The sequence below is a fragment of the Pseudomonas sp. QS1027 genome (assembly GCF_002814235.1).
Lineage (GTDB): Bacteria > Pseudomonadota > Gammaproteobacteria > Pseudomonadales > Pseudomonadaceae > Aquipseudomonas.
This window is the reverse complement of sequence record NZ_PHSU01000003.1, coordinates 1-453,270: the sequence shown is the minus strand read 5'-3', so window position 1 is coordinate 453,270 and position 453,270 is coordinate 1. Positions and strand designations below refer to the sequence as shown.

At 61.4% G+C, this 453,270-nt stretch carries 439 protein-coding genes, 5 tRNA genes and 8 pseudogenes (1 of these 452 only partly in view); 183 read left to right on the top strand and 269 right to left on the bottom strand.

Annotated elements, in window-relative coordinates; genetic code table 11:
- The 9 genes from rfbF to CWE01_RS02755 form a co-directional block, all read right to left on the bottom strand.
- Positions 1–335, bottom strand: partial view of a glucose-1-phosphate cytidylyltransferase gene (rfbF, locus tag CWE01_RS02795; protein WP_100938991.1) — the 5' portion only. The gene continues 439 nt to the left of window position 1, outside the view; 335 of the gene's 774 nt are visible here — the first part of the coding sequence; the start codon lies at positions 333–335; its stop codon lies off the left edge, out of view.
- A gap of 170 nt (positions 336–505) precedes the next feature.
- Positions 506–4,099 (bottom strand): glycosyltransferase, encoded by a 3,594-nt coding sequence (locus tag CWE01_RS02790; protein WP_100938990.1) that lies wholly within the window; start codon positions 4,097–4,099, stop codon positions 506–508.
- A 112-nt stretch (positions 4,100–4,211) separates the two neighbouring features.
- Positions 4,212–5,777 (bottom strand): flagellar hook-associated protein 3, encoded by a 1,566-nt coding sequence (locus tag CWE01_RS02785; RefSeq protein WP_100938989.1) that lies wholly within the window; start codon positions 5,775–5,777, stop codon positions 4,212–4,214.
- 13 nt (positions 5,778–5,790) lie between these two features.
- The gene (gene flgK / locus CWE01_RS02780; RefSeq protein WP_100938988.1) at positions 5,791–7,848 is read right to left on the bottom strand and encodes a flagellar hook-associated protein FlgK; all 2,058 of its coding nucleotides are present in this window, start codon (positions 7,846–7,848) and stop codon (positions 5,791–5,793) included.
- Between the two features lie 10 nt (positions 7,849–7,858).
- The gene (gene flgJ, locus CWE01_RS02775) at positions 7,859–9,157 is read right to left on the bottom strand and encodes a flagellar assembly peptidoglycan hydrolase FlgJ (protein ID WP_177143552.1); all 1,299 of its coding nucleotides are present in this window, start codon (positions 9,155–9,157) and stop codon (positions 7,859–7,861) included.
- Between the two features lie 10 nt (positions 9,158–9,167).
- Positions 9,168–10,277 carry a flagellar basal body P-ring protein FlgI gene (locus CWE01_RS02770; RefSeq protein ID WP_100938987.1) on the bottom strand — a complete coding sequence of 370 codons (1,110 nt, stop codon included), beginning with the start codon at positions 10,275–10,277 and terminating at the stop codon, positions 9,168–9,170.
- An 11-nt stretch (positions 10,278–10,288) separates the two neighbouring features.
- On the bottom strand, positions 10,289–10,966 hold the full coding sequence (gene flgH, locus CWE01_RS02765) for a flagellar basal body L-ring protein FlgH (RefSeq protein WP_100938986.1): 678 nt from the start codon (positions 10,964–10,966) through the stop codon (positions 10,289–10,291).
- Positions 10,967–11,021: 55 nt separating this feature from the next.
- Positions 11,022–11,807, bottom strand: a complete 786-nt coding sequence (gene flgG, locus CWE01_RS02760; RefSeq protein ID WP_100938985.1) for a flagellar basal-body rod protein FlgG — start codon at positions 11,805–11,807, stop codon at positions 11,022–11,024.
- Between the two features lie 46 nt (positions 11,808–11,853).
- On the bottom strand, positions 11,854–12,594 hold the full coding sequence (locus tag CWE01_RS02755) for a flagellar basal body rod protein FlgF (protein WP_100938984.1): 741 nt from the start codon (positions 12,592–12,594) through the stop codon (positions 11,854–11,856).
- Between the two features lie 334 nt (positions 12,595–12,928).
- Here CWE01_RS02755 and CWE01_RS02750 point away from each other — a divergent pair, with 334 nt between their 5' ends.
- Positions 12,929–13,795 carry a hypothetical protein gene (locus CWE01_RS02750; protein ID WP_100938983.1) on the top strand — a complete coding sequence of 289 codons (867 nt, stop codon included), beginning with the start codon at positions 12,929–12,931 and terminating at the stop codon, positions 13,793–13,795.
- The gene (locus CWE01_RS02745; protein ID WP_100938982.1) at positions 13,792–14,514 is read left to right on the top strand and encodes a TylF/MycF/NovP-related O-methyltransferase; all 723 of its coding nucleotides are present in this window, start codon (positions 13,792–13,794) and stop codon (positions 14,512–14,514) included. Before CWE01_RS02750 ends, CWE01_RS02745 begins: the two co-directional genes overlap by 4 nt.
- Positions 14,515–14,608: 94 nt before the next feature.
- Here CWE01_RS02745 and CWE01_RS02740 read toward each other — a convergent pair whose 3' ends face one another.
- Positions 14,609–16,165, bottom strand: a complete 1,557-nt coding sequence (locus tag CWE01_RS02740) for a sigma-54-dependent transcriptional regulator (RefSeq protein WP_100938981.1) — start codon at positions 16,163–16,165, stop codon at positions 14,609–14,611.
- 293 nt (positions 16,166–16,458) lie between these two features.
- Here CWE01_RS02740 and phhA point away from each other — a divergent pair, with 293 nt between their 5' ends.
- From phhA to CWE01_RS02725, 3 genes are all read left to right on the top strand, one after another.
- Complete coding sequence (phhA, locus tag CWE01_RS02735; RefSeq protein ID WP_100938980.1) at positions 16,459–17,244, top strand: phenylalanine 4-monooxygenase; 786 nt, start codon at positions 16,459–16,461, stop codon at positions 17,242–17,244.
- A 101-nt stretch (positions 17,245–17,345) separates the two neighbouring features.
- Positions 17,346–17,702, top strand: coding sequence for a 4a-hydroxytetrahydrobiopterin dehydratase (locus tag CWE01_RS02730; protein ID WP_100938979.1), 357 nt, complete (start codon positions 17,346–17,348; stop codon positions 17,700–17,702).
- Positions 17,702–18,898 carry an amino acid aminotransferase gene (locus CWE01_RS02725; RefSeq protein ID WP_100938978.1) on the top strand — a complete coding sequence of 399 codons (1,197 nt, stop codon included), beginning with the start codon at positions 17,702–17,704 and terminating at the stop codon, positions 18,896–18,898. The genes CWE01_RS02730 and CWE01_RS02725 overlap by 1 nt, the downstream gene beginning before the upstream one ends.
- A gap of 153 nt (positions 18,899–19,051) precedes the next feature.
- On the opposite strand, the gene CWE01_RS02715 is transcribed toward CWE01_RS02725, so the two are convergent.
- Together CWE01_RS02715 and CWE01_RS02710 are read right to left on the bottom strand one after the other, a co-directional pair.
- On the bottom strand, positions 19,052–19,819 hold the full coding sequence (locus CWE01_RS02715) for an anti-sigma factor (protein ID WP_100938976.1): 768 nt from the start codon (positions 19,817–19,819) through the stop codon (positions 19,052–19,054).
- Positions 19,812–20,324 (bottom strand): sigma-70 family RNA polymerase sigma factor, encoded by a 513-nt coding sequence (locus CWE01_RS02710; protein ID WP_100938975.1) that lies wholly within the window; start codon positions 20,322–20,324, stop codon positions 19,812–19,814. Before CWE01_RS02710 ends, CWE01_RS02715 begins: the two co-directional genes overlap by 8 nt.
- Positions 20,325–20,472: 148 nt before the next feature.
- Between CWE01_RS02710 and CWE01_RS02705 the strand changes: the two genes are divergently transcribed.
- The 4 genes from CWE01_RS02705 to CWE01_RS02695 all read left to right on the top strand — a co-directional run bounded on the left by CWE01_RS02705 (position 20,473) and on the right by CWE01_RS02695 (position 23,437).
- On the top strand, positions 20,473–21,444 hold the full coding sequence (locus CWE01_RS02705; protein ID WP_100938974.1) for a metallophosphoesterase: 972 nt from the start codon (positions 20,473–20,475) through the stop codon (positions 21,442–21,444).
- Between the two features lie 12 nt (positions 21,445–21,456).
- Complete coding sequence (locus CWE01_RS02700) at positions 21,457–21,771, top strand: cupredoxin family copper-binding protein (protein ID WP_100938973.1); 315 nt, start codon at positions 21,457–21,459, stop codon at positions 21,769–21,771.
- Positions 21,772–21,937: 166 nt separating this feature from the next.
- Positions 21,938–22,069 (top strand): hypothetical protein, encoded by a 132-nt coding sequence (locus CWE01_RS33750; RefSeq protein ID WP_255916937.1) that lies wholly within the window; start codon positions 21,938–21,940, stop codon positions 22,067–22,069.
- 168 nt (positions 22,070–22,237) lie between these two features.
- On the top strand, positions 22,238–23,437 hold the full coding sequence (locus CWE01_RS02695; protein WP_100938972.1) for an MFS transporter: 1,200 nt from the start codon (positions 22,238–22,240) through the stop codon (positions 23,435–23,437).
- Between the two features lie 4 nt (positions 23,438–23,441).
- On the opposite strand, the gene arfB is transcribed toward CWE01_RS02695, so the two are convergent.
- Together arfB and CWE01_RS02685 are read right to left on the bottom strand one after the other, a co-directional pair.
- Positions 23,442–23,855, bottom strand: a complete 414-nt coding sequence (gene arfB, locus CWE01_RS02690) for an alternative ribosome rescue aminoacyl-tRNA hydrolase ArfB (RefSeq protein WP_100939211.1) — start codon at positions 23,853–23,855, stop codon at positions 23,442–23,444.
- A gap of 124 nt (positions 23,856–23,979) precedes the next feature.
- Complete coding sequence (locus tag CWE01_RS02685) at positions 23,980–25,392, bottom strand: amino acid permease (protein ID WP_100938971.1); 1,413 nt, start codon at positions 25,390–25,392, stop codon at positions 23,980–23,982.
- 668 nt (positions 25,393–26,060) lie between these two features.
- Between CWE01_RS02685 and CWE01_RS33505 the strand changes: the two genes are divergently transcribed.
- Positions 26,061–26,198 (top strand): hypothetical protein, encoded by a 138-nt coding sequence (locus tag CWE01_RS33505; protein WP_177143549.1) that lies wholly within the window; start codon positions 26,061–26,063, stop codon positions 26,196–26,198.
- A gap of 58 nt (positions 26,199–26,256) precedes the next feature.
- Positions 26,257–27,222: a leucyl aminopeptidase gene (locus CWE01_RS02675; RefSeq protein ID WP_100938969.1), complete on the top strand. Its 966-nt coding sequence runs from the start codon at positions 26,257–26,259 to the stop codon at positions 27,220–27,222.
- A gap of 16 nt (positions 27,223–27,238) precedes the next feature.
- Here the strand turns inward: CWE01_RS02675 and CWE01_RS02670 are convergent, their stop codons facing one another.
- From CWE01_RS02670 to CWE01_RS02635, 8 genes are all read right to left on the bottom strand, one after another.
- Positions 27,239–28,078 (bottom strand): S9 family peptidase, encoded by an 840-nt coding sequence (locus tag CWE01_RS02670; protein ID WP_100938968.1) that lies wholly within the window; start codon positions 28,076–28,078, stop codon positions 27,239–27,241.
- Positions 28,075–30,171 carry a tetratricopeptide repeat-containing sulfotransferase family protein gene (locus tag CWE01_RS02665; protein ID WP_100938967.1) on the bottom strand — a complete coding sequence of 699 codons (2,097 nt, stop codon included), beginning with the start codon at positions 30,169–30,171 and terminating at the stop codon, positions 28,075–28,077. The genes CWE01_RS02670 and CWE01_RS02665 overlap by 4 nt, the downstream gene beginning before the upstream one ends.
- A 133-nt stretch (positions 30,172–30,304) precedes the next feature.
- Complete coding sequence (locus tag CWE01_RS02660; protein ID WP_100938966.1) at positions 30,305–30,565, bottom strand: autotransporter domain-containing protein; 261 nt, start codon at positions 30,563–30,565, stop codon at positions 30,305–30,307.
- 84 nt (positions 30,566–30,649) lie between these two features.
- The gene (gene rluB / locus CWE01_RS02655; RefSeq protein ID WP_100938965.1) at positions 30,650–31,855 is read right to left on the bottom strand and encodes a 23S rRNA pseudouridine(2605) synthase RluB; all 1,206 of its coding nucleotides are present in this window, start codon (positions 31,853–31,855) and stop codon (positions 30,650–30,652) included.
- Positions 31,856–31,980: 125 nt separating this feature from the next.
- Positions 31,981–33,024: an SMC-Scp complex subunit ScpB gene (scpB, locus tag CWE01_RS02650; protein ID WP_100938964.1), complete on the bottom strand. Its 1,044-nt coding sequence runs from the start codon at positions 33,022–33,024 to the stop codon at positions 31,981–31,983.
- 12 nt (positions 33,025–33,036) lie between these two features.
- Positions 33,037–33,735 (bottom strand): ScpA family protein, encoded by a 699-nt coding sequence (locus CWE01_RS02645; protein ID WP_177093350.1) that lies wholly within the window; start codon positions 33,733–33,735, stop codon positions 33,037–33,039.
- 120 nt (positions 33,736–33,855) lie between these two features.
- Positions 33,856–34,485, bottom strand: coding sequence for an L-threonylcarbamoyladenylate synthase (locus CWE01_RS02640; RefSeq protein WP_100938962.1), 630 nt, complete (start codon positions 34,483–34,485; stop codon positions 33,856–33,858).
- A gap of 13 nt (positions 34,486–34,498) precedes the next feature.
- Entirely contained in the window at positions 34,499–35,362 is an 864-nt protein-coding gene (locus CWE01_RS02635) for a PHP domain-containing protein (RefSeq protein WP_100938961.1), read from the bottom strand.
- Between the two features lie 84 nt (positions 35,363–35,446).
- Here CWE01_RS02635 and CWE01_RS02630 point away from each other — a divergent pair, with 84 nt between their 5' ends.
- From CWE01_RS02630 to CWE01_RS02605, 6 genes are all read left to right on the top strand, one after another.
- Positions 35,447–36,043: a septation protein A gene (locus CWE01_RS02630; protein ID WP_100938960.1), complete on the top strand. Its 597-nt coding sequence runs from the start codon at positions 35,447–35,449 to the stop codon at positions 36,041–36,043.
- Between the two features lies 1 nt (position 36,044).
- Entirely contained in the window at positions 36,045–36,344 is a 300-nt protein-coding gene (locus tag CWE01_RS02625) for a YciI family protein (RefSeq protein ID WP_100938959.1), read from the top strand.
- 109 nt (positions 36,345–36,453) lie between these two features.
- Positions 36,454–36,864 (top strand): translation initiation factor 2, encoded by a 411-nt coding sequence (locus CWE01_RS02620; protein ID WP_100938958.1) that lies wholly within the window; start codon positions 36,454–36,456, stop codon positions 36,862–36,864.
- A gap of 32 nt (positions 36,865–36,896) precedes the next feature.
- Positions 36,897–37,574, top strand: coding sequence for a response regulator transcription factor (locus tag CWE01_RS02615; protein ID WP_100938957.1), 678 nt, complete (start codon positions 36,897–36,899; stop codon positions 37,572–37,574).
- Between the two features lie 153 nt (positions 37,575–37,727).
- Entirely contained in the window at positions 37,728–38,159 is a 432-nt protein-coding gene (locus CWE01_RS02610; RefSeq protein ID WP_100938956.1) for a Spy/CpxP family protein refolding chaperone, read from the top strand.
- 74 nt (positions 38,160–38,233) lie between these two features.
- On the top strand, positions 38,234–39,568 hold the full coding sequence (locus CWE01_RS02605; protein WP_100938955.1) for a HAMP domain-containing sensor histidine kinase: 1,335 nt from the start codon (positions 38,234–38,236) through the stop codon (positions 39,566–39,568).
- Between the two features lie 7 nt (positions 39,569–39,575).
- Here CWE01_RS02605 and CWE01_RS02600 read toward each other — a convergent pair whose 3' ends face one another.
- The 3 genes from CWE01_RS02600 to CWE01_RS02590 all read right to left on the bottom strand — a co-directional run bounded on the left by CWE01_RS02600 (position 39,576) and on the right by CWE01_RS02590 (position 40,666).
- A complete protein-coding gene (locus CWE01_RS02600; protein ID WP_100938954.1) occupies positions 39,576–39,854 on the bottom strand; it encodes a type II toxin-antitoxin system RelE/ParE family toxin in 279 nt (92 codons plus the stop codon).
- A complete protein-coding gene (locus tag CWE01_RS02595) occupies positions 39,835–40,026 on the bottom strand; it encodes an antitoxin (protein ID WP_100938953.1) in 192 nt (63 codons plus the stop codon). Before CWE01_RS02595 ends, CWE01_RS02600 begins: the two co-directional genes overlap by 20 nt.
- 79 nt (positions 40,027–40,105) lie before the next feature.
- Positions 40,106–40,666: a nitroreductase family protein gene (locus tag CWE01_RS02590; protein ID WP_100938952.1), complete on the bottom strand. Its 561-nt coding sequence runs from the start codon at positions 40,664–40,666 to the stop codon at positions 40,106–40,108.
- A gap of 120 nt (positions 40,667–40,786) precedes the next feature.
- Here CWE01_RS02590 and CWE01_RS02585 point away from each other — a divergent pair, with 120 nt between their 5' ends.
- Entirely contained in the window at positions 40,787–42,241 is a 1,455-nt protein-coding gene (locus CWE01_RS02585; protein ID WP_100938951.1) for a TrkH family potassium uptake protein, read from the top strand.
- On the opposite strand, the gene CWE01_RS02580 is transcribed toward CWE01_RS02585, so the two are convergent.
- Entirely contained in the window at positions 42,198–43,259 is a 1,062-nt protein-coding gene (locus CWE01_RS02580; RefSeq protein WP_100938950.1) for an AraC family transcriptional regulator, read from the bottom strand. The genes CWE01_RS02585 and CWE01_RS02580 overlap by 44 nt on opposite strands.
- Before the next feature lie 159 nt (positions 43,260–43,418).
- Between CWE01_RS02580 and CWE01_RS02575 the strand changes: the two genes are divergently transcribed.
- Positions 43,419–43,730: a DUF962 domain-containing protein gene (locus tag CWE01_RS02575; RefSeq protein WP_100938949.1), complete on the top strand. Its 312-nt coding sequence runs from the start codon at positions 43,419–43,421 to the stop codon at positions 43,728–43,730.
- A gap of 146 nt (positions 43,731–43,876) precedes the next feature.
- On the opposite strand, the gene CWE01_RS02570 is transcribed toward CWE01_RS02575, so the two are convergent.
- Complete coding sequence (locus tag CWE01_RS02570; protein WP_100938948.1) at positions 43,877–44,698, bottom strand: UDP-2,3-diacylglucosamine diphosphatase; 822 nt, start codon at positions 44,696–44,698, stop codon at positions 43,877–43,879.
- A gap of 129 nt (positions 44,699–44,827) precedes the next feature.
- Between CWE01_RS02570 and CWE01_RS02565 the strand changes: the two genes are divergently transcribed.
- The 3 genes from CWE01_RS02565 to CWE01_RS02555 all read left to right on the top strand — a co-directional run bounded on the left by CWE01_RS02565 (position 44,828) and on the right by CWE01_RS02555 (position 47,003).
- Positions 44,828–45,577, top strand: coding sequence for an AraC family transcriptional regulator (locus CWE01_RS02565; protein ID WP_100938947.1), 750 nt, complete (start codon positions 44,828–44,830; stop codon positions 45,575–45,577).
- A gap of 87 nt (positions 45,578–45,664) precedes the next feature.
- The gene (locus CWE01_RS02560; RefSeq protein ID WP_100938946.1) at positions 45,665–46,558 is read left to right on the top strand and encodes a DMT family transporter; all 894 of its coding nucleotides are present in this window, start codon (positions 45,665–45,667) and stop codon (positions 46,556–46,558) included.
- 151 nt (positions 46,559–46,709) lie between these two features.
- Positions 46,710–47,003 (top strand): hypothetical protein, encoded by a 294-nt coding sequence (locus tag CWE01_RS02555; protein ID WP_100938945.1) that lies wholly within the window; start codon positions 46,710–46,712, stop codon positions 47,001–47,003.
- Positions 47,004–47,011: 8 nt separating this feature from the next.
- Here CWE01_RS02555 and CWE01_RS02550 read toward each other — a convergent pair whose 3' ends face one another.
- Positions 47,012–47,299, bottom strand: coding sequence for a SelT/SelW/SelH family protein (locus tag CWE01_RS02550; RefSeq protein WP_100938944.1), 288 nt, complete (start codon positions 47,297–47,299; stop codon positions 47,012–47,014).
- 75 nt (positions 47,300–47,374) lie between these two features.
- Here CWE01_RS02550 and CWE01_RS02545 point away from each other — a divergent pair, with 75 nt between their 5' ends.
- Positions 47,375–49,564: a patatin-like phospholipase family protein gene (locus tag CWE01_RS02545; RefSeq protein WP_100938943.1), complete on the top strand. Its 2,190-nt coding sequence runs from the start codon at positions 47,375–47,377 to the stop codon at positions 49,562–49,564.
- A 21-nt stretch (positions 49,565–49,585) separates the two neighbouring features.
- Here CWE01_RS02545 and CWE01_RS02540 read toward each other — a convergent pair whose 3' ends face one another.
- From CWE01_RS02540 to recQ, 3 genes are all read right to left on the bottom strand, one after another.
- Positions 49,586–51,829 (bottom strand): FimV/HubP family polar landmark protein, encoded by a 2,244-nt coding sequence (locus CWE01_RS02540; RefSeq protein WP_100938942.1) that lies wholly within the window; start codon positions 51,827–51,829, stop codon positions 49,586–49,588.
- Between the two features lie 164 nt (positions 51,830–51,993).
- Positions 51,994–52,428 carry a MarR family transcriptional regulator gene (locus tag CWE01_RS02535; RefSeq protein ID WP_100938941.1) on the bottom strand — a complete coding sequence of 145 codons (435 nt, stop codon included), beginning with the start codon at positions 52,426–52,428 and terminating at the stop codon, positions 51,994–51,996.
- 140 nt (positions 52,429–52,568) lie between these two features.
- Positions 52,569–54,698 carry a DNA helicase RecQ gene (gene recQ, locus CWE01_RS02530; RefSeq protein WP_100938940.1) on the bottom strand — a complete coding sequence of 710 codons (2,130 nt, stop codon included), beginning with the start codon at positions 54,696–54,698 and terminating at the stop codon, positions 52,569–52,571.
- 252 nt (positions 54,699–54,950) lie between these two features.
- Between recQ and CWE01_RS02525 the strand changes: the two genes are divergently transcribed.
- Positions 54,951–55,538 (top strand): YecA family protein, encoded by a 588-nt coding sequence (locus CWE01_RS02525; protein ID WP_100938939.1) that lies wholly within the window; start codon positions 54,951–54,953, stop codon positions 55,536–55,538.
- Positions 55,539–55,557: 19 nt separating this feature from the next.
- Here the strand turns inward: CWE01_RS02525 and CWE01_RS02520 are convergent, their stop codons facing one another.
- Entirely contained in the window at positions 55,558–56,181 is a 624-nt protein-coding gene (locus tag CWE01_RS02520; protein WP_100938938.1) for a tRNA-uridine aminocarboxypropyltransferase, read from the bottom strand.
- A gap of 14 nt (positions 56,182–56,195) precedes the next feature.
- Positions 56,196–57,089 (bottom strand): LysR family transcriptional regulator, encoded by an 894-nt coding sequence (locus tag CWE01_RS02515; RefSeq protein WP_040065200.1) that lies wholly within the window; start codon positions 57,087–57,089, stop codon positions 56,196–56,198.
- Between the two features lie 166 nt (positions 57,090–57,255).
- Here CWE01_RS02515 and speB point away from each other — a divergent pair, with 166 nt between their 5' ends.
- From speB to CWE01_RS02485, 6 genes are all read left to right on the top strand, one after another.
- A complete protein-coding gene (gene speB / locus CWE01_RS02510) occupies positions 57,256–58,206 on the top strand; it encodes an agmatinase (RefSeq protein WP_100938937.1) in 951 nt (316 codons plus the stop codon).
- 9 nt (positions 58,207–58,215) lie between these two features.
- On the top strand, positions 58,216–58,626 hold the full coding sequence (locus CWE01_RS02505; RefSeq protein WP_100938936.1) for a nuclear transport factor 2 family protein: 411 nt from the start codon (positions 58,216–58,218) through the stop codon (positions 58,624–58,626).
- Positions 58,627–58,680: 54 nt separating this feature from the next.
- A complete protein-coding gene (locus CWE01_RS02500) occupies positions 58,681–60,189 on the top strand; it encodes a cytosine permease (protein ID WP_100938935.1) in 1,509 nt (502 codons plus the stop codon).
- 83 nt (positions 60,190–60,272) lie between these two features.
- Positions 60,273–61,652, top strand: coding sequence for a sodium:solute symporter (locus CWE01_RS02495; protein WP_100938934.1), 1,380 nt, complete (start codon positions 60,273–60,275; stop codon positions 61,650–61,652).
- Positions 61,653–61,909: 257 nt separating this feature from the next.
- Positions 61,910–62,224, top strand: a complete 315-nt coding sequence (locus CWE01_RS02490; protein ID WP_100938933.1) for an acyl carrier protein — start codon at positions 61,910–61,912, stop codon at positions 62,222–62,224.
- Positions 62,221–62,472 (top strand): phosphopantetheine-containing protein, encoded by a 252-nt coding sequence (locus CWE01_RS02485; protein WP_100938932.1) that lies wholly within the window; start codon positions 62,221–62,223, stop codon positions 62,470–62,472. The genes CWE01_RS02490 and CWE01_RS02485 overlap by 4 nt, the downstream gene beginning before the upstream one ends.
- A 57-nt stretch (positions 62,473–62,529) precedes the next feature.
- Here the strand turns inward: CWE01_RS02485 and CWE01_RS33745 are convergent, their stop codons facing one another.
- Both CWE01_RS33745 and CWE01_RS02480 read right to left on the bottom strand, forming a co-directional pair.
- Positions 62,530–62,655, bottom strand: a complete 126-nt coding sequence (locus CWE01_RS33745) for a PA1414 family protein (protein WP_017903325.1) — start codon at positions 62,653–62,655, stop codon at positions 62,530–62,532.
- 126 nt (positions 62,656–62,781) lie between these two features.
- On the bottom strand, positions 62,782–63,684 hold the full coding sequence (locus CWE01_RS02480; protein WP_100938931.1) for a LysR family transcriptional regulator: 903 nt from the start codon (positions 63,682–63,684) through the stop codon (positions 62,782–62,784).
- A gap of 103 nt (positions 63,685–63,787) precedes the next feature.
- Between CWE01_RS02480 and CWE01_RS02475 the strand changes: the two genes are divergently transcribed.
- A complete protein-coding gene (locus CWE01_RS02475) occupies positions 63,788–64,966 on the top strand; it encodes an MFS transporter (protein ID WP_100938930.1) in 1,179 nt (392 codons plus the stop codon).
- Positions 64,967–64,992: 26 nt separating this feature from the next.
- On the opposite strand, the gene CWE01_RS02470 is transcribed toward CWE01_RS02475, so the two are convergent.
- Positions 64,993–65,829: a S1 RNA-binding domain-containing protein gene (locus CWE01_RS02470; protein ID WP_100938929.1), complete on the bottom strand. Its 837-nt coding sequence runs from the start codon at positions 65,827–65,829 to the stop codon at positions 64,993–64,995.
- A gap of 347 nt (positions 65,830–66,176) precedes the next feature.
- On the opposite strand from CWE01_RS02470, the gene CWE01_RS02465 reads away from it, so the two are divergent.
- Both CWE01_RS02465 and CWE01_RS02460 read left to right on the top strand, forming a co-directional pair.
- Complete coding sequence (locus tag CWE01_RS02465) at positions 66,177–66,365, top strand: hypothetical protein (RefSeq protein ID WP_176987101.1); 189 nt, start codon at positions 66,177–66,179, stop codon at positions 66,363–66,365.
- 223 nt (positions 66,366–66,588) lie between these two features.
- Entirely contained in the window at positions 66,589–67,458 is an 870-nt protein-coding gene (locus CWE01_RS02460; protein WP_100938928.1) for a DUF6279 family lipoprotein, read from the top strand.
- A gap of 107 nt (positions 67,459–67,565) precedes the next feature.
- On the opposite strand, the gene CWE01_RS02455 is transcribed toward CWE01_RS02460, so the two are convergent.
- The 6 genes from CWE01_RS02455 to CWE01_RS02430 form a co-directional block, all read right to left on the bottom strand.
- The gene (locus tag CWE01_RS02455; protein ID WP_100938927.1) at positions 67,566–67,958 is read right to left on the bottom strand and encodes a transcriptional regulator; all 393 of its coding nucleotides are present in this window, start codon (positions 67,956–67,958) and stop codon (positions 67,566–67,568) included.
- A 195-nt stretch (positions 67,959–68,153) separates the two neighbouring features.
- On the bottom strand, positions 68,154–69,518 hold the full coding sequence (locus tag CWE01_RS02450) for a hypothetical protein (protein ID WP_100938926.1): 1,365 nt from the start codon (positions 69,516–69,518) through the stop codon (positions 68,154–68,156).
- A complete protein-coding gene (locus tag CWE01_RS02445) occupies positions 69,518–70,765 on the bottom strand; it encodes a DUF6384 family protein (protein WP_177410444.1) in 1,248 nt (415 codons plus the stop codon). Before CWE01_RS02445 ends, CWE01_RS02450 begins: the two co-directional genes overlap by 1 nt.
- Before the next feature lies 1 nt (position 70,766).
- Positions 70,767–71,894 (bottom strand): merozoite surface protein 3b, encoded by a 1,128-nt coding sequence (locus tag CWE01_RS02440; protein WP_100938925.1) that lies wholly within the window; start codon positions 71,892–71,894, stop codon positions 70,767–70,769.
- Between the two features lie 282 nt (positions 71,895–72,176).
- On the bottom strand, positions 72,177–73,523 hold the full coding sequence (locus CWE01_RS02435) for a DEAD/DEAH box helicase (RefSeq protein ID WP_100938924.1): 1,347 nt from the start codon (positions 73,521–73,523) through the stop codon (positions 72,177–72,179).
- Positions 73,524–73,551: 28 nt separating this feature from the next.
- On the bottom strand, positions 73,552–74,529 hold the full coding sequence (locus tag CWE01_RS02430) for an AraC family transcriptional regulator (protein ID WP_100938923.1): 978 nt from the start codon (positions 74,527–74,529) through the stop codon (positions 73,552–73,554).
- Between the two features lie 282 nt (positions 74,530–74,811).
- Between CWE01_RS02430 and CWE01_RS02425 the strand changes: the two genes are divergently transcribed.
- The 3 genes from CWE01_RS02425 (at position 74,812) to CWE01_RS02415 (ending at position 78,385) form a co-directional block, all read left to right on the top strand.
- Positions 74,812–76,125, top strand: coding sequence for a sugar ABC transporter substrate-binding protein (locus tag CWE01_RS02425; protein ID WP_100938922.1), 1,314 nt, complete (start codon positions 74,812–74,814; stop codon positions 76,123–76,125).
- 69 nt (positions 76,126–76,194) lie between these two features.
- Positions 76,195–76,968 (top strand): L-iditol 2-dehydrogenase, encoded by a 774-nt coding sequence (locus tag CWE01_RS02420; RefSeq protein WP_100938921.1) that lies wholly within the window; start codon positions 76,195–76,197, stop codon positions 76,966–76,968.
- Positions 76,969–77,086: 118 nt separating this feature from the next.
- A complete protein-coding gene (locus CWE01_RS02415) occupies positions 77,087–78,385 on the top strand; it encodes a mechanosensitive ion channel family protein (RefSeq protein WP_100938920.1) in 1,299 nt (432 codons plus the stop codon).
- Between the two features lie 112 nt (positions 78,386–78,497).
- Here the strand turns inward: CWE01_RS02415 and CWE01_RS02410 are convergent, their stop codons facing one another.
- The 5 genes from CWE01_RS02410 to CWE01_RS02390 form a co-directional block, all read right to left on the bottom strand.
- Positions 78,498–79,262: a Fic family protein gene (locus CWE01_RS02410; protein ID WP_100938919.1), complete on the bottom strand. Its 765-nt coding sequence runs from the start codon at positions 79,260–79,262 to the stop codon at positions 78,498–78,500.
- Positions 79,259–79,534, bottom strand: coding sequence for a hypothetical protein (locus tag CWE01_RS02405; RefSeq protein WP_100938918.1), 276 nt, complete (start codon positions 79,532–79,534; stop codon positions 79,259–79,261). The genes CWE01_RS02410 and CWE01_RS02405 overlap by 4 nt, the downstream gene beginning before the upstream one ends.
- Positions 79,535–79,753: 219 nt before the next feature.
- Complete coding sequence (locus CWE01_RS02400) at positions 79,754–80,614, bottom strand: carboxylate/amino acid/amine transporter (RefSeq protein WP_100939209.1); 861 nt, start codon at positions 80,612–80,614, stop codon at positions 79,754–79,756.
- 210 nt (positions 80,615–80,824) lie between these two features.
- Positions 80,825–81,424 (bottom strand): FMN-dependent NADH-azoreductase, encoded by a 600-nt coding sequence (locus CWE01_RS02395; protein WP_100938917.1) that lies wholly within the window; start codon positions 81,422–81,424, stop codon positions 80,825–80,827.
- A gap of 148 nt (positions 81,425–81,572) precedes the next feature.
- Entirely contained in the window at positions 81,573–81,887 is a 315-nt protein-coding gene (locus CWE01_RS02390) for a 3-phosphoglycerate kinase (RefSeq protein WP_100938916.1), read from the bottom strand.
- Positions 81,888–81,936: 49 nt separating this feature from the next.
- On the opposite strand from CWE01_RS02390, the gene CWE01_RS02385 reads away from it, so the two are divergent.
- From CWE01_RS02385 to CWE01_RS02370, 4 genes are all read left to right on the top strand, one after another.
- Positions 81,937–82,860, top strand: coding sequence for a LysR family transcriptional regulator (locus CWE01_RS02385; protein ID WP_100938915.1), 924 nt, complete (start codon positions 81,937–81,939; stop codon positions 82,858–82,860).
- A 14-nt stretch (positions 82,861–82,874) separates the two neighbouring features.
- The gene (locus tag CWE01_RS02380; protein ID WP_100938914.1) at positions 82,875–83,678 is read left to right on the top strand and encodes an alpha/beta fold hydrolase; all 804 of its coding nucleotides are present in this window, start codon (positions 82,875–82,877) and stop codon (positions 83,676–83,678) included.
- 3 nt (positions 83,679–83,681) lie between these two features.
- Positions 83,682–84,248, top strand: coding sequence for a peptidylprolyl isomerase (locus CWE01_RS02375; RefSeq protein WP_100938913.1), 567 nt, complete (start codon positions 83,682–83,684; stop codon positions 84,246–84,248).
- An 85-nt stretch (positions 84,249–84,333) separates the two neighbouring features.
- The gene (locus CWE01_RS02370; RefSeq protein WP_100938912.1) at positions 84,334–86,166 is read left to right on the top strand and encodes an ABC transporter ATP-binding protein; all 1,833 of its coding nucleotides are present in this window, start codon (positions 84,334–84,336) and stop codon (positions 86,164–86,166) included.
- Between the two features lie 37 nt (positions 86,167–86,203).
- Here CWE01_RS02370 and CWE01_RS02365 read toward each other — a convergent pair whose 3' ends face one another.
- From CWE01_RS02365 to aceK, 7 genes are all read right to left on the bottom strand, one after another.
- Positions 86,204–87,328 (bottom strand): GNAT family N-acetyltransferase, encoded by a 1,125-nt coding sequence (locus CWE01_RS02365; protein ID WP_100938911.1) that lies wholly within the window; start codon positions 87,326–87,328, stop codon positions 86,204–86,206.
- Between the two features lie 313 nt (positions 87,329–87,641).
- Positions 87,642–89,015 carry an OprD family porin gene (locus tag CWE01_RS02360; RefSeq protein ID WP_100938910.1) on the bottom strand — a complete coding sequence of 458 codons (1,374 nt, stop codon included), beginning with the start codon at positions 89,013–89,015 and terminating at the stop codon, positions 87,642–87,644.
- 245 nt (positions 89,016–89,260) lie between these two features.
- Positions 89,261–89,500 carry an anti-sigma factor gene (locus CWE01_RS02355; protein WP_100938909.1) on the bottom strand — a complete coding sequence of 80 codons (240 nt, stop codon included), beginning with the start codon at positions 89,498–89,500 and terminating at the stop codon, positions 89,261–89,263.
- Positions 89,494–90,105, bottom strand: a complete 612-nt coding sequence (locus CWE01_RS02350) for an RNA polymerase sigma factor (RefSeq protein WP_100938908.1) — start codon at positions 90,103–90,105, stop codon at positions 89,494–89,496. Before CWE01_RS02350 ends, CWE01_RS02355 begins: the two co-directional genes overlap by 7 nt.
- Positions 90,106–90,273: 168 nt before the next feature.
- Positions 90,274–91,395 carry a beta-ketoacyl-ACP synthase III gene (locus tag CWE01_RS02345; protein WP_100938907.1) on the bottom strand — a complete coding sequence of 374 codons (1,122 nt, stop codon included), beginning with the start codon at positions 91,393–91,395 and terminating at the stop codon, positions 90,274–90,276.
- 250 nt (positions 91,396–91,645) lie between these two features.
- Positions 91,646–95,557 carry an ATP-dependent RNA helicase HrpA gene (gene hrpA / locus CWE01_RS02340; protein ID WP_100938906.1) on the bottom strand — a complete coding sequence of 1,304 codons (3,912 nt, stop codon included), beginning with the start codon at positions 95,555–95,557 and terminating at the stop codon, positions 91,646–91,648.
- Positions 95,558–95,654: 97 nt separating this feature from the next.
- Positions 95,655–97,376, bottom strand: a complete 1,722-nt coding sequence (aceK, locus tag CWE01_RS02335; RefSeq protein WP_100938905.1) for a bifunctional isocitrate dehydrogenase kinase/phosphatase — start codon at positions 97,374–97,376, stop codon at positions 95,655–95,657.
- A 142-nt stretch (positions 97,377–97,518) separates the two neighbouring features.
- On the opposite strand from aceK, the gene CWE01_RS02330 reads away from it, so the two are divergent.
- Positions 97,519–98,430 carry a DMT family transporter gene (locus CWE01_RS02330; protein WP_100938904.1) on the top strand — a complete coding sequence of 304 codons (912 nt, stop codon included), beginning with the start codon at positions 97,519–97,521 and terminating at the stop codon, positions 98,428–98,430.
- A gap of 152 nt (positions 98,431–98,582) precedes the next feature.
- Here the strand turns inward: CWE01_RS02330 and CWE01_RS02325 are convergent, their stop codons facing one another.
- The 3 genes from CWE01_RS02325 to cysK all read right to left on the bottom strand — a co-directional run bounded on the left by CWE01_RS02325 (position 98,583) and on the right by cysK (position 101,937).
- Positions 98,583–99,446 carry a DMT family transporter gene (locus CWE01_RS02325; protein WP_100939208.1) on the bottom strand — a complete coding sequence of 288 codons (864 nt, stop codon included), beginning with the start codon at positions 99,444–99,446 and terminating at the stop codon, positions 98,583–98,585.
- A gap of 348 nt (positions 99,447–99,794) precedes the next feature.
- Positions 99,795–100,733, bottom strand: coding sequence for an aspartyl/asparaginyl beta-hydroxylase domain-containing protein (locus tag CWE01_RS02320; protein WP_100938903.1), 939 nt, complete (start codon positions 100,731–100,733; stop codon positions 99,795–99,797).
- Between the two features lie 229 nt (positions 100,734–100,962).
- Complete coding sequence (gene cysK, locus CWE01_RS02315; RefSeq protein ID WP_100938902.1) at positions 100,963–101,937, bottom strand: cysteine synthase A; 975 nt, start codon at positions 101,935–101,937, stop codon at positions 100,963–100,965.
- A 131-nt stretch (positions 101,938–102,068) separates the two neighbouring features.
- On the opposite strand from cysK, the gene CWE01_RS02310 reads away from it, so the two are divergent.
- The 3 genes from CWE01_RS02310 to CWE01_RS02300 all read left to right on the top strand — a co-directional run bounded on the left by CWE01_RS02310 (position 102,069) and on the right by CWE01_RS02300 (position 105,358).
- Positions 102,069–103,157, top strand: coding sequence for a DUF748 domain-containing protein (locus tag CWE01_RS02310; protein ID WP_100938901.1), 1,089 nt, complete (start codon positions 102,069–102,071; stop codon positions 103,155–103,157).
- Positions 103,158–103,298: 141 nt separating this feature from the next.
- Complete coding sequence (locus CWE01_RS02305) at positions 103,299–104,144, top strand: MoxR family ATPase (RefSeq protein ID WP_100938900.1); 846 nt, start codon at positions 103,299–103,301, stop codon at positions 104,142–104,144.
- Between the two features lie 35 nt (positions 104,145–104,179).
- Entirely contained in the window at positions 104,180–105,358 is a 1,179-nt protein-coding gene (locus CWE01_RS02300) for a VWA domain-containing protein (protein WP_100938899.1), read from the top strand.
- Positions 105,359–105,482: 124 nt separating this feature from the next.
- On the opposite strand, the gene CWE01_RS02295 is transcribed toward CWE01_RS02300, so the two are convergent.
- The 4 genes from CWE01_RS02295 to CWE01_RS02280 all read right to left on the bottom strand — a co-directional run bounded on the left by CWE01_RS02295 (position 105,483) and on the right by CWE01_RS02280 (position 109,200).
- Positions 105,483–106,400, bottom strand: a complete 918-nt coding sequence (locus CWE01_RS02295) for a biotin-dependent carboxyltransferase family protein (RefSeq protein WP_100938898.1) — start codon at positions 106,398–106,400, stop codon at positions 105,483–105,485.
- Positions 106,397–107,101 carry an allophanate hydrolase subunit 1 gene (locus CWE01_RS02290; RefSeq protein WP_100938897.1) on the bottom strand — a complete coding sequence of 235 codons (705 nt, stop codon included), beginning with the start codon at positions 107,099–107,101 and terminating at the stop codon, positions 106,397–106,399. Before CWE01_RS02290 ends, CWE01_RS02295 begins: the two co-directional genes overlap by 4 nt.
- A complete protein-coding gene (locus CWE01_RS02285; RefSeq protein ID WP_100938896.1) occupies positions 107,098–107,850 on the bottom strand; it encodes a 5-oxoprolinase subunit PxpA in 753 nt (250 codons plus the stop codon). The genes CWE01_RS02290 and CWE01_RS02285 overlap by 4 nt, the downstream gene beginning before the upstream one ends.
- A gap of 63 nt (positions 107,851–107,913) precedes the next feature.
- Complete coding sequence (locus CWE01_RS02280; protein WP_100938895.1) at positions 107,914–109,200, bottom strand: MFS transporter; 1,287 nt, start codon at positions 109,198–109,200, stop codon at positions 107,914–107,916.
- 159 nt (positions 109,201–109,359) lie between these two features.
- Here CWE01_RS02280 and CWE01_RS02275 point away from each other — a divergent pair, with 159 nt between their 5' ends.
- On the top strand, positions 109,360–110,292 hold the full coding sequence (locus CWE01_RS02275) for a LysR family transcriptional regulator (RefSeq protein ID WP_100938894.1): 933 nt from the start codon (positions 109,360–109,362) through the stop codon (positions 110,290–110,292).
- Here CWE01_RS02275 and CWE01_RS02270 read toward each other — a convergent pair.
- From CWE01_RS02270 to CWE01_RS02260, 3 genes are read right to left on the bottom strand one after another with little or no spacing between them, the layout of a single operon-like run.
- Positions 110,286–110,819, bottom strand: a complete 534-nt coding sequence (locus tag CWE01_RS02270) for a DUF2937 family protein (protein WP_100938893.1) — start codon at positions 110,817–110,819, stop codon at positions 110,286–110,288. The genes CWE01_RS02275 and CWE01_RS02270 overlap by 7 nt on opposite strands.
- Before the next feature lie 11 nt (positions 110,820–110,830).
- A complete protein-coding gene (locus CWE01_RS02265; protein WP_100938892.1) occupies positions 110,831–111,607 on the bottom strand; it encodes a class II glutamine amidotransferase in 777 nt (258 codons plus the stop codon).
- 32 nt (positions 111,608–111,639) lie between these two features.
- Positions 111,640–112,209, bottom strand: a complete 570-nt coding sequence (locus CWE01_RS02260) for an MFS transporter (protein WP_100938891.1) — start codon at positions 112,207–112,209, stop codon at positions 111,640–111,642.
- A gap of 20 nt (positions 112,210–112,229) precedes the next feature.
- On the opposite strand from CWE01_RS02260, the gene CWE01_RS02255 reads away from it, so the two are divergent.
- Entirely contained in the window at positions 112,230–114,281 is a 2,052-nt protein-coding gene (locus tag CWE01_RS02255; RefSeq protein ID WP_100938890.1) for a S9 family peptidase, read from the top strand.
- A gap of 88 nt (positions 114,282–114,369) precedes the next feature.
- Positions 114,370–114,843, top strand: coding sequence for a cyclic nucleotide-binding domain-containing protein (locus tag CWE01_RS02250; RefSeq protein ID WP_100938889.1), 474 nt, complete (start codon positions 114,370–114,372; stop codon positions 114,841–114,843).
- Here CWE01_RS02250 and CWE01_RS02245 read toward each other — a convergent pair.
- On the bottom strand, positions 114,840–115,130 hold the full coding sequence (locus CWE01_RS02245; RefSeq protein ID WP_100938888.1) for a hypothetical protein: 291 nt from the start codon (positions 115,128–115,130) through the stop codon (positions 114,840–114,842). The genes CWE01_RS02250 and CWE01_RS02245 overlap by 4 nt on opposite strands.
- Positions 115,131–115,212: 82 nt before the next feature.
- Between CWE01_RS02245 and CWE01_RS02240 the strand changes: the two genes are divergently transcribed.
- Together CWE01_RS02240 and CWE01_RS02235 are read left to right on the top strand one after the other, a co-directional pair.
- Entirely contained in the window at positions 115,213–115,899 is a 687-nt protein-coding gene (locus tag CWE01_RS02240) for a spermidine synthase (RefSeq protein WP_100938887.1), read from the top strand.
- Between the two features lie 50 nt (positions 115,900–115,949).
- Positions 115,950–116,324 (top strand): YajD family HNH nuclease, encoded by a 375-nt coding sequence (locus tag CWE01_RS02235; protein ID WP_017124556.1) that lies wholly within the window; start codon positions 115,950–115,952, stop codon positions 116,322–116,324.
- 3 nt (positions 116,325–116,327) lie between these two features.
- Here CWE01_RS02235 and CWE01_RS34135 read toward each other — a convergent pair whose 3' ends face one another.
- The gene (locus CWE01_RS34135; protein WP_371315493.1) at positions 116,328–117,041 is read right to left on the bottom strand and encodes a methyl-accepting chemotaxis protein; all 714 of its coding nucleotides are present in this window, start codon (positions 117,039–117,041) and stop codon (positions 116,328–116,330) included.
- Between the two features lie 141 nt (positions 117,042–117,182).
- Positions 117,183–118,235 (bottom strand): annotated as a pseudogene (locus tag CWE01_RS34130) (methyl-accepting chemotaxis protein); the annotation flags it as partial.
- Positions 118,236–118,466: 231 nt separating this feature from the next.
- Between CWE01_RS34130 and CWE01_RS02225 the strand changes: the two are divergent.
- On the top strand, positions 118,467–119,396 hold the full coding sequence (locus tag CWE01_RS02225; protein ID WP_100938885.1) for an HD-GYP domain-containing protein: 930 nt from the start codon (positions 118,467–118,469) through the stop codon (positions 119,394–119,396).
- Between the two features lie 12 nt (positions 119,397–119,408).
- Here the strand turns inward: CWE01_RS02225 and CWE01_RS02220 are convergent, their stop codons facing one another.
- Both CWE01_RS02220 and CWE01_RS02215 read right to left on the bottom strand, forming a co-directional pair.
- Positions 119,409–120,110 carry a glutathione binding-like protein gene (locus tag CWE01_RS02220; RefSeq protein WP_100938884.1) on the bottom strand — a complete coding sequence of 234 codons (702 nt, stop codon included), beginning with the start codon at positions 120,108–120,110 and terminating at the stop codon, positions 119,409–119,411.
- Positions 120,111–120,131: 21 nt separating this feature from the next.
- Positions 120,132–120,713, bottom strand: coding sequence for a TetR/AcrR family transcriptional regulator (locus CWE01_RS02215; protein ID WP_100938883.1), 582 nt, complete (start codon positions 120,711–120,713; stop codon positions 120,132–120,134).
- Positions 120,714–120,839: 126 nt separating this feature from the next.
- Here CWE01_RS02215 and CWE01_RS02210 point away from each other — a divergent pair, with 126 nt between their 5' ends.
- Together CWE01_RS02210 and CWE01_RS02205 are read left to right on the top strand one after the other, a co-directional pair.
- Positions 120,840–121,547 carry a glutathione S-transferase family protein gene (locus tag CWE01_RS02210; protein WP_100938882.1) on the top strand — a complete coding sequence of 236 codons (708 nt, stop codon included), beginning with the start codon at positions 120,840–120,842 and terminating at the stop codon, positions 121,545–121,547.
- A 48-nt stretch (positions 121,548–121,595) separates the two neighbouring features.
- On the top strand, positions 121,596–122,063 hold the full coding sequence (locus CWE01_RS02205) for an RNA methyltransferase (protein ID WP_007926908.1): 468 nt from the start codon (positions 121,596–121,598) through the stop codon (positions 122,061–122,063).
- Positions 122,064–122,066: 3 nt separating this feature from the next.
- Here CWE01_RS02205 and CWE01_RS02200 read toward each other — a convergent pair whose 3' ends face one another.
- A complete protein-coding gene (locus CWE01_RS02200) occupies positions 122,067–123,305 on the bottom strand; it encodes a hypothetical protein (RefSeq protein ID WP_100938881.1) in 1,239 nt (412 codons plus the stop codon).
- 14 nt (positions 123,306–123,319) lie between these two features.
- Positions 123,320–123,769 (bottom strand): YcgN family cysteine cluster protein, encoded by a 450-nt coding sequence (locus CWE01_RS02195; RefSeq protein ID WP_100938880.1) that lies wholly within the window; start codon positions 123,767–123,769, stop codon positions 123,320–123,322.
- A gap of 154 nt (positions 123,770–123,923) precedes the next feature.
- Between CWE01_RS02195 and CWE01_RS02190 the strand changes: the two genes are divergently transcribed.
- Positions 123,924–124,517, top strand: a complete 594-nt coding sequence (locus tag CWE01_RS02190) for a nitroreductase family protein (protein ID WP_100938879.1) — start codon at positions 123,924–123,926, stop codon at positions 124,515–124,517.
- A gap of 144 nt (positions 124,518–124,661) precedes the next feature.
- Here the strand turns inward: CWE01_RS02190 and CWE01_RS02185 are convergent, their stop codons facing one another.
- From CWE01_RS02185 to cynR, 6 genes are all read right to left on the bottom strand, one after another.
- Complete coding sequence (locus CWE01_RS02185) at positions 124,662–125,594, bottom strand: D-2-hydroxyacid dehydrogenase (RefSeq protein WP_100938878.1); 933 nt, start codon at positions 125,592–125,594, stop codon at positions 124,662–124,664.
- 126 nt (positions 125,595–125,720) lie between these two features.
- Positions 125,721–126,014, bottom strand: coding sequence for a YcgL domain-containing protein (locus tag CWE01_RS02180; protein WP_100938877.1), 294 nt, complete (start codon positions 126,012–126,014; stop codon positions 125,721–125,723).
- Entirely contained in the window at positions 126,011–127,144 is a 1,134-nt protein-coding gene (gene rnd / locus CWE01_RS02175; RefSeq protein WP_100938876.1) for a ribonuclease D, read from the bottom strand. Before rnd ends, CWE01_RS02180 begins: the two co-directional genes overlap by 4 nt.
- A gap of 141 nt (positions 127,145–127,285) precedes the next feature.
- A complete protein-coding gene (locus CWE01_RS02170) occupies positions 127,286–127,963 on the bottom strand; it encodes a class I SAM-dependent methyltransferase (RefSeq protein ID WP_100938875.1) in 678 nt (225 codons plus the stop codon).
- A gap of 179 nt (positions 127,964–128,142) precedes the next feature.
- A complete protein-coding gene (locus CWE01_RS02165) occupies positions 128,143–129,525 on the bottom strand; it encodes a glutamine synthetase family protein (RefSeq protein WP_100939207.1) in 1,383 nt (460 codons plus the stop codon).
- Positions 129,526–129,897: 372 nt separating this feature from the next.
- Positions 129,898–130,776: a transcriptional regulator CynR gene (gene cynR, locus CWE01_RS02155; RefSeq protein ID WP_100938873.1), complete on the bottom strand. Its 879-nt coding sequence runs from the start codon at positions 130,774–130,776 to the stop codon at positions 129,898–129,900.
- Between the two features lie 111 nt (positions 130,777–130,887).
- On the opposite strand from cynR, the gene CWE01_RS02150 reads away from it, so the two are divergent.
- Positions 130,888–131,547, top strand: a complete 660-nt coding sequence (locus CWE01_RS02150) for a carbonic anhydrase (RefSeq protein ID WP_100938872.1) — start codon at positions 130,888–130,890, stop codon at positions 131,545–131,547.
- A gap of 34 nt (positions 131,548–131,581) precedes the next feature.
- The gene (gene cynS / locus CWE01_RS02145; protein ID WP_100938871.1) at positions 131,582–132,052 is read left to right on the top strand and encodes a cyanase; all 471 of its coding nucleotides are present in this window, start codon (positions 131,582–131,584) and stop codon (positions 132,050–132,052) included.
- A 166-nt stretch (positions 132,053–132,218) separates the two neighbouring features.
- Here cynS and CWE01_RS02140 read toward each other — a convergent pair whose 3' ends face one another.
- Positions 132,219–132,578 carry a 5-carboxymethyl-2-hydroxymuconate Delta-isomerase gene (locus tag CWE01_RS02140; protein WP_100938870.1) on the bottom strand — a complete coding sequence of 120 codons (360 nt, stop codon included), beginning with the start codon at positions 132,576–132,578 and terminating at the stop codon, positions 132,219–132,221.
- A gap of 153 nt (positions 132,579–132,731) precedes the next feature.
- Between CWE01_RS02140 and CWE01_RS02135 the strand changes: the two genes are divergently transcribed.
- Positions 132,732–133,070, top strand: coding sequence for a type II toxin-antitoxin system RelE/ParE family toxin (locus CWE01_RS02135; protein WP_100939206.1), 339 nt, complete (start codon positions 132,732–132,734; stop codon positions 133,068–133,070).
- On the top strand, positions 133,067–133,348 hold the full coding sequence (locus CWE01_RS02130; RefSeq protein ID WP_100938869.1) for an addiction module antidote protein: 282 nt from the start codon (positions 133,067–133,069) through the stop codon (positions 133,346–133,348). The genes CWE01_RS02135 and CWE01_RS02130 overlap by 4 nt, the downstream gene beginning before the upstream one ends.
- Positions 133,349–133,376: 28 nt before the next feature.
- On the opposite strand, the gene CWE01_RS02125 is transcribed toward CWE01_RS02130, so the two are convergent.
- Positions 133,377–134,297, bottom strand: a complete 921-nt coding sequence (locus CWE01_RS02125; RefSeq protein WP_100938868.1) for a LysR family transcriptional regulator — start codon at positions 134,295–134,297, stop codon at positions 133,377–133,379.
- 185 nt (positions 134,298–134,482) lie between these two features.
- On the opposite strand from CWE01_RS02125, the gene CWE01_RS02120 reads away from it, so the two are divergent.
- Positions 134,483–134,857, top strand: a complete 375-nt coding sequence (locus tag CWE01_RS02120; RefSeq protein ID WP_100938867.1) for a type II toxin-antitoxin system HigA family antitoxin — start codon at positions 134,483–134,485, stop codon at positions 134,855–134,857.
- Positions 134,858–134,951: 94 nt separating this feature from the next.
- Here the strand turns inward: CWE01_RS02120 and CWE01_RS02115 are convergent.
- The 5 genes from CWE01_RS02115 to dapA all read right to left on the bottom strand — a co-directional run bounded on the left by CWE01_RS02115 (position 134,952) and on the right by dapA (position 138,626).
- A tRNA-Ser gene (locus CWE01_RS02115) sits at positions 134,952–135,041 on the bottom strand.
- A gap of 84 nt (positions 135,042–135,125) precedes the next feature.
- On the bottom strand, positions 135,126–135,836 hold the full coding sequence (purC, locus tag CWE01_RS02110) for a phosphoribosylaminoimidazolesuccinocarboxamide synthase (RefSeq protein WP_100938866.1): 711 nt from the start codon (positions 135,834–135,836) through the stop codon (positions 135,126–135,128).
- Positions 135,823–136,623: an MBL fold metallo-hydrolase gene (locus tag CWE01_RS02105; protein WP_100938865.1), complete on the bottom strand. Its 801-nt coding sequence runs from the start codon at positions 136,621–136,623 to the stop codon at positions 135,823–135,825. The genes purC and CWE01_RS02105 overlap by 14 nt, the downstream gene beginning before the upstream one ends.
- Positions 136,624–136,626: 3 nt before the next feature.
- Positions 136,627–137,730, bottom strand: a complete 1,104-nt coding sequence (gene bamC, locus CWE01_RS02100; protein ID WP_100938864.1) for an outer membrane protein assembly factor BamC — start codon at positions 137,728–137,730, stop codon at positions 136,627–136,629.
- Positions 137,731–137,747: 17 nt separating this feature from the next.
- Positions 137,748–138,626, bottom strand: a complete 879-nt coding sequence (gene dapA / locus CWE01_RS02095; RefSeq protein WP_100938863.1) for a 4-hydroxy-tetrahydrodipicolinate synthase — start codon at positions 138,624–138,626, stop codon at positions 137,748–137,750.
- 327 nt (positions 138,627–138,953) lie between these two features.
- Between dapA and CWE01_RS02090 the strand changes: the two genes are divergently transcribed.
- Together CWE01_RS02090 and CWE01_RS02085 are read left to right on the top strand one after the other, a co-directional pair.
- Complete coding sequence (locus CWE01_RS02090; protein WP_100938862.1) at positions 138,954–139,514, top strand: glycine cleavage system protein R; 561 nt, start codon at positions 138,954–138,956, stop codon at positions 139,512–139,514.
- 10 nt (positions 139,515–139,524) lie between these two features.
- Entirely contained in the window at positions 139,525–139,998 is a 474-nt protein-coding gene (locus CWE01_RS02085) for a peroxiredoxin (protein ID WP_100938861.1), read from the top strand.
- A 7-nt stretch (positions 139,999–140,005) separates the two neighbouring features.
- Here the strand turns inward: CWE01_RS02085 and CWE01_RS02080 are convergent, their stop codons facing one another.
- Positions 140,006–140,245 (bottom strand): sulfurtransferase TusA family protein, encoded by a 240-nt coding sequence (locus tag CWE01_RS02080; protein WP_100938860.1) that lies wholly within the window; start codon positions 140,243–140,245, stop codon positions 140,006–140,008.
- Between the two features lie 128 nt (positions 140,246–140,373).
- Here CWE01_RS02080 and CWE01_RS02075 point away from each other — a divergent pair, with 128 nt between their 5' ends.
- Positions 140,374–141,807 (top strand): M48 family metalloprotease, encoded by a 1,434-nt coding sequence (locus tag CWE01_RS02075; RefSeq protein ID WP_100938859.1) that lies wholly within the window; start codon positions 140,374–140,376, stop codon positions 141,805–141,807.
- Positions 141,808–141,824: 17 nt separating this feature from the next.
- On the opposite strand, the gene nadA is transcribed toward CWE01_RS02075, so the two are convergent.
- Positions 141,825–142,883 (bottom strand): quinolinate synthase NadA, encoded by a 1,059-nt coding sequence (gene nadA / locus CWE01_RS02070; RefSeq protein ID WP_100938858.1) that lies wholly within the window; start codon positions 142,881–142,883, stop codon positions 141,825–141,827.
- Between the two features lie 244 nt (positions 142,884–143,127).
- Here nadA and coaA point away from each other — a divergent pair, with 244 nt between their 5' ends.
- Positions 143,128–144,054 carry a type I pantothenate kinase gene (coaA, locus tag CWE01_RS02065; protein WP_100938857.1) on the top strand — a complete coding sequence of 309 codons (927 nt, stop codon included), beginning with the start codon at positions 143,128–143,130 and terminating at the stop codon, positions 144,052–144,054.
- A gap of 147 nt (positions 144,055–144,201) precedes the next feature.
- Positions 144,202–144,447 carry a co-regulatory protein PtrA N-terminal domain-containing protein gene (locus CWE01_RS02060; RefSeq protein ID WP_100938856.1) on the top strand — a complete coding sequence of 82 codons (246 nt, stop codon included), beginning with the start codon at positions 144,202–144,204 and terminating at the stop codon, positions 144,445–144,447.
- Positions 144,448–144,491: 44 nt separating this feature from the next.
- On the opposite strand, the gene CWE01_RS02055 is transcribed toward CWE01_RS02060, so the two are convergent.
- Positions 144,492–146,465, bottom strand: coding sequence for a bifunctional diguanylate cyclase/phosphodiesterase (locus tag CWE01_RS02055; protein WP_100938855.1), 1,974 nt, complete (start codon positions 146,463–146,465; stop codon positions 144,492–144,494).
- A gap of 110 nt (positions 146,466–146,575) precedes the next feature.
- Positions 146,576–147,628 carry an HD-GYP domain-containing protein gene (locus CWE01_RS02050; RefSeq protein ID WP_100938854.1) on the bottom strand — a complete coding sequence of 351 codons (1,053 nt, stop codon included), beginning with the start codon at positions 147,626–147,628 and terminating at the stop codon, positions 146,576–146,578.
- Between the two features lie 354 nt (positions 147,629–147,982).
- Here CWE01_RS02050 and CWE01_RS02045 point away from each other — a divergent pair, with 354 nt between their 5' ends.
- Positions 147,983–150,727, top strand: coding sequence for a PAS domain S-box protein (locus CWE01_RS02045; RefSeq protein WP_100938853.1), 2,745 nt, complete (start codon positions 147,983–147,985; stop codon positions 150,725–150,727).
- The gene (locus CWE01_RS02040; protein WP_100938852.1) at positions 150,724–151,353 is read left to right on the top strand and encodes a response regulator transcription factor; all 630 of its coding nucleotides are present in this window, start codon (positions 150,724–150,726) and stop codon (positions 151,351–151,353) included. The genes CWE01_RS02045 and CWE01_RS02040 overlap by 4 nt, the downstream gene beginning before the upstream one ends.
- Before the next feature lie 16 nt (positions 151,354–151,369).
- On the opposite strand, the pseudogene CWE01_RS02035 reads toward CWE01_RS02040, so the two are convergent.
- From CWE01_RS02035 to CWE01_RS01965, 16 genes and pseudogenes are all read right to left on the bottom strand, one after another.
- A pseudogene (locus tag CWE01_RS02035) lies at positions 151,370–151,876 on the bottom strand (chemotaxis protein CheB); the annotation flags it as partial.
- Complete coding sequence (locus CWE01_RS02030; protein WP_315975351.1) at positions 151,785–152,333, bottom strand: chemotaxis protein CheD; 549 nt, start codon at positions 152,331–152,333, stop codon at positions 151,785–151,787. The gene CWE01_RS02030 and the pseudogene CWE01_RS02035, both read right to left, overlap by 92 nt.
- A 13-nt stretch (positions 152,334–152,346) precedes the next feature.
- Entirely contained in the window at positions 152,347–153,150 is an 804-nt protein-coding gene (locus CWE01_RS02025) for a protein-glutamate O-methyltransferase CheR (RefSeq protein WP_100938850.1), read from the bottom strand.
- A complete protein-coding gene (locus CWE01_RS02020; protein ID WP_100938849.1) occupies positions 153,147–153,674 on the bottom strand; it encodes a chemotaxis protein CheW in 528 nt (175 codons plus the stop codon). The genes CWE01_RS02025 and CWE01_RS02020 overlap by 4 nt, the downstream gene beginning before the upstream one ends.
- Before the next feature lie 90 nt (positions 153,675–153,764).
- Positions 153,765–154,277 (bottom strand): chemotaxis protein CheW, encoded by a 513-nt coding sequence (locus CWE01_RS02015; protein ID WP_100938848.1) that lies wholly within the window; start codon positions 154,275–154,277, stop codon positions 153,765–153,767.
- A 3-nt stretch (positions 154,278–154,280) separates the two neighbouring features.
- On the bottom strand, positions 154,281–155,342 hold the full coding sequence (locus CWE01_RS34125; protein WP_371315492.1) for a methyl-accepting chemotaxis protein: 1,062 nt from the start codon (positions 155,340–155,342) through the stop codon (positions 154,281–154,283).
- Positions 155,343–155,393: 51 nt separating this feature from the next.
- Positions 155,394–156,413: pseudogene (locus CWE01_RS34120) on the bottom strand (MCP four helix bundle domain-containing protein); the annotation flags it as partial.
- Between the two features lie 23 nt (positions 156,414–156,436).
- Positions 156,437–158,578, bottom strand: a complete 2,142-nt coding sequence (locus CWE01_RS02005) for a chemotaxis protein CheA (protein ID WP_100938846.1) — start codon at positions 158,576–158,578, stop codon at positions 156,437–156,439.
- A gap of 16 nt (positions 158,579–158,594) precedes the next feature.
- On the bottom strand, positions 158,595–158,912 hold the full coding sequence (locus tag CWE01_RS02000; protein WP_100938845.1) for a lipid asymmetry maintenance protein MlaB: 318 nt from the start codon (positions 158,910–158,912) through the stop codon (positions 158,595–158,597).
- A 31-nt stretch (positions 158,913–158,943) separates the two neighbouring features.
- Complete coding sequence (locus CWE01_RS01995; RefSeq protein WP_100938844.1) at positions 158,944–159,312, bottom strand: response regulator; 369 nt, start codon at positions 159,310–159,312, stop codon at positions 158,944–158,946.
- A gap of 12 nt (positions 159,313–159,324) precedes the next feature.
- A pseudogene (locus tag CWE01_RS34115) lies at positions 159,325–159,927 on the bottom strand (methyl-accepting chemotaxis protein); the annotation flags it as partial.
- 715 nt (positions 159,928–160,642) lie between these two features.
- The gene (locus tag CWE01_RS01985; protein WP_100939205.1) at positions 160,643–161,911 is read right to left on the bottom strand and encodes an HD-GYP domain-containing protein; all 1,269 of its coding nucleotides are present in this window, start codon (positions 161,909–161,911) and stop codon (positions 160,643–160,645) included.
- Positions 161,912–162,064: 153 nt separating this feature from the next.
- Positions 162,065–163,327 (bottom strand): serine hydrolase, encoded by a 1,263-nt coding sequence (locus CWE01_RS01980; RefSeq protein ID WP_100938842.1) that lies wholly within the window; start codon positions 163,325–163,327, stop codon positions 162,065–162,067.
- A gap of 91 nt (positions 163,328–163,418) precedes the next feature.
- Positions 163,419–164,321: a LysR family transcriptional regulator gene (locus CWE01_RS01975; protein WP_100938841.1), complete on the bottom strand. Its 903-nt coding sequence runs from the start codon at positions 164,319–164,321 to the stop codon at positions 163,419–163,421.
- 29 nt (positions 164,322–164,350) lie between these two features.
- Entirely contained in the window at positions 164,351–165,007 is a 657-nt protein-coding gene (locus CWE01_RS01970) for a cysteine hydrolase family protein (protein WP_371315491.1), read from the bottom strand.
- Between the two features lie 235 nt (positions 165,008–165,242).
- Positions 165,243–165,842 carry a TetR/AcrR family transcriptional regulator gene (locus CWE01_RS01965; RefSeq protein ID WP_177143508.1) on the bottom strand — a complete coding sequence of 200 codons (600 nt, stop codon included), beginning with the start codon at positions 165,840–165,842 and terminating at the stop codon, positions 165,243–165,245.
- Positions 165,843–165,995: 153 nt separating this feature from the next.
- Between CWE01_RS01965 and CWE01_RS01960 the strand changes: the two genes are divergently transcribed.
- A complete protein-coding gene (locus CWE01_RS01960) occupies positions 165,996–167,126 on the top strand; it encodes an FAD-dependent monooxygenase (protein ID WP_218274270.1) in 1,131 nt (376 codons plus the stop codon).
- Between the two features lie 180 nt (positions 167,127–167,306).
- On the opposite strand, the gene CWE01_RS01955 is transcribed toward CWE01_RS01960, so the two are convergent.
- The 18 genes from CWE01_RS01955 to CWE01_RS01870 all read right to left on the bottom strand — a co-directional run bounded on the left by CWE01_RS01955 (position 167,307) and on the right by CWE01_RS01870 (position 180,953).
- Positions 167,307–167,382: transfer RNA gene (locus CWE01_RS01955), tRNA-Lys, on the bottom strand.
- Between the two features lie 63 nt (positions 167,383–167,445).
- Positions 167,446–168,135 (bottom strand): 7-cyano-7-deazaguanine synthase QueC, encoded by a 690-nt coding sequence (gene queC / locus CWE01_RS01950; RefSeq protein WP_100938838.1) that lies wholly within the window; start codon positions 168,133–168,135, stop codon positions 167,446–167,448.
- A gap of 1 nt (position 168,136) precedes the next feature.
- Positions 168,137–168,784, bottom strand: coding sequence for a 7-carboxy-7-deazaguanine synthase QueE (gene queE / locus CWE01_RS01945; protein WP_100938837.1), 648 nt, complete (start codon positions 168,782–168,784; stop codon positions 168,137–168,139).
- Between the two features lie 164 nt (positions 168,785–168,948).
- Positions 168,949–169,764: a tol-pal system protein YbgF gene (gene ybgF / locus CWE01_RS01940; RefSeq protein ID WP_100938836.1), complete on the bottom strand. Its 816-nt coding sequence runs from the start codon at positions 169,762–169,764 to the stop codon at positions 168,949–168,951.
- A 6-nt stretch (positions 169,765–169,770) separates the two neighbouring features.
- The gene (gene pal, locus CWE01_RS01935; protein WP_100938835.1) at positions 169,771–170,268 is read right to left on the bottom strand and encodes a peptidoglycan-associated lipoprotein Pal; all 498 of its coding nucleotides are present in this window, start codon (positions 170,266–170,268) and stop codon (positions 169,771–169,773) included.
- Positions 170,269–170,321: 53 nt separating this feature from the next.
- Positions 170,322–171,572, bottom strand: coding sequence for a Tol-Pal system beta propeller repeat protein TolB (gene tolB / locus CWE01_RS01930; protein WP_371315525.1), 1,251 nt, complete (start codon positions 171,570–171,572; stop codon positions 170,322–170,324).
- Between the two features lie 47 nt (positions 171,573–171,619).
- Positions 171,620–172,684 carry a cell envelope integrity protein TolA gene (tolA, locus tag CWE01_RS01925; RefSeq protein ID WP_100938833.1) on the bottom strand — a complete coding sequence of 355 codons (1,065 nt, stop codon included), beginning with the start codon at positions 172,682–172,684 and terminating at the stop codon, positions 171,620–171,622.
- Positions 172,684–173,136: a protein TolR gene (tolR, locus tag CWE01_RS01920; protein ID WP_100938832.1), complete on the bottom strand. Its 453-nt coding sequence runs from the start codon at positions 173,134–173,136 to the stop codon at positions 172,684–172,686. Before tolR ends, tolA begins: the two co-directional genes overlap by 1 nt.
- A gap of 13 nt (positions 173,137–173,149) precedes the next feature.
- Complete coding sequence (tolQ, locus tag CWE01_RS01915; protein WP_100938831.1) at positions 173,150–173,845, bottom strand: protein TolQ; 696 nt, start codon at positions 173,843–173,845, stop codon at positions 173,150–173,152.
- The gene (ybgC, locus tag CWE01_RS01910) at positions 173,835–174,302 is read right to left on the bottom strand and encodes a tol-pal system-associated acyl-CoA thioesterase (protein ID WP_100938830.1); all 468 of its coding nucleotides are present in this window, start codon (positions 174,300–174,302) and stop codon (positions 173,835–173,837) included. Before ybgC ends, tolQ begins: the two co-directional genes overlap by 11 nt.
- A gap of 138 nt (positions 174,303–174,440) precedes the next feature.
- Positions 174,441–175,499, bottom strand: coding sequence for a Holliday junction branch migration DNA helicase RuvB (ruvB, locus tag CWE01_RS01905; protein WP_100938829.1), 1,059 nt, complete (start codon positions 175,497–175,499; stop codon positions 174,441–174,443).
- The gene (gene ruvA / locus CWE01_RS01900; protein WP_100938828.1) at positions 175,500–176,114 is read right to left on the bottom strand and encodes a Holliday junction branch migration protein RuvA; all 615 of its coding nucleotides are present in this window, start codon (positions 176,112–176,114) and stop codon (positions 175,500–175,502) included.
- A 114-nt stretch (positions 176,115–176,228) separates the two neighbouring features.
- Positions 176,229–176,753 (bottom strand): crossover junction endodeoxyribonuclease RuvC, encoded by a 525-nt coding sequence (ruvC, locus tag CWE01_RS01895; protein WP_100938827.1) that lies wholly within the window; start codon positions 176,751–176,753, stop codon positions 176,229–176,231.
- A gap of 16 nt (positions 176,754–176,769) precedes the next feature.
- Positions 176,770–177,516 (bottom strand): YebC/PmpR family DNA-binding transcriptional regulator, encoded by a 747-nt coding sequence (locus CWE01_RS01890; protein WP_100938826.1) that lies wholly within the window; start codon positions 177,514–177,516, stop codon positions 176,770–176,772.
- Positions 177,517–177,642: 126 nt separating this feature from the next.
- On the bottom strand, positions 177,643–179,418 hold the full coding sequence (aspS, locus tag CWE01_RS01885) for an aspartate--tRNA ligase (RefSeq protein ID WP_100938825.1): 1,776 nt from the start codon (positions 179,416–179,418) through the stop codon (positions 177,643–177,645).
- Positions 179,419–179,501: 83 nt separating this feature from the next.
- On the bottom strand, positions 179,502–179,723 hold the full coding sequence (locus CWE01_RS01880) for an FmdB family zinc ribbon protein (protein ID WP_100938824.1): 222 nt from the start codon (positions 179,721–179,723) through the stop codon (positions 179,502–179,504).
- Positions 179,724–179,889: 166 nt separating this feature from the next.
- Entirely contained in the window at positions 179,890–180,228 is a 339-nt protein-coding gene (locus CWE01_RS01875; protein ID WP_100939203.1) for a ribbon-helix-helix domain-containing protein, read from the bottom strand.
- A 254-nt stretch (positions 180,229–180,482) separates the two neighbouring features.
- Positions 180,483–180,953, bottom strand: coding sequence for a Dps family protein (locus tag CWE01_RS01870; RefSeq protein WP_100938823.1), 471 nt, complete (start codon positions 180,951–180,953; stop codon positions 180,483–180,485).
- 368 nt (positions 180,954–181,321) lie between these two features.
- On the opposite strand from CWE01_RS01870, the gene CWE01_RS34055 reads away from it, so the two are divergent.
- Positions 181,322–181,927, top strand: a complete 606-nt coding sequence (locus CWE01_RS34055) for a cold-shock protein (protein WP_100938822.1) — start codon at positions 181,322–181,324, stop codon at positions 181,925–181,927.
- A 64-nt stretch (positions 181,928–181,991) separates the two neighbouring features.
- Here CWE01_RS34055 and CWE01_RS01860 read toward each other — a convergent pair whose 3' ends face one another.
- On the bottom strand, positions 181,992–182,198 hold the full coding sequence (locus CWE01_RS01860; protein WP_100938821.1) for a SlyX family protein: 207 nt from the start codon (positions 182,196–182,198) through the stop codon (positions 181,992–181,994).
- The gene (locus tag CWE01_RS01855) at positions 182,195–182,626 is read right to left on the bottom strand and encodes an HIT domain-containing protein (RefSeq protein WP_100938820.1); all 432 of its coding nucleotides are present in this window, start codon (positions 182,624–182,626) and stop codon (positions 182,195–182,197) included. Before CWE01_RS01855 ends, CWE01_RS01860 begins: the two co-directional genes overlap by 4 nt.
- Positions 182,627–183,587: 961 nt before the next feature.
- Between CWE01_RS01855 and CWE01_RS01850 the strand changes: the two genes are divergently transcribed.
- The 6 genes from CWE01_RS01850 (at position 183,588) to CWE01_RS01825 (ending at position 190,835) form a co-directional block, all read left to right on the top strand.
- Complete coding sequence (locus CWE01_RS01850) at positions 183,588–184,934, top strand: OprD family porin (RefSeq protein ID WP_100938819.1); 1,347 nt, start codon at positions 183,588–183,590, stop codon at positions 184,932–184,934.
- 738 nt (positions 184,935–185,672) lie between these two features.
- Positions 185,673–186,779 (top strand): ABC transporter substrate-binding protein, encoded by a 1,107-nt coding sequence (locus tag CWE01_RS01845; RefSeq protein ID WP_100938818.1) that lies wholly within the window; start codon positions 185,673–185,675, stop codon positions 186,777–186,779.
- 91 nt (positions 186,780–186,870) lie between these two features.
- Complete coding sequence (locus CWE01_RS01840; protein WP_218274269.1) at positions 186,871–187,767, top strand: ABC transporter permease subunit; 897 nt, start codon at positions 186,871–186,873, stop codon at positions 187,765–187,767.
- Positions 187,764–188,549 carry an ABC transporter permease gene (locus tag CWE01_RS01835; protein ID WP_100938816.1) on the top strand — a complete coding sequence of 262 codons (786 nt, stop codon included), beginning with the start codon at positions 187,764–187,766 and terminating at the stop codon, positions 188,547–188,549. Before CWE01_RS01840 ends, CWE01_RS01835 begins: the two co-directional genes overlap by 4 nt.
- A 19-nt stretch (positions 188,550–188,568) precedes the next feature.
- Positions 188,569–189,636 carry an ABC transporter ATP-binding protein gene (locus tag CWE01_RS01830; protein WP_100938815.1) on the top strand — a complete coding sequence of 356 codons (1,068 nt, stop codon included), beginning with the start codon at positions 188,569–188,571 and terminating at the stop codon, positions 189,634–189,636.
- 2 nt (positions 189,637–189,638) lie between these two features.
- Positions 189,639–190,835: a haloacid dehalogenase-like hydrolase gene (locus CWE01_RS01825; protein WP_100938814.1), complete on the top strand. Its 1,197-nt coding sequence runs from the start codon at positions 189,639–189,641 to the stop codon at positions 190,833–190,835.
- 122 nt (positions 190,836–190,957) lie between these two features.
- On the opposite strand, the gene CWE01_RS01820 is transcribed toward CWE01_RS01825, so the two are convergent.
- Positions 190,958–191,800 (bottom strand): mechanosensitive ion channel family protein, encoded by an 843-nt coding sequence (locus CWE01_RS01820; protein WP_100938813.1) that lies wholly within the window; start codon positions 191,798–191,800, stop codon positions 190,958–190,960.
- A gap of 125 nt (positions 191,801–191,925) precedes the next feature.
- On the bottom strand, positions 191,926–192,411 hold the full coding sequence (locus CWE01_RS01815) for a YajQ family cyclic di-GMP-binding protein (RefSeq protein WP_100938812.1): 486 nt from the start codon (positions 192,409–192,411) through the stop codon (positions 191,926–191,928).
- Between the two features lie 118 nt (positions 192,412–192,529).
- Here CWE01_RS01815 and CWE01_RS01810 point away from each other — a divergent pair, with 118 nt between their 5' ends.
- The 4 genes from CWE01_RS01810 (at position 192,530) to CWE01_RS01795 (ending at position 197,146) form a co-directional block, all read left to right on the top strand.
- Positions 192,530–193,483, top strand: a complete 954-nt coding sequence (locus CWE01_RS01810) for a diguanylate cyclase domain-containing protein (RefSeq protein ID WP_100938811.1) — start codon at positions 192,530–192,532, stop codon at positions 193,481–193,483.
- Positions 193,483–194,400 (top strand): putative 2-dehydropantoate 2-reductase, encoded by a 918-nt coding sequence (locus CWE01_RS01805; protein ID WP_100938810.1) that lies wholly within the window; start codon positions 193,483–193,485, stop codon positions 194,398–194,400. The genes CWE01_RS01810 and CWE01_RS01805 overlap by 1 nt, the downstream gene beginning before the upstream one ends.
- Before the next feature lie 122 nt (positions 194,401–194,522).
- Positions 194,523–196,559, top strand: coding sequence for an ATP-binding protein (locus tag CWE01_RS01800; RefSeq protein ID WP_100938809.1), 2,037 nt, complete (start codon positions 194,523–194,525; stop codon positions 196,557–196,559).
- A gap of 2 nt (positions 196,560–196,561) precedes the next feature.
- Complete coding sequence (locus tag CWE01_RS01795) at positions 196,562–197,146, top strand: cob(I)yrinic acid a,c-diamide adenosyltransferase (RefSeq protein WP_100938808.1); 585 nt, start codon at positions 196,562–196,564, stop codon at positions 197,144–197,146.
- Between the two features lie 106 nt (positions 197,147–197,252).
- Here CWE01_RS01795 and CWE01_RS01790 read toward each other — a convergent pair whose 3' ends face one another.
- The 3 genes from CWE01_RS01790 to secA form a co-directional block, all read right to left on the bottom strand.
- Positions 197,253–198,194: a Nudix family hydrolase gene (locus CWE01_RS01790; RefSeq protein ID WP_100938807.1), complete on the bottom strand. Its 942-nt coding sequence runs from the start codon at positions 198,192–198,194 to the stop codon at positions 197,253–197,255.
- Between the two features lie 28 nt (positions 198,195–198,222).
- Positions 198,223–199,440, bottom strand: a complete 1,218-nt coding sequence (gene argJ, locus CWE01_RS01785) for a bifunctional glutamate N-acetyltransferase/amino-acid acetyltransferase ArgJ (protein WP_100938806.1) — start codon at positions 199,438–199,440, stop codon at positions 198,223–198,225.
- A gap of 121 nt (positions 199,441–199,561) precedes the next feature.
- Positions 199,562–202,297: a preprotein translocase subunit SecA gene (gene secA / locus CWE01_RS01780; RefSeq protein ID WP_100938805.1), complete on the bottom strand. Its 2,736-nt coding sequence runs from the start codon at positions 202,295–202,297 to the stop codon at positions 199,562–199,564.
- A gap of 307 nt (positions 202,298–202,604) precedes the next feature.
- On the opposite strand from secA, the gene CWE01_RS01775 reads away from it, so the two are divergent.
- Positions 202,605–203,060, top strand: coding sequence for a DUF721 domain-containing protein (locus CWE01_RS01775; RefSeq protein ID WP_100938804.1), 456 nt, complete (start codon positions 202,605–202,607; stop codon positions 203,058–203,060).
- Positions 203,061–203,343: 283 nt separating this feature from the next.
- Positions 203,344–205,233, top strand: a complete 1,890-nt coding sequence (locus CWE01_RS01770) for a methyl-accepting chemotaxis protein (protein WP_100938803.1) — start codon at positions 203,344–203,346, stop codon at positions 205,231–205,233.
- Here the strand turns inward: CWE01_RS01770 and CWE01_RS01765 are convergent.
- On the bottom strand, positions 205,223–205,420 hold the full coding sequence (locus tag CWE01_RS01765; RefSeq protein WP_100938802.1) for a hypothetical protein: 198 nt from the start codon (positions 205,418–205,420) through the stop codon (positions 205,223–205,225). The two genes, CWE01_RS01770 and CWE01_RS01765, sit on opposite strands and share 11 nt — an antisense overlap.
- A 30-nt stretch (positions 205,421–205,450) precedes the next feature.
- Complete coding sequence (gene purU, locus CWE01_RS01760; RefSeq protein ID WP_100938801.1) at positions 205,451–206,299, bottom strand: formyltetrahydrofolate deformylase; 849 nt, start codon at positions 206,297–206,299, stop codon at positions 205,451–205,453.
- Positions 206,300–206,649: 350 nt separating this feature from the next.
- Here purU and mvaT point away from each other — a divergent pair, with 350 nt between their 5' ends.
- A complete protein-coding gene (gene mvaT, locus CWE01_RS01755) occupies positions 206,650–207,027 on the top strand; it encodes a histone-like nucleoid-structuring protein MvaT (RefSeq protein ID WP_100938800.1) in 378 nt (125 codons plus the stop codon).
- 90 nt (positions 207,028–207,117) lie between these two features.
- Here mvaT and sbcB read toward each other — a convergent pair whose 3' ends face one another.
- Positions 207,118–208,554, bottom strand: coding sequence for an exodeoxyribonuclease I (sbcB, locus tag CWE01_RS01750; protein WP_100938799.1), 1,437 nt, complete (start codon positions 208,552–208,554; stop codon positions 207,118–207,120).
- Between the two features lie 171 nt (positions 208,555–208,725).
- Between sbcB and CWE01_RS01745 the strand changes: the two genes are divergently transcribed.
- Genes CWE01_RS01745 through CWE01_RS01720 form a run of 6 tightly spaced genes read left to right on the top strand, consistent with a single transcriptional unit; the run spans position 208,726 to position 215,468 of the window.
- On the top strand, positions 208,726–209,451 hold the full coding sequence (locus CWE01_RS01745; protein ID WP_100938798.1) for an RDD family protein: 726 nt from the start codon (positions 208,726–208,728) through the stop codon (positions 209,449–209,451).
- The gene (locus tag CWE01_RS01740; protein WP_100938797.1) at positions 209,448–210,428 is read left to right on the top strand and encodes a stage II sporulation protein M; all 981 of its coding nucleotides are present in this window, start codon (positions 209,448–209,450) and stop codon (positions 210,426–210,428) included. Before CWE01_RS01745 ends, CWE01_RS01740 begins: the two co-directional genes overlap by 4 nt.
- Positions 210,415–211,950 (top strand): DUF4129 domain-containing protein, encoded by a 1,536-nt coding sequence (locus tag CWE01_RS01735; protein WP_100938796.1) that lies wholly within the window; start codon positions 210,415–210,417, stop codon positions 211,948–211,950. Before CWE01_RS01740 ends, CWE01_RS01735 begins: the two co-directional genes overlap by 14 nt.
- Positions 211,947–213,110, top strand: a complete 1,164-nt coding sequence (locus CWE01_RS01730) for a DUF4350 domain-containing protein (RefSeq protein ID WP_100938795.1) — start codon at positions 211,947–211,949, stop codon at positions 213,108–213,110. Before CWE01_RS01735 ends, CWE01_RS01730 begins: the two co-directional genes overlap by 4 nt.
- Positions 213,107–214,123 (top strand): MoxR family ATPase, encoded by a 1,017-nt coding sequence (locus CWE01_RS01725; RefSeq protein WP_100938794.1) that lies wholly within the window; start codon positions 213,107–213,109, stop codon positions 214,121–214,123. Before CWE01_RS01730 ends, CWE01_RS01725 begins: the two co-directional genes overlap by 4 nt.
- A 13-nt stretch (positions 214,124–214,136) precedes the next feature.
- Entirely contained in the window at positions 214,137–215,468 is a 1,332-nt protein-coding gene (locus CWE01_RS01720) for a DUF58 domain-containing protein (protein WP_100938793.1), read from the top strand.
- Positions 215,469–215,492: 24 nt separating this feature from the next.
- Here CWE01_RS01720 and CWE01_RS01715 read toward each other — a convergent pair whose 3' ends face one another.
- Complete coding sequence (locus CWE01_RS01715) at positions 215,493–215,852, bottom strand: PilZ domain-containing protein (RefSeq protein WP_100938792.1); 360 nt, start codon at positions 215,850–215,852, stop codon at positions 215,493–215,495.
- Between the two features lie 227 nt (positions 215,853–216,079).
- On the bottom strand, positions 216,080–216,454 hold the full coding sequence (locus CWE01_RS01710) for a tol-pal system YbgF family protein (protein WP_100938791.1): 375 nt from the start codon (positions 216,452–216,454) through the stop codon (positions 216,080–216,082).
- Positions 216,455–216,626: 172 nt separating this feature from the next.
- On the opposite strand from CWE01_RS01710, the gene pyk reads away from it, so the two are divergent.
- From pyk to CWE01_RS01695, 3 genes are all read left to right on the top strand, one after another.
- Positions 216,627–218,078, top strand: coding sequence for a pyruvate kinase (gene pyk, locus CWE01_RS01705; protein WP_100938790.1), 1,452 nt, complete (start codon positions 216,627–216,629; stop codon positions 218,076–218,078).
- A gap of 198 nt (positions 218,079–218,276) precedes the next feature.
- The gene (locus CWE01_RS01700; protein WP_100938789.1) at positions 218,277–218,465 is read left to right on the top strand and encodes a hypothetical protein; all 189 of its coding nucleotides are present in this window, start codon (positions 218,277–218,279) and stop codon (positions 218,463–218,465) included.
- Positions 218,466–218,490: 25 nt separating this feature from the next.
- Complete coding sequence (locus tag CWE01_RS01695; RefSeq protein ID WP_100938788.1) at positions 218,491–218,811, top strand: hypothetical protein; 321 nt, start codon at positions 218,491–218,493, stop codon at positions 218,809–218,811.
- Between the two features lie 3 nt (positions 218,812–218,814).
- On the opposite strand, the gene CWE01_RS01690 is transcribed toward CWE01_RS01695, so the two are convergent.
- Genes CWE01_RS01690 through CWE01_RS01680 form a run of 3 tightly spaced genes read right to left on the bottom strand, consistent with a single transcriptional unit; the run spans position 218,815 to position 221,632 of the window.
- Complete coding sequence (locus CWE01_RS01690) at positions 218,815–219,564, bottom strand: enoyl-CoA hydratase (protein ID WP_100938787.1); 750 nt, start codon at positions 219,562–219,564, stop codon at positions 218,815–218,817.
- 30 nt (positions 219,565–219,594) lie between these two features.
- A complete protein-coding gene (locus CWE01_RS01685) occupies positions 219,595–220,533 on the bottom strand; it encodes an iron-sulfur-binding ferredoxin reductase (RefSeq protein WP_100938786.1) in 939 nt (312 codons plus the stop codon).
- Complete coding sequence (locus CWE01_RS01680; RefSeq protein ID WP_100938785.1) at positions 220,526–221,632, bottom strand: diguanylate cyclase; 1,107 nt, start codon at positions 221,630–221,632, stop codon at positions 220,526–220,528. The genes CWE01_RS01685 and CWE01_RS01680 overlap by 8 nt, the downstream gene beginning before the upstream one ends.
- 336 nt (positions 221,633–221,968) lie before the next feature.
- Here CWE01_RS01680 and CWE01_RS01675 point away from each other — a divergent pair, with 336 nt between their 5' ends.
- Positions 221,969–223,492, top strand: coding sequence for a fumarate hydratase (locus tag CWE01_RS01675; RefSeq protein WP_100938784.1), 1,524 nt, complete (start codon positions 221,969–221,971; stop codon positions 223,490–223,492).
- A gap of 168 nt (positions 223,493–223,660) precedes the next feature.
- Here CWE01_RS01675 and CWE01_RS01670 read toward each other — a convergent pair whose 3' ends face one another.
- A complete protein-coding gene (locus CWE01_RS01670; RefSeq protein ID WP_256579297.1) occupies positions 223,661–224,026 on the bottom strand; it encodes a DUF6124 family protein in 366 nt (121 codons plus the stop codon).
- A gap of 324 nt (positions 224,027–224,350) precedes the next feature.
- Positions 224,351–225,271: a LysR substrate-binding domain-containing protein gene (locus tag CWE01_RS01660; protein ID WP_100938781.1), complete on the bottom strand. Its 921-nt coding sequence runs from the start codon at positions 225,269–225,271 to the stop codon at positions 224,351–224,353.
- Between the two features lie 77 nt (positions 225,272–225,348).
- Between CWE01_RS01660 and CWE01_RS01655 the strand changes: the two genes are divergently transcribed.
- Positions 225,349–225,873 carry a DMT family transporter gene (locus CWE01_RS01655; protein WP_100938780.1) on the top strand — a complete coding sequence of 175 codons (525 nt, stop codon included), beginning with the start codon at positions 225,349–225,351 and terminating at the stop codon, positions 225,871–225,873.
- Here the strand turns inward: CWE01_RS01655 and CWE01_RS01650 are convergent.
- From CWE01_RS01650 to CWE01_RS34105, 7 genes and pseudogenes are all read right to left on the bottom strand, one after another.
- The gene (locus CWE01_RS01650) at positions 225,848–226,519 is read right to left on the bottom strand and encodes an NAD(P)H-binding protein (protein ID WP_100938779.1); all 672 of its coding nucleotides are present in this window, start codon (positions 226,517–226,519) and stop codon (positions 225,848–225,850) included. The two genes, CWE01_RS01655 and CWE01_RS01650, sit on opposite strands and share 26 nt — an antisense overlap.
- A 10-nt stretch (positions 226,520–226,529) precedes the next feature.
- On the bottom strand, positions 226,530–227,393 hold the full coding sequence (locus tag CWE01_RS01645; RefSeq protein ID WP_100938778.1) for an oxidoreductase: 864 nt from the start codon (positions 227,391–227,393) through the stop codon (positions 226,530–226,532).
- Between the two features lie 89 nt (positions 227,394–227,482).
- The gene (locus tag CWE01_RS01640) at positions 227,483–228,055 is read right to left on the bottom strand and encodes a TetR/AcrR family transcriptional regulator (protein ID WP_100938777.1); all 573 of its coding nucleotides are present in this window, start codon (positions 228,053–228,055) and stop codon (positions 227,483–227,485) included.
- 129 nt (positions 228,056–228,184) lie between these two features.
- Positions 228,185–229,333, bottom strand: a complete 1,149-nt coding sequence (gene yiaY / locus CWE01_RS01635) for an L-threonine dehydrogenase (protein WP_100938776.1) — start codon at positions 229,331–229,333, stop codon at positions 228,185–228,187.
- A 102-nt stretch (positions 229,334–229,435) separates the two neighbouring features.
- Positions 229,436–230,674, bottom strand: coding sequence for an HD-GYP domain-containing protein (locus CWE01_RS01630; RefSeq protein WP_100938775.1), 1,239 nt, complete (start codon positions 230,672–230,674; stop codon positions 229,436–229,438).
- Positions 230,675–230,729: 55 nt separating this feature from the next.
- On the bottom strand, positions 230,730–231,518 hold the full coding sequence (locus CWE01_RS34110) for a methyl-accepting chemotaxis protein (RefSeq protein WP_371315524.1): 789 nt from the start codon (positions 231,516–231,518) through the stop codon (positions 230,730–230,732).
- 81 nt (positions 231,519–231,599) lie between these two features.
- Positions 231,600–232,355: pseudogene (locus CWE01_RS34105) on the bottom strand (MCP four helix bundle domain-containing protein); the annotation flags it as partial.
- A gap of 190 nt (positions 232,356–232,545) precedes the next feature.
- Between CWE01_RS34105 and CWE01_RS01620 the strand changes: the two are divergent.
- The 4 genes from CWE01_RS01620 to CWE01_RS01605 all read left to right on the top strand — a co-directional run bounded on the left by CWE01_RS01620 (position 232,546) and on the right by CWE01_RS01605 (position 237,877).
- A complete protein-coding gene (locus CWE01_RS01620) occupies positions 232,546–233,550 on the top strand; it encodes a DUF4917 family protein (RefSeq protein ID WP_100938773.1) in 1,005 nt (334 codons plus the stop codon).
- Positions 233,551–233,703: 153 nt separating this feature from the next.
- Positions 233,704–234,243: an RNA polymerase sigma factor gene (locus CWE01_RS01615; protein ID WP_100938772.1), complete on the top strand. Its 540-nt coding sequence runs from the start codon at positions 233,704–233,706 to the stop codon at positions 234,241–234,243.
- Positions 234,240–235,199: a FecR domain-containing protein gene (locus CWE01_RS01610; RefSeq protein ID WP_100938771.1), complete on the top strand. Its 960-nt coding sequence runs from the start codon at positions 234,240–234,242 to the stop codon at positions 235,197–235,199. The genes CWE01_RS01615 and CWE01_RS01610 overlap by 4 nt, the downstream gene beginning before the upstream one ends.
- Positions 235,200–235,318: 119 nt before the next feature.
- The gene (locus tag CWE01_RS01605) at positions 235,319–237,877 is read left to right on the top strand and encodes a TonB-dependent receptor (RefSeq protein WP_100938770.1); all 2,559 of its coding nucleotides are present in this window, start codon (positions 235,319–235,321) and stop codon (positions 237,875–237,877) included.
- Here CWE01_RS01605 and CWE01_RS01600 read toward each other — a convergent pair.
- Both CWE01_RS01600 and CWE01_RS01595 read right to left on the bottom strand, forming a co-directional pair.
- Complete coding sequence (locus CWE01_RS01600; protein ID WP_100938769.1) at positions 237,855–238,163, bottom strand: ribbon-helix-helix domain-containing protein; 309 nt, start codon at positions 238,161–238,163, stop codon at positions 237,855–237,857. The genes CWE01_RS01605 and CWE01_RS01600 overlap by 23 nt on opposite strands.
- A 14-nt stretch (positions 238,164–238,177) precedes the next feature.
- Complete coding sequence (locus CWE01_RS01595; protein ID WP_100938768.1) at positions 238,178–238,759, bottom strand: DJ-1/PfpI family protein; 582 nt, start codon at positions 238,757–238,759, stop codon at positions 238,178–238,180.
- Positions 238,760–238,963: 204 nt separating this feature from the next.
- Here CWE01_RS01595 and CWE01_RS01590 point away from each other — a divergent pair, with 204 nt between their 5' ends.
- Entirely contained in the window at positions 238,964–239,875 is a 912-nt protein-coding gene (locus CWE01_RS01590; RefSeq protein WP_100938767.1) for a DMT family transporter, read from the top strand.
- On the opposite strand, the gene CWE01_RS01585 is transcribed toward CWE01_RS01590, so the two are convergent.
- Entirely contained in the window at positions 239,863–241,080 is a 1,218-nt protein-coding gene (locus CWE01_RS01585) for an SAM-dependent methyltransferase (protein WP_100938766.1), read from the bottom strand. The genes CWE01_RS01590 and CWE01_RS01585 overlap by 13 nt on opposite strands.
- Before the next feature lie 320 nt (positions 241,081–241,400).
- Here CWE01_RS01585 and CWE01_RS01580 point away from each other — a divergent pair, with 320 nt between their 5' ends.
- Both CWE01_RS01580 and CWE01_RS01575 read left to right on the top strand, forming a co-directional pair.
- On the top strand, positions 241,401–242,348 hold the full coding sequence (locus tag CWE01_RS01580) for a family 2B encapsulin nanocompartment shell protein (protein WP_100938765.1): 948 nt from the start codon (positions 241,401–241,403) through the stop codon (positions 242,346–242,348).
- A gap of 42 nt (positions 242,349–242,390) precedes the next feature.
- Positions 242,391–244,613, top strand: a complete 2,223-nt coding sequence (locus tag CWE01_RS01575) for a Geosmin synthase (RefSeq protein ID WP_100938764.1) — start codon at positions 242,391–242,393, stop codon at positions 244,611–244,613.
- Here the strand turns inward: CWE01_RS01575 and CWE01_RS01570 are convergent.
- From CWE01_RS01570 to CWE01_RS01560, 3 genes are all read right to left on the bottom strand, one after another.
- Positions 244,588–245,205 carry a TPM domain-containing protein gene (locus CWE01_RS01570; protein WP_100938763.1) on the bottom strand — a complete coding sequence of 206 codons (618 nt, stop codon included), beginning with the start codon at positions 245,203–245,205 and terminating at the stop codon, positions 244,588–244,590. The genes CWE01_RS01575 and CWE01_RS01570 overlap by 26 nt on opposite strands.
- A 32-nt stretch (positions 245,206–245,237) precedes the next feature.
- A complete protein-coding gene (locus tag CWE01_RS01565) occupies positions 245,238–245,948 on the bottom strand; it encodes a YgcG family protein (protein ID WP_100938762.1) in 711 nt (236 codons plus the stop codon).
- Positions 245,949–246,018: 70 nt separating this feature from the next.
- Positions 246,019–246,627, bottom strand: coding sequence for a LemA family protein (locus CWE01_RS01560; protein WP_100938761.1), 609 nt, complete (start codon positions 246,625–246,627; stop codon positions 246,019–246,021).
- A gap of 245 nt (positions 246,628–246,872) precedes the next feature.
- On the opposite strand from CWE01_RS01560, the gene bglX reads away from it, so the two are divergent.
- The 6 genes and pseudogenes from bglX to CWE01_RS01530 all read left to right on the top strand — a co-directional run bounded on the left by bglX (position 246,873) and on the right by CWE01_RS01530 (position 255,600).
- Positions 246,873–249,164 (top strand): beta-glucosidase BglX, encoded by a 2,292-nt coding sequence (gene bglX / locus CWE01_RS01555; protein ID WP_100938760.1) that lies wholly within the window; start codon positions 246,873–246,875, stop codon positions 249,162–249,164.
- Positions 249,165–249,420: 256 nt separating this feature from the next.
- On the top strand, positions 249,421–251,184 hold the full coding sequence (locus CWE01_RS01550) for an ATP-binding protein (RefSeq protein ID WP_100938759.1): 1,764 nt from the start codon (positions 249,421–249,423) through the stop codon (positions 251,182–251,184).
- Complete coding sequence (locus CWE01_RS01545; protein WP_100938758.1) at positions 251,181–252,512, top strand: sigma-54 dependent transcriptional regulator; 1,332 nt, start codon at positions 251,181–251,183, stop codon at positions 252,510–252,512. Before CWE01_RS01550 ends, CWE01_RS01545 begins: the two co-directional genes overlap by 4 nt.
- Positions 252,513–252,829: 317 nt before the next feature.
- Positions 252,830–254,152, top strand: a complete 1,323-nt coding sequence (locus CWE01_RS01540) for an MFS transporter (RefSeq protein ID WP_100938757.1) — start codon at positions 252,830–252,832, stop codon at positions 254,150–254,152.
- Between the two features lie 425 nt (positions 254,153–254,577).
- Positions 254,578–254,772 (top strand): annotated as a pseudogene (locus CWE01_RS01535) (hypothetical protein); the annotation flags it as partial.
- 204 nt (positions 254,773–254,976) lie between these two features.
- Positions 254,977–255,600: a flavin reductase family protein gene (locus CWE01_RS01530; RefSeq protein ID WP_100938755.1), complete on the top strand. Its 624-nt coding sequence runs from the start codon at positions 254,977–254,979 to the stop codon at positions 255,598–255,600.
- A 54-nt stretch (positions 255,601–255,654) separates the two neighbouring features.
- On the opposite strand, the gene CWE01_RS01525 is transcribed toward CWE01_RS01530, so the two are convergent.
- Together CWE01_RS01525 and CWE01_RS01520 are read right to left on the bottom strand one after the other, a co-directional pair.
- Positions 255,655–255,894, bottom strand: a complete 240-nt coding sequence (locus CWE01_RS01525) for a hypothetical protein (RefSeq protein ID WP_177144136.1) — start codon at positions 255,892–255,894, stop codon at positions 255,655–255,657.
- A gap of 42 nt (positions 255,895–255,936) precedes the next feature.
- Complete coding sequence (locus CWE01_RS01520) at positions 255,937–256,302, bottom strand: antibiotic biosynthesis monooxygenase family protein (protein ID WP_100938753.1); 366 nt, start codon at positions 256,300–256,302, stop codon at positions 255,937–255,939.
- 342 nt (positions 256,303–256,644) lie between these two features.
- On the opposite strand from CWE01_RS01520, the gene CWE01_RS01515 reads away from it, so the two are divergent.
- A complete protein-coding gene (locus CWE01_RS01515; protein ID WP_100938752.1) occupies positions 256,645–257,574 on the top strand; it encodes an AraC family transcriptional regulator in 930 nt (309 codons plus the stop codon).
- Between the two features lie 25 nt (positions 257,575–257,599).
- On the opposite strand, the gene CWE01_RS01510 is transcribed toward CWE01_RS01515, so the two are convergent.
- Complete coding sequence (locus tag CWE01_RS01510) at positions 257,600–259,048, bottom strand: aldehyde dehydrogenase family protein (protein ID WP_100938751.1); 1,449 nt, start codon at positions 259,046–259,048, stop codon at positions 257,600–257,602.
- Positions 259,048–260,685, bottom strand: coding sequence for a 5-guanidino-2-oxopentanoate decarboxylase (locus CWE01_RS01505; protein WP_100938750.1), 1,638 nt, complete (start codon positions 260,683–260,685; stop codon positions 259,048–259,050). Before CWE01_RS01505 ends, CWE01_RS01510 begins: the two co-directional genes overlap by 1 nt.
- Before the next feature lie 138 nt (positions 260,686–260,823).
- Between CWE01_RS01505 and CWE01_RS01500 the strand changes: the two genes are divergently transcribed.
- The gene (locus tag CWE01_RS01500; RefSeq protein WP_100938749.1) at positions 260,824–261,708 is read left to right on the top strand and encodes a LysR substrate-binding domain-containing protein; all 885 of its coding nucleotides are present in this window, start codon (positions 260,824–260,826) and stop codon (positions 261,706–261,708) included.
- Between the two features lie 133 nt (positions 261,709–261,841).
- Here the strand turns inward: CWE01_RS01500 and CWE01_RS01495 are convergent, their stop codons facing one another.
- The gene (locus tag CWE01_RS01495) at positions 261,842–262,456 is read right to left on the bottom strand and encodes an NAD(P)-dependent oxidoreductase (protein ID WP_100938748.1); all 615 of its coding nucleotides are present in this window, start codon (positions 262,454–262,456) and stop codon (positions 261,842–261,844) included.
- 107 nt (positions 262,457–262,563) lie between these two features.
- Complete coding sequence (locus tag CWE01_RS01490; protein ID WP_100938747.1) at positions 262,564–263,448, bottom strand: MBL fold metallo-hydrolase; 885 nt, start codon at positions 263,446–263,448, stop codon at positions 262,564–262,566.
- A gap of 112 nt (positions 263,449–263,560) precedes the next feature.
- Between CWE01_RS01490 and CWE01_RS01485 the strand changes: the two genes are divergently transcribed.
- The 9 genes from CWE01_RS01485 (at position 263,561) to CWE01_RS01450 (ending at position 271,438) form a co-directional block, all read left to right on the top strand.
- Positions 263,561–264,466 (top strand): LysR family transcriptional regulator, encoded by a 906-nt coding sequence (locus CWE01_RS01485; RefSeq protein WP_100938746.1) that lies wholly within the window; start codon positions 263,561–263,563, stop codon positions 264,464–264,466.
- A gap of 166 nt (positions 264,467–264,632) precedes the next feature.
- Positions 264,633–264,776, top strand: a complete 144-nt coding sequence (locus CWE01_RS33500; RefSeq protein WP_177410441.1) for a hypothetical protein — start codon at positions 264,633–264,635, stop codon at positions 264,774–264,776.
- 112 nt (positions 264,777–264,888) lie between these two features.
- The gene (locus CWE01_RS01480; protein WP_100938745.1) at positions 264,889–266,406 is read left to right on the top strand and encodes an MDR family MFS transporter; all 1,518 of its coding nucleotides are present in this window, start codon (positions 264,889–264,891) and stop codon (positions 266,404–266,406) included.
- A gap of 102 nt (positions 266,407–266,508) precedes the next feature.
- Positions 266,509–267,999, top strand: coding sequence for a sensor domain-containing diguanylate cyclase (locus tag CWE01_RS01475; protein ID WP_100938744.1), 1,491 nt, complete (start codon positions 266,509–266,511; stop codon positions 267,997–267,999).
- Complete coding sequence (locus tag CWE01_RS01470; RefSeq protein WP_100938743.1) at positions 267,992–268,210, top strand: cysteine-rich CWC family protein; 219 nt, start codon at positions 267,992–267,994, stop codon at positions 268,208–268,210. The genes CWE01_RS01475 and CWE01_RS01470 overlap by 8 nt, the downstream gene beginning before the upstream one ends.
- A 34-nt stretch (positions 268,211–268,244) precedes the next feature.
- Positions 268,245–268,937 (top strand): pseudouridine synthase, encoded by a 693-nt coding sequence (locus CWE01_RS01465; RefSeq protein ID WP_100938742.1) that lies wholly within the window; start codon positions 268,245–268,247, stop codon positions 268,935–268,937.
- A 318-nt stretch (positions 268,938–269,255) separates the two neighbouring features.
- Positions 269,256–270,143, top strand: coding sequence for an alpha/beta fold hydrolase (locus CWE01_RS01460; protein ID WP_100938741.1), 888 nt, complete (start codon positions 269,256–269,258; stop codon positions 270,141–270,143).
- Between the two features lie 133 nt (positions 270,144–270,276).
- Positions 270,277–270,350: transfer RNA gene (locus CWE01_RS01455), tRNA-Gly, on the top strand.
- A 218-nt stretch (positions 270,351–270,568) separates the two neighbouring features.
- On the top strand, positions 270,569–271,438 hold the full coding sequence (locus tag CWE01_RS01450; RefSeq protein WP_100938740.1) for an oxaloacetate decarboxylase: 870 nt from the start codon (positions 270,569–270,571) through the stop codon (positions 271,436–271,438).
- A 57-nt stretch (positions 271,439–271,495) separates the two neighbouring features.
- Here CWE01_RS01450 and CWE01_RS01445 read toward each other — a convergent pair whose 3' ends face one another.
- Positions 271,496–272,584, bottom strand: coding sequence for a polyamine ABC transporter substrate-binding protein (locus CWE01_RS01445; protein WP_100938739.1), 1,089 nt, complete (start codon positions 272,582–272,584; stop codon positions 271,496–271,498).
- A gap of 49 nt (positions 272,585–272,633) precedes the next feature.
- Positions 272,634–273,935 (bottom strand): FAD-binding oxidoreductase, encoded by a 1,302-nt coding sequence (locus CWE01_RS01440; protein ID WP_100938738.1) that lies wholly within the window; start codon positions 273,933–273,935, stop codon positions 272,634–272,636.
- Positions 273,936–274,070: 135 nt separating this feature from the next.
- Between CWE01_RS01440 and CWE01_RS01435 the strand changes: the two genes are divergently transcribed.
- The gene (locus CWE01_RS01435) at positions 274,071–274,994 is read left to right on the top strand and encodes a LysR substrate-binding domain-containing protein (RefSeq protein WP_100938737.1); all 924 of its coding nucleotides are present in this window, start codon (positions 274,071–274,073) and stop codon (positions 274,992–274,994) included.
- Between the two features lie 112 nt (positions 274,995–275,106).
- Positions 275,107–275,970, top strand: coding sequence for a LysR family transcriptional regulator (locus CWE01_RS01430; protein WP_100938736.1), 864 nt, complete (start codon positions 275,107–275,109; stop codon positions 275,968–275,970).
- On the opposite strand, the gene CWE01_RS01425 is transcribed toward CWE01_RS01430, so the two are convergent.
- The 9 genes from CWE01_RS01425 to CWE01_RS01385 all read right to left on the bottom strand — a co-directional run bounded on the left by CWE01_RS01425 (position 275,924) and on the right by CWE01_RS01385 (position 283,917).
- A complete protein-coding gene (locus CWE01_RS01425) occupies positions 275,924–276,709 on the bottom strand; it encodes an HPP family protein (protein ID WP_100938735.1) in 786 nt (261 codons plus the stop codon). The two genes, CWE01_RS01430 and CWE01_RS01425, sit on opposite strands and share 47 nt — an antisense overlap.
- A gap of 278 nt (positions 276,710–276,987) precedes the next feature.
- Positions 276,988–277,794, bottom strand: a complete 807-nt coding sequence (locus tag CWE01_RS01420; protein WP_218274268.1) for an alpha/beta hydrolase — start codon at positions 277,792–277,794, stop codon at positions 276,988–276,990.
- A gap of 212 nt (positions 277,795–278,006) precedes the next feature.
- A complete protein-coding gene (locus CWE01_RS01415) occupies positions 278,007–278,546 on the bottom strand; it encodes a hypothetical protein (RefSeq protein ID WP_100938734.1) in 540 nt (179 codons plus the stop codon).
- A gap of 104 nt (positions 278,547–278,650) precedes the next feature.
- On the bottom strand, positions 278,651–279,928 hold the full coding sequence (locus CWE01_RS01410; protein WP_100939201.1) for a GGDEF domain-containing protein: 1,278 nt from the start codon (positions 279,926–279,928) through the stop codon (positions 278,651–278,653).
- An 81-nt stretch (positions 279,929–280,009) separates the two neighbouring features.
- Positions 280,010–280,648: a LysE family translocator gene (locus CWE01_RS01405; protein WP_100938733.1), complete on the bottom strand. Its 639-nt coding sequence runs from the start codon at positions 280,646–280,648 to the stop codon at positions 280,010–280,012.
- Positions 280,649–280,688: 40 nt separating this feature from the next.
- Positions 280,689–281,846, bottom strand: a complete 1,158-nt coding sequence (locus tag CWE01_RS01400; protein ID WP_100938732.1) for a phosphatidylserine/phosphatidylglycerophosphate/cardiolipin synthase family protein — start codon at positions 281,844–281,846, stop codon at positions 280,689–280,691.
- Position 281,847: 1 nt separating this feature from the next.
- Entirely contained in the window at positions 281,848–282,426 is a 579-nt protein-coding gene (locus CWE01_RS01395) for a YceI family protein (protein WP_100938731.1), read from the bottom strand.
- Between the two features lie 64 nt (positions 282,427–282,490).
- A complete protein-coding gene (locus tag CWE01_RS01390; protein WP_100938730.1) occupies positions 282,491–282,820 on the bottom strand; it encodes an amidase in 330 nt (109 codons plus the stop codon).
- A complete protein-coding gene (locus CWE01_RS01385; RefSeq protein WP_100938729.1) occupies positions 282,817–283,917 on the bottom strand; it encodes a serine hydrolase in 1,101 nt (366 codons plus the stop codon). Before CWE01_RS01385 ends, CWE01_RS01390 begins: the two co-directional genes overlap by 4 nt.
- Before the next feature lie 224 nt (positions 283,918–284,141).
- Here CWE01_RS01385 and olsB point away from each other — a divergent pair, with 224 nt between their 5' ends.
- The gene (olsB, locus tag CWE01_RS01380) at positions 284,142–284,897 is read left to right on the top strand and encodes an L-ornithine N(alpha)-acyltransferase (protein ID WP_100938728.1); all 756 of its coding nucleotides are present in this window, start codon (positions 284,142–284,144) and stop codon (positions 284,895–284,897) included.
- Positions 284,897–285,688, top strand: coding sequence for a lysophospholipid acyltransferase family protein (locus CWE01_RS01375; RefSeq protein WP_100938727.1), 792 nt, complete (start codon positions 284,897–284,899; stop codon positions 285,686–285,688). Before olsB ends, CWE01_RS01375 begins: the two co-directional genes overlap by 1 nt.
- Positions 285,689–285,823: 135 nt before the next feature.
- Here CWE01_RS01375 and CWE01_RS01370 read toward each other — a convergent pair whose 3' ends face one another.
- A complete protein-coding gene (locus CWE01_RS01370) occupies positions 285,824–286,417 on the bottom strand; it encodes an ACP phosphodiesterase (RefSeq protein WP_100938726.1) in 594 nt (197 codons plus the stop codon).
- A 156-nt stretch (positions 286,418–286,573) separates the two neighbouring features.
- Between CWE01_RS01370 and CWE01_RS01365 the strand changes: the two genes are divergently transcribed.
- The 4 genes from CWE01_RS01365 (at position 286,574) to CWE01_RS01350 (ending at position 289,936) form a co-directional block, all read left to right on the top strand.
- Positions 286,574–286,876, top strand: coding sequence for a helix-turn-helix transcriptional regulator (locus tag CWE01_RS01365; RefSeq protein WP_100938725.1), 303 nt, complete (start codon positions 286,574–286,576; stop codon positions 286,874–286,876).
- A 17-nt stretch (positions 286,877–286,893) separates the two neighbouring features.
- Positions 286,894–288,060 (top strand): MFS transporter, encoded by a 1,167-nt coding sequence (locus CWE01_RS01360; RefSeq protein WP_100938724.1) that lies wholly within the window; start codon positions 286,894–286,896, stop codon positions 288,058–288,060.
- Positions 288,061–288,094: 34 nt separating this feature from the next.
- Entirely contained in the window at positions 288,095–289,144 is a 1,050-nt protein-coding gene (locus CWE01_RS01355; protein ID WP_100938723.1) for an alkene reductase, read from the top strand.
- Positions 289,145–289,417: 273 nt separating this feature from the next.
- Positions 289,418–289,936, top strand: a complete 519-nt coding sequence (locus CWE01_RS01350) for a hypothetical protein (RefSeq protein WP_100938722.1) — start codon at positions 289,418–289,420, stop codon at positions 289,934–289,936.
- A 344-nt stretch (positions 289,937–290,280) separates the two neighbouring features.
- Here the strand turns inward: CWE01_RS01350 and CWE01_RS01345 are convergent, their stop codons facing one another.
- Complete coding sequence (locus tag CWE01_RS01345) at positions 290,281–290,913, bottom strand: TetR family transcriptional regulator (RefSeq protein WP_100938721.1); 633 nt, start codon at positions 290,911–290,913, stop codon at positions 290,281–290,283.
- Between the two features lie 254 nt (positions 290,914–291,167).
- Here CWE01_RS01345 and emhA point away from each other — a divergent pair, with 254 nt between their 5' ends.
- From emhA to CWE01_RS01330, 3 genes are read left to right on the top strand one after another with little or no spacing between them, the layout of a single operon-like run.
- Complete coding sequence (gene emhA / locus CWE01_RS01340) at positions 291,168–292,328, top strand: efflux RND transporter periplasmic adaptor subunit EmhA (RefSeq protein WP_100938720.1); 1,161 nt, start codon at positions 291,168–291,170, stop codon at positions 292,326–292,328.
- Between the two features lie 3 nt (positions 292,329–292,331).
- Positions 292,332–295,484 carry an efflux RND transporter permease subunit gene (locus CWE01_RS01335; RefSeq protein WP_100938719.1) on the top strand — a complete coding sequence of 1,051 codons (3,153 nt, stop codon included), beginning with the start codon at positions 292,332–292,334 and terminating at the stop codon, positions 295,482–295,484.
- Complete coding sequence (locus CWE01_RS01330; protein WP_100938718.1) at positions 295,481–296,932, top strand: AdeC/AdeK/OprM family multidrug efflux complex outer membrane factor; 1,452 nt, start codon at positions 295,481–295,483, stop codon at positions 296,930–296,932. Before CWE01_RS01335 ends, CWE01_RS01330 begins: the two co-directional genes overlap by 4 nt.
- Before the next feature lie 105 nt (positions 296,933–297,037).
- Here the strand turns inward: CWE01_RS01330 and CWE01_RS01325 are convergent, their stop codons facing one another.
- From CWE01_RS01325 to pcaR, 7 genes are all read right to left on the bottom strand, one after another.
- Positions 297,038–297,937 (bottom strand): polysaccharide deacetylase family protein, encoded by a 900-nt coding sequence (locus CWE01_RS01325; protein ID WP_100938717.1) that lies wholly within the window; start codon positions 297,935–297,937, stop codon positions 297,038–297,040.
- Between the two features lie 129 nt (positions 297,938–298,066).
- The gene (gene pcaD, locus CWE01_RS01320) at positions 298,067–298,861 is read right to left on the bottom strand and encodes a 3-oxoadipate enol-lactonase (RefSeq protein WP_100939200.1); all 795 of its coding nucleotides are present in this window, start codon (positions 298,859–298,861) and stop codon (positions 298,067–298,069) included.
- An 84-nt stretch (positions 298,862–298,945) separates the two neighbouring features.
- On the bottom strand, positions 298,946–300,241 hold the full coding sequence (locus CWE01_RS01315) for an MFS family transporter (protein ID WP_100938716.1): 1,296 nt from the start codon (positions 300,239–300,241) through the stop codon (positions 298,946–298,948).
- Positions 300,242–300,369: 128 nt separating this feature from the next.
- Positions 300,370–301,575: a 3-oxoadipyl-CoA thiolase gene (pcaF, locus tag CWE01_RS01310; RefSeq protein ID WP_177144172.1), complete on the bottom strand. Its 1,206-nt coding sequence runs from the start codon at positions 301,573–301,575 to the stop codon at positions 300,370–300,372.
- Complete coding sequence (locus CWE01_RS01305) at positions 301,572–302,351, bottom strand: CoA-transferase subunit beta (protein ID WP_100938714.1); 780 nt, start codon at positions 302,349–302,351, stop codon at positions 301,572–301,574. Before CWE01_RS01305 ends, pcaF begins: the two co-directional genes overlap by 4 nt.
- Positions 302,348–303,208, bottom strand: coding sequence for a CoA transferase subunit A (locus tag CWE01_RS01300; protein ID WP_100938713.1), 861 nt, complete (start codon positions 303,206–303,208; stop codon positions 302,348–302,350). Before CWE01_RS01300 ends, CWE01_RS01305 begins: the two co-directional genes overlap by 4 nt.
- A 194-nt stretch (positions 303,209–303,402) precedes the next feature.
- Positions 303,403–304,245, bottom strand: a complete 843-nt coding sequence (pcaR, locus tag CWE01_RS01295; RefSeq protein ID WP_100938712.1) for a pca regulon transcriptional regulator PcaR — start codon at positions 304,243–304,245, stop codon at positions 303,403–303,405.
- Between the two features lie 621 nt (positions 304,246–304,866).
- Between pcaR and CWE01_RS01290 the strand changes: the two genes are divergently transcribed.
- Both CWE01_RS01290 and CWE01_RS01285 read left to right on the top strand, forming a co-directional pair.
- Complete coding sequence (locus CWE01_RS01290) at positions 304,867–305,067, top strand: hypothetical protein (protein WP_040064907.1); 201 nt, start codon at positions 304,867–304,869, stop codon at positions 305,065–305,067.
- Positions 305,068–305,272: 205 nt separating this feature from the next.
- Positions 305,273–306,748 (top strand): inorganic phosphate transporter, encoded by a 1,476-nt coding sequence (locus CWE01_RS01285; RefSeq protein ID WP_100938711.1) that lies wholly within the window; start codon positions 305,273–305,275, stop codon positions 306,746–306,748.
- Between the two features lie 181 nt (positions 306,749–306,929).
- Here CWE01_RS01285 and ccoM read toward each other — a convergent pair whose 3' ends face one another.
- Positions 306,930–307,046 (bottom strand): cytochrome c oxidase subunit CcoM, encoded by a 117-nt coding sequence (ccoM, locus tag CWE01_RS34050; protein ID WP_305729465.1) that lies wholly within the window; start codon positions 307,044–307,046, stop codon positions 306,930–306,932.
- A 144-nt stretch (positions 307,047–307,190) separates the two neighbouring features.
- Positions 307,191–307,352, bottom strand: coding sequence for a hypothetical protein (locus tag CWE01_RS33495; RefSeq protein ID WP_177144120.1), 162 nt, complete (start codon positions 307,350–307,352; stop codon positions 307,191–307,193).
- A gap of 190 nt (positions 307,353–307,542) precedes the next feature.
- Here CWE01_RS33495 and gcvA point away from each other — a divergent pair, with 190 nt between their 5' ends.
- The 3 genes from gcvA (at position 307,543) to CWE01_RS01270 (ending at position 310,207) form a co-directional block, all read left to right on the top strand.
- Positions 307,543–308,421, top strand: a complete 879-nt coding sequence (gene gcvA / locus CWE01_RS01280) for a transcriptional regulator GcvA (protein ID WP_100938710.1) — start codon at positions 307,543–307,545, stop codon at positions 308,419–308,421.
- Between the two features lie 89 nt (positions 308,422–308,510).
- The gene (locus tag CWE01_RS01275; protein WP_100938709.1) at positions 308,511–308,981 is read left to right on the top strand and encodes a RidA family protein; all 471 of its coding nucleotides are present in this window, start codon (positions 308,511–308,513) and stop codon (positions 308,979–308,981) included.
- On the top strand, positions 308,978–310,207 hold the full coding sequence (locus tag CWE01_RS01270; RefSeq protein ID WP_100938708.1) for an aminotransferase class V-fold PLP-dependent enzyme: 1,230 nt from the start codon (positions 308,978–308,980) through the stop codon (positions 310,205–310,207). The genes CWE01_RS01275 and CWE01_RS01270 overlap by 4 nt, the downstream gene beginning before the upstream one ends.
- Here the strand turns inward: CWE01_RS01270 and CWE01_RS01265 are convergent.
- Positions 310,177–310,518: an aspartate-semialdehyde dehydrogenase gene (locus CWE01_RS01265; protein WP_100938707.1), complete on the bottom strand. Its 342-nt coding sequence runs from the start codon at positions 310,516–310,518 to the stop codon at positions 310,177–310,179. The genes CWE01_RS01270 and CWE01_RS01265 overlap by 31 nt on opposite strands.
- Before the next feature lie 246 nt (positions 310,519–310,764).
- On the opposite strand from CWE01_RS01265, the gene rapA reads away from it, so the two are divergent.
- A complete protein-coding gene (gene rapA / locus CWE01_RS01260) occupies positions 310,765–313,611 on the top strand; it encodes an RNA polymerase-associated protein RapA (RefSeq protein WP_100938706.1) in 2,847 nt (948 codons plus the stop codon).
- Between the two features lie 65 nt (positions 313,612–313,676).
- Here the strand turns inward: rapA and CWE01_RS01255 are convergent, their stop codons facing one another.
- The gene (locus tag CWE01_RS01255) at positions 313,677–315,023 is read right to left on the bottom strand and encodes an MFS transporter (RefSeq protein ID WP_100938705.1); all 1,347 of its coding nucleotides are present in this window, start codon (positions 315,021–315,023) and stop codon (positions 313,677–313,679) included.
- 262 nt (positions 315,024–315,285) lie between these two features.
- Here CWE01_RS01255 and CWE01_RS01250 point away from each other — a divergent pair, with 262 nt between their 5' ends.
- The 3 genes from CWE01_RS01250 (at position 315,286) to CWE01_RS01240 (ending at position 320,353) form a co-directional block, all read left to right on the top strand.
- Positions 315,286–315,654 (top strand): YkgJ family cysteine cluster protein, encoded by a 369-nt coding sequence (locus tag CWE01_RS01250; protein WP_100938704.1) that lies wholly within the window; start codon positions 315,286–315,288, stop codon positions 315,652–315,654.
- 125 nt (positions 315,655–315,779) lie between these two features.
- Entirely contained in the window at positions 315,780–317,987 is a 2,208-nt protein-coding gene (locus tag CWE01_RS01245) for a bifunctional diguanylate cyclase/phosphodiesterase (RefSeq protein ID WP_100938703.1), read from the top strand.
- A 197-nt stretch (positions 317,988–318,184) separates the two neighbouring features.
- Positions 318,185–320,353 carry a hypothetical protein gene (locus CWE01_RS01240; RefSeq protein WP_100938702.1) on the top strand — a complete coding sequence of 723 codons (2,169 nt, stop codon included), beginning with the start codon at positions 318,185–318,187 and terminating at the stop codon, positions 320,351–320,353.
- 168 nt (positions 320,354–320,521) lie between these two features.
- On the opposite strand, the gene CWE01_RS01235 is transcribed toward CWE01_RS01240, so the two are convergent.
- Positions 320,522–320,827, bottom strand: coding sequence for a DUF2288 domain-containing protein (locus CWE01_RS01235; protein WP_100938701.1), 306 nt, complete (start codon positions 320,825–320,827; stop codon positions 320,522–320,524).
- Positions 320,828–321,187: 360 nt separating this feature from the next.
- On the opposite strand from CWE01_RS01235, the gene CWE01_RS01230 reads away from it, so the two are divergent.
- The 9 genes from CWE01_RS01230 (at position 321,188) to CWE01_RS01190 (ending at position 328,889) form a co-directional block, all read left to right on the top strand.
- Positions 321,188–322,306 (top strand): branched-chain amino acid ABC transporter substrate-binding protein, encoded by a 1,119-nt coding sequence (locus tag CWE01_RS01230; RefSeq protein WP_100938700.1) that lies wholly within the window; start codon positions 321,188–321,190, stop codon positions 322,304–322,306.
- A 232-nt stretch (positions 322,307–322,538) separates the two neighbouring features.
- Positions 322,539–323,462 (top strand): high-affinity branched-chain amino acid ABC transporter permease LivH, encoded by a 924-nt coding sequence (livH, locus tag CWE01_RS01225; protein ID WP_100938699.1) that lies wholly within the window; start codon positions 322,539–322,541, stop codon positions 323,460–323,462.
- Positions 323,459–324,712, top strand: a complete 1,254-nt coding sequence (locus CWE01_RS01220; protein WP_100938698.1) for a high-affinity branched-chain amino acid ABC transporter permease LivM — start codon at positions 323,459–323,461, stop codon at positions 324,710–324,712. The genes livH and CWE01_RS01220 overlap by 4 nt, the downstream gene beginning before the upstream one ends.
- Positions 324,709–325,476, top strand: coding sequence for a high-affinity branched-chain amino acid ABC transporter ATP-binding protein LivG (gene livG / locus CWE01_RS01215; protein ID WP_100938697.1), 768 nt, complete (start codon positions 324,709–324,711; stop codon positions 325,474–325,476). Before CWE01_RS01220 ends, livG begins: the two co-directional genes overlap by 4 nt.
- Positions 325,477–326,178 carry an ABC transporter ATP-binding protein gene (locus CWE01_RS01210; protein ID WP_100938696.1) on the top strand — a complete coding sequence of 234 codons (702 nt, stop codon included), beginning with the start codon at positions 325,477–325,479 and terminating at the stop codon, positions 326,176–326,178.
- A 215-nt stretch (positions 326,179–326,393) separates the two neighbouring features.
- Positions 326,394–326,699, top strand: a complete 306-nt coding sequence (locus CWE01_RS01205; RefSeq protein ID WP_100938695.1) for a DUF2282 domain-containing protein — start codon at positions 326,394–326,396, stop codon at positions 326,697–326,699.
- Positions 326,700–326,725: 26 nt separating this feature from the next.
- On the top strand, positions 326,726–327,616 hold the full coding sequence (locus CWE01_RS01200) for a DUF692 domain-containing protein (RefSeq protein ID WP_100938694.1): 891 nt from the start codon (positions 326,726–326,728) through the stop codon (positions 327,614–327,616).
- A complete protein-coding gene (locus tag CWE01_RS01195) occupies positions 327,613–328,389 on the top strand; it encodes a DNA-binding domain-containing protein (RefSeq protein WP_100938693.1) in 777 nt (258 codons plus the stop codon). The genes CWE01_RS01200 and CWE01_RS01195 overlap by 4 nt, the downstream gene beginning before the upstream one ends.
- Positions 328,386–328,889, top strand: a complete 504-nt coding sequence (locus CWE01_RS01190; RefSeq protein ID WP_100938692.1) for a DoxX family protein — start codon at positions 328,386–328,388, stop codon at positions 328,887–328,889. The genes CWE01_RS01195 and CWE01_RS01190 overlap by 4 nt, the downstream gene beginning before the upstream one ends.
- Here the strand turns inward: CWE01_RS01190 and CWE01_RS01185 are convergent.
- A complete protein-coding gene (locus CWE01_RS01185) occupies positions 328,880–329,794 on the bottom strand; it encodes a LysR family transcriptional regulator (RefSeq protein ID WP_100938691.1) in 915 nt (304 codons plus the stop codon). The genes CWE01_RS01190 and CWE01_RS01185 overlap by 10 nt on opposite strands.
- 105 nt (positions 329,795–329,899) lie before the next feature.
- Here CWE01_RS01185 and CWE01_RS01180 point away from each other — a divergent pair, with 105 nt between their 5' ends.
- The 4 genes from CWE01_RS01180 (at position 329,900) to tsaA (ending at position 333,664) form a co-directional block, all read left to right on the top strand.
- The gene (locus CWE01_RS01180; protein WP_100938690.1) at positions 329,900–330,499 is read left to right on the top strand and encodes a short chain dehydrogenase; all 600 of its coding nucleotides are present in this window, start codon (positions 329,900–329,902) and stop codon (positions 330,497–330,499) included.
- Between the two features lie 68 nt (positions 330,500–330,567).
- Positions 330,568–331,239, top strand: coding sequence for a COG3650 family protein (locus CWE01_RS01175; protein WP_100938689.1), 672 nt, complete (start codon positions 330,568–330,570; stop codon positions 331,237–331,239).
- Positions 331,240–331,347: 108 nt separating this feature from the next.
- The gene (locus CWE01_RS01170; protein ID WP_100938688.1) at positions 331,348–332,961 is read left to right on the top strand and encodes an NAD(P)/FAD-dependent oxidoreductase; all 1,614 of its coding nucleotides are present in this window, start codon (positions 331,348–331,350) and stop codon (positions 332,959–332,961) included.
- A 10-nt stretch (positions 332,962–332,971) separates the two neighbouring features.
- A complete protein-coding gene (gene tsaA / locus CWE01_RS01165; protein WP_100938687.1) occupies positions 332,972–333,664 on the top strand; it encodes a tRNA (N6-threonylcarbamoyladenosine(37)-N6)-methyltransferase TrmO in 693 nt (230 codons plus the stop codon).
- 181 nt (positions 333,665–333,845) lie between these two features.
- Here tsaA and fpr read toward each other — a convergent pair whose 3' ends face one another.
- Positions 333,846–334,625, bottom strand: a complete 780-nt coding sequence (gene fpr / locus CWE01_RS01160; protein WP_019827846.1) for a ferredoxin-NADP reductase — start codon at positions 334,623–334,625, stop codon at positions 333,846–333,848.
- A 125-nt stretch (positions 334,626–334,750) separates the two neighbouring features.
- Between fpr and CWE01_RS01155 the strand changes: the two genes are divergently transcribed.
- Complete coding sequence (locus CWE01_RS01155) at positions 334,751–335,677, top strand: LysR family transcriptional regulator (protein WP_100938686.1); 927 nt, start codon at positions 334,751–334,753, stop codon at positions 335,675–335,677.
- 121 nt (positions 335,678–335,798) lie between these two features.
- Here the strand turns inward: CWE01_RS01155 and erdR are convergent, their stop codons facing one another.
- On the bottom strand, positions 335,799–336,449 hold the full coding sequence (erdR, locus tag CWE01_RS01150) for a response regulator transcription factor ErdR (RefSeq protein ID WP_100938685.1): 651 nt from the start codon (positions 336,447–336,449) through the stop codon (positions 335,799–335,801).
- A gap of 54 nt (positions 336,450–336,503) precedes the next feature.
- A complete protein-coding gene (locus CWE01_RS01145) occupies positions 336,504–337,214 on the bottom strand; it encodes a tRNA-uridine aminocarboxypropyltransferase (protein ID WP_100938684.1) in 711 nt (236 codons plus the stop codon).
- A gap of 228 nt (positions 337,215–337,442) precedes the next feature.
- Between CWE01_RS01145 and CWE01_RS01140 the strand changes: the two genes are divergently transcribed.
- Entirely contained in the window at positions 337,443–337,871 is a 429-nt protein-coding gene (locus CWE01_RS01140; protein WP_100938683.1) for a PA3611 family quorum-sensing-regulated virulence factor, read from the top strand.
- Positions 337,872–338,112: 241 nt separating this feature from the next.
- A complete protein-coding gene (locus CWE01_RS01135; RefSeq protein ID WP_100938682.1) occupies positions 338,113–339,228 on the top strand; it encodes an LOG family protein in 1,116 nt (371 codons plus the stop codon).
- Positions 339,229–339,242: 14 nt separating this feature from the next.
- Here CWE01_RS01135 and recX read toward each other — a convergent pair whose 3' ends face one another.
- From recX to CWE01_RS01005, 26 genes and pseudogenes are all read right to left on the bottom strand, one after another.
- Positions 339,243–339,710, bottom strand: coding sequence for a recombination regulator RecX (recX, locus tag CWE01_RS01130; RefSeq protein WP_100938681.1), 468 nt, complete (start codon positions 339,708–339,710; stop codon positions 339,243–339,245).
- Between the two features lie 8 nt (positions 339,711–339,718).
- Positions 339,719–340,783: a recombinase RecA gene (recA, locus tag CWE01_RS01125; RefSeq protein ID WP_100938680.1), complete on the bottom strand. Its 1,065-nt coding sequence runs from the start codon at positions 340,781–340,783 to the stop codon at positions 339,719–339,721.
- An 83-nt stretch (positions 340,784–340,866) separates the two neighbouring features.
- Entirely contained in the window at positions 340,867–341,367 is a 501-nt protein-coding gene (locus tag CWE01_RS01120) for a CinA family protein (protein ID WP_100938679.1), read from the bottom strand.
- 194 nt (positions 341,368–341,561) lie between these two features.
- Positions 341,562–342,098 (bottom strand): lysis system i-spanin subunit Rz, encoded by a 537-nt coding sequence (locus CWE01_RS01115; protein WP_100938678.1) that lies wholly within the window; start codon positions 342,096–342,098, stop codon positions 341,562–341,564.
- Positions 342,080–342,643: a glycoside hydrolase family 19 protein gene (locus CWE01_RS01110; protein ID WP_100938677.1), complete on the bottom strand. Its 564-nt coding sequence runs from the start codon at positions 342,641–342,643 to the stop codon at positions 342,080–342,082. The genes CWE01_RS01115 and CWE01_RS01110 overlap by 19 nt, the downstream gene beginning before the upstream one ends.
- Before the next feature lie 46 nt (positions 342,644–342,689).
- Entirely contained in the window at positions 342,690–343,025 is a 336-nt protein-coding gene (locus CWE01_RS01105) for a hypothetical protein (RefSeq protein WP_157815174.1), read from the bottom strand.
- Complete coding sequence (locus CWE01_RS01100; protein WP_100938675.1) at positions 343,022–343,387, bottom strand: tail fiber assembly protein; 366 nt, start codon at positions 343,385–343,387, stop codon at positions 343,022–343,024. Before CWE01_RS01100 ends, CWE01_RS01105 begins: the two co-directional genes overlap by 4 nt.
- A 10-nt stretch (positions 343,388–343,397) precedes the next feature.
- Complete coding sequence (locus tag CWE01_RS33730; RefSeq protein ID WP_256346818.1) at positions 343,398–344,699, bottom strand: hypothetical protein; 1,302 nt, start codon at positions 344,697–344,699, stop codon at positions 343,398–343,400.
- Between the two features lie 78 nt (positions 344,700–344,777).
- Positions 344,778–345,227: a phage tail assembly chaperone gene (locus tag CWE01_RS01090; RefSeq protein ID WP_100938674.1), complete on the bottom strand. Its 450-nt coding sequence runs from the start codon at positions 345,225–345,227 to the stop codon at positions 344,778–344,780.
- A 1,075-nt stretch (positions 345,228–346,302) separates the two neighbouring features.
- Positions 346,303–346,500, bottom strand: a pseudogene (locus CWE01_RS01085) (phage tail protein); the annotation flags it as partial.
- An 11-nt stretch (positions 346,501–346,511) separates the two neighbouring features.
- The gene (locus CWE01_RS01080) at positions 346,512–347,111 is read right to left on the bottom strand and encodes a YmfQ family protein (protein WP_100938673.1); all 600 of its coding nucleotides are present in this window, start codon (positions 347,109–347,111) and stop codon (positions 346,512–346,514) included.
- Positions 347,099–348,139, bottom strand: coding sequence for a baseplate J/gp47 family protein (locus CWE01_RS01075; RefSeq protein WP_100938672.1), 1,041 nt, complete (start codon positions 348,137–348,139; stop codon positions 347,099–347,101). Before CWE01_RS01075 ends, CWE01_RS01080 begins: the two co-directional genes overlap by 13 nt.
- Positions 348,129–348,527 (bottom strand): phage GP46 family protein, encoded by a 399-nt coding sequence (locus tag CWE01_RS01070; protein ID WP_100938671.1) that lies wholly within the window; start codon positions 348,525–348,527, stop codon positions 348,129–348,131. Before CWE01_RS01070 ends, CWE01_RS01075 begins: the two co-directional genes overlap by 11 nt.
- Entirely contained in the window at positions 348,527–349,036 is a 510-nt protein-coding gene (locus CWE01_RS01065) for a phage baseplate assembly protein V (RefSeq protein ID WP_100938670.1), read from the bottom strand. Before CWE01_RS01065 ends, CWE01_RS01070 begins: the two co-directional genes overlap by 1 nt.
- A gap of 26 nt (positions 349,037–349,062) precedes the next feature.
- Positions 349,063–350,103 carry a phage baseplate assembly protein gene (locus CWE01_RS01060; protein ID WP_100938669.1) on the bottom strand — a complete coding sequence of 347 codons (1,041 nt, stop codon included), beginning with the start codon at positions 350,101–350,103 and terminating at the stop codon, positions 349,063–349,065.
- A 3-nt stretch (positions 350,104–350,106) separates the two neighbouring features.
- Positions 350,107–351,393, bottom strand: coding sequence for a DNA circularization protein (locus CWE01_RS01055; protein ID WP_100938668.1), 1,287 nt, complete (start codon positions 351,391–351,393; stop codon positions 350,107–350,109).
- Positions 351,383–353,089 (bottom strand): phage tail protein, encoded by a 1,707-nt coding sequence (locus CWE01_RS01050; RefSeq protein WP_256579296.1) that lies wholly within the window; start codon positions 353,087–353,089, stop codon positions 351,383–351,385. Before CWE01_RS01050 ends, CWE01_RS01055 begins: the two co-directional genes overlap by 11 nt.
- Positions 353,090–353,270: 181 nt before the next feature.
- Complete coding sequence (locus CWE01_RS01045) at positions 353,271–353,567, bottom strand: phage tail assembly protein (protein ID WP_100938666.1); 297 nt, start codon at positions 353,565–353,567, stop codon at positions 353,271–353,273.
- Entirely contained in the window at positions 353,564–353,911 is a 348-nt protein-coding gene (locus CWE01_RS01040) for a phage tail tube protein (protein ID WP_100938665.1), read from the bottom strand. Before CWE01_RS01040 ends, CWE01_RS01045 begins: the two co-directional genes overlap by 4 nt.
- A gap of 66 nt (positions 353,912–353,977) precedes the next feature.
- Positions 353,978–355,474, bottom strand: a complete 1,497-nt coding sequence (locus CWE01_RS01035) for a phage tail sheath subtilisin-like domain-containing protein (protein ID WP_100938664.1) — start codon at positions 355,472–355,474, stop codon at positions 353,978–353,980.
- Positions 355,474–355,656 carry a DUF2635 domain-containing protein gene (locus CWE01_RS01030; protein WP_100938663.1) on the bottom strand — a complete coding sequence of 61 codons (183 nt, stop codon included), beginning with the start codon at positions 355,654–355,656 and terminating at the stop codon, positions 355,474–355,476. The genes CWE01_RS01035 and CWE01_RS01030 overlap by 1 nt, the downstream gene beginning before the upstream one ends.
- Entirely contained in the window at positions 355,653–356,237 is a 585-nt protein-coding gene (locus tag CWE01_RS01025; RefSeq protein ID WP_100938662.1) for a hypothetical protein, read from the bottom strand. Before CWE01_RS01025 ends, CWE01_RS01030 begins: the two co-directional genes overlap by 4 nt.
- A 398-nt stretch (positions 356,238–356,635) precedes the next feature.
- Positions 356,636–356,989, bottom strand: coding sequence for a hypothetical protein (locus CWE01_RS01020; RefSeq protein ID WP_157815173.1), 354 nt, complete (start codon positions 356,987–356,989; stop codon positions 356,636–356,638).
- A gap of 168 nt (positions 356,990–357,157) precedes the next feature.
- Positions 357,158–357,505, bottom strand: coding sequence for a phage holin family protein (locus CWE01_RS01015; protein ID WP_100938660.1), 348 nt, complete (start codon positions 357,503–357,505; stop codon positions 357,158–357,160).
- A gap of 604 nt (positions 357,506–358,109) precedes the next feature.
- A complete protein-coding gene (locus CWE01_RS01010) occupies positions 358,110–358,853 on the bottom strand; it encodes an XRE family transcriptional regulator (RefSeq protein ID WP_100938659.1) in 744 nt (247 codons plus the stop codon).
- 588 nt (positions 358,854–359,441) lie between these two features.
- Positions 359,442–359,897: an Lrp/AsnC family transcriptional regulator gene (locus tag CWE01_RS01005; protein WP_100938658.1), complete on the bottom strand. Its 456-nt coding sequence runs from the start codon at positions 359,895–359,897 to the stop codon at positions 359,442–359,444.
- A gap of 138 nt (positions 359,898–360,035) precedes the next feature.
- Between CWE01_RS01005 and CWE01_RS01000 the strand changes: the two genes are divergently transcribed.
- Genes CWE01_RS01000 through CWE01_RS00990 form a run of 3 tightly spaced genes read left to right on the top strand, consistent with a single transcriptional unit; the run spans position 360,036 to position 361,970 of the window.
- The gene (locus CWE01_RS01000; RefSeq protein ID WP_177410442.1) at positions 360,036–360,650 is read left to right on the top strand and encodes a LysE family translocator; all 615 of its coding nucleotides are present in this window, start codon (positions 360,036–360,038) and stop codon (positions 360,648–360,650) included.
- A 14-nt stretch (positions 360,651–360,664) separates the two neighbouring features.
- Positions 360,665–361,498, top strand: coding sequence for a 3-methyl-2-oxobutanoate hydroxymethyltransferase (panB, locus tag CWE01_RS00995; protein ID WP_100938657.1), 834 nt, complete (start codon positions 360,665–360,667; stop codon positions 361,496–361,498).
- A gap of 16 nt (positions 361,499–361,514) precedes the next feature.
- Complete coding sequence (locus tag CWE01_RS00990; protein WP_100938656.1) at positions 361,515–361,970, top strand: MaoC family dehydratase; 456 nt, start codon at positions 361,515–361,517, stop codon at positions 361,968–361,970.
- Positions 361,971–362,449: 479 nt separating this feature from the next.
- Here the strand turns inward: CWE01_RS00990 and CWE01_RS00985 are convergent, their stop codons facing one another.
- The 4 genes from CWE01_RS00985 to CWE01_RS00970 all read right to left on the bottom strand — a co-directional run bounded on the left by CWE01_RS00985 (position 362,450) and on the right by CWE01_RS00970 (position 364,764).
- Entirely contained in the window at positions 362,450–363,244 is a 795-nt protein-coding gene (locus CWE01_RS00985) for a DNA adenine methylase (RefSeq protein WP_100938655.1), read from the bottom strand.
- A gap of 149 nt (positions 363,245–363,393) precedes the next feature.
- A complete protein-coding gene (locus tag CWE01_RS00980; protein WP_100938654.1) occupies positions 363,394–363,906 on the bottom strand; it encodes a lysis system i-spanin subunit Rz in 513 nt (170 codons plus the stop codon).
- Positions 363,903–364,559 (bottom strand): glycoside hydrolase family 19 protein, encoded by a 657-nt coding sequence (locus CWE01_RS00975; RefSeq protein WP_100938653.1) that lies wholly within the window; start codon positions 364,557–364,559, stop codon positions 363,903–363,905. The genes CWE01_RS00980 and CWE01_RS00975 overlap by 4 nt, the downstream gene beginning before the upstream one ends.
- A 58-nt stretch (positions 364,560–364,617) precedes the next feature.
- A complete protein-coding gene (locus tag CWE01_RS00970) occupies positions 364,618–364,764 on the bottom strand; it encodes a tail fiber assembly protein (RefSeq protein WP_256579295.1) in 147 nt (48 codons plus the stop codon).
- Between the two features lie 65 nt (positions 364,765–364,829).
- On the opposite strand from CWE01_RS00970, the pseudogene CWE01_RS00965 reads away from it, so the two are divergent.
- The 4 genes and pseudogenes from CWE01_RS00965 to CWE01_RS00950 all read left to right on the top strand — a co-directional run.
- Positions 364,830–366,497: pseudogene (locus CWE01_RS00965) on the top strand (DNA cytosine methyltransferase); the annotation flags it as partial.
- Positions 366,494–366,904, top strand: a complete 411-nt coding sequence (locus CWE01_RS00960; protein ID WP_157815172.1) for a LytTR family DNA-binding domain-containing protein — start codon at positions 366,494–366,496, stop codon at positions 366,902–366,904. The pseudogene CWE01_RS00965 and the gene CWE01_RS00960, both read left to right, overlap by 4 nt.
- On the top strand, positions 366,901–367,098 hold the full coding sequence (locus tag CWE01_RS00955) for a hypothetical protein (RefSeq protein ID WP_056856218.1): 198 nt from the start codon (positions 366,901–366,903) through the stop codon (positions 367,096–367,098). The genes CWE01_RS00960 and CWE01_RS00955 overlap by 4 nt, the downstream gene beginning before the upstream one ends.
- The gene (locus tag CWE01_RS00950) at positions 367,065–368,327 is read left to right on the top strand and encodes a site-specific integrase (protein WP_100938650.1); all 1,263 of its coding nucleotides are present in this window, start codon (positions 367,065–367,067) and stop codon (positions 368,325–368,327) included. The genes CWE01_RS00955 and CWE01_RS00950 overlap by 34 nt, the downstream gene beginning before the upstream one ends.
- A 1-nt stretch (position 368,328) precedes the next feature.
- Here CWE01_RS00950 and CWE01_RS00945 read toward each other — a convergent pair whose 3' ends face one another.
- Positions 368,329–369,612, bottom strand: coding sequence for a PIN-like domain-containing protein (locus tag CWE01_RS00945; RefSeq protein ID WP_100938649.1), 1,284 nt, complete (start codon positions 369,610–369,612; stop codon positions 368,329–368,331).
- A 198-nt stretch (positions 369,613–369,810) separates the two neighbouring features.
- Here CWE01_RS00945 and mutS point away from each other — a divergent pair, with 198 nt between their 5' ends.
- Both mutS and fdxA read left to right on the top strand, forming a co-directional pair.
- Positions 369,811–372,378 carry a DNA mismatch repair protein MutS gene (gene mutS / locus CWE01_RS00940; RefSeq protein WP_177410447.1) on the top strand — a complete coding sequence of 856 codons (2,568 nt, stop codon included), beginning with the start codon at positions 369,811–369,813 and terminating at the stop codon, positions 372,376–372,378.
- A 142-nt stretch (positions 372,379–372,520) separates the two neighbouring features.
- Entirely contained in the window at positions 372,521–372,844 is a 324-nt protein-coding gene (fdxA, locus tag CWE01_RS00935; RefSeq protein WP_100938647.1) for a ferredoxin FdxA, read from the top strand.
- A 517-nt stretch (positions 372,845–373,361) separates the two neighbouring features.
- Here fdxA and CWE01_RS00930 read toward each other — a convergent pair.
- From CWE01_RS00930 to CWE01_RS00895, 8 genes are all read right to left on the bottom strand, one after another.
- Positions 373,362–373,586: a hypothetical protein gene (locus tag CWE01_RS00930; RefSeq protein ID WP_100938646.1), complete on the bottom strand. Its 225-nt coding sequence runs from the start codon at positions 373,584–373,586 to the stop codon at positions 373,362–373,364.
- Between the two features lie 176 nt (positions 373,587–373,762).
- The gene (locus CWE01_RS00925) at positions 373,763–375,043 is read right to left on the bottom strand and encodes a HAMP domain-containing sensor histidine kinase (protein WP_100938645.1); all 1,281 of its coding nucleotides are present in this window, start codon (positions 375,041–375,043) and stop codon (positions 373,763–373,765) included.
- Positions 375,033–375,716, bottom strand: coding sequence for a two-component system response regulator ColR (gene colR / locus CWE01_RS00920; RefSeq protein ID WP_100938644.1), 684 nt, complete (start codon positions 375,714–375,716; stop codon positions 375,033–375,035). The genes CWE01_RS00925 and colR overlap by 11 nt, the downstream gene beginning before the upstream one ends.
- Positions 375,717–375,885: 169 nt before the next feature.
- Positions 375,886–377,532, bottom strand: a complete 1,647-nt coding sequence (groL, locus tag CWE01_RS00915) for a chaperonin GroEL (protein ID WP_100938643.1) — start codon at positions 377,530–377,532, stop codon at positions 375,886–375,888.
- A 49-nt stretch (positions 377,533–377,581) separates the two neighbouring features.
- Entirely contained in the window at positions 377,582–377,875 is a 294-nt protein-coding gene (locus CWE01_RS00910; RefSeq protein WP_100938642.1) for a co-chaperone GroES, read from the bottom strand.
- Positions 377,876–378,124: 249 nt separating this feature from the next.
- On the bottom strand, positions 378,125–378,598 hold the full coding sequence (locus tag CWE01_RS00905) for an FxsA family protein (RefSeq protein WP_100938641.1): 474 nt from the start codon (positions 378,596–378,598) through the stop codon (positions 378,125–378,127).
- Positions 378,599–378,663: 65 nt separating this feature from the next.
- Positions 378,664–379,395: a HugZ family protein gene (locus CWE01_RS00900; protein ID WP_100938640.1), complete on the bottom strand. Its 732-nt coding sequence runs from the start codon at positions 379,393–379,395 to the stop codon at positions 378,664–378,666.
- 111 nt (positions 379,396–379,506) lie between these two features.
- On the bottom strand, positions 379,507–380,514 hold the full coding sequence (locus tag CWE01_RS00895; RefSeq protein WP_100938639.1) for a DUF481 domain-containing protein: 1,008 nt from the start codon (positions 380,512–380,514) through the stop codon (positions 379,507–379,509).
- A 163-nt stretch (positions 380,515–380,677) separates the two neighbouring features.
- Here CWE01_RS00895 and CWE01_RS00890 point away from each other — a divergent pair, with 163 nt between their 5' ends.
- The 4 genes from CWE01_RS00890 to CWE01_RS00875 all read left to right on the top strand — a co-directional run bounded on the left by CWE01_RS00890 (position 380,678) and on the right by CWE01_RS00875 (position 385,423).
- The gene (locus tag CWE01_RS00890) at positions 380,678–381,031 is read left to right on the top strand and encodes an MGMT family protein (protein ID WP_100938638.1); all 354 of its coding nucleotides are present in this window, start codon (positions 380,678–380,680) and stop codon (positions 381,029–381,031) included.
- Positions 381,032–381,074: 43 nt separating this feature from the next.
- A complete protein-coding gene (locus CWE01_RS00885; protein WP_100938637.1) occupies positions 381,075–382,619 on the top strand; it encodes an AmpG family muropeptide MFS transporter in 1,545 nt (514 codons plus the stop codon).
- Positions 382,620–382,736: 117 nt separating this feature from the next.
- Positions 382,737–384,452, top strand: coding sequence for a proline--tRNA ligase (locus CWE01_RS00880; protein ID WP_100938636.1), 1,716 nt, complete (start codon positions 382,737–382,739; stop codon positions 384,450–384,452).
- Positions 384,453–384,469: 17 nt separating this feature from the next.
- A complete protein-coding gene (locus tag CWE01_RS00875) occupies positions 384,470–385,423 on the top strand; it encodes a hypothetical protein (RefSeq protein ID WP_100938635.1) in 954 nt (317 codons plus the stop codon).
- A 135-nt stretch (positions 385,424–385,558) separates the two neighbouring features.
- On the opposite strand, the gene dinB is transcribed toward CWE01_RS00875, so the two are convergent.
- Positions 385,559–386,620 (bottom strand): DNA polymerase IV, encoded by a 1,062-nt coding sequence (dinB, locus tag CWE01_RS00870; RefSeq protein WP_100938634.1) that lies wholly within the window; start codon positions 386,618–386,620, stop codon positions 385,559–385,561.
- A 294-nt stretch (positions 386,621–386,914) separates the two neighbouring features.
- On the opposite strand from dinB, the gene CWE01_RS00865 reads away from it, so the two are divergent.
- The 4 genes from CWE01_RS00865 to CWE01_RS00850 all read left to right on the top strand — a co-directional run bounded on the left by CWE01_RS00865 (position 386,915) and on the right by CWE01_RS00850 (position 391,465).
- A tRNA-Met gene (locus tag CWE01_RS00865) sits at positions 386,915–386,991 on the top strand.
- A 196-nt stretch (positions 386,992–387,187) separates the two neighbouring features.
- Positions 387,188–387,264: transfer RNA gene (locus CWE01_RS00860), tRNA-Met, on the top strand.
- A 278-nt stretch (positions 387,265–387,542) separates the two neighbouring features.
- On the top strand, positions 387,543–390,185 hold the full coding sequence (gene mprF / locus CWE01_RS00855; RefSeq protein ID WP_100938633.1) for a bifunctional lysylphosphatidylglycerol flippase/synthetase MprF: 2,643 nt from the start codon (positions 387,543–387,545) through the stop codon (positions 390,183–390,185).
- The gene (locus tag CWE01_RS00850; protein WP_100938632.1) at positions 390,185–391,465 is read left to right on the top strand and encodes a virulence factor family protein; all 1,281 of its coding nucleotides are present in this window, start codon (positions 390,185–390,187) and stop codon (positions 391,463–391,465) included. Before mprF ends, CWE01_RS00850 begins: the two co-directional genes overlap by 1 nt.
- Before the next feature lie 74 nt (positions 391,466–391,539).
- On the opposite strand, the gene CWE01_RS00845 is transcribed toward CWE01_RS00850, so the two are convergent.
- Positions 391,540–393,441: a potassium transporter Kup gene (locus tag CWE01_RS00845; protein ID WP_100938631.1), complete on the bottom strand. Its 1,902-nt coding sequence runs from the start codon at positions 393,439–393,441 to the stop codon at positions 391,540–391,542.
- Positions 393,442–393,743: 302 nt separating this feature from the next.
- Between CWE01_RS00845 and rimO the strand changes: the two genes are divergently transcribed.
- The 5 genes from rimO (at position 393,744) to CWE01_RS00815 (ending at position 397,809) form a co-directional block, all read left to right on the top strand.
- Complete coding sequence (gene rimO, locus CWE01_RS00835) at positions 393,744–395,081, top strand: 30S ribosomal protein S12 methylthiotransferase RimO (RefSeq protein WP_100938629.1); 1,338 nt, start codon at positions 393,744–393,746, stop codon at positions 395,079–395,081.
- Positions 395,082–395,183: 102 nt separating this feature from the next.
- Positions 395,184–395,633, top strand: coding sequence for a GNAT family N-acetyltransferase (locus CWE01_RS00830; RefSeq protein WP_100938628.1), 450 nt, complete (start codon positions 395,184–395,186; stop codon positions 395,631–395,633).
- Between the two features lie 75 nt (positions 395,634–395,708).
- Positions 395,709–396,419 carry an rRNA pseudouridine synthase gene (locus CWE01_RS00825; protein ID WP_100938627.1) on the top strand — a complete coding sequence of 237 codons (711 nt, stop codon included), beginning with the start codon at positions 395,709–395,711 and terminating at the stop codon, positions 396,417–396,419.
- Between the two features lie 54 nt (positions 396,420–396,473).
- Positions 396,474–396,935, top strand: coding sequence for a DUF1456 family protein (locus CWE01_RS00820; protein ID WP_100938626.1), 462 nt, complete (start codon positions 396,474–396,476; stop codon positions 396,933–396,935).
- A 103-nt stretch (positions 396,936–397,038) separates the two neighbouring features.
- The gene (locus CWE01_RS00815; protein ID WP_100938625.1) at positions 397,039–397,809 is read left to right on the top strand and encodes an SDR family oxidoreductase; all 771 of its coding nucleotides are present in this window, start codon (positions 397,039–397,041) and stop codon (positions 397,807–397,809) included.
- Positions 397,810–397,995: 186 nt separating this feature from the next.
- On the opposite strand, the gene CWE01_RS00805 is transcribed toward CWE01_RS00815, so the two are convergent.
- The gene (locus CWE01_RS00805; RefSeq protein ID WP_177144170.1) at positions 397,996–399,093 is read right to left on the bottom strand and encodes a PLP-dependent cysteine synthase family protein; all 1,098 of its coding nucleotides are present in this window, start codon (positions 399,091–399,093) and stop codon (positions 397,996–397,998) included.
- Positions 399,094–399,408: 315 nt separating this feature from the next.
- On the opposite strand from CWE01_RS00805, the gene nhaA reads away from it, so the two are divergent.
- Complete coding sequence (gene nhaA, locus CWE01_RS00800) at positions 399,409–400,593, top strand: Na+/H+ antiporter NhaA (RefSeq protein WP_100938623.1); 1,185 nt, start codon at positions 399,409–399,411, stop codon at positions 400,591–400,593.
- 181 nt (positions 400,594–400,774) lie between these two features.
- Here the strand turns inward: nhaA and CWE01_RS00795 are convergent, their stop codons facing one another.
- The 6 genes from CWE01_RS00795 to dinG form a co-directional block, all read right to left on the bottom strand.
- Positions 400,775–401,239, bottom strand: coding sequence for a glycine zipper 2TM domain-containing protein (locus CWE01_RS00795; protein ID WP_100938622.1), 465 nt, complete (start codon positions 401,237–401,239; stop codon positions 400,775–400,777).
- Between the two features lie 293 nt (positions 401,240–401,532).
- Positions 401,533–402,180: a pyridoxamine 5'-phosphate oxidase gene (pdxH, locus tag CWE01_RS00790; protein WP_100938621.1), complete on the bottom strand. Its 648-nt coding sequence runs from the start codon at positions 402,178–402,180 to the stop codon at positions 401,533–401,535.
- A 25-nt stretch (positions 402,181–402,205) separates the two neighbouring features.
- Complete coding sequence (locus tag CWE01_RS00785) at positions 402,206–403,432, bottom strand: OmpA family protein (RefSeq protein WP_100938620.1); 1,227 nt, start codon at positions 403,430–403,432, stop codon at positions 402,206–402,208.
- A 110-nt stretch (positions 403,433–403,542) separates the two neighbouring features.
- Positions 403,543–404,688 (bottom strand): serine hydrolase domain-containing protein, encoded by a 1,146-nt coding sequence (locus tag CWE01_RS00780; RefSeq protein WP_100938619.1) that lies wholly within the window; start codon positions 404,686–404,688, stop codon positions 403,543–403,545.
- A 297-nt stretch (positions 404,689–404,985) separates the two neighbouring features.
- Positions 404,986–407,349 (bottom strand): beta-galactosidase, encoded by a 2,364-nt coding sequence (locus CWE01_RS00775; protein ID WP_100938618.1) that lies wholly within the window; start codon positions 407,347–407,349, stop codon positions 404,986–404,988.
- Positions 407,350–407,446: 97 nt separating this feature from the next.
- Entirely contained in the window at positions 407,447–409,591 is a 2,145-nt protein-coding gene (dinG, locus tag CWE01_RS00770) for an ATP-dependent DNA helicase DinG (protein WP_100938617.1), read from the bottom strand.
- A gap of 99 nt (positions 409,592–409,690) precedes the next feature.
- Between dinG and CWE01_RS00765 the strand changes: the two genes are divergently transcribed.
- Positions 409,691–410,155, top strand: coding sequence for a CopD family protein (locus tag CWE01_RS00765; protein WP_100938616.1), 465 nt, complete (start codon positions 409,691–409,693; stop codon positions 410,153–410,155).
- A gap of 158 nt (positions 410,156–410,313) precedes the next feature.
- Here CWE01_RS00765 and CWE01_RS00760 read toward each other — a convergent pair whose 3' ends face one another.
- Together CWE01_RS00760 and CWE01_RS00755 are read right to left on the bottom strand one after the other, a co-directional pair.
- Positions 410,314–411,072: a hypothetical protein gene (locus CWE01_RS00760; RefSeq protein ID WP_100938615.1), complete on the bottom strand. Its 759-nt coding sequence runs from the start codon at positions 411,070–411,072 to the stop codon at positions 410,314–410,316.
- Positions 411,065–411,343: a DUF1145 domain-containing protein gene (locus CWE01_RS00755; RefSeq protein WP_100938614.1), complete on the bottom strand. Its 279-nt coding sequence runs from the start codon at positions 411,341–411,343 to the stop codon at positions 411,065–411,067. Before CWE01_RS00755 ends, CWE01_RS00760 begins: the two co-directional genes overlap by 8 nt.
- Positions 411,344–411,452: 109 nt before the next feature.
- On the opposite strand from CWE01_RS00755, the gene CWE01_RS00750 reads away from it, so the two are divergent.
- Both CWE01_RS00750 and CWE01_RS00745 read left to right on the top strand, forming a co-directional pair.
- Positions 411,453–411,950, top strand: coding sequence for a DUF6231 family protein (locus CWE01_RS00750; protein WP_100938613.1), 498 nt, complete (start codon positions 411,453–411,455; stop codon positions 411,948–411,950).
- 5 nt (positions 411,951–411,955) lie between these two features.
- Positions 411,956–412,432, top strand: coding sequence for a YchJ family protein (locus CWE01_RS00745; RefSeq protein ID WP_100939198.1), 477 nt, complete (start codon positions 411,956–411,958; stop codon positions 412,430–412,432).
- Here CWE01_RS00745 and CWE01_RS00740 read toward each other — a convergent pair.
- On the bottom strand, positions 412,425–412,934 hold the full coding sequence (locus tag CWE01_RS00740) for a hypothetical protein (protein ID WP_100938612.1): 510 nt from the start codon (positions 412,932–412,934) through the stop codon (positions 412,425–412,427). The two genes, CWE01_RS00745 and CWE01_RS00740, sit on opposite strands and share 8 nt — an antisense overlap.
- 133 nt (positions 412,935–413,067) lie before the next feature.
- Between CWE01_RS00740 and CWE01_RS00735 the strand changes: the two genes are divergently transcribed.
- Both CWE01_RS00735 and CWE01_RS00730 read left to right on the top strand, forming a co-directional pair.
- A complete protein-coding gene (locus tag CWE01_RS00735; protein ID WP_100938611.1) occupies positions 413,068–413,550 on the top strand; it encodes an LEA type 2 family protein in 483 nt (160 codons plus the stop codon).
- 7 nt (positions 413,551–413,557) lie between these two features.
- Positions 413,558–413,764 carry an SEC-C metal-binding domain-containing protein gene (locus tag CWE01_RS00730; RefSeq protein WP_100938610.1) on the top strand — a complete coding sequence of 69 codons (207 nt, stop codon included), beginning with the start codon at positions 413,558–413,560 and terminating at the stop codon, positions 413,762–413,764.
- A 107-nt stretch (positions 413,765–413,871) separates the two neighbouring features.
- Here CWE01_RS00730 and rpoS read toward each other — a convergent pair whose 3' ends face one another.
- The 8 genes from rpoS to CWE01_RS00690 all read right to left on the bottom strand — a co-directional run bounded on the left by rpoS (position 413,872) and on the right by CWE01_RS00690 (position 421,022).
- Positions 413,872–414,798, bottom strand: coding sequence for an RNA polymerase sigma factor RpoS (gene rpoS, locus CWE01_RS00725; RefSeq protein WP_371315522.1), 927 nt, complete (start codon positions 414,796–414,798; stop codon positions 413,872–413,874).
- 185 nt (positions 414,799–414,983) lie between these two features.
- A complete protein-coding gene (locus CWE01_RS00720) occupies positions 414,984–415,862 on the bottom strand; it encodes a peptidoglycan DD-metalloendopeptidase family protein (protein WP_100938608.1) in 879 nt (292 codons plus the stop codon).
- 197 nt (positions 415,863–416,059) lie between these two features.
- On the bottom strand, positions 416,060–416,695 hold the full coding sequence (locus CWE01_RS00715; protein WP_177144168.1) for a protein-L-isoaspartate(D-aspartate) O-methyltransferase: 636 nt from the start codon (positions 416,693–416,695) through the stop codon (positions 416,060–416,062).
- A 41-nt stretch (positions 416,696–416,736) separates the two neighbouring features.
- Positions 416,737–417,486 carry a 5'/3'-nucleotidase SurE gene (gene surE, locus CWE01_RS00710; RefSeq protein ID WP_100938606.1) on the bottom strand — a complete coding sequence of 250 codons (750 nt, stop codon included), beginning with the start codon at positions 417,484–417,486 and terminating at the stop codon, positions 416,737–416,739.
- Positions 417,474–418,532 carry a tRNA pseudouridine(13) synthase TruD gene (truD, locus tag CWE01_RS00705; protein ID WP_100938605.1) on the bottom strand — a complete coding sequence of 353 codons (1,059 nt, stop codon included), beginning with the start codon at positions 418,530–418,532 and terminating at the stop codon, positions 417,474–417,476. The genes surE and truD overlap by 13 nt, the downstream gene beginning before the upstream one ends.
- The gene (gene ispF, locus CWE01_RS00700) at positions 418,529–419,002 is read right to left on the bottom strand and encodes a 2-C-methyl-D-erythritol 2,4-cyclodiphosphate synthase (RefSeq protein ID WP_100938604.1); all 474 of its coding nucleotides are present in this window, start codon (positions 419,000–419,002) and stop codon (positions 418,529–418,531) included. The genes truD and ispF overlap by 4 nt, the downstream gene beginning before the upstream one ends.
- A gap of 53 nt (positions 419,003–419,055) precedes the next feature.
- Positions 419,056–419,901: an S-formylglutathione hydrolase gene (gene fghA / locus CWE01_RS00695; RefSeq protein ID WP_100938603.1), complete on the bottom strand. Its 846-nt coding sequence runs from the start codon at positions 419,899–419,901 to the stop codon at positions 419,056–419,058.
- A gap of 8 nt (positions 419,902–419,909) precedes the next feature.
- Positions 419,910–421,022 (bottom strand): S-(hydroxymethyl)glutathione dehydrogenase/class III alcohol dehydrogenase, encoded by a 1,113-nt coding sequence (locus CWE01_RS00690; RefSeq protein ID WP_100938602.1) that lies wholly within the window; start codon positions 421,020–421,022, stop codon positions 419,910–419,912.
- Between the two features lie 107 nt (positions 421,023–421,129).
- Between CWE01_RS00690 and CWE01_RS00685 the strand changes: the two genes are divergently transcribed.
- Positions 421,130–422,026: a LysR substrate-binding domain-containing protein gene (locus tag CWE01_RS00685; RefSeq protein ID WP_100938601.1), complete on the top strand. Its 897-nt coding sequence runs from the start codon at positions 421,130–421,132 to the stop codon at positions 422,024–422,026.
- A gap of 9 nt (positions 422,027–422,035) precedes the next feature.
- On the opposite strand, the gene ispD is transcribed toward CWE01_RS00685, so the two are convergent.
- From ispD to rpsB, 23 genes are all read right to left on the bottom strand, one after another.
- Positions 422,036–422,746, bottom strand: a complete 711-nt coding sequence (ispD, locus tag CWE01_RS00680) for a 2-C-methyl-D-erythritol 4-phosphate cytidylyltransferase (protein WP_100938600.1) — start codon at positions 422,744–422,746, stop codon at positions 422,036–422,038.
- Complete coding sequence (gene ftsB, locus CWE01_RS00675) at positions 422,743–423,021, bottom strand: cell division protein FtsB (protein ID WP_100938599.1); 279 nt, start codon at positions 423,019–423,021, stop codon at positions 422,743–422,745. Before ftsB ends, ispD begins: the two co-directional genes overlap by 4 nt.
- A gap of 171 nt (positions 423,022–423,192) precedes the next feature.
- Positions 423,193–424,482: a phosphopyruvate hydratase gene (gene eno, locus CWE01_RS00670; RefSeq protein WP_100938598.1), complete on the bottom strand. Its 1,290-nt coding sequence runs from the start codon at positions 424,480–424,482 to the stop codon at positions 423,193–423,195.
- 157 nt (positions 424,483–424,639) lie between these two features.
- Entirely contained in the window at positions 424,640–425,485 is an 846-nt protein-coding gene (gene kdsA, locus CWE01_RS00665; RefSeq protein WP_100938597.1) for a 3-deoxy-8-phosphooctulonate synthase, read from the bottom strand.
- 18 nt (positions 425,486–425,503) lie between these two features.
- Complete coding sequence (locus CWE01_RS00660) at positions 425,504–427,135, bottom strand: CTP synthase (RefSeq protein ID WP_100938596.1); 1,632 nt, start codon at positions 427,133–427,135, stop codon at positions 425,504–425,506.
- A 274-nt stretch (positions 427,136–427,409) separates the two neighbouring features.
- Positions 427,410–428,738, bottom strand: coding sequence for a tRNA lysidine(34) synthetase TilS (gene tilS / locus CWE01_RS00655; protein ID WP_100938595.1), 1,329 nt, complete (start codon positions 428,736–428,738; stop codon positions 427,410–427,412).
- Between the two features lie 42 nt (positions 428,739–428,780).
- Complete coding sequence (locus tag CWE01_RS00650) at positions 428,781–429,728, bottom strand: acetyl-CoA carboxylase carboxyltransferase subunit alpha (protein WP_100938594.1); 948 nt, start codon at positions 429,726–429,728, stop codon at positions 428,781–428,783.
- Positions 429,729–429,877: 149 nt separating this feature from the next.
- Complete coding sequence (gene dnaE / locus CWE01_RS00645; RefSeq protein ID WP_100938593.1) at positions 429,878–433,399, bottom strand: DNA polymerase III subunit alpha; 3,522 nt, start codon at positions 433,397–433,399, stop codon at positions 429,878–429,880.
- A gap of 72 nt (positions 433,400–433,471) precedes the next feature.
- Positions 433,472–434,098: a ribonuclease HII gene (rnhB, locus tag CWE01_RS00640; RefSeq protein ID WP_256145534.1), complete on the bottom strand. Its 627-nt coding sequence runs from the start codon at positions 434,096–434,098 to the stop codon at positions 433,472–433,474.
- Between the two features lie 11 nt (positions 434,099–434,109).
- A complete protein-coding gene (gene lpxB, locus CWE01_RS00635; protein WP_100938591.1) occupies positions 434,110–435,240 on the bottom strand; it encodes a lipid-A-disaccharide synthase in 1,131 nt (376 codons plus the stop codon).
- 2 nt (positions 435,241–435,242) lie between these two features.
- A complete protein-coding gene (gene lpxA / locus CWE01_RS00630) occupies positions 435,243–436,019 on the bottom strand; it encodes an acyl-ACP--UDP-N-acetylglucosamine O-acyltransferase (RefSeq protein WP_100938590.1) in 777 nt (258 codons plus the stop codon).
- Positions 436,016–436,456 carry a 3-hydroxyacyl-ACP dehydratase FabZ gene (gene fabZ / locus CWE01_RS00625; protein WP_040064770.1) on the bottom strand — a complete coding sequence of 147 codons (441 nt, stop codon included), beginning with the start codon at positions 436,454–436,456 and terminating at the stop codon, positions 436,016–436,018. Before fabZ ends, lpxA begins: the two co-directional genes overlap by 4 nt.
- A 114-nt stretch (positions 436,457–436,570) precedes the next feature.
- Positions 436,571–437,626, bottom strand: a complete 1,056-nt coding sequence (gene lpxD, locus CWE01_RS00620; protein WP_100938589.1) for a UDP-3-O-(3-hydroxymyristoyl)glucosamine N-acyltransferase — start codon at positions 437,624–437,626, stop codon at positions 436,571–436,573.
- Positions 437,627–437,629: 3 nt separating this feature from the next.
- Positions 437,630–438,133, bottom strand: a complete 504-nt coding sequence (locus CWE01_RS00615) for an OmpH family outer membrane protein (protein ID WP_100938588.1) — start codon at positions 438,131–438,133, stop codon at positions 437,630–437,632.
- 45 nt (positions 438,134–438,178) lie between these two features.
- Positions 438,179–440,566: an outer membrane protein assembly factor BamA gene (bamA, locus tag CWE01_RS00610; RefSeq protein WP_100938587.1), complete on the bottom strand. Its 2,388-nt coding sequence runs from the start codon at positions 440,564–440,566 to the stop codon at positions 438,179–438,181.
- A 75-nt stretch (positions 440,567–440,641) separates the two neighbouring features.
- A complete protein-coding gene (gene rseP / locus CWE01_RS00605) occupies positions 440,642–441,994 on the bottom strand; it encodes a sigma E protease regulator RseP (protein WP_100938586.1) in 1,353 nt (450 codons plus the stop codon).
- Between the two features lie 51 nt (positions 441,995–442,045).
- On the bottom strand, positions 442,046–443,236 hold the full coding sequence (gene ispC / locus CWE01_RS00600; RefSeq protein ID WP_100938585.1) for a 1-deoxy-D-xylulose-5-phosphate reductoisomerase: 1,191 nt from the start codon (positions 443,234–443,236) through the stop codon (positions 442,046–442,048).
- Positions 443,233–444,039, bottom strand: coding sequence for a phosphatidate cytidylyltransferase (locus tag CWE01_RS00595; protein WP_100938584.1), 807 nt, complete (start codon positions 444,037–444,039; stop codon positions 443,233–443,235). The genes ispC and CWE01_RS00595 overlap by 4 nt, the downstream gene beginning before the upstream one ends.
- The gene (uppS, locus tag CWE01_RS00590) at positions 444,039–444,794 is read right to left on the bottom strand and encodes a polyprenyl diphosphate synthase (protein WP_100938583.1); all 756 of its coding nucleotides are present in this window, start codon (positions 444,792–444,794) and stop codon (positions 444,039–444,041) included. Before uppS ends, CWE01_RS00595 begins: the two co-directional genes overlap by 1 nt.
- 16 nt (positions 444,795–444,810) lie before the next feature.
- Entirely contained in the window at positions 444,811–445,368 is a 558-nt protein-coding gene (gene frr / locus CWE01_RS00585; RefSeq protein WP_100938582.1) for a ribosome recycling factor, read from the bottom strand.
- Positions 445,365–446,108, bottom strand: a complete 744-nt coding sequence (gene pyrH / locus CWE01_RS00580) for a UMP kinase (RefSeq protein ID WP_003172271.1) — start codon at positions 446,106–446,108, stop codon at positions 445,365–445,367. The genes frr and pyrH overlap by 4 nt, the downstream gene beginning before the upstream one ends.
- 202 nt (positions 446,109–446,310) lie before the next feature.
- On the bottom strand, positions 446,311–447,174 hold the full coding sequence (gene tsf, locus CWE01_RS00575; protein WP_100938581.1) for a translation elongation factor Ts: 864 nt from the start codon (positions 447,172–447,174) through the stop codon (positions 446,311–446,313).
- A gap of 189 nt (positions 447,175–447,363) precedes the next feature.
- On the bottom strand, positions 447,364–448,104 hold the full coding sequence (rpsB, locus tag CWE01_RS00570; RefSeq protein ID WP_100938580.1) for a 30S ribosomal protein S2: 741 nt from the start codon (positions 448,102–448,104) through the stop codon (positions 447,364–447,366).
- 395 nt (positions 448,105–448,499) lie between these two features.
- Between rpsB and map the strand changes: the two genes are divergently transcribed.
- From map to dapC, 3 genes are all read left to right on the top strand, one after another.
- A complete protein-coding gene (gene map, locus CWE01_RS00565) occupies positions 448,500–449,282 on the top strand; it encodes a type I methionyl aminopeptidase (RefSeq protein ID WP_100938579.1) in 783 nt (260 codons plus the stop codon).
- A gap of 57 nt (positions 449,283–449,339) precedes the next feature.
- The gene (locus tag CWE01_RS00560; protein WP_100938578.1) at positions 449,340–452,042 is read left to right on the top strand and encodes a [protein-PII] uridylyltransferase; all 2,703 of its coding nucleotides are present in this window, start codon (positions 449,340–449,342) and stop codon (positions 452,040–452,042) included.
- Between the two features lie 36 nt (positions 452,043–452,078).
- Positions 452,079–453,270, top strand: a 1,192-nt coding sequence (gene dapC / locus CWE01_RS00555; protein ID WP_100938577.1) for a succinyldiaminopimelate transaminase, incomplete at its 3' end; no start/stop codon positions are given.

Here is a 453,270-nt window from a genome sequence, read left to right as displayed (position 1 = left end):
CGGCGCAGGCGGCCGCCGGTCATGGTTTCTTCGCCGGTGTCGATCAGGGTCACGCGCCATGGCTCGCTGTAGTTCTGATGAACGTCCATGCGATTGTTGCTCATGTCGAAGGTGACGTCGGAGGTGTGCAGGAAGTAGTTGGCGAAGAAGTCCTTGATGGCGTAGCCCTTGTACCCCAGGCAGATCACGAAGTCGTGGATACCGTGGGCCGAGTACTGCTTCATGATGTGCCAGAGAATTGGCTTGCCACCGATCTCGATCATCGGCTTGGGCTTGAGGTGCGATTCCTCGCTGATCCGCGTGCCCAGGCCACCCGCCAGAATAACTGCCTTCATCAACGTCCCCTCCTGTTCGACACAGCGCCTGCTGAGGCGCTGTGGGACTTCCCAGACTGCCGGGTCAAATCGCGCCAGCGGCTCACGGCCCGTGGGCCGCGCCGCCAAATGCACGATTTATGGCGATATGCAGGGGGACTTGCAGGAAACGCGCCAGCTCCAGGGAGGGATCAATCGGCCAGCCAGCCGTTCTCCCAGTAACGCAGGTTGTCGCCACGCAGCATGTAGTCGCGCAGGACGATCTCACGCAACTCATCCCCCATGCGATAGCTGGCATCGGGATCGGACAGGTGCATGCGAATCGCCTGCAGCCACTCATCGGTGGAGTTGGTCTTGACCTTGGTACACGGCAGGTAGCCGGTATAGGCCTTGGTATCGGTGCAGATCACCGGGTAGCCGCAGGCGCCATACTCCAGCAGCCGCAGGTTGCTCTTGCAGTCGTTGAAGATGTGGAACTCCAGCGGCGCCAGGGCCAGGTCCAGGTTCAGGCTCGCCAGCTTCGCCGGGTAGACATCCAGCCCGATGACCCCATGGAACTCATGCATGTAGGGGCGCAGTTCGTCCGGGCACATGCCGAAAAAGACCCAGTCGACTTCCGTCGCCAACTCGCGCACGACCTCGGCAATCACCGCCAGGTCGCCGGAGTGACTGGTGCCGCCGCCCCAGCCGACACGGGGCTTTTTCGAGGTCCGGCGCTGTCCCTTCAAGCCCGTCCACAGGTGGGTCGCGAGCATATTGGGAACCACACGGATATCGCTATGCATGGATGACAGGGCATCGGCCAGCGGCTCGGTCGACACCACGACCCGGTCACACAATCCGATGCCACGACGAACCAGCGCCTCCATCTCGTCAAGGGTCGGCATATTACGAACATGGGCGTTTTTCTTGGTCGGATGGATGACATAGTCATCCAGCTCATAGATACGTCGGGCATTGGAGTAGGTCTTCAGCGGCACGCATTCATTGATCGGCCCTTCGGTATAACGCCCCTGCAGCACGATAACGTCAGGAGACTGACGCTCGACCTCGATAATCGACGGCATTTCATACATGGCCCGCCCGACCGCTCGCCCAGCGGCCAGCAGTTCGATCAATGGCTGTGTCACCCGGTAATGGCCGATGGCCGAGGCATTGACCGGAAGCGCCAGGACCTTCGGCAGGTTGCGAACTGAAAACGGCGTCCATCCAGACAGCAGACCCGGTTCGAGACCGAAACTGCCGCCGCCCAGGGCACGCAGGCCCAGGTTGGGATTGTAGGCAGGATCCCGTGCGATGACTGGAAGCCAGCGCAGGTAGAACGCCTCCTGCTCACGCTCGCGCAAGGCTTGCAGGTCCGCCTCGAGAACAACGCCGGGACGGGCCCCCAGGGCTAGTTGCGCATGGGGTGTCCAGACCACCAGGTAACCGCCGCGGCCAATTTTCAGGCACAAATCGACTTCACCGAGGGTCTGCACAAACTGCGCTTCATCCAGCCCCTGCACACTGTCGAACACGGTCTTGCGCACCATCAGACAATCGGCGCCGACCGCACTCAGATCATGGGCGATCTGCAAACGATGCATATAGCCCGCGGACTGCAGGGACTCACCATGAAAAGGCAGACCCGCTGGCCCATGCAATCCAAGCACCAGACCGGCATGCACCACCTGGCCATCGGCATTGAACAGCTTGGGGCCCACCACGCCGACTTCCGGGCGCTGTGCATGGTTGAGCATCTCGTCGAGCCAAAGGCCGTCAGTCACCATCAGATAGGGGTTGAACAGCAACAGATAGTCGCCCCTGGCTTGCCCGGCAGCGGCATTGGTAACGCCGGCCCGACCCTGTTGGGCAAAGGTCAGTACACGCAAACGATCGCTGCCCAGGCTCGCCATGGCGCTCAACCAGGCCAGCATCTCGGGACTTTCACTGCCATTGTCCACCAGCAGCAGCTCGTATTCGCGGTAAGCGGTTTTTTCCAACACGGTTTCAACACAACGCTGCACCGCCGCCAACTGATCCTTGCAGACAATAATGATCGAGACCAGCGGTCGATCGGCGTGCAGATAATCCACACGGTTGAACAGCACCTGTCCTCTGTCACGCAACTCATGGGGCACGCCAAGACGCTGCAGATGCGCCTCGAGCAGCGGTGCGTTCAGTTCGAGCAACTCAGGCAGTGATATCCACTGGGACAGCGACAGCACGGACTCCACCAGCACCTCGGTGATATGCCCGACCGCCTGGGTCCCGACTTGCTCGACCAGCCGCCAGAGCAGGTCGTGAGGTGCCAATTCGCCCTGTCGCGAATCGAAACCGCCGAGCGCCAGGAAAGGCTCGCGCTTGAAGGCCAGGACACGGCCCACATACGGATAGCTGCGCATCAGGTCCAGGTTGAAGTCGGGCTTGAACACCGGCTCCGCTGGCTCGCCGTCGTGCAAACAGCTCTCGTCACTATAGAAACAGCATTCCTCGCCGGCCTGCACGATGCGATCAGCCAGCACCAGCAGCGCGGGCTCCACCAGACGATCCCCGGCACGCAACAGATAAAACCAGTCAGCACCGTCAACCTGGGCCAACAGCTCATTGAGTTGCTGCTGCCAGTCCTCTTGCAACGGCAAGGTAAACACCCGGTCCAACAGCACAGGCTCGCTGCAGGCCTCAGACAGTACCAGTGTCAACTCCGCCGGATAGAGCTGCCCGGCGAGACTCTGCAGGGTACTCTCCAGGGCGGCGAAACTGCCTTCGCGATCGATCACCACCGCCACGATCTTCGGCTGCCACGACCACTCGTGCAGGACATCAGGCAGTAGTTTGCGATCGGGCTCCGTCAGGGTCCGACAGGCCAACCACTGGGCATACATTTCGGAAAAACTTTCGCTGGTCACCCCGACGCGCCAGATCTCGGTGGTCTGCTTGGTGCCCAGGGTCCGCAGCAACGCCAGTTCATCCCAGACCCGTGGCGACTCGTCGGCACGGGTCAGCGGCAACAAACGGACCCAGCCATGGGCCGGGGCCGACTCACCACTGCGCGCCTTGAGCATTTGTACCAGCCATTCGCGCTCCGAGAGCACCGCCTCACGCATCGCCTGCTGCCGGCTGGGACGCTCCGGGTAACGACGCTCGACACTCAGGACGTGGTTCAGCATCACCATATTGCCGCGACGCAACAGGCAGATGTAAAGCGCGAGCTCCAGCGAGGCGACAAAACAATGCCCCGGCTGGGTCAAGGCGGGCAGCCATTCCAGCGCATCCGTGCGACGCAACAGCGCATTGCTGAAACCGCCCAGAATGTTGACGGGAAAGGTCTCGAAAATCGCCAGCAGGTCTTCGCCCTTGAAGACCGAGCAAGTGGGCGCCAACGTCGCGTTCTCAAGACGCATCGGCAGTTGCAGATCGTAGGCGTCCCAGAACATGCGCTGCGCCAGCACCAGATTGACGTCGGCCTGCTCGACCAGGACCTGCGCCTGGCGTTCGATACAGGCGCCGAACAGCTGGTCGTCATCGTAGAGAAACTTGATGAATTCGCCCTGGGCCAGCTCAAGCCCCGCGAGCACGTTAGCCACATGCCCGAGCTTGCGCGCGTTACGGACATAACGTACCGCCCGACCCGCCTCTTCACTCATGACCTCGACCAAGCGGCCAATTTCGTCATCCTGGCTGTCATCGCACACGATGATTTCGAGATTGCCGTAGCTCTGGCCCAAGGCACTGTGCAGGGCTTTGCCAAAAAAGCGTGGATTGGTGGCGGGAATGACGAGGCTGACGAGTGGGACTGGATTCACGGCGGGGCTCGCAAGCGGCGCGACTCACCCGATCGGACGAGCCACTGGCACCGCTGAAAAAGGCGGTTGGTGAAAACGCGAGAGCCACGATGGCTCCCGCGTCCGGGTCAAATCAGATCTTGTTGAACAGGCCCAGTTGGCTGATTTTGCTGAACGCCAACTGCGCCGCCTGCAACATGGTCTGCTGCAGGGTCAGTTGGGTCATGACCGCCGCCGGGTCAGCGTCGCGAATCGCCCCTTGGGCGGTCGTGTTGGCGATAACCATGCTCTGGTTGGTGGCGTCCTGGGCGTCGATGGTCTGGCCGCGGGTACCGACGGCGGTGATCGCGCTGCCTGCCTGGTCCATCGCGCTGGTGATGTTGCTGACACCGGCGTTCATGGTCGCCAGCAGCTTCTGCTGGGCAACCGGAATGCCATCGGCCGGCGTGTTCAACGAAGTAATCATCTGGTTCAAGGTGTCGAGGACGTTCTGGGTCTGGTGATTGTTCGGCTGGATCACAAACTGATCACCGGCCGCCGGCGCACCGCTCAACGTCAGGCTGACCCCCGCCGCCGTCGCCGTCGAACCGGTCATGGTGCCCGAGGACACCGGCCGGCTGCTGGCCGTGATCGGCGAAGCGTACAGGTCATAGGCCGTGGCACTGGTGAACTTGAGGATCGCCCCACTGGAGGGGAAGGTGCTGTCGTAGGCCGCCTGGTTGGTGGTCGTCGCCCCGGTCACCACGGTGGTCGACGAGTTGCCGGCGCTACGCGTGGTATTGAAGGTATCCGGCTGCGCCGCCAGGGTGAAGCTATGTCCGGCAATCGCGGTGTCCGGCACATCGCCGGGCTGGAGGTTGAGGCTCAGCCCCAGGTCCACACCACGGAAGTTGACCGTCTGGTTCACGCCGCTGGTGTTGCTGATCACGCCGTTCTGGCTGGCTTCGGAAGTGACGTCGTTGCCGCCGGCATCGGTGATCTTGATCTGGGTACTGCTGAGGAAGCTGACGGTATAGGGCTGGCCGGCGGTGAACTTGGCGTCGTAGGTCGCACTGTTGCTGACCTGGCCGTTGGACAGGCTGACGCGGCCGTCGTCCACGGCCGGCGAAGTCATGGTGACCTGGGTGCGGGCGGTGTTGATGGACTGCTGGAACGCGTCCCAGCCGGTCACATTGCTGGCCACCGTATTATTGTCGCCAACCGCCAGGTTCAACTGCGACTGATCGCCGTTGTAGCTGTAGGTCCCGTCGGAGTTGGCGGTATAGGGCGGGGTACTGGTCTTCGAACCGCCGAACAGGTAGTTGCCGTTGGCATCCTGGCTGTTCATCAACCCGAGGACCGTTTGCTGGATCTGCCCCAATTGCGCGGCATAAGCCTTGCGATCAGCATCGGTGTTGGTGCCGCTGATGGCCGACAGGCCGATTTCACGGGCCGATTGCATGGCGTTCTGAATCGCGGTCAAGGCCGTTTCCGACTGGCTGAGCGAACCTTTGAGCGAACTGATATTACTGGAGTACTGGGTCAGCGACGCGCTTTGCTGGCCCAATTGCAACAGCCGCGCCGCGCCCACCGGGTCATCGGCGGCGGTGTTGACCTTGACCATGCTGCTGGCCTCGGCACTGGTCTGGAGTGTCGCGTTGTAGCCACGCTGGTAGTTGGCAGCCGTGGTTTCGTAATACTGGGCGGTGGAAATGCGCATGAATCACGACTCCTTAAAGGCTGCTGAGCAGCGTGCTGAAGATGGCCTGGGCGGCTTTGATAATCTGCGACGCGGCCGTGTAGTACTGCTGGTACTTGACCAGGTTGGCGGACTCTTCGTCCAGGTTGACGCCGGACAGGGAGCTTTGGGCGCCCGTGGCGTTGGTCAGGATGGTGGTTGTCGCCGTGTTGTCCGAGGTGGCCTGGGACGCCTTGCTACCGACAGTGGAAATCAACGTGCCATACGCATCCGAGATGCTGCTGCCGCCGCTCGTGGCGTTCGTGCCCACGGTCTTGCTGTTTTGCAGGGCAACCAGGGCGGTGCTGTTGCGGTTGTCCGAAGAACCGGCGCCGGTCATCGACATGGTGAAGCTTTCACCGGCTTTCGGGTTACCGCTGACCGTGGTCTGAACGGTGAAGGTCTTCTGCACGTTCGGCGTGACCGAGGTATCCATCACCGGGTTGCCGCTGGCGTCGACCATGTTCACTTTCAGGTTCAGGGTGTTGGCCTGCCCCGGCACGATGGTACCGGTGCCCATCGTGTTGCCCTGGGCATCGGTCAGGGTGTAGCCCTGGGTCCCCGCGGTCGCACCGGTACCGGGTGAACCGAAGACGATCTTGACCGGCGTGCCGTACTGGATGGCGTCCTGCAACTGGGCGTTGTTCGTCGTGTTGGACGTGCCCAACTGGTCGACCAGGGTCGGCTGGGTGTAGGTGCCACCGTTGTTGGCACTGGAGACACCGCTCAGCGGCGCCGCCGCGGCAATGTTCTGCGCGTTGGTCATCACCGTCTGGATGTCACTGGCACCGTTGCGGGTCGGCGTCACCTTGAAGCTGTCGCCGGCACTCATCGCGCCGCCGGTCAGGCTCAGGGTGATCCCGTCGATCACCGGTGGCGGCGTGGTCGCGGTGCTGAAGGAGCCCATGGCGGTGCCATCCGAGCGCGTGACGGTGTAGTTGGTCGCGCTGCTGAAGGTTACCTGGTAGTCGTTGGTGGTCAGCGCACCGGTGTCGGCGATGGTCACGTTCAGGTTGCCGGAGCCGGCACTGTTGTTCGCGTTGGCGATACTGCGCTGGCTGATCAGGGAGGGGCTGTTGATATCGTTGAACAGCGGCGCACCGAAGTTGCCGTTCTTGTCGATGCCCTGGGCCTGCTGCTTGTTCATCTGGTCGGCCGCGACCATGGCAATGCGCCCCAGCGAGTTGATCGACGGCTCGAGCACATCGCTGCGATAGCGCAACAGTCCACCGATCTCGCCACCGGTCACGGTGGAGGTGATATCGATGGTGCTGGTACCGCGATCCAGTTGCAAGGCCGACTGGCTCGGGTCGTCCTTGCTCGGCACGGCGGACAGGGTGTTGGTGGTGTTGCCCATCACCAGCGGCTGACCGCTGCCAATGTAGACGTCATAACTCGAACCGCGCTGGACCACCTGGGTTCCGACCAGCTCGGACAACTGGCGCACCGCGTCGTCGCGCTGGTCCAGCAGGTCGTTCGGCGCACCGGCGGCGGTGGTGACCTTGGAAATCTGATCGTTGTACTGGGCGATGGTGCTCGCCAGCTTGTTCACCTGGCTGGACATGTCCGACAGGTTGGTGTTGATCCCGGTGTTCTGGGCGCTCAACTGCTGGGAGAGGGAGTTGAGCTTGCTGCTCAACGCCTGGGCACTGGTCAGCGTCGTCTGGCGGGACGCATCATCCGTCGGGGTGGTGGACACGCTTTGCAGGGAAGTGAAGAACTGCTGCAACGAAGCGGTCATGCCGGTGTTGGTATCGGACAGCATGGAGTCGGTCGGCGTGACCTGGGCCAGGTACGAGGACGAATCGCTGTTGAGCGAGGTCGCGGTCTGCACCTGCGAATTCAGGTAGGCGCTGTACACCCGACGGACATCCGCCAGGGTCGTGCCGGTGCCGATGAATACGTTGCCGTATTGCTGCGAGGCAGAACTGGTCTGTACGGTCAGCTGACGTGAATAACCAGCCGTATCAACGTTGGAAATGTTGTTACCGGTGGTGTTCAAAGCCGACGAGGCCGCGTTCAACCCCGTCATACCAATATTGAGCAAGCTCATGATTCAGACCTTATAAATTCGTGGAAGCGCCCGCCGCAGCGTAGTTCTGGTAGCTCTTCATCTGTTTTGCTATTTGCGAAATCTTGCTGGCGTAGTCCGGGTCGGTGGCGTACCCGGCCTTTTGCAACTCGCGTACAAACTGTTCAGGTTTATCGGCCGACTTCAGCACATCTTGATAGCGATTATTGCTTTGCAGCATGGTGACCAGGTCGTGGAAGCTGTCCTGGTACGAGGCATAGGAACGGAAGTCCGCCGTCTCCTTGACCATCTGACCATTTTTGAACTCGCTGGTGATGGCGCGGGCCTGCGGCCCCTGCCAACTGCTGCCGGCCTTGATGCCGAACAGGTTGTGACTGCTGCTGCCGTCCTGCTGGCGCATGACCGATTTGCCCCAACCGGTTTCCAGGGCCGCCTGGGCCACCAGGTAACGCGGATCGACACCGATGCGCTTGGCCGCCTGCTCCGCCATCGGCAGCATGGTGGCGACGAAATCGTCGGGCGAGCTGAACGCCTGTTTGGCCGGTGCCAACGGCGGCTGGGCCATCATCGCGCGACCGTAGATCTGCATGCGCGTGGTCGGCACGTTGCTCAAGCTGTGGGCTGCCTGGCCCTGGAGCACGGAATCGCTGGAAGCACTGTTGCGCGCCGGCACGGCCTGGGCGTTGACCGTGGCCAGGCTGCCGTCGGCCGACGGTACCAGCCCGGCGACCAGGCGATCGGTCAGCTTGCTCGGCAGGGCCAGGCGGCGCTGGTTGATCTTGGCCATGTCGTTGTGCAGGCTGCCGTCGCTGTTGTGGATCGGGCTGGCGACCCGCGAGGCCCACAACGGCCGCTGGCCATTGGAGCGAGCGAACGGTGACGCCGCGGTCGCGGCCGTGGTGGTGCCGGCATCGATCGGTGTCGGCACCGGCGTTTCGGTCGCAACCGTACCGGCTGGCGGCCCGACCTTGAGCCCGCCCTGGGAGGGGTGCGTCGGTTTGTTCTTGCTCATCTGGCGCACCAGCACATCGGCCAGGCCGATACCGCCACCCTGGCGCGACATGGTCACGGCCAACTGATGGTCGTACATTTCCTGGTACTGCTTGGTCGCCGGGGTATTGAGCGGATTGTCCTGGGCCATGACATCAGTGGCTGCGCGTGCGGACTTGAGCATTTCACCAACGAACAGCGACTCGAACTCCTGCGCCACCTTGCGAATGTTGGCGTCGCTGTCGCGATTGCCGACCTTCAGGCTGTTCATTCGGTTCAGGTCGCTGTAGGCACCGGAGTCGCCGGTGCTTGCCAGCCCGCTCTTGCGCATGTCCACCATATCGACGGCCTCAGATCACGATCAGGTCGGCTTGCAAGGCGCCGGCCTGTTTCAAGGCTTCGAGGATCGCCATCAAGTCGCCTGGCGCCGCACCCACCTGGTTCACCGCACGGACGATCTCGTCCAGGGTGGTCCCCGGGCCAAACTTGAACATCGGCTTGGCTTCCTGCTGGGCGTTGACCCGCGAACGCGGTACCACCGCCGTGGTGCCGTTGGACAGCGGCCCCGGCTGGCTGACGATCGGGTCTTCGGTAATGGTCACGGTCAGGCTGCCGTGGGTCACCGCGGCCGGCGACACCTTGACGTTCTGGCCGATCACGATAGTGCCGGTGCGCGAGTTGATGATGACTTTCGCCACCGCCTGGCCCGGATCAACCTCGAGGTTTTCCAGCATCGACAGGTAGTCGACCCGCTGGCTCGGATCCAGCGGCGCGGTGACGCGGATCGAGCCGCCGTCGATGGCCTGGGCCACGCCCGGGCCGAGCAGGTCATTGACCTTGTCGACGACCCGCTTGGCGGTGGTGAAGTCGGAACGGTTGAGGTTCAAGGTCAGGCTGTTGCCCTGGTTGAAACCACTCGGTACCGCGCGCTCCACCGAAGCCCCGCCGGGAATACGGCCGGCCGACGGAACGTTGACGGTGATCTTCGAACCGTCCGCCCCCGAAGCATCGAAACCGCCCACCACCAGGTTGCCCTGGGCGATGGCGTAGACATTGCCGTCGATACCCTTGAGTGGCGTCATCAACAGGGTGCCGCCGCGCAGGCTCTTGGCGTTACCGATGGACGAGACGGTGATATCCACCACCTGCCCCGGCTTGGCGAACGCCGGCAGATCGGCACTGATCGACACCGCCGCGACGTTCTTCAGCTGCACGGTACCGGCGTTGGCCGGCACCTTGATGCCGAACTGCGAAAGCATGTTGTTGAAGGTCTGCAGGGTGAACGGCGTCTGCGTGGTCTGGTCACCCGAACCGTTGAGACCGACCACCAGGCCATAACCAATCAGCTGGTTGGAACGCACGCCGGAAATACTGGCGATGTCCTTCAACCGCTCGGCCTGGGCACCGAGAGCGGTAGACATCAGCAGCACAGCCGCCATCAGATGCTTGAGATTGAACATGGTCGTAGCACCTAGAAAGGCCAGAGCGGACTGAGGAAGAAGCGGTCGAGCCAACCCGGCTGGCTCGTATCGGCAAAGGCGCCGGTACCCGAGTAGGTAATGCGCGCATCGGCCACGCGAGTGGACGGAACGGTGTTATCGGTGGCGATATCATCCGCCCGGATCATCCCGGCGATGCGCACCAGCTCATTGCCGGTGTTGAGGGTCAACCACTTCTCGCCACGGACGGCGATGATGCCGTTGGGCAGCACGTCAGCCACGGTCACGGTGATCGAGCCGGTCAGGCTGTTGCTCTGCGCGGCCTTGGACGAGCCGTCGGTGGTCTTGGTGCCGCCATAGCCGACATTCAGGTTCGCGTTGCCGCTGGTCACCGACGAGCCGAAGAGCGTGGTCAGGCCAAAGTTGTTGGCGTCTTTCTTCGACAGGTCGGAGTTGGCGTTCTTGCTCGCCTGGGTGGCTTCGTTCAGGGTAATGGTGACAATGTCGCCGACCCGGAAAGCCTTGCGGTCGCCATACAGGTTCTGCTCGAAGCCCGCCTGGTAGATCGAACCGTTGTTCGCCGCGGCGGGCAACGGGGTACGCGGCAACACCGGCGCGTAATACGGGTCATTGGGCTTGGGTGGCGGGCTCATGCAGCCGGCCAACAGCGCCATCGCGCTCAACGCGAGCATGGAAAACAACCGATTCATGACCCTATTACCTCACGGTGTTGCAGGCGCCCTTCAGGCCGCCTCATAGACTTGATTACAGGTTCTGTGCGACGTACTGGAGCATCTGGTCGGCGGTGGAAATCACCTTGGAGTTCATCTCGTAGGCACGCTGGGTGGTGATCATGTTGACCATTTCTTCCACGGTGCTGACGTTGGAAGTTTCCAGGGTGCTCTGCTCGGTGGTACCGAAACCGTTGAGGCCCGGGGTGCCGACTTGCGGCGCGCCGCTGGCGGCGGTTTCCAGGAACAGGTTGCCACCCATGGACTGCAGGCCGGCCGGGTTGATGAAGTCGGCGGTCTGGATGTTGCCGATCACTTGCGAAGCCGGGTTGCCGGCGACGGTGATCGAGACCGTGCCGTCCTGGCCGACGGTGAAGGTCTGGGCGTTGTTCGGGATGATGATCGCCGGCTGCAGGGTGAAGCCGCTGGCGGTGACGATCTGCCCGGTATTGCTCAGGTGGAAGGTACCGTCACGGGTGTAGGCCGTGGTGCCGTCCGGTTGCAGGATCTGGAAGAAACCGCGGCCGTTGACGGCCATGTCCAGCGGCTGGTCGGTGGTTTGCAGGCTACCGGCGGCGAAGTTTTTCTGGGTGCCGACGATCCGCACACCGGTACCCAGTTGCAGGCCCGACGGCAGTTCGCTGTCCTGGGTCGACTCGGCACCCGGCTGACGCTTGATCTGATACAGCAGGTCCTGGAACTCGGCGCGATCACGTTTGAAGCCGGTGGTCGAGACGTTGGCCAGGTTGTTGGAAATAGTCGTCAGGTTGGTGTCTTGTGCCGCCAAACCTGTTTTTGCAACCCATAGAGCCGGAAGCATTCTGTTCTCCTTCGCGCGCCTGTTTTACGGCACTACGTTCTGGTGATTAGCTGTTCTGCAAGACCCGAGCCATAGCCGTGTCATCGTCTTTGGCGGTGTTCATCATCTTGATGTGCAATTCGAACTGCCTGGACAGGGCCAGCACCGAGGTCATTTCCTCGACGGCATTGACGTTGCTGCCGACCAGGAAGCCCGAGACCACCTTGACGTTGGCATCGACCGGCGCGGCTGTGCCGTCCTTGGTATGCACCACGGCATCCGGTCCCTTGATCATGTTCTTCAGATCCGGGTTGACCAGTTTGATGCGGTCGACTTCCGCCACCACTCGAGGCCCTTCACCCATGGCACGGATGCTGATGGTGCCATCCTCGCCCACTTCGATCTTCGACTCGGGCGGCACGGCGATCGGCCCGCCATTGCCCATGACCGGCATGCCGTTGCCGGCACGCAGCACGCCGAGGGCGTCAATATTCATGCTTGCGGTGCGCACGTAGCCTTCGCTGCCGTCAGGTGTCTGCACGGCAACCCAGCCATCACCGGACACCGCCACGTCGAGATCGCGACCGGTCTCGACCATCGGGCCCGAGGAGAAATCCGTGCCCGGGCGCTCGGTCATGGCATAGGCACGTGACGGAAAGCTGTCACCGAACACCGGCATCGAACGGGCCTGGTCCAGGTCGCGTTGAAAACCATTGGTCGAGAGGTTCGCCAGATTGTTGGCATGGGCCTTTTGCGCCAGGGCATTCTGGGCCGCACCGGTCATTGCCACGTAAAGGTACTTGTCCACAGTCTTTCCTCTTCCTGACGGACGTTTGCCGCCACCGCTGTACTGCGAGAGGCCCAAGCAATTTCCGAACCAACTTTTTTCTTGACGCAGGACAAGCCGTCGTGGCGGGGGCTTGAGTACCTTTCGCAGGCTTTCAAGGTCTTGAGGGCAGACGAAAAAACGGCGCGCTTATGCCGCTGGCGGCAAGTATCGGTCGTTCCCCCCCGCGCGGCGGGCGCCAGAAAACCACCCTGGAATAGACCTTGCAAGCCAACCCGGCATACGGCAACCAACGTCAAGTTTGCCCCGTGACTGCCGACATTCAGAATTAGCCACAGTATTCAGGAGGGCTGACGTGAACCTGTACATCAACCAGCTACAGAAAAAAGCTGACTTCAAGGAAGACATCTATTCAGGCGCCATTTTTCTTGACACCCAACTGACGACCGCCAAGGAACTCTGCGGCTTTGCCAAGGAAAGCATCACCCTGGCCTTCGACGGCGAGACCGATCACCAGTCCCTCCACAAGATGATGCCGGTCGAGGAATTCGTCAGCCGGGTGACCCGCCTCAAGGGCCAGTTCACCAACAGCCAGCGCGTCAAGGACCTGATCCTGGGGTTTATCCATGAAGTCGGCATCGACCCGCGTGAGTACATCTTCGATGTGCCGCGCCTGCGCGTCGTGCCCAACTACAACTACCTGCACGCTGGCGTCAGCTATGCCTACAAGCCGCATCGCGACACCTGGTACGGCAGCGTCGATTGCCAGATCAACACCTGGATGCCGGTCTACACCATTGCCCCGAACCAGACCATGATGATCAACGCCGGCTACTTCGAAAAACCGGTGCTCAACACCTCGAAGGACTGGAGCCTGAACGACTGGATCAACAACCAGCGGCACAAGGCCAAGGACAACCTGACCGAGGAAGTGCGCGTGCACCCGGTGCCCCTGGCCGACATCGATACTTCGTCGGAAGTGCGCATTGCTGGCAACACCGGCGAGATGCTGATTTTCTCCGGTTCACACCTGCATGGCACCGTACCCAACTACACCGAACAGACCCGCTTCAGCGTGGACTTCCGCCTGATGCACCTGGACGACCTGCAACACAAGCGCGGCGCCCCCAACGTCGACAGCGCCTGCCCGGATGTCGGGGCCGGCTTCAAAGACTACTTCCACGCCCACGACTTCTCGAATTTCCAAGGAATCTATCAATGACCAAGCGCCGCATTACGCCTGCCGAGGCTCAATACAACGAAACCCGTGCCGGCGTGCTCAAGCGGGTCGATGCCGAATACGTGGCCGACGCGCCGTTCGTGTTCGCCAACCGCATCAACGTGACCGCCGCCCTGTCGCGCATGGAGCTGTTCAAGAAGGTCATGGATGTGCCGGGCGCGATCATCGAGTGCGGCGTGTACAAGGGCAACTCGCTGATGCTCTACATGCACCTGTCGATGATCCTCGAGCCGTACGCGATCAACCGTTCGATCGTCGGCTTCGACACCTTCGAAGGCTTCACCAGCATCAACAAGGATGAAGACCCGGCCGACATCAACGAGAACATGTTCTCCGACACCGACCAGTCGCTGATCCAGGACATGATCGATGCCAACGACCTGCTGCGTCCGGTCAACCGCATCCCGCGCTGCGAGCTGGTCAAGGGTGATATCTGCAAGACCGTGCCGGAATTCGTCAAGTCCCGTCCGGACCTGGTGGTGGCCATGCTGATCCTCGACACCGACCTCTACGAGCCGACCAAGGTGGCCCTGGAAACCTTCCTGCCGTACATGCCCAAAGGCGCCATCGTGGTACTCGACGAGGTTGCCTATCGCAACTTCCCGGGTGAGACCAAGGCCCTGCGCGAAGTGTTCGACATGAACAAGATCGAACTCAAGCGCCTGCCGTTCGACTCGTGCGTGGGTTACTTCCACATCTGATGCCTGACGGGCGTTGTTTTCGACGACGCCCTGTACCTGCCGGAGCCGGCTTGCTGGCTCCGGCAGGGTTCATGACCTGTTCAAGATATTCCGCCTACACACCCTTGCCCACGTCATACGCCTTCAGTTTGTTGGCAATGGTGGTATGGGAAACCCCCAGCCGCTTGCCCAGCAAGCGACTGCTCGGATGCTCCGAGTACAAGCGCTCCAACACCGCCCGCTCGAACCGCCCGACAATCTCGTCCAACCCGCCTTCCAGGGAAAAATCCCCCAGGGGCTGGCGCACGCCATAGTCCGGCAACCGGATATGCTCGGCCTTGACCACCCCGCCCTCGCACAGGGAAACCGCCTGGAACAGCACGTTCTCCAACTGCCGGACATTGCCCGGCCAGTGATAGTGCGCAAGACGATCCATCGCCGCCGGCGCCAGCTTCGGCAATGGACAACCGATCTGCCGGCTGGCCTGGTCGAGAAAATGCTCCACCAACGGGGTCAGCCCGTCCAGGCACTCACGCAGGGGCGGGATATGCAGGGACAATACGTTGAGCCGGTGATAGAGGTCCTGGCGAAATTCGCCCCGCGAACACAGTTCCGAGAGGTCGACCTGGGTCGCGCAGATCACCCGCACATCCAGGTACACCTCCTCGTCACTGCCGACCCGACGGAAGCCGCCGTCCTGGAGAAAGCGCAGTAACTTGACCTGCAGGCGCGGACTCATCTCCCCCACCCCGTCGAGGAACAAGGTGCCACCGGCGGTCAGTTCCAGCAGCCCGAGCTTGCCCTCGGCGCGTGCGCCCTCGAACGCACCGGGGCCGTAGCCGAACAGCTCGGTTTCGGCCATGGACTCCGGCAAACCGGCACAATTGAGGGCCATCAACGGCGCCTGTCCGCGCGGACTGGCCAGGTGGCAGGCCCGCGCCAGCAATTCCTTGCCGGTCCCGGTCTCGCCCTCGATCAGCAACGGCGCGTCCAGCGGTGCCATCCGCCGGGCCTCGCGGACCACCGCGGCCATGACTTTCGAACTCTGGAAAATGCTGTCGAAGCCGCGCAGTTCCTGCTTGCGCACGTTGTAGATGCGCTCGCCGACCTGATCGGCGCGATGCAAGGTCAGCACCGCGCCGGCCATCGCCTCGCTGTCATCGTGCTCCGACTGCAACGGCGCGATATCCGCCAGGAAAACGTCACCCTTGATCTTGACCCGCAGGCCATTGATCCGCGACTGGTTCGCGCGCACCAACTCCGGCAGGTCGAAATCCGGCGCGTAACGCGCCAGCGGGATACCCGGCACCTCGTCGACCCTGACCCCGAGCAACTGCGCCGCCGCCCGGTTGGCCGCGACAATCGAGCCGCCCATGTCGATGGACAGCACCGGAAACTCCAGGGCCCCGAGCAAGGCGTTGAGCTCCATATGCCGACGCTCGCTGGGCATCAGGCCGACGCGCTTGACGCCAAACACCCCGGCAATGGTTTCGAACTTCGGCCGCAGGGCCTGGAACTGCAAGTTGATCAGATTCGGGCAGTGCAGGTAGATGGCATTGCCCTGATCACCGCCGACCTCGCCGCGGGCCACGTTGATGCCGTAGTCCACCAGCAGGTTGAGAATGTCGCGAAGAATGCCGATGCGGTTCTGGCAGTGCACTTTGATACGCATGGAAAGGCTCGAAAAAGGGCGATGGCCGAGGCACCCCGACCCCGGCGGAGCGGGCACTTTTTTCAGTGCGCCGCAGTTAGTCGTAAAGATTATGTGACAAAAACCCACTGGATCGCCACGTCAAAACGCCTTACACACTAGCAAAGCGCCATTTCGTAACGTTTTCTTTACGAAATACCAGCACTCATCCCACCCTTTAGCGCTCTCTCCCCGATGCGCACGCCCCCTCAACGGGTTAACACTAAGCCCATCGCTGCACATAACAAGAACGAATCCCCCAGCAGGAGAGCTGTATGAAGCAGACGCACTACGTGGCTCGCGAGCCCGATGCGCAAGGTTTTATCGACTACCCGGCCGCCGAGCATGCCGTGTGGAATACCCTGATCACTCGTCAACTGAAAGTGATCGAAGGCCGCGCGTGCCAGGAATACCTGGACGGCATCGAAAAACTGGCCCTGCCCCACGACCGGATTCCGCAGCTCAGCGAAATCAACCAGGTCCTCGGCGCCACCACCGGCTGGCAAGTCGCCCGGGTGCCGGCGCTGATTCCGTTCCAGACCTTTTTCGAACTGCTCGCCAACAAGCAGTTTCCGGTGGCGACCTTTATTCGCACCGAAGAAGAACTCGACTACCTGCAAGAGCCGGATATTTTCCACGAGATCTTTGGCCACTGCCCGCTGCTGACCAACCCCTGGTTCGCCGAATTCACCCACACCTACGGCAAGCTCGGCCTGCAAGCCAGCAAGGAGCAGCGGGTGTACCTGGCGCGCCTGTACTGGATGACCATCGAATTCGGCCTGGTGGACACCCCGCAAGGTCGGCGAATCTATGGCGGCGGTATTCTCTCCTCGCCGAAGGAAAGCGTGTACAGCCTGTCCAACCAGCCCGAGCATCAGCTGTTCGACCCGCTGGAAGCCATGCGCACGCCGTATCGCATCGACATCCTGCAGCCGCTGTACTTCGTCCTGCCGAACCTCAAGCGCTTGTTCGACCTGGCCCACGAAGACATCATGGGCATGGTCGAGCGCGGCATGCAGTTGGGTCTGCACGCCCCGAAATTCCCGCCCAAGGCCGCCTGATCCGCGACATTGAGCGCTACGTGCGTCTTTCTCGAACCGACGTTTTCGAATAGCGTATTCGAACGGCGTCCTTGAATAAAAAACGATTTCAGGAATCCACCATGAACACCTTGAACCAAGCCCACTGCGAAGCCTGCCGCGCCGATGCCCCCCAGGTCAGCGACGAAGAACTGCCGCTGCTGATCAAACAGATTCCGGACTGGAACATCGAAGTGCGGGACGGCATCATGCAACTGGAGAAGGTCTTCCTGTTCAAGAACTTCAAGTTCGCCCTGGCCTTCACCAATGCCGTCGGCGAGATTTCCGAAGCCGAAGGCCACCACCCGGGCCTGCTGACCGAATGGGGCAAAGTCACCGTCACCTGGTGGAGCCATTCGATCAAGGGCCTGCACCGTAACGATTTCATCATGGCGGCACGCACCGACGAGGTCAGCCACGCCGCCGAGGGCCGTAAATAATGCATTTCGACGCCATCGCGCGTGTACCCGGCGACCCGATTCTCGGGTTGCTGGAGGCTTATGCCCAGGACACCAACCCTCGCAAGTTCGACCTGGGCGTCGGCGTCTACAAGGATGCCCAGGGCCTGACCCCGATCCTGCGGTCGGTCAAGCTGGCTGAACAGCGGCTGGTGGACGAGCAACGGACCAAGTCCTATATCGGTGGCCACGGTGACCTGCGTTTCGGCAGCCTGCTCAACGAGCTGGTGATGGGCGCGGACTCGCCGCTGATCGCCGCCCAGCGTGTCGGCGCGACCCAGACCCCGGGCGGCACCGGCGCCTTGCGCCTGAGCGCCGACTTTATCGCCCACTGCCTGCCGGGCCGTGGCATCTGGCTCAGCGATCCGACCTGGCCGATCCACGAGACCATCTTCGCCGCCGCCGGCTTGAAGATCGGTCACTACCCTTATGTCGACAGCGACAACCGCCTGGATGTCGAGGGCATGCTCGCCGCCCTGGAACAGGTACCGCAGGGTGACGTGGTGCTGCTGCACGCCTGCTGCCACAACCCGACCGGTTTCGACCTGTCCCACGATGACTGGTACAAGGTGCTGGACATCGTCCGTCGCCGTGAACTGCTGCCACTGATCGACTTCGCCTACCAGGGCTTTGGCGATGGCGTGGAACAGGATGCCTGGGCGGCGCGGTTGTTCGCCCGGGAGTTGCCGGAGGTGCTGATCACCAGTTCCTGCTCGAAGAACTTCGGCCTGTACCGCGAGCGTACCGGTGCGCTGATCGTCTGCACCGGCGATGCTGAAAAACTGCTGGATGTACGCAGCCAACTGGCGGCAGTGGCCCGAAACCTGTGGTCGAACCCACCGGATCACGGCGCGGCGGTGGTCACCACCATTCTTGGCGACCCCGAGCTGAAAAGCCTGTGGGCCGATGAAGTGGAAGCCATGCGTTTGCGTATTGCGCAACTGCGCAGCGGCCTGGTGGAAGCCCTGCAGCCCCACGGCCTGGCCGAGCGGTTTGCGCATATTGGCGTGCAGCGCGGCATGTTCTCCTACACCGGTCTGTCACCGGCCCAGGTCAAACGCCTGCGCGACGAGCACAGCGTGTATATGGTCAGCTCCGGCCGGGCCAACGTGGCGGGTATCGACGCGACGCGCCTGGATGCACTGGCGCAAGCGATTGCCGCGGTCTGCAAGGACTGACACAACGACCCGTGCTGGCTAGACACGGTCCTGCAGGAGCCGGCTTGCTGGCGATGAACGATAATGCGGTCTGTCTGAGACACCGCAGCGTCTGCATCGCCAGCAAGCCGGCTCCTACAGGTTTTGTTGTGTGCCCGCGATCAGATCAGACACTTACCCCCCCTTCTCGATCAACTGCCCGAACGCCTCGAGCTCGCCCTTCTCCAGGTCCGAGACCAGGATGAAGCGCAGATGATCGCGTCGCCACGCCACCACGTTGTAGCCCCGTAACGACTGGCTCTCCCGAGCCCGATCAGCCTCGGCCGTCGGCAGGATAAACAGGTTGATGGTGTGCTTGGCATGCCGATATGCCAGCGCGGCAGTGGTCTGGTGTTGCAGATAATCCAATCGCCCGCCCAGCAGCGGGTAACCCTGCGCCGCATAGTCGAAAACCGGCGGCGCGAAATCGAGCTTGCCGGTGAACCAGGGTTTCACCGTATGCCGGTCGGATGACACCACATCGTTCAAATGCTCGGCCATCAACGAACGCACATGACTGGACACCGCCTCATCCAGCCAGGGTTGCTCGGCGGATGGCGTCACCACGTAGAGCATGACCGCCAGGCTCAACGCCAGGGTTGAAAACACTGGCGCCCACCAGCGCCCAGATAGCGTCCGCAGTCCCTGCATGAAATCCGCCATGGCCGAGGAGCGCGCCGGGGCAGCCCCCAACAGGCTCAGGTTCAAAGCCTCGGGAGCGCGGTAATAGGGCGCGCGACTTTTGACGTCGTCGATCAATTGACGGGCCTGCTCATGCTGGCGTGCGCACCCGACACAGTCCGCCAGGTGCCCGGCCACCCGCGCCGTGGTCGCCTCGTCCAGTTCATGGTCGAGGTAGCCATGGATCAACTCATCACAGGTCTTGCAATCAAGGTCATTCATAAGGGTGCAACTTCAGCAGTTCGCGCTTGAGCATCGCGCGGGCCCGGGCCAGCCGTGACATGACGGTGCCCAAGGGGATATCGACGATTTTCGCTATGTCCTTGTAGGGCATGTCTTCCAACTCCTTCAGGACAATCACTTCGCGAAACGCCGGGGCCAACGCCAGCAATGCCAGGCGGACCTGCTCGGCGGCCTGGGCGCGGATGATCTGTGATTCCGGCGTGCATACATCGGCCATTGCCGGGTCGTCCTGCAACCAGTCCTCGTCGATGGCCACCCAGCGCGCGCCCATCGAGGCCTTGAGCCAGTTGTAGCTTTCGTTGCGGACAATGGTCAGGAACCAGGCCTTGGCATTGCCGTCGACAAAACGGTGCTGGAACTTGAAGGCCCTGAAGGCACTTTCCTGGACCACATCCTGCGCGGCGCTCTCACTGTCGGTGAGCCAGCGCGCGAGGTTATAGGCCGCATCCAGATGCGGCGCAAACAGCGCCTCGAATCGCTTCATAGTGGCTCCGATACCTTTGTTCCTATAACGGTGAAAGGTCCTGTTTTATTCCCGGAAGAATTTTTTTATTTTCAGGAATAAAGCCCCACGCCGCCCGGTTTTACAGATGTGAGCTCAATCACTGTAGACCGCCAGCGAGGGCGTTCCCATGAACCTGCACCCAACACCCCACGACAAACGTACCGACGGCCCGCTCGACCCCGATCGCCGGACCCTGCTCAAATGCTCGGCCTGGGCCGGCGCCGGGGTTCTCTGGGCCCTGAGCGGCGGCATTCCGCGGGCCTTTGCCCTGGACCAGAATGGCCAGACCAGCGACCCGGCCGCGCTGGCCGCGAACTTTCACTTCGTGCAAATCAGCGATTCGCATATCGGTTTCAACAAGGAAGCCAATCCCGAACCGGTGAAGACCCTGCAAGTGGCCATCGACAAGGTCATCGCCCTGCCCAAGCGGCCGGCGCTGATTCTCCATACCGGGGATATCACCCATCTCAGCAAGCCCGAGGAGTTCGACACCGCCGCGCAGTTGCTCAAGGCCCTGCCCGCCACCGTGCACTACGTGCCGGGTGAGCACGACACTCTCGACGAAGGCGGTGGCCAGCTCTACCTGCAGCGGTACGGCAAGGGCACCAAGGGCAACGGCTGGTACAGCTTCGACGACCACGGCGTGCACTTCATCGCGTTGGTCAATGTCTTCAACTTCCAGGCCGGCCATGAAGCCAACCTCGGCGCCGACCAGCTCGCCTGGCTGGCCGATGACCTGAGGGCGGTGGCGACCAGCACGCCGATCGTGGTGTTCACCCATATTCCGCTGTGGACCATCTACCAACCCTGGGGCTGGGGCACGGAGGACGGCGACCAGGCCATTGCCCTGCTGCGCAAATATGGCTCGGTGACCGTGCTCAACGGCCATATCCACCAGGTGATCCAGAAAGTCGAAGGCAACATTACCTTTCACACCGCACGCGGCACGGCCTACCCGCAACCGGCACCGGGGGCGGCGCCGTCACCGGGGCCGATGACGGTGGCCGCCGATCAGTTGCGCAATTACCTGGGGATTACCGATGTCCGCACGACACAGGGCGATCACCCGTTGGCACTGATTGATTCGACACTGATTTAGGAGAGCATTCGAATGAAAAGATTTTTGCAGGGACTGGTGCTGGCTTGCCTGGCGCTCTCGATCCCGGTGTGGGCACAGGAAGTGAAAATCGATATCAAGGAATTCATGTTCGGGCCCAAGGACCTGACCGTCGCGCTCGGTACCAAAGTGACCTGGGTCAACGACGATCAGATCCCCCATACGGTGGCCGAAACCCACAAGCTGTTCCGCTCGGGCGCGCTGGACACCAACGACAGTTTTTCCTATGAGTTCACGACCGCGGGCACCTTTGAGTATTTCTGTGCCCTGCATCCGCAGATGATCGGGAAAATCATTGTCAGCCCTTGAACGGCGGGAGCCGGCTTGCCGGCTCCCGCAGAACTGACGAATGGCTGTCGCAGCCGGGACGAAAAAAATCTTTCTGTCATTTTCCCTGCTGTATCCTGCCCAGGCTTTTTAAAAGCGCGGATCTACCCAGCGATTTAAAAAACAGACCTTGCGAGGAGCGACGACGATGCATGAGATACCCAACTTCCCCTTCCCAAGCCTGCACGAGACTGAGCAGAAAAACCCGCCACAAGCCGCTGCCCAGCAGCCGGTAAACAACGAGGCCGCAGAAAGCCTCAAGGCCGACAGCGAAGACTGAACGCTTGCTCAACCGGTCGCGTGAAAAGCCCGTTCCCTGGTGTTTTTCACGCAACCGGATACAGGCGCCCGCCAAGCTTTTTTCGATTTAACTCCCCTGCAACCCGCTTCGCACCGTTATCATAAGCCTCCTATCTTTTTTTCTCCGCGGCAACGGTGGTTCTTGTCCATGTCTGATACCCAGCGCCCCCTGGCGGTCACGCTGCAAGTCGTTTCCATTGTCCTGTTTACCTTTATCGGTTACCTGAACATCGGCATTCCCCTCGCTGTGCTGCCCGGCTATGTCCACAGTGACCTGGGCTTTGGAACAGTGATCGCCGGGCTGGTGATCAGCGTCCAGTACCTGGCGACCCTGTTGAGTCGCCCCTACGCCAGCCGGGTTATCGATAACCAGGGCAGCAAGCGTGCGGTGATGATCGGCCTGGTCGGCTGCGGCCTGAGCGGGGTGTTCATGCTGCTGTCGAGCTTTCTCCAGGCAATGCCGCTGCTGAGCCTGATCAGCCTGTTTATCGGCCGCCTGGTGCTGGGCAGCGCGGAAAGCCTGGTGGGCTCCGGCTCCATCGGCTGGGGCATCGGCCGGGTCGGGGCGGCAAACACTGCCAAGGTGATTTCCTGGAACGGCATCGCCAGCTACGGCGCGCTGGCCATCGGCGCGCCGCTGGGGGTGTGGCTGGTCGGCCAGTTGGGCCTCTGGAGCATGGGTGTGAGCATCCTGCTGCTGGCCACCCTGGGACTGTTGCTGGCCTGGCCGAAGCAGGCGGCACCGATTGTCGCCGGCGAGCGCCTGCCCTTCCTCCATGTGCTCGGTCGTGTCCTGCCCCACGGCACCGGCCTGGCCCTGGGCTCCATCGGTTTCGGCACCATCGCGACCTTTATCACCCTGTATTACGCCACCCAGCACTGGGCCAACGCGGTGCTCTGCCTGAGCCTGTTCGGCGCCAGTTTTATCGGTGCGCGACTGCTGTTCGGCAACCTGATCAATCGCCTCGGCGGCTTTCGCGTGGCAATCGCCTGCCTGTCGGTGGAAACCCTCGGCCTGCTGCTGTTGTGGCTGGCACCGGATGCCCATTGGGCACTGGCGGGGGCGGCGTTGAGCGGGTTCGGTTTCTCCCTGGTGTTCCCGGCGCTGGGGGTGGAGGCGGTGAACCTGGTGCCGGCCTCCAGTCGTGGCGCGGCGGTGGGTGCCTACTCGCTGTTCATCGACCTGTCACTGGGCATCACCGGGCCGTTGGCCGGGGCGATTGCAGCGGGCCTGGGCTTTGCCTCGATCTTCCTGTTCGCCGCCCTGGCGTCGTTTTCCGGGTTGCTGCTGAGTCTTTATCTCTACCGGCAGGCGCCGAAACAACGGGCGTTGCGGGAAAAAGCCTGAAGGCCTAGAAGTCGATCCTGCCGCGGCCGGCCTTGATCGCACCACGCTGGGACTTGCCTTCCAGGCGACGTTTCTTCGAACCGAGGGTCGGCTTGGTCGGACGGCGTTTCTTCTCCACCTTGGTCGCGCTGAGGATCAGTTCGACCAGGCGCTCCAGGGCATCGCCGCGGTTCTGCTCCTGGGTCCGGTATTGCTGGGCCTTGATCACGATCACCCCTTCACTGGTGATGCGACTGTCGCGCAGGGCCAGCAGGCGCTCCTTGTAGAACGGCGGCAGGGACGAAGCCGAAATATCGAAACGCAGGTGCACCGCGCTGGAGACCTTGTTGACGTTCTGCCCACCCGCGCCCTGGGCACGAATGGCCGTCAACTCGATCTCGGCATCCGGCAGATGCACATTGTTGGAAATCACCAGCATTTGAAAAGCGTCCGACATCAGGGTGTTCAGGATACCTGATCCGCGCCGCAACGAGCCTGTTCGCCCCCCGCAGAAACGACAAACCCGGCAATCGCCGGGTTTGTCGTTTCTGCGAATTAGCAGCCTACTTCACCGCCAGCAATGCCTGCTGGGCACTGCGCCGATTCTTGATGCCATAGCAGACCCACATGAACGCCACCCACACCGGAATCGCGTACACCGAGACCTGGATCCCCGGAATCATCAACATCACGCCGAGGATGAACACCACGAACGCCAGGCACACATAGTTGCCATAGGGGTACCACAGGGCCTTGAACAGCGGCTTCTGTTGGGTCCGGTCCATGTGCTGGCGGAACTTGAAGTGCGAGTAGCTGATCATCGCCCAGTTGATCACCAGGGTCGCCACCACCAGGGACATCAGCAATTCCAGGGCCTGTTGCGGCATCAGGTAGTTCATCACCACCGCGATAAAGGTCACCAGCGCCGAGGCCAGGATCGAGCGTACCGGCACGCCGCGCTTGTCGATCTTGGCCAGCACCTTCGGCGCATCGCCCTGCTCGGCCATGCCCAGCAGCATGCGGCTGTTGCAGTAGGTGCCGCTGTTGTACACCGACAGCGCCGCCGTCAGCACCACGAAGTTGAGGATATGCGCCGCGGTGTTGCTACCGAGCATCGAGAACACCTGGACGAACGGGCTACCGCTGTAGGAGTCGCCCGAAGCGTTCAGCGTGGTCAACAGGCTGTCCCAGGGGGTCAGCGACAGCAGGATCACCAGGGCGCCGATGTAGAAAATCAGGATCCGGTAGATCACCTGGTTGATGGCCTTGGGAATCACGGTTTTCGGCTGGTCGGCTTCAGCGGCGGTAAAACCGAGCATTTCCAGGCCGCCGAAGGAAAACATGATGATCGCCATGGCCATCACCAGGCCGCTGACGCCATTGGGGAAGAACCCGCCGTGTTCCCACAGGTTGCTCACCGAAGCTTGGGGGCCGCCGTGGCCGCTGACCAGCAGGTAGCTGCCCAGGGCAATCATGCCGACGATCGCCACCACCTTGATGATCGCGAACCAGAATTCCGCTTCGCCGAAGACCTTGACGTTGGCCAGGTTGATCGCATTGATCAGCACGAAGAAAGCTGCGGCCGAGACCCAGGTCGGGACATCGGGCCACCAGTAGTGGATGTACTTGCCGACCGCGGTCAGCTCCGACATGCCCACCAGGATGTAGAGGATCCAGCAGTTCCAGCCCGACAGAAAGCCGGCGAAACCGCCCCAGTACTTGTGGGCAAAGTGGCTGAACGAGCCTGCGACCGGCTCCTCGACGATCATTTCGCCCAACTGGCGCATGATCATGAAGGCGATGAAACCGCAGAGGGCGTAGCCGAGGATCATCGACGGACCAGCGGACTTGAGCACCCCGGCCGAGCCGAGGAACAGGCCGGTACCGATGGCGCCACCGAGGGCGATCAATTGGATATGACGATTTTTCAGGCCGCGTTTAAGCTCGCCCGAAGCAAGGGGTGTATCAGGGGTCATGCGTCACCTGTTTGTTTTTATCTGTGACGAAATCGAACCCATCACGCTTATGACGCGATGGAGTGAACAAGGCGGGTAGCCTTGAGTGCACGGGCTTTCGGGGCATCGCAAGGCCACCGTCGAAAGCCACAAAAATGCGCGGGTACGCAGTTGAGTCACAGGTAAAACGCCGCGCATTGTACACCGCCGGACCACCACTGGCAGGCATCCGCGCATCTCACCGCCCCCAGCGCGGGAGGACAAGGGGCCTTTTCGCCACAAAGAAAAATCCTACAGACCCCCTCGGCAACTATTCCTTACGCCAATCCGAACCACGGGTTTTCAGGCGCCTTTACTGTCCAGATCGTCAGGTTTTCCTGACAAAGTGTCACGTTTTCTTGCCAATAAAGCCGTAGACAGTCCCCGTTCGAAAATTGACAGACAGGCTGTTTAGCGCGGGCCTTAGCCGGTGAATCGCTGTTTTTCCTGGGGAAGTTTTTTTGCTCTGCCAGCCTGCAAAAAAAATTTGAAAATAATTTTTTGCGCCTATCGAGATACTGCACTAGGTTTTCAGCCACTTGCCGAAGCCTACAACCGGCAAGTCGGAGAAATGGATTTAGTGCATAGGAATTTTCCTAGCAAAAAACCTTTTCGACCGTCCAGCCATACCATTCCCAAGGAGATTCACCATGCAAGTCTCGGATCAGGACGTGAGCGCTGAACTGCAACTGGACGATTGGTTTGAAGCCCCGACCCACGACGCGGCCGTGGAAATGATGCAAGCCGATGCTGTCGTGCCCTTTGGCACCGCGATGTGGCCTTTCTAAGGCCTCCAGGTGGGTGCGGTTTGCCGCATCCACCCTCTGTTGCCCCAGGAATGACGTCATGGACAAGACCCGCGCCCTCGAACATTTTCTCTACTACCTCGCCCGCCACCCGGCCCTGGAAGGGCTCGACCAGCCAAAGGTCCTGCTGGGCCATACCCCGGATTACAGCGAAATCACCTCGGCCATCATCGGGCAGGACGCCGAGCGCCGACAGTTCGACTTCAGCGCGCTGCGCCTGGACCTTGAGCCAGCCCCGAGCCTGATCGAGGCCATCGGCGACAGCGACCTGTATATCTTTTTCTACGATTCCTCGATGCTCTCCCCGCCTCGTCCCCAGGGCCCGGAATTTCTCCATGCATTGCATGGGGTCATGGCCGAGCAATGGCGCAAATCACTGCTGTTCAAGGATTACGGCGACTATTTCTACGACACCTTCAGTGTCAGCCCGCAACGCATTGCCGACCTCAACGAGAGCCTGATCCGCCGTATGTCCCGGGCCACCACCCTGAGCTTCAAGGACCGCCACGGCTCGCATCTGCAGGCGCCGCTGAGCAGCATCCGCAAGTGGACCAATATCAATGGCGTGGGCAACCACGACCTGGCTCCCGGCGAAATCGCCACCCACAGCGACGCCATCAACGGTTGCGTGAAGTTTGTCGGGACCTTTCTCGGCACCATCCCCTTTGCCCGCAAGTACGGGGTGCTCGAGTCGCCGCTGGAACTGTGGATCGAGGATTCGACCATCAGCCGCATTGCCACCGAAATACCGGGACTGGAGGCGGACTTCAACAAATACCTGAATGCCAATCCGTCCAACCGTCGGGTCGAGGAACTGGGGATCGGTACCAATGAGGGGGTCAAGGCCCTGTATGCGCGCAACTCGGGTTTCGAGGAACGCCATTGCGGCCTGCACCTGGGATTGGGCGGTGGCGCCAAGGGCAGCCATCACCTGGACCTGATCTTTGCCAGCGGCGTGCTGGCGCTGGATGACAAGCCGGTGTTTGACGGGCAGTTTGCGTTTTGACGATGACTCGGTCCAGCTAAGGTCCCGTTGCACACCGCAAAGGGATTTTGAGCAGTGCCGGCCAGAGCCTGGCCCAGTCGCTTTCATGGCTCATGCCCGGCACGATCTGGCTCTGTGCACATCGACTGGCGGCCGCGCTGACAAAACGTTGCGCAATCACCGGTGGCACGACGCTGTCGTCGGCACCGCTGAAATGCAGTTGCGGGATCAAGGCCACTTGGGGGGCAACATCGATCGCATTGAGCGACTCAGGCATCGCCGACACGTGATGCAGGCGATTGACTTCGGCGTGATCGAGGTTGCCGGCCACGGTACGTAGCGAGGCGACATCGCTACGTCTGGCCGCAATCAATACCGCCAGGGCGGCGCCTCCCGAATAACCGACCAGATGGATGCGCTGCCCTGGCACCTGGAGAGCAAAGTGGCTCACGGCCTGGTTCATCGCCACCACGACTTCCTCGGCAAAGCGCTTTTGCGTCCAATAGGCTTTATCGCAGCGTGGACTGAGCACCAGCGGCGTGAATTGACAGGGCCGCGCCAGGTACACGACGTTGGCCGCCGGATCCGCTGCCGCCAACGCCAGGCCCTCGGCCTGATGCGGCGTTGGATTTTCCGACGGAGTCGTACGCGAGCGCCAGGCCAGGCCATCGCCCTCGATGTAGAGGGTCAACGGCAGGTCAGGACGGGTTATCCGGTAAAAGCTGGTCAGTACAAAGCTGTCGGTATCAACCTGTTCTCGCTGCAAATGAGCGGTGTGTGCCAGGGTTTCGGCGTGCCGGTTCGGATCGGCACAGCCTGCAAGTATTCCCAGCAGCACACACAGACAAGTGAACAGCGCCCGGTTCGAACCTTTCATATCTCGGCAAGGCCCAGCGCCGCCAACAGCGGCCCGAGGTGTTCGGCATGCGCGCGCCAGCGACCTTTCGAGGTTTTGTACAGGGGCTGGCGCACCTGATTGACGCTGGCGGTACGCACCACGCGCCGGGTCTTGTGAAAGTCCAGGCAGGCCTCGTCCCACGGCAGGTCAATGAAACTGATCAAGCGCCTGGCCTGGCCTTCAAGGTCGTCCAGCACCGACTCGTAGTCCACTTCAATAAAGGACTCGGCGGGTAGCAACTGGCGCCAGTGACGCATCAAGGCGTCATAATCGCGATAGAACTGCCCCAGCTCGGTCTGGTCGTAGGTGAACAGCTGCTCACCGCTGAATTGCTTGCTGTAACAGGACAGGCAGGTATCCACCGGATCGCGGCGACAGTGAATGATACGGGCGCCGGGCAGGATCAACGGAATCAGGCCGGCATAGACAAAATTGCCCGGCATCTTGTCCACCAGGCGATCCCGTGCGTCGACCAGGGGCTTGATGCGCTCAAGGTAGTCATGACCGACTCTGGCCAGATCCTGCGCTGAGCAGTTGGCCAGGTTTTGCGGAAATCTTCCTTGGTTTTCCACCGCCAGACGCAGCGATGACAACTCCCCCGCACCCTGCACCCGTGGATGGGAGGCGAGGATCTGCTCGACCAGGGTGGTGCCGGAGCGTGGCATGCCGACGATGAAGACCGGCAGCGACGATGCCGCCCCCTGCCCTTGGCGCGCAGATTGAAATTCATCGCTGAACAACCCGGCAATGCTCTGCATCCATTGCCGCGCAGTCTGAGAGTCATAGGCAAAGGTGGAGCGCTTGAGTCGGTTTCCGGTATCCAGGTGATGGAAGGCTCGCGCGGAATCACCCGTGTCCAGATACGCCTTGCCCAAGGCAAAGTGGGTCGACAGTTTGTCGGTCAACAACAGACCTCCCTCGCGCACCAACCCGGCCTCCATGGCGGCGATATCGGCATCACCGGGTTTAAAGGTCTTGCTGTCCGAACGCCCCGTCAGTGCGCGGATCGACCCCGGGAACGCGCTCAAGGCCTGTTCAAAGGCCACGGCGGCCTCTTCCTTGCGGCCACTTTCCAGGAGCAGCACGCCCCGTGCGATCATCGCCTCTTCGGTCACCGAGCCAGGCAACGCCGCCGCCTGATTGAAATGCTCCAGGGCCTGATCATGCAGGCCGCTGGCCTGAAGCGCATTGCCCATGGCGTTGTGCACACTGGCGTCATTGGGTGCCAATGCCAACGCTTGCCGCGCGCAGTGCAGGGCCTCGTCGAAGAGTCCGCCCTTTCTCAAGACCATGGCGCGTGCCGTGAAGCCACCGACATGGCTCGGGGCAACCCGGTGCAGGGCATCCAACCAACGCAACGCTTCGCCATGGTTCAAGCGTTGGGTTTCGGCTTCGGCGATATTCAGGTACCCATCGACCAGCCGGGGATTGAGTTCGACAGCCCGGCGTCCAGCCGCCACCGCCTCATCGAAATGCCCTTGTGAACTCAGTAGAAAAGACAGGTTGCTGCAGGCCTCGGCGTAATTCGGATCGAGGCTCAACGCCTGTTTGTAATGCCACTCGGCGCGCTCTTGTCGATCCAGGCGGCGATAGGTATTGGCCAGATTGTTGTGGGCTTGTGCCGCTTGCGGCCGTAGCGTTACGACGCGCTGCAAACACTCGAGGCTGTCGTCCAGTTTGCCGCTTTCCTGCAGGATGATCCCCAGGTTGCTCCAGGCATCCACCAGCGTGGGGTCCAGCGCAACAGCCTGTCGAGCCGCCTGTTCGGCCTCGACCAGCAGGCCCTGCTGGCGGCACATCTCGGCCAGGTTGCTGAAGTAGATCGCCGGTGCGCTCAGCGTCTGGCAAGCCTGGCGCAGGTAGCTCACGGCCAACTCCAGCCGACCGAACGCGTGGGCAATCAGCCCGAGTAAATGCAGGGCATCGGGTTGTTGCGGCCATTGCGCCAGGATCCGCTGACAGAGTTGCTCGGCCTGTTGTGCCTGACCCGCGTTCCAATGTTGATGGGCCAGCGTCATGGCTTCGGCAAACGTCAGTTGTGGGGTGCCGGAAGTGGTCGGTGTGCCAATCATGGAGGGGCCTTCAAATAGGGAGTAGAGACTTCTGTGCAACGGGTTTTCGTCCACATCCGCTGCGACCGAAGGACAAACGCCTATTGTTCATCACTGAACAACAGGCGTTTGCTGACAGGCGCAATGTAGCGGATCAGAAGTTCCAGCGCACCTGCACATCACCGGTATTGGCGGTGCAGTCGCTCGCCGCTTCCAGGGTGTACTTCGCCCCCAGGCTGAGGTTTTCGCTGCGCAGCAGGGTCACGCCCAACGCCAGCACGCCGGTGTCGGCAATCGCTTTCGCGCCCGGACTGGTGAAGCTGGTGGCGCCCGAGGTATCGGCGGCAAAGTTGGCGACCGATTGCAGACCGTTGCCGTGGTACTCATGACGCCAGGTCAGTTGTGCCGAAGGCACATTGATATCCCCCCAAAAAACAAAACCCCATGACGTTGGCTCGTCATGGGGTTTTGGGTCTCGCGGTGCGCTCAAGCGCCTGTTTTACTCAGGCTTGCGACGCCCAAACCCCGGACGCTGGCCAGAACCGGCCGGTGCGCCACGACGCTTGCCCGACGGCGCGTCCTTGTCCAGAACCAGGCTTGGACGCTTGGTCTTGGGTGCCGGCTTGGCCGGACGCTTGCTGTCCGACGGACGATCCGCCACTGGCGTACCACGGGTCGACTCGCCACGACCGGCCGCCGGACGTGGAGCACGCGGTGCGCGCTCGCCGTCCTGGCGCGGTGCCGGCTTGCGGGCCGGACGCTCGCCTTCGATCCGTGGCTCGCGGTCGCTGCGCTCGGCAGGTGCGCCAGCGGCTGGACGCAGGGTCCGCACACGCTCGCTCTTGCCCACCGGACGGGAGGACTTGCGCTGCATACGCTCCAGCTTGTCCTTGCTCTTGGCATTGAGCTGCGGCATCGCTACCGGCGTCAGGCCGACCTCGGCACTGAGGACATCCACCTCGTACTGGGTCATTTCACGCCAGCGGCCCATCGGCAGGTCGGAATTGAGGAACACCGGACCGAAACGCACGCGCTTCAGACGGCTGACCACCAGCCCCTGGGATTCCCACAGGCGACGTACTTCGCGGTTACGACCTTCCATCACCACGCAGTGGTACCAATGGTTGAAACCTTCACCGCCAGGCGCTTCCTGGATATCGGTGAACTTCGCCGGGCCGTCTTCGAGCATCACGCCGGCCTTGAGCCGGGCAATCATCTCTTCGTCCACTTCACCACGGACACGGACCGCGTACTCGCGGTCCATTTCGTAGGACGGGTGCATCAGGCGGTTGGCCAGCTCACCGTCGGTGGTGAACATCAGCAGGCCGGTGGTGTTGATGTCCAGGCGGCCGATATTGATCCAGCGGCCTTCTTTCGGACGCGGCAGCTTGTCGAACACGGTCGGACGGCCTTCCGGGTCGTCACGGGTGCAGATTTCGCCGTCGGGTTTGTTGTACATGATCACACGGCGAACCGATTCGGACGCCTCTTCGCGCTTGATCACCTTGCCATCGATGGTGATGGCGTCATGCATGTCGACGCGCTGGCCGAGGGTGGCGTCTTTGCCGTTGACCTTGATCCGGCCTTTGCTGATCCAGCCTTCCACGTCGCGGCGCGAGCCGACGCCGATACGGGCGAGGACCTTCTGCAGTTTTTCGCCTGCCGGGCCGATTTCCTGGTCGTCTTTCTGCTTGATATCACTCATCTGGGCACCTCCCGGTGTGTCGATTCAGGCCTTGGCCTGAAGAAATTGAATCTGTTGCCTGGGCGAAGGGATCGCCGCGGGGGCGCGAATCATACGCCGATGTTGGCCATTATGCACTCTCGCGATCAATCTTCGAGCAAGCGCCGTTCCTGTTCGATCGCCTCGGCCAGTGCCAGCGCTTCGGCCTCTTCATCCGTCAGTGGCGGCCGGCCAGCGGCCTTGTCGAGGGCCGCGACCGCCGCGAGCAACTGTTCCCGGGCCTGCTGGGCGCCGACGAGATCCGGCTCCGGTGCTGCTGGCACTTCGGGCTCTTCGATTGTTTCCGGTTCTGCTTCCGGTACTTCGTCGACCTCGACGGCCTCAACCACCACTGTGGGCTCAACAGGCTCAGTCCCTTCAAGCCCGGGCTCCGGGGGCAGCAACTCGCCCGCCGGCGCCATCGCGCCGTCACGCAACAGATCGTCAAAGTCGGTCTTGATCCCCTCTTCCATGGAGTCCAGCTCCAGCAACAGGGTATGGAAACTGGTTTCCTCCTTCGGTGCCTCGGCATCCTCCGGATCGATACTGGCATCGGCCAGGGCCTGCAGGCTCGCGGGCACCGGCGCATCCTCGACATCGAACATCGGCTCGGGCTCCATCTCCCGCAGTTCGGCCAGGGGCGGCAGGTCGTCAAGGTTCTTCAGGTTGAAGTGATCGAGAAACGCCTTGGTGGTGGCGAACATCGCCGGCTTGCCCGGCACCTCACGGTAACCGACGACCCGAATCCACTCACGCTCCAGCAAGGTCTTGACGATCTGGCTGTTGACCGCCACGCCACGCACATCCTCGATCTCGCCGCGGGTGATCGGCTGCCGATAGGCGATCAGCGCCAGGGTCTCGAGCATCGCCCGGGAATAACGCTGGGGACGTTCTTCCCAGAGCCGTCCGACCCAGGGGGCGAATTTCTCGCGCACCTGCAGGCGATAACCGGAAGCCACCTCCCGCAGCTCGAAGGCCCGCCCCTCGCAGGACTTGGCGAGGATCGTCAGGGCTTTCTTGAAGACCGGCGGTTCAGGTCGCTCGCCCTCCTCGAACAGCTCGAACAGCCGTTCCAGGGATTGCGGCTTTCCCGAAGCCAACAGAAAGGCTTCAAGCAGCGGGGCCAGCTCGCGGGGTTCACTCAGGTTCATGGATTGTGCTCGTTATTCAGCGCGCGCCCGCACATGGATCGCCGTAAAGGGTTCATTCTGCACCAGTTCGACCAGGGATTCCTTGACCAGCTCGAGAATCGCCATAAAGGTCACCACCACCCCCAGCCGTCCTTCCTCGGCGGTAAACAGCTCGACAAAGGGCACGAAACCGCCGCCCTTGAGGCGCTCCAGCACATCGCTCATGCGTTCGCGGGTCGACAGTTGCTCGCGACTGACCTGATGGCTTTCGAACAGGTCGCCACGGCGCAGGACCTCGGCCATGGACATCAGCACCTCTTCCAGGCTCACGTCCGGCAACAACTTGCGCGCCCGGGCCTCGGGGGCATCGAGCTTGGGCACCAGTACATCGCGACCGACCCGGGGCAAGGTGTCGAGGCCCTCGGCGGCGCTCTTGAAGCGTTCGTACTCTTGCAGGCGGCGGATCAGTTCGGCCCGTGGGTCGTCCTCTTCGGCCTCGATTTCGGCCGAACGCGGCAACAGCATCCGCGACTTGATCTCGGCCAGCATCGCCGCCATCACCAGGTACTCGGCGGCCAGCTCCAGGCGCACCGACTTCATCAGCTCGACATACCCCATGTACTGGCGGGTGATTTCCGCCACCGGGATGTCGAGGATATCGATGTTCTGCTTGCGGATCAGGTAGAGCAGCAAATCCAGCGGACCTTCGAAGGCTTCGAGGAAGACTTCCAGGGCGTCCGGCGGGATATACAGGTCCAGCGGCATCTGGGTGACCGCCTGGCCATAGACCAGGGCGAACGGCAACTCCTGCTGGGCATCGGCCTGGCTATCGACGTTTTCCACGGCGGACATTCAGGCCTCGACCATGAACGGCGCGGGGTCGCCACAGCCCACGCGGATCACTTCCGGCTCGCCGTCCGCCAGGTTGATCACCGTCGAGGCCTTGATCCCGCCGAAACCGCCGTCGATTATCAGGTCGACCTGATGCTCGAGCAACTGGCGGATCTCGTAGGGATCGATCATCGGATCGGTCTCGCCGGGCATGATCAGGCTGACGCTCATCAACGGCTCGCCCAGCTCTTCCAGTAGCGCCAGGGCAATCGGATGGCTGGGGATACGCAGGCCGATGGTACGTTTTTTCGGGTGCAGCAACAGCCGCGGGACTTCCCGGGTGGCATTCAAAATAAAGGTGTAAGGCCCCGGCGTGTGGGCCTTGAGCAGGCGAAACAGGCCGGTGTCGACCTTGGCGAACAGCCCCAACTGCGACAGATCGCTGCAGATCAGCGCAAAGTTGTGCTTATCGTCCAGCTGCCGCAAACGGCGCACCCGCTCGACCGCCGTCTTGTCGCCGATCTGGCAACCGATGGCATAGGACGAATCGGTGGGATAGATCACCACCCCACCCTTGCGAATGATTTCCACCGCCTGTTTGATCAGGCGCGCCTGTGGGTTTTCCGGATGTATTTGGAAAAACTGACTCACATTTTCTACCTGTTCAGACGACGGCAGTAAGTTGCTCATGTTTAAAGCGACACCAGAGTGGCGGCAGATCTTCAGGGACCGGACGGTATTCACCGATCTCGGACCAGCCTCCAGGACCATGGAAATCACTGCCGGCACTGACCAGCAGCCCGAACTCACGGGCAAGGATCGCCAGACTGCCTACCTGCTCGGCGGGTTGATGCCCATTGACCACCTCGATAGCGTGGCCACCTGCTTGAATATAGTCGCCAATCAGCTTGCGGCGCTTGCTGCGGGTGAAATCGTAGTGCCAGGGGTGAGCCAGACTGACCCAGGCCCCGGACTCGCGCAGGGTGCCGACGGTGTCTTCCAGGGTCGGCCAGTGCAGCTTGACGTCCCCCAGCTTGCCCGCGCCCAGCCACTTGCGGAAGGCTTCGGCGCGATCCTTGACGAAACCGGCACGCACCAGGAAGTCGGCGAAATGCGGACGTGCCGGGGCATTGCCGCTATCACCCAGCTCCTGCTGGATCGCCCGCGCACCTTCCAGTGCACCGGGCATACCCTTGAGCGCCAGCTTGCGGCTGATTTCCTCGGAACGCAGCCAGCGGCCCTCGTGCAAACGGGCGATGGCCTCGACCAGCGCCGGTGCGTTGACGTCGAAACCGTAGCCCAGCACATGGATGGTCGCGCCGCCCCAGGTACAGGACAACTCGACGCCGTTGACCAGCCGCATCCCCAGCGCATCCGCCGCCGTACGGGCTTCGGCCAGGCCTTCGAGGGTGTCGTGATCGGTCAGGGCCAGGACCCGCACGCCTCTCTCGTGCGCACGGGCAACCAGGACCGCGGGCGCGAGAGCGCCGTCGGAGGCCGTGCTATGGCAGTGCAGATCGATTTCCACGGGGATTGAATAACCTCTAGGCGGCGCTTTCGCTGGCAATGATGTTTGTTATTATGCCGTCACATCCTGCTTCTGGCTGCCACTGTGAAACAATTCATCGATTTCATCCCGCTCTTCCTGTTCTTCATCGTCTACAAAATCGAACCGCGGGTCATGGAGATCGCCGGCCACAGCCTGACCGTGGGCGGTATCTACAGCGCCACGGCCATGCTGATCATCAGTTCCCTGGTGGTCTACGGCGCCCTGTTCATCACCCATCGCAAACTGGAAAAAAGCCAGTGGCTGACCCTGATCGCCTGCCTGGTCTTCGGCAGCCTGACCCTGGCCTTCCACAGCGAAACCTTCCTCAAGTGGAAAGCCCCGGTGGTCAACTGGCTGTTCGCCCTGGCTTTTGCCGGCAGCCACTTCATCGGTGACCGCCTGCTGATCAAGCGCATCATGGGTCACGCCCTGAACCTGCCCGAGCCGATCTGGACCCGCCTGAACCTGGCCTGGATCGTGTTTTTCCTGTTCTGTGGCGGCGCCAACCTGTTCGTGGCGTTCACCTTCCAGCAGTACTGGGTCGACTTCAAAGTATTTGGCAGCCTGGGCATGACCCTGCTGTTCCTGGTCGGCCAGGGCATCTACCTGTCCCGCCACCTGCACGACGCCGACCCGACCATCCCGAAAACCGAGGACTGACATGCTCTACGCGATCATCGCCACCGACGTCGAAAACTCCCTGGAAAAACGCCTGTCCGTGCGCCCGGCGCATCTGGAACGGCTGCATCAGCTCCAGGCGCAAGGGCGTCTGGTCCTGGCCGGCCCGCACCCGGCCGTGGACAGCAACGACCCGGGCGCTGCCGGTTTCAGCGGCAGTCTGGTCGTCGCCGAATTCGACAGCCTGAGCGCGGCGCAAGCCTGGGCCGAAGTCGATCCGTACGTTGCCGCTGGGGTCTATGCCCAGGTGCTGGTCAAGCCGTTCAAGCAAGTCCTGCCATAAAATGTTCTCCTCGCGATGAACCTTCAGGGTTCATCGTGGCCCAATCGCTCATTATTCTCGTTCAGCAGCCGACAACCTGCCCAATGCCGATTGGAATCAGGAGTTTGCGATGCGCCAGGGTTCGTTGTTGCTGCTAGTGGTCATCTTGTCGATAGGGGCCGCCGCCCACGCCGAAGAGAGTCAGGGTTCGAGTAACTCCACCCCCCTCTCCTTGAGTGCCGGTGGCCAGATCACCGACTTGCAGCAACGCTTGAAAGAAAGCGAGCGACAACGAGAAGAGTTGAGACAACAATTACAGAGTGCCGACGCCGAGCGCGAAAGTGCCCAGTTGAGCCGCCTGCGCCAGGAAAACCAGCGCCTGAAGCTGCAACTCAAGGAAGCCCAGGCCAGTGCCGGACCGCGTCTGCTGACCGATCAGCAGCAATGGTTTGTCACCGGCGGGGGAGTTGCACTCCTGGCCCTGCTCTGCGGTATCTTCGCCAGTGGCGGACGTAGACAACGTCGGCAATGGCTGAATTGAGCGGCCATTAGCGATCCGTAATCGAGAGAGTCATGAGCGACCTGTTACTGATAGACGATGACCAGGAGTTGTGTGAGCTCCTGACCAGTTGGTTGAGCCAGGAAGGCTTCCAGGTACGCGCCTGCCACGATGGCCAGAGCGCGCGCAAGGCCCTGGCGGACAGCGCCCCGGCCGCCGTGGTGCTGGATGTGATGCTGCCCGATGGCAGCGGCCTGGAACTGCTCAAGCAGTTGCGCAACGATCACCCGGAGTTGCCGGTGGTGATGCTCTCGGCCCGTGGCGAACCCCTGGACCGCATCCTCGGCCTGGAGCTGGGCGCCGATGATTATCTGGCCAAGCCCTGCGATCCCCGGGAACTGACCGCACGCCTGCGCGCCGTGCTGCGCCGCAGCCACCCGACCGCGACCCCGAGCCAGATGGAACTGGGCGACCTGTGTTTCAGCCCGGTGCGTGGCGTGGTCACCATCGACCAGCAGGATTACACCCTGACCGTCTCCGAAAGCCGCCTGCTCGAAGCCCTGCTGCAACAACCCGGCGAGCCCCTGGACAAACAGGAACTGGCGCAGATCGCCCTGGGCCGCAAGCTGACCTTGTACGATCGCAGCCTGGACATGCACGTGAGCAACCTGCGCAAGAAGATCGGCCCACACCCGGACGGCCGCCCGCGCATCGTCGCCCTGCGTAGCCGCGGTTACTACTACAGCCTGTGATTCACCGCCCTGCGGGAGCGCTGCTCCCGCAAGTGTCAACCCAGGGCAAAACCGTCTTTACCCAAGCTTTACCCTCCCCTGACCGCCGCTGACCTTGAACTCCTTAATCTGTACTCATCCGGACTGACCGGAATCGAGACAAGGAGAAACACCATGCGCAAGACCCTTATCGCCCTGATGTTCGCTGCTGCACTCCCTACCGTGGCCATGGCCATGCCTCAAGACGGTGGCCCGATGGGCGGCCCGGAATACGGTCACGGCCAGCATCACGGCAAAGGTGGCTTCCAGAAACTGGACCTGACCAAGGAACAGCGCCAGCAGATCCGCAAACTGGTTGGCGAACAACGCCATGATCGCAAGGCAATCGCCATCAAGTATCTGGAAAAGCTCTCGCCTGCCGACAAGGCAGCCTTCAAAGGCGAACTGGATGCCGCACGCCAGAAGACCCACGGCCAGATCCGTGCCCTGCTGACGCCTGACCAGCAGAAGACCTTCGACGAAATGCAGAAAAAGCAGGCCGAGCGCCGTGCCGAATGGACCGAATTCAAAGCCTGGAAAGCGCAACAACCGCAAAAAGCGCAATAATCCGCTTATGCTCCAGCCCGACGGCCACCGCCGTCGGGCTTTCTTCGTTTGTAGCGTTTGGTTGAGGACTTGCTGTGCGATCACTGTTCTGGCGCATCCTGGCCAGCTTCTGGCTGGCCATTGCCCTTGTCGCGGGCCTATCGATTCTGCTCATGCACGTGCTCAACCAGGACAACTGGATTCTCAGCCGTCATCCGGGGCTGAACAGCCTGGCCGAAGAATGGACGCAAACCTATGAAAGCCAGGGCGAAGAAGCCGCCCAGGCGATTCTGGAACAGCGCAAGCAGCGTTATCACATTGATGTGCAGGTACTTAACGAAGGCGGCGATCCGTTGGTCCGCGGGACCTTTCCACGTCGGGCCGCGGCCTTTGAAGCGCGCCAGAACAACGATGACCGCAAGCTGCCCTGGCGGCGCCTGACGGTCGAATACACCAGTCCGAAGAGCGGCGAGACCTACCTGCTGATCTATCGCATCCCCCACCCGGAACTGGACGCCTGGCACCGCGAAAGCCTGTTGCGCCCCCTTAGTGCCCTGGGGATTGCCCTGGTGGTGCTGACCTTGTTCAGTCTGCTGGTGACCTTGTCCATCACCCGTCCCTTGAGCCGTCTGCGTGGTGCGGTGCATGACCTCGGGCAGACCACCTACCAGCAGAACAGCCTGGCAAAACTGGCGGGGCGGCGCGACGAGTTCGGCGTGCTGGCCAAGGACTTCAACCTGATGGGTGCACGCCTGCAAAGCCTGATCGGCAGCCAGCGCCAACTGCTGCGGGATGTCTCCCATGAATTGCGTTCACCACTGGCACGCCTGCGCATTGCCCTGGCCCTGGCCGAGCGCGCCGGCCCCGAGGAGCGCGAACGACTCTGGCCACGCCTGACCCGCGAGTGCGACCGACTGGAAGCGCTGATCAGCGAAATCCTCACCCTGGCCCGGGTCGACTCCGACCAGGCCAGCGCCGAAGAGGTCGACCTCACCGCGCTGCTCACCACCTTGCAGAAAGACGCCAACCAGGGCTGTCCGGAACAGACGGTGCACTTCGACAGCGAGCCGCCGTTGAGCTTCAAGGGCTGGCCGACCATGATCGAACGCGCCGTGGATAACCTGCTGCGCAACGCCCAGCGCTTCAATCCCGAGGGCCAGGCCATCGAGCTGACTGCGCAACGTCAGGGTGAACGCATCGAAATCAGCGTGCGCGACCATGGCCCCGGCGTGGAAGCCGCGCATCTGGCGCAATTGGGTGAACCCTTCTACCGGGCGCCCGGACAGACCGCCCCGGGCCACGGCCTGGGACTGGCCATTGCCCGGCGGGCGGCGGAGCGGCATGGCGGCAGCCTGGTGCTGGCGAACCACCCCGAGGGCGGGTTTATCGCCAAGCTTGATCTGCCGTTGGAGCCTGGGGCACTGGTTTAAGTGGCTGTCAGGGATACTCTTGCCGTGCGTGCAGCACGGTGACTATCTCGATGAAATCTGTAATGCGGTAAACCACCAGATAGTTTGGATGCACGATGATTTCACGAGTGCCAGGCACACGACCAAACCGATATAAGCAGGGGTGTCGAGGAAGAGCTGAGGTCGCAGCCTCAATGGCGTCGTTTAAATTCTCGGCCGCCACAATATTTCGATCAGCGATGTAATTCAGAATCTCACGGAGTTCGGCCCGAGCTTCGGGCCGCCACTCAACCCGCGTCGTTCCTATCGCGCTTCGAAGCGATCAAGGCACGCATTTCCGCCATCACATCATCATGAGGAACGTTAGGGCGAGGGTCATCCAGGGAAGCCTGCACCTTGGCTCGAAACCAACGGTCATAGCTGGCTGCCTGCTCTTCAGTCTCGAATTCCGACACTATAGGGGATAGTTGGGCGCTCATAATGGCCTCCGGTGTAGACGCAAACCAGTTTACGCCCTATGAACGCCTGCTGTCTCAGCCTGAAGCTTCAGAAAACATTTCAAGCCGACCAGGCGCTGACAAACTCCGTCAGATCGACCTTCGGTGGCTGGCGCAGTTCGTTCTGTGGCGTCCCCAGATACAGGAAGGCAATCACCTCCTCGCCGTCGCCCAACCCCAGGCCCTTGGCCACATGACGTGAATAGGACAAGTCGCCGGTACGCCACACCGCGCCGATCCCCTGGGCATGGGCCGCCAGCAGGATGCCATGGGCCGCACAACCGGCCGCCAGCAACTGCTCGGACTTCGGCACCTTGAAGTGCTCTTGCAAACGGGCCACCACCACAATCACCAACGGTGCGCGCAGGGGCATGGCGTGGGCTTTGTCGATGGCCGCCGGGTTCGCTTCGCCCTCTTGCAGGCGCACGGCTTCGGCCAGCAGGCTACCCAATTGCTCACGGGCCGCGCCTTCCACGGTGAGGAAACGCCAAGGCCGCAGTTGCCCGTGATCCGGTGCGCGCATGGCGGCGGCGAACAGGAGATCGCGCTGGGCCTGGGTCGGTGCCGGATCGAGCAAGCGTGGTGCGGAAACACGGTTGAGCAAATTATCGAGAGCCTCCATCGGCCACCTCCTCTGGAAAATGATCGGGCTATTCTAGCCAGATCCTGCGCGGCCGTGCCGGTTTACATGACCGGGGTCACAGGTAAAATGGCGCCTGTCCCCCTTTCCCGAGCTTATTTCATGGCGTTGCCGACCCTGCGCATCATCGGTTTCATCATCGGCATCTTCCTGATTACCCTCGCCGTCAGCATGGCCATCCCCATGCTGGTCCTGCTGATCTTCGAACGCACCGGCGACCTGCCGGCCTTTCTCTGGGCCAGTACGATCACCTTCCTCGCCGGCCTGGCGCTGGTGATCCGCGGTCGCCCGGAACAGGTGCACCTGCGCCCCCGGGATATGTACCTTCTTACAGTTTCAAGCTGGGTGGTGGTGTGCATTTTCGCCGCGCTGCCCTTCGTGCTGACCCTCCACACCAGCTACACCGACGCCTTTTTCGAAAGCATGTCGGGCATCACCGCCACCGGCTCGACCGTGCTCAGCGGCCTGGACAACATGTCCCCGGGCATCCTGATCTGGCGTTCGCTGCTGCACTGGCTCGGCGGGATCGGCTTTATCGGCATGGCGGTGGCGATCCTGCCGCTGCTGCGCATCGGCGGCATGCGCCTGTTCCAGACCGAATCCTCGGACCGTTCGCAAAAGGTCATGCCGCGCTCGCACATGGTGGCGCGCCTGATCGTCACCGCCTATATCGGCATCACCATCCTCGGCAGCCTGGCGTTCTGGTGGGCCGGCATGAGCCTGTTCGATGCGATCAACCACGCCATGTCGGCGATTTCCACCGGTGGTTTCTCCACCTCGGACCAGTCCCTGGCCAAATGGAGTCAACCGACGGTGCACTGGGTCGCCGTGGTGGTGATGATTCTCGGCAGCCTGCCATTCACCCTCTACGTGGCAACCTTGCGTGGCCACCGCAAGGCACTGCTCAAGGACCAGCAGGTGCAGGGTTTGCTCGGCTTGTTGCTGGTGACCTGGCTGGTACTCGGCACCTGGTACTGGTGGACCACCAACCTGCACTGGCTCGACGCCCTGCGCCATGTGGCACTGAACGTGACCTCGGTGGTCACCACCACCGGCTTCGCCCTGGGCGACTACAGCCTGTGGGGCAACTTCTCGCTGATGCTGTTTTTCTACCTGGGCTTCGTCGGTGGCTGCTCGGGTTCGACGGCCGGCGGGATCAAGGTGTTCCGGTTCCAGGTGGCCTACATCCTGCTCAAGGCCAACCTCAACCAGCTGATCCATCCGCGGGCAGTGATCAAGCAGAAATACAATGGTCACCGCCTCGACGAAGAAATCGTGCGTTCGATCCTGACCTTCTCGTTCTTCTTCGCCATCACCATTTGCGCCATTGCCCTGGCCCTGTCGCTACTGGGCCTGGACTGGATGACCGCCCTTACCGGCGCCGCCAGTACCGTCTCCGGCGTGGGACCGGGCCTGGGCGAGGTGATCGGGCCATCCGGCAACTTCTCCACCCTGCCGGACGGTGCCAAGTGGATCCTGTCCCTGGGCATGCTGCTCGGCCGGCTGGAAATCATCACAGTGTTCGTTCTGTGTATTCCCGCATTCTGGCGTCATTGATCGAGGCCACCGCCCCCAGCAGCCGCGCCCGGTACTCGCCGGGCGTGAGTTCGAACCAGCGGCGGAAGGCGCGAAAAAAGTTGCTCGGGTCGGCGAAACCCAGCAGGTAGGCGATTTCCAGCAAGGTCATGCGCGGCTGCGCCAGGTACTGCTCGGCCAGCTCGCGGCGGGTATCGTCGAGCAGCGTCTGGAAACTGGTGCCCTCTTCCTGCAAACGACGCTGCAGGGTGCGCTGGGACAGGTGCAGGGTCTGCGCCACCACCTCGCGCTTGGGTTCGCCCTGGGGCAGCAGGCGGCACAACACCTGGCGCGCCTTGTGGGTCACCCGGCTTTCCGAGAACCGCGCCAGGTATTCACCGGCAAAGCGGTCGTGGAGCAAGGCCATGGCTTCGTTGGCGGTCGGCAACGGCGCCTCCATGTCGGCCTGCTCGAAGATCAGCGCATCGTAGGGTGCGTTGAACACCAGCGGCGCATGGAACACCTCCCTGTAAGGACCGATATCCTCCGGCGCAGCCCCCTGCAGCAGCACCTTGCGCGGCTGCAAGGTCCGTCCGGTCAGCCAGCCGCACAGCGCCAGGGCACAGGCCATGGAGGCCTCGGCACTCTGGCGGGTGGGTGGCAGATGGTCGCCGTGCACCGTCAGGATCAGCGCATAACCTTCGGGCAGGAGACGAAAACTCAAGTCGGCGCTTTCGGCGATGATCCGCTGATAACGCACCAGGCGCCTGAAACCCTCGGCCAGGGTCTGGCTGGACATCAGCGCGTAACCGGCGACATGAAAGGACGCAGGGCGCACCACCCGGCCCATGTTCAGGCCAATCGCCGGGTTGCCGGAAAGCTCCACCGCGCGTTGCCAGAGGCGCGTCATCGAATCCTGGGGAAAGCGCGCATCGGGATCGTCCAGGGCCGCATAATCGAGCCCAAGCTGCCTGAACAGGACGCGACAATCCAGGCCATCCATCTCCAGCGCCTTGACAATCCCCATCGCCCAGCTTGCAGAAGTCGTTCTCTCGCTCATGGCCTTTTCTTGCATGATAAGTCGTATAGGACGACTAGTGGCCTAAGGATACTAAAGTGGCGCCTATTGTCACTGGTAGCCGCTGCCAATCACTCTAGACTCAAATATGCTCCCCGTGGAAACCACCGTGGGCGAGGTCGTCAACGCGGAGAGTTACCCGTGGAAAACATTAAAAGATTCAATAGTTTCGCAGAGTTCTATCCCTACTACCTGAGCGAACATGGCAACAGTACCTGCCGTCGGCTGCATTTCATCGGCACCAGCCTGGTGATCTTTTTCCTGGCGCTGGCCATCGGTCGCGCCTCGGGAGGGTTGCTGCTGGCGGTACCAGTGGCTGGATATGGCTTCGCCTGGGTCGGCCATTTCTTCTTCGAGAAGAACCGCCCGGCCACCTTTGAACATCCCTTCTACAGTCTGCTCGGTGACTTCGTCATGTTTCGCGACATGATCCTCGGCAAGGTGCCGTTTTAGGCCCGGGGGGGCTGGCTTGCTGACGATGGCAGCCGCAACGGCCTCATCGCCGGCAAGCGGGCTACAGTGGTCGCGTTGGCCGCACTGGCAAGCCAGGGGGCAAGTCCGTATGCGCGGGTCCCACGGACGGAGTGATAACGGCGGGGTCACCCCAACTCGGCGACTTTCTCCAGCTCCAGCTTGAGCTGCGCCTCTTTCGCCTGGGCATCCGCCAGGCGATACAGCTCGATGGTGCCGTCCCAGTGTTCGATCAGGGCGGTGCAGGATTCGACCCAGTCGCCGCAGTTGAGGTAGTCCACTGCGCCGACCTTGCGGATCTCGGCATGGTGGATATGCCCGCAGACCACCCCGTCCAGCCCGCGCTTCACGCATTCATGGGCGATGGCCTCTTCGAAGTCGCTGATAAAGCTGACCGCGGTCTTGACCTTGTGCTTGAGGTAGGCCGACAAAGACCAGTAGCCATAACCGTAGCGGGCCCGCCAATGGTTCAGCCAGCGATTGAGGGTCAGGGTGAACTCGTAGGCCGAATCGCCGAGGAACGCCAACCAGCGGTGATAACGGGTGATCACGTCGAACTGGTCGCCATGGATCACCAGCAGCTTGCGCCCGTCGGCAGTGTGGTGCACCGCTTCGTCGACCAGCTGGATATTGCCCAGGATCAGCTTGGAGTAACGGCGCAGGAACTCATCGTGGTTGCCGGTGACATAGATCACCTCGGTGCCACGCTTGCTCATGGTCAGCAGCCGGCGGATCACGTTGGTATGCGCTTGCGGCCAGTACATGCCGCCGCGCATCTTCCAGCCGTCGATGATATCGCCCACCAGGTAGATACGGTCGGCCTGATAGCCCTTGAGAAACTGCGACAGATGTTCGGCCTGGCAGTCCCGGGTCCCCAGGTGCACGTCGGAAATCCACAGGGTTCGCACACGTTGCTTACGGCTGGGTTTGGCGAGCTCCGCACGGGTCATGGGCATTCTCCGGATTTTTCCTGAGCTTGCACCGGGGCAGTTAATAGTCCATGACAGCTACATGGCAGTCCGATGACAACCGCCCGGACGGCAAGCGGTGTAAACTGCGACGACGCCAAGGAGACCGCGATGGGACCGATCCTGACCCTGCGCCACTACAGCCCCGACCTGATCAACCACAGCCACGCCCATGCGCAGCTGGTGTTCGGCCTGTCCGGCCGGCTCGACTTCGAGATCGAGGGCCACGGCAGCCAGGTGGTGCAGCAAAGCGTCGCGGTGATTCCCTGCGACGCCCATCACGTCTGCGCCAGCCCCAACGGCAGCCGTTGCCTGGTGCTGGATGTGCCGGACGAACGCTGGTTGCTGAACACCCTCGGCGACCATGCCGAGGCCAGCCGGCGTCTGCTCGACACCGCCGGGCCACGAACCCTCGACGCCGCCCAGAGCCAACTGGTGCAGTGGCTGGCGGCGAGCCCCGTGGACGACCCGCTGATCGCGCAACAGGGCGCGGTGCTGCTGCTCGCCAGCCTGAACAGCCCCGGCAGCCGCCCATTCGGCGGCAAGCGCCTGCCCCTGGCCGCCCTCAACGCCCATATCGATCGCCACCTGGCCCACCCGCTGCAGGTGACCGATCTGGCGCGTATTGCCAACCTGTCCAGCGCCCGCCTGCATACGCGCTTTGTCGCCGAATGCGGGCAGACGCCCATGGACTATCTGCGCAGCCGTCGCCTGCATATCGCCCTGGGGCTGCTACGTGAGTCGGCCTTGCCGATCGGCGAGATCGCCAGCCGCGTCGGCTACCAGTCGCAAAGCGCCTTTGCCGCCGCCGTACTCCGTGAATTCGGCCGCACGCCCGGCGCGCTAAGACGCGAGTCCTGAGACAAACGACAGCAGGCACGCGACAGACAGGCGTAGCGGCCGCCCTCTAGACTGCGGCTCTGTCTGTCAGCGTTTTCAAGGACCGCCATGACTCCCCGTTCCGCCCTGGGCGCCCTGCATATCGGCGCATTGATGTTTGGCCTGACCGGCGTGTTCGGCAAACTCGCGAGCGCCGCCCCGGCGATCATCGTTTTCGGCCGGGCCATCTTTGCCGTGCTCGCCCTCAGCCTGTTCGCCCGCCTGGCCCGCAACCATCGCTGGCAACCGTTGCAGGCACAGGACTGGCGGCGCCTGCTGCTCAGCGGGCTGCTGCTGGCCGGGCACTGGGTCAGCTTCTTCATTGCAGTGAAAGTCGCCGGCGTGGCCGTGGCGACCCTGGGTTTCGCCAGCTTTCCGGCCTTTACGGTGCTTCTCGAAGGGCTGATCTTCCGCGAACGTATCCGCTTCAATGAAATCCTGCTGGTGGTGCTGGTGAGCATCGGCCTGGTGCTGGTCACGCCGGACTTCGACCTCGCCAGCCAGGCCACCGGCGGACTGCTCTGGGCCGTGCTGTCCGGCCTGCTGTTCTCACTGCTGTCGCTGGCCAATCGCGCCGGCTCCGGACGGATTTCCGCCGTGCAGGCAGCGTTGTGCCAGAACCTGGTGGTCGCCGTCTGCCTGCTGCCCTGGGCCGCCCCTGGACTTGCGCAAGTGCCGGCGCTGGACTGGTTGTGGATCGGCCTGCTCGGGGTGTTCTGCACGGCTGTGGCCCACAGTCTGTTCGTGGCCAGCCTGGCGGTGATCAAGGCACGCACCGCCGCGGTGGTCTTTGCCCTGGAGCCGGTGTACGGAATCACCGCGGCCTGGCTGCTGTTCGGCGAAAACCCGACCTTGCGCATGTTGATCGGCGGCGCCCTGATCATTCTCGCCATCGTGGTGTCCAGCCGCCTGGGCGCAGCGGCCGCACCGCGGGAAAACCAGGAAGCCGCGTCAGTACATTGACGAAAACCCAATCCGCCTATACTGGTGACATCCGCAACAGTTTGCTGTCGTTCACGGAGATCAGGGTTTCTCGACGACAGCAGCAGTGATTCCCCCCTGAATCGACTCGATTCGAGCGGCCCTCCTATCAACATGTTGGAGGGTTTCATCCATGGACATCGTCAGTCTTTTGATTCAAGCCATCAGCGGCGCCGTGGGCGGTAACGTGGCCGGGTCGGTCCTGCAGAAATACAACCTGGGCCCGGTCATCAATTCCATCCTCGGCATTCTAGGTGGCGGTCTCGGCGGGCAGTTGCTCGATCTCTTCACCAACGGCAGCGTGGGCAGCGGTAACGGCGCACTGGACCTGACCTCGATCCTCGGCAGCATTGCCAGCGGCGGCGTGGGCGGTGGGGTACTGATGGTCATCGTCGGGCTTATCAAGTCGAAGCTGAGCCCGTCGTAAGTCCGCGCCTATCGGGGCCGGTCGTTGTGCCCGAGGTCACGCTCGGGGTCGATCCGGTCCCGTACCCGCTGCTTGAGTACCTTGGCTTCGGGAAAGCCGCCGTCCTCCTTGCGCTCCCAGATCTGCACTTCGTCGCAAGTGATCCGGAACACCCCGCCGGTCCCCGGTTCCAGGGCCACCTGGCCGAGATCGTCGGCGAAGGTGCTGAGCAGTTCCTGGGCCAGCCAGGCGGCACGCAACAGCCATTGGCACTGAGTGCAGTAGGTGATGACGATATGCGGTTTACGTGCGGTCATGATTGCACCGGGCTCTGGAAGGAAAGGTCGTCGCTATAATAGCGACCTTTTTATCGCCCCTGTCCTGAGATGATGATGCGCCGTCTGTTGTCCTGCCTGCTCCTCTGTTTACTGCCCCTGGCGCTGCAAGCCGCCGAACCGCCGCGACCGAAGATCGGCCTGGTGCTGTCCGGCGGAGCCGCCCGTGGCCTGGCCCATATCGGCGTGCTCAAGGCCCTGGAAGAACAGGGCATCAGGATCGATGCCATTGCCGGCACCAGCATGGGCGCGGTGATCGGCGGGCTGTATGCCTCGGGCTACAAGATCGACGAGCTGGAAAAGCTTGCCCTGGGCATCGACTGGAAACAGGCGTTGTCCGACGCCCCGCCCCGGGAAGACGTGCCGTTTCGGCGCAAACAGGATGACCGCGACTTCCTGGTCAAACAGCAACTCAGTTTCCGCGACGACGGCAGCCTGGGCCTGCCGTTGGGGGTGATCCAGGGCCAGAACCTGGCCCTGCTGCTGGAAAGCATGCTCGCCCATGCCAGCGGCACCCGCGATTTCGACAAGCTGCCGATCCCCTTTCGCGCGGTCGCCACCGATATCGCCAGTGGCGAAAAAGTCGTGTTCCGCCGCGGCCACCTGCCCCAGGTGGTCCGCGCCAGCATGTCGATCCCGGCGGTGTTCGCCCCGGTCGAGCTGGACGGGCGCCTGCTGGTGGACGGCGGCATGACCGACAATATCCCGCTGGATGTGGTGCGCGAGATGGGCGTCGACATCGCCATCGTGGTCGATATCGGCACCCCGCTGCGTTCACGCAAACAACTGGCGACCGTGGTCGATGTCCTCAATCAGTCGATCACCCTGATGACCCGGCGCAACTCCGAAGAACAGCTGGCCACGCTGCACCGCAACGACATCCTGATCCAGCCGGCGCTGGCCAGTTACGGCAGCACCGACTTCGGCCGCGCCCAGGACATCATCGACGCCGGTTATCGCGCCACGCGCATTCTCGACGCGCGCCTGGCCGGCTTGCGTCCGCCGCCCAACCCCGATGCCGAACTGGTCGCCGCCCGCGCCCCCGAGCAACGCACGCCGGTGATCAATACGATCAGGATCGAGAACGACTCCAAGGTCAGCGACGCGGTGATCCGCTACTACATTCGCCAACCCCTCGGCGAACCGCTGGACCTCGACCGCCTGCGCATCGACATGGGCACCCTCTACGGCCTGGACTACTTCGAGCAGGTACAATACCGGGTCGCGCGCAAGGGCCAGGAACACACCCTGGTGATCAGTGCCCGGGGCAAACGCAGCGGCACCGACTACCTGCGCCTGGGCTTGAACCTGTCGGATGACATGCGTGGCGACAGCGCCTTCAATATCGGCGCCAGCTATCGGGTCAACGGCATCAACAGCCTCGGCGGCGAGTGGCTGACCCGGGCCCAGATCGGCGATCAGCAGGATCTCTACAGTGAGTTCTACCAACCGCTGGACACCGGCTCGCGCTACTTCGTCGCGCCCTATGTGAACCTGCAAACGCAGAATGTGGAAGCAACCCTGGATAACGATCCGATTGCCGAGTACCGCCTGGAACGGTATGGCTTCGGCTTGAACATCGGTCGGCAGATCGCCAACAACGGCGAGATCCGCCTGGGTATCGGCGAGGCCTGGGGCAACGCCGACGTGAAGATCGGCGATCGCAGCCTGCCGCGGGTGAGTTTCAGCGAAGGTTTCTACGCGCTCAAATATTCCTTCGATTCGCTGGACAACGTCTACTTCCCGCATACCGGGGAGAACATCAACCTGACCCTGCGCGAGTTCGACCCGAGCCTGGGTTCGACCCAACGCTACCGGCAGTGGGAGTTCAGCCTGGACAAGGCCCTGAGCGAGGGGCCGAACACCTGGATCCTCGGCGGGCGCTACGGGCGCACCCTGGACAACGCCGAAGTGGTCACTTCGAGTTTCCTACTGGGGGGCGCACGGCAGTTGTCGGGGTTCCGCCAGGATTCGATTGCCGGGCAGAACATCAGCCTGATGCGCGCGGTCTACTACCGCCGACTGACACCCCGGGCCTACCTGCCGCTGGATTTTCCCCTGTACCTCGGCGCCTCGCTGGAACGTGGCCGGGCCTGGAACAACGACAATCAATTCGACACCGGCTACATCAACGCCGCCAGTGTGTTCCTGGGCTTCGACACCCCCTTGGGGCCGTTGAACTTCAGCTATGGCCTCAATGACGACAATCAGAAGGCGCTGTACCTGAATCTGGGACAGACCTTCTGATGTTCGCAGGGGCGAGCCGTATCAGCGAATACTGGCCAGCAGGGAACGAGCCGTTTGCTTCAGGGGCTCATCGCCTTCGCGCAGCAGCTCGAGAAGCAGTTGGCTGGCATGGTCCAGGTCGCCGACATTGATACAGGTTTGCGCCCGCTCAAGCTTGCTGGCCGAAGCCTGCTCGAGCTCCAGGCTGTCGAAGTCGACTTCCAGGGGCTCGATGTCCAGGGGCTCGGAATCGCTCATGAAACCATCGAGAAACGCGTCGTCCAGTGAGTCCCCGCCTTCTGGCAGGCTCAACTCCACTTCGCCAACGGGCGCGGGTGCAGGCTCGGACTCAAGCTCGGAAAAATCGCTGAGGAACTGCTCGTCCGGCATCTCGAACACTTCCGGAAGTTCATTGAAGCTCTTGGTGAAGATCGGCTCGGGCTCAGGCTCCAGCTCGACAGGCAAAACCGGCTCTTCGGCGGTCTTGCTGCGGGGATGGGGCGTATTGTCGAACGGGCTGACCAGGTCCCAGTCGGCGTCCATGGACAGGTCATCGAGGTTGAGCTGGAATTCATCCTCCAACGGCTTGTCCGCGACAGGGGCGGTTGCAGTCGTTTCCTCAGCCGGCTCATTCCAGTGTGCTGCCAATACCGACGTGGCCGCTGCCACAGCGCCGGCCGCCGCCAGAACGGCTGCCGGGGACGCAGCGGCTGGGGCTTGGACTGGCGCTGCGGCAGCGCTTTGCAGTTTCGGATACTTGGCGCGCAACTCCTGCAGGGCCGACTCGTTGAACCCGGCCTCCAGCAGCTTGCGCTCTTCCGTCGCGTAAGCCGCACTGTCGCCCTGCTGGGCCAACACATCGAGCAAGCGCAGGTGCAAGTCCGTGCGCTCGGGCTCCTTGAGCATGGCTTCGCGCAGAATGCCCGCCGCTTCGCTGAAGCGGCCATAGGCGATATAGATGCTCACGCCTTCAAGAGCGTCCGGCACTTCGCTGGACTGACGCGAGGCCACCACAGCCGGGGCCACCACCGGTTCGATCCGCGTCGGCGCGGGCGTTGCCGCCTTGGTCGGCTGGGCCGGCGTTACCACGCGACTGACCATAGGTTCCGGAGGCGGGGCCACCGGAGGCACGGCCCCGGGTGCCTGCTCAGCCTGCTGGCGGTTGCGCCGCAGGATAAAGGCCACGGCCAGCAGTGCGATCAGCAGCAACACCGCCCCCCACAGTAGCCAGTTCGGGCCATCGACAGTCTCGGTGGCCGGTGTCGGCAGCACCACTGGCGCGGCCACCACGGCGGGTGCCGGCGCTGCAGCCTTGGTCTTGAGCTCGGCGAGTTGTGTCTGCAATTCGACGCTCTGCTTCTGGCTGCTGGCAATCATCTCGTCCTGCGCCTTCAGCCTGACCTGCAGATCCTCGACGGTCTTCTGCAACTGCTGGTTTTCCAGGGCGGCCTTGGCCAGTTCCTCGGCGTTTTGCGCTGTCTCGGTCACGGCAGCAACCGCATTCTGCGTGGCGGCAGCCGCGGTGGCCGTAGCGGCCACGGCCAAGGTCGGAGCCCCAGAAGACGCCGGGGTCGCAACCACTGCAACGTCCGGCAACAACAGGCTCTGGCCGACCCGCAAACGGTCGCTGCCCGGGTTCAGCGCACGAATGCCCTGGGACAGTTCATTGACCGACGCCTGGCTGCCGGCTTCGCGCAGTCGCTTGGCAATCACCCAGGGGTTGTCGCCCTTGACCACGGTGTAGTGTTTGCCTTGCAGCGCAGGCGGCGGCGGGATATTCGCCACCGAAGCCGGTTGCTCAGGAGCAGCGCTGCGAGCAGGCAAGCTGTAACCGGCCGGCAGGTTGCCCGGCGGATCGAGCAGCACGGTGTATTCGCGCAGCAAGCGCCCGTTGGGCCGGTTGACCTGCACCAGGAAATTCAGGAAAGGTTCGCTGACCGGCTTGTTGCTCTGCACCTGGATAACACTGCTGTTGCCCCGCAACACAGGGGTAAAGCGCAGGTCATTGAGGAAGAACACCCGTTCGACGCCCGCCCGGGAGAACTCCTCGGGAGTCGCCAGGCTGACCGACAGTTCGCCGTCGGCCAGGTCGCCCGGCTCGATCAGGGCGATTTCCGCATTCAGCGGCTGATTGAGCGCCGAATGCAGGGTGATATCCCCCAGGCCCATGGCCGGAGCCAGCGCCGAATACAACAACCCACCGGCCAGCATGGCCAAGAGGCGAGCCCGGGTCAGGGTGGATTTTCCAATGGAGCACCGCAACGCGGACTGCAAACTCTCGAGCATGAGCATCCCTTACTGGCGTGACGGCCCGCGCGCGCGGGCCGGACACCGACACAATACACAGAACCAATAACTCTTATAGTCTGCAGCGCAAAGACTATCAAAATTCGTTGAAGGCTTTCCCAAACTCGCTGAGGACTCCCCAAGCCCGAGAGCCTGGGAATGCCTCAAGATTTTTCCAGATTGGTCAGGATCCGGCTATGGACCCGCATGCAGATCCGCAGCTCTTCATCGTCGACACCGACGAACAGCTCATGGCGCAAGGCGGTGGCGATGGTCTCGATCTGTTCAATCAAGGGCCGTGCCGAGGCACTCAGGAGGATTTTCTTCGCCCGGCGGTCTTCCAGCACGGCCTGGCGCTGGACCAGCCCCTGGGTTTCCAGGCTGTCGAGCAGACGTGCCAGGGTCGGCCCTTCAACTCCCACGCTCTGGGCCAGCTCACGCTGGGTCGGGGCCTCGGTAAAACGTGCCAGGTGCAGCAAGACCAGCCAGCGCGCCTGGGACAAGCCCAGGCCCGCCAGACGGCGATCCAGTTCCGCGCGCCAGCCTCGCGACATATGCGCCAACTGCATGCCAAAACGGTGTTCATCGATCAACGGCATAAAACACTCAGGGTTAGACTTAAAATAGACAAAACTAATTATTAGTCAGCTAAGCATGGCCCATGCCCGGAGGCAAGGCTTGCTCAGCGCTGAATCGTTACTTGTCGTGAATAGAACAGTGACCGGGAACAATACCGACCTCACATTTCAAATTCGGCCTGCAAGGCGGCCCGCACGCAGTACAGAACCCCTTCCGGCACACGCCCGGCAAACAGCTCGGCAATGGCGGTCACGGGGGGCAGTTCGCCTTCGCCGTCGAGGAAGGCGTCCTGGATTTCCCCCAACAGGTCCTCCGGCAAGTCCAGCGCCTGTTCCAGCGACAGTTCCTGGCGGCCGACGGCTTCGGCCAGCAGGGTGTAGACATTCTTTTCCGAACACTGCAACTGGCCAGCGATCTGCAACGGCGTCATGCCGGCCCGGGCCAGGCTGATCAATTCGTGACGGATGTCGGCCACGGCTTTTGGGGTTTCGGCCTCGCCGCCGAGGACTTCGAGGAACGCCTCGCCGTAACGCTCCAGCTTGCGTGCGCCGATACCGCTGACCTTGGCCATTTCCGCCAGGGACGTCGGCTGGCTGCGGAGCATTTCCAGCAAGGTGGAGTCGGGGAAAATGACATAGGGCGGCACGCCATGTTCCTGCGCCAGCTTGCGCCGCAGGGCCCGCAGGGCTTCCCACTGTTCGCGCTCCTCGCCACGCACCAATTGGCTGGCGGGACTGGCGGAGACGCTTTTGGCCGTGGTCTGCGGCTTGAGGTCGCGGCGCAGCTCCAGGCTCACTTCGCCCTTGAGCAGAGGCCGGCAGCTATCGCTCAGGCGCAGACCGCCGTAGCCTTCCAGGTCGATATCGGCCAACCCGCGGGCCACCAGCTGGCGGAACAGCGTGCGCCATTCGCCTTCAGCCAGCACCTTGCCGACGCCAAACACCGTCAGGTGCTGGTGACCGAAACTGCGCACCTTGTCGTTTTCCTTGCCCAGCAGCACATCCACCAGGTGCCCGACGCCATACCGCTGGCCGGTGCGGAAGATCGCCGACAGCGCCTGGCGCGCCGGTTCGGTGGCATCCCAGGTCTGCACGCCATCAACGCAGTTGTCGCAATGCCCACAGGGTTGCGGCATATCCTCATCGAAATAGGCGAGCAGGGTCTGGCGACGGCAGCGGGTTTCTTCGCACAGGGCCAGCATGGCGTCGAGCTTGTGGTGCTCCAGGCGCTTGTGCCGCTCATCACCCTCGGAGTTCTGCAACATCTGCTTGAGCATCACCACATCCTGCAAGCCATAAGCCATCCAGGCATCCGCCGGCAGGCCATCGCGGCCGGCCCGACCGGTTTCCTGGTAGTAGGCTTCCAGGGATTTGGGCAGGTCGAGATGGGCGACAAAGCGCACGTTGGACTTGTCGATGCCCATGCCGAAGGCGATGGTCGCGACCATGATCAGCCCTTCCTCGTTGAGGAAACGCTTCTGGTTGGCGGCGCGCACATCGCTGGCCAGCCCGGCGTGGTAAGGCAGTGCCGGAAAGCCCTGTTCACACAGCATCGCGGCGACTTCATCGACCTTCTTGCGCGAGAGGCAGTAGACAATCCCGGCGTCGCTGCGCCGTTGCGAAAGGAATGCCAGCAGCTGTTTGCGCGGCTGCTCCTTGGGCACGATGCGGTAGAAGATATTCGGCCGGTCGAAGCTGGAGAGGAAGCGCTCGGCATTCTGCAGATGCAGGCGATTGACGATTTCCTCGCGGGTCCGCTTGTCGGCGGTGGCGGTCAGGGCGATACGCGGCACATCAGGGAACAGCTCGGCCAACTGGCCGAGTTGCAGATACTCGGGGCGGAAGTCGTGGCCCCATTGCGACACGCAGTGGGCCTCATCGATGGCGAACAGGGCGATCTGGAGGTTCTGCAGGAACGACAGCATGCGTGGCTGCACCAGGCGCTCGGGGGCCAGGTAGAGCATTTTCACTTCGCCGCGACGTATCCGCGCCGCCAGCTCACGCTGCTGTTCGGCGCTCAGGGTCGAGTTCAACGCCGCGGCGGCGACACCCAGTTCCTCGAGGGTCGCCACCTGGTCGTCCATCAGCGCGATCAAAGGCGAGACCACCACCGTCAGGCCCTCGCGCAGCAGCGCCGGGACCTGGAAGCACAGCGACTTGCCGCCACCAGTCGGCATCAGCACCAGGGCATCGCCGCCATTGGCCACGCGCTCAATAATGGCACCCTGGCGACCACGGAAGCTGTCGTAACCGAAGATGTCCTTGAGGACGCGTTGAGCCTGTTCGAGCATAGCCACTCCAAAAATCATCGAAACGCTTGTTCAAAGGCTGGCTGAAAACTCGCCAATTTCACGAAATAATCCGTAAGCAGGCATTTCCCAACTGCCCCGAGGGTCAGCAGCGCATCACAAAACGCGGCAGTATACCCGAGCGCCCGATGGCAATGGGCGATGCCGGTCGGTTAACGGAATTCAGTGCTTGCTGGCCTGAGGGCTCAAGAACGCCTAGAATTGCCTATCGTTTATTCCCAAGGTAGCCCCTCAATGTCCTTCGCTGAGCAACTCACCCGCCTGCAAGCCTTCCTCGACGCCGACGAGCTGCACGAAGAGGCGCTGGACTATGTCGCCGCCAACGGCTACCTGACCGCCTTGTCGATCTGTGCCGAGATCGTCCCCGATCGGGAATGGATCGACGCCCTGTTCGCCGAGGAGCCGCACTACAGCGACGCCGCCCAGCGCGAAGAGATCGAAACCACGCTGATCCAGCTCAAGGCCCATATCGCCCGCCAACTGGCATCCGACGAAGAGTTCGAGCTGCCCTGCGACCTGGACCTGGGCGACGACCCGGACGACTCCGAGCTGCGCGGCTGGTGCATCGGCTTCATGGAAGGGGTGTTCCTGCGTGAAGAGGCCTGGTTCGAAACCGCCGAAGACGAAGTCAGCGAAATGCTCCTGCCGATCATGGTCGGTTCCGGCCTGTTCGATGAACAACCCGAGTTCGCCGATATCGCCGCCGATGCCAACCTGATGGACGACATGATCGTACAGATCCCGGAAGCCCTGACCGCGCTGTACCTGCTGTGCAACGCCCCGGACGAAAAGCCGGCGATCCTCAAGCCACGTCATCACTGAGTCGGCTGACGGCATGAACTCAATCGCCCGGCACTGCCGGGCGTTTTTTTTCATGGTTGCGCAGGAAAGTCTCTTCACCCATCGCCCGAATCTGCCCTTCGATCAGCGCCTCGAACGGTCGCAGCAACCCTGCGAACGAAACTGGAGCCTCAAGGGTTTCCAGCGCCTGGACAATCGCTTCCACCGTCGACAGTGCACCCGGCTCCGGCGCCTTGCGCAATCGGTAGCGCGACACCGCCCCCGCCCCCAGCGTCACCCGTGGCAACGCCGCCAGCAATGGATTGAGGTAGAGCATCTTGCGCGCCTTGCGCCAGGTGCCGTCGGGCACCACCAGCAACAGTGGCAACTCGCTCGGTGCGGCCACATAAGCCTGCAAGGGCTGCGCATCGTCTGCCGGGAACAGCAATTTCGCCTGGTAACCGGGCTGTTGCAGCAGTTGGGGCAGATCCTCGAACACCTCACCCACCCGCAACTCGGCATTGGTCAACCCCAGCGCCGCCAACCGGGCAGTGTTCAAGGCATGGTTGACCTCGCTGGGGTGCTGCAACAGCAGCACGCGGGTGCGACTGTCCAATTGTGGGATCAGTGCGCACAGGCAATGGCTTTCGGGACGCAGGCAGCGTTCGCAACGGGCTCTGGACATTGAGTGAGTACCGATCAGGGCTGGTTGAGCTGCGCTTTGAGCAGGTCGCGGAAGGTCTGGATCAACGGCTCGCGACTGCGACCCCGACGCAGGATCATGGAGAACGGCGCCTGGTAGCCGAAGGTCGCCGGCAGCAGCACCCGCAGGTCACCCTTGTCGGCCCAGGGCTGGGCGTAGTGTTCCGGCAGGTAACCGATGTAGGCGCCGGACAACACCAGGATCAATTGCGCCTCCATACTTTCCACCGTCGCCGCGCTGTGCTTGAAGCCATGGCGGGCCAGCTCGGCCTGGCTCCAGTAACCGCGTCCGACCATGCGTTGCTGGGTGATCACCTGTTCCGGGATACGCCGTTCGTTGTACAGCGGATGCCGGTTGCTGCAATACAACCAGTGCTGCTCGCGGTACAGCGGCTGGTAGACCAGCCCGCTCATGCGCGTGGAAAAAGCACCGATGGCCAGGTCGAGGCGATTGTCCTGCACACCGAGCTGCAATTCGTAAGGGCTCATCACCGACAGGTGCAGGTGCACCGCCGGGTGCTCCTGGCTGTAGGCACCGATGGCCTCGGCCAGGGGCAACGCCGGCTCGCTGACCGTGGAATCGATCACGCCGAGGTTCAAGGTGCCGCGCAATTCACCCTTGAGGGCCGCGGCGTATTGCTCGAAACCTTCAAGCTCGCCCAGCAGGCGCAGGGTTTCCTGGTGGAACAACTCGCCCTTGCTGGTCAGGCTGAAACCGCCGCGCCCGCGATGACACAGGACCAGGCCCAGGGACGCTTCCAGCTGGCTCATGTAGGTGCTGATGGCCGAGGTCGAGAGATTGAGCTCCTGCTGGGCGTTGGCGAAGCCCTGGTGCCGGACCACGCTGACGAAGATGCGCAATAGTTTCAGGTCGGGTAAAGCGTTGGCCATGGGAGTTCCTGGGGAAAGTCTGCAGTGCCGGAAACAATTCTGTTCGCCCAGTTTCCCATTAGTTTAGAAAAACCTGAACTAACTATTTGCCGTCAGCGATTCTTCCCGCCCGGCGCCTTTCGCAGAATCGCCCCCTGATAACCAAAATAAATGATGAGGCTTACCCGTGGACAAGATTCTTCACCAACCACTGGGCGGTAACGAAATGCCGCGCTTCGGCGGTATCGCCACCATGATGCGCCTCCCGCACCTGCAATCGGCCGCCGGCCTCGACGCCGCGTTTATCGGCATCCCGCTGGACATCGGCACCTCGCTGCGCGCCGGGACCCGCTTCGGCCCGCGGGAAATCCGCGCCGAATCGGTGATGATCCGCCCGTACAACATGGCCACCGGTGCCGCGCCCTTCGATTCGCTGTCGGTAGCCGACATCGGTGACGTGGCGATCAACACCTTCAACCTGCTGGACGCCGTGCGCATCATCGAAGAGTCCTACGATGCCATCCTCGAACACCCGGTCATCCCACTGACCCTGGGCGGCGACCACACCATCACCCTGCCGATCCTGCGGGCCATCCACAAGAAACACGGCAAGGTCGGCCTGGTGCACATCGACGCCCACGCCGATGTCAACGATCACATGTTCGGCGAGAAAATCGCCCACGGCACCACCTTCCGCCGTGCCGTGGAAGAAGGCCTGCTGGACTGCGACCGGGTGGTACAGATCGGCCTGCGCGCCCAGGGCTACACCGCCGAAGACTTCAACTGGAGCCGCAAGCAGGGCTTCCGCGTGGTCCAGGCCGAAGAGTGCTGGCACAAATCCCTCGCCCCGCTGATGGCTGAAGTTCGCGAAAAAGTCGGCGGCGGCCCGGTGTACCTGAGCTTCGACATCGACGGCATCGACCCGGCCTGGGCGCCCGGTACCGGCACCCCGGAAATCGGCGGCCTGACCACCATCCAGGCGATCGAGATCGTCCGCGGTTGCCAGGGCCTCGACCTGGTCGGCTGCGACCTGGTGGAAGTCTCGCCACCCTACGACACCACCGGCAACACCTCGCTGCTCGGCGCCAACCTGCTGTACGAGATGCTCTGCGTACTGCCCGGCGTAGCCCACCGCTGAGGAGTCGCCATGAACGACCGTGACCAGGTACTCAAGGCCGCCGCCGAGCTGGTGGCCGCCTTCGCCGCCAACGATCGCGAAGCCTACTTCGGCGCGTTCAGCGCCGATGCCAGCTTCGTCTTCTACACCCTCGAACAGCCACTGCTGTCACGCGACGCCTATCAGGCGTTGTGGGACAACTGGCGGGCGGAGGATGGCTTCGAGGTGCTGTCGTGCACCTCGAGCAACGCCTTCGTCAGCCTGCAGGGCGACGTGGCGATTTTCATCCATGACGTGGCCACCGAGCTGCGCATGCAAGGGGAGCTTCTCTTTAGCCAGGAGCGCGAAACCATTGTATTTCGCAAACAACCGGAACAAGGCCAATGGCTGGCCTGCCACGAACATTTGTCAGCGACACCTCAAGGACTGCCCTCCCCTTAGCCAACGTCGGTAGCCCCCGCGGAAGATGGGGGCACCGCAGTGATCGGAGCGATCATGAATAAAAATAACAATGAAAAAAGCCTTAGCAGCATTGAAACCAACGGGGTCGAACAGATCCCCGACCACGAACGCGACGCCCGACCCAGCGACCTGTTTCGCCTGATCTTCGGCGGCGCGAATACCTTTGCCACCGCCGTGCTCGGCAGTTTCCCGGTGCTCTTCGGCCTGTCCTTCCAGGCCGGCGTCTGGGCGATCGTGCTGGGCGTGGTGCTCGGCGCGCTGATCCTCGCGCCCATGGGCCTGTTCGGTCCGATCAATGGCACCAACAACGCCGTGTCCTCCGGCGCGCACTTCGGTGTGCACGGGCGGATCGTCGGATCGTTCCTGTCGTTGCTCACCGCCATCGCGTTCTTCTCGCTCTCGGTGTGGAGCTCGGGGGATGCGCTGATCGGCGGCGCCAAGCGGCTGATCGACATGCCGGAAACCGACCTGACCCTGGGCCTGGCCTACGGTCTGTTCGCGATCCTGGTACTGACGGTGTGCATCTATGGCTTCCGCTTCATGTTGTGGGTCAACCGCATCGCGGTGTGGGCCGCCAGTCTGCTGTTCCTGCTGGGGATCTTTGCCTTTGCGCCGGCCTTCGACAGCCACTTCGCCGGGACCGTGGCGATGGGTCAGGCGGGTTTCTGGGCGGCCTTTATCGGCGCCGCGCTGGTGGCCATGAGCAACCCGATTTCCTTCGGCGCGTTCCTCGGCGACTGGTCGCGTTATATCCCCCGTGAAACCTCGAAAACCCGGATCATGCTGGCGGTGATCGCGGCGCAGATCGCCACCCTGATTCCCTTCCTGTTTGGCCTCGCCACCGCGACCATCGTGGCGATCAAGGCACCGGACTACATCACCGCGAACAACTATGTCGGCGGTCTGTTGGCCGTCTCGCCGACCTGGTTCTTCCTGCCGGTGTGCCTGATCGCGGTGATCGGCGGCATGTCCACCGGCACCACCTCGCTGTATGGCACCGGGCTGGACATGTCCAGCGTGTTCCCACGGCTGCTGTCGCGGGTCAAGGCGACCTTGCTGATCGGCGTGCTGTCGATTGCCTTCATCTTCATCGGACGCTTCGCGGCGAACCTGGTGCAGAGCGTGTCGACCTTCGCCGTGCTGATCATCACCTGCACCACCCCGTGGATGGTGATCATGATCATCGGCCTGCTGGTGCGTCGCGGTTACTACTGCCCGGATGACCTGCAAGTCTTCACCCGCGGCGAAACCGGCGGGCGCTACTGGTTCAGCCACGGCTGGAACTGGCGCGGCCTGGGCGCCTGGATCCCCAGCGCGCTGGTGGGCCTGTGCTTCGTCAACCTGCCGGGGCAGTTCGTCGGCCCGCTGGGCAACCTGGCCGATGGCATCGACATCAGCCTGCCGATCACCCTCGGGCTGGCGTCGCTGATGTACCTGGCACTGCTCAGCCTGTTCCCGGAAACGGCAGAGGTCTATGGACCACAGGATGCGCGCAGCCAGGATGGCAAAACGTTGAAGCCCGGGATGCGCCAGGCGGCCTGATACAGCTGTGGCGAGCCCCCTCGCCACAGAATCTGCCTTGAACTTTGCTCGACCATAAAAAAGATAATCGGAGACACGCCGTCATGGCTTTGGATTTATTGGTTGTACTCATTTATGCCGCTGGCATGCTCGTGCTCGGTTATTACGGCATGCGCAAGGCCAAAACCCACGAAGACTACCTGGTGGCCGGACGCAACCTGGGCCCGACCCTGTACATGGGCACCATGGCCGCCACGGTACTCGGTGGTGCCTCCACCGTCGGCACCGTGCGCCTGGGCTATGTCCACGGAATTTCCGGGTTCTGGCTCTGCGCGGCCCTGGGCTTGGGCATCATCGCGCTGAACCTGTTCCTCGCCAAACCGCTGCTGAAACTGAAAATCTTCACCGTGACCCAGGTCCTGGAGAAGCGCTACAACCCCATGGCCCGCCAGGCCAGCGCGGTGATCATGCTGGCCTACGCGCTGATGATCGGCGTGACATCGATCCTCGCCATCGGCACCGTGCTGCAAGTGCTGTTCAACCTGCCGTTCTGGCTCTCGGTACTGCTGGGCGGCGGCGTGGTGGTGGTCTACTCGACCATCGGCGGCATGTGGTCGCTGACCCTGACCGATATCGTCCAGTTCGTGATCAAGACCGTGGGCCTGATGTTCATCCTCTTGCCGATCTGCCTCTACCGCGTCGGTGGCTGGGACCAACTGGTGAGCAAGCTGCCGGCGAGCAGCTTCAGCTTCACCACCATCGGCTGGGACACCATCATCACCTACTTCCTGATCTACTTCTTCGGCATCCTGATCGGCCAGGACATCTGGCAACGGGTGTTCACCGCCAAGGACGAGAAAGTCGCGAAGTATGCGGGCAGCGTCGCCGGGGTCTACTGCATCGCCTACGGCCTGGCTTGCGCCCTGATCGGCATGGCTGCTCACGTACTGATTCCGGACCTGGCCAACGTCAACAACGCCTTTGCCGCCATCGTCAAACAATCGCTGCCCGATGGCATTCGTGGCCTGGTGATCGCCGCGGCCCTGGCGGCCATGATGTCCACCGCCAGCGCCGGCCTGCTGGCCGCCTCCACCGTGCTGACCGAAGACCTGCTGCCGAAACTGCGTGGCGGCAAGCAGTCGAGCCTGGGGATCAACCGCCTGTTCACCTGCCTGACCGGGATCGTCGTGCTGGGCATCGCCCTGGTGGTCAGCGACGTGATCAGTGCCCTGACCCTGGCCTACAACCTGCTGGTGGGCGGCATGCTGATTCCGCTGATCGGCGCGATCTTCTGGAAACGCGCCACCACCAGCGGCGCCATTACCAGCATGGCCCTGGGCTTCGTCACCGCCCTGGTGTTCATGATCAAGGACGGCCTGGACGCCAATACCCCGATCTACTACAGCCTGGCCATCGGCCTGATCAGCTTCGTCGTGGTCAGCCTGCTGTCCCCGCGCCCGGCCAGCGTCGCCAGCGCCATCTGATACCGCGGTTACTTCAGCGGGTGCGACGTCGGTTGTCGCACCCGTTTTTTTGCCTGCCACCCTCCCCCATTGACCGCCCCGTACACGCTCAGGGGGATGAACGGTCAGGTCCCGCGCAAAACTTGTGCTGTACTGGCCTATAGCGACTGCTTTTTGATTAACCGGAAGGCACAGGGATCGCTGGTGTCGTAGTTTGACCACTATCGCAATGCCCCAGGAAAGGGTCGAACAATAAGAAACCCTTCTTCGAGGCTTTTATGAACAGGCTCGAGATTCATCAGCAAATCTGCCACTCCATTGAAGAACAACTGTCGTTGAAATGGCTGCAAGACCCGTCAAAAGCCAAGGACGACGCCTATTCCCTTGATCTCGTCGAGCTGTTCCATAAGCTTGAATGTCTGTTCGATGTGCGGCTGGATCTGAACCGCGACCTGATAGGCATCAATACCCTTGGCGATCTCAGTCGATTTATCTATGAGAAAACCCGGCCCGCCGAACCCGCCGGATTCCCTCCCCTCGGAACAGTCGCGCCGCCCTCGCCGCAAAGACAACCGGGGAGACCAGGCGCATGAAAAGAACCGATATCCGCAAGAGCGTGCATGATTTCGTCAGCCTGCGGCTCGACGACCATCAGGCGTTCGCTGACGATCAGAGCTTGCAGGCACTGGGATTCGACACACAGGACATTGAAGACCTGATGTTTCGTCTTGAAGATGAGTTTGATCTGACGGCGTTTACCGAAGAGGAAGACCGCTTGCTCAAGGAAGCGGTCACGGTCAACGACTTGAGTCGTTTCCTGCAGAAAATCGCCAGGCACTGAACTTCGCAGACACGGACCCGCGAACGGCGCTGAACCGTGTTGCCCGCCCGGAGGCGCTTACCGACGCGGCTGGCGGCGACGGCGATCATCGTCGGTACGAATAGGTACCGGCTGCAGTGGCGGTTCGATCAGACCCAGGGCAACACCGAGGTCATGGAGCCAGGTTTGCAGTTTGTCTTTCATATAGCCCCCTTCAGGGTAATGCGAGCGACGGAGTTCTGTAGCCGCTTCACACAGATCATAGCCCTAAGTCCTACGCAATGCTGTCCCTTGCAGCAGGATCTTTGATTTAAATCATGGCAAAACGCTTCAAGCCGACGCACGGAGCCCTTCGGCACGGCTCGGCACTGGCGGCAAGGCACTTTTCTGCAGCTCGATCCAGGCCGCCAGGTTGGCGCCGACCATGCCCTTGCGCCACATCAGCCAGGTGGTGGCACTGGCAAAAGGCTCGACCAGCCGATGCACCGACACGCTTTCCCGCCCCGGCAGGCTGGCCAGCATCGACTCGGACATCATCGCCACCCCGGAACCGGCGGTGACACAGGCGAGCATTCCTGGATAGGACTCGATCTCGATGGCCCGGCCCATGGCCGCGTGATAGTGGCCGAACCAGGCCTCCAGGCGCAAACGGTAGGCACAGCCGCGGCGAAAGGTGAAAACCGGCTGCCCCTGTACCTCCAGGGCACTGCGCACCGGCGGGTGATCGGCCGGTGCGATCAGCACCAGGGTTTCATCGCAGAACGCAATGCCGTCGAGCCCGGCCAGTTGCAGCGGGCCATCCACCAGGGCGGCATCCAGGCGTCCGGAGACCAGCCCTTCGAGCAATTCGCCGCTGGGCGCGGATTGCACCTGCAGGTTCACTTCGGGATAGGTGCGGTGATAACGCGCCAGCATCGACGGCAGGTAGATCGCCGCGGTGCTGTACATGGTGCCCAGTACGAAGTCCCCCGCCGGTTGCCCGCCGCGCACGGCGGCCTGGGCCTCGTCATGCAGCGAAAACAGCCGGTTCGAGTAATCGAGCAAGACCTTGCCGGCCGGCGACAGTTGCAGGCGCTGGCGTTCGCGCAGGAAAAGCTCGACCCCCAGTTGCTCCTCGAGCTGCTTGATGCGCGTGGACAGGTTCGACGGCACCCGGTGCAGGCGCTCGGCGGCGCGAGTGATGGAGCCCTCCTCGGCGACGGCGTGGAAGATCCGCAATTGGCTGAACTCCATGATCCTCTCCAAATCAGAACAAGTTACTCACTATTATTCATTTTTAAAGAAAGTCAATCGATCCTAGCCTGACGGTCATAGTCCTCTGCCTGGAAATGACGCCATGTCACCTCTGATTCGTTTAACCGCCTGCTTCATCGCCCTGATGATGGCCATGGGCGTGGGCCGCTTCGCCCTGACCCCGCAACTGCCGCACCTGATCAGCGAAGGCCAGATCGACCTGACCGCCGGCGGCCTGATTGCCGCCGCCAATTACCTGGGCTACCTGCTGGGCGCGGTGGATGCCATGTTTGCCCGGCGCGCGCATCATGTGCGCCTGCGCCTGCTCGCCGGCCTGTGGTTATGTGTGCTGCTGACCCTGGCCTCGTACTGGGCCCACGGGTTCTGGTCGCACTGGCTGCTGCGCTTCGGCACCGGGGTCGCGAGTGCCTGGGTGGTGGTCATGATCACCAGCCTGAGCCAGCCGCTGGCCCATTCCGTCGGTCGCCCACGCCTGGGCGCCTGGGTGTTTGCCGGCCCCGGCCTGGGCATCGTGCTCACCGGCCTGCTGGCACTGGGCTCGAACCTGCTGGGACAGAACTCGTCGACCCTGTGGCTGGTATATGCCGGTGTCGGCCTGCTGATGTTGTTGCTGATCCTGCCCTTCCTGCCGCTGCCGAATTCCACCCACGCCGCCACAACCACAACCGCCCCCGTGGCCACGGACACAGAGCCGCAGCCCATTGCTCATCTGGGCCTGGTCTATGCCTTGTACGGCCTGGGCTACATCATTCCGGCGACCTTTCTCTCGCAGATGGCCAGTGCACGCTTTCACGGGCAATGGCAGGCCGACCTGTTCTGGCCCAGCTTCGGTCTGGTCGCGGCCCTCGGTGTGGTGCTGGTGAGCCTGCGGCGCGCCAGATCCGACAGTACCCGTCGCTGGCTGATGGTGACGCTCTGGCTGCAAGCCGCCGGGGTCTTCGCCTGCCTGTTGTCGAGCGGCCTGGGGCTGGTGCTGGGGGTGATTCTCTGTGGTACGCCGTTCCTGGCCTGCATGCAGTTGGTCATGCAGCGCTCGCGGGAACTGGCGCCTCACGCCACCCATCGCAATGCCGGGTTGCTGACCGCCTGTTTCGCCATCGGTCAGCTCTGCGGCCCGTTGCTCGCGGCCTTGAGCAGCCACTTCAGCGGCGGCCTGCAGCCGGCCTTGATCGTGGCGGGCAGCGGCCTGGTGCTGGCGGGCTTGGTGTTGCTGCGGCCAGTGACGGTACCGGCGTCGGGGGCGACCCTGGTGCGACGCTGATCGTCGCCGGACCGCCACACCAAAACTCAGCTCAATTCGATGCGGTCGGCATGGATCACAATCTGCCCTTGCTTGTAGAGCGCACCAATGGCCTTCTTGAAGTTGCCCTTGCTGACCCCGAACAAACCACTGATCACGGTCGGATCGCTCTTGTCGCTGACCGCCAGCACGCCATTGTTTTCACGCAACTTGGCGAGGATCTTGCTGTTCAGGCTGCCGGAGGCTTCCTCGCCCACCGGTTGCAGGCTCAGGCTGATCTTGCCGTCGGCACGGATCTCCTTGATAAAGCCTTTTTCTTCTTTGCCGGCCCGCAGGAACTTGAACACTTCGTTCTTGTGAATCAGGCCCCAATGCTTGTTGTTGATGATCGCCTTGAAGCCCATGTCGGTCGCTTCGGCCACCAGCAGGTCGACTTCCTGGCCGGGCGTGTAGCTGGCCGGAGTCTTGTCCAGGTAGCGATCCAGGCGCGCCGTGGCGGTAATGCGACGGGTGTGCTTGTCGAGATAGACATGCACCACGCAATAGTCACCGGCGCTCAACTGGCGCTTCTCTTCGGAATACGGCAACAGCAGATCCTTGGGCAATCCCCAATCGAGGAACACACCAATACTGTTAACTTCCTTGACTTTGAGACTGGCGAATTCACCCACCTGAACTTTGGGTTTTTCCGTGGTGGCAATCAACTTGTCAGCACTGTCCAGATAAATGAAAACATTCAGCCAGTCTTCATCTTCACTGGGAATATCCTTGGGGATATAACGGTTGGGCAGAAGAATCTCGCCGTCCGCGCCACCGTCCAGATACAAACCGAAATTAGTGTGTTTAACCACTTGCAAGCTGTTATAACGCCCGACTAAAGCCATTTCCAATACCCTCATTGCGTGGCTGGCATTCTACCCGAGTTTGACGGCGCTGTTTCACAGCGCTTGCCACCGGCTGAAAAGCCCTCTGCAAGGCTTGATTTTCAAGGGCTTGCCGACAAAAGCATGGCCGTTCGTCAGACCATCGCCCGCGCCTGCGTGTGAAATTCGGCCCTTGCCCGACAAATATCGCGGCCTGGTTACGAGTCAAAACAGTAGCTTAGCCAATAATAACAAGGCCCCCGCGCAGCCTTTGCGAATAGCCCATTACCATTGCCCTGGATATTTACCAAGCAATTGTCAAGCCTTTCAGGTAGGATGATCGATCCAGTTAATATCTACACAGGTTAATGGCCGCCATGCGCGTAAAAGCATCCAACAGCAAAGCAAAGCCCGCTCCAGCCGTTGAAACCAGCGATTCGATCAACGAGCAAATTGCGGCTTTCCTGAAGTCCGGCGGCGAGATCCAGCAAATTGCCAAAGGCGTCAGCGGCCAGACTTTCGGTCCGTCGAAACAAATCACCCTCGGCAAAAAATAATTCCCCCCGCGCAACACCCAAGCCACTCTGCGCTTTGAACCTCAAGGCGCAGGGCTGAAGCAACCTCCCGCCCTCCCACTGCAGACACCGTGCCGATCGCTCCGCGCGCAAGCCCCCGTGCGCCCGCGTCAGCCGCCCTGGTCATCGATAGAAACCATTGCGCGGTTGAACCACTGCCCGCATAAGCGTTCCATGGAGAAATGTCCCCCATCAGGATTCATCCATGTCGTACCGGCCGACCTCCCTCTTCTGGTTGCTGCTCCTGAGCCTGGCCCTCGGCGCCTGCTCGCGGGTCGGCCTGGCCTATCGCAATCTGGACGTGATCATCCCCTGGACCCTCGGCGACTACGTGGACATGAACCGCGGGCAGAAAGACTGGTTCCGTGAACGCCTCAAGGAACATCTGCACTGGCATTGCACCACTCAAGTGCCGGACTACCTGGACTGGCTCGAGCGTGTGCAACAGATGGTCGAAAACCGCCAGGTCACCGATGCCGCCGTGCAGGCCCGCACCGCCGAGGCCCGCCAGGCCATTGCCCAGGTCGCGCGCACTGTCACGCCTTCGGCGGTCGAGTTGCTGCGGGGCCTGAGCGATCAACAGGTGAGCGAGATGAGCCAGGCCTTTGCCAAGGATCAGCGTGAACATCGAGCGAAGTACGTGACCCCGCCCGTCGACGAACAGATCCGCGACCGCGCCGAGCGCATGAGCAAACGCCTCAAGGGCTGGCTGGGGCCATTGAGCCTGAGCCAGCAACAGCGCATCACCGCCTGGTCCAGCAGCCTCGGCGAGCAGAACCGGCTATGGGTGGCCAACCGGATGAACTGGCAGACGCAATTGAGTGAAGCGGTCGAGCAGCGCCAGCGCGCGGACTTCCCGAAACGGATCGAACAGTTGCTGCAGGATCAGGACAGCCTGTGGACCGCCGAATATCGCCAGGCCCACGAGCGCGCGGAGCAGGCCACCCGCAGCCTGCTGGTGGAACTGATGGCAGAGAGCAACGCCGACCAACAGACGCGGCTACTGAAGAAGATCGACGAAATGCGCCAGGACTTCTCGGCGCTCAAATGCCTGAAAACGGCCCAGGCCAATTGAAGAAAGGCTGTCGCGCTAAATAAAGAACCGGCTTGGCAGGAAGAGCGAGGCAATGTTCACTGCCACCATCACCAGCAAGCCGGCTCCCAAAAGGGTATGCAACTGAATCAGGCGATCTGCACCTTGGCGGCCAACTGATCGAAGGTGGCCGGGTCCAGCGCGTCGTCCTGCTCGTCGAGTACCTGCAAGGGGTGGTCGTTGCCGGGAATGCTGCTGTCAAGCAGGCTCAACAGGGCGGAGCCACGCGGCGTAAGGATAAAGTTCTCGCCATTGCCGCCCTCGCCCTCGGGCCGGCTTTCGATATAGTCGTGCTTGAGCAGCAGTCGCTCGTAGTCCGCCGCCTGCGCCTTCAAGTCATCCAGATTACCCGGCGCCTGCCCCTGCGCGGCCTGGGCCGCGGCGTGCTCCTCGGCGTAGGCCCGAGGGGCGAAGCTATGGCCGGAACTCTTCTGCACTTCATGAAGCAGACGTTCGATCAGTTCCCAGTTGTAAGTCGTCATCCTGATTAACCCTTCACATGTGAGAGTGAGAAACCCCGCATAAGGATAGAGCAGTGCCAGCCATGACGGTTCAGCCGGTTTGCGCCCAAGGATGACCATTGGGCGGAAACCGCCCGATACCTTGTCGATCGAGCACGGACGAAACGACACGGGGCAGCCTGCGCTGCCCCGTCCTTGTTCCGCCAGCCCCTCGATCTAGAGACTGTCGCTGGTGGAGAACCCGCCGCCACTCCCGGAGCTGGAAGAACCGGACGAGCTGCCGGAACTGGAACCGCTCGAAGAACCGCCCCCGAAGAAACCGCCTGAACGACTGCTCGAGCCATGGCTGCGACTGCCGCTCGAACGGGCGCTGCTGCTCGGGCTCGGGGCAACCCTGATGAACTCTCGGTTGTTGTCCACCTCACTCACCACCTGGGAGAGCGATATTGCACCCTGCATAAACCCGGCGAGCACCCCATCAAGATTCACGTTCCGATAGTCGTAGCGGGCACTGATGAGTCCACCTGACTGCAACGTACGCTCCAGTTGCTTGGCCAACTCATAGCTGGCCTCGGCGTCCCGGCACTGCTGCTCCAGAGACGGCACGCGCAACCGCAACACCTCCAGCTCAGCGCGCAAGTCACGCACCCGGCGTACCAATTCGTCATCCTGTGCACCCTGGGTCTGGCCGGCCAGTTGCTCCAGGGTCGTGTCATTCATCTCGGCCAGTTGCCGGGACAACAGCTCGGACGCCTTGGCAAAATCCTCGTCACGCTTGCTGACATACGGCGCCAGGCGCAGATGGATCGCATTGGCCTGGGCCTTGCCCGCTTCCAGCGCCTGCTGCGCTTGTCGCTGACGCTCTTGCAACACCGGCAGATCGCTGGCGGACAGGGCACTTTGGTGCAGTCGCGCACGCTCGGCCTCCTGGGCCGCGCGGTTCGCCTGACGCTCCTTGCCCACCGCTTCATTGGCCCGTTGCATGGCCAGCAGCGTGCGCTCGGCAGCACTGTTCTGGGTGAAATTGCACAAACGCGCAATCCAACGATCCAGCCCACGCCAGACAAACGCCCCGACATAAGCATCGGTACCAAATCCACGCTCGCGCAGATAGACGTAAAACCGGTCGGCCTGGAAGGCCTGGAGCTTGAGCCGACACTCATCCCGCAGCTCCTTGTAGGACTGCTCGTCGACCTCGCTGACCAAAGCGGCCTGTTGCTGGTCGCGAAGGTCTTGCTCGACTTGCTGATCAAGGTCCGCAACCCGGGTCTCAAGCGCCTCGGCCAAACCCGAAATCACCTGCAACTGCCCGGCAATGCCCTCCTCCACCTGCGCCAGCTCCTGACGCAAAGCGGCCTCCGCCTGCTCGCGCTGGTCGAGCAAGCGCTGGACCTCGACAGACAGCGGAGCACCGCCGGACAACTGATAATTGGCGATATGCGGAAAGGCGTTGCCGAGCCCCTGCTGCAGGCGCAACTCCTGATCGTGGGCAGCGGACAACTCGAGCTGCAGTTGGCGCAGTTGTGCCTCCAGGTTCCGGGAGTTGTCACGGAGGGTGGCTTCTATAAGGCTCGCGTTCATTACCACTCCAGGATGTAATCAGGTTTGGCTTTGACCGGCCCTTTGACGAACGCAAAGGACAGCGAGTTGGCCGCCTTTTTCCCCATCAGGCGATCATCGACAAGGCCATCCGCCTGCTTGTCGTTCTTGGCCGCCTGGTAGGTGGCCTGATTGACCCGCACGCCAAACATCGAGGCATAACGCCGCTCCCCGGTCTCGACACTGGTGATGGGCAACGGGACAACATTGCCCGAGGCGTCGAGCGCCTCGGCCAGCAGGTACCAGGACTTGCCCCCGGTCGGATCGAAATTGCGCTCAACCATCGACTTCTCGCCGGTACGGCTGACCACTTCCAGGGTCAAGGGTGTCGCCGCTATCGCCCGCAGTTGCTCAACCTCCTTCAATCCCTGTTCGGCGGCTGTCGCATCCATGACCCTGACGGCCTGATCGACTTTGGCAAACAGCGGTTGGAACTGCCCGGCGTCGGCGTTGCTCAAGCCCATCTTGCGCACTTGTTCCTGCGCATCCTGCAGCTTCGTCAACCAGGGCCTGATCGTGTCCGTTTGCGCGCTCAGCGCATCCAGCTGAGTCGCCAGTGCCTTCATGTCGGCACTGTCCTTCTTCAGGCTCTTGACCGCCGAGGCGGCCAGCTTGGAGTCCTCTTTGTAACTCTGTTCCGTGACGTGCAACGGCAGCGTGATCCGTTCTGCTGCACGCGCGCTCTCCAGCACCGGCCCGGTCTGTTCAAATACCTGCCGCGCCGCGGGCAAATTCGCCACAAGCACATCGGCCTTCAGCGTGGAGACACGCTTTTCCAACTGCTCACGCTGTCCGGCATGGCTTGCAACCAGCTCCCGAGCCTCATCCACTCGACCCTGTGCCGCGCTCAGCGACGCCTGAGCAGAAAACGCCGAAAACGACGGCGCCACCAGGATCGCCCACAGGCCTACCCCGAGGACACCCACCGTAGGCACCAGCCAGCGCCCACGGGTGATATAGGCTCGCGCCAGCAACTTGGCCAACGTGCCGACTGGTGCCGGAGCCTGATAAGTCAGGCGGTTGGCAAAGAAGTTGCGAACGCCCTCCTCGACCAGGGCATCCTCCACCTCGATGCCCTTGGCCCGGTAAAATTCACGGATCTGCTCGGCCACCCGCAGGCGATGCCTGGGCAGGTCCAGCTGTTTCTGCAGTTCGGCCTGGCTGAAACGCATCTCGTCGATCAGCGCCATGGCCCCCATCTGCTCGGAGAGGGAGACAACGTTGCTCACTTCAGATCCCCTTTTGCAGGAGCGCGCTGAAGCGACGCTTGCTGTCCTCGGTGATCGACTCGATTTCCGCCGCCGCCGCCGAGGACTCCTTGCGCAGTTCCTGGATCAGACTCAGGCTGCTGGCCTGGAAGTCCACCACGGCATCGGCCAGGGCCTTGACCGAACTGGCCTTCAGGGTCGAGCCGTAGCCGGCTTTCAACGCTGCATTCAGTTGCTCGCCGCCGACCTTGGCCTGGATCTCCAGGCTGGAGTTGATCCCCTGGTTCATCGCATTCAGGGTGTTGGTCACCTCGGCCAGCCCGCCGGACGAAGTAAAGCCCGCAGCCAGGCCGGTCAGAACGATTTCGTTGGTGGCGAAAAAGCTCACGGCACGCTGGTACAGCCGCTCTTTCACGCTGTGGTACTGGCTCAGGCGCGCGAACACCAACTCAGCCGCGTTGTAGGCGGTCTTCAGTTGATCGGCGATATCGGTGATGATCTGGTAACGCTTGTCCTCGTCCTGCAAGTCGCGCAAGGCGACATCCCGCGCCAGCTCGAGCTTGGCTCGCTCGGTCGCTTCCAGCTCGGTGCCCTCCAGGGCCGCGCCGGCCTCGGTCAGGCCCTGGCGTCCGCTATCCATCTTCGCTTGAGCGATTTTCTGCACTTCACAGGCATCCACCTCAGCCGACTTCATCGCCAGGCGATAGTCCTGATAGGCCTCGAGAATCAGGGTTTCCAGCTGGATCTGCTCATTGGCCGACTTCGCCACATCCAGGTAGTTCTTGCGAATGCTCTCGAAGCGATCCGGGATCGAACCGCGGCGCATATTCATCCAGCCCAGTTGGATGCGCTCGGAGAACTGCAGCTTGCCGTCGGCCATCCACTCCATCATCTGCCGGGCATCGGCCTGGATCGAATCGAAGCTGGCGGCGATATCGGCATAACGGGTGCTGACATCCATGCTCTGCAACTTGTCGCGGACCACGGCGTTGAACACCGTGGACTGTTGCAGCGTGGCGGCGATCGCGGTAACGCGGGTGGCGTCATACACCGACACCTGGTCCAGCAGTGCCAGCACGGGCGCATTCTGGTCCGGGAAAGTGATGCCGATGGAGCGCAAGGCAGACATGGAGCGTTCGAGGTAGTTCATGAATTATTCCCTATACGGAGCCTTCCAGGGCTCCATCATCCTGCCGACGTGAGCGCGAAATAATACCAGAGCGCCATTGTTGAAGTTCCAATCTGACTGCCGTTTTTTAGCAAAGTGCCACTACTGCCCCGCTGTTTTAATGGAAACAGCGGAAGTGCTTTTTGCACGAGAAAGTGCAACGCCCACAGACATCGCTCCCACAAAAACGCCAATGCCCCGACAAGTCGGGGCATTGGGAAGGAAGCAACCGCCGCACTGCGTTTTCACGCAGCCGATAGCGGGTTATTCGGCAGCCGGGGCTTCCGGCTTGCGGCGCTTGAGCGGCGCCATGCCGTCCTTGCTGACCAACGACAGGGCATCGGTCTTCGGTCGGTTGGCGATCTTGCGTTTGGTCGGAGCCTTGGCGGCCGACTTCTTCTTGTCACCCTTGGCGTCGGTCTTTTTCTTCTTCACGCCTACGGCCTTGCCCGAAGCCTTGACCTTCTTCGGCCCGCCATAGGTGCCCTTGACTTCCTTGATGGTGCGGCGCTCGAAGCTCTGCTTGAGGTAGCGCTCGATGCTCGACATCAGGTTCCAGTCGCCGTGACAGATCAGCGAGATCGCCAGGCCGTCGTTACCGGCACGCCCGGTCCGACCGATACGGTGCACGTATTCGTCGCCGCTGCGCGGCATATCGAAGTTGATCACCATGTCCAGGCCGTCCACGTCCAGGCCGCGAGCGGCGACGTCGGTGGCCACGAGGATCTTCACCCCGCCTTGCTTCAGGCGGTCGATGGCCAGCTTGCGGTCCTTCTGGTCCTTCTCGCCGTGCAGGACGAAAGCCTTGTATTCCTGGGCGACCAGGCGGCCGTAGATACGGTCGGCCATGGCCCGGGTGTTGGTGAAGACAATGGCTTTCTGATAGGTCTCGTTGGCCAGCAACCAGTTGAGGATCTGCTCTTTATGCTGGTTGTGGTCAGCGGTGATGATCTGCTGGCGCGTGGTGTCGTTCAGCTGGCTGACCGCATTGAGCTGCAGGTGCTCAGGGTTGTTCAGGACCTTGGCGATCATATCGCGCAGGCCGGAACCACCGGTGGTGGCGGAGAACAGCATGGTCTGCTGGCGGTTGGTGCATTCGTCCACCAGGCGCTGTACGTCTTCGGCAAAGCCCATGTCGAGCATGCGGTCGGCTTCGTCGAGTACCAACACTTCGACTTCTTTCAAGTCCAGGTTGCCGGCGTTCAGTTGCTCGATCATCCGCCCCGGGGTGCCGATCAGGATATCCGGCACCTTGCGCAGCATGGCGGCCTGGACCTTGAAGTCTTCACCACCGGTGATCAGGCCGGACTTGATGAAAGTGAACTGGGCGAAACGCTCGACTTCCTTGATGGTCTGCTGGGCCAGCTCGCGGGTTGGCAACAGGATCAGGGTCTTGATGCTGACGCGAACCTTGGCCGGACCGATCAGGCGATTGAGGATCGGCAGGACGAACGCGGCGGTCTTGCCGCTGCCGGTCTGCGCCGTCACCCGCAGGTCACGCCCCTGCAACGCCAGCGGAATGGCCGCGGCCTGCACCGGCGTAGGCTCGACAAATTTAAGCTCGGCCACGGCTTTGAGCAGGCGTTCGTGCAGGGCGAATTCGGAAAACACGGGTGCTACCTCGAAGAAATACAAAATATCAGCGGCATAGGGTAACGGTTTCGAGCGCCGAGGCCGAGTTTCTTTGTGAAAAGCGCGACAAACAGCGCTGTTTTTGTGCGCTGAATGGGTTGGCGCGACGATAGTCGGTCGGGGTCTGGTTCATCTCCACCCGAAAGTGCCGATTGAAATTGGAGAGGTTGCAGTAGCCCACCTCGAAACAGATGTCCGCCACCGACATCTGTGTTTGCAACAACAAACGGCAGGCGCGCTGGACCCGCAGCTTGCGCATCAGGTCGATAAAGCCGTGTCCGGTAATACGTTTGAAAAACCGCGAGAACCCCGGTTCGCTCATCCCCAACTGCCCGGCGATCACTGACAAGCGGACATCTCCCGCCAGTTCCCTGAGCAGGTAATCGAAGGCTTTATGGATGCGTTCGGAGCTTTTCGCATCCAGCGAAGGCATATAACAGGTGCTGGCCAGACAGCACGCCTCTGTCACCGGCGCACTCGCCAGGGTGTTCAACAATTGCAGGAACATCAGCAAACGCGGCAACCCCTGGGCAGGACCAATGGCTTCCAGCAGCCGTGCCGCTTCAAGGGCCGTTTCGCCGCTGAACTCCAGGCCCCGGCGGGCGCGCTCGAACAACACCTGCAAATCGCCAAGCTCGGGCATGACTTCGCGCAGGGCCAGCAGCGCAGCGCCGTCGAATTGCAAAACCACATCGCGCCCCTGCAGGTGCTCCCCCGGCGCCAGGTCACCCATCCAGTCATGGGGCAGGTCCGGCCCCATCATCGCCACGTGGCCGGCGGCAAACGCACCGATGTAGTCGCCCGCCACCAGTTTGCCGCTGCCCTGGCGGATCAGGTGAATTTCGTATTCGGGATGATGATTCCAGCGTGCAAGCGCATAGGGATAATCGTGCTCATACCAGCGAAAGCTGTGTTCCGGCTGGGGCAGGATGACTTCCAGCTCGGCGGGGGGCTGCTCGAATAGCACGGCGCGGCGATCAGGCATGGTTTGCCCCTTTTTTATAGTTCTGAACAGCAACATAGCCGGATCAAAGGGTGTTCGCTACCCAGGGCCTTGCCCATGACTGGTACTTTTTTGATCTTTGCAGGGCTCAGGCAGCACGATTAAAAAAGTATCGGTTTGTCGTCCTCAACGCGTTTGTTGCGGCTTTCGCGAGCTGGTGTAATCCAGCCGTCACCCGCCGCGGTCCGAGACGTTTTTGACCAGCCACGGTTTACAACAACAACAATAATAATTCCGCGCCACCGGCGTGGAGTGGAGAGCATCATGAAGACCCGGCATCACGCGCTCATTCTGTCCGCTGGTTTGTCTTTGGCCTGTGCCGCCCAGGCCGCCGAAACCCTCACCATCGCGACGGTGAACAACAGCGATATGATCCGCATGCAGCGGCTCTCCAAGGTTTTCGAAGAACAGCATCCCGACGTCAAGCTGAATTGGGTCGTGCTGGAAGAGAACGTCCTGCGCCAACGGCTGACCACCGACATTGCAACACAAGGCGGACAGTTCGACGTCTTGACCATCGGCACCTACGAAACGCCGCTGTGGGCCGCCAAGCATTGGCTGGAACCGATGAAGGATCTGCCGGCGGCCTACGATGTCGCCGATATCTTCCCTTCGGTGCGCCAGGGCCTGTCGCTCAACGACACCCTCTATGCCCTGCCCTTCTACGGTGAAAGCACGGTCACCTATTACCGCACGGATCTGTTCAAGCAGGCCGGGCTGACGATGCCCGAGCATCCGACCTGGACCCAGCTCGGCGAGTTTGCCGCCAAGCTGCACCATCCCGATAAAGAGCAATACGGCATGTGCCTGCGTGGCAAGGCCGGCTGGGGCGAGAACATGGCGCTGCTGAGCACCATGGCCAACACCTTCGGCGCGCGCTGGTTCGATGAGCAATGGCAACCCGAACTGACCGGGCCCGAGTGGACCGCCGCGGCCAATTTCTACGTCAACACCCTGAAGAATTACGGCCCGCCAGGCGTTTCGAGCAATGGTTTCAACGAAACCCTGGCCCTGTTCAACAGCGGCAAATGCGCCATCTGGGTCGATGCGAGCGTCGCCGGTTCCTTTACCACGGACAAGACCCAAAGCCGGGTCGCCGACACGGTGGGCTTCGCCCCGGCGCCGGTCGAGGTCACGGACAAAGGTTCGTCCTGGCTGTATGCCTGGTCATTGGCGATCCCCACCACCTCCCGGCACAAAGAGGCCGCCAGGGCATTCATCACCTGGGCCACGTCGAAAGACTACATACAACTGGTCGCCGACAAGGACGGCATCACCAATGTCCCGCCGGGCACCCGCCTGTCCACCTACAACGATGCCTACCTGAAGGCCGCGCCCTTCGCCAGGATCACCCTGCAAATGATGCAGAACGCCGACCCCGCCCACCCGTCGGCCAAGCCCGTGCCCTATGTCGGCATCCAGTACGTGACGATTCCCGAATTCCAGGCCATCGGCACTTCGGTGGGCAAGCTGTTTTCTGCCGCGCTCACCGGCCAGATGTCGGTGGAACAAGCCCTGAGCGCCGCGCAAATAGCCACGGTCAAGGACATGAAGCGCGCGGGCTACCCGAAAAAATAATCCGCATCACTGGCTGTCGCCGCCCTTCGGCCGGCAGCCGCTCATTTTCGCGAACAGGAAGCACACCCGATGAAACGACTGGAAGGAAAAAGCGCGCTGGTGACGGGTTCGGCCCGAGGCATAGGACGCTCATTCGCCGAGGCCTACATCCGCGAAGGGGCCAGCGTGGCGATCGCCGATATCAATCTTGAACGCGCACAGGCGACGGCCGCCGAACTGGGCCCAAAGGCTTATGCGGTGAAGATGGACGTCACCGATCAGGGCTCTATCGACGAGGCCATTGCCGCGGTGATTGCCCGGACCGGCAAACTCGACATCCTCGTCAATAACGCCGCGCTGTTTGATTTGGCACCGATCAGCGAGATCACCCGTGAAAGCTACGAGCGCCTGTTCTCCATCAACGTGGCCGGCACGCTGTTTACCCTTCAGGCTGCCGCGAAGCAGATGATCGGCCAGGGCCATGGCGGCAAGATCATCAACATGGCCAGCCAGGCCGGGCGTCGCGGTGAAGCCCTGGTCGCGGTGTACTGCGCGACCAAGGCGGCCGTGATCAGCCTGACCCAGTCCGCCGGACTGGACCTCATCAAGTACAGGATCAACGTCAATGCGATCGCTCCCGGGGTGGTCGACGGCGAGCACTGGGACGGCGTCGATGCCCTGTTCGCCCAGCATGAACACCTCCCCCCGGGAGAAAAGAAGAAGCAGGTGGGAGCACAAGTCCCTTATGGCCGGATGGGCACCGCCGAAGACCTGACGGGAATGGCAATCTTCCTGGCATCGGCGGAGAGCGATTATGTCGTTGCGCAAACCTACAACGTCGACGGGGGGAACTGGATGAGCTGATACGGGGGTCCGTTCACTCGAGTTTTTTTTGTGAGCGGATTTGTCTTCAACGGTCATCTTCCCGATGTTAAATGATCTAATCCCCCGGTCATTTCCTTCAGAAGATTCGTTGTCATCCATGGATATCAAACAGCTCTGGCTGCGCGCCCAGGACTTTTTCAGCGCCCTCGATCAACATCCCCTGCTGCAAACCGGGCTGGGCCTGGCGCTGCTGCTGATCGTGGCGCTGGTGCTCGGCCGGGTCGCGCGTTATGTGATCCTGCATACCGCCCGGCTGCTCGGGCGCCAGCCGGCGCTGCACTGGGTCAACGATCTGCTGCAGAACAAGGTCTTCCATCGCCTGGCGCAAACCACGCCTTCGCTGGTGATCCAGTTCGGCCTGCACCTGGTGCCGGAGTTGAGCAAGAACGGCCTGATCTTCTTCGGCAATGTCGCGCTGGCCTTTACCTTCCTGTTCCAGGTGCTGGCCATGAGCGCCCTGCTCAATGCCCTGCTGGACATCTACGCACGCACCGAACACGCCCGCACGCGCTCGATCAAGGGTTATGTGCAGTTGGCAAAGATGGTCCTGTACGTGTTCGGCGCCATCGTTATCGTCGCCACCCTGATCGACCGTTCGCCGCTGTTGCTGCTCTCGGGCCTGGGCGCCATGTCGGCGGTGATCCTGTTGGTCTACAAGGACACCCTGCTGTCCTTCGTCGCCAGTGTGCAATTGACCAGCAATGACATGCTGCGGGTCGGCGACTGGATCGAGATGCCCCAGGTCGGCGCCGACGGCGATGTGGTGGACATCACCCTGCACACGGTCAAGGTGCAGAACTTCGACAAGACCATCGTCTCGATCCCGACCTGGCGGCTGATGTCCGAGTCGTTCCGCAACTGGCGCGGCATGCAGCAATCCGGGGGCCGGCGGATCAAGCGCAGCCTGTTTATCGACGCCGGGGCCGTGCGTTTTCTCCACGATGACGAAGAACAGCGGCTGAGTCGGGTGCGCCTGCTCACCGACTATATCGGTCGCAAGCAGGCCGAGCTCAAGGCCTGGAACGAGGCCCAGGGCAATGTCGCGGCGATGTCGGCGAACCGCCGGCGGATGACCAACCTGGGGACTTTTCGTGCCTATGCCCTGGCGTACCTGAAGAGTCATCCGGAAGTGCAGCTGGACATGACCTGCATGGTCCGCCAACTGCAGACCACGGCCCAGGGTGTGCCGCTGGAGATCTACTGCTTTACCCGCACCACCGTCTGGGCCGATTACGAGCGTATCCAGGGGGATATTTTCGATTACCTGCTGGCGGTGCTGCCGGAGTTCGGCCTGAGCCTCTACCAGCAGCCGAGCGGCAACGACCTGCGGGCCGGGATGTTGCCGGCGCTATTGGGCGCCAGCCATATTCCCGAGCCGCAAGAGCACGCGCTCTAGAACTAGGCAGTCGGAGTGGCCGGCAGGGATACAGGCGTGGCTGCTTGCGGACAACAAGAAGACAAAGCAGATACCCGGGAAGGCAGAGAAAAGAACCTAAGATCCAAGGCGATCAGCTTCTTGAAGTCTCAGAGTCCTCAAGGGGCTGTGCCAGGTAGCTTCTATAATGCGAATACGGCCTGGCCATTGAGCCATCAAGGTTCTCGTAGGTTATGCCTTCCTTGTCGAGACCATCCAACCCCTTGATTTCACCAATAATCGCCGGCCAATCTTCACGCCGGGCTACCTCTACAACATGAGGCTGCAAATAGGTATCAAGGTGCCGTTCGTTAGGCTCACGAATCTCAGCGCTAAGCACCCGGAGATAGTCATCTTTGGTGGTTTGAGACCAGTCGATGGCAAATCCAGCTCTAAAGCAAAGCTCCATATAAACCAGCAGGATGGTTCGACCATTGCCGTCTAAAAAGGGGTGCGCGAATGCCAGCAGACCCATTACCTCCCCAGGCCGCTCCTTGAAGCGTGAATGTTTAGCGGCTTGCCTGATTGCGAGCTCGGTAGCCCGCCTCACTTCATCGGGATATGCAAACTCAGTAGAGTCAGCATCGTTCCTATCCCCCTTGGTTACTCGCAGGGTTGGCGCGACCTCATTTCGATCTTTACCCGCCCACGGGTAGAAGCTTGAGAAGAGAATTTCATGGACGCGGAGCACTGCGTCGTAATCAACGTCCTCCAGGCCAGTGAGGAAAGAAAGGGCATCTTCGACGTTCGATTCGAAGGCTGCGTGCTCTACCCTTTTCACGAGATAAGGGTCTTTAAGCTGATATTCGTTTCGTAGGTAGCCCGCGGTTTCGAAATCGCCGAAGGGGTCGAAGCTCACGCCCGAAGCTTCTTCTTTGCAGTTGTTTTGGGAGCGCTTTTCTCTTGAAGGTAGCGCACCTGCAATGCGAGGATTTCGGAAGTACTCATTACACCCTTGCGCTTCAGGTTGACCAGAAGCTGCTCGATGCTATCCAAGACCACGGTATCGCCAGACAGACGCGTGATGGTGGAGGCCATCCAGCTGATACCGTCGCGCTTGGCGGTAACCTTGTGTGCTCTGGCCAGTTTACGAACTTCACTTGCGGCACTGGTGGTGGCTGGTTTGGTCATGAAAAAGCCCTCCTGCTCGGTACAATATCATTGTACTGGAATATAGGATTTTTGTATTTCCAGGTCTATGACCAGTGGTGAGGTTTTCCAGGGATTATCTCCGCTTCCTTAGTTCGGCCTGAGCCTCTACCAGCAGCCGAGCGGCAACGACCTGCGGGCCGGGATGTTGCCGGCGCTATTGGGCGCCAGCCATATTCCCGAACCGCAAGAGCACGCGCTCTAGGCCTTGAGCGGCCGCGCGCCCAGGCGGCTGATCCACACCGCCGCCAGGATCACCAGGCCACCGAAGAACAACCGCCCCAGCGGCTCGTGCTGATTCCAGATCAACAGGTTGATCAGCAAGCCCACCGGCACATGCAGGTTGTTCATCACTGCCAGCGTGGCGCCATTGACCAGGCACGCGCCCTTGTTCCACCAGTACATCCCCAGCGCCGTGCTCACCAGCCCGAGGAACACCAGCACGCCCCATTGCAACGGGGCCACGGACAGGTAGCTGGCCTTGCCGAGCAACAGGAACGCCGGCAGCGCCACCGCCAACGCGCCCAGGTAGAAATAGCCGAAACGCCGATAATGCGGCTGGTCGCTGGGGTGTCGCGCCACCAGGTGCTTGTAGAGCACCTGCCCGGCGGCATAGGTGAAGTTGGCCAGTTGCAGCAGCAAAAAGCCCATGAAGAAATCCGGATTGACCCGGTCGTAGCGGATCACCGCCGCACCGGCCACCGCCACCAGTGCCGCAAGCAGGGCCCAGGGGTTGAAGCGCCGGTTCAGGGCATCTTCGATCAGGGTCACGTGCAACGGCGTGAGGATGGTGAACAGCAACACCTCCGGCACCGTCAGCACCCGGAAGCTCAGGTACAGGCAGACATAGGTGACACCGAACTGCAGGGCACCGATCAGCAGCATGCCGCGCATGAACGCCGGCTCCACCTGGCGCCAGCGGGTCAAGGGAATGAACACCAGCCCGGCCAGCAGCACCCGCACCAGCACGGCGAAGTAACTGTCGACATGGCCAGCCAGGTATTCACCGATCAGGCTGAAGGAAAACGCCTGGATCAGCGTGACGAAAAGTAGATAACCCATGAATGCCTCGCAAATAATGGCCGCGACCTTAACGACTTTCTGCCGCACAAGGAATCCAGGGCGAAAAAAAACCCGATCGGCTGGGCGGCCGGATCGGGTTGCATGCACTCAGGGAGCAACCAGTGCAAAGGGAGGTTCGATGCGCGAACGCCTTGAAGGGAACTCGCTAGGGGCACTAAAACAATCGGCGATTAGCTGAACATTAAGTCCTCAAGCGACCTGGGCAATCCGCGCCTTGGCCTGGTTCAGGCCTTTTTCCTGGAAGTCGCCGCCCATATTCAGGCCTTCGGCGTGAATGAAGGTGACGTCATGGATACCGATAAACGCCAGCACCTGACGCAGGTAGGGTTCCTGGTGATCGTTGGTGCCACCGGCATACAACCCGCCGCGCGCGGTCAGGACATAGGCTCGCTTGCCGACCAGCAAACCCTGCGGGCCGGTGTCGGTGTACTTGAAGGTCAGCCCGGCCCGCAGCACATGGTCAAGCCAGGCCTTGAGGGTGCTCGGGATCGCGAAGTTGTACATCGGCGCCGCCAGCACCAGCACGTCCGCCGCCAGCAGTTCGTCGGTCAGATGGTTGGAGCGCTCCAGCGCCGCCTTCTCGATGGCCGTGCGCTGCTCGACGGGTTTCATCCAGCCGCCCAGCAGGTGGCTGTCCAGATGCGGTACCGGATCGGTCGCCAGATCACGGACAGTGATCGGGTCGGCCGGGTGAGCGGCTTGCCATTGACCGATGAATTGCTGGGTCAACTGGCGGGAAACCGAGTCTTGCTGGCGGGCGCTGCTTTCGATGATCAGTACGCGGGACATGGGAGGTAGGCTCCATCGCTAAGGGCTGTAAGTCGATGGAGTGGAGATTAAACAGCGTTCAGCCGATAAAAAAGCCGAAAAAATGACTACAACCTATCTATAAATTTGTTGATAGGCGGAGCATGCTTGGCAGAATGCTCCTCGGGGATCATTTCGCTACGCAGGTCAGTCCCAGGTTCAGCCGGATAATGCTGCGGGTGAATTTGGCGCTGGCATTCTTGCTCTTCCCGGCCGGCAGATCGAGCTTGCGGGTCCGTGGGGCCTCGGGCCCGTTACGGAACACCACCGTGCACAGCGCGTCGGTTTTCCCGTAGTTGTTCACCTGGATGGAACCGATATCCGTATCGGTATCGAAGGTCGTGTAGTCGATGCTCAGGCCGTTGAGTTGTTTTTCGACTTCGATGGGATAAGCCCATGCCGTCAAGGGCAGCATGGCCAGCAACACACAACAGATTTTTCTCATTCGGCAGTCTCCAAGAAGGACCGCCAGCTTAGGACAAGAGGAACCCAACTTGAAAGCGCCCCGAGTGACCCTTGATCAATGGCGAACGCTGCAGGCCGTGGTCGATCACGGTGGCTTCGCCCAGGCCGCCGAAGCCCTGCATCGTTCGCAGTCATCCGTCAGCTATACCGTGGCCCGCATGCAGGATCAGCTCGGGGTGCCGCTGTTGCGCATCGACGGACGCAAAGCCGTGCTCACCGAAGCCGGCGGCGTGCTGCTGCGGCGCTCCCGGCAACTGGTGAAACAGGCCAGCCAGCTGGAAGACCTGGCCCACCATATGGAACAGGGCTGGGAAGCCGAAGTGCGCCTGGTGGTGGACGCCGCCTATCCCAATGCCCGCCTGGTCCGGGCGCTGACCGCGTTCATGCCGCAGAGCCGCGGCTGCCGCGTGCGCCTGCGTGAGGAAGTGCTGTCGGGAGTGGAGGAAGTCCTGCTCGAAGGCGTCGCCGACCTGGCCATCAGCGGCTTCAATATCCCCGGCTATCTGGGCACCGAGATGAGCGCGGTGGAATTCGTCGCCGTCGCCCACCCGGAACACGCCCTGCACCGTTTGCAACGCACGCTGACCTTCCAGGACCTGGAAAGCCAGCTGCAGGTGGTGATCCGTGACTCCGGCCGCCAGCAACCACGGGATGTCGGCTGGCTCGGTGCCGAGCAACGCTGGACCGTCGGCAGCCTGGCCACGGCCGCCACTTTTATCGGCAACGGCCTGGGCTTTGCCTGGCTGCCGCGGCACATGATCGAACGGGAAATCCGGGAAGGTCTGCTCAAGGTGCTACCGTTGGACCAGGGTGGCAGCCGCCACCCGACGTTCTATCTGTACTCGAACAAGGACAAACCCCTGGGGCCGGCCACGCAGATTCTTATCGAACTGCTGCGCACCTTCGACACCGCGCCGCTGGACGCCCCCTTCGCCGCTCCCCAGCAAGCCTGACAGGATGTTGACCCATGGCCTATTTCGAACACGAAGGTTGTACGCTGCATTATGAGGAGTACGGCCACGGCACGCCGGTGCTGCTGATCCACGGCCTGGGTTCCAGCACCCTCGACTGGGAAATGCAGATACCGGCATTGTCAGCGCAGCACCGGGTCATCATCATGGACATGCGCGGCCACGGCCGCTCCGACAAGCCCCGCCAGCGCTACAGCATCGCCGGCTTCAGCTCCGATATCCTGGCCCTGATCGAGCACCTGAACCTGGGCCGCCCGCACCTGGTGGGCATCTCCATGGGGGGCATGATCGGCTTCCAACTGGCGGTGGACCAGCCGCACGCGCTCAGGAGCCTGTGCGTGGTCAACAGCATGCCCGAGGTCAAGGTGCGCAAACCCAGCGACTATCTGCAATGGGCTTCGCGCTGGATCCTCGGCCGGGTGGTGGGCCTGAGGCGCATCGGCAAGATCCTCGGCAAGGTACTGTTTCCCAAGCCCGAGCAGGCGCCATTGCGGCACAAGATGGCCGAGCGCTGGGCAAAAAACGACAAACGTGCTTATCTCGCCAGCTTCGACGCCATCGTCGGCTGGGGTGTCCAGGAACAACTTTCCCGGATTGCCTGTCCAACCCTGATCGTCAGCGCCGACCACGACTACACACCGGTCGCGCTGAAGGAAAGCTATGTCAAACTGATCGCCGATGCACGCCTGGTAGTGATCGCCGATTCGCGTCACGGCACGCCGCTGGATCAACCCCAGGTCTTCAACCAAACCCTGCTTGAGTTTCTAACCGCAGTCGAAACCACCACCCAGGATCACTGAACCATGCTGAAAAAAATCGCCCTGTTCACCGGCTCCGTACTCTTTGCCGCCAACCTGATGGCCGCCACCGATACCGCCAAGGCGCCCCATGTAGAACTGGTGACCACCAACGGCACCATTGAAATCGAGCTGGACCCGGTGCATGCGCCGATCAGCACCAAGAACTTCCTCGCCTACGTGGACAGTGGTTTCTATAACAACACCATCTTCCACCGGGTGATTCCGGGCTTCATGGTACAGGGCGGCGGTTTCACCGCGCAGATGGCGCAGAAGCCGACCCAGGCGCCGATCAAGAACGAAGCCAGCAACGGCCTGCACAACGTGCGTGGCAGCTTGTCGATGGCGCGGACCTCGGATCCGAACTCGGCCACCAGCCAATTCTTCATCAACGTGAAGGACAATGACTTCCTCGACCCGGGCCGCGATGCCGGTTATGCGGTCTTCGCCAAGGTGGTCAAGGGCATGGAAGTGGTCGATATCATCGTCAACTCGCCGACCACCACCAAGCAAGGCATGTCGGACGTACCGTCGGACCCGGTGTATATCAAGTCGGCCAAACGGATCGACTAATGGCAGGCGCAAGCTTCAGGCCGGATGCCCGTGGCTTGCGCCGCTTCATCTTCAAGGAGAGCCCGCCTGACGGGCGTCAGAACCCATGCTCTATCGTCGTTTTGAACAACTGATCGATATTTTCCGCGACGCCCCCACTGCCGCTCCGCCGAACACCGTCCTGCCCTTCTACCTGTATTACCTGCGCCAGGTCTGGCCAAGCTTCGTCGCGCTGTTGATCGTCGGCTTGTTCGCCGCGCTGATCGAAGTGGCGCTGTTCAGCTACCTGAGCCGGATCATCGACCTGGCCCAGGGCACCCCCAATACCGAATTCTTCCAGGTCCATGGCAGCGAGTTGCTGTGGATGGCCGTCGTCGCCCTGATCCTGCGTCCGATTTTCTTCGGCCTGCACGACCTGCTGGTGCACCAGACCATCAGCCCGGGCATGACCAGCATGATTCGCTGGCAAAACCACAGCTATGTGCTCAGGCAGAGCCTCAACTTCTTCCAGAACGACTTCGCCGGACGTATTGCCCAGCGCATCATGCAGACCGGCAACTCGCTGCGTGACTCCGCCGTCCAGGCCGTCGACGCCATCTGGCATGTGCTGATCTATGTCATCAGTTCCCTGGTGCTGTTCGTCGAGGCGGACTGGCGCCTGATGATCCCGCTGCTGATCTGGATCGCCTGCTACATCGGCGCGCTGTACTACTTCGTGCCGCGGGTGAAGGCGCGCTCGGTGATCTCCTCCGAAGCCCGTTCCAAACTCATGGGCCGGATCGTCGACGGCTACACCAACATCACCACCCTGAAGCTGTTTGCCCACACCCGTTTCGAGCAGCAATACGCCCGTGAAGCGCTGGTGGAGCAGACCGAAAAAACCCAACTGGCGGCCCGCGTGGTGACCAGCATGGACGTCGTCATCACCAGCCTCAATGGCCTGCTGATCGTCACCACCACCGGCCTGGCGCTGTGGCTGTGGACCCAGTCGCTGATCTCGGTTGGCGCCATTGCCCTGGCCACCGGCCTGGTGATCCGCATCGTCAACATGTCCGGCTGGATCATGTGGGTGGTCAACGGCATTTTCGAAAATATCGGCATGGTCCAGGACGGCCTGCAGACCATCGCCCAACCGGTCAGCGTCACCGACCGCGAGCAGGCCCCGCGCCTGCGGGTCACCCAGGGCGAAGTGCGCTTCGAGCATGTGGACTTCCACTACGGCAAGCGCAGCGGCGTGATCAGCGACCTCAACCTGACGATTCGTCCCGGGGAGAAAATCGGCCTGATCGGTCCGTCCGGTGCCGGCAAGTCGACCCTGGTCAACCTGCTGCTGCGGCTCTATGACCTGCAAGGCGGGCGGATCCTGGTGGATGGCCAGGACATTGCCGAAGTTGCCCAGGAAAGCCTGCGCGAGCGCATAGGCATGATTACCCAGGACACCTCGCTGCTGCACCGCTCGATTCGCGACAACCTGCTCTACGGCAAACCCGATGCCAGCGACGCCGAACTCTGGGAAGCGGCGCGCAAGGCCCGGGCCGATGAGTTCATCCCACTCCTGTCGGATGCCGAGGGTCGCACCGGTTTCGACGCCCATGTCGGCGAGCGCGGCGTGAAACTCTCCGGTGGCCAGCGCCAGCGCGTCGCCATTGCCCGGGTCCTGCTCAAGGACGCGCCGATCCTGATCATGGACGAAGCGACCTCGGCCCTCGATTCGGAAGTGGAAGCGGCGATCCAGGAAAGCCTGGAGACCCTGATGGAAGGCAAGACCGTGATTGCCATTGCCCACCGCCTGTCGACCATTGCCCGCATGGACCGCCTGGTGGTCCTGGAAAATGGCCGGATCGCCGAAACCGGCAGCCATGCCGAACTGCTGGCCCATGGCGGCTTGTATGCCCGCTTGTGGCAACACCAGACCGGCGGGTTCGTCGGCATCGATTGAACGCCACCACCGCCCCCGCAAGGGGGCGGTTGCCCCATCAGGCCTGCCGGTAAGGCAACGCCGCCCTCGCCTCTTCGGCATAGGCCAGAATGCCCACCCGCTCCTGCGCGAGGAAATCCTTCACCGCCGTGCGCAACCCCGGATGACGCAGGTAGTGCCAGGAGTGGGTGATCACCGGTTCAAAGCCGCGAATCAATTTGTGCTCGCCCTGGGCACCGGCATCGAAACGTTGCAGCCCCTGGTCGATGGCGTAGTCCATGCCCTGGTAGAAACAGGTTTCGAAATGCAGCCGGTCGAACTCCGCCAGGCAGCCCCAGTAACGACCATAGAAACTGTCGCCGCCGATCAGGCTGAAAGCCATGGCCACGGGCCGCCCACCCTGCTTGGCCAGGACCACGCGGATCGACTCGGGCATGCGCTCGGCCAGCAGGCTGAAGAACTCACGGGTCAGGTAGGGCGCCTGGCGTCGCACCGCATAGGTATTGGCATAACAGGCGTAGACAAAATCCCACTGGGCCTCGCTCAACTCCCGACCTTCCAGCCATTGGAAATCGAAGCCCTGCCCAGCGACCTGCTCGCGTTCCTTGCGCATCTGCTTGCGCTTGCGCGAACTCAGGGTATCGAGGAAGTCCTGGAAATCCCGGTAGCCGCGGTTCTGCCAATGAAACTGGCAACCGTAACGCAGCAACCAGTCGGGTTGTTCACCCAGGGCGGCATCGGCCAGGGTATCGGTGAAGTTGATATGGGCACTGGAAAGCTCTTCGATCTCCAGATAACCCGGCAACGCGGCCAACAGTTCAAAACCGTCCTCGGCCTTGGCCGCCAGCAGCCGTGCGCCGCCCACCGGACTGAACGGCACGGCGGTCAACAGCTTGGGGTAGTAGGCGATGCCGGCGCGCTCGCAGGCCTCGGCCCAGCCGTGGTCAAACACATATTCGCCATAGGAATGCCATTTGCGATAACTCGGCAAGGCCGCCACTAGCCGACCGTCCTCCATATGCAGCAGATGCTCCGGCTGCCAGCCCGAGTGCGGACCGAGACTGCCGCTGTCTTCCAGGGCACTCAGGAACCCGTGGCTGAGGAATGGCTGACCGTCGGGCACCAGCGCATCCCATTGCTCGGCAGCGACCTCAGAGAGGCTTTGCAGACGTTGTAACGGCATCGATATCCCCAGGCAGGTGCAACACGCAGGGCGAGTATCGCCCATGTATGGCAGGAAGGGCGACAGGTAGAACGGAAAACCGATAGCGGTCTGAACGCCCGCCGGGAAGGGAATCTTAAAAACTATTTCATTGGACTTGAAAGTCGCCTGGGAACACCATTCCAGAAGGTTACAGAACAGCGGCCGGGCTGTTCGACCGAGAGCTTCGAGAACATGTATTGCGGGAGGACGGAAGCACTGGGCGTGTCCGAAACCCAGACAAAAAAACGCCCCGCGCAACCTTGGGTCGAGCGGGGCGCCAAAAGAGCGGAGCTTACAGCAGTGGAATCGAGTAGCTGACGATCACACGGTTTTCGTCCTGGTCGCCACTGGCGGCAACGAGGGTACTGGTACGCCACATGGCGTTTTTCAAAGCGAAGCCGAGGTTCTTGAGAGGACCTTCAGGAATCACGTAGGACAAGCTGATATCGCGTTCCCACTCGCTCTGGCTGCCAGCGGTGTTCTGGATGTTGTCGCCGTGCAGGTAGATGATGCCGGCTGTCAGGCCAGGTACGCCGACCTTGGCGAAGTCGTAGGCGTAGCGAGCTTGCCAGGTCTTCTCGCCAGCACGGGCGAACTTCTGGATCTGCATGTCGGTGATGGTGCTGTTCGACGAGCCATCACCCTGGTTCAACCATGGGAAGTCGCTGTCGCCTTTGCTGTACTGATAACCAGCGCCGAAGGTGTGACCGGCAACCGAGTACAGGGCCAGGTAGCTGTAAAGGTCGTTGTCGACCTTGCCCTTGGTGACGCCACCGCCGTAGTAACCCGAGGTGAAGTAGTTTTTGTCGCTGCCGTTGGCGCCGTTGTCGCGGCTATTGTAGTAGCGCAGGTCGCTTTTCAGCACGCCTGGACCAATTGCCCAGTTGTGCACCAGACCGAGGAAGTTCTGCGAGTAGAAGTCCTTCAGCTCACCGAAGTAGTACGAAGCGACCAGATCCTTGGTGATCTTGTAGTCGGCACCGGCGTACTGGAACTTGTTGCTGAACCGGCCCGCAGTACCCTGGGAGTAGTTCGAGCTGGCGTTTGCGCCATTGATCGACAGATCTTCGTCGTTGCTCGAGTTACGGCCCTTGGCTTTCTCAACCTGACCGAGGGTCAGGGTCAGGTCCTTGATCTCGTTCGAAGTGATCTGGCCACCGGTGAAGGTTTGTGGCAGCAGACGACCGTCGTTGTACTTGATCACCGGGTTGTTCGGCAGCAGGGTACCGATCTTCAGTTCGGTCTGCGAAACGCGGACTTTACCGGTCAGGCCCAGGCTACCGAAATCATTGACTGCCTTGGCATTGTTGCCGTTAGTGGCTTCGGTCGGGAACACAGTGCCGCCAGCAGAGGTTTTGCTCGCGCCGTTGGTACCACCGCCGGTGTCCAGACGGATAGCTTCCAGGGCCATGACATCCAGGCCGAAACCTACAGTACCTTGGGTGTAACCGGAGTTGAAACGCAGATCGAAGCCTTGGCCCCATTCCGAGTTCAGGTTCTGAGCGGGTTTGCCACTACGGTTATCGGTGTTGATGTAGAAGTTACGCAGACCCAGGGTCGACGTAGCGCCATCGATAAAACCTTTCGCATCAGCTTGCCCATCGGCATACGCCTGCTGGGACAAAACCCCTACGGCCACTGCCAGGGCCAAGGTGCACTTGTTCATTGTTTCGCTCCTCTGGATTCAAACTTTTTCGGGTCTATTTGTGGCGTCCGTTGCCATCACGCGGGTGCGCAGCCATTGCCGGGGCCTGACCTGCTTTGTTGGGAGGGAATCTTGGCGTGGGGTTATTTCAGAGCGGTTTCTGGTAGATGAAGGTTTTGTGACGACGGAACTTTTTCCAACAAACACGAATCATCGCAAAGCCCCGGTCTACGGGGCTTTGGCGGAAAAATAGTGGCTTTTTGGAACTATGGCTTTCCGCTATTCTGGTGCTGAGCGGCCAACTGGGCGGACAAGGCTTCGAGATTTTCGACCGGCGGTTCGGGCATTTGCTTCAGGGTGGCCTGCATCAAGCGCATCTGGCGGATGAAACGTCGGCAGTTGGGGCAGAACATCAAGTGATGGCGCACCATCAGGCGCTCCCGAAAGCTCAACTGGCCATCGAGATAGTCGCTGGAACGTGCCACTTGTTCCTTGCAGGTCAGCATTCGCCGGTCTCCTCAAAATGCTCCACGGTCGCGAAAACTTTCAAGCGTGCCCTGTGCAGCAGCACCCTGACATTGGAGAGCGAGATCCCCAGAAGATTACAGATATCCTCCAGTTCCAGCCCCTGGCGTTCGCGCAACAACAAGACACTGCTCTGCAACTCGGACAAGCTCAACAGCGTGTGTTCCAGGCACTGGCGCAGTTCATCTTCGCTGAGCAGGGCCTCGGGAGTGTCTTCATGCCAGGCATGGGGAGCCAGTGCCCAGTGGCCGTCAGCGGCAAAGCGTTCGTCGCCGATGGTGCCGTGGGGCGACGGCAGGTCATCCAGCAGCACTTCGCGGCGGTTCTGCTTGTAGCGATTCTTCGCCGCATTGGCGGTGATGGTCAACAACCAGGTCTTGAGACTGGAACGTCCCTGGAAGCCCGCCAGGTTGCGCACCACTGCCAGCCAGGCATCCTGGACCGCTTCATCGGCCTGGCGACTGCCAACAATGGCATAGGCCACCGCGCGCATCGCGCTCTGGTAGGTGCTGACCAACTCCTTGTAGGCCTTTTGCTCGCCTGCCAACAAGCGTTCAAGCAGTTGACTATCGTCCGTCGCCGCCATTCACAACCTCGTGTTCAGATTTCCAGGGCATCATAGAGCATCAGTTTTTGCCACTGCTCCATCCCCATGTTCGACACAAGAATAGTGATCGCTCCCTGAAACGCATCGGAACAAGGAAGCTCTCCTACCCGCCTGGCGCGCACACGATGCCAGACGGGAAGACGCCGATCAACGTTTACGCAGGATCACGCTACCGATCGAATAACCGGCACCGAACGAGCTGAGCACGGCCAGCGAGCCCGCCGCCAGGTCGTCCTGGTTCTTGTGGAACGAAATCACCGAACCCGCCGAGCTGGTGTTGGCGTAGGTGTCGAGAATCACTGGCGCTTCTTCTTCCGTGGCCTCGCGGCCCAGCAGCTTCTTGACGATCAGATGGTTCATGCTGAGGTTGGCCTGGTGCAGCCAGAAACGCTTCACATCGCCGATGTTCAGCTGGTTTTCCTGCAGGTGCGCAGCGATGAGCTCCGCCACCATCGGGCAGACGTCACGGAACACCTTGCGGCCTTCCTGGACAAACAGCTTGTCCGGGGCGCCGATGCCCTCTTCCGCCGCGCGATTGAGGAAACCGAAGTTGTTGCGGATGTTGTTGGAGAACTTGGTCAGCAACTTGGTGCCGACAATCTCGAACTGATAAGGCGAAGTTGCCAGGTCAGCCCGCTCCACCACTACCGCCGTCGCCGCATCACCGAAAATGAAGTGGCTGTCACGGTCGCGGAAGTTCAGGTGGCCGGTGCAGATTTCCGGGTTGACCATCAGGATCGCCCGGGCCTGGCCCAGTTGAATGCTGTTGCTGGCGGTCTGGATGCCGAAGGTCGCCGAGGAACAGGCGACGTTCATGTCGAAGCCGAAGCCCTGGATACCGAGGGCTTCCTGGACCTCGATGGCCACTGCCGGGTAGGCCCGTTGCAGGTTCGAGCAGGCGACGATGACGCCGTCGATGTCCGCCGCGGTCTTGCCCGCGCGTTGCAGGGCCTGTTCGGCGGCACCGATGGCCATCTGGCAGAGGATCGACCACTCGTCGTTGGAGCGCTCGGGCAGACGCGGGCGCATGCGCTGGGGATCGAGAATGCCGTCCTTGTCCATGACAAAACGGCTCTTGATACCGGACGCCTTCTCGATGAATGCTGCACTCGACTCGGTCAGTGCCTGAACTTCACCGCGCTCGATGGCGGCGGCGTTTTCGAGGTTGAACTGCTGCACATAGCTGTTGAAAGACTGCACCAGCTCCTCGTTGGAAATGCTGTTGGCCGGGGTGTACAGGCCGGTGCCGCTGATGACGACGTTATGCACGCTCGTTCCTCTATTCTGTTCAGGCAGAAGGCATTGGCACATTCGTACCAATACGTAAAAGGGCCAATCCCGTCAAAACGGCAAAGGGCCTGGAGTCGTTTTCTTCCGTCCCGGTCGGGCAGGCAGCGCTCAAACCATGGAATCGGCATTTATAGCCGCCAAGTGTGCCATAAACATTGGGATTTGGCCCTAGGGCCGAGATCAATGGAACACACCGGACCCTTTGGGAGCCCGGCCGCAAAACCGCGCATCAGGCTTCCACCTGGCTCCATTGCTTGCTCAGGCGCTTGTCCGAGATCGGTGCCTTGGTTCCCAACTGCTGGGCAAACAGCGACACCCGATACTCTTCCAGCCACCAGCGATACAGCTCCAGTTGCGGATCGCGCTTGCCTTCCTGGGCATGCTTGGCCGCACGGGCCTGGTACTGGGCCCAAAGCCCCGACAATTCGGTGCTCCAGACCCGGTCCTTCTGCACCTGGGACGGCAGTTTTTCCAGGCGCAGCTCAATGGCCTTGAGGTAACGCGGCAACTCCTTGAGCCAGACACCCGGCGTCTGCCGGACGAAGCCGGGATAAACCAGCTGGCTCAGTTGCTGCTTGATGTCATTGAGTGCCACCGCCTGGGCCAGGTCGATCTTGCCCTTGAAGCGTTTTTGCAGACCGTGCCAGAGCTTGAGGGTCTCCAACGTCAGGCGCGCCAGGCGTTCGGCATGCTCGGTCCAGGCGCCGCGCTTGCGTTCGGCCAGGGACGCCAGCCCGACGCCATCGCGCGGCAGGCTGTCCTCGCCTTCCAGTACACAGCTGTCGAGGCTCGCCAGCAGGATATCTTCGACCAGCGCCTCGACCCGACCCAGTTCGCGATAAAGCAAACCCAGCTCGGTCAGGCCCGGCAACTTGCCCCGGAGGAACTTCGCCGGCTCGGCCAACTGCTGCAGCAGCAGGCGCTGCAAGGCCCGGCGATGCTGGAACTCGGCTTCGGCCGGGGTCGAGAAACGCCCTTCCTTGACCGTACCGCCCTCCTCCACCAGCGCCGGGTAGACCGTCATCGACAGGCCGGCGATCTTCTGCTGGGTGCTCTGGGCCACCGCGGCGAATTCCTTGGCCTGTACCGGCTGCTGGCTTTTCGCGGTCTGCGGCACGGCCAGGGCTGCCTGGCTGGCTTCGGCAAAGCGTGCGGTCAGCTCGGCCAGGTCACGACCTTCGCCGAGGAACTTACCCTGGGCGTCGACGATTTCCAGGTTCATCCGCAGATGGCTTTCCACCTGCTGCGCCGCTTCGGCCCAGGCTTCATCGCTGACCCGCGCGCCGGTCATGCGCAGCAGCTCGCGACCCAGGGCCTGGGGCAAGGAGCCCTCGGCAAACTCGATCCGTTGCAGCGCCGCCTTGACGAAATCCGGCACCGGCACGAAGTTCTTGCGCAAGGCCTTGGGCAGGTTGCGCACCAGGGCAATGCACTTGGCCTCGATCACCCCCGGCACCAACCACTCCAGGCGCTCGCCGGGCAAGGCCGGCAGCAGCGGCGCCGGCACCCGCAGGGTCACGCCGTCACGCGGATGGTTGGGCTCGAAGTGATAACTCAAGGCCAGGGCCAGGTCGCCCAGGTGCAGGGTATCCGGATAGTGCGCCGCGGTAACTTCACTGGCTTCACGGGCGAGGACATCCTCTTCGCGCATGATCAACAGTTGCGGGTCTTTCTGGCTGGTGACCCGGTACCAGCTGTCGAAGGTCGCGGTCTGGTGAATCTCCGCCGGCAGCCGCGCGTCGTAGAAGGCGAACAGGGTTTCTTCGTCGGCCAGGATATCGCGACGGCGGGCCTTGGCCTCCAGCTCATCGAGTTGTTCGAGCAATTGCTGGTTGGCGCTCAGGCACTTGGCTTTCGATTGAATCTCGCCACGCACCAACCCTTCGCGGATAAACAGCTCGCGGGAGGCGACCGGCTCGATGGGGCCGAAGTGCACCGGGCGACGGCCGACCACGATCAGGCCGAACAGGGTGATCTGCTCGAAGGCCACGACCTGACCGCGCTTCTTCTCCCAATGGGGCTCGAAGTGGTTCTTCTTGATCAGGTGACCGGCCAGGGGTTCGATCCAGTCCGGCTCGATCTTGGCGACCATCCGTGCATAGAGCTTGGTGGTTTCCACCAGCTCGGCGGCCATCAGCCATTGCGGACGCTTGCGCCCCAGGCCCGAGGACGGGTGAATCCAGAAGCGCCGCTGGCGGGCGCCCAGGTAGTCGCCATCTTCGGTCTTCTGGCCGATCTGGCTGAGCAGCCCGGACAACACCGCCTTGTGCAGCTTGGGATAGTCGGCCGGTTCCTTGTTGACGCTCAACTGCAGGTCACGGCAGATCAGGCCCAGTTGCCGGTGGGAATCACGCCACTCGCGCATCCGCAGGTAATTGAGGAAATTCTTCCTGCACCAGTTGCGCAACGCACTCGCGCCCAGGGCCAGGCGCTGTTCCTCGAAACCACGCCAGACATTGATCAGGCCGGCGAAGTCCGAATCCACATCCTTCCACTGCGCGTGGGCCTGGTCGGCGGCCTGCTGGCGTTCCGGCGGACGCTCGCGCGGGTCCTGCACCGACATGGCGCTGGCGACGATCAACACTTCCTGCAGACTGCCAAGGGTGGCCGCCTCCAGCAACATGCGGCCCATGCGCGGGTCCACCGGCAGACGCGCCAGCTGGCGGCCCAACGGGGTCAACTGGTTCTCGCGGTTGACCGCCGACAGCTCCTGCAGCAGGTTGAAACCGTCGCTGATGGCCTTGCCATCCGGCGGTTCGATAAACGGAAACGCCGTGATCTCGCCGAGCCGCAGGTGCAGCATCTGCAGGATCACCGCTGCGAGGTTGGTGCGCAGGATCTCCGGATCGGTAAATTCCGGACGGCCGTTGAAGTCGTCCTCGCTGTACAGGCGGATGCAGATACCCGGCTCGACCCGGCCGCAACGGCCCTTGCGCTGGTTGGCGCTGGCCTGGGACACCGCTTCGATCGGCAGGCGCTGGACCTTGGCGCGGTAGCTGTAGCGACTGATCCGCGCCGTACCGCTGTCGATCACATAACGGATCCCCGGCACGGTCAGCGAAGTTTCCGCGACGTTGGTCGCCAGCACGACCCTACGCCCTGGATGGGACTGGAAAATCCGCTGCTGTTCGGCCGGCGACAGCCGTGCATATAAAGGAAGGATCTCGGTGTGCTTGAGCTGGGCCTTGCGCAGCATGTCCGCGGCGTCGCGAATCTCCCGCTCGCCGGGCAGGAACACCAGCACGTCGCCCGGGCTCTTGCGCTCGCTGCGCTCGAAGGCGGCGATCTCGTCGAGGGTGGCGATAATCGCCTGGTCGACGCTCAGGTCTTCCTCGACGCTGTTGCCCTCTTCATCCTGTTGCGAGGTCAGCGGGCGATACCAGGTGTCCACCGGGAAAGTCCGTCCGGACACTTCGACAATCGGTGCATCGTTGAAGTGCTTGGAAAAGCGCTCCAGGTCGATGGTCGCCGAGGTGATGATGACCTTCAGGTCCGGACGCCGGGGCAGCAGGGTTTTCAGATAACCCAGGAGGAAATCGATGTTCAGGCTGCGCTCGTGGGCCTCGTCGACGATGATCGTGTCGTAGCGTTCCAGATAGCGGTCGTTCTGGGTTTCCGCCAGGAGGATACCGTCGGTCATCAGCTTGACCAGGGTATTGGCTTCGCTCTGGTCCTCGAAACGCACCTGATACCCGACCAGCCCGCCCAACGGCGTGGCCAACTCGTCGGCGACCCGGCTCGCGACACTGCGCGCGGCGATCCGGCGCGGCTGGGTGTGGCCGATCAGGCCATGCTGGCCACGGCCGATTTCCAGGCAGATCTTCGGCAACTGGGTGGTTTTACCCGAGCCGGTTTCGCCGGCGATGATCAGCACCTGGTGCTTGAGCAACGCCGCCTTGATCTCGTCGCGCTTGGCGGCGATGGGCAGGCTGTCGTCATAACGAATCAGCGGCACGCTCCTGGCCCGGGCCGTGACCTGGGCACAGGATGCCTGCATCCGCTCGACCCACTGGGCCAACTTGCTTTCGTCGGGCTTTTTGCGCAACTCGAGCAACTGCCGCCGCAACCGGTGGCGGTCGGCAATCATGGCCTGGTCGAGGTTTTTCAGCAGTTGGTCGATAGCGGGCGATTCGTCAGTCATCAGGTACGCAAAGGTCGTCTATTTTAGGCAGGCGCGGATTGTCGCAGATTTGCAATGAAAAATGATGCCAACTGCGTTGCCGAAGCGCCTAGACGGGTTATTCGTTGTTCCAGTCCTTGCGGCGATAGGGAAACACGTCGATCACCTTGCCGGCCCGAATCGCCTCTTGCAGGCCTTTCCAGTAGTCGGCGTTGTACAGCTCGCCATGCAACTGGTCGAACAGTCGGCGCTGCGCCATGTCGGCGAACAGGAAGGGCGGGAACTCCTCGGGGAACACGTCCAGCGGCCCGATGGAATACCAGGGCTCCGAGGCCATTTCGTCCTCGGGCGTGCGCGGCGCGGGAATGTGCCGGAAATTGGCCTCGGTGAGGAAGCAGATTTCGTCGTAGTCGTAGAACACCACGCGACCATGGCGGGTGACGCCGAAGTTCTTCAGCAGCATGTCGCCAGGAAAGATATTCGCCGCGGCCAGTTGCTTGATCGCCAGGCCATAGTCCTCCAGCGCCTCGCGAACCTGGGCATCATTGGCATTTTCCAGGTACAGGTTCAGCGGGGTCATGCGCCGCTCGGTCCAGCAGTGACGGATCAGCACCGTGTCGCCCTCGACCTGCACCGTGGACGCCGCCACCTCCAGCAACTCCTCCAGGCAGGCCGGTTCGAACTTGCTCAAGGGAAAGCGGAAATCGGCGAATTCCTGGGTATCGGCCATGCGCCCGACCCGATCGACACTTTTCACCAGGCGGTACTTCTCGATCACCGTGGCGCGGTCGACGTTCTTCGACGGCGAAAAACGGTCCTTGATGATCTTGAACACCGTGTTGAAGCCCGGCAGGGTAAACACGCTCATGACCATGCCGCGCACCCCCGGGGCCATGATGAAACGGTCGTCGGTATTGGCCAGGTGATTGATCAGCGCCCGGTAGAACTCGGACTTGCCGTGCTTGTAGAAACCGATGGAGGTGTACAGCTCGGCGATATGCTTGCCCGGCAGAATGCGCTTGAGAAAGCCGACGAACTCCGCCGGCACCGGCACATCCACCATGAAATAGGAGCGGGTGAAGGAAAAGATGATCGACACCTCGGCTTCGTCGGTGATCAGCGCATCGATCTGGATGCCATGCCCCTCACGGTGCAGCAGCGGAATCACCAGCGGCCACTGCTCATCATGGGTGTAGATCCGCCCCACCAGGTAGGCACCCTTGTTGCGATAGAGCACCGAGGAGAACAGCTCGACGCTCAACTGCGGGTCCTTGCACACCCAGTCCGGCAGGTTTTCCCGCAAACGGGCTTCCAGACGCCGCAGGTCTCCCGGTAAATCGGCGTAGTCTTCGCTGAAGCTGTAGTCGGCGAAAATCTGTTCGAGCATGCCGGACAATTCGCCCTGGGGCCGATAGGTCCGGGTCTGCGCCGCCCGCGCCCGACGCAGCGAAGGCCGGGTGGTGTGGATAAACATGCAACCGTCGCTGATCAGGTCGTGGCTGAACAGGCCGCAAAAGGTCGAGTTGTACCAGGTCTCCGCCAGCTCATCGTCGAAACGCAGGTCGATCAGGCTGATATAGGCGCTTTTCACCAGGGGCCAGAGCGTGACATCGAGCAAGGTACTTTCATCGAAGCCGGCGCGCAGCCGGGCGTTGACCTCGCCGACCTTCTCTTCGTACAGATTGATCCGTGCCGCCGAAGCCACCTGCGCTTCCTGCCAGTGGGCGCCTTCGAAACGGCCGCGGGCACCATCGGTGATCTGGCGAAAGTGCTCGCGATAATCGTCGAAGCCATCGAGGATCATGCGGGCGATATCAGCGGCCGGCCATGGCTGCGGCATAGTGGAACCCCTGCGCTATTTTCGAAATTGTTCTGTTCGCGACTCGCTTGAGCTTAGAGGCCAACCCTCGGGCAACGCAACCATTGCCTTGCCAGTTACATGCGGTGACACTTGCTCGCCCTACCCTGCCAAGGAAGCAACCGTGAGACCCGTCGATATTCTGCGCATGTTCATGCTGGCCGCCGTCTGGGGCGCCAGTTTCCTGTTCATGCGAATCATTGCTCCAGTGCTCGGAGCCTTTCCCACCGCCTTTTTCCGTGTTTCGATTGCCGCGGTGGGTTTGCTGGTGATCCTCACGCTGATGCGCGTCAACTGGGACTTCAAAGGCAAGTTCAAGGTCTGCCTGATGCTCGGCGTGATCAACTCCGGGTTGCCGGCGACGCTGTATTCAGTGGCGGCGCAGGTGCTGCCGGCCGGCTATTCGTCGATCTTCAACGCCACCACCCCGCTGATGGGCGTGCTGATTGGCGGCTTGTTCTTCCACGAGAAACTGAGCCTGAACAAACTGCTCGGGATCTTCCTCGGGCTGTTCGGGGTGGCAGTGCTGACCCGCGCGGGCCCGGTGACCTTTAACCTCGACTTGCTGATGGGGGCTGCGGCGTGCCTGCTGGCGACCACCAGCTACGGCTTTGCCGGTTTCCTCACCCGTCGCTGGCTCGACCATCAAGGCGGCCTCGATCCACGGCTTTCGGCCATGGGCAGCATGTTCGGCGCGACCCTGGTGATCCTGCCGTTCTTCGGTTACAGCGCTATCACCCATCCACCGGCCAGCTGGGGCGGGATGAGTGTCTGGCTGTCGCTGCTGGGGTTGGGCCTCGTATGCACGGCGTTCGCCTACATCATGTATTTCAAGCTGATCAGCGATATCGGTCCGGTCAAGTCGATGACCGTGACCTTCATGATTCCGGCGTTCGGGGTGTTGTGGGGGGCGTTGTTTCTCGACGAACCGCTGTCGATGGCCCATGTGTATGGCGGGGTGTTGATTGCGCTGGCCCTTTGGCTGGTGTTGAAGCCAGGGACGGTGTTGAAGGCGGTCAGTGTGGCTGACCGATAGCACGGTGGTGTGCCGGATGACGCCATCGCCAGCAAGCCGGCTCCTACAGTTTTGTATCGTGCCCAGACTCAAATCCTGTAGGAGCCGGCTTGCTGGCGATAGCGGTACCCAATACACCACCGCTACCGCAGCAAACCGCAATCTACCTGCCGTCAGGCACTCTTGCGAAACACAAACACCAACCCGACGATAATCAGCGCCATACCGAGCATGCTCAGCGCCGCCAAGCGATTACCGAAGATCAGGTAATCCATGACCGCCGTCACCGCTGGCACCAGGTAGAACAGGCTGGTGACATTGACCAGGTTCCCCCGGGCAATCAGTCGATACAGCAACAAGGTCGCCAGCACCGAGACCACCAGCCCCATCCACAGCACCGGCACGATAAAGCCGCTGCCGGTTTCAAAGTGGAACGGCTGGAACGGCACGAAAACCCCGCACAACAGCAAACCTGCCAGATACTGCACTGGCAGCGTGCCCAAAGGGTTATCAGTGATGCGCTTCTGCATGATCGAGCCCAAGGTCATGCTCGCCAGGGCCAGCAAACCGAACAGCATCCCCGCCAGGGACATCCCGGCCAGACCGATACCCTGGTAAACCACCAGGATCAGCCCCGCCAACCCTAGCCCCAGGCCGAACATCCGGCTCCAGGAACGCTGGCGCTCCATCAGCACCGCCGTAAGGATCGGCTGCACCCCCATGATCGTCGCCATGACACCGGGCGTGACCTTCAGGTCCAGGGCCAGCAGATAGAAAATCTGATAGGCCCCCAGCAACACCAGCCCGGTCGCCGCCGCATAAAGCAGTGGTTTGCCCCTCCGCGGCAGCTTGAACTTGAGCAACGGCACCAACACCACCAGCCCCAGCAGGGCGATGGAAAAACGGATCAACAGAAAAGCGAACGGCGAGGCATGGGCCAGCCCCCATTTGGAGAAGATCGCCCCGCTACTCCAGAGCAGGACAAACAGACTCGTCGAGGCCGCCGCGGTTGCGGATTGTTTTGAAAAAGCCAACATGGATACCACCCGTGATTCAGGCAAAAGCCGATTCAGCGCAAGGCTGAACATTCAGTAGTTTTTTTCAGGCGGGCACAGGGGAACAGCAAACGCTGCTGATCAGCCCGAAACGCCGACACCCGGCGGTGATACGACTGCGTACACCGGCGTGCTACTGACAGGTGGGGGGTAATGACTGATCTGCGCAGGCTGTTGGTTCCCGCACGGCACGACCACAGCGTTGACCGCTGAATCGACTACCGCATTGAGAAAGGAAACCGGCATGGGCTGATCTTTTGCTGAGGGAGGTGAATCGGTTGAAACACCGAGCGCCGACTATAACCAGCGCCCGGCCGCCATTGCAACAGGTTAGCCGAACAACCAATAACCGAGGGCGGCGAAGACCACCACCGCCAGCACCGGACGCATGATCCGATAGGCCTTGGGATTGGCGCGCTTGAAGCGTTTGACCACGCCACTGATGCGGTCGCTGAAGCGCTTGCTCCAGGCATAGGCCTGGTTGATCCCGCCGACCCGCTCGTCATCGAGGTTCTGCGGCGCGGTAGCACGGCCGAGGAAAGCGCTGACCCGGCGGTTGATCGCGGTCATGAAGCGGCTGCTCAGCGGACGCTCGATATCGCAGAACAGAATAACCCGGGTCTGCTCGGTTTCATTCTTGACCCAGTGAACGTAGGTCTCGTCGAACATCACGTCTTCACCGTCGCGCCAGGCATAGACCTGGCCGTCGACGAAAATCCGGCAATCGTCGGAGTTCGGCGTGGACAACCCCAGGTGATAACGCAGGGAACCGGCAAACGGGTCACGGTGCGGGTTGAGGTGACTGCCACCGGGCAACAGGGCGAACATCGCGCCCTTGACGTTGGGGATCGAGTTCACCAGCGCCACGGTTTTCGGGCAGAGCAGCTCGGCCGATGGCAGGGCCTTGTCGTACCACTTGAGATAGAAACGCTTCCAGCCCTTCTTGAAGAACGAGCCGAAACCGGCGTCGTTGTTCTTCTCGGCGGCGCGGATATAGCCCTCATCGAACAGATGCATGGCCTCTTCGCGGATCACTTCCCAATTGTCCTTGAGCACATCCAGCTCGGGAAACTTGCTGCGGTCCAGGTAAGGCTTGGACGGTACGCTGGAAAACAGGTACATCAAGGCATTGTACGGCGCGAACGCGGCGGAATGGTTGACGAACTGGCGCAATAGGGGCAAACGCGCCTTGCCGCGCAGATGCACGTAAAGCGTACTGCCCAGGAACAGCAGCAGGATTGCGGCCTTGGCGGCAAAGGAAAAGGTCATTCAACACTCCTCGAAAATGGGCAACGCGCAGGCGGTCTGTATCGCTCGACCCACCTCACGTGGCAGCCGGCCATGATAAACATTACCGGCACCGGGAAAAACCCATGACGTCACAGATTCAACGTTGCCGATCCGGCAACAAAGCACCTGTTTAACAAGAAACCGCTGAACGGTAGCTGACCCAAGTCAGCGGATCCTGCCCTTCCAGCCTGCCGCGCCGCTACCCGGCTTACTGCTGAATCTCCTGCTCACTGAACAGATCGCTGAACAGCATGCTCGACAGGTAACGTTCACCGGAGTCCGGCAACACCACCACAATGGTCTTGCCCTGCATTTCCGGCGTCTGCGCCAGCCGTACGGCAACCGCCATGGCCGCGCCGCAGGAGATCCCGCAGAGAATCCCCTCTTCCTGCATCAGCCGCAGGGCCATGGCCTTGGATTCCTCATCGGTCACCAGTTCCACCCGGTCGACCATCGCCAGATCGAGGTTTTTCGGCACGAAACCGGCGCCGATGCCCTGGATCTTGTGCGGGCTGGGCTTGACCTCGGCCCCGGCCAGGGTCTGGCTGATCACCGGCGAACTGGCCGGTTCCACCGCCACCGAGAGGATCGGCTTGTGCTTGGTCAGCTTGATATAACGCGAAACCCCGGTAATGGTCCCGCCGGTGCCGACGCCAGCCACCAGCACATCCACCGCACCGTCGGTATCGTTCCAGATTTCCGGACCGGTGGTCTTTTCATGAATGGCCGGGTTGGCCGGGTTGTCGAACTGCGCCGGCATGAAGTACTGGGCCGGGTCGCCGGCAACAATTTCCGTCGCCTTTTCGATGGCGCCTTTCATGCCCTTGGCCGGCTCGGTCAACACCAGCTCGGCGCCCAGCGCCTTGAGCACCTTGCGCCGTTCCAGGCTCATGGAGGACGGCATGGTCAGCAGCAGTTTGTAGCCCCGGGCGGCGGCGACGAAGGCCAGGCCGATACCGGTGTTGCCGGACGTCGGTTCGACAATGGTCATGCCCGGCTTGAGTTTGCCGCTGCTTTCGGCGTCCCAGATCATATTCGCGCCGATCCGGCATTTCACCGAATACCCGGGGTTACGCCCTTCGATCTTGGCCAGGATGGTGACACCGCGCGGGGCAATGCGGTTGATCTGAACCAGAGGCGTATTACCGATGGAATGGGCGTTGTCGGCGAAAATGCGGCTCATGACGGGGTCCTTTGGGCAACGATGAGTTGGCTTTCAAGGGTATGCCCCGGGCTGGCGGGCGTCCAGTCATAGCGAACGTATGGCGCTGCCGGGGGTCCATCGCCTATATAGACAGCCGTCGGGGCACACCCATGAAACGTCGTTACAGCTGGCCATTGTGGGGACTGGCAACTTTCGCGCTGCTGCTGGTGGTGCTGAATCTGGCCCTGCCCTCCCTGGTGCGTCACTATTTGAATGAAAAACTCGCCGATATGGGCGATTACCGCGGCCAGGTGCAGGATGTGGATTTGGCCCTGTGGCGCGGCGCCTACCGGATCAACGGACTGGAGATCGTCAAGGTCACCGGCAAGGTGCCCGTGCCGTTCGTCAAGGCCCCGCTGATCGACTTGTCGGTGAGCTGGAAATCCCTGTGGGACAACCACGCGGTGGTGGCGCAGGTGCTGTTCGTCAAACCGGAGCTGAACTTCGTCGACGGCGGCGTCAACAACAAGCAGGCGTCCCAGACCGGTCAGGGCACCGACTGGCGGGCCCAGCTGGGCAAGCTGCTGCCCATCACCCTCAATGAGGTGCGGATCGACGACGGGCGCATCACCTTCCGCAACTTCAATTCAAAACCGGTGGTCAACCTGCAGGCGACCCGGGTCAATGCCAGCTTCTACAACCTGACCAATGTCGTCGACCTCAAGGATCACCGCGACGCCCGCTTCGAAGGCCATGCGTTGTTGCTCGGACAAGCCCCGCTGGAAGCCAACGCCACCTTCGATCCGCTGAACAACTTCGAAGATTTCGAATTCCGCCTGCGGGCCACCGGCATTGAACTGCGGCGTGTCAACGACTTCGCCTCGGCCTACGGCAAATTCGATTTCAACGCCGGCACCGGCGATCTGGTGATCGAGGCCCAGGCCCATAAAGGCCAGCTCACCGGCTATATCAAGCCGTTGCTGCGCAATGTCGAGGTCTTCAACTGGCAACAGGACGTCGAGAACCCGGACAAGAGCATCCTGCGTTCGGTGTGGGAGGCCATCGTCGGTGGCGGCGAAACCCTGTTGAAGAATCAGAACAAAAACCAGTTCGCCACCCGCGTGGAACTCAGTGGCAGCGTTCACCAGCAGGATATCAGCGCGTTCCAGGCCTTTTTACAGATCTTGCACAACGGATTCATCCAGGCCTTCAATGCACGTTATGAACAACCGCAGCCGACGACCGGCCAGAAGCCCTGACCGGGTCAAGATCTGACGCCCCATTCAGAGACTGAATAAGCCGTCTGCGTTCACACTCGACCGGGCGCCGCGTTATAGTCAGGGATGATTTTTTTCCGCCCGCCCCCGAACCGGCCGGCGTTATCGTCCGAGGAATTGCAGATGAAGTTCGAAGGCACCCAGGCCTACGTTGCCACCGATGACCTGAAGCTGGCCGTGAATGCCGCCATCACCCTGGAGCGTCCGTTGCTGGTCAAGGGCGAACCCGGCACCGGCAAGACCATGTTGGCCGAACAGTTGGCCGAATCCTTTGGCGCCAAGCTGATCACCTGGCACATCAAGTCCACCACCAAGGCGCACCAGGGTCTCTACGAGTACGACGCGGTCAGCCGCCTGCGCGACTCGCAACTGGGCAACGAAAAGGTCCACGACGTTCGCAACTACCTGAAAAAGGGCAAGCTGTGGGAAGCCTTCGAATCCGAAGAGCGGGTGATCCTGCTGATCGACGAAATCGACAAGGCCGACATCGAGTTCCCCAACGACCTGCTGCAAGAACTCGACAAGATGGAGTTCTACGTCTACGAGATCGATGAAACCATCAAGGCGAAGAAACGCCCGATCATCATCATTACCTCCAACAACGAGAAAGAGCTGCCGGACGCCTTCCTGCGTCGCTGCTTCTTCCACTACATCGCCTTCCCGGACCGCGTCACCCTGCAGAAGATCGTCGACGTGCATTACCCGAACATCAAGAAGGACCTGGTCAGCGAAGCCCTCGACGTGTTCTTCGACGTGCGCAAGGTCCCGGGCCTGAAGAAAAAGCCTTCGACCTCGGAACTGGTGGACTGGCTGAAACTGCTGATGGCCGACAATATCGGCGAAGCGGTGCTGCGCGAGCGTGATCCGACCAAGGCCATTCCGCCTTTGGCCGGCGCCCTGGTGAAGAACGAACAGGACGTGCAACTGCTTGAACGCCTGGCCTTCATGAGCCGTCGCGGCAGCCGCTGAGTTCGCTTTTTTCAACAAAAGCGGGGGCGATTGCCATGCTGCTCAACCTGTTCAATGAAATGCGCGCCGCCAAGGTTCCGGTGTCGGTGCGCGAACTGCTCGACCTGATCAACGCGCTGAAACAGCGCGTGACCTTCGCCGACATGGACGAGTTCTACTACCTCGCCCGGGCGATCCTGGTGAAGGACGAGCGGCATTTCGACAAATTCGACCGGGCTTTCGGCGCCTACTTCAATGGCCTGGAAAAACTCGATGACCATCTTCAGGCACTGATTCCCGAAGAATGGTTGCGCAAGGAGTTCGAACGCTCGCTGAGCGCCGAAGAGCGCGCGCAGATCCAGTCCCTCGGCGGCCTGGACAAGCTGATCGAGGAATTCAAGAAGCGCCTGGAAGAACAGAAGGAACGTCACGCCGGCGGCAACAAATGGATCGGCACCGGCGGCACCAGCCCGTTCGGCTCGGGCGGTTTCAACCCCGAGGGCATTCGTGTCGGCGACGCCGGCCAACGCCAGGGCAAAGCGGTCAAGGTCTGGGACCAGCGCGAGTACAAGAACCTCGACGACCAGGTCGAACTGGGCACGCGCAATATCAAGATCGCCTTGCGCCGCCTGCGCAAGTTCGCGCGCCAGGGTGCGGCGGAAGAGCTGGATATCGACGGCACCATCGACCACACCGCTCGCGACGCCGGCCTGTTGAATATCCAGATGCGCCCGGAGCGACGCAACACCATCAAGTTGCTGCTGTTGTTCGACATCGGCGGCTCGATGGACGCCCATGTGAAGATCTGCGAGGAATTGTTCTCGGCCTGCAAGACCGAGTTCAAGCACCTGGAGTACTTCTACTTCCACAACTTCATCTATGAATCGGTGTGGAAGAACAACCTGCGCCGGGGCTCGGAAAGCACTTCGACCCTGGACCTGTTGCACAAGTACGGAGCCGACTACAAAGTGATTTTCGTCGGCGATGCGGCCATGGCGCCGTATGAAATCACCCAGGCCGGCGGCAGTGTCGAGCACTGGAACGAAGAAGCCGGTTATGTGTGGATGCAGCGGGTCATGGCCAAGTACAAGAAGCTGATCTGGATCAACCCGTATCCGAAGGACACCTGGAACTACACCGCGTCGACCGGGATCGTTCGGGATCTGGTGGAGGATCAGATGTATCCGCTGACCTTGCGTGGGCTGGAAGAGGGGATGCGGTTTTTGTCCAAGTAGAACGATATCGCCTGGACTGACGCTTTCGCGGGCAAGCCCTGCTCCTACAAATTCATGTCGTATGCGAAATGTGTATTCGACACCGAACTGTAGGAGCAGGGCTCGCCCGCGAAGCTTTTGGGGCCTACGCGAACTTGCGCATAAACTCGACCTGCTGCCGATGCGCCGTCTCCTGCACCACCGGCGCCAGCCTGACCTCGCTCCCCGGCAGGCATTGCGCCAATCGCGCCAGCGACAATGGCGTCAACGCCCCCAGGCGTGGATAACCGCCAATGGTCTGCCGATCGTTGAGCAATACGATCGGCTGCCCATCCGGCGGCACCTGGATCGCCCCCAGGGGAATACCCTCGGAAATCATCGGCTCGCCCTGGTACTTCAACTCCGGCCCCAACAGCCGAATCCCCATGCGATCGGCGCGACTGTCCAGGGTCCAGACACTGTTGAATGCATCGAACAGACTTTGCCCGCTGAACTCACCGATCTGTGCCCCGAGCACCACCTGCAACGGCGCGCTGGAACTGAAATCCGGCACCTGCGCCCCCGACAATCCTCTCGGCGTAGACGCTTCCCCGCGATACTCCAAACGCCCACCTTTGGCCAAAGGCCGTCCCATACCATCCAGCCCACCGAGTTCCTCACGGACCACACAGGCAGCACTGCCAAGGACCTGGGGGGCGAGAAAACCGCCCGGCGCCGCCAGATAAGCCCGCGCCCCCGACAGCGGCTGCGTCAATTGCAGGCGCTGGCCTTTCCTCAAGACAAAACTGCACCAGGGCGCCAGTGCCTGATCGTCCACCCGCGCGCCAAGATCGGCACCGGCCAGGGCCAGGCAACAATCCTCTTCCGCCACCAGCGTCAGCCCGCCCAGGGTCACTTCCACCACGGCAGCGTCAGGCGCATTGCCCAGCAGATGGTTGGCCCAGAACATCGAGACCCAATCCAGCGCACCGCCCTGGGTCACGCCCAGATGACGCACGCCAAACCGCCCCGCATCCTGCAACAGGCACAGAGGCGTACTTGCCTCAATCGACAGATGGCTCATGCCAAGCCCTCCAGCGGCGTGTCATCGCCGCCCAACGTAATGAATTCAGCGTGATCGATCGCGGCAAAACGCACCGTATCGCCCGGCTGCATCAGGCTGTAGCCATCGCGCTCACGGTCGAACAGCTTGCTCGGCGTCCGCCCGATCAGGTTCCAGCCCCCCGGGGAAACCACCGGGTACGCCGCGGTCTGGCGCTCGGCAATGCCCACGCTCCCCGCCGCCACCCGCTTGCGCGGCGTGCTGATACGCGGCGCGGCCAGTCTTTCGTCGACCAATCCCATAAAGGCGAACCCCGGGGCAAAACCCAAGGCGAACACCTGGTACTCGCGCTCGCAGTGACGACGAATCACCTCGCTGACCGACCAGCCGCTGCGCTCGGCCAACAAGCCCAGTTCCGGGCCGACACTCGGGTCGTACCACACCGGCAACACATGGCATTGGCCGCCAGCACCGCTGCTCGGCGTCAGGTCGGTCAAGGCTTCGGCAATCAGTTCCCGGGCCTGGGACGGGCTCAAGGCCAGCAGGTCGTAATGCACCATCAAGGTCGTATAGGACGGCACCAGGTCGATCAGGTGCCCGGCAAATCCAGCCCGCAAACGCTCGCCGGCGGCGAGCATCCACGGCATGTTTTCCTCGGCGATCACCTCGAACAGCCGCACCATCAGACAGTCGATCCCGACCACTTCGATCCGTGGCTTCATACGGCGGACTGCCGATCCAGGGCCTCGCGGATACGCTGCACCGCAGCCACCGAACTGGCGTTGTCGCCGTGCACGCACAAGGTATTGGCGTGCAGGCGCAGCGAACTGCCATCGCTGGCGACAAGGTTGTCACCACGGGCGATGGTCAGGGCCTGCTCGACGATGCGTTCAGGCTCGTGGTGCACGGCACCGGGCAACTGCCGCGAGACCAGGCGCCCGGCGCTGTCGTAGGCGCGGTCGGCAAAGGCTTCGAACCACAGCTCGACGCCGTATTCATCACCCAGGGCCTGGGCCACGCTATTGTCGCGCATCGCCAGCAGCATCAGCGGCAGGTCCCCGCCGTAGGCGGCAATCGCCTGGATCACCGCCCGCAGTTGCTCGGGATTGGTCATCATGTCGTTGTACATCGCGCCGTGGGGCTTGACGTAACTCACCCGGGTACCCTGGGCCCGGCAGATACCGTCCAGCGCGCCGATCTGGTAATGCAGCAGATCCTGGATTTCCTGGGGGGTGCAGGCCATGGAGCGGCGACCGAACCCCACCAGATCCGGATAGGCCGGATGGGCGCCGATACGCACGTCGTTGGCCAGGGCCAAGGTTACCGTCTTGCGCATGATGCTCGGATCGCCCGCGTGATAACCGCAGGCCACATTGGCGCAATCGATAAACGGCATGACCTGCGCATCCAGGCCCATGGTCCAGTTGCCATAGCTTTCGCCGATATCGCAATTCAATAACAAGCGGCTCACGGTGGTTGCTCCTGTGGGCTTTTAACTTTTCTTAATATGGGACTTTTCGCAAATACCCACAGATTACTGCGCTTCGAGTTCCTTGCCACGGGTTTCCGGCAGGCTCAGGGCCGCTAGAATCACCACCCCGTAGGACACGGCGGCAAAAGCGCCGATCCCCAGGCTCAAGGAGACTTTCTGGCTGAGCAGGCCGATCAGCAGCGGAAAAAACGCCGCCAACGCCCGCCCGATGTTGTAGCAAAAACCTTGGCCCGAACCGCGAATCCGCGTCGGGAACAGCTCGGTGAGAAACGCGCCCATGCCACTGAAAATCCCCGAGGCAAAAAAGCCCAGGGGCAAGCCCAGCCAGAGCATGACCTCGTTGCTGACCTGCAACTGGGTGTACAAGAGCACGATGATGAAGGAGCCGACGGCGAACAGGATGAAGTTCTTCTTGCGCCCCAGCAGATCGGTCAGGTACGCGCTGATCACATAACCGATGTAGGAACCGGCGATCACCATGGCCAGGTAACCGCCCGTGCCGAGTACGCTCAAGCCACGTTCGTTCTTCAGAAAGGTCGGCAACCAGGACGTGATGGCGTAGTAACCGCCCAGCGCGCCGGTGGTCAGCAAGGAGGCCCGCAAAGTGGTGCTGAGCATGCCCGGGGCAAAGATCTCGTAGAAATGCGTCGGGTTGCTCGGGGCTTCCTGGCTCTTGGCCTGGCGATAGACCTCCGGGTCCTTGACCAGGCGGCGAACGAAAATCACAAAGATCGCTGGCACGATGCCCAACACGAACAGGGCGCGCCAGGCGTCATCGGGTGGCAACAGCGAAAACAGCAACGCATAGAGGATCGCGGTCAAACCCCAGCCCAGGGCCCAGCCCGATTGCACCATGCCGACCGCCTTGCCGCGATCCTTGGCGCGAATCACCTCGCCCATCAACACCGCACCGGCGGTCCACTCGCCACCGAAACCGAAGCCCATCAAGGTCCGGGCCACCAGCAACTGGTGGTAGTTCTGGGCGAAGCCACAGAGAAAGGTGAACACGGCGAACCAGAGCACCGTCAGTTGCAGGGTGCGTACGCGGCCGATGCGGTCGGAGAGAATCCCGGCGATCCAGCCGCCGAGGGCCGAGGCGATCAGGGTGCTGGTGGAAATCAGCCCGGCCTGGCCGGTGGTGAGGCCCCAGAGGGCGATCAGCGTCGGGATGACGAAACTGAGCATCTGGGTGTCCATGCCATCCAGGCCGTAACCGATCTTGCAACTCCAGAACGTACGACGCTCCTGCTGATCGAGGTTGCGATACCAGGTGAAAGGACCGGGTGGGCCCTCGGCTTGGGTGACATCCAGCGAGCCTGGCGTAGTCATGGGGGGAAGTTCTCCGCATAAAACTTATTGGTATTGTTCTGGCGACCAGCGGGGCATAGGCTTATCGTGCTTGACCGGTCGAAGGTCATTTTTCGTTGGCCGTGCCCTCTGCGTCCAACTAATAAAAGTCCTGCCCAGGCATAAGAAAAAGTTGATTGCATGAACCTCAAATTTCTCGAGACCTTCGTCTGGGTTGCACGACTGAAGAGTTTTCGCCTGACGGCGGACAAGCTCTTCACCACCCAGGCGTCCATTTCCAGCCGTATCGCGGTGCTCGAAGGCGAGCTCGGGGTGAAGTTGTTCCTGCGTGATTCCCGCGGCGTCAGCCTGACTCCCGAAGGGCTCAAGGTGCTCGACTATGCCGAGCAGATGATGGACACCATGCAGGCCCTCAAGCATGCCATCGAGATCAGTTCGACCAAGGTCGGACGCCTGCGCATCGGGGTGATGGACACGGTCATCCATACCTGGCTCAGCCCGTTGGTGGCACAGATGTCGGATCGTTTCCCGCTGGTGGAAATCGAGCTGGTGGCGGATACCGCGCTGAACCTCTGCGATCAGCTGCAAAAAGGCTTTCTCGACCTGGTGCTGCAAACCGACCTGCTGCGCCAGGAGTCGATTCGCAGCCTGAAACTGATCAGCCACCCGATGGGCTGGGTGGTGGCCAGCAACTCGATCTATAACCGTGAATATACGAGCCTGGCCGAGATCGCCCGGGAGCGCATCGTGACCTTCTCGAAAAACTCGCGGCCGCACCAGGAGATTCTCGGCCTGATGCAGGTCCATGGCGTGCCGACGCCGCGGCTGAACTGCGTGAACTCGGTGTCGGCGATTACCCGGCTACTGCGCGATGGTTTCGGTATCGGCGCCCTGCCGTCGGTGCTGGTGCGCGAAGAACTGATGCGCGGCGAGTTGACCTTGCTGGCCCTCGACGTCCGCCCGCCGAACCTCGAAGTGGTGGTGTCCTGGCGGGTCGGTGTCGAGCTGGTGGAGGAGATTGTCGCGCTGTGCCAGGAAGTCTTGCACAGCTATGCGGACAAGATGGGCGAGGAGTATGTGGTCCTGAGCAAGCCCGCCCTCCCCGGTCAATAACCCCGTTCGCGCCGCGCCAGGCGTTCGCGCTGGCGCTTGCCGCCCAGCACCACCCAGTCCACCAGGCGGAAGAAGCCTTCGATCACGAACGAGAACAGCAGCGCCGCGCCCATCGCCCAGCCGATCGCCTCGGGCGACAGCAGGACCTGGTAGGTGTAGCCCTGCAAGGTTTCCTCGCGAATCGCCGGATCGGCCGCATACGCCACCTGCAACGCGCGTTTGTACCAGGGCCCCTGCATCGCCTGGAACTGGTCGTCCAGCAGACGCTGGCGGGTGAGCAAGGTGCCAAGGCTGTCGGCATCGCTGCGGAACACCGGGTCGTCACTGGCGCGATAATGCGCCACCAGGGCCTGCAGATCGCCATTGAAGAACTGCTCGGCAGTCTTCTGGAAACCCTGGAGGCCGGTCTGCGCTTCAATCAGATGCGCTTCGACCCGCTTGGCGTAGTCATTGATAAAACCCGGTACCTGGACACCGAGCAACAGCCCCAGGGTAAACAGAATCAGCCGCAGGTAACTCAACCACATAACGGACTTCCTTATTCGGTTTGGCCCTGGCTGACGCATTCACCGCGCCGCCACAGACTCCATTGGCCCGGTTCGTAGCGGGTCCAGGTTTCGTTTTCGGTCAAAGGTTCGGTGGCAATCACCGTCACCACGTCATTGGGCGTGGTTTCGGCCTGGAAGTCGACGATCACGTCGACATCCTTCAAGCGTGCCGGGCCGAACGGCGCGCGCCGGGTGATCTGTGCCAGCTTGGTCGAGCAATAGCAGAACAGCCAGTCGCCGTCGCTGAGCAGGCAATTGAACACACCTTTGGAGCGGTATTCGGCACAGGCCTGGACCAGGGATGGCAGCAGCACTTCGATATCCACCGGCTCCGGAAAGGCCTGGCGCACGCGGTTGAGCAGGTCGCAGAAGGCCGCTTCGCTGTCGGTATCGCCTACAGGGCGGTAAAAGCTGGTCGGCGGCTGAAAGTCCGCCAACTGGCCGTTATGGGCGAAACACCAGTTGCGCCCCCACAGCTCACGGACAAAGGGATGGGTATTGGACAGGCAGACCTTGCCGACATTGGCCTGGCGGATATGCCCGATCACCACTTCGCTCTTGATCGGGTAACGCTGCACCAGGTTCGCGACCTCGGACTCACAGCTCGCCGCCGGGTCCTGGAACAGCCGCAAGCCACGGCCTTCGTAGAAGGCGATGCCCCAGCCGTCGCGATGGGGGCCGGTACGCCCCCCGCGCTGCATCAGGCCGGTAAAGCTGAAAACGATATCGGTCGGTACATTGGCGCTCATGCCCAACAATTCACACATGCTCGGACTCTCGCTTCAATGCAGTGACGCGCTTACAAACGCGGTTCGACCCGCGGGCGACCATTGCCACCGGTCGGCGGCTGACGGCCAAAACGCTCGTTGCGCTCGGCTGCGGTGAACGGTTGATCGTCCTCCTCGGGCTCGGCCGCCGGGGCCGTGCCGGCCGCAACGGGCTGCGGGCGACGGGCCTTGATGGAGCGCTCGATGGGCCAGCGGATCAGCGCGAAGAGCACATAAACGCCCACGGCGATCATCAGGTACATGAACAGATCGGAAACCGCGCGCCAGGCGTTGTTGCCGACCTTGAACATCAGGTCCAGGGCTGTAATAGCCACCGCCGGGGCGAATTTTTCCTTCACCGGGTCGATAATGGTCGGGCTGAACAGCAGCACCGCCATCACCACGCGCAGCGGCTCGCGCAGCCAGCGCCAGATCCAGCGGGTCAGGCGGAACCACACCAACAAGCAGCCCAAGGCGGCGAAGGCGTAGCAGCCCCAGGCGATCAGATAGTCGTTCTCGGTCATGGTGTCCATGGCAAGGCTGGCAAAGAGACGCTTATGATAACGGCTTTTCGCCGGTCCGGCTGCCCCGCCGTCAGCGATCCGCCAACAGAGAGTTGCCCATGTCCCTCGATAGCAGCGTCAACAGCGCCCCGATTGCCCGCCGCGACGCGGGCGCGGACCCTTACGCCTGGTTGCAGGAACGCGACAGCGATGCCGTGCTCGACTACCTCAAGGCCGAAAACAGCTACCAGGAAGCGCAACTGGCCGACCAGGGCAAACTGCGCGAAAGCCTGTTCGAGGAGATCAAGGCGCGGATTCTCGAAACCGACCTGTCCCTGCCCTCGCCCTGGGGGCCGTTCCTGTATTACACCCGCACCACCGCCGGTGACGAATACCCGCGGCACTACCGCTGCCCGCGTCCGGCCGATGACAGCCTGACCGTGGATGAAAACGCCGAAGCCCTGCTGCTCGACCCCAACGTGCTGGCGGCGGGCGGCTTCTTCTCCCTCGGCGCCTTCAGTATCAGCCCGGATCACCAACGCCTGGCCTACAGCCTCGACACCAGCGGCGAAGAGGTCTATCGCCTGTACGTCAAGGAACTCGACAGCGGCGCGCTCAGCGAGCTGCCGTTCGAGGACTGCGACGGCAGCATGACCTGGGCCAACGATAGCCAGACACTGTTTTTCGCCGAACTGGACGACACCCATCGCCCCCACAAGCTGTACCGCCACCGCCTCGGTGACAGCATGGCCGAGGAAGTCCTGCACGAAGCCGACGGGCGCTTCTTCCTGCACTGCTACCGCAGCAGTTCAGAACGCCAACTGGTGGTGCTGCTCAACAGCAAGACCACCAGCGAAGCCTGGGCCCTGGACGCCGACACCCCGACCCAGGCCTTTACCTGCCTGGCACCACGGGTCGAAGGCCATGAATATTTCGTCGACCACGGCCAGTACCAGGAGCAGTGGAGCTGGTTTATCCGCAGCAACCAGGACGGCATCAACTACGCCCTGTTCCACACCCCGGACCATGGCGTGCCGAGCCGTGACGACTGGCAATTGCTGGTACCCCACAACGACCAGGTGATGCTCGAAGGCCTGACCCTGAACGCCTCGGCCCTGTGCCTGAGCCTGCGCGAAGGCGGCTTGCCGATCATCGAAGTGCGGCCCCAGGGCCTGCCGAGCTATCGCGTGCAACTGCCGGATGCCGCCTACAGCCTCTACGTGCAGGACAGCCTGGAATTCACCAGCCAGACCATCCGCTTGCGTTACGAAGCCCTCAATCGTCCGGCCCAGATCCGCCAACTGACCCTGGCCAGCGGCGAACAGAACGTACTCAAGCAGACCCCGGTGCTGGGCGATTTCGACCCCGATGCCTATGTCAGCCAGCGCCTCTGGGCCACGGCCGCGGACGGCACCCAGGTGCCCATCAGCCTGGTGGTCAAGCGTGAACTGCAAGGCCAGGCCACCCCGCTCTATCTCTACGGCTACGGCGCCTACGGCGAAAGCCTCGACCCGTGGTTCTCCCACGCCCGCCTGAGCCTGCTGGAGCGCGGCATGGCCTTCGCCATCGCCCACGTGCGCGGCGGCGGTGAACTGGGCGAAGCCTGGTATCGCGCCGGCAAGCAGGCGCACAAGCAGAACACTTTCGACGACTTTATCGCCTGCGCCGAGCACCTGATCGCCAAGGGCCTGACCACCTCGAAACAGCTGGCCATCAGCGGCGGCAGTGCCGGCGGCCTGCTGATCGGTGCCGTGCTCAACCAGCGCCCGGAACTGTTCCAGGCGGCCATCGCCGAAGTGCCGTTCGTCGACGTGCTGAACACCATGCTCGACCCGGACCTGCCGCTGACCGTCACCGAATACGACGAATGGGGCAACCCCGAGGAACCCGAGGTGTATGCACGGATCAAGGCCTACGCGCCGTATGAAAACGTCCGCGCCCAGGCCTACCCGGCCGCGCTGGTGATCGCCGGCTACAACGACAGTCGCGTGCAGTACTGGGAAGCGGCCAAGTGGGTGGCGAAACTGCGCGCCACGAAAACCGACGAGCATCTACTCTTGCTCAAGACCGAACTGGACGCCGGCCATGGCGGCATGAGCGGCCGTTATCAGGGATTACGTGACGTAGCCCTCGAATACGCCTTTGTGTTCAAGGTTCTCGGCCTGGTTTGAGGAACTCTGCCCGGCACCCTTGTCTTAACACTGGGCCGCCGGGCTTCAATGCCCGCACAGAACAGGTAACAAGAAAAGACCGTGAGCCATGTCAGAACCGACCTTACTGAATAACGAAATCCGCGACATGTTGATGGACTGCGGTTTGTTCGCCAGCTTGCTGCCGGCGGACTTCCTCGCCGCTGCCGGCTACTTCAGCATCAGCAGCGTCGCCAAAGGCGAAGCCATCTTCAACGAGGGGGACGCCGGAACCTTCATGTGCATCATTCACTACGGCAGCGTGAACGTGCAGAAGAGCAACGCCGAGGGCCAACCCGTGGTGATTGCCACCTTGCGCGCCGGACGGGCCTTTGGCGAGATGGCGGTACTTGATGGTGAGCGGCGTTCAGCCAGTTGCGTGGCCGCCAGCGATTGCCAGTTGCTCAACCTGGGTAAGGACTCCCTGGAAAAGATGCTCAACGATGCGCCGAAGATCGCCGCCAAGATCATCCGGGCCATCGCCATTGCGCTGTCCAGGCGACTGCGCATGGCGGACGGCCAATTGCTCTCGCAACAGATCTAGCTGGAAGTTTCCTTCGCCTTATCGGCTTTGTCAGCCTTGTCCGTCTTGTCGTTCTGCTCCGGACCCGGCTGAGTCTGGTCCTTGGGCGGCTGCGGCAACTCGATGCTGGGCAGCGGCTCGCCGGGTTTGGGTGGCGTGCGCGGGGTGATCTGCGGGGACGGTGTCGGGGTGGCCGTGCTCGGCGCTCCCGGTTTCGGCGTGACCGGTACCGGCGAGAGATCCTCGGCCCGTACCGTGGTAATGGTGAGCGCGGTCAATGCAATGACCGCTACAATAGCGCGTTTCATCAATGGCTCCGTTGCCAGACTTCTCTGTCTGCCATCAGGCTACTCGCAACGCGGCTATTTTGCCCCTCCCAATGAGATATCCATGAAACGTTTCGTTCTGCTGGACACCGCTCCGATCCCTGAAAACGGCGGTGCCCTGTGCCTGTTCGAGTATGGCGAAGACTTCGTGATCAAGATCCAGGGCGGTGACGGCGGGCAATTGATGAACACCCGCATGCACGGTTCCGAAGATGCCCTGGCGGAAATTCCCTGCCGCAAGGTCGCCGGCCGGCCGCAATCGCGGGTGCTGATCGGCGGCCTCGGCATGGGCTTCACCTTGGCCTCTGCCCTCAAGCATCTGGGCAAGACCGCCGAAGTCGTGGTCGCGGAATTGGTGCCAGGCGTCGTCGAGTGGAACCGCGGTCCGCTGGGGGAAAAAGCCGGCCGGCCGCTGGATGATCCGCGCACGGTGATTCGCCTGGAAGACGTGGCCAAGGTCCTGCAGGCCGAGCCCAACGGCTTCGATGCGATCATGCTCGATGTCGACAACGGTCCCGAAGGCCTGACCCAGAGAGCCAACAGCTGGCTCTACTCCACCGGCGGCCTGAGCGCCTGTGCCAAGGCCCTGCGGCCCAAGGGCGTGCTGGCGGTGTGGTCGGCCAGTGCCGATAGCCATTTCTCCGACAAACTGCGCAAGGCCGGCTTCAAGGCCGAGGAAGTCCAGGTCTATGCCCACGGCAACAAGGGCACGCGCCACACCATCTGGATCGCCGAGAAGCTCAAGAACTGAGCTAAACTTTGCTGCATAACCGTCATTAACCTATTCAACAAGGTGAACCCATGAGTTCGGCCAACCCTCCCTCCCATACCGCCAAGCTGGACCGTATCCTGGCCGATGCGAAACGCGATAAAGAGATGGGCTATCGTGACAAGGCGCTGAAGATGTACCCGCATGTCTGCGGTCGCTGCGCCCGTGAATTTTCCGGCAAGCGCCTGAGCGAGCTCACCGTGCATCACCGCGACCACAACCATGACAACAACCCACAGGACGGTTCCAACTGGGAACTGCTGTGCCTGTTCTGTCATGACAACGAGCACTCGCGCTACACCGACCAGCAATACTTCGGCGACAGCTCCCTGAGCAGCCCGAAGATCGCCAAGGCCACCCACAACCCGTTCGCGGCGCTGGCCGGACTGATGAAAAAAGACGAGTAACGGCTACACGGTAAATCGCTGAACCAGCACGCTGAGATCGCCCCCCAGGCGCGACAGCTCGAGGCTCGCCGTCGCCGTGCGGGCACTCGACTGCGCCGACTCGTCGGCAATATCGCGCACGCGGGCCAGGTTGCCGCTGATCTGTTCGCAGGCACGGGTTTGCTGATCGGCGGCCGTGGCAATCTGCGAGTTCATCGACTGGATCAACGATGCCGACTGGCGAATCTCACTGAGCACGCCGCCGGCTTCACGGGCCAGGGCCACGCTGGACAGGCTCATGTCCTGGCTCTGGCGCATGATCGCCGTGGCCTGTTCGGTGCCGCCATGCAAGGCCGCGATCAATCCCTCGATCTCCTCGGTGGAGCGCTGGGTACGTTGAGCCAGCGCCCGCACTTCATCGGCGACCACCGCAAACCCTCGCCCCGCTTCACCTGCGCGCGCCGCTTCGATGGCCGCGTTGAGCGCCAGTAGATTGGTCTGCTCCGCCACCTCGCGAATCACCCCGAACACCCCGCCGATACGCTCACCGTCTTCACGCAAACGTTCCATTGCCAACGCCGAGCGATCGACATTGAGCACCAGGGCTTCAAAGTGCTCGATTGCCTGGGTTACCACGCGATTACCCTCGACGCTACGCCGCTCGGCCGCCTGCGCCGCCTCAGAGGCCTGCTGGGCATTACGGGCAATATGCTGGGCGCTGTCGACCATCTCGGTCATGGCGCCGGCGACCTCTTCGGTCTGCTGGCGCTGTTGTGACACTCCCGCACTGCTGTGGGCAGTGACCGTAGACAAGCCCTCGGCGGCCTGGGTCAGTTGGCGCGTGCCATCACCGATGCTGCCGATCAACTGGCGTAGATGCCCGGCCATTTCCCGCATGGCCGTCATCATCTGCCCCAGCTCGTCACGCCGGTGACTTTCCAGGTTACCGGTCAGGTCGCCCGAGGCGATCTGCCGTGCCAGGACCAGGGTCCGCTTGAGCGGCGGGACGATCTGCCGGGTCATGGCCCAGGCCGACAGCAAGCCCAGCAACAGCGCCAGCCCTCCCGCCAGCAACAACTCGCCACGGGCCATCCGTACATCGTGAGCGCGTCCCTGGAGTTGCAGTTGATAGACCGCCGCACTCAGTTGCTGCAAGTCACCCGCCTGCGCCAGCATCGCCTGTTTGGCCTGCTGGCTCTTGAGCACGCTGGCGCTGAAGTCCACGACCCGATCCTGGTAGCTCACCGCCGCCTGCAACGCTTCCAACAGCGGCGTCTGCAAGGCGTCACCCGGCAGTTGCCCGTACAAGTCGTTGCCCTGCACACGAATCCGGTCGGCCATCTGCGAAACGCGCAACTGCGCCTCGGGTTGCGGATCGGCGATGTACAAGCGCACCTGATCGCGCAATTGCGCCATCAGCCATTGCAGCTCGGCCACCGCCTGCGCCTGATCGATGGTGACCGCCGGATCGCTGCGCATCTGCTGGAACAGTTGGGTACGCAAACGCGTCAGTTGCTCGGCGATATTTTCCATCACCGGCACCATGGCCTTTTCCGCTTCGCGGGCCTGGCGTCGGGCCGCGACAAACTCGGCAAAACTCTGTTGATAAGCCCGGGCCACCTCACGGATGCGCGCGAGGGTCGTCTGTGCGTCGGTTTCCAGGCTCATCTGCAGCTTGTCGACGCCCGCATACAACACCTGCATCTGCGTGGAATAGGCATCGACCGCAGCGCCCTGCCCGGTGCGATCGAATTCGTTTTCCTGCAAGCGCACGGCGGCGATCTGCGTGTCCAGCGAGACACTGTCCACCAACGCCTCGCTGCGCATCGTCAGTTGCCCGATGCTGTACCAGGCAATCGCGCTCAACAGCGCCGTGAGCAGCAACACGATGCCAAAGCCCAGGGTCAACTTGCGACGTACCGAAGCGCCCATCAACCAGTCGGCGACCATAACGAACTCTCCTGTAAGGCCGTCAGCCGGCCGAGGCAATGCGCCAAACGCCTTGAGGCACGTTGAGATGGCTGGCATTCTAAATCGATCGATCTAAAACACAAGGCCAAGATTTTTTCCAACGGCTGTAATTTAAAGCCCTATACCTTCTCAACAGGGCAAAGTGCCAGTGTGTGCGACCTCCTCCTTCTTCCTGCACCGAGAACGCCGTCGATGAAGCTGAACCAATTGATTCAAAACCTGCTGGGCGCCCGCCAACCGGCTCAGGTTTCGCGTCCGGAGCAGGAGCTGCTGTCGAGCCTGCTGGTGATGGCCTGGGTGGTGGAGGCGCGGGATCCCTACACCGGCGGCCATCTGTGGCGTGTGGCACAGTTTTGCGAGCTGCTGGCGCAGAAAGCCGGCTTCGCGGCGGAGGAAGTGGCGCGGATCGCCCTGGGCGGTTTTGTCCATGACCTGGGCAAGGTCGGCATTCCCGACGCGGTGCTGCGCAAGGCGGGGCCCCTGAGCGACGAGGAATACGCCGTAATCAAGACCCACCCCGACATCGGTTATCGGTTGTTACATGCCCATCCCCTGGCCGCGCTGGTGGAGGACGCCGTGCGCCTGCACCACGAGATGCCCGATGGTCGGGGTTATCCACTGGGGCTCAAGGCCGGCGAGATTCCGCACCTGGCGAGCATTGTCGGTATCTGCGATGCCTTTGATGCCATGACCAGCACCCGCCCCTATCGCGCGGGCATGCCGCAGGCGCAGGCATTGCAGATCATCGGCAAGAACCTGGGGACCCAGTTCGACGCGCACTTCGGCGCCTTGTTTATCCAGTTGGGGGAGTCGGGTGTCTTGAGCCCGATCATCGGCCATACCGACCAGGGCATTCCCCTGCGGCACTGCGGCATGTGCGGGCCGACGGTGGTACTCAAGCGTGCACACCGCGCGGGCGATCATGTGTTCTGCGGCAATTGCGGCGCCGACTATCTGCTGCACCAGAAGACCCCGGACAGCGTGCTGGAACTGGAGGCCACTGGCGCTTCTGGCAGCGCGAAAGACCTCAGCCCCGAAGCCGACGTCGAGTTGATCGAGCGCCTGGTGCAACACCAATTCGTCCCAGTGCTGCGGGAGCATGCGGGCTCGCGCCCGCAGTAACCGGATTGGGCCTCAGGCGGCCGGGCCCTTGGCGGTCTGGCCGAAGAGGATTTTCTTGCCTTCTTCCGTCTCTGTGGCACGCCGCGAATACGGCTCACCCCGGGCATAGGCGCGCTGCGTCGCCGGACGCTGCTCGATAGCGTGGAGCCAACGGCTCAGATTCGGGAAGTCCTCGATGTTCTGCTGCTGGCGCTGCCATGGCACCACCCAGGGATAACAGGCGATGTCGGCAATCGAATAGTGCTCACCGGCAATGAACTCGCGCCCTTGCAACCGACGATCGAGCACCCCGTAGAGACGGTTGGTCTCATTGACATAACGGTTGATGGCGTAGGGTATTTTTTCCGGCGCATACAACCCGAAATGGTGATTCTGCCCGGCCATCGGCCCCAGGCCGCCCATCTGCCAGAACAGCCACTCGGTCACGGTCTTGCGGCCACGAACATCGGCGGGCAGGAACTGCCCGGTCTTTTCCGCCAGGTACAGCAGGATCGCCCCCGACTCGAACACCGTGATCGGCTCGCCGCCATCGGCGGGCGCGGTGTCGATGATCGCCGGCATGCGGTTGTTCGGCGAAAACGCCAGGAACTCCGGTTTGAACTGGTCGCCGGCGCCGATATCCACAGGATGGATACGGTACTCGAGACCGGCTTCCTCCAGGAACAGGGTGATCTTGTGGCCGTTTGGCGTAGCCCAGTAGTAGAGCTCAATCATTCGATTTCCCTCGTAGACACACTATTTCAATAATCCAAAGACCGGTCGCACCAGCCCTTCCAGCAATTCCCGCTCCGGCCTTGAGCGCGCCAGCACCCGCAGCCCCATCAGCACCGCCAGGCACATACGCGCCAGATCGTCCGCCGGCTGCAACGCATTGATGCTGCCCTGGGCCTGGCCGGCGCTGATACAGCGCCGGAAAAAGCCCTCCATGCCCTCCTGGACCGTGGCCAATACCGCCCTGAACTCCGGATCGTGGGGCGCCACCTCAAGGGCCGCGTTGACGATAAAACAGCCCTTGTGTTCGGGGTCGCTCAGGGACAGTTCGATGATCTCGTTGAAGAACGTCTGGATGGCTTCGCGGGGCGGCAGTTGCTGCTCCAGGCGTACGGAACGCTCGCAGAAGCCACGCTTGATGTAGTGATCAAGGGCCAGGGCGAAGAGTGCGCGCTTGTCACCGAAGGCGTTGTACAGGCTGGCCCCGGTGATCCCCATGGCCAGCGCCAGATCCCGTACGGAAGTAGCCTCGTAGCCCCGGGACCAGAAGCAGCGGATGGCTGCCTCCAGTGCACCGGCCTCGTCAAATTCTCTTGGTCGCGCCATAACTCACACATGGATTCAAATTGAAGTGGCGCAGATATTCGTTGAAACAAACGACGATTGCCACGCGCCCGGGTTTCGTCCTATTTTATAACACTCGATCCAAAACATCTGCCAGGACCTTTCGACATGATCCGTTTCTTTTTCCACCCGACGCCCAATCCGGCCAAAGTTGCCCTGTTTCTTGAAGAAACGGCGCTGCCCTACGAATTGGTTCCGGTCGATACCAGCAAGGGCGAACAGCACCGCCCGGAGTTCCTGGCGATCAACCCTAATGGCAAGGTTCCGGCGATTCTCGATACCGAGGGTCCGAACGGTAGTGAAGTGCGGGTCTTCGACTCGAACGCGATCCTGCTGTACCTGAGTGAAAAGACCGGGCTGCTCGGTGGTGAGCCTGGCGATCGGGGCGAACTGTTGTCGTGGATGATGTTTATCGGCACAGGCCTGGGGCCATTTTCCGGCCAGGCGGTGCACTTCCAGCACTCGGCCCCGGAAAGTATCCCTTACGCCATCAATCGTTATCGCCGTGAAGCCGAGCGGCATTATCGGGTACTGGACCGGCATCTGGCCGGGCGCAGCTATATCGTCGGTGACAGCTATACGATTGCCGATATCTCGGCCTGGGGCTGGATCGACCGGGCGGCGCGCGTGCTCAAAGGCGAGGAATCCCCCCTGGCGGCCTACCCCCATCTGTCGGCCTGGTTCCAGCGCATTGACGCTCGCCCGGCCGTGGCTCGCGCCCGTCAAGTGGGCAAGAGCCATGCTTTCAAGCAGGTCAACGACGAGCAAACCCGCCGGGCGCTATTCCCTTCGAACTATCCCGACACCACGAGCTGATGGAGATGCCGGTATAATCGCGTCTTTTTCCTGGAAGGCACCCGGCTCGTGGCAAACAAAAGGTACAGCTGCATTGGTTTGTATAACCCCAAGTCACCGGAGAACGTCGGCTCGGTGATGCGTGCGGCTGGCTGTTACGGCGTGGCTTCGGTGTTCTACACCGGCAAGCGCTACGAGCGGGCACGGGACTTTGTCACCGACACCAAGAAAGTCCACCAGGACATTCCGCTGATCGGCATCGATGACCTGAAGAAAATCCTGCCCCTGGGCTGCGTGCCGGTGGCCGTCGAACTGGTGGAGGGTGCGCGCTCGCTGCCCGAATACACTCATCCGGATCGGGCGCTGTATATCTTCGGTCCGGAAGACGGCTCGCTGGACAAGGACATCCGCGACTGGTGCGAGGACGTGGTGTATATCCCGACCACCGGCTGCATGAACCTGGCGGCGACGGTCAACGTGGTGCTGTACGACCGTTTGGCCAAGGGCAACAACACCCGTTCCGGTCCGAAGTTCTAGGTTTTACTTCAGCAGCCCGCTCGCCAGCACCTTCGACGGCTCGCCCATCACGCTTTCGCACAGCTGGATGAATTCCTCGGTGCTGACGGTATCCAGGCGCATCGCCGCCCGGCTGACATCGTCGAGGGAATGCTTGCCATCGGTCTGCTGGCGAATCTCGCGGTCCAGCGCCTGCAACAGCAACACCGCCCGTGCCACCGTCGCCCTGTCCACCTGCTCACCCCGCAATGTGCTGACCTTGCGACTGACCCGGGTCAGGCGCACCTGCAACGCCTGATAACGCTCCTCGCTCATCCCGCCAGCACGGCGCAACAGCTCGATCGCGTAATACTGCGCCAGGCCTTCGCCGACCCAATCGCTGCGCTGGCTGTCATTGATCCGCCCGAACACATGAACCAGCTCGCGCACCAAGGCACTTTCCCCCGACTCACTGATCAGCGGGGCCGTGCTGTGCAGGTAGATCGAGTCAGGGCCCGCCTGGCTGCCATGGGCCATCGACTCACCGGCGCCGACCACCAGCAATTTGCCGGGATTGCGCGGAAACACTTCCTGCAGCTTGGGCCAGACGAAGGTCAACAACGTCAGCACATCCATGCGCCGCATGCCCTCGCCCCGAGGCGCCGCGACCGTGACATCAGTCTCCCCCAGCCGAGTCCGTCGACTGCCCAGGTCGCCCGCCAGTATCCAGCCGACCGGCCGGTCGAACAGGCGTGACACGTTGTCGATACGAAAGCGCTGCTTGCCGATGCGCGGCCAGGCGGTCTCGACACTTTTCCAACCGGCAGGCAATTCAAAATCCAGGCGCGAGACCAGTTCAGTGCCGTCGTGCTGATCCAGATGGGCCGGTGGCACCAGGTCTTCGCCGCGCAGCAAGGCCCAGGTCGGCGTGATGCGGGTCTCGAACGTGCCGTTGCCACGAGGATGGTTGAGGCTGACCCGATAGCTCAGGCTGGCCTTGCCCGGCGCCGGGCGCCAGACACCGCGGCGACTGTCCGGCGTCGCGCCGGGGCTCAGTTGCCACTGCCCGTCGGCCATGATGTCGCTGTAGTAGCCCTGGTTGCCGAGATCGAAATCCAGGCTGCGCACCACCGAACCCTGGGCCAGGGTCAGGCGCACCTCGGCCTGGTCGCTCTGGGGCAACAGGCGCACCTGATAGTCCAGGTCGACTTTCCTCCCGGCCCAGCCCAGGCCACTGAGCACCATCAGCAGCAGGAACACAGGCAGCCTGCAACGTAACGACATGGAGCTCCTCGGGATCAGCCGGCGCGGAAAATCAGATGATCTTCCCAGTCCTCTTCCGGCACGCTGCCTTCGGCGAGCATGCGCCCGGACTGGGAAATCCGCTCGTGGTGCACCGCATCACGATCACCGCAGACCAGGTGGTGCCAGAGCGGCAGGTCCTTGCCTTCACTGACCAGGCGATAACCGCAGGTCGGCGGCAACCACTTGAACTGGTCGGCCTGGCCCGGGGTGAGCTGGATACAGTCCGGAACCGAGTCGCGACGCTTGGCGTAGTCGGTGCACTGGCAGGTTTTCAGGTCCAGGAGCTTGCAGGCAATGCGCGTGTAATAGACGCTGTTGTCGTCTTCGTCCTCGAGCTTTTGCAGACAGCACAGGCCACAACCGTCGCACAGCGACTCCCATTCCTCCTGATCGAGGTGTTCGAGGGTCTTGCGTATCCAGAAGGGTTCGACTTTTGCGGCCATGGTTCAGACATCTGCATCGGGGAGTGAAAAGGCCGCCAGTCTAGTGCTCCGCGCCGTTGCGGCCAAGCCTCGGCGACTGTCGGTTGAACAAGACTTGTCAGGTCGCCTGCGGAGCAGTAGCTTTCTCGCTAATTTCCCCAGTCAGGACTGCGCCATGAGCACCAACCCACGCGTCGCCGATCATCCGATCGATCCCCAGTTCACCCAACGCTGGTCGCCGCGCGCCTTTACCGGCGAGAGCATCCCGGAACAAACCCTGCTGAGCTTTTTCGAAGCGGCCCGCTGGGCACCTTCGGCCTATAACTCGCAACCTTGGCGCTTTCTCTACGCGCGTCGTGACACGCCGAACTGGGAGCGTTTCCTTGGCCTGCTGAACGAGTTCAACCGTGGTTGGGCGCAACACGCCTCGGCCCTGGTGATCGTGATTTCGAAAACCACTTTCACCGCTCCCGGCGCCAGCGAAGAAACCCCGGCGCTGTGGCACACCTTCGACACCGGCTCGGCCTGGGGCCACCTGGCGCTGCAAGCCAGCAACAGCGGCTGGCACAGCCACGGCATGGCCGGCTTCGATCAGGACCTGACCCGCCGCGAGTTGAAGATTCCAGAAGGTTATGCCCTGCATGCGGCAGTGGCCATCGGCAAACTGGGTGACAAGGCGAGCCTGCCGGATTACCTGCAGGCCCGCGAAACCCCAAGCCCGCGCCAGCCGTTGAGCGCGTTGGTGGCCGAGGGCGATTTCAGCCTGTAATCCAATGCCGCCCCACCGCGGACTGTAGGAGCAGGGCTTGCCCGCGAAGCCTTTAGCGATCTTGAAGGCCTCTTCGCTGCGATGCGGCGTCCCGACAAGCCATGCTCCTACAAGGTGCGTGGCCAGCCCTGCAAACCGGGACCATCAATACCCGCGGTCGAAATCCACTTCCCCGCGCAACGCTTCCCCGGCCTGATAGGCCCGCAGGTTCTCGACAAACAACTGCACCATCATCCCCGGCGAAGTCGGGGCCGAACTGTGGCCGGTCAACAACAACCCCCAGGCCGTCCAGAACGGATGACGCTGCGGCAACGGCTCCTGCCGGCAGACATCGATCACCGCGCCCGCCAGATGCCCTTCCTTCAAGGCCTCCACCAGGTCCGCATCGACCACCGCCACGCCGCGCCCGACGTTGATGAACAGGCCGCTGGACTTGAAGCGCTTGAACAGCGCCGCATCGTACAGATCATGGGTATTGGGCGTGTTTGGCAACAGGTTGATCACATAGTCCACCTTGCCGACCCACTCCCCCAGGGCTTCGAGCGCCGCCACTTCGATAAACGGTGCCTGCTCCCGCGCGGTGCTGGCGATACCGTACAACTCGACACCAAAGGGTTGCAGGAACTGCGCAACGCTCTGGCCGATATCCCCGGCACCGACAATCAACACCTTGCGCCCCGCCAGGCTCTGGCCCATGCGGTTGTCCCACTTGCGCTCGACCTGGCTGACCAGGCGAGCCAGGACCTCGCGTTCATGGCCCAACATGTAGGTCAGCACATACTCGGCCATCACCTGGCCAAAAATGCCCACCGCGCGGGTCAGGCGGTAGTCCCGTGGCAAGCCCTCGGCCAGCAGCGGGGTGACACCCGCCCAGGTCGATTGCAGCCACTGGGGCCCGTGCCCCTGACGCAGCAGGGTCGCCAGCAGATCCGGCTGCCCCAGCCAGACCGGGCAATCGGCCGCCATGCTCGACAGCGTGGCCGAATCGCTGCTGGTCATGACTTCAAGTTCCGGGGCCATCTGCTGCAGCAAGCGGGCATAGAGGGCGTGGTCGTGTTCGGCAATCAGAACGCGCATGGTTCAAACCTTTCAAAAACAGTGCAGGCAGCCGCCGACGGAGTTCGCTCCATCGTCATCGGCCACTGCCAGAAAATACAGTCCATTTGAGTCGAGCACTCCGGACAGAGCACTCAGAGATGTCCGTTACATCGGATCATTGCGTCGCAACAGCTCTTCGGGCAAATGCTCGATGTATTCGTCTTCGGCCGGCGGCATCTGCAAGTGATAGCCCTGCTTCTCGAGGTTCTCCAATACCTGGTGGATGTCCTCGCGCGACAGTGTGCGCTCGGGGCTCAGGACCAGGTCGAAGGCATGGTGCGGTTTACCGAAAGCCAACAGCAGATTTTCCGGAACGCGCTCCAGAGCATCACTCTTGAGCACGTAGAGGTACATCTCGTTGCGGCGTGGGCTTCTGTAGATGGAGCAAATACGTTTCAAGGCTGTTCTCCGGCAGTGGCCAGGCTGTCAAGCAGCGCCTGGCCCATCAACTCGCGGCGCCAGCCACGCAGCGAATCGGGCAATTGGTAAGGTCCATCGGGAAAACCGCTCTTGATCAGCGCTTCCAGGGTCTTCTTGCGCAGCATCAATTCCGGCGCAACACCCAGGCGTTCGGCTTCGGCCTGGCCCAGGGCACGCAGGCGCTTGACCAGCGCCGAGGCTTCGATCGGCAACGGCTCGGGCACCGCCGGCGGCCATTGGTCCATCGGTGCACTGCCGGCCTGCTTGATCAGTTCCAGCAGAAATTCGCCGTCCTGGCGCACGGTACGCGGGTGCATGTCCTCGATGCGGGCCAGGGCCACCAGATTGTCCGGCTGGCTCTTGGCCAACGGCCACAAGGAGTGTTCACGAACGATGCGGTTACGCGGCAGATCGCGGGCGCGGGCTTCGCGCTCGCGCCAGGCGCACAGCTCGCGCAGTACGACCAATTGCGCACGGGACAGCTTCCAGGCCAGTTTCGCCTCGCGATAGACCTCGTAGGGGTCGACCTCGCGACGCAGGTTGGCCACCAGTTCCGCGCCATCTTCCAGGACCCAGGCGTACTTGTCGTCCGACAGCTTCGGGCGCAGGCGGGTGTAGACCTCGGCCAGGTGCACGGCATCTTCGGCGGCGTAGCTGACCTGGGTTTCCGACAGCGGACGCTGCAACCAGTCCGAACGGGTCTCGCCCTTGGGCAACTCGATACCGAGGACTTCCTGCACCAGGCGCGAATAGCCCATGGAGAAACCGAGGTTCAGGTAGGCGGCCGCGAGCTGGGTGTCGAACAGCGGCACCGGCAGGCTGCCGGTCAGACGCAACAGCACTTCGAGGTCTTCACTGCAAGCGTGCACGACCTTGACCACGGCCGGGTCTTCAAGCAACGTCGCCAGGGGTTGCCACTGGTCGATGGTCAGGGGATCGATCAGGTAGGCGCGTTCGCCGTCGCCGATCTGGATCAGTCCGGCAATCGGATAAAAGGTATCGACCCGCATGAATTCGGTGTCGAGGGCAACAAAGGGTAACTGTTGCCATTGGGCGCAATGCCGACCGAGGCTATCGTTGTCGCGAATCCAGTGAATATCGATGGCCACACGGCTCTCCCTTGAAGAATGGCACGCAGTATATCTCGCCACCGGGGTTTGCGAGCACTCACTCTGCAAGTGCGGAAGCGAAAGAGCCTACTGAGACTCAAGAATAGTCCCACTCGGCGATTTGTCGGGTTCGCATCAAGGTCAGCTGTTCTTGCGTAATACATAGAGACGGCGCAGAGCGTAGCCAGGCAGGAAATCGCGGTGACCGACAATCTCGAAACCGGCCTCGCGGAACTCCCCTTCGAGCTGTGCCTTGTCGAACAGGATGCGCTGCGCTTCCTGACCGGTGGTCCGGGCCAGGCGCCGATGACGCCAGGCCATGACCTTGCCGTCGATGCACAACGAGAGGATCACGGTATCGCGGCTGACCCGGTGGAACTCGCGCAGCATCGCCATCCGGTGCTGGCTGTCGCTGACATGCTGGAACAACTGCATGCAAAAAATGCAGTCCACCGCATTCTCCGGCAAGCCGATGGCAAACACCGAGCTCTGAAAGGTCCTGACACGCATCAGCACATCGTCGCCATGATGGCCCACGCAGTGGTCCAGCATCTCTTGCGAAGGGTCGGCCGCGAGGATCACCCGGTTGCCGCGTTCGGCCAGTACCGGCCAGAAACGCCCGGCACCGCAGGGCAGGTCGAGGACCAGGCCCGGTTCACCGGCCAGCTTCAGTGCCTGGCGTACCCACTGCTTTTCACGGGCCAGCGCCAGGCGCCGGGCCAGGCTATCGGGAGACTGCGCCAGGCAAGCCCGGGCATGCTCGCGCGCGTGCCGGCGGGCAAACTCAAGTTCAACGGTTGAAGGCGGTTGCGCTGACATGACTCGCGAACTCTCGGAGGGAACCTGTACCGGGCTGATCGAACACTCGGAATGAATTTGAGGGGTTGCCGGGAGCCAGAAACACCCAATCGGCAACGTCTCAAACCTTAGTCAGGCACGCATCAATATTTCGTGAAAAATTCCCGCCGTTATTGTTCAAGCGATTACCGGACCGTCATTCACGCCTGCTGCAAATACCAGCGCCAGTCCTGCTCGCCGACCTCGCCCATGAACTGCCGGTATTCGGCACGTTTGACCGCCAGGTAGACCCCGAGGAACTCGCGGCCAAACGCCTCCCGCGCCCAGGCGGATTCTTCCAGGGCACGCAAGGTGGTCAGCCAGTCGGTGGGCAGACGCTTGCCGGCCTGGGCGTAGCCATTGCCTTCGACCGGCGCACCGGGATCAAGGCGCTCGCGAATCCCGCGATGAATCCCCGCGAGAATGGCCGCCGCCGCCAGATAGGGGTTGGCATCGGCACCGCAGATCCGGTGCTCGATATGCCGTGAAAAGGCCGGTCCGCCCGGTACCCGCAGACTCACGGTGCGGTTGTCGACACCCCAGGTCGCCGCCAGCGGCGCATAGCTGTTGCTCTGGAAACGCCGATAGGAGTTGGCATTCGGGCAGAACATCAGCAAGGCATCGAGCAAGGTCGCGAGCATGCCGCCCACCGCCTGTTTGAGCAGCGGCGTGCCGTCACCGGCCTCACTGGCGAACAGGTTGTTGCCCGCCGCGTCCGCCAGGCTGACGTGCATGTGCATGCCGGTGCCGGCCAGGTCGTCGAACGGCTTGGCCATGAAGCAGGCGACCATCCCGTGCTTGTGTGCCACGCCCTTGACCAGGCGTTTGTAACGCACCGCTTCGTCCATCGCCTGCAAGGCATCGGCGCGGTGCTCAAGGGTAATTTCGACCTGGCCCGGGGCGTACTCGGAGATCGCCGTGCGTGCCGGAATACCCTGGAGTTTGCAGGCACTGTAGAGGTCGGCGAGGAACGGCTCGATCTGCTCCAGCTCCCGCAGGCCGTAGACCTGGGTCGTGCTCGGACGTCCACCGTCGGCGTCGCGGGCCGGTTGCGGCCGACCGTGACTGTCACGCTTCTGGTCGAGCAGATAGAACTCCAGCTCCGCCGCCATCACCGGGTAGTAACCGTCGGCCTTGAGCCCATCGATCACCTTGACCAGTAGATGCCGCGGATCGGCCACCGTCGCCGGCAACCCCTCGCTGGGGTGCATGCTGACCTGCACCGCCGCGGTCGGAATCAGCCGCCAGGGCATGCGCTGCAAGCTGCCGCTCAGGGGATAGGCACGGCAATCGATATCCCCCACGTCCCAGACCAGACCGGAGTTTTCCACATCGTCGCCGTTGATGGTCAGGCCGAGAATGGTGCTGGGCAGCGGGCGGCCGCTGGCATAGACCGCCAGCAGTTCGTCACGGTGCAGCAACTTGCCGCGGGGGACGCCGTTGTTGTCGAGGATGAACAGCTCGAACATCTCGATATCGGGGTTGAGCTCAAGAAAACTCAGGGCTTCTTCGGTACAGGCAAAGACTGGGCAGGCAACACTCATGGGATTCTCGTCTTCCGCGTCGGGCAGGCGCGCACGCGCCCACCGGGTCGATCGCAACGGCCAGGGCAGGCCGATGGCGATCAATGAAAAAACTCAACGGGGAAAACGGACATCCGGCGGGCGCGCATGACGGCAATGCCATAACGCCCAGAAGGCCAGCTCGGAAGGCAAGGCAACCAGGCTGGGAGCGACACGCGACAGCGGACAACAACGCGAGCGGACACCAGGCGTCGAGGCGCCCGTCCCTGCCGCGTAGCGGATCCCGCCGAGCCAATCGTCCATATGCCTGCCGCGATAAACCTGAGAACGCCAGCCTCACACGAGCATCCAGGTGATTAAATTCAGTTTTGAAGAAGCTTGCATGCGCAATGACTAAACATTGCGCCACTGCCCCGCCAGCGTTGCAAACGCCTGGCAGGCGGCACTGCGCCAGGCCCCCCGGCGACTGAGCAGGGCCACCTTGCGCTGCGGCAACTCCGGCGTCAATGCCAGCGCCTGCAACCCCGGCTGTTCGAGGGCAATGGCCGCGGGCAGGATCGTCGCCAACTGACCGCGACGGACCAGTTCGACAATCGCACTGATGGAATTGGCCTCGATGGCGATGCGCGGCACGATGCCATGCTGGCGACAGTAGAGATCGATGTGCTGGCGCGTGGCGAAATCCTGGCTGAGCAGGACCAGTGATTGCTGCTCCAGATCATCGGCAGTCAGGACCTGGCCAACCGCCTGCGGATGGGTCGCGCCGACCATCAGGCTCAAGGTTTCGCTGAACAGCGCCTCACTCTGGATATCCGCCAGGTGCATCCCGGTAAAGGCAATGCCGATATCCAGCCGATCCTCGGCCAATGCAGCCTCCAGGCGATCCTGGGTCATTTCCTCGACGCTCAGGGTGATGCCCGGATAGAGGCTGTGGAAGCGATGCAACAGCGGCGCAATAAGGTACGCCGTGAAGGTCGGCGTCATGGCCAGGCGCAGGCTGCCGCGACTCAAATCCCGCACATCGTGCATCGCCCGCTTGCCCGCCTCCAGGTCCTGCAGGGCCAACCGGGCAAAACGCACATAAGCCTCGCCGGCATCGGTCAGACGGATGCTCCGTCCCGAGCGGTCGAACAGCGCCGCCCCGAGACTGTCCTCGAGCTGCCGGATCTGCTGGGACAACGTCGGCTGGGAGACATGCAGGGCCTCGGCGGCCCGGGTGAAATTGCGATGTTCGGCAACGGCCAGCAGGTAACGGATATGACGCAGCAGCATCGGGCGCTCAACTATAGGCAGGACTTATAGCTTTCATAATAAGCCGGTCTTGGACGCTATGCCTGAAAACTTCCATCCTTGCCCCATCAGCCACACGCAAGGAGACACATCATGCAAGCCATCATCGACGGATTCCTGAAGTTCCAGCGCGAAGCCTTTCCAACCCGCAGCGCCCTGTTCAAGCAACTGGCAACCACCCAGAACCCCGCTACCCTGTTCGTCACCTGCTCGGACAGCCGGGTGGTACCGGAACTGCTGACCCAGCAGGAGCCCGGCGACCTGTTCGTGATTCGCAATGCCGGCAATATCGTGCCGTCCTACGGCCCGGAGCCGGGCGGCGTCTCGGCCACGGTGGAGTATGCGGTGGCGGTACTGGGGGTGCGCGACATCGTGATCTGCGGCCATTCCGACTGCGGTGCGATGACGGCGATCTCGACCTGCAAATGCCTCGACCACCTGCCGGCGGTGGCCAACTGGCTGCGTCATGCCGAGTCGGCCAAGGTCATCAACGCCGCCCGCCACCATGCCTCGGCCGAGGCGCGGCTGGATGCCCTGGTTCGGGAAAACGTGATCGCCCAGTTGGCCAACCTGAAGACTCACCCGTCGGTCGCCCTGGCGCTGGAACAAGGTCGGCTGAACCTGCATGGCTGGGTGTACGACATCGAGAGCGGCTCCATCGTCGCCCTCGACGGCAGCACCGGCCGTTTTGTCTCACTTGCCGAACAGCCGCAGGCCTGCGCGCTGTCGACACAACCGCCACAAGTTGCCTGATCTGAATCCTACTGACGAAAACGAGGAAATCACCATGTTGCAGTCCCAATTCGCACAAGCTCCACGCCTGGCCCTGGCCGACACCATCATCGACGCCAAGCAGCGCCTGAACCTGTCCTGGCAGGACCTGACCGACGGCACCGGCCTGAGCCTGGCCTTCGTCACCGCCGCCCTGCTCGGCCAGCACCCGCTGCCGGCCAGCGCCGCCAACGTGGTCTGTGAAAAACTCGGCCTGGACGAGGACGCCAGTCGCCTGCTGCAAAGCGTGCCGTTGCGCGGCAGCATTGGCAATGGTGTCCCGACCGACCCGACGATCTATCGTTTCTACGAAATGATCCAGGTCTACGGCACCACCTTGAAGGCCCTGGTCCACGAACAGTTCGGCGACGGCATCATCAGTGCCATCAACTTCAAGCTGGACATCAAGAAGGTCGAGGACCCGGAAGGCGGTTCGCGCGCGGTCATCACCCTGGATGGCAAATACCTGCCGACCAAGCCGTTCTGATCAAGCACTGAGTTTGACGATCTTTCCCGCTGAAACACCGCACCTGTAGGAGCCGGCTTACTGGCGATGAGGCCCTTGAGCCTTGCAGCGTCCTTACGGACGCCATCGCCAGCAAGCCGGCTCCTCCGGGGTTTGCGGTGTTGTCAGAAATGGGTTTGTCGCCGGATCAGAGCGTAACCTTGGCGTAGGACTCACGATCCAGGTCCACCACTTCCACCGAAAGCTGTACTTCAATCCCTTCCGGCCAATCGCCGAGATCCTTCAATCCCGCCAGCAGACTCTCGGAAAGTTGTTTCTTGATCTGTGCCGAGCGTCCGCTCAACAGCGCCAGCTTCACATGCACGAAGCCGCGCTCGCCCAGCCCCGTCCCCACGCGAAACGCCCCCAGTTCCGTGGCCCGACTCTTGATATCGAACTCGGCGCCGAACTGCCCGGAGGCCACCAGCGCATGGTTGATACGCAGCAACGCCTTGTCGGCGTCGAACTCAGTCAGGTTGGGGGTGTATTCCAGGAAAACGTGAGGCATCGACAGGCTCCAGAACAGCGGAATAGGAAGGCACACAGATATAGCACGCGGCCTTCGGGAAAGATCATGAAACGATAGCGCATTGGCGCGCCGGCTGCTCCTGGACCAAATACAGAAGGGTCAAGGTAAAAAAATGGCGTAGACACTTTGAAAATCGTATCCGAACTACTACACTCGAAACCAACACACACCCTGGTCACCACCGAGGCGTTTGACGATTGGCTGCGGCGACTGAAAGACCCTATCGCCAAGGCACGCATCCTCTCTCGCCTGATCTCGGCGCAATTTGGCGCGCTGAGCGATACGAGGAGGGTCTCCGACGGGGTCAGTGAAAGGCGTATTCATACAGGTCCTGGCTATCGCGTTTATTTCTCTCGCCGGGGTGAGATTCTGATTTTGCTGTTGTGTGCCGGCGACAAGTCATCGCAAAAACGCGACATCCAACACGCCAGGCTGATCCTGAGCGAGATCGAACGAGGTGATCGAACATGACCACGCTGAAACCCTTTGAGGCCAGTGACTATCTGAGCGACGAGGCGACCATTGCCGAGCTGCTCAACGTGGCCCTGAAAGACAAGAATCCCGACGTATTTCTCGCGGCACTGGCCGCCGTCGCCAAGGCTCGCGGCATGACACGGGTTGCCCGCGACTCCGGCATGGGCCGCGAGAGTCTCTACAAGGCCCTGGCACCTGGAGCCAAACCCCGCTACGACACCCTGCTGAAGCTGGTTGACGCCCTGGGCGTGGAACTGGTGGTGCAACCCACCTGAGCCAACCCTACCAGGGCGTCCGGCACCTTCAAGGCTCCAGGGGCTGGCGATCACTCATGAAATGCTCAAGCCGTGAACGCAGCCAACGCTCGGCCGGATCGGTATCGACAATCCCGAGCCAGACCATCGACAGGTCCAGGTTCGGCACCTTGAACGGCAACGGTTCGTCAAACAACAACCCCGACGCGGCCATGGCCTTGGCCGTGTAATCCGGCAGGCTGGCGACCAGATCGGTGCCCGCGAGCAAGGCCGGCAAGGCGCTGTATTGCGGTACCGAGAGCACCACATGACGCTTGCGGCCGATTTCCGCCAGCCACTCGTCAGCCAGGCTGCTGATATTGGCGGTGTGAGAGACCAGCACATGGGGCCGCGCGCAGTACTCGTCGAGGGTCAAGGGCGTCTTTGATGCGTCGGCGCGCAGGATCATTGGCTGGATATGGCGTAGAAGCTTGCGCTTGGCATTGGCCGGCAGGCCGCGGGTCTGGCTGATGCCCACGGTAATATCACCGGAGGCCAGCAGATCGGGAATACGCCAGTAGTCGACATGCTGGACCACGATCACCACATTCGGCGCTTCCTGGCGCAAGGCCCGCAGCAGCGTCGGCAGCAAGCCGAACTCGACATCGTCCGACAGGCCGATGCGAAAGGTCATGGTACTGCTGGCCGGATCGAAGTCGTGGGTCAGGCTCAAGGCATTCGACAACGAATCCAGCGCCGGCGACAGATGCTGGATGATCTCCTCGGCCCGCGCGGTGGGCTCCATGCGGTGGCCGACACGGATAAACAGCGGATCGTTGAACATCACCCGCAGGCGATTGAGCGCCGAACTGATGGTCGGCTGGCCGAGAAACAGCTTCTCCGCGACCCGCGTCACATTGCGTTCAAGCATCAGTGTTTCGAACACCACCATCAGGTTGATGTCGGCTTTACGCAGTTCGTTGCGGTTCATCTGTGACCCCTGGTCCTCGATTGCGCCTCAGTGTAGGAACGCAACAAGGGACGTGTCTAGACGACGAAGGGACGGTTGCGCGGACAAATATTGAATCAATGGTGCTTTGACGCAACCCCGGCCGCATTTTTATAGTTCGTCGGCACGCATAAACAAATGGCGGCAGCGTTGAAATGGAGTAACCCATGAACATTCGCCCAATCCACACCGAGCAGGACTACCAGGAGGCGCTCAAGTCTGTTTCCCCGCTGTTCGACAACGAACCGGAACCCGGCACTCCGGAAGGCGACTACCTTGAGGTGATGATCACCCTGATCGAAGTCTACGAAGCCAAGCACTTCCCGGTCGACCTGCCCAACCCGGTGGATGCCATACGGTTCAGGATGGAGCAGTCCGGGCTGTCAGTTGCTGACTTGGTGCCAGCCCTTGGTCGGCAGAATCGGATTTATGAGGTGCTCAATGGTAAGCGGGCTCTGACTCTACCGATGATCTGGAAACTGCATGAGATGTTTGGAATTCCGGTTGAGAGCTTGATCAGGCCAATGAAAGCGGTGGGATGATTTCCTGCGAACCTAAGCTGCACGTGCCAGAACAAATTTCTCCCATAACGAAAAAACCCCTGAAATCTCACGATTTCAGGGGTTTTTCTATATATGGCGGAGAGATAGGGATTCGAACCCTAGGTACCGGTGAAGGTACAACGGATTTCGAATCCGTCCCATTCGGCCACTCTGGCATCTCTCCAACGGCGCGCATCATAACAACACTTTTGCCGGAAGCGAAGCCCCAACTGCAAAAAAATTACGTGCTATCAGATGCTTGCGTCGATTACAGCGGTACGCCCAGACGGTTGGCGACTTCTTCGTAGGCTTCGATGACATCACCGAGGCCCTGGCGGAAGCGGTCCTTGTCCATCTTCTTGCGTGTTTCCTTGTCCCACAGGCGGCAGCCGTCCGGGCTGAACTCGTCGCCCAGCACGATCTGGCCGTGGAATACGCCGAATTCCAGCTTGAAGTCCACCAGCAGCAGGCCGGCTTCGTCGAACAGCTGGCTCAGCACTTCGTTGACCTTGAGCGACAGCTCTTTCATCTTCGCCAATTGCTCGGCAGTGCCCCAACCGAACGCCACGACGTGGGATTCGTTGATGAACGGGTCGCCCTTGGCGTCGTCCTTGAGGAACAGTTCGAAGGTGTAAGGGTTGAGCTTCAGGCCCTCTTCCACGCCCAGGCGCTTGACCAGGCTGCCGGCCGCGTAGTTACGCACCACGCATTCCACCGGGATCATGTCGAGCTTCTTCACCAGGCATTCGTTGTCGCCCAGCAGCTTGTCGAACTGGGTAGGGATACCGGCCGCTTCGAGCTTCTGCATGATGAAGGCGTTGAACTTGTTGTTCACCATGCCCTTGCGGTCCAGTTGTTCGATACGCTTGCCGTCGAACGCCGAGGTGTCGTTGCGAAACAGCAGGATCAAACGGTCGGCGTCATCGGTCTTGTAAACCGACTTGGCTTTGCCGCGGTAGAGTTCTTCACGTTTTTCCATGATGGGCTCCGCTTGTTAAGTTGTTGGGCCAGGCGATATGTCGCCAGTCGAGCCCTGAATCTTGATCGGCCAATTGCAGCCAGTCCGGGTCGCACCCAAGGGTGTCGACAAAACATTGCCGGGCCAGCCGCGGCAGGTTGTTCTTGCTGCTCAGGTGGGCCAGTACCAGGTGTTGCAGGTCCTGCCAGCCCAACTCGGCCACCAGGCTCGCGGCCTGGTGGTTGTTCAAATGTCCCAGTTCACCACCGACCCGCTGCTTGAGAAAGGCCGGGTAATGCCCACGACCCAGCAGATCGCGACAATGGTTGGACTCGATCATCAAGGCATCGAGACCGCTGTAGCTGTCCATGACCCTGCCACAATAGGAACCCAGGTCGGTCAGCAGGCCGAAACGCCGCCGACCGTCACTGAACACATACTGCGTCGGCTCAAGGGCATCGTGGGCTACCGACACCACTTCGATGCTCAAGCCGCCAATCTGCAAGGTCTCGCCACCCGCCACGAAACCCGCTGGCTCGATGGGCTTGCGCAGGCCGCGCAAGGTGCCACGGCTCAGATACACCGGTAGATTGTAGCGCCGAGACAGCAAACCCACGCCATGCACGTGGTCGGCATGTTCGTGGGTCACCAGAATCGCGCTCAGTTGCGTCGGACTCACCCCAAGGCGCGCCAGACGTCGCTCGGTTTCCCGCAGCGAGAAACCACAATCGACCAGGATCAGCGTGTCTTCACTGGCGATCAGCGTGCCGTTCCCTTGGCTACCACTGCCGAGAACGGCAAAGCGCACCGATCAGCCCAGGTTGTCTTGAATCACGCCCAACACCCGACGGGCCACATCGGCCGGTGCCACGGTGTTGATGTCTTTCTCGACGGTGACCTGAACGTTGTCGCCGACCTTGCTCAGGCGAACCTGATAACGCACGGCGCGGGTTTCGATCTCTTCCTTGCTCGGCTTGCTGCCGAACATACGGGCGAAGAAGCCAGGCTCGTCGTTCTTCTTCTCGGCTTTTTCCGCCAGGTTGATGTAGTAGAGGCCCAGGGTACGGTTGATGTCTTCGACACGCCACTCGCCCTGCTCCAGCGCGCGGCCGACACTCGACCAGGCACGGTCGAGGTCTTCACCGACGTTGAGCACCGGGTTGCCGCTGCCGTCCTGGCTCAGGCTGACACGGCTCGGGGTATCGAAATCACGCGCGGCCAGCAAGGACACCGAACCGCCCTTCTCGGCGCTGCGGCTCATGCTCGAGAGCATTTCGTCGACCAGGGCCGAATCCACGCCGAGGTTGACCGAATGCGCAGTGAAGTCGACGTTGGCGGTGCTACCGGCCGGGCGCTGGGCGCTGACCACGTAGACTTCGCTGGTATTGCGCTGCACGCCAGGCTCGATACGGACCCGCACGCGGGTTTCGTTGTCACCCGCCGCGAGGCGCTTGCCCATGGCTGCCGAGAGTTCGCTGGAACGCTGCCAGGCCGTGGTGAATTCACCGGTCTGTGGGCGTTGCGCGTCGATCCGGAAACCGTTGTCCTGGAAGAACTGCAAAGCCACAGGCCAGACTTCGGCCGGCGTGTGCTGGGCCATGACCCAATGCGAATCGCCGCTTTTCTGCAGGCTGTAGTCGCTGGCGCTGGCCGCAACCTGCAAAGGCAGCGGACGCGGCACTTCGAACGGGCCCTTGGCGGTGTCGTCGGCAACGTTGCGCGGAATCGGCAGCAACGGGTCAAGACGTTTGCTGGTACTGACGTCCGCCGGCAATTGCATGGCCGGTATTTGTTTCGAGTCCAGGTAGTCGCTGCCGCGGTCGCGGAAATAACCTTCCGGGCCCCACAGCCAGGCGCAGCCACTGGTGCTGGAGATAATCAAGGCAAGTGCAGAAAGTCCGGCCAATCGCTTCATGCGGGGTATTTCCTCAATTAAACCAGGACGCCGGACTGGCGCATGGCCTGCCGCAGCGGTTCGTGACAGGCAGCACTGAGCCAGGTGAGCGGCAGACGGATACCGTCCGGCATCAAGCCCATCTCATGCAGTGCCCATTTCACGGGGATAGGGTTGGATTCGATGAACAGGGTCTTGTTCAGCGGCATCAGTTTTTCGTGGATCGCCCGGGCCTCATCGGCCTTGCCGGCCATGGCCGCAGCGCACATCGCGCTCATTTCACGGGGTGCAACGTTGGCGGTCACCGAGATGTTGCCCTTGCCGCCGAGCAGGATCAGCTCGACCGCGGTGGCGTCATCACCGGAATACACCAGGAAATCGCTGCTCACACCGGCCAGGATCGCCTTGGCTCGCGCCAGGTCGCCGGTGGCTTCCTTGATGCCGATGATGTTCGGTACGCTCGACAGGCGGATCACGGTCTCGGCCTGCATGTCGCACGCAGTACGGCCCGGAACGTTGTAGAGGATCTGCGGGATGTCGACAGCTTCGGCAACAGCGCGGAAATGCTGGTACAGGCCTTCCTGGGTCGGCTTGTTGTAATAAGGAGTCACCAGCAGGCACGCGTCGGCGCCAGCGGTTTTCGCGTTGGTGGTCAGTTCGATCGCTTCACGCGTCGAATTGGCGCCCGTACCGGCGATCACCGGGATACGACCTGCCACCTGGTCGACCACGCGACGAATCACTTCGATATGCTCGTTCACATCGAGAGTGGCCGATTCACCCGTGGTGCCGACCGCGACAATGGCGTTGGTGCCGTTTTGCAGGTGGAAGTCCACCAGTTTGCTCAGGCTGTCCCAGTCAAGACGACCCTGTGCATCCATGGGTGTGACCAGTGCCACCATACTGCCCGCAATCATGCAACCGCTCCTGCCGGAAAAAGAGAGCGGTAATGGTACTGGCGCCATCAGGCTTGTACAAGCGAAGTACTGTCTATGAGCATTCCCCTGAGCGCAGGTTTTCGCTACCCTTCAGACTTTGATCGGTACTGAGTCGCTCATGTGCCGGGTTCCAGCCTCCATTTTCGCTGCCCGAAGCCCGCTCCGGCCTGGCCGCCGCCCGTCCTCTGCGAGGCGGCAACCGGCATCAGCGCTCGATTCCAGGCCTCGCCATCCGCATCCGGATACCCGAACCCAGCCCCTGACTGCCCCCAAGGTACTGACCGCTCATCGCTTTAGGAATGCTGCATGTCCACCCCCACAGTCCGCGAACAATTCCTTGTTATCAGTGCCCTCGGCGCCAACCCCATGGAGCTGACCAACGTCCTGTGCCGCGCCAGCCATGAAAATCGCTGCGCCGTCGTAACCTCGCGCCTGACCCGCCATGGCGAGTACAGCGCGCTGGTCCTGCAGATTTCCGGCAGCTGGGACGCCCTGGCGCGCCTGGAAGCCGGCCTGCCGAACCTGGCGAAGAAGCACGCCTTCATCGTCAGCGTGGTGCGCAGCGGTGCCCTGGAGAGTCGTCCCCAGGCACTGCCGTACGTCGCTTATGTCAGCTCGGCCTATCGCTCGGACATCATCAACGAGTTGTGCCAGTTCTTCATGGACCACAACGTCGAGCTGGAAAACCTGACCTGCGACACCTACCTGGCGCCCCAGACCGGCGGCACCATGCTCAACGCCACCTTTACCGTGACCCTGCCTGCCGGCGTGCAGATCAGCTGGTTGCGCGATCAGTTCCTGGACTTCGCCGACGCGATGAACCTCGACGCGCTGATCGAACCGTGGCGCCCACAGAACCCAATGTAAGGAAACTCCCATGGCCGTCGTTATCGATCAACCCGTCGCCGATTTCCAGGCCCAGGCCACCAGCGGGCAGACCGTCAGCCTCGCCGACCTCAAGGGCAAGCAGGTGGTGATCTATTTCTACCCCAAGGACAGCACCCCGGGCTGCACCACCGAGGGCCAGGGCTTTCGTGACCAGTTCGCCGCCTTCCAGGCCGCCAACACCGAAGTCTTCGGCGTGTCCCGCGACAGCCTGAAGTCCCACGAGAACTTCAAGGGCAAGCAGGAATTCCCGTTCGAGCTGATCAGTGACAAGGACGAAGCCGTCTGCCAGCTGTTCGACGTGATCAAGTTGAAGAAGCTCTACGGCAAGGAATACCTGGGCGTGGACCGCAGCACCTTCCTGATCGATGCCAACGGTGTGTTGCGCCAGGAATGGCGTGGCGTGAAGGTACCGGGCCATGTCGACGCGGTACTCGCGGCAGCCCAGGCGCTGAACAAGGCCTGAGCCTGCGTCAGGCCTTGCGCAACCAGTAGCGGTAAACGCCGGACGCTTCCTCTTCATGAATCAGGACATGTCCGGCAAGCCTGGCGAAAGTCCGAAAATCGCGCTGCGATCCGGCGTCGGTGGCAATCACCTTGAGCACCGCGCCGCTGGCCAGGCGATTGAGCTCCAGCTTGGCCTTGAGCAACGGCAGCGGGCAGTTCAGGCCACTGGCGTCCAGCTCGGCGTCGTGCTCTACAACTTCGGTCATTGCTTCACTCCTGGCGCGCTGCCGGATGGTCGGTTCGAAGCGCCTAGAATACCCCAAGTGGAAGCAGCTCTGGTCGCAAGCCCAGTGTCCGGCTACAGTAAGGACTTTGCCCGACCAGAGCCCTGTGCATGACCTTTCTGCGCCCTACCCTGTTGACGCTCGCTTGCCTGCTCGCCTCCCCAGGCTTCGCCGACGACCTGCCGTCACTCGGCGACGCCAGTTCCGCCATTGTCTCCCCGCAACAGGAGTTCCAGCTGGGCCGTGCCTGGCTGAGCCTGTTGCGCAGCGAGGTCAAGCAACTCAATGACCCGCAGCTCAAGGATTACGTCGAGACCACCGTCTACAGGCTGGCGGAAAGCAGCCAGGTCCAGGACCGCCGGCTGGTGTTCATCCTGATCGACAGCAACCAGCTCAACGCCTTCGCCGCCCCCGGCGGGATTGTCGGGATCAACGGTGGCCTGTTCCTCAACGCCCAGACCGAGGGCGAGTACGCCGCGGTGCTGGCCCACGAACTGGCGCACTTGTCGCAACGCCACTTCGCCCGGGGCGTGGAAGCCCAGCAACGCATGCAACTGCCGATGATGGCGGCGCTGCTGACCGGAATCGTGATCGCGGCGGCCGGCGGCGGTGATGCCGGTATTGCCACCATCGCCGGCACCCAGGCCGCGGCGTTCCAGGAGAAACAGCGCTTCTCCCGCCAGAACGAGCAGGAGGCCGACCGGATCGGCATCCTCACCCTGGAAAAAGCCGGTTACGACCCACGCTCGATGCCGACCATGTTCGAGCGCCTGATGCGTATCTATCGCTTTGACGCCAAGCCGCCGGAATTCCTGCTGACCCACCCGGTCACCGAGTCACGGATCGCCGACACCCGCAACCGCGCCGAGCAATCCAAGCCCGGCGGTATCGAGGACAGCCTGCGTTATCAGTTGATCCGGGCGCGGGTGATCCTGTCCTATGAAGACTCGCCAGGCCTGGCGGCCAAGCGCTTCCGTGCGCAGCTGGACGAGAACCCCAAGTCCGATGTGGCGCGTTATGGCCTGGCCATCGCGCAGATCAAGGGCACGCAGTTGAACGAGGCGCGCGCGACCCTCAAGCCGCTGCTGGACAAGTCACCCAACGACATCACCTACAACCTGGCGCAGATCGACCTGGACACGGCGGCCAGTCGGTTCCCCGAGGCGCTGCAACGGACCGAAAAGATGTTGCTGCAATATCCCGCCAGCTACCCGCTGAAGCAGGAACGCATCGACCTGCTGATCAAGCAGAATCGTCCGGCCGAGGCGGAAAAGGGCCTGGACGACTTGTTGAAGACTCGCCAGGATGACCCGGATGTCTGGTATCAGCTCGCCGAAACCCGTGGGCAGGCCGGCAATATCATCGGCCTGCACCAGGCGCGGGCCGAGTACTTTGCCTTGGTGGGCGACTTCAAGCAGGCGATCCAGCAGCTGGACTTCGCCAAGCGCCGCGCGCCGAACTTCCAACTGGCCTCACGCATCGATGCACGCCAGAAGGAGTTGATTGATCAGGAGCGCATGGTCAAGGATCTGATGGGCGGCTGACAGCCGCCCAACACCCGTCAGGCATTCCCCGCCAGTTTCATCCGCGCCGCCTGGGTGAAATCCAGCATGCGCTTGAGCGGGCGAACCGCGCGGGGGATCACCGCCGGGTCGACGAAGATCTCGTTGCTGCCCTCGCGCAGGCACTGCAAGGTGCGCTCCAGGGTATTCATCGCCATCCACGGGCAATGCGCGCAACTGCGGCACGCCGCGCCGTTACCGGCCGTTGGCGCCTCGATAAACACCTTGTCCGGGCACAGCTGCTGCATCTTGTAGAAAATGCCGCGGTCGGTAGCCACGATAAAGGTCTTGTTCGGCAGACGCTGCGCCGCCGCGATCAACTGGCTGGTGGAACCCACCGCATCGGCCAGCTCGATCACCGACTCCGGCGACTCGGGGTGCACCAGGATCGCCGCCTCGGGATACAGCGCCTTCATGTCCTCCAACTGCTTGGACTTGAACTCCTCGTGGACGATGCAGGCACCGTCCCAGAGCAACATATCGGCGCCGGTTTCCTTCTGGATATAGCGCCCCAGGTGCTTGTCCGGCGCCCAGAGAATGGTTTCGCCGTTGTCCATCAGGCTCTCGACGATCTCCAGCGCGCAACTGGAAGTCACCACCCAGTCGGCCCGCGCCTTCACCGCCGCCGAGGTGTTGGCATAGACCACTACCGTGCGCTCGGGGTGCTGATCGCAGAACGCGGAAAACTCGTCCACCGGGCAACCCAGGTCCAGCGAACAGGTCGCTTCCAGGGTCGGCATCAGGATGCGTTTTTCCGGGGTGAGGATCTTGGCGGTCTCGCCCATGAAGCGCACGCCGGCCACCAGGACCGTCTTGGCCGGATGGGCGGCACCGAAACGGGCCATTTCCAGGGAGTCGGAGACACAGCCCCCGGTCTCCTCGGCCAGGGCCTGGATCACCGGATCGCAATAGAAGTGGGCCACCAGCACCGCATCCCGGGCCTTGAGCTCGGCGGCGATATCCGCACGCAGCTGCGCCTCTTCGGCGGCACTCAGGGGTTTGGGTTGCTTGGCATCAAGGTGGGCTTGAACCAGAAGGCGTTCGGAAATCTGCGTCATGTTCGCAAGACCTGCAGGCGCGAGAGCGCGAAAGTCGAGTATACCCCGGCCCCCGCCCCTTTCCGAGACGGGATATTAGGTGCAACGTATGGACCGGGAGAGTGAATCCATCAGGCATGGACTGCTTTGCAGCGCCGCAAGGCTACAGAATATCCAATGAATTCAAAAGATTATTCTGATCTTCGGACAAGTGGGGGCAAAGCGTTGGATAATCCGCCCATTGAAGAGGCCTGGACGGCAACCGATGATACCCGATGACTACCTCGTAATGACCCGCAACGAGTGGGCGGAACTGCGTGCGAGCACGCCGCTGACCCTCTCGGAAGAAGATCTGTCGGCGTTACGCGGCGTGAACGAAGACGTCTCCCTGGAAGACGTCGCCAACGTCTACCTGCCCCTGTCGCGGCTGATCAACCTGCACATCGCCGCCGCGCGCCAACTGACGGGCATCCGCGACACCTTCCTCGGTCGCCCGACCCACCGTGGCCCTTACATCATTGCCATCGCCGGCAGCGTTGCGGTCGGCAAGAGCACCTTTGCCCGCGTGCTGCAGGCCGTGATGGCGCGCTGGCCGGATCACCCCAACGTTGCCCTGGTCACCACCGACGGTTTCCTCTACCCCAACAGCAAGCTGGTGGCCGATGGCATCATGCACCGCAAGGGCTTCCCGGAAAGCTACGATCGCAAGCACATGGTCAAGTTCCTCGCGGCGGTGAAAGCCGGCGAGCACAACATCGAGGCGCCGATCTACTCCCATGTCAGCTACGACATCGTGCCCGATCAGTTCCAGTTGATCGACCAGCCGGACATCCTGATCTTCGAAGGCCTCAACGTGCTGCAGACCGATGGTGTCGACGGGCTGAAACCTTCGACCATCGTCTCCGACTTCTTCGATTTCTCGGTGTACCTGGATGCCGATGAACAAGACATCGAGCACTGGTACGTGGCGCGCTTCCTGATGCTGCAGAAAACCTCGTTCCGTGCTCGTGGTGCGTACTTCCGCAAACTGGCCGACCTGACGCCCGAGGAAGCCCCCGAAGCCGCGCGGCAGATCTGGCGCGATATCAACCGGGTCAACCTGCTGGAAAACATCCTGCCGACCCGCGAACGGGCCGATCTGGTGCTGCGCAAGGCGTCTGACCACTCAGTCAGTGAGATCTGGTTGCGTTAAGGGTGCTACGCTGAGGCTATCGCCCTTCGAAAACTGGCAGTAACCTGTCATATAATTCAGGTCGCAGGGAGCGGGCCGATTCGCCAGCACTCGCATTATGAGCGCCGCTCGGCCATTTCTACTTCCTATCACTCATGCAGAGTCACCATGAAGCTCCTCGGCACATTGTTGAGCGTCACCTTGTTGAGCGTCCCACTCACGGCACTCGCCGAAGGCGGTAGCAGTCGCGTGACCGCGCGCATGCAGGCCCAGCGCGACGAGTCGATGGCACACTTTCTCGAGCGCCAGGATGCCAAGGCCATTGTCAGCGCCCAGGAAGCCGCCAAAGCCCGTCTGGCGGCTCGGATAGCAGGTTCAGTGCCTCCCGAGGAAAGGTCTGTCGACCAGCCCTGAACAGGTGCCCACGGGCACCTCACAATACGCTGTCGAAGATCCCCTCACGCTGAACTCAGCACCTGCTCGACCTCCCATTGCCGTCGCCGCACCTCAGCCTGGGCCAACCAGACCAGGGTGTCGGCGAACGCTACCGGACGACTGAAGAGAAACCCCTGCACCTGCATGCACCCCAGGCTGCACAGGGCCTTGAGCTCCTCCCGGGTCTCGATCCCCTCGACCACGCACTCCAACTCCATGTCGAGGCTCAAGGCCACCAGCGACTTGACGATCTTGTAGCTCGCGGGGTTGACATGAATGTCGGCAACGAAGCTGCGATCGATCTTGAGTTTCGTCAGCGCCAGGGCATGCAACTGGCTCAGGCTCGAATAACCCGTGCCGAAATCATCCAGCGAAATACCGCAGCCCAGCTGACGAAACCGCCCGATCGCCCATTGCACCTGGGGGATATCCTGCATGACCGCGGTTTCGGTGATTTCCAGATCCAGATGCGCCGGATTGAAGCCGCTGACCGTGATCACATCGATAATCGACTGCACATTGTCGCGAGAACCGCAGTCGTGGACCGACAGATTGAATGAAAGCCGCATGCCTTCAGGCCAGAACCGCGCCATCCCCAGCGCCTGCCGCAACAACGGCAGCGTGAGGCGATTGATCAGGCCGATGCGCTCGGCAATGGGGATGAACTGCGCCGGGGATACCAGGCCCAACTCCGGGCTGTCCCAACGGGCCAATGCTTCGAAGGCAACGGTCTCACGACTGCCGCAGTCGAGGATCGGCTGGAACAGCACGAAAAACTCCTTGTCCAGCACCGCCCTGCGCAGCGCCTGCTCGATGATGGCGTCACGGTGCAATTGCTCACGATGGCTGGCCGAGAACAGGCACATCGAGCCCGGGTTATGGCGCTTGCCCTGGTAGAGTGCATAGTCCGCGTATTCGAAAAGCTGTATGGCGCTCGCGGCGCCCTCGGGAAACGTGGCAATGCCCAGGGTGGCACCGATCTGGATCGGCACATCGACCAGCAGAAACTCGACGTGCAACTGCTCACACACGGTCTTGCCGAAAGCTTGCAAATCCTCGTCACTGAGATCGCCTTCAAGCACCAGGGCGAACTCATCCCCGCCCAGCCGCGCCACATGCACCGTTGCATCGACCAACTGCCGCAAGCGCTGGCCGACCATGACCAGAATCTTGTCGCCAACGCTGTGGCCGTAGAGATCGTTCACCGGCTTGAATCCGTCGAGATCGAGGATCCCTACCGCGAGGCGCTTTTCCTCGGCGATTGCCTGGTACATGGTGCTCTCCAGGGTGCTGAAGAACTGTCGCCGGTTGGGCAACCCGGTCAAGCTGTCCTGATTGGCCAATCGCAGGTTCTCGTTGCTCAGTTGTTCGGTCTGCGCCTGCACATTCACCAACCGGGTGAAGTCGTGGTAGTGATGCTGCAGGATGATCAACATCGCCAGCGACACCAACAGGACATTCACCGCCGTGGCAATAAAGGCCGGGTTGTGGGTCGAGGCGAAAAAAACCACGAACGCGACGTTGACCACCAACGTGGCGGTCAGGGCCGCGGGTCGCAGGTGCATCATGCAAAAAATGCAGACGATCACCGTAATCCCCATGAAAAAGGCGATTTGCGACTGTGAATAGGCGTCGCCGTAGGGATACAGGGCCAGGGACCAGGACGTGAAGGCGCCGGCGATAAAGGGCACCAGCTGGTTGGTTCGCCGCAGTGAGGCAAGGATCTGCGCATCGGCCGGCAAGCGCCCGGTGCTACGCAACCACATCCAGGCGCGCGCCACACAGACCACCGTCATGGCGAGCGGGATGACGAATGTCAGCCACAAGGGGGCGGTGGTCAGGTGAGTGATGGCCAGCGCCCACATATTGAGCAGCAAGACCAGGTACATGAGCGGTAGCTGACGCGACAAGGCGACGTACTGGGCCCGCAGCAGCTTGGGATTGTCATGGGGCACGGACATCAGGGTCCGCAGGCTGGCCAGGAGTTTTTTTGTCATAGGAATGCCTCTCTGTCTGCGCAGTGAAGGCGTGCAGCGCTCGTCCCTTTCAGGTAGCCGGACCAAAACAGATATGGTCAATATCCTTGTCGGCGCCGCTATTCATTTCTTTAGAGCAAGCGCAGTCGCTCAACCTCGATCTCATCCAGCAAACTGCAGAAATTATCCACGAGCTGCGGATCAAAATGCCGGCCGGACTGCTCACAAAGATATGCCTGCGAGCGCTCGGCGCTCCACGCGTCCCTGTAGGGGCGTGGCATTCTGAGCGCTTCATAGACATCACAGATCGCCGTGATCCTGCCTGACAGCGGAATCGCCTCGCCTTGCAACTGGTTGGGGTAACCGGTGCCATCCCACCGCTCGTGATGTGCCAGGGCAATCTCCGCCGCCAGATCGGTGACCGGAGAGCCGCTGTTGTCGTGCAGGATTTCATAACCAATGCGCGGATGATCCTGCATGATCTCCCGCTCCCGCGCCGTCAGCACCCCGGGCTTTCGCAATATGGCGTCGTCTATGCCGATATTCCCGACATCATGCATTGGTGCCGCCAGACGAATCAGTTCGCACCATTGCCTGGACATACCAACAGCCTTGGCCAACAGGGCCGCGCAATCGCCGATGCGCCGGACATGGTTGAGCGTATCGTTGCCCCGATAACTGGCGGCCCGCCCCAGACTGTTGGCGATGGCTTGGTAGCCGGCCTCCAACTGGGCCGTTCGTCGTTCAACCTTGCGCTCCAGTTCGACATTGGCATCGCGCAACAACCGGGTGGCCTGAGCCAACTCCAGGCAACTGCGCACCCGCAACAGCACCTCGGGTAGATCGATGGGTTTGCAGACGAAGTCGTTGGCGCCCATCTCCAACCCTTTACGCCGGTTTTGCGGATCGTTCAGGGCCGTCACGATAATGATCGGCGATTCGGTCCGGCTGCGCTGCTTGAGCCGCTCAAGAATCTCGAAACCATCGGGCGCCGGCATATACAGGTCCAGTAACAACAAGTCCCAGGGGTTCGACTGTAGCCAGGCCAGCCCTTCGGCGGAGTCGGAGAACGTTCTGATGTTGCGAAGCCCATAGGCCCGCAAGCACGACTCCAACAGCCGATGGTTGAGCGAAACATCATCGATAATGACGATTTCACTTTCAGTATTGATTTTGGAAAACATAAATCCGTCACTCCCATGACCAGTGTCCCGTCGAAACGGGCGCGGCCGATACCGACAAAAGCACACCAGGTCCACCTGCGCGGGCCACCCTTTCAAAGTGGAGCGGCTTTCATCGAGATATTCGACGGTGCGCAGTCAACAACATAGCATCACATTGACATCATCCTGTTCATACCTTAGACGTTTGTCTAAGCGGCCAACCGTCCTTCCGTCGGCAAGGGCCATGACGCAATAGGCCCGCTTGCCGACCTGGATCCGGCACTGATCAACGGCCCCACGCTCCAGTCCGAACAGGTGTGCATACCGCTGGGCGCTTGCGCTATGCTCCAGGCAAAATAGCCGGGAGAAAGGCGAATGGAATCAGCCGTTGCTGCAGAGCTCGTTCCCACGCAAGGCCCTGACAAAACCGAAGTACCGCCTCCGAGCCCCGCCGAGCAAGACTATCGCCTAGCCTTCGATTCCGCCGGCACCGGCCTGGCCTTGCTACGCCTGAGCGGCGAATGGATTGCCGCGAACCAGATGCTCTGCCGGATGCTCGGCTACACCGAAGAAGAGCTGCGCGGCACCTCGTTCCAGCAACTGACCCACCCGGACGACCTTCAGGTTGGCCGGGACGAAATACCCGGGCTGATCCAGGGCCAGTGTTCAAGCGTCACCTTTGAAAAACGTTACCTGCGCAAGGACGGCAGCGCGCTGTGGGCACGCTTGACCATCGGTATTGCCCGCAACCAGAAAGGCGAAGCCCTCTATTTCGTGTCCCAACTCGAGGACATCAGCGAACACCTGGCCTTGCGCCAGGCCCTGTTGAGCAACGAACAGAAGTACCGTTCCCTGGCGCAAAACTCACCCAATATCATCCTGCGCTACAACCGGCTTGGACAACGTATCTACGCCAACCCCGAGTTCGAACGCACCCGGGGCTTTCCCGATGTTCCCGGCATCGAACGCACATTGTCCCAAAGCCCCCACGCGCAACCGATCGACGAGGTGTTTCGCGCCCATCTGCAACACACCCTGTCCACCGGCATCCCGGCCACCCAGTTGCTGGAAAGCAAGGACTCCTATTCCGGGCGCTCCGTGGCGTTCCTGTGCAACCTGACGACGGAGCATGATGAAAACTCGGAGATCTCCGGGGTCCTGGTCATGGCCCAGGATGTGAGCTCCTTGCGACAGCAGGAACGAGCAGAGAACGCCCGATCGGCGATTTTCCAGGTGATGATCACCGACGGTGCGTTGCGTACCGTGCTGCCACTGTTGAGCACCTATCTGGAGATACTGGCGCCGGACTTTCGCAATGCGATCGCCTTCAAGACAGAGCCCGACGGCGATAACCTGGCCCCACCAGTCGCGGTCCCGCAGTCGCTCCAGGCCTGCCTGGCCGCCGACCTGAACGGCTTCCCGGAATTCTTTGAGCAACGTCGGCTGATCGATGACCTGAGGACCGACGCCACGCACCTGAGTTTCAGCGCGCCGGCCCTGGGGGCCGGATATCAGGGCTGCTGGCTGGAACCGGTAGTCAACAGCGCTGGCCAGACACTTGGGGTCATCGTGCTGTTTACCAACGGCGAACATCCCCTCCCTGAACAAGAGCGCAAGTATGCGCAGATGGCCAGCCACATAGGCTCCATTGCCTGGGAGCGTTGTTCGGCCCTGGACAACCTTGCGCAAAGCGAACGGCGTTATCGCGAAGTCTTCGATCACACCCAGGACATGCTCTGCCTGCTGTCCATCGATGCCAACCAGCAGCTCAGTTGCCTGGAGGCCAATCCGATACTCTGCCAGATGCTCGCCAGAAGCCATGGGGACCTCATAGGGCAACCTCTGGAACATTGGCTACCGGGCGAGGCCGCGCAAGTGGTCGACGCTATTTGCCAACACTGCATCGCCGTCGGTGCCCCCATCGAGCTCGATGCCCACCTGCCCTGTGGCGAACGCTCGTTGATTATCCATTTCAACCTGGTGCCGATCGCCGACGCCAGCGGACGTCCGCACCGCATGGTATGCATTGCCCGAAACATCACCGACCTGAAGGAAATCCAGCGCAATGAACGAGCCCGCCAACAGGAAATCGGCACCCTGGTGGAAAACTCCCCCGACGGTATCGCTCGCCTGAGTCCGTCAGGGAAAGTGCTGTTCATCAACCCGGCGCTGGAAGGATGGCTTGATCGGCCAAAAGCCAGATTACTGCACAAACGCCTGCTGCAAATACTGCCACGCAACCTGCAAAGCCAACTGCTCCAGGACACGCTGATCGAAGCGGTGGAAAGCGGCCAGCCTCTGGAATACGAGTATCTGCTCAACGGCCGCCAACGCCTGCAACGGGTCTACCACATCAGCCTGGTTCCGGAACAGGACGTCCAGGGGCGCATCAGCACCGTACTGGCCGTGGTCCGTGATATCTCCAAACTACGAGTGGCCGAGCGACGCCTGGCCACGCTGAACAATCAACTTCGGCAACTGATGTCCAGCCGCGAAAGTGCCCGGGAAGAGGAACGCAAGCTGATTGCCCAGGAAATTCATGATGAATTGGGGCAGCACCTGACGGCGATCCGCATGGGCACTTCGCTGTTGCGATTCCAGTACGGCGAACAAGTGCCGATGCTCAGTGAGCAAGTCACGCACCTGCTGCAACTGATCGATCAGACGGTCCAGGTGGTGAGGAACATCTCCACCAGCCTGCGTCCGTCGATCCTCAACATGGGGCTGGTGGCCGCCCTGGAGTGGCTGACCGACACGTTCAGGCAACAATGGGGCATTGCCTGCGACCTGCAGCTCCCACGGCACCCGATGCAACTGGAGGATGCCGCTGCCACCGCGGCCTTTCGGATCGCCCAGGAATCGCTGACCAACATCGCCCGCCACGCCCAGGCGACCCGAGTCACGGTGACCCTCGAAAAAACCGCCCGTGGCTGGTCGCTGGAGATCACCGACAACGGCAAGGGTTTCGAGCAACGTGGGCTCTCCGGCAAAACCCTCGGACTGCTGGGCATGCGCGAACGCGGCCTGACCCTGGGTGGCACCACCCATATTTCCAGCAAAATCGGCGGCGGTACCACCGTGCAGCTGAAGGTACCCGACTCAAGGACCCACGACTCATGATCCGATTGATGGTAGCCGACGACCACAGAATAATGCGCGAAGGCCTCAAGCAGCTGTTCGCCCTGGTCAAGGATTTTTGCGTGGTGGCCGAAGCGGAAAACGGTGCCCAGGTCCTCGACCTGCTGCGCCACACCGAGATCGACATGTTGCTGCTCGACATGACCATGCCCGGAAGCAGCGGCGAGGATCTCATAGGACGTATCCACGCCCATTATCCCAAGCTGCCGATACTGATCCTGAGCATGCACAACGAAGCCCACATCGCCCAGCGTGCACTGCGCGCCGGTGCCTCGGGCTACATGACCAAGGACCACGATCCCGAGACCCTGCTGGCCGCCATCCGCAAGGTCAGCGGCGGTGGCCGCTACCTTGACCCGGAACTGGCTGAACAGATCGCCCTGCAAAGCAGCGGCCTGTCTCCCGACAGCCCGTCACAAACGCTTTCGGCACGGGAATTCCAGATCCTGCGCATGCTGGCACAGGGCTTGAGCGTCAATCAGATTGCCGAACAACTGGTGATCAGCAACAAGACCGTAAGCACCCACAAGACCCGGTTGATGGAGAAGATGTGTTTCACCACCAGCACCGACCTGGTGCGTTACGCCCTGAGCCAGGGGCTGGTCTGAGCCGCCCCCGCGGCCCTCAGCGAACGTGCCCGCAGGCGCCGAGGATCGCCCCGGCGATCTGCTCCAGCGGCAACTCCCGTTCGACCGCTCCCAGCTTGAACGCCTCCCGCGGCATCCCATAAACCACGCACGATGGTTCATCCTGCCCAAGGGTCCTGGCGCCAGCATCGCGCATCTCCTTCAAACCCCGGGCGCCGTCATCGCCCATACAGGTCATGATGATTCCCAGAGCGTTGCTGCCCGCGCACCGGGCGACTGAACGGAACAGCACATCGACCGAGGGCCGGTGCCGGCTGACGGGAGGGCCGTCAACGATATCCACCTGATACTGCGCACCATTGCGCTTGACCAGCATATGGCTGCCCCCGGGGGCGATCAATGCACGCCCCGGCATCACCCCGTCACCGTGGCGGGCCTCGCGGACTTCGATCTCACAGACCTGGTTGAGACGTTCGGCAAAGGCCGCGGTAAATTTTTCCGGCATGTGCTGGACAATGACAATACCCGGGCAGACCCGGGGCCGAGTCCGTATGGTTGAGTTGCAGGCGACCGTTGGCCACATCGAACACCAGGCTGCGATAGCCCTGGCCACCCACGTGATACACCTCGCAGTGCAGGCCATGAGCCTTGATCAAACGCCGGGCGGCATTCACGTTCAGCTCACCGATGCCGACACCGCCGTGGCGTCGGACACTGGGAAACATGTCACCACCACCAAAGACACTGACGACGAACTCTTCGGGCCGCGCCTCGGCTTGACGAATGAAGGTCAACAGCAGCGCCAGCGCATCGGCCGCGTAACGCCCGTTCAAGTCACCGGCATCGCGCCCTCGTCGCAAAGGCAACATGTAATGACACATCCCCCCCAGCAAGCGTTGCGGATGCCACAGCACCAGGGCTACGCAAGAGCCCAACAAGGTACGCAGCCGCAACCGCCGGCCGCCAAACACCACTTCGCCGGGCTGCAGGAAGTGCTCCACCACCTCGGGCGCATCAGGCCGCGGGCTTGCGGTAGATGGACGGTTTGACCAACTGCACATCATCGGTGATTCCATTCAGGCTCTCCGAATGACTAATGACGAAGTAACCACCAGGCTTGAGGTGCTTGAGCAGACGCTGCACCACCTGGGACTTGGTCTGGTTGTCGAAATAGATCATCACGTTGCGCAGGAAAATCACGTCGAACTGCCCCACCGCGGGCAGCGGGGTGTTCAGGTTGAGCGCGGTAAAATCGATACGCGACGCCAGCGCCGGATCCACCATGAAAATGCCGGAGTTGCTGCCGACGCCCTTGAGGCAATACTTGTTCAGCAGCGCTTCGGGGATGCCCTTGGTGGCATCCAGCGGATAACGCCCGGTGCGGGCCTTGTCGAGTACACGCGTGCTGATATCCGAGGCGAGAATTTCCCACGGCCGCGAGCCCAGGCTGTCGGCCAGGACCATGGCCAAGGTGTAGGGCTCCTCGCCAGTGGAGCAGGCACCACTCCAGATCCGCACCGGGGCATGGCCCCGTAATTCGGGGAGAATGACCTCCTTGAGGAATTCGAAGTGCCTGGGCTCACGAAAGAAATAGGTTTCGTTGGTGGTCAACAAGTCCACGGCCATCTGCAGTTCGGCCTTGTCTTTGGTCAGCAGACGATAATAACTGCCATAGTTGGTCAGCTTGAAATGCTGCAGGCGCTTGGCCAGGCGACCGCTGATCAACTGTTTCTTCGCCTCGGACATGCTGATGCCGGCGATCTCACGGATCATCGTGCGAAATTGCTGGAACTCGTTGTCTGAGAGAATCACATTCATGAGGCCAGTCCTTGTGTCAGGGCTCTCTGGGATTGCAATGCCGACCAGTCGTCCGCGCCAAGAATCTGTTCGATGTCCAGCAACAGGACGAAGCCGCCATTGAGCTTGCCAATACCCAGTATGAAGGCCGGGCTCAGGCGTCCATTAAGGGACGGCGCGGGCTCGATCTGATCCCGGGCGATCTCCAGCACCTCGCTGACCGCGTCGACAATGATGCCCACCAGGCCGGAACTACCCGCCCCGCGGGTTTCCAACATGACGATGCAGGTGCGGGCACTCTGCTGGGTCAGGCTGCCGCCGAAACGCAGCCCCAGGTCCAGCACCGGAATTGCCGCGCCACGCAGGTTGGTGACTCCGCGAATGCTCGGCGGTGCCAGGGGCAGCGCAGTAATCGGGCCGTACTCGACGATCTCCCGGACACTCAAGGTGCCAACGGCAAACATCTCCTGACCCAGGCTGAACGTCAGGTACTGGGTTGGCACCGCGTCCTGTGGTTGCCGCAAAGGCAAAATGGATTCAGACATGGCTCACTCCCGGGGACCGCCCATGAACGGCCGGCCCCTTATCAAGATTGGACGGAGGCGCCCGCTTGCCCGGCGCCGGATCGACAGCACTCAATGCAGTTGGCCGGCGATTTCGCTGACGCAAAGCACCTGGTCGACCTGCAGCAAGGTCAGGAACTCCCCCCGGACCCGAACCATGCCGCGAATGAAATCTCCACGGATCCGATTGCCGATCACCGGGGCCGGCTTGATGTCGGCCAGGTCGATCTCGATCACCTCGCTGACCGAGTCGACGACAATACCCAGCACCTGCGAGTCGCCGTCCTGCAACACCTCAAGGATCACGATGCAGGTACGGCTGCCCGGTCGCGTGATGCCTCTGCTGAAACGTGCCTGCAGATCAATCACCGGTACCACCGCACCACGCAGGTTGATCACCCCGCGGATAAAGTCCGGCATCATCGGCACCTGGGTGACCTGGCCGTACTCGATGATCTCGCGCACGCACAAGGTATCGATGGCGTAGGTCTCCCTGCTCGAGGTGAACGTCAGGAACTGTGAGGGCTCGCTATCCCCCGAACTTTGCGCACCCGGTTCAAGAACACTGGCGACTGCTGGGTTCATGGCTCAACTCCCGAAGCGAATGAAACCGCCTTCATGGGCATGCTCGTTACCCTGCATGCCCTTCTGGCTGGAAGGCGCGACACGCAGCACCGGAGCGACCGAGGCACTGCCCTGCAGGGTGAAAAAGCCCATCAGTTCCTGCAACTGCTCGGCCTGGCTGCTCATTTCCTCCGCCGTGGCGGCCAGTTCCTCGGAGGCCGAGGCATTCTGCTGGGTAATCTGACTCATCTGCGACATCGCCCCGTTGATCTGCTCGGAGCCGATGGACTGCTCCTCGGACGCGGCGGCAATTTCCTGGACCAGGTCGGAGGTCTTGGTGATCGAAGGCACGATTTCATCCAACAGGCTGCCGGCGCGCTCCGCCAGGGCGACGCTGTTTTTGGCCACCTGGCCGATCTCCTGAGCCGCAATCTGGCTTCGTTCCGCCAGCTTGCGGACTTCCGCCGCCACCACCGCAAAGCCCTTGCCATGCTCACCGGCACGGGCCGCTTCGATCGCCGCGTTGAGGGCCAGCAGGTTGGTCTGATAGGCAATCGAGTCGACGATACCGATCTTCTCGGCAATGGTTTTCATCGCCGAAACCGTGTCTTTCACCGCCTGCCCGCCTTCGCTGGCCTCCTTGGTAGCCTTGCCCGCCATGCCATCGGTGACCTTGGCGTTCTCGGTGTTCTGGGCAATCGATGCCGACATCTGCTCCAGCGACGCCGAAGTTTCCTCGACCGACGCGGCCTGCATCGACGCCGACTGGCTGATACTTTGCGCGGTGGCGGAAATTTCTTCCGAAGCGCTGGACAGCGAATCGGCGGAACTGCGCACTTCACCGATGATTTGCGAGAGCTTGCCCACCGTTTCGTTGACCGAGTTTTTCAAATCTTGCAGGCTGCCCTGGTAGTGCCCCTTGACGGTGCGGGTCAGGTCGCCGCTGGACAACGCCGCCATGACTTCCATCGCCTCGCTGAGCGGGGCGACAATCGAGTCGAGAGTACCGTTGATGCCTTCGACAATCCGGCGGAAATCACCTTGATGACGAGTGCTGTCGGCGCGGGTATCGAGCTTGCCGACCACGGCATCCTCGCTCAGCCGGCGGGTGTCTTCGACCAGAGCCTGGATATTGCTGCGCAACTGCTCGATGTTGTCGTTGATAAAGGACTTCTTGCCAGGAAAGCGGGCCAGGGGGGCCGACAGGTCACCTTCGCCGAACGCGCGGATGCAGGCCATGGCTTGTTTCTTCACGCTGATATGGCCGTTGACCATAGCGTTGATCCCTTGGGCCATCAGCCCGTAGCTTCCGGCGAAGCGGCCAGCCTCGATCTGCACATCGATGTCGCCTTTATCGTGCTCGGCGGACATGTGGTTCATTTCATTGATCAGTTGATTCAGGTTACCCCTCAGTTGCTGAATAGAACCCAACACGCCCAAACCTACAGTCCCATTGTCGCCGGCTGCAGTCTCCAGTTGGCCAGCGACGATGCGCTCGGCCAGGACACGAACCTCATCCGGCTCACCGCCCAGGGTACGCAACAAGCCACGCGCCAGGAAAAAGCCCAACACAATGGTGATCAGCAAGGTCACACCGCCTACCAGGATAACGGTATAGAGCGCGGTCTGCTCCGTGGCGGTCGCGGCCAACGCCGCTTTGCTGCCCAGCTCCAGATTGTACTGACGCATATCGCTCAAGGCTGCCGTGACTTTGTCTTGTGCCGCCTGGCTGTCGAGCAGCAGACCGCGCGCGGCTGCTTGATCGCCATTTTTTTGCAAGCTATCAAAACGTTCCAGGCCATGGTTGTACTCATCAAGGCGGGTACGCAGGCTATTGAGCAACGCCGCGTCGTGATCGTCTGAGATCAACTCCTTCTGATAACGATCCAACGCCTGTGTCACCGACGCCTGTACCTTGTCGGCCTGCAACGAAAGGCTGTCGAGCGGCGTGGAAAGGTTCTGCCACTGATGAGCATGGCTATCGGCCAGGGTCTCGGCCACCTGGTCCAACAGGACAATGCTCGGCACCGTATTGACCTGGGCATAGCTGGCCATGGTTCTGACCCCGCCCATCAGATATAGACTGACCGCGCCCAGGATCAGGATGCCCAGCAGGGCGGAGGCGACCAACAGCGAGATATTCTTTTTGACGGTCATGAGGCTGTACTCCAGGGTGAAGGCTATTGAGTCAGTTCAGGGCTGAGGGTCGCGCCGTGCTTCTGCTGGCTGGCGACTTGCCCGAGTAGGTTGGGAATATCCAGGATCAGCGCCACCGCGCCGCTCCCCAAGATCGTGAAACCTCCCAATCCATGGGCCGTGCCGAACAATTTTCCCAGCGGTTTGATCACGGTCTGGAACTCTCCCAGTAACTGATCAACCACCAGCCCTACGCGAACGCCGGCGTAATGCACCACCACGATGTTTTCACGGCCCGGGTTCGGCTCGTCGATGGCAAACATTTCCCGCAGGCGCAAGACCGGCAACACCGAGCCCCTGAGGTCCAGATAGTCTTGATTGTTGCAATCATCGGCGTTGAGCTCGATGCACTCCTCGACCATGTCCAGGGGCACCACATAAGAGGCCTTGCCAACCCCGATGAGAAAGCCATCGATGATCGCCAGTGTCAGTGGCAGGCGAATACGCACCGTGGTGCCGACACCCTCCTCGCTTTCCAGGTTGACGCTGCCCCGCAGCGCCGTGATGTTGCGCTTCACCACGTCCATGCCCACGCCCCGTCCGGACAGGCTGCTGACCTGTTCGGCGGTGGAGAAGCCGGGCTCGAAAATCAGATTGAGAATGTCCTTGTCCGCCAGCACCTGCCCTTCGGCCAGCAGACCCCGCTCCCGGGCCTTGTCCAGGATCCGTTGCTTGTTCAGGCCGCCACCGTCGTCGCAGACTTCGATAACGATGCTGCTGGCCTCGTGATAGGCGTTGAGGCGAACGGTGCCCTGGGCAGGCTTGCCCCTGTCGCGGCGCAGTTGTACGGCTTCGATGCCGTGATCCATGGCGTTGCGCACCAGGTGGGTCAAGGGATCGCCAATACGCTCGACCACGGTCTTGTCCAGTTCGGTTTCCGCACCATCAACCTCAAGGACGATGTCCTTGCCCAGCTCCTTGGAGACATCGCGAACCACCCGCTGGAAGCGGTTGAAGGTGGCGCCGATCTGCACCATACGCAGGGTCAGGGCGCTGTCGCGCACTTCCTCGACAAGGCGCGAGAGGGAACTGGCGGCCTCGATCATCTCGCCGATGCCCGTGCGCGCCGCCACCAGATTGGCACCGGCACCGGCGATGATCAGTTCGCCCACCAGGTTGATCAACTGGTCCAGCTTGCCGGCATCGACGCGAATCAGGTTACCCTCGACCGAGCGTACCTCCCTGGCCGGCTTGCTTCTGGACAGACCGTCGCCTTGAGGCAGAGGCTGATCCGGCACGACCTCAGGGGCAGCCATGAACGTCGCGGACGGCACCTGAGTCGCCGCCTGCCAGTCTTCGCGGGTCAGCGAGCCACAAGCGATGAACACCTCCAGCAAAGCTTGCGGATCGCTCCCCAAACGCTCGATCAGCGCCTGGAAATCCGCCGGTTGGCGCTCCGGCGGCAGCACGCAGATCTGGCTGTCTTCGCGAACGAACTCGAAAGCGCTTTCGATGGTCGCCTGATCGGCTTCACTGACAAACCCCAGTTCGAAACCCAGGTAGCAACTCTCAGGGTCCATCGCCGCCACCTCCGGCAGACCGTCGGTCACGCAGACAACCCGGGTGATCTGCCCGAAACTCTTGAGGTAGCGCAGAAAGGACAAGGGATCCATGCCATTGCGCAGCACATCGCTGCCGAAACGCAGCGACAAGTGCCAATGGCGCAAGCCACCCGCCGAATCGCTCACGGGCGTGGCCACGGCCTCCCCTTGTTCCGACTCAAGAGACGGCTCCAGATAACCATTGAGCCGCGCAACCAGCGCACTACCCTGCCGTTCGTGATCGGCGGTGAGACCTTGCAGGTCACCATGACGGGCCAGCAGGTCGATCAGTTCGCCCAGGTGGTCACGAACCTGCAGGAACAACGCACTGAGTGCCTCATCCACCCGCAGCTCATTACCACGCACCCGGTCCAGCACGCTTTCCGCCACATGGGTGAAGGCGACGATGGGGGTCAGGCCGAACAGACCGGCGGAACCCTTGATGGTGTGGGCCACGCGAAACAGCGCGTTAATCGTGTCGACGTCATCGGGGACCTGCTCGATCCGCAGCAATGCGTCCTCCATCAGCAACAGCAACTCCTGGCTTTCGGCAATAAAGGTCTGCAGCACATCGTCCAGGTTCATCGGCGCGCTCATGACGTCAGCCTCTCTGGACGGCGGCTGTACCCGCCTCATCGAAATAACGATGCAATCCGCTCAAGTCGAAGGCCTCGAGTACCGCTGCGCTGTGATTGCTCAAGATCAGGGTGCGGCCCTGGCGGATCGATTCCTGCTTGGCCAGCACCAGCAATTGCAGCCCGGCGGTATCCAGTTCATCGACGCTGCCCAGGTCCATTTCCACCTCTTCGGCAAGGGGAAACAGCTCCAGCAGCAGGTCCCGGCGCTCGGTCGCGGTGTAGATGGTCAGCGGTCCCTCAAGGACCAGGATCCGACGCAGGCAAGGCACGGTGTGTGGCATGACAATCTCCTTTCCAGGGGGCCCTGGACGGCTACGGCATGATCAATCTGGACACGGCACTGAGCATCTGGGCCGGCTGGAAGGGCTTGACCATCCAGGCCTTCGCACCGATGGCCTGGCCCTGCTGCTTCATCGACTCGGCCGCTTCGGTGGTGAGCATGATCACCGGTGTGAACTTGTAGGCCGGCAGTTGTTTGGCGGCCTTGATGAAGCTGAGGCCGTCCATGTTCGGCATATTCAGATCGCTGACGATCAGATGAATCTTGCGACCGTCGAGCTTGCTCAGGGCATCTCTGCCATCGCAGCCCTCGATCACCTCGTAACCAGCGCCTTTCAAGGTGATGCTGACCACCTGGCGAATGGAGGCAGAGTCATCGACGATCAGAATGGTTTTGCTCATGGCGGGTACTCCCTAGAAAAAGGTGATGTCGGATGAAGCACTGCCAGCCAGGGGCTTGCCGTGATGAATCGCGTGTTGCTCTGGCATGGTGTAGGTGCTGGCCAGCTGTTCGAGCCAGGCATGGGCGGCAATAGGTGGCGGTGTGGCGCCGGCTTGGCTGAGGTGTTGACGTTCGCTCACCTGATCACGCAGCTTGCCAAGGTCGTTGTTGACCAGGCTGAGCATCTGGCTGACCCGGTCCTGAAACTGCAGGGCTACCAGCACGCCGGCGATCTCGCTCGCGACATTTTCGCTCTGCTGCTGCAGGCCGCTGCTGGTGTCGACGATGGCCTGGGCGTTGTGCCGAAAATGCTCGATCACCTGGGACACCAGTTGTTCGGAATGGACGAGGGTCTGCGAGTCCTGCTGCGCCTGATGCCGGGACAACTCGACGGTCCTGGCGATCGCGGCATTGACGGTGTTGACCGTTTCACTGATTTTCAGACCGGTTTCGCCGGACAGGCTGGACAGCTTGCGAACTTCGTCCGCCACCACCGCAAAACCGCGGCCGGCGTCACCGGCACGGGCCGCTTCGATGGCCGCGTTAAGCGCCAGCAAATTGGTCTGCCGGGCGATATCACCGACAAATTTGGCCATCTCCTGCAACTGCGAGGTGAAGTCGGACAACATCAAGACTTCCTTGAGCTCCGACTCCTTGCGCAAGAGCGCGCCACGTAGTGCAACCATGATCGAGTCCAGGTCACGCTGCCCCACCTCAAGGATCTCCACCAACCTGGCCCCGGAACTCTGCCCGGCGCCCTTGGAAACAGAAGCACTGATATCACCGGACAGCGTGGCGAAACGATTGCTGAGTTTGAGAATCGACTCTTCGCTGAGGCTGCGGGCCGCATCGATCTGGCGGCACCAGATCGGCAGAACCTGGGTACAGACCTCGGCCAAGCCCTCATCCGGCGAGACTGGCAAAGGCCTGTTCAAGGGTTCAAACACCTGTTCCTCGCGCCGTTGCACGGTGCTCAAGGTGCGCAGCGCCACGGTGCCGATCAGCAATGACCCCGCCAGCACAGCGGCACTGCTGCCCAGGGCCAGACCGTTCAGACCGTTGCTGACCAGGATCGCCAGGCAACCAAGGGCACCACTCAGGAGCGTCGGCAGCAGCGTCATGTTCACGGGTGAAACCAGCGTCTGTCCTTTCACCTTTGTCTCTCCAGATCAGGATCGCTCAGAAAAACCGGAAGGCCGCTCTGATACCCGCTGAAAGTGGTGTATCGAGGGTTCTGGCTGCCTGGAGAGATAATGGCCCGGCAATATCACCGCACCTATCGGAGCATCCCTATTTGCAGCTAGGATTTGCAGGACGGCGGCTAGGAAAATCCCTACAAGCACTCTCTGTCCAAAGCGCCTCGAGATTTTTGAAGTTCCAGTTTTTCTCCTGCTCCAGGCCGATGATCGCGTCCTGCCCGCTCGCCAGATCCACAACCTCGAGGGGCACGGGCATACCGCGCGATACCGAATAGAAAACCTTCACCTTGGGAACGAGCAACGAATCGGCGTTCTGTTCCATGACCACCGCCAAACGCTCGCTACGCAGTCGCACCAACGCCCCCACCGGATAGATCCCGACACATTTGACAAAAGCATGGAACACCATCTGGTCGAAGTGCCCGTCCCATCCAGCCATTCTGTGGATCGACTCGGCGGGGGCCCAATGGCGACGATAGGGACGGTCCGAGGTAATGGCGTCGTAGACATCGCAGACCGCGGCCATGCGTGCGAACAGGCTGATCTGGGTACCCCGCAGCTTGTGGGGATAACCGCTACCGTCGACCTTCTCGTGGTGGTGCAGGCAGACGTCCTGCACCCGCAAACTGAAATGATTGCTGTCCAGCAACTTCACCCCGGCCTCCGGGTGCGAACGGATCGTCTCGAACTCGCCGTCAGTCAACTCCGATGGTTTGTTGAGGATCGCACCCGGTATGGCCATCTTGCCAATGTCGTGCAGCAGGCCGGCGAGCCCGGCATCCTGTACCAGCAACGGCGGCAGACCCAGCTGGCGCGCCAGGCCGATCATCAATCCACAGACCGCCACCGAATGCATATAGGTGTATTCATCGGCGTTCTTGAGTCTGGCCAGATTGATCAGGGCGTCCGGATGGCGCATCAGTGAGTCGGAGATATCCCGCACCATGTCGGCCACGTGATCCATCTGGATGACCCGGCCCATGCGCAGATCGCCAAACATCTCGATGACCGCGGCCTTGGACCTGGCACAGACGTTGGCGGCCCTCACCAGTTCGTCGCTCATCGCCACCCGGGCGCGCTCAGGCTTGGGCGTGCACGGGAGGGCAGGCTCGATATGCACAACAGTAGCGACGGCCACATCCGGGGAAGAAGGCTCATGCGCCCCCACAACTGGCGTATCGACGCCCTTGGAAAGGTCAATCCAGACGCAGGTAATGGACGAGTCCCGGACCTTCTCCAGGGTTTGCTCATCCTCAAGCAGAAAACTTTTTTTCCAGAACGGGTGATCGAGCCAGGGACCGCAAAGCTCCTGGATATACATGCCGATGCCCAAATCGGCCACGACGATTTTTTTCAGCACGATCAAGCCCCTTTTCAGGTAGCGACAAGCCCTCGTCGAATGCTCCAGTGCGTCTCTTGTCTAACGAGTCGGCACGCTGTGGAACATGACGCCGAACCTGACTGACATGAAAAAATATCGTCGAATGCCGGAAGCCCCACCATCGGAGCATCCCTATTTCAGGGTAGGGATAACGGGGGATGGGGTAGGAAAATCCCTAGCTGGCGGCGCCCAATGGACGGCTTTGCTGACCGCCTCGAAGAACGCCTGGCGTTCCGCGAAACGCTCCTTGTCCGAGGCACTGGGCCATGCGCTGAGGACCACCACCAGCAATTCATCACGCGGGTCGAAGTACATGGCCTGGCCAAAGATACCGAGGGCCTGATAAGTCCGGTCCGCACCGATCCACCACTGGAAGCCGTAGCCAAGATTTGCCGTATCGCCCCGAATAGCCCAGTGGGTAGCGTCGCTCACCCAGTTCGCCGGCAAGACCTGCTGCCCGCCTGCACGACCGCCGTTCATGAAGAACAGGCCAAAGCGCCCAAAGTCCTCCAGCGTCATGCTCAGACAGCAGCCGGACAGCTCGCTGCCTCTGGCATCCAGCGCCCACACCGCATCACGGGCCATCCCGGTGCGGGACCAGATTTTCTCCGAGAGGTAGTCGGCAAGCCCCTTGTGGGTGGCACGGCTGACCAGTAGCCCGATCAGATCGGTCTCTCCGGTCTTGTAGACGAATCGCGTCCCCGCAGGCGCCTCGCGTTGCAACCCGGCCATGTAATCCAGGATCGAATGGCCTGGATGTTCCGACAAATGCGCGAACTGGTTCACATCGGAATGTGGGGCACGATAATCCTCGCTCCAGCGCACACCCGAGGTCATGGTCAACAGTTGCCGGATCGTCACGGTGTCGTAGGCACTCCCGGACAGTTCAGGCAGATAACGCGTGACCGGATCTTCGATACTGTGGATAAAACCATCCTGAATCGCGGCGCCCAGCAGGGTGGAGGTAATCGACTTGGCCACGGACCAAGAGGTCCAGCGCTCATTCGCCGTCAGATCCGGACCATAACGCTCGAGCAGCACGCGTCCGTGGTCAATCACCAAAAGTCCTTCGACGTTGGTGTCGCGCATAAAGGTGGTGGTATCCAGGGGGCGGCCATGGTGGACGAAGTTCACAGCCAACTCGCCCTTGGCACGCGGTAGCTCGAAGACTGCAGCGGTGCCACGGGATACAACGCGGGTCGGAAAAATACGCTCCATATTGCGGTAGCCGAACCTTTGCTCCGCGGGCGTCCAGAAGAGAAAGCGGCCAGGGGACGGCTGGACTTCAACCGCGGCGGCGCCAGCCTGCGTAGCAGCGAGTGCGGCATGGCAGACAAGTGAAACCCCGAGCACCAGGCTGGCCAGCCCTGCAATCCGTTGAAGTCGGTGGTTCATCAACAGGCCCCTGATAGGTAGGCGTTTAAAACCAGCTCAGTTTCGTATCAGAAAACATCTACTGAAAACCCGGTTCGCCCAGCACGTCCATTCAAATGGAAGCGTTGTTCCCCATCTGGTAATAATCGGTTATGAAATCCACAAACACCCGCACCTTGGGCGCCAAGTAGCGGGATTGTGGATAGATCGCGTAGTAATGTCGCTCGCCCAACGAATAATTGGGGAGGATGGAGACCAAGCGCCCCAGGGCAAGATCACTGCGTACGGTGGCCTGGGTGAAACAGGCAATGCCGGAGCCGGCCAGCGTCGCGGCGTGCAGGGCACTGATGGTGTTGCTTCGGAATTGGCCGTTTGGTGTGATCTTGAACGAGGCACCTCGAGCGGAACTCAGCTCCCAATCCGAAGAAGCCCCGATAAAGGTCAGCAGGCGATGCTTGTCGAGTTCCTGGGCTGTACGCGGTAAACCATGGGTGCGGATATAAGCGGGAGAAGCCACCAGCACCCGTTTGGAAACCGTCAGGGTGCGGGCGATCAAGGTGGTGTCTGCCAGGCCACTGGCAATCCGTATGGCGACATCAAAGCCTTCGGCCACCAGGTCGACGAACTGATCATCGCAGCACAGTTCCAGTTCAATATCGGGGTAACGCTTCTGGAACCCCGGCAGCCAGTGCGGCAGATCCAGCGTGCCAACCACCAGGGGCACACTGACCCGCAACAGTCCTTCCGGACGTTGATGCTCCTGGGCCATGACTTGGGAAGCCGCGTCGACACGATCGAGAATATCGACACACGCCGCGTAGTACTGCTCCCCCGCCCCGGTCAGGCTGAAACGTCGGGTATTGCGATTGATCAACTGAACGCCCAGTTCAGTCTCCAGTTGCTGCAGCTGCCGTGAGATCGTCGAGTGGGTGGTGTCCAGGCGTTCTGCGGCGGCAGAGAAGCCCTTGGCCTCGACAATGCAGCGAAAGGCGCGCATGGCAGATAACTGGTTCATGAAGCGGGCGTTCCGAAGTCAGGGGCTGATCACTTGACCGGCAAGGCAACGATCTGCGAGGTGGTCAGTACCGAACCGAAGGTGTCTTCGATCTCGGCCAGGGCCGAGTTTTGCAGCTCATCCTTGGTCACCGAATGGCCATTGGCACGAGTAATGGCACGGGTTGCGCTGGCATCGGATGCTACCACAACGTCGTAACCCAACGGCACGGCGTCACGGGCCGCACCAGCCACGCAGGCGTGGGTCATCAGGCCGCTGATGATCAGGGTCTTGACCCCGGCTTTCTTCAGTTGGGCATCCAGGTCAGTGCTGGCGAACACGCTGACGGTGGTCTTCTGGACAACCTTGTCCTGAGAGCGCGGCTTCATCTGCGGATGGAAGTCGACAGTCTTGCCGCCAATGCCGAACACCGCCGCACCAGCAGGCGCGATGTGCTGCACATGGATCACCGGGATATGTTCCTTGTCAGCGAAAGCGATCAGGCGCTTGGTGTTTTCCAGGGCCTTCATGCCATCCGGGATCGGCATACGGCCGGTGAAGTATTCATTCTGGAAATCAATCACCAGTAGCGCTGTGGTTTTCGGGTCCAGGCCGTCAGTCGGCTTGGCGCCGAACATGGCACGGATGGTCGGGTGCTCATTGGTCGGCGCATCCGCGGCGCTAGCAAACTGGATGGCACCGACCATCAAACCCAAACCGACAATGATCGACTTGCACAAGGAGGAAAATGAACGTTCAGTCGTAGCGATCTGAAACAGGGAAGTGTTGCTCATGATGAAGTTCCTTTGGGGAGATTGGCTAACCGGAACTCAGCTTAAGGAGCTGCCCCTGTAGCAACAACGCACCAATCAGAACAATATTTGTTCGCTAACAACACAGATAGACCAAGATAAATGTGTACTCAACTCTTTAGGTACAGACTCATTTTGGCCCAATTCGCTCGCTGTCGGCTGACGCCAACATCACCTCGAAGAGATCTTCGACCGTGACCCCCTCCGGCGCGATATTAAGGATGGCCTTCAGCCCACCATCCAACAGCAGCAGGGTATAGCCGTGAATCAATGACCAGCCACCGAGAATGCTCCCCAGCTGTTCGAGTGTCGGGTTTTCCACGGGTGTCTCGCGCGAACTGGCGAGTAGCCCAAGCGCATTCCGGCGAGCCTCCCTGAGAGAAGGACGGCCTGAGTCCAAACGGTCGGAACGGAACATCAGTTGGAACAGCTCCGGGTTTTGCCTGGCAAAGGCCAGATAGGCGCGCGCGCCATCCCAGCGTTTGACCGCAGCGGATTCCATGGCCGCTTGAAGCTCAACGCCGAATCGACGAAAGCCGTCGGCCGCCAGCTCACTGAGCAGGCCCGTCAGATCCCCGAAGTGGTGGGAAGGTGCCGCATGGGACACCCCCGCTTCACGAGCCGCAGCCCGTAGCGTCAATGCACTCAAGCCATCACGCCGCAGTATTGCCTCGGCGGCGGCGACAAGCGCCTCTTTAAGGGCACCGTGGTGGTAAGGGGTCGTTTTCATGAGCCGAATCTTACCACTGTCAAAATAGCGATTGACACTTTCTTGCCAGTCTTTCAACCTATCTAGACATTGTAAAGATACCAACATCAAGGCAATGTCCGCCGGACCCCCACCGACCATCGACCTGCCCGCACCCCCCACAAGGAAACAACCATGATTCGTAACGTACTGATTTCCGGCGCCGGTGTGACAGGGCTCGCCCTGGCCTATTGGCTGGATAAGGCAGGGCTCAGCACCACGCTTGTGGAACAGCAGCCCGAGTTTCGTCGTGGCGGCCAAGCGGTGGACATTCGCGGCGTGGCACTTGATGTGGTGAAAGCAATGGGTCTGCTGGAAGATGCCCGCGCGATTCGCACCCTACTCCACGGCATGTCGATGCTTGATGCCAACGGCGTGGAAATGCAGCGCACCAAGGAGCGCACCTTCAGCGCCGGCCGCCTCGACAGCCCTGATATCGAGATCTTCCGCGATGATCTCTGCGAATTGCTGATGGGTGCCCTCAGCGACCGGGTAGAGTTCATCTACGGCGATAGCATTGTCGGCCTTGACGAGGAAAAAGATCAGGTAGAAGTGATATTCAGTCGTGGCAACCAGCGCAGATTCGACCTTGTCATTGCTGCCGATGGCCTCTACTCCAAGACCCGTAAACTGTGGTTCAACGACGAGACCTCGGTTATCAAGAGCCTGGGCATCGCCCTCGCCCTGTTCACGACACCGAACTTCACTGGCCTGGAGAATTGGCAATTGATGCACCGCGAGAACGGCGTCGGTTATGTCATTTATCCGAGTCGCGACAAGCAGGAGGTACGCGTGTCCGTGGGTTTCGCACCCGGAGATGCCACGATATCGCGTGGGGATGTGCCTGCACAGAAGGCGATGGTCACGTCCAAGTGCGCCCATTTGAGGGGGGCATTCGCGCAGTATATCGAGGCGATGCAAGAAACCCAGGCGTTTTACTACAACGAACTGGCGCAGATTAGCGCGCCACGCTGGTACAAAGGGCGCGTGGTGCTCGCCGGCGACGCCGCACACTGCGCCTCGCCGCTCTCCGGCCAAGGCACCAGCCTGGGCCTGGTCGGTGCGTTCGTGCTGGCCCGGGAGCTCGCACGTCACCCCGATCAGCCGACGGACGCATTCGCTGCCTACGAAAGCCGTATGCGCCCGTTCGTCATCCGGAACCAGGACATGGTGGATCTGAATCGCCAGGGCCCGACGCCAGACGAGCTTATGACGAGTTCGAAAAACGCCATAGACCTGAGCGATCTCCTCCAGGAACTGGCCTGAATCTTAACTAACCTGTCGTCTGGTTAACGACGCTCGACAATGGCCTTGAGAAAGGCTCTGGTGGTGGCTTGCACCGACCATGCGCGACGGGTGAGCCGCTCGCTCTACCATTTCGCAGGCAAAAAAAATCCGGAACTCCTCACTTTCGTGGGCATTCCGGATTTTCTTCTACAACAAATATGGTGGGTCGTGTGGGATTCGAACCTACGACCAATTGGTTAAAAGCCAACTGCTCTACCAACTGAGCTAACGACCCGCTGTGTGGTGGCGCGTATAATACTGATTTCTAACGGTAATTCAACACCTTAAATGAAAAAAATCAAAAATAACGTGTCGGATCACTGATTCCGGCCGCTGCGAAGCCTTCAGCACGCAGCCGGCAGCTGTCACATTTCCCACATGCAAAGCCGTTAGCATCCGCTTGATAGCAGGATACGGTCAGCGAATAGTCGACCCCGAGCTTGATTCCGGCCTGGACGATATCGCCCTTGCTGAGGTTCTGCAGCGGTGCCTGGATGCGGAAACCATTGCCCTCGACACCGGCTTTGGTCGCCAGGTTGGCCAGGGTTTCGAATGCTTCGACGAACTCGGGACGGCAGTCCGGGTAACCGGAATAGTCCACCGCGTTGACGCCGATAAAGATGTCACGGGCACCCAGCACCTCGGCCCAACCCAGGGCCAGCGACAGGAACACCGTGTTGCGCGCCGGCACGTAGGTCACCGGAATGCCTTCACTCGGCGCCTCGGGCACGTCGATGCTGCTGTCGGTCAAGGCCGAACCGCCAATACCGTTGAGGTTCAGGCCGATGACCTTGTGCTCGATCACGCCGAGGTCACGCGCCACCCGCTCGGCCGCCTGCAACTCGGCGCGGTGCCGCTGGCCGTAGTCAAAGCTCATGGTGTAGCAGCTGTAGCCCTCGGCACGCGCCATGGCCACCACGGTGGCCGAGTCCAGGCCGCCGGAGAGAAGGATTACCGCTTTCTTGTCAGTGCTTGCTTGGGTGGTCATATCAGCGCCCCGGCTCGTCATTCCATAGATATTTGTGCAACTGCATCTGCAGGCGCACCGGCAGGTTGTCCGCAACGATCCAGTCGGCCAGCTCACGGGCCGGCAGATCGTGGTGGCTCGGCGAGAACAGCACTTCGCCGGCACGCTTTTCCAGACCGTACTGAATCAGCTTGGACACTGCCCAGTCATAGTCCTCCCGCGAGCAGATCACAAACTTGACCTGGTCGTTGGGGGTCAGCAGCTCGATGTTTTCGTAGCGGTTGCGGTGCGATTCCTTCGAGCCGGGGGTCTTCAGGTCGAGCACACGGCTGACCCGGGTGTCCACCGCCGAGATATCCAGCGCCCCACTGGTTTCCAGGGACACGCTGTAACCGGCGTCACAGAGCTGCTTGAGCAAGGGAATGGCATTGGGCTGGGCCAGCGGTTCGCCGCCGGTCACGCAGACATAACGCGGACGGTAATCGGCCACCTGCGTCAGCAGGCTGTCCAGGGTCATGAGGGTGCCGCCGCTGAAGGCGTAGGCACTGTCGCAGTACTGGCAGCGCAATGGGCAACCGGTCAGGCGCACGAAAACGGTGGGCAGCCCAGCCGTCCGCGTTTCACCCTGCAACGAGTAAAAAACTTCGGTGATTCTCAATGTGTCTTGCATAGTCGCCACGGGCGTAACAGCTAAACAGGCCGTCCGCCTCAGTCAGGCACTGCAATGAACCTGCAATCGCACAGTCCAGAACAGCGTGTTTCATAAAAAAGGGCGTGAATTCTAACGAAAAAACCCGCGACAAGCGCGGGTTTCTTCAAGCAGGCCGTCGGCCGTCACATGCGCTGCAGATCGCGCTGTGCCAACTGCGCGGCGGAAGTTCCCGGATATTGGGAAACCACCTGCTGCAGAATGCCTTTGACCTTGTCGGTATGACCCAGGCGACGCTCGACATCCGCCAGCTTGTACAGCGAATCCGGCACTTTGGCATGCTTGGGATACAGCTGGCTGACCTTGGCAAACGCCTGGCCGGCACCTTGAAGGTCGCCTTTGGCCAGGTTCACTTCGCCCAACCAGTACTGCGCGTTACCGGCGTACTGGCTATTGGGGTACTTGCGCAGGAAGGCGGTAAACGCCAGGCTGGCCTTGTCGAAGTCCTTGGCCTTGATCAGGTCGAAGGCGGCATCGTAGTAGAGCTTTTCCTTGGCCGGATCACCCGGCTCGCTGCTGGCCGCGGGGGCCTGGGCAGCAGGTGCAGCACCGGCGGCGGCGTTGACATCGCCACCGGCAGAAGAATTATCAGGAGCCGCAGCCGCCGGAGCGCCGCCACTGCCTATGCGCCGATCAAGATCCTGGTATCGCTCCAGGTTTTCCTGCTTCATGCGCGCAATATCGTTTTGCAGAACTTCGATCACGCCTTGTTGCTGCGCGAGTTGTTCCTGCATGCGTTGCAATTGGTTGAACAGCTCGCCCTGTGCCGAGACAGGGGCCGAAACCCCTCCCCCGGCATAGGCGCCGTTCGTACCGTAACCTGCAGGCGGATAACTCCCACCGTTACCGGAGTTGTCATCGACCACAGGAACCGCAGCCCACGCCGCAAGCGGCATGAGGCTGAGAGCCAGGACAGTTACAGCACGACGGCACGTTCGCATGACGAATTACTTACGCAGTTCGACGCGACGGTTTTGAGCCCAGGACTGCTCGTCGTGGCCAGTAGCTACTGGACGCTCTTTACCGTAGGAAACCAGTTCCAGCTGGCCTGGAGCAACACCTTGCAGTACCAGGTAGCGTTGAACGGCTTTCGCACGACGCTCGCCCAGTGCCATGTTGTACTCGCGAGTACCACGTTCGTCGGTGTTACCTTCCAGAACGACTTTGGCGCCGCTAGCTTTCAGGTCCTTGGCGTGAACGTCCAGGGAGCGCATGGCTTCTGGCTTCAGGTCCGAGCTGTCGTATTCGAAGTAGAAAGTGGTGATAGCGCGCAGAGCAGCTTCTTCGCTCAGGGAACCGTCAACTGCACCAGTGTTAGCGCCGTAACCAGCGTTTGGGTCTACAGCGCCTTGACCGGCATTGTCGCCGCCTTTGGACGAGCAACCTACAGCTACAGCCATGGCCAGAGCCAGCGCAGCAAATTTACCAAACTTCAGCATTTCCATCGTAAAACTCCTAATGAACCCCAGTGTGTTAAGCAAAATCGTAAAGCGCCGCGTCAGTTCAGGTAAGGGGACCAGGAAGGTTCTCTGACTTCGCCTTGAGCGGTAGGAAGCGGGAGCCTTACGCGTCCGTTGATGGACACGAGCATCAAGACTCCCCGGCCCTGCTGGGCGGTGGCGTAGATTACCATGGTGCCGTTGGGTGCGACAGTGGCTGACTCATCAAGGTTTGTGTCTGTCAGTATTTTTACTGTCCCACGCTGCAAATCCTGAGCCGCCACACGGAAGTTGGTGAAGCCATCCTGGCGGTGGATCATCACCAGGGTCTTCTCATCCGCCGACAGTTTCGGGGCGGCGTTGTAGTTGCCGATAAAGGTCACGCGCTCAGCACCACCGCCACCGACGCTGGTCTTGTAGATCTGTGGCTTGCCGCCGCGATCGGAGGTGAAGTAGATGGTCGAGCCATCCTTGCCCCAGAACGGTTCGGTGTTGATGCCCGGGCCGCTGGTGACGCGACTCATCTGGCGCGAAGCCATGTCCATCACGTAGATGTCCGGGTTGCCGTCCTTGGACAGCACGAACGCCAGGCGGTTACCGTCCGGAGACCAGGCCGGTGCACCGTTGAGGCCTTCGAAGTTGGTGATCTGCTCACGGCGACCGGTGTCGATGTGCTGGACGAAGATGCGCGGACGCTTCTGCTCGAACGACACATAGGCGATACGCTTGCCATCCGGTGCGAAACGCGGCGACAGGATCGGCTCGCGCGATTGCAGCAGGGTCACGGCGCGGGCACCGTCATAGTCCGAACGTTGCAGGGTGTAACGGGTGTTGTTCACCGAGAAACGCTCAGCCGTGACATAAAGCATGCGCGTGGAGAACGCACCCTTGATGCCGGTGAGTTTTTCGAACGACTGGTCGGAGATGTAGTGCGACATGTCGCGCAACTGATCGACCGTGCCCGACACGCTGCCGGTCAGCACTTGCTGCTCGGTGGCGACGTTGAACAGTGCGTACTGCACCTGCAGGCGACCGCCGGCCGGAACAATGCTGCCGACCATGATGTACTGGGCGCCCAGGGCCTTCCAGTCACGGTAGATGACTTCGCTGGCCTGGGTTGGCAGGCTGATCATGTTCTGTTTCGGAATCGGCGAGTAGTAACCGGAGTTACGCAGGTCGTCGCTGATGATCTGGGCCATGTCGTCCGGCAGGACGCTACCGCCCTGCCAGCCGAACGGTACGACCGCGATGGGCGTGGCCCGATCGCTGCCGCTGGTGACCAGAATGTTCTTTTCATCCGCCATCGCCATCCCTGCCAGGCAGCAGATCACGACAAGCATTGTTCGAAGAAGGTTTCTCACAAGGCTAGATCCTCAGGTGTGAATGTCATCTTGAAGGAACGATAGGGCGCAAAGTCGCTCGGTTTCATTCCCTGCATTTCCGTCAAACGACCAATATTCTTGACCGCAGCTACCGCCGAGGCGTCAAACGGACCGTCGCCACTGGACTTGGACACCGTGACCGTGGTCACCGTACCGTCCGGCAACATGCCGATTTGCAGCACCACCGTCATACCTTTGCGTGCCGAAGGAGGACGTGCCCAACCTTCCGCTGCCCGCGAACGAATCAGATCGTCAAAGCTGCCCGCCGTTTCATCACCCTGCTCATCAGCCAGGGCCTGTTGGCGTTGCGGCGTGTCGGAAAGCAAGTCTGCCAGGGCCTGGGCCTTTTTATCTTCGGCAGATTTACGCGCCGCATCCTGCGATTTCTTCTTCGCAGCATCGGCAGCGGCTTTCTTCTTCGCGTCTTCGGCGACTTTCTTCTTCGCCTCGTCAGCTTCGGATTTCTTCTTCGCGTCTTCGGCGGCTTTCTTCTTGGCGTCTTCGACGATTTTCTTCTTCGCGTCTTCAGCGGCCTGCTTGGCCTCTTCTTCCGCGGCCTTCTTGGCTTCGTCGTCGGCTTTCTTCTTGGCTATATCAGCCAATTCCTTTTTCGCCTCGGCAGCCTTCTTCGCGTCGTCGGCTTTCTTGGCCTCATCGGCCTTCTTCGCCTCGTCCGCTTTCTTGGCTTCGTCGGATTTTTTCGCTTCGTCGGCCTTTTGAGCCGCTTCCTCTTTCTTTTGTTCCGCAGCCTTTATCGCTTCCTGCTCGACCTTCTTCTGTTCCATCTGTTCGACTTCGGTCTGACGCGCGGCGGATTTCTTCGCCTCACCCGCAATCTTCTGATTGGTCTGGGTGGTCGCCTGACTTTTCGATTTCAGCTGATACAGGGTCGCCTGGACAATCGGCTTGGCCTCCGGCAGATCCGGCGTCATGGCAAAGCTCACGAACAGCATGCCAAAGATCAGGATATGCAGGCCAATCGCCCAGACGCTCGGCCAGAAGTAGCTTTCCGACGCGGACGGCTCTCGCTGTTGGTGCATCAGGGGGCCTCGGTAATCAAGCCAACATTACCGACGCCGGCCTTCTGCAGACCGCCCATGGCACCCATGACGGAACCATAGTCGACGGTCTTGTCACCCCGAATGAATACCTGGGTACGTTTGCCGCCTTCAGTGCCGGCACGGATGATCTTGGTCACCGCGTCGGTCATCTGCGGCAGGGTCATGGCCCTGTCCTGCTGTTTTTCGGTGTCGACTTCGCTGCCAAGGTTCCAGTAGTAGGTCTTGTCAGCCTTGATCGAAATGGTCAGGACCTGGGTGTTGTTGTCCTGCGGCAAGGCTTCGCTGGAAACCTTGGGCAGATCAACCTTCACGCCCTGATTGAGCATCGGCGCGGTCACCATGAAGATAACCAGCAGCACCAACATCACGTCGATGTAGGGCACCACGTTCATCTCGGCGACCGGCTTGCGTTTTTGGCGAACTCGGGCCATGGGGTTTACCTGCTCACTCTTCGCTGGTGTGCACTTTACGGTGCAGGATCGCCTGGAACTCATCGGCGAAGGTGTAGTAACGGCTGATCAGGGTCTCGCCACGGGCCGCAAAGCGGTTGTAGGCGATAACCGCCGGAATCGCCGCGAACAGGCCGATGGCGGTAGCCACCAGTGCTTCGGAAATGCCCGGGGCCACGGTGGCCAGGGTTGCCTGCTGGGCGGTAGCCAGGCCACGGAAGGAGTTCATGATCCCCCAGACGGTACCGAACAGGCCAATGTACGGGCTGACGGAACCGACGGTGGCGAGGAACGGCAGGCTCTGCTCGAGCTTCTCTTCTTCGCGGGAGATGGCCACGCGCATGGCACGGGACACGCCTTCCATGACCGCTTCCGGATCAACACCCGGTTGCTGGCGCAGACGGGAGAATTCCTTGAAGCCGGCACGGAAGATCTGCTCCACACCCGAGTCCGGGTCCGGGTTGCTGCCGGCCTGACGGTAGAGTTTGGACAGGTCGATGCCCGACCAGAAGCGCTCCTCGAAGCTCTCCAGGGCGCGGCGACCGGCGCGCAGCAGGTTGCTGCGCTGAAAAATCATGACCCATGAGGTGACCGAGGCGGCCAACAGGATCAGCATGACCAATTGCACCACGATGCTGGCATTGCTGACCAAGCTCCACATGGAGGAATGGTCGACGACGTTAGCTTCCACGCTTTATCTCCTGCTCTAAGTGAGTACCCGCGCCGCTTGTGTCGGCAAAGGCCGAACGCAAGGCTTCTGGAATGGCCCGGGGTTTTAAACTATCGGCGCGCACACAGGCCACCAGGAACCGCCCTTCACAGAGCAGCGTTTCATCATCAGCCCGCCTGACCTGCTGCTTGAAGCGCAGGCTCGCACGGTTCAGCTCAATCACCTCGGCGCTGACCAGCAGCTCGTCGTCCAACCGCGCCGGCGCGTGGTAACGCGCTTCGCTGGAATGCACGACGAACAACAGGTTCTCCCCTGCCAGCGACGACTGGGCAAAGCCCAGTTCCCGCAGCCGCTCGGTTCGAGCCCGCTCCATGAACTTAAGGTAATTGACGTAATACACGATGCCGCCGGCATCGGTGTCCTCGTAATAAACGCGACAGCGATGTGCGAACGACTGAACCCCGTTTTGCGCGCGCATACTCTAGTGCTTACTCCTCAGGTTGCCAATCCGGCCAGGCAACTGTTTTTCATCCTTCGACGACTTTTTGCATGAAGATTCGTGACACGTGCCCTTCGGACAACGCAAACCGCGAATAAATCAGCCCCGATTCCGCTTTTACTCGTCCAACGCATCCAGAAACTCGTCTACCACGGGCATTTCACCCAAGCGCGACGGAATATTCAATCCGAAGTGCAGATAGGCATGCCGCGTCACCACCCGTCCACGGGGGGTGCGCATGATGTAGCCCTGCTGGATCAGGTAGGGTTCGAGCACATCTTCAATGGTGTGCCGCTCCTCACTGATCGCCGCCGCCAGGCTGTCCACGCCGACCGGACCGCCGTCGAACTTCTCGATCATGGTCAGCAGCAGGCGCCGGTCCTGGTGGTCGAAACCGTGTTCGTCGACATCCAGCAAATTCAACGCCAGGTCCGCCACGGCCTTGGTGATATGACCCTTGGCCCGCACTTCGGCGAAATCCCGTACCCGACGCAACAGGCGGTTGGCGATCCGCGGCGTGCCCCGGGCCCGCCGGGCGATCTCGAACGCGCCTTCAGGGTCCAGCGGCAAGCCGAGAATCCCCGCCGAACGGGTGACGATGGTCGCCAGGTCCGCGGTGCTATAGAACTCAAGACGCTGGACGATACCGAAGCGGTCACGTAACGGGTTGGTCAACATGCCGGCGCGGGTGGTAGCGCCGACCAGGGTGAAGGGCGGCAGATCAAGCTTGATCGAGCGCGCCGCCGGCCCTTCGCCGATCATGATATCGAGCTGGAAGTCTTCCATCGCCGGGTACAGGACTTCTTCGACGACGGGCGACAGGCGGTGAATTTCATCGATAAAGAGCACATCGTGGGGCTCGAGATTGGTCAGCAGCGCCGCCAGGTCTCCAGCGCGCTCCAGCACCGGCCCCGAAGTGCTCTTGATCGACACGCCCATTTCCTGGGCGATGATATTGGCCAGGGTGGTCTTGCCCAGGCCCGGCGGGCCGAAGATCAGGGTGTGGTCAAGGGACTCGCCACGCCCGCGTGCCGCCTGGATAAACAGCTCCATCTGCTCCTTGACCGTCGGCTGGCCGATGTACTCGGCCAGGCTCAGCGGCCGAATGGCGCGATCCTGGACCTCCTCGCGGTCACGCCCGCCGGAGGCGGTAATCAAACGGTCGGCTTCAATCACTTAGATCATTCCCTTCAGGGCGCGACGAATCATGTCTTCGCTGCTCAGGCCTTTGTCTTTGATGGCCGACACCGCCTTGCTCGCTTCCTGGGGCTTGTAGCCCAGGGAAATCAGCGCACTGACCGCATCGCTTTCAGCGCTGGCCACCGGCTGCGCGGGCGCGCCGTCCGGCTGGTTGGGTACCAGGGCAAACATGCTCGGCACGGTTTCCCAGGCCTTGAAGCGATCCTTGAGCTCTACCAGCAGGCGCTCGGCGGTCTTCTTGCCGACACCGGGCACGCGCACCAGCGCCGAGGTGTCCTGGGCCTGCACGCAGCGCACCAGTTCATCGACCTCCAGGCTCGACATCAGCGCCAGGGCCAGCTTCGGCCCGACGCCATTGAGGCGGATCAGCTCGCGGAAAAAGTCGCGCTCGCGCCTGCCGATGAAGCCATAGAGTAACTGGGCATCCTCGCGCACCACCAAATGGGTGTGCAGGGTCAGCGGCTCGCCGACCGACGGCAGGCGATAAAGCGTGGTCATCGGCACCTCCAGCTCGTAGCCGAGGCCATTCACATCAAGGATGAGGTGCGGCGGCTGTTTTTCAGCCAGGGTGCCGCGCAAACGTCCAATCACGTATCAGATCCTTATTTCTGGCCAGACCAGTGGCTGACGACTCGGAACGATAGCGCACTACCTTATCCGGCGTGGCGCTATCGGCAAGCAAAATTGTTTGAGGCGATGATGCTATCAGAGACGCAGGCGACCGCCACGGCTACGTGCGGCGCCCAGGCCATGGGGCAGCAGGCTGGAGCGGGTGTGCGCATGGCACAGGGCAATCGCCAGGGCATCCGAGGCGTCGATTTGCGGCTTGGTGGTGAGCTTGAGCAAGTGCATGACCATCATCATCACCTGCTCCTTGTTGGCCCCGCCCGTACCGGCCACGGCCTGCTTGACCTGGGTCGCGGTGTACTCGGCGATCTCGAGGTTTTCCTCGGCGCCGGCGACGATGGCCGCGCCCCGCGCCTGGCCGAGCTTGAGCGCCGAATCGGCATTCTTCGCCATGAACACCTTTTCGATGCCCATGGTCACCGGACCGTAGGTCTGGATCACTTCGCGGACACTGCGGTAGACGATCTGCAAACGCTCATGCAACTCGCCACTGCCAGTACGAATACAGCCCGAGGCGACGTACACGCAGCCGCGCCCGGTATCGCGCACCACACCATAACCGGTGATGCGCGAACCGGGGTCGATACCAAGAATTAAAGTCATAGCGCCTGCGTTTGGGTCAACCGAGCTGCTCGGCTACCGATTCGGGAATATCGGCATTGGAGTAGACGTTCTGCACGTCGTCCAGGTCCTCGAGCATATCGATCAGCTTGAGGACCTTTTCCGCGCCCTCCAGATCGAGTTCGGCACTGGTGGTCGGCAACATGACGATTTCCGCGTCCGCCGCCTTGAATCCCGCCGCATCCAGGGCGTTACGCACCGTATAGAAGCCGGCAAACGAGGTGAACACGTCCATGGAACCGTCTTCGTGGGTGACCACGTCATCGGCGTCGGCTTCCATCGCCGCTTCCATCAGCGCGTCTTCATCGATGCCCGGGGCGAAGGACAGTTGCCCTTTGCGTTCGAACAGGTAGGCCACCGAACCGTCGGTCCCCAGGTTACCGCCACATTTGCTGAACGCGTGGCGCACGGCCGCCGCGGTGCGGTTGCGGTTGTCGGTCATGCATTCAACCATCACTGCAACGCCACCAGGGCCGTAGCCTTCATAGCTCAGCTCGACCATATCGTCGGTGTCGGCCGCACCGGCACCCCGGGCCACCGCGCGATCGATGATATCGCGGCTCATGTTCGCGCCGAGGGCCTTGTCCAACGCCAGGCGCAACCGTGGGTTGGAGCCCGGATCACCACCGCCCTGACGAGCGGCGACGGTCAGCTCACGAATCCACTTGGTGAAGATCTTGCCCTTCTTGGCATCCTGACGTTCTTTGCGGTGCTTGATGTTCGCCCACTTGGAATGACCTGCCATAACTCGCTCCGAATTCTCTTTGTGCTCTTTGAAACGTTGCCCGCCCTGCCCGGTGGCAGCGGCCGGCAATAAAAAGTCTCGACCTTGAAAAAAGGCGCATCCAGTGGATGCGCCCTCGGGTCCGTCTTACTCTGCCTTGGGGGTTTCGCGCAGGCGGATATGCAACTCGCGCAGTGCCTTGGCGTCCACCAGCCCTGGCGCCTGGGTCATGACACAGGCCGCACTCTGGGTTTTCGGGAACGCGATCACTTCGCGGATCGACTGGGCGCCGGTCATCAGCATCACCAGGCGATCAAGGCCGAAGGCCAGGCCACCGTGGGGCGGAGCACCGTATTTCAGCGCGTCGAGCAGGAAGCCGAACTTCTCTTCCTGTTCCGCTTCGCTGATACCCAGCAGACGGAACACCGCCTGTTGCATTTCCTTGCGGTGGATACGGATCGAACCGCCACCCAGCTCGGTGCCGTTCAGGACCATGTCGTAGGCGCGGGACAAGGCGGTGGCCGGGTTGGCCGCCAGCTCTTCCGGCGAGCACTTCGGCGCGGTGAACGGGTGGTGCAAGGCGGTGAAGCTGCCGTCTTCGTTCTCTTCGAACATCGGGAAGTCGACGACCCACATCGGCGCCCACTCGCTGGTCAGCAGTTCGAGGTCATGACCGACCTTGATCCGCAGCGCGCCCAGGGCTTCGCTGACGATCTTCGACTTGTCGGCGCCGAAGAACACGATGTCGCCATCGACCGCACCGACGCGATCGAGGATCACGTTGAGGTTGGCCTCGGGGATGTTCTTGACGATCGGCGACTGCAGGCCTTCGACGCCCTTGGCGCGTTCGTTGACCTTGATGTACGCCAGGCCCTTGGCACCGTAGATGCCGACGAACTTGGTGTACTCGTCGATCTTGCTGCGCGGCATGCTCGCCGCGCCCGGGACGCGCAAGGCGGCCACACGGCATTTCGGGTCGTTGGCCGGGCCGCTGAAGACCTTGAATTCGACGTCCTTGAGCTGGTCGGCAACGTCCACCAGTTCCAGCGGGATACGCAGGTCCGGCTTGTCGGAACCGTAACGACGCATGGCCTCGTCCCAGGTCATGTGCGGGAACTCACCGAATTCCAGACCCAGCACTTCCTTGAACAGGTTGCGGATCATGCCTTCGGTCAGGCCCATGATGTCTTTTTCATCGAGGAAGCTGGTCTCGATGTCGATCTGGGTGAATTCCGGCTGGCGGTCGGCCCGCAGGTCTTCGTCGCGGAAGCACTTGGCGATCTGGTAGTAACGGTCGAAGCCGGCCACCATCAGCAGTTGCTTGAACAGCTGCGGCGATTGCGGCAGGGCGAAGAAGCTGCCGGCGTGGGTGCGGCTCGGCACCAGGTAGTCGCGGGCACCTTCCGGGGTCGCACGGGTCAGGATCGGCGTCTCGACGTCGAGGAAGCCGTTTTCGTCCAGGTAACGACGGATGCTGGTGGTCATGCGCGAACGCAGGCGCAGCTTGTCGAGCATTTCCGGACGACGCAGGTCGATAAAGCGATAACGCAGGCGGGTTTCTTCGCCAACGTCGGAGTATTCGTTGAGCGGGAACGGCGGGGTTTCCGCTTCGTTCAGCACTTCCAGCTCGTAACCCAGCACTTCGATGGCACCGGACGCCATGTTGGCGTTGCCGGCACCGGCCGGACGCAGGCGGACCTTGCCGGTGATCTTGACCACGTACTCGCTGCGCACGCGATCGGCGGCGGCGAAAGTGTCGGCGCGATCGGGGTCGAAGACCACCTGGGCCAGACCTTCGCGGTCACGGATATCGAGGAAAATCACCCCGCCATGGTCGCGACGACGGTGGACCCATCCGCAAAGGGTGACTTCCTGGCCTTCCAGGCTCTCGTTCAGTTGGCCGCAATAATGGCTGCGCATCATGGTCGTGGTTCGCTTCTAGTCATTCGAATTCGGTGGAGGTCTTGTCTTTGCAACGCGACAAGCGCCCGCTCGTGTCGCTTATTTCAGTCGGCTTTATCGCCGCCTGCCAGGTTTTTCTTGCTGCCGGTCTTGAAATCCGTCTCATACCAGCCGCTGCCGCTGAGGCGGAAGCCTGGCATGGAGAGCATTTTCTTCAATTGCGGTGCCTGGCAGGCCGGGCAGTCGACCAGCGGTGCATCACTGATCTTTTGAATGGCTTCCAGTTGATGACCGCAGGAAGCGCATTGGTAGTCGTACATGGGCATGGGGCGTCTCGGCAATCAGATAACGGCATCACTGCTGCCCGAGCCCGTGACGGGCCATGCAGCAAAGAGCGGGATTATATCCGTTAAATCGAGCCTTTGCAGCCGTGGACCGGTCTGCGCCCCAGCCCATGCCGTCCCGCCAATCCACCGAGACGTCCGAGCAAGCCTAGAGGGCCCGGGACAAACCGCCCAACGTCAGCAGATGGACGACACAGACCACACGAATCAAACCACTGAAATTCTTCACCCCGCCATAGCGCAGGTGAACCTCCATGTCCACATTGGACAGCAAGGCATTGACCGTACATTCATGGGTATTGGCAATATCGGCCAGTACCTTCCAATAAACCTCCTCCAGACGCAAGCAGGTGGCAAAACCATTCAAACGCACCGAGCGCGAAACTGGCTTCGCCAATCCAATATCGAAATCCAGTAACAGGGGATCCACCCGGGTCTTGCGCAAACAACCGGAACTCCCCACCTCATGCCCTACCCACTGAACCATTTTCATCGCACTCCGTCGCTGCACACCTTTGAATAAAGGCGCTCCTGGCAAACCTCCTGACATAAAACATTAAGTAAAAAACCCTATCCAGCAGACTGCACTACAGCCTCCGTAGGAAGAGTCCATTAATAAAGAAGAACAACGAAAAGCCTGGGGCAGGGACCAGGCGAAGGCCTGCGCCGTCGCGAAGATACCGGGCTCGCCGGCACGCGGTGCGAATGAAGCGCGGCGGCTTCACTCACACCAGCGCGGACTCAGCCTTCGAGCAGCGCGCGCAGCATCCAGGCGGTTTTCTCATGCACCTGCATGCGCTGGGTCAACAGGTCGGCAGTCGGTTCGTCACTGACCTTGTCCAGCAACGGAAAGAGGCCCCGCGCCGTGCGGGTGACCGCTTCCTGGCCTTGCACCAGTTGCTTGATCATCTCCTCGGCACTCGGCACCCCTTCTTCTTCCTTGATGGAGGAAAGACGGGCGTAGGTGGAATAGGTCCCCGGAGCGGGAAAACCCAGGGCGCGGATACGTTCGGCGATCAGGTCCACCGCCAGGGCCAGTTCGTTGTATTGCTCTTCGAACATCAAATGCAGCGTGCGGAACATCGGCCCGCTGACATTCCAGTGAAAGTTGTGGGTTTTCAGGTACAGCACGTAGGTGTCCGATAACAGACGGGAAAGACCTTCAACAATGGATTTACGGTCTGCTTCGCTGATACCGATATCAATAGCCATATGTATCCCCTTGGTCAGAATGGATCATCGTCTTCACAGGTGCAGGACCACTCTAGCAAGCGCCTACGACTCGTGCAGCCGCGGCGACTGCGGCAAATCCGCCGCGACTACCACCGGCAGGCCTCTGGCCCGCGGGCTGTGTCGGTGCAGGCCCTGCCCCGCCGCAAGTTCTCCGACAGCGGCCCGGCGCCGAAGTTTGAGAAGGCATGGGCTTTGCTGTTAAATAGAGACTGTGTCGTGGCTGTCGATTCTCTGGCAGCGGCGCATAGGCGGATGCCCACACGTGCCCAACGCCTCACCTTTTTTCCAGAAGCGAACCGTGTGCCACCCGCTCTTCCTTGTGATCCGTCTTGAGTGAGTCAATCAAAATGTTGAAAATCGTCCACCTGCTAACGGGCGCTGTTGCCCTGCTGCTGTCCTTTATACCCAGCCTGCGATCCGAAGCCCTGCCTTACCTGCAACAACCTGATGCGCTGTACCTGGCATTCTTCGGCTTGCTCAACCTTACCCTCGCGCCAGTCATTCCTTACTGGAACAAGGGTCCACGGCATCAACTGCAAATCCTGGTCAGCATCCTGCTGATCGTCGCCGTGGCACTGCAAATCCTCACCCTGCTCGCCCCCTTGACCCTGATCGGCGGCCAACCCGCCGTGCTTCCGAGTCTGCTGGCCGCCGTGATTGCCGTATTGCTGCACCTGGCGGTGAGTTTCTACAAGAAATCTTCCCCGGCGGCGGCTTCCCACAGCTACGACATGAGCAATCGCGATACCGGTACCGTGAAGTGGTTCAACACCTCCAAGGGTTTCGGCTTTATCTCGCGGGATTCCGGCGATGATATTTTCGTGCACTTCCGCGCCATCCGTGGCGAAGGCCATCGCGTCCTGGTCGAAGGCCAGCGCGTGGAGTTCTCGGTGATGAACCGGGACAAGGGCCTGCAAGCCGAAGACGTGATCGCGGCCCTGCCGCGTCGCTGATCGGCCACAAAAAAACGCGAGGCAGCCAGGCTGCCTCGCGTTTTTTTATGTCTACGGATTGCTGTCAGTAGTGCGGCGGCGGTGCTTCTTCCTCGAAGGAGTCGAACTGCCCCATCATTTCTTCATGGCGCTTGAGCAAAGCCGCCATCTGCAGTTGCAGGCGTTCGACCACCCGCTGCTGCGCCACCAGCACATCATTGAGCGCCTGGATGGTGTCGTCCTGAAACGCCTGGCGACTTTCCAGTTCGGTCACGCGATCTTCAAGGTTCATACGTCCGCCTGCACAAAACGCGAATCATGCTGGAACGCCACGCGCAACTGTTCGCGAATCACCACGACTTCCTCTTCACTATAAGGCCGAGCCGGGTGTTTGCCCCAGACCGGTGCCGGCCAGGCCACATCGTCACGACGACGAACGATCACATGCATATGTAACTGACTGACTACATTGCCCAGGGCCGCGACATTCATCTTGTCCGCCTTGAAGGCCGCCTGGAGCAACTGCGCCAGCTCCGTGGTCTCGCGCCACAACTGCTGCTGATCGGCGGCCTCCAACTGGAACACCTCACTGATATCCGCGCGCCGTGGCACCAGGATGAACCACGGATAGTTCGCATCATTGGACAGCAGCACACGGCACAACGGCAGGTCGCCCATCGGCAAGGTGTCTTGTTGAAGGCGCGAATCGAGAACGAACACCGTGAATACTCCTGCATGACGGATAGGTTTGCGCCCGGCGAAGGCCCGACGACAGGCCGTCAGGATACCCGTGATCGGCCGCCGATTCACGGCCCTCGCCCGCGAGGGCGGCAAATGGGCGAATACGGGGCACTGCCCGCTCCAGAATGGAACAGGCCGCACTTTAGCAGGGCCACAAACACCACAAAATTACACATCAGCCAGAAAAAAACCCAGCCAGCCACAAAAATGTCACTTTTTTCTGAAATCCTCTGCCTACGTCATGGAGGGCGAGAGCTGACCCCAAGGACAAAAAAGCCAACTTGCCCATAGCCGATGTCCGCATAGAAACTGTAAATCGGCTTTTTGCACCAAAACCGCACACTACGGCTACTATCAGTGCACGCTTCAGTCACCGACTACCCAGTCGGAGTGTGGACCGGTAACGTTTTTGGCTTTCCATGGATTTTCAACGGATTAGCAGCACAAGGAAAAGCAGTACGTCAAGGGCCGGCACAAAGGCCAAGGGCCCTAGGTTTCATAAGGGTTTCAGCCTGATGACGGTGCCAGGTAAATTTTTTCTCACGAAATTTTCACTTTGTGCATGCTTGTTGCATTGGTGAGTAGATAGTCGCAACAGAGGGTCGGCCCGGACGCTGAAGCCCCTGCGACACCGGAACAACGCAGTACAGTGCGCCCATGGACAATTCAGGGCTTGAACATAGACCATTTGCTTCTATGCTCATGCCGTTGAAAATAGCGCTGAAGTTGTGCAGCCGCTGTATAAGGGCTGTGAATTTGCGACATGGAGCTAGCTTTTTGCGACAGGCTCGTAAAGAAGCCGCAAGGATAGGTGTGCAAGTATCGCCAAGTTTGTCAGCGTGATATAAGTTTGCGCCGACACAAAAAAGAAAGAGCCGCCCAGACAAAAATACAGGTGGGACGGCAGTACTCTTCCTAAAAACCAAAGGAGCAAATCACGATGCGCGTGATGAAGTGGAGCATGATCGCCCTGGCTGTTACCGCAGCAGGTTCCCAAGTGGCTATGGCCGACCCGTTTGTAACCCCCCAGTCTGATGCCAAGGGTTTCGTAGAGGGTGCCTCGGTTGGCGTGGTTCTTGAGAACTATTACTTCAACCGGACCAAGCAGCCTCAAGGTAGCAACGACCAGAAAGACTGGACCCAAGGTGTACTGGGCAAAGCCAGTTCTGGCTTTACCCAAGGTACCGTCGGTGTAGGTGTTGATGTCTTTGGTGATGCCGGTTTCAAGCTTGACGGTACTGATGACCATACCGGCACCGGCAACCTGAGCCATGGCGCAAGTGGCGTCAACGATAGCTTCGGCAAAGCAGGCGCGGACGTACGTGTTCGCATCTCCAAAACCCAGCTGACATTCGGTGACTTCACCCCAACTACCTCACCGGTATTTGCTGTTGGTGGCAGCCGTCTGTTCCAGCAAACCGCTCGTGGCTTCCAACTGCAGAGCAGTGAAGTCAAAGATCTGGATCTCGAAGCAGGTCATTTCTACGCTGGCAGCAGCTCTGACTACACGACGCTTCAGGGCTCCCTGGGTACCGCCTACACTAACGTTCGTGCGAGCAGCATCGACTACGCGGGTGGTAAGTACCTGATCAATGAAAACCTCACTGCCTCCCTGTACGGCGGCAAGCTTGATGATGTCTGGAACCAGTACTACACCAACGTCAACTACACCCTGCCACTGGCTACCGACCAGAGCCTGAACTTCGACTTCAACCTCTATCGCACCACCGATACGGGTAAAGCGCTGGCCGGTGAAATCAGCAACACTACTTACTCGTTGGCAGCTGCCTACTCGTTCCTCAAGGCACACACCGTTACCCTGGCCTTCCAGCAGGTACATGGTGATACGCCATTCGACTACGTTGGTATTGAACGTGGCAAAAGCGGCACCGGGATTGGCACTCAGGGCGCCGACTCGATCTTCCTGGCCAACTCGATTCAGTACTCCGACTTCAACGGCCCAGGCGAGAAATCCCTCCAGGCTCGTTACGACCTGAAAATGGCTGAGTACGGCGTTCCAGGCCTGAGCTTCATGGCTCGTTATGTACACGGTACTGGCATCGACGGCACCCACGCAGATCCTAACGGTGCGTATGCTGGCGCTTACGGCAAAGATGGTCATCACTTCGAAACCAACTTGGAAGCCAAGTACGTTGTACAGACCGGTCCTCTGAAAGATCTGTCCTTCCGTGCTCGCCAAGCCTGGCACCGCGGCAACGCCGACGATGGCGATATCAACATCAACGAGTTCCGCCTGATCACTTCGTACCCAATCACCATCTTGTAATCATCTGATTGCTTGTTTGTTGATGTGACACTCGTTTGAAGAAAGGCCCATCCTGGTGATGGGCCTTTTTTATGCACTCAATATGAATGCATACCTTGTGGGTTAAAGCTCCACCGGCGGTTGAAATCATGTAAGAGCGCCCCCCCCCCCCCGAAAAACCCAGGATACCGCCTCGACAAAAAAAGCGGTTAATCGCTGAGCTCCTACCACCCATGACCACCACGTTTCTTGTCAACTTAATCTTACCGCGTCACAAGAGTGGCTTTGCGCTGTGTAGCTATTATCAAATCAGACAGCCTCTACCGGGAACCTAGAGCCGGACAAAAACTAAAATACAGTTCAAGCTCACCGACCAAAACAAGGGTTCCAACATAAATTTTCCACCTCTTTTTTCTACCACCAACAACAATGAAGTTCTATCTGGAACACCCACAATCTCGGCACCCACGCTGGAGCCAGACCTTCCGCTCCATTTCAGCCAACACATTTCCAATTACGACAAAATTGTCGCGAAAGAGTCATAAATCACCACTACGATTGCGCAGGCACAGCGCCGACAGTAGTATGAAGTTGAAGTTTTGAAATTCCCCCTTCTTTCCTGTACTGCTCGCCTGGGCCAGGTGTCGGCTGATTGTTTACATAATAGATGCAATACCTTGCCATTACGCCAAGGTGGTTCGCTGTGCCTGATCTTCCGCCGTAAAATTTCCATCTACCGGATACCGAAAAGGAAGTGATATGCCACGTCAAACATTCAAAGTCCTTGCTCTAACAGCAGCCATCTCCGCGGCTCTAGTCTGCGCACAAAATGCATCGGCCGCCTCGGCGGAACTTGTCGCCGCGGCCAAGGCAGAGGGCGAACTGACGGTTATCGCATTGGCGAACTCCTGGTGCGGGTATGGCGACCAGATCAAGAACTTCAAAGCCAAGTATGGCCTCAAGGTCAATGAACTGAACCCTGACGCAGGCTCAGGCGACGAACTTGAAGCCATCAAGGCCAACAAGGACAACAAAGGGCCGCAAGCGCCTGACACCATCGACGTGGGCCTGTCTTTCGGCCCCCAGGCCAAGGCCGCCGGCTTGCTGCAGCCCTACAAGGTGGCCAGCTGGGCGACCATTCCTGACTCGGTGAAAGATCCGGAAGGCTACTGGTATGGCGACTACTACGGCGTGCTGGCTTTCGAGGTCAACACCGACCTGATCAGCTCGATCCCGGCCGACTGGAGCGACCTGCTCAAGGCCGATTACAAGAACTCCGTGGCATTGGCGGGCGACCCGCGCTCCGCCAACCAGGCCATCCAGGGCATCTATGCCGCCGGTATTGCAGCCGCGGGTGGCGATCCCACCAAGGCCGCCGCAGCCGGCCTGAAGTTCTTCGGCGATCTGAACAAAGCCGGCAATTTTGTGCCGGTGATCGGCAAAGCCGCTTCCCTGGCACAAGGCACGACCCCGATCATCATCCGCTGGGACTACAACGCCCTGGCAGACCGCGATGCACTCAAGGGCAACCCCAATGTGCAAGTGGTAGTGCCCAAGTCGGGCGTGGTCGCGGGCGTTTATGTGCAGGCCATCAGCGCTTATGCCCCGCACCCGAATGCCGCCAAGCTGTGGCTGGAATACCTGTATTCGGATGAAGGCCAGGTGGGCTGGCTGAATGGCTACTGCCACCCGATCCGCTTCAACGACCTGGTGACCAACAACAAGCTACCCAAGGCCATGCTCGACAAGCTGCCACCCGCGGAAGGTTATGCCAAGGCCGTGTTCCCGACTTTGGACGAGCAGAACGCGAGCAAGGAAGCGATCACCAAGCAGTGGGACACCCTGGTGGGCGCCAGCGTGAAGTAACCCGCCTTCGATGGCTTCAGCACTGACATGGCCTTCGCCGGCCATGCCAGTCATTTATGGGTTGGATGGTTGCTTGAAAGGCGGGCTTCACTTGACTGATTCCTTGAGTTCTGCAAAACCCGCGGCACCGTCCATACCGGGCAGGTCGCTCAATTGGCATTGGCTGGGTGTGCTGCCATTTCTGGTTTTCGCCATCCTGTTTTTGATTTTGCCCACCGGCTATCTGATGATCGGTGCGTTCCAGGACGCGTCCGGCCATTTCACGTTGGCCAATATCGCCGGCCTGGCGGACCCGAACGTCGTCAGCGCCTACTGGATCAGTTTTCGCATCAGTGCCGCGTCGGCCCTGGGCGGCGGAATCATCGGTTTCCTGCTTGCCTGGGCGGCCGTCCAGGGCAAACTGCCCGAGTGGATTCGCCCCACCCTGATGACGTTCTCGGGCGTCGCCTCCAACTTCGCCGGCGTGCCACTGGCCTTCGCGTTCCTGGCCACGCTGGGGCGGGTGGGGCTGGTGACGGCGCTGATGAACAAGTACCTGGGCTTCAACCTCTACTCCACCGGTTTCAACATTCTCAGCTTCACCGGGTTGACACTGACCTATCTGTATTTCCAGATCCCCTTGATGGTGCTGATCGTGTCCCCGGCACTTGAAGGCCTGAAACGCGAGTGGCGCGAAGCCTGCGATTGCCTGGGCGGTAACGCCTACCACTACTGGCGTTATATTGCGTTGCCGGTGCTGTGGCCCAGCATCATGGGTGCCATGCTGCTGCTGTTCGCGAACGCCTTTGGCGCGGTGGCCACGGCCTATGCCCTGACCGGCAGCTCGCTGAACATCGTCCCTATCCTGCTCTATGCACAGATCCGCGGCGACGTGTTGCACAACCCGAACCTGGGCTATGCGCTGGCGCTGGGCATGGTGGTGATTACCGGGGTATCCAACGCGGGCTATATCTGGCTGCGCAGCAAATCGGAAAAGGGCCGCAAATGAAACCCACCTCTCGCTTGGGTGCCTGGATCGCCATCGGCGTGGGCACCAGCTATTTCCTGATCCCACTGCTGGCCACTTTTGAGTTCAGCCTGCGCATGCTGCGCGGCGAATACAGCTTCGAAGCCTACCGGGTGGTGTTTAGCGACCCTCAGTTCCAGGCCACCTTTGGCTATTCGATCCTGATGGCGCTCATCACCATTGTGGTCGGCGTGCTGCTGGTCGTACCCACTGCCTACTGGGTGCAATTGCGTCTGCCCAAGCTGCGCCCGTTGGTGGAGTTCATCACCTTGCTGCCATTGGTCATCCCGGCCATCGTCATCGTGTTTGGTTATCTGCGCATCTTTGGCAGCAACTCGTGGATACCGCTGACCGGCAACGAGCGCTCGACCGACTTCCTGCTGGTGTGCAGCTACGTCACCTTGTCGCTGCCCTATATGTACCGCTCTATCGATACCGGCTTGCGCACCATCGATGTCCGTACCCTGACAGAGGCCGCCGAGGCGCTGGGCGCAGGTACTTTCACCATTCTGTTCAAGGTGATCTTCCCGAATCTGCGTTCGGCGATTCTGTCGGGTGCCTTCCTGACCTTTGCCGTGGTGATCGGCGAGTTCACCATGGCCAGCCTGTTGAACCGCCCCGCGTTCGGGCCTTACCTGCAACTGGTGGGCGCCAACAAGGCGTACGAGCCGTCCGCATTGGCGGTGATGGCCTTCATGATTACCTGGGCCTCCATGGGCTTGATCCAGGTGTTCGGGCGCAATGCCAAGAACGCAAAACCTTAATTGACGGAAAAAACATCCCATGGCCTTCCTCGAAATCTCCCACCTGAAAAAAGCCTTTGGCGCTCAGACCGCGGTGCATGACTTCACGATGGATATCGCCCGTGGCGAGTTCATCACCTTTCTGGGTCCGTCGGGTTGCGGCAAGACGACGATTTTGCGCATGTTGGCCGGGTTCGAGAGCCCCTCGGGCGGCGCCATCAAGTTCGACGGCAAGGATGTGACCCACACGCCGACCAACCAGCGCAATATCGGCATGGTGTTCCAGTCGTACGCGCTGTTCCCCAATATGACGGTGGCCGAGAACATCGGCTTTGGCCTGAAGGTGGCCAAGATGCCCGCGGAGCAGATCCACGAGCGCGTCACCGAAATGCTCAAGCTCATCGGCCTCGCGGCCCTGGGCGCGCGTTATCCCTGGCAACTGTCGGGTGGCCAGCAACAACGCGTGGCCTTGGCCCGCGCACTCGCCGGCAAGCCCCAGGTGCTGCTGCTGGACGAGCCCCTGTCCGCGCTGGACGCCAAGATCCGTGTCTCGCTGCGCGAAGAGATCCGTGCCGTGCAGCGCGAGCTGGGCATCACCTCGGTCTTCGTTACCCATGACCAGGAAGAAGCCTTGTCGATCTCGGACCGCATCGTCGTACTGAGCGAAGGCCGGGTTGAACAGATCGGCACGCCGAGCGAGGTCTACAACTTCCCGCGCACCCCTTTTGTGGCCTCGTTTGTCGGTACGCTGAATCTGCTGTCCGGCGTGGTGGTGGATGCCGCCGCAGGTAAAATCTCCGTGGGTGATCAGCCTCTGGTGACATCGAACCCTATCGTTGATGCCGCCGCAGGCCAAACCCGTGCGCTGGCGATCCGCCCCGAAGCCATCGTGCTGGAGCCGCCGACATCAGGGCGCAACTCGCTGGCGGCGATGGTGGACGACGTTGATTTCCTCGGTGCCGTCGTGCGTATCCGGGTACGCATGGACACAGTAGTGATCTCACTCGACGTGTTCAACGATCCACACCGTGCGCTGCCCCAGCGCGGCGAGAACATCACCCTGGGTTTCTCATTCGATAATCTTTTGGTACTGGAAGAAACGGCCTGAGCATGACGATCGACAACTTTGCATTGCCCGCGCAACCCTCGGGCTGGTCTGCGGCCAACCGGAAGGCCATCAACCAGGTGCTGCAAACCTGGGGCTGCCGCAGTGCCGGTTACAACCCAGCCCAAAAACCGTATGCGGTGTTCGACTGGGACAATACCTGCATCATGAACGACACCGAAGAATCGCTGTTGTTGTATCAGGCCGAAAACTTGCGGTTCAAGCTGACGCCGAGCGAGTTTGCCGAAGTTCTGCACCAGGACGTGCCAGACGGCTTGTTCCACGCCGATTACACCAATCTGGACGGCCAGCGTGTCTCAATGGAAGATCTGGCGGCCGACATCAACGAGGCCTACCAGTGGCTGTACACGCACAGCGCAGCCCTGGGTGGCACGCAGCCCCTGGAGGCCATTCGGGCCACCGCGCAGTTCCAGAACTTCCGCGCAAAGTTCTACTTTTTGTACGGTGCGCTGTGTGATACCTACCCGATGGAAGTGGGCTACAAGTGGATCATCTATTTCTACAAGAATTTCACCACAGCCGAACTGCAGGCGATGGTCTGCGACTCCATTGAATACAACTTGAGCGAGGCATTGCGCCAGGCGCCTATCCACAGCAGCGCAGAGTTACCTGGCCGTGCGGGCCGAGTTGCGCCGGTGCATTTCTACGGCATGCGCGTGCATGCCGAAATTGCAGTCTTGATGGAAACTTTGCGGACCAACGGTTTTGATGTCTACATCTCCACTGCATCGATCGACGACGTGGTGCGGGTTTTTGCCTGCGATCCGAAATACGGCTACGGGCTGCCGCCGGAAAATGTCCTCGGCCTGAAGCTGGAAATGGTCGATGGAAAATACACCAATGTGTATAAAAAGGACTGGCACTTCAACTGGGGGCCGGGCAAGACCGTCGGTATCCAGAATGTGTTTGTAGCCCAAAAAGGCTATGGCCCAACCCTGGTGTTCGGTGACAGCGATGGCGACGCCTGGATGATGAAAGACTTTGCCGACACGCGCCTGGGGGTGATCATCAACCGCCAGCAAAAAGGCGTGATTGGGCAGAACAGCCAGCAGGCGGCCGCCACCCTGGGGCGTTCGGACGCCCGCTTTGTGCTGCAGGGCCGGGACGAGCACACCGGCTGCTTCAACGCCGATGAAAAAACCTTGCGCTACGGCCAGACCGAGGCCCGCTTGCTAGCCTGAGTTCAGGTTGATTGAGCAGCCCTTTGACTACGGCTGCAAAAAAAGGGGGCTCTGGCCCCCTGTATCAATCCCCAACTCTCGATCCCTGATGCCCGACCAACGGCCAGGCACCAGCACCTCGATTACTTCACCGACTCTTCCGAAAACATCCGCACCACATGCTGCGGAAACGGAATCTCGATGCCCACCGCTTTCAAACGATCGCGCACCTGCTCATTGAACAGGAAGGTGACATCGCCGTAATCGGCGGTATTGACCCATACCCGCAAGGACATCGTGATTGAATGAGCCCCCAGCGCGGACACCACCACCGCCGGCGCCGGATCGGCCAATACCCGTGGATCCTTGGCCATCTCCAGCAGCACCTCGCGGGCCTCCTGCAGGTTCGCCTGGAAATCCACGCCGACATCGAACACCACCTTGCGGGTGGCCTGACGGTTGGCGTTGGTGATGATGCCGTTCGACAGGTTGCCGTTGGGCATGATCACCGTCTGGTTGTCGCCGGTACGCAGGATGGTGTGGAAAATCTGGATGCTGTCCACCGTCCCGGTCACCCCTTGCGCGGTGATCGTGTCACCGATACGAAACGGCCGGAACAGCAGGATCAGCACCCCACCGGCGAAATTCGCCAGGCTGCCCTGCAACGCCAGACCAATGGCCAGGCCCGCCGCACCGATGGCCGCGACGAAGGAGGTGGTCTCCACGCCGATCATCGACGCCACGCTGACGATCAGCAGCACCTTGAGGATGACGTTCGCCAGACTGCTGATAAAACCCTGCAACGCCAGGTCGGCATTGCGCAACGCCAGCAGCTTGCCCACGCGGTGGGTCAGGTTGTTGATCAACCACCAACCGATGCACAGGGTGACGATGGCCAGCAGCACACGGCTGCCGTATTGCATGATCATCGGGATCCAGGCCTGGGAGGCCTTCACCAACTGATCCACTTGCGCGTTCAAATCCATTGTTCTCTCCGGTTACCATGCGATGACCCGGCGAAACGATGCCTGCCGCGCTGGGCGGCCCATCGTTTCGCCGTGGCTGGGCCCTCCGACGCCGATAATTCCCAGAGGTTCCCTGACAGCCTAGATCAGTCGCGGAAATTGTTGAATTGCACAGGCACGTCGAATTCCTTGGCCCGCAGGTTGGCAATGGCCTCCTGCAGGTCGTCGCGCTTCTTGCCGGTGACCCGTACCTGCTCGCCCTGGATGGCGGCCTGGACCTTGAGCTTGGCGTCCTTGATGTGCGCGACGATTTTCTTCGCGGTGTCCTTGTCGATCCCTTCCTTGAAGGTCGCTTCCTGCTTCATCAGCTTGCCGGACGCGTAAGCGTCCTTGATTTCCAGGCATTTGACGTCGATCTTGCGCTTGACCAGGGACATGCGCAGGATCTCCAGCATGGCTTCGAGCTGGAACTCGGCTTCAGCGGTCAGGATGATGGTCTGCTCCTTGTCCTTGAACTCGAAGGAGCCTTTGCCCTTGAGGTCATAACGACGGTCCAGTTCCTTGACGGCGTTCTCGACGGCGTTGGTGACTTCGTGCTTGTCCAGTTCGGATACCACGTCGAACGACGGCATCGTATTTCTCCAAAATAAAATCGGCGCCGCTCAATACCGATGGAGCGCGCCTGGTTTGACGGTTAAAATCCGCGAGCATTATAGCGGTTCTTCCCACTCATTCACTTGTGAGTCACCCATGCCGAACCCGGATCTGAGCATTTTGCTGGTGAGTGATGAGAATCTGGCCAGCAGTACACTGGGCAGCAGCCTCCAGCGTGCGGGTTATCAGGATATTCGTCAGGCTAATGACGGTATCCTGGCACTGGAGCAATTCGACCAGCGGGCCGCCGGCCTGCTGATCTGCGCGGGAAGCGCGGGTCTGGCGCTGGCCGCCAAGGTCCGACAAAGGGACGAGATGAACGATCACTACACCTACGTGATCCTTATCAGCGACCAATCGCCCTCGCTGTTGCTGGACGAGACCTCGGACAATGACATCGACGACCTGCTCGCCCCCGTCGATGTCGACCGCCACCTGCTGACCCGGGTGTTCGCCGCCGACCGCCTGTGCAACACCTTGCAGCGCCTGCGCCAGGAAAATCGCCTGCTGCGCCAGAACATCGCCAGCCTCGAACAGCGCAACCTGGTGGATTCCCTGACCGGTCTGGGCAATGCCCGCTACCTGCGCCAGAAGCTCAGCGACAGCCTGCGCCAGGTCCAGGCCCGCGGCGGCGCCATCTGCTATCTGCTGATCGGGATCGAACAGGCCGAGTCGCTGCAACGCCAATATGGCAACGACCTCTACGACGAACTGCTGCAAGCCATCGCCCGCCGCCTGCAACAACTGGTGCGGCCACTGGATGTACTGGCGCGCCTGGACGAGCGGCATTTCGTCCTGATGACCTTGCCGGCCGACCTGCAGGAATGTGCCCCGAGCAGCTTCAAGCGCCTGCATGAAGGCCTGAACCTCAAGACCTTCATGACCAACGCAGGCCCCATCGAGCTCAAGGCCGGCATCAGCCTGATCGGCCTGGACAGCAAGTGCTTCCCGCTGGACCCGCAAACCCTGTTCGACGAGGCCGAGCGCCTGCTGCTCGAGTCCTATGCCGGCGGCGTGGTCAGCGCCAAACGCCTACCGGCGCGCAGCTGATGAGCACCCACTGGCATGTCCTGGGCGCCGGCAGCCTGGGCAGCCTGTGGGCCACCCGGTTGGCCAGGGCCGGCCTGCCGGTCACCTTGATTCTGCGCGATACGGCGCGGCTGGCGGCTTACGAAGCGGCAGGCGGCCTGACCCTGGTCGAACAGGGCCGGGAACAACACTTTGCGATTGCGGCCGAAACACCCGACAGCACAGCCCCCATCCAGCGCCTGCTGGTCGCGTGCAAAGCCTACGACGCCGAGGCCGCAGTCGCCCGCCTCGCCTCGCGAATCGCCTCCGGTGCCGAGCTGGTGCTGTTGCAAAACGGCCTCGGCAGCCAGGACGCCGTTGCGGCCCGGGCACCCCACGCCCGCTGCCTGTTCGCCTCCAGCACCGAAGGCGCCTTTCGCGACGGCGACTGGCGGGTGGTGTTCGCCGGTCATGGTTTCACCTGGCTGGGGGACGTAGCCCATCCGCAACCGCCCTACTGGCTCGATGACTTGACGCTGGCGGGCATTCCCCACGAATGGAACACCCAGATCCTCACCCGGCTCTGGCGCAAGCTGGCGCTCAACTGCGCCATCAATCCGCTGACGGTGCTCTACGATTGCCGCAACGGCGGCTTGCTGGAACATCATTGTGAAGTCGCCACGCTCTGCGCCGAACTGACCGAACTGCTCGAGTGCTGTGGTCAGCCGGCCGCCGCCCTGGACCTGCAGAGCGAAGTGGAACGGGTGATCCAGGCCACCGCGGCGAACTACTCCTCCATGCACCAGGACGTCGCCCAGGGGCGGCGCACCGAGATCGGCTACCTGCTGGGTTATGCCTGCGCGGCAGCGGCCCGTCATCACCGCAACCTGCCGCACCTGAGCCGCCTGTACAACCGGCTGGTGGCCCATCTGATGGCAAAGAGCTTGCCCAGCAGCTGAGTTCGCCAACATAAGCCGCTCCGCGCAAAAGACCGGGCCCAGGCGACGGTTTGATACACTCATGGACGGCACGGCGGTCGAACCCCGCCGGCCACCATTCGCCTCTCGAAACAGGACAACCGATGCCTCTGCGCCAGCGCCTCGAAAACCTGCCGGTCGGCCAGAAACTCCTCGCCGCCCTGTTGGTCCTGCTGACCACCGTGTTGCTGGTCGCCAACCTGACGTTCATCAGTGCCGCCTACTGGATCTCCCAGGAGAGCATGGCGCCCCAGGCCTTGCAGACCATCGGTCGGCTGGTGTCGAGCCCGAACCTGATCAGCCAGGCCCTCGACTCGCCGGAAGCCGCCGAAGCCCTGTTAAAGGAACTCGACAGCTACTCGCCGCTGCGCGCCGCCGCCATCTATGACGGCCCGGGCAATCGCATGGCGCAGCTGCAACACGGCGATCACCTGAAGCTGCCGGAGCGCTTTCGCCATATCGAAGCCTGGCGCCTGACCGAGTTTCGCAGCAACCAGGTCATCGAGATGCCACGTCCGGGCTCGGCACCCGGGCACCTGCTGCTGGTGGCCAGCAGCGAATTGCCGGTGGCGTTCTATACCGGCACCCTGACCGCCAGCCTCGGCATCCTGACCTTCAGTATCCTGCTGTGGCTGATCATCGCCCGCCAGATCAAGCGCCTGATCACCCGGCCGATCCACGAACTCGAAGAACTGTCGCGCCAGGTCACCCGGGAAGAGAACTACTCATTGCGGGCCTCGCGCGGCAACCACGACGAAATCGGCAGCCTGGCCGAAGCCTTCAACACCATGCTGTCGCGCATCGAGGCCCGGGAGCAGCAGCTCAAGCGCGCCCGCGACGACTCCCAGGCCGCCTACGACCAGGCCCAGGGGCTGGCCGAGGAAACCCGCCACACCAACCGCAAGCTGGAACTCGAAGTCCAGGTACGCAGCAAGATCGAGAAGAAGCTCACGGGCTTCCAGAACTACCTCAACAGCATCATCGACTCCATGCCCTCGGCCCTGATCGCCCTGGATGAGCAGCTCTATGTCACCCAATGGAACCAGGAAGCCAGCGCCCTCTCCGGTACGCCATTGGATGAAGCGCTGAACCAGCCGATCTTCCTCGCCTTCGAACCGCTCAAGCCGTTCCTGCCGCAGCTCAAGGAAACCGTCGAACAACACAGTGTGGCGAAGATCGAACGGGTGACCTGGGTCAAGGACGACGAAGCCCGCCACTACGCCCTGACCTTCTACCCGCTGATGGGCGGCGCCGGGCGCGGTGTGGTGATCCGCATCGACGATATCTCCCAGCGCCTGTCGCTGGAGGAGATGATGGTGCAATCGGAAAAAATGCTCTCGGTCGGCGGCCTGGCCGCGGGCATGGCCCACGAAATCAACAACCCCCTGGGGGCCATTCTGCACAACGTGCAGAACATCCGCCGACGCCTGTCCTCGGAACTGCCGAAGAACCTCGAATACGCACAACAGGCCGGTATCGACCTGGATACCGTCAACCGCTACCTGCAAAGCCGTGAGGTGCCGCAGTTGCTCGACGGTATCCAGCAGGCCGGCGCGCGGGCGGCGAAGATCGTTACCCATATGCTCAGCTTCAGCCGACGCAGCAACCGCGAGATGGCACCCTGCGACCTGCCGGCGCTGATCGACCAGGCGGTGGAAATCGCCGGCAATGACTTCGACCTGGCCATCGGCTTCGACTTCAAGGGCCAGGCGATCATCCGCCAGTTCGACCCGCAACTGGGCCCGGTCCCGGGCACCGCCAACGAGTTGGAACAGGTGCTGCTGAACCTGCTGAAAAACGCCGCCCAGGCCATCCACCAGCGCGCGGACGACAGCGAACCCGGGCGCATTACCCTGCGCACCCGCCTGAACCCGCCCTGGGCCGAGATCCAGGTCGAGGACAACGGCGTCGGCATGCCGGAGCATATCCGCAAGCGGACCTTCGAACCCTTCTTCACCACCAAGGAAATCGGCCAGGGCACCGGGCTGGGCCTGTCGGTGTCCTACTTCATCATCACCAATAACCATAAAGGCCAGATGGAAGTGCAATCGACGCCGGGCGCAGGCACCTGCGTGACCCTGCGCCTGCCGTTGGCCGGCAGCCAGGCAGCGCTTCCCGAACTGAGCAAAGCGGAGTCTTGAGCATGGGTTTTCGTCTGTCGAAGATTTACACACGCACCGGCGACGCCGGGGAAACGGGACTGGGCGATGGACGCCGGGTGCCGAAGGACCATCCGCGGATCGAAGCCATCGGCGAGGTCGATATGCTCAACAGCCAGCTGGGGCTGCTATTGGCCGGGCTGGCGGAGCTGGTGGTGATTCATCCGGAGCTGAATGAACTGATCGAAGTGCTGGCACCGGTTCAGCATCGGTTGTTCGATCTGGGCGGTGAACTGGCGATGCCGACTTACCAGGCCCTTGATGCGGCCGAGATCCAGCGCCTGGAAATCGCCATTGATCGCTGGAACGAAGAATTGGGCCCGCTGGAAAACTTCATCCTGCCGGGTGGTTCGATGCTGATTTCCCAAGCGCATATCTGCCGCAGCCAGGCCCGCAGCGCCGAGCGGCGTTGCCAGCAGTTGAATGCGGTTGAACCTTTGGGTGAGGTTGGCCTGGCTTACATCAACCGGCTGTCGGACTTGCTGTTTGTGGCGGCGCGGCTGATTGCGCGGCGCGAGAAGATTGCCGAGATATTGTGGGAGGCGGCGAAGAAGCCGGTCTCCCATTGAGGAGCTAACACCGAGCCTTGCAGGAGCAGGGCTTGCCCGTGAAGAGGGCCCTTAAGGCCGCCAAAAGCTTCGCGAGCAAGCTCCGCTCCTACAAGGTAAGGCGTAGTTATTGCGGCCAGAACGCCCGAATGCCGGCCACGCCCTGTGCGCCGGTTTCCCAGGCCAGTGAGCGCTCGTCCGGCCCAACGCCACCCAGCAGATACACCGGCTTGTTGAAGCCCGCGATCAACTGCCCGGCCTGCTCCCAACCCAAAGGCTGCGCCTCCGGATGGGTCTGCGTCGGCTGCACCGGCGACAGCGTGACAAAATCCACGCCCATCTGCTCGGCCAGGGCCAGCTCTTCAGCGTTATGGCACGAAGCCGCCAGCCAGCGCTCCGCCGGCAACGGCCGCCCGGCACTGGCGTACTTGCGCAACTGCGCGGCCGTCAGGTGCCATCCCGCCGACGGGAAGTCCCCCAGCCACTCGAAAGGCCCCTTGAGCATCAGCTGTGCCTTGCCCGCACACAACCCCACAGCGTCCACCGCAAGATCGCGGTACTTCGGGTCATAACCGTTCGGCGCCCGCAACTGGACCAGCTTGATTCCACCGGCAATCGCCTTCTGGATCCCCTTGAGCAACTGCGGGGTCTCCAGGCCGTCAGGGGTAATCAGGTACTCAGCCGGCAAACGCGCCGCCGCGACGATCGGCTGGTTGGCCGCCGGAAACTCGTAGTCCGCCAGCTCCCGCGCGCTGACCCAGGCCAGCGGCTGGCCCTCGGCACCGTGGGGTTCGCCAGTAAAAGCCGAAACTTCCCAGACATCCAGCAAGACCTGCTTATCCGGGTAATCGTGCCGCACCTTGATCAACGGTCGGGCAGCACTGACCACGATGCCCAGTTCTTCCTGGAGCTCGCGGGCCAGGGCCACCTGGACGGCTTCGCCGTCCTCGACCTTGCCACCGGGAAACTCCCAGAGACCGCCCTGGTGCTGGGTATCCGCCCGGCGGGCAATCAGGATGCGACCGTCAACACCGCGGATGACCGCCGCCGCCACATGAACGCGTTTCACGTTGAAACCTCCTGCTCGAACCTGTGGATCAGGTGCGGTATTCCGCGTTGATCTTCACGTACTCGTGGGACAGGTCGGTGGTCCAGATGGTTTCACTGCACTGGCCACGGCCCAATTCGATACGAATGGTGATTTCTTCCCGGGCCATTACCGCCGAACCCTGCTCTTCGGTGTAGCTCGCCGCACGGGCACCACGGCTGGCAATACAGACTTCGCCGAGGAATACGTCGATCTTGCTCACATCCAGGTCCGGCACGCCGGCACGACCGACGGCGGCGAGGATACGGCCCCAGTTCGGATCGGAGGCGAACAGCGCGGTCTTGATCAGCGGCGAATGCGCCACGGTGTAACCGACATCCAGGCATTCCTGGTGATTGCCGCCGCCATTGACTTCAACGGTGACGAACTTGGTCGCGCCCTCGCCGTCACGGACGATGGCCTGGGCCACGTCCATGCAGACTTCGAACACGGCCTTTTTCAGCGCGTCGAACAGCGGACCACGGGCCTCGGTGATTTCCGGCAGCCCGGCCTGACCGGTGGCGATCAGCATGCAGCAGTCGTTGGTCGAGGTGTCGCCGTCGATGGTGATGCGGTTGAACGACTTGTTGGCACCGTCCAGTATCAGGCTGTGCAAGACCTCGCGGGAGACCTTGGCGTCGGTGGCGATGTAACCGAGCATGGTCGCCATGTTCGGGCGGATCATCCCCGCGCCCTTGCTGATCCCGGTGACAGTAATGGTCACGCCGTCATGCTGGAATTGGCGGCTGGCGCCCTTGGGCAGGGTATCGGTGGTCATGATGCCGGTGGCGGCAGCGGCCCAGTTGTCCACGGACAGGTCATCCAGGGCCGCCTGCAAGGCGCCTTCGATTTTTTCCACGGGCAACGGCTCGCCGATCACCCCGGTGGAGTATGGCAGTACTGCGCTTTCGTCGACCCCGGTCAACTCGGCCAGCGCGGCGCAGGTCCGCACGGCGGCGGCCAGGCCCGGCTCACCGGTCCCGGCGTTGGCGTTGCCGGTGTTGGTCAACAGATAACGCACGTTGCCCTGGACACGCTGCTTGGCCAGGATCACCGGAGCTGCGCAAAACGCGTTGAGGGTGAACACCCCCGCCACCGTGGAACCTTCGGCACAGCGCATCACTACCACATCCTTGCGCCCAGGGCGCTTGATGCCGGCCGAGGCGATACCGAGTTCAAAACCGGCAACCGGGTGCAACGTGGGCAAAGGACCAAGACCAACAGCCATGAATGCGCTCCTTTCAGTGTGATGTCTGCACTGCCGTCACAGGGGCAGTGTTTCAAATGGAAAAACGCCGCGACGGCTAATGCCGGTCGCGGCGCAGGTATTTCAGTGTCCGGTAAAGACCTTAGCTGATCTGACCGTGGCAGTGCTTGTACTTCTTGCCCGAACCGCAGTAGCACAGTTCGTTACGGCCCAGCTTCTGCTCGTTGCGAACCGGCGCGGTGGCCAGGGCGACATCGACTTCTTCACCGAGGATTTCCGGCGCGTCCAGGCCTGGGGCTTCAGCGTGCTCGAACTGCATGCGCTGGGCCAGGGCTTCGGCTTCCTGACGCAGGCGCGCCTCTTCTTCGATCGGATCTTCGCGACGTACCTGGACGTGGGACAGGACGCGGATCGAATCGCGCTTGATCGAGTCCAGCAGCTCGGAGAACAGGGTGAACGACTCGCGCTTGTATTCCTGCTTCGGGTTCTTCTGCGCATAACCACGCAGGTGGATGCCGTGACGCAGGTGATCCATGGTCGACAGGTGGTCTTTCCACAGGTCGTCGAGCACACGCAGCACGATCTGCTTCTCGAAGGTGCGCAGCGCTTCGGCGCTGGCCTGCTCTTCTTTTTCGTTGTACGCCAGCAGCAGCTCGCTGAGCAGCTTCTCGCGCAGGGTCTCTTCGTACAGGTGATCGTCTTCGTCGAGCCATTGCTGGATCGGCAGTTGCACACCGAAATCGTTCTGCAGGGCCGCTTCCAGGCCCGCCACGTCCCACTGCTCAGGCAGCGACTGTGGAGGAATATGGGCGCTGACGGTGGCGTTGAGCACGTCCTGACGGAAGTCGGCGATGGTTTCACCGATATTGTCGGCGGCCAGCAACGTGTTACGCATGTGATAGATCACTTTACGCTGTTCGTTGTTGACGTCGTCGAACTCGAGCAGTTGCTTGCGGATGTCGAAGTTGCGGCCTTCGACCTTGCGCTGGGCCTTTTCGATGGCGTTGGTCACCATGCGGTGCTCGATCGCTTCGCCAGGCTGCATGCCCAGGGCCTTCATGAAGTTCTTCACCCGGTCCGAGGCGAAGATACGCATCAGGCTGTCTTCCAGGGACAGGTAGAAACGGCTGGAGCCGGCGTCACCCTGACGACCGGCGCGACCGCGCAACTGGTTGTCGATACGACGGGATTCGTGACGCTCGGAAGCGATCACCTGCAAGCCGCCCGACTCGAGCACCTGCTGGTGACGTTTCTGCCAGTCGGCCTTGATCTGGGCGATCTGCTCAGGCGTCGGGTTTTCCAGGGCCGCCACTTCGACTTCCCAGTTACCGCCCAACAGGATGTCGGTACCGCGACCGGCCATGTTGGTGGCAATGGTCAGGGCGCCAGGACGGCCGGCCTGGGCGATGATTTCCGCTTCCTTCTCGTGGAACTTGGCGTTCAGGACCTTGTGCTCGATGTTCTCCTGGTTGAGCAGGCTGGACATGTGCTCGGAGGTCTCGATGGTCGCCGTACCCACCAGCACCGGACGGCCCTGGGCCAGGGACTCCTTGATGTCGGTGATGATCGCCGCGTACTTCTCTTCGGCGGTGAGGAACACCAGGTCGTTGTAGTCCTTGCGCGCCAACGGCTTGTTCGGCGGGATGACCGTCACTTGCAGGCCGTAGATCTGGTGGAACTCGAACGCTTCGGTGTCCGCGGTACCGGTCATGCCGGACAGCTTGGTGTACAGACGGAAGTAGTTCTGGAAGGTGGTCGACGCCAAGGTCTGGCTTTCGGCCTGGATATTGAGGTTTTCCTTGGCCTCGATGGCCTGGTGCAGGCCCTCGGACAGGCGACGACCGGGCATGGTCCGGCCGGTGTGTTCGTCGACCAGGACAACCTGGCCTTCCTGGACGATGTATTCAACGTTGCGGTTGAACAGCTTGTGGGCGCGCAGGCCGGCATATACGTGGGTCAACAGGCCCAGGTTGTGCGCCGAATAGAGGCTCTCGCCCTCGGCCAGCAGGCCGACCTGGGTCAGCATCTCTTCGATGAACTGGTGACCGGCTTCGTTCAGCTCGACCTGACGGGTCTTCTCGTCGACGGTGAAGTGGCCTTCCTTGGTCACCACGCCTTCCACTTCCTCGACGTGCAGCACGAGGCGCGGGATCAGCTTGTTGATCTCGGTGTACAGACGCGAGCTGTCTTCGGCCTGGCCGGAGATGATCAGCGGGGTACGGGCTTCGTCGATCAGGATGGAGTCGACTTCGTCGATCACGGCGAAGTTCAGCTCGCGCTGGAACTTCTCTTCCATGCTGAACGCCATATTGTCGCGCAGGTAGTCGAAACCGAATTCGTTGTTGGTGCCGTAGGTGATGTCGGCGCCGTAGGCGGCACGCTTCTCTTCCGGCGGCTGGAACGGCGTGACCACGCCGACCGTCAGGCCGAGGAATTCATAGAGCGGACGCATCCAGTTGGCGTCGCGGCGGGCCAGGTAGTCGTTCACCGTGACCACGTGCACGCCCTTGCCGGACAGCGCGTTGAGGTAGACGCCCAGGGTCGCCACGAGGGTTTTACCCTCACCGGTGCGCATTTCCGCGATCATGCCTTCGTGCAAGGTCATGCCGCCGATCAGTTGCACGTCGAAGTGGCGCATGCCCATGACCCGCTTGCCGGCTTCGCGGGCGACCGCAAAGGCTTCGGGCAGGAGTGTGTCGAGGGTCTCACCTTGGGCTATGCGGGCCTTGAACTCTCCGGTCTTGGCACGCAACTGCTCGTCCGAAAGGGCCACCATTTGCTCTTCGAAGGCATTGACGATCTGTACCGTCTTGAGCATGCGTTTGACTTCACGCTCGTTCTTGCTTCCAAAAAGTTTCTTTAACAAAGGCGCAAACATATCGGCAGGTTCTTCCACACATAGGGATGGAGGGCGGCCCCGTGAGTCGCCCGAGCAGCCCTCATGGCCGCATGCGAACGAGTATTCTACCCGGAAACGATGGTGAGGAAAGTGGCGTTAATCCACGATGCTGGCACAGCGCTGTGACGGGGCCACTCTAAAATAAGGTCTTTTTCCCGAACTTCAAGCCATCGAGTGCAGACGTTAACCGCGGACTTTAGGGCCAAAGACGATTCACATCAATGGCCGCAGGTAGAGTGGACGCTTCTGATACCATGGCGACTCTGTTTCTTCAGGTGTCTGAATCATGGCATTTCGCCCTCTCACGGCCCGGGCTCCCGCCGCCCTGCTTCGCGAAGCCAAGCCGCTGAAAGCCATTTTCGGCCATGCCCAACGCCTTGCGCATTTGCAGCGCCTGGTGGAAAGCCAACTGCAACCCGCCGCCCGCGAACACTGCCACGTGGCTTCGTGGCGCGAAGGCAGCCTGCTGCTGATCGTGACCGACGGGCATTGGGCGACCCGCCTGCGCTACCAGCAAAAACGCCTGCAACGGCAACTACAGGCGTTCGATGTCTTCGAAAGCCTGACCCGCATCCTGTTCAAGGTGCAGCCGCCGACCGTTCCCCAGGGCGCCGTGGGCCACACCATGGATTTGTCCATGAATGCGGCGCAAACCATCCAGGACACCGCCAACGGCATCAGCGACCCGAACCTGCGCGCCGCCCTCGAGCGCCTGGCCAGTCACGCCAAGCCCAAGGCCTGAGTCGCCATCTGATCGCCCGCCCCATCGTTGGCTTCAGCCCCAGACCTGGCAAAAAATCCATCGAGGTTGCCCGTCCGGCAGAACCCTGCCGCGCTGGTTAATCTTTGCGCCTGCCTGGTCGATAGCAAGGCGTTCCCCCATAAAACAATCAAAACAACAATCCGGTTCTCCCCTAAGAAGAGCCCTTAAGGAGCAGAGGAACAGCTTAGGCTCAACCCTGCCCAGCGCGCGCCACCTCCACCGCCTGCCTGGACACCCAAAACCTCAGCGGACCTCCAAAGCCATGAACAAAAACCTCAAATTCAGTCACAAAATCCTGCTGGCCGCGTCGCTGATCGTGCTGGCGGCCTTTGCGCTCTTCACGCTGTACAACGATTACCTGCAACGCAATGCGATCCGCGACGACCTCAACAGTTATCTGCATGAGATGGGTGGCGTCACCGCCAACAATATCCAGACCTGGCTGGCCGGCCGCAGCCTGCTGATCGAAAACCTGTCCCAGTCGGTCGCCCTCAACGCCGACCCGGCCAACGTCTCCAACCTGCTGGAACAGAAGGCCATCACATCGACCTTCATGGGCGCCTACCTGGGCAACAAGGACGGCAGCTTCATGATCCGTCCGGACAGCAAGATGCCCGACGGTTATGACCCACGTGCCCGCCCCTGGTACAAGAGTGCCGAGAACAGCAGCGGTTCGGCCCTGACCGAACCCTATATCGACCTGGCGTCCGGGCAGTTGGTGATTTCCATCGTCAACACCGTGCGCAAGGCCGGCCAGAGCGTCGGCGTGGTGGGCGGCGACCTGAGCCTGCAAGCCATCGCCGACAGCCTCAATGCCTTGAGCTTCGACGGTAACGGCTACGCCTTCCTGGTCAGCGCCGATGGCAAGATCCTGGTGCACCCGGACAAGGCCCTGGTGATGAAAAACCTCAGCGACGTCTATCCCCAGGACACCCCGCGCATCGGCAACGAGATCAGCGAAACCGTGGCCAACGGCAAGACGCGCATCGTCGCCTTCGCCCCGATCAAGGGTTTATCTTCGGTAAGCTGGTATGTCGGCGTGTCCGTGGACAAGGACAAGGCCTTTGCGATGCTCAGCAATTTCCGCAGCTCGGCCGTGATCGCCACCACCATCGCGGTACTGATCATCATCGCCCTGCTCGGCCTGCTGATCCGTGCACTGATGCAACCGCTGCACGTGATGACCCGCGCCATGCAGGATATCGCCGACGGTGAAGGCGACCTGACCCGGCGCCTGACGATCGAGTCCCAGGACGAGTTCGGGATCCTCGGCACCGCCTTCAACCGCTTCGTCGAACGCATCCACACCTCGATCAGTGAAGTCTCCTCGGCGACCCAGCAGGTCAATGAAGTGGCCCTGCGGGTGGTCAGCGCCTCGAACTCGTCGATGCTCAACTCCGACGAACAGGCCAGTCGCACCAACAGTGTCGCCGCGGCCATCAACCAGTTGGGCGCCGCGGCACAGGAAATCGCCCGCAATGCCGCCCAGGCCTCGAACCAGGCCAGCGATGCCCGCGGCCTGGCCGAAGACGGCCAGCAGGTGGTGGAGCGCAGCATCAAGGCCATGCACCAGTTGTCGGAAATGCTCGCCACTTCCAGCACCAACATCGAATCGCTGAACAGCAAGACAGTGAATATCGGGCAGATTCTCGAAGTGATCACCAGCATTTCCCAGCAAACCAACCTGCTGGCCCTCAACGCCGCCATCGAGGCGGCACGCGCCGGTGAGGCCGGACGTGGCTTTGCGGTGGTCGCGGACGAGGTGCGCAACCTGGCTCATCGCACCCAGGAATCGGCACAGCAGATCCAGACCATGATTGAAGAACTGCAGGTCGGCGCCCGGGAATCGGTCGGCACCATGGGCCATAGCCAGCGCCATAGCCTGGAAAGCGTGGAAATCGCCAACCTGGCCGGCGAACGCTTGAGCAGCGTGACCCAGCGGATCAGCGAGATAGATGGCATGAACCAGTCCGTCGCAACGGCCACCGAAGAGCAGACCTCGGTGGTCGAGTCGATCAACATGGACATCACCGAGATCAACACCCTCAATCAGGAAGGCGTGGAAAACCTGCAGTCGACCCTGCGGGCCTGTGCCGACCTGGAACAACAGGCGGCACGGCTGAAGCAGTTGGTGGGCAGCTTCAGGATTTAAGCGGCGCAGAAGAGCCCGCGGGCTTTTCTGCCTCGGACTCTTCCTGCAATTGCTGCCAGAGTTCGGCGGCACCGGGAAACTCGGTGCCGTCTTCAGGGGTCATGGCGTCGGTGTCGTAACGGCTCAGACAGCCTTCACCTACGGTCGGCGGCGCCTTGGAGGTTGCCTTGTCGAGTGGATCGCTCATTGCCACACCTCCAGGCCCGTCAACGGGCTGTCAGAACACCACGGTCTTGTTGCCGTGCACCAGCACACGATCTTCCAGGTGATAACGCAGGCCACGGGCCAGTACCATCTTCTCGACATCGCGGCCGAAACGCACCATGTCTTCGATGCTATCACTGTGGCTGACACGAACCACGTCCTGTTCGATGATCGGGCCGGCATCCAGCTCTTCGGTTACATAGTGGCAAGTTGCCCCAATCAACTTCACGCCCCGCAGGGACGCCTGGTGATAAGGCTTGGCACCGACGAACGACGGCAGGAAGCTGTGATGGATGTTGATCACCTTGTGCGCGTATTCGTGGCAAAGTTCCGGCGGCAGGATCTGCATGTAGCGCGCCAGTACCACCACATCGGCCTCATGGTGTTTGACCAGGCGTGAGACTTCGGCAAATGCCGGCTCTTTATCCTGCGGGTTCACCGGCACGTGGTAGTAAGGAATACCGTGCCACTCGACCATGCTGCGCAGGTCATCGTGGTTGGAAATCACACAGGCGATCTGGCAATCCAGCTCATCGCTGTGCCAACGGTGCAACAGGTCCGCCAGGCAATGGGATTCACGGCTGGCCATCAACACCACGCGTTTCTTCTGCTCGGTGTCGGTGATGCGCCAGGTCATGGAAAACTCTTCGGCAATCGGGGCAAATGCCTCACGAAAGGCGTCCAGACCAAACGGCAGGCTGTCGGCACGAATCTCGTGGCGCATGAAGAACCAGCCACTGAGGTTGTCGGAGTGGTGACTCGCTTCGGTGATCCAACCGTTGTAAGACGCTAGAAAGTTACTGACTTTGGCAACGATGCCAACGCGGTCGGGGCAGGCAATCACCAGCCGGAAAGTGCGCATGAGGGGAGAACTCCAGAACTTCGCAAAGGTCGCCATTCTAGCGAGTACGGGAAAAAACTGCAGTATTCGTTGCAGCGCCCGCCCACTCCCGCCCCGGCGCCGGTTTCCCCCTTCACTTGTAGTGGGCTTTTCCCGAGTGAGCCGGCGCACCCCGCAGATAATTCAAACATCGCCGCAACAAGACAGCTCTTGGCCGGCGCCGCAAAAACTTCTAAGTCCGCGACAAGGTCACGCTTAAGTTTCAAATTAAATGCAATAAACCTTCTATTAAATGTTTACTTGCTCAAATACTCTGACTACTATTGCGTCACTGTACCCCTGTCGTCCTGACTCAGCATAAGGTAGTGTCCATGTCCCTGATCCAGAAATACAACGAAACCAAGAGCGCCATCGAACAGCTGCAAGCCCAAATGGCTGCAATGGAAAAAGACGGCGCGCTGAAAAAAGAAATGGAATTCGAAAGCAAACTGCGCACTCTGCTGGGCGAGTACAACAAGGCTCTGCCAGATGTCATCAACATCCTGGACCCACAGGCCAAAGCCGGCAAAGCCGTACGCGGCGCCGTGAAAACCACCGGCACCAAGCGCGCACGCAAGGTCAAGCAATACAAAAACCCGCACAACGGTGAAGTGATCGAAACCAAAGGCGGCAACCACAAGACTCTGAAAGAGTGGAAAGCCAAGTGGGGCGGCGACGTGGTTGAAAGCTGGGCTACCCTGCTGGGCTAAGCCAAGCCGGTCACGGACGCTATTCGCGACCTACGAGAAAACGCCAGTTCACTGGCGTTTTTTATTGCCTGCGATTTAATCGCCGCCTGTTTAACCGGCCGCCAGGTTAAACCGCTCGCACAAAGAGAGTGCATAGTCCTGCCACTGCTCCAGCACCTGACGCTGCGCCGCTGTTGCATTCGGCAAACACTTCATGAGGTGTCCGGTAAAATCCTCCAGGGTATTCGGCGCGCCCCAGGCCGCCTCGGTCAGACGCTGCTGGCAGAATGTACGCCAACGCTGTTGCTCTTCTTCACTCAGGCTGGCGGGAAAGTTACGCGCCCGGTAACGAAATAATAATTCCGGCAACCGCTCATCATCGAAAGGCCATTGCCCACGCGCCAACTGCTCGGGCTCCGCAGTGCGAACTTGCTCACACAAACGCCGGTCGCGATCGCCGATAAAGCCGTCGTATAACTGCTGCTCCGGATCCTCGCTGGGGGCAAAATCTTCGCCAGCATAAAGGGCCTGGACTTTATCCCGCCAAACTTCCTGGGTCTCAGTCAGTTGCTGACGACGCGCTTCATAAAGCGCCATATCCAACTGCAAACGTTGCTGATCTTCAGCACGCAATACCTTCAGCGGCGCCACCACCGGACAACGGTTGACATGAATCAACTTGAGCGGCACCGGCAGTTGCCCTTCGGCGCGGTCCTCATGGCGGATGTAAAGCTGCTGGCGCAAGGTATCGGCATCCAGGTCCAACAGCGGCTGCGGATCCTGGGACAGATCACAGACAATCAAGGCATTGCGGTTACGCGGATGCCAGGCCAATGGCAGGACCACCCCCAGATAATGACGCGCGGCCGAAAAACGTCCGGAGATATGCACCATCGGCTGCAACAGGCGAATCTGATCCATCACCCGCTGTTTGCTGCGCAACTGAAACAGCCAGTCATACAACTTCGGCTGTTTCTCGCGGATCAACCGCGCCAGGGCAATGGTGGCGCGCACATCGGACAAGGCTTCGTGGGCATGACCATGATCGATGCCATTGGCCGCGGTCAGGCGTTCAAGCCTGAGGGTCACCCGCCCATCGTCCTCGGGCCAGACGATACCTTGCGGACGCAGCGCGTAGGCCGCCCGCACCACATCGATCAGGTCCCAACGGCTGTTGCCGCCCTGCCACTCGCGGGCATAGGGATCGAAAAAGTTTCGATACAGACTGTAACGAGTGACTTCGTCGTCAAAACGCAAGGTGTTGTAGCCGGCACCGCAGGTACCCGGAAGGGACAGTTGGGCGTGCACGCGGGTCATGAAGTCGGCCTCGACCAACCCCTGCGCGGCGAGTTGCTGCGGGGTGATACCGGTAATCATGCACGCCGCCGGGTGCGGCAGGATATCCTCGCTGGGCCGGCAATACAGGTTGACCGGCTCATCGATCTCGTTGAGCTCGGCATCGGTACGGATGCCTGCCACCTGCAAGGCGCGATCGGAGCGCGGATTGATCCCGGTGGTTTCGTAGTCGTACCAGAAGATAGAGGTCACGGCAGGTTCCTGAACAGAAGACCGATGCAGTCTAGGCGTTCAGCGCCCCCTCGGACCAGCATCCCGTAACAACTGGGCGCTGCTACTTCGATACCGTTCATTACAGAGTTAAGTTGCTTAGCCAGGCGCCGCTGGCTAGGATCGGGCCTCTGTCCGCAAGGACCTGCGACCTTGCCGTCGATTTCAGCACCGAAAAGGAAGACTGCGCTGCAAACACCCCTGGACACCCACTATCGCGTCGAAACCCCGGAAGGTATCGACCTGCCCCTGCGTCCGGCCGGCCTGCCCGTGCGGGCAGTGGCGTTCGCCATCGACCTGGGCGTGCGCGGTGTGCTGCTCGGTGTCCTGCTGAGCGCGTTGATGCTGCTGGGCAAGCTGGGCCTGGGTCTCGGCTCGATCGTGCTGTTCCTCGTCAGTTGGTGGTACATGGTGCTGTTCGAAGTGCTGAACCAGGGCCGCTCGCCGGGCAAACAGATGATGGGCCTGCGGGTCGTGCATGACGACGGCACGCCGATCGGCTGGGCCGCCTCCCTGACCCGTAACCTGCTGCGTTTTGTCGACATGCTGCCGTTCGGTTATTTCCTCGGTGCCGTCAGTTGCCTGCAACACCCGACCTTCAAGCGCCTCGGCGACCTGGCCGGCGGCACGCTGGTGGTCTATCGTGAACAACCGCTGCCACGCCCCAGCCTGCCCCAGGCGACACCCCGTAGCGCGCCTTTCGTCCTGCGCCTGGCGGAACAGCGCGCCGTGCTGAGTTTCGCCGAACGCCAGGGCGACCTCAGCGCCGAACGCACCCGCGAACTCGCGGCGCTGCTGGCTACGCCCCTGGGTGTTCCGGCGTCCCGGGCCGCGGCCGAGTTGAACGGCATTGCCCACGGACTGCTGGGCCCGCCATGAAACAGAGCCTCTTTGAAAGCCGCCATCAGCCCGAGTGGCAACGTTTTGCCCAATGGCTCGAGCAGATGGAACGCGGCAAGGCGAAAGCCACCGACCTGCGCGAATTCCCCGCCCATTACCGGCGCCTGTGCCAACAACTGGCCCTGACCCAGGAACGCGGCTACAGCAGCCATCTGGTCGATGCCCTGCAACAGTTGGCCTTGCGCGGGCACCAGCAACTCTATCGGCACCGCAGTCACCTCGGTACCTCGGTGCTGGGTTTCGTCTTCGCCGGTTTCCCTCGCCTGGTGCGCGAGCAATGGCCTTTCGTCGTGGTTGCCGGCGTGCTGTTCTTCGCCAGCCTGGGGCTGACCGGCCTGCTGATCTATCTGTTTCCGGACCTGGTCTACAGCATCGTCAGCCCACAGCAGGTGGCCGACATGCAGGCCATGTACGACCCCGCCGCCAGTCGCCTGGGACGCACCGTCGCACGGGCCTCCAGCGAAAACTGGGTGATGTTCGGCTACTACATCATGAACAACATCGGCATTGCCTTTCAGACCTTCGCCGGCGGCCTGCTGTTCGGCCTGGGCAGCCTGTTCTTCCTGCTGTTCAACGGCCTGACGATCGGCGCGGTGGCCGGCCATCTGACCCAGATCGGCTACGGGCAGACCTTCTGGTCCTTTGTCATCGGCCACGGCGCCTTCGAACTCACCGCCATCGTCCTGTCCGGGGCCGCCGGCCTGCAACTGGGCTGGGCACTGGTGGCACCGGGACGCCTGTCCCGCGGCGAGGCCCTGCGCCTGAACGCACAGAAAAGCATCCAGATGGTCGGCGGGGTGATCCTGTTCCTGCTGATCGCCGCCTTTATCGAGGCCTACTGGTCGTCCATGAGCCACCTCGCACCACGACTCAAATATGCAGTAGGCGCCGGACTCTGGCTGCTGGTAGGCGCTTATCTGCTGTTGGCCGGACGGAGCAAGCATGCGCCTGACTGACGCCAGCGTTGCCATTCGCCCCCGCAACACCTGGGAAGCCATGGACCTCGGCGTGCTGCTGGCCCAGCAACATCGCGGCTTGCTGATGGGCTCCTGGGCGCTGGTCACCTTGCCGGTCTTCGCGCTCCTGAGCCTGCTGCTCTGGGAACACCCCTCCATCGCCCTGCTGCTGTTCTGGTGGCTGAAACCGGCGTTCGAGCGCTTGCCGCTGTATATCCTGTCCTCGGCCCTGTTCGGCGATACCCCGACCCTGAAACAGGCACTCAAGGCCTGGCCGCGCCTGCTCAAGCCACAACTGCTGGCGAGCCTGACCTGGCGCCGCCTGAGCCTGAGCCGCAGTTTCACCTTGCCGGTGCAACAACTCGAAGGCCTCGACGGCCAAGCCCGCCAGCAGCGCCTGCGGGTACTCCTGCCCCAGAGCCTGGGCGCGGCGCGCTGGCTGACGCTGATCGGCGCGCACCTGGAATATGTCCTGTGGATCGGCCTGATGGCGCTGTTCTATCTGTTGCTGCCCCGGCAGATCGACATCGACTGGCACTGGCAGAAACTGCTGTTCGCCGCCCAGCATGAATGGCTCTGGCTGGAACACCTGAGCAACGCCTTCTACGCGCTGATCCTGATTCTCTGGGAGCCGATCTATATCGCCTGCGGCTTCAGCCTCTATCTCAACCGCAGGACGGTGCTGGAAGCCTGGGATATCGAACTGATTTTCCGCCAGTTGCGCCAGCGCCTGCTGCCGGTGGTCGCCGCACTGCTGCTCGGCGTCGGCCTGTTGTCGATGCCCTTCGCGTCACCGGTCATGGCCGCCGAACCACCGGCACCGAACACCCCGCGACTGCTCAAGCAACCACTGACCAGCCAGGCCTCCCATGACGCGATCCAGGCGCAGTTGCAGGCGCCACCGTTCAGGAATCCGGAAACCGTCACCCGCTGGCGACTGGGCGAAGCGTCCGCCAAGGCCGGCGACAAAGCCTCTTCCGGCTGGCTGAAGGCCCTGCTGGAGCGTTTTGACAGCCGCATCGCCGGCACACTCGCCCAAGGCCTGGAGATCCTGCTCTGGGCCGCGCTGTTCGGATTGCTGGCCTGGTTGGCCTGGAGCTATCGGGATGGCTGGCAGACCTTCGTCGGCCGGCGCCCGAAGCCACGGGCCAAAGCCGCCCCGAACGCCACGCCGCAACTGTTCGGCCTGGCGCTGGACATCGACAGCTTGCCCGAGGATATCGCCGCCAGCGCCGAAGCCCTCTGGCCCCAGCAGCCGCGCGAAGCCATGAGCCTGCTTTACCGTGGCCTGCTCAGCCGCCTGCTGCATGACTATCAACTGCCCTTGAAAAGCGCCGATACCGAAGGCCAGGTCCTGGAACGGCTCGGCCAGTTGGCGGAACCGGCCCTCCAGGCCTTCAGCCAGGAGCTGACCGGCCACTGGCAGAACCTCGCCTACGGACATCGCCTGCCAGCGCCCCATCAGCAACAGGCACTGTGTGAAGGCTGGCGACAGTTGTTCGGTCGGGGAGCCGTCCGATGAACCGGCGCCTGTCCTGGCTGATCGGCCTGGCACTGTTGGCGGTGCTCGCAGGCGGCGGCCTCTACCTCTATCAAAAGGCCACGCCCTACACCGAGGTCATCGACCACGGCCCTTCACCCGAAGCTCGCGCCAACCCTTACCTGGCCGCCGAAGAGTTTCTACGCCAACGCGGCTTGAAGGTCACCCATGCCAACAGCCTGGACATCCTCCCCGGCCTCGACCCGCGCGGACAGAACCTGATGCTGCTGGGCGAGCGCTCGAACATGACCCCGCGCCAGGCCGACCAGTTGCTCAACTGGGCCCGGGCCGGTGGGCGACTGCTGTTTGTCGCCGAGGCCCTGTGGAACCCCAAGACCGGCAGCAGTGGCGACCTGCTGCTCGACCGCGTGCAATTGCACCAACTGCTGAGCAAGGACCTCAAGGGTGACGGCCCGGAACCGGAAGACGAGCGTTACCCGCTGTTGACCCGCATGTACCTGGAAGACGAAGACGCTCCGGCCTACTTCAGTTTCGACACCGCGTTCCACTTGTCCGACCCGAAGAACCTGGCGCAATCCTGGGCCAACAGCGCCACCTCCACCCACCTGATGCAACTGGACTACGGCGCCGGCACGGTCACCGTGCTGACCGACGCCGACCTCTGGACCAACCCCGCCATCGGCCGCTACGACAACGCCTGGCTGCTCTGGTACCTGGCCCAGGACAGCGACGTGACCCTGCTGTTCAACACCGACCACGACAACCTGCTGACCCTGTTATGGCGCTACTTCCCCCAGGCCCTGGTCGCCCTCGCCGCCCTCCTCGGCCTGTGGTTGTGGCATGTCGGCCTGCGCCAGGGGCCGTTGCAGGCTCCCGCCTCGCGGGCACGCCGACAACTGCAGGAACACTTGCGCGCCAGCGCCGACTTCCTGCTCCGTCGCAGCGGCCATGAAGCCCTGCTCCAGGCCTTGCAGCAGGACATCCTGCGCCGGGCCCGCAAGCGTCATCCCGGTTTCGAACGACTCGGCGTTGCCGAACAATGGCAGGTGCTCGCGCGCCTGACTCGCCAACCCACCAGCGCCATCAGCCAGGCCTTGCGCCCGCGACCCAAGCAACGCCTTTCCAGCGTTGACTTCAGCCGCCAGGTCGCCCACCTGCAAACTCTCAGGAATGCCCTATGAGCGAACAACAAGCCGAACCGACCAGCCCGGTGGATGCCGAAGCCCATGCCCAACAGCAGCGGCATCGCGCCAGCCAGCTGGCCCAGGCGGTGCGCCACGAACTGCAAAAGGTGCTGATCGGTCAGGACAGGGTGATCGACGACGTGCTCACCGCGCTGATCGCCGGCGGCCATGTGCTGCTCGAGGGCGTCCCCGGGCTGGGCAAGACCCTGCTGGTACGGGCCCTGGCGCGCTGCTTCGGCGGCGACTTCGCGCGTATCCAGTTCACCCCCGACCTGATGCCCAGCGATGTCACCGGCCATGCGGTCTACGACCTGCAGACCGAACAGTTCAAGCTGCGCAAGGGCCCACTGTTTACCAACCTGCTGCTGGCGGATGAGATCAACCGCGCCCCGGCAAAAACCCAGGCGGCGCTGCTCGAAGCCATGCAGGAGCGCCAGGTCACCCTCGAAGGCCGTGCCCTGCCCATCGCCCAGCCGTTCATGGTGCTCGCCACCCAGAACCCGATCGAACAGGAAGGCACCTACCCGCTGCCCGAGGCCGAGCTGGACCGTTTCATGCTCAAGCTGCGCATGGATTACCCCGATGCCCAGCAGGAGCTGGACATGGTCCGTCAGGTGACCCGATCGACCAAGGCCGACATGCTCGAAGTGCAGCCCCTGCGCACCCTGTTGCAAGCCAAGGACGTGCTGGCGTTGCAGCGGATTGCCAGCGAGTTGCCGCTGGACGAGCAGGTCCTCGACTATGCCGTGCGCCTGGCCCGGGCCACCCGCAGTTGGCCGGGCCTGACCCTCGGCGCCGGGCCGCGGGCGTCCATCGCCCTGGTCCGTGGCGCCCGAGCCCGAGCCTTGCTGCGCGGCGGCGAGTTCGTGATCCCGGACGATATCAAGGGCTGCGCCCTGGCCGTGCTGCGGCATCGGGTGCGAATCGCCCCCGAACTGGATATCGAAGGGCTGTCGGTCGACCAGGTGCTCAAGCAACTGCTTGACCAGGTCCCGGCGCCGCGCCAGTGAGGCCCGTGCGTCCATGAGACCTTCACGGCTGCTGTTGATCTGGCTGGGCGTCCTGCTGGCGCTGGGCATTGGCCTGGGCACGCTCAGGGCCCTGGGCGTCGAGCTGCCCGAGTGCATCGACTCGATTGGCTGGGGCTTGCTGCTGGCCTTGCTGCTGTTGAGCCTGCTGGATGGTGTCCGAGTCAGGCGCTTGCCCTCGCCGTGCCTGAAACGCAAGCTCCCCGGTAGCCTGGCGCTGGGCCGCTGGGGCGAGGTGCACCTCGAGCTCAGTCACGATCACCCCGCGCCCCTGCGGGTGCAGCTCTTCGATCACGTCCCCGCAGGCCTGGCGTTCGACAATCTGCCCCAAGCCATCACCTTGCAACCGGGCGAAGGCAGCCAGCTGACCTATCGCGTGCGTCCCTTGAACCGTGGCCATTTTCGCTACACGCGTTGCGAAGTCAGCCTGCCCAGCCCGTTGGGCCTGTGGTCCGAGCGACGCTACCTGGAACTGGCCGATGCGACCCGCGTCTACCCGGACTTCGCCCGTCTTTATGGCGCCCAGCTACTGGCCGTCGACAACTGGCTCAGCCAGCTCGGCGTGCGCCAACGCCAGCGTCGCGGCCTGGGCCTGGAGTTCAACCAGCTCCGGGAGTTTCGTGAAGGCGACAGCCTGCGCCAGATCGACTGGAAAGCCACCGCTCGACAGCGCACGCCGATTGCCCGGGAATACCAGGATGAGCGCGACCAGCAGATCGTCTTCCTGCTCGATTGCGGGCGGCGGATGCGCAGCCAGGACGGAGAACTGGCGCACTTCGACCATGCCCTCAACGCCTGCCTGTTGCTCAGCTATGTGGCCTTGCGCCAGGGCGACGCGGTAGGCCTGTGCACCTTTGCCGGCGAGCAGCCGCGCTTTCTCGCCCCGGTCAAGGGCCAGGGTCAGCTCAACGTACTGCTCAACAGTGTCTACGACCTGGACAGCACCCAGCGCCCGGCGGACTACCAGGCCGCGGCCAGCCAACTGCTGGCCCGGCAGAAACGTCGGGCCCTGGTGGTACTGGTGACCAATCTGCGCGATGACGACGATGAAGCACTGCTGACCGCCGTCAAACGTCTTGGCCGCCAACATCGGGTGCTGGTGGCCAGCCTGAGGGAAGAAGTGCTCGACCAATTGCGCCAGGCACCGGTGCAGACCCTGCCCGAAGCCCTGGCCTACTGCGGCACGGTGGATTATCTGAATGCCCGGGCCACCCTCCATGAACGGCTGGCCGCCCATGGCGTACCGGTGCTCGACGCCCGCCCGAGCGAGCTGGGGGCCGATCTGGTCAGCCGCTACCTGAGTTGGAAAAGGGCCGGAACCCTGTAAGAGCCCGCCCCTTGAAGCCCCGCGCTAAGCGGAAGCCTCCAACGGATGGAAGCTGAAGTAATGCTGCAACGCCGCCACCAGTTGCAAATACTCCGGGGACGACTCGAGCAGCCTGAACCCCGAGTCGTAATACCCCGGAGTGGTCTCCTCATGGCACCACAGACAGAGACCGGTCAGGTCAATCAATTGCTGGGCGTCATCGCCGAACGGAAGCTTCAGTTGCAGCTCGAACTCGGCCTTGACCAGCAAGGGTAACTGACTGATCAACATCAGTCCTTCTTCGCAGACATTGCCCAGGTAGCCAATAGGCTTGCCGGTGTAGCGATTGAACACTTGCAGGAAATAAGGCAGCTGATGCCGCTCGATTCGACGCTCAGTAGACATGGCAATGATCGCTATATAGGCCATTCAGCATGGCCGCGCTAATGCTACGGAGCAGACGGACGGTCCTGCTCTCCCTTGGTCTCGGCGCGATAGTGGCAAATCGCCCTATCGCAGAACCTCTACCGAGCCATGGTTTTCAACTCAAAGGAATTGATAAAACTGAAACCATACACTCGAATGTTAGCGCAAAGCTGGCAGAGAGCCAGTTACTAATATTTCAACCATCATTACAACGGGGCGGGGCTGACTTGAGCTGGCACTGCGCCATCAGTGTGCCCTAACTGCCGCAAGGTATCCAGGCGTGCCCGGGCGCGGTACGCATACTCGCTGTAGGGGTACTGGGCGAGGATGAACTGATAGGTCTGTATCGCGTCGACGAACAGTTTCTGGCGCTCCAGGCACTGGCCGCGCAGCATCGACACTTCCGGCTGGATGTATTGCCGGGTGCGGCTCTCACGGTCGACCTGGGACAACTGCAGTATGACGTCCTCACAGTTGCCGCGATCATAGGACCGATAGGCATTGTTCAGATGGCTGTCCATCGACCAGCGGGTGCAACCGACCACACTGGCTGCCAGGGCTAAAACGAGCAAAATTCGCATGGGGGGTCTCCTGTTCTTGCTAGTGTATCGACCCGATGGCGAAAATCTCCAGAGTGTTCGCCAAACAACCTATTCGAAAAAAATCATTCGCAGAAAAGTAGTGCAAATGAACAATGACTACAGCAGAGGAGCATAGTAGCCTTTCGCTGCGCTTGAACTCAGGAGTCTCTGCATGTCCGTTCGTCGTACTAAAATCGTCGCCACACTGGGCCCGGCCAGCAACTCGCCGGAAGTTCTCGAACAGCTGATCCTCGCTGGCCTGGACGTTGCCCGTCTGAACTTCTCCCACGGTACTCCCGACGAGCACAAGGCTCGTGCCAAGCTGGTGCGCGACCTCGCCGCCAAGCACGGGCGCTTCGTCGCGCTGCTGGGTGACCTGCAGGGTCCGAAGATCCGTATCGCCAAGTTCGCCAACAAACGTATCGAACTCAAGGTCGGTGATCACTTCACCTTCTCCACCAGCCATCCGCTGACCGAGGGCAACCAACAGGTCGTCGGTATCGACTACCCGGACCTGGTCAAGGATTGCGGCGTCGACGACGAACTGCTGCTCGACGACGGTCGTGTGGTCATGCGCGTTGAAACCGCGACCGACACCGAGCTGCACTGCGTGGTGTTGATCGGTGGCCCGCTGTCGGACCACAAGGGTATCAACCGTCGCGGTGGCGGCCTGACCGCCCCGGCCCTGACCGAAAAAGACAAGGCCGACATCAAGCTCGCCGCCGAAATGGAAGTGGACTACCTCGCGGTGTCCTTCCCACGCGACGCCGCCGACATGGAATACGCCCGTAAACTGCGCGACGAGGCCGGCGGTACTGCCTGGCTGGTGGCGAAGATCGAACGTGCCGAAGCCGTGGCCGACGACGAAACCCTCGACGGCCTGATCATGGCCAGCGACGCGGTGATGGTTGCCCGTGGTGACCTCGGTGTGGAAATCGGCGACGCCGAGCTGGTGGGCATCCAGAAGAAAATCATTCTGCATGCACGCCGCCACAACAAGGCGGTGATCGTTGCGACCCAGATGATGGAGTCGATGATCCTCAACCCGATGCCGACCCGCGCCGAAGTCTCCGACGTAGCCAACGCCGTGCTGGACTACACCGACGCCGTGATGCTCTCGGCCGAAAGTGCCGCCGGTGCCTACCCGCTGGAAGCGGTGCAAGCCATGGCGCGTATCTGTGTCGGCGCTGAAAAGCACCCGACCAGCAAGACCTCCAGCCACCGTATCGGCAAGGTCTTCGAAAGCTGCGACCAGAGCATCGCGCTGGCGGCCATGTACACCGCCAACCACTTCCCGGGCGTCAAGGCGATCATTGCCCTGACCGAAAGCGGCTACACGCCGTTGATCATGTCGCGGATTCGTTCCTCGGTGCCGATCTACGCGTTCTCCCCGCACCGTGAAACCCAGGCCCGCGCGGCGATGTTCCGTGGCGTCTACACCGTGCCGTTCGACCCGGCTTCGCTGCCGCCTGAGCAAGTCAGCCAGGCTGCCGTGGACGAGTTGCTCAAGCGCGGCGTGGTCGAGCAAGGCGACTGGGTCATCCTGACCAAGGGTGACAGCTACCACACCATCGGTGGCACCAACGGCATGAAGATCCTGCACGTGGGCGACCCACTGGTTTGATCCTCGCAACCCAGCCGTAAAAAAGCCCCGCCTCTCGCAAGAGGGCGGGGCTTTTTCATGCCTGGGAGAAAAACCGCCGCGGAGGCTGTGTAGGCTCTTTCTGTTTTCACTGTAGTGTCGGCACATAGATCAGCTGACAGGCTAGCCTTGTCACTTGACCGCCGGATGCACGCCAAAGCCTCGGCAAGGAGAAGCGCTATGAAAGACCGAAACTGTCCTCCCATCACCCGCCACCCCTTCAGCCGGATGATGGATATCCAGATGATCGCCACGACGCTGGGGGGCGCCAGCCTGGCTGGCATGCTCTTCCCCAACATGGGAGGTGCACTGCTGGCAGGCTTGCTGCTGGGCGCCCTGGCCGGATTATGGGTCACAACACCCACCTGACACTACCGCCCCAAGGAAGGGTGCCATGACACTGGAACAGACCTCTTATTCGATTATCGCCGGCCTGATTCTTATCGCCTTCTATCTGGGGCGGTCCCTGTATTACCGACAACCCGCAGAACTGATCCACGCGGTGATTATCATCACCGCCTGCCAGGGAGTCGTGGCGGCCATCGCGCTGGGTTCACTGACCTATTTTTCCAGCGCCCACGAACTGGGGATTTTGCGAGAACAGAAGGACAGTATCCTGGTCGGCGCACTGGCACTGACGTGGGTGTCGGTGATCTCCGCCTATTCGAGTCTCATGCAACCCGGGCATCGGGCAAAGTCGTCCGGGAAACCTTGACGCTCAACGCCGGGTCATGAAACCCGAAAGCGCCGCAATGGCCTCGGGCGAGCGCAGCCGCTGGATAAACAACACCGCTTCAGCCTCGACCACCTGGCGCAGTTGCTCGCGATCCGGGTCCTTCATCAATTGCTTGCTGACCTGCACCGCCGCCGAGGCCAGTTGATCGAAGCGCAGTGCCACTTCCCGCGCCTTGGCCAGCGCCAACTCGCCACTGGGCAAGGCCTCGGTGGCCAGGCCCCAGGTCGCCGCCTGCTCGCCGCTGAAGCCCTCGCCCAGCAGCAGCAACTGCGCCGCCCGGGCATGACCGAGCAGACGCGGCAGCAACAGGCTCGAACCGAATTCCGGGCACAGCCCCAGGTTGACGAATGGCATGCGCAGACGGGCATCGGCGCTGACATACACCAGGTCGCAATGCAGTAGCAACGTCGTGCCGATCCCCACGGCCGGGCCCGCAACGGCGGCAATCACCGGCTTGCGGCAATCGAGCAGGCTGCGCATGAAGGCAAAGACCGGGCTGTCGAGAGTACTCGGCGGCTCTTCGAGAAAATCGGCAATGTCGTTGCCGCTGGTAAAACACTCGCTGCTGCCGCGAATCAACACCGCGTTGATTTCGGGGTCGGCGTCCGCTTCCCGCAACGCCTGGCCCAGCTGGCTGTACATGGCGCGGGTCAGGGCGTTCTTCTTGTCGGCACGGTTCAGGCGCAAGGTCAGCAAGCTGCCTTCGCGCTCCAGCACAATCGCGTCAGTCATGGAGATTCTCTTATTGTGGGGACCCGGCGCTCAGGCGTGCGGCACGAACACATCGGCCAGCAGTTGATTGCGCGGCAGCCCGGACAGGTACAGACGTTTCGCCAACGCCTCGACACTCGCCGGGGCCCCACAGAGTAGAGCCAGGGTCTGCCGGGAGACAAGGCGCAGTTTGGCCAGAAAGTCCGGCAGTTCGGCCCCCGTCACATAGTCGACACTCAGGTTGGGGAACTGCGCGGCCAGTTCGTTCAACGTTAGCGCCAGATAATGCTCGCTGTCGTCGTGGGCCAGGTGAACCAGACGGATCGGTCCTTCATGGCCCTGGCGCAGCGCCTCGCGCAACACCCCCCATAACGGCGCCAGCCCCGTACCGGCCGCCAGCAGCCAGAGTGGCCGGGCGTGCCAGTCCGGATCGTAATGCAAGGCACCGCCGCGCAGTTCGCCCAGGCGGATCGGCGCGCCGAGTTGAAGCCGGCGGGCCGCGTCGCTGAACGCGCCGGGTTGGCGGCAATCGAGGTGGAACTCCAGATAGCGGTCCTCCTCGGGCAGGCTGGCCAGCGAATAAGGCCGGGCAACGCCCTGCTCCGTCCACAACACCAGATGCTGGCCGGCGCTGTAGCGCAGGCTGCGCTCGGGCAGCAGGCGCAGGCGCAGGACCGTCGGGCTCAGCCATTCAAGCTCGGCCACCGTTGCCGACAGACCGTCACGGCGCGGGTCGAAGACTTCGACCTGGAGGTCTTCGCGCACCTGGCACTGGCAAGCCAGCCGCCAGCCGCGCTCGCGCTGGGCAAAGGCCAGGGCCTCCGGTCGGTTGTCCTGCGGTTCGCCGTGTACACAACGTACCAGGCAGGCATGGCAACTGCCCGCGCGGCAACTATAGGGCACCGCCACGCCCGCCTGGTTCAAGGCATCGAGCAGGTTGCTGCCGGTTTCCACCGACCAGCCCCGCTCACCCACCCGCAGCTCAGGCATCGGTGTATTCCCAGGCCGCGCAACAGCGATTACGGCCATCACGCTTGGCGCGATACAGCGCCTGGTCGGCGCGTTGCAAGGCATCGTCGAGGTCGTCTTCCACCCCCACCAGCGTCATGCCGACCGACAGGCTGAGGTTACTCACCGCCACCCCCATCAGCTCCACCTGGGTAAAGGCCAGGCGCAAGCGCTCGCAACAGGAGGTCAGGCGCTCGGGATCGGCATTGGGCAACAGCAACACGAATTCTTCTCCACCATAGCGCGCCAGCACATCGCCGTCGCGCACACAGGCCGTGGCCACGGCAGCGAACGCCTGCAAGACCTGGTCGCCGGCGGCGTGCCCGTGCATATCGTTGATCCGCTTGAAATGATCAAGGTCGATCAAGGCCAGGCCATGGACCACATCCGCGTCCATCAGCTCCAGCTCACGGGAAGCCAGGCGCAGGAAATGCCGTCTATTGTACAGCCCGGTCAGTTCATCAGTCGCCACCAGGTCTTCCAACTGGCGCATCATCCCGCGCAGGGTGTCCTGGTGGGCCTGCAAGGCAAAGCGGCGCTGGCGCATGCGTTGGCGGGAGGCTTGCACGTAGCTGGCGTAGAGGCACAACCAGAGCAGCACGACAAACAGCACGCACACCTGCAGCAACGCCAGGCCCGGGTCCGGCAACTGGAAGTGGTAGCCCTCCCAGAGATTCAGCGCGGCAAACGAGAAGAACACCAGCGCCGCACAGCGTATGAACTTGCGTTGCGGCAGATGAAACATGCCGAACAGCAGCACCAGCAGATAAAACACCAGGAACGTGCCGCGGGCCTCTTCGAGGTTGGCCATCAGGTAGGTTTGCCAAGCCAGGCCTATGAGCACCTGCAGCTCGGTCAGGCTGGGATCGCGAAAGAGCCGGTTGCGACCGCTGATAAATAGCCAGCCGAGTACGCCCTGACTGAGAATCACCAGGCCGCTGCCGACCAGGCCCGTGGTTACGCTGGCCTCATAGTGGTCGGTGAAAATCGCTACCCATAGCAGCGACAGCACCAGTAGATAGGTGCCGGCAGCCAGGGCAAAGCGTTTGCGTAACAGACTCTGTATGGCTTTATGGGTCAATCTTTGACTCACTGTGCGCTGAGGGCTCAAGGGGTTTCCTTCCCGTACAGGCCACTTGCCACTCTAGTGATCTGGATCAAAAATAACTATTCAATTTTTTGCCACTCATACAGTTTCATCTGGACGAGAAGGCAAGAAGAGTGCCGATGCCTCTGCGACCTTGGTTTGACGACTGACGGATGTGCCAGGCTCAAGGGCGGGTTATACTGCCGCGCCTTATTTTGTGCCGGTCATGCGTGCCCGGCTCGTCTCAAAAGATGTTTTCGACAGACCAGATACAAACAGGTCGCAAACACCTTATTTCCATGTTCCCGTCTTTATAGAGGAGCGCGACCCATGACCGTGATCAAGCAAGACGACCTGATACAGAGCGTTGCCGACGCCCTGCAGTTCATTTCCTATTACCATCCCGTGGATTTCATCCAGGCCATGCACGAGGCCTACCTGCGGGAAGAGTCGCCGGCGGCCCGCGACTCCATGGCCCAGATCCTGATCAACTCGCGCATGTGCGCCACCGGCCACCGGCCGATCTGCCAGGACACCGGGATTGTCACCGTGTTCGTGCGCGTGGGCATGGATGTGCGCTGGGACGGTGCCACCATGGGCCTGGACGACATGATCAACGAAGGCGTGCGTCGCGCCTACAACCTGCCGGAAAACGTCCTGCGCGCTTCGATCCTGGCCGACCCGGCCGGCGCGCGCAAGAACACCAAGGACAACACCCCGGCGGTCATCCACTACTCCATCGTTCCGGGTAATACCGTGGAAGTGGACGTGGCGGCCAAGGGCGGCGGCTCCGAGAACAAATCGAAAATGGCCATGCTCAACCCGTCCGACTCGATCGTCGACTGGGTACTGAAGACCGTGCCGACCATGGGTGCCGGCTGGTGCCCACCGGGCATGCTCGGCATCGGTATCGGCGGCACCGCCGAGAAAGCCGCGGTCATGGCCAAGGAAGTGTTGATGGAGTCCATCGACATCCACGAGTTGAAGAAGCGTGGCCCCTCCAACCGCATCGAAGAAATGCGCCTGGAGCTGTTCGAGAAGGTCAACCAACTGGGCATCGGCGCCCAGGGCCTGGGTGGCCTGACCACCGTGCTCGACGTGAAGATCATGGATTACCCGACCCACGCGGCATCCCTGCCGGTGTGCATGATCCCCAACTGCGCCGCCACCCGTCACGCGCACTTCGTGCTCGACGGTTCCGGCCCGGCTTCGCTGGAAGCGCCACCGTTGGACGCCTACCCGGAAATCGTCTGGGAAGCCGGTCCGTCGGCCCGCCGTGTCAACCTTGACACCCTGACCCCGGAAGACGTGCAGAGCTGGAAGCCGGGCGAAACCGTCCTGCTCAACGGCAAGATGCTCACCGGCCGCGACGCCGCGCACAAGCGCATGGTGGAAATGCTCAACAAGGGTGAAACCTTGCCGGTGGACCTCAAGGGTCGCTTCATCTACTACGTCGGCCCGGTTGATCCGGTGCGTGAAGAAGTCGTCGGGCCGGCCGGTCCGACCACGGCAACGCGCATGGACAAATTCACCCGGCAGATCCTCGACCAGACTGGCTTGCTGGGCATGATCGGCAAATCCGAGCGCGGCCCGACCGCCATCGAAGCGATCAAGGACTACAAGGCCGTGTACCTGATGGCCGTGGGTGGCGCCGCCTACCTGGTGGCCCAGGCGATCAAGAAATCCAAGGTCGTCGCCTTTGCCGAACTGGGCATGGAAGCGATCTACGAGTTCGAGGTCAAGGACATGCCGGTGACGGTCGCGGTCGACTCCAAGGGCGAGTCGGTGCACATCACCGGTCCCGCGATCTGGCAGAAGAAGATCCACGACAGCCTGGCGGTGGAAGTGCAGTAAGCGCTTTTGTTGCAGGAATAGAAGCGGCCCGGTTATCCGGGCCGCTTTTTTATTGCCTGCGATCTTGGGGAACACGCGGCACCTGTAGGAGCTGGCCTGCCGGCGATGAGGCCCTTGAGCCTTGCGGTGCTTGATCGTCCGCCATCGCCGGCAAGCCAGCTCCTACATTCAGGCGTGACTGGAGACAGGCCAGAGCTGCAAGGTGTCATCCACACGCTTGCGCGCCAGTTCGATCAGGCGCACGACTCCCAGCGCCAGTTTGCGTTTCGAACCGTCAAGTTGGTCGGCGGATTCATAAGCCGTCGCGGCAGCCGACTCAAGGATGTCACACACATCAATCAGCGCTTCTTCGACGCCGTTCGGATGATTCGGTTTACAAGCATTTCGGGTGGCCATCGGATCATCGCTGATCGGCAGGTTGTAGTGAGCGAAAACCCGGTCGACAACCGCGTTGAGTTTCAGGTCTGCGCAAACAGGTGGGTTGGGTGTAACTTTGAACATGACGTCCTCCGGAGTAGTGGAATCGTCATCCATCGCTGCTAAACGAGGTGGGTGGCGACTGTACGCGGGTTAGCAGACCGGGACTCCAGGAACCCAGCGCGCCCGAAGGCGCCCCACGCACAGCCGCCATAACGCATGAAGCGGGCATGAAAAAAGCGCCAGCCAAATGGATATGGGCGCTTTCTGTGCGCCTGGAAGTCAATCGGGCTGCTAAACCCGATCACTGAAATAGCAGTGACGGACCAGAGCCTAGTCCCGTGATTTTCCTGGCGCAAGCGATCTGGATTTTCTAGGAAACTTCAGTCAAGGGAAAGAGAAACGTCCTCCAATAGCCGAAAAACAGCCCCCCATTGCACCTCAATCTAGCGTGCCCACAGTAACCACCGCGCGCATGCACTCGCGCAACCACCCCAATGCCTGATCCCCATCCCGGCGCTGGTGCCAGACAAAAATAAAGTCGAACGAGGGAATTTCGAAAGGCGGCGGTACCACCACCAGCCGCTCATGATCGATATTACGCAAGTTGCGCGAAGCCACGGTCAAAATCAGGTCCGTACCGGCAATCAACTGCGGCGCCACACCCCAATGCGGCAAGCTGATCGCCACTCGCCGACGCTGATGAATCGCACTCAGCGCCCGTTCGATTTCCGCCGTCCCGCTGCCACGCATTTCCAGCAACACATGCGGCCGCGACAGGTAGCCCGGCAGATCAAGCACGCCCTCTGCAGGCAAACTGTCCCGGTCCACCAGGCAGGCGTAGTGTTCGCTGAACAGATGGGTACTGCGCAACGCCGGCGAAAAATCCGGGAACACCCCGGTTGCCGCATCGATATCGCCATTGAGCAACAGCTCCAGCATACCCTCGCGGCTAGCCTGGGTGATCTGCAGGTCGATCCCCGGCGCATCCCGCCGCAACCCCCGAACCAGACCCGGCAACAACATCGCCGCGCCATAGTCGGACATCGCCAAGCGAAACGTCCGTCTGGCCGACGCCGGATCAAAACCTTGTGGTGCCAGCAGGTCCTGCACCCGCCCCAGCGCATCGCTCAACGGTAACGCCAGTTCCAACGCCCGTGCCGTCGGCACCAAGCCGCCACCGACCCGCACCAGCAGCGGATCACCCAGCAAGTCGCGCAGGCGCGCCAAGGCATGACTGACCGCCGGCTGGCTCAGATGCAGGCGCTCGGCGGCGCGGGTCACGTGCTGCTCGGCGAGCAAGGCGTCAAGGATCACCAGCAGGTTGAGGTCGATGCGACGAAGATCATTCATCCGATGCATGTTCTTGATATCTTATTGGAATTTAAATTTGCCCGGCGAATACCTTAGAGTCCAGCAAAACCTGTTGGAGAATGATCATGAGTACCTTGAGTTGGGCCGGACTGCTGGCCCTGGCCGCCATCGCCGGCGCAGTCGTGCCGTTTCAGAGCGCGATCAACGCCAACCTGGGCCGCGGCCTGGGTCACCCGTTATGGGCAACACTGGTCTCGCTGCTGGTGAGCATGGCGGTGTTGTTGCCGGTGATACTCGCACTGCGCTTGCCGCTCCCGAACCTGGCCTTTGCCGCCAAGGCGCCGACCTGGATCTGGCTCGGCGGCGTATTCGGTGTGTGTTTCGTGGCCTTGGCGGTGCTGCTGGTGCCCAAGCTGGGGGCTGGGGGATTTGTCGCCCTGGCGCTGGCCGGGCAAGTGGTCGCCTCTTTGGTGCTCGACCACTTCGGCCTGTTCGGGCTGGTGGAACGCCATATGAGCGTACCGAGAATGGTCGGTGCCGTGCTGCTGATCGCCGGGGTGGCAATGATCCAGTTCAGCGCCGCCCCGAAAAACACCGCGTCAGCCGCCACCACCCAACCAAGCCTCAACCTCGCGAAGACAGTTGATTGATCGCCTTGGGATCGAGAATCGGCTGCGGCCCACCGTTTCGGGCCACCGCCAGCATCGCCCGGCCAATGGTTTCGGTGGTCTGGATGGTGTCCGGCCACAACCGCCGCAACACACTCATCAGCGGCCCGGCCAGCGTGTAGACCGCCTGGTAGAGCGCGGTCTTGGAACGCACGCCATGCAACGGCTGGATCGCACCGGGACGCATCAGGTACACCGCCTTGAACGGCAACCGTTGCAAGGCGTTTTCGGTACGCCCCTTGACCCGCGCCCACATGCTGCGGCCCTTTTCACTGCTGTCGGTGCCCGCCCCCGTGACATAGACAAAGGTCATGTTCGGATTGAGCCGCGACAAGGTCTCGGCCGCAGCCATCGTCAGGTCGTAGGTCACCCGGGTGTACTGCGCCTCGTCCAGTCCCACCACCGAAATACCCAGGCAGAAGAAGCAGGCATCGAAGCCCTGCAACTCGGCCTCGATACCCTGGTAGTTGAACAGGTCGGCATGCACCACCTGACTGAGCTTCGCATGGGTCTGGGTCACCGGCGTACGGCCAATGACCCGGACCTGCTGCACATCGTCGGCCAGCAGGCATTCACGTAACACACCCTGGCCGACCATGCCGGTGGCACCGAACAACAAGACTTTCATGGATGACCTCTCAGTGGCTTGGAAATGCTGGCAACTCGACAGGAGCACTGTAGTCGGCGGCGCGACTGACCTCCAACCAACGCTCCCCCGCCTCGGCACGGGCGGTCTCGGCCTGCCCGCAGTACTGCAAGGCATCGTTGCCGATCAACAGGTGCAGCGGCAGTTGCTCGTGATAGGCCAGCTTGAGCAGGATCTGCGCAATCCGATCAGGATCGCTCGGCTCATTGCCGGCGTAGGTACCGAGCAATTCCCGGATCGCACCGACGCTCGGCAGGTAGTCGTCGATGATCGTGGGTGTGCCCTGGCCTGCACGCACTGCCCAGTTGGTGCGCATGCCACCCGGCTCCACGGCACAGATCTTGATCCCCAACGGCGCCACTTCCTGCGCTACCACCTCGGTGAAACCACCCACCGCCCACTTCGCCGCCTGATAGGCGCTGAGCCCGGGCATGCCCAGACGCCCACCCACGGAGGAAATCTGCAGGATGTGCCCGCTGCGTTGCCCGCGCATCACCGGCAATGCAGCGCGGGTCACGTTGACCACGCCGAAGAAATTGGTCTCGACCTCGGCGCGGAACGCCTCTGCCTCGGTCTGCTCGAAAGGTGCGAGATGACCGTAACCGGCGTTGTTGACCAGCACATCGAGTCGACCAAAGCTATCGACCGCCACCTGCACCGCCGCTTCAGCCGCCGCCGCGTCCGTCACATCCAGGGCCACCACCCGCACCTGGTCGCCATAACGCGCCACCAGATCATCCAACCGTTGCGGCTCGCGCGCCGTCGCCACCAGGCGCTCCCCCGCAGCCAGAACCGCCTCGGCGATATTGCGACCCAGGCCGCTGGCACTGCCGGTAATCAACCAGACTTTAGACATGCTTGTACTCCTTACGATTATTGAGATAAATATTGAGTGAGCACTCACTCATTTTCAACGCAGAGCTTCAATACAAGAAACAGCCTCGCCTACTCCTTGGCGGTAGCACTCCAGAATGCCTGGAAACCGGCTTCGGCATAACGCTCGGCCTGGTCGGGTTCACGGCGAATGAAATCGATGGTGGTATCGGCCAGGGCACCCATGATCGCCGAGACAAACGCCGCCGGCTGGTCGCGGAACAGGCCGCTGGCAATGCTTTCCTGCATCATCTCGTTGACCTCGCAGAAATCCTGCATCCCCAGCAACTTGCTCTGTTCGGTAACCTGCGCGGACATCCCGAGCAAAGCCACCACCTTGCGTTTCCGCGGTTCGGCGACGCCCCAGTCGACATAACTCTGCCAGGCGTGCCGGGCGCGCTTCTTCACCGTTTCGGTGCGCGGGTAGCCGGGCATCATCACGTCACGCAACTCGGCCTTGATATGCAGGTAGAGTTCGTTGAGCAACACGTCCTTGGAACTGAAGTAGTTGAACAGCGTGCCCTCGGCGACCCCGGCGAGCCGGGCGATCTTCAGCGTCGGACAACCCAGGCCCTGCTCGGCAAACACCTCGATGGCGGCACTGAGGATAGCGTTGCGTTTGTCTTCGCTTTTCGGACGGGCCATGGGGAGGAGCGTTCAACTTATAAATGAGTAATCACTCAATTAAACCTGTCTGAACGCTGGTTTGCAAGCCCGCTGGTCGTGACAGCACCCTCCCCGACGGGGGAAGGCACTGGGGGATGGGGTTCTGCCTCAGAACGCGCTGCGGAAGATCTCTTCGATCTGCCGCTGATCCGCCGCCCGAGGGTTGGTCAGGCCGCAAGCGTCCTTCAGGGCGTTGGTGGCGAGGATCGGAATATCCTGCAACTTGGCGCCCAGCTCCCGCAGACCGGCAGGAATCTCGACATCCCTGGCCAGGCTGCGAATCGCCGCAATGGCCGCCTGGGCGCCCTCCTCGGCACTCATGCCGTGGATGTCGGCCCCCAGCGCCTTGGCCACATCACTCAGGCGATGCGGGCAGACCAATGCATTGAAACTCTGCACATGGGGCAGCAACACCGCATTGCACACACCATGGGGCAAGTCGTAGAAGCCACCCAACTGGTGGGCCATGGCATGCACGAAACCCAGCGAGGCATTGTTGAACGCCATGCCCGCGAGGAACTGCGCGTAGGCCATGCTTTCCCGGGCTTGCAGGTCGCCGCCGTCGAATACGGCCTGGCGCAGGTTGGCGCTGATCAGCTCAATCGCCTTGATCGCGCAAGCGTCGGTGATCGGCGTCGCCGCCGTCGACACATAGGCCTCGACCGCATGGGTCAGGGCATCCATGCCGGTAGCGGCGGTCAGGCCCTTGGGCATGGCGACCATCAGCGCCGGGTCGTTGACCGACAGCAACGGCGTGACGTTACGGTCGACAATCGCCATTTTCACATGACGCGATTCGTCGGTGATGATGCAGAAGCGGGTCATCTCGCTGGCGGTGCCGGCGGTGGTGTTGATCGCCACCAGCGGCAGTTGCGGCTTGGCCGAGCGGTCGACGCCTTCATAGTCGCGGATATGCCCGCCATTGGTGGCGCACAGGGCGATACCCTTGGCGCAGTCATGGGGCGAGCCGCCGCCGAGGGACACGATGAAATCGCACTGGCTGGCCTTGAGTGCCACCAAGCCCTTCTCGACATTGTCGATGCTCGGGTTCGGTTTGGCGCCATCGAACACGACCGAGTCGATGTCCTGCATCGCCAACAACCCGGCAATCCGTGCTGCGACGCCGGCCTTCGCCAGCCCGGCGTCGGTAACGATCAGCGCTTTGCGAAAACCATGCTTGCGAATCGCGCTCATGGCTTCGTCCAGGCAATCAATGCCCATGATATTCACGGCGGGGATGAAAAATGTGCTGCTCACGGTAAGCCTTCCTTTAGCTGAGGACTGCCCCCAGCTTCAGTCGAAGACCCACCGCAGACGTTGACCTGGCTCAAGGAAATCCCGGATCCGAACCACCGTTCGTCAGCCGCCGTTTATCTGGATCAGGCCGCGTCGGCGATAAGCCTCGATATCGACGCCAAAGGCCCCGGACGAACAGACCTGGCGAATCGCATAGGGCCGCCCCATGGCATCGAAAGTGCTGCCGGCCAGATCGATGAGCTTTTCCGGGCAGCGTCGTTTGTCGGCGCCGAGTACCCGCAACAACCGCGGCTTGAGCCGATTGCAGGCCGGAGCACCGAGGATGATCGCGACTTCGTCATTGGTCATCTCGACGATTTCGCCGCTGGGGTACAGGCCGATCATGCGCACGAAGGCACTGACGATCTGCTCGTCGAAATGACTGTTGGCGGCTTTGAACAGAATACGCAGGGATTCGAGGGTCGAGCGGCCCTTGCTGTAGACCCGGTCACTGCTGATGGCGTCATAGGCGTCGGTCACCGCGACGATTCGCGCATAAAACGGAATCTCTTCGGCACTCAGGCCACGGGGATAACCCGCCCCGTCAACCCGTTCATGGTGCGACAGCACCACATCGAGTGCCGCCAACGGCACGCCGGCCTGGCTAGTGAGCAAGGTATAGCCTTCCATGGGGTGGCTTTTCATGATGGCGTATTCCTGCTCCGACAACGCCGACGGCTTGTTCAGGATCGCGTCGGGCACCTTGAGCTTGCCGACATCGTGGAGCATGGCACCGACGCCGATTTCCTCCAGTTCCGAAGGTGGCAAGCCCAATTCGCGACCCAGGGCAATGGACAGCATCGCCACCCGTAGCGAATGCTCGGCGGTGTAATCGTCCTGGAACTTGATCCGGGTCAGCCAGAGCAAGGCCGAGGGGTTGCGCAGGATGCTGTCGACGCAGTCCTTGACCACCGCTTTTACCACGCCGACCTGAATCGGCTCGCCCATCTCCACCGCCTCGAGGATGCGCCAGGACTGCGCACGGGCCGAGCCCCAGGCAAGCTGGGCCTGGGCCATTTCCACATTGAAATCGACCGGCTCGGCGAGCGCCGCGCACTCAGTCGCGCACTCAACCGGGATGTCGAGCGACAGCCCGTGGGCCCCGGAAGCGCTGGCGACCTCCACCCAGGCATACACGCAGTTCTCACGCAGCAGCCTCAGCTCCTCCTCGCGGCGGATGCGGAACTCGCGAAAGGAAAAGGTGGTTTCCTCCCACGGCCGGTCCAGCGCTTCGATCTGCATGCCGATGGCCAGCCGGGCCACCTCGATCTTGATACAGCCTTTACAGATATCCGGGTCCATTTCACGTCTCCGAACGGATGCGTCAAATAAGGAGTCAAGGGCTACCGCCGGGGACTCAAATCGAGAACTGCGTGACCACCTTGTTCAACTCCACCGCCAGCTTGGACAGCTCATGACTGGCCGCCAGGGTCTGGCTCGCCGCCGATGAACTCTGGATCGACAGGTCGCGGATACTGATCAGGTTCTGGTCCACCGACCGGGCGACCTGGGCCTGCTCCTCGGAGGCGGTCGCGATCATCAGGTTGCGATCATTGATCTCGCTGATGGCCTGGGCAATTTCGGACAAGGCCGAACCGGCTTCATGGGCAATCAACAGCGTCTTGTCCGCCTCTTCATTGCTACGTTGCATCGAGACCACGGCCTGCCCGGTCCCGTTCTGGATGGCGCCGATCATCTGCTCGATTTCCTGGGTCGAGACCTGGGTGCGGTGCGCCAGGGCCCGCACTTCATCGGCAACCACGGCAAAGCCGCGGCCCTGTTCACCGGCCCGGGCGGCTTCGATGGCGGCGTTGAGCGCCAGCAGGTTGGTCTGTTCGGCAATGGCCCGGATCACATCCAGCACCTTGCTGATGTTCTGGGCCTGCTGCGCCAGGGATTCGACTTCCTGCCCGGTGGCCTTGACCGTCGAACTCAGGGTTTCGATGGAGGCAATCGTGCGGTGCACACGGTCCGCCCCAGTGCGGGTCGACACTTCGGACCGCTGGGTGGACTGCGACGCCGCCACGGCATTGCGCGCCACTTCCTCGACCGCCGCGGTCATTTCATTGACCGCCGTGGCGGCCTGGTCGGTCTCCAGGCTCTGACGTTGAATACCGCGATTGGACTCGCCGGTCACCGCGCTCATTTCTTCCGCGGCCGACGCCAACTGCGTGGAGGAGTTGCTGATATGTCGCAGGGTATTTTTCAGGCTGGCCTGCATGGCCGCGGTCGAAGCCTGCAACTCGGCCAATTCGTCCTTGCCGTCCACCTGCACCTCGGTGCGCAGGTCGCCCTCGGCAATTTTCCGGGTCGAGCCGAGCAACAGGCGCAACGGGCCGGTCAGGCTGCGGGTAAAGATAATCGCCAGCAATACCGTCAAGACGCAGGAAATGACGATAATCGCGATGGTAAGATAAAAACCGCCGTCGAACTGCTGCTGGGCCGTGATACCGGACTGCACGGCGCCATCGTCATTGATCTTTTCCAGCGCCTCGATATTGGTTTGCAGCTCACCGACCAAAGGCGGAATCACGTTATTGAGCAGGACCAGCGCCGCTTCGGACCCCTTCTCGCTGGCGATCTGCAACGTCTCGGCGAGTTTCTGTTCATAGAGGCTGGCATTACGCTGCACCGCCTCGTAGACCGCTTGCTCCTCGGGGCTCGCGACCAGCGGTGCATAGGCCTTGATCTGCTGATCGAGTGTGGCCTTAAGTTCCTGTATACGGGTGGCTTCGGCCTGTTTCAGCTGTGCATCGGTGGCCGAGACCAGACGAAAGCTCTCCAGGCGTATCCGATAGAGGGTCAACTCGACCCGCCCGGCCTGTCGCAGGCTGGCCATCCAGTTATCCTGCAAGTCGACGGCGGCCTCGCGAATCAGATGCATCTTCCATAACGCCAGAACGCCCAGGGCAATCAACAGCAGTGTGACAAAGGCAAAACTCAGAAAAGCGCGTGTAGCTATTTTCAGGTTTCTGACTGACATATCGATCACCCTTTATGCGGCATTCCATTGCACTGGAAAAAACACCCAAAAGAGATGTCATTACGATATCACCGTAAAAGGTGACCCGTGAAAAAATCGTAGCCTATGGAATGAGGGAATGACTCAACAAACCCCGTGTTAAAGTTCGCCGTTGATCCTCCTCAGATTTGGCAACCGACGAATGGCAACGATGGAATTCCAGGTATTTGATACCGCGTTAGAAGACTGGAGCGCCCTGCGTGCCGAAATCCCTTGCAGCGGCCTGTTGATCGGCAACGGCGCGAGCCGGGCGATGTGGCAGGCATTTGCCTACGACTCGCTGTTCGAACTCGCACAGACCACTCGCAACCGCCCTCTCGGACTCAGCGAGCTGGCGGTGTTCAAGGCCCTGGAAACCAGCAATTTCGAACAGGTGCTCAGCGCCCTGAAAAGCACCATCCGGGTCAATGCGGCGCTGACCATCAGTTCGTCGTCGCCGCGCAATCGCTACTTCGCGGTCAAGGAAGCGCTGATCCATGCGATACGCTCGGTGCATATCCCCTGGATGCGGGTGCAGGCCGAGAGCCTGGCGCTGATCAATGCCGAGTTGAGTCGCTACCGCACCCTTTACTCGACCAACTACGACCTGCTCACCTACTGGGCGATCATGCAGGCGCCCGAGCCGTTCGACGACCTGTTCCGTACCGACGACTCGACCTTCAATCTGGGCGACACCGATACCCGCGGCACCCGCGTCCTGTACCTGCACGGTGGTCTGCACCTGGTGAAGAACCTCGACGGCAGCACCCGCAAGCTGACCTCTTCGGAAAGCACCCTGCTGGGCAGTTTCGCGATCAATACCCTGGGCGATGTGCCGTTGTTCGTCAGCGAGGGAAATGCGCAGGACAAGCTCAAGGCGATCCGTCATTCGGATTACCTGTCGTACTGCTACGGGCAACTGGCCGGGCATCAGGACGCCCTGTGCATCTTCGGCCACAACCTCGGCGAGCAGGACCGGCATATCGTCCAGGCCCTGCTGGATGCACGGATCAAGACCCTGGCGATTTCGATCTACCCACGCAGCCAGGCCTTTATCCAGCACCAGAAGCGCCACTTCACCCAGCTGTTCGAGGGCCGCGAGGTGACACTGCGGTTTTTCGATGCCAAGAGCCATCCGCTGGGTAACCCGCAGCTACAGGTCAACCCCGAGGCCTGAGAGGCGCCCGGCATTTGACTCAGGGCCAACCCGGGCGAGCGGGAAGGCATCGAGATTCAGCCGTGAATATTTCAAAGAAGACAAATAGCAATAATTCTCGATATCATTCACGACTTTCCCGCTCCCCTCCAGCAGAAGTCGTGAAGGATCCCCATGCCTCGTCCCAAGCCCGACCCCTTGTCGGCTGAAACCTTTCGCGGGTTCTATGCGGATATCCTGCATTTCCTGCGCAAACGCACGGACAACGCCAGCGATGCGGCGGACATGACCCAGGATGTCTTCACCCAGTGGCTGGACTACCGCGACCAGGCCAAGGTCGAACAACCCCGGGCGTTTCTGTTCCAGATGGCGCGCAACCTGCTACGCGATCACTGGCGCAAGCAGAAGGTGCGCCAGGGGGTGCAGCGCGAGCCCGATGCCGAGCCGCTGCAACCCTTGGCCGACGAGCGTCATGACCCGCTGGCGGCCGCCCAGCAGCTGCAACGGCTGGAGCAGTTGAAACAAGTGCTCGAGGAACTCTCGCCTCGGCGTCGAGAAGCCCTTATGCTTGCCCGTTTCGAGGGCCTGAGCCAGGTCCGGATCGCCGAACGCATGGGGATTTCCGTCAGCATGGTGGAGAAGCACATCGCCTTTGCCCTGCTGCACTGCAAGCAGCGCCTGGCACAGGACAATGGCAGGGAGCAGCCGGAATGAGCCATGTCATCGACATCGCCCCGGATGGGAACAGCATCGATGCCCAGGCCGCGAGCTGGTTCGCCCGTCACCGCGACACCCCCGAACAGCCACCGGACAAAGCGTTCGAAGCATGGCGCGCGACGCCAGAACATGCCCAGGCCTATGCCGAGTTCGAAGCCCTCTGGGCGGACCTGGCGCAACTGCGCCAACTGAACCAGCCGGCGTTGCCAGCAGCGCGGCGCAAGAACCTCTGGCGACCGGCCCTGGCCACGGCAGCCGCGCTGTTGTGTGCGCTGCTGACCGCCAATGTCGGCGCGCCAAACACCCCATACCGGCATCAGGTCGCCGCCCATGCCCAGGGCACCCGCACCCTGAAACTGCCGGACGGCAGCACCCTGTACGTCAACGCCAATACCCGGCTGCGCATCAACTTCCGTTCCCAGCAACGGGATATCTACCTGGATCAGGGCCAGCTCTACCTGGAAGTCGCCGCCGACAAGGAACGCCCGCTCTGGGTGCATGCCGGCAACGCCCGGGTGCGGGTGGTGGGCACCGGTTTCGATGTGCGCCGCGGCCAGCGCCAGTTGGTCGTCAGCGTCGCCCACGGCCAGGTGGCCTTCGAGCCGGAAGGCGATCCGAGCAGCGCCACCCTGCTCGAAGCCAGGCAACGGGCGATCTTTGACTACGCCAAGGGCACGCTGCAACAGCAAACCCTGAGCAGCGAAGAAATCGCCGACTGGCGCAGCGGCCACCTGACCTTTCGCAACCGCGAACTGGCCAGCCTGATCGATGAACTGAGCCTGTACCGCAGCAAACCGGTGCAACTGGCCGATGGCCCGCTGGCGCACTTCAAGGTCTCCGGCAGCCTCGACGTGACAGACCCGGATGCCCTGCTCAATGCCCTGCCCGCCTTGATCCCGGTGAAAACCGTGGTCCTGGACGACGGCCAGGTCAGGATCGAAAGCCGCAAATAGACTTTATTGCGAATATTTTACATTCGCATATGTGGTTTTTTCCCCGTGTCGCGTCTTCCTCCCCGACTGCGTTCCACCAGGACGCCTTTTTTTGGCCTTTGGCCGCATCGGGGGATTCAATGTTTCGCGCTGCTCATGAGTTATTCCACCACTGTTCCCGTCCAACGCTGATCGCCGCCTGCCTGACCGTCAGCCTCCAGGCCATGGCCGCCGATCCGCTGGCACTGGACCTGCCGGCCCAGTCCCTGGCGACCTCCCTGAGTGCCGTGGCGCAGAAGACCCGCATCCAGCTGCTGTTCGATGAAGAGCAGCTGCGCAACGTCCAGGCCCGCCCGTTGCAAGGTCGATTTACCGCCCAGGAAGCCATCATGCTGTTGCTCAAGGGCGGCAATTTCACCCTGGTCATGATCGACAAGACCTTTGTCGTGCGGCAGAACGAACCTGCGCCCGGCAAAAGCGCCATCCAGCTCGGCGCCATGAGCATCCTCGGCGACGGCAAGGAAGTGGACGCCAGCAGTGTCGGGCGCTCGACCCTGACCCAGGACGATATCGACCGCCACCAGCCCGACAATATCCCCGCGCTGCTCGGCACCCTGCCCGGCATCACCATGGGCGGCTCGATGAAACCCGGCGGCCAGACCATCAATATCTGGGGCCTGGGCGATGCCGAGGACGTGCCGATGACCGTCGACGGCGCGACCAAAAGCAGCTTTGAGCGTTATCAACAAGGCACCATCTTCATCGAGCCGGAGCTGATCAAGAGCATCGAGGTGGAAAAGGGCCCGCACTCGCCCGAGACCGGCAACGGCGGCTTCGGCGGCACGGTGCACATGGAAACCAAGGACGCCCCCGACCTGCTGGAAAAGGGCCGCAACAGCGGGGCCATGGTCAAATACGGCTACGCCAGCAACAACCATGAGCAGACCTACAGCGGCGCGGTCTATGGCCGCACCGACGACGGCAAGGCCGATGCCCTGGTGTTCCTGACCCAACGCGATGCCGGTGACATGAAGCTGGCCGCCACCCCGCCCAACCCCGGCAACCAGTACCCGATCAACCCCCAGCGCCTGCCCAACAGCGGCCAGGACCTGGATGCCGGGTTGTTCAAATTGAACCTCAACCTCACCGACGAACAGACGCTCAAGCTCTCCTACTCGCGCTCCCAGAGCGAGCGCTGGACACCGTTTTCGTCCCAGAGCTACCCGACGCCGCCCAGCGCCTCGAACATCAAGCAGTACGGCTATGAAAACGCCTTGAAGCGTTTCCTCGCCAATCGCAACACAACCGACACCACCTGGTCGGGCAAGTACGAGTACAAGCCGCTGGACAACCCGCTGCTGGACCTGCAGGTGAAATACTCCTCGTCCCGCACCGACCAGACCGACGAACGCGATGCCACCGCGTTCTTCCAACTGGCCACCGGCGGACGCCGGATGGACACCGCCTACAATGACCGCGAGCTGGAGATCAAGAACACCAGCCTGTTCGACACCGGCTCGCTGCAACACGCGCTGACGGCCGGTATCCAGATCCGCAAGCACGCCCGGGAAACCGAGATGTGGATGCCCGGCGCCACCTACAACACCGCCAAGTACAACTACGGTCACTTCCAGCCGGCGTTCATGCCGCAAGGCAAGGTCGATGCCAATGCGTTCTTTATCCAGGATGCGGTGACCCTCGGCGACTTCACGCTGACCCCATCCCTGCGTTACGACCATGTGCGCAACCGTGGCGAGGGCAACGACGCGCCCTACTACGACAACCCCGATCCGAGCTTCGGCCACAACTACAGCGACCAGACCTACACCGGCTGGTCACCACGCCTGGCGGCCTTCTGGCGGGTGACCCCGACCCAGGGCCTGTTCGCCGACTACAGCAAGACCTGGCGTGCACCGGTGATCGACGAACAATATGAAGTCCAGGGCCTGGGCAGCCGCACCGCGACCAGCACCAACCTCGACCCGGAGCGCATCACCGCCTTGCGTCTGGGCAGCATCAGCAACTTCTCCAGGTTGCTGACCGACAATGACAACCTGCTGGTGCGCACGACCCTTTATCGCAACCGCATCGAGGATGAAATCTTCAAGGCCACCGGGGTCGGCTGCGAAAACCAGGCGATCAATGGCGGCACCATCAGTTCAGCCTGCCCGCCGGGCGCCCTGTCCAATTATCGCAATATCGGCGGCATGACCATCCAGGGCTTCGAGGTCGAGAGCTTCTATGACTCGGACCATGTCTTCGGGCAGTTGTCCTATTCCTACACCACCGGCAAACGCGACAACGCCTACACCAACCCGTGGGGGCCGGCCGTCTGGGCGCGGGACATTCCGCCAGCCAAATGGGTGGTGGTGCTTGGCACCAAGATTCCGAGCCTGGATACCCGGGTCGGCTGGCAGGGGATCTATGTGCGCAAGACCGATCGCCTGCCCAGCGACCTGTATCACGGCGGCCCGGGCAGCAGCGTCGGCGATGCCTTCTACGACCAGTACCCGAACGACAGCTATGTGGTGCAGAGCCTGTTCGCCCAATGGAAACCCCAGCAGCGCTACCTGAAGGGCACCGAAGTGAACGTGACGGTGGATAACCTGATGAACCGCAACTACCGGCCGGAACTGAGCGGCGACCGCGCCTACAGCGAAGGGCGCAACCTCAAGGTCAGCTTGACGCGGTTCTTCTGAGCAGACTGAGCTCCGGTACCTGGGCCCGACGCTGGCTCAGGTAGCGGGTGCAACTGACCCGCAGGAAGGAGGCGAAATTCAGCACCTCCCCGCGAAAGTCCATCACTTCTTCGTAGAGCCGGGTGATCAACTGGTTGGTGGTCATGCCGTCGGCCTCGGCGATCTCGCCGAGGATGTCCCAGAACTGATTTTCCAGGCGCAAGGTGGTCACCACGCCACGGATACGCAGCGAACGGGAACGCGATTCGTAGAGAATCGGATCGGCCTTGACGTAGAGCTCACACATGACCCAACCCTCCCTTACAAGGTGATCTTGGTACCCAGCAATCCGAGGAACGCCGCCAGCCAACTTGGATGCGCCGGCCAGGCCGGGGCGGTGGCGAGATTGCCCTGGACATGGGCCTGGGTCACTTCGATATCGATATAACGACCGCCGGCCAGCCGCACTTCCGGAGCACAGGCAGGATAGGCGCTGCATTCACGACCATCGAGAATCCCCGCCGCCGCCAGCAACTGCGCGCCATGACAGACGGCGGCAATCGGCTTGCCGGCGCGATCGAAGGCCTGTACCAGTTGCAGGACCTTGTCGTTCAGGCGCAGGTATTCCGGTGCACGACCGCCGGGGATCAGCAGCGCATCATAATCGCCGGCATCGACCTTGGCGAAGTCGAAGTTCAGGGCGAACAGATGCCCCGGCTTTTCGCTGTAGGTCTGGTCGCCCTCGAAATCATGGATCGCGGTGCGCACGGTCTGGCCGGCGCTTTTGTCCGGGCACACCGCATGGACCTGGTGACCGACCATCAGCAGGGCCTGGAACGGCACCATCACTTCGTAGTCTTCGACGTAATCGCCAACCAGCATCAGAATCTTTTTCGCGGCCATGGGGTGAACTCCTCTGGGTAAACGCTTGGGCAGACAAGAGTAGTCAAGGTAGACCCTCTGCACGCAGGCGGGTAATCACCGGCTACTACGCGGGCCGCCCCACGAAAACTGTATGGACAACTCTGCGCCTAGCTGTAGCGGCGAGCCACCGGGGCTTTGTGGCTAGATGACAGCCCCTGTTTCCCTGATGACTGGCCAACGTTTATGTCCTCCCGTGAAAACACCGGCATGCTGCTCGGCCTGCTGGGTGTAGTGATCTTCAGCCTGACCCTGCCCTTCACCCGCGTCGTGGTGCAGGAAATCCATCCGCTGCTCAACGGCCTGGGTCGCGCCCTGGTCGCGGCCATCCCGGCGGCGGCGCTGCTGCTGTGGCGCCGGGAAAAGTGGCCGACCTGGCGCCAGGTCAAGGGCCTGTCCCTGGTGATCATCGGGGTCATCCTGGGCTTTCCGGTGCTCTCGGCCTGGGCCATGCAGACCCTGCCGGCTTCCCACGGAGCCCTGGTCAATGGCCTGCAACCCTTGTGCGTGGCGTTGTACGCGGCCTGGTTGTCCCACGAACGGCCATCAAAGGCCTTCTGGGCCTGCGCGGCCCTGGGCAGTGCGCTGGTGCTGGGTTATGCGCTGATCAGCGGTGCCGGGAGTATCCAGTCCGGTGACCTGTTGATGCTGGGCGCCATCGCCGTCGGCGGCCTGGGTTATGCCGAGGGTGGACGCCTGGCCCGGGAGATGGGCGGCTGGCAGGTGATCTGCTGGGCGCTGGTGCTGTCGGTGCCGATCCTGATCGGCCCGGTGCTGTACCTGGCCTGGCAACACCAGGGCGCGATTTCCGGCAAGACCTGGTGGGCCTTCGGTTATGTGGCGATGTTCTCGCAGTTTCTCGGCTTTTTTGCCTGGTACGCCGGACTCGCCCTGGGCGGTATCGCCCGGGTCAGCCAGATCCAGCTGTTGCAGATTTTCTTCACCCTCGCCTTTTCAGCGCTGTTCTTCGGCGAACACGTCGAGCCGATCACCTGGCTGTTTGCCGGTGGCGTGATCGTCACCGTGATGCTCGGGCGCAAGACCAGCGTCCGCCCGGCGCAACCGGGCGGCTTGCCAGCGGGGGTTCAGCTCAAGTAGCCGTCGGCCCGCAGCAGGGTTTCCAGGCAGTGCTCCTGGATGTGATAGAACGCTTTCAATTCCTCGATCTTCACCAGCAATTGCGCCGGGTCCACAGGCTCGGCGCGCTTGACCGCAAGAATCATCTTGTTCTTGTTGGTGTGTTCCAGGGAAATGAACTCGAAGACCTTGGTCTCGTAGCCACAGGCTTCCAGGAACAGTGCGCGCAAGCTGTCGGTGACCATCTCCGCCTGCTGCCCCAGGTGCAGGCCGTATTGCAGCATCGGCTTGAGCAACGCCGGGCTCTGGATCTGCAAACGGATCTGCTTGTGGCAGCACGGCGAGCACATGATGATCGCCGCGCCGGAACGGATACCGGTGTGGATCGCATAGTCGGTGGCGATATCGCAGGCATGCAAGGCGATCATCACCTCCAGTTCGCTCGGCGCCACGCTGCGCACATCGCCGCATTTGAATACCAGCCCCGGATGCTCCAGGCGCGCCGCCGCCGTGTTGCACAGGTTGACCATGTCTTCGCGCAATTCGACCCCGGTCACCTGCCCCTCGACCTGCAAGGTATTGCGCAGGTAATCGTGGATGGCAAAGGTCAGGTAGCCCTTGCCCGAACCGAAGTCCGCGACCCGCACCGGCTGGTCGAGCTTGATCGGCGAGTGACTCAGGGCATGGGAAAACACTTCGATGAACTTGTTGATCTGCTTCCACTTACGCGACATCGCCGGAATCAGCTCGTGCTGCGGATTGGTCACCCCCAGGTCGGTGAGAAACGGCCGGCTGAGTTCCAGGTAGCGGTTCTTCTCGCGATTGTGCTCGGCGGACGGCACTTCCCGCGTCTGCCGGGCCTTGCCCTTGAACAGGGTACTCTTGCCCTTCTTGCTGTACTCCAGCTGCACTTCGTCGGTGAGCGACAGCAGGTGGGCATTCTTGAACGACGCCGGCAGCAGCCCGGCGATGATCGCCTGGCCTTCGGCAAGGGCAAAGTTCTTGGTGATATCACGGGTCTTGTAGCGATAGACAAAGGACAGGCACGCCTGCTCCTTGACCGTCACCTGCTTGATGATCAGCCGTTGCAGGTCCGCTTCGTCGCCCACGTACTTGGCCAGCACCAGCTTGATAAAGGCGTTCTGGCTCAGGCTGGTGTCCAGCAGGTCGAGAAATTGTCCGTGATGGTCCGGCGCGGGCTGGGCGGGAGTGGCAGTAGCTGACATGGAAAAAGCGCCTCGGGCGTGCGGGATCTGGATAAGGGGAATGCCGGGCATTTTAGGCGGGATGGGGCGTCGGGGCACGGGCTTATTTCGTCATTCGTCCGATCCCCCCAACCTGGCGCTCTCCCGAGCCTTGACGTTGTACAGAACCGACTAGAATGAGAACTTCTGGTCATGGACGCCCAGCGCCTCATGATTTTCACCCAACCAAACGTCAACGACCTCAGAAGCAGCAAGGGCTACGCATGTTTTAGACGCGGCATTTTCCCCGGTAGAAAGCATGCGACTGAGTGGTTTTGAAAAAAACTGATCAGGTGCCTGTCATGAGCAAAAGTGCCCCATCCGCCGTGCCGTTGAGTTCGACCGCCGCGCGTACCCTGTCGACCACCACCAAATCGATCCCGCAAAGCCAGGAAACCACCACCCGCTGGCTGTTGAACCGGCTGCCCTGGGTGCAGGCGACCGGGGGCGTCTACCGGGTCACCCGACGCCGGGTACTTGCCGACCACGAGGGGCCGGCCAACCCGTACGCCGAGGCGCTGATCGAACTGGCCGCCGGTGCCGCCGAGGGCCAGGCCTTGCCGCGGACCTTCGCCGATTACGATCCGGCCCCGCGTGAATACGAACTCAGCTCGACCCAGACCATCCTGCAGATCCCGGTGCGGGTCGCGGACCTCTACAACGACCCGATGAATCAGACCGAACAACAACTGCGGCTGGTCATCGAGGCGATCCGCGAACGCCAGGAGCGCGAACTGCTGCATAACCCCGAATTCGGGCTGTTGCACAATGTCGCCGAACCCCAGCGCCTCACCACCCGCAGTGGGCCGCCGACACCGGACGATCTGGATGAACTGCTCTGTCGGCGCCGGCAGACGCATTTCCTGCTGGCCTCGCCCCAGGCCATCGCCGCCTTCGGTCGCGAATGCAGCCAACGTGGCTTGTCCCTGGACAGCGTCGAACTCGAAGGTCACAAGGTCCCGGGTTGGCGCGGTGTGCCGCTGCTGCCTTGTACCAAGATGTCGGATGGCGTGAAGAAGACCACGTCGATCCTCGCGGTACGCACCGGGGAAGACAACGGCGGGGTCATCGGCCTGCACCAGACCGGTCTGCCGGACGAGTACCAGCCGAGCTTGTCGGTGCGGTTCATGGGCATCAACGACAGCGCGCAAATCGCCTACCTGGTCACCGCGTATTACTCGGTGGCGGTGCTCCTGCCGGATGCACTGGGGGTGCTCGAAGGGGTCGAGGTCGGGCACTACCACGACTGAACACGCACCTTCGCACCTTAGGAAAAGACCAGGAGCGCCGTCATGCAGCCCTTCGAACTGCCCGAGTTCTACATGCCCTACGGGGCCCGCTTCAACCCCCATGTCGCCAGCGCCCAGCGGCATACCCGGGCCTGGGCCCGACAGATGGGCATGCTCGACAGTCCCGCCACGGCCAACGGGCCGATCATCTGGGACCTGGCGGCGCTGGACGCCCACGACTACCCGGCGATGTGCGCCTATACCCACCCGGACTGCGACAGCCAGGAGCTGGAGCTGATTACCGACTGGTATGTCTGGGTGTTCTTCTTCGACGATTATTTCCTCGAAGCCTTCAAGCGCAGCCGCGACAGTGTGGCAGCACGCCAGCATCTCGACCGGCTGGCGCAATTCATGCCCGGCGTCGCCACCAGCACTCCACCGCTGCCGGTCAATGGCGTCGAACGCGGCCTCGCCGACCTCTGGCCACGGACGCTGCCCGGTATGCCCGATGACTGGATACGGCGTTTCCGCGAACACACCCACGACCTGCTGGAAGCCTCGATGTGGGAACTGATGAATATCAACGAGGGACGGATCGCCAACCCCATCGAGTACCTGGAAATGCGCCGCAAGGTCGGTGGTGCGCCCTGGTCGGCGACCCTGGTCGAACATGCCAACCGTTCACCGGTCTCGCCACGGATCGCCGAGACCCGGACGATGCAGGTGCTGCGCGACACCTTCGCCGACGGCGTGCACCTGCGTAACGATCTGTTTTCCTACCAGCGCGAGGTGCAGGAAGAAGGCGAGCTGTCGAACTGCGTGCTGGTCACCGAGCGTTTCCTGGGTATCGATACGCAAAAAGCCGCCGAGATCACCAATGACCTGCTGACCTCGCGCCTGCGTCACTTCGAGAAAACCGCGGTCCTCGACCTGCCCCGGCTGTTCGACGACCTGGGCCTGGGCCAGGCGGAACGCGCGCACGCCCTGATCTACACCAAGGGCCTGGTGGACTGGCAGTCCGGCGGCCATGCCTGGCATCTGCGCTCCAGCCGCTACATGAAACCTCGCCCCAGCAGACAGGTCCCCGGCAAACCGTCCGGACTGGGCACCAGTGCGGCCCGCCTGCCGGGGCATGCCACCCGGGGGGCCAAGCCGCGACGCGGCATTGACGCACTGCACAAACCCGTCGGCCCGTTTCAGCTGCCGGCGGTCTACCTGCCCTTCGAGGTGCGTTGCAGCCCGCACCTGGAGAGTGCCCGCCGTGGATCACGGGAATGGGCCAGGGCCGTCGGTATCATCGACGCTCGCAGTGGTTTTGGCGTCTGGGACAAGTCACGCTTCGAGGCCGCCGACGCGGCCTTCTGCGCCGCCCTGACCTGCCCCGACGCCCCGCTTGCGGAAGTCGATATGGCCGGGCGCTGGCTCACCTGGGGCACCTATGCCGACGATTACTTTCCGACAACCTTTGGTCGCAACCGCAATCTGCGGGCCGCCACGCTCCAGGTAAGACGCCTGTTCCAGTGCATGCCGCTACCGGGCACGCCGCCGGTGCCGAGTGCCAACCCGCTGGAGGCGGGGTTGGCCAGCCTGTGGGCGATCAGCGTGGCGACGCTGTCGTCTTGCATGGCCGGGCAACTGCGCCGCTACGTGGTGGAAATGCTCGAAAGCTGGTTATGGGAGATGGACAACCAGTTCGATCTGCGCCTGCCCGACCCGATCGATTACCTCGAGATGCGGCGGCGCACCTTCGGCGGCGATCTCACTACCGGACTGACCTACTTGAGCTTACTGGCCCAGGGGCCCGAGCTCGACGCGGCGATTTTTCAAAGCAGTACGCTGCGCCAGTTGATCCACTGCAGCGTCGACACCGCCGCCCTGAGCAACGACCTGGTCTCCTATCGCAAGGAAATCGAAGTCGAAGGCGAGTTGAACAACTTTGTGCTGATCCTCCGGCAGTTCCTCGACCTCGACCTGCAACCGGCCCTGGACCTTGTCGGCCAGCTCAGGGATGCGCGAATCCGCCAGTTCGAGCACATCGTCGCCCTGGAACTCCCGGTGCTCTTCGAAGCGTTCACCCTGGATGCCGAGGCACGCCAGCGGGTTCTGAACTACACACGGCGTCTTCAGGACTATATCGCCGGCATCGTGCACTGGCATCAAACGGTCACCCGCTACCGCGATCCACTGCCTTATACCCTGCCGGTGCCGGGCTGGATGCGCGCCACGGCCGGCGCGCGCCCGTTCAGACCCGCGTCGGGCCTCAGCCCAGCAGCACCAGGCGGTTAGGCAGCTCGTTACGCGCCTGGGTCACCGGCACATGGGCACTGAGCAGTTCGCCGCAGGACTCGATGCAACTGATAAAACCCTGCAGGGTCTGCCCCTGTTTGACCCGCTCGGTGAAGGCCTTGACGATGGGTTCCCAGGCACTGTTGTCGAGCCGCTGGGAAATGCCCTTGTCCACCAGGATTTCGACATGGCGCTCGGCCTCGCAGACGAAGATCAGCACACCGGTACCACCGACGGTATGGTGCAGGTTCTGCTCGAGAAACTGCCGACGCGCCAGGTTCGATGCCCGCCAGTGCCTTACCGAACGCGGAATCAGCCGGCTGGTGATCGACGGAATGCGGAACACCAGGCACAACACGATAAAGCTGCTCCATTGCACCGCCAGCAGCCAGTGGCTGTTCATCCAGCCGAAGGCGAAGTTGATGACGCCCGGCACCAGCAGCGCCACCAGGCTGGCCCACAGCAACGGGATATAGGCATAGTCGTCGGCACGCCGCGCCAGCACCGTCACCAGCTCCGCATCGGTTTGCTGCTCGACCCGGGTAATCGCTTCGGCAACCTGCCGTTGTTCGTATTCAGTCAGTAGGGCCATGGTTGTGCACGCTCTCTAATAATTATTCTGGATTACCAACTGCCCGATGAGCCGCCGCCACCGAAACTGCCGCCACCACCGCTGAAGCCACCGCCGGAGCGTCCGCCACCGCCGCCACCCAAGCCCCCCGAACCGCCGCCCCTGGGACCGAAGCCCATCAGTTGCATGATCGCGCAGATCAACACGAAGAGAACCATGAGGAAACCGATCAATACCGGATGCCGCGAACCGAAATCCCCTTCGGGCTCGGTCTTTTCCACCATCGGGCTGCCCAGGACCTTGAGCATCGCGTCGACACCGGAGCTGATGCCGCTGGAAACATGGTCGTGCTTGAACTGCGGCAGGATCAACTGGTTGATGATCAAGGATGACTGGGCGTCGGTCAGGCGGTCCTCCAGGCCATAACCCACTTCAATGCGCACCTTGCGCTCGTCCCGGGCGACGATCAGCAGCGCACCGTTGTTCTTGTCCTTCTGGCCGATCCCCCAATGACGACCCAGTTGATAGCCGTAATCCTCGATGGTCATGCCTTGCAGGTTCGCCACGGTGACCACCACGATCTGCTCGCCGGTGGACTTTTCATGCGCCAGCAACTGCTGGTTCAAAGCCTCGCGTACCGGCGCGTCGATCATCTGGGCGCTGTCCACCACCTGCCCGCTCAATTCGGGAAACTGCAAATCGGCCCTGGCCGTCAGCGCCAGCGTGCAGAGCAACAGCCACAGGGCGCCTTGGAAAATACGCATGCCTACCTCGTTCGTGATGAAGCAGGGGCGGGCGTTGCCACACACAAGCACGGCAACGCCCGTCGGATAATCAGAATTTCACTTGCGGCGCTTTATCGGCGTCCTGGGCGGTCGCTTCGAAGTTCGGCCGCAGCGGCAAGTCGCTGTACATCAGGCCATGCCAGAGGCGGCCGGGAAAGGTACGGATCTCGGTGTTGTACTTTTCCACACTGAGAATGAAGTCACGCCGCGCCACGCTGATGCGGTTTTCCGTGCCTTCGAGTTGGGATTGCAAGGCCAGGAAATTCTGGTTCGACTTCAGGTCCGGGTAACGCTCCGAAACCACCATCAGGCGACTGAGGGCACCGGTCAACTGGCCCTGGGCGTCCTGGTACTGCTTGAGTTTCTCGGGATTGTCCAGGGTGCTGGCATCGACCTGGATCGAGGTGGCCTTGGACCGGGCCTCGACGACCGCGGTCAGGGTTTCCTGCTCCTGTTTCGCGTAACCCTTGACCGTTTCCACCAGGTTCGGGATCAGGTCCGCCCGCCGCTGGTACTGGTTCTGCACCTGGGCCCAGTTGGCTTTCACCTGTTCGTCGTAGGTGGGAATATTGTTGATGCCGCAGCCGGCCAGCAACGTCGCCAGCAAGGCCAGTACGATGACTCGGCCACTCGAACGGAAGCCCTGTTGTGCCTGCATGCTCGAAACGCTCCTTGAAACGCTAAAAAGGGAAAAACCCCAGGATTTTTCGTACGCGGGACTCAGGCATAATCCGCCACCGCCACTGGAATGTGTGAAGCCAATCAGCTAAAAGATGCCCAGCGCGAAAAACAGTTCACAAATGTGCTGGATTATTAGCACAACACGAGTCGCTCCCTATAACTAAACAGCCCGGCCAGTGCGCAACGATTGATCGCCGGACCGGGCCCCCGAGATAATCATTCATGAAGAAGCTGTGTTTGCTGGGCCTTGCTATTGGCCTGGCCAGTCTCCCGGTAGTGGCTGACACAAAGCCCGCCTCCCTGGAAAACAAGGACGCTTTCATCGCCCAGTTGATGAAGCAGATGACCCTCGAGGAAAAGATCGGCCAATTGCGTCTGATCAGTATCGGCCCGGAAATGCCCCGGGAACTGATCCGCAAGGAAATCGCCGCCGGTAATATCGGCGGCACCTTCAACTCCATCTCCCGCCCGGAAAACCGTCCGATGCAGGACGCGGCCATGCGCAGCCGGTTGAAGATCCCGATGTTCTTCGCCTATGACGTGATCCACGGCCACCGGACCATTTTCCCCATCAGCCTGGCCCTGGCGTCGAGCTGGGACATGGACGCCATCGGGCGCTCCGGACGCATCGCCGCCCAGGAAGCCAGCGCCGACAGCCTGGACATCACCTTCGCGCCGATGGTCGATATTTCCCGCGACCCGCGCTGGGGCCGGACCTCCGAAGGCTTCGGCGAGGACACCTACCTGGTCTCGCGCATCGCCAAGGTGATGGTCAACGCCTACCAGGGCAAGAGCCCGAGCGAACCGGACAGCATCATGGCCAGCGTCAAGCACTTCGCCCTCTACGGCGCGGTGGAAGGCGGTCGCGACTACAATGTGGTCGACATGAGCCCGGTGAAAATGTACCAGACCTACCTGCCGCCCTATCGCGCCGCCATCGACGCCGGCGCCGGCGGGGTGATGGTCGCGCTGAACTCGATCAACGGCATACCCGCCACCTCCAACACCTGGCTGATGCAGGACCTGCTGCGCAAGGACTGGGGGTTCAAGGGCCTGGCGGTCAGCGACCACGGGGCGATTTTCGAACTGCTCAAGCACGGTGTCGCCAAGGACGGTCGCGAAGCGGCCAAGCTGGCGATCAAGGCCGGCATCGACATGAGCATGAACGACTCGCTGTATGGCAAGGAACTGCCGGGGCTGATCCAGTCCGGCGAAGTGCCGCAGAGCGACCTGGACAACGCCGTGCGTGAAGTGCTCGGCGCCAAGTACGACATGGGCCTGTTCAAGGACCCGTACCTGCGTATCGGCAAGGCCGAGGACGATCCGGTCGACACCAATGCCGAAAGCCGCCTGCATCGCAGCGATGCCCGGGATGTGGCGCGGCGCAGCCTGGTGCTGCTGAAGAACCAGGACCAGACCCTGCCCCTGAAGAAGTCGGCGAAGATTGCCCTGGTCGGCCCGCTGGCCAAGGCCCCGATCGACATGATGGGCAGCTGGGCCGCCGCCGGCCTGCCGGCGCAATCGGTCACCCTGTATGACGGCATGAGCCGTGCCCTGGGCGATAAGAATCAACTGATCTATGCCCGCGGCTCGAACATCACCGCCGACAAGAAGGTCGTGGATTACCTGAACTTCCTCAACTTCGATGCCCCGGAAGTAGTGGATGACCCGCGCCCGGCGCAGCAGATGATCGACGAGGCGGTGAAGGCCGCCGAGCAGGCCGATGTGGTGATCGCCGCGGTGGGCGAGTCGCGGGGCATGTCCCACGAATCGTCGAGCCGTACCGACCTGAATATCCCGGCCAGCCAGCGTGAACTGATCAAGGCCCTCAAGGCCACCGGCAAGCCGTTGGTGCTGGTGCTGATGAACGGCCGTCCGCTGACCATCGGCCACGAACAGGACCAGGCCGATGCCGTGCTGGAAACCTGGTTCAGCGGTACCGAAGGCGGCAACGCCATCGCCGACGTGCTGTTCGGCGACTACAACCCGTCGGGCAAGCTGCCGATCACCTTCCCGCGCTCGGTCGGCCAGGTGCCGATGTACTACAACCACCTGACCATCGGTCGTCCGTACACTCCGGGCAAGCCAGGCAACTACACCTCGCAGTATTTCGACGAGGAAAACACCCCGCTGTACCCCTTTGGCTATGGCCTGAGCTACACCGACTTCAGCCTGAGCGACATGGCGCTGTCTTCGACCACGCTGAACAAGAGCGGCAAGCTCGACGCCAGCATCACGGTCAAGAACACCGGCAAGCGTGATGGCGAAACCGTGGTGCAGCTGTATATCCAGCAGGTCGCCGGTTCCATGATCCGTCCGGTCAAGGAACTGAAAAACTTCCAGAAGGTGATGCTCAAGGCGGGCGAACAGAAGGTCCTTCACTTCAGCATCGACGAGGAAGACCTGAAGTTCTATAACACCCAGTTGAAATACGCCTCGGAGCCGGGCAAGTTCAACGTACAGATCGGCCTGGACTCCCAGGATGTGACGCAGCAGAGTTTCGAGTTGTTGTAAGGCCTGCAAAACCTGTGGGAACCGGTTTATCAGCAATGGCGGTGTCGTACTCGCCGCCGCCATCGCCAGCAAGCCGGCTCCTACAGAATTTCGGGCACGACAAGCGTTCGCGGCGCGGCTCGGATTTGCAGGAGCCGGCTTGCTGGCGATGGCATCCGGATAGGCGCTACAAGACTCAAGGGCGTCGCCCCCTCCAAAGCACTGCCAAAGCCGACATGCTATCTTTCCCGCCCCTCCCCTGCCTGTCGTTGCCCGTATGTCGCCGCCTCCTCGTCCCCTGCGCCTGGCCCTCTACACCCTGCTGATTGTCGCCGGTACCGTCCTGGCCGCCGGCTGGGCCGTACATCGCGCCGAACAACAGGCCCTGGTCGACGACGCCTCGCGCGGCAAGGCACAACTGACGCTCTACGCCAACGCCCTGCACACCCTGATCGAACGCTACCGCGCCCTGCCCGCGGTGCTCGCCCTCGACCCGCAATTGCGCGCGGCCCTGGCCGGCCCCATCGACGCGACAGAACAGGACGCCCTGAACCGCAAACTGGAACGGATCAACGGCGCGGCCCGCTCTTCCACCCTGCAACTGCTGGATCGCAACGGCCTGTCGGTGGCCGCCAGCAACTGGAATCAGCCCAGCAGCTACGTCGGTCACAACTACGGCTTTCGCCCCTACTTCAACCAGACCCGTGTCGAGGGCAGTGGGCACTTCTATGCCGTGGGCGTGACCAGTGGGATTCCCGGCTACTTTCTCGCCAGCGCGGTGACCGACGACAACGGCGAATTCCTCGGGGCGATGGTGGTGAAACTGGAGTTTCCGGAACTCGAACGCGAATGGAGCAAGGGCAACGACACGCTGCTGGTCAGCGATGCCCGCGACATCGTGTTTATCGCCAACCAGCCCGGCTGGCGCTATCGCCTGCTGCGCCCGCTACGTGACAACGACCGCAGCGAAATCGGCAGCACCCGGCAATATGACAAGCAGTCCCTCAGCCCCCTCGACTACCGGCCCCTGCGGATGTTCGGCGACAACAGCTACCTGACCCGGGTCGACGGCCCGGACGGCAGTGCCGACTACCTCTGGGAATCGCAGCCGCTGCCACCGGAAGACTGGACCCTGCACCTGCTGCGCAAACCGCAGATGGCCGCCGAGGAACGGCGCAATGCCGCGCTCGCGGGTGCCGGCCTGTGGCTGGCGCTGGTGTTTCTGCTGCTGTTCCTCACCCAACGCTGGCGTCTGGCGCGCTTGCGCCAACGCAGTCGCGAAGAACTGGAGCGCCTGGTCGAGGAACGCACCCGCGACCTGCGCACCGCCCAGGACGGCCTGGTGCAGTCGGCCAAACTGGCGGCGCTGGGGCAGATGTCCGCCGCCCTGGCCCATGAAATCAACCAGCCGCTGACCGCCCAGCGCATGCAGTTGGCGAGCTTGCGCCTGTTGCTCGACCACGGCCGGATCGAGGACGCCTACCAGGCCCTCGCCCCCCTGGACCAGATGCTCACGCGCATGGCGGCCCTCACCGGCCACTTGAAGACCTACGCCCGGCAAAGCCCCAGCGGCCTGCGCGAGCCCCTCGATCTGGCCGGGGTGGTCGATCAGGCGATGCAACTGCTCGACCCGCGCCTGCGCGAAGACGCGGTCAGCACGGTGCTGCACCTGACTCGCCCGGCCTGGGTCCGGGGCGATGCCATTCGCCTGGAGCAGGTGCTGATCAACCTGTTGCGCAATGCCCTGGACGCCATGCACGACAAGCCGCTCAAGCGTCTGGAAATCCGTATCGAAGCCCGCCCGCCGGTGTGGCTGCTGACGGTAGGCGACAGCGGCGGAGGGATTGCCGAGGAACACCTGCCGAAGGTCTTCGACCCATTCTTCACCACGAAGCCAGTGGGTGAGGGCCTGGGCCTCGGCCTGGCGGTGTCCTACGCCATCGTCCATGAACTGGACGGCCGCCTGAGCGTCGACAATCGCCACGGCGGTGCCCACTTCAGCCTGACCCTGCCAATTGCCCCGGAGATGGACAGTCGATGAACGCCGTGATCGTGGTCGATGACGAAGCCAGCATCCGCACGGCCGTCGAGCAATGGTTGAGCCTGTCGGGTTTCCAGGTGCAGACCTTCAGCCGCGCCGAAGAGTGCCTGGCGCAATTGCCCCGGGACTTCCCCGGGGTGATCCTCAGCGACGTGCGCATGCCCGGCATGGGCGGCCTGGAATTGCTGGCGCGCCTGCAGGAGCAAGACAGCGACCTGCCAGTGATCCTGCTGACCGGCCACGGCGACGTGCCCATGGCCGTGGAAGCCATGCGCGATGGGGCCTACGACTTCCTGGAGAAACCCTTCAGCCCGCAGACCCTGCTTGCCAGCCTCGCCCGGGCCATGGAGAAACGCCGTCTGGTGCTGGAGAACCGCCAACTGCACGAACAGGCCGATCACCGCTCCCGACTCGAGCGCAGCCTGCTGGGGGTTTCCCGCAGCCTGCAAACCCTGCGCCGGCAGGTACTGGAGTTGGCGGCGCTGCCGGTCAATGTGCTGATCCGCGGCGAAACCGGCAGCGGCAAGGAACTGGTTGCCCGTTGCCTGCATGATTTCGGGCCGAGGGCGGCCAAGCCGTTTGTCGCCCTCAACTGCGCGGCGATTCCCGAAGCGTTGTTTGAAGCCGAGTTGTTCGGTCACGAAAGCGGGGCTTTCACCGGGGCCCAGGGCAAGCGTATCGGCAAGCTGGAATACGCCGATGGCGGCACCTTGTTTCTCGACGAGATCGAAAGCATGCCGCTGGCCCAGCAAGTGAAACTGCTGCGGGTGTTGCAGGAGCAGAAGCTGGAGCGGCTGGGTTCGAACCAGAGCATCGCCGTGGACCTGCGCATCGTCGCGGCGACCAAGCCCGACTTGCTGGACGAGGCCCGGGCCGGGCGCTTTCGCGAGGACCTGGCGTATCGGCTGACGGTGGCGCAGTTGCGCCTGCCGCCATTGCGCGAGCGTCGCGAAGATATCCCGTTGTTGTTCGAGCACTTCGCCTACAGCGCGGCCGAACGAATGGGGCGGACCTCGACGCCATTGAGCGGACCGCAGCTGAGCCGCCTGTTGAGCCATGACTGGCCGGGCAATGTGCGGGAACTGGCGAATGCCGCCGAACGTTCGGTACTCGGCCTGGGTGAGCCGGAGCCTGACGCAATCGATCCGGGCCAATCCCTGGCGGCGCAGCAGGAGGCCTTTGAAGCGCAATGCCTGCGTTCGGCCCTGACCCGGCACAAGGGCGATGTCAAAGCGGTACTCGAAGAGCTGCAACTGCCGCGTCGCACCTTCAATGAAAAGATGCAACGCCATGGCCTGGCGCGCGAGATGTTCCTCAAGGACGACTGAACCCCTCCCTGGAAAACACCGCCGAACCTCTAGGAGCGTGGCTTGTCGGATCGCCGCACCGCCGCGAAGAGGCCCTTGAGGCCGCTAAAAGCTTCGCGGGCAAGCCACGCTCCTACAGGTTTCGCGGTGCTTGCTTGAAGCATGTTTCATCGGCGATTTTCCGCTTATCGATTTATCGCCCATGAGCGGATTTCCGCTCACCCAATCCCGAAAACCCCTCTAAACCGGGCCTTCCGCCGTTGGCACAGCTCCTGCTATAGCCCTGGCAGGCTGCGCTTGCGCGCGCTCCACAACAACAATGACTCGAAGGTTCCCTGATGGAAAACTCCACAACCCTGCCCCTGGGGTCGGCGGCCGCGCCGACCAAAGAAAGAACCACCTCCAGCCGTCTGAAATCGATCTTCAGCGGCTCGGTCGGCAACATGGTCGAATGGTACGACTGGTACGTCTACGCCGCGTTCTCGCTGTACTTCGCCAAGGTCTTCTTCCCCAAGGGCGACACCACCGCCCAACTCCTCAACACCGCCGCGATCTTCGCCGTGGGCTTCCTGATGCGCCCGATCGGCGGCTGGCTCATGGGCCTCTACGCCGACCGCAAGGGACGCAAGGCCGCGCTGATGGCCTCGGTCCTGCTGATGTGCTTCGGCTCGCTGATCATCGCCCTGACCCCGGGCTATGAAACCATCGGCGTCGGCGCCCCGATCCTGCTGGTGGTCGCGCGCCTGATGCAGGGCCTGTCGGTCGGCGGCGAATACGGCACCTCGGCCACCTACCTCAGCGAGATGGCGACCAAGGAACGTCGCGGCTTCTTCTCCAGCTTCCAGTACGTGACCCTGATTTCCGGCCAGCTCATTGCCCTCGCGGTGCTGATCGTGCTGCAACAGACCCTGACCACCGAACAGTTGCAGGCCTGGGGCTGGCGGATTCCGTTCGCCATCGGCGCCCTGTGTGCCGTGGTGGCGCTCTATCTGCGTCGCGGCATGGAAGAAACCGAGTCCTTCACCAAGAAGAAGGAAGCGCCGAAAGAAAGCCTGATGCGCACCCTGATGCGCCATCCCAAGGAACTGATGACCGTGGTCGGCCTGACCATGGGCGGCACCCTGGCGTTCTACACCTACACCACCTACATGCAGAAATACCTGGTGAACACGGTCGGCATGAGCATCTCCGACTCCACCACTATTTCGGCGGCGACGCTGTTCCTGTTCATGTGCCTGCAACCGTTGGTGGGTGCCCTGTCGGACAAGATCGGCCGGCGGCCGATCCTGATTGCCTTCGGCATTCTCGGGACGCTGTTCACCGTGCCGATCCTCAGCACCCTGCACACCATCCAGACCTGGTGGGGCGCGTTCTTCCTGATCATGGCGGCACTGATCATCGTCAGCGGCTACACCTCGATCAACGCGGTGGTGAAGGCCGAGCTGTTCCCGACTGAAATCCGTGCGCTGGGCGTCGGCCTGCCTTATGCCCTGACCGTCTCGATCTTCGGCGGCACCGCGGAATACATTGCACTGTGGTTCAAGAGCGTCGGCATGGAAACCGGCTACTACTGGTACGTGACGGCCTGCATCGCCTGTTCGCTGCTGGTGTACGTGACCATGAAGGACACCCGCAAGCATTCGCGGATCGAGACCGACTGATTCACGGCACCACCCCGCTTTTGTAGGAGCCGGCTTGCTGGCGATGAGGCCCTTGAGCCTTGCAGCGTCCATGTTGACGCCATCGCCAGCAAGCCGGCTCCTACAGGTTTGGCGGTGTTTGCCGGACTGAATCGCCCCTCCCGCCCCACGCCCTTACTGGGTGATCCCGGCGCATTCCTGCACCATCGCAAAAGAATTATCTGAATTAATAGTCAGTTAATTTCCAAGCGACATTCTGAACCTACGTTAAATCGACCTGGCCCCGGCCCCTTGGCATCACGTTGAATGCCGACCTTTTCTGGCGCCAAACATATCGATTTATACGATTGATTTAAGCGTTTATTTGCGCTTTTTAATCAAATTAGTGAGCGTAAAATCACTTCCACACCCACTGAACAAAACGAACACTTTCAGGAGCAACCACCATGAAAACCAAACTGATCCTCGCCCTGGCCCTCTCGGTACTGGCTGCCAACACCTTCGCCGCCGATGGTTATGACCGTACCGGCTCCGCCGCTTTCAACTCCAGCGCCAGCGCCGCGCTTGCCTCCGATGGTTTCGATCACACCGGCACCGCTGGTGCAATTGCTTCCGATGGTTTCGATCGCACCGGTACTGCCGCTGCTATCAGCTAACCTCTTCAGCAACGGCATCACAGCCCGGCCTCCGCCGGGCTTAGTCATTTCTGGGGGACAGAAATACAAAGCTCCCAGACGATGAGAGCCCGCTCGCCACAGGTGCGCATAGATCCAACTATCGCATTTCATAATCAGGCACAGCACACTGTGCACCTGCACTTCCATCCTGCTCGCGGAACCCGAACCATGTCCGACGCCATCCACTACTACGAACCCGCCAACGGCCACGGCCTGCCCCACGACCCGTTCAATGCCATCGTCGGCCCACGGCCCATCGGCTGGATTTCCTCGCAGGATGCCCAGGGCCACCTGAACCTGGCGCCCTACAGTTTTTTCAACGCGTTCAACTACATTCCACCGATCGTCGGCTTCGCCAGCGTCGGTCGCAAAGATAGCCTGAACAACATCGAACAAACCGGTGAGTTCGCCTGGAACCTCGCCACCCGGCCCCTGGCCGAAGCCATGAACCAGAGTTCCGCGGCCGCGCCGGCCGAGGTCGATGAATTCGAACTGGCCGGCCTCACCCCCGCCGCCTCGCGAATCATCAAGGTGCCACGGGTACAGGAAAGCCCGGTGTCGTTCGAATGCAAGGTCACCCAGATCATTCAACTGCAACGGGCCGATCAGGCATTGGTGCCCACCTGGCTGGTGCTCGGCGAAGTGGTCGCCGTACATATCGCCAAGTGGCTGCTCAAGGATGGGATCTACGATACTGCCGCCGCCGAACCGATTCTGCGCGGCGGCGGTCCGGCGGACTACTTCCAGTTGGGCCCGGAAGCCCTGTTCAAGATGTACCGCCCACGCGCCTAGCGGCCAGCGCACGTCCCTGTAGGAGTCGTGCCCAGAAGAAGATCAGTTGAAAACCTAAGCTGCAGCCCAGGACAACTCACCTTCTTCGTCGACATCAGCCAGTCGCGCAAGCTCTTGCGCGGCAGCCTCGTCGGCCTCGAGGGCGGTCTTGAACTTCTGATCATCGAGTATTTTGTGAAAGCGTGGTGCACCGGAACCGTCCAGGGCTTTCACGGCAATCGCCGCGCTATAACCGCCCTCACCGGGAACCACCGCCGAAACGGCTTCGAAGTGTGTGAATGCTTTACGTGCCATGCCTGTTATCCCGGCCAATTGATTGGCCGGCATTCTAAACCTTCAGCTGGCCAACTGCTGCAAGGCACCGGCACTGGACAGATGAAAATCACACTGGGCCCGGGCCGCACTGACATCGCTGAAGGTATGGAAGTCGAAGCTGTCGACCACCAGGTCCTGGACCAGCTCGGCAAAGACCTGCATCGCCGGGGTATTGAAGTAGGCCGTCATGGCCGGTTGGTTGACCCAGAACCCGGACACCAGCCAAAGGTCGGCATCGGCCAGGGAGTGCTGCAGGGAAAATTGCAGGCAACCGGGTGCCTGGCGGGAGGGTTCGATCAGGCTGCTCAGCCGTGCGCCCAGCTCGGCGGAACGCCCAGGGCGTGCACGAACAAAGGCCATGTGACTGACGGGGATAGGCTTGGACATGCGCGACGCTCCCGAAGAGAAGTTGTACTCGCTCAATCAGCCCGGGGACTGACTGCGACAGGAACAGAGATTAGAGCGTTTGCCGAGGGGTCGTTAGTCGATTCCTGCCGGCTTATTGCACAATCCTGCCGCGACACCGACTCCCACCAGTACCGAGCCCCCGTGGCCCGCCCTGCTCCTGGCAACCGCGTTTTGAGCAACTTCAGCGCGCCTGGCCGCCTGTAATATGACCGTCATATGAAAAGACTGCAGAATCAGGCAAGAATTGCGCAGTATTGTCCTGGCGCTACGGCTTGCCCAAACTTAAGCTTGCCCCATTCGCAATCACCCCCAGGGCCCGCCATGTCCTTGCTCGATCACCCCCAAGTCCCCCTGCCGGTCGAAATGGAAAAGCTGCGCGCGGAGCTGGCCGAGATCATCTGCCGCAACACCGGTGAAGACGGTAACTACGCCACTGCGGTGGGCTCGCTGCACCTGTCGCGCCATAGCCAGCCCCACGAATTCTCCCCGGTACTGGCCCAACCGGCCCTGTGCGTCCTGGCCCAGGGTCGCAAGGAAGTACGCCTGGGGGATGAGAATTTTGTCTACGATCCGCTGAACTACATGGTGGTCTCGGTTTCCATGCCGATTTGCGGGCGGATCACCAGTGTCTCGCCGGAACACCCGATCCTCGCCTTGCGCGTGGATATCGATCCGGCCGAAATCAGTGCCTTGATTGCCGAGGCCGGCCCCATGGGCGTACCCAGCCGGCCCACCGGGCGCGGCTTGTATGTCGAGCGCCTGGACACCCAGATGTTCGATGCCCTGCTGCGCCTGACCCGCCTGCTCGACAGCCCGAAAGACATCAACATGCTCGCGCCGCTGATCCGTCGGGAAATTCTCTATCGACTGCTGCGCAGCCCCCAGGGCTACCGGCTGTATGAGATCGCCATCGCCAATAGCCAGAGCCATCGGGTCAGCCAGGCGATCAAATGGTTGAACGGTAATTTCGAGCAACCGTTGCGCATCGACAGCCTGGCCCGTGAGGCCAACCTGAGCGTGTCGACCCTGCACCACCGGTTCAAGGCGATGACCTCCATGAGCCCGTTGCAGTACCAGAAGCAGCTGCGCCTGCAAGAAGCGCGGCGGCTGATGCTGCTCGAAGGCCTGGACGCCTCGGCGGCGGGCTACCGCGTGGGCTATGAAAGCCCCTCGCAGTTCAGTCGCGAATACAGCCGGCTGTTCGGGGCGCCACCGTTGCGGGACCTCGCACGCCTGCGCTTGAGCGTTTGAAGGCGCAGCACCTGCAAACTCGCACCTACAAGGCGCGAATCACATGCTTGATTTCCTGGAATGCCTGCAAGCCCCAAGGCCCCAGCTCACGCCCCAGACTGCTCTGCTTGTAGCCGCCCCAGGCGGTCTGCGGGAAGATCACCTGCGGTGCGTTGATCCACACCAGCCCGGCCTGCAAGGCATTGGCGACCCGTTGCGCGGTCTGGTCATTGCCGCTGACCACACTGGCCACCAGACCGAACTCGCTGTCGTTGGCCAACGCCACGGCTTCGGCCTCGCTGGCAAAACTGCGCACGCAGAGCACCGGGCCGAAAATCTCTTCACGCCACAACGCGCTGTCCAGGGGCACTTCGGTGAAGATCGTCGGCCGCAGGAAATAGCCACGCGGCAGCTCCGGCGGACGCCCACCGCCACAGACCAGCCGAGCGCCGACACTCAGGCCGCGATCGATATGACCGAGCACACGCTGGTATTGCGCCTGGTTGACCAGCGCACCCATTTCCACCTCGGGGTCGAACGGGTCCGCCACGCGAATGGCTTCGGCCCGAGCGGTCAGGCGCAACAGGAACTCATCGGCGATCTCATCCGCCACCAGCACCCGGCTGGTGGCCGAGCACATCTGCCCGGCATTGAAGAAACCGCCGCCACTGGCGAGCTCCACCGCCAGATCGAGGTCGGCATCGGCCATCACCAGTAACGCGGATTTACCGCCCAGTTCCAGGCTCACGCCCTTCACGCTTTCCGCCGCCCGCTGCATCACCTGGACCCCCACCGCATTGCTGCCAGTGAAGGAGATTTTCGCCACCCGCGGATCGGCGGCCAGCGGTGCCCCGACGGCCAGGCCGGTGCCGCAGACCAGGTTGAAGACCCCGGACGGCAAACCGCTGTCGGCGATGATCGACGCCAGTTCCAACTCCGGTAGCGGCGTGACCTCCGAGGGTTTGAGCACCACGCAGCAACCGGCAGCCAGGGCCGGGGCCAGCTTCCAGGCGGTGGTGACCATCGGGAAGTTCCACGGCACGATCAGCCCCACCACTCCACACGGCTCGCGGCGTACACGGGCAGCAAAGGCATCGCTGGGCAGCTCGACCGTTTTGTCCTGCTGCTCGTCGAGGGTTTCGGCCAGGCCCGCGTAATACTCGAAGGTGGCGATCACATCATCGACATCGATGCCCGCCTCGAACAGTGGCTTGCCATTGTTGGTCGATTGCAGGTGGACCAGGGTTTCGCGACGCTCGCGCACGCCGTCGGCAATCCTGCGCAACACCGCACCGCGCTGTGTCCCAGTGGTCGCCGACCAATCGGCAAAGGCCCGGCTCGCAGCGCTCACCGCCTGTTCCACGGCCTGTTCATCACCACCGGAAACGCTGCCGAGCAGGGCCTCGGTGGCCGGATTGATCACCCGCAGTTGCTCGCTGCCGGAACACCATTGGCCATCGATGTAGAGGCCGTCCTGATTCATTTGCGTTTTCATCACGACACCATTCCTTTCATCCAGAGACCCTGGTCGACTTCAATCAGCGTCGGCCCCGGACGCGCCGCGGCGGCGTATAACGCGCTGCGCAGCGTCTCGACGCCACTGACCGCTTCGGCGGCACAGCCCAGCGCCTTGGCGACAGCGATAAAGTCCGGGGTATAGATATCCACGCCCACCGGGGTGATGGCGCGGTTGACCATGTATTTCTTGATCTCTTCGTAGCCCTGGTTATTCCACAGCAGGACGATGACCGGCGTGCGCGCCTCGACGGCACTCGCCAGTTCCGACAGGGTGAATTGCAGGCCGCCGTCACCGATCAGGCACACCACCGCCCCTCGCTCGTCGCGCTCGGAGGCACGCCCCAGCCAGGCGCCGATGGCAGCGGGCAAGGCATAGCCGAGGGTGCCGTAGCCGGTGGACGAGTTGAACCAGCGACGTGGGTGCTCCGGGTTCAGGGTCAGGTTGCCGGTATACACCGGCTGGGTCGAGTCACCCACCAGCACTGCGTCCGGGAGCACCTCGAGAATGGTCTCGAGGAACAGCGTCTGGGCGCGAGTTGGCGCATCCCACAGGCCGTCGAGTACGGCGCGCAATGCGGCCGCGCGCCGATGGCCCCAGTCCTCGCGGCGGGCGGCCAGCGAAGTACCTTGCAACGCCGCGAGCAGTGCTTCGGCGGCCACCTGCGAGTCGGACACCAACGCAACCTTGGGCGGGTAATTGCGCACCGTCTGGTCAGGGTCGATATCGATACGCAGCAAGGTACCGGGGATCTCGAAACCGCCGGCGAAGGTAATGTCGTAATCGGTTTCCGCCAGCTCAGTGCCAATCGCCAGGACCACGTCGGCATCGGCGACCAGGGCCCGGGTGGCGACCAGGGATTGGGTCGAACCGATCAGCAGGGGGTGCTCGGACGGCAACATGCCCTTGGCATTGATGGTCAGGGCAACCGGTGCGTCCAGCAATTCGGCGAGTTTCGCCAGCGGCGCGGCCGCATCGATGGCACCGCCACCGGCGAGGATCAACGGATGCCTGGCGCCAGCGAGCAGCTCGACCATCTGCGCCACGGCAGCCGGTGCGGCACCGGCACGGGCAATGCTCACCGGCTGGCTGTCGAGCAAGGCATCGGCGTTTTCCACCAGCACATCGAGGGGAATCTCGATGTGCACCGGACGCGGCCGCCCGGCCTGGAACAATGCGAAAGCCCGGGCCAGCACCGCCGGCAGTTCGGCCGCCGACATCAGCGTGTGGGAGAACGCCGCCACGCCGGCCACCAAGGCGCCCTGGTTCGGCAGCTCATGGAGCTTGCCTCGCCCGCCGCCCAACTGACTACGCGATTGCACACTGGAAATCACCAGCATCGGGATCGAGTCGGCATAGGCCTGGCCCATCGCCGTGATGATATTGGTCATGCCGGGGCCGGTGATGATAAAGCACACGCCGGGCTTGCCGCTGGTCCGGGCATAGCCGTCGGCCATAAAACCGGCACCCTGCTCGTGACGCGGCGTGATGTGCTCGATGCTCGACGAGGCCAGCCCGCGATAGAGTTCCACGGTGTGCACGCCGGGAATGCCGAACACCTGCTCGACCCCGTAGCCTTCCAGTAACTTGACCAATACTTCGCCGCACGTCGCCATCAGTTCCGCCCTTCCTGTTCGCCTTGACCGTGGGACGCAGCCCCACGGCGATCACGCTATTGGAGCGTTTGGCCCATGGCGGGCACAACGCAAAAATAGTCATACTAGCCATGTCCTGTGGTCATGCCTGAGTTCGCCATGAAACGTCTTCCACCGCTGCCCGCCCTGCATACTTTTCTGATCACCGCCCAGTGCTGCAACTTCACCCGGGCGGCCGAGCAGTTGCATATCACCCAGGGTGCGGTGAGTCGGCAGATCGCCGGTCTGGAACAGCATCTGGGTTATGCGTTGTTCCAGCGCCAGGCGCGGGGCCTGAGCCTGACGGCCCAGGGGCGTGAGCTGTTCCCGCGAATCCAGCAGGTGTTCAGGCAGATCGAAGAAGCGGTGGAACAGGTGGGTGCGCAACATCCGGCGCTGAAGCTCAAGGCGCCCATCTGCATGATCCGCTGGCTCTTGCCGCGCCTGTTGCAATGGCGCAAGGAGCGCCCGGATGTACCGGTGGAACTGACCACCAGCCTGCAGCACGGGGTCGACTTTCGCCGGGAGGATTTCGATGTGGCGGTGATTTATGGCGCGCCGCCGGGACCATCTGTGACCGCTCATCACCTGTTCGACGAACAACTGACACCGGTCTGCTCGCCGCAGTTGCAGAAGGGGGCGATCGCTCTGGAGCACGTGGCCGACCTTGAACAGCACACCCTGCTGCACCCCACCCTCGACCAGCAGGACTGGCAAACCTGGCTGGACGCGGCCGGGGTCCGGCTCGGCAATATCGGCCAGGGCCAACACCTCGAGACCATGGACGTGGCGATGTCCCTGGCGTCCCAGGGCACTGGTGTGGCGATAGGCGATTGGGCACTGATCGGCGAGGACCTCAGTGCCGGGCGGCTGGTCATGCCGTTCGATCTGCGGGTGCGCACCGGGCAGGCCTACTTCCTGACCTATCCGCCACGGTCCGAAGCTTCAGCACCGCTGCATGAGTTGAGGGAGTGGTTGGTGGCACAGGCGGCGGAGCGGGTTTGATCGTCAGCACACAGCAAAACCTCCAGGAGCCGGCTTGCTGGCGATGCAGACGCTGCGGTGCCTCAGACAGACCGCGTTATCGTTCATCGCCGGCAAGCCGGCTCCTGCAGACAGCAAAAGGTGTCGCTAAAACTCAGTAACCGACGGCGAAGCGTTGACGCGAGTGCGCCGGCTTCTCGACTTCATCCAGCAGGGCAATGGCGTAGTCGGCGAAGGTGATCCAGCTGCGACCTTCGGCGCTCACCAGCAGATCATCCTTGCCCAGGCGGAAGTGCCCGGTACGCTCGCCTTCGACAAACTCCGCCGACGGTGACAGGAAGCTCCAGTCGAGGTCCTTTTCCTGACGCAAGGTCTCAAGGAATTCCGCACCCGCGCTGGCCTCCGCCTTGTACTCCGCTGGAAAGCCCGGGCTGTCGATCACCCGAGCGCCACCCGGCAACAACAGCGAACCGGCACCTCCGACCACCAGCAGGCGCTTGACCCCGGCCTTCTTCACCGGGCCGATCACCGCTGCGGCCGGCAGGGTGGCGAAATGCGCGGCGCTGATCACCACATCGTGACCGGCAACCGCCGCTTCCAGCGCAGCGGCATCCAACGCATCGACCGCCTTTTTCACAACACCGGCACGCTCGGCGATCTTCGCCGGGTTACGGGCGATGGCGGTCACGCTGTGGCCGCGACGCAGGGCTTCTTCCAGCAACTGGCTACCGGCACGACCGGTGGCACCAATGATTGCAATCTTGCTCATGACACTCTCCAGTTCCAATCGAATGACGCTAGGCGTCGAGGGGGCCCTTCCTACCCAGGGAGCAGGAAGGCGATCTACACAAACTTCCAATCAGCAGGTGAGCGAACTCACCACTTCATCTCGCCCTTGGCGACCTTGGCGCTGAGCTCCAGGGAGGACTCTTCGCCGAGGCCCGGATAACGTTTTTTCATCGCTGCAATCAGTTCGGCGGAATCCTTGGCCTTGGCGGTCTCTTCGTCGAACGCCTTGATGTAGTCAGCGGTAAATTGCACCGCCGCGAGAGAACGCGAGCTGTCGCCGAGGAAGTGACCGGGCACCAGGGTCTTGGGTATCAGCGCCTGGATATGTTGCAGCGTTGCCAGCCAGGCCTGATGGGACTGCGCGGTCTGGGTATCGGCCATCCACACATGGATGTTGTCCGCCACCACCACGCCACCCACGACCGCCTTGATCGACGGAATCCAGACAAAGGTGCGATCCGGTTGCTCGCCGTTCAAACCGATAACTTTCAACTCACGCCCTTCCAGCGTCAGATGATCGCCCTTGAGCACCTGCGGCACCACGGTGTGCGCCGGCACATCGGCGCCCATTTTCGGTCCCCAGAAAGCCAGCTTGCCGTCGACAGTGGCCTTGATGTGCGCCACGGTCGGCGCCGACGCCAGCACCTTGGCCTTGGGGAACGCCTGGGTAAGGGTGTCCAGGCCGAAGTAGTAGTCCGGGTCGCCATGGCTGATGTAGATGGTGGTCAGTTGCTTGCCGCTGGCACGGATTTTTTCCACCAGTTGTTCGGCCTGGGATTTGCCGAACTGGGCATCCACCAGGATCGCCTCCTTCTCACCACTGACCAGCACCGAACTCACCGGGAAAATCGCCGAGGTCCCAGGATTGTAGACATCCAGGGTCAAGGCCGGCTGGGCCGCCGCCGCGTGGGCGACAAAACCCAGGGTGGCGGTGGCGAGCAAGAGGCGACGAAACAAAGACAATCCGATCATGTGCAACTCCGAGATCTGTTGGCCGTGATGGCGATGAACAGAGCTTAGTTGCCCGAACCGATACAAAAAATGCGATGCTGGAACATAGTTTGTTTCTGAAAGTGGGCAAATCATGGATCGTCTTACGGCAATGCGGGTCTTCGTCACGGTGGTCGACCTGGGCAGCCAGTCAGCGGCGGCCGACCATCTGGACCTGTCGCGCCCGGTGGTGTCGCGCTACCTCGCGGAGCTGGAGGACTGGGTCGGTGCCCGACTGATGCACCGCACCACCCGCAAGCTGAGCCTGACCGCCGCCGGCAACGAAACCCTGCCGCGCTGCCGCCAGTTGCTGGAATTGTCGGCGGACCTGCAGGCCGCCGTCAGCGTGCCGGACGAGGCGCCGCGCGGATTGTTGCGGATCAGCGTAAGCACCTCCTTCGGCCTGTCGCAACTGGCCGATGCCATGGCCGAGTACGTCAAGCGCCACCCGGGCGTCAGCGTCGACCTGCAGATGCTCGACCGCACGGTGAACCTGGTGGATGAGCGCATCGACCTGGCGATCCGTACCAGCACCGAACTGGACCCGAACCTCATCGCCCGCCGCCTGACCGTCTGTCGCTCGGTGGTCTGCGCCTCCCCGGCCTACCTGCGCGAACATCCGGCGCCGCAACGGGTGGAAGACCTGAGCCGGCACAACTGCCTCACCCACTCCTACTTCGGCAAGAGCCTCTGGCATTTCGAGCAGGATGGCGAACAGGTTTCAGTGCCGGTGCAGGGCAATATCAGCGCCAACGAGGCCGGTACCCTGATGCAAGCGGTGATCGCCGGAGCCGGTATTTCGATGCTGCCGACCTACCAGGCCGGGGCCTATATCAAACGGGGCGAACTGGTGCGCCTGCTGCCCCGGGCGGAACCGATATTGATGAACATCTATGCCGTGTACGCCTCACGCAAACACATGCCGACGACGCTACGCAGCATGCTCGACTTCCTGGTGCAGCGCTTTCCCGAAGCACCGCTCTGGGATGAAGGATTATGAAGGCTGGCCGATCCACCGGCTGAATAGCGCGCCAACGATACCGTGAGTGTGACTGGCAACTCCCGACAACTGACCTAGGCTTGAATCAGTACCTTCTAGCGAACTGAGTTCGGCAGAGTCAGAGGTCAAGAGCATGAATATTCTAAAAACAAGAAAGTGTGCCGCCGTGTTAGCCATCACCGCTGTTGTAGCGCTCTACGCCACCGCGGCCTGGCGGGTGGAGCAGATACGACAGGCGCCACGGGAATTATCCACCTGCCACCTGGATTACTGCGTCCCCCATACGGCCAGCCTGAGTGCGCTGAGATAATCTCGTCGGTTGTACTTACGAGGCTATCGAATAGCAGGCTATCTAGTACACTGGCAAGCATCCCCGCGCACTTGCCTGGTGAGCGGGTCAACCACTGCTTGCAGGTTCTACCGTGACCAATCTCAATCAGCCCGGCCAAACGAAGCCGGCGATTCGCAGCATCCTGATCGCCTTGATGCTGGCGATTTTCCTCGGTGCGCTGGACCAGACGATTGTCGCCGTCTCGATGCCCGCCATCTCCGCCCAGTTCAAGGACGTCGGCCTGCTCGCCTGGGTGATTTCCGGCTACATGGTGGCCATGACCGTGGCGGTACCGATCTACGGCAAGCTCGGCGACCTCTACGGCCGACGCCGCTTGATGCTGTTCGGCATGGGCCTGTTCACCCTCGCCTCGCTGTTCTGCGGCATGGCCCAGAGCATGGAGCAACTGGTGCTGGCGCGGATCATCCAGGGCATTGGCGCCGGCGGCATGATTTCGGTCAGCCAGGCGATCATCGGCGACATCATCCCGCCCCGCGAACGCGGTCGTTACCAGGGTTACTTCAGCAGCATGTACGCGGTGGCCAGCGTGGCCGGGCCGGTGCTCGGCGGCTATATGACCGAGTACCTGTCGTGGCGCTGGGTGTTCCTGATCAACCTGCCGCTGGGCCTCGGCGCCTGGCTGGTGGCCCACCGCACGCTGGTCGGCCTGCCGATACCGCAGCGCAAGCCGATCATCGATTATCTCGGCACCATGCTGATGATCATCGGCCTGACCGCCCTGCTGCTGGGCATCACCTTCATCGGCCAGGGCCACCACTGGAATGACGGACAGGTGCTGGGCCTGCTGGCCACGGCGCTGATCGCCCTGCTGCTGTTTGTCCTGCATGAACGGCGCACGGTGGAGCCTTTGCTGCCGATGCACCTGTTCCTCAACCGCAACGCCCTGCTGTGCTGGTGCACGATATTCTTCACCAGTTTCCAGGCGATCTCGCTCACGGTACTGATGCCCCTGCGCTTCCAGAGCGTGACCGGCGCCGGCGCCGACAGCGCGGCCCTGCACTTGCTGCCGCTGGCGATGGGGCTGCCCATGGGCGCCTACTTTGCCGGACGGATGACCTCGGTGACCGGCTACTACAAACCGCTGATCCTGACCGGTGCGCTGCTGATGCCTCTGACCATTCTCGGCATGGCACTGACCCCACCCCAGGCGGTGCTGCTCAGCAGCCTGTTCATGTTGCTCAGCGGGATCGCCGGCGGCCTGCAGTTCCCGACCTCGCTGGTGGGCACGCAGAATTCCGTGGAACAGCGCGATATCGGCGTCGCCACCAGCACCACCAACCTGTTCCGCTCCCTCGGTGGCGCGATGGGCGTGGCACTGATGTCGGCGTTGCTGCTGGCACTGTTGCAGGACTCCAGCCTGACCCACCTGGCCGGTACTTCGGTGGTCGCCGAAGGCAGTTCAGGCAATGCCCTGCTCGAAGGCCTGAACAGCGCCGAAGGTCCGGCGCGCGACGCCCTGCGCGCCGAACTGTTGCTGACTTTCCGGCACTTGCTGATGATCAGCGCCGCCGTCGCCCTGCTGGGCCTGGCGGCGGCAATTGCGATGCCGAACCAGGTGCTCCGTGGGCGGGAAGACAAGGCCCACTAGTCGAAGGGATTCCCTGGTGGGGTCGTCACTGCAAAATGTGCAGGCATTTTTTATCCGCGCCACTAGAATGCGTCCATCGGGAAACCCACCTACGGAATCGTCATGCCGCTTCGCTCAGCGCTCTACTCACAACGCTCGCTGATTCTGACGCTGATCGCCCTGCTGGCCAGCGGTTTCCTCGCGACCTCCCTGCTCAGCTACTACGCCTCGCGCGCCTCGATCCGCGACGGCATCGTCAACACCGAACTGCCCCTGACCTCCGACACGGTCTACTCGGAAATCCAGAAGGACCTGGTCCGCCCGGTGCTGATTTCCTCGATGATGGCCCGCGACACTTTCATGCGTGACTGGGTAGTGGCCGGCGAACGCGACTCGCAGCAGATGACCCGCTACCTCAACGAGGTCATGACCCACTACGGCGCCTATACCGCCTTCTTCGTTTCCAACAGCAACCTGACCTACTACCAGGCCAAGGGCGTGCTGAAGAAAATCCGCATCGACGAACCCAACGACCTCTGGTATTTCCGTGTACGGGACATGCAGGCACCCTACGAGATCAACGTCGACCCGGACACCGCCAACAATAACCGCCTGACCTTCTTCATCAACTACAAGGTCTTCGACTACGACGAGCACTTCATCGGCGCCGCTGGTGTCGGCCTGACCGTGGACGCGGTGGTCAAGCTGATGGACAAGTACCAGCAGCGCTACCAGCGCAGCGTGTACTTCGTCGACACCTTCGGCCGCCTGGTACTGACCGGCGCCGACGGCGGCCCCGAAGGCGCCCGGGCCGGGCAGTCGCTGAACGACCTGGCGAGCATGAAGAACCTGCAGGCCAAGCTGCCCAAGCCCCACGATGGCAGCTACGAATACGCGGAACCGGACGGAAAATCGCACTTCCTCAACGTTCGCTTCATCCCGGAACTGAACTGGTACCTGTTCGTCGACAAGCGCGAAGACGGCGCCCTCAGCGGGATTCGCCAGTCGCTGTACCTGAACCTGCTGATCTGCCTGGTGGTGACACTGATCGTGCTGGCCCTGCTCAACCGCGTGGTGCATCGCTACCAGCGCAAGATCCAGGCCCTGGCGACACTCGACAGCCTCACCGGCCTGCCCAACCGCCGGGGCTTCGACCTGCTGGCGGTCCAGGCCCTGCATGAAGCCCAACGCGAACCCAAGCCGCTGACCGCGCTACTACTGGACCTGGATCACTTCAAGCAACTCAACGATACCCACGGCCACCTTGCTGGCGATGCCGTGCTGAGCGGATTTGCCCGAGACCTGGAGAGTTGCCTGCGTCAGTCGGAAATCATTTGCCGCTGGGGTGGCGAGGAATTCATTGTCCTGCTCAAGGACACCGACAGCACCAATGCCCAACTGATCGCCGAGAAAATTCGCCAGCATATCGAACAACAGCGCTACAGCTACAACGGCCAAAGCCTGCAAGTGACCGCCAGCATCGGCCTGACCTCGCTGCAACCCGACGACACCCTGCACAGCCTGCTGGCCCGGGCCGACCATGCGCTGTACCGGGCCAAACAGAGCGGACGCAACCGCGTCTGCAGCGACCTGCCGAAATCCGTTCATGAATGACCCCGGCCTGTGCCCGGCCTGCGGCGCGCGCAACGACTGCACCCTGGCCGATCCACGCACCGCCGACCGGCCCTGCTGGTGCTACAGCGTCAGCATCGACCCGGCGATACTCGAAGCCCTGCCCGACGAACTGCGCAACGCCGCCTGCCTGTGTCCGCGTTGCGCGCAAGTGGACGAGCAGCTGAAGGCGCCCCCACGACCTGCGTCATGACGTAAAATGCCCGCCCACCCCGAAGCCTTCAGCCATGCGCCTTGACCGTTTCCTCAGCAACCTGCCCCGCTTCAACCGCCAGCAGGTGCGCCTGTTGCTGGTGCAAGGACGGATCAGGGTCGACGGCCTGATCGCCAGCGATCCCCATCATGAAGTCCGCGAATTCAGCCAGGTCGAAGTCGATGACGAAGTGCTCCAGGCAGGCCGCCCGCCGCGCTACTTCATGCTGCACAAACCCCAGGGCTGCGTCAGTGCCACCCGCGACCCGGAACACCGCACCGTCCTTGACCTGATCGACGAGCCCGACGCCCTTGAGCTGCACATTGCCGGTCGCCTGGACTTCAACACCACCGGGTTGATGATCCTGACCAACGATGGCCAGTGGTCGCGCCGTCTGACCCAGCCGCAGACCAAACTGCCGAAGATCTACTATGTCGAGACCGAGCAGATCATTGGCCCCGAATACGCCGAGACCTTCGCCCGTGGCCTGTACTTCGCCTTCGAGGACCTCACCACCCAGCCCGCCACACTGGAAGTGCTCGGCCCGCGCAGCGCCCGGTTGAGCATCGTCGAAGGCCGCTACCACCAGGTCAAACGCATGTTCGGCCACTTCGACAACAAGGTCCTGCGCCTGCACCGTGAAGCCATGGGACCGCTGGTGCTGGACGAACAATTGGCCCCGGGGCAATACCGAGCCCTGCGCACCGAAGAAATCGACCGGATCTGAGCGCGCGACGACGACCGCTGAGCAGAAGTCACCGAGTTATGACAAATCGTTCCTTGCACAATCGCCCCATGCCTGCTTGAATCAGACCGTCAGCCAAAATATGACTGATGAGTCACATCATCATTCCAAGAAACTCTTTGTCGGCTGCGAGGCCCACCGGCTCTCGCTCTCCGGCAGATTGCCCGCCTATAACAATACCCGTCGGCCAGGCTTCAACGGACCGACATGGGCCTGCAACATTCCAGGCGAATGCCTACCTGTCATATAGCTCGTGCACAGTTCGTTGCGCGCATACCCGCTTGCCAGGAGTCTTTTGACATGAGGCCAGAAATTGCTGTGTTGGATATACAGGGGCAGTATCGGGTTTACACGGAGTTCTATCGCGCAGATGCCGCAGAAAAGACCATCATCCTGGTCAACGGCTCGATGGCTACCACTGCGTCGTTTGCACAGACAGTGAAGAACCTGCACCCGCAATATAACGTCGTGTGCTACGACCAGCCCTACGCGGGCAAGTCCAAGGCCCACAACCGTCACGAGAAAATGCTGACCAAGGAAGTCGAAGGGCAGATCCTCCTGGAGTTGATCGACCACTTCGCCGCCGAGCACGTGATGTCGTTTTCCTGGGGTAGCGCGGCGACCCTGGTGGCCCTGGCGCACCAGCCACGGCGGATCGAAAAGGCGGTGATCAGTTCCTTCTCACCGGTGCTCAGCGAACCGATGCGCGATTATCTGGAACGGGGTGTCGACTACCTCAGCGCCTGCGACCGCGACCGCATGGGCCACCTGGTCAACAGCACCATCGGCAAGCATCTGCCGTCGCTGTTCAAGCGCTACAACTACCGGCATGTCAGCAGTCTGGCCGAGCATGAATACGAGCAGATGCACTTCCATATCGGCCATGTGCTCAACAGTGACCGGCTGTGCTACCTGGCGGCGGCGAAACGGATCGATGTACCGGTGCTGTTCATGAATGGCGAATGGGACGAATACACGTCGCCCAACGATGCGCTGCAATTTGGCCAGCATGTGCGCCACAGCCACTTCACCACGATCCGCAGCACCGGGCACTTTCTCGACATGGAACACAAGTCCGCCTGCCGGGACAGCCGTCATGCGCTGCTGGAGTTCCTCAAGCCGACGCACCAGGAAAGTCGATCGCGGTATTACCGACATGTTCAGGAGCACCATGCACGGGCCATGTGAGCGAGTGTTACCGCGGGGGGTTGTCTATCTCCCGCGGATGAACGCAAATCCGACGTGCTTGTTAAAACACAGATTTTCAAAGAAAAACTTCAAATCCCCGGCGACATCTGGTACAAAGTCAGCCGTTCAAGTTGCGGGTATAGTTTAGTGGCAAAACGAAAGCTTCCCAAGCTTTAGTTGAGGGTTCGATTCCCTCTACCCGCTCCAATCAAATCCAGTCTGACGTTGCGCAACAGCGCGACGAAGACAAAAGAAAACCGGCCCTGGTGGCCGGTTTTTTTATGGGCGTGATCGCGCCAGCCTATGTGCTTGACGCATAGCTTATTCTCAAACGTCATAATCACCTGTGTTTCTGCATGGTAATCTCGCAGGACCATGAATAGGCATTGATCGTATTTTGACAATGGCCAGAACCAGGAAAGATCATGCCGAAAAAGTCCCACTCAGCTCTTCGTCGCAATTTTCGTGAACTGCTTGCCGCGCACAAGTGTGTTGAAACCGCTTCTGTTTTCGACCCCATGTCCGCTCGGATCGCAGCAGACCTGGGTTTCGAGGTGGGTATTCTGGGAGGGTCAGTGGCATCGCTGCAGGTACTGGCAGCGCCCGACTTTGCGCTGATCACCCTGAGTGAGTTCGTCGAACAGGCCACCCGGATAGGCCGCGTAGCCCAACTGCCTTTCATTGCAGACGCCGACCATGGTTACGGCAACGCCCTCAACGTCATGCGCACAGTCGAAGAACTTGAGCGGGCGGGCGTAGCGGCACTGACGATTGAGGACACCCTTCTACCCGCACAGTTTGGCCGCAAATCCACGGACCTGATTTCCATCGAGGAAGGCATCGGGAAGGTCAAGGCCGCCGTTGAAGCCCGTGTCGATCCCGAGCTGTCCATCATTGCCCGGACGAACGCGGGGGTGCTGCCAACCAAAGCCATCATCGAACGCACGCAAGCCTATGAGAAAGCCGGCGCCGATGGCATTTGCATGGTGGGTATCAGCGACTTCGAGCACCTTGAACAGATCTCGGAAAACCTCAGGGTGCCACTGATGCTGGTGACCTACGGGAATCCGAAACTCAGTGACAGTCAGCGCCTGGCAGACTTGGGCGTTCGTGTAGTGGTTGCCGGCCACGGCGCCTACTTCGCCTCGATCAAGGCAACCTACGACAGCCTCAGAGCGCAGCGCCAGCTCACTCACAGCACCTCGAATCTCAGCGCTACGGAGCTGACGCATACCTACACGCTACCTGAAAGCTACATGGCCTGGGCTAAAGAGTTCATGGATGTAAAAGAGTGATGCCACGCCAATAGCTCCCGTTGATGTGCCAGGAGCTAGTGTCATGTACAAAACCCATCAGGTTCCGCTGGTCACCCGCGTCCACAAGCGAGTGCTCAAACGCATCCCCGCAGGCGACATGGTCTTGATGGTGAACAGGGTATCGAGCACCGAGGGTGCCGGGTACGCCGCCGGGTTGTTGCGCAGCTCCGGTTCGATGTAAGGCAGCGATGCAAGATTGCCGTTGGGGTACTGCACGGCGTTGCTGATATTGGCGATCACCTTCGGGTCCAGCAGGTAGTTCATGTAGGTGTAGGCGTTATCCAGGTGCGGCGCGCCCTTGGGAATCACCACCATGTCCACGGCCACGGTCGAACCTTCCCTGGGAATGCTGTAGCCGAGGTTCACCCCACTCTTGGCCTGCTTGGCAGTGGCCATGGCCTGCAACACATCGCCGCTGAAACCGATGGCCACACAGATATTGCCGTTGGCCAGGTCGCTGACGTATTTGGATTGATGGAAATACAGGATCGACGGACGAATCGCCAGCAACGCCGCTTCGGCGCGCTTCAGGTCTGCCGGTTGTTCGCTGTGGGGATCAAGCCCCAGGGCATTGAGGGTGATCGGCACCATCTGCGTCGGGTTGTCGAGAAAGGCCACGCCGCACTGCTTGAGCTTCTCGATGTTCTCCGGCTTGAACAGCATCTGCCAGGATTGGGTGATATCGGTGTTGCCGAAGATCGCCTTGATCTTGTCGACGTTATAACCGATGCCCGTGGTCACCCACATGTAGGGAATCGCATAACGATTGCCCGGGTCGCTGGCCTCGAGGATCTTCATCAACTTCGGATCGAGGTTTTTCCAGTTCGGTAGTTTGCTCCGGTCCAGCGGCTGGATCGCCTCGGCATGGATCAACCGCGGCAGGAAGTGGTTGGACGGGCTGACCAGGTCATAGCCACTGCCACCAGTCATCAACTTGGCTTCGGTGGTTTCGTTGCTGTCGATAACGTCGTAAGTGGTCTGGATCCCGGTCTGGGCGGTGAAGTTGGTCAAGGTATCGGGAGCGATGTAGCCACTCCAGTTGGCGATGCTGACGGACTCTGCCGCCTGCACCGCAGCGGCCGACAACGCCAGGGTTAACAGTGCCGTGGTTGTGCGCTTGATCATGGTGCCGCCCTCTCTTGTTTTAGTATTGCAGCGAACCTCGCCGCGACGGTTAACGCTCATGTCGGGCGCGCCGGACTTCCCAGCCCATGCGTGCTGCCGCGCCGATATCGAACAGCGGCCGGGGCGGCAGGTAGCCGGGACGGGCCTGGGCCAGTACATCGCGCAGCACCGGGGAATCGCCGCCAGCGGCCATTTCCGCCAGCAACCGCCCCCACAACGTGCCGCGCGCAACCCCGGAGCCATTGCAACCGGACACCCCGTGCAGGCGCTCGGCGATACGGCTGAAATAAGGCTCGCCGGAACGGGTGGCACTCAGGTGTCCGGTCCAGGTGTGCTGCATGTCCTGCGCGGTGATGCCGGGAAAGCGTTTCTGCAACCCCACCAGGTGCTGGTACTGCCGAGCCGCCAGGTCGGCGCTACCGAGGTCGCGCTGGCGATATTCGACGGTGTTGCGAATCAACAGGCGGCGGCCCGGCAACAGGCGCACCGTGGCCCCGCCCGGCAAGGTCGAGAGCACGCCCCAACCTTGGTCGTCGAAACGCGTTTGCCAGTGCTCGCCGGTCAGGGGCCGGGTGATGCTGGCGCTCAGTTCCAGGGCGAAGGTGCGGCTGCGGTGCAGACCCACCCGAGGCAGAAAGGCCCCGACGCAGACCAGCACTTGGGCGGCCGTGACTTCACCTTCAGCGGTCTGCGCCCGCCAGCCCTTGCCGGCAATCGGTTGCAGATCGTCGACGCTGCTGTGTTCGTAAACCTCGACCTGGGCCGGCAGTCGGTCCAGCAGGCCTTTGACGTATTTGCCCGGCTGTAACAGACCATTGCCACCCGCGCAGTGGATCGCCCGCTGGTAGAAACCGCTGCCCAGGCGCCGCTGCAAGGCTTCGCCTTCCAGACACACAGCACTGGCACCCACAACGTTGAGGGTGTCGACGCGCTGTTCGCCGTGATCCAGGTGCTGGGGTTGATGAACCGCAAAATGGTAGCCGGCGTCACTGAATTCGCACTCGATATCGAGCTCGGCAATACGCTGGCGCACCTCCTTGCCGGCGGCGACGCCAATCCGCGAAGCGAGTTGATAGGCGTCATGGCCCGGCTGGCCGATCAGTTCATCGAACGACGGCAATTCATGGCTGACGACAAACCCCGAATTACGCGCCGAAGCCCCCTGGGCCGCACGCTGGCGGTCGAGCAGCACGATGCGCTGCTGGGGAAACATCTGCGCCAGGCTGTGGGCGGCCGAGAGACCGGTAATGCCTGCGCCGATAATCAGCCAGTCGGTTTTCTGCGAGCCTGTCAGCTTCGGCCGCTGGGGCGATTCACCCGCCAGGGCGATCCAGCCACATACATTGTTCAATGCCTGCCACTCCTTCACAATCCATGCGCTCAGGACATTGTTGTCATCACCCTGGCCGCGCTACATGCCTACAATCTAAGAAGATCCGCGCCAGGTTACGAACGTTATTAATTCATCCATCTATGCTGGAAACGCATGAATAAACAGCTTCGGGTTCCGTCCCTGCAGGCCCTGCAGACATTGGTCAATGTGGCTGAAAGCAACAGCTTCACCGACGCCGCGACGCGCCTGCACCTGACCCAGAGCGCAGTGAGCCGGCAGATTCAGCAGTTGGAAGAGCATTACGCCGTGCCCTTGTTCGAGCGCACCAGCCGTCGGGTGTCCCTCACCAAACAGGGCCGGGACGTGCTTGATGTGGCGCTGGAGGTGCTCAGGTCCCTGGGCGCCCTGCAAGAGCGCCTGACCCCGGCACCGCTGGACCGACCGTTCCGCATCCGCATCTTCGTGTCCCTGGCGGTGCGTTGGTTGCTGCCCAGGCTCAGTGCGTTTTATGCCGCCAATCCCGCGCTGAGCCTGTCTATCGAAACCGTGGGCTTTGAGGCCATGGACCTGGAAGACGCGGAACGGGGCGGGGATTGCGACGCCTACGTGGTGTATTTGCCCAAGGGCCTGGATGAACCGGCACTGACACCGCTGTTCGATGAATACCTGATTCCGGTGTGTGCACCACGGCTGGAAGGCAACCTGGCACCACCCGCGTCACTCGATGAGTTGGCCGGATATGCGCTGATTCACGGTTCACCCCATGGCCAGGAATGGAGCACCTGGTTGCAAGCCCAGCCCGATCAGCCAGCGCACACCTACAAGAACATCCTGTTCAACCTCGACGATCTGGCGCTGAACGCTGCGGCCCATGGGCTGGGCGTGGCCATGACCGACCTGATCCTGGCCCAGGACGCCATCGACTATGGCAGCCTGATCGTGCCCTTCGGCGAACCACTGAAAACCGGTGGCGTCTACGCCCTCAAGCTGCGCGACAACCGCGCTGCGCACCCGGCCTGCAAGGCAGTCTTGAGTTGGTTCGAAGCACAGGTCGAGCAGCGGGATTGTCCGAAATGAACGTCCGCTGTCCGAAGGCAAGCACATGCCGCAGATCGGAAAACCGCCCCTCGGCCAACCTTTACAAGGCCTGCCCTGCGTGGCTCCATAACGTACTTTTTGGCGCATGAGCATGGATATCGAGCTGGCTAAAACCTTCCTGGAGATCGTCAGATGCGGCAGTCTGATTGCCGCCGCGCAGCGATTGCATGTCACCCAGACGGCAATTACCGCCCGCGTGCAAAAGCTGGAAAGCAGCCTCAACAGCAAGTTGTTTGTGCGCAACAAAGCGGGGGCCAAACTGACGGCGGACGGGGAAGCCTTCGTTGTCTATGCCAACCAGTTGGTGCAAACCTGGGAGGCCGCGGTCAGGGATCTCCCCCTGCCCGAAGGTTTCCATAAAATATTGCATATCGGTGGCGAAGTCAGTTTGTGCAATCCACTCATTCTGGATTGGGTGCGTGAAATCCAGAAATCCATACCGACACACGCCATCAAAACGGAGATCAGGGACGGCTCAATGTTATTAAGGCAATTGGAGCTGGGCCTTTTGGATGCGGCCCTGGTTTATCAACCGGCCTACTGGCCCGACTTGCAAGTCGAGCCGATTCTCGAAGAGAAATTGATACTGGTGCGCCTGATCGCCAAACCCGAGCCTTATGTCTACATCGACTGGGGCGACGGATTTCGACAATCCCATGATGCGGCCTTGCCGGAGAAGGCCAAGGCGGCGCTTTCCTTCAACCTGGGGCCCGTAGCGCTGCAATATATCCTCGACAATGGCGGGTCCGGCTACTTCAGGACCCGTGTCGTGCAGTCCTATATTGAAAGCGGCATTCTTGAACGCGTCAGCTCCGCTCCTGAATTCAGCTACCCGACCTTCCTGGTCTATTCCCGTAGCCGATCATCAGCCGAACTGCAGCTCGCGATAAAGCTATTGAAAGACATTGTCACTCGGGATAGTGACTGGTCTCAACGCTGGGACCCGCTGATCTGACCGGGTTTCCTGGCAGCACATCCTTCGACTGGATATTACCCATACGTCGTCTTAACGCGTGCTTTTCAGTGGATCGAATGATTCTTTCCAGATCCTCTCTTGTCACGTCAACAAATCCTTCAACATCCGCCAAGGCGGCATCAAGGTCATCACTATTAAAACTGCCCCACTCGAACAGAGGAATATCCGGGGTGTGATTGATCTGTGCCGCTGGATTGACATGGGCTTTGGGATAACGCACGCCGGTCAGATTATTGAAGACCAGTGCACATCCCAGGAGAGTCCCGGCATTGAGCATCACGGGATAAAAAACGGATAGGCCCAAGGGTGCCAAATCGGTTTGGGAGAGGACAACACAGAGCGCCATGGCACCACCGGGAGGGTGCAGGCAGCGAAGAATACACATTCCACCAATGGCCAATCCCACCGCGACACTGGCACTTAAAAAAGAATGGCCGAGTAACGGCACCACTATCAGCGCAGCCACCGTAGCAACAAAATAGCTGCCGACTATAGACCAGGGTTGAGCCAGCGCACCGGTGGAAACGGCGAACAATAAAACAGCTGATGCACCTACTGGCCCAATAAGATGAAGCGTCAGCTCCAGTCCATAGAAGTATTGACACACCATGGCCGTCACAAGAACACCTGCACACGCTCCCACTGATGCGCGCAACCATTCCCTGGGTTTGGTATTCAATGGCGCCGGGTAGAAACCCGATAAAACAGACTTGATCATTTTTCACACTGAATAAAAAAGGCTCATTAATATTAATGAGCCTGTGTGCCGGGGGAGGCACGAAAAAAAAGAGCATTCATTGGTGTCAGGCCGATATTTTGGCAACACTGAATGTGGCTGACAAACGCAAAATATTGCTATTTGAATTCATTTTTTTTGATATTAAAATCCGCCCCTCACCTGCCCCATCGCTTTTCGTGCGTACAGGCCCAGCTCCAGCGCTCGGCTACGAACAGGCGATTACGATCTAAAGAGGAAGTTTTTTCTGAGGAGGGAGACTAGTGGGTCGAATGAGCCTTGACCCAATCACTCACCTTTTGCACTACTACGCTTTCGATTCCGTTGTAACCATGATGCGCCATGGCCTCACAAGGGTTGCCGGAATCATTCCCGCCCTCCACCGTGATCAGTTCCTTGACAGGGACAGAGGACAGGAGGCCAAGAAGCGTGGGAACCAATGCATAGGGGGTGACATGGCACCCATCGTTACGGTGATGCACAACAAGCACAGGAACGTTGATACGAGACAGATCAAACTCAGTGACACGGCCAACCCCGTCGAGAATACTTGAGGTCAGAACCACTCCATTAAATAAACTGTCGACCGCAAATTTCACGCTCACCGACGCCGCGGAGGTAGTTCCGCGGCTGGTACCGACCAGCCATACCGGGATATTGGATTTTTTCTTCAGAAATTCGGCAACATAACGAATATCTTGAGCATATCTGTAACTGTCTCGCTCAGCCCCATCAGAGGGCATATCAACGACTGCGACTTGAAAGCCTTGAGCCGCCCACTGATCACGAGTACGCACTAGAAAATTATTCTTGCTCGCGCGGATATCTCCATGATCGCTGATCCTGAGTTGACCATCCCCTCCAGAAAACAAGATCAAACTGGCTACCGGGTGGTCAGGCGTAATCAGAACAAAGCGTTCCGTTACTCCTGGCCGTATAGGCAGGGTGTTTGTGGTCGTCGTCGCTGCAAACACCGGAACAGAAACACAGCTAATCAGCAGTATTCTGACAATCAAAGATAGACACGACAAAACAGCGAGACGGCCGAGCTTTTCGAAAAATCCCATGAACGGCCTCTGACCTGTCCAGATCCATTGACGGAAATGATGGTAAAGTGAGCACCCTTGAGAGTAGACACAAAACTGAACAAAGAAAGGCGAACCCAAAACCGGTGATGGGCTCGTTCGCAGCAACCTCGCAACGGGGCTTTCGGAGACAGCAACCCCGTCAGAAGGGCAGTATAGACGTTGCGTATCGAGCAAGGTCCCGACTATCAGGCTTACTTCCCTGTATTCCCTCCACTACCACCCCCTCCAGCCTGCAACTTCAAGGCCGCAATCAACGCGCCATTCATAGTGGCCAGCGATCCGTACAGAGTCGACAATTCACCATTCAGGGCGTTGAGCTGGGCGGCCTTCGCCTCTGGACTCATGTTGTGGTTCGCCTGAAGCTGCTGCAGCTCGGCCTGCTTCTGGGCGATCATCTTCTGCAACTGCTCGATCTGCTTGCGCAGTTGCTTGATATTATCCGGTTCCGAGGAGGCCGCCTGGGCGGCGTTGGACGCATCAATCCCGGCACCGGACAGGCTGACTTTGACCCCAGTCGAGCTTTCATCTTTGGTCTTGCCGTCTTTACCGGTATCGGCGGACTTCGCAGACGCATCAACCCCGACACCGGGCGAGCGGATCGTCACCCCTGCCGAGCTTTTAACTTCGGTCTTGCCGTCTTGACTGGTATTGGCGGACTTCGCTGCGCCGAGCGCAGACGATACGGGGACGACAGTGGGCGTATTGATGGTAACGCTGCTTATGGAAACCATGACAGAAGCTCATTCAGGTTCAGGTCTCCTAGACATCGACCTGAAACCATCAAACTTTAGCGATTTTGTACAAGCCAAGATACAAATACCTACAATCGCCTCTGTCAGTGCGTCACCACGCCCCGCTTGACCCCATACATCGCCTCATCCGCATGCTTGAACAGTTGCTGTGCTTCTTCGCCATTTTCCGGATATAGCGCAATCCCGATACTCGCCACGATGATCAGGCCGCTATCGTCCCATCGCACAGGTTCGCCCAGCAGACTGCGGACCTTGTCGGCCACTCGTTTGGCATGCTCCGGCTGCTGCAAATACTCCAGCAGGATGACAAACTCGTCACCACCGATACGCGCCACCGTGTCGGTTTCACGGACACATTGCTGCAGGCGTCGAGCCACTTCCTGCAGAAGCAGGTCGCCGACCGCATGCCCAAAGCTGTCGTTGACCTGCTTGAATTTGTCCAGATCGACATAAAGCAATGCCAGTAACCCACCTTCGCGCCGAGCCCGCGCCAACGCGGCCTTCAGGCGCTCCTGGAGGAAAGCCCGGTTGGGCAGGTGAGTCAGTTGGTCGTAGCGTGCCATGTACTCCAGGCGCGCGTGCAACTGCTTGCGCTCGATAGCCGCCGCGACCTGGGCCGAGACGAATTGCAGCAGTTCCAGGTCGTGTTCGGTGTAGCGCTCACCGCCACTGCTTTTTACCAGCAACGCACCAATGGTGCCGTTCTGTGAATTCAGCGGCACACCCAGGCAGGAGGGCGCACCTTCGATGTTCAACAACAGGGGCTGGCCGCTGCGCACGACCTCGGCACAGTTGCGGTCGACCGTGTTCGGTTGGCGGCGGTCGTCAATATGGTAGGGGAAACTCAGTTGGTCGCGCGGCTGATCGTAAAGCGCCACGCAGAAATTCTCAGCCGGTAGCCATTCGCCAATGATCTGGTGCACCCGCTGGAACAGCGCCAGCAGATCCTCGGTGGCGTGGGCGGCTTCGGATACCGCGTAGAGCGCTGCCTGCCGCGACTCCGCCAGTTTGCGCTCGGTGATATCCCGGGCCACGGCGATACGCAACTGGTCGACCTCGGACCAGCGCGCCGACCACATGATGTGCACCACCTGGCCGTCCTTGCGCACATAGCGGTTTTCAAAATACGGTTTGGGTTGACCGCCCATGATTTCGCTGGCGGCCATCAACGTGCGCTCGCGGTCTGCCGGCAGCACCAGGTCGATCATCGGCATACCGATCAGTTCGTCCTGGGTGTAACCGAAAATCCGCTCACAGGCGGCGCTGACAAAAACGAACCGCCCGTCGATATCCACCGCGCACACGGCGTCCATCAACAGGTCGATAAAGCTGGCCAACGGTGTGGCTGTCTTGGATTCCATCAGAAAGAGATCGCCCCAAAAAGTAAGCGTCAGCATCTATCCATGGAAATACCGGCTTCCTGCCCTCCCCTTGCAGCAGATTCAAGCCTTGTTCGGCATCAACCCCGGCAACGCATGAACCAGCGCATTGATAGCGAAGCCGATAAACATGACGCCACATAAGCGAGTGATTATCAACTCGTGCCGCTGGTAAAACGCCCTGACCCGCCGGGCACCGACAACACCAATGAGAATAGCGTATGCGGCGACACCGCCAAGGAAACTGAGAAAAATCAGCCACGGCAACATCGACCACTGCAACAGCTCGGCACGGCTGGAGAGCAAGGCAGTGAAGGTTGCAACTGCCACCGGGTAGGCCTTGGGGTTGGTCAGGCCGAACAGGATGCCGTGCACGAAGGGTTGTCGCGCCGCGCCCTGGGGCGCCTCGGCACTGGATCGCCGGGTGCGGATCGCCCGCAGGCCCAGCCAGAACAGGTAGAGACCGCTGAGCACGCCGAGGATATCGAACGCGCTGCTGCCGATTTCCCGGGCCCCAACGATGGCCACCAGTGCCGTGCTGCACCAGATCACATCACCCAACAGGTGCCCGCAGAGGAACCCCGCCCCTGCCACACGCCCGCGTGCCGCACCGATGCCGAAGACCGCCAGCACGCCGGGGCCTGGGGTAATGCCGTAGATGAAACCGGAGGCGAGCACAGCTATGAGCAACGAAGCAGTCATCGGCAATTCCTGGGCGCAGGGCGTGTTGGACCGGAGTCTATCAACCCCGCCGATTCAGTGCATTGACTACCAATCGGTCCAACCAACCCCATAGCCGCTGCTTGACCCGCTGCCACAACGGCCGTGCCTTCCAGTCCTGCAAGCTGACCGGCTGGCTGAGGGCGAAATCATTGAGAAAACTGGCCTCCACTGCCCGGGTCAACGAAGGATCGAGAGCTTCGAGATTGGCTTCCAGATTGAAACGCAGGTTCCAGTGATCGAAATTGCACGAACCAATACTGACCCAGTCATCGATCAGCACCATTTTCAGATGCAGGAAGCACGGCTGGTACTCGAAAATCTGCACCCCGGCCCTGAGCAGGCGCGGATAATAACGATGGCCGGCGTAGCGCACCGACGGATGGTCGGTACGCGGCCCGGTCAACAGCAGCCGTACATCGACGCCCCGGTTGGCGGCTCGACGCAGGGAGCGGCGGACTTTCCAGGTCGGCAGGAAATACGGAGTCGCCAACCAGACGCGCTGCTGGCCGCTGTTCAACGCCCGCACCAGGGAGCGCAGGATGTCCCGGTGCTGCCGGGCATCGGCGTAGGCCACCCGGCCCAGGCCCTGCCCGGCCGGAGGAACCCGCGGCAGGCGAGGCAGACCGAAGGACGCCACGGGTTTCCAGGCCGCACGCTGGGCGTTGGCCAGCCACTGGCGGTCGAACAGCAGTTGCCAGTCGAGCACCAGGGGACCGCTGATCCGCACCATGACTTCGTGCCATTCGAAGCGTTCTTCGCCCGGGGTCCAGAACTCATCGGTGACGCCGGTACCGCCGACCACCGCCAGGGACTGGTCCACCAGCAGCAGCTTGCGGTGATCACGGTAGAGGTTGCGCACCCAACGGCGCCAGCTCAGGCGATTGTAGAAGCGCAACTCGACCCCGGCCTCGATCAGGCGTCGACGCAGGCCCAGGGTAAACGCGAGGCTGCCGTAATCATCGAACAGGCAACGCACCCGCACACCTCGCTCCGCCGCCTCGGCCAGCACCCGGACCATGGCCTCGGCACAGGCACCGGCCTCCACCAGGTAAAGCTCCAGCTCCACCCGCCGCTCGGCCCGGGCAATCGCCTCAAACATCCGTGGGAAAAAATTCGGGCCGTCGATCAACAGCTCGAAAGCGTTGTCGGCCCGCCAAGGGAAGATCGCCCCGGCCATGTCAGCGCGCCGCGAAAATCAGTACCGCGCCCACCGGTACCGACAAACTGATGGCCGACAGGCCGGCGGCCTTGCGTAATGTCGCCAGCCCCGGCAACAGGTCGAAGTCCTCGGCATGCAGCACCAAGGGTTCCAGGGTCACCACCTGGAAGCGTCGGTCATCAAGGCGGGTTGCCAGCAGTTCGGCGTTGTAGCTGTGCTCCTTGCCGCGCAGTTTCACCACCAGCGGCAGGCGCAACTCCAGTTGCGCGCCAGGGGCCAGGTCGCTGATCGGCTGGACATTGATCTGCGCGACGATCTGCGCCTCGGGCCAGGTCTTGATCTCGAACAGGTCGCGACGCAAGCGCTCGTCACGCAGGGGAATGCCGGTACTGACCGACTCCAGTTCCACTTCCAGGGTCGCCACGCCCTGGCCGTCGATCTTGCCGTGCAGGGTCAGGAAACGGTGGACTTCGGAAATATCGGCGTTGTGGGTGGTGACAAACGACAGGCGCGAGGACTCATTGTCCAGGTACCAGTTGGCCTGGGCCGGCAGGGCAAGCACCCCGAGCAGGGCCAGAAATAGGCGGGACCGGTGCATGCAAGCTCCTGATTGAACGTAGGCACCACCTTACCCGCCCCGGATAGAGGTGGCAAACCACGGATCAGGGCTCGAGCCGGCAGCCCTCGCGCGGGCCAACCCAGACAGCACTGCTGCTGCGCCCCAGCCCCTGGGCGGTAACCCGGTGTTGCTGGGGATCATCGTGGAAATCACTGACCGGAACCGACTGTTTGACGTACCCCAGGCAATAGTCCGCGGAATTGTTCATCACATAACGGCAGGAGCAGTATTCCTTCGCGGTATAGGCGCTGATGATCCTCGGAAAAGCCTCCAAGGCCTGCCGCTCATGCCAGGTCCAGGCGCCCAGGGCCACCAGCAACACCAACAGCAGGCTGAGCAGCGGGCGGCGGCGCACAAATCCCCGGGGACTCACGGCGTCACCGTCGGGGCAAAAGCCGCCAGTGCTCGTTTGAGAAACTCGTTGTGCCGGTAGCTGCCATCGCGGTCATCGCCGTAGCGCACGATGACCAGGTCTGCGCTGGGAATCACATACAACACCTGGCCCCAGTGCCCGAGGGCGGCGAAGGTGTCCGGCGGCGCATCCGGCCAAGGCTTGGCGGCGCCCTTGATCGGGCGATTGAGCCACCACTGGCCGCCGCCCACGGCCTCATCCTGTCCCGGTTTGTAGCCGGCGAAAGGCCGCAGATTGAAATTCACCCAGGCCCTGGGCAGCAATCGCCGCTCTCCCCAACGCCCCTCACGCTCCATCAACAGGCCGATCCGCGCCAGATCCCGGGCCGTCATATAAACATAGGACGAGGCGACGAAGGTGCCGCTGGCATCGCGCTCCCAGATTGCACTGCGAATGCCCAGGGGGTCGAACAGCGCGGTCCAGGGATAGTTCGGATAACGCTTGGCACCGACAATCCGGCGCAAGGCGGCGGACAGCACGTTGCTGTCGCCGCTGGAATAACGGAAAGCCTGCCCCGGCCGGGCGTACTCACCATGGGCGGCGGTGTAGCCGGCCATATCGGTGTGTCCCAGGGTGTAGAGCATCGCCACCACCGATGACTTCAGCGGCGCGTATTCGTAGTCCTCCTGCCAGTCGATACCGGAGGACCAGTTCATCAGGTGTTCCAGGGTCACATTGGGATGGGCGCGCATGGGTCGGTAGAAGCGCGCCGCCGAATCGTGCAGTTGGAACAGGCCTTGGCCATAAGCTACGCCAAGCACGGTGGCCATCACGCTTTTGCTGACGGACCAGGTGAGGTGCGGGGTATTGACGGTGGTGGGGCCGGCATAACGCTCGTAGACGATCTGGCCGTGGCGGATCACCAACAACGCATCGCTGCGAATGCCTTTTCGCGTGTCGTCATCGCGAGCAGGAAACGCATAGGACTCCAGGGCTTCAACCGCCGGCCCGGACACTTGCGGCCCCTGGGACCAGTCTTCAGCCGGCCAGATCTCGGCATGCGCGGTGACGCTGAGCGCCAACAACAAGGCAGGGAAAAAGGTCGAACCCTTGGGCATGGAGCCAGCTCGCAGAAATAGCCTCGCATCAGCTTAAGCCCGTTTGATGACAATCCTGGTGCACGGCGCTTGCGAGGCTGAACAAAGGCCGCCGGGAACGCTCCCGAGACCCTGTCATATAAGCATCACCAAAGCTTCATGGCGATGACACCGGGGCTAAATAGCCTGACTTTGCACAACAAAGTCGACTGGCCGCACCCCTGGCCGGCAACCGGAGACTCGTAATGACCCAGATCGCCCGCATCAGCGACACCGGCAGTGAACGCCGTCTGCAAGCCGAACGCCTGCTGGGCGCTGCGGCATTGCAAGAAGCCCAGGCCTTGCGCTTCAACGTCTTCAGCGGCGAATTCAATGCCAAGCTCAAAGGCGCTGAACTGGGCCTGGACATGGATGATTATGATGTGCACTGCAGCCATATCGGCGTGCGCGACCTGAACAGCGGCCGCCTGGTGGCCACCACCCGACTGCTCGACCACAAGGCCGCCAACACCCTGGGGCGTTACTACAGCGAAGAAGAATTCAGCCTCCACGGCCTGGGTCATCTGCAAGGGCCGATCCTGGAAATCGGTCGTACCTGCGTCGACCCGGCTTACCGCAACGGCGGCACCATCGCCGTGCTCTGGAGCGAACTGGCCGAAATCCTCAACGAAGGCGGCTACAGCTACCTGATGGGTTGCGCCAGCATCTCGATGCAGGACGGCGGAATCCAGGCCCAGGCGATCATGCAGCGCCTGCGCGAACGCTACCTGTGCACCGAACACCTGCGCGCCGAACCGAAAAAGCCACTGCCGTCACTGGATATTCCCGGCAACGTCATCGCCGAAATGCCCCCGCTGCTCAAGGCCTACATGCGCCTGGGCGCGAAGATCTGCGGCGAGCCGTGCTGGGACGAAGACTTCCAGGTAGCCGACGTGTTTATCCTGCTCAAGCGCGACGAGTTGTGCCCACGCTATGCGCGGCACTTCAAGGCGGCAGTCTGATGAGCCGCCTGCGGGTGTACGGCCGTATAGCCCGGGTGCTGCTGGTGGTGGTGCTCGGCCTGAGCATGGCCAGCGCGTTCGGGGTTTTCGAACGTCTGGGTGTCGCCAACTCCATGGTCCGGCGGCAACGCTGGTCACGTTTTTTCATGGCGCGCCTGAGCAATGCCCTGCCCTTTCGCGTAACCGTGCGCGGCGAACTGCCCAGCCAACCGATGCTGTGGGTCAGCAACCACGTGTCCTGGACCGATATCGCCCTGCTCGGCGGCTTGGCCCCGATGTCCTTCCTGTCCAAGGCTGAAGTACGGACCTGGCCGGTGGCCGGCTGGTTGGCCGCGAAAGCCGGCAGCCTGTTCATCCGCCGCGGCTCGGGCGACAGCCAACTGATCCGCAAGCAGATGACCCGTCACCTGGAGCAACACTACCCGCTGCTGATGTTTCCGGAAGGCACCACCACCGACGGCCGCTCGCTGCGCACCTTCCACGGTCGCCTGCTGTCGGCGGCTATTGATGCGGAGGTGGCCTTGCAACCGGTGGCCATTCGTTATCTGCGCGACGGCAAACCCGACCTGCTGGCTCCGTTCATTGGCGACGACGATCTGCTCTCCCATCTGATGCGCCTGTTTTCCAACGATCAGGGCGATGTGGAGATCCAGATACTCGAACCGATCGCCTGCAACGGCCAGGAACGTGCCGCGCTGGCCTTCCAGGCGCAGCAAGCGGTGCAGATCGCGTTGTTCGGTGAAGTGGCGCAAGTGAAGCGTTCGGTACCACGCCAGGCCGAAGCAGCCTGATAAACACATTCACCCGCGTCCGGCTGAAACACTGAAAACGCCGCATACCCTGTAGGAGCCGGCTTGCTGGCGATAGCTATCTGATAGTCGATATCGTAGTCGCCTGGAAAATCGCGATCGCCAGCAAGCCGGCTCCTACAAGGGATCGTGTTCATTCAGGGGGTGGGCACGGGAAAACGCCTGCAATTCAGGATAGAACAGCCGAAAGTCTTCGCTCAACGGCTCATACAACCCCTCCAGCTCGCGCATCGCATGCACCAGCTCCTCGGGCCGCGACAAGCGCCGCGAAATCCCTCGCAGCACCTGCCCCAGCACCTCGAAATCGCGGTAGGAACCCAGCCAGTCGTTCGCCGCCATATAAGGCGCAATCTCGGCCAGACGCCCCGGCAGGTTCCGCTCGCTTTCCAGCACGCGATAGACCCGGGCGGTAAAGCTGTCCAACTCGCCTTCGGCATAGAGCGACCAATCCCGCGCCAGGCAATGATCGAAGAACACATCCAGGACAATTCCGGCATAACGCCGTCGCGTCAGGGAAAACCGCGACAAGGCCTGCCCCACCAAAGGGTGCCGATCGGTAAACACATCGATGTGGCGATGCAGCTGAATCGCCGCTTCGATCGACGGGGTGAACTGCCCTTGCACGCGACCTTTGACGAAATCGCCATAGAGGCTGCCGAGCAGTTGTTCCGGGCGCTGGCCGCCCAGATGCAGGTGTGCGAGATAATTCATGGACGACAGCTTAGCACCTCATCGGCCTATATCGTTATAACCCGATATAGCGAACAACACTGAGATCAGATCAAAATCATATTGGTGTATCGCGAAATATCGATATATATTTCGCCCCATCGCGATATAACGTTTTACCCACCCCGAGCAACGACCATGCCCCTTGACCTCGACGAAATAATAAAAGCGCTGGCACACCCAGTACGCCGAGACATTCTCAGCTGGCTGAAAGACCCGAAAAACCAGTTCCCTGAACAACACCACAACCATGAGTACGGCATCTGCGCCGGACAGATCGACCAGCGCTGCGGCCTGTCGCAGTCCACCGTGTCCGCGCACCTGGCCACCCTGCAGCGCGCCGGGTTGATCAGCAGCCAGAAAGCCGGTCAATGGCACTTTTTCAAACGCAACGAGGAAACCATCCAGGAATTCCTCCGCATCATGAGCCAAGAGCTCTAAATCAAGGACAGCACAAGATGCCCCTCTCGTTACTCATCCTGGCCCTGAGCGCTTTCGCCATCGGCACCACCGAGTTCGTCATCATGGGCCTGTTGCCCAATGTGGCGGCGGACCTTGGCGTGTCGATCCCCGGTGCCGGCTGGCTGGTGACCGGCTACGCCCTGGGCGTGGCGATCGGTGCACCGTTCATGGCCATGGCCACCGCACGGCTGCCGCGCAAGGCGGCCCTGGTCGCGCTGATGGGGATCTTTATCGTCGGCAACCTGCTCTGTGCCATCGCCAGTGACTACAACGTGCTGATGTTCGCCCGGATCATCACCGCCCTGTGCCACGGTGCCTTCTTCGGTATCGGTTCGGTGGTCGCGGCCAACCTGGTGACCCCGGACAAACGCGCCTCGGCAGTGGCCCTGATGTTCACCGGCCTGACCCTGGCCAACGTGCTCGGCGTCCCCCTGGGCACCGCGCTGGGCCAAGAGGCCGGCTGGCGCTCGACCTTCTGGGCGGTGACGGTGATCGGCGTGATCGCGCTGATCGGCCTGATCCGCTACCTGCCGGCCAAGCGCGACGAGGAAAAACTCGACATGCGCGCCGAACTGGCCGCACTCAAGGGCGCCGGGCTCTGGCTGTCCCTGAGCATGACCGCACTGTTCTCCGCTGCCGTGTTCGCCCTGTTCACCTATATCGCGCCGCTGCTCGGCGAAGTCACCGGCGTCTCGCCACGGGGCGTGACCTGGACCCTGGTGCTGATGGGCCTGGGCCTGACGCTCGGCAACATCATCGGCGGCAAGCTGGCGGACAGGAACCTCGCCGCGACCCTGATCGGCGTGTTCATCGCCATGGCCGTACTGGCCACCGTGCTGACCTGGAGCAGCGTGGTGCTGATCCCCGCCGAAATCACCCTGTTCCTCTGGGCCACGGCCTGCTTCGCCGCGGTGCCGGCCCTGCAGATCAACGTGGTGACCTATGGCCAGGCCGCCCCCAACCTGGTCTCGACCCTGAACATCGGCGCCTTCAACGTCGGCAACGCCCTCGGGGCCTGGATCGGCGGCAGCGTCATCGCCCACGGCTTCGGTCTCACCAGCGTGCCCCTGGCCGCCGCGGCATTGGCAGTCCTGGCCCTGCTGGTCACCCTGATTACCTTTCGCCAGAGCAACAACGACGAACTGGCACCTGCTACCCACTGAATTCTGCGACTAACTGATAACGAGGGTTGTACACATGGCAACTATTTTCGATTCGATCAAACTGGGCGACCTTGAACTGCCCAACCGCATCATCATGGCCCCGCTGACCCGTTGCCGCGCCGATGAAGGTCGCGTCCCCAATGCACTGATGGCCGAGTACTACGTGCAACGCGCCTCCGCCGGCCTGATCCTCAGCGAAGCCACCTCCGTGACCCCGATGGGCGTCGGCTACCCCGACACCCCGGGTATCTGGTCCAACGACCAGGTGCGCGGCTGGGCCAACGTGACCAAGGCCATCCACGGCGCCGGCGGCCGGATCTTCCTGCAACTGTGGCATGTGGGCCGGGTTTCCCATCCCTCGTACCTGAATGGCGAACTGCCGGTCGCACCGAGTGCCATCCAGCCCAAGGGCCATGTCAGCCTGGTACGCCCACTGTCGGACTACCCGACCCCGCGCGCCCTGGAAACCGCTGAAATCGCCGATATCGTCGACGCCTACCGGGTCGGTGCGGAAAACGCCAAGGCCGCCGGTTTTGACGGCGTGGAAATCCACGGCGCCAACGGCTACCTGCTCGACCAGTTCCTGCAAAGCAGCACCAACCAGCGCACCGACAATTACGGCGGCTCCGTGGAAAACCGTGCACGCCTGCTGCTCGAAGTGACCGACGCCGTGATCGAAGTCTGGGGCGCAGGCCGCGTCGGCATGCACCTGGCGCCACGCGCCGACTCCCATGACATGGGCGATGAGAACCTCTCGGAAACCTTCACCTACGTCGCTCGCGAACTGGGCAAGCGCGGTATCGCGTTTATCTGCTCCCGTGAGAAAGAAGCCAGCGACAGCCTAGGCCCACAACTGAAGGCGGCGTTCGGCGGCCCTTACATCGCCAACGAACGTTTCACCAAGGACAGCGCCAACGCCTGGCTGGCCAGCGGCAAGGCCGATGCGGTGGCCTTCGGCGTGCCGTTCATCGCCAACCCGGACCTGCCAGCCCGCCTGAAGGCCGACGCACCGTTGAACCCGGCAAACCCGGAAACCTTCTACGGCAAAGGCCCGGTCGGCTATATCGACTACCCGACGCTGTAAGCGCTACTCCACAGCTTCAGAAAGCAGAAAGCCCCGGCGCGCAAGCGTCGGGGCTTTTTTGTTGGCGCTGGCAGGGCACACCGACAACGTGCCCACCTCATTGAAGTGGCTCACTTCAATATCGGAATAAGCCTACGTACGACGCTGCCCTTTACTCCGGGTATTTTCGGTAACAACCCCCATACTTAACCAGCACCCCGCCGGAATCGGCCAGGCGCGCAGTGTCATGGGATGACGCTGCCTCAAAAGACTTCATTAAAAGGAATTAATAAGATGACTCCCCTCTTGCAGTCCATCAGCCTCGCCCTGTTCTGCGCCGTACTCTCGGGCCTGATTTCATTGGCGGCCTTCGCCACCGGTGGCTCTGGCGTGGACACATTCGGACCTGACGCTTCAGAACCCGCCCCGTTAAAACCGGGCCTTTCCAAAATAGTCACGTCCATCGAGATCAGCAACGACTCCCCCGACCCCCTTGAACTCCTCGGGACCGGCCTCGACCTGGGCGGCGCTGCGCCGTCTAGTTTCAACATCGCCAGTGGCGAGCGCCGGGAACTGGTACTGGACGGCCCGAGGGCCTGGTTCATCTATGGCGCCGGGCCGCGCAAGTGCCGATTCGTCGCCCAACATACCCTGCAGGAACGCTTCGCCCACACCCAACGCCCCAACTACCTGCCCATCTGGATCAGGAAAGCCGAGTCCATCGGTGAACGCCAGGCGTCCTGCAAGGCGCGCCTGAGCAAAACCCTCAAGGCGCCGCCCTACAGCTATAACGTCAAGTTCAGCATGAGTTGAGTCATATCGAGTACAGAACAATCGCGGTGGTCAACATCGGGTCGAGACGGAGCCTTCAAGGAGAAACACCGGGTTTTGCTGCCGCCTGCCCCTCCCCCAGACCACCGCCAGCCCGCTGCGGCCAATCAGCGCAATGCCCTTGAGTGCCAGCTCGGCACCCCATGCAACACATCGGGCACATTCATTCACAGTCTCGCAACACTTTCGCTACAAAATACGTAGCTTACTAACTACCAAGATAACGCGGGCAGGTAGATAATGGTCCGCTGCGGTCCATCGACATGACGCGTCAACTTTGCTCATGTCCAGTTCTGATACAACTAGAATCAAATACGCATTTTGACTTAATTGCGCAGACCAGGGCTCAAGCGCAGCATGTCCAACCCGGTGTCGACCAGACGCTCCGCTTCCGTCTGCAGTTCAAAGCTGTCGGAGACCAGCAGCCATTGAGCAATAATCCCATGGATGTAAGCGTGTATGGCAATGGCGGCACGGGCAGGGTCGAGTTGCTCCGGCAATTGTCCGCGGGCAACGGCGTTACGCAGGGTCAGGCCGATCTTCAGATTGCAGTCCACACTGGCGGCCTGGCGCTGACGGCGCAGGTCACACATTTCATCGGTGAACTCGCACTTATGAAACAGAATTTCGTTGATTCGCCGGGTCTGGGGGTCCAGCGCAACCTGACGAAGCACATGAATCAGCAACGTGCGCATGCAGCCCAGCGGATCGACTTCCTCTTCGCTCTCGCTCGCCCGGGCCAACGCATCCAGCGGTTCGTGGAGGCTGTCGAGCATCGCCTGCACCAACTCGGCCTTGTTGCTGAAATGCCAATAGATGGCACCCCGGGTCACGCCCGCCAGGGTCGCGATATCCGCCAGGGTCGTGCGCGCCACACCACGCTCATAGAAAGCCTTTTCGGCAGCTTCGAGTATCTGTCTCCGGGTCTCCTGGGCTTCCTCTTTGGTGCGACGGACCATGGCAGTAAAACCTCAATCAGGGTGCCGCGGACGAACGCCGGGCTTAATCGGAACTTAATGGCGGGAGGCGATCGTCGTGCCTTTTCCCGGGCTAAATTACATGCTTTGTAACTATTTCTGCGCAAAGCGCAAGTATTTACAAACAACCATGAATGTAAGTATATTCATTAGCAACCTATTTATCCACCCAGTCCCCCTTTCTTACCCTTCCACCTTTCTTGTGCGCATCGTGCGCGCCTGACCCGAGGATCTTCATGCAACTCAAGCCAGCTGTTACCGCTCTGGTCACCGCCGTCGCCCTGGCATCGCTGCTCAGCGGATGTAAAGAGGAAAAGGCCGCTGCGCCCGCTCCTCCCGCGCCTCAGGTCGGCGTCGTTACCCTGCAAACCCAGGCCTTTACCCTGACCTCCGACCTGCCCGGTCGCACCACGGCCTACCGCATCGCGGAAGTTCGCCCACAGGTCAATGGCATCATTCTCAAGCGTCTGTTCAAGGAAGGCGGCGATGTCAAAGCCGGCCAGCAGCTGTACCAGATCGACCCATCGGTCTATGAAGCGACCCTGAAAAGCGCCGAAGCGAACCTGCAATCGACCAAGTCGATTTCCGATCGCTACAAGCAACTGGTGAATGAGCAAGCCGTCAGCCGTCAGGAGTACGACACCGCCGTCGCCAACCGCCTGCAATCGGAAGCGGCTCTGCAAAGCGCCCAGATCAATGTGCGTTACACCAAGGTCTACGCACCGCTGTCCGGTCGAATCGGCCGTTCTTCGGTGACCGAAGGCGCGCTGGTCAGCAGCGGCCAGACCGATGCCATGGCCACGATTTCGCAACTCGACCCGATCTATGTCGACGTCACGCAGTCCACCGCCGAGCTGCTGCAACTGCGGCGTGAGCTGGAAAGCGGTCGCCTGCAGAAAGCCGGCGACAATGCCGCCTCGGTCAAGCTGACCCTGGAAGACGGCAGCCAGTACAAGCAGGACGGCAAGCTCGAGTTCTCGGAAGTCACCGTGGATGAAACCACCGGCTCCGTGACCCTGCGTGCGGTATTCCCAAACCCTGATCACACCCTGCTGCCCGGCATGTTCGTGCATGCCCAGTTGCAGGCCGGTGTGAACAGTGCCGCGATTCTCGCCCCGCAACAAGGCGTGACCCGTGACCTCAAGGGCCTGCCCACCGCGCTGGTCGTCGGCCCGGACAACAAGGTCGAACTGCGTCAGCTCAAGGCCAGCCGCACTGTCGGTAGCCAGTGGCTGATCGAAGACGGCCTGAAAGCCGGCGATCGGGTGATCACCGAAGGTCTCCAGTTCGTGCGTCCTGGCGTTGAAGTCAAGGCCACCGAAGCCACCAACGTGAAGGCAGCCAACCCGGCACCTGCCCCGGCCACAGATAAAGCCGCAGGCAGCAAAGGGGAGTAAACCATGTCGAAATTTTTTATCGACCGTCCAATTTTCGCCTGGGTTATCGCCCTGGTGATCATGTTGGTCGGGGCTCTATCGATCCTCAAGTTGCCGATCAACCAGTACCCGGCCATTGCACCGCCGGCCATCGCGATTGCCGTGACCTACCCGGGCGCTTCGGCGCAGACCGTGCAGGACACCGTGGTCCAGGTGATCGAGCAGCAGCTCAACGGTATCGACAACCTGCGTTATATCGAGTCGTCGAGTAACTCCGACGGCAGCATGACCATCACCGCAACCTTCAACCAGGGCACCAGCCCCGATACCGCGCAGGTCCAGGTACAGAACAAACTGAACCTGGCCACCCCATTGCTGCCGCAAGAAGTGCAGCAACAGGGTATCCGCGTGACCAAGTCGGTTAAAAACTTCCTGATGGTGATCGGTGTCGTTTCGACCAACGGCAGCATGACCAAGGACGACCTGGCCAACTACATCGTTTCGAACATGCAGGACCCGATCTCGCGGACCGCCGGCGTCGGTGACTTCCAGGTGTTCGGTGCCCAGTATGCGATGCGTATCTGGCTCGATCCGGCCAAGCTGAACAACTTCAAGCTGACCCCGGTTGACGTGCAAACCGCCATCGCCGCGCAGAACGTCCAGGTCGCCTCCGGGCAACTGGGTGGCCTGCCGGCCATGCCCGGCCAGCAGTTGAACGCCACCATCATCGGCAAGACCCGCCTGCAGACCGCCGAACAGTTCAAGGCGATCCTGCTCAAGGTCAACCAGGACGGCTCGCAAGTACGTCTGGGTGATGTCGCCGATGTCGGCCTCGGTGGTGAAAACTACAGCATCAACGCCCAGTTCAACGGCAAGCCGGCGTCCGGTCTGGCCGTGAAACTCGCAGCCGGCGCCAACGCCCTGGACACCGCCAAGGCCTTGCGCAAGACCATTGCCACCCTGGAACCGTTCTTCCCGCCAGGCATGCAAGTGGTTTACCCGTACGACACCACCCCGGTGGTGACCGAGTCGATCAAGGGCGTGGTTGAAACCCTGGTCGAAGCGATCGTGCTGGTGTTCCTGGTGATGTTCCTGTTCCTGCAGAACTTCCGCGCCACCATCATCACCACCATGACCGTACCGGTGGTATTGCTGGGGACCTTCGGGATCCTCGCGGCAGCCGGTTTCAGCATCAACACCCTGACCATGTTCGGTATGGTTCTGGCCATCGGCTTGCTGGTGGACGATGCCATCGTCGTGGTGGAAAACGTCGAACGGGTGATGAGCGAGGAAGGGCTATCGCCCAAGGAAGCGACCAAGAAATCCATGGGGCAGATCCAGGGTGCACTGGTGGGTATCGCCCTCGTGCTCTCGGCGGTACTGCTGCCCATGGCGTTCTTCGCCGGTTCCACCGGGGTGATCTACAAGCAGTTCTCGATCACCATCGTCTCGGCCATGGCCCTGTCGGTGATGGTCGCCCTGATCTTCACCCCGGCGCTGTGCGCCACCATGCTCAAGCCGATTGCCAAGGGCGACCACGGCACCGAAAAACGCGGCTTCTTCGGCTGGTTCAACCGCAACTTCGACCGCAGCGTGCGCGGCTACGAACGCACCGTGGGCAGCATCCTGCGCCACAAGGCACCGTACCTGCTGGTCTACGTGATCATCTTTGCCGGCATGATCTGGTTGTTCATGCGCATTCCGACCTCGTTCCTGCCGGAAGAAGACCAGGGCGTACTGTTTGCCCAGGTGCAGACACCGTCCGGTTCCAGTGCCGAGCGGACCCAGGCGGTCCTCGACGAGATGCGTGAGTATCTGTTGACCAAGGAATCCGACACCGTGGCTTCGGTGTTTACCGTGAACGGCTTCAACTTCGCCGGTAACGGCCAGAGCTCGGGCCTGGGCTTCATCATGCTCAAGCCCTGGGGTGAGCGCACCAGCGAGAACAGCGTGTTCGGCCTCGCCGCCCGCGCCCAGCAACACTTCTTCTCGTTCCGCGATGCGATGGTGTTTGCCTTCGCCCCTCCGGCGGTACTGGAGTTGGGTAACGCCATCGGTTTCGACGTCTATCTGCAGGACCAGGCCGGTATCGGTCACGAGAAGCTGATGGCCGCGCGTAACCAGTTCCTCGGCATGGCCGCGCAGAGCAAGGTGCTCAGCCAGGTTCGTCCCAACGGTCTGAACGATGAGCCGCAGTACCAGTTGAGCATCGACGACGAACGCGCCAGTGCCCTGGGCGTGTCCATCGCGGACATCAACAACAGCTTGTCGATTGCCCTGGGCGGTAGCTACGTCAACGACTTCATCGACCGCGGTCGGGTGAAGAAAGTCTTCGTGCAAGGCCAGGCCAATTCGCGGATGAGCCCTGAAGACCTGAAGAAGTGGTACGTGCGTAACAGCACCGGGATCATGGTGCCGTTCTCCGCCTTCGCCAAGGGCGAGTGGGTCTACGGCTCGCCGAAGCTGTCGCGTTTCAACGGCGTCGCCGCCGTGGAAATCCTCGGTGCCCCGGCCCCCGGCTACAGTACCGGCCAGGCCCTGGCGGAAGTCGAAGCCATTGCCGCGAAACTGCCGGCTGGCGTCGGGATTTCCTGGACCGGCCTGTCGTACGAGGAGAAGCTGTCCGGCTCCCAGGCGCCGGCGTTGTTCGCCCTGTCGCTGCTGATGGTGTTCCTGTGTCTCGCCGCGTTGTATGAAAGCTGGTCGATCCCCATCGCCGTGGTCCTTGTGGTACCGCTGGGGATCATCGGTGCGCTGTTGGCAACGACCTTCCGCGGGCTGTCCAACGACGTGTACTTCCAGGTGGGCCTGTTGACGACCATCGGCCTGGCGGCGAAAAACGCCATCCTGATCGTCGAGTTCGCCAAGGAACTGCATGAACAGGGCCGTAGCCTGATCGACGCCGCCGTCGAGGCTTGTCGGATGCGTCTGCGTCCGATCATCATGACCTCCCTGGCGTTCATCCTCGGCGTGGTGCCGCTGGCGATTTCCACCGGTGCCGGTTCGGGTAGCCAGCACGCCATCGGTACGGGCGTGATTGGCGGTATGATCACCGCGACGATTCTGGCGATCTTCTGGGTTCCGTTGTTCTTCGTGTCGGTGTCGTCCATCGGCGGCGAGAAAAAGCACAAGAAGTCAGACACTACTGAAACTCCAAGCAACGAGGCTGGCCAATGAGCAAGTCCCTTCTCAGTGTAGCGGTCGCGGCCTTTGTGCTCAGCGGTTGCTCGTTGATCCCCGACTACCAGCGCCCCGAAGCGCCGGTAGCGGCGCAGTACCCGCAAGGACCGGCCTACTCGCCGGCCCAGGCGGCGAACGTCGCCGCCGCCGAACAGGGCTGGCGCCAGTTCTTCGCCGACCCGGCGCTGCAACAGCTGATCCAGGTGGCCCTGGAAAACAACCGCGACCTGCGGGTCGCGGCGCTGAACATCGACGCCTACCGCGCCCAATACCAGATCCAGCGCGCGGACCTGTTCCCGGCGGTCAGTGCCAATGGCAATGGCAGTCGGCAGCGGGTGCCGGCCGCCGTCTCGAGTACCGGCAAGGAAATGATTACCAGCCAGTACTCGGCGACCCTCGGCGTCAGTTCCTATGAACTGGACCTGTTCGGCCGCGTCCGTAGCTTGAGCGAGCAGGCACTGCAGACTTACTTCGCCAGCGAAGAAGCCCGCCGCACCACCCAGATCAGCCTGGTGGCCAGTGTGGCCAACGCCTACCTGACCTGGCAGGCCGACAAGGAACTGCTCAAGCTGACCCAGAACACCCTGTCGGCCTACGAGGAAAGCTTCAAGCTGACCTCACGCAGCAACGAAGTCGGCGTGGCTTCCGCCCTGGATGTGAGCCAGGCGCGGACGTCGGTGGAGGGTGCCCGCAGCAGCCTGGCGCAATTCACCCGCCAGGTGGCCCAGGACCAGAACAGCCTGACCCTGCTGCTCGGTAGCGGTATCCCGGCCAACTTGCCAGCGGCTCAACCGCTGTCGGCCAAGCTGCTCAGCGACATGCCCGCCGGCCTGCCGTCCGAGTTGCTGCAACGGCGTCCGGACATTCTCGGCGCCGAGCACCAGTTGCAGGCGGCCAACGCCAATATCGGCGCGGCCCGTGCGGCGTTCTTCCCGAGCATCAGCCTGACCGCCAATGCCGGGACCTTGAGCCCGGACATGGGTGGTCTGTTCAAGGGCGGTTCGGGAACCTGGTCGTTCGCACCGAGCATCAACATTCCGATCTTCAACGCCGGTAGCCTGAGAGCGAGCCTGGATTACTCGAAAATCCAGAAAGACATCAGCGTCGCCAACTACGAGAAAGCCATTCAGACCGGCTTCCAGGAAGTCTCCGATGGACTGGCGGCACGCCAGACCTTCAACCAGCAGCTGCAGGCCCAGCGTGACCTGGTCGCCGCCAACCAGGATTACTACCGCCTGGCCGAGCGTCGCTATCGCATTGGTGTCGACAGCAACCTGACCTTCCTCGATGCCCAGCGTTCGTTGTTCAGCGCCCAGCAGTCGCTGATCAGCGATCGCCTGTCGCAGCTCACCAGCGAGGTCAACCTGTACAAGGCCCTCGGCGGTGGCTGGTACGAAAACAGCGGCCAGGCCAAGCCGATCTCCGAGGAACCGCCGAAAGGCTGACCCTCACAAGCCCACCGCTTCCAGGTGGGCTTTTTTTTGCCTGGACAAAAGTGCTCGTCAGGGTTTGCACGAAAACTCGCCGCGCAGGCAGTTTCCGTACAGAGCCTAGTGCGAGTCGCCGTCCCACCACCAGTTCCAGAACCCGGGCAGGTGCACGGGCACGGAGCTGTCATGCACCGTGCGCGCCATGATCGCGCGCAACAAGGCCGAGCTGTCCGTATAGAAAGGCTGCTCGGCGGTCCGCACACCGGTGTCCCGTGCGCAGTCCATCAGGATCTGCAGGTATTCCTGCATATGCCGGGCGGTATAGCGATTGAGGTCGTGAAAGGTCACCACCACCGGAATCACCCCATCGACCACCGGCATTTCGCCACGAGCGATCTGCTCGCGGACTTCGGCCAGGTGCTTGAGCAGGTTGGCCCGCCGCTGCGGGCTGGCGGTGATGCCCCAGACCTTGCCATCGTTGGCACTCAGGTCCGTCAGCAATACGTGCAGGCCATGTTGCTGGTAGGCGGCGAAAGTACGCTTGTCGTAGTTCCAGAACGGCGGGCGCAGGATCGTCGGCGGTGCACCGGTGATCGCCGTAATGTCCGCAATGCCATTGTTGAGCGACTGTTCCAGTTCTTCCGGGCTCAAGGAACGGTGATTGGTGTGCGAGGGGGTCGCGGTATGAAAGCCGAGGATATGCCCTTCGGCATGCTCGCGACGCATCAGCGCACGACCGATATCACTGTTGCCGGCCCGGGTGGCACGGGTCTGGACGAAAAAAATCGCCTTGATCCCCGGCTGGATCGGGTTGTGCGCCAAGTCATCGAGCACCGACGCCGTCGGGTTCCAGAAACTCGAGGCATTGGGACCGTCATCGAAGGTCAGCAGAAAACGGATCGGCGGCTGCGAGCGCAGGGCCTGTTCGGTTTGTGGCGTCAGGGGCATCGGCGGACCGATGCAAGCGGCAAGGCTCGTAGCGATCACGAGCCCTGACAGCAATGCAGCAAACGACTTCATGGATGGGCGGGGTCCGGATCAGGGCAATGACAGAAGCGCCATCGCGCTCATCAGAGCACAACATCCGGGAAGGCGTTCAGGCGGTAGTGAAAGTTTCATCTAAAAGAGAAGGATTTCACTCGGAACGCTTCACACCCTGGCGGACAGGAAGTCCAGTACCCGCTGACTGAAGCCATCGCCGGCCTGCACGTTGGACAGATGCGCGGCTTGGAACTCGGCGTATTCGGCGCCCTCGACGTGCTGCTGGATAAAGATCCCGCCCGACGGCGGCGTCACCGCATCCTCGCTGCCGGAAATCACCAGCAACGGCCGTTGGATCTGCGCCAACTGATCGCGAAAATCCGCATCGCGCACGGCACAGCAGTTGGCCGCATACCCCTCGGGCGAGGTGGCGGCGAGCATCTCGGTGATCGGCTTGACCCGATCCGGGTGCGCTTCGGCGAACGCCGGGGTGAACCAGCGTGAAACCGCCCCGTCGCGCAGGGCCAGCATGGCCGCCTGGCCACCCGTCGAAACGGCTTCGATCCGTGGATTCCAGCCGGCCGCATCGCCGATCTTCGCCGCCGTGTTGCAGACAATCAAGCGCTGCAGGCGATGCCCGGCGTTGATGCCCAGCCACTGGCCGATCAGACCGCCCATGGACAGGCCGCAGAAGTGCGCACGTTCGATATTCAATGCGTCGAGCAACGCCAGGACGTCGTGCCCCAATTGCTCGATGCTGTAAGGCCCGGGCGTCACCAGCGAACGGCCATGGCCGCGGGTGTCGTAACGCAGTACCCGAAAGTGCTCGGCAAACACCGGCATCTGGGTGTCCCACATCCCCAGGTCAGTCCCCAGCGAGTTGGACAGCACCAATACCTGCGCATCGGGCGGGCCATCAAGCTGGTAATGCAGTTCACCCTCGGCAAGTCGTACGAAACCCACGTTCATCCCCTTCAAGTAAAAAACCGATGTATTTGCCCGCTGATTGCCCAGGTCATGCGCGCCCATGAAGGGCGCGCGAACCGATCAATGATCGTGGTGCAGGTAGGCCGCCTCTTTCGGCAGGCGCAGGCTGAACAGGAAGGCGACGGCCATCATCGCCGTCACATACCAGTAGAAGGCGTTTTCCATGCCCACCGACTTCAGGTTCAGGGCCACGTATTCCGCCGAGCCGCCGAAGATCGCATTCGCCACCGCGTAGGCCAGGCCCACACCCAGTGCGCGGACCTGGGCCGGGAACATCTCGGCTTTGACCAGGCCGCTGATGGAGGTATAGAAACTGACGATCGCCAGTGCCAGGGTGATCAGCACAAAGGCCAGGAACGGACTGGTCACGGTCTTCAGGGTCAGCAGGATCGGCACGGTGCACAAGGTCCCCAGCGCGCCGAACCAGAGCATGCAGTTACGCCGGCCGATACGGTCCGAGAGCATGCCAAAGAACGGCTGCATGCACATATAGAGGAAGAGTACGGCGGTCATGATGAAACTGGCGGTCTTGGCCGTCATGCCGGCGGTGTTCACCAGGTACTTCTGCATGTAGGTGGTGAAGGTGTAGAAAATCAGCGAACCGCCGGCGGTGTAGCCGAGCACGGTGATAAAGGCTGCCTTGTGATCGCGGAACAACGCCCGGATGCTGCCGGCGTCCTTGTCCTGGCGGGTTTCCTTGCTGGTGGTTTCCTTCAGGGAGCGACGCAGCAACAGCGAGATCAGCGCCGCGATGGCACCGATCACGAACGGAATCCTCCAGCCCCAGGCCTTGAGTTCCGGTTCGCTGAGGAACTGCTGCAGGATCACCAGGACCAGCACCGCCAGCAACTGGCCGCCGATCAGGGTCACGTACTGGAACGAAGCAAAGAAACCGCGCTGGCCGCGCAGGGCCACTTCACTCATATAGGTCGCGGTGGTGCCGTATTCACCGCCCACCGACAGTCCCTGGAACAGACGCGCCACCAGCAGCAGAAACGGCGCCCAGGCACCGATGGACGCGTAGGTCGGCAGGAACGCGATGACCAGGGAGCCGGCGCACATCATCAGCACCGAGATCATCATCGAATTCTTGCGGCCATGCTTGTCGGCCACGCGGCCGAACAGCCAGCCACCGATGGGTCGCATCAGGAAGCCGGCGGCGAACACACCGGCGGTATTGAGCAACTGCGCCGTGGGATCGCCAGAGGGAAAAAAAGCCGGGGCGAAGTAGATTGCACAGAAGGCATAGACATAGAAGTCGAACCACTCGACCAGGTTGCCGGAAGAAGCACCGACAATGGCAAAAATCCTCTTGTTACGTTCTTCGGGGGTGTACGGCATCGTTGTTGTTGTCATGTGTCATCACTCGAAGGAGGTAAGTTGCAGTTTAGACATACTTCGCAACAGACCTGTTTTACAAGAACAGTCGCCCGAATGACAGTACGTGGCCATCATCCGGGCGCCTGTTTTATTGCCCGTGAATCTCAGACCCGCTCAATCGCCAACGCCAGCCCCTGCCCGACGCCGACACACATCGTCGCCAGGCCCTTGCTGCCACCGGTCTTTTCCAACTGGTGGAGCGCTGTCAGCACCAGGCGTGCGCCGCTCATGCCCAGCGGATGACCGAGGGCAATGGCGCCGCCGTTCGGGTTGACCTGCGGCGCATCGTCAGCGATGCCCAGTTCACGCAGCACCGCCAGGCCCTGGCTGGCGAAGGCTTCGTTCAGTTCGATAACGTCGAAATCGCTGACGGCCAGCCCCAGGCGCTCGGTCAACTTGCGCACGGCCGGTACCGGGCCGATCCCCATGACCCGGGGCGCGACACCCGCGCTAGCCATGCCGAGCACCCGGGCACGGGCCGTCAGACCATGTTTCTTCACCGCCTCGGCGGACGCCAGGATCAGCGCGGCGGCGCCATCGTTGACGCCGGACGCATTGCCGGCGGTGACGGTCTTGTCCGGGCCATTGACCGGTTTGAGTTTGGCCAGGGCCTCGAGCGTGGTGTCGGCCCGAGGATGTTCATCGTGCTCGACCACCGTCTCGCCTTTTTTATGGGCGATACGCACCGCCACGATTTCTTCAGTGAAGAAACCGGCGGCCTGGGCGGCAGCCGTGCGTTGCTGGCTGCGCAAGGCAAAAGCGTCCTGGTCGGCGCGGGAGACCTGATAGTCGTCCGCCACGTTGTCGGCGGTCTGCGGCATCGCATCAACACCGTATTGAGCCTTCATCAGCGGGTTGATCAGACGCCAGCCGATGGTGGTGTCTTCCAGTTTCATGTTGCGGGAGAACGCCGCGTCGGCCTTGCCCATCACGAAGGGCGCACGGGACATGGACTCCACGCCACCGGCAATCGCCAATTCCATCTCGCCACTGGCGATGGCACGGAACGCGGTGCCGATCGCGTCCATCCCCGAGGCGCAGAGGCGATTGAGGGTCACCCCGGGTACCGTCTCCGGCAACCCCGCCAGCAACAGCGCCATGCGCGCGACGTTGCGGTTGTCCTCGCCGGCCTGGTTGGCGCAGCCGAGAAACACTTCATCAACCTCGGCCCAGTTCACCGACGGGTTACGCGTCATCAGCGCCTTGATCGGGATCGCCGCCAGGTCGTCAGCGCGCACACCGGCCAGGCCGCCACCAAAGCGACCGATGGGGGTACGAATGGCGTCACAGATAAAGACATCGCGCATCAGGCTTCTCCGGGGGTTTGGCCGTGGGCCGCGGCGGTACGAATTTCGAGGTCGCGCAGGGCGTTCAGTTCGATCTCGCTGGGGGCATCGCTGACCGCGACCTGATCGGCAAAGCGCACGGCCCAGCCGGTGGCGGCGATCACTTGCTCGCGCGTCACACCCGGATGCAGCGCGGTCACCACGAACTCGTGGCTGGGAGCTTGCGGTTCCATGATGCACAGGTCGGTGATGATCCCCACCGGACCGGCACCCGGCAGGCCCAGGCGTTTGCGCGAATCGCCGCCTTCGCCGTGGCCGACCGAGGTGATGAAGTCCAGCTTGTCGACGAAGGAACGTGCCGACTGCTTGAGGATGATCAGCACGCTTTTCGCCGAACCGGCGATTTCCGGAGCGCCACCGGCACCGGGCAAGCGGACCTTGGGCGAGAAATAGTCGCCGACCACCGTGGTGTTGATATTGCCGAAACGGTCGACCTGGGCCGCGCCGAGAAAACCGACATCAATGCGCCCGCCTTGCAGCCAGTAGCGGAAGATCTCACCGGTCGGCACCACGGTGTCGGCGGTTTCCGCCAGCTCGCCATCCCCGATGGACAACGGCAGCACACTGGGCTTGGCGCCAATCGGGCCCGACTCGTAGATCAGTACCACGTCCGGAGAAGAGGTCAGGCGCGCCAGGTTGGCAGCCTTGGAGGGCAGGCCGATGCCGACAAAGCAGACCGAACCGTTCTTCAGGCGGCGAGCGGCGGCCACCGTCATCATTTCATTGGTGGTGTAGGTCATGACTTAACCTCCGAAGCGTGGGCCAGTTTGCTCTGGAACTCGGCAAAGTTCGCGGTGCCATGGATGTACTCGTCGATCCACGCGGTAAAGGTTGCACGGTCGCGGGCGATCGGGTCCCAGGCCTGGTAGAAGCGGTTATCACGCTCGGTATAACCATGGGCGTAGGACGGGTGGGCACCACCGGGAACATGGCACACCGCGCTCAGGGCCCAGGTCGGCAGGACGCAGGCGTTCATCGGCGCCTGCAAGTCGTCGACGATTTCCTCGACGGTGACGATGCAACGTTTGGCCGCCAGGGCCGCTTCCTTCTGCACACCGAGAATGCCCCAGAGCAACACGTTGCCCTTGCGGTCGGCTTTCTGGGCATGGATCACGGTAACGTCCGGGCGTACCGAAGGTACGGCGGCCAGCACTTCACCGGTGAACGGACAGGTGACCGTCTTGATCAGCGGATTGACCTTCGGCAGGTCGGAGCCGGCGTAGGCCCGCAGGACCGCGAACGGCAAGCCGGAGGCGCCGGCCACATAGGCGTTGGCCAGGTCGGCATGGCTGTGCTCTTCGATTTCCAGCGGGTGCGGCCAGTGTTTTTCGACGGCATCGCGCAGGCGGTGCAGCGAACCCACGCCCGGATTGCCGCCCCAGGAGAAAATCAGCTTGCGGGCGCAGCCGGCGCCGATCAACTGGTCATAGACCAAGTCAGGCGTCATGCGCACCAGCGTCAGGTCTTTCTTGCCCTGACGAATGATTTCATGACCCGCCGCCGTCGGAATCAGATGAGTGAAGCCTTCGAGCGCGACGGTGTCACCGTCGTTGACGAACTGCTTCACCGCGTCATGCAGCGAAAGGATTTCAGCCATGGGTGCAGACTCCCGGTTTCAACACACCTGAGGGACAGCGCGAGGTTCAACGCCGTGATGAGCTCAGGGTAAGCCGGGGATCGGCGGCCAAACAATCCGATAATCGATTAACCGTTCGATAATCGAACGCATTGTTTGCAAGCTACCGTTTGATCCTTCAGACGCGTTGCCCGGGAAAGCGTAGCCGTCCGTACTCAGGAAAACAGCTGCGCACTCAGCTCGCGACTGGCCTTGAGCATGCTCGGCAGGAAACGCTGCTCCATCTCGCCGCAGCTGACACGCCCGGCACTGGCGCTGACATTCAGCGCCGCCAGTACTTGCCCGGAAGCGTCGTAGACCGGTACCGCAATCGAGCGCAAACCTTGCTCCAGTTCCTGGTCGACAATGCACCAGCCCTGCTGGCGAACCTGTTGCAGGCATTCGAGCAGCGCTTCGGGAGTATGCAGGGTGCGACTGGTCTTGGCATGCAGGTCGGCGTGTTCGAGGTACTCGTGCAAGGAGGCGTCGTCCAGCGCCGCCAACAGGATGCGCCCCATGGACGTGCAATAGGCCGGCAACCGGCCGCCCACCGAGAGGTCGACCGAGATCAGTCGCCGGGTGGTGGCGGAGCGGGCGATATAGAGGATGTCGTCCCCCTCCAGGGTCGCCATGTTGCAAGCCTCGTGCAACTGCTCGCTCATGCGGTCGAGATAGGGTTGCGCCGACACCGCCAGGGGCGTGGACGACAAGTACGCGTGTCCCAGGGTCAGCACCTTGGGCAACAGCGAATAGGTCCGCCCGTCGGTAGTGGCGTAGCCGAGCTTGATCAAGGTGTGCAAGCAACGTCGCACGGCCGCGCGGGGAATTTCCGTACGGTGGCTGATCTGCGCAATGGTCAGGTGCCGTTTGCGTTCCTGGAACGCCTGCACCACCGCCAGGCCACGGGCCAGCGAGGTCATGAAATCAGGGTCACCGGTAAACGCCTGGATGCGCTTGGCCGGCGAAGCCACGATGGGTGGCGCCACAGAGGTGAAGGCATCGCGCAGTTGGTCGTTCATCAAAATTCCTTGTCTGCCGTGGAGGCCCATTACAGGCGGGCTTGGGCGGATAGACAAGCCCGGCCTCTTCAACTTTGTGCGATTATCGAACCACTGGCCGATAATCGCAATTGACCCTGATCGTCGCAGCTTATACCTTGGACGCGCCGCTGCGGTTTTCCCGGGATACTGGTCAGGTACCCACCGGGAGGGCTGCGTCGGTCCGGCCTCACCCACGAAGTGAGGCCGTTTTTTTAACCCCCTGGCGGTCACGCGCGAGGCGTCGATCAATAAGTTGAACAACGGCGCGCCAACAGAATCGGGATTGTATTTTCAAGTATCGGGTTTATTGCACTGCAACTTGAATTGATAACCGTCGTCAAAAAACAGGCAGCGGTTACCTCGCCCTCAAGTTACAGTTAAAAACTCCTACATCACAAAACTCACCAACAAAGTTGACGAACTCCCTTATCTTCGCGATAGTGTCAGTCAAACCGACCGCTATAATACCCTGTACGACCTCAAGGCCGTCTGGCCCGACAGGGGTTCCGACTTTCAGCGCTCAAGCCCGAGATTGAACGTCTCGTCAGGGCGGTTGTGTTTAATGGAACACAAATAACTCAACTCAAATTAGGTAGTACTGTGACGAAAGACGAACTGCGCGCGGAACTTGAGCGCCAGGAACAACGTTACAAGGATGTTTACGGCGGGGCTGTCACCACCTACGCCGCGCAACCCGATCCAGAGCGTAAACCCTGGCGCAAACGAGCCAGTCTTCTGGACCAGGCGTTTACCCAGGAACTGCAAAAGATGGAAAAGGAACTCAAGGCCGAAGAGCCTTAGGCTTATCGGTATCGGGCCTCGCCCTTGGCTGCCAGGCCTTTCCTACCCGGACAATGCCTGGCCCGCCGGACGCCAAGACTTACGCCATCCGCGTGTCAACCGTCGGTCCTGACCACCCACTCAGGTCAAATGGCGTCAGGCAGGCCCTCACCTGAAAGTTTTCTGGCATAATCGCGCCCCCTTATGACCGGGTCAGAAAACCTTCATGATCGATTTATTCAGCGGACTGGATGCCTGGGTGATTGTAAGCCTGGTGCTCGCCCTGGCCTTTGTCCTCAGCTTCGAGTTCATCAACGGCTTTCATGACACCGCTAACGCGGTGGCCACTGTTATCTACACCAAGGCCATGCCACCTCACCTGGCGGTGTTCTTTTCCGGTGTATTCAACTTCCTCGGCGTGCTGCTGGGCGGGGTCGGCGTCGCCTACGCGATCGTCCACCTGCTGCCGGTCGAACTGCTGATCAACGTCAACACCGGACATGGCCTGGCCATGGTGTTTTCGCTGCTGACGGCGGCCATCGCCTGGAACCTGGGTACCTGGTACTTCGGTATCCCGGCCTCCAGCTCCCACACCCTGATCGGCTCGATCCTCGGTGTCGGCCTGGCCAATGCCCTGCTCAACGGCATCCCCGTGAGCGAAGGGGTGAACTGGCAGAAGGCCGTCGATATCGGCGCCTCGCTGGTCTTCTCGCCGATTGCCGGCTTGCTGGTGGCGGGCCTGATACTGGTCGGCCTGAAATGGTGGCGTCCGCAGTCCAAGATGCACAAGACCCCGGAACAACGACGCAAGATCGACGACAAGAAGCACCCGCCGTTCTGGAACCGCATGGTGCTGGTGATCTCCGCCATGGCGGTGAGCTTCGTGCACGGCTCCAATGATGGCCAGAAAGGCATCGGCCTGATCATGCTGGTGCTGATCGGTATCGTCCCGGCGCAGTTCGTCCTCGACCTGAGCACCACTACTTACCAGATCGAACGCACCCGCGACGCGACCCTGCACCTGAGCCAGTTCTATCAGCGCAACAACGCCACCCTGAGCGAATTCCTCGCCCTGGGCAAAAATGTTGCCGACGATATGCCGGGCAAGTTCCGCTGCAACCCGCAACGCACCGAAGCGAACATCAACGCCCTGATGAGCAACCTCACGGGCGTGACCGACTACCATTCGCTGTCGTCGGACAAGCGCATTGAAGTGCGTCGCGACCTGCTCTGCCTGGATGACACCGCCAAGCAGGTCGGCAAGTTGCCGGGCCTGGATTCCCGTGAAAAGGCCGACCTGGAAAAACTGCGCAAGGACCTGACCACCACCACCGAATACGCACCGTTCTGGGTGATCATGGCGGTAGCACTGGCCCTGGGCCTGGGCACCATGATCGGTTGGAAGCGCGTGGTCCTGACCATCGGCGAGAAGATCGGCAAGCAGGGCATGACCTATGCCCAGGGCATGTCGGCGCAAATCACCACCGCTGGCTTGATCGCCCTGGCGAACATCGTCGCCCTGCCCGTCTCGACCACCCACGTGTTGTCGTCGGGTGTGGCCGGGACCATGATTGCCAGCAAGAGCGGCCTGCAAGGCAGCACCATCAAGACCATCCTGCTGGCCTGGCTGCTGACGCTGCCAATGACCATCGGTTTGTCCGCTGGCCTGTTCTGGCTGGCGACGAAGGTGCTTGGCAGCTGACTCCGGGCGGCTAACGAAAAAAGGTGCGCTCCCGTCGGGACCGCACCTTTTTTATTGCGCGGTATAACTGGGACCCAAGGCCAATACCCACCCCGATACTGGCGCCTTCTACAAAAAAAGAGCAAAAAAAAGGGCGACCGAAGTCGCCCAAAATGCCTTGCGTGCTCGTTCCCTGGAAGCTCTACGGTTTCTTCCGTTTCTGTGAGTCTTTCCAGATAAAAATTCCAAAACCGGCGAAGAACATCACCATGAGGCCGACGGTCAGCACTCCGGCGATCACCACGTTATCGAAGAACATGACTGGCCTCCTGCACTTGCCCTGTTGCGATGCAGCTAAGTTAGCCCAGCAGGCACAGTAAGAAATTGACCAGGATCAATGCCGCCCAAGGCTGGGCGCGGGAGAAGGGAAATAACTGACCCATATCAAGAGTCAGTGGGGGTATCAGCGCTTTTTCGGTTTGTTCTTCGGCTTTTTCTTGCCCTTGCCCAGCGGCATGGCCTGTTCGAACGCCTGGCGAACTTCATTCAGGCGCTTTTCATTGAGATCATGGACACGCTTGGCCCGTTCGGTATTAAGGTCGATCAACTTGTCGTCTTGGTTCATGGTCAGATTACATCGCTATCCGTCGAGTTCTATCAAAGGGCCACTATCGGCAACCTTCAACACGCGCTATGGGCTAATAATGCGGGCAAGTCAGCCGGTTATCCAGACTTCCCTCTCAACAAGGCCTGGGCAGTCCCGCGATTTCCCAGCACAATCCCCAGGCCTCGATCACATGCAAAGGAGAGCCGAAGTGGCGTTGCACCAGGATCTGCCGCCCTTGATGGCCCTGCGCGCCTTCGAGGCCGTGGCCCGTCACCTGAGCTTTATCAAGGCCGCCGATGAGCTGTGCGTCAGTCAAAGCGCAATCAGCCACCAGGTGCATAAGCTCGAGGAGCATCTGGGCCGGCAACTATTTATCCGACGCACCCGCGCGATAGATCTCACGGAAGAAGGCCGCCAGTACTACCAGCAAATCCGCCCGGCCCTGGAACAGATCGCCCAGGCCACCCGCCAGCTCAGGCTGCCCCGGCAAAACCAGGTGCTGCGCATCGGCCTGCTGGCCTCCTTCGCCACTCTCTGGCTGGCCCCGCGCCTGACCAGCTTCACACTGCGCCATCCGCAAATCAGGGTCGAGTTGGAACCCACGATCCAACTGGCCGATGTGGCCGGCGCCGAGGTGGACCTGGCGATCCGCTATGGCAAAGGCGGCTGGCCCCATGTCAACGCCGTACGCTTGATGGGCGAACGCCTCTTTCCGGTCTGCAGCCCGGCCTTCAAGGCCCACGGCATCGAGCACGGCCCTCTGCTCATGTCACAGGCACCGCAACCGTTCGAATGGATCGACTGGTCCCGCCACCATCATCTCGACGTCCAGCACTACCCCAGCGTCATGCTCCACGACTACAACATCGTGGTCGAGGCGGCTATCGCCGGGCAGGGTATCGCCATGGGGCGCCAGCGCCTGATCGAGCGCCGCCTCAAGGAGGGCGTGCTGGTGAATGCCTTCGACCAGCCAGCCTTTGAAGGCGAGATCGGCTACTGGCTGGTCAAACCCAACAGCGCCCTGAGCCCAGCCGCCGAATGCTTCTGCGAGTGGTTGCAGGAGCAGTGCAGCGCCGCCGACCCATGAGTTATCTGGATACGTCGGATTGAATCTATGCGTTTGTCGGCCCACGGTCGGCCCAGCATGCTCAAGCCTCTTTCCCGGAGGTTTGCCCAATGCATCATTCCCTGTCCGACCGAGTGGCCCAGCTAGGCCTGAACCTGCCGCAACCGGGGCAGCCGATCGCCAACTATGTGAACTACGTCATCAGCCAGAACCAGCTGTTCATTTCCGGACAGATTCCCCTGCAGGATGGCAAACCGGCCTTTATCGGGCGCCTGGGCGACAGCCTGGACGAAACCCAGGGGGCGCAGGCCGCGGAACTCGCCGCGCTCGGCCTGTTGGCGCAATTGGGGCACGCCCTCGACGATGATCTGTCGCGCCTGGTGCGGATCGTCCGCCTGGGTGTCTTTGTCGCCAGCAGCGCCGATTTCCAACGCCAGGGCGCCGTGGCCAACGGCGCCTCCAATCTGCTGGTCAATGCCCTCGGCGACAAAGGTCGCCATGCACGGACCGCCATCGGTGTCGCCAGCCTGCCCAGCGGTGTTGCCGTGGAAATCGACGCGATTTTCGAGCTGCGGCCATGAACGATCCGCTGGCTGAAGAAATCGTCCGACTACGTGCCGCCACTCCCGGTTGCGCCCAGGTAATCCATTTCAATCACGCCGGCGCCTCACTGCCCAGCCAGGCCACGCTGGACGCCATCAACGCGCAATTGCTGCGCGAAGCGACAAGCGGCCCCATGGAGGCCGGCGTTGAAGGGGCCAGGCTGCAGGAGCAGGCTCGCCACTGGGCGGCCCGGCTACTCGGCACCGACAGCGCCGCCATTGCCTTTACCAGCAGCGGTTCGGCGGCCTGGGGCATGGCATTCGGCGCCTTGGGGGGCTGGGGCGCGGGCGACCGGATCCTGGTGGGCCGGCACGAATGGGGCGGCAACCTGGCCTGCATGACCCAGGCCCTGCAGTCGGGCGCCCGGATCGAGGTGATCCCCTGTGACGAAAGCGGCGCGGTATCGGTGACCGCCCTGGAACGCATGATCGATTCGCATGTGAAGCTGATCGCCCTGACCTGGCTACCGGCCAACGGCGGCCTGATCAACCCGGCACAAGCCATCGGCGAAGTGGCGCGGCGCCATGGCATTGCCTACTTCATCGATGCCGGACAAGCACTGGGCCAACTGCCCTGCGATGTCCAGGCCCTGGGCTGCGATGTACTCAAGGGCGCCGCGCGCAAGTTCCTGCGTGGACCGAGGGGAACAGCACTGCTGTATATACGCCCGGAATTCATGGCACGACTCAAGCCAACCCAACTCGATGTGCTCTCGGCGCCCTGGGACGGCCACGCCTTCACCCCGAGGAACGATGCCCGCCGCTTTGAAACCAGCGAAGTCTCCCTGGCGCTGCTGGCCGGACTGGCGAATGCGCTGAAAGAAGCTATGGAACTGGGGATCGAAGGCATTTATCAGCGAATCCAGGCATTAAGCCTGCCACTGCGCCAGGCACTGGGTCAGATCAACGGCCTTGAACTGCGCGACCTGGGCCTGCCCGGACAACAATCAGGGCTGATTGCGTTCACGCTGGAAGGTTGGGATGTTTTTGAACTGAAACAGCGGCTGGCCGAAAGTGGCATCAACCTGGGGGCCAATGGCACAGCTTATACACCACTGGATATGCGGGCCCGGGATCTGCCGGCCATTGCGCGGATCGCCGTCAGCCATCTCAATACCGCGGAAGAAATCGACACCTTGCTCAAAGCCCTGCGCACGTTGGCCAACGAGCGCCGTCAGACCTCGACGTCCACCAGCAATCCCTGACGTGGCTGATCGTCCATCAGCGCCACCACGGGTACGGTGTTATCGGCATTCAACTCATCGCCCGGGACAGCCAGGTGCAGCTCGGGGTCATCGTCGGCTTCGCGGCGGCGTTGCTGCTGCTCCTGCTGACGCCGCTGTTCCTCGCGCAGCAGCCAACCGGCCTCGTCCGGGTCACGCTTTTGCAGGTCGATGGTGCTCTCATTGGAGCTTTGTTGGACCGGCACCACGGGGGGGATGTTCGGTTGCGGTCGAATCGGATCCGTCTGGGACGTAATCGGTACGACGCTCAATGGCAGTATCGGTGGCAGCATGATGGCATTCTCCTGTCGTCAGGCTGTCGGCGGCACGCGCGGCGACTTGAGCCCAGGATGGTCAAACTGTGACCGGATTAACAGACAAAGGTGCCCGAGATGCCGATGAGCTACCCTTTCTTCCAGGTCTCGCACCTGTTAAAGGCGGGATGCTCGCTAAAAGCGCGGTATTTGTGAGCTTCTTTTGGCCTGAAAGCATCGATTCCGTTAACATAGTCGGCTTTTTCAAGGCGGGAGTCAGGCAGCATGGCGCAGCAGTATCAACCGGGGCAACGCTGGATCAGTGACAGCGAAGCGGAGTTGGGTTTAGGCACCGTTCTGGCACAGGACGGCCGCTTGTTGACCGTGCTCTACCCGGCCACTGGCGACACCCGCCAGTATGCGCTACGGAATGCGCCCCTGACCCGCGTGAGGTTCTCGCCGGGCGACACCATCACCCACTTCGAAGGTTGGAAGATGACCGTGCGGGAAGTCGACGATGTCGACGGATTGCTGGTTTATCACGGCCTCAACGCCCAGAACGACGCCGTCACGCTGCCGGAAACCCAGCTGTCGAACTTCATCCAGTTCCGCCTGGCCAGCGACCGCCTGTTCGCCGGGCAGATCGACCCGCTGGCCTGGTTCTCGCTGCGCTACCACACCCTGGAACACACCAGCCGCCAGTTGCAATCCTCCCTCTGGGGCCTGGGCGGCGTGCGCGCGCAACCGATCGCCCACCAGTTGCACATCGCCCGGGAAGTCGCCGACCGCATCGCGCCCCGGGTCTTGCTGGCCGACGAAGTGGGCCTGGGCAAGACCATCGAAGCCGGCCTGGTGATCCATCGCCAGCTGCTTTCCGGCCGCGCCAACCGCGTGCTGATCCTGGTGCCGGAGAACCTGCAGCACCAATGGCTGGTGGAAATGCGCCGGCGTTTCAACCTGCAGGTCGCGCTGTTCGACGCCGAACGCTTTATCGAAAGCGATGCCAGCAACCCGTTCGAAGACACCCAGTTGGCCCTGGTGGCCCTGGAGTGGCTGGTGGAAGACGAGAAGGCCCAGGATGCGCTGTTCGCCGCCGGCTGGGACCTGATGGTGGTCGACGAAGCCCACCACCTGGTCTGGCACGAAGATCAGGTCAGCCCGCAATACGCCCTGGTCGAACAGTTGGCCGAGACCATTCCCGGCGTCCTGCTGCTGACCGCGACCCCGGAACAACTGGGCCAGGACAGCCACTTCGCCCGTCTGCGCCTGCTCGACCCGAACCGTTTCCATGACCTCAAGGCCTTCCGCGCCGAGAGCGAGAACTATCGCCCGGTGGCCGAAGCCGTCCAGGAACTGCTGGACAAAGGCCGCCTGTCGCCTGCCGCGCACAAGACCATCCAGGGTTTCCTCGGTGACGAAGGTGAAGCCCTGCTGACCGCGGTCAACGACGGCGATGCCGAAGCCAGCGCGCGCCTGGTGCGTGAACTGCTCGACCGCCACGGCACCGGCCGCGTGCTGTTCCGCAACACCCGCGCCGCCGTGCAGGGTTTCCCGGAGCGCAAGCTGCACGCCTACCCGCTGCCATGCCCGGACGAATACCTCGAACTGCCGTTGGGCGAACACGCCGAGCTGTACCCGGAAGTCAGCTTCCAGGCCCAGCCGGACACCGACGACGAAGCCCGCTGGTGGCGCTTCGACCCGCGCGTCGAGTGGCTGATCGACCAATTGAAAATGCTCAAGCGCACCAAGGTCCTGGTGATCTGTGCCCACGCCGAAACCGCCATGGACCTGGAAGACGCCCTGCGCGTGCGCTCCGGGATTCCGGCCACGGTGTTCCACGAAGGCATGAATATCCTCGAACGTGACCGCGCGGCCGCCTACTTCGCCGACGAAGAATTCGGCGCCCAGGTGCTGATCTGCTCGGAAATCGGCAGTGAAGGTCGCAACTTCCAGTTCTCCCACCACCTGGTGCTGTTCGACCTGCCGTCCCACCCGGACCTGCTGGAGCAGCGGATCGGCCGTCTCGACCGGATCGGCCAGAAACATGTGATCGAACTGCACGTGCCGTACCTGCAGACCAGCCCGCAAGAGCGCCTGTTCCAGTGGTACCACGAAGCGCTGAACGCCTTCCTCAACACCTGCCCGACCGGCAACGCCTTGCAGCACCAGTTCGGCCCGCGCCTGCTGCCGCTGCTGGAAAACGCCGACGACGGCGAGTGGCAAGCGCTGATCGACGAAGCCCGCGGCGAGCGTGAGCGCCTGGAAGCCGAGTTGCATACCGGTCGCGACCGCCTGCTGGAACTCAACTCCGGTGGCGCCGGCGAAGGTGACGCGCTGGTCGAGGCGATCCATGAGCAGGACGACCAGTTCGCCCTGCCCATCTATATGGAAACCCTGTTCGACGCCTTCGGTATCGACAGCGAAGACCATTCGGAAAACGCCCTGATCCTCAAGCCGAGCGAGAAGATGCTCGACGCCAGCTTCCCGCTGGGCGACGACGAAGGCGTGACCATCACCTACGACCGCAACCAGGCGCTGTCGCGCGAAGACATGCAGTTCATCACCTGGGAACACCCGATGGTGCAGGGCGGCATGGATCTGGTGCTGTCCGGCTCGATGGGCAACACCGCCGTGGCGCTGATCAAGAACAAGGCGCTCAAGCCCGGCACCGTGTTGCTGGAGCTGCTCTATGTCAGTGAGGTGGTTGCACCGCGCTCGCTGCAACTGGGCCGCTACCTGCCGCCGGCGGCGTTGCGCTGCCTGCTGGATGCCAATGGCAACGACCTGTCGACCCGGGTGGCCTTTGAAACCCTGAACGACCAGTTGGAAAGCGTGCCACGGGCCAGCGCCAACAAGTTCATCCAGGCCCAGCGCGACAGCCTGACGCCGAAGATCAACGCCGGTGAAGCCAAGATCGCACCGCGTCACGCCGAGCGCGTGGCCGAGGCCCAACGGCGCCTGGCGGCGGATACCGATGAGGAGCTGGCACGCCTGACCGCGTTGCAGGCGGTCAATCCAAGCGTGCGTGACAGCGAGCTGGTGGCGTTGCGTCAACAGCGTGAACAGGGCTTGGCCATGCTGGAAAAAGCTGCGCTGCGCCTGGAAGCGATTCGGGTGTTGGTGGCGGGCTGACAGTCACCTGCCACACCAACCTGTAGGATCCGGCTTACTGGCTCCTACAGGTTGGCGCTCGGGCGTCAGGCAGTAGCCGGCGCCACACCCGGCGCATCCGCCACCATCCCCTCGCGCATACGCTGCGCATCCTTGCTGAAACACCGCGCCGCCTGGAACAGGAACGCCAGCGTCAGCAACAAGGCGCCCGGAATCAGGTACATCGCGTCATGCAGGCCGACGGCCTTGAACGCCTCGCTCATCTGCTCGGCCCCCGCCGCCAGCATCGCCGCATGGGCGAAATGATCGGACAGCAAACCGACCACCACCGGCCCCAAACCACCCCCCAACAGATACAGACCGGCAAAGTACACGGCCATCGCCGTCGCCCGCAGCCGCGGCTCGACCACGTCCTGGATCGCCGTATAAACACAGGTGTAGAAGTTGTAGGCAAACAGCCAACCGACACTGAACACCGCCACGAACACACCGATCTCGATCCGCCCGGCATGCAGTGCCCAGCCCGTGGTCAGCGTCGAGATCACCAGGCTCACCGCGGCGAACAACAGCCGGCCATTGGCGATCCGCTGGTGCAGCTTGTCCGCGACCCAACCGCCCAGCGTCAAGCCAACCAATCCGGTGACCCCGACAATCAAACCGGTCGCCACCGCCGCTTCCTGCAGGGGCATAAGGAAATAGCGCTGCAGCATCGGCACCAGAAACGAGTTGCAGGCATAGGTGGCAAAATTGAAGGTCAGCCCCGCCAGCACCAGCCAGAGAAACGTCGGGATCGCCATCAGGCGACGCACTGGACGGTCGACCTTTTCCTGGGACACCTTCACCGTTTCCGCCGCGCCGCGCTTCGGTTCCTTGATAAAAAACATGAACCCCGCCAGCAACAGCCCGGGTACCGCCGCGATAAAGAACGGTGCGCGCCAGCTGTCGAAAGCCTTGACCATGGCCCCGGTGGTGAAGAACGCCAGCACCAGCCCCAGCGGCAAGCCGAGCATGAAGATGCCCATGGCCCGCGCCCGGCGGTGTGCCGGGAACAGATCGCCGATCAGCGAGTTGGCGGCTGGCGCATAAGCCGCCTCGCCAATACCCACCCCCATGCGCACCAGCAGAAAGGTCGTGAAACTGCCCACCAGGCCGTTCGCCGCCGTCAGCCCACTCCAGACCGCCAGGCCCCAGCCCATCAGTTTGCTGCGCGAGCCGTTGTCGGCCATCCGCCCCAGGGGCAGGCCGGCAATGGCATAGACAATGGTGAATGCGGTGCCGATGATGCCGATCTGGAAGTCGCTCAGATGCCACTCCATGCGGATCGGCTCGATGATGATCGCCGGCAGGGTACGGTCATAGAAGTTGAAGAGGTTGGCGAGGAACAACAGGAACAGAATGCGCCAGGCATTCGCCGCTTGGGTCGAGTTCTGCATGGGGTCCGTCTCTTTTATTGTTATAGGGGCCTACCCGCCAGACGCGTTGAGCCCGGAACCCTCAATCTAGTGAGCGGCGCCGGGACTGTCTGCCACCATTCGTGGCGCTGATACCCGGCAATGCCCTGCGCGCCCTGCCCTGGCACCTTATTGTCGCGGACCGGGACGGCGGCAAAGGTTATGCAAAAAATACCTTCCAAAGCCCGGGCCGAAGCCTAGAATAGCCGTCGATTGACTCCCCCCACTTTCTCCGTGACCTTCCATGCCCGACGCTAATCCGTGTCTGAATTGTGGTGCCTGCTGTGCGTATTTCCGCGTGTCTTTCTACTGGGGAGAATGCGCCTCCGCCGGTGGCCTGGTGCCCGACGAACTGGTCACCCAGGTCGGCGTCAACCACGTCGCCATGCTCGGCACTGAACGCGGCTCTCCGCGCTGCACCGCCCTTGAGGGCAAGGTCGGCGAGCAGGTCAGTTGCTCCATCTATCACCAACGCTCGAGCACCTGCCGGGAATTCGAGGCGTCATGGGTCGATGGCGTGCACAACGAGTACTGCGACAAGGCCCGCGCGGCGGCCGGGTTGCCTCCGTTGGAGCCGGAACAGGCCGGGGTTTTAGTACCAATCGCTATTTAGGTCATTTCCAAATCATTGGCATCACTCTGCCATGATCCCTTGCAGCCTGAGGTGAGCCTCTATACTCCAACGCATTGGTCGGTGCTGAGCGCGCCGGTAGTCCAAGGCGTCAAGTAGGGCATGCTATGGAATGGCTGGGCTTGCATTTTGTTAACGAGCTTCCCGAGACCGGGCAGCTGCTGCTCAATTGCAGCCATAATCCATTGCTGGTGCTGCTGGCTTACCTGGTCGCCTGCGCTGCCTCTTTTGCTATGCTCGACATGGCTGAACGCGTCGGTCATGTGGAAAAACCTTCACAGCAGCGGATCTGGCGTTGGGTCGGCGCCTGCTGCCTGGCCGGCGGCATCTGGGCCATGCACTTCATCAGCATGCTGGCGTTCCAGGCGCCCATCGACATTCAATACGACCTGCCGATCACCCTCTCGTCCTTGCTGATCGCCCTGCTGGCCTCCTTCCTGGCCATGCACACCCTGGGGCATGCCGAACTGCGCACCTCACAGTACCTGCGCGCCGCGCTGTTCATGGGATTGGGCATTGCGGCCATGCACTATGTCGGCATGTCGGCATTGCAATCGAGTGCGGTGCAGTACTACAACCCCGCCCTGGCCGGGCTTTCCGTCCTGGTAGCCATCGGTGCCAGCCTCGCGGCCCTGATCTTGTCCCGGCGCTTTCGCACCGGCAGCGGGATCTTTCACCAACTGCTCAAATACACCGCCAGCCTGGTGATGGGTGCCGGCATCTTCAGCACCCACTTTATCGGGATGTGGTCGTTGCACCTGATGCTGCCGGCCGGCAGCGCCTTGCCCGCACTGGCGGACAACAACCACCTGCAATTGGGCATGACCGTCGCCCTGATCGCCCTGCTGATCATCGGCAGCAGCATCAGCGCGGCCCTGGCGGACAAGAAGCTGCAACACAAGGAACACGACCTGCGACGGGTCAATGCCCTGCTCAGCCAGCTGGACCAGGCGCGTCTGTCACTGGCGCAAGTGGCCCACTACGACGCCCTGACCAACCTGATCAACCGCCGCGGCTTCAACCAGATCTTCGCCGAAAGACTGATGGAACGCAGCACCAACGGCGGCATGCTGGCGGTCATGTTCCTCGATATCGACCACTTCAAGCGGATCAACGACAGCCTCGGCCACGATGCCGGCGACGAACTGCTCAAGGTCATCGCCGGGCATATCAAGAGCGCGACCCGCAGTCACGACGATGTGGTGGCGCGCTTCGGCGGCGACGAGTTCTGCATCCTCATCGGCCTGCACAACCGCGAAGAAGCCCGGCACATGGCCCAGCGCATCATGCTGAAAATGAAGGAGCCCATCGAGCTGGCCGGTCGTCGCATGGTCATGACCACCAGCATCGGCATCAGCGTGTTTCCCGATGACGGCAAATCCTGCGAGGAACTGCTGAAAAACGCCGATCTGGCGCTGTATCAGTCCAAGGGCGCGGGGCGCAACAGCCTGCACTTCTTCAGCTCCAACCTGAAAACCCGCGCCACCCTGGAACTGCAGCTCGAAGAGGAATTGCGCCATGCCCTGCGCGACGGCAGCGGCCTGGTCCTGAACTACCAACCGATCTACGACCTCAAGAGCGGTCAGGTCGCCAAACTTGAAGCCCTGGTGCGCTGGCAACACCCCCAGCACGGGCTGCTCTCGCCCGACCGCTTCATCGGCATCGCCGAAGCCAACGGGATGATCGCCGAACTCGATAGCTGGGTCATGCGCAAAGCCTGCGAGGACCTGGCCTGGCTGTCCGGACACGGCTGCGACGAACTGAAGATCGCGGTGAACTGCTCGGCCCTGAACCTGGCACGGGAAGAGCTGGCCGATGAAATCGAAAGTATCCTGCGCGCCGCCGGCATGCCGCCCCACCGCCTGGAACTGGAGGTCACCGAGAACGCCCTGATGGGCAATATTTCCAGCACCCTGCAACTGCTGCGGCAGATCCGCAGCCTCGGCGTGTCACTGTCCATCGATGATTTCGGCACCGGCTATTCGTCCCTGGCCTACCTCAAGCGCCTGCCCCTCAACACCCTGAAAATCGATCGGTCGTTCATCCTCGACGTTCCCAAATCGACCCAGGACATGGAAATCGTCCAGGCGATCATCGTCATGGCCCACACCCTGCACCTGCAAGTGGTCACCGAAGGCGTCGAAACCCAACAGCAATACGAATTCCTCGCGCAGTACGACTGCGACTACATCCAGGGCTACCTGCTCAGCCGACCGGTTCCGCTCGAGGAGTTGCTGCCGGTGCTGCGCCAGCTCAACCAGCGCCGGCAATCCCCCAGCACCGCGTTCAATCCGCTGATAGTGCAAAATTCATAAAAAGTTCCCCGCCAATTAAAGAACGCCAATTTTTGGCCGATCCTTCGGTATTGCAAGCAAGGCTCCCCCCTGGGGGCGCCTAGGGATAAACCCTATCGCTCAGGCCAATATCGCGAGGTACAGTCGCGATCTCTCACTCCGTGATGGCGCGTTGATATCTTTTCGACCGCCGAACCAGACCAGGCAAATGGCGCACAATGACCTCTAAAAATACTCCAGCCAACGTAGTCTCCGATCTGATAGCGCCCACGGTCGCGGAAAAACCTTACAAGGCCCATTCCACATCGCGTCCGCTGTCGACTCAGCAGTACCTGTACTTCACCGAAACCAACACCGACCGCATCCTCGACAACCTCGACGGCCTGCGCGACATGGTCTTCCCTCGTTCGGCCGAAGGCGAAAACGAGCTGCGCCGCGACCAGGAATTCCCCTCCGTGTGCCTGATCGGCCTGGGCCGCTGCGGTTCGAACATTGCGCTGGACGTCGCGGAACTGGTGTACAACGCGCGCAAGTTCTACCTCAACGAGTTCAACAACGACGACAAGGTCAGCGACAAGGGCTACCGTCCCGCGCAATGGATCCGCAACAACCTGCGCCTGGTGCAGAACAAATCCGCCAAGCCGGTGTTCCTGGTGGAACCGCTGGTGATGCTCGGCGACCTGGACAAGGACATCGCCGGGCGCATCCGTTTCTCGCGCAAGGGTGAAAAAAGCGGCTTTATCCGCGACTACAGCAAGATGAAGATCATGGACCTGTCGGAAGTCCATGCCGGTGGTGCGGGCAACGCGCCGATCCTCGGCCAGTACCTGGCCAAGATCATCCTGAACAAGGACACCCAGCGCTTCTCCAGCCCCGACTGGAAAATGATCCACTCGTACCTGATCGACTCCTGCGGCATCAAGGCCAACCAGTCGCGCCTGTACTTCTCGATCTTCAGTGCCGGCGGCGGTACCGGTTCGGGCATGGCCTCGGAGTTCGGCCTGGCCCAGCAATATTCCTACATGAACAAGACCTTCGACACCAAGCCGGCCGACGAGCACGACAGCAAGAGCGGCCACTCCTTCGTGTTCGAGCCGATCTTCACCAGCGGTATCTGCGTACTGCCGAACATTTCCGACCACCGCAGTGAAATGTCCGAAGCGCTGCACATCAACGCCGGTCGCCTGCTCTGCAAGTACCTGTCCGAAGAATGGGACTTCTCGTACAACTTCGACAATGAGGACAGCAGCGAAGCCAGTGTCATGGGCCGCATTCGCCCGTGGAACGCGATGATGCTGATCTCCAACGACATCATGCGTTATGCCGAAGAAAGTGATGACGGCAACATCCAGAACATCGATGTCAATGCCATGGAGAAGCACGCCAACCAGTACATCTCCCAGCAGATCTTCAACATCCTGACCGCCCAGGCGGTGACCACCGACTACGACCAGAACTATTTCCGGCGTGCCGGCATCGACATCGGCGAGACCATTCGCCTGGATGCCAACGACCTGTTTATGAGCCTGGCCGGCCCGGTGGCCATTGCCTACGCCGAATCCGTGGTACCGGAACAGCCGGCGCCCACCGGCGACAAGTTCAAAGTGTTCGAGAAAGAGCCTCAGCGGCTGAATATCGACGACCTGTTCTTCCGTTCCATCGACCTGCCGCACTTCAACAAAGTGACCCAGGCGATCGAAGGCATCAGCCTGCTGCCGATCGAGTCCAAGCGCTATCGCGCGGCCCTCGACCAGTACAAGACTTCGGGCTACGACGCCGCGGCGCTGCACGACCTGCACTTCTTCAAGAACTGCTCGTCGGTGGTCTCGATCGTCTCCCTGCCCAAGGACTACAAACTGTCCTACATGGACCTGAACCGGCTCAAGACTCACCTCAACAGCCTGTTTCCCAACACCACGCTCAAGCGCTATGCCCTGGTGATCGGCGCGTCGGCGAACCTGTCGCTGACCACCCTGATCGCCAAGAGCCCGTGCCTGTCGGACGACTTCCTGACGCTGATCGTGGCCTTTATCAAGCGTTGCTTCGCGCGTAATCCGTACCGTTTCGACGACACGCTGGACAACTCGATGCTGGACTTCATCACCCGCGATGAGTTCGACGAAGATAGCCTCGACGAGTTGCTCAACGAATTCGAAAACCCGGCGAAAATCCTCGATACCAACTGGTACGCGATCAAGCCGATGTACGAGAAGAAGTATCGCGAGCTGATCAACGACAAGGAAAAGTTCGTCTCGATCAACGATATCCGCCTGTCCCGCGACTGCGTGAAGAAGGCGATCAAGTACCTGCGCGAGATCTACCGTCACCGCATCGGCAAGACCAAGGTCATTTCGCTGAACAACCACACCGGCAAGACCGAGTACTAGAAAAGCCCCCCACGAGCCGCCAGCCATCGACTGGCGGCTCGTGGGGCGCACCTGCCCCTGTGCATTTTCTCCACGGGCAAACTGCCATTACTGCGCAACGCAGTTACTGACCTACACACCGCCCAGCTATAAATGCATAAGGGTTATGCACGATTAAGGTGCGCTGAATTATTTTGTTGCTCTTTCCTGGACCATCACCCAGGGTGAAACCACCACCGCCCACAACTCCGGATCCCGTTCGAAAAGATCCAGCGCCCGCGACTCAGACACCTTGGCAAGCTCCCCGCTCGCCAGCCATGCAGCGACTTTCCCAGCCTGGTTCTCGGCCACGGCCTCGGCGGCGGCGATCAGATCCAGTGCCGGCTCGACCCACAATAGGGCACCCCGGGCAAAGAACGGTTGCAGCTCTTCCCAGCGAATAGATGCGGTTTCACCAAGCAGCTTGGCATAGAGGGTGCTAGGTTCTTGAATCATGGGGTTCCACCTGAGAAAAAATCGGCGCAATCATAACGTCGAGGCTCGCTTGGAAAAACCCAGATGAAATGAAGGGGTGATCGAGGGGATCGAAGGCGCCAGGGATTGCAGCTGAAAGCTAGCAACATCCAGACAAAAATCTGCAGGCCAATCTGACGCAATTCTGTCTCTTTCTTTCACTTAAGCGACATATCTCGATTTTGCCTCCGGCTGCCCGCTATCCAATCGATGAGGGCGCACACTAAACTGTATCGGTACAGTTGCCGGGGCAAGAACCGGGATATCGGCGTTAAATCTGACCCGGTCCCACAGCTACGGCCGTAGGACTCTAAAAACTACAACAGCAAGAGTGGAGCACTAATGACTAAGCAGATTTCCAAACTGTTCGCCGCTATGGTTCTGGCCGGGGTTGCCAGCCATTCTTTCGCTGCAGACACCATCAAGATCGGCATTGCCGGCCCGAAAACCGGCCCTGTGGCCCAGTACGGCGACATGCAGTTCAGTGGCGCCAAAATGGCTATCGAGCAGATCAACGCCAAGGGCGGCGTCGATGGCAAGAAACTCGAAGCCGTTGAATACGATGATGCTTGCGATCCGAAGCAAGCGGTCGCCGTGGCCAACAAAGTCGTGAACGACGGTGTGAAATTCGTTGTCGGCCACCTGTGCTCCAGCTCGACTCAACCGGCTTCGGACATTTACGAAGACGAAGGCGTAGTGATGATCACCCCGGCTGCCACCAGCCCGGAAATCACCGCTCGTGGTTACAAAATGGTCTTCCGTACCATCGGTCTGGACAGCGCCCAGGGCCCTGCCGCCGGTAACTACATCGCCGACCACGTGAAACCGAAGATCGTTGCGGTACTCCACGACAAACAGCAATACGGTGAAGGCATTGCCACCGCCGTGAAGCAAACCCTGGAGAAGAAAGGCGTCAAGGTTGCCGTGTTCGAAGGCATCAACGCCGGCGACAAGGACTTCTCTTCGCTGATCGCCAAGCTCAAGCAAGCCAACGTCGACTTCGTCTACTACGGCGGCTACCACCCGGAGCTGGGCCTGATCCTGCGTCAATCCGAGGAAAAAGGCCTGAAGGCCAAGTTCATGGGTCCGGAAGGCGTGGGTAACGACTCCATCTCGCAGATCGCCAAGGAAGCTTCCGAAGGCCTGCTGGTGACCCTGCCGAAGTCCTTCGACCAGGATCCGGCCAACGTCGCCCTGGCTGACGCCTTCAAAGCCAAGAAAGAAGACCCGAGCGGCCCGTTCGTGTTCCCTTCCTACTCCGCGGTTGAAGTCATTGCCGGCGGTATCGCCGCCGCCAAGAGCGAAGACCCGGCCAAAGTGGCTGCAGCCATCCACGCCGGGACTTTCAAGACCCCGACTGGCGACCTGAGCTTCGATGCCAAGGGTGACCTCAAAGACTTCAAATTCGTAGTCTACGAGTGGCACTTCGGCAAACCTAAAACCGAAGCATCGCCTCAGTAAGGCTCGCCCTGACTGACTGCCAATAAAGCCCACGGCGTGCCGTGGGCTTTGTTTTACGAGGTAATGGGCCTGTTTTTCCGTGATCCGGAAACCCGTCCACCTGAAAATCTCAAAACCGTCATCAGCGGTTCGCTGGCAAAACTTGCACCCGAAGTGGATGCAGATCCACGGGGTCCGAGCGGGAAAATGACTCCACCAGTGAAATGCGTATCAGGTTTTTAGGAGCGCTTTAATGCCTGACATCTATCACTTTTTCCAACAGCTGGTTAACGGCCTGACCGTTGGCAGCACGTATGCCCTGATCGCCATCGGCTATACGATGGTTTACGGCATCATTGGAATGATCAACTTCGCCCACGGCGAGGTCTACATGATCGGCTCCTACGTGGCGTTCATCGCCATTGCCGGACTGAGCATGATGGGACTCGACAGCGTCCCCCTGCTGATGACTGCTGCCTTTATCGCGAGCATCGTCGTCACCAGTGCCTACGGCTACAGTATCGAACGGATCGCCTACCGCCCCTTGCGTGGCAGTAATCGCCTGATTCCGCTGATCTCCGCCATCGGCATGTCGATTTTCCTGCAGAACACCGTTCTGCTGGCGCAAGACTCCAAGGACAAGTCCATCCCCAACCTGATCCCCGGCAATATCTCCTTCGGGCCAGGTGGTGCACATGAAGTGCTGATTTCCTACATGCAGATCGTGGTGTTCGTCGTCACGCTGCTCGCGATGCTCGGCTTGACCCTGTTCATCTCCCGCTCCCGCCTGGGCCGCGCCTGCCGCGCCTGTGCCGAAGACATCAAGATGGCCAACCTGCTGGGGATCAACACCAACAACATCATCGCCCTGACCTTCGTGATCGGTGCCGCACTGGCGGCGATCGCGGCCGTGCTGCTGAGCATGCAATACGGTGTGATCAACCCCAACGCCGGCTTCCTGGTGGGTCTGAAGGCCTTTACCGCGGCGGTATTGGGCGGCATCGGCAGTATTCCGGGCGCCATGCTCGGCGGGCTGGTGCTGGGCGTGGCCGAAGCCTTTGGCGCCGACGTGTTCGGCGACCAGTACAAGGACGTGGTGGCATTCGGTCTTCTGGTTCTGGTGCTGTTGTTCCGGCCGACCGGCATCCTGGGCCGTCCGGAGGTTGAGAAAGTATGAACAAATATCTCAAATCGGCGCTGTTCAGTGCCTTGCTGGTCTGGGCCGTGGCCTTTCCGGTGCTCGGACTCAAGCTGAGCATTGTCGGGATCAACCTCGAAGTGCACGGTACGGGTCCGCTGACCCTGGGCGTCATCGCCCTGTGCTCGGTGCTGATGTTCCTGCGCGTGCTCTTCAGCCAACAGGTCGGTGCACTGTTCAAGTCATCCCGTGGCCCGTTGATTTCGCCCAAGGTCGGCCAGTTCCTGACCCTGCCGCGGACCCAGCGCTGGATCATCATCGGCCTGATCGCCGCCGCCCTGGTCTGGCCGTTCTTCGGCTCCCGGGGCGCGGTCGACATCGCCACGCTGATCCTGATCTATGTGATGCTCGGCCTGGGCCTGAACATCGTGGTCGGCCTCGCCGGCCTGCTCGACCTGGGTTACGTGGGCTTCTACGCCGTCGGCGCCTACAGCTACGCGCTGCTGTCGCACTACTTCGGCCTGGGCTTCTGGATCTGCCTGCCGATCGCCGGCCTGATGTCGGCCAGCTTCGGTTTCCTGCTGGGCTTCCCGGTACTGCGCCTGCGCGGTGACTACCTGGCCATCGTGACCCTGGGCTTCGGTGAAATCATCCGTCTGTTCCTGCGTAACCTCACCGGCCTCACCGGCGGCCCCAACGGCATCAGCAACATTCCCAAGCCGACGTTCTTCGGTCTGTCGTTCGAACGCAGCGCCGCAGAGGGCATGCAGACTTTCCACGAGTTCTTCGGGCTGGCGTACAACCCGGTGAGCAAGGTGGTGTTCCTGTACCTGGTGGCCCTGTTGCTGGCCTTGCTGGCGTTGTTCGTCATCAACCGCCTGCTGCGCATGCCCATCGGCCGTGCCTGGGAAGCGCTGCGCGAAGACGAAATCGCCTGCCGTGCGCTGGGCCTGAATCCGACCGTGATCAAGCTCTCGGCCTTCACCCTGGGCGCCTGCTTCGCCGGTTTCGCCGGCAGCTTCTTCGCCGCTCGCCAGGGTTTGGTCACGCCGGAGTCGTTCACCTTCATCGAGTCGGCGATCATTCTCGCCATCGTCGTCCTGGGTGGCATGGGCTCGCAACTGGGGGTGATCCTCGCCGCCGTGGTGATGATCCTGCTGCCGGAAATGATGCGTGAGTTCAGCGAATACCGCATGTTGATGTTCGGCGCCTTGATGGTGCTGATGATGATCTGGCGTCCACAAGGTCTGCTGCCCATGCAACGTCCTCACATGGAGCTGCGTAAATGAGCCGTGAGATCCTGAAAGTAACCGACCTGAGCATGCGCTTCGGTGGTCTGTTGGCGGTCAATGGCGTGGCCCTGACCGTCCTGGAAAAACAAGTGGTGGCCTTGATCGGCCCGAACGGCGCCGGCAAGACCACGGTGTTCAACTGCCTGACCGGGTTCTACAAGCCGAGTGCCGGCAGCATCCTGCTCGACGGCCAGCCGATCCAGGGCCTGGCCGGCCATGAGATCGCCCGCAAGGGCGTGGTGCGGACCTTCCAGAACGTGCGTCTGTTCAAGGACATGACCGCGGTCGAGAACCTGCTGATCGCCCAGCACCGGCACCTGAACACCAACTTCCTGGCCGGGTTGTTCAAGACCCCGGCGTTCCGCAAGAGCGAACGCGAAGCCATGGAATACGCCGAGTACTGGCTGGACAAGGTCAACCTGACCGAGTTCGCCAACCGCCCGGCGGGCACCCTGGCCTACGGTCAGCAACGCCGCCTGGAAATCGCCCGGTGCATGATGACCCGTCCGCGGATCCTCATGCTCGACGAACCGGCGGCGGGCCTGAACCCCAAGGAAACCGAAGACCTCAAGGCCCTGATCAGCATTCTGCGTGAAGAGCACAGCGTTACCGTGCTGCTGATCGAACACGACATGAAACTGGTCATGAGCATTTCCGATCATATCGTCGTGATCAACCAGGGCACCCCCCTGGCCGATGGCACGCCGGAACAGATCCGTGAAAATCCCGAAGTGATCAAAGCCTACCTGGGGGAAGCGTAAATGCTGCAATTCGAAAACGTTTCCACCTTCTACGGCAAGATCCAGGCCCTGCACAGCGTCAACGTCGAAGTGCGCCAGGGCGAGATCGTCACCCTGATCGGTGCCAACGGTGCGGGCAAGTCCACCCTGCTGATGACCCTGTGCGGTTCACCCCGTGCCCACAGCGGCAGCATTCGTTATATGGGCGAAGAGCTGGTGGGCCAGGAGTCCTCCATCATCATGCGCAAGAGTATTGCCGTGGTGCCGGAAGGCCGCCGGGTGTTCGCCCGCCTGACCGTGGAAGAAAACCTCTCCATGGGAGGTTTTTTCACCAGCAAGGGCGATTATCAGGAGCAGATGGACAAGGTCCTGGGACTGTTCCCACGTCTCAAGGAACGTTTCAACCAGCGCGGCGGCACCATGTCCGGCGGTGAACAGCAGATGCTCGCCATTGGCCGGGCACTGATGAGCAAGCCGAAACTGTTGCTGCTGGACGAACCATCCCTGGGCCTGGCGCCGATCATCATCCAGCAGATCTTCGATATCATCGAACAGCTGCGCAAGGACGGTGTGACGGTGTTCCTGGTGGAACAGAACGCCAACCAGGCGCTGAAAATCGCTGACCGGGCCTACGTGCTGGAAAACGGCCGGGTGGTGATGGAAGGCAGCGGCAACGACCTGCTGACCGACCCGAAAGTGCGTGAGGCGTATCTGGGCGGTTGATGCCCCGCGTACCAAGCAAAGCCCCGATTTATCGGGGCTTTTCTTTAGCCGCTGAACGATGGGGAAAGCCTTGCCGGGTACCGTCGCGAAAAATAATCGATTATTTTTGCCGCAGGCTGTAACAACCCCTGGCCTCAAGGCTCAAGTAAGGCAAGAAAGCATTGAAACCCACCCAACCCCTGCTTTCATCATTGAAGACACATCGGAGATCGACCATGAGCACTTCCACCACCCGCACCCTGTCCGCCGCCACCCTCGCCCTGGCCCTCGGTTCTGCCCTGAGCATGGCGGCATTGCCGATGAGCGCCCACGCCGATGATGCAAAACCGGCAATGGAAAAATGCTTCGGCGTAGCCCTGAAAGGCAAAAACGATTGCGCTGCAGGCGCTGGCACCACCTGTGCCGGGACTTCAGCCAAGGACTACCAGGCCAACGCCTGGAAATTCGTACCCGCAGGTACTTGCGAAACCACCAAGACCCCTGCCGGTATGGGTAGCCTGAAACAAGGCCCAGCGGCCTGATCCCCCCACTTGCCTGAGCGCCGAAGATGTCAACGCCACTGCAACCCGCTACCCTTCATCGCGCTCAGGCCGTCGGCTCCGAGCTCCCGCCCCGTACCGGGCTGGGGCTCAAGACCGAACATTTTCAGACAGTACTCGAGACCCGTCCGGACCTCGGTTTCTTCGAGGTTCACGCCGAAAACTACATGGTCGCCGGCGGGCCGTTTCATCATTACCTGGGCTTGATCCGCGAACAGTACCCGCTGTCGCTGCACGGGGTCGGTTTGTCCATTGGCGCCGAAGGCCCGTTGGACAAAGAACACCTCAAGCGGCTCGCGGTACTGATCGAACGTTATCAACCCCAATCCTTTTCCGAACACCTGGCCTGGTCGACCCACGGCCCGGTGTTTCTCAACGACCTGCTGCCGCTGGCCTATGACCACGCCACCTTGCAGCGGGTCTGCGAGCATGTCGACCAGGTACAAAGCACCTTGAAGCGTCCGATGTTGCTGGAGAACCCGGCGACTTACCTGCAATTCCAGCGCTCGACCCTGGACGAAGCGGACTTCATCAGCGAAATCATCCACCGCACCGGCTGCGGGTTGCTGCTGGACGTGAACAACGTCTATGTCTCCAGCATCAACCACCAGCGTGATCCGCTGGCCTACATCGAGTCCCTGCCGCTGCACGCCGTGGGAGAAATCCATCTGGCCGGTTTTGCCGAAGATACCGACAACCTTGGTGACCGCCTGCTGATCGACGATCACGGCGCCCCCATCGACCAGGCGGTCTGGGCCCTGTATCAACAGGTGCTGGATAAGATCGGGCCGATGGCGACCCTGATCGAACGCGACAATCAGCTCCCCGCCTTCGCCGTGCTCCTGGCCGAAGCCGGGCAGGCCGAGGAACTGCTGAAACAGGCCGAGGTGCGCGCATGAGCGACCAAGCCAGCTTCAGCGCCGCATTGCTCGACTTGCAGCGGCCTTGCCCAGCGGGCCTGTGCAGCCGTAACGGGGCCGACCCGGCCAGTCGTTTCGCGGTGTATCGCAACAATGTCCAGAGTTCGCTGATCAATGCCCTGGCGGACAGCTACCCGGTGGTCAAGGCCCTGGTCGGCGAGGACTTCTTCCGTGCCATGGCCAGCCTTTATGTCCAGCACTTCCCCCCCATCAGCCCGATCCTCAACGACTACGGCCAGGACTTCGGCAGTTTCATCCAGGGCTTTTCCCCTGCGGCGAGCGTGCCTTACCTGGCCGACATGGCCCGACTCGAACGCTTGCGGATCAACGCGTATCACGCTGCCGATGCGACGCCCCTGAGCCCGGAACAAATTGGCGTTTACCTCGCCGCCCCCGAGACCCTCAACACCCTGCAGGTTCACCTGCACCCCAGCGTCGCCGTGCTGAATTCGTCCCATGCGGTCGTCTCGTTATGGGAGGCCCATCAAGGCGAAGGCCAGCTGGAACAGGTCGACCCGACGCAGGCTGAAGCCGCGCTGGTCCTGCGCCTGCACTGGCAGGTCGAGGTGTTCAGGATTGATATCGGCACCCTGGTATTTATCCAGAGCCTGCAAAACGACTGTCCGCTGGAGTTGGCCCTTGCCTACGCTTATGACGCCAGCGCGGCGTTCGATCCGAGCCATGCCCTGGCCCTGTTGATTCGCTACAGCGCCATCACCCACCTGCATCCAGAACAAAAGGCCCGCCCATGAACATTCGCATAGAACAACAGAACCCTGTCGCACGCCTGGTCGGGCGGATCATCCAGCTCTTCGAGATGATCCCTTACAGCCTGATTGCCTTTGTCGCACGTTTCTCCATCGCCGCCGTGTTCTGGAAATCGGGGCAGACCAAGGTCGAGGGCTTTGCCGTCGACCTTGTCTCCGGCACGTTCGATATCGGCCTGCCGCGCCTGGCCGATTCCACCATCCCGCTGTTCGCCAGCGAGTACAAGGTGCCGCTGCTGTCGCCGGAAGTCGCTGCCCATCTGTCGGCCTTCGGCGAACACTTTTTCCCGGTGCTGATCCTGCTGGGGTTCGCCACACGTTTCTCGGCCCTGGGACTGTTTGGCATGACCCTGACCATCCAACTGTTCGTCTACCCGGATGCCTACCCGACCCACGGCACCTGGATGGCGATCCTGTTGCTGCTGATGGCCAAGGGGCCAGGCGTGTTCTCCATCGATCACCTGATCGCCAAACGTTATCGCTGAAGCCGCTCCAACGCCTCGCCGCTGCGCTTGAACCAGCCGATCAGATAGTCGGCCAACACCTGCGTACGACGCGGCAGGCCGCCTTGGTAAGGGTGCACCAGGTACAGCGGCATATCGCGGGTGCGGTAGTCCCGCAGCAACCAACGTAGACGCCCGTCGGCCAGTTCCGCGGGCAGGACGTAGGACGGCAGGCGGGCGATACCGGCGCCCACCAGCGCCGCTTTCTTCAACAGGTTGTAGTGATTGCTGGCAAACGGGCCTGCCACCCGCACCCGCAACAACTCATGCTCGCGGTGGTATTGCCACTCTTCACGACCGCTGTAATGACTGTTGAGCAGACAACGGTGGTTGACCAGCTCCTGGGGTGTCTGCGGTTCACCGTAACGCTCCAGGTAAGCCGGGCTGGCGCAGGTCAGTTCGTTCATCACCAACAAGGGCCGAGCCACCAGGCGTTCGTCGTTGCCGACCTCGGTACGAATCGCCAGGTCAAAGCCCTCGCGGGCCAGATCACGGAAACCGTTGTTCAGGTCCAGCTCGATCTGGACATCGGGATAATCCCGGGAAAACTCCAGCAACAGGCCATCAAAGAAGGTTTCCCCCAGGGACACCGGCACCGTGATGCGCACGGGCCCGGCGATATCGTCCTTGAGCCGGGCCAGGGCCTGATGCGCGCGCTCCACCTGCACCACCAGCGCCTGGGCCTGGGGCAACAAGGCCGCACCAGCAGCGGTGAGGCTCAGGCGCCGTGTCGTACGGTGCAACAGCACCACCGAGAACTGCGCCTCCAACTGGCTGATGCGCTTGGACAACTGCCCCTTGCTGCAGCCCAATTGCTGGGCGGCCAGGGTAAAGCTGCCCGCCTCGACCAGCACGGCAAAGGCCGCCAGATCATCCATCTCGCTCACTGGATTGTTTCCAAAAGAAAACCAAAGGTTGCCTATTAGTGCGCTTATCAATGGAAAAATCCACTCTAGACTGAAAGCTCAATCACCCACTGGAGGAAGCGCACCATGAAAATCCTATTGATTGGCGCCCACGGCACCATCGGCTCGGCCGTGGCAGAGGAACTGGGCCAGCGTCACGAGATTATCAAGATCGGCCGCAAGAGCGGTGACCTGCACGTGGACATCAGCGACAGCGCGTCGATTCGCAAGCTGTTCGAGCAAACCGGCAAATTCGATGCGTTGATCTGCGCCGCCGGTAACGTGAACTTCGTACCGTTGGCCGAGATGACCGAGAAGGACTTTGCCCTTGGCCTGCAGGACAAGTTGATGGGCCAGGTCAATCTGCTGCTGATCGGTCGCGAGTACGCCAACGACGGTGCTTCGTTCACCCTGACCAGTGGCATTCTGAACCGCGATCCGATTCGCACCGGCTCCTCCGCCGGCCTGGTCAACGGGGCCATCGACGGTTTCGTCAAGGCTGCCGCCATCGAGCTGCCGCGCGGCCTGCGGGTGAACTCCATCAGCCCGAACGTCCTGGTCGAAGCCATGGGCAGCTACGCGCCGTACTTCCGTGGATTCAAACCGGTGCCAGCGGCAGATGTGGCCTTGGCCTACGCCAAGAGTGTGGAAGGCTTGCAAACCGGCCAGACCTACTACGTCGGTTGAATGCCTGCGAGGCTTGTGCAGCTCTCCTGGCCTGAGTAACGTGGCGGCACTTGCCAGGAGACCCCACGATGCGTGTTGCCCGTTCCTTGATGATTTTCGCCCTGCCGTTGTTCGCCGCCGGCTGCCAGATGCTTGCGCCAGCCACCTCGCATCCCACGGCGGGCCTGAGCCGGATGCAAGGCGAACTCACCAGCGTCGATGGCAAGCTGATGTTCCAGCCCTGCCAGGAACAGCGCCGCTTTGTCGTCAGCGACACCGGCAACACCAGCGTCCTGCAGCAGGCCGCCAGCCTTTCCGGCCGCTCGGGCAAGCTGTTCGCCGATCTGCGCGGCAAGTTTTCCTCCAGCGCGGCCAATGGTGGTGACGGCCAGTTGGACCTGCAACAGTACTACCGCCTGGAACGCGGCACCGCCAGTTGTGACGACCCCAACTTCAAATTCCAGACCGTGATTGCCAGCGGCCACAGCCCGGAATGGAGCCTGAAGGTCGGCGGCAACGGCATGATACTCGAACGCGAAAACCAGCCGCCCCTGGCCCTGCCCTACCTGGAAGAACAACTGGGTGACGGGCGCTTCAGCCTGAGCAGCGAAGCCAATGCCCAGCACATCGAGCTGTGGGTCGCACCGCAGTCCTGCGTCGACAGCAGCACCGGCAGCGTGCGTCACCTGAGCGCCGAACTGCGGATCAACGGTCAGGTCCAGCGTGGCTGCGGCTATTTCGGCGGCGCCCGCAACGACTGATTCGACGAGCCGCAGTTTTAGCCTCACGGAATCTGGCCGTTGGGGCTTATAATCACCGGTTTGATGTAAAGCCGGCGCGCCCGCGTGGCCCGCACACTGGACCCTGTCATGTTACGAATCACCGAACTCAAGCTGCCGATCGACCATCCCGACGAAGACCTGCGCCCGGCCATCGTCCAGCGCCTGGGCATCGCCAGCGATGACCTGCTCGATTTCACCTTGTTCAAGCGCAGCTACGACGCCCGCAAGAAATCCTCCGAGCTCTGCTTCATCTACACCATCGACCTGTCGGCCCGTGGCGAAGACGCACTGCTGAAAAAATTCGCCGAGGACCGCAACGTCAATCCGGCCCCGGACGTCAGCTACAAGGTGGTCGGCCAGGCGCCGGCCGATCTGCAGGAGCGCCCCCTGGTCGTCGGCTTCGGCCCCTGCGGGATCTTCGCCGGACTGTTGCTGGCGCAGATGGGCTTCAAGCCGATCATCCTCGAACGCGGCAAGGAAGTGCGCGAGCGGACCAAGGACACCTGGGGCCTGTGGCGCAAAGGCGTGCTCAACCCCGAGTCCAACGTGCAATTCGGCGAAGGCGGCGCCGGGACCTTCTCCGACGGCAAGCTCTACAGCCAGATCAAGGACCCGAATCACCACGGCCGCAAGGTCCTGCACGAGTTCGTCAAGGCCGGTGCGCCGGAGGAAATCCTCTACGTCAGCAAACCGCATATCGGCACCTTCCGCCTCACCGGCGTGGTCGAGAACATGCGCCAGCAGATCGAAGCCCTGGGCGGTGAAGTGCGCTTCCAGCAGCGGGTCACCGATGTGCTGATCGACGACGGCCAACTGACCGGCGTGCAGCTCGACAGCGGCGAACAGATCCACTCCCGGCACGTGATCATGGCCCTGGGTCATAGTGCCCGCGACACCTTCCGCATGCTCCACGGCCGTGGTGTGTACATGGAGGCCAAGCCGTTCTCGGTGGGTTTCCGTATCGAACACCCGCAATCGCTGATCGACCGCGCGCGCCTGGGCAAGTACGCCGGGCACCCGAAACTCGGCGCGGCCGACTACAAGCTGGTGCACCACGCCAAGAACGGCCGTTCGGTCTACAGCTTCTGCATGTGCCCGGGCGGCACCGTGGTGGCAGCGACCTCCGAGCCGAACCGGGTGGTCACCAACGGCATGAGCCAGTACTCGCGCAACGAGCGCAATGCCAACTCCGGGATCGTCGTCGGCATCACCCCGGAAGTCGACTATCCGGGCGGCCCGCTGGCCGGTATCGAGTTGCAGGAGCGCCTGGAGTCCCACGCCTTCGTCCTCGGTGGCAGCAACTACGAAGCCCCGGCGCAACTGGTCGGTGACTTTATCGCCGGTAAGCCTTCCACCGCCCTGGGCAGTGTGGAACCGTCCTACAAGCCGGGCGTAGCCCTCGGCGACCTGGCGCTGGCGTTGCCGGACTTCGCCATCGAAGCCATTCGCGAAGCCTTGCCGGCATTCGAACGGCAGATCAAGGGCTATTCCCTGCATGACGCGGTGCTGACCGGGATTGAAACCCGCACCTCCTCGCCGCTGCGCATGACCCGTAACGAGTCGATGCAGAGCCTGAACGTCAAGGGCCTGTTCCCGGCGGGTGAAGGCGCGGGTTATGCCGGCGGGATCCTCTCGGCCGGTGTCGACGGTATCCGTATCGCCGAAGCCGTGGCCCGGGACATGCTGGGGATCGGCGCCTGAGGGCCGGACCATGACCTATAGCGTCTCCCCCATCGGTTTCGTGCGCTCCTGCTTCAAGGAGAAGTTCGCCATCCCGCGCCAGCCACAGCTGGCGCCGGCGGCGCGCGGCGTACTGGAACTGGTCGCGCCGTTCGACCAGGGCGAGGCCGTGCAAGGGCTGGAGCAGGTCAGCCATGTCTGGCTGCTGTTCCTGTTCCATCAGGCCCTGGAAGACAAGCCACGCTTGAAGGTGCGCCCGCCGCGCCTGGGCGGCAACCAGTCCATGGGGGTCTTCGCCACTCGGGCGACCCACCGGCCGAACGGTATCGGTCAATCGGTGGTCAAGCTGGATCGGGTCGAAGCCCAGCGCCTGTGGATTTCCGGAATAGACCTGCTGGATGGCACGCCGATTCTCGATATCAAGCCGTATGTGCCCTACGCCGACATCATCCCTGGCGCCGTCAATGGCATCGCCAGCGCCGCACCGGCGCTGATTCCCGTGCTCTGGACGGACAACGCCCGGCAACAGGCCCACGGCCATGCACAGCGCCTGGATGAGCCGCTGGTCGAGCTGATCGAACAGTGTCTGGCCCAGGACCCCCGTCCGGCTTATCAGAAGCCAACGCCCGAACGGGAATACGGCGCCCAGTTCTGGGACCTGAATGTGCGCTGGCACTACCCCGAAACCGGGGTGATACGCGTACTGGAAGTGATTCCGGCCTGATAGAAACACCAGAAACGCAAAAGCCCGCGTTGCCTTTCCAGGCAACGCGGGCTTTTTGTTTCAACGCGGACGCTTTTTTCTGTGGGAGCAAGCTTGCTCGCGATGAACGATGACGCGGTGTACCTGATAAACCGCGTTGTCTGCATCGCCAGCAAGCCGGCTCCTACAAATAGGCCGGGGCCTATTTTTCGACGAACGCACGCTCGATCAGGTAATCGCCCGGCTCACGCATACGCGGCGAGACTTTCAGGCCGAAGCTGTTGAGCACTTCGCTGGTTTCGTCGAGCATGCTCGGGCTGCCGCACAGCATGGCGCGGTCGTCCTGCGGGTTGATCGGAGGCAGGCCGATGTCGCTGAACAGCTTGCCGCTGCGCATCAGGTCAGTCAGGCGGCCTTCGTTCTCGAACGGCTCGCGAGTCACGGTGGGGTAATAGATCAGCTTTTCACGCAGGGCTTCACCGAAGAACTCGTTCTGCGGCAGGTGCTCGGTGATGAACTCGCGGTAGGCCACTTCGTTGACGTAGCGTACGCCGTGGCACAGGATGACCTTCTCGAAACGCTCGTAGGTTTCCGGGTCCTGGATCACGCTCATGAAGGGCGCGAGGCCAGTACCGGTGCTGAGCAGGTACAGGTGCTTGCCCGGCTTGAGGTCGTCGAGCACCAGCGTACCCGTAGGCTTCTTGCTGATGATGATCTCGTCGCCTTCCTTCAGGTGCTGCAACTGGGAGGTCAACGGACCGTCCGGCACCTTGATGCTGAAGAATTCGAGATGCTCTTCCCAGTTCGGGCTGGCAATGGAATAAGCACGCATCAACGGTCGGCCATTTGGTTGCTGCAGGCCGATCATCACGAACTGACCGTTTTCAAAGCGCAGGCCCGGGTCGCGGGTGCACTTGAAGCTGAACAGAGTGTCGTTCCAGTGGTGAACACTGAGGACACGCTCGTGATTCATGTTGCTCATTGGGATGGGGCTCCTGGAAATTTGGCCTGCGCCGTCAATAAGAAGCGCGATTGCATAGCATTCTAATGGCGGCGACAATATCTGTTAACTGGATTATTAAGATAAGGGTTATCGGTTATATAGATATGCGATTTACTCTCCGTCAACTTCAGGTCTTCGTCGCCGTCGCCCAGCAGGAAAGCGTGTCCCGGGCAGCCGGGCTGCTGGCCTTGTCGCAATCCGCCGCGAGCACCTCGATCACCGAGCTGGAACGCCAGTCGAGCTGTCAATTGTTCGACCGCGCCGGCAAGCGCCTGAGCCTCAATGCCCTGGGCAAGCAGCTGTTGCCCCAGGCCGTGGCGCTGCTGGACCAGGCCAAGGAAATCGAGGACCTGCTCAACGGCAAGTCCGGTTTCGGCTCGCTGGCGGTGGGCGCCACCCTGACCATCGGCAACTACCTGGCGACCCTGTTGATCGGCAGCTTCATGCAGATCCACCCGGAAAGCCAGGTCAAGCTGCATGTACAGAACACCGCCAATATTGTGCAACAGGTCGCGCACTACGAAATTGACCTGGGTCTGATCGAAGGCGACTGCAGCCATCCGGACATCGAAGTGCAGACCTGGGTGGAAGACGAACTGGTGGTGTTCTGCGCGCCCCAGCACCCGCTGGCCCAGCGCGGCCAGGCCAGCATGGAAGAGCTGACCCGCGAGGCCTGGATCCTGCGCGAACAGGGCTCCGGCACGCGCCTGACCTTCGACCAGGCCATGCGTCATCATCGCAGCGCCCTGAATATCCGCCTGGAACTGGAGCACACCGAAGCGATCAAGCGTGCAGTGGAGTCGGGGCTGGGGATTGGCTGCATTTCGCGCCTGGCCCTGCGCGATGCGTTCCGCCGTGGCAGCCTGGTGGCGGTGGAAACCCCGGACCTGGACCTGTCGCGACAGTTCTATTTCATCTGGCACAAACAGAAATACCAGACTTCCGCCATGCGTGAATTCCTCGAACTGTGCCGTTCCTTCACCGCCGGGGTGCAGCGCAGCGACGAAATCGTCCTGCCGACCATTGCCTGACGTCACCGGCGTTTAAAACCGGTTTGACCTTTGAAGGGCGACGGCATAGGTAAGCAGTTGAGCGAAATGGAGCAGGGAAACCAATTCAACCGATGTCAAACAAAGACGAAAGAGTCCGCGATCACTGGCTCGAAATTGACTCAAGCTGTTGCAGCAGCAGCGCGGCCTGGGTCCGGGTGCGCACCCCGAGCTTGCGGAAAATCGCCGTGACGTGGGCCTTGATGGTCGCCTCCGAAACGCTCAATTCGTAGGCAATCTGTTTATTCAACAAACCTTCGCAGACCATGGTCAACACCCGGAACTGCTGGGGCGTCAAACTGGCGAGACCGGCACTGGCGGCCTTGGCTTCGGCGGACACGCTGACCGCTTCGAACGCCTGGGGCGGCCACCAGACATCGCCATCGAGGACACTGCGCACCGCTTGCTGGATCACTTCCAGGGAACTGGACTTGGGGATAAAGCCGCTGGCGCCGAACTCTCGGGAGCGTACCACCACCGAGGCTTCTTCCTGGGCCGAAACCATCACCACCGGAATCTGCGGGTATTGCCCGCGCAGCAGCACCAGGCCGGAGAAACCGTAGGCACCCGGCATATTCAGGTCCAGCAGGACCAGATCCCAGTCGGCTTTCTCGGTGAGGCGGGTTTCCAGCTCGGCAATGCTGGCCACTTCCACCAGTCGTACATCGGGCCCCAGGCCCAGGGTCAGTGCCTGATGCAAGGCACTGCGAAAAAGAGGATGGTCGTCGGCAATCAGGATGTCGTACGTGGTCATTTTTCCAATGATCCTGTTTTTATGCGTCTGGCTCGACGCTGTGCATCCACTAGATTACAGGAAAGTCTTCAGATGCTCGTGGGCTTCGTCTTCGGTGTTGATCGGCAGCTGAAACTTGGCGCCCAGGTAGTGCGCGGTAAACACGTCCAGTAACGCATCCAGCCCCTGGGCCGCACGGGTGTCGCCGGCCAGTTCCAGGCACAAGGCCGCGACTTCCGCAGTACAGAAATGATCATCGCGTTTGGAACGGCGCAGCTTGTAGCGCGACAGCTGTTCGGATTCCAGGCTCAACACCGGGAAACGCTCCAGATAAGGGCTCTTGCGAAACATCTTGCGCGCCTCGGTCCAAGTCGCATCCAGCAGGATGAACAACGGGCGCTTGCCGGGTGTCGGCTGTACCTGCGTCACTACCCGCTCCGGTGCCACGAACTCCCCGGGAAACACGATAAACGGCTGCCACTGCGGGTCGTCCAACAGGGCCAGCAGTTGCGGATCGACTTCGGTCCGCGACCAGCTGAAGGCGCTGGTGTCGGCGATCACATCAGCGATCAGCCAGCCGGTATTGCTCGGTTTCATCGGTTCGACGTCATGCATCAGCAGGCACATGGCCGAGTTCGAGGCTACCCTGGGGCGCCAGGCGCAGAGGCAATACTGTGGAATCACACGGCAGCCCGGGCAACGCTCGGCTCTCGATCCGCGAGCGAGGAAAGGTGTTTTTGCACGGGCCAGGCGCTCGGCACGCAAACGGGATACGGCGTGGCTCATCGCAAGAAACGCTGGCAGAAGAAAGGGCTGAACACGAACAATACGACTCGCAAGGGCAAAAGTGCGCGGAGTCTACCAGAGAGACAGGCAGCCTTTGAGCGCTCATCCGTCGACATTTCCGTCAGTCTCACCCTAGTAGGGCCTACAACCGCCCTCTATACTTCGCGGCCACTGAACGCACGCCCCGGTAACGGGTCGAAGCACCAGTTACCGAATCAGGAGAGTTGCATGCTACGCCTTATCGTACCGTCCCTGGCCCTTTTACTGGCCCTGCCCTTCAGTGCCCAGGCGGCGTCGCTGAAGGATTTCGAAGTGAACAAGATGCTCAAGGACGTGGCCGAGCAGAGTAACGAAGGCCTGCCCCGTGAACTCGACGAGAACATCCTCGATGTCGGCTACACCGTTGAAGGCAACGAGCTGATCGATCACCTGAGCGTCCAGGCCGATTACGCGCAAAATATGCGCGATAACGCCAAGGCGGTTTATCTGCAACTGGGCGCCAGCGTCTGCCGTAACGCCAACTACCGCAAGTTGATGGCCAAGGGCGCGGTCATGCGCTACGAGTTCACCGAGAACAAGACCAACCGTCCTGTGACCTCCGCCCGTTTCGTGGAAAGCGACTGCCCGACAGAAACCCCGGCGAAGAAGAAAAAATAACCCCTGCCGCCTCGCGCGCCGCCGTTCATCCTCGGCGCGCCGTTTCGCCCCCGCGCCTGCGCGCAGCGCCACTGACGAGCTGCTAAAGTCCTTTGCAAAGAGGCAATAAGCGGTTGCCAGACATGACTTTACAGGCTCATCATCAAATCGACATGGCACACATGCGACACATGCAGTGACGCGGCCTTGGCGAACTTTTCTTTCGGCCAAGCCAAGGGTTCCGTGCAGAAGGAGACGTTGAATGCCTTACGAACCGAATGACTTGCTATCCCGTCATTTCCAGAGCAACGGTATCGACCTGACCCGGGTCGAAGAACAACTCAACCAGGTTGCTCCCGATAGTCCGAATCTTGCGCTTTACCGAGACATGATGCTGACCGTCCTGCGCATGGCCCAGGATGACCGCAACCGCTGGAATGCCAAGATCGTCCTGCAAACCCTGCGTGAACTGGAAAACGCCTTTCGCGTGCTGGACCAGTTCAAGGGCCGGCGCAAGGTCACCGTGTTCGGCTCGGCGCGAACGCCCACCGAACACCCGCTTTATGCACAGGCCCGTGCACTGGGAACAGCGCTGGCACGCTCCAATCTGATGGTGATCACCGGTGGCGGTGGCGGCATCATGGCTGCGGCCCACGAAGGGGCCGGGCTGGAACACAGCCTCGGGTTCAACATCACCCTGCCCTTCGAACAGCATGCGAACTCAACCGTGGATGGCACGCAGAACCTGCTGTCCTTCCACTTCTTCTTCACCCGCAAGCTGTTCTTCGTCAAGGAAGCCGATGCGTTGGTGCTCTGCCCAGGCGGTTTTGGCACCCTCGATGAAGCACTGGAAGTGCTGACCCTGATCCAGACCGGCAAAAGCCCGCTGGTTCCGGTGATTCTGCTGGATGCCCCTGGGGGCAGCTTCTGGCAGAGCGCGCTGGATTTCATCAGCAATCAACTGGAAGCCAATCACTACATCCTGCCCCACGACCTGAAGCTGATGCGCCTGGTCTACAGTGCCGATGAGGCCGTGGAAGAGATCAAGCAGTTCTACAGCAACTTCCACTCCAGCCGCTGGCTGAAGAAGCAGTTTGTGATCCGCATGAACCATCCCCTCAGCGAGCGGGCGCTAGAGCAAGTGCAGGGGGAATTTGCCGACCTGTGTCTCAGTGGCCACTTTCAGCAAAGTGCCCATGTCGACCAGGAGCACGATGAGCCGCAGTTCAGTCATTTGACCTGCTTGTCGTTTGCCTTTACGGCACGGGATCAAGGACGCCTGCGGATGCTGGTGGACTTTATCAACCGGACAGAAAACTGGAGCAAGGCCAAGGCACCAGCGCAGGAGCGCACACGCGAGCCGATCAAGGCGACGTGATTATCACCCTTGCCTCAGTCATCCAGCCCACGGCCGCTGAACAGGCGGCCGATCATTTCCATGGAATAACCCCGATAACTCAGGAAGCGTCCCTGTTGGGCACGCTCACGGGCATCAATGGGTAAATGCCCGGCGAATTTTCGGCGCCAGGTGTCTTCCAACTGGGCTTGCCAGTTGAAACCGCTTTCACGCAGGGCCAGTTCGATGTCGGCACGTTGCAGGCCGCGCTGGCTCAGCTCTTCGCGAATGCGCAAAGGGCCGTAGCCGGAACGGGCACGGTAGGAAACGAAGCTTTCAAGGTAACGGGATTCGGACAGCAGCCCCTCTTCCGTCAGGCGGTCGAGTTCTGTGTCGATCATTTCAGGAGAGGCGCCGCGCTGACGCAGTTTACGCGTCAGTTCGACTCGACCGTGCTCGCGTCGCGCGAGCAGGTCCATGGCAGTGCGCCGTACGGCGACCGGGGTATCCAGTACGGCGGTCATTGCTTTACTCAGAGGTCAGCGTCAGCCAGGTCGTCTTCGGTTGCGACGACAGCAGCCGCACCAGAGTTGGCCTTGGTGTCTACGCCTGGAGTCAGCAGCTTGTCACGCAGTTGCTTCTCGAGGGTCGCGGCGATTTCCGGGTTGTCCGCCAGGAACTTGGCCGAGTTGGCCTTGCCCTGACCGATCTTGCTGCCGTTGTAGCTGTACCAGGCACCGGATTTCTCGACAAAGCCGTGCAACACGCCCAGGTCGATCATCTCACCGTTGAGGTAGATGCCCTTGCCGTAAAGGATCTGGAACTCGGCCTGACGGAACGGCGAAGCCACCTTGTTCTTCACGACCTTGACGCGGGTTTCGCTGCCGACCACTTCGTCGCCTTCCTTCACCGCGCCGGTACGGCGGATGTCCAGGCGCACCGAGGCGTAGAACTTCAGCGCGTTACCACCGGTGGTGGTTTCCGGGCTGCCGAACATCACGCCGATCTTCATGCGGATCTGGTTGATGAAGATCACCAGGCAGTTGGCGTTCTTGATGTTACCGGTAATTTTACGCAGGGCCTGGGACATCAGACGGGCTTGCAGACCGACGTGCATGTCACCCATTTCGCCTTCGATTTCCGCTTTTGGCACCAGGGCGGCCACGGAGTCGACGATGATCACGTCTACCGCGTTGGAGCGCACCAGCATGTCGGTGATTTCCAGGGCCTGTTCGCCGGTGTCCGGCTGGGACACCAGCAGGTCGTCGACGTTGACGCCCAGCTTGCCGGCGTATTCAGGGTCCAGGGCGTGTTCGGCGTCGACGAAGGCGCAGGTCGCACCGGCTTTTTGCGCCTGGGCGATGACGGAAAGCGTCAGGGTGGTCTTACCCGAGGATTCCGGACCGTAGATCTCTACGATACGGCCTTTCGGCAGACCGCCGATGCCCAGCGCGATGTCCAGGCCCAGGGAACCGGTGGAGATCGCCGGGATCGCCTGACGGTCATGATCGCCCATCCGCATTACGGCACCCTTGCCGAATTGACGTTCGATCTGACCCAAGGCCGCAGCCAAGGCTTTCTTCTTGTTGTCGTCCATTAAAGTCCTCACGTAATCAATAAGGCCTGACGGCCAACACCTGTATAAGTAGCCAGTATTATTCCACAGCGTTGGCGGATCGCCTACCCCTGATTTGCGATTTCTGCTTCCGCCCGTCGTAACAGGCCTTCCAGGGCGGCCAGAACCGTTTGTCGACGGACTGCATCGCGGTCGCCGGGAAAGTGCCGGCGCTCGGCGCTCACGTCGTCGCCACAGCCCCAGGCCAGCCAGACGGTACCCACCGGTTTCTCGGCGGAACCGCCATCCGGCCCGGCCACGCCGCTGACCGCCACGGCGAAGCGCGCGTTGCTGTGGGCCTGGGCACCCCGGACCATGGCTTCGACCACTTCCCGGCTGACAGCGCCGACTTGGGCGAACAAGGACTCCGGTACTTTCAACTGGAGGCTTTTCTGCCGATTGGAGTACGTGACATAACCGGCTTCGAACCACGCCGAGCTGCCGGGAATCCGCGTGATCGCCTCGGCGATACCGCCGCCGGTACAGGACTCGGCAGTGGTGACATCAGTCTCGAGCGTCTGCAAGCGCTTGCCGAGTTCAGCGGCAAGCCGGGTGATTTCGTCCATGTTCCTCTCCTGGTCGAGGCACAACGGAGCCCATGCAGGAGCTGGCTTGCCAGCGATAACGAGGGTGAATTCACCGCCGTCATCGCCAGCAAGCCGGCTCCTACAGGTTTCCGTATACCCGAGGTTCGGTTGTGCAAAATGAACACCCTACACGAGCGGACCGCGCTTTCAAGACACGAGATTGCTTCCGGATGTCAGTGGGAGACCGCCCCGGCATAGGCCTGACATGCCTTCAGCTCAATCAGGGCGCGGTCGCCGTCGTCGGTGATGGCGATAATTCGTTGAGCATGCGCCGGGTCAAGTCGGGCTCTTGTGGCTGCATGAACCACGCCGCCGGCGCTGGCGGTGGCTGGCACGTCACAGCCACTGGCAGGATCGTTGGTGTCGAGGAGGACTGACAGCCGCAGATCAGCAGTGGCAATACGATCACGCAGGCGAGCTTGATCCTGTTGCACATCGTTCAGTTCCTTCGAATGGGTTTGGTCGCTGACCTGGAGCCGCTGCTCCAGGGCTTGGCGTTTATCCTGCTCGGCGCGCTGTTGCGCGGCCGCGGCGAGGGAAATCTGGTTGAGCGTGTCGGCCTGCAACCGGGCTTGATGCTCCAGTTGCTGGCCGTAACGCCAGTCTTGAATGTGCCAGGCGCAGGCCGCCGCACCACCGGCCAACAAGGCCAGCAGTGCGACGACAACGCCCAGGCGCCAGGGCGCCGGGATCAGGTCGAGGAGGCGCATAGCACCGCCCTCGCCCGGGCCCAGATTTGCAGTCGATCTTCGAGGCCGTTCAGGCCGCCGTTGATCTTGCGGGTGATGCTGTTGAACTGATCGGCGTCGGCCAGTGCGTTCAACCCTTGTTGCTCCCAGAACCAGGCCGCCGACTCGGCGGCCCATTGCGGTTGTTCCAGCAGTTCCGGTTGCTGCAACAGGCGTTCGTCGCCGAACAACCCGAGGCTGCATTGGCGATAGTTACTGCGACCGGTGATCTGGATCAGCCCGCGACCGCGATAGAGCTGGCCATCGCCGTCGGCATCCGGGGTGTTGCCCAGACGGATGGCCAGGGGCCCCGTATCGTATTTGCTCAGATATTGATCACTGCCCAACTCCCGCACGTAACGCAGTTGCGCGGATTCATGGCCCACCTGGGCCAGGAAGGCGGCGATGCGTTTTGGGGTGTTGATCTGGTGATCTGCCATGGCGGCGTTGAGGGGAGATACGTAAACGCCAGCGTTAAGGCCGGCGCTGGGGAAGATCTGCAGCAACTGCTGCTGGGTGATGGGCATGGCTTTCTCCGAGCACAAAAAAACCGCTCGATGCGGCTGGTGGCGATCAGGACTCAGGGAGTAATGGTGGCGGCGGTGTTTCGAGGGCATCAAGCCGCGCCGCAACATTACCGGGTAAGGTCTCGATTGCGATCTCTTCCATCGTGTCGGCGTTTTTCAGCTTGCCCTCGTGATATACAACTGCGAACGGCGGGTCGGGGTATTTAACCCATTCCCACAGACCAGTCGGGCGTGCGATCCAGTCGCCGAAACGATCCGGTCGCGTGGCTGGCCACTGCTCACTCATCAGGATCCAGCCAGCCACCATCGGCTCACTTGGTGCCCAGTCATCAGCAACCGTGAAATTTGTTGGAGCGTCGATAAGTCCATAGCAAAGCATCATGCCCCCCCTGGGGCTGCCGGCCATTCGATAGTTTTGGGGAAACCTGCCTCAGTGCTCACGCGATTTACAGCAACCCGATATTCCTTCCAAAGCTTCAGGCTTGCCGTGTCGTCGGCGGTCGCCGTGCCAAGGTCAACTGCGTCTTGTAGAGGTGCGATGCGCAGACTGGCAGTGGCAAGCAGAGAGTCGCGCTCAGAATTTTTTGCGGCTAATACTTGCTCAGGACTGGGTTCGTTTGCAGCGGCTTGAACTGCACGCGCTTCTGCATCAGTAATCTCAACGGAGCCGTCGGGCAACATATACGCGAAAACGGCATCGTCGAGAAAGTGAATTCCATTATTGGTATCTTTGTAATATGGCATATTTATTTCCTTATCGAATTTCGACCCAAAGAGATGATGCGCCACTCGTCACGTATGACTCACCGGGTAGAACCATAGCTGAAATTCCGCCAGCGCCCGATGTAGGATTGGTATACCAACACGCAGGAAAGTTCATAGTAACACTCCCAACCTTTAGTGTGCCTATACCATTAAGTGTATTCGACGCACCATTTTCTATGTAAAGCCAAATAGGACGCCCAGTAGTATTGTAATAAACTGTTCCAGCAACTCGCGTAGTTCCGACAGCAAAAACCTGTCGTGTCTGCCCAACCCCAATCCCAGACATATCAATGGCATACCAACCTGCCGCCCCATTTGAGGCAAGAGTAACCCAAGCGCCAGTGGAAAGGGGAAGCGTTGTGTTTACCGCAGGCAAAAGGATGCTGTCAGACCCAGCAGCAACAATCGTCATACCACCCGCGCCGAAGCTCCAGAATTTTATAAGAGACTTTGCCGGCATACTTGAAGCGGGCGGCAAAGTTACATTGATCGTCGCCGTGCTTGTAGCAACAACAAGAGCGCCAGCATGGGTAGAGGCCGTAAGCGTTGTGCTCGCACTAAGTCCAAACGTACCACTGAACTGAAATCCAACCCCTTGAACGAATGCAGTCGTTGCGAGTTTTGCTGAATTATCAAATTGTGACGGGGTTACACCAAATGCGTTCGGCAGCTGATCAAGCAAAACAATGTCGGTGCCGTCATAAACTGCATCGGTCAATTGCCCTTGGATGACAGCAGCGACTTTGTTCCCACTGGCATCGTATTGCATGATGTTCTTCGGGCCAAGGCCCGAGATGTTCATCTTGTCTGAGCCGGCACCTCCCGAATGGAATTTCACCTGAAATCGCTGATTCGCTACATATGAAGTGATCGCGGGCACGGGGGATAACGTGAACTGGGGCGCAGTGCCAGAAGTAGTGAAAGCAACCAATGCCTGGCCCTGGACTGCACCAGCTATCTTTTTTGGCGTGACGATTGTCGTATCATCAACACCCAAATTTGTCTGAGCCTGGGTTGCAATTTTCGCCACCCCCGAAACAATTTCAGAGGTGGGAACTACTGATTTTGAAACTCGCAGATCGGCGATGCTCACAATGGCATCTTTCAGCTGAGTACTATTATTTTCATCCGGGAGAGCATTGGCTGAGAGGATCACCGACAAAACCTCGTCCGTCACCGCATTACCCCACTCAGCAGGAATCAGGGATCCCGGCGTACCGGTCAGCGGATTGTCATCTACAAACTTCCCATTGACCAACCCTACCCCAGGCACATTTTTTGGATAATCCATTGCTACCACCTCAACGCATAATCATTATGAAACATATCAAACTTCAAAAACTAACGCCCAACATAGATATTTAGTGCATTAAACAGCAGCAAGCAATGTTGCTAAAAAATCTGGTTGAACCGGGCGATCAGACTCGGTAGGAAACTTGCTGCCCACCGACTCTGGCCAATCGCGCAACGCTTGCCTATAAACCTGGAGCAAGCGGTATTGCTCAGCCGTCAAGGTTGTCACAGCACCGATCTCAATCTGATCTCTATGCCTCGCCACCGCGCCATCTGTCTGCGCCAGTACACCATTACGCCAGCTCCTGGCAGACGCCTCCAACTCCGAGCCCAAGGGTCCCGGTGGAGGCTGTACTTCCGGAAGACCATCCTTCCCGGTTCCGATTACCATAAACTGCGGCAACGCCGCATCCAGTGTTGTAAATAACGCAGCATGATCAGTGTCGGAATACTCGACCCATGACGGGTCAACCTGATTAAACGAAAACATCCAGCGCTCATCACTCTCATTAAACTTAGCGTACATATCAGTACCCCTTCACCACGTAAGTGGATGCGAATGTAATTGCAGAGGCCCAGTTATAAATAGTCAGTCCGCTCAGACTTCTTGCCACCCCGACTCCACCTCCAGGATTACTATTATTGGCACTGCCTATAGGTGTCACCGAGCACGTTAAAATTGTGCTGGGAAAAACAAGAGGGAATGTGACGCTTCCTGAAGCGCCAGCAACAATGGAGCCGCTTGTTCCCCACTGTTCAAGCAGGTAGCCCGTCGGGCTACTGCTATCGGGATAGCGCTTCCATCCGGTTGTATTCAAACTGGAAAGTGATGCATTGGCGTAGGCGGCCTGCGCGGAACCATCTATGGCATACCAGATCGCATCGCTATTGGAGGTCAGCGTCAGGGAATCGCCTGTGGCAAGGGACAGTCCATTGAGAATAAATGGCGTCACAATCGTGTCAGACCCCGCCCGCACCAGACTCATTGGCGATGGGCCGTAGTTCCAGAACTTGATCACCGAGCCGTAAGGCATGCTGCGAGCTGCGGGCAGCACGACGTTGATGGGGGAATTACTGGCCCCGATAATCAGCCGGCCCGCATGGCTAGCGGCCAATACCGCACTGCTGGAGAAAACAGTCAATCCACTGAACTGAAGACCAACTGACTGTACAAAGGCAGTCGTCGCCAGCTTGAGGCTGTTATCGAATTGCGGTGCCGTCGTGCCGATGGGGCCGGCCAACTGTCCCAACTGAAGGGCATGTTGACTCTGGGTTGCCGGGACAACCTGTTGTGCCCCCCCGGAACCATCGATCAAGACCCAGGCACCGCCACCAATAGAGCTGTTGTACTGAACCCATGCTTCACCATTGGCGACAATCTCGCCCCCCTGAAGCGCAGAGTGCGCGCCGCCGACAACAGGTTTGGCACCGATACCGTTCGGATTGAACGTGCTGGCACCGGTGTTGGCGTTAGCGGCCTTGAAACGCAGGACGGTTCCATCTACAAGCTGGGTAATAGCTGGCGAGTAAGCTGCAATGTAGGTGTTGGCACTTCCCGTATCCGAAGCATAATTGCCCGTACTCGCTTGTCCAACCTTGCGGATGGCTGCCAGCAATTGCGTGGTGTCAGACTCATCCGGAGCTAGGCCGGCGCCCTGAATCACGTTGAGCATCTCCAACGTGACCGAATTGCCCCAAACCGCCGGAATCAACGATCCAGGCGAACCATTCAACGGGTTCTCATCGACAAACTTGCCATTCACCAGCCCAACGCTGGGCACGCTTTTTGGGTAATCCACGCGTCTATCCTCTAGTCATAATTGATGTGCACGAGCGTATGAGCTGGTGCGGCACGATGTATCAGGCATTCCAGGGCGCTGCCGGGGTTGGCTCCAAAACGCTCGCCCCAATAACTAGCACCAAAACGCCTCCCCATAAGCAGTCGCCCACCTGTGTTGAGCGTCCACATGAACTGCGCCTGCCAGGTGCCGAAGCGCGCCTTGCCGAACCGCGACCGGCCCATGCGCGGGGCTTGCAGTTCAGTCACACTGGCATTCGGATAACCCTGGCTACGAGCGATGTCGATGAAGTAGCCGACGCTCTGGTCGCCCACCGCCAACAGCCGCCGACGCACCGCCACACGGCGATCGTCGAACAAAGGGGTGGGCCCCAGGCACGGGTCGGGCAGGCTCATCACCCGCTCCCAATCCGGCACCAGTTCACTGACCGTCACCGGGTCCACTTCGTTGATCAGGTCCACGGCCCGGGCATCAACCCGCGCCAGTTCCTGGGCGATACCCAGCAGTACCTGCTGGATCTCCGGCACTTGCTCCGGGTCCCAGGCCGGCCCCGCTGGCAGCAAGCTGCGCAACTGCTCCTGGTATTGCTCGGCCGTTCTTACTCCAGCCATACGCAACCTCCGAAGGTCAGCAACTGGTTGGTGGCGGCTGGCACATCGGCGGACGGCGAAACCAGCAGGTGATCCTGCTCGCCGCTGGCACTGCTGATGGACTCGGCGATATGGGTCAGCAACAGTGTTTCACCCAGGCCAGCCTCACGATCATGCAGGTCCTGCAACTCGGCCTCGACGGCAGCACGGATGGCGGTGGTATCCGGGATCAGGCGCAAGGTGTAGGTCACCGGTACCAACACCGGCGCCAGCACATGCAACTCGGCGGTCACCGGACGCAAGGGGTCGATATAGGCCTGGACCAACGCCAGTTGACCATCATCCGGCAGCGGCACCGGATCGTCGTCGCGCATCACGAACAAACCGACGGTGCCCGGCCCCAGGTAGCTACCGCGACACCAGGCCCGGGTAATCCCCGGACATTCCAGTGCCCAGGTTTCGTAGTCCGCCGCCGAACCGCCATTGGGAATAATGCGGTAGGAGCTAATCACCCGAGCCCGCAACGATTCGATACTTTCCGCCGCGACACCACCGCTCAAGCCCGGATCCAGCACCGTGAAGGTATTACCGATCCCTTGCACCGGCTGCACCGGAAACAAAGTCAAACCGGCATCACCATTACCCAGGCTGCCGGCGTCCAGCGCCTGGATCGGTGCAATATTGGTCCCCCCGCTGGTGGTGCCACCCACCGTCACGGTGTAACTGCGCCCATCACTGGTCTGCAGCAAGGTCCCGGCATCAAGCACCGCCCCCGCCGCAGCGGTATAGCTGACACTGCCGCTGGCCGCTTGCGCCGCCTTGCGGGGCTGATGCAAACGCAGTGCGGCAATACGTTCCAGGGTGGTGTCATCGGCGGTGTCGGGGAGGATCTGATCGGCGATCCAGTCGAGGTAGCCGTAGAGGCCGAAGGCCGCACCACTCAAGGTGCGGGCCAGGACCTGTGCATCGGACTGGCGCAGCGAATCGCCGGCCAGGTCGCCTTGGGTGCGGTTGATCAACACCGGCAGCGAAGGGGTTTCAAACGGCATAAGTCACCTGCCAACTATGGTTCGGGTTGATATCCAGGCGCTCGCCGCTGGCCAGGGTCAGAACCGTACGCAGGTTCAGTCGCTGGGCGTCGAGCCGTTCGGTTTGAATGTCGATGGCGCTGCAATGGCCGTCGTCGAGCAGCCATTGCAAGGCTTCCCGGGCATAGAACTCGGCGTCGAGCTGGGTCTGCGCGGTGAGCTTGACCCGCCGCAACAGCCACAGCCGCGAACCGATACGGTCGTCGGTCACCGAGGGAAAACTGTCGCCCCACCAACCGAAACGCTCGTCGTCATCGATCGGGTCATCGGTATTGGCGCGACGCCAGGTAAACAGGCTGATCAGCACCGAACGGGTCAGCGCCGTCTTCAGGTCGTTGGACACGAACATCAGGCACCTCCCGTCGGCGCGCCGGTCTGGCCGTTACCCGGCTGGATGCCGCCGTGCACATGCTTCATCTGGCTGATACCACCGGCGACCTGATCGCCCTGGGAGACGATCTTGCCGGTCTGGGTCAGGCTCGGGGTGTCGATGTTCACCGCGGTACCGGCGCGAATGTTCAGGGTGCCGGTTTCGATATCGATGATCCGGCCACGCTTGAAATGGATCTTGTCGCCCTCGTCGGTGTAGAGGGCGATTTCGCCGGGGGCGAGGTTCTGCAGGCGGTAACGGCGGTCGGCGACCACCAGGACGATAGCGTGGGAACGGTCGCCGCCGAGAAAGGTGGCGATGCCCTCGGCGCCGGCCAGCGGGTTGCTGGTGAAGCCGTAGGGCTCGAAGTGCTCCATGTCGTCGTTCACTTCACCGGCGGTCAGGCGCATTTGCAGCGATTGCAGTTTGTTGGCCGAGTTGGCGAGCACGACAGTGCCGCGCGCCAGCAGGCGTGTCAGTAGGCTCATGGGAATTCCTTGGGCAAACGGGGTGATTACTTCTTGGCCTTTGCCGGTGTGGCATCGAAGACCTGCGGCGGCGCCACGACCAGGGTGGTGATCGAGCCCTGTGCGGACAACGAATACGTCACCTTGGAGATGAGCATGTCCTGGTCCACGTCCAGCACCGGATCCTTCACCCGCACGGTCAGGTTGTGTCGCCACAGATCACCGTTGGACTGTCGCCAGCCCTGCACGGTGTAGGTGGTCGTCAGGGCCTTGGCGCGGCGTGTCGCCCGTTCCCAGTCAGCCCGTTGCTGGGCCAGGACCGGAGTGATCTGCGCGCTTTCGCTGATCACCGTCACGCGCTTGCGATCCGGATTGGCCTCGCTGGACACCCCGGAGACTTCGCTCACCGCACTGCCGCTGTTCTGGTCGCTGCCCTTGTGCTGGCCGATCACCCGGTACTCGGAGAACACCGCGCTGTAGTCCCTCGCCGTATTGGCCGAAAGAATGTTCTTGCCCAGTTCCAGTACATCAGTCGCCTTCCCGGCACTTCCGGGCTTGGCGAGTACCAGGTTGCCGGCCGCGTCATCGGTGGAGAACACCCGATACAAAGTCAGTAACCGATCGATGGACTTGAACACCGTCTCACCCGGCACGATGCTGTGAGTCTGCAGTTTGGTGGTTTCCGGGATCTCGCTGCGCACAGTGATCTTGTAGGGTTTGGCCAGCGCCTCGACGATCTTCAGCAGGCTCTGTTCACGCCATTGGCTCGGCTGGTTGATGGCCGCGCAATCCACCAGGTCCTGGGTCAGCGAACTGCCCTCGACGGTCAGGCTGATCTGATTGCCGTCATAGCTGATGGGCGCCTTGAACACGTAACCGGTCAGGACCTGGTCACAGCCGATCATGACCGAACAACGGGCACCGGCCTTGATCGGCAGGGCCTGGGTCTGTCCCGGCCATTTCCAGGTGATACCGAGCTTGAAGGTACGGAACTGACGCTCGAGATCGGCCGTGATCTCGATGGTCTTCCAGCCCTCATAACTCAGGCCGTCGACCAACAGGACGACGGCGTTGTCGATGTCGTTCATGACTTACTCCTTGGAGACCTGCAACGGTACCGGCGGTATGAAACCTGGGTGCGAAATCCGGTTGCGCTGCACCACCTCACCCACCCGCGTGGCATCACCGAGCTTCTGGTAAGACACGACCAGGGCCGGCTGGGTACTCTGGGGCGTCAGGTCAACCAGCGGCACCCCGTTGGAAGCCACCGCGTTGAGATGCTGCGTTAGCGCCTGGCGAACGGTACTGAGTGCCTGGTACTGCACCGCGTCGGCCTTGAGCGCCGCCTGCCAGATCACATCGTTGAGGCTGTCACGCAGCGCCAGCACATCGTCGACCACCGGCACATCGGCCCGTTGCACCGGTTGCTGGGCTTGTTGGGCCAGCGACGGTGTGGTCGTCAGTTTCACCGCCGGCGTCGCCACCGGGATCATTGACACAAACTGGGAGATCTGGACCAGCAAGGCATCCTGGATCAGGTTCACCGTGGCCTGTGAGGCCGCGGCGGAGTCCTTGCCAATGGTCAGTTTTGACGCGTCGAGGGACTTGGCGTCCTCGACCTGTTTTGAGAGATCAGCCAGCATTCCGTGATAGCCCTGGACGGCAAAATCCTTCAAACCCCGAACTTCGCCCACAACACTCTTGACTTCGCCCACCAATCCGTTGAATTCGCCCAGCACGCTTTTAACCGCGGCGCTCACTTGCTGGGGGAACTCCTTGACCGTGCGAACCAGGGCGTAGATGTTCGCGTACGTATTGATCAGTGGTTGCAATTCGTGCTCGATCGCCTGGTAGGCCGAGGTAATCCCCTTGCGCAGGTTTTCCAGGCCGATCCGCGCCCGGTTGATCTGCGACATCGCCCCATCGAAACGCGCCACCGAAGAGTCGAGCAATTTGTCCGACGCCACCTGCAATTGCTTCTGGGTGTCGACGACGGCCTTGGGGAACTGCAGCGGCTCATCCGGATAGAACTTCAGGCTGAAAGTCACCAACCCGCCATCCTTGCGGGTCTGGGTCATCTCGCATTCACCGACCTTGACCTGCATCCGTCCCTGCCACGGGTGAACCAGTTCGCCGCTCCCCTCCTCCAGCGCCTTGAGCAGCGCGTCGCGCTTCTCGAGACAATCGGCGCCAACGATAAAAGCAGTCAGGTCATAGATCTTCGACTGTTGGCCGAGCCCTTCAAAAAACGGCCGATCACGCTGCGGGTATTCATGTAACTGGCCTTTCTGGCCGACCGGGTTTTTCGCCTGGTCGACCCAGAATGGCACGCCGCGAAACGACGCCGGCAACAAACGATCACGCCAGCTAGTCGCCATAGGCACCTCCGTAGGAAAGCGAGCGATAGCCGACGCGAGGCGTCAGGTCCAGGCCCGGTTGATTGGTTTGCGCTTGATCGACGCGCAAGCCCGCTGGCGCGTCCTTGAAGTTCACGGTCAAGCCGCCTTCGAGTTGCGTACGGTTGTTGGCGGCGGTTTGTTGGACAAGGCCGCTGCCGTTGCTCGTCAGGCCGGAGTCAGTGCTGCCCGATGAGTCGCCCCAGTTCCAGAAGGAAGAACCGCTGTCATTGGCCGCCTTGGCATTACTGGCCTCCTGTTGCTGCGCCAGGCCATCGACCTTGCCGGTGACCTTGGCGACAAAGTCACCGAAACCACCACTGAACAACTCCTTGATCGGCGTGATGAAGGTTTGCAACTTGCTCCACCAGCCAGCGAACCAGGCGACAATCGGATCCCAGTTCTTGATGATCATCCCCAGTGGAGACCAGTCGAACATCGTCTGGAAAAAGTCCATGACAGGTGTCGCCAGGCTTTGCAGTACGCCCCACAAGTCAGAAAAGACCTTGCTGATGGGTTCCCAGTTGGCGACGATCTGTCCGACAGGAGACCAGTCGAACAGCGTCTGGAAGAAGTCCTTGAGCAACTGCGCTGGGTCTTGCAGCGCGGCCCAGATCGTGTCGAAGTAAGCGCTGATAGCGCCCCAGTTATTGATGACCAGCCCCAACGGTGACCAGTCGAACAGCATCTTGAGGAAGTCTACCGCCGGTGCGCTGGCGATTTTGATCGTGTCCCAGAGCTCGCCGAAAAAGGCACTGATCGCCCCCCAGTTATTGACGATCATCCCCAGCGGCGACCAGTCGAAGATCTCCTTGAGAAAGTCCATCACCGGCACGGCCAAGGCCTTGAGCAATCGCCAGATCGAATCGAAGAGCCCCGTCACAGGTCCCCAGTTGTCGATGACCAGGCCCAGTGGCGTCCAGGAAAACAGCTCCTTGAAAAAGTCGAACACCGAAGTGGCTGCCGTCGTGATCGACTCCCAAAGGCCGGCGAAAAATACGCTGATCGTCTCCCAGCCCGCGGTAATCATCGGCATTGGCGACCAATCGAGCACCGCCTGCAGCCCCGACATGAAGCTGGCTGCCATGCCTTTGATGTCGCCCCAAAGCGCGCTGAAAAAGCCCGAAATCGGTTTCCAGTAAGCAACGATCAGCGCCGCGGCAAGGGCAAAGCCCACCACGACCAAACCGATCGGCGAAGCGAGCACACCCACCACCGCTGCCACCCCGGCCACCGCACCTTGCAGGACGGTGAACGCCACCGCCCCCGCTGCCAGGCCCTGGACCAGATTCGGATTGGCCGCCACGAACTCGGCGACGCGGCTCACCAGCGGCACCAAAGCCGTCACTACGGAATTCACCACAGGCAACAAGCCCTGGCCGAATTTCAGGGAAACCTTGTCGACCGCTTCACTCAAGCTCGCCAGATTTTTTGCCGTGGGCCCTAAATCAGATCCCTCGGCGCCCTTGCGAGCCTTGGCCAGCTTGTTTTCCGCCTCGATCGCAGCCTTGACGCCCTCGACAAAAGGGGCGGCCAAGCCTTCGCCCTTGAACAGCTCCGAGAGATCCAGCTCGCCCAGGCCGCTGTCCTCCAGGCTCTTTTTGAAACTTTCGACTTTCTTGCTGACCCCTGACATGTCGTCGTCCATTTTCTGGACGCCATTCACGACAAGGGCCATGTTCACAACCGTCTGGGGATTCGCCGTGAGCGTATTAGTTGTCGTAGCCATCACTGCACCTGCTGCATCGCATTGATCCGTTGCGCGTGCTCCAGGGATTCCCGGAGCACATCCAGTGGCCTGGCCATCATCTGTTCGGGGTCAACCTTCCAGAACCAGGCCAGGTCATAGGCGACCGCAATCAGCTCGCCGATGGCTGCGATGCCGCACTCATGAAAAAACCCGCCACCGCCCAGCTCAAGGTATTGAGGTCGGACAGGTCCAGCTGGTTGACCGACGACGGCGGGATGCCGGCGCAGACGGCGATGTACTTGGCCGCGACATCCATGTCGAGGCTGACGTCTTCGCCCTTGTCGATCTTGTACGGCAGCGCCTTGATCGCCCGCACCTCCTGCACCGTCGGACGGCGCAGGGTGAGTTCGCTCAGGGGTTCGCCGTGGGCCTCGATGGGCACCTGCAACTTCACTGGATCAGTCATTGCCAGGTCCCCTTGATGCCTTCGAATTTCAGCGCGATGGTTGCGTCGTCACCCTTGGCAGACGGGGTGTCGCTCAGATAGGCACCGGCCAGGACGTAGACCTTGCCATTGCTGAATTCGCAGGTGACGGTCATGTCGGTACCGGCGACCAGTTGCTTGAGCGGGAAGTCCGGCGTGTACAGCGCGGTTACCGCGAAAGTGGGAGCGACGTCGGTTTCCTTGTAGAAACCCGGCACGACCGTTTCCCGTTTGACGAACATCAGCGGGGCTTCGCAGCCGCCATTGATAGTCAGTTGAGCGCCGTCCACTTTGACGTAGCAGGTGCCCGCAATCAGTTGACCCATGGTGTATCTCCTTGCAATAAAAAGCCCGCATCGAGCGGGCTGGGGTTACGCAGTGTGGGCAGGCGATCAGGCCGCCGCGTCGTACTGCAGGCGGAACTGGTTGAGCAGCGCGAACACACGCAGGCCGTTGATGTAGTCCGGCGGGAACAGCACGTTGACCCGGCTCGGGTCCTGGCTGTCGCGCTCGACGATCAGGTGATCGGCGAACATCTCGGCGTTCTCCACGTGACCTTCCAGTTCGAGCTTGGCGTACTGGGCAATCAGTTCACCGCGGATGGTGCTCGGGGTGAGGATCGGCTGGCCGGCGCCGAAGCGGGTGCCATCGTCCGCGAGCTTGTGGCGACCGTACTTGCTGGTGATCACGCTTTGCAGACGGCGCACGATAAAGGCCGACTGGTGCATGGTCTCGCTGTCCAGGTAGGAGTTGTCCGCCTGGCCGTAAGCGTTTTTCTGGTAGGTGGTGATCGCCCGCTGGATGCGCACGTAACCGCCTTCGTAGTACGCGGTGGCGAGACCGTAGCTGAGCAGCGACTGACGTTCGGTCAGGGTGAAGCGCTCGCTGGCTGCGGCAGGATCGATACCCGCCAGGCTACCGCTCTGGGTCGGGCGACTGGCGTCGGCGGAGATGAACACCGAAGTCCGCGCGGCCAATGCGGCAGCCTGGACCCAGACCGGTTGTGGCACACCTGGCTCCATGGCCAGGATGGTCACGTGCTGATCGTTGCGGGTTTGACCGGCAGCCACCAGGGTGCCGACAGTACCGCGCTTGGCGGTGTAGACATGACCGAACAGCTGCTTGGACCAGGACCAGCGACCGACACTGTCGTCCATCGCCGATTGCCAGGCATTCAGGGTCGCCACATCGGACCAGGGCTGGCAGATGAACTCGAACGGTTCATCGCCGAGCGCCGCAAGTGCGGCCACCTGATCCGGCACACCGGTGCCACCGGCCATTGGCGCGGGAACGATGGTCAGGCCGGCCGGAGTCTGCTCGCCATTGCTCTTGCCCAAGCGATTGAACTGCAGGCTGATGTCGTTGCCGCTGTCACCGGTCCATTTGCAGCTCAGGGTCACGGTGCCATCGACGGCCACGGCGCTGACCGGCAGGTCGGTCGCAGCGTTGACTTGCAGTGCCAGGGTGGTAGCGGCTTGGGCGGCGGTCGCCCCGTTGACCACGGCGGCCTGCACCCGCACACCACCGACATACAGGTTGAGCACGCCGCTTTCAGTGGCAGCGCCAGTCAGTTTCAGATCGGCCTTGGCGATGCTGCCCACGGTGCTGCGCAGCGGCAGGCACCAGATCTCGCCGACGGGATCGGTCTTGCGCCAGGTGTCATACATCGAGGCGAGCATGGAACCCTGGCCACCAATGCTTTTCGCCAGGGCGACGCTGGAAACCAGCACCAGGCTGCCGACTTCGGTGCTGGTGGCGTTGTCGTTGACCTGGGCGACGATCAGGCCACGCAGGGTCGACGACGCGCTATTGGCCGCCGAGTTGTCCATTTCGGCGTAGAACAGCGGAACACGCAGGTCCGCGGGGATATTGCTGAATCCGATAGCCATTATTGGGCATCCTGTGGTTGTGCCGCTTGCACGGCGTTGAGGGTGATATCGCCATCCGCCAGACGACGGCGCCACCAGGCGCTGTCGGCCACTTCACGGCCTTCGAGCGGTAGCAGGTCGCCGGCTTCCGGGTCCGGTACGGTGCGGCCTGGGGCCGGCACTACGGTGATGCGTTGGGTCATTGCGTTACGTCTCCAGAGAAAGTCAGCTCCAGGCGCCCGTCAGGGCCTGGGCGGTGCAGATTGGGGTCGGCGGGATCGATGGCATCGACCTTCACCGTGACCCCGGTAAAAGACGGCAAGCCGTCCAATTCACGCTCGTGCCAGGTTTCGGCCGGGTCCGTGGAGCGATTGCGCCCCAGTTGGAACTCGGCGAAGAAATGCAGGCTATAGAGCAGGCGGCTGGCGTTGATAGAGATCAGTTCGCCGCCGTCGTATTCGATGGGGTTGTAATAGGTGTCGGGTTTGAAGCCGACCAGGGCCCGCCAGAGTTCGGCGCGCAGGCTGTGGAGTTGGTCGAAGGCTTGGGCACCGTTGCTGGCGTCGAGCACCAGGGTCAGTTCCAGGCGATCGGTCAGGGTTTGCCGGGCGACATTTTGTGAAGCGTCCTTGCTCGCCAGGTCGGTCATCACGGTGACGAAGGCCGCCGGGGTTTGCGGCGTGGTGTTGCTTTGCAACAGGTCGAGATCAAGGCCGGTCGAGATATGTTGGGCAAGACTGGGGCATTGCGCACGCAGTTGCGTGAGAATCGGGGTGATGTTCATGGGGGTTCACCGGGTAGCAGATCTATGGTCCCTCCCATTTTTGCGATACGAATTAACGGACGATGGGGTTGGCTTGCTTAAATCCATCCGGCGTCGATCTGTGGCATGCCCCTCGCTACGATGAGAGTCACACCTGACGCCCCTGAAAAAACCGGCGGTTTCCAAACCGGATTTATTGACCGACTCTTCGTCAGACCAGTGGGGCGTTCACGTCATCCGTTGTTCAACTATCGGAAAACTGAAGGGTGCTCAGGGGGTTAGCAACAACAGAGGCGATGCCGAAAACGAAAAGCCAGCACGATAGCGAGGCCTTGAACTAGAGCAGACTGCGGAAATTAAAACTCGTCAGAGAAGCCCCACAGTATCGGCAGGCTTCATTCAGCCAATTGCTGACCGGATTAAGGAAGAAGGTCGTAGGTCACAAAAGCACGACCATTACCACCCGCCCCCATCACCGCCCACAATCCTTGACCAGCAGGGATCGCCACTTGGAACGGCAGGGTCGCCGCAGCGCCGGGGAACCCGCCGCCGCCAGTCGGAGCCGAGCCACGAACCGAAAGGATGGCCGGCACGTTGATATTGTAATAATCCGTGGGAGCAGTCGTGCCGATGGCCAGAGCCCCAAACGAAGGCCCAATATGCATGGTTGCGGTCCGGACGATGGCACCGTTTACGTTCTGCGCCGGCGTAAACATCACCGAAACACCTTCACCGGAAAACGTTTTGAAATTTGCTCCAATTGGTTCAGCCATTTTTTCACCTATTGAGTCGAATGATTTGTCACGGAGAATTCCGCTTTGATTGACGGGGTCGACAGGCGATCATTCGCCTCCAGAAAGCCCGCGTCCTTGCGGGCTGGGTCCTGCTCTCGGCCCCAGTAGCTCCAGTCCCTTGGCAATATGGTTGGGAGACCTATCCGGCTATTGCTCCGGCCGGGTCTCCGGAGGAGGTACTTCGTCCACCCCCAGGCGCTTGGCCGCCCAGCGCTCATAAAGGCCGATAGCGGCGTCCGCACCGGCCATCGCGGTCAAGCAGCCAAAAGCACCGGCGGTCCAGATCGACACGCCGGCGGCATACAGCAGCATGATGGTCGACACGCCGCAGACCATGCAGGCCCCGGAACGCAATACCAGCCGCCGCAATAGCACCCAGCCGCGGGCACCGTCCTTGTCGGCGCGCCACATTTCGCCGGAAACACCGCCGACCACGGCCAGCAGGATGACCAGCCAGATAGGCATGTCCACCAACGCTTGTTGCTCGCTCGTCATGTCACGCCTCCTGCAATAAAAAAGGGCCATTCATTGGCCAGTGATGGTTTGGGCTTGTTGTTCAAGGTGAAGGGTTCTCTTGAGAGCCCGCGTTCGGTGGGCATTCCAAAAAGCCCGGTCGCCCAGGCTTTTCAGTAATACGGTCCTGATGTCCAGCCTTGAAGCCGATCGCGTTTTGCGCGATGAGGACTCCCGGCCGGACACCTGATCTTTCGGCGCTACTGGCGCGGTACGGATCGATTCAAATTGTTCTTCCGACCGCGACCCTGTCCGCCGGATAACTGCTTACGGTGCTTTACGCTGCACACCCGGGTCAGTTGCCAACCCTCTGAACCGTCAAGGCCGGTTCATCGCTGCCTGTTCTTTGAAGCGGTGCTACTAAAGAGCGGTGGGTTGCCCCTGGCATCTCTGCCTGTCACCGACCTTTCTGGCCGGCTTGAGACAAAGAATATGCATGTATGCATATACAGTCAATGCACAAATGCATTTATTTGTGCATGGCGTTTGCGTAAATGCATGGAAGCCATGCAGATCAAGGGTTGGAGCTTTTTTGCGGCCGAAAAAAAACCCACATGCCTGTGGGTTTTTTCTCAATCAGAAGCACTTAGCGGGCGTACATGCCCCACCAGAAGACATGACCGAGGATGGTGATCTGCTCTTCCTGGATCTCCTGGAAGCTGTAGTCCTCATCCGGGTGTTCGTCGCGATTGAAGCTGCGCAGGCGGATCCCGGTCGGCAGGCGATAAAGCTGCTTCACCCGCAGCTGACCGTTGTGGTTGATGGCGTAAAGGTCCCCGTCGACGATATCCCCTATGGCGCTCTTGCCGGCGTTGACCCCGACCGTGGCGCCGTCGCGCAGCACCGGCAACATGCTGTTGCCGCGCACGGTCACGCATTTGGCCTGGTCGAACTGCACGCCGTTGTGGCGCAGGCTGCGCTTGCCGAAACGCAGGCTGGCCTTCTCGCTCTCTTCTATGACGAATCTTCCTGATCCAGCGGCCAATTCAACCTCGCGAAGAAAGGGGACCGACACTTCGTCTTCATCGACGGGCGTATCGTCGTCCCACAGGCTTATATCCTTGAGTTCGGAGTGCGGCGTGCCCTGCTCCTGATCCCGGGCAGCGGCAACCGGTGCGCGTCCGCGCAACTGGTCGGTGCTGATGCCGAAATACTCGGCGATCTTCGAGATGTGCTTGTCCGAAGGATCGACGATCTTCCCGCTGAGGATGCGCGACAGGGTGGATTGGGGCACGCCGGTACGACGGTGAAGCTCCGTGGGGGAGATCCCGTGACGGTCGAGCAGTGCTCGTAGGACGGTAGAAACGTTGCGTATTTGCATAATGCGCATATTGCTTGCGCTTTTCGGGAATGGCAAATGCTGATTTGCATATTTTATGCATAGATATATGCATGGACATCCAGTAAGCCTGATATTCCTATGCGCTTTCATTCCTCCCCATCCGGATAGGCTTGAAAAGGCCATATCAGCGGACATCCAACCACCCGTGTTAACCTTGCCGCCATCGAAAAAGTCCCGCGCCAGGCGCCCGACTTCGCACTCCACTCAAAACGAATCCGCCTAAGTATCCGATGAGTAAAAATAGCCCGATCTGTCCTCCCACACCCCGATTGTGCTGGGGTATGTGGCAGCTCGGGCAGGAAAGGCCCGTGATTGCTGGTTCTAACACCAATTCTTGCCCACTTGCAGAAATGCACAGTGGGCATTGAATGGCATGGTTTGGCGTATGGTTTGCCCCATTTTTGCCCCATCCGCCTCCTCGATGTCGCTGATTCCCTCTCGATCTCATAGCCACACCAGGCAAGCCCAGACGATGGGTAAAATAACATTTCGCGATAGCCCGCTCTCGGCCAAAAGCAGCCAGATGTAACAGTCAAAGCCTGATGGTTTCCCAGCGTCATCCGCAATGCTGGAACTTCACTCCAGCGGCAGGGGGCGATCAGTGATGACGTGCTTCATCACCAACGTTGATGTCAGACGCTGTACGTTCGGTAACCTCGACAGTTCCTCATCGTATAGTTTCTGAAACGCAGGAAGATCTGCTGTCACTACCATCAGCAGGTAATCAGGATCGCCAAAAAGTCTTTGCGCTTGGATGATGTAGGGAACACGCGGTAAAGCATCTTCAAAATCAGCTACCGCCTTTTGGTGCCCCTCTCGAAGCGTCACGAATACCAGGGACGAGAAATTGAGTCCTATATCAGTCGCGGATAGCTGAGCCCTATACCCTTTAATAACTCCTGCATCCTCCATCGCCCGAACACGTCGATGACACGGAGACAAACTCAGTCCTACACGTTCGGCCAAGTCCGTCAGCGACTGGCGACCATCCCGCTGCAGCTCCGCAAGAATCTTCTTATCAACACGATCCATTCAAGAAAACCTTCTAATTCACAACGCCACGGAGGGAATCTTCGAAAGATAATACCACTTGGCTTTCTTTATCCTTCTATCACAGTTTTCAGGGCTTGAAGCTGCCCCACTGGATTGATGAAAAGAAAGGTGTTGATCGTGACCGTATCTCTAATGATGGCTTTCTGGGCCGTATCATTTCTGTTTGTTATCACGCCTGGGGTTGACTGGGCCTATGCAATATCGGCGGGTCTGCGAGGCCGCGTATTACCCGCCATAGTCGGCATGCTCTCCGGCCATCTTGTGGCCACGCTGATCGTCGCTGCAGGCGTGGGCGGGGTGCTGGTAAAAATACCCTATGCATTGCTGACATTAACGCTGATGGGGGCGGCCTATCTCTTATGGCTCGGACTCAACATGTTGCTCAAGCCTTCGCTGCCTGCTCAAGGGGCATGCCGCGATGAAGGTGCCTGGATGACCTGGGCGATAAAAGGACTGTGCGTCAGCGGTCTCAACCCGAAAGTCCTATTGTTGTTCCTAGCGCTGCTACCTCAGTTCACTGATGCGTCAGCCGCATGGCCAGTAGGGGCTCAGATTGTCGCTCTAGGCCTGATTCATGGTGTCAGTTGCGGTGTCGTCTATCTCGCGGTCGGCTATGGCGCTGGTGCGCTGCTTGCTTCACGACCAGCAGCGGCAATCAATGTGAGTCGGATATCGGGAGCCGCGATGATCGTAATCGCTGTGGTTCTAGCTGCTGAGCGGCTGGCCATCTGAATTGAGGAAGTGAAATGTCTGATCAAATCAACGCCCCCTATAACAGCCGTCCTCGCGGAAGAGTACGAATTCCACATTTACAGAACATGAAAGTACGGGGGCAGAAATGGGCCATGTTGACTGCTTATGACATGTACGCCGCGTCGGTGTTTGAGGCGGCAGGAATTCCAGTGCTGCTCGTAGGAGATTCCGCTGCCAACAACGTGTTTGGACATAACTCGACGTTGGCAATAACAGTTGACGAGATGCTTCCTCTTGTCAGGGCGGTTTCGAGTGCTACCAAAAGGGCGTTGGTCATTGCCGATTTGCCTTTTGGCTCTTATCAGGGATCGCCTGAGCAATGCTTCCATACCGCAGTGCGCTTCATGAAAGAAGGCGGCGCTCATGCCGTAAAGCTCGAAGGTGGGATCGAGATGCTTGCGCAGGTAGAGATGTTGGTAGCCGCTGGCATACCGGTTATGGCCCATATCGGCTTTACCCCGCAGGCAGAACACCAGCTAGGCGGATACCGTATCCAAGGCAAAGGTGAGGATGCACAGCGGTTGATTGATTTGAGTGTTGCCTTCGAGCGTGCTGGGGCGTTTGGTCTGTTGATAGAGATGGTGCCAGGCCATGTAGCAACGAGGATCACCGAGGCAGTCTCCATCCCTACCGTCGGAATTGGTGCCGGGAATGGCTGCGACGCTCAGGTGCTTGTTTGGCAGGACATGGTAGGGCTCCGTACTGGTCAGTTACCGCGTTTCGTCAAGCAGTACGCGGATGTGAGAAAAGTGATGAGTGACGCTGCTCAAGCCTTTGCTAAGGACGTCGAGTCGGGTTCATTCCCTGGGCCAGACCATACTTTTTAGATCAACGGAGATGTCAATGAACGCACTGCGCCAGAAGGCAATTGAGGGACTTGAGGAAGGCGATACTTTCGAAATCAAACGCACTTTTTCGGACACAGACATCGTCCAGTTTGAAGCGCTATCCCGCGATCACAACCCAGTGCACTCCAATGCCGTGTATGCAGAGGCCAAAGGCTTTGATGGTGTCATCGCTCATGGCTTGCTGACGGCGACATTGATCACAGAGATCGGAGGGCAGTTGGGGTGGTTGGCTACCTACATGAGTTTGCGCTTCAAGCGCCCCGTTTATATGGGGGATGAGCTTACCTGCGTGTGGAAAATTATGGGAATCGATGAGGGCAATCGGGCTCAAGCCGAGGTAATTGTGACCAACAGTAGCGGCCTGGCTGTCTTGCTCGCGGAGACGACAGGGCTCATTCCCAATGACACCGAGAGAAAACTACTCGCATCAATGACGGTTGGTGAGATCTAGGCTTATCAAGGCAATGCAGAGACCTCCTGTAGAGAAATTACAGATGCATGACTTACTAAAATTTATTATTCGACGAAACGGAAATGGCGGACGCCGGCTTTTTCGTTCTAGCCGCTTTCGTTGGTGGCGCAGCGGGAGTATTGCTGGCCTACAAAGTGTCGCTGTGGGTGGGATTGCCCTTCGCATTTTGTGCAACCTTAATGCTTCATCTCACCTGGCGGACACCAGGGTTCTCTCCCCAAACGACACAAAAATCGGGCCGTGCTGACGTATAGCATAACGGGAATAGTGGGGCCGTCTGATCGGTGCAATCAATTAAAGACCTGGTAAATGATCCCCCTTTAATGAGCACTTTTATGGATCGCATATGACCACTTTTGGCCGTTTTCTGCCTGATGCAACAGGCAGCTATGGGTCGGACGCAGCCACACAGCAGGTGGGCAACCAAGCTGGCGCCTGCAATCCAACCGAAAATCGAATCAGAACAAACCTCCCAACGCCGCCGGCTCCCAGTTCATGATCACAAGCTCACCACTGACCTCGGCTTTTCCCTGCCGCTGGTTGCCAGTGGTGTAGCGAATATCCAGGGTCTCGAAGTGAAAGTCCTCGAACACCCGCCGGATATCCGGGTGATCGTTGATGCTGACCATAACCTTACCCTTGCAGCGCCGCATGAAGTCGGCCATCCGTTCGTAGTTCTCAAACGGGAAGTCGACCCCATAGCCGGCGGTCTGCCAGTAAGGCGGGTCCATGTAGTGGAACGTATGCGCACGGTCGTAGCGCTCGGCGCAGTCAAGCCAGGGGAGGTTTTCGACGTAGGTGCCAGACAGGCGCTGCCAGGCGGCGGAGAGATTTTCCTCGATCCGCAGCAGGTTGATGGCCGGGCCAGTGGTGGCGGTACCGAATGTCTGACCGCTGACCTTACCGGCGAAGGCATGGTGCTGCAGGTAGAAGAATCGGGCGGCACGCTGGATGTCGGTGAGGGTTTCGGGGCGGGTCATCTTCTGCCACTCGAACACCTGGCGAGAACTGAGCGCCCATTTGAACTGGCGCACGAACTCTTCGAGATGGTTCTGCACGACGCGGTACAGCGTCACCAGGTCGCCATTGATGTCGTTGAGGACTTCGACGGGCGCGGCCTGGGGGCGCATGAAGTAGAGCGCGGCTCCGCCGGCAAAGACTTCGACGTAGCATTCGTGGGGTGGGAAGAGAGGGATAAGGCGATCGGCCAGGCGGCGTTTGCCGCCCATCCAAGGGATGATGGGTGAAGACATTAAGAGCAAGACCTTTACTGTAGGGATTAACAGGCACTAGACTCGCCGCGCTTTGTGCACAGAGCAGGAGCCTTGGCTGGACTTGCAGGTACGTTCTGCGGGGACAGCGACCGGGATGGATGTTGACGCATGCATCCCGGTCGCTTCTTTCACTTCAGTGTTGAGACTTCTTTTACATAGGCCTGGCAGGCTGCCAGGGCGATCAGTCCTTGATCGCCGTCGTCGGTGATTCCGATAATTCGTTGAGCATGCGCTGGGTCAAGTCGGGCTCGTGCACTTCCATGAACCACACCGCTGGCGGCGGTGGTGGCAGGCACTGCACAGCCAGTGGCTGGATCCGTGGCGTCGAGTAGGACTGACAGCCGAAGGTCAGCAGTGGCAATACGATCACGCAGGCGAACCTGGTCGTTCCGAACATTTTTCAGCTCCTGGTAATGGGATTTGTCGGCGGCAGCCAGGCGCTGCTCTAACGCTTGGCGCTTAGCCTGCTCAGCCTGCTGCTGGTTGTTGGCCGCATTGCCTATTGCTGTCAGGCCGGCCTGCTCTGCCAGTTGCTTGCCGTAGCGCCAGCCCTGGACCTGCCAGGCTGCTGCAGCACCAACGGCGCTCAGCAGGACGGCCAGCGCCACCGCGCCGAACAGCTTCCAAGCCGCCAGGCTCACGCCACCACCTTCAAGGCGATCGCGTACAGCTCCTCACGCTCGGCAGCGCCGCTCGGCACCTTGCCCTTACTGCCGGTGTTGATGACGCTGCCGATGTTCTTGATATCGCCTGCGTCGGCGAGGGTGTTCAGCCCATTTGTGGCCCAGTACCAGGCTGCCGACAACGCGGCATATTGCGGCTGGAGCAGCAGATCTGGATTACTGATCAGGTCCACGCCCAGCGCCTCGCCGCACTTCTTGTAGTTCGCACGACCAGTGATTTGAAGCAGAGCGCGCCCGCGGTATATCCAGCCATCGCCAGGCAGGGTGTTGCCCAGGCTCTTCAGCCCCCACGCGCCACCATAAATGCAGTTGGCAATGGCCTGCGGATTCGCAATTTGATTTGCGTTGCGGCCATATCGGCTCGCGTCAGCCAGACTGATACGCTCTCGACTGAACTTGGAAAGCAGCGCCTCGACCGAGTAGTTCAGGTTCTCGACCACTGACCTCAGGTGGGCGGACTCGTGGCCGATTTGGGCCAAGAACGCGGCGACCCGCTTTGGGGTGACGATCTGGTAGGCGCTCATGGCCGTGTTGAGGGCTGGAACAAACACGCCGGCTAGCGCTCCGGCGTTCGGGAGGATCTGCAGCAACTGCTGCTGGGTAATCGACATGGGTTTCTCCGGGCGAAAAAAAGCCGCTCAAGGCGGCTTGTGGTGTTCTTGATGTCGATCAGGCCGGCGGCGCAGGCCAGTCGATCGTCGCGGGGAAACCGGTCTGGGAAGAAACGCCGTTAACGGCTATGCGGTATTCCTTCCACAGCTTAAGGTTCGCCGTGTCATCAGCGGTGGCTGTGCCAAGATCGACAGCGTCTTGCAAAGGGACAACGCGCAACCCGGCTAACCGAGACCACCGCCAAGGGCAAAGAGGTTATCAAGCACGTGGTCGCCGAACCCCGCGAAGTCGTGCCGGTGGGCCAGCAATTCCTGATGCCGGATCCGAAACGCCGCGGGCAGACCTGGGCCAGGTTCGTCAGCGAACTCCAGCGCCTGGGCTACGCCGTTGAATGGCGAGTCATCAAGGCTTGCGACTTCGGCGCCCCCACCAGTCGCGAACGCCTCTTCATGATCGCCCGCTGCGACGGCCAGCCCATCGTATGGCCAGAGCCCACTCACGCAAAGAAACCGGTCAAGGGCCAGAAGAAATGGCGCACCGCCGCCGAATGCATCGACTGGACAATCCCAAGCAAGAGCATCTTCGACCGCAATAAGGACCTGGCCCCCTCGACATTGCGCCGGGTCGCCAAGGGCATGAAGAAATTCGTCATCGATTCGGCAAATCCCTTCATCGTCCCGATCGCCAATTGGTCCGGCGAAAGCGTGCAATCCACTGACGATCCGCTGCGCACCGTGACGGCCTGGCCTCGCGGCGGCTCGTTCGCCATGGCCAGTCCGATCATTGCCCCCGCCACGCACCAGGGCAGCGAGCGAGTAAACGACCCGCAAACCCCGCTGCCGACAATAACTTGCGCTAACCGCGGGGAGCTGACGCTAATCAGCCCTACCCTGATTCAGACCGGTTACGGCGAGCGAGCAGGCCAAGAGCCCAGGGTGCCAGGCCTTGACCAGCCCCTGGGCACAGTTGTGGCCGGCGGCGTCAAGCACGCTGTCACAGGTGCCGTGCTGGTTGGTGCCGGCGGCCCCGAGTACTCCGGCAAGCCAGCCTCTGTGGACCATCCGGCCGGCACTTTGATGACCCAGAACCATCGAGCGATCGCAGCCGCGCACTTGGTGAAGTTTCGATTCGCCGACGAGGGCAAGTCGCTCGACGAACCGTTGCCTACCGTCACCAGCGGGGGCAACTACTACCAGCGTCCGGCCGGCGCAGCACACGCCATGGGCATTTCCACAGTGTTCATGGCTCAGATGAACGGAGGCTTCAACACTACCGACGCCAAGTCCATCGACGACCCGATGACCACCGTCACCAACACCGGCAGCCAGCAGCAACTGGTGACCGCGAACCTGATGCATCTGCGCGGCAACTGCGATGCACGGGATCTCAACGCTCCGCTTCACACCGTCAGCGCGGGCGGCCTACATCACGGACTGGTCTCCGCGTTCCTCGAACGGCAGTTCGGCGCGAGCGTCGGCCAATCGGTTGACGAACCGGCACCTACCGTCACGGCAGGGGGCGGCGGGAAGTCGTCACTGGTCGAACTGAAGCTATCGCCCGAAGTCGAGGCCGGTGCACTACGCGTCGCCGCCTTCCTGATCAGCTACTACGGGACAGGTGACAGCTCCAGCAGCGCCGGGGATCCAGCACCCACCATCACCACCAAGGACCGCCTAGCCCTGGTGACCGTGATGATCAAAGGCACCCCTTACGTGATCGTCGATATCTGCCTGCGCATGCTGCAGCCTCATGAACTGTATCGAGCACAGGGATTTCCGCCGGACTACATCATCACCCACGGCGCCAATGGACAATCGTTCACCAAGACCGAACAGGTCCACATGTGCGGCAACAGCGTCAGCCCACCACCGATGGCCGCGCTGGCTGCGGCAAATGACCCATGGCGCGTGACGGTGCAACAGCAGGAGGCAGCATGAGCTCAGGCCCCAAACACCAAGAGATGACGCCGCACTATATCCAGGCCGCCCGCCGGGGAGTCGTCATTCGTACGCCGATCGAGAACATCACCCACTTCTCGTACTCCGACAAATATGCCACCGCTCACACAGCAACCGGCGAGTTCTTACTCACGACATCACTCGATGCATTGGAAGAGATCTACGGCGAAAAGGCGATCCGTACTCATCGCAGCGTGCTGGTAATGAAGCACGCAATCAACTACTTGCACCGGGACAACGCCGCCGGGCCAAACAGCCTCAACCTAATCAGCGTTGCAGCCAACTCGCAGCTAATACGCAGGGACGTGCCCGTCAGCCGGCATGGACTGAAAGCCGTACGCCGGGCCCTGGCAGACATATGGCGAACTGCCGAGGCGAAATCATGAGCCTACCACGCTGGGTCATGATCAACCGCGCCTCGGAACTCACCGGCTATAGCGAAGACGCTATCCGCCACAAAGTGAAGAACGGAACCTGGGCCCAGGGCCGCATCTGGCGCAAGACACCAGACGGCCGTATCGCAATCAACATGACGGAGTATGACAAATGGGCCGAGAGCGCACCCCAGGAAGCAGCCTAGAAACCGAACTGGCGAAACACAAAGGCATCGAGATACACGGCGGCAACTTGCGCGTGGTATTCATGTGGCGGCGTATACGCTGCCGCGAATCCCTTGGCCTTCCGGTCACCAAAGCTAACATCAAACACGCCGCCCTATTAAGGGCGGCAATTCTTCATGAGATCAAAACCGGACACTTTGACTATGGCCGGCACTTTCCGAACTCAAAGCATGCGACCAACTACAGCAGCGCCAAAGACGAAAAACTGGGGGTGCTGCTGGAGCGATACAAGCCGCTTAAGGCAGTCGACATCACACCGATGACCGAAGAAAAATACGGTTACGCATTGGACATCTGCACTGGCCTGGTCGGTATCGACCGTCTCGCCGGCGTTTTGCTACCCGAAGACATCCAATTTCTGCGGACACTGCTGATCTCAGATCGAGCTCCGTCTACCGTAAACCACTACTTGGCAACGTTCGCCGGTTTCCTAGCCTGGTGCGAAACCAACGGATACTGCCGCAAGGGGCTATCGGAAGCCTGCAATCGGTTCACTATGCAAGGCCAAGAGCCGGACCCGCTTACCCGTGACGAATTCGAACTACTGGTGAATAAAGGGTGCTTACACGCTCAAGACTCGGCGGCCATTACGTTGGCGGTATTTACGGGGATTCGACCAGGTGAACTATGCGCCTTGGCAGTCGAGGACATCGACCTACACGCAGGGCAAATAAACATCAGTCGTGCTATTACCGCCAACGGTACATTCAAGGTTCCCAAAACAGGCAAACCGCGCTCAGTATTATTGATGCCCCCAGCGGTGGAAGCCTGCCGGGTCCTAATGGCGCTGGTTGCCGATCACCATCAACAATCTATCGAAGTTTTTCAGAACAGACACGAGAGCCGTCAGGAAAAGGTGACTCCCCTGCTATCACCCACAACCCAGGCCCGTAAAAAAATCATAAACCTCTGGTATGTCCCTACGGCCTGGAATACCAAATGGGCGGCAGTCCAGAAGCGTTCGGGCATCCGTCCGCGCCGGCCCTATCAGACTCGTCACACCTATGCATGCTGGTGCCTTACCGCTCGTGGAAACCTTGCATTTATCGCAAAGCAGATGGGGCATAAAGACTTTACAATGTTGGTCGAGGTATACGCAAAATGGATGGAAGATGAATCTCCAAAAGAACTCGATAGAATATGGAACGCAATAAATTATAGTAAAGCGCACCTTCAAAAAACATTCTAAATCAATGATCAAGCAGCAGAGATTTTTGCATCGAAATCAACTCAAAAACCTGGCTTCTTAACCCACTCAATTCATCTTCTAATTGAGAAATACGTTCCTTACCTTTCGCCACCCTAAATCTGAAAATACGCAAATCTTCACCTTCCAAAACATCAGAGGGCCGCATCAAATCATCTTCATAAGGTCTCACAAGAATTTTTTGAAAACTCTTTGCAGCAATCAGCTCCTTACTTACTACAAAAGCCTTATCAGTGAGAATCTTTCTTTGCTCAGAGATATCATTCAAGGTTCGGTTATGCTCTTCATTCCAAGGTAAATCAGCGATCTCAGGAAACTCCTCCTTGGTTCCTGGCCGTTGTGACTTTATAGCCGAATCAAATATTGACGAATCAAATTTAACATCATCACCCTCTTCTTCATGCAGGCTTTGAATTTCACTCATCGCCTCAGGCGATGTCTCCTGTTGAAGATATGAGTTAGCGCGTTCTAAAAAACGATCAGGCGAATACATATAAAATGAGTTACCAGTTTCAGAAAGAAACTCTTCGATCAGCTGGGGTCTGGGACCAACAGTTTTTCCTTGGAACGACATCCACCAATCATCCTTGCTATCACCAGTCACAAAGACAACTGAACGCCCCAACTCTTTAGCATGTTCAATTATTTGAAGCCATACGATATAGTCACCATATGGTTTGCAAAGATCAGAAAACACATTAGAGTCCCCTCCTTTCTTAACGTCGCAATACCCCGGAGGCACTTTCTGCTCGTAGCGAATCGCACCTTGTTCAATTATTTGTTCGAGCCTTGTCCTATCAAACCCTTTACCAACCCGCCCTTCAAACAACGACTCCAAAACATCCTTAATTTCATCAGAGCTTATACGACCCTCATGAACAGCTCTATTGGAGTTTAGCTCTTCAACAAGCCTTTCAAATACTGCGACGCACTCCGCAAGAGTTTCAACACTAACAAAGGGGTGGTAATTACTATTCTCAAACCCCTTCCTTATAACTTCAATTTTCCGAACAGAGTCATCATAGGCCTTAGCTTGCTCACCAATCACCTGCAGTCGATTAACCAAATACTCTTGTGCTACCTGATGTGGAATCCACAAACGCTCAGATAGAGAATGAAATACCTGCAGGAGCTCTGCACGCGTCGCATCTGAATAGCGATACAAATTAAGCAAGACGTTGGTATCAAGAACGAAAAAACAGTTCTCCCATAATTTATCGATATCATCCGCGTGATTAGCAAAATACCCTGGAAACTCCTTCTTCATATCTCACTCCCGTCTCAAATACTAGCAAGGTGGCATCATGCGCTAAAAGTAACCCGTCACCCTCTGCCCGCCTAGCCCTGTGTGCTAATGTGACCATCTTTTTTGCTGCGGTTCGCATCCAAATGCTCAGCGTTGGAATGCCCCATTTTTGCCCCACACCTTTTCACAAAAAGCTCTAAACCACTGATGAATAAGCCAATTTCTGATCTGTCCAGCCACACCCCGATGATGCAACAGTACTGGCGCCTGAAGAACCAGCACCCCGACCAGCTGATGTTCTACCGCATGGGCGATTTCTACGAGATCTTCTATGAGGACGCGAAGAAGGCCGCCAAGCTGCTCGATATCACCCTCACCGCCCGTGGGCAATCGGCCGGGCAGGCGATTCCGATGTGTGGGATTCCTTACCACTCCCTCGAAGGTTATCTCGTCAAGCTGGTGAAGCTCGGCGAATCGGTGGTGATCTGCGAACAGATCGGCGATCCGGCCACCAGCAAGGGGCCTGTCGAGCGTCAGGTGGTGCGGATCATCACCCCCGGCACCGTCAGCGACGAGGCCCTTCTCGATGAGCGCCGCGACAACCTGATCGCCGCGGTACTGGGCGATGAGCGTCTGTTCGGCCTGGCCGTGCTGGACATCACCAGCGGCAACTTCACCGTCCTCGAAATCAAGGGCTGGGAAAACCTGCTGTCGGAGCTGGAGCGGATCAACCCGGTCGAGCTGATGATCCCGGATGATTGGCCACAGGGCCTGCCGGCAGAAAAACGTCGTGGGACACGTCGTCGCGCCCCGTGGGATTTTGAGCGTGACTCCGCGCTTAAAAGCCTCTGCCAGCAATTTTCCGTACAAGATCTGAAAGGCTTCGGCTGCGAAACCCTGACCCTGGCCATCGGCGCCGCCGGTTGCCTGCTCAGCTACGCCAAGGAAACCCAGCGCACCGCCCTGCCCCACTTGCGCAGCCTGCGCCATGAACGCCTGGACGACACCGTGGTGCTCGACGGCGCCAGCCGCCGTAACCTGGAACTGGACACCAACCTTGCCGGCGGCCGCGAAAACACCCTGCAATCGGTGGTAGACCGTTGCCAGACCGCCATGGGCAGCCGCCTGCTGACCCGCTGGTTGAACCGTCCGCTGCGCGACCTGCGTGTCCTGCAGGCACGCCAGAGCTCCATCACGTGCCTGCTGGAAAGCTACCGCTTCGAAAAGCTGCAACCGCAGCTCAAGGAGATCGGTGATATCGAGCGGATCCTCGCGCGGATCGGCCTGCGCAACGCCCGCCCCCGTGACCTGGCACGCCTGCGCGACGCCCTCGGCGCCCTGCCGCAGTTGCAGGACGCGATGCTCGAACTGGACGCCCCGCACCTCAAGCAACTGGCCGTCACCACCAAGACCTACCCGGAGCTGGCGATCCTGCTGGAGCGCGCCATCATCGATAACCCGCCGGCGATCATCCGCGATGGCGGCGTCCTGAAAACCGGCTATGACGCCGAACTGGACGAACTGCTGTCGCTGAGCGAAAACGCCGGGCAGTTCCTGATCGACCTGGAAACCCGGGAAAAAGCCCGCACGGGCCTGGCCAACCTCAAGGTCGGCTACAACCGGGTCCATGGCTATTTCATCGAATTGCCGAGCAAGCAGGCTGAATCGGCCCCGGCGGACTACATCCGACGCCAGACCCTCAAGGGTGCCGAGCGCTTTATCACCCCGGAACTCAAGGAATTCGAAGACAAGGCACTGTCGGCCAAGAGCCGCGCCCTGGCCCGGGAGAAGATGCTCTACGAAGCCTTGCTGGAAACCCTGATCGGCGAACTGCCGCCGCTGCAGGACACCGCCGCGGCCCTGGCCGAGCTGGATGTGCTGAGCAACCTGGCCGAACGCGCACTGAACCTGGACCTGAACTGCCCACGCTTTGTCGACGAACCGTGCATGCGTATCAGCCAGGGACGCCACCCGGTGGTCGAGCAAGTCCTGACCACACCGTTCGTGGCCAACGACCTGGCACTCGACGACAATACCCGCATGCTGGTGATCACCGGTCCGAACATGGGCGGTAAATCCACCTACATGCGCCAGACCGCGCTGATCGTGCTGCTGGCCCATATCGGTAGCTTCGTGCCGGCGGCGAGCTGCGAACTGTCCCTGGTGGACCGGATCTTCACCCGGATCGGCTCCAGTGACGACCTGGCCGGCGGACGTTCGACCTTCATGGTCGAAATGAGCGAAACCGCCAACATCCTGCACAACGCCACCGAGCGCAGCCTGGTGCTGATGGACGAAGTTGGTCGCGGTACCAGCACCTTCGACGGCCTGTCCCTGGCCTGGGCGGCGGCGGAACGTCTCGCTCAACTGCGGGCCTACACGCTGTTCGCCACCCACTACTTCGAACTGACCGTACTGCCGGAAAACGAACCTCTGGTGGCCAACGTGCACCTCAATGCCACCGAGCACAATGAACGTATCGTCTTCCTCCACCACGTACTGCCCGGCCCGGCCAGCCAGAGCTACGGCCTGGCGGTGGCGCAACTGGCCGGCGTGCCGAGCGATGTGATCACCCGGGCCCGCGAGCACCTGAGCCGCCTGGAAACCACCAGCCTGCCCCACGAGCAGCCGGTCGCCAAACCGGGAAAACCGGCCGCACCGATGCAAAGCGATATGTTCGCCACCTTGCCGCATCCGGTCCTGGATGAACTGGCCAAGCTCAACCTCGACGACCTGACGCCGCGTCGTGCGTTGGAAATGCTCTATACATTAAAGACACGGATCTAACGCAGCGGACTACAAGCTGCTAGAATCTCGCGCGGTTTGGGATGCTGCGAACTATTAGCCTGGTTCGCAGACTATCGCTCCCAGACCTGGCGAACCTATTTTGATCGGGTTTCGCTGCCGCCGCCTGAGGAGAGAATTAGAAATGACCTTCGTCGTCACCGACAACTGCATCAAGTGCAAGTACACCGACTGCGTAGAAGTCTGTCCGGTGGACTGCTTTTACGAAGGCCCGAACTTCCTGGTCATTCACCCGGATGAGTGCATCGACTGCGCGCTTTGCGAGCCGGAATGCCCTGCTGTGGCTATTTTCTCCGAGGATGAAGTCCCGGAGGACATGCAAGAGTTCATTCAGTTGAACGTTGAGCTGGCCGAAATCTGGCCCAACATCACTGAAAAGAAAGAATCGCTGCCGGACGCTGAAGAGTGGGATGGCAAAAAAGGCAAGATCAAGGATCTCGAACGCTGATTGCACCGCGCTCGACGAAGAGGCCCCTTGCGGGCCTTTTTTTATGCCTTCACTTTTCTACAGGCAAAAAAAAGGGGCGGTGTGACCCGCCCACATTTTTTCCCTAGTCCCTTTTTTCCCTTTCATCGTCCTGATGAATCGCATCCCGCGATGTTCCTTCCAGCAATCTGTCCCTGATTGCCGTGTCTATCCGTCGACACAGGGGCGATATTAAAGACTTTCTGATCCGCCGCAAGTGGATCCAAAATGCCACCTTTCCCATATTGGATCCATTAAAAACACAAAAAAACTATATATTTCAATTGGTTAAATGAAACACTCAGTAATCGAGACGGCGAATTATCCTCGATCGCTTACGCAAGATGTAAGCAATGGCTTACACGCCCAAGCAGGTAAAAAAGAACTTATGGATCCAATCCTGGTCTGTGGCGCCCGAAAGTGGACGTTGAATCGAGCAAACAGCGCCCATAAAAAAGGCCTCGATCAATGCGAGGCCTGAGAGACGGACAGGACGATTTCAACTCTGCGGCTTGAGCCCCTGGGAAAGGCCGAACATGAACAACAGCAGGTCATGGTCGGGTTTGGCATCGGCCGCCTTGGCAACGCGAGGCAAAGGACAATGCCCCGAACCGACCGCTGCAGTCAGCACCTGAGGACCGGGCTGCTCCCAGACCACCAGGGCCAGGGAAGCCACAGCCAGCGCGCTGACCAGAAACAAACCTCGAGCGACTTCTAACTTCATGACCATAAGCCTTTGATGGTATTGCTGAACATCTATCCTCAAAATAGCTCAGTTTTCCCTGTGCCGTGGCACTCAACGACGAGTGGCGTCGTAGCTTTTTGAGATCATCTGGAGCGCCTTGGCGCCTGTCCGGGTGCCAGAGATTGGCCCTTCCCAGGTGAAAATTTCGTTTCCGATCAGGTGTCAGGCCCGCGCAGGTCGACATGAAAGCGGCAACCGCTGGGTGTCATGGTGGTCAGACTGACGTGCCAACCCTGGTTTTCGCAGATCCGCTGGACCAGCGACAGGCCCAACCCAAGGCCTTCACCGCGTTTTTCGTTACCGCGTACGAAGGGTTGGAACATGGCTTCGCGCTTCTCTTCGGGAATTCCCACGCCGCTGTCTTCCACCACGAACCCGCTTGGCTCCAGGCTCAGGCGGATAAAGCCCTGGTCGGTGTAGTGCAAGGCATTACGCAGCAGGTTGCCCATCACCGCCTGCAGAAAGGTGACGTTATAGCGGGTATCCAGGGGGTTACCCGGGTCGATGATCAGCGTCAGGCCCTTCTCTTCAATCGGCGCACGCCACAGGCCGATCAGGTCATCCGCCACCCGACTCAGGGAGACCTGCGGCGACATGCTGCCATCCTCGCGCTGGGCCCGGGCGAGCATCAGGAAGGTCTGCACCAGCTCGCGCATTTCCTCGCAAGCCCGGGCAATACGTTCGACCTGATTACGCCCGCGCTGGTCGATGGCCGGGTTTTCCAGCAACAGCTCGCAGGAGGTCGCCAGCACCATCAGCGGCGTGCGCAGTTCATGGCTGACATCACTGGTGAACAGGCGCTCGCGGGTCAGGGCGTCGCGCAGCCGGCCGAGGGTGGCGTCGAACGCCACCGCCAGCTCACCCACTTCGTCAGCGGCGTAATCCGGCGCCAAGGACGGCGCCAGCCCGAGCAACTGATCGCGATGACGCACCTGGCGGGCCAGGCGCACCACCGGGGCCATCACCCGCCGGGCGAGGATCCAGCCGAGAAACACGGCCAGGGCCAGGGCCAGGACAAATCCCACCAGCACCACGGCAAACAACACCCGCTCACGTTCTTCGAAGTCACTCTGGTCCTGCAACAGCACGTAACGCCGACCGTCGACCACCTCGACCATGGCGTGGTAGGACAGTTGGTCGCGAAACACCTCATGGAACCCGGCGTCCAGATGGCGCAGATCCCTGGGCAAGGCGAAATCCCCCGGGCCGCCGCTGAAATAGAACAGTTGATCGGGCTCGGGCCGATGGTTCCAGTCATTGACACTGTCCATCAGCAACAGACGCTGGAGATCGCCCCCCAGGCCGGCGGAAATCAGCTTTTCCTCAACCAGGTGAACCGTCGCCACGATACCTATGGCAAACGTCCCCGCCACCAGGGCGCTCATCAGCGCAAAGGCGATGATGATCCGCTGGGCGAGGCTCTGTTTAAACTCCATCGCGGCCTTCGGCCAGGCGGTAGCCGACGCCATGCACGGTATGCAGCAAAGGCTTTTCGAAGGGTTTGTCGATCACCTGGCGCAACTGGTGGACGTGACTGCGCAAGCTGTCGCTGTCCGGGCAGTCGTCGCCCCACAGGGCTTCCTCGAGGACTTCGCGGCGCAGCACATGGGGGCTTTTCTGCATCAGCACCGCCAAGAGCTTCAGCCCCACCGGGTTGAGCTTGAGCAGGCGCCCTTCACGGGTCACTTCCAGGGTATCGAGGTCGTAGCTCAGGTCTCCGACCTGCAAGGCCCGGCGGCCTCCGCCCTGGGCCCGACGCAGGACCGCTTCGATCCGCGCCGCCAGTTCCGACAGGGCGAATGGCTTGAGCAGGTAGTCATCGGCACCGGACTTGAAGCCTTGCAGGCGGTCATCCAGTTGATCGCGGGCGGTGAGCATGATCACCGGGGTGTCACGCCGGGCATCTTCGCGCAGGCGCTTGCACAGGGTGAAACCATCGATCCCGGGCAACATGATGTCCAGCACGATCAGGTCATAATGTTCGGTGGCGGCCAGGTGCAGGCCCGACAAGCCGTCCTGCGCGCAGTCCACGGTATAGCCTTTAAGCCCCAGGTAATCAGCCAGGTTGGCGAGGATATCGCGGTTGTCTTCAACCAGTAGAATTCGCATGGGTACTCTCTCTGTACGCGGTAACGGCCGTGTCTTGGCCCGCGCAGCTTAAGGGCAAGCCCGTGGCAGCGACAAGCTGCGCGATAAAAGCAGCCGCTGTGCCCATGACTTGCCGGAAAAAAAGAAACCCCGCACAAGGCGGGGTTTCTTTGTAGCAGGTGGGGCCGACTTACATCATGCCGCCCATACCGCCCATGCCGCCCATGTCTGGCATGCCGCCGCCAGCACCGCCGTCTTTCTTCGGTGCATCAGCCACTGCTGCTTCGGTGGTCAGGATCAGACCGCCGATCGAAGCTGCAGCCTGCAGAGCCGAACGGGTTACCTTGGTTGGGTCCAGGATACCCATTTCGATCATGTCGCCGTATTCGCCAGTAGCAGCGTTGTAGCCGAAGCTACCCTGACCGCTTTTGACTTTATCCACAACCACGCTTGGCTCGTCGCCGGAGTTGGCAACGATCTGACGCAGTGGTGCTTCAACAGCGCGACGCAGTACAGCGATACCTACGTTCTGATCGGCATTCTCGCCTTTCAGTTCGGTCAGTGCTTCCAGAGCACGGATCAGGGCCACGCCACCGCCAGGGACCACGCCTTCTTCAACGGCTGCACGGGTAGCGTGCAGGGCGTCTTCAACGCGGGCTTTCTTCTCTTTCATTTCAACTTCGGAACCGGCGCCAACCTTGATCACTGCAACGCCGCCGGACAGCTTGGCCAGACGCTCTTGCAGTTTTTCACGGTCGTAGTCGGAGGAAGTATCGGCAACCTGGGCACGGATCTGGTTGATACGCGCTTCGATATCGCCCTGGATGCCAGCACCGTCGACGATGATGGTGTTTTCCTTGGACAGGGTCACGCGCTTGGCGTTACCCAGGTGCTCCAGGGTAGCGCTTTCCAGGCTCAGGCCGATTTCTTCGGAGATCACGGTGCCGCCGGTCAGGACAGCGATGTCCTGCAGCATGGCCTTGCGACGATCGCCGAAGCCCGGTGCCTTGACGGCAGCGACTTTGACGATACCGCGCATGTTGTTCACAACCAGAGTCGCCAGGGCTTCGCCTTCAACGTCTTCGGCCACGATCAGCAGTGGACGGCCGGCTTTGGCAACGGCTTCCAGTACTGGCAGCATTTCGCGGATGTTGGAGATCTTTTTGTCGACCAGCAGGATCAGCGGGCCGTCCAGCTCGGCGACCATGGTTTCCGGCTTGTTGACGAAGTACGGGGACAGGTAGCCACGGTCGAACTGCATGCCTTCTACAACCGACAGTTCGTTTTCCAGGCCCGAGCCTTCTTCAACGGTGATCACGCCTTCTTTACCGACTTTTTCCATGGCTTCGGCAATGATGTCGCCGATGGAGCTGTCGGAGTTGGCAGAGATGGTGCCGACCTGAGCGATGGCCTTGGTGTCAGCGCAAGGCTTGGACAGGGCTTTGAGCTCTTTGACAATGGCGATGGTCGCCTTGTCGATGCCGCGCTTCAGGTCCATCGGGTTCATGCCGGCAGCGACAGCCTTCAGGCCTTCGTTGACGATCGACTGAGCCAGTACGGTGGCGGTGGTGGTGCCGTCGCCGGCGTCATCGTTGGCACGGGAAGCAACGTCTTTGACCAGCTGCGCGCCCATGTTTTCGAAACGGTCTTCCAGCTCGATTTCCTTGGCAACGGAAACGCCGTCCTTGGTGATGGTCGGAGCGCCGAAGCTCTTCTCGATGATCACGTTACGGCCTTTCGGGCCCAGGGTCGCTTTTACCGCGTCAGCCAGGACGTTGACGCCTTTGAGCATTTTTTTGCGGGCGGAGTCGCCAAACAGAACTTCTTTAGCAGCCATGATCGTAATTCCTTGAATACTTTGTCGTAGCGGGAAAAATGAGCGGGAATCAGCCTTCGAGAACGGCGAGAATCTCGTTCTCAGCCATTACCAGCAGGTCTTCGCCGTCTACTTTCACAGTGTTGCTGCCGGAGTAAGGGCCGAATACCACCTTGTCACCCACTTTCACGGCCAACGCACGGACTTCACCGTTGTCCAGCACGCGGCCGGTACCTACAGCGAGAACTTCACCGTGGTTGGCTTTCTCGGCGGCCGAACCTGGCAGCACGATACCGCATGCGGTTTTCTTCTCTTCTTCGCTGCGACGGATGACGACGCGGTCATGCAGAGGACGAAGCTTCATTGTCGATCTCTCCTAATTATGGTTTTCAAGGGTCGATGTCGATACCGACCGGTTTAGCAAATCCGGCGTTGCCGGTTGCGGCTCGCCAAGCGAACCGCGAAAGACTGTCTGGCGATTTTCGCCAAAACCTTGCGGTGACCGTTACATAAGGTCACCAAAGGTAATTTCAAGGGCAGGTGACGTTTTTTTTACCTGAAAGTGCCAAAAACCAACACGGCACCCGAAGGTGCCGTGTCGTGGTGCTGGCGATCAGGAATCGCGGTGTTCGAACTCGCCTTCGATGACCTGGGGCTGCCGGCTGGTGGCCGGCGATGCCCCCGTTGGGCCACGGGCCTGCAGGTCATCGGCAAAGGCCCGCTGACGCAACGCCTGTTCTTCGACGCGCCGACGCATGCGGTCGGCCAACAGGCGACGGGTCATCGGCAACAGCAGCACCAGGCCGATAATATCGCTGATAAACCCCGGCAGCAGCATCAGGCCGCCGCCCAGGGCCAGCATCAGGCCTTCGAGCATGGTCTGCGCCGGCAACTCGCCGCGGTTCAGGCTTTCCCGCGCCCGCAACGCCGTGGCGATCCCGGCGATCCGCAGGACCAGCACCCCCAGCATCGAGCCGAGAATGATCAGCGCCAGGGCCGGGAAAAACCCGATCGCGGTGCTGACCTGGAAAAACACATACAGCTCTAACACCGGAAACAGCAGAAAGAGCAATAAAAAAGCGCGCATCAAATGGTTCCTCTACGGAAGAATGCCTTCCACTTAACCTTAGATGACGTCGACAGTTCGTGAATTCAAGCTGAAGCGCCTTCCTTTTTTGGCCAATGCTCGGCGTGAGCCAGGGAAACCAAGGCTTCGCGAACTTGTGTCGGCGTATTGCAAGGTGCTTCGAAGGGCAACCAGTACAGCGCCTGGCCGATGCGCAGGTGCATGCCCTCGGTGTCGATACCCGCCAATTGTGCTGGCACCTGATCCGGCAAGCCGGCCAGGGCGACGTAGTGGGCGATGGCCTTGGCGTGGTCGCTGTTCATATGCTCGACCATGCTGATCTCGGCCTTGCCGGCGAAGGGATTGGCCAGGGTCACCTGATCCAGCCAGTGGATCGCGCCGAAACCGCCGATGTAGCGGTGCCGCACCGGGTTGAGCACCCAGAAGTCGAAATCGTGGGCCTGGTGATAGTTCTGCGAGTCGGGGAAGTAGCGATAGTAACGCTCGGCCGCCGCTTCGATCGCCTCGGGATCGCTGAGCTTTTCGGCCTCGGCCAGGTAAGTCAGACGACCGACCGCCTGCACGTCTTCGGCTTCGCGCTCGCCCACCAGCAGGGAGCACTTGGGGTCTTTCTGCAGGTTATGGGTGTGCTGGGCGATCCGGCTGATCAGGATCAGCGCCCGGCCCTGGTCGTCAAGGCAGTAAGGCACCACGGAGCCAAACGGGAAACCGGGCATGGCCTTGGAGTGCGTGGACAACACACCCCGGTACTCCTTGAGCAGCAGCTCGCGGGCATTCTTGGCAACTTCAACGCTCACCTTTTGACTCCTCGTCAGACACCGTCGGCAAGCCCTGAGACCTGCGAATGAAAATCAATGACAAAATAAACGTTATCCGCCACGGATGCCAGGGTCGGGGAAGCGGTGCTATTACCAGACGACGCCGAAGCCGGCCGTGTAGCGGGTCTTGTTCAGGCTGGTTTCCGCATCGCCCTGGACCACGTTGCGCTCGGCCTTGAGATTCAGCGAAGCCCACTCGGTCACTTTGTAGCGCAGGCCCATCTGGGCGTCGAGGGAATACTCCGAAGGCCCGCTCAATGGCTTGCCGACTTCACCATTGGTGAAGAACTGCACCGTCTTGCCCACCAGGTTACGGCTGTAGTCCCATTTCATCCCCAGCGAATAGAAGTTCTTCTTCTCGCCGTCGCTGTACTCGTAGTCGGTATTGTTGAGCAGCGAGCCGAGGGAAAACGCCCCCAGCTCATTGTCCCAGAACTGGTAGCCAGGACCGGTACCGACGATGCGTTGGCGCGACAGGTCTTCCACAAAGTCACGCTTGTAGGTCAGGCGCCCCTGCCAGAACCACTTTTCGGTGATAAAGCGGTCGAGGGCATACTCGACGTTCCAGTTGTTCGTGGTCACGATATCGTTCTGGAACTCGCGGTTGTACTCACCCTGGGCATTATGCCGCCAGTCGCCATGACGGGCGGTGGTCTTGAACGCGATGTCGTAGTCGTCGGTATCCTGGTCCGCCCGCTTGTAGTCCAGGGCCAGGTCGACATTACCCTTCCACACCAGGTCCTCGATCACCGGCTTGGGCTTGATGATCTGCTTGATACTCGCGAGGTCGACGGTTTTCGGCGCCTCGCCGTTGACCAGCGTCACCTTGCCGTCCGGTGCCGCTTTCAGGGACTTGGCCTTCTCCCCCGTGTAGGCATCCTGCTTGACCAGCAGTTCCTGATCACTCTCCAGGGTCTTGACCTGCTTCCAGTCCACCGGGATCGCCCCGGCGTAATCGGTCTGGATCAACAGCTTGCCGCCATCGAACAGACTGATCTTGCCGGTCAGGCGATCGCCGTTCTTCAACCAGACGGTATCGGCCAGCAACGGCGTCGAGGCGCTGAATACAGCAAGGCACAGCAGGGTTCTGGATAACATAGGAGAGAGAGGACTCGGGTTCGCGAAAAAAAACCGGCATTATCCCGCGGGCAATGCCTGGACCAAGGAATGACCGACTGGACAACACCCTAGTTCAATAATCAGGCTCAACATATAGAAATGACCTACATAAGTAGCCAGATCCCCGAACAGGACTGCCTCAATGACTGACGACAGCAGCGGCGGCGAAAGCCCTGCCCAGATGCGCCGCACCGCCCTTTACCTGACCCTGGCGCAAGTTCCCGAAGGCCGGGTCGTGACCTATGGCCAACTGGCCGAACTGGCTGGCCTGGGGCGAGCCGCCCGTTTTGTCGGACGGACCTTGAGCCAGTTGCCCGCCGACACAAGCCTGCCCTGGCACCGGGTGCTGGGTGCCGGCGGTCGGATCAGCCTGCCCGCCGGCAGCCCCTCCGGCGACGAACAGCGGGCCCGGCTGCGGACTGAAGGCCTGACGGTCCTGAACAATCGTGTCGATATCAAGCGCCATGGCTGGCGCCCGATAGAGCACAGCGGTTAGAGTGCGCGCTTTGTTTCCGTTAACCTGAGGCAGATTCCAGCCCATGCCCCGTAAAACCTGGCGCGCCGCGCTCGCCGCTTATGCCAGCCCCTCGACACTCGTGCTCTTGCTGCTCGGTTTCGCCGCCGGTCTGCCTTATATGTTGGTGTTTTCCACGCTTTCCGTCTGGCTGCGTGAAGCCGGCGTGGCCCGTGAAACCATCGGTTATGCCAGCCTGATCGGCCTCGCCTACGCCTTCAAATGGGTTTGGTCGCCGCTGCTCGACCAATGGCGCCTGCCATTGCTCGGCAAGCTCGGACGCCGCCGCTCCTGGTTGGTGCTGGCGCAGATCCTGATCGTCCTCGGATTGATCGGCATGGGTTTCTGCGATCCGCAGAAGCATCTGTCCTGGCTGATCGCCATTGCCGTGGTCGTGGCCTTCGCCTCCGCGACCCAGGACATCGCGGTGGACGCTTATCGCCTGGAAATCGCCAACGACAGCCAGCAGGCCGCCCTGGCCGCCAGCTATATGTCGGGGTATCGGGTTGCCGCCCTGCTGGCCACCGCCGGCGCGCTGTTTTTCGCCGAAGGCTTCGGCTCCACCGGCTTCAGCTACAAGCATTCGGCCTGGACCGGCACCTACGTGCTGTTCGGCCTGCTGATGATTCCGGCGCTGCTCACCACCTTCTTCATGCGTGAACCGCCGGTGCCGCTGCGCACCCAGCTCTCCGCCGGACGCTACAGCTTCGTGCACCAGCTGTCCTCGGTCTTCGTGCTGATCGTCCTGCTGGTCTCGGTACCGGCGATGTTCACCCAGCTCTACAACACCGATTTCGCCAGCGTGCTGTTCCAGGGTCGGAGCATGCTCGATCTGTTGCTGGAAGACCGTGCCTTCCTGCGCGCCATCCTCTATACCATCCTCACCACCCTCTGCCTGTCGAGCATGGGCCGTCGCGGCCTGGCGCCGGTGCTGACACCGGTCAACGACTTCATTGTCCGTTATCGCTGGCAAGCCCTGCTGCTGCTGGGGCTGATCGCCACCTACCGGATGTCGGACACGGTGATGGGGGTGATGGCCAACGTGTTCTATATCGACCAGGGCTTTACCAAGGACCAGATCGCCGGGGTCAGCAAGATCTTCGGCCTGATCATGACCCTACTGGGGGCCGGCATGGGCGGCCTGCTGATCGTGCGTTTCGGCATCCTGCCGATCCTGTTCATCGGCGGCGCGGCCTCGGCGGCGACCAACCTGCTGTTCATGCTGCTGGCCGACATGGGCCCGAACCTGAAGATGCTGATCGTGACCATCTCCCTGGACAACTTCAGTTCAGGCATGGCGACCTCGGCCTTCGTCGCCTATCTATCAAGCCTGACCAACCTGAAGTTCTCCGCCACCCAGTACGCCCTGCTCAGCTCGATCATGCTCCTGCTGCCGCGCCTGATCGGCGGCTATTCCGGGGTGATGGTGGAAAAGTTCGGCTACCACAAGTTCTTCATCATTACCGCCGTGATGGGCATACCGACCCTGATCCTGATTGCCATCCACTGGTATCAATCGAGTCGTGGCGAAGGCGCGGTGCCCGCCGCCGTCGGCGAAGAAACCCCGTAAATACAGGCCCGCACCGCTCTCCCCCAAGGCGGTGCGCCGACACGCCTGTACGTCGCCGAATCACACCCGTACAATGCCCAGTCATTTTCAGTCATCAGCAAGCGACAACGGCCAACCATGCGCACCAGTCAATATTTGCTCGCCACACAGAAAGAAACACCTTCCGATGCGGTCGTGATCAGCCATCAGCTGATGCTGCGCGCCGGGATGATCCGCAAACTCGCTTCCGGCCTGTACACCTGGCTGCCCATGGGCCTGCGTGTCATGCGCAAGGTCGAAGCCATCGTGCGCGAGGAAATGAACGCGGCCGGTGCCCTGGAAGTACTGATGCCCGGTATCCAGCCGGCTGAACTGTGGCAGGAATCCGGTCGCTGGGAACAATACGGCCCTGAGCTGCTGCGCCTGAAAGATCGCCACGATCGCGACTTCTGCGCGGGCCCGACCCACGAAGAAGTGATCACCGATCTGTGCCGCAACGAGCTGAGCAGCTACAAACAGCTGCCGATCAACCTGTACCAGATCCAGACCAAGTTCCGTGACGAAATCCGCCCACGCTTCGGCCTGATGCGCGGTCGCGAATTCATCATGAAGGACGCCTACTCCTTCCACGTCGACCAGGCTTCGCTGCAGGTCACCTACGACCGCATGCACCAGGCGTACTGCAACGTCTTTACCCGCCTGGGCCTGAAGTTCCGCCCGGTGGAAGCGGACAACGGCTCCATCGGCGGCGCCGGCTCCCATGAGTTCCACGTACTGGCCGAGTCCGGCGAAGACGATATCGTCTTCAGCAACGGTTCCGAGTACGCCGCGAACATCGAGAAAGCCGAAGCCGTGCCTCGAGAAACCTCGCGCGCGGCACCGACCGAAGCCCTGCGCCTGGTCGACACCCCTGATGCAAAAACCATTGCGCAGCTGGTCGAAGGCTACAACCTGGCGATCGAAAAGACCGTCAAGACCCTGATCGTCCACGCCGAAGAAGAAGGCAAGCTGATTGCCCTGATCATCCGTGGCGATCACGAACTGAACGAAATCAAGGCCGCCAACCAGCCTGGCGTTGCCAGCCCGCTGGTCATGGCTTCCGATGCCGAACTGCGCGACGCCATCGGCGCCGGTGCCGGTTCCCTCGGCCCGCTGAACCTGCCGCTGCCAATCATCATCGACCGTTCGGTCGAACTGATGAGCGACTTCGGTATCGGCGCCAACATCGACGACAAGCACTACTTCGGCGTCAACTGGGAACGCGACCTGCCGGTGCCGACCGTGGCCGACCTGCGCAACGTCGTGGCCGGTGATCCGAGCCCGGATGGCAAGGGCACCCTGGAGATCAAGCGCGGCATCGAAGTCGGCCACATCTTCCAGCTGGGCACCAAGTACAGCGAAGCGATGAAGTGCCAGGTCCTGGGCGAAAACGGCAAGCCGGTAACCCTGACCATGGGTTGCTACGGTATCGGTGTGTCCCGCGTGGTCGCTGCCGCCATCGAGCAGAACAACGACGCCAACGGCATCATCTGGAGCGACTCCCTGGCGCCGTTCCAGATCGCCCTGGTACCGCTGCGTTATGAAACCGAGCAGGTTCGCGAAGCCACCGACAAGCTCTACGCCGAACTGACGGCCGCCGGCTTCGAAGTGCTGCTGGACGACCGCGACAAGAAAACCAGCCCGGGCATCAAGTTCGCGGACATGGAACTGATCGGCATCCCTCATCGGATCGTGGTCAGTGACCGCGGCCTGGCCGAAGGCAACCTGGAATACAAGAGCCGCACCGAGGCCGAGGCGCACGCGCTGCCGGTCGCTGACGTGCTGTCGTTCCTTCAGGCCCGTATCCGTCGCTGAGTCCAGATAGAGCGCCCATGTTCAATCGAAGTACCTTAGCCCTCGGGGGCGCCGCCTTGTGCGGCGCCCTGCTGGTCAGCGGCTGCGCCAACCAGATGTCACAACGCAGCGAGCATGAAGAGCGCGTCGAGCGCAAACTGCTCGCACACAGCCTGCAGATCGATGTCGGTGACCCCAAGGTCCTTGAGCTGCCGCAACGTCGTGTGCGGATTCACGAGCAGAAGACCTTCGAAGTCACCGAGTTCGATGTCACCCGTCGCTATGATCGCTACACGCCTTATCAAGGCTGGCGCAAGCTCTATGAAATGCCGCTCGGGGTCGTAGCCCTGATCGGTGGTGCCTGCGCCAATGTGGCGAATATCTTTGCCCTCGGGCACATGCCGGACAGCATGACCCATGGCTGGCTCAAGGACGGTATCGACGGCCTCAATCCGTTCATGAACGTCGAGTCCGGCGGTCGTGCCCAGCAGAACCTGGCCGGGGTCGAGGAAGTCCAGCGCGACAAGCGCACGGAATACTCGAGCCTGCCGTGGTCCGAAAGACCGGTGGAAGTGCTCGCCGGCAAGCAGACCGCCGAGCTGACCACCGACCGAAACGGCGTGCTGCGCCTCAACCTGCTGGACAGCCCGTTTGCCGAGCAGGACCTGTATCGCATCGGCAACCTGCAGATCCGCGTGGAAGATGCCCAGGGCGAAGTCCATTCGGACTCAAGCCTGTCCATCAGCAGCAAGCTGCGCGGCAAGCTGCTGGAGGCCCACGACCTGATCTACAACGACCTGGAGGGTGACGACGTCAACCAATGGGTGCATCGGGTCAAGCGCTTGTCAGAGCTGGGGCTGGAAGACGAAGCCAGCGAACTGGAACAGAGCCTGATCGAACTGACCCGCAACGATCCCGAGTTGCAGCGTGATTTCCTCAAGACCCTGACCAGGAAGGCCGGGCGACTGGTGGCGGATCCCGGGGCCAACTGAGGCGGCGGGGGGTGAAATACAGAACCTGTAGGAGCGATGGCGTCCGCGAGGGCAATACACGACTCAAGGGGCTCATCGCCAGCAAGCCGGCCCCTACAGGTTTCGCGGCGCATTCCAGAAATGCGCACAGCAGCTTCAGCCGCTGAACAATTCCAACTGCTCATACCCGCCGCGCAGATCCTGTAGCCGCACACCAATCCCCAACAACCGCACCGGCCGCCCGCCTCGAGCAAAGGCCTGGCTCAGCAACTGGCGATAACTCTCCAGATCCCGCCCTGCCCCGGCCTGCTCCAGGGTCGTCTGGGTAAAGTCGTGGAACTTCACTTTGACGAACGGCTTGCCCGGTCGATAGCTGCTGTCGAGTCGGGCAATGCGTCCGGCGAGGGTTTCCATCAGTTCGGGGAGTTTCTCCAGGCAACTGGCAAGGTCCGGCAGGTCGGCATCGTAGGTATTTTCGACACTGACCGACTGCCGCCGACTGTCGTTGTGCACCAGCCGCTCATCAATACCCCGGGCCAATCCCCACAGGCGCTCGCCAAAACTGCCGAACTCGCGGACCAGGGCCAACTTGCCCCACTCGCGCAATTGCAGGCAATCGGCAATCCCCAGGCGCCCGAGCTTGTCCGCCGTGACCTTGCCAACCCCGTGCAGCTTGTTGACCGGCAAGCCGGCCACAAAATCCTCCACCTGATCCGGGGTGATCACAAACAATCCGTTGGGCTTTTTCCAGTCGCTGGCGATCTTGGCCAAAAACTTGTTCGGCGCCACCCCGGCGGAGACGGTGATATGCAATTGCTTCGAGACCCGGCGCCGTATGTCCTGGGCGATACGCGTCGCGCTACCGGCAAAATGCGGGCTGTCGGACACATCCAGGTAGGCTTCATCCAGGGACAAGGGTTCGATCAGATCGGTGTAGTCGCGAAAGATCGCCTGGATATCCTTCGACGCTTCCTTATAGGCATCCATGCGCGGCTTGACGATGACCAGGTCCGGACACAGGCTCAAGGCATGCCGCGACGACATCGCCGAACGCACGCCAAAGGCCCGCGCCTCGTAATTGCAGGTGGCGATCACTCCACGCCGATCCGCTGAACCACCCACCGCCATGGGCTTGCCGGCCAGGCTCGGGTTATCACGCATCTCGATGGCGGCGTAGAAGCAATCACAGTCGACGTGGATGATTTTGCGTTGCGTCATGACAACAAAGGTTCATTCAGGGAGCGGAAACACTACAGGCCAGCAGTATCTCACTGACACCTGTATATAGCACCAGTAGTTTGATTCTTCCTCTTTAAGAGTAGGAAACAGCCCTATTGAATTTAATTTCTCAATCGAAAAGCACTGGTCGATAGAGCTGCAAGCCTTGCCCAGCATGGTCCGCAGACTCGGCGCAGAGCCCGTCTCCAGCGCTAAGCATTTGAACAATAAAGGGGTTTTCCTCAATTAGGGTTTGACAGCCCGGCGTTTCTCTGTAGAATGCCGACACACAGACGCGGGATGGAGCAGTCTGGTAGCTCGTCGGGCTCATAACCCGAAGGTCGTCGGTTCAAATCCGGCTCCCGCAACCAAACATCAAAAAAGGCTACTCGAAAGAGTGGCCTTTTTTGTGCGTGCGTGTTTTCCCCTGGCCGTCCAAAAAAACCTTGATTGTCGGACACTTACCGAAAGCAGTCGGCCAAATCGAGGCTTTGCACATTATTTTGACCAAACAGACCATTAATGGTTGACACCCCGCCGTTCGGCTGTAGAATGCCGCCACACAGACGCGGGATGGAGCAGTCTGGTAGCTCGTCGGGCTCATAACCCGAAGGTCGTCGGTTCAAATCCGGCTCCCGCAACCAAATATCAGAAAAGGCTGCTCGAAAGAGTGGCCTTTTTTGTATCCGCCGAAAAAACTTTCATCCAATCAAGGCAGGACGGATCGAACCCTCGACGGATACCGCAGTCAATGGGTGCACAGGCTAAGCTGAATCCGCAACAAACTTCCTCTACAACAGCCCGGGGCGTGGGTCGCCGTACAACGGCCAGACACGTTAATATTTGTAATTATTTTGTCCATAGGGATTGGTAACTTGGCTGGATACCCCCATCCTGTCGCGCACAATCCTAGAGGTGATTGATGCGCGCCAACTCGTCCGAACCACACGATACTGTTACAGCAACACACCCGATCTCCGCCAACCGTCTCCGTTGGCTGGATCTGTTGAGCAAGTACCGGCAATCCGTCGGCTTGGCTATCACCCTGTTTCTGTTCGCTATCGCCCTGATCGCTTGTCGCCATCTGTTGATCGAGCTCGACCTGGACGCCCTGCACGATTCGATTCTCAGCGTGCCCAAGCCGGCACTGGCCGGAGCCCTGGCGGCGACCACCATCGGTTTCATTATTCTGCTGGGCTATGAGTGGTCCGCCAGTCGCTACGCCGATGTGAAATTGCCTACGCGCACCCTGGTGCTGGGAGGCTTTACTGCGTTCGCCATCGGCAACGCCATTGGTCTGTCGCTGCTGTCCGGCGGTTCGGTGCGTTATCGACTCTATGCCCGTTTCGGCCTGGGAGCCGCTGAAGTCGCGCGGATGACCCTGTTCGCCAGCCTCTCGCTGGGTTGTGCTCTGCCACCGCTGGCTGCCCTCGCGACCCTGAGCAACCTGCCCGCGGCGTCCGAAGCCCTGCACCTGCCCACCTACCTCCTCGGCGGCATCTCCGTGGTCGTGCTGGCCCTGGCCGCCTTGCTGGCGGTCGGCATCTACCGTCGACGCCTGCCGGAACAACCGATCAAGGACAACCTGCTGGTCAAGGTCGGACGCCGCACCCTGCGCCTGCCGAGTGCCCGCCTGACTCTGCTGCAACTGGTGATTACCGCCCTGGACGTCGCCGCCGCGGCGACCGTGCTCTATCTGCTGTTGCCCGTGGCCCCACCGTTCGGCGCCTTCCTGCTGGTCTACCTGCTGGCCCTGGCCGCCGGTGTGCTCAGCCATGTGCCCGGCGGCGTCGGTGTGTTCGAAGCCATCCTGCTGGCCGCCTTCGCCAATGAGCTGGGCGCCGCGCCGCTGGCCGCCGCGCTGCTGCTCTATCGCCTCATCTATGTACTGTTGCCGTTGCTGCTGGCCTGCCTGGCCCTGTTGAGTACCGAAGCCCAGCGCCTGATGACCACTCGCCAGAGCATGCGGGTGGCATCGGGCTTCGCGGCACCGATCCTCGCCGTGCTGGTGTTCCTCTCCGGTGTGGTGCTGCTGTTCTCCGGCGCGACCCCGGAAATCGACACGCGCCTGGAAGGTATCGACTTCCTGGTACCGGACCGCCTGATCGACGCCTCGCACTTCGGCGCCAGCCTGGTGGGCGTGTTGTGCCTGCTGCTGGCCCAGGGCCTGCGTCGACGCCTGTCCGCTGCCTGGATGCTGACCATGACCTTGCTGCTGGTGGGCGCCCTGCTCTCGCTGCTCAAGGGCTTCGACTGGGAAGAAGCCAGCATGCTGACGGCCACCGCCTGTCTGCTGGGGATTTTCCGCCGTTCCTTCTATCGACCCAGCCGCCTCACCGAACTGCCGTTCTCGCCGCTCTATCTAGTGGCCAGTCTCTGCGTGCTCGGGGCTTCGGTCTGGCTGCTGCTGTTCGCCTACCAGGACGTGCCCTACAGCCACGAACTGTGGTGGCAGTTCGCGCTGGATGGCGACGCCCCCCGTGGCCTGCGTTCGCTGCTCGGGGCTGCCGTGGTATTGGTTGCCGTTTCGCTGACCTGGTTGCTGCGGACCGCGCGCCCGGTGATTCACCAGCCCACGCCCGATGAAATGGAGCGGGCGGTCAAGGTGCTGATGGCCTCGGACCAACCTGACGGCGGCCTGGCGCTGACCGGCGACAAGGCGTTCCTGTTCCACCCCACCGATACCGCCTTCCTGATGTATGCCCGTCGTGGCCGCAGCCTGGTGGCGCTGTATGACCCGATCGGCCCGGCGCGCCAGCGTGCCGAACTGATCTGGCAATTCCGCGACCTCTGCGACACCCACCATGCCCGTCCGGTGTTCTATCAGGTGCGTGCGGAGAACCTGCCGTACTACATGGACATCGGCCTGACCGCCATCAAGCTCGGCGAAGAAGCCCGGGTCGACCTGCATCGCTTTGACCTCGAGTCCAAGGGCAAGGAGATGAAGGACCTGCGCTACACCTGGAACCGCGGTAGCCGCGACGGCCTGTCGCTGGAAATCTACGAACCGGGGCAGGCACCGCTGGATGAACTCAAGGTCATCTCCGATGCCTGGCTCACCGGCAAGAACGTGCGCGAGAAAGGTTTCTCCCTGGGCCGTTTCAGCCCCGAGTACATCAATCACTTCCGCGTCGCGATCATCCATTTCGAAGGCCGCCCGGTGGCGTTCGCCAACCTGCTCGAGACCCACAGCCATGAACTGGCCAGTCTCGACCTGATGCGATCGCACCCCGAAGCCCCCAAGCTGACCATGGAGTTCTTGATGGTTGGCCTGATTCAGCATTATAAGGCTCACGGATACGCACGTTTCAGCCTGGGCATGGTGCCGTTGTCGGGCCTGCAACCGCGGCGTGGCGCACCACTGACCCAGCGCCTGGGTTCGATGGTGTTCCAGCGCGGCGAGCAGCTCTACAACTTCCAGGGCCTGCGTCGCTTCAAGGACAAGTTCCAGCCTGATTGGGAACCCCGTTACATGGCCGTGCCGGCAGGACTTGATCCGCTGGTCGCATTGGCCGATACCGCCGCCCTGATTGCGGGCGGCTTGACTGGATTGGTGAAACGCTGATGATTCAACGCTCCTGGCGGTTTTTACTGGTAATCGTGCTGCTCCTGGCCGCACTTGCGGGAGGCGGCTACTGGTTCTGGAACCGCCCCCCGCCGGAACCGACTCTTGAACACCTGAGCCAGGCCGACGGTTCGACCCTGACTCGCCTGACCCCCGGCACCACACCCAAGGCCCAGGTCGTCGTGGCCACCCTCGCCGAAGATGCCCTGAGCGACACGCAGTTGTCCGCACTCAGTCGTAGCGGCGCGGCGCTGATCGTCCAGGTGATCCTGCCCAAGGACAACTGCACGCTGCAGCAGAAGGCCCTGGACAATGCCTTGCAACAACTGAAAGGCCCGGCGACCCTGGTCAGCGGCGTTGGCCCGGGTGCGTCCCTGGCCTGGAACTGGCTGGCGTCCCAGGCCAACGACAAGGCCCAGGCCATCTCGGTGGGCTTCGTCCTCGATCAGCCGGATTGCACCATTCCGGTACCGAAGACCGCGGCCCACGGCCACTGGCTGGTGGCCTGGAACGACGGCCCGGATGATCCGAGCGCGGCGTTCGTGCGCGACCAGCCAAATGCCGAAACCAGCATCAGCGACTACGACATCAAGCTGCCGCAGGTGCTGAACAACGAACTGCGCAAGATGCTCGTGGGCACGGACAACGGCGGCCTGGCCATTCCAGTGGTGGAAGTCCCGGCGGACAAACCCAGCGACACCGTGACCCTGTTCCTCTCCGGCGACGGTGGCTGGCGCGACCTGGACCGCGACGCGGCGGGTTATATGTCGAAGATGGGCTACCCGGTGGTGGGCATCGACACCCTGCGCTACTACTGGCAGCACAAGAGCCCGGAACAGAGCGCCGCCGACCTGACCGAACTGATGCAGCACTATCGGCAGAAATGGGGCGCCAAGCGTTTCGTCCTCGCCGGTTACTCCTTTGGTGCCGATGTCCTGCCGGCGATCTACAACCGCCTGCCGGAAAACGAGCAACAGCGGGTCGATGCGATCATCCTGCTGGCGTTCGCCCGCAGCGGCAGTTTCGAGATCCACGTTGATGGCTGGCTGGGCAAGGCCGGCATGGAACTCGACACCGGTCCGGACATGGCCAAGCTGCCAGCGGCCAAGGTGCTGTGCATCTATGGCCAGGACGAAGTGAAAGAGAGTGGCTGTACCACCACGACTGCCGTGGGGGAGGCTGTGAAGCTGCCAGGGGGTCATCACTTCGACGAGAACTACCCGGCACTGGCCAAGCGGTTGGTGGATGCTATCCAGAAGCGCCAAGTCAAAAGCGAATGATGTGAGCCTGTAGGCCCCCAAAGAAAAAGCCCCCGCTGCCGCAAGGCAACGGGGGCTTTTTCATACCCGTGAAATCAGATCTCGACCTGGGTCCCCAGCTCGATCACCCGGTTCACCGGCAGTTTGAAGAAGCGCAGGTTACCGTTGGCGTTCTTCAGCATGAAGGCGAACAGGCTTTCCCGCCAGCGCGCCATCCCGACGATCTTCGAAGCGATCACCGTCTCACGGCTGAGGAAGTAAGTGGTACGCATCGGACTGAAATCCAGCTCGTCCAGATGGCACAACTTCAGCGCCTCAGGCACATCCGGCTCATCGATAAAACCGAAGTGCAGGATGACCCGGAAGAACCCTTCGCCATAGGCATCGACCTCGAACCGTCGCTGTGCCGGCACCCGCGGAATATCCTCGTAAACCACGGTCAGCAACACCACCTGCTCATGCAGCACCTGGTTGTGCAGCAAGTTGTGCAACAACGCATGGGGCACCGCATCCGGCCGCGCGGTCAGGAACACCGCCGTGCCCTGGACCCGATGAGGCGGCTGCACACGGATACTGCCAATAAAGATCGGCAACGGCAGCCCCCCCTCGTCGAGGCGGTCCATCAGCAGCTCCTTGCCGCGCTTCCAGGTGGTCATGAGGATAAACAGCACGATCCCCGCCAATACCGGAAAGGCACCGCCCTGGACGATCTTGGGCACGTTGGCGGCGAAGAACAGCCCGTCCACCAACAGGAAACCCACCAGGATCGGTACGGTCAGGATCGGCGACCATTTCCACAACAGCAGCATCACCGCCGCCACCAGGATACTGGTGATCAACATGGTCCCGGTCACCGCCACACCATAAGCCGAGGCCAGGGCGTTGGAGGAGCCAAACCCGATCACCAGCAGAATCACGCCGATCATCAGGGTCCAGTTCACCGCGCCGATGTAGATCTGCCCCTGCTCGGCACTCGAGGTGTGCTGGATATGCATGCGCGGGATGTAGCCCAACTGGATCGCCTGGCGGGTCAGGGAGAACGCCCCGGAGATCACCGCCTGGGAAGCAATCACCGTCGCCAGGGTCGATAGCACCACCAACGGAATCAACGCCCAGTCCGGCGCCAACAGATAGAACGGGTTGCGCGCCGCGTCCGGATTCCCCAGCAGCAAGGCGCCCTGGCCGAAGTAGTTCAGCACCAGCGCCGGCAGTACCAGGGCGAACCAGGCACGGGCAATCGGCTTGCGACCGAAGTGGCCCATGTCGGCGTACAAGGCTTCGGCACCGGTCAATGCCAGCACCACCGCGCCGAGAATCGCCACGCCCATGCCCGGATGGACGATAAAGAAGTGCACGCCCCACATCGGGTTCAACGCGCTCAGCACTTCAGGGTGCAGGGAAATGCCATAGGCCCCCATGATCCCCAGTATCACGAACCACGCCACCATCACCGGCCCGAACAGCTTGCCGATACTCGCGGTGCCGTGCCTCTGGATCAGGAACAACGCCACCAGCACCACCAGCGACAGCGGCACCACCCAATGCTCCAGCCCGTCGAAGGCGATTTCCAGACCCTCGACCGCCGAGAGTACCGAGATCGCCGGGGTGATCATGCTGTCGCCGTAGAACAGCGCCGCACCGATCAGCCCGAGAATCACCAGTACCGACTGCAATTTCGGATAGGACGCCGAGGCCCGCCGCGCCAGCGCGGTGAGGGCCATGATCCCGCCTTCGCCCTGGTTGTCGGCGCGCAGGATGAACAACACGTACTTGATCGAAACCACCCAGATCAGCGACCAGAAGATCAGTGCCAGGATCCCGAAGACACCATCATGGTTGACCTGTACCCCATAACCGCCAGTGAACACCTCCTTGAGGGTATATAACGGGCTGGTGCCGATGTCGCCGTACACCACCCCTACCGCCGCTACCAGCATACCCAACGGCTTTGCCGTCGAGTGCCCGACCTGCCCCTCACTCACTGCCTGACCACCCATCAACTACTCCTACACCCCGGAATAAGGCTTCTTTCAAGAAGCACTATTTGCTTTTTCACGCAGCATGCGCTGTTTTTCTTACAGTTGCCGACGATTTATAAGTCATCGGATATTTGAAACAAAAAATGACAGCAACTCGCATCGGGCGAAGCATAGCGCAGCACTCGTCGCATTTCCCTGCATAAAGCTGGTCAAGTGCCTCCGCCATCGCTAGAATTGCGCACTTTTTGATCAGAGGCGCATCAGCGCCCACGCGACGCCCTTGTCCCAAGTGGCTCGACACCCCAATACCGAGGTTAGACATGTCCACCCCTACCGCGCCAGCCAACCCCAAGGTCGGCTTCGTATCCCTGGGTTGCCCGAAAGCACTGGTCGACTCCGAGCGCATCCTTACGCAACTGCGCATGGAAGGCTATGACGTGGTGTCCACCTACCAGGACGCCGACGTCGTGGTGGTCAACACCTGTGGTTTTATCGACAGCGCCAAGGCCGAGTCCCTGGAAGTGATCGGCGAAGCCATCAAGGAAAACGGCAAGGTGATCGTCACCGGCTGCATGGGCGTAGAAGAAGGCAATATCCGCAAGGTGCACCCCAGCGTGCTGGCCGTCACCGGCCCGCAGCAGTACGAGCAGGTAGTCAATGCCGTGCACCAGGTGGTGCCGCCACGCCAGGACCACAACCCGCTGATCGACCTGGTGCCGCCGCAAGGCATCAAGCTGACTCCGCGCCACTACGCCTACCTGAAGATTTCCGAAGGCTGCAACCACAGCTGCAGCTTCTGCATCATTCCGTCGATGCGCGGCAAGCTGGTCAGCCGCCCGGTGGGTGACGTACTCGACGAGGCCCAGCGCCTGGTCAAGTCCGGGGTCAAGGAACTGCTGGTGATCTCCCAGGACACCAGCGCCTATGGCGTCGACGTGAAGTACCGCACCGGCTTCTGGAACGGCGCGCCGGTGAAAACCCGCATGACCGAGCTGTGCGAAGCGCTCGGCACCCTGGGCGTGTGGGTACGCCTGCACTACGTCTACCCGTACCCGCATGTCGACGAGCTGATCCCGCTGATGGCCGCCGGCAAGATCCTGCCGTACCTGGACATCCCGTTCCAGCACGCCAGCCCGAAAGTCCTCAAGTCGATGAAACGCCCGGCGTTCGAAGACAAGACCCTGGCGCGGATCAAGAACTGGCGCGAGATCTGCCCGGACCTGATCATCCGTTCGACCTTTATCGTCGGTTTCCCCGGCGAAACCGAGGAAGACTTCCAGTACCTGCTCGACTGGCTGACCGACGCCCAGCTCGACCGCGTCGGCTGCTTCCAGTACTCGCCGGTCGAAGGTGCACCGGCCAACGACCTCGGCCTGGACGTGGTCCCGGATGACGTCAAGCAGGAGCGCTGGGATCGCTTCATGGCCCATCAACAGGCCATCAGCACCGCCCGCCTGCAACTGCGCATCGGTCGCGAGATCGAAGTGCTGATCGACGAAGTCGACGAACAAGGCGCGGTTGGTCGCTGCTTCTTCGACGCCCCGGAAATCGACGGCAACGTGTTTATCGAAGGTGCCGGCGACCTCAAGCCTGGCGACAAGGTCTGGTGCCGTGTCACCGATGCCGACGAATACGACCTCTGGGCGGAAACCCTCTAAGCCGTAAATAATCTGAAAAGCCCCGCACTTTCAACGAGATGCGGGGCTTTTTTACGGCTATAGTCTGGTTCATGCACTACCGCGACGGAAGGAATCTGCTGTATGCCCCAGCTCTCGGTCATTCATACCCCCAAGCCCGGCGACTACCCGGAACTGGCCCGGCTCTGGGAAGCCTCGGTGCGCGCCACCCATGACTTCCTGCCGGACAGCTACATCGAACTGCTGAAGAACATGTTGCTGACCCACTACCTGGATGCGGTCATGCTGGTCTGTACCCGCGATTCGCGCCAGCGCATCACCGGGTTTGCCGGGGTGGCGGCAGGCAAGGTCGAGATGCTGTTCATCGCCCCGCAGGCACGCGGCACGGGCCTGGGCAAGCAGTTGCTGCGCTACGCCATCGAACACCTGAACGCCGATGAACTGGACGTCAACGAACAGAACGAACAGGCCGTCGGCTTCTACTTCAAGCTGGGCTTCGAAGTGATAGGTCGCTCGGAGAAGGATGGCATGGGCCAGCCCTATCCGTTGCTGCATCTGCGCCTGAAGCGCTGAGTGCGACAAATGTTGCCGGGCTTAACCGGCGCCAGGCAGGTACAATAGCCGCCCCCCTTTTTTACGGCCGCCGTCATGTCTGAACCCACTCGCCTTTCCAAACGCCTGATCGAGCTGGTCGGCTGCTCCCGTCGGGAGGCCGAACTGTTCATCGAAGGCGGCTGGGTCACGGTCGATGGCGAAGTCATCGACGAGCCGCAGTTCAAGGTCGAAGCCCAGAAAGTCGAGCTGGACCCCGAAGCCAAGGCCACCGCACCGGAGCCGGTGACCCTGCTGCTGCACCAGCCGGTCGGCCTGAGCCCCGACGCAGCCATGCAACTGCTGCAGGCCGAGACGCTCTCCGAGGAACACCGCTATGGCAAACGCCCGCTCAAGGGGCATTTCCTGCGCCTGACCGCGGGGGCCGACCTGCAAGCCGGCGCCAGCGGCCTGGTGGTATTTACCCAGGACTGGAAAATCCTTCGCAAGCTCACCGCCGACACCGCCAAGATCGAGCAGGAATATGTGGTGGAGGTCAGCGGCGACATCGTCGAGCACGGCCTCAACCGCCTCAGCCACGGCCTGACCTACAAGGGTCGCGAGCTACCCGCCGTCAAAGCCAGCTGGCAGAACGAGAACCGCCTGCGTTTCGCGATGAAAAACCCTCAGCCCGGGGTGATCGCACTGTTTTGCCAGGCGGTCGGGCTCAAGGTCGTGTCCATCCGTCGGATCCGTATCGGCGGCGTCTCCATCGGCAAGGTGCCCGTGGGCCAGTGGCGCTACCTGTCGACCAAAGAAAAATTCTAATCCCCGCTTCAACGTCGCGCAGATGCGCGGCGTCTACCTCTCAGGATGGTTCACATGATTCACAACGACGTACTGCGTAGCGTGCGCTACATGCTCGACATCAGCGACAACAAGGTCGTCGAGCTCATCAAGCTGACCGGCTTCGAAGTGGCCAAGGCCGATGTCGTCACCTACCTGAAAAAGGATGAGGAAGAAGGCTTCGTGCATTGCCCGGACGAGGTCATGGCGCACTTTCTCGACGGCCTGGTGATCTTCAAGCGCGGCAAGGACGAAAGCCGTCCAGCGCTGCCGGTCGAGCTGCCGGTGACCAACAACATCATCCTGAAGAAACTGCGGGTGGCCTTCGAACTGAAGGAAGACGACATGCACGCCATTCTCAAGGCCGCCGAGTTCCCGGTGTCCAAGCCTGAGCTGAGCGCGCTGTTCCGCAAGTTCGGCCACACCAACTACCGTCCCTGCGGCGACCAGCTGCTGCGCAACTTCCTCAAGGGGCTGACGCTGCGCGTTCGCGGCTGATCCGCTTCGACGTGCATGGCGCATCATTGCGCCGCCCAATAGTGGCTCCGCTTTTGACACCTGACGGCTAGGGTATGGATACCTTTTGCACTCAGGATTCGCCATGCACCCCTACTTTTCCCTGCAAGGCCGCACCGCGCTGGTCACCGGCGGTACCCGCGGCATCGGCAAGATGATCGCCAAGGCCTTTGTCGAAGCCGGCGCCCACGTCTACGTGTGTGCCCGGGACGCCGAAGCCTGCCAGCAGACCGCCGATGAACTCGGCGCCCTGGGCCATTGCCAGGCCATGGCCGCCAACCTGGCGACCGAGGAAGGTGTGCTGGCGCTGGCGACACGCCTGGGCGAGCGGATCGATCGGCTGGATATCCTCGTCAACAACGCCGGCACCACCTGGGGCGCGCCACTGGAAAGCTATCCGGTGAAGGGTTGGGAAAAGGTCATGCAACTGAACGTGACCTCGGTCTTCAACTGCATCCAGCAGTTCCTGCCGTTATTGCGCAAGGCCGGCTCGGCGGCGAATCCGGCACGAATTATCAATATCGGCTCGGTGGCGGGGATTTCTTCCTTCGGCGAACAGGCTTATGCCTACGGCCCGAGCAAAGCCGCCCTGCATCAGCTGTCACGGATTCTGGCGCGGGAGCTGGTCAGCCAGCACATCAACGTCAATGTGATCGCGCCGGGACGCTTCCCGAGCAAGATGACCCAGCATATCGGCAACGATGAGCAGGCGCTGGCCGAGGACACCGCATTGATCCCCATGAAGCGCTGGGGCCGCGAGGAAGAGATGGCCGCGCTGGCGATCAGTTTGGCGAGTACCGCCGGGGCTTATATGACCGGGAATATCATCCCGTTGGATGGGGGCTTCAGCCTGTAACTGGTGGCGTGTGAGGATCTATTGTGGCGAGTGGGCTTGCCCACGCTCGACTGCGAAGCAGTCGCAAAATCGGTTACCTCGGTTTCTCAGATAAACCGAGTTCGTCGGTTTCAGGGGCGCTTCGCACCCCAGCGCGGGCAAGCCCGCTCGCCACAAATGTCAGCCCACCCAAGAAAACAGTTTGGGTTAGATCCCAGCCCGCAACACGCTCTCGGGCAACGCCTCGCCGCGCTCGACACTGGCCGCCACGGCCGCGATCAGCTCGTCCAGCTCATAACCCTGGGCCTTCAGCCATTGCGGGTCGTAATAGGTGGTGGCGTAACGCTCGCCGCCATCACAGAGGATCGCCACGATCGAACCACTCTCCCCCGCCTGAACCATCTGCCGTGCCGCCATCAGCGCACCGATCAGGTTGGTCCCGCTGGAACCGCCGACCCGACGCCCCAAACGCTGCGCCAGGTAATGCATGGCCGCCAGGGACAAGGCATCCGGCACCTTGACCATGGCATCGATCACCTTGGGCAGGAACGACGCCTCGACCCGCGGCCGCCCGATCCCCTCGATGCGCGAACCGCAGTCCAGACGCAGGCTGGCGTCGCCCGTCTGGTAAAAATCGAAGAACACCGAACGCTCGGCATCGGCGCACAACACCCGGGTGCCATGCTGGCGATAACGCACATAACGACCGAGGGTCGCCGTGGTGCCGCCGGTACCAGGGCTGGAAATCAACCAGCTCGGTTCCGGATGCCGCTCGAACCGCAGTTGCTGGAAAATCGACTCGGCGATGTTGTTGTTCGCCCGCCAGTCAGTGGCCCGCTCGGCGTAGGTGAACTGGTCCATGAAATGACCACCGCTCTCCCGGGCCAGGCGCTCGGACTCCGCGTAAATCTGCGTCGGGTCCTGCACCAGATGGCTCTTGCCGCCGTAGAAGGCGATCTGCGCGATCTTTTCCTGGGAAGTGGTGGCCGGCATCACCGCGATAAACGGCAGGCCCAGCAGCCGTGCGAAGTAGGCTTCGGAGATCGCCGTCGAACCGCTGGACGCCTCGATCACCGGCGCGCCCGGGCGCAGCCAGCCATTGCACAAGGCATAGAGGAACAGCGAACGCGCAAGACGGTGCTTCAGGCTGCCGGTCGGATGGCTGGATTCGTCCTTGAAGTACAACTCGATGCCCGGCAGGCCCGGCAGCGGCAAAGGGATCAGGTGGGTGTCGGCACTGCGCTGGAAGTCGGCTTCAATGATCCGGATCGCTTCCCGGGCCCACTGTCGGTTGTCGCTCATGATGGGTACTCGTCTTGGAACGGAGGTGCTCGAAAGCACTGACGGCTGGCTGAGCCAATGGCCCAGGGCCAAACCGTTGAAGGATAAACAACGGTCGATCCCCTGACAGGTTCCACCGCAATAATCCGCTAACTATAGGAAGTTTCCCACCGACCGCACAGATACAGTGAAGACGCAATTAGACACACAACTGCTAGGCTCATTGCGATCAGCCACTCAACCCCCTCTTATAACAAAAAAGAATATAGTTTTTGTTTTAACAACTAACAGTACGGGTTAGGGTGTCCTACCTTTTGCATTCATCGATGGAGAGCGACCTTGCCTCTGCGTAGCACTTTCACCCGTTTCTTTCAGTTGGAGGCTGCCAGCGGTCTGCTATTGATTGCCGCTGCCGCCCTGGCCCTGATCATCAACAACTCGCCGTTGTCGCACCTCTACGCCGGTCTGCTGGACGTGCCGGTGGTGGCTCAGGTCGGCGCCCTGCAAATCGCCAAACCCCTGCTGCTGTGGATCAACGACGGTCTGATGGCGCTGTTCTTCCTGCTGATCGGCCTGGAGGTCAAACGCGAACTCCTCGAAGGCCATCTGTCCAAGCCGTCGCAGGTGGTGCTGCCGGGCGCGGCGGCGATCGGCGGCATGGTGGTGCCGGCGCTGATCTACTGGTTTCTCAACCGTGACAACCCGGCGGCGCTGGGCGGCTGGGCAATTCCCATGGCCACCGACATCGCCTTCGCCCTCGGAGTGCTGGCCTTGCTCGGCAAACGGGTGCCGGTATCGCTGAAACTGTTCCTGATGACCCTGGCGATCATCGACGACCTGGGTGCGATCATCGTCATCGCAATCTTCTATTCCCATGAACTGTCGACGCTCTCACTGGCCCTGGCAGGGGCCTGCCTGGTGGCGCTGATTGCGATGAATCGCCTGGGAGTGGTCAAGCTCGGGCCGTATATGGTGATCGGCCTGATCCTCTGGGTCTGTGTGCTCAAGAGCGGCGTGCATGCGACGCTGGCCGGCGTGACCCTGGCGTTCTGCATTCCATTGCGCACCCACAACGCCGAAGCCTCGCCGTTGCTGAGCCTGGAGCATGCGCTGCATCCCTGGGTGGCGTTCGGTATCCTGCCGCTGTTCGCCTTTGCCAACGCCGGCGTATCCCTGGCGGGCGTGAACCTGGAAAGCTTTACCCACCCTGTGCCGATGGGCATTGCCGCTGGCCTGCTGATCGGCAAGACGGTCGGCGTCTTCGGCCTGACCTGGCTGGCGGTCCGCGCCGGCATCGCGGCGCTGCCCCACGGCGCCAACTGGGGGCAGTTGCTCGGCGTGGCGATCCTCTGCGGGATCGGTTTCACCATGAGCCTGTTCGTCGGCTCCCTGGCCTTTATACCGGGCAGCAGCGACTACGCGGGCATGGACCGCATGGGGATTCTCACCGGTTCGATCCTGGCGGCGGTGATCGGCTATGCCGTGATGGCGGGGGCCAGTCGCAAGCCCAAGGCGTCCTTGTAGGAGCCGGCTTGCTGGCGATGACGTCCGCAAGATCAATGCAAGCCTCACAGGCCTCATCGCCAGCAAGCCGGCTACAAGGTCGGTGGCAGGCCTGGATCAAAGGTCCCGAAAAAAGAAAACCCCGACCAGTTACCTGGCCGGGGTTTCTTTTTAAGGCTGATTGTTAAGGCTGATTGCGAAATCAGTGGGAAACGCGGCTGGTGCCACCCACGGTGGAAATACGTACACGCTCGCCAACCCGGAAGATTTCGTTCGGCTGAACTTCCTGCACATAGGCACGCATGCCGCCGTCATCTTCACGCACGGTGATTTCAACACCCTGGGCGCTGGTCAGGCCTTCTTGGGCCATGTTACCCACCACACCACCAGCGACCGCACCGATCACCGCGGTCACGATGCTGCCACGGCCACCGCCGATGGCGCTGCCGCCGACACCGCCGATGATCGCACCGGCACCGGCACCGATAGGCGATTTGGTGCCTTCGATTTTCACCGGACGCAGCGACTCGATGGTACCCATGCGAATGGTCTGCACGCGACGCGCTTCGTCACGGGAATAGGAATCGCCAGTCAGGCTGTTGGTGCAACCACCCAGCAACATAGCCATGGTGGAGAAGGAAGCAATCAACAAAACAGACTTACGCATAGGATCAACTCCAAAAGATATGACTTTAATTAAACTCCGCAGCTTGATCCCTGTCACGGCACCGCACGGATAAAATGTTTTTCATTCAGCGCCAGTACAGCCTCGGCGCCCGGAAATTCGGAGCACATCAGACACTCGATGGAACGTGATCTGGCGCTACTGCCACCGGGAGACAACGCAACACACAAAAAGTTCATAATTGAACTGCTGCGCAAATCCAGTGAGAAGTTTATCAAGCATCTGGGCTGGCGGCAGTGGTTTGGAAATCACTGCCCCAGGAAATCCAGGTCAGATCAAGGCGCCAGGCGCCGACGTGTCCAGTCCGCACCGAGCAGGCGGTAGTCGAGCCGGTCATGCAGGCGGCTGGCGCGACCTTGCCAGAATTCGATGCGCTCCGGCAGCAAACGATAACCGCCCCAGTGCTCGGGGCAGTCGGGCTGGGTATCGCTGAAACGCGCTTCGGTGTTCTTGAGCAAGCCCTCGAGCTCCCCGCGATCGGCAATCACCCGACTTTGCGGCGAAGCCCAGGCCCCCAGCCGACTGCCCAACGGGCGCACCTGGAAGTAGGCATCCGACTCCTGCGCCGAAACCTTGACCACCCGCCCCTCGATCCGCACCTGGCGTTCCAGGGTCGGCCAGAAGAAGGTCATCGCGGCAAAGGGACGGGCCGCCAGCTGTCGGCCCTTGTCGCTCTCGTAGTTGGTGAAGAAGGTAAACCCCGCCTCGTCCAGGCCCTTGAGCAACAGGATGCGGCAATGCGGTCTCCCCTCCTCGTCCACCGTTGCCAGGGTCATGGCATTGGCCTCGACGGGCGCCTGCTCGGTTTTCACCGCCTCGGCGAACCACTGGTGGAACAGCGCAAACGGCTCGGCCGGGGCCTGGGCCTCGGTGAGGCCGTCACGGGTGTAGTCGCGGCGCATATCCGCCAGGGCTTGAGTCATGGCGCGTTCCTTCTCGATCGTCAGGTCAGTTCTTGGTCGAGCTGTCGGTGCTGGCGTCTTTCTTCGCCGGCGCTGCAGCCTTGTCCGTCGCTGGCTTGGCCGCCGCTTTCTTGACCGGAGCCTTCTTGTGCACCGGGGCTTTCTTGGCCGCGGCCTTGCCCTTGGCAGCCGCTTTCTTCGCCACAGGCGCTGGAGCCACTGCCGGCTTGACGTCCGCAGCCGCCACCTGGGTGACCGGCAGCGGAGCCGGCATTGGAATGCTGTATTTGCTCAACAGCGCAACCATGGTGTTCTGCGGCGTCAGGATGATTTCCACACGACGGTTCAGGGCACGACCTTCACTGCTGTCGTTGGCGGCACGCGGCATGTCCGCGCCCATGCCACGCAGCATCAGGCGATCACGATGCAGGCCGCTGAGACCGAAAATAGCGGCGACGGACTGAGCCCGTTGCTGGCTCAAGGCCTGGGTCGACTCGGCGCTGGTGCTGTTGTCGCCATGACCGAGGATCAGCACGGCGGTCTTGGGATCACCCTCGACAGTCTTGGCGATTCGGCTGAAAGGACCGAGGGTGACCGGCAGCAACATTTCCGGACGCTTGGGGTTGTAGAAACCGTCCACCGGGGCAATGACCACCAGCACGTTTTCACGTCGTTCCAGTTTCAGGGAACTGTCCTGGATGGCGATGCGCAGACGTGGCTCGTAGTCGTCGAGCCAGGCCTGGGTGATTTTCGGATCGGGCATCGGCACGGCCTTGACCGGCGGCTGGCCAGCGTCCTTGGCCTTGTCCGAGCTGCCGAACGGCCACCACCAATGGGTAGCAGGATCGGTCTGCGGTGCTGGAGTCGTTGCGGCGGCAACCGCTGTGGCCAGCGGTACGGGCTTGTCCTGTGGCTTGGCGGCCGGTGCGGCAGCCTGGGCCGGGTCTTTCACGGCGGTCTTGTCGGACGAACCGAACGGCCACCACCAGCTTTTGCCAGTATCGGCGTTGGCGGCCGGTGCGGCGGCAACCGCTGGAGCTGTCGAAGCAGCCGCAGGTGCTACCGGCGCGGCTGGCGCGGATGCAGCAGGTTTGGCCGGGAGCTTGGCGGCGTCCTTGGACGCGGCTACGGCTGCCGAGGGGGCGGCGGGTGTGTTGGTAGCGTTAGCTGTCGCCGGGGCTTGAGCAATGTCCTTGTCCGCACTTTGTGGAAGTTGCGCGCAACCGGTCACGGTCAGGCAGAGGGCCAGGGCGAGAGACTTGTTCGATGACATTGGATATCCACAAAATGAGATAGAGAAACAAGGGCTTCAGGCCCCATGAAACAGTGTATTGGAAAGCAAAAAAGTCACAGGGTTCCGGCCTACGACTTTATGAGCGCATTCTACAGACAGCCGGCAAGAATCCGTACTAGCTTCTGTGCCCGCGGGTCCATCAATACATAAGGACCGAGGGTATTGGTGACAAAGCCGAAGGCGACATCGTATTCCGGGTCGGCAAAACCGACGGAACCGCCGGCACCCGGGTGGCCGAAGGCCTTGGCCCCGAGGCCGAACGTGGCATTGGGCACCTCCGGTTGATCGAGCATGCAGCCCAGGCCGAAACGGGTCTGGGTCAGCAAGGTCTTGTCCATGCCCAGGCTGTGCTGGCGGGTCAGTTCCTCGAGCATATCGGCCTCCAGCAGGCGACCGTCGAGCAGGCCACTGTAAAAGCCTGCCAGGCTACGCGCGTTGCCATGCCCGTTGGCGGCCGGCTGCTGCATGCGCCGCCATTCCGGCTTGTTGGTGCTGGTCATGATAGACGGTGGATTGGTGAACGCCCGGGTACTCATCGCCTCGGGTTCGCGCATGGTCACTTGCAGCAGGCGCTGGGCCGCCGCATCGCCGACATTGCCCTTGCCCCGGGCGATATGAGCCACACGATGGAATTCTTCGTCCGCCAGGCCCACATGGAAGTCCAGGCCCAGCGGCCGGGCAATCCGCGCCACGATGGACTCGCCCGGCCCGCGACCGTCGGCACGCCGCAGCAACTCGCCGACCAGCCAGCCGTAAGTGATCGCGGCGTAGCCATGGCCCTCGCCGGGTGTCCACCAAGGGGTTTCCGCCGCCAGGGCGTCGACCATGGTTTGCCAATTGTACAGCGCCTCGGGGGGCAGCAACTGGCGCAAGGCCGGCAAGCCGGCCTGATGGCAGAGCAACTGGCGCAGGGTGATGCCAGCCTTGCCGGCGGCGGCGAACTCGGGCCAGTAGTGAGCAACCGGAACATCCAGTTGCAACTTACCCTCGGCCACCAGCTGCAGCGCGGTGACGGCGGTAAAGGTCTTGGTACAGGAAAACAGGTTGGCGATGGTGTCGCTGTGCCAGGCCTCGGTGCCGTCCTTGTCGGAGGAGCCGGCCCAGAGATCGACCACGGTTTCACCGCCGATCTGGATACAGAGCGCGGCACCGCGCTCCTGGGGATCGTCGAAAAGAGCCGCGAAGGCTTCGCGCACCGCCTCGAATTGAAGTTCGAAATGACCCTGAATCTGCACCCGTGACTCTCCCGCCGCAACACCTTCCAAAGTGGCCTGCATTGTTCCAGCGATTGGCGGGTTTGGGAACAGACCTGAATCAGACAATTCGTAACACCTTGCAAGAATTGTCAGATGTTGCGCAGGGCGCTGTAGGAATTAGAGCGCTCTACCAAAAAACACCGCAAAACCCTGTAGGAGCCGGCTTGCAGGCAAAGGGGCGTTAGCCTTGCATCGCCTGTTCGGCCGCTATCGCCAGCAAGCCGGCTCCTAAAGGAACGGTGTCTATTCAGGAAATCAATCAGTGTGCCCGGTCGATCAGTGGCCGTTACCGGAGTGGCCGCCGGAATGTCCGGCATCCTCCCCGCCAGCGCTGCTCGAACGCCCCTTGCCCCCATTGTCATCCTGAGCGATGCCCTTCGCGGCCTTCTGTTGCGCTTCCACCTTGGCTTTCTCGGCTGCCTTGTTGAGCAGCGCCAGGGCCTGCAGGTTGCTCTTGCGCACGCTCTCGACAAAGCCCTGGAACGGCACATCGGTAATGCCCACCAGACCGAAATGACCGTTTTCACCGTCCAGCAGACGCCCACTCACTGGCTGGTCGAGGTACTGGAACCAGTGCACGCCGACAATCGACGGCTCGGCCACCGCCTGCTTGAGGAACGCGGCATAGGCCGGCCCCCGGTCTTCTTCCCGGGCCAGTTCCGTCACCCCGCCCCAGAACGGGCCACGGTCCTTCGAGCCGAAGTTGAACTCGGTGATCAGCACCGGCTTGTTCAACGCCTCCAACTGATCGAAGTCATAACCGTCCTGGGGCTTGAGGGTGTAGAAGTTGAAGCTCAACACATCGCAGTACTGCGCACAGGAGGCCACGGCCTCAGGCGTGCTGACGGCAAAACGACCGCCCAGCAGCAGGTGATTCGGCGCATGCCATTTCAGCGAGTCGGAAATGGTCTTGAAGTAGGTGTCGGCAAACACTTTCTGGAAGTACTTCAGGTCTGCCTCGATCTGCGGGTGCGCGGGATTGGGCAGCGGGGCCTCGAAGCCCGGGTCTTCCATCTGCTCCCAGGTCGGAATCTCCACGCCCCAGGCCTTGGACAGGCCTTCCTGGTTGCGGTACTTGTCACGCAATTGCTTGAGGAAGGCGCGCTTGGCCGGTACGTCGGTGGTCATGCGCAACGTGCCATAGGCCAGGGCATAACGGGATTTCGGATCGTTGCCGGGACCGGCCCAGGCCAGTTCGTTGTCGGCGAAATAGCCCACCAGCCAAGGGTCGTCGCGATGATCGCGGGTGGCAATCGCCACCGCACGCTCGGTGGCCATGGCAAAACGCGGATCGAACGGATCGGGCATGCCGCCCCACCAGTCGCTGCCGGTGCTGATACTGGCGTAGTCGCCGACGATGGACAGCGGCAAGGTGTAAGGCACGCGGTCGTTCAGGCCCAGGGCCGGATCGCTCCAGTTGCCGACGGTGTTGAAACCCCAGGCCTGCAAGCGGTCGAGGGTGTGCTTCTGCCAACGCTGGGCGTCCAGGCCCGGGGCGCAAGGCACCTTGGGTTCCGTCGGCGCGGCGGTCGCGCATGGCGAACCATAGGTGCGTTCCAGGTTGGCGCCATAGAAATCGAACCAGCGCCCGGACTTGAAGCCCCGCCCCTGGGAAGCCCCGGTGGTGATGCCGTTGTCGGCCTTGCCGTAGTAGGCGGCCAGGGGCTCACCGTCCTTGGGCAGGTCGCTGAACATGCCTTCACGACCTTCGACATAGGTCTGCTGGTCGTGAGCGCTGACGGTATTCACCCCCAGGGAGTAGAACGGATGCCCCTCCGGCGTCACCAGGTACCAGCGGCCGTCGTGCTTTTCGGTGCGGAAGAAGCCCGTGGCGTCGAAGAGCGGACCCTTGAGCGAACCACCGAACTTGTCCCGGGCGCTGCGTTCGCGCTCGGTCAGCCAGGTCTTCAGTTGCTGGCTTTCCTTGCTCGCGGCGGCCTTGAGCTGATCGTCGCTGCTGATTTTTTCCGGCCACTTGGCCCGGGTCGACTGGCCATAGCCATCCACCAGCGAGCTATAGACGGCCTTGACCACATCGTCGCCGTTCTGCACGCCGAAACGTTCCAGGAGGATGTTCTGGGCAACTTTCGGCGCGTCCATCGACAAGGTCACCGACACCACCTGCTGGCGATTCAACTCACCCTGGCTGCTGGCCAGCAACACCCGCTGGCCATCCACCGTCGTCGGCATCGGTGGACCGGCGCGCATGCCCTGGCTCAACGGCGAACTGGCCTGCAACGGCACCAGCAAGGTCTGCGCGGGACCGGCCGGCAGGTCGACGCGACTGGTGAGGGTCTTGCCGTCGCTGCTCTGGATTGTCACGTTGAGGGTCAGCGCCCAATCCATCGCACTCTGGATCCGCAGGCTCATGGCTCCCGCCTGCGACCAGTCCCAGGCCCCGGTCTGCGGCGCGAGACGCAAGCTCGGCTGGGCGGCCGGGTTGAAAGTGACCCGCCGCAGCACTTCGCCTTCGGCCGTCTGCTCCGCGTTGTATTGCGGCAGGCTGGCATCCACGGTGACCACCTGCACCACATCGGCGGGACGGACGAAGTTGAACAGTGTCTGTTGCCCGGCAGGCGCAGCCCAGAGCGGCGCGGCGAACAACAAGGCGAAAATGGCGGGCAGCGTACGGCCAATCATATGAATCAAACTCTCCCTTACGGCCAGTCAAAGGCCAGCGTGACGCCAAGCGGCGCCATCCGTAGACAACGAAGTTGGTTATTTAACCTGCGTCACATCAAGAAATTTCCCGCCGGAACGGCGGCAAGGCATTGAGGATAGCTTTACCGTAGCGCTGGGTGACCAGGCGCCGGTCGAGCAAGGTGATGATGCCCCGGTCCTCCTCGGTGCGCAGCAGCCGCCCGCAGGCCTGGACCAGCTTGAGGGACGCGTCCGGCACGGAGATCTCCATGAACGGATTGCCGCCCCGGGCTTCGATCCATTCGGCCAACGCCGCCTCGACCGGATCGTCCGGGACCGAGAAGGGAATCTTGGCGATCACCACGTGCTCGCAGTAGGCACCGGGCAAATCCACCCCTTCGGCAAAGCTCGCCAGGCCGAACAGCACGCTGGAATCCCCGCCATCGACCCGGGCCTTGTGCTTGTTGAGAGTCTCCTGTTTCGACAGGTTGCCCTGGATGAAGACCTGCTTGCGCCAGTCACGGTCCAGGCCGTCGAACACGTCCTGCATCTGTTTGCGCGAGGAAAACAGCACCAGGGTGCCCTTGGAGCCTTCCACCAGTTCCGGCAGGTCGCGGATGATCGCGGCGGTATGCGCCACTGCATCGCGGGGGTCGGCGTTGAGGTTCGGTACCCGCAGCACACCGGCATCGGCGTGATGGAAGGGGCTCGGCACCACTGCCGTCACGGCTTTCTTCGGCAGGCCGGCACGCATGCGGAAACGGTCGAAGGTCCCCAGGGCGGTCAGGGTCGCCGAGGTCACCAGGGCGCCATAGGCCACGTTCCAAAGGTTGCGCCGAAGCATTTCCGCGGCCAGGATCGGGCTGGCATTGACCTCGATATCAAACAGCGCACCGCCTTCGGCCAGGCTCAACCAGCGGGCCATCGGCGGATTGTCTTCCGGGTCTTCGGCGGTAAAGGCGACCCACAGCTCCCAGTTGCCCTGGGCACGGGACAGCAGGCTGCCGAACAGCGGATACCATTCCTCGGCCTGGTGGCTGGCGATGCCGATATTGACCTCGCCGTCCATGCCTTCCTTGAGCAACTCGGTCAGGCGGGTGAAAAGGTCGTTGAGGCGGGCAAAGCCTTTCTTCAGCTCGATGCCCATCTCGCGGATATGCTCCGGGATCACCCCGCCGACGAAGCGATGACGCGGCCGCTCGCGGCCCTCGGTGTCTTCGCCGGTCTTGAAGTCGGCCAGTTGCTCGCAGGCGCTGAACATGAACTGCTGGTGGGTCTTGATCTCCCGCGCCAGCTCCGGCACCTGCTCGATCAGCTTGCCCAGGTCACCGGGCAGCGGATGCTGGGCCAACAGCTTGGTCAGGTTCTTGGCGGTCTGCTCCAGCCAGTCGGCGGTGGAGCGCAGGCGCGTGTAGTGGGCAAAGTGGCCGATGGCCTTGTCCGGCAGGTGGTGGCCTTCGTCGAACACATAGAGGGTGTCACGCGGGTCGGGGAGCACCGCGCCACCACCCAGGGCCAGGTCGGCGAGCACCATGTCATGGTTGGTGACGATAACGTCGACCTTGCCCATGCCTTCGCGGGCCTTGTAGAAGGCGCACTGGCCGAAGTTCGGGCAATGGCGGTTGGTGCACTGGCTGTGATCGGTGGTCAGGCGCGCCCAATCGGCGTCTTCCAGGGCGTTGGGCCAGCTGTCGCGGTCGCCGTCCCATTTATTCCCGGCGAGCTTCTCGATCATGCTGGTGAACAGCTTCTGGCTGGCCTCATCGACCTCGATGCGGAAACCCTCCTCTTCGAACAGCTGCGCGGTGGCGGTCTGCGCGTGACCTTCCTGCAGCAGCATGTCGAGCTTGGACAGGCACATGTAGCGCCCGCGGCCCTTGGCCAGGGCGAAGCTGAAGTTCAAACCGCTGTTGCGCATCAGATCGGGCAGGTCCTTGTAGACGATCTGCTCCTGCAGCGCGACGGTGGCGGTGGCGATCACCAGGCGCTTGCCGGCGGCCTTGGCGGTGGGAATCGCCGCCAGGCTGTAAGCCACCGTCTTGCCGGTACCGGTACCCGCTTCCACGGCGACCACGGCCGGGTCGCCACTGCGCCGGCCTTCGTCATCGGTGTCGATATCGCCGAGGACCTTGGCCACTTCGGCGATCATCAGGCGCTGGCCGTAACGCGGCTTGAGGCTCTTGGCTTCGAGAAAACGCGAGTAGGCGCCCTGGATCGTGGTTTTGAGTTCGGTGCTGATCATGAGTCTTCAGGCGCAAGAAACGCTGGATAAATTTTCAGTGGTTCGAATGGACGGCTATCATACCCCGCTAAACCCTCGCGCGCCGCACGGAGTACCCGAATGACCGTTTTTGCCCTTGTCTACACCCTGCACGTCCTGGCCGCGCTGGTCTGGGTCGGCGGTATGTTCTTCGCCTGGATGATCCTCCGTCCGGCGGCCATGGCCGCGCTGGAGGGGCCGGCCCGACTGAAGCTGTGGGTCCAGGTGTTCCAGCGCTTTTTCGTCTGGGTCTGGGTCGCGATCGTGCTCCTGCCGATCAGCGGCGTGGGGCTGATCCAGTTGCGCTTCAGCGGCTTCGAGACCGCACCGCGTTATGTGCAGGTGATGATGGGCCTGTATATCGTGATGGTCGCAGTGTTTATTCGTATCCAGTCGTTGCAATTGCCGGATTTGCGCCAGGCGGTGGACGCCCAGGACTGGCCGGCGGGTGCGGCGGCGCTGGGACGGATTCGGCGACTGGTGGGGATCAATCTGCTGATCGGGTTGGTGCTGGTGGCCATTGCGGCGGCACGCCCGATGCTTTGATCCTACAAGACAGGTGGCATACACCGATTCCCGGTTTGCCACCAACCTTGTAGGAGCCGGCTTGCTGGCGATGAGGCCCTTGGGCCTGGCATCGTCTTTGCGATCGCTATCGCCAGCAAGCCGGCTCCTACAGGGTACGTGGTGTTTTCAGCGACGTGTTACAGACGCTGGACCGTCACGCTGCCCGCCGGGCCAACCGGCCCCGGCTTGCCTGCCTGGCCCGGACGACCGGACCTGCCGCCATCGGTGTCGTAGACAAAACAGCCCTTGGACTTGCCGCCCGCGCCCGGACGCCCCGCCGCTCCGGCAATGCCTCCGTTACCGCCGTCGACCAGCACCTGGATCTGCGCCGCCGGATAATCCCGCGGCAACTGCAACTTGACCTGCGCCCCCGGAGCACCCGGATGACCGTCACCGCCATTGTCGCCGTCCGCGCCCTGCCCGGCCGCGCCCCAGGTACAGCCCGGCTCATCGCCATTGGCGCCATCGAGCCCGACATAACCCGGCACGCCAGTGCCACCCCGGGCATCCACCGACAGCAAGGGACCGCTGAGCGCATCGATCCGCAGCTCCAGATTACGTCCCGGCGAAGGGGCTCGCTGATAGGTGCCCGAGGCACCGCGCGCACTGATCTGGCTGCCCACGCCCAACTCGGCGCGATTGGCCTTGAGGGCAAACCCCTGCTCGCTCGGCACAATGGCAATACGTGCCTCATGCCCCAGGTGCAGCTCACCGATACTCAGTTGCGTGACACTGGCGGGGATCACCAGAGTGCCGAAATCGGCGACATCCAGGCGTTCCAGTTGCAGCACCGAAGTGCTGGCCGGCAAGCGCAGCATGGAATTGGTTTCGACGGTCACGACCTGGGCAAACGCCAGGGGGCTGCACAAGGCAGCCAGCAGACACAGGCTACGCATGCTGGTGTTCCTCACGGGTGGGCAAAGGCAGGATTTGCAGGTGGAACATGCCGAACAGCAGGATCTGCGCCCGGTCACGCCAAGGATGGGTACGGTCCTGCAGGCTGCCATTGAACAGCATGATCTCCAACAAATGCGTCAACAACAGCATGCTCCCGGCCAGATCCACCAGGACCCGGAACGGGCTGATCAGCGGGTGCACCAGATTGACCAGCACCACCAGCCAGAACAGCAGCGTCAACACCTTCCCCAGCCCCCAAAGCACCTTCATACACCCCCCTGATGAGTTATTCTTTGGCGCACAGTAAGGCGAGTCAGGGCAGTTTGCCAGTGGCCGTTGAAAATTCGCCCGTGTTTGCCGTTCCGACCGAGGAATCCCGATGCCAGAAAGCCTTTCCGCCCGCACGCCCCAGCAAGCGCTGGCGGCCCTGCTGGACCGTTACGCCCCGCAAAACCTGCTGCTCGTCGGGGCTGGCAGCTTTCCGGCACTCGAGGCGTTCCAGGCCGCCCATCCCGAGACCCAGGTGGCTTTCGCCGAACCCGGTCCGCTGCCCGCCGAACTGGCCGCCCGGCGTTTCGACCTGGCGCTGGTGGTCGACTGCCTGGAGCACCTGCCCAAGCGTGACGGCCGGCAATTGCTCGGCGGCATTCGCAACCTCAATGCCAGCCGCATCGCGGTGCTGGTGGACATGCTCGCCAGCGGCTGGCAGGACAGTGACTTCTTCGCCCTGGCCCTGCAAAACAGCGAACGTTTTGCCCGCGACGAGCAGGTACTGACGTTGTTCACCTATGATTTGAAGGAATACAAACAGGTGCCGGACTGGCTGAACGCCAAGTTCTGGGCCAATCCGGAAAACTTCGGCAAGTACTGGTGGTGATTCCCGTGAGCACATCCATCTGCCCCTGTGGTAGCGGCAACCTGCTGGAGGCCTGCTGCGGCCACTATCATGCGGGCCATCCCGCCCCCTGCGCCGAAGCCCTGATGCGCTCGCGCTACTGCGCCTATGTATTGGGACTGGTCGACTACCTGGTGAACACCACGTTGCCGATTCAGCAACCGGGACTGGACCGCCAGGCCATCGGCGAATGGAGCGCGCAAAGCACCTGGCTGGGCTTGCAGGTGGAAAGCTCGGAAGTCTTCGGTGGCCAGCCCGAGCATGCCTTCGTGACCTTTACCGCACGTTGGCACGACAGTAACGGCGAACACAGCCACCGGGAAAAGTCGTCCTTCGTACAAACCGAGGGGCACTGGTATTTCATCGACCCCACCGTGCCCCTCAAGGCCGGGCGCAATGACGCCTGCCCCTGTGGCAGCGGGCAGAAATACAAGAAGTGCTGCTCCGGCTACCTGCTCAGCTGAGGCTCAGGTGTGAAATATCCGGCACCGTGACGACGGTTGCGGCCGGCAGCTGGCCCATGTCGGCACCGACCGGCGCCACACTGAACGCCGACAGATCCAACGCCAGCGCGACCGGCTCGGGCTTGGCGTCCTGCATATCGCTGCCGACCTCGGCAATGCCGAAGTCCGGCGCATCGACCGCACTGAACGCGGCCATATAGGCATCCCGCGGCGCTACCTGGGCACGGCCCGGCACTGAGGCCGGTAGCGGTGCCGTCATCTCGATCTCCTCGACGGCCATCTCGACCACCGTGACCAGCGCCCCGGCACGCTCGAGGGTGACCCGATACTTTTCCGCCGCCGCGGCATCGAGATTGCTCTTGAGCACCAGACGCCGTCCGGAGAACAGCAGTTCGATACGCTGGGCATCGGCCTGGAACAGCCGGGCCAGGTTGCTTTTGACCTGATCGGGCAAGGCACCAGGTAGCGATTCGCCACTAAAGACAATCTCGTATAGCATCATGATCACACTCCTGTGCGCCGACCTGATCCGTTGCGCGAATGCCCGGCAGTATCACCCAGCGGATTTACCGCCACAACCATGAGCTTTTTCTGCCACAGGCTTGCTATGCTGGGGCTTCGGCGGGAGGAACCCCATGCACTCACGGACACTTGGTACGCTCGGCCTGCTCATGCTGCTGACGCTTTCCGGCTGCGCGTCCTGGTTCGATGGCGGTACCCGCGAGCCCGAGGTTCGCCTGGTGCGGGTCGAACTGATCAAGGCGCGCCTGGTACAACAGAAATTTCGCCTGCACTTTCGCATCGACAATCCCAGCGACGACAGCCTGACCGTGCGCAGCCTGCATTATCGTCTCTACCTCGACGGCTGGCTGCTGAGCGAAGGCGAGTCCGACAACGGCTGGTTCACCGTCGAAGCCAACAGCCACGCGTCCCTGGTGGTTCCGGTCAGGACCAACCTCTGGGAACACCTGCGCGACCTGACCAAACGCCTGAAACATCCCCATGACCCGATCCCCTACCGACTGGAAGGCGAACTGGAAACCGGACTATTCCTCAGCCATGACGTGCACCTGGAGCGTAAAGGCGAGATAATTCCCGCCGAAATTATTCCGGAGTGACACCAGCATGACCCAGCAACCCCATGTCCACGGCCCTGATTGCAATCACGATCACGAGCATGAGCACCACGATCACGACCATGGTCATGTCCACGGCCCGAACTGCGGTCACGCTCACCAGGAGCCGGTACGCAACGCGCTGAAGGATGTGGGTCGCAACGATCCGTGCCCGTGCGGCAGCAGCAAGAAATTCAAGAAGTGCCACGGGGCCTGAGGCTTTCTCCCAGTAGTGGCCCCCGCAGGAACGCATTGAACCCATTTCAATGCAAAAAAAATCCCCGACCAGGTCGGGGATTTTTTATGGGCAGGTGCAGGACCGTGCTACTGGAACAGCGCCTCGCTGGACAGGCCATTCTTCTCGAGGATCTCGCGCAGGCGCTTGAGCCCCTCGACCTGGATCTGCCGAACGCGCTCGCGGGTCAGGCCGATCTCCAGCCCGACATCCTCCAGGGTACTGCTCTCATGCCCGCGCAGGCCGAAGCGCCGTACGACCACCTCACGCTGCTTGTCGGTCAATTCCGAAAGCCACTGGTCGATGCTCTGGGACAGGTCGTCGTCCTGAAGCAGTTCGCAGGGATCGGTAGGCCGATCATCGGTGAGGGTATCGAGCAGCGTCTTGTCGGAGTCCGGCCCCAGGGACACGTCCACCGAAGACACCCGCTCATTCAGGCCGAGCATGCGCTTGACCTCACCCACCGGTTTCTCCAGCAGGTTGGCGATTTCTTCCGGGGAAGGCTCATGATCGAGTTTCTGGGTCAGCTCCCGTGCCGCCCGCAGATAGACGTTCAATTCCTTGACCACGTGAATCGGCAGGCGAATGGTCCGGGTCTGATTCATGATCGCCCGTTCAATCGTCTGGCGTATCCACCAGGTGGCATAGGTCGAGAAGCGAAAGCCACGTTCCGGATCGAACTTCTCCACCGCCCGGATCAAGCCGAGGTTGCCCTCTTCGATCAGGTCCAGCAGGGAAAGACCGCGGTTGACATAACGTCGGGCGATTTTCACCACCAGCCGCAGGTTGCTTTCGATCATGCGCTTGCGGCCCGCGGGATCGCCACTTTGCGACAGGCGCGCAAAATGAACTTCTTCTTCCGGGGACAACAAGGGGGAAAAACCGATTTCATTGAGATACAACTGGGTCGCATCCAGCGCCCGCGTGTAGTCAATGTACTTGTGCTGCTTGAGCGAAGCAGCATTCTTGGTCTTGGCACGAACTGGGGGTGGAGAACTGTCGTCCTCCGGCATCATATCCATGACGATGTCGGAGTCCATAAGGAGCACCTCATCATCGATGTCAAACCCCGGCGCTTCTTTACTGAGAGCCATTGTTATAGTCCTTTGGTGAGTTCGACCTCAAGCTCAAGCGGCGCCTTTATCCTTGGCAACGCTGGAACCTGTTCCCGCTACGTCAGGAGAACAGGCTGGAAAACGGATCAACGACGTGGCAGGAATTGCAGTGGGTCTACGGGTTTCCCCTGGCGGCGAATCTCAAAATGCAGTTTCACCCGGTCCGTACCAGTTGATCCCATTTCGGCAATTGTCTGTCCGACCTTGACCTGCTGACCCTCCCGAACCAACAGCCTACGGTTGTGACCGTAAGCACTGACATAGGTATCACTGTGTTTGATGATGACCAGCTCGCCGTAGCCCCGCAACCCACTCCCGGCGTAAACCACTGACCCATCAGACGCAGCTAAAACAGGCTGTCCCAAATCCCCGGCGATATCAATACCTTTATTCAAACTACCGTTTGAAGAGAATTTTCCAATCAAAATACCGTTTGAAGGCCAGGCCCAACCCTTCGGTGCGGGACCCGCCGGCGGCATCGGCGCCGCCGCCACAGGTGTCTGGGCCGCGGGTTGCGAGCTGCCTGCCGGGCCAGACGGCGAATTGGCCGGGCGCCGGGTGATGGTGAATTTGCCCGAAGGCGAGGCCGTCGACGACGTCGAGGCCACAGCAGCCGGTGTTGAATTTGAACGGCTGTCGAAGCGAATCGCCTGACCCACGTGGATGGTGTAAGGCTCGGGAATATTGTTGCGCGCGGCCAGGGCTTTCCAGTCCCAACCATAGCGAAAGGCGATCGAAAACAGGGTGTCGCCACGGGCGACCACATGCTGGCCGGTGGTGGTCATCGGTTTCTGTGGCGTCGCGCTGGCGGCTGTCGTTGTAGCATTGCCGTTACGATCAACGACGCGCACGCCGTTTTTTGGAGCACTGGAGCAACCAGCCAGTAAAGCACTGAGGGCAAGGCCGATCATCAGGCGCTGAACGCTTGCTTTACCCATACGCTGCCGAATGACTGTGAGACTCACCCGCCGCTCCCTTTGTGGTGGCTTAAATAAGAGTGCCTGTACAGGCGGTAATGTGACGTAAGTATAACTGGCTGTTGGAATTTCACTGACAACAAAGCCAAGTCGCAAACTCGACACATTTTAAACATGCGTGCCGTACCTGGTCCCGCTCTAAGACCTACGACCTTAAACAGAATTCATTGCCGTTCAACAAATGTTCAGGCCAACGGTCCGTTGAGCAGCGGAACGAAACGTACCGCGCCTAATACACGCCGGGAAAAACCCTGCTCTTCGCGCACGATCAGCATCAGTTGCTGGACTTCCCCGGAACCCACCGGAATCACCAGGCGACCGCCCGGGGCCAGTTGATCGAGCAAGGCCTGGGGTACGTCCGTGGCCACTGCGGTGACAATAATGCCATTGTACGGCGCCAGCGCCGGCCAGCCTTCCCAGCCGTCGCCCCAGCGGAACACCACGTTGCGCAGGTTGAGTTCGACCAGACGCTCCTTGGCGCGGTCCTGCAGGACCTTGATCCGCTCCACCGAAAACACCCGTTCCACCAGTTGCGACAGCACTGCCGTCTGGTAGCCGGAACCGGTACCGATCTCCATCACCTTGTCCAGCGGCCCGTCCTCCAGCAGCAGCTCGCTCATGCGCGCCACCATATAAGGCTGGGAAATGGTCTGGTTATGGCCGATCGGCAGCGCCGTATCTTCGTAGGCACGATGGGCCAGCGCCTCGTCGACAAACAGATGACGCGGCGTGCGGCGGATCACTTCCAGCACCTGGGCGTTGGTCACGCCCTCTTCATAAAGCCGCTGAATCAAGCGTTCGCGGGTTCGCTGGGAGGTCATGCCGATACCACGGCGCATCAGGTCGTCCTGCTCACGTGCCATCAGGCAAGCCCCTCCAGCCAACCGCCCAGCGACTGGAAGGCATCATTGAAGGTGCGATCCAGTTGCAGCGGCGTCACCGAGACAAACCCTTGCATCACGGCATGGAAATCCGTCCCCGGGCCACCGTCTTCGGCGTCTCCGGCGGCGGCGATCCAGTAACCGGCCTTGCCCCGTGGATCGACCACCCGCGTCGGCGCCGCGGCCCGGGCCCGATGGCCCAGGCGCGTGAGCTGGATACCGCGAATGCGCTCCAGGGGCAGGTTGGGAATATTCACGTTGAGCACCGTGCGCGCGGGCAGTGCCAGGCCTTCATGGGCCTGCACCAGCAGACGGGCGAAATGCGCGGCGGTGGCCAGGTTGTCGACCTGGCGCGAGGCCAGCGAGAAGGCAAACGAGGTACGCCCGAGGAAGCGCCCTTCGAGGGCCGCCGCCACCGTACCGGAATACAGCACGTCATCCCCCAGGTTGGCGCCCAGGTTGATACCGGACACCACCATGTCCTGCGGATGCTCCAGCAGGGCATTGAGCCCCAGGTGCACGCAGTCGGTGGGTGTGCCGTTGAGGCTGATAAAGCCGTTGGGCAATGAATGCGGGTGTAGCGGACGATCCAGGGTCAGCGAGCTGCTGGCGCCACTTTTGTCCTGGTCCGGGGCAATCACCGTGCACTCGGCATAGTCCGCCAGCGCAGCATGAAGCGCGGCGAGACCGGGTGCGAAAACCCCATCGTCGTTCGAAATCAGAATACGCATGAGCTGTCCGTCTGTCCTACCGGCACCAGATCGACGAGTTCGCGCACCAAAGCGGTGGCGAAGCATCCGGCCGGCAGGATGAATTCCAGTTGCAGAATGTCAGACTCGGGATAATGCCACGACAGCCGGCCAATGGGCAGCCGCAGGATGCGACGTTCGTGTTCCATGTTCGCCTTGACCAGCCATTGGCAGAGTTCGGCTTCGCGTTCGGCAACCGCCTGTTCCAGGGCAAAAGTCGCCCCCGCCGCCGGTGACGGACCTTCGCCCCACTGCGGACCGGTAGGATGCAAATCGAGAATGGCCAGGCGCGGGTCGCTGCACTCGGCCTCGCCGGCCGGGAAGAAACTGCGGCTGTCGGTAAACGCCAGCAAGTCGCCGACCTGGGCCTTGTTCCAGCTGCCGTCGGCGACACGCGCCGCCAGCACCTGGTTGAATAAATAGCTGCGGGCCGTGGACAGCAGCCGCGAGCGCACATTGCGCTGCTCGGGCAAGGCCTGGCGTGCAGCATAGGAACGGGCCTCGCCGAGGTTGCCGCCGAGATGGCCGAAACGCTGGGCACCGAAATAATTCGGAATACCTTGCGCGGCGATCTGCTCGAGGCGTTGTTGCAAGCCGTCCTTGTCCGCATTCAATTGGGTCAGGCGCAGGGTGAAGCCGTTGGCGGCATGGGCGCCACGTTGCAGCTTGCGCTTGTGCCGCGCGCTCTTGAGGATCAGCAGGCTGTCGTTCTGCGCCGCCGACAGGTCCGGATCGGCCTTGCCCGGCAATTGCACGCTGAACCACTGGCGTGTCAGGGCCTGGCGGTCCTTGAGACCGGCATAACTGACCGTGCGCAACGGCACGCCGGCGGCCTTGGCAATGCGCCGGGCCGCCTCTTCGGTATTCAGGCCGCGCTTCTCCACCCACAGCCACAGGTGCTCGCCCTCGCCGCTCAGAGGAATATCGAGGACTTCATCGACCTGGAAGTCTTCGGCCGTGGCCTTGAGCACCGCACTCCCGAGGACATCGCCGTAGGCACGCGGGCCCAGCAGTTCCAGTTCAGTCATGCGCGTAGCAACAAGGCGACGCTGTGCACAGCAATGCCTTCTTCACGGCCGGTGAAACCGAGCTTTTCGGTGGTGGTGGCTTTGACATTCACTTGATCCAACTCAACTTCAAGATCCGCGGCAATCAGCGCGCGCATCGATTCGATATGCGGCGCCATTTTCGGCGCCTGGGCAACGATGGTGTTATCGACGTTGCCGACTTTCCAGCCCTTGGCCTTGATCAACGACACCACGTGACGCAGCAGCACCCGGCTGTCAGCGCCTTTGTAGGTGGGGTCGGTGTCCGGGAAATACTTGCCGATATCGCCCAGGGCCGCCGCTCCCAGCAGCGCGTCACTCAAGGCATGCAGCAGCACGTCGCCGTCGGAATGGGCGAGCAACCCGTGGTGGTGCGCAATCCGCACACCGCCCAGGGTGATGAAGTCGCCTTCGGCGAAACGGTGCACATCATAGCCGTGGCCAATACGCATAAAAAAACGCCCCGATGTAAGTCAGGGCGTGATTCTACCTATTTTGCGGGAGATTAACCGCTAAGAGCTGCGCTGTGATGACGCAGGTGGTCGTCGATGAAACTGGCGATGAAAAAATAGCTGTGGTCGTAGCCCGGTTGCAGCCGCAACGTCAACGGATGTTGCGCCAGCTTCGCCGCCTGTTGCAGCGCTTCGGGCTTGAGCTGGTTGGCCAGGAAATCGTCGCGATCGCCCTGGTCCACCAGGATCGGCAGCTTTTCAGTGGCCTCGGCGATCAGCACGCAGGCATCCCACTCACGCCAGCGCGAGCGTTCTTCCCCCAGATAACGGGAAAAGGCCTTCTGCCCCCAGGGACAATCCATCGGGTTGCTGATCGGCGCGAAGGCCGACAGCGACTGATAACGCCCGGGATTGCGCAAGGCGCAGACCAGCGCGCCATGCCCGCCCATGGAATGACCGCTGATGCCGCGCTTGTCCGAGGCCGGGAAATGCGCCTCGACCAGCGCCGGCAGCTCATGCACCACGTAGTCGTGCATCCGGTAGTGCTGGGCCCAGGGTTGCTGGGTCGCGTTGAGATAGAAGCCGGCACCCAGGCCGAAGTCCCAGGCCTTGTCCGGGTCGCCGGGCACGTCGGCGCCACGCGGGCTGGTGTCCGGCGCGACGATGATCAACCCCAGCTCGGCGGCCAGGCGCTGGGCACCGGCCTTGTGCATGAAGTTCTCGTCGGTGCAGGTCAGGCCGGACAGCCAGTACAGCACCGGCAGCTTGCCGCCCTGCTCGGCCTGCGGCGGCAGATAGACGGCGAACACCATGTCGCAGCCGAGGACTTCGGAGTGATGCTTGTAGCGTTTGTGCCAGCCGCCGAAGCTTTTCTGGCAGGACAGGTTTTCCAGGCTCATGACCGACCTCAGAAATGGATGACGGTGCGAATGCTCTTGCCTTCATGCATCAGGTCGAACGCCTTGTTGATATCTTCCAGGCCCATGGTGTGGGTGATGAAGGTATCCAGCGGGATCTCGCCCTTCTGCGCCATTTCCACGTAGCTCGGCAACTCGCTGCGCCCACGCACGCCACCGAAGGCCGAACCGCGCCAGACGCGCCCGGTCACCAACTGGAACGGACGGGTGGCGATTTCCTGGCCGGCACCGGCAACACCGATGATCACCGACTCGCCCCAGCCCTTGTGGCAGCACTCCAGCGCGGCACGCATCAGTTGCACATTGCCGATGCACTCGAAGGAAAAGTCCACGCCGCCATCGGTCATGTCGACGATCACTTCCTGGATCGGGCGATCGAAGTCCTTCGGGTTGACGCAATCGGTGGCGCCGAGCTGCCGGGCGATCTCGAACTTGGCCGGGTTGATGTCGATGGCAATGATCCGCGCCGCCTTGGCCTTGACCGCACCGATCACCGCCGACAGGCCGATGCCGCCGAGGCCGAAGATCGCCACGGTGTCGCCTGGCTTGACCTTGGCGGTATTGATCACGGCGCCGATCCCGGTGGTGACGCCACAACCGAGCAGGCAGACCTTCTCCAGCGGTGCGTCTTTCGAGATCTTGGCGACGGAGATTTCCGGCAGCACGGTGTACTCGGAGAAGGTCGAGGTGCCCATGTAGTGGAAAATCGTCTCGCCCTTGTAGGAGAAACGCGAAGTGCCATCCGGCATCAGGCCTTTGCCCTGGGTGGCGCGGATGGCCTGGCAGAGGTTGGTCTTGCCCGACAGGCAGAATTTGCACTTGCCGCATTCCGGGGTGTACAGCGGGATAACGTGGTCGCCCACCGCCACCGAGGTCACGCCTTCGCCGATGGCTTCGACAATCGCGCCACCTTCATGGCCGAGGATCGACGGGAAGATACCTTCCGGGTCGGCACCGGACAGGGTGTAGGCGTCGGTGTGGCAAACGCCGGAGGCCACGACACGCAACAGCACTTCGCCGGCCTTGGGCATGGCGACATCGACTTCGACGATCTCGAGGGGTTTCTTGGCCTCGAAGGCAACGGCAGCACGTGACTTGATCATCCAGCAACTCCTGAAAAGTGAACAACGAAAACCTGAGTGTAAATCAGCCTCGATTGATTAATAATCCGATCAAAAGCAAAACATTATTGCTGTACAGGGACAATCCAATGAATGACAACCGCTGGGAGGGCATCGACGAGTTCGTCGCGGTGGCCGAATGCAGCCAGTTCACGGCGGCGGCGGAGCGCCTCGGGGTGTCGTCTTCCCATATCAGCCGGCAGATCGCCCGGCTGGAGGAGCGCCTGCAAACCCGCCTGCTTTATCGCAGCACCCGGCGGGTGACCCTGACCGAGGCCGGGCAGACTTTCCTGCAACACTGCCAGCGCCTGCAGGACGGCCGCGAGGAAGCCCTGCGCGCGGTGGGTGACCTGACCAGCGAGCCCAAGGGCATGTTGCGCATGACCTGCGCCGTGGCCTATGGCGAACGTTTTATCGTGCCGCTGGTGACCAGCTTCATGGGGCTGCATCCGCAGTTGCGGGTAGATATCGAGTTGAGCAACCGCACCCTGGACCTGGTGCATGAAGGGCTGGACCTGGCGATTCGGCTGGGTCGCCTGCAGGATTCACGACTGGTGGCGACCCGACTGGCGCCACGGCGGATGTACCTGTGCGCGTCACCCTCCTACCTGGAACGTTATGGTCGCCCCCATAGCCTGTCGGAATTGAGCCGGCATAACTGTTTGATCGGCAGTTCGGATATCTGGCAACTGGAGCAGGACGGGCGGGAGTTTTCCCAGCGGGTACAGGGCAATTGGCGCTGCAACAGTGGGCAGGCAGTGCTGGATGCGGCGTTGCAGGGGGTCGGGTTGTGCCAGTTGCCGGACTATTACGTGCTGGAGCATTTGCACAACGGCACGCTGATCTCGTTGCTCGAAGCCCATCAGCCACCGAATACGGCGGTGTGGGCGCTGTATCCGCAACAACGGCACCTGTCGCCCAAAGTGCGCAAGCTGGTGGATTATCTCAAGGAGGGGTTGGCCAAACGGCCTGAGTACGCCGTTTGACCGGGGATGTCAGCGACGATTCGCCCAGCGCAGGCGCAGCCACTCCAGGTCTTCAGGGCGAGTGACCTTGATATTGTCCGAACGCCCTTCGATCAGGCGCGGCGCCTGCCCCGCCCACTCCATCGCCGAGGCTTCATCGGTGATGGTCGCATCGGCCACCAGGCTGTCGGCCAGGGCCCGGTGCAAGGCGCCCAGGCGGAACATCTGCGGCGTATAGGCTTGCCAGATCAGGGCCCGGTCGACGGTTTCCAGCACCCGCCCCTGCTTGTCCACGCGCTTCAACGTGTCCCGCGCCGGCACGGCCAGCAGGCCGCCCACCGGATCATCCGCCAACTCGGCGAGCAGGGTGTCGAGGTCGCCACGGGATAAATTGGGCCGCGCCGCATCGTGGACCAGCACCCAATCGTCCTCCGCCGCCCCCAGGGTATGCAGGTGCAACAAGGCATTGAGTACCGAATCGGCCCGCTCGCTGCCGCCGTCGACCCGCTGGATACGCGAATCCGTGGCACAGGCCAGGCCTGGCCAGTAGGGATCGTGGGCGGCAAGGGCAATCACCAGGCCCTTCAAGCCCGGATGATCGAGGAAACAGCCGAGGCTGTGTTCGAGAATCGTGCGTCCGCCCAGGGACAGGTACTGCTTGGGACGGTCCGCGGCCATACGGGCACCGACGCCCGCGGCAGGAATCACGGCCCAGAAGGCCGGGAGAGAGAATTCAGTCATTGCGCCAGCTGATAAAGGGTTTCACCGTCCTTGACCATGCCCAGTTCATGGCGAGCACGTTCTTCAACGGTCTCCATGCCTTTCTTCAGTTCAAGAACTTCCGCGTCAAGCACGCGATTACGCTCCAGCAGACGCTCGTTTTCGGTGTGCTGGTCGGCAATTTGCTGTGTCAGGTCGGCCACCTGCGCCAGGCTCCCATTGCCCACCCAAAGGCGGTACTGCAGGCCAGCCAGCAGTAAGAGCAGAATGAGGAACAACCAATTGGGACTGCGCATCGAATTTCAGTTATCCAGTGGAAAAGACAGCCATGCCAACCATTTCGAACCGACTGATAGCACGAAGCCTGGAAGAACCAGGCTTGTGCTCTCAAAGCATCAGATTAGTGCTAAAAAACTCGCTATAGCGACTTTTCCGACACAATCTGGTGTCTTTTTACCATCTACGGCTTAACCGCGAAACTCGGAGCGACCGTTGTACTTGGCCTTGGCGCCCAGTTGCTCTTCGATACGCAGCAGTTGGTTGTACTTGGAAACGCGATCGGAGCGGCACAGCGAACCGGTCTTGATCTGGCCCGCGGCGGTGCCCACGGCCAGGTCGGCAATGGTCGAATCTTCGGTTTCACCGGAACGGTGCGAGATCACCGCAGTATAGCCGGCGGCCTTGGCCATCTGGATGGCTTCCAGGGTTTCGGTGAGGGTGCCGATCTGGTTGAACTTGATCAGGATCGAGTTGGCGATCTTTTTATCGATGCCTTCTTTCAGGATCTTGGTGTTGGTCACGAACAGGTCGTCGCCTACCAACTGGGTCTTCTCGCCGATCTTGTCGGTGAGGATCTTCCAGCCGTCCCAGTCGGACTCGTCCAGGCCATCTTCAATGGAGATGATCGGGTAACGCTCGGTCAGGCCTTTCAGGTAGTCGGCGAAACCTTCGGCGGTGAACACCTGGCCTTCGCCGGACAGGTTGTATTTACCGTCTTCGTAGAATTCGCTGGCGGCGCAGTCCAGGGCCAGGGTCACGTCGGTGCCCAGCTTGTAACCGGCATTGGCGACGGCTTCGGAGATCACTTTCAAAGCGTCTTCGTTGGAGGCCAGGTTCGGCGCGAAACCACCTTCGTCACCGACAGCGGTGCTCAGGCCACGGGCCTTCAGCACGGCTTTGAGGTGATGGAAAATCTCGGTGCCCATGCGCAGGCCTTCGGAGAAGGTCTTGGCGCCTACCGGCTGAACCATGAATTCCTGGATGTCGACGTTGTTGTCGGCATGCTCGCCGCCGTTGATGATGTTCATCATCGGCACCGGCATGGAGTAGACACCCGGCGTACCGTTGAGGTTGGCGATGTGCGCGTACAGCGGCAGGTCCTGGTCCTGGGCAGCGGCCTTGGCGGCGGCCAAGGACACGGCGAGGATGGCGTTGGCGCCCAGGGTCGCCTTGTTCTCGGTACCGTCCAGCGCGATCATCGCGTGGTCCAGGGCCTTCTGGTCGGAAGGATCCTTGCCCAGCAGCAGCTCACGGATCGGGCCGTTGATGTTGCCGACGGCCTTCAGCACGCCCTTGCCCAGGTAACGGCTCTTGTCGCCATCACGCAGTTCCAGCGCTTCACGCGAACCGGTGGAAGCACCGGACGGCGCGCAGGCGCTGCCGATGATGCCGTTGTCCAGAAGCACGTCAGCTTCCACGGTGGGGTTGCCACGGGAGTCGAGAACTTCACGACCTTTGATGTCGACGATTTTTGCCATTGTTGTAAACACTCCAAAGTTGACGAAAACGACGCAGCTGAAGGAAATCTTTGATCGTCGGCAAGCGAATGAAAAATGGGCAGCCTTGCAGACGAAAAGGCTCTGAACCCAGGTCCAGAGCCTTGAATCGTGCGGTACTTTACCGGAGATTTAAGGATTACGCGGTTTCTACCGTCGGAAAACTCTTCACCAGTGTGTCCAAAGCCTTGAGTTGGGCCAGGAACGGTTCCAGCTTGTCCAGGCGCAAGGCACAAGGCCCGTCGCACTTGGCGTTGTCCGGATCCGGATGCGCTTCCAGGAACAGCCCGGCCAGACCCTGGCTCATGCCGGCCTTGGCCAGGTCGGTGACCTGGGCCCGACGACCACCGGCGGAGTCCGAGCGACCGCCCGGCATCTGCAGGGCGTGGGTCACATCGAAGAACACCGGGTATTCGAACTGCTTCATGATGCCGAAGCCGAGCATGTCGACCACCAGGTTGTTGTAGCCGAAGCTCGAACCGCGCTCGCAGAGGATCAACTGGTCGTTGCCCGCTTCCACGCACTTGCTCAGGATGTGTTTCATTTCCTGGGGCGCGAGGAACTGGGCCTTCTTGATGTTGATCACCGCACCGGTCTTGGCCATGGCCACCACCAGGTCGGTCTGGCGCGACAGGAAGGCCGGCAACTGGATGATGTCGCAGACCTCGGCGACCACGGCGGCCTGGGCCGGCTCGTGGACGTCGGTAATGATCGGCACGCCAAACGCCTGCTTGATGTCCTGGAAAATCCGCATCCCTTCTTCCAGGCCGGGGCCACGGTAGGAGGTGACGGACGAACGGTTGGCCTTGTCGAAGCTGGCCTTGAATACGTAAGGAATACCGAGTTTCTCGGTTACCTTCACGTACTCTTCACAGACCTGCATCGCCATGTCCCGGCTTTCCAGTACGTTCATGCCGCCGAACAGCACCATCGGCTTGTCGTTGGCAATCTCGATGTCGCCTACGCGGATGATCTTTTGGGCCATGCTTCTATCTCTCCGAGATCACGCGTTCTTCTGGTGTTGAGCCAAGGCCGCCTTGACGAAACCGCTGAACAGCGGATGGCCGTCGCGCGGGGTCGAGGTGAACTCAGGGTGGAACTGGCAAGCGACGAACCATGGATGATCCGGAGCCTCGACCACTTCCACCAGCGCGCCATCACCCGAGCGACCGGAAATCTTCAGGCCGGCTTCGATGATCTGCGGCAGCAGCTTGTTGTTCACTTCGTAGCGGTGACGGTGACGTTCGACGATCACGTCCTTGGCATAGCAGTCGTGTACCAGGGAACCGGCTTCGAGCAGGCAGTCCTGGGCACCGAGGCGCATGGTGCCGCCCAGGTCGGAGGTCTCGGTACGGGTTTCGACCGCGCCGGTGGAATCTTCCCACTCGGTGATCAGGCCGACCACCGGGTGACCGCTGGTGCGATCGAACTCGGTGGAGTTGGCGTCTTTCCAACCCATCACGTTACGGGCGAACTCGATGACCGCCACTTGCATGCCCAGGCAGATACCCAGGTACGGCACCTTGTTTTCCCGAGCGTACTGGACCGCGGTGATCTTGCCTTCCACACCACGCAGACCGAAACCACCTGGAACCAGGATGGCGTCAACGCCTTCGAGCAGCGCGGTACCCTGGTTTTCGATGTCTTCGGAGTCGATGTAACGCAGGTTGACCTTGGTACGGTTGGTGATGCCGGCGTGACTCATCGCTTCGATCAGCGACTTGTAGGCGTCCAGCAGTTCCATGTACTTGCCGACCATGGCGATGGTGACTTCGTGTTCCGGGTTCAGCTTGGCGTCAACCACCGCTTCCCACTCGGACAGGTCGGCACCGCCGCATTGCAGGCCGAAACGCTCGACGACGAAATCATCCAGGCCCTGGGAGTGCAGGATGCCTGGGATCTTGTAGATGGTGTCGGCATCTTCCAGCGCGATCACCGCACGTTCTTCAACGTTGGTGAACTGGGCGATCTTGCGACGCGAGGAGATATCGATCGGATGATCGGAACGGCAGACCAGCACGTCCGGCTGCAGGCCGATGGAACGCAGTTCCTTGACCGAGTGCTGGGTCGGCTTGGTCTTGGTTTCGCCGGCGGTGGCGATGTACGGCACCAGGGTCAGGTGCATCAGCATCGCGCGCTTGGCGCCGACTTCGAAACGCAACTGACGGATGGCTTCGAGGAACGGTTGCGACTCGATGTCGCCGACCGTCCCGCCGATTTCCACCAGGGCCACGTCAGCATCGCCGGCACCCTTGATGATGCGGCGCTTGATCTCGTCGGTGATGTGCGGGATCACCTGGATGGTGGCGCCCAGGTAATCACCACGACGTTCCTTGCGCAGCACATGCTCGTAGACACGGCCGGTGGTGAAGTTGTTGTTCTGGGTCATGGTCGTGCGGATGAACCGCTCGTAGTGACCCAGGTCCAGGTCGGTCTCGGCACCGTCATGGGTGACGAAGACTTCACCGTGCTGGAACGGGCTCATGGTGCCCGGATCGACGTTGATGTACGGGTCCAGTTTGAGCATGGTGACTTTCAGTCCCCGCGCCTCCAGGATGGCCGCCAATGAAGCCGAGGCAATGCCTTTCCCCAATGAAGAAACAACACCGCCCGTGACGAATATGTAGCGCGTCATGAAAAACCCTAGAAGTCTGCGTTAAAGCGGTCCGAGCCGCCGGGGAAAGCGAAGGAAGGCCGAAGCCCCCGATTACCTGCGATCATCACAGTGCACCTTTCGAAAAACTGCTGCGTTGAGACGGTCCGCAGGGTTGAACCCGCGGTACGGTGCGCGCTACACATTTTTTGGAATCGCCCGGCAAAGACAGCCTGGTAATCGGCAACTCCTGCAATTGCTGGCAATCCACAGAAGTTGTATCAAGAAGGGAGCGTAGTCTACCGGAAAGCGCCTTTCAGCTCAAACCTTGATCGCTCGAAGGTGGCTGCCAATGCAAATGCCAGTCACCCAACGCCCCGCCGTCGAGGCCCGGCAGGTTCGCCACGGCAAGCAATTCGTCGCCTCGATAGAGCAGCGGCAATCGGCCGCGGATAAACCAGGGCACGCCACTTTCGTTAAGCAGGCGCTTCAGATCGCGGTGTCCGCGGTCCGGCAGATGCAAAACCTCGCCGCCCTGACGATAGCGGACCTGCAAGGGACCGGCCGGCGCCTCGCCGACCACCAGCAGCTCGCCATTGTCCGGCAGCTCCAGCGGACGACTCGGGCAGTTCCAGGCGATATCCGCCAGCGGCTGGCGCAACCACGACCCGCTCAACCACCACAGGTGTTCGTCAGCACGATGCAGCTCACCCTCGGCCAGGCGCCATTTCGGCCGGGCGTCATGGGCCGCATCGCGCAGATCGTCCCAACCGGCCCAATGGTCGCTGTCCGGCAGCCGGGTCAGCGGTGCCAGCCAATGCCGCAGGGCGTTGCGCTGGCGGGCCGGGGACAGGTCGATCAGGGCGTCGAGGGCCAGCGACGGCATCCCCAGCCAGACATGCCGGGAATGCGCCAGGGCATCGTCGAGGTCGACTTCGGCCAATTCGTCGAGCAACTCCTGGGCCTCGCGCAGGTGCGCGGCGCTGCGCACCATGCTGCTCACCGCTTGCGGCCAGCGCTCGGTCAGTCCGGGAAAGACCCGGTGGCGCAGGAAGTTGCGCGAGAACTGCTGGTCGCTGTTGGACGGATCTTCAATCCAGCGCAGGCCGTGCTGATGGGCATAACGCTCGAGCTCGGCCCGGGAAACATCCAGCAGCGGACGCACCAGATAGCCGCCGCCGACCTCACGCTGCGCCGGCATGGCCGCCAGGCCGCGTACCCCGGCACCGCGCAGCAGGCGAAAGAGCAGGGTTTCGGCCTGGTCTTCGCGATGCTGGGCGGTCAGCAGCACATCGTGCAATTGGGTGACCCCGGCAAAGGCCAGGTAGCGCGCATCACGGGCGGCACGCTCAAGGCTGGCACCCAGCTGGACGCTGACGCGGATCACCTGCAACGGCACTCCCAGCTCATCACAGACCGCCTGGCAATGGGCCGGCCAGCCGTCGGCCACCGCCTGCAGTCCGTGATGGACATGCAAGGCGGCAATCCTGGGCAGGGGCCGGGTTTTCGCCAGGCTGGCGAGCAGGTGCAGCAGCACAGTGGAGTCCAGGCCGCCGGAGAAGCCGATCCGCCAGGTCTGGGCATTGCGCCAGGGCGAAAGGGCTTCGAGCAGCCTGGAAGGCAGATCGATATCAGGCTGACGCATGGGTTGCCCCCCGCGCTGGCTCACGAACGATAACGCGCGTTATCAGAGACCGTAGCTCATCAGACGCTCGTAACGACGAGCCAGCAGCGCATCGTTGTCGAACTTTTTCAGCATAGCCAACTGCGAGCTGAGTTCGGCACGAATCGATGCCGCCGCCGTGGCCGGGTCGCGATGCGCACCGCCCAGGGGCTCGGAAATCACCTTGTCGACAATCCCCAGGCCCTTGAGGCGCTCGGCGGTGATGCCCATGGCTTCAGCCGCATCCGGGGCCTTCTCGGCGGTTTTCCACAGAATGGAAGCACAGCCTTCAGGGGAAATCACCGCGTAGGTCGAGTACTGCAGCATGTTCAGTTGGTCGCATACGCCGATGGCCAAGGCACCGCCGGAACCGCCCTCACCGATCACGGTGGCGATGATCGGGGTTTTCAGCCGCGCCATCACCCGCAGGTTCCAGGCAATCGCTTCGCTCTGGTTGCGCTCTTCGGCGTCGATGCCCGGGTAGGCACCCGGGGTGTCGATGAAGGTCAGGATCGGCATCTTGAAACGCTCGGCCATTTCCATCAGGCGGCAAGCCTTGCGGTAGCCTTCCGGACGCGGCATGCCGAAGTTGCGACGCACCTTCTCGCGCACTTCACGGCCCTTCTGGTGACCGATGATCATCACCGGCTGGTCGTCCAGGCGGGCAATACCGCCGACAATCGCCGCGTCGTCGGAGAAATGCCGATCGCCGTGCAGTTCGTCGAACTCGGTGAAGATGTGGTTGATGTAGTCCAGGGTATACGGACGACGCGGGTGACGCGCCAGACGCGCGATCTGCCAGCTGGTCAGCTTGCCGAAGATATCTTCGGTCAGCGTGTTGCTCTTGTCCTGCAGGCGGGAGATCTCATCGCCGATGTTCAGCGAATTGTCGTTACCGACCAAGCGCAGCTCTTCGATCTTGGCTTGCAGGTCAGCGATCGGCTGTTCGAAATCAAGAAAATTCGGGTTCATAAGCATCCGTCTTGGGTCGAGCACAGTAGTTTTTACACAGCCTGGCCGGCCGATTGATCTGTATCGCGCCCTACCTTACGGGATATGGCGCGCTCAGGTCGAGATTAAAAATAGGGTCAAGGTCGGCGCGCAGCGAGTGCGCCACCGTCCTAACGGTATTGGAGGAAGACGTTGTCTCGCCCGAACTGGTCACGCAATGCCTGAATCAGACTGTCCGCCGGGTCGATCCGCCAGCTCTCGCCGAACTGCAACAAGGCCTTGGCGTCGCTGCCGGTGTACTCCAGGGTGATCGGGCAAGCACCCCGGTGCTTGCCGAGCAATTCCCCCAGCCAACGCAGCTGATCGCCCTTGAGCGCGGCACTTTGCAGCTTCAAGCGCAGGCTTTCGGCCAGGTTGGTACGGGCATCTTCCATGCTCATCACCCGCTTGACCCGCAGGCGCAGGCCGCCAGAGAAGTCGTCGTTGCTGACCTCGCCTTCGACCACCACCATGGCATCGGTCTGCAACAGCGACTGGGCCGACATGAACGCATCGGCGAACAACGAGGCCTCGATCCGTGCCGAACGGTCGTCGAGGGTGATAAAGCCCATCTTGTCGCCTTTTTTGTTTTTCATCACCCGCAGGTTGATGATCATCCCGGCGACTGTCTGGGTATCCCGGGCCGGCTTCAGGTCGATGATGCGCTGCCGGGCGAAGCGGCGGATCTCGCCTTCGTATTCGTCGATCGGGTGACCGGTGAGGTAGAGGCCGAGGGTATCTTTCTCGCCCTTCAGCCGCTCCTTGAGGGTCAGCTCCTTGGCCTTGCGATGATTGGCGTAGACATCGGCGTCTTCTTCGACGAACAGCCCGCCAAACAGGTCGGCATGGCCACTGTCGTGGGTCCGCGCGGTCTGTTCGGCAGCCTTGATCGCCTCTTCCATCGCCGCCAGCAACACCGCGCGGTTACGGTCGATATTGGCCTGGTAGGCCTTGGTCTCGTCATGGAAATACGGGCCAAGGCGATCCAGCGCACCGCTGCGGATCAAACCGTCGAGGGTACGTTTGTTGATGCGTTTGAGGTCGACCCGGGCGCAGAAATCGAACAGGTCCTTGAACGGACCGTCCTGGCGCGCTTCGGTGATCGCCTCCACCGGCCCTTCGCCGACGCCCTTGATCGCACCGAGGCCATAGATGATCCGGCCTTCGTCGTTCACCGTGAACTTGAACTCCGAAGCGTTCACGTCCGGCGCGTCGAGGCGCAGCTTCATGGTCCGCACTTCCTCGATCAAGGTCACGACCTTGTCGGTGTTGTGCATATCCGCGGACAGTACCGCGGCCATGAACGGCGCCGGGTAGTGGGCTTTCAGCCAGGCGGTCTGGTAGGAAACCAGGCCGTAGGCGGCGGAGTGGGATTTGTTGAAGCCGTAACCGGCGAATTTCTCCACCAGGTCGAAGATGTTACCGGCAAGGTCCGGATCGATATTATTGCTCGCGCAACCTTCGATGAAACCGCCACGCTGCTTGGCCATTTCCTCGGGCTTTTTCTTACCCATGGCCCGACGCAGCATGTCCGCGCCGCCGAGGGTGTAGCCGGCCATGACCTGGGCGATCTGCATCACCTGTTCCTGATACAGGATGATGCCGTAGGTCGGCGCCAGTACCGGCTTGAGGCCTTCGTACTGGTAATCGGAATGCGGGTACGCCAGCTCGGCGCGGCCGTGCTTGCGGTTGATGAAGTCGTCCACCATGCCGGACTGCAGCGGCCCCGGACGGAACAGGGCCACCAGTGCGATCAGGTCTTCCAGGCAGTCGGGCTTGAGCTTCTTGATCAGCTCCTTCATGCCGCGGGATTCAAGCTGGAACACCGCCGTGGTCTCGGCCTTCTGCAACAGGCTGTAGGTCGGCTTGTCATCCAGCGGGATAAAGGCGATATCCAGTGGCGGTTCGTTGACCTTGGCGCGGTCACGGTTGATGGTCTTCAGCGCCCAGTCGATGATCGTCAGGGTCCGCAGGCCGAGGAAGTCGAACTTCACCAGGCCGGCCGCCTCCACGTCGTCCTTGTCGAACTGGGTCACCAGGCCGTCGCCTTCCTCGTCGCAGTAGATCGGCGAGAAGTCGGTCAGCTTGGTCGGCGCGATCACCACGCCACCGGCGTGTTTACCGACGTTACGCACCACGCCTTCGAGCTTGCGCGCCATCTCCCAGATTTCCGCCGCTTCTTCATCGACCTTGATGAAGTCCCGGAGGATTTCTTCCTGCTCGTAGGCTTTTTCCAGGGTCATGCCGACTTCGAAGGGGATCATCTTCGACAGGCGATCCGCCAAGCCGTAGGACTTGCCCTGGACCCGCGCCACGTCGCGCACCACCGCCTTGGCGGCCATGGAACCGAAGGTGATGATCTGGCTCACGGCGTTGCGGCCGTACTTCTCGGCCACGTAGTCGATCACCCGGTCGCGACCGTCCATGCAGAAGTCGACGTCGAAGTCGGGCATGGATACCCGTTCCGGGTTGAGGAAACGTTCGAACAGCAGGTCATATTCCAGCGGGTCGAGGTCGGTGATCTTCTGGACGTAGGCCACCAGGGAACCGGCACCCGAACCCCGGCCGGGGCCCACGGGCACGCCATTGCTCTTGGCCCACTGGATAAAGTCCATCACGATCAGGAAGTAGCCGGGGAAGCCCATCTGGATAATGATATCCAGCTCGAAATTCAGCCGGTCGACATAGACCTGGCGCTTGGCTTCGTAGTCTTCGGTGGTGTCCCTGGGCAGCAGGACCGACAGGCGATCTTCGAGACCGTCGAAGGACACCTTGCGAAAATACTCGTCGATGGTCATGCCATCGGGGATCGGGAAGTTGGGCAGGAAGTGCTTGCCCAGCTTCACTTCGATATTGCAGCGCTTGGCGATCTCGACGCTGTTTTCCAGGGCGTCGGGCAGGTCGCTGAACAGCTCGGCCATCTCCTCGGCGCTTTTGAGGTATTGCTGGTCGCTGTAGTTCTTCGAACGCCGCGGATCGTCGAGGGCCCGGCCCTCACCGATGCAGACGCGGGTTTCGTGGGCCTCGAAGTCTTCCTGCTTGATAAAGCGCACATCGTTGGTCGCCACCAGCGGTGCGCCCAGCTTGTCGGCCAGGGCCACGGCGCCGTGCAACTGCTCTTCGTCGTTGGGACGGTTGGTGCGCTGGACCTCCAGGTAGAAACGGTCCGGGAACACCGCCATCCACTCACGGGCCAGGGCTTCGGCTTCAGCGGCGTTGTCGCCGAGCAGGGCCATGCCGATCTCGCCCTCCTTGGCCGCCGAGAGCATGATCACGCCTTCGCTGGCCTCGGCCACCCACTCGCGCTCGATGATGACCATGCCGTTGCGCTGGCCATCGATATAGCCACGGGAAATCAGTTCGGTGATGTTGCGGTAGCCCACGGCATTCATCGCCAGCAGGCTGAGGCGGCTCAGCGGGGCATCGGGATCCTTGTTCGACAACCACAGGTCGGCGCCGCAGATCGGCTTGATCCCGGCACCCATGGAGGCCTTGTAGAACTTGACCAGGGAACACATGTTGTTCTGGTCGGTCACCGCCACGGCGGGCATATTCAGGCCGTTCAGGGCCTTGACCAGCGGCTTGATCCGAACCAGGCCGTCGACCAGGGAGTACTCAGTGTGCAGGCGTAGATGAACGAATGAAGCCGGCATAGTGATCCTGTCTAATCTGTAGAAACAACAAGGCCCGGATTGTACCGGGCCTTGGCTAAAACATCAGCAGCGTTAAAGTTCGCTGGACCGCCCATGACTCTCATAGGCCAGGCGTACCGGTGCGAACGAACGCCGGTGAATCGGCGTCGGCCCCAGCCGCTGCAAGGCTTCCAGGTGCACGGGTGTCGGATAGCCTTTATGCCCGCCGATGCCATAACCCGGGTAGATCAATTCAACCGCCGCCATTTCACGATCACGGCTGACCTTGGCCAGGATCGACGCCGCCGCAATGGCCGGCACCTTGCTGTCGCCCTTGACCACCGCTTCGGCCGCCATCGACAGTTTTGGACAGCGGTTGCCGTCGATCATCGCCAGCTTGGGCTGGATATGCAGACCTTCGACCGCCCGCTGCATCGCCAGCATGGTGGCATGCAAAATGTTCAGCTCGTCGATTTCCTCGACTTCAGCGCGAGCGATACACCAGCTCAGAGCCTTTTCGCGGATTTCGTCGTAGAGTTTTTCGCGCCGGGCTTCAGTGAGCTTCTTCGAGTCGTTGAGGCCGAGGATCGGGCGCTTGGGATCGAGGATCACCGCCGCCGTCACCACCGCGCCGCAGAGCGGGCCACGACCGACTTCATCGACACCAGCGACCAGGTCTTCGGCATCGGCCACCAGGGTGAAGTCCAATCCCATCTGCATTTTCAGGTTACTCATACGGTTTTGCCGATCAGCTTCAACACCGCGTCGGCGGCCTGGTTCGAGGCATCCAGGCGCAAGGTGCGATGGATTTCGTCGAAGCCCCGGGTCTGTTCTTCGCCGCCTTCGATCAGCGGCGACAAGGTCTGCGCCAGGGTTTCAGGGGTTGCGTCATCCTGCAGCAACTCGGGCACCAACAGACGCTGGGCCAGCAGGTTGGGCAACGAGATGTAGGGACTTTTTACCAGTCGCTTGAGAATCCAGAAGGTCAGCGGCGCCAGACGATAGGCGACGACCATCGGACGCTTGTACAGCAGGGCCTCCAGCGTCGCCGTACCCGAGGCGATCAACACCGCGTCGCAGGCGGCCAGGGCCTTGTGGGACTGGCCGTCGAGCAAGGTCAGGGGCAGGTCGCGACCGACCAGCAGGGCCTCGATCTGGCTACGCCGCTGCGGGCTGGCGCAGGGCATGACAAAACGGATACCGGGGTGCATCTCCCGCAGGCGTTGCGCGGTATCGAGGAACAGGCCACCCAGGCGCCCGACTTCGCCACCGCGACTGCCCGGCATCAGCGCCACCAACGGACCGTCCGGCAAGCCGAGTTCGGCCCGCGCTTGCCCACGGTCAGCCTGCAAGGGAATGGCGTCGGCCAGGGAATGCCCGACAAACCGCACCGGCACGCCCTTCTCTTCATAGAAACGCGCTTCGAAGGGGAACAGCGTCAGCATCAGGTCGCAGCCTTCGCGGATCTTCAGCACCCGCTTCTGCCGCCAGGCCCAGACCGACGGGCTGACGTAATGCACGGTCTTGATCCCGGCACGGCGCAGCTTGAGTTCGATATTCAGGGTGAAATCCGGCGCATCGATGCCAATGAACACATCGGGCCGCTCGGCGATCAGCGTCTGGATCAGCAGCTTGCGGCGTTTGAGCAGCTCAGGCAGACGGCCGAGCACTTCCACCAGGCCCATCACCGACAGCCGTTCCATGGGGAAATAGGAGACCAGGCCTTCGGCCTGCATCAGCGGGCCCCCGACCCCGATGAACTCGACTTCGGGATGCTGGGCCTTGAGCGCCCGCATCAGACCAGAGCCGAGAATGTCGCCGGAAGCTTCCCCGGCGACCAGCGCAATCCGCAAAGTCGCCATGATCAGCGGGTGATGCCGCGGGTCGAGGACTGGATCGACTCGAGGAACACCGCCACTTCAGGATACTGCGCGGCAGGTTCGGCCAACTCGGCAATGGCTTGTTCCACCGTCAGGCCCTGGCGGTACACCACCTTGTAGGCCCGGCGCAGGGCGTGGATCACTTCCTCGCTGAAGCCACGACGGCGCATGCCTTCGAAGTTCATGCTGCGGGCTTCGGCGGGGTTGCCGAATACCGTGACATAGGCCGGAACATCCTTGCCGATGGCGGTGCCCATGCCGGAAAAGCTGTGGGCGCCGATATGGCAGAACTGATGGACCAGGGTGAAACCCGAGAGAATCGCCCAATCACCCATGTGCACATGCCCGGCCAACGCCGTGTTGTTGACCAGGATGCAGTGGTTGCCGATCACGCTGTCGTGACCGATATGCGCGTAGGCCATGATCAGGTTGTGGTCGCCCAGGGTGGTTTCCGAACGATCCTGCACCGTGCCCCGGTGGATGGTCACACCTTCGCGGATAACGTTGTGGTCACCAATGACCAGGCGCGTCTCTTCGCCTTTGTACTTGAGATCGGGCGTGTCTTCGCCTACCGAGGAAAACTGGTAGATGCGGTTGTGTTTGCCGATCCGGGTCGGGCCCTTGAGAATCACATGCGGCCCGATCACTGTCCCCTCGCCGATTTCCACACCTGCGCCGACGATCGACCAGGGGCCGACCTCAACGCCCTCGGCCAGCACGGCCGTGGGATCGATGATTGCGCGAGGGTCAATCAAACTCATACTTTCTGTTCCGCACAGATGATCTCGGCCGAGCAGACCGGCTTGCCGTCAACCGACGCCTGGCACTCGAACTTCCAGATCTTGCGCTTGCAGCTGATGAACTTGGCTTCGAGGATCAACTGGTCACCCGGCAGTACCGGCTGACGGAAACGCAGTTTGTCGGAACCGACGAAGTAGTACAGGGTGCCGTCGGAAGGCTTCACGTCGAGCATCTTGAAACCGAGGATGCCGGCAGCCTGGGCCATGGCTTCGATGATCAGCACGCCCGGCATGATCGGATGCGCCGGGAAGTGGCCATTGAAAAAAGGCTCGTTGATGCTGACATTCTTGTAGGCACGAATGCGCTGGGCCTCGACATCCAGTTCCACCACCCGGTCCACCAGCAGGAACGGGTAACGGTGAGGCAGGTATTCGCGAATCTCTTTGATGTCCATCATTTCGTGGGGAAGCCTGTAGTAAAGAGTGGGAGCGCGCCACGCGCGGCTCCTCTAGCAAATCAAGAAGGCAGCTTTCGTACAGACTCAGGCGGCTACTTGATATGGAAAATGGTATCAGCCATCTGATGAAGCATTACCGTCCGGGGTCACGTCGCCTACCCGCTTTTCCAGCTGCCGCAAGCGCCGGGCCATGTCGTCGAGCTGGCGAATACGCGCCGCGCTCTTGCGCCACTCGGCAGCCGGCTGCATCGCCGTTCCGGAAGAATAGGCACCCGGCTCGGTAATCGAGTGGGTCACCATGGTCATCCCGGTCAGGAAGACGTTGTCGCAAATCTCGATATGCCCCACCAGGCCGACGCCACCGGCAAGCATGCAGTGCTTGCCGATCTTGGTGCTGCCGGAAATCCCGCAGCAGGCGGCCATGGCCGTGTGATCGCCCACCTGAACGTTGTGGGCGATCTGAATCTGGTTGTCGAGCTTGACGCCATTGCCAATGATCGTGTCAGCCAAGGCACCGCGGTCGATGGCGGTGTTGACGCCGATCTCCACGTCGTCACCGATGGTCACGCCGCCGATCTGGGCAATTTTCTGCCAGATACCCTTTTCGTTGGCGAAGCCGAAGCCTTCACCGCCGAGCACGGCACCGGACTGGATCACCACACGTTTGCCGATGCGCACGTCGTGGTACAGCGTGACCCGGGGCGCCAGCCAGCCGCCTTCGCCGATTTCACAGCGGGCACCGACAAAACACTGGGCACCGACGGTCACCCCGGCACCGATCCGCGCAGCACTCTCGATCACCGCAAAGGCACCGATACTGGCAGTCGGATCGACCTGCGCATCGGCAGCCACCACCGCGCTCGGGTGAATCCCGGCAGGCGCTTTGGGCTTGGGATCGAACAGGTGCGAAATACGCGCATAGGCCAGGTAAGGATCGGCCACCACCAGCGCATCGCCGGCATAACCTTCGGCATCGGCAGCCTTGAGCAACACGGCGCCGGCCTGGCTGTCAGCGAGGTATTTGCGGTACTGGGGATTTGCCAGAAAGCTCAACTGAGCTGGGCCAGCCTCCTGCAAGGTGGCTAGCCCAGTGATTTGTTTCTCCTCGTTGCCACGTAGGGTGGCACCGAGGATCTCGGCCAATTGGCCGAGCTTGATGGTCGCTGTCATGGATTACTTCAGCTGGTTCATGCGCTCGATCACCTGGCGGGTGATGTCGTACTGCGGCTTGACATCGATCACGGCGCCACGCTCGAACACCAGGTCAAAGGCACCTTTCTTGATGACTTCTTCCACGGCGCTATCCAGCTTTGGCTTGAGCTGCTTGAGCATTTCACGGTCAGCACCGGCTTTGGCTTCGTTCAGCTCCTTGGACTGGAACTGGAAGTCACGGGCCTTTTGCTTGAATTCCAGCTCAAGACGCTCGCGCTCGCCCTGCTGCATCTTGTCGCCACCGGCCACCAGACGATCCTGGATACCCTTGGCGCTGCTTTCCAGGGCCTGGAGCTTGGTCAGTTGCGGACCGAACTTCTTCTCGGCATCGACCGCGTACTTCTTGGCTGCGTCGGATTCCAGCAAGGCCATCTGATAGTTCAGGACCGCGATTTTCATTTCGGCAAAGGCCGGGGTCGCTACCAGAACAGTGGCCAGCAGAACCAGTTGAGTCAACTTACGCACGATAAACTCCTACAAAATCCGTTGTCGTTATCTAGGGTCAGGCCGTTAGAAGGTCTGACCGAGGGAGAATTGGAACACCTGGGTTTCAGCGTTATTAGGCTCTTTGACCGGCACGGCCAGGGCAAAACTCAAAGGCCCCAGGGCGGTTACCCAGGTCACGCCAACACCCACGGAACTGGCCAGGTTGCTGAAACTGATGTCGTTGCACTGCGTCTGCGACAGCGTGCCATTGGTGTTGCGGACCTGTTCGCACTTGGAGTCGAACACGTTACCCACGTCCCAGAACAGCGAGGTGCGCAGCGAACGCTGGTCCTTCACGAATGGCAGCGGGAACAGCAGCTCCGCACCACCTTGAATCAGCACGTTACCACCGAACGGCAAGGCGCTCGTGCTGGTATCGGCAATCGTCCCGACGTTACCGGTCACATCCACGCCACGACTTGGCGTACCACGTGGGCCGAGGGTGCTGTCCTTGAAACCACGTACCGAGTTGAAACCACCAGCGTAGTAGTTCTCATAGAACGGCAGACCGTTGGTCGAACCGTAGCCGTCGCCATAACCCAATTCGGTGTGGAAACGCATGGTGTAGGTATCGGTCAACGGCTGGAACACCTGGCCGCGGTAGTCGAGCTTGAAGAACAACAGGTCGCTGCCTGGGATGGTGCTTTCCAGGGTCAGGCTCTGGGAGTGACCACGGGTCGCCAGGACGCCTTTGTTCAGGGTCGACTCCGACCAGCCGAGCGAGGCCTTGTAGTTCAGGAACTCATCGCCCTGGGTGTTAACGAAGTTGAAGATTTCGTCGACGGTGTACTGGCCGGTCTGGATCTTGTCCTGCTGGGCCGTCAGGCCGAAGGTCAGGCGCGACGTCTCGTCGATCGGGTAGCCGAGGCTGACACCGGCACCCAGGCTGTCCACGGCATAGCTGGCGACGCTGACGTCGAGCTCGCTGTAGTCAGTGGTGCGATAGAACACGTTGTAACCCAGGCTGACACCGTCCGGCGTCCAGTAGGGGTCGACATAACCGAAGTTATAGCGGCTCTGGTATTGGCTACGGGTCAGGCCGATGCTGACCTTGTTACCGGTACCGAGGAAGTTGTTCTGGGTGATCGAACCGCCCAGGATCAGACCGGCGCTCTGGGCAAAACCGACGCTGGCGGTAATGGAACCCGAGGCCTGCTCTTCCACGGCGTAGTTCACGTCAACCTGGTCATCGACACCCGGAACAGCCGGGGTTTCGACGTTGACTTCCTTGAAGAAGCCCAGACGTTCAAGACGGGTCTTGGACTGGTCGATCAGGTAGGTGGAAGCCCAACCGCCTTCCATCTGACGCATTTCACGACGCAGCACTTCGTCCGCGGACTTGGTGTTGCCACGATAGTTGATACGGTTGACGTAGGCACGCTTGCCCGGGTCGACCACAAAGGTGATATCGACGGTGTGATCGTCATCGTGCGGCGTCGGTACACCGTTGACGTTGGCGAAGGTGTAGCCGTCGTTACCCAGGCGGCGGGTGATGAGTTCCGAGGTGGTGGTCATCAGCTTGCGCGAGAACACCTGGCCCTTCTCCACCAGCAACAGGGACTTGACCTGGTCTTCCGGCACCTTCAGGTCACCACTTAGCTTCACGTCACGGACCTTGTACTTCTGGCCTTCGGTGACGTTGATAGTGATATAGACGCTTTTCTTGTCCGGGGTGATGGACACCTGGGTCGAGGCGATATCCATGTTGATATAGCCGCGGTCCAGGTAGTAGGAACGCAGGCGTTCCAGGTCACCGGAGAGCTTTTCGCGGGCATACTTGTCATCGTTCTTGAAGAACGACAGCCAGTTGGTGGTCTTGAGTTCGAACAGATCGATCAGGTCTTCGTCCTTGAATACCGAGTTACCCACCACGTTGATGTGCTGGATCGCGGCGACGGTGCCTTCGTTGATCTTGATCTTCAAGCCCACGCGGTTACGCGGCTCGGGAACGACTTCGGTCTCGACCTCGGCCGAGTAGCGGCCCTGGGCCACATACTGACGTTGAAGTTCGTTACGCACGCCTTCAAGGGTCGCGCGCTGGAAGATTTCACCCTCGGCCAGGCCGGACTGTTTCAACCCCTTCATCAGGTCGTCAGTCGAGATCGCCTTGTTGCCTTCGATATCGATGCTGGCCACCGAAGGTCGTTCGACGACCGTGATGACCAGGACGTTACCTTCGCGCCCCAGCTGGATATCCTGGAAGAAACCGGTTTTGAACAGCGCGCGAGTGGATTCCACCAGGCGACGGTCATCCGCTTGCTCCCCGACATTCAACGGTAACGCGCCAAACACGCTACCAGCGGATACCCGCTGGAGGCCGTTGACACGAATATCGGAGATAGTGAAGGACTCGGCGTGAACTTCGGCGATCATCAATACGGTGAGAACCGCAGTTAGCAGCAGACGTTTCATGAAGTCCTTTCTTATTCCAACTGGCAATAAACAAACTGCCGCACAATGCGGCAGATTCGCAATTTTCGCGAAGCGTTACAGTCGACCCAGATCGTTGACCAGGGCAAGCAACATCACCCCAACCACCAAACTGATACCGATCTGAATCCCCCAACCTTGCACCCGATCCGACAAGGGACGACCACGCGCCCACTCGATCAGATAAAACAGCAAATGCCCCCCATCCAGTACCGGGATGGGCAACAAATTCAGAACCCCCAGGCTGATACTCAGATAAGCCAGGAAATTCAGGAAATCAGCGACGCCCGACTGGGCCGAAGCGCCCGCCACTTTAGCAATGGTTATCGGTCCACTCAAGTTTTTTACCGAGAGCTCGCCGAACAACATTTTCTTCAGCGAGTCCAGGGTCAGGACGCTCATGGTCCAAGTGCGTCGAGCACCTTCGCCAATCGCCGCCAGAGGCCCGTAACTGACCTCTCGGACCATCTCCGGCGGCCAGTCCACCGCCTTGACGCCGGCCCCCAGATAACCACTCGCCACCTTGCCTTCGCCGCGGCTGGCCAGGGTCAGCGGGACGTCGATTTGAGCACCATCACGCTCGACGTGCAGCACAATTTTGGTATCAGGACGTACACGGACCCAATCCACCACCTGCTGCCAATCGTTCAGGGGCTGGTCATTCACCGCCAACAGGCGGTCGCCGGTCTTGAGGCCGGCGGCCTGGGCCGGGCCCTTCGGATCGAGTTCGGCCAGCACCGGCGCCAGCGCCGGACGCCATGGGCGAATCCCCAGGGACTTGATCGGATCGGGCTCATCGGCGCCTTGCAACCAGTGGTCCAGCGCCAGTTCGCGCGGCGAGTCGGCCGTCGAGCCAGGCTCACGGACCCGCAATTGCAGGGTGCCGCTTTCCCCCAGGCGACGCACCAACTGAAGATTGACCGCGCCCCAGCCGGTGGTCGGTTCGCCGTCGACAGCAACGATTTCCTGACCGCTGCTCAAGCCGGCCTTCTCGGCCAGGCTGCCGCTTTCCACGGTACCGATGACTGGACGCACCTGCTGGCTGCCGAGCATCGCCAGGCCCCAGAAAAACACGATGGCCAGGAGAAAGTTGGCAATCGGGCCGGCGGCGACGATTGCAATACGCTGGCGCACCGACTTGCGGTTGAAAGCCTGGTCGAGCAGCTCCGGCGGGACTTCAGCCTCACGCTCGTCGAGCATTTTCACGTAGCCGCCCAACGGAATCGCGGCAACCACGAACTCGGTGCCCTGGCGATCGTGCCAACGCAGCAGCGGCATGCCGAAGCCCACGGAAAAACGCAGGACCTTGACGCCGCAACGACGGGCCACCCAGAAGTGGCCGAATTCGTGGAAGGTCACCAGCACACCCAGGGCCACCAGGGTGCCGACTATCATATAGAGCGCGCTCATTTACTTTCTCCGCAATCCCAGGTGCCGACAGCCCCGAAGGCTACGCCAGATTCATCGCCCGTGGCGACTCAGCCATTGCTCGGCCAGGGCCCTGGCCTTGGCGTCTGCCGCGAATACCGCGTCGAGCTCGTTGACCGCGACCACCGGCTCCAGGTTTAAAACGTCCTCGATGATACTCGCGATCTCGAGGTAACGGATGCGCCGTTCGAGAAATGCCGCCACCGCGACTTCATTCGCCGCGTTCAACATCGCCGGCGCACTGCCTCCGGCCTCGGCCGCTTCGCGGGCCAGGCGCAGGCAAGGAAAACGCTGTTCGTCCGGGGCCTGGAAATCCAGGCGCGCCACGGCAAACAGGTCCAGCGGCGCCGCGCCGGAGTCGATCCGCTCAGGCCAGGCCAGGGCATTGGCGATCGGCGTGCGCATGTCCGGGTTACCCAACTGCGCCAGAACCGAACCATCAACGTAATCGACCAGGGAGTGAATCACACTCTGCGGGTGGATCACCACCTCGACCTGGGACGGCTTGGCATCGAACAACCAGCACGCCTCGATCAGCTCCAGGCCCTTGTTCATCATGCTCGCCGAGTCGACCGAGATCTTGCGCCCCATCGACCAGGTGGGATGGGCGCACGCCTGCTCGGGGGTGACATCGGCCAGTTCGCCCAGCGGTGTTTGCCGGAACGGACCACCCGAGGCGGTCAGCAGGATCCGTCGCACACCGACCGCCGCCAGGCCACGGGCGTGATCCTGGGGCAGGCACTGGAAAATCGCATTGTGTTCGCTGTCGATCGGCAGCAGCACCGAACCGCTCTTGCGTACCGCCTGCATAAAGAGCGCACCGGTCATCACCAGCGCCTCCTTATTAGCCAGCAGAATCTTCTTGCCGGCTTCGACCGCCGCCAGCGTAGGACGCAAGCCCGCCGCGCCGACGATCGCCGCCATCACCGCATCGACCTCGGGATCGGCGGCGATCTGGCACAGGCCCGCCTCCCCCACCAGCACTTCGGTCGCCAGGCCAGCGCTACGCAGCTGCTCCTGCAAGCCACGCGCCGCGGACGCCTCAGGCACCACCGCATAACGCGGACGATGCCGCACGCACAGGGCAAACAGCTCAGCCAGCCGACTGAAACCGCTCAAGGCAAAGGCCTGGTAACGCTGCGGATGACGGGCGATGACATCCAGGGTGCTCAGGCCGATGGAACCGGTGGCACCCAGAACGGTAATTTGCTGTGGGCGGCTCACGATGCAGCGATCCACAGGAGTACGGCAAAGGTCGGAATGGCCGCCGTCAGGCTATCGATACGATCGAGGATACCGCCATGCCCGGGCAACAGGTTGCTGCTGTCCTTGACCCCCGATTGGCGCTTGAACATGCTTTCGGTCAAGTCACCGACCACCGAAATCACCACGATCAGCGCCGCACCCAGCAGGCTGGCAATCATCTGCCCGGCGCCCCAGCCGCGTACGACCCCGACCACCGCGGTGATCACCAGGCTCAGAGCCAGGCCGCCGTAGACGCCTTCCCAGCTCTTGCCCGGGCTGACCGACGGCGCCAGCTTGCGCTTGCCGAAGGCCTTGCCGGAAAAGTAGGCGCCGATATCGGCGCCCCAGACCAGGATCATCACCGCCATGATCAACCAGTTGCCCAACGGCTCCTGCTTGATCAGGATCAAGCCTTGCCAGGCCGGCAGCAGGATCAGGAAACCGATCACCAGCTTGCTCGCGGTGGTCGACCAGTGCGCGCTGGTGCGCGGATAGGTCAGCACCAGGAACGCCGCCAGGCCCCACCACAACACCGCCGCCCCCAGCACCCAGGGCGCCAGGTTGGGCAGGATGTACATGAAGAACAGCAGCACCGCGACCAGCGCCGCATAGGCCACGCGGGCCGGCTGCGCTTCAAACCCCGCCAGGCGCGCCCATTCCCAGGCGCCGAGGGTGACGACCAGGCCGATGAACAGCGCAAAGCCCGCGCCTTCGAGCAGGAAGAACCCGCACAAGGCGATGGGCAGGAGAATGAGTGCCGTGATGATGCGTTGCTTGAGCATTAAACCCGGGCTCCTGCTTCGACCTGTTCGCTCGTTTTACCGAAGCGACGCTGGCGGGAAGCAAAATCGGCCAGCGCATTGCGCATGGCTTCGTGTTTGAAGTCCGGCCAGAACAGGTCGGAGAAATACAGCTCGGCATAGGCCAACTGCCACAACAGGAAATTGCTGATGCGATGTTCGCCACCGGTACGGATGCACAGGTCCGGCAACGGCAGGTCGCCGGTGGCCAGGCAGGTCTGCAGCAGTTCGGGGGTGATATCGTCCGGGCGCAGATGCCCGGCCTGTACTTCACGGGCCAGGCGCTGAGCTGCCTGGGCGATATCCCATTGCCCGCCATAATTGGCGGCGATCTGCAGAATGAACCGATTGCTGCCGGCCGTCGCCGCTTCCGCCTCACGCATCGCTGCTTGCAGCTCAGGGTGAAAGCGCGAGCGGTCGCCAATGATCCGCAGGCTGATATTGTTCTCGTTGAGACGCTTGGCCTCGCGACGCAGCGCCTTGAAGAACAGGTCCATCAAGGCACTGACTTCGTCGGCGGGACGCTGCCAGTTCTCGCTGGAGAACGCGAACAGGGTCAATACCTCGACCCCGGCCTCGGCACACACTTCAATGACGGCGCGCACCGCGTCGACGCCAGCCTTGTGCCCGGCAACACCGGGCAAAAAGCGTTTCTTCGCCCAGCGGTTATTGCCGTCCATGATGATTGCAACATGGCGCGGCACCGAGGACGGCACAGCCTGCTTGGTCTTTTCCATGAAAACGTCCTGACCCTTAAACGGCCATCAGGTCCGCTTCTTTTTGCTTCACGGCCACTTCGATTTCCGCCACGAACTTGTCGGTCAGCTTCTGGATATCGTCAGCCGCACGACGCTCTTCGTCTTCACTGATCTCTTTTTCCTTGACCAGGTCCTTCAGGTCGCCCAGCACGTCGCGACGGATATTACGCACGGCAATACGAGCGTTTTCCGCTTCTTCACGAGCTTGCTTGGTGAAACCACGGCGAGTCTCTTCGGTCAGCGCCGGCATCGAGATCAGCAGCAGCTCGCCCAGGTTGGTCGGGTTGAGGTTCAGGCCGGCACTGCCGATCGCCTTGTCCACGGCACCGAGCATGTTGCGCTCGAACGCCACGACCTGCAGGGTGCGCGCGTCCTTGACGGTGATGTTGGCGACCTGCTTGATCGGGGTGTCAGTGCCGTAATAAGGCACCATCACGCCTTCCAGGATGCTTGGGTGAGCCTGCCCGGTACGAATCCGGCCAAACGCATGGGCCAGGGATTCGAGGGACTTCTTCATGCGCTCTTGAGCGTCTTTCTTGATTTCGTTGATCATTGTTGGCCTTCCTCGATCAGGGTTCCTTCAGCGCCGCCATGTACGATGTTCAGCAGGGCGCCGGGCTTGTTCATGTTAAATACGCGCAGCGGCATCTTGTGATCGCGGCACAGGCAGATAGCGGTGAGGTCCATGACACCCAGCTTGCGATCCAGCACTTCATCGTAGGTCAGATGATCGAACTTCTCGGCATGCGGGTCTTTGAATGGGTCCGCGGTGTAAACGCCATCGACCTTGGTCGCCTTGAGCACCACATCGGCGTCGATTTCAATCGCACGCAGGCAGGCTGCCGAATCCGTGGTGAAGAACGGATTGCCGGTACCGGCCGCGAAGATCACCACTTCCTTGGCGTTGAGGTGACGCATGGCCTTGCGGCGATCATAGTGATCGGTCACGCCGACCATGGAAATCGCCGACATCACGATGGCCGAGATATTCGCACGTTCCAGCGCGTCGCGCATCGCCAGCGCGTTCATCACGGTGGCCAGCATGCCCATGTGGTCGCCGGTGACACGGTCCATCCCGGCAGCACTCAAGGCGGCGCCGCGGAACAGGTTGCCACCGCCGATCACCAGACCGACCTGAACGCCGATGCCGACCAGTTGGCCGACTTCCAGCGCCATGCGATCCAGAACCTTCGGGTCGATCCCGAACTCTTCCGAGCCCATCAGGGCCTCGCCGCTAAGTTTGAGTAGAATGCGTTTATAGCGAGCTTGATAGCCACTGCCCTGCTGAGCCATTGCGAATCTCTCCTGCGGCGTTTAAAAAATCTTGCGAGCTGTTTGCAGCCTGCGCTTACTCTAGCTTGGCGCTGCTACAGCGCCATCAGAACACATCCTTGTAAGACGGTTCCGAGTGGAAAAAGAGAAACCTCTCCTCCCATTTGAAAAGAGGCTGCGCGCGTGAGCGGGCAGCCTCTTGGGTCGACAGTTGAAAACCGTCTTATTGCTTGTTGGCAGCCAGCTGAGCAGCAACTTCTTCAGCGAAGTTGTCCACTGGCTTCTCGATGCCATCACCTACTTTGAAGTAAGTGAAGGAAACGATTTCAGCGCCGGCTTTCTTGACCAGGGCACCCACGGTGACTTCCGGGTTTTTAACGAAAGCTTGTTCAACCAGGCTGGCTTCGGCCAGGAACTTGCTGATACGGCCGCTGACCATTTTTTCAACGATTTCAGCTGGCTTGCCTTTGATCTTGTCTTCGTTGAGGCTCAGGAAAACGCCTTTTTCGCGTTCGATGGCTTCAGCGGAGACCTGCGATGGCAGCAGGAACTCAGGGTTGGTTGCCGCAACGTGCATGGCAACGTCTTTGGCCAGGTCTTCGTTGCCGCCTTTGAGGGCCACAACCACACCGATCTTGTTGCCGTGCAGGTAAGCGCCGACCACATCACCTTCGATACGAGCCAGGCGACGGATGTTGACGTTTTCGCCGACTTTGGCAACCAGGGCTTCACGTGCCGATTCCTGAGCGGCGATCAGCGGAGCTGCGTCGGTCAGTTTGTCAGCGAAGGCTTTTTCAACGCTGGCAGCAACGAAGGCCTTGAAGTCGTCTTGCAGAGCCAGGAAGTCGGTCTGCGAGTTCACTTCCAGGATCACGGCAGCCTTGCCGTCGCCCTTGATTGCGATGGCGCCTTCAGCAGCAATGTTGCCTGCTTTCTTGGCAGCCTTGATGGCGCCCGAAGCGCGCATGTCATCAATGGCTTTTTCGATGTCGCCGTCAGCCTTGGTCAAGGCTTTCTTGCAGTCCATCATGCCTTCGCCGGTACGCTCGCGCAGTTCTTTGACCAACGCTGCAGTAATCTCTGCCATTTCAAAATTCCTCTTGGATAGGTTATCAACCATTCCACCCGATCGAACGGGCGTTCAATTCTTCCCGACCCCGTTGTAGCGGCTGCACATTACAAAGGCTGTAGCGGCACCACCGACAAACGGTTTTCGAGGTGGCAAAAAGGGGGCCAAGCCCCCTTTTTGCTTACTGAGTCAACGCCAGGGCGTCAATTACTCAGCTGCGGCGACCGGAGCTTCTTCAGTAGCGAACTCGACGGTACCGCCACCGTTGTTGTTGCGGCCACGGATCACAGCGTCAGCCATCGAACCCATGTACAGCTGGATGGCGCGGATGGCGTCATCGTTGCCTGGGATGATGTAGTCAACGCCTTCAGGGCTGCTGTTGGTATCGACTACGCCGATAACCGGGATGCCCAGCTTGTTGGCTTCGGTGATCGCGATGCGCTCGTGGTCAACGTCGATCACGAACAGTGCGTCAGGCAGACCGCCCATGTCCTTGATACCACCCAGGGAACGATCGAGCTTTTCCAGGTCGCGAGTGCGCATCAGCGCCTCTTTCTTGGTCAGCTTGGCGAAAGTACCGTCTTCGGCTTGGATTTCAAGGTCACGCAGACGCTTGATCGAAGCACGGATGGTTTTGAAGTTGGTCAGCATGCCGCCCAACCAGCGGTGATCGACGTACGGCGAACCGCAACGTGCTGCTTCTTCAGCAACGATCTTGCCAGCGGAACGCTTGGTGCCGACGAACAGAATCTTGTTTTTGCCCTGGGCCAGACGCTCTACGAAAGTCAGAGCTTCGTTGAACATTGGCAGGGTTTTTTCAAGGTTGATGATGTGGATCTTGTTACGCGCGCCGAAAATGTACTTACCCATTTTCGGGTTCCAGTAACGGGTCTGGTGACCGAAGTGCACACCGGCCTTCAGCATATCGCGCATGTTGACTTGGGACATGATAGTTCCTTGATAAGTCGGGTTTGGCCTCCACGTATCCCAATGACCAACCAGCAGCATCAGCTGAAGGCACCCAGGTCATCGTGTCGACACGTGTGTGGATTTAAGCTTCGCGGGGCTATCCCCGGAAAGCGGCGCATTTTATACCACAGCGACGACCAAAACGAAACCCGCATTCGCATTTCCCCTCCCGGGCTTTTGCGCGCGCCCTGGATTCAGGCCAGAATGGCCCCATCTTATAGAGAGAAGCGATAGCCGGGCGCTCATGGTTTACCCCTTGCGTCTGGTAGAATCGCGCTTTTAAGGGTGCTGAAACCCCGGGCCAGCCATCGCGGCCCCGCCGTTTTCACCCCATTCCGTGTTGATTCGCGCCCGGCGCGTAAAAGAGAGCCTGTATGACCGTCACCCTCAAAACCCCCGAGGACATCGCAAAAATGCGTGTCGCTGGCCGCCTGGCTGCCGATGTACTGGAAATGATCGGTGAACACGTCAAGCCCGGCGTCACCACCGAGGAACTCGACCGTATCTGCCACGACTATATGGTCAACGTCCAGCAGGCCATCCCCGCCCCGCTCAACTACAAGGGTTTCCCGAAGTCGATCTGCACCTCGGTCAACCATGTGGTCTGCCACGGCATCCCCGGCGACAAGCCGCTCAAGGATGGCGACACGGTGAACATCGACGTGACCGTGATCAAGGACGGCTACCACGGCGACACCAGCAAGATGTTCCACGTCGGCACCGTGCCGGTCTGGGCCGAGCGCCTGTCGCAGATCACCCAGGAATGCATGTACAAGGCCATCGAGATCGTCAAGCCCGGCTGCCGCCTGGGCGACATCGGTGAAATCATCCAGAAGCACGCGGAAAAGAACGGCTTCTCGGTGGTCCGCGAGTTCTGCGGCCACGGCATCGGCAAGGTGTTCCACGAAGAGCCGCAGATCCTCCACTACGGCCGCGCCGGCACCGGCATGGAACTCAAGGCCGGCATGACCTTCACCATCGAACCGATGATCAACCAGGGCAAGGCCGACACCAAGGTGCTGGGCGACGGCTGGACCGCGATCACCAAGGACCGCAAGCTGTCGGCCCAGTGGGAGCACACCCTGCTGGTCACCGACACCGGCTATGAGATCTTCACCCTGCGCAGCGATGAGACCATCCCCCGCGTCTCGGCCTGATCGCTTGCACCTGCCGCCTTATACAGAACGCCTATAGAACCCAAGGAAAGCCAATCGATGCCGCAGGTGGATCCCGAACTCTTCGACCGCGGCCAGTTCCAGGCGGAACTGGCACTGAAGGCCAGCCCCATCGCCGCCTTCAAGAAAGCCATCCGCCAGGCCCGCGAGGTGCTGGATGAACGCTTTCGGGTCGGGCGCGATATCCGCCGGCTGATCGAAGACCGCGCCTGGTTCGTCGATAACATCCTGCGACAGGCCTGGGACCAGTTCAGCTGGAGCGAAGACGCCGACATCGCCCTGGTGGCGGTCGGCGGCTACGGTCGTGGCGAACTGCATCCCTACTCGGACATCGACCTGCTGATCCTGCTCGACAGCGCCGACCACGAGATCTTTCGCGATTCCATCGAGCGTTTCCTCACCCTGCTGTGGGACATCGGCCTGGAAGTCGGCCAGAGCGTGCGCTCGGTCGATGAGTGCGCCGAAGAGGCCCGGGCCGACCTGACGATCATCACCAACCTGATGGAAAGCCGCACCGTTGCCGGTCCCGAGCACCTGCGCCAGCGCATGCTCGATGTCACCAGCACCGCGCACATGTGGCCGAGCAAGGACTTTTTCCTGGCCAAGCGCGCCGAACAGAAGGCTCGCCACCACAAGTACAACGACACCGAATACAACCTGGAACCCAACGTCAAGGGCTCCCCCGGTGGCCTGCGGGATATCCAGACGATCCTCTGGGTCGCCCGTCGCCAGTACGGCACCCTGAACTTGCGGGCCCTGGCCGGCGAAGGCTTTCTGGTGGAGAGCGAAAATGCCCTGCTGGCCTCGTCCCAGGAGTTCCTCTGGAAAGTCCGCTACGCCCTGCACATGCTCGCCGGCCGTGCCGAAGACCGCCTGCTCTTCGACCACCAGCGCAGCATCGCCGGGCTGCTGGGTTTCAAGGGCGACGATGCGAAACAGGCCATCGAAAACTTCATGCAGCAGTACTACCGGGTGGTCATGAGCATTGCCCAGCTCAGCGACCTGATCATCCAGCACTTCGAGGAAATCATCCTCGCCCCGGAAGACGAAGCGCCGCCGCAACCGTTGAACTCGCGCTTCCAGTTGCACGACGGCTATATCGAGGCGAGCAACCCCAACGTCTTCCGCCGCACGCCGTTCGCCATGCTGGAAATCTTCGTGCTGATGGCCCAGCAGCCGGAAATCAAGGGCGTGCGCGCCGACACCATCCGTCTGCTGCGGGAACACCGGCACCTGATCGACGACGATTTCCGCAACGATATCCGCAACACCAGCCTGTTCATCGAGCTGTTCAAGTGCAAGATCGGCATCCACCGCAACCTGCGCCGGATGAACCGCTACGGCATCCTAGGGCGCTATCTGCCGGAGTTCGGCGATATCGTCGGGCAGATGCAGCACGACCTGTTCCATATCTATACGGTCGACGCCCACACCCTGAACCTGATCAAGCACCTGCGCAAACTGCAGTACACCCAGGTCTCGGAGAAATTCCCGCTGGCCGCCAAGCTCATGGCCAAGCTGCCCAAGCCCGAACTGATCTACATGGCCGGGCTCTACCACGACATCGGCAAGGGCCGCCACGGCGACCATTCGGAACTCGGCGCGGTGGATGCCGAGGCATTCTGCGCGCGTCACCAACTGCCGCCGTGGGACAGCCGCCTGATCGTCTGGCTGGTGCAGAACCATCTGGTGATGTCCACCACCGCCCAGCGCAAGGACCTGTCCGACCCGCAGGTCATCCATGACTTTGCCCAGAGCGTCGGCGACCAGGTGCACCTGGACTACCTCTACGTGCTGACCGTCGCCGACATCAACGCGACCAACCCGAGCCTGTGGAACTCCTGGCGCGCCAGCCTGTTGCGCCAGCTCTACACCGAGACCAAGCGCGCCCTGCGCCGCGGCCTGGAAAACCCGGTGGACCGCGAGGAGCAGATTCGCCAGACCCAGAGCGCCGCCCTGGATATCCTGGTGCGCGCCGGCACCGACCCGGACGATGTCGAGCAGCTCTGGTCGCAACTGGGCGATGACTACTTCCTGCGTCACACCGCCGGCGACGTCGCCTGGCACAGTGACGCGATCCTGCAACAGCCGGCCGATGGCGGCCCGTTGGTGCTGATCAAGGAAACCACCCAGCGCGAATTCGAAGGCGGCACGCAGATCTTCATCTACGCCCCGGACCAGCACGACTTCTTCGCCGTGACCGTGGCCGCGATGGACCAGCTCAACCTGAACATCCACGACGCCCGGGTCATCACCTCCAGCAGCCAGTTCACCCTCGACACCTACATCGTGCTGGACAACGACGGCGGCTCCATCGGCGACAACGCGAAGCGGGTCAAGCAGATCCGCGACGGCCTGACCGAAGCCCTGCGCAACCCGGACGACTACCCGACCATCATCCAGCGCCGGGTCCCGCGCCAGCTCAAGCACTTCGCCTTCGCGCCCCAGGTCACCATCCACAACGACGCCCAGCGCCCGGTCACGGTGCTGGAGCTGAGCGCGCCGGACCGTCCCGGGCTGCTGGCGCGGATTGGAAAGATCTTCCTGGAGTTCGACCTGTCGCTGCAGAACGCCAAGATCGCCACCCTCGGCGAGCGGGTGGAAGACGTGTTCTTCATTACCGACGCCGACAACCAACCGCTGTCCGACCCGCAGCTGTGCAGCCGATTGCAGGACGCCATCGTCGAACAGTTGAGCGTCAACGCCGAACCGCCCCTTGAAACGATGCGCCTGAGTATCTGACGCGCCGACACCTGAATGAAGCGAGCACCGTTACCGATGAACAACGCCCTGAACCAGTTGCAGCCCTACCCGTTCGAGAAACTCCGCGCCCTGCTCGGCAGCGTGACGCCGAACGCGGACAAGCGACCGATCGCCCTGTCCATCGGCGAACCGAAGCACCGCTCGCCGGCGTTTGTCGCCGAAGCCCTGACCGCCAACCTGGAACAGATGGCCGTGTACCCGACCACCCTCGGCGTACCGGCCCTGCGTGAAGCCATCGCCGGCTGGTGCGAGCGGCGTTTTGGCGTGCCGAGCGGCTGGATCGACCCGGCGCGCAATATCCTGCCGGTCAATGGCACCCGTGAGGCGCTGTTCGCCTTCACCCAGACCGTGGTCAATCGTGGCGACGACGCGCTGGTGGTCAGCCCCAACCCCTTCTATCAGATCTACGAAGGCGCGGCCTTCCTCGCCGGGGCCAAGCCGCACTACCTGCCGTGCCTGGACGAGAATGGCTTCAACCCTGACTTCGACGCCGTGCCGGTGGAGATCTGGCAGCGTTGCCAGATCCTGTTCCTGTGCTCGCCGGGCAATCCGACCGGGGCGCTGATCCCGCTGGAAACCTTGAAGAAACTGATCGCCCTGGCCGACGAGCACGACTTCGTGATCGCCGCCGACGAGTGCTACAGCGAGCTGTACTTCGACGAACAGACCCCGCCGCCGGGCCTGCTCAGCGCCTGCGTGGCGCTGGGTCGCAAGGACTTCAAGCGTTGCGTGGTGTTCCACAGCCTGTCCAAGCGCTCCAACCTGCCGGGGCTGCGTTCGGGTTTTGTTGCCGGTGACGCGGATATTCTCAAGGCCTTCCTGCTGTATCGCACCTACCACGGCTGCGCGATGCCGGTGCAGACCCAACTGGCCAGCGTCGCGGCCTGGAACGACGAAATCCATGTGCGGGCCAACCGTGCGCTGTATCGGGAGAAGTTCGACGCGGTGCTGGAGATCCTGGCCCCCGTGCTGGATGTACAGCGTCCGGATGGCAGCTTCTACCTGTGGCCGAATGTGCAGGGCGATGATGCGGCGTTCTGCCGTGACCTGTTTGCCGAGGAACATGTGACGGTGGTGCCGGGTTCCTACCTGTCCCGCGAAGTGGACGGCGTCAATCCAGGAGCCGGGCGCGTGCGCATGGCCCTGGTTGCGCCACTGGCCGAGTGCGTCGAAGCCGCCGAGCGGATTCGCGCCTTCATCCAGCGCC

What these genes read in the sequence shown, in the direction of transcription:
- CWE01_RS02015 (WP_100938848.1), bottom strand. Translation starts at nt 154,277, where the DNA reads ATGAACCCAGCAGTCGCCAGTGTTCTTGAACCGGGTGCGCAAAGTTCG.
- ftsB (WP_100938599.1), bottom strand. Translation starts at nt 423,021, where the DNA reads ATGCGCAGTCCCAATTGGTTGTTCCTCATTCTGCTCTTACTGCTGGCT.
- ybgC (WP_100938830.1), bottom strand. Translation starts at nt 174,302, where the DNA reads ATGCGCGCGCAAAACGGGGTTCAGTCGTTCGCACATCGCTGTCGCGTT.
- rimO (WP_100938629.1), top strand. Translation starts at nt 393,744, where the DNA reads ATGTCCACCCCTACCGCGCCAGCCAACCCCAAGGTCGGCTTCGTATCC.
- CWE01_RS01870 (WP_100938823.1), bottom strand. Translation starts at nt 180,953, where the DNA reads ATGGCTATTGATATCGGTATCAGCGAAGCAGACCGTAAATCCATTGTT.
- CWE01_RS01605 (WP_100938770.1), top strand. Translation starts at nt 235,319, where the DNA reads ATGTTTCGCGCTGCTCATGAGTTATTCCACCACTGTTCCCGTCCAACG.
- CWE01_RS00885 (WP_100938637.1), top strand. Translation starts at nt 381,075, where the DNA reads ATGCCCCGTAAAACCTGGCGCGCCGCGCTCGCCGCTTATGCCAGCCCC.
- flgK (WP_100938988.1), bottom strand. Translation starts at nt 7,848, where the DNA reads ATGAGCTTGCTCAATATTGGTATGACGGGGTTGAACGCGGCCTCGTCG.
- CWE01_RS00880 (WP_100938636.1), top strand. Translation starts at nt 382,737, where the DNA reads ATGCGCACCAGTCAATATTTGCTCGCCACACAGAAAGAAACACCTTCC.
- flgJ (WP_177143552.1), bottom strand. Translation starts at nt 9,157, where the DNA reads ATGGTGGACATGCGCAAGAGCGGGCTGGCAAGCACCGGCGACTCCGGT.
- CWE01_RS02590 (WP_100938952.1), bottom strand. Translation starts at nt 40,666, where the DNA reads ATGGAGGCTCTCGATAATTTGCTCAACCGTGTTTCCGCACCACGCTTG.
- CWE01_RS02665 (WP_100938967.1), bottom strand. Translation starts at nt 30,171, where the DNA reads ATGATTGGCACACCGACCACTTCCGGCACCCCACAACTGACGTTTGCC.
- CWE01_RS01155 (WP_100938686.1), top strand. Translation starts at nt 334,751, where the DNA reads ATGCGATTTACTCTCCGTCAACTTCAGGTCTTCGTCGCCGTCGCCCAG.
- CWE01_RS01875 (WP_100939203.1), bottom strand. Translation starts at nt 180,228, where the DNA reads ATGGTTCAGTGGGTAGGGCATGAGGTGGGGAGTTCCGGTTGTTTGCGC.
- CWE01_RS01730 (WP_100938795.1), top strand. Translation starts at nt 211,947, where the DNA reads ATGAACCGGCGCCTGTCCTGGCTGATCGGCCTGGCACTGTTGGCGGTG.
- purU (WP_100938801.1), bottom strand. Translation starts at nt 206,299, where the DNA reads ATGCGCACTTTCCGGCTGGTGATTGCCTGCCCCGACCGCGTTGGCATC.
- CWE01_RS00975 (WP_100938653.1), bottom strand. Translation starts at nt 364,559, where the DNA reads ATGTCGATTACCCAGCAGCAGTTGCTGCAGATCCTCCCGAACGCCGGA.
- CWE01_RS02040 (WP_100938852.1), top strand. Translation starts at nt 150,724, where the DNA reads ATGATCCGATTGATGGTAGCCGACGACCACAGAATAATGCGCGAAGGC.
- CWE01_RS01530 (WP_100938755.1), top strand. Translation starts at nt 254,977, where the DNA reads ATGTCCGACGCCATCCACTACTACGAACCCGCCAACGGCCACGGCCTG.
- CWE01_RS01690 (WP_100938787.1), bottom strand. Translation starts at nt 219,564, where the DNA reads ATGACTGACGCGATTGTGCTGGAGCGCGAAGGCAGCTTGCTGACCTTG.
- CWE01_RS01550 (WP_100938759.1), top strand. Translation starts at nt 249,421, where the DNA reads ATGTCGCCGCCTCCTCGTCCCCTGCGCCTGGCCCTCTACACCCTGCTG.
- CWE01_RS01675 (WP_100938784.1), top strand. Translation starts at nt 221,969, where the DNA reads ATGACCGTGATCAAGCAAGACGACCTGATACAGAGCGTTGCCGACGCC.
- CWE01_RS00905 (WP_100938641.1), bottom strand. Translation starts at nt 378,598, where the DNA reads ATGCGCGCTTTTTTATTGCTCTTTCTGCTGTTTCCGGTGTTAGAGCTG.
- CWE01_RS02730 (WP_100938979.1), top strand. Translation starts at nt 17,346, where the DNA reads ATGAACACCTTGAACCAAGCCCACTGCGAAGCCTGCCGCGCCGATGCC.
- CWE01_RS02210 (WP_100938882.1), top strand. Translation starts at nt 120,840, where the DNA reads ATGATCCGTTTCTTTTTCCACCCGACGCCCAATCCGGCCAAAGTTGCC.
- CWE01_RS02225 (WP_100938885.1), top strand. Translation starts at nt 118,467, where the DNA reads ATGAAGCTGAACCAATTGATTCAAAACCTGCTGGGCGCCCGCCAACCG.
- CWE01_RS00740 (WP_100938612.1), bottom strand. Translation starts at nt 412,934, where the DNA reads ATGATGCTATACGAGATTGTCTTTAGTGGCGAATCGCTACCTGGTGCC.
- CWE01_RS02715 (WP_100938976.1), bottom strand. Translation starts at nt 19,819, where the DNA reads ATGAATGACCTTGATTGCAAGACCTGTGATGAGTTGATCCATGGCTAC.
- CWE01_RS00850 (WP_100938632.1), top strand. Translation starts at nt 390,185, where the DNA reads ATGATTCAACGCTCCTGGCGGTTTTTACTGGTAATCGTGCTGCTCCTG.
- tolA (WP_100938833.1), bottom strand. Translation starts at nt 172,684, where the DNA reads ATGCACCAACAGCGAGAGCCGTCCGCGTCGGAAAGCTACTTCTGGCCG.
- CWE01_RS01630 (WP_100938775.1), bottom strand. Translation starts at nt 230,674, where the DNA reads ATGGACCCGGATATCTGTAAAGGCTGTATCAAGATCGAGGTGGCCCGG.
- CWE01_RS01505 (WP_100938750.1), bottom strand. Translation starts at nt 260,685, where the DNA reads ATGGCGACGTGCGGCGAAGTATTGGTCAAGTTACTGGAAGGCTACGGG.
- CWE01_RS02495 (WP_100938934.1), top strand. Translation starts at nt 60,273, where the DNA reads ATGGCTTTGGATTTATTGGTTGTACTCATTTATGCCGCTGGCATGCTC.
- CWE01_RS01370 (WP_100938726.1), bottom strand. Translation starts at nt 286,417, where the DNA reads ATGAATTATCTCGCACACCTGCATCTGGGCGGCCAGCGCCCGGAACAA.
- CWE01_RS02120 (WP_100938867.1), top strand. Translation starts at nt 134,483, where the DNA reads ATGAACATTCGCCCAATCCACACCGAGCAGGACTACCAGGAGGCGCTC.
- CWE01_RS01845 (WP_100938818.1), top strand. Translation starts at nt 185,673, where the DNA reads ATGCCACGTCAAACATTCAAAGTCCTTGCTCTAACAGCAGCCATCTCC.
- CWE01_RS00690 (WP_100938602.1), bottom strand. Translation starts at nt 421,022, where the DNA reads ATGATCAAGTCACGTGCTGCCGTTGCCTTCGAGGCCAAGAAACCCCTC.
- CWE01_RS01835 (WP_100938816.1), top strand. Translation starts at nt 187,764, where the DNA reads ATGAAACCCACCTCTCGCTTGGGTGCCTGGATCGCCATCGGCGTGGGC.
- lpxA (WP_100938590.1), bottom strand. Translation starts at nt 436,019, where the DNA reads ATGAGTTTGATTGACCCTCGCGCAATCATCGATCCCACGGCCGTGCTG.
- CWE01_RS02020 (WP_100938849.1), bottom strand. Translation starts at nt 153,674, where the DNA reads ATGTCTGAATCCATTTTGCCTTTGCGGCAACCACAGGACGCGGTGCCA.
- CWE01_RS01715 (WP_100938792.1), bottom strand. Translation starts at nt 215,852, where the DNA reads ATGTCTACTGAGCGTCGAATCGAGCGGCATCAGCTGCCTTATTTCCTG.
- CWE01_RS01140 (WP_100938683.1), top strand. Translation starts at nt 337,443, where the DNA reads ATGCTACGCCTTATCGTACCGTCCCTGGCCCTTTTACTGGCCCTGCCC.
- CWE01_RS01490 (WP_100938747.1), bottom strand. Translation starts at nt 263,448, where the DNA reads ATGATCGGATTGTCTTTGTTTCGTCGCCTCTTGCTCGCCACCGCCACC.
- CWE01_RS01770 (WP_100938803.1), top strand. Translation starts at nt 203,344, where the DNA reads ATGAACAAAAACCTCAAATTCAGTCACAAAATCCTGCTGGCCGCGTCG.
- CWE01_RS02745 (WP_100938982.1), top strand. Translation starts at nt 13,792, where the DNA reads ATGACCAAGCGCCGCATTACGCCTGCCGAGGCTCAATACAACGAAACC.
- CWE01_RS02400 (WP_100939209.1), bottom strand. Translation starts at nt 80,614, where the DNA reads ATGGGTTATCTACTTTTCGTCACGCTGATCCAGGCGTTTTCCTTCAGC.
- CWE01_RS01720 (WP_100938793.1), top strand. Translation starts at nt 214,137, where the DNA reads ATGAGACCTTCACGGCTGCTGTTGATCTGGCTGGGCGTCCTGCTGGCG.
- flgG (WP_100938985.1), bottom strand. Translation starts at nt 11,807, where the DNA reads ATGCTTCCGGCTCTATGGGTTGCAAAAACAGGTTTGGCGGCACAAGAC.
- CWE01_RS02670 (WP_100938968.1), bottom strand. Translation starts at nt 28,078, where the DNA reads ATGAAAGGTTCGAACCGGGCGCTGTTCACTTGTCTGTGTGTGCTGCTG.
- CWE01_RS01210 (WP_100938696.1), top strand. Translation starts at nt 325,477, where the DNA reads ATGCTGCAATTCGAAAACGTTTCCACCTTCTACGGCAAGATCCAGGCC.
- CWE01_RS02700 (WP_100938973.1), top strand. Translation starts at nt 21,457, where the DNA reads ATGAAAAGATTTTTGCAGGGACTGGTGCTGGCTTGCCTGGCGCTCTCG.
- CWE01_RS01200 (WP_100938694.1), top strand. Translation starts at nt 326,726, where the DNA reads ATGTCAACGCCACTGCAACCCGCTACCCTTCATCGCGCTCAGGCCGTC.
- CWE01_RS02240 (WP_100938887.1), top strand. Translation starts at nt 115,213, where the DNA reads ATGAAACGTTTCGTTCTGCTGGACACCGCTCCGATCCCTGAAAACGGC.
- dnaE (WP_100938593.1), bottom strand. Translation starts at nt 433,399, where the DNA reads ATGCCGGCTTCATTCGTTCATCTACGCCTGCACACTGAGTACTCCCTG.
- CWE01_RS02140 (WP_100938870.1), bottom strand. Translation starts at nt 132,578, where the DNA reads ATGCCTCACGTTTTCCTGGAATACACCCCCAACCTGACTGAGTTCGAC.
- CWE01_RS01235 (WP_100938701.1), bottom strand. Translation starts at nt 320,827, where the DNA reads ATGATTCAAGAACCTAGCACCCTCTATGCCAAGCTGCTTGGTGAAACC.
- fabZ (WP_040064770.1), bottom strand. Translation starts at nt 436,456, where the DNA reads ATGATGGACATCAAAGAGATTCGCGAATACCTGCCTCACCGTTACCCG.
- CWE01_RS00560 (WP_100938578.1), top strand. Translation starts at nt 449,340, where the DNA reads ATGCCGCAGGTGGATCCCGAACTCTTCGACCGCGGCCAGTTCCAGGCG.
- lpxB (WP_100938591.1), bottom strand. Translation starts at nt 435,240, where the DNA reads ATGGCGACTTTGCGGATTGCGCTGGTCGCCGGGGAAGCTTCCGGCGAC.
- CWE01_RS02620 (WP_100938958.1), top strand. Translation starts at nt 36,454, where the DNA reads ATGCGCCAGGGTTCGTTGTTGCTGCTAGTGGTCATCTTGTCGATAGGG.
- CWE01_RS02060 (WP_100938856.1), top strand. Translation starts at nt 144,202, where the DNA reads ATGAAGCTCCTCGGCACATTGTTGAGCGTCACCTTGTTGAGCGTCCCA.
- CWE01_RS02415 (WP_100938920.1), top strand. Translation starts at nt 77,087, where the DNA reads ATGGATATCAAACAGCTCTGGCTGCGCGCCCAGGACTTTTTCAGCGCC.
- tsf (WP_100938581.1), bottom strand. Translation starts at nt 447,174, where the DNA reads ATGGCAGAGATTACTGCAGCGTTGGTCAAAGAACTGCGCGAGCGTACC.
- CWE01_RS01805 (WP_100938810.1), top strand. Translation starts at nt 193,483, where the DNA reads ATGAGCACCCACTGGCATGTCCTGGGCGCCGGCAGCCTGGGCAGCCTG.
- cynR (WP_100938873.1), bottom strand. Translation starts at nt 130,776, where the DNA reads ATGCTGCTGCGTCATATCCGTTACCTGCTGGCCGTTGCCGAACATCGC.
- pdxH (WP_100938621.1), bottom strand. Translation starts at nt 402,180, where the DNA reads ATGACTCAAGCCCTGGCGGATATGCGCCGCGACTACACCCGTGACGGC.
- CWE01_RS01495 (WP_100938748.1), bottom strand. Translation starts at nt 262,456, where the DNA reads ATGAGCAAGATTGCAATCATTGGTGCCACCGGTCGTGCCGGTAGCCAG.
- fghA (WP_100938603.1), bottom strand. Translation starts at nt 419,901, where the DNA reads ATGAGCCTGGAAAACCTGTCCTGCCAGAAAAGCTTCGGCGGCTGGCAC.
- CWE01_RS02195 (WP_100938880.1), bottom strand. Translation starts at nt 123,769, where the DNA reads ATGGCCGCAAAAGTCGAACCCTTCTGGATACGCAAGACCCTCGAACAC.
- CWE01_RS02770 (WP_100938987.1), bottom strand. Translation starts at nt 10,277, where the DNA reads ATGTTCAATCTCAAGCATCTGATGGCGGCTGTGCTGCTGATGTCTACC.
- fpr (WP_019827846.1), bottom strand. Translation starts at nt 334,625, where the DNA reads ATGAGCAACATGAATCACGAGCGTGTCCTCAGTGTTCACCACTGGAAC.
- CWE01_RS01075 (WP_100938672.1), bottom strand. Translation starts at nt 348,139, where the DNA reads ATGCCGTTTGAAACCCCTTCGCTGCCGGTGTTGATCAACCGCACCCAA.
- livH (WP_100938699.1), top strand. Translation starts at nt 322,539, where the DNA reads ATGCCTGACATCTATCACTTTTTCCAACAGCTGGTTAACGGCCTGACC.
- CWE01_RS02295 (WP_100938898.1), bottom strand. Translation starts at nt 106,400, where the DNA reads ATGAGCCATCTGTCGATTGAGGCAAGTACGCCTCTGTGCCTGTTGCAG.
- CWE01_RS01570 (WP_100938763.1), bottom strand. Translation starts at nt 245,205, where the DNA reads ATGGCCCTACTGACTGAATACGAACAACGGCAGGTTGCCGAAGCGATT.
- CWE01_RS01300 (WP_100938713.1), bottom strand. Translation starts at nt 303,208, where the DNA reads ATGGCTGAAATCCTTTCGCTGCATGACGCGGTGAAGCAGTTCGTCAAC.
- CWE01_RS00735 (WP_100938611.1), top strand. Translation starts at nt 413,068, where the DNA reads ATGCACTCACGGACACTTGGTACGCTCGGCCTGCTCATGCTGCTGACG.
- CWE01_RS02490 (WP_100938933.1), top strand. Translation starts at nt 61,910, where the DNA reads ATGAACAGGCTCGAGATTCATCAGCAAATCTGCCACTCCATTGAAGAA.
- CWE01_RS02685 (WP_100938971.1), bottom strand. Translation starts at nt 25,392, where the DNA reads ATGACCCCTGATACACCCCTTGCTTCGGGCGAGCTTAAACGCGGCCTG.
- recX (WP_100938681.1), bottom strand. Translation starts at nt 339,710, where the DNA reads ATGACCGCCGTACTGGATACCCCGGTCGCCGTACGGCGCACTGCCATG.
- aspS (WP_100938825.1), bottom strand. Translation starts at nt 179,418, where the DNA reads ATGATGCGCAGCCATTATTGCGGCCAACTGAACGAGAGCCTGGAAGGC.
- CWE01_RS01425 (WP_100938735.1), bottom strand. Translation starts at nt 276,709, where the DNA reads ATGATCAAGTCTGTTTTATCGGGTTTCTACCCGGCGCCATTGAATACC.
- CWE01_RS02320 (WP_100938903.1), bottom strand. Translation starts at nt 100,733, where the DNA reads ATGACCTTTTCCTTTGCCGCCAAGGCCGCAATCCTGCTGCTGTTCCTG.
- CWE01_RS01860 (WP_100938821.1), bottom strand. Translation starts at nt 182,198, where the DNA reads ATGAACCTTGAAGATCGCGTGACCGAACTGGAAAGTCGCCAGGCGTTT.
- CWE01_RS02425 (WP_100938922.1), top strand. Translation starts at nt 74,812, where the DNA reads ATGAAGACCCGGCATCACGCGCTCATTCTGTCCGCTGGTTTGTCTTTG.
- CWE01_RS00925 (WP_100938645.1), bottom strand. Translation starts at nt 375,043, where the DNA reads ATGGAGTTTAAACAGAGCCTCGCCCAGCGGATCATCATCGCCTTTGCG.
- CWE01_RS01170 (WP_100938688.1), top strand. Translation starts at nt 331,348, where the DNA reads ATGTTACGAATCACCGAACTCAAGCTGCCGATCGACCATCCCGACGAA.
- CWE01_RS01795 (WP_100938808.1), top strand. Translation starts at nt 196,562, where the DNA reads ATGGGTTTTCGTCTGTCGAAGATTTACACACGCACCGGCGACGCCGGG.
- mvaT (WP_100938800.1), top strand. Translation starts at nt 206,650, where the DNA reads ATGTCCCTGATCCAGAAATACAACGAAACCAAGAGCGCCATCGAACAG.
- CWE01_RS34135 (WP_371315493.1), bottom strand. Translation starts at nt 117,041, where the DNA reads ATGACCGAGATGGTCGACAGCGCCCAGCATATTGCCCGTAATGCCCAG.
- CWE01_RS00750 (WP_100938613.1), top strand. Translation starts at nt 411,453, where the DNA reads ATGCCAGAAAGCCTTTCCGCCCGCACGCCCCAGCAAGCGCTGGCGGCC.
- CWE01_RS00815 (WP_100938625.1), top strand. Translation starts at nt 397,039, where the DNA reads ATGCACCCCTACTTTTCCCTGCAAGGCCGCACCGCGCTGGTCACCGGC.
- CWE01_RS01540 (WP_100938757.1), top strand. Translation starts at nt 252,830, where the DNA reads ATGGAAAACTCCACAACCCTGCCCCTGGGGTCGGCGGCCGCGCCGACC.
- CWE01_RS01285 (WP_100938711.1), top strand. Translation starts at nt 305,273, where the DNA reads ATGATCGATTTATTCAGCGGACTGGATGCCTGGGTGATTGTAAGCCTG.
- CWE01_RS00950 (WP_100938650.1), top strand. Translation starts at nt 367,065, where the DNA reads ATGGGCCGAGAGCGCACCCCAGGAAGCAGCCTAGAAACCGAACTGGCG.
- CWE01_RS00845 (WP_100938631.1), bottom strand. Translation starts at nt 393,441, where the DNA reads ATGGGTGGTCAGGCAGTGAGTGAGGGGCAGGTCGGGCACTCGACGGCA.
- CWE01_RS01685 (WP_100938786.1), bottom strand. Translation starts at nt 220,533, where the DNA reads ATGCCTGAGCTGCGGGTGGGTGAGCGGGGCTGGTCGGTGGAAACCGGC.
- CWE01_RS02430 (WP_100938923.1), bottom strand. Translation starts at nt 74,529, where the DNA reads ATGCCTGATCGCCGCGCCGTGCTATTCGAGCAGCCCCCCGCCGAGCTG.
- CWE01_RS01580 (WP_100938765.1), top strand. Translation starts at nt 241,401, where the DNA reads ATGAGCAAAAGTGCCCCATCCGCCGTGCCGTTGAGTTCGACCGCCGCG.
- CWE01_RS01470 (WP_100938743.1), top strand. Translation starts at nt 267,992, where the DNA reads ATGAATGACCCCGGCCTGTGCCCGGCCTGCGGCGCGCGCAACGACTGC.
- CWE01_RS01640 (WP_100938777.1), bottom strand. Translation starts at nt 228,055, where the DNA reads ATGGCCCGTCCGAAAAGCGAAGACAAACGCAACGCTATCCTCAGTGCC.
- CWE01_RS02595 (WP_100938953.1), bottom strand. Translation starts at nt 40,026, where the DNA reads ATGAGCGCCCAACTATCCCCTATAGTGTCGGAATTCGAGACTGAAGAG.
- CWE01_RS02405 (WP_100938918.1), bottom strand. Translation starts at nt 79,534, where the DNA reads ATGACCAAACCAGCCACCACCAGTGCCGCAAGTGAAGTTCGTAAACTG.
- CWE01_RS02520 (WP_100938938.1), bottom strand. Translation starts at nt 56,181, where the DNA reads ATGTCCAGAGCCCGTTGCGAACGCTGCCTGCGTCCCGAAAGCCATTGC.
- CWE01_RS01015 (WP_100938660.1), bottom strand. Translation starts at nt 357,505, where the DNA reads ATGACGAGCGAGCAACAAGCGTTGGTGGACATGCCTATCTGGCTGGTC.
- CWE01_RS01960 (WP_218274270.1), top strand. Translation starts at nt 165,996, where the DNA reads ATGATTCGTAACGTACTGATTTCCGGCGCCGGTGTGACAGGGCTCGCC.
- CWE01_RS02125 (WP_100938868.1), bottom strand. Translation starts at nt 134,297, where the DNA reads ATGAACCGCAACGAACTGCGTAAAGCCGACATCAACCTGATGGTGGTG.
- CWE01_RS02075 (WP_100938859.1), top strand. Translation starts at nt 140,374, where the DNA reads ATGACCTTTCTGCGCCCTACCCTGTTGACGCTCGCTTGCCTGCTCGCC.
- cynS (WP_100938871.1), top strand. Translation starts at nt 131,582, where the DNA reads ATGTTGCAGTCCCAATTCGCACAAGCTCCACGCCTGGCCCTGGCCGAC.
- CWE01_RS01815 (WP_100938812.1), bottom strand. Translation starts at nt 192,411, where the DNA reads ATGCCGTCGTTCGACGTGGTATCCGAACTGGACAAGCACGAAGTCACC.
- cysK (WP_100938902.1), bottom strand. Translation starts at nt 101,937, where the DNA reads ATGAGCCGCATTTTCGCCGACAACGCCCATTCCATCGGTAATACGCCT.
- CWE01_RS02695 (WP_100938972.1), top strand. Translation starts at nt 22,238, where the DNA reads ATGTCTGATACCCAGCGCCCCCTGGCGGTCACGCTGCAAGTCGTTTCC.
- dinB (WP_100938634.1), bottom strand. Translation starts at nt 386,620, where the DNA reads ATGACGCAACGCAAAATCATCCACGTCGACTGTGATTGCTTCTACGCC.
- CWE01_RS01430 (WP_100938736.1), top strand. Translation starts at nt 275,107, where the DNA reads ATGGATATCGAGCTGGCTAAAACCTTCCTGGAGATCGTCAGATGCGGC.
- tolB (WP_371315525.1), bottom strand. Translation starts at nt 171,572, where the DNA reads ATGGCGATGGCGGATGAAAAGAACATTCTGGTCACCAGCGGCAGCGAT.
- CWE01_RS02050 (WP_100938854.1), bottom strand. Translation starts at nt 147,628, where the DNA reads ATGTTTTCCAAAATCAATACTGAAAGTGAAATCGTCATTATCGATGAT.
- CWE01_RS02390 (WP_100938916.1), bottom strand. Translation starts at nt 81,887, where the DNA reads ATGAGAAAAATCTGTTGTGTGTTGCTGGCCATGCTGCCCTTGACGGCA.
- CWE01_RS02740 (WP_100938981.1), bottom strand. Translation starts at nt 16,165, where the DNA reads ATGCGTATCAAAGTGCACTGCCAGAACCGCATCGGCATTCTTCGCGAC.
- CWE01_RS01970 (WP_371315491.1), bottom strand. Translation starts at nt 165,007, where the DNA reads ATGGTCGGTGCCATCCAGTTTGCTAGCGCCGCGGATGCGCCGACCAAT.
- CWE01_RS02785 (WP_100938989.1), bottom strand. Translation starts at nt 5,777, where the DNA reads ATGCGCATTTCCACCGCCCAGTATTACGAAACCACGGCTGCCAACTAC.
- CWE01_RS00930 (WP_100938646.1), bottom strand. Translation starts at nt 373,586, where the DNA reads ATGAAGTTAGAAGTCGCTCGAGGTTTGTTTCTGGTCAGCGCGCTGGCT.
- tolR (WP_100938832.1), bottom strand. Translation starts at nt 173,136, where the DNA reads ATGGCCCGAGTTCGCCAAAAACGCAAGCCGGTCGCCGAGATGAACGTG.
- CWE01_RS02350 (WP_100938908.1), bottom strand. Translation starts at nt 90,105, where the DNA reads ATGGCGGCGACGGACGATAGTCAACTGCTTGAACGCTTGTTGGCAGGC.
- pyk (WP_100938790.1), top strand. Translation starts at nt 216,627, where the DNA reads ATGTCCGTTCGTCGTACTAAAATCGTCGCCACACTGGGCCCGGCCAGC.
- CWE01_RS01245 (WP_100938703.1), top strand. Translation starts at nt 315,780, where the DNA reads ATGGAATGGCTGGGCTTGCATTTTGTTAACGAGCTTCCCGAGACCGGG.
- ispD (WP_100938600.1), bottom strand. Translation starts at nt 422,746, where the DNA reads ATGACTGAATTCTCTCTCCCGGCCTTCTGGGCCGTGATTCCTGCCGCG.
- CWE01_RS02045 (WP_100938853.1), top strand. Translation starts at nt 147,983, where the DNA reads ATGGAATCAGCCGTTGCTGCAGAGCTCGTTCCCACGCAAGGCCCTGAC.
- rapA (WP_100938706.1), top strand. Translation starts at nt 310,765, where the DNA reads ATGGCGCAGCAGTATCAACCGGGGCAACGCTGGATCAGTGACAGCGAA.
- dapA (WP_100938863.1), bottom strand. Translation starts at nt 138,626, where the DNA reads ATGATTGCGGGCAGTATGGTGGCACTGGTCACACCCATGGATGCACAG.
- CWE01_RS02560 (WP_100938946.1), top strand. Translation starts at nt 45,665, where the DNA reads ATGACTCCCCGTTCCGCCCTGGGCGCCCTGCATATCGGCGCATTGATG.
- CWE01_RS01500 (WP_100938749.1), top strand. Translation starts at nt 260,824, where the DNA reads ATGAAACGTCTTCCACCGCTGCCCGCCCTGCATACTTTTCTGATCACC.
- CWE01_RS02355 (WP_100938909.1), bottom strand. Translation starts at nt 89,500, where the DNA reads ATGCTGACCTGCAAGGAACAAGTGGCACGTTCCAGCGACTATCTCGAT.
- CWE01_RS02480 (WP_100938931.1), bottom strand. Translation starts at nt 63,684, where the DNA reads ATGGAGTTCAGCCAATTGCGGATCTTCCACGCCGTCGCCGAGGAGGGC.
- CWE01_RS01035 (WP_100938664.1), bottom strand. Translation starts at nt 355,474, where the DNA reads ATGGCTATCGGATTCAGCAATATCCCCGCGGACCTGCGTGTTCCGCTG.
- CWE01_RS01620 (WP_100938773.1), top strand. Translation starts at nt 232,546, where the DNA reads ATGGAATTCCAGGTATTTGATACCGCGTTAGAAGACTGGAGCGCCCTG.
- fdxA (WP_100938647.1), top strand. Translation starts at nt 372,521, where the DNA reads ATGACCTTCGTCGTCACCGACAACTGCATCAAGTGCAAGTACACCGAC.
- panB (WP_100938657.1), top strand. Translation starts at nt 360,665, where the DNA reads ATGTCTGATCAAATCAACGCCCCCTATAACAGCCGTCCTCGCGGAAGA.
- CWE01_RS01410 (WP_100939201.1), bottom strand. Translation starts at nt 279,928, where the DNA reads ATGGAATCCAAGACAGCCACACCGTTGGCCAGCTTTATCGACCTGTTG.
- surE (WP_100938606.1), bottom strand. Translation starts at nt 417,486, where the DNA reads ATGCGTATTCTGATTTCGAACGACGATGGGGTTTTCGCACCCGGTCTC.
- CWE01_RS01045 (WP_100938666.1), bottom strand. Translation starts at nt 353,567, where the DNA reads ATGACTGATCCAGTGAAGTTGCAGGTGCCCATCGAGGCCCACGGCGAA.
- CWE01_RS02265 (WP_100938892.1), bottom strand. Translation starts at nt 111,607, where the DNA reads ATGTGTGAATTGTTGGGCATGAGCGCCAATGTACCGACCGATATCGTT.
- CWE01_RS01205 (WP_100938695.1), top strand. Translation starts at nt 326,394, where the DNA reads ATGAGCACTTCCACCACCCGCACCCTGTCCGCCGCCACCCTCGCCCTG.
- CWE01_RS02360 (WP_100938910.1), bottom strand. Translation starts at nt 89,015, where the DNA reads ATGAACAAGTGCACCTTGGCCCTGGCAGTGGCCGTAGGGGTTTTGTCC.
- CWE01_RS02275 (WP_100938894.1), top strand. Translation starts at nt 109,360, where the DNA reads ATGAACCTCAAATTTCTCGAGACCTTCGTCTGGGTTGCACGACTGAAG.
- CWE01_RS00910 (WP_100938642.1), bottom strand. Translation starts at nt 377,875, where the DNA reads ATGAAGCTTCGTCCTCTGCATGACCGCGTCGTCATCCGTCGCAGCGAA.
- CWE01_RS01695 (WP_100938788.1), top strand. Translation starts at nt 218,491, where the DNA reads ATGACACTGGAACAGACCTCTTATTCGATTATCGCCGGCCTGATTCTT.
- scpB (WP_100938964.1), bottom strand. Translation starts at nt 33,024, where the DNA reads ATGAACCTGAGTGAACCCCGCGAGCTGGCCCCGCTGCTTGAAGCCTTT.
- bamA (WP_100938587.1), bottom strand. Translation starts at nt 440,566, where the DNA reads ATGAAACGTCTGCTGCTAACTGCGGTTCTCACCGTATTGATGATCGCC.
- CWE01_RS01375 (WP_100938727.1), top strand. Translation starts at nt 284,897, where the DNA reads ATGAGCCGCCTGCGGGTGTACGGCCGTATAGCCCGGGTGCTGCTGGTG.
- CWE01_RS00875 (WP_100938635.1), top strand. Translation starts at nt 384,470, where the DNA reads ATGTTCAATCGAAGTACCTTAGCCCTCGGGGGCGCCGCCTTGTGCGGC.
- CWE01_RS02005 (WP_100938846.1), bottom strand. Translation starts at nt 158,578, where the DNA reads ATGAACCTGGACGATGTGCTGCAGACCTTTATTGCCGAAAGCCAGGAG.
- CWE01_RS01700 (WP_100938789.1), top strand. Translation starts at nt 218,277, where the DNA reads ATGAAAGACCGAAACTGTCCTCCCATCACCCGCCACCCCTTCAGCCGG.
- CWE01_RS01030 (WP_100938663.1), bottom strand. Translation starts at nt 355,656, where the DNA reads ATGACCCAACGCATCACCGTAGTGCCGGCCCCAGGCCGCACCGTACCG.
- tilS (WP_100938595.1), bottom strand. Translation starts at nt 428,738, where the DNA reads ATGCGTCAGCCTGATATCGATCTGCCTTCCAGGCTGCTCGAAGCCCTT.
- CWE01_RS01810 (WP_100938811.1), top strand. Translation starts at nt 192,530, where the DNA reads ATGCCGAACCCGGATCTGAGCATTTTGCTGGTGAGTGATGAGAATCTG.
- emhA (WP_100938720.1), top strand. Translation starts at nt 291,168, where the DNA reads ATGCAACTCAAGCCAGCTGTTACCGCTCTGGTCACCGCCGTCGCCCTG.
- CWE01_RS01485 (WP_100938746.1), top strand. Translation starts at nt 263,561, where the DNA reads ATGGATCGTCTTACGGCAATGCGGGTCTTCGTCACGGTGGTCGACCTG.
- CWE01_RS01400 (WP_100938732.1), bottom strand. Translation starts at nt 281,846, where the DNA reads ATGGCCGGGGCGATCTTCCCTTGGCGGGCCGACAACGCTTTCGAGCTG.
- livG (WP_100938697.1), top strand. Translation starts at nt 324,709, where the DNA reads ATGAGCCGTGAGATCCTGAAAGTAACCGACCTGAGCATGCGCTTCGGT.
- CWE01_RS01615 (WP_100938772.1), top strand. Translation starts at nt 233,704, where the DNA reads ATGCCTCGTCCCAAGCCCGACCCCTTGTCGGCTGAAACCTTTCGCGGG.
- truD (WP_100938605.1), bottom strand. Translation starts at nt 418,532, where the DNA reads ATGACTGAACTGGAACTGCTGGGCCCGCGTGCCTACGGCGATGTCCTC.
- CWE01_RS01195 (WP_100938693.1), top strand. Translation starts at nt 327,613, where the DNA reads ATGAGCGACCAAGCCAGCTTCAGCGCCGCATTGCTCGACTTGCAGCGG.
- CWE01_RS01460 (WP_100938741.1), top strand. Translation starts at nt 269,256, where the DNA reads ATGAGGCCAGAAATTGCTGTGTTGGATATACAGGGGCAGTATCGGGTT.
- arfB (WP_100939211.1), bottom strand. Translation starts at nt 23,855, where the DNA reads ATGCTGGTGATTTCCAACAATGTGCATCTGCCGGATGCCGAGATCGAG.
- CWE01_RS02625 (WP_100938959.1), top strand. Translation starts at nt 36,045, where the DNA reads ATGCTCTACGCGATCATCGCCACCGACGTCGAAAACTCCCTGGAAAAA.
- dinG (WP_100938617.1), bottom strand. Translation starts at nt 409,591, where the DNA reads ATGATCAGCACCGAACTCAAAACCACGATCCAGGGCGCCTACTCGCGT.
- uppS (WP_100938583.1), bottom strand. Translation starts at nt 444,794, where the DNA reads ATGGAAAAGACCAAGCAGGCTGTGCCGTCCTCGGTGCCGCGCCATGTT.
- CWE01_RS02375 (WP_100938913.1), top strand. Translation starts at nt 83,682, where the DNA reads ATGCTGAAAAAAATCGCCCTGTTCACCGGCTCCGTACTCTTTGCCGCC.
- tsaA (WP_100938687.1), top strand. Translation starts at nt 332,972, where the DNA reads ATGACCTATAGCGTCTCCCCCATCGGTTTCGTGCGCTCCTGCTTCAAG.
- secA (WP_100938805.1), bottom strand. Translation starts at nt 202,297, where the DNA reads ATGTTTGCGCCTTTGTTAAAGAAACTTTTTGGAAGCAAGAACGAGCGT.
- CWE01_RS02380 (WP_100938914.1), top strand. Translation starts at nt 82,875, where the DNA reads ATGGCCTATTTCGAACACGAAGGTTGTACGCTGCATTATGAGGAGTAC.
- CWE01_RS01135 (WP_100938682.1), top strand. Translation starts at nt 338,113, where the DNA reads ATGCCTTACGAACCGAATGACTTGCTATCCCGTCATTTCCAGAGCAAC.
- CWE01_RS00955 (WP_056856218.1), top strand. Translation starts at nt 366,901, where the DNA reads ATGAGCCTACCACGCTGGGTCATGATCAACCGCGCCTCGGAACTCACC.
- CWE01_RS01420 (WP_218274268.1), bottom strand. Translation starts at nt 277,794, where the DNA reads ATGGGATTTTTCGAAAAGCTCGGCCGTCTCGCTGTTTTGTCGTGTCTA.
- CWE01_RS01435 (WP_100938737.1), top strand. Translation starts at nt 274,071, where the DNA reads ATGAATAAACAGCTTCGGGTTCCGTCCCTGCAGGCCCTGCAGACATTG.
- rseP (WP_100938586.1), bottom strand. Translation starts at nt 441,994, where the DNA reads ATGAGCGCGCTCTATATGATAGTCGGCACCCTGGTGGCCCTGGGTGTG.
- CWE01_RS02440 (WP_100938925.1), bottom strand. Translation starts at nt 71,894, where the DNA reads ATGAACTACCTCGAACGCTCCATGTCTGCCTTGCGCTCCATCGGCATC.
- CWE01_RS02325 (WP_100939208.1), bottom strand. Translation starts at nt 99,446, where the DNA reads ATGTTGGCTTTTTCAAAACAATCCGCAACCGCGGCGGCCTCGACGAGT.
- rnhB (WP_256145534.1), bottom strand. Translation starts at nt 434,098, where the DNA reads ATGCAGATGGGATTGGACTTCACCCTGGTGGCCGATGCCGAAGACCTG.
- CWE01_RS01725 (WP_100938794.1), top strand. Translation starts at nt 213,107, where the DNA reads ATGAGCGAACAACAAGCCGAACCGACCAGCCCGGTGGATGCCGAAGCC.
- CWE01_RS02500 (WP_100938935.1), top strand. Translation starts at nt 58,681, where the DNA reads ATGAATAAAAATAACAATGAAAAAAGCCTTAGCAGCATTGAAACCAAC.
- CWE01_RS02540 (WP_100938942.1), bottom strand. Translation starts at nt 51,829, where the DNA reads ATGCTCGAGAGTTTGCAGTCCGCGTTGCGGTGCTCCATTGGAAAATCC.
- CWE01_RS01965 (WP_177143508.1), bottom strand. Translation starts at nt 165,842, where the DNA reads ATGAAAACGACCCCTTACCACCACGGTGCCCTTAAAGAGGCGCTTGTC.
- CWE01_RS01520 (WP_100938753.1), bottom strand. Translation starts at nt 256,302, where the DNA reads ATGTCCAAGCCTATCCCCGTCAGTCACATGGCCTTTGTTCGTGCACGC.
- CWE01_RS01515 (WP_100938752.1), top strand. Translation starts at nt 256,645, where the DNA reads ATGTCCTTGCTCGATCACCCCCAAGTCCCCCTGCCGGTCGAAATGGAA.
- olsB (WP_100938728.1), top strand. Translation starts at nt 284,142, where the DNA reads ATGACCCAGATCGCCCGCATCAGCGACACCGGCAGTGAACGCCGTCTG.
- CWE01_RS02675 (WP_100938969.1), top strand. Translation starts at nt 26,257, where the DNA reads ATGGACAAGACCCGCGCCCTCGAACATTTTCTCTACTACCTCGCCCGC.
- CWE01_RS01775 (WP_100938804.1), top strand. Translation starts at nt 202,605, where the DNA reads ATGGCATTTCGCCCTCTCACGGCCCGGGCTCCCGCCGCCCTGCTTCGC.
- CWE01_RS02305 (WP_100938900.1), top strand. Translation starts at nt 103,299, where the DNA reads ATGAAGTTCGAAGGCACCCAGGCCTACGTTGCCACCGATGACCTGAAG.
- CWE01_RS34055 (WP_100938822.1), top strand. Translation starts at nt 181,322, where the DNA reads ATGTTGAAAATCGTCCACCTGCTAACGGGCGCTGTTGCCCTGCTGCTG.
- CWE01_RS02170 (WP_100938875.1), bottom strand. Translation starts at nt 127,963, where the DNA reads ATGTCAGCGCAACCGCCTTCAACCGTTGAACTTGAGTTTGCCCGCCGG.
- CWE01_RS01445 (WP_100938739.1), bottom strand. Translation starts at nt 272,584, where the DNA reads ATGATCAAGCGCACAACCACGGCACTGTTAACCCTGGCGTTGTCGGCC.
- CWE01_RS01120 (WP_100938679.1), bottom strand. Translation starts at nt 341,367, where the DNA reads ATGGACGAAATCACCCGGCTTGCCGCTGAACTCGGCAAGCGCTTGCAG.
- CWE01_RS00985 (WP_100938655.1), bottom strand. Translation starts at nt 363,244, where the DNA reads ATGTCTTCACCCATCATCCCTTGGATGGGCGGCAAACGCCGCCTGGCC.
- CWE01_RS02130 (WP_100938869.1), top strand. Translation starts at nt 133,067, where the DNA reads ATGACCACGCTGAAACCCTTTGAGGCCAGTGACTATCTGAGCGACGAG.
- CWE01_RS02550 (WP_100938944.1), bottom strand. Translation starts at nt 47,299, where the DNA reads ATGACCGCACGTAAACCGCATATCGTCATCACCTACTGCACTCAGTGC.
- CWE01_RS01355 (WP_100938723.1), top strand. Translation starts at nt 288,095, where the DNA reads ATGGCAACTATTTTCGATTCGATCAAACTGGGCGACCTTGAACTGCCC.
- CWE01_RS01890 (WP_100938826.1), bottom strand. Translation starts at nt 177,516, where the DNA reads ATGGCAGGTCATTCCAAGTGGGCGAACATCAAGCACCGCAAAGAACGT.
- CWE01_RS01240 (WP_100938702.1), top strand. Translation starts at nt 318,185, where the DNA reads ATGACCTCTAAAAATACTCCAGCCAACGTAGTCTCCGATCTGATAGCG.
- CWE01_RS02465 (WP_176987101.1), top strand. Translation starts at nt 66,177, where the DNA reads ATGGCCGCCATGCGCGTAAAAGCATCCAACAGCAAAGCAAAGCCCGCT.
- rluB (WP_100938965.1), bottom strand. Translation starts at nt 31,855, where the DNA reads ATGAGTGATATCAAGCAGAAAGACGACCAGGAAATCGGCCCGGCAGGC.
- CWE01_RS02395 (WP_100938917.1), bottom strand. Translation starts at nt 81,424, where the DNA reads ATGTCCCGCGTACTGATCATCGAAAGCAGCGCCCGCCAGCAAGACTCG.
- CWE01_RS02455 (WP_100938927.1), bottom strand. Translation starts at nt 67,958, where the DNA reads ATGACGACTTACAACTGGGAACTGATCGAACGTCTGCTTCATGAAGTG.
- CWE01_RS02080 (WP_100938860.1), bottom strand. Translation starts at nt 140,245, where the DNA reads ATGACCGAAGTTGTAGAGCACGACGCCGAGCTGGACGCCAGTGGCCTG.
- CWE01_RS33745 (WP_017903325.1), bottom strand. Translation starts at nt 62,655, where the DNA reads ATGAAAGACAAACTGCAAACCTGGCTCCATGACCTCGGTGTTGCCCTG.
- CWE01_RS01025 (WP_100938662.1), bottom strand. Translation starts at nt 356,237, where the DNA reads ATGAACATCACCCCGATTCTCACGCAACTGCGTGCGCAATGCCCCAGT.
- pal (WP_100938835.1), bottom strand. Translation starts at nt 170,268, where the DNA reads ATGGAAATGCTGAAGTTTGGTAAATTTGCTGCGCTGGCTCTGGCCATG.
- CWE01_RS01330 (WP_100938718.1), top strand. Translation starts at nt 295,481, where the DNA reads ATGAGCAAGTCCCTTCTCAGTGTAGCGGTCGCGGCCTTTGTGCTCAGC.
- recQ (WP_100938940.1), bottom strand. Translation starts at nt 54,698, where the DNA reads ATGCTCGAACAGGCTCAACGCGTCCTCAAGGACATCTTCGGTTACGAC.
- CWE01_RS02580 (WP_100938950.1), bottom strand. Translation starts at nt 43,259, where the DNA reads ATGAGCGAGAGAACGACTTCTGCAAGCTGGGCGATGGGGATTGTCAAG.
- CWE01_RS01880 (WP_100938824.1), bottom strand. Translation starts at nt 179,723, where the DNA reads ATGCCCATGTACGACTACCAATGCGCTTCCTGCGGTCATCAACTGGAA.
- queE (WP_100938837.1), bottom strand. Translation starts at nt 168,784, where the DNA reads ATGCAAGACACATTGAGAATCACCGAAGTTTTTTACTCGTTGCAGGGT.
- CWE01_RS02055 (WP_100938855.1), bottom strand. Translation starts at nt 146,465, where the DNA reads ATGACAAAAAAACTCCTGGCCAGCCTGCGGACCCTGATGTCCGTGCCC.
- CWE01_RS02290 (WP_100938897.1), bottom strand. Translation starts at nt 107,101, where the DNA reads ATGAAGCCACGGATCGAAGTGGTCGGGATCGACTGTCTGATGGTGCGG.
- CWE01_RS02190 (WP_100938879.1), top strand. Translation starts at nt 123,924, where the DNA reads ATGAGCACCAACCCACGCGTCGCCGATCATCCGATCGATCCCCAGTTC.
- CWE01_RS01710 (WP_100938791.1), bottom strand. Translation starts at nt 216,454, where the DNA reads ATGCGAATTTTGCTCGTTTTAGCCCTGGCAGCCAGTGTGGTCGGTTGC.
- CWE01_RS00685 (WP_100938601.1), top strand. Translation starts at nt 421,130, where the DNA reads ATGAATGACAACCGCTGGGAGGGCATCGACGAGTTCGTCGCGGTGGCC.
- CWE01_RS01115 (WP_100938678.1), bottom strand. Translation starts at nt 342,098, where the DNA reads ATGCGCCTCCTCGACCTGATCCCGGCGCCCTGGCGCCTGGGCGTTGTC.
- CWE01_RS01575 (WP_100938764.1), top strand. Translation starts at nt 242,391, where the DNA reads ATGCAGCCCTTCGAACTGCCCGAGTTCTACATGCCCTACGGGGCCCGC.
- CWE01_RS02570 (WP_100938948.1), bottom strand. Translation starts at nt 44,698, where the DNA reads ATGACCCGTGCGGAGCTCGCCAAACCCAGCCGTAAGCAACGTGTGCGA.
- CWE01_RS01080 (WP_100938673.1), bottom strand. Translation starts at nt 347,111, where the DNA reads ATGGCTGGAGTAAGAACGGCCGAGCAATACCAGGAGCAGTTGCGCAGC.
- CWE01_RS02165 (WP_100939207.1), bottom strand. Translation starts at nt 129,525, where the DNA reads ATGAGTGTTGCCTGCCCAGTCTTTGCCTGTACCGAAGAAGCCCTGAGT.
- recA (WP_100938680.1), bottom strand. Translation starts at nt 340,783, where the DNA reads ATGGACGACAACAAGAAGAAAGCCTTGGCTGCGGCCTTGGGTCAGATC.
- CWE01_RS01360 (WP_100938724.1), top strand. Translation starts at nt 286,894, where the DNA reads ATGCCCCTCTCGTTACTCATCCTGGCCCTGAGCGCTTTCGCCATCGGC.
- lpxD (WP_100938589.1), bottom strand. Translation starts at nt 437,626, where the DNA reads ATGACAGCGACCATCAAGCTCGGCCAATTGGCCGAGATCCTCGGTGCC.
- CWE01_RS02150 (WP_100938872.1), top strand. Translation starts at nt 130,888, where the DNA reads ATGCAAGCCATCATCGACGGATTCCTGAAGTTCCAGCGCGAAGCCTTT.
- CWE01_RS02370 (WP_100938912.1), top strand. Translation starts at nt 84,334, where the DNA reads ATGCTCTATCGTCGTTTTGAACAACTGATCGATATTTTCCGCGACGCC.
- phhA (WP_100938980.1), top strand. Translation starts at nt 16,459, where the DNA reads ATGAAGCAGACGCACTACGTGGCTCGCGAGCCCGATGCGCAAGGTTTT.
- CWE01_RS01190 (WP_100938692.1), top strand. Translation starts at nt 328,386, where the DNA reads ATGAACATTCGCATAGAACAACAGAACCCTGTCGCACGCCTGGTCGGG.
- CWE01_RS02090 (WP_100938862.1), top strand. Translation starts at nt 138,954, where the DNA reads ATGTCCACCCCCACAGTCCGCGAACAATTCCTTGTTATCAGTGCCCTC.
- eno (WP_100938598.1), bottom strand. Translation starts at nt 424,482, where the DNA reads ATGGCAAAAATCGTCGACATCAAAGGTCGTGAAGTTCTCGACTCCCGT.
- hrpA (WP_100938906.1), bottom strand. Translation starts at nt 95,557, where the DNA reads ATGACTGACGAATCGCCCGCTATCGACCAACTGCTGAAAAACCTCGAC.
- CWE01_RS02085 (WP_100938861.1), top strand. Translation starts at nt 139,525, where the DNA reads ATGGCCGTCGTTATCGATCAACCCGTCGCCGATTTCCAGGCCCAGGCC.
- aceK (WP_100938905.1), bottom strand. Translation starts at nt 97,376, where the DNA reads ATGCCGCAGCCATGGCCGGCCGCTGATATCGCCCGCATGATCCTCGAT.
- CWE01_RS00715 (WP_177144168.1), bottom strand. Translation starts at nt 416,695, where the DNA reads ATGACCTCCCAGCGAACCCGCGAACGCTTGATTCAGCGGCTTTATGAA.
- CWE01_RS02610 (WP_100938956.1), top strand. Translation starts at nt 37,728, where the DNA reads ATGCGCAAGACCCTTATCGCCCTGATGTTCGCTGCTGCACTCCCTACC.
- CWE01_RS01800 (WP_100938809.1), top strand. Translation starts at nt 194,523, where the DNA reads ATGCCTCTGCGCCAGCGCCTCGAAAACCTGCCGGTCGGCCAGAAACTC.
- CWE01_RS02310 (WP_100938901.1), top strand. Translation starts at nt 102,069, where the DNA reads ATGAAACGTCGTTACAGCTGGCCATTGTGGGGACTGGCAACTTTCGCG.
- mprF (WP_100938633.1), top strand. Translation starts at nt 387,543, where the DNA reads ATGCGCGCCAACTCGTCCGAACCACACGATACTGTTACAGCAACACAC.
- CWE01_RS01100 (WP_100938675.1), bottom strand. Translation starts at nt 343,387, where the DNA reads ATGCCATATTACAAAGATACCAATAATGGAATTCACTTTCTCGACGAT.
- CWE01_RS01220 (WP_100938698.1), top strand. Translation starts at nt 323,459, where the DNA reads ATGAACAAATATCTCAAATCGGCGCTGTTCAGTGCCTTGCTGGTCTGG.
- CWE01_RS02475 (WP_100938930.1), top strand. Translation starts at nt 63,788, where the DNA reads ATGTCACCTCTGATTCGTTTAACCGCCTGCTTCATCGCCCTGATGATG.
- CWE01_RS01585 (WP_100938766.1), bottom strand. Translation starts at nt 241,080, where the DNA reads ATGTCAGCTACTGCCACTCCCGCCCAGCCCGCGCCGGACCATCACGGA.
- CWE01_RS01255 (WP_100938705.1), bottom strand. Translation starts at nt 315,023, where the DNA reads ATGCAGAACTCGACCCAAGCGGCGAATGCCTGGCGCATTCTGTTCCTG.
- CWE01_RS01395 (WP_100938731.1), bottom strand. Translation starts at nt 282,426, where the DNA reads ATGCACCGGTCCCGCCTATTTCTGGCCCTGCTCGGGGTGCTTGCCCTG.
- CWE01_RS33750 (WP_255916937.1), top strand. Translation starts at nt 21,938, where the DNA reads ATGCATGAGATACCCAACTTCCCCTTCCCAAGCCTGCACGAGACTGAG.
- argJ (WP_100938806.1), bottom strand. Translation starts at nt 199,440, where the DNA reads ATGGCTGTTGGTCTTGGTCCTTTGCCCACGTTGCACCCGGTTGCCGGT.
- CWE01_RS01765 (WP_100938802.1), bottom strand. Translation starts at nt 205,420, where the DNA reads ATGAGCGATCCACTCGACAAGGCAACCTCCAAGGCGCCGCCGACCGTA.
- flgH (WP_100938986.1), bottom strand. Translation starts at nt 10,966, where the DNA reads ATGAATCGGTTGTTTTCCATGCTCGCGTTGAGCGCGATGGCGCTGTTG.
- CWE01_RS02300 (WP_100938899.1), top strand. Translation starts at nt 104,180, where the DNA reads ATGCTGCTCAACCTGTTCAATGAAATGCGCGCCGCCAAGGTTCCGGTG.
- CWE01_RS01510 (WP_100938751.1), bottom strand. Translation starts at nt 259,048, where the DNA reads ATGAAAACGCAAATGAATCAGGACGGCCTCTACATCGATGGCCAATGG.
- kdsA (WP_100938597.1), bottom strand. Translation starts at nt 425,485, where the DNA reads ATGGCCCAAAAGATCATCCGCGTAGGCGACATCGAGATTGCCAACGAC.
- CWE01_RS02025 (WP_100938850.1), bottom strand. Translation starts at nt 153,150, where the DNA reads ATGAATGTGATTCTCTCAGACAACGAGTTCCAGCAATTTCGCACGATG.
- CWE01_RS01020 (WP_157815173.1), bottom strand. Translation starts at nt 356,989, where the DNA reads ATGGCTGAACCAATTGGAGCAAATTTCAAAACGTTTTCCGGTGAAGGT.
- CWE01_RS00595 (WP_100938584.1), bottom strand. Translation starts at nt 444,039, where the DNA reads ATGCTCAAGCAACGCATCATCACGGCACTCATTCTCCTGCCCATCGCC.
- CWE01_RS01145 (WP_100938684.1), bottom strand. Translation starts at nt 337,214, where the DNA reads ATGAGCCACGCCGTATCCCGTTTGCGTGCCGAGCGCCTGGCCCGTGCA.
- coaA (WP_100938857.1), top strand. Translation starts at nt 143,128, where the DNA reads ATGATACCCGATGACTACCTCGTAATGACCCGCAACGAGTGGGCGGAA.
- CWE01_RS01995 (WP_100938844.1), bottom strand. Translation starts at nt 159,312, where the DNA reads ATGAGCAAAACCATTCTGATCGTCGATGACTCTGCCTCCATTCGCCAG.
- CWE01_RS02535 (WP_100938941.1), bottom strand. Translation starts at nt 52,428, where the DNA reads ATGCCGTTGATCGATGAACACCGTTTTGGCATGCAGTTGGCGCATATG.
- bamC (WP_100938864.1), bottom strand. Translation starts at nt 137,730, where the DNA reads ATGAAGCGATTGGCCGGACTTTCTGCACTTGCCTTGATTATCTCCAGC.
- CWE01_RS01070 (WP_100938671.1), bottom strand. Translation starts at nt 348,527, where the DNA reads ATGTTCGTGTCCAACGACCTGAAGACGGCGCTGACCCGTTCGGTGCTG.
- CWE01_RS01090 (WP_100938674.1), bottom strand. Translation starts at nt 345,227, where the DNA reads ATGTACGCTAAGTTTAATGAGAGTGATGAGCGCTGGATGTTTTCGTTT.
- CWE01_RS00760 (WP_100938615.1), bottom strand. Translation starts at nt 411,072, where the DNA reads ATGCGTAGCCTGTGTCTGCTGGCTGCCTTGTGCAGCCCCCTGGCGTTT.
- CWE01_RS01595 (WP_100938768.1), bottom strand. Translation starts at nt 238,759, where the DNA reads ATGGCCGCGAAAAAGATTCTGATGCTGGTTGGCGATTACGTCGAAGAC.
- CWE01_RS01065 (WP_100938670.1), bottom strand. Translation starts at nt 349,036, where the DNA reads ATGAGCCTACTGACACGCCTGCTGGCGCGCGGCACTGTCGTGCTCGCC.
- CWE01_RS00895 (WP_100938639.1), bottom strand. Translation starts at nt 380,514, where the DNA reads ATGTTATCCAGAACCCTGCTGTGCCTTGCTGTATTCAGCGCCTCGACG.
- CWE01_RS01670 (WP_256579297.1), bottom strand. Translation starts at nt 224,026, where the DNA reads ATGGATGACGATTCCACTACTCCGGAGGACGTCATGTTCAAAGTTACA.
- CWE01_RS02215 (WP_100938883.1), bottom strand. Translation starts at nt 120,713, where the DNA reads ATGGCGCGACCAAGAGAATTTGACGAGGCCGGTGCACTGGAGGCAGCC.
- CWE01_RS01655 (WP_100938780.1), top strand. Translation starts at nt 225,349, where the DNA reads ATGAGTACCTTGAGTTGGGCCGGACTGCTGGCCCTGGCCGCCATCGCC.
- CWE01_RS00730 (WP_100938610.1), top strand. Translation starts at nt 413,558, where the DNA reads ATGACCCAGCAACCCCATGTCCACGGCCCTGATTGCAATCACGATCAC.
- CWE01_RS01305 (WP_100938714.1), bottom strand. Translation starts at nt 302,351, where the DNA reads ATGACCTACACCACCAATGAAATGATGACGGTGGCCGCCGCTCGCCGC.
- CWE01_RS02185 (WP_100938878.1), bottom strand. Translation starts at nt 125,594, where the DNA reads ATGCGCGTTCTGATTGCCGAACACGACCACGCCCTCTATGCCCGCTTG.
- ybgF (WP_100938836.1), bottom strand. Translation starts at nt 169,764, where the DNA reads ATGCGAACGTGCCGTCGTGCTGTAACTGTCCTGGCTCTCAGCCTCATG.
- CWE01_RS02200 (WP_100938881.1), bottom strand. Translation starts at nt 123,305, where the DNA reads ATGTCGTTACGTTGCAGGCTGCCTGTGTTCCTGCTGCTGATGGTGCTC.
- CWE01_RS01385 (WP_100938729.1), bottom strand. Translation starts at nt 283,917, where the DNA reads ATGCCCAAGGGTTCGACCTTTTTCCCTGCCTTGTTGTTGGCGCTCAGC.
- CWE01_RS01415 (WP_100938734.1), bottom strand. Translation starts at nt 278,546, where the DNA reads ATGGTTTCCATAAGCAGCGTTACCATCAATACGCCCACTGTCGTCCCC.
- CWE01_RS01645 (WP_100938778.1), bottom strand. Translation starts at nt 227,393, where the DNA reads ATGTCTAAAGTCTGGTTGATTACCGGCAGTGCCAGCGGCCTGGGTCGC.
- CWE01_RS01735 (WP_100938796.1), top strand. Translation starts at nt 210,415, where the DNA reads ATGCGCCTGACTGACGCCAGCGTTGCCATTCGCCCCCGCAACACCTGG.
- CWE01_RS00960 (WP_157815172.1), top strand. Translation starts at nt 366,494, where the DNA reads ATGAGCTCAGGCCCCAAACACCAAGAGATGACGCCGCACTATATCCAG.
- CWE01_RS01350 (WP_100938722.1), top strand. Translation starts at nt 289,418, where the DNA reads ATGACTCCCCTCTTGCAGTCCATCAGCCTCGCCCTGTTCTGCGCCGTA.
- CWE01_RS02220 (WP_100938884.1), bottom strand. Translation starts at nt 120,110, where the DNA reads ATGATTGAGCTCTACTACTGGGCTACGCCAAACGGCCACAAGATCACC.
- CWE01_RS01475 (WP_100938744.1), top strand. Translation starts at nt 266,509, where the DNA reads ATGCCGCTTCGCTCAGCGCTCTACTCACAACGCTCGCTGATTCTGACG.
- CWE01_RS33495 (WP_177144120.1), bottom strand. Translation starts at nt 307,352, where the DNA reads ATGAACCAAGACGACAAGTTGATCGACCTTAATACCGAACGGGCCAAG.
- CWE01_RS00820 (WP_100938626.1), top strand. Translation starts at nt 396,474, where the DNA reads ATGATTCACAACGACGTACTGCGTAGCGTGCGCTACATGCTCGACATC.
- CWE01_RS02555 (WP_100938945.1), top strand. Translation starts at nt 46,710, where the DNA reads ATGGACATCGTCAGTCTTTTGATTCAAGCCATCAGCGGCGCCGTGGGC.
- CWE01_RS02485 (WP_100938932.1), top strand. Translation starts at nt 62,221, where the DNA reads ATGAAAAGAACCGATATCCGCAAGAGCGTGCATGATTTCGTCAGCCTG.
- CWE01_RS02270 (WP_100938893.1), bottom strand. Translation starts at nt 110,819, where the DNA reads ATGTGGTTGAGTTACCTGCGGCTGATTCTGTTTACCCTGGGGCTGTTG.
- rpsB (WP_100938580.1), bottom strand. Translation starts at nt 448,104, where the DNA reads ATGTCCCAAGTCAACATGCGCGATATGCTGAAGGCCGGTGTGCACTTC.
- CWE01_RS01325 (WP_100938717.1), bottom strand. Translation starts at nt 297,937, where the DNA reads ATGAAGTCGTTTGCTGCATTGCTGTCAGGGCTCGTGATCGCTACGAGC.
- CWE01_RS02255 (WP_100938890.1), top strand. Translation starts at nt 112,230, where the DNA reads ATGTCCCTCGATAGCAGCGTCAACAGCGCCCCGATTGCCCGCCGCGAC.
- CWE01_RS01545 (WP_100938758.1), top strand. Translation starts at nt 251,181, where the DNA reads ATGAACGCCGTGATCGTGGTCGATGACGAAGCCAGCATCCGCACGGCC.
- CWE01_RS01315 (WP_100938716.1), bottom strand. Translation starts at nt 300,241, where the DNA reads ATGACAACAACAACGATGCCGTACACCCCCGAAGAACGTAACAAGAGG.
- CWE01_RS02000 (WP_100938845.1), bottom strand. Translation starts at nt 158,912, where the DNA reads ATGCCACACACCGTGCCTTGCCTGCGTCGGATCCTGGTCCTTGAGGGA.
- CWE01_RS00945 (WP_100938649.1), bottom strand. Translation starts at nt 369,612, where the DNA reads ATGAAGAAGGAGTTTCCAGGGTATTTTGCTAATCACGCGGATGATATC.
- CWE01_RS02525 (WP_100938939.1), top strand. Translation starts at nt 54,951, where the DNA reads ATGTCCTTCGCTGAGCAACTCACCCGCCTGCAAGCCTTCCTCGACGCC.
- queC (WP_100938838.1), bottom strand. Translation starts at nt 168,135, where the DNA reads ATGACCACCCAAGCAAGCACTGACAAGAAAGCGGTAATCCTTCTCTCC.
- CWE01_RS01975 (WP_100938841.1), bottom strand. Translation starts at nt 164,321, where the DNA reads ATGAACCAGTTATCTGCCATGCGCGCCTTTCGCTGCATTGTCGAGGCC.
- CWE01_RS00755 (WP_100938614.1), bottom strand. Translation starts at nt 411,343, where the DNA reads ATGAAGGTGCTTTGGGGGCTGGGGAAGGTGTTGACGCTGCTGTTCTGG.
- CWE01_RS01980 (WP_100938842.1), bottom strand. Translation starts at nt 163,327, where the DNA reads ATGAACCACCGACTTCAACGGATTGCAGGGCTGGCCAGCCTGGTGCTC.
- CWE01_RS33505 (WP_177143549.1), top strand. Translation starts at nt 26,061, where the DNA reads ATGCAAGTCTCGGATCAGGACGTGAGCGCTGAACTGCAACTGGACGAT.
- CWE01_RS02245 (WP_100938888.1), bottom strand. Translation starts at nt 115,130, where the DNA reads ATGAAACGCGCTATTGTAGCGGTCATTGCATTGACCGCGCTCACCATT.
- CWE01_RS02450 (WP_100938926.1), bottom strand. Translation starts at nt 69,518, where the DNA reads ATGAACGCGAGCCTTATAGAAGCCACCCTCCGTGACAACTCCCGGAAC.
- CWE01_RS01250 (WP_100938704.1), top strand. Translation starts at nt 315,286, where the DNA reads ATGCCCGACGCTAATCCGTGTCTGAATTGTGGTGCCTGCTGTGCGTAT.
- groL (WP_100938643.1), bottom strand. Translation starts at nt 377,532, where the DNA reads ATGGCTGCTAAAGAAGTTCTGTTTGGCGACTCCGCCCGCAAAAAAATG.
- CWE01_RS01660 (WP_100938781.1), bottom strand. Translation starts at nt 225,271, where the DNA reads ATGCATCGGATGAATGATCTTCGTCGCATCGACCTCAACCTGCTGGTG.
- CWE01_RS01040 (WP_100938665.1), bottom strand. Translation starts at nt 353,911, where the DNA reads ATGGGTCAACTGATTGCGGGCACCTGCTACGTCAAAGTGGACGGCGCT.
- CWE01_RS02705 (WP_100938974.1), top strand. Translation starts at nt 20,473, where the DNA reads ATGAACCTGCACCCAACACCCCACGACAAACGTACCGACGGCCCGCTC.
- CWE01_RS00795 (WP_100938622.1), bottom strand. Translation starts at nt 401,239, where the DNA reads ATGCGTAAGTCTGTTTTGTTGATTGCTTCCTTCTCCACCATGGCTATG.
- CWE01_RS01335 (WP_100938719.1), top strand. Translation starts at nt 292,332, where the DNA reads ATGTCGAAATTTTTTATCGACCGTCCAATTTTCGCCTGGGTTATCGCC.
- CWE01_RS01565 (WP_100938762.1), bottom strand. Translation starts at nt 245,948, where the DNA reads ATGCGTATTTTCCAAGGCGCCCTGTGGCTGTTGCTCTGCACGCTGGCG.
- CWE01_RS00890 (WP_100938638.1), top strand. Translation starts at nt 380,678, where the DNA reads ATGACTGACGACAGCAGCGGCGGCGAAAGCCCTGCCCAGATGCGCCGC.
- CWE01_RS01105 (WP_157815174.1), bottom strand. Translation starts at nt 343,025, where the DNA reads ATGATGCTTTGCTATGGACTTATCGACGCTCCAACAAATTTCACGGTT.
- ispF (WP_100938604.1), bottom strand. Translation starts at nt 419,002, where the DNA reads ATGCGTATTGGCCACGGCTATGATGTGCACCGTTTCGCCGAAGGCGAC.
- CWE01_RS01610 (WP_100938771.1), top strand. Translation starts at nt 234,240, where the DNA reads ATGAGCCATGTCATCGACATCGCCCCGGATGGGAACAGCATCGATGCC.
- CWE01_RS01060 (WP_100938669.1), bottom strand. Translation starts at nt 350,103, where the DNA reads ATGAACGACATCGACAACGCCGTCGTCCTGTTGGTCGACGGCCTGAGT.
- CWE01_RS01590 (WP_100938767.1), top strand. Translation starts at nt 238,964, where the DNA reads ATGTCCTCCCGTGAAAACACCGGCATGCTGCTCGGCCTGCTGGGTGTA.
- CWE01_RS02725 (WP_100938978.1), top strand. Translation starts at nt 17,702, where the DNA reads ATGCATTTCGACGCCATCGCGCGTGTACCCGGCGACCCGATTCTCGGG.
- pcaR (WP_100938712.1), bottom strand. Translation starts at nt 304,245, where the DNA reads ATGAACGACCAACTGCGCGATGCCTTCACCTCTGTGGCGCCACCCATC.
- CWE01_RS01365 (WP_100938725.1), top strand. Translation starts at nt 286,574, where the DNA reads ATGCCCCTTGACCTCGACGAAATAATAAAAGCGCTGGCACACCCAGTA.
- nadA (WP_100938858.1), bottom strand. Translation starts at nt 142,883, where the DNA reads ATGACGCAGATTTCCGAACGCCTTCTGGTTCAAGCCCACCTTGATGCC.
- purC (WP_100938866.1), bottom strand. Translation starts at nt 135,836, where the DNA reads ATGGAAAAACGTGAAGAACTCTACCGCGGCAAAGCCAAGTCGGTTTAC.
- rpoS (WP_371315522.1), bottom strand. Translation starts at nt 414,798, where the DNA reads ATGATGCCGGAGGACGACAGTTCTCCACCCCCAGTTCGTGCCAAGACC.
- ruvC (WP_100938827.1), bottom strand. Translation starts at nt 176,753, where the DNA reads ATGACTTTAATTCTTGGTATCGACCCCGGTTCGCGCATCACCGGTTAT.
- CWE01_RS02420 (WP_100938921.1), top strand. Translation starts at nt 76,195, where the DNA reads ATGAAACGACTGGAAGGAAAAAGCGCGCTGGTGACGGGTTCGGCCCGA.
- CWE01_RS01465 (WP_100938742.1), top strand. Translation starts at nt 268,245, where the DNA reads ATGCGCCTTGACCGTTTCCTCAGCAACCTGCCCCGCTTCAACCGCCAG.
- CWE01_RS34110 (WP_371315524.1), bottom strand. Translation starts at nt 231,518, where the DNA reads ATGAGCGCGGTGACCGGCGAGTCCAATCGCGGTATTCAACGTCAGAGC.
- CWE01_RS00990 (WP_100938656.1), top strand. Translation starts at nt 361,515, where the DNA reads ATGAACGCACTGCGCCAGAAGGCAATTGAGGGACTTGAGGAAGGCGAT.
- CWE01_RS01180 (WP_100938690.1), top strand. Translation starts at nt 329,900, where the DNA reads ATGAAAATCCTATTGATTGGCGCCCACGGCACCATCGGCTCGGCCGTG.
- CWE01_RS01230 (WP_100938700.1), top strand. Translation starts at nt 321,188, where the DNA reads ATGACTAAGCAGATTTCCAAACTGTTCGCCGCTATGGTTCTGGCCGGG.
- CWE01_RS01050 (WP_256579296.1), bottom strand. Translation starts at nt 353,089, where the DNA reads ATGGCCCTTGTCGTGAATGGCGTCCAGAAAATGGACGACGACATGTCA.
- CWE01_RS02235 (WP_017124556.1), top strand. Translation starts at nt 115,950, where the DNA reads ATGAGTTCGGCCAACCCTCCCTCCCATACCGCCAAGCTGGACCGTATC.
- CWE01_RS01820 (WP_100938813.1), bottom strand. Translation starts at nt 191,800, where the DNA reads ATGGATTTGAACGCGCAAGTGGATCAGTTGGTGAAGGCCTCCCAGGCC.
- CWE01_RS01055 (WP_100938668.1), bottom strand. Translation starts at nt 351,393, where the DNA reads ATGGCGACTAGCTGGCGTGATCGTTTGTTGCCGGCGTCGTTTCGCGGC.
- CWE01_RS02585 (WP_100938951.1), top strand. Translation starts at nt 40,787, where the DNA reads ATGGCGTTGCCGACCCTGCGCATCATCGGTTTCATCATCGGCATCTTC.
- CWE01_RS01830 (WP_100938815.1), top strand. Translation starts at nt 188,569, where the DNA reads ATGGCCTTCCTCGAAATCTCCCACCTGAAAAAAGCCTTTGGCGCTCAG.
- bglX (WP_100938760.1), top strand. Translation starts at nt 246,873, where the DNA reads ATGAAGAAGCTGTGTTTGCTGGGCCTTGCTATTGGCCTGGCCAGTCTC.
- CWE01_RS00650 (WP_100938594.1), bottom strand. Translation starts at nt 429,728, where the DNA reads ATGAACCCGAATTTTCTTGATTTCGAACAGCCGATCGCTGACCTGCAA.
- CWE01_RS02565 (WP_100938947.1), top strand. Translation starts at nt 44,828, where the DNA reads ATGGGACCGATCCTGACCCTGCGCCACTACAGCCCCGACCTGATCAAC.
- CWE01_RS02365 (WP_100938911.1), bottom strand. Translation starts at nt 87,328, where the DNA reads ATGCCGTTACAACGTCTGCAAAGCCTCTCTGAGGTCGCTGCCGAGCAA.
- CWE01_RS01650 (WP_100938779.1), bottom strand. Translation starts at nt 226,519, where the DNA reads ATGAAAGTCTTGTTGTTCGGTGCCACCGGCATGGTCGGCCAGGGTGTG.
- frr (WP_100938582.1), bottom strand. Translation starts at nt 445,368, where the DNA reads ATGATCAACGAAATCAAGAAAGACGCTCAAGAGCGCATGAAGAAGTCC.
- CWE01_RS00765 (WP_100938616.1), top strand. Translation starts at nt 409,691, where the DNA reads ATGACCGTTTTTGCCCTTGTCTACACCCTGCACGTCCTGGCCGCGCTG.
- CWE01_RS00825 (WP_100938627.1), top strand. Translation starts at nt 395,709, where the DNA reads ATGTCTGAACCCACTCGCCTTTCCAAACGCCTGATCGAGCTGGTCGGC.
- pyrH (WP_003172271.1), bottom strand. Translation starts at nt 446,108, where the DNA reads ATGGCTCAGCAGGGCAGTGGCTATCAAGCTCGCTATAAACGCATTCTA.
- CWE01_RS00775 (WP_100938618.1), bottom strand. Translation starts at nt 407,349, where the DNA reads ATGATTGGCCGTACGCTGCCCGCCATTTTCGCCTTGTTGTTCGCCGCG.
- CWE01_RS02515 (WP_040065200.1), bottom strand. Translation starts at nt 57,089, where the DNA reads ATGGCCAACGCTTTACCCGACCTGAAACTATTGCGCATCTTCGTCAGC.
- CWE01_RS01560 (WP_100938761.1), bottom strand. Translation starts at nt 246,627, where the DNA reads ATGCAGGCACAACAGGGCTTCCGTTCGAGTGGCCGAGTCATCGTACTG.
- CWE01_RS01010 (WP_100938659.1), bottom strand. Translation starts at nt 358,853, where the DNA reads ATGCGCATTATGCAAATACGCAACGTTTCTACCGTCCTACGAGCACTG.
- CWE01_RS02505 (WP_100938936.1), top strand. Translation starts at nt 58,216, where the DNA reads ATGAACGACCGTGACCAGGTACTCAAGGCCGCCGCCGAGCTGGTGGCC.
- CWE01_RS02280 (WP_100938895.1), bottom strand. Translation starts at nt 109,200, where the DNA reads ATGACTACGCCAGGCTCGCTGGATGTCACCCAAGCCGAGGGCCCACCC.
- CWE01_RS01525 (WP_177144136.1), bottom strand. Translation starts at nt 255,894, where the DNA reads ATGGCACGTAAAGCATTCACACACTTCGAAGCCGTTTCGGCGGTGGTT.
- CWE01_RS01005 (WP_100938658.1), bottom strand. Translation starts at nt 359,897, where the DNA reads ATGGATCGTGTTGATAAGAAGATTCTTGCGGAGCTGCAGCGGGATGGT.
- CWE01_RS02545 (WP_100938943.1), top strand. Translation starts at nt 47,375, where the DNA reads ATGCGCCGTCTGTTGTCCTGCCTGCTCCTCTGTTTACTGCCCCTGGCG.
- CWE01_RS00785 (WP_100938620.1), bottom strand. Translation starts at nt 403,432, where the DNA reads ATGTCATCGAACAAGTCTCTCGCCCTGGCCCTCTGCCTGACCGTGACC.
- CWE01_RS01175 (WP_100938689.1), top strand. Translation starts at nt 330,568, where the DNA reads ATGCGTGTTGCCCGTTCCTTGATGATTTTCGCCCTGCCGTTGTTCGCC.
- CWE01_RS02250 (WP_100938889.1), top strand. Translation starts at nt 114,370, where the DNA reads ATGTCAGAACCGACCTTACTGAATAACGAAATCCGCGACATGTTGATG.
- CWE01_RS02470 (WP_100938929.1), bottom strand. Translation starts at nt 65,829, where the DNA reads ATGGCTTTAGTCGGGCGTTATAACAGCTTGCAAGTGGTTAAACACACT.
- CWE01_RS01110 (WP_100938677.1), bottom strand. Translation starts at nt 342,643, where the DNA reads ATGCCCATCACCCAGCAGCAGTTGCTGCAGATCTTCCCCAGCGCCGGC.
- ccoM (WP_305729465.1), bottom strand. Translation starts at nt 307,046, where the DNA reads ATGTTCTTCGATAACGTGGTGATCGCCGGAGTGCTGACCGTCGGCCTC.
- erdR (WP_100938685.1), bottom strand. Translation starts at nt 336,449, where the DNA reads ATGACCACGTACGACATCCTGATTGCCGACGACCATCCTCTTTTTCGC.
- CWE01_RS02460 (WP_100938928.1), top strand. Translation starts at nt 66,589, where the DNA reads ATGTCGTACCGGCCGACCTCCCTCTTCTGGTTGCTGCTCCTGAGCCTG.
- CWE01_RS01345 (WP_100938721.1), bottom strand. Translation starts at nt 290,913, where the DNA reads ATGGTCCGTCGCACCAAAGAGGAAGCCCAGGAGACCCGGAGACAGATA.
- CWE01_RS01450 (WP_100938740.1), top strand. Translation starts at nt 270,569, where the DNA reads ATGCCGAAAAAGTCCCACTCAGCTCTTCGTCGCAATTTTCGTGAACTG.
- CWE01_RS01265 (WP_100938707.1), bottom strand. Translation starts at nt 310,518, where the DNA reads ATGCTGCCACCGATACTGCCATTGAGCGTCGTACCGATTACGTCCCAG.
- CWE01_RS00830 (WP_100938628.1), top strand. Translation starts at nt 395,184, where the DNA reads ATGCCCCAGCTCTCGGTCATTCATACCCCCAAGCCCGGCGACTACCCG.
- CWE01_RS01275 (WP_100938709.1), top strand. Translation starts at nt 308,511, where the DNA reads ATGCATCATTCCCTGTCCGACCGAGTGGCCCAGCTAGGCCTGAACCTG.
- CWE01_RS01850 (WP_100938819.1), top strand. Translation starts at nt 183,588, where the DNA reads ATGCGCGTGATGAAGTGGAGCATGATCGCCCTGGCTGTTACCGCAGCA.
- CWE01_RS02710 (WP_100938975.1), bottom strand. Translation starts at nt 20,324, where the DNA reads ATGAAGCGATTCGAGGCGCTGTTTGCGCCGCATCTGGATGCGGCCTAT.
- CWE01_RS02615 (WP_100938957.1), top strand. Translation starts at nt 36,897, where the DNA reads ATGAGCGACCTGTTACTGATAGACGATGACCAGGAGTTGTGTGAGCTC.
- map (WP_100938579.1), top strand. Translation starts at nt 448,500, where the DNA reads ATGACCGTCACCCTCAAAACCCCCGAGGACATCGCAAAAATGCGTGTC.
- colR (WP_100938644.1), bottom strand. Translation starts at nt 375,716, where the DNA reads ATGCGAATTCTACTGGTTGAAGACAACCGCGATATCCTCGCCAACCTG.
- CWE01_RS01600 (WP_100938769.1), bottom strand. Translation starts at nt 238,163, where the DNA reads ATGTGTGAGCTCTACGTCAAGGCCGATCCGATTCTCTACGAATCGCGT.
- CWE01_RS01825 (WP_100938814.1), top strand. Translation starts at nt 189,639, where the DNA reads ATGACGATCGACAACTTTGCATTGCCCGCGCAACCCTCGGGCTGGTCT.
- CWE01_RS00660 (WP_100938596.1), bottom strand. Translation starts at nt 427,135, where the DNA reads ATGACGCGCTACATATTCGTCACGGGCGGTGTTGTTTCTTCATTGGGG.
- CWE01_RS01405 (WP_100938733.1), bottom strand. Translation starts at nt 280,648, where the DNA reads ATGACTGCTTCGTTGCTCATAGCTGTGCTCGCCTCCGGTTTCATCTAC.
- CWE01_RS01270 (WP_100938708.1), top strand. Translation starts at nt 308,978, where the DNA reads ATGAACGATCCGCTGGCTGAAGAAATCGTCCGACTACGTGCCGCCACT.
- CWE01_RS33730 (WP_256346818.1), bottom strand. Translation starts at nt 344,699, where the DNA reads ATGGATTATCCAAAAAATGTGCCTGGGGTAGGGTTGGTCAATGGGAAG.
- CWE01_RS01740 (WP_100938797.1), top strand. Translation starts at nt 209,448, where the DNA reads ATGAAACAGAGCCTCTTTGAAAGCCGCCATCAGCCCGAGTGGCAACGT.